Source organism: Microbacterium ulmi (assembly GCF_011759705.1).
GTDB classification, from domain to species: domain Bacteria; phylum Actinomycetota; class Actinomycetes; order Actinomycetales; family Microbacteriaceae; genus Microbacterium; species Microbacterium ulmi.
On the sequence record NZ_JAAOZF010000001.1, the window covers coordinates 838,342 to 1,294,147 of the forward strand.

Consider the following 455,806-nt stretch of genomic DNA (forward strand, 5'->3'; position numbering starts at 1 on the left):
GTCGAGCCCCTGAAGCGGGAGCCCGCCGTGGATGACGAGCACCGCGCGGCATCGTCCCTCCTGCACCGCTCTCGCGGCGCGCCCCGCGCCCGAGACGTACGTCGACCCGCCCGTGTCGGTGCTGTCGATGAAACGCAGCCCGTTGAGCCCGAGGGTCTCGGCCATGCTCGGCGCCCATCCGGGCACCGTCGACACGACGAGACCGTCGATGTCGTCGGTCGTCATGCCGGCATCGCGCAGCGCGCCCGCCATGATCTCCAGGTAGAGGCGGTCGAGCGTGTATCCCGGAAGCTTCCGCGCCGGGTGCTCGTATGCGCCGATGATGCGGGCAGGATGCCGTGCCTTCAGCACCGTCATGCGTCGGGCTCCGGCCACTCGAGAGGCGCTTCCGTGGCCTCTTCGAGCAGTGCGCGCGTCACGCCGGGAGCACGCTCGATCACACGGAAGGCGGCACCTGCGGGCTCGAAGACGCCGAGGTCGGTGTAGACGCGGGTCGTGACGCCGGCGCCGGTGAGCGGGAGCTCGCACCGGACGCGCATCTTCGACTCGCCGCCCTTCCCACGGTGCAGCAGCAGCACCCACACCTCTTTCGCGCCCTGCACGAGGTCCATCGCGCCGCCGACCCCCGGCGTGCGGCCCGGCGCGGCCCAGTTCGCGAGGTCGCCGTTGCACGCGACCTCCATGCCGCCCAGCAGCGAGTAGTCGAGATGCCCGCCGCGCATGATCGCGAACGAGAGTGCGGAGTCGAACGTCGAGGCCCCGAGTACGAGCGTGATATGGCGCTTGCCTGCGTCGACGATGTCGGCATCCTCCTCTCCTTCTGCGGCTCCCGGGCCTGCGCCGATGATCCCGTTCTCGGAGTGGATGTAGATCTCCGCCTCGGGCTCGACGAAGTCCGCGACGAGCTGCGGGATCCCGATGCCGAGGTTGACGAACGAACCTGAGCGCAGATCTCGGCGGGCGCGCTCTGCGACTCCCTCGCGACTCCAGCCCGCGCCGTCGGCGGCGAGGAGCCCGGCCGCCTCGCCCCCGATCGCGGGGCTCATCGCGCCGCTCCCTCGCTCAAGACGACGTGGTCCACGAAGAGCCCGGGCAGATGCACATCGTCGGGCTCGATGTCGCCCACCTCGACGAACTCCTCTGTCTCGACGATCGCAACCTTCGCCGCCATGGCGACGGCGGGATTGAAATTGCGCGCAGCGAGGCGGAACTGGAGATTGCCGAGGCGATCCGCGCGGTGCGCCTTCACGAACGCGAAGTCGACGTGCAGCGCGTACTCGAGCACCATGAGGCGCCCGTCGATCTCGCGCGTCTCCTTCGGCGCCATGAACGCAACGGGATGTCCGTCGGCGTCGTAGCGCGACGGGTAGGTTCCGTCTGCGAGGCTCGTCTTGACGGACGTCGCCGTGTAGAACGCGCCGATTCCTGCACCGGCCGCGCGGAGTCGCTCGACCATCGTGCCCTGTGGCAGCAGCTCGATCTCGGCGCGACCCGTCATGAGCTGCTCCGTGAACACGGGAGCTATCGGGAACGAGCCCACGAACTTGCGCACGCGACCCTCGCGGGCCAGCCGGCCGCCGCCGCGATCCTCGCCGCCGATGTTGTTGGAGACGATAGTGAGGTCGCGCCGATCCGCTTCGCACAGGGCGTCGCACAGGGTGAGGGGCAGTCCCGCGTACCCGAAGCCGCCGATCGCGAGCGTCGCGCCGTCCGGGATCTGCGCGACGACGGAGCCGATGTCGTCGGTGAACTTGTCGATGACGGGCACGGGCTATGCCTTCTTTCCGGCAGACGCGAGCCTGCGGTCTCTCGTGCGCAGCAGGATCGTCTTCCCGAGTCGCTTGACGGGTGGCCAGATGCCGGTCGGCGCGGCGCGCACGAGAACGATGAGAAGCGCACCCTGGATGATCAGGGAAAGCGCCGCGAAGTCCTCGAGCTGCTTCTGCAGAAGCCAGTAGACGACGAAGACGCCCATGACGGGACCTGTCACCGTGCCCACACCGCCGACCGTGGCCATGAGCAGGGCGCCGATCGTCCAACTCATCGCGAACGAGTTCGCAGGCGTCGCCGATCCGTCCTGAAGCGCGAGCACTCCGCCCGCGAGACCCGTGAGCACCGACGAGAGGACGAACACGATGAGATAGCTGCTCTTGACTGCGACCCCGAGCGTCTTGGCTGCCGCCTCGTTGTCGCGGATCGCCTGGAGGCGCAGTCCGAACCGCGACACCGACAGGTACACGACCGCCAGCACGGTCACGGCCGCGACCGCGATGGCGAGAGCCGCTGTCGTTCGCGGATCCGGGAGGGCGGCTGTCGGCATGGGGACCCCCATGCTGCGGCCGAACACGCCGAGATTCGACGCGATTGCATGCAGCGCGAGCAGCGCCGCGAACGAGCCGATGGCAAAGTAGTCGGCGCGCAGCCGCAGGAGCGGAATCGACAGAAGATAGCCGACCACGAGCATCGCGGGGACGACGAGGAGGAGTGCCGCCCACCATGGCCAGCCGAGGTTCGCGACGGCCATCGCGACCGTGTACGCGCCTGCTCCCACGAAGGCGGATGTTCCGAGCGAGATGAGCCCCGCGAAGCCGGCGAGGAGGTTCCACGCGTGCGCGACGGCGATCAGGAGCGCGATGCGCGCTGCCGTGTCGACGAGCGACAGCTTCGCGCCGCCGAGCACGACTCCCATGAGCACGGCGGCGATGACGACCACGACGACCGGCGGCGCGATGGTTCGCGTGCGCCGATAGAGAGGTGTCACGCGCTCCTCCCAGGTGCGCACGGTGCCCGTGGGCGTCAGAGGCCCGGATCGAGTCAGCATTGTCATGCCCTCACCCCCTTCGTCGGAAAGATGCCCTGGGGCCGGAGTGCGAGCACGACGAGGAAGAGCACGTAGACGACGATGTTCTGGAAGCCGCCACCGAGCCACACGTTGAGCAGCGACGTGAGCACGCCGACAAGGAGCGAGGCGACGAGGGTTCCGATGACGTTCCCCACGCCGCCGAGCACGACGACGACCATGCCCGCGAGCAGAATCGCCTGGCCGCTGGCCGGCCCGAAGCCGGACGAGACGCCGATGACGACGCCACCGATCGCGGCGACCCCTGCGCACACCGCCATGACCCACGCGAACAGACGGTTCACGTCGATGCCCTGCGTCTGTGCGGTCACGGGATCGGCCGCAGCGGCGCGCACGGCCGCTCCCACCCGCGTGCGGTGCAACACGAGCCAGATCGCGAGAGTGAGCGCCACCGCGACGAGGAAGGCGATGAGGTAGATCGCCCGCACGCGCACGCCGGGCAGCAGGTCGACCCCGGCCGAGCCGACATCGGAGGCGAGCGCACGCGAGTCATTCGTGAAGAACTGCACGAAGACGCCCTGCAGCACGAGCGAGAGGCCGAACGAGGCCACGAGCGGTCCGTCCGCGCCCCCGCGCTCGAGCAAGGGCGTGAACAGGCCGCGCTGCACGATGTAGCCGACGAGCATCGCGACTGCGATGGTCACGGGAATGGCGGCGAGGAGAGGCATCGACATCACCTGCGTGAGCAGGAACGCGACGTAAGCGGATCCCACGATGAACTCGCCGTGCGCCAGGTTGATGAGCCTGAGCACGCCGATCAGCAGTGACAGGCCGAGAGCGATGATCGCCGTCAGTCCGCCCGTGAGAGCGCCGTTGACGATGGTCTGCAGGAGCATCCGCCCACCACCTCCTTTCCGTGTGGTCGACCCGGACTCAGCCCGCGAGTCCCGGCGGCGGCGTGACGAGTGCGGTGCCGATGTTCGGGAACACCTGAACGGGCGTCATGTCCTCGGCGGTCGTGCCGGTCCACTGCCACGTGTAGACGGGGATCTCCGAGACGTTCTCGTCGGTGAAATGCACCGGACCCGAGACCGTGTCGACCGTCAGCGTCGGGATCACGTCGTTGACGGCGGCAGGATCCGTCGAGCCTGCCGCCTCGATCGCGGCGGCGTAGAACTGCACGAGGGCGTAGTAGTGCGCACCCTGGGCGATGAGCGGCACGGGGGCTCCGGCATCCGTCATGTACGCGTCGAGCTCCTCCGCACCCTCGCCACGATCCTCCACGCCCCACGTGCCCGTGCCGAGCGCGCCCACGCCGAGCGTGCCCGCGATGCCCGGCCACAGCGCGCCGTCGGCCGACTTGGGGAACTGCGCGATCTTCGGGGCGAACTGCTGCGCCTTGAACTCCTTGATGAGGTTTCCGCCGTCGACGGGGAACGTGATCGCGATCGCGATGTCGGCGCCGGATGCCTTGGCCTCGGTCACGGCGGCCGAGAAGTCCGTCGTGTTCAGGGGGAACGTGGCGTCCGCGACGATCTCGAATCCGTTCGTCTCCAGTTCGGCGACGTACGTGTCGTGCTGCGTCACGCCGTCGTTCGACGTGTCGGAGAACAGGGCGACCTTCTTGTTGCTGTCGGCGGCCACCATGCCCGCGACGGCGGTCTCGGCCTGCGTCTTCTCGCTCGAGAAGAGGTTCCAGGCATACGTCCAGCCCGAGGGGTTCGCGGCGCGGAATCCGTCGATGGGCGACGAGCTGATGAAGTAGGGGATGCTGTACTGCTCCGCGATGGCGGCACCCGCCACCGAGAACTCCGTGATGACCGGGCCGAACAGGGCATCCACCTCGTCCTCGAGGATGAGGGAGCGGGTCTGGTCCGTAACGGTCGGCACTTCGGAGCGGTTGTCGATGACCTTGAGCTCGAGGGGGCGGCTCGTGCCGTCGACGTGGACACCTCCAGCCTCGTTGATGTCGTCGACGGCCTTCTGCGCCGCCGTGACCATGTACTCGCTGCCCGGCCCGATCGGGCCGCTCAGCTGCAGGCTCCAGCCGATCGTGATCGGGTCATCGGAGGAACCGGTGGCCGCGTCTCCTGCACAGCCCGCGAGGGCGAACAGGGACGTCGTCGCGACCACAGCCATTGTGATCTTTGCGATGCGCATAGCACTCTTCTCTCGTTGCGAGTTCGTCGGTTTCGGGTGGGATGCGTGCCGACTCACGCGGTGTTGCGTTGCCTTGTGGCGGAGCCGAAGTACACGTCGTCGAGTACTCGGGGATCCTTGAGCGGGGCGGGGTCGCCGGCGTACGAGACGGCTCCGCGGTCGATGACGTAGGCGATGTCGGCAATGGCGAGACTCCGCTGCACGTGCTGCTCGATGACGGCGAGGGCGACGCCGCGAGCGACGACGCGCTGGAGCCCCTCGTACAGCGCGTCGATGACGACCGGCGCGAGGCCGAGCGACACCTCGTCGCACACGAGGCACTTCGGATCGCTCATCAGCGCGCGCCCGACCGCGAGCATCTGCTGCTGTCCGCCCGACAGTGCGCCGCCGCGACGGATCATGAGATCCGCGAGCTGCGGGAAGGTCTCGAGGACGGCGTCCAGCCGCCGCTCGATCTCGGGCCTGCGGACCCCGAGACCCGTCGACAGGAGGAGGTTCTCGCGCACCGTCAGCGCGGGAAGGATGCGGCGCCCCTCAGGCACGACAGCGATGCCCGCGGCTGCACGTCGATGGGCCCGCATCCGGTCGACCCGCACTCCGTCCAGCGTGATGGTTCCGCCGCGCAGCACAGACACACCGGAGATGGCGTTCGCGAGCGTCGTCTTCCCTGCGCCGTTCGCGCCGAGGATCGCGCTGATCTTGCCGGGGCGCAGTTCGAGCGAGACGCCGTGCACCGCCTCGATCATGCCGTAGCCGGCTCGCACGTCGGTCAACACGAGCCCGCGGCCCTTGTCCTCCGGCGCGACGTCGTCGAACGCCGGAACGTGGGCCGGACCCTCGCCGGTGTGACCGGCTCCCATGTACACCTCACGCACCTGGGGGTCTTCCGCGACCCCGCGTGGGGTCCCATCGGCGATGAGCTTGCCCCAGTCGAGCACCACGACCCGTGACGCGAGCTGGGCGACAACGGCCTCGATGTGCTCGACGAGCACGATGGTCGGCCCATCCGTGCGGATCCGGTCGACGAGCGAGATGACCGCGTCCAGCTCGGACCCCGTGAGTCCCGCGCACACCTCGTCGAGCAGGAGCAGCGACGGCTTGGTCGCGACCGCTCGGGCGAGCTCGAGCCGCTTGAGGTCGAGGATCTGAAGCGCCTTCGCTGGGCGGTGCGCCTTTCCGGCGAGCCCGCACAGCTGCAGTACTTCGTCCACCCACTCATCGGCGCGCGGAATGCGGTGCTCGACCGCCCCGACGCGCACGTTGTCACGCACCGAGAGTCCACGGAACGGCTGCGGCACCTGGTGCGCGTAGCCGACACCGGCGTGCGACGCCTTCGCCGCGCCCATGCCCGAGATCTGCCGGTCGTCGAGCGCGATGACACCTGTCGTCGGTCGTTCGACGCCCGCGATCATCTTGAGCAGGGTCGTCTTGCCGGCGCCGTTGGGGCCGATGATCGCAGTCGTCGTTCCGGCGGCCAGCTCGAGGTCGACGCCGTCCACGGCAGCGACCGCGCCGAAGGCCTTCGAGACCTTCTGCACACTCAGGGCTGCGGGTCCCGCGGCGCGACTGGCGATCATTCTGCTGCTCCGGACCGACAGGATCACTCGGTGACGGTGTTGGTGAGCACGCCGATGCCGCTCACTTCGACCTCGACCACGTCACCGACCCTGACGAAGCCCTTGGGGTCCATGGCCGCACCGACGCCGCTGGGCGTGCCCGCGGCGATGATGTCACCGGGCTCGAGCGGAGTGAAGGTGCTGACGTACTCGATCAGCTCCTCGACCGAGAAGAGCGCCTCACCGAGCAGGACGTGCTGGCGCACCTCTCCGTTGACGCGCGTCTCGAGCACACGCGAGTTGATGTCGCCGGTCTCATCCTTGCTCACGATCCACGGTCCGATCGCTCCCGAACGGAAGAAGTTCTTGCCCGGCACCCACTGCGGCGTGTGCATCTGCCAGTCGCGAACCGATCCATCGTTGTAGGCGGCATAGCCCCAGACGTAGTCGAGCGCCTCCGCTTTCGGGACGTTGTGGGCGCGCTTTCCGATGACCACCGCGAGTTCGCCTTCGTAGTCGAACAAGTCGCTCACGGTCGGCTTGACGATGGGCTCGCCGCTGGCGACGTGGCTGTCGGGGAACCGGCTGAAGATGACAGGCCATTGCGGCCGGTCGGGCGAGAGCCCGCCCTCGGCGCGGTGCAGCGGGAAGTTGACTCCCGCGCAGAGCACCTTGCCGAGCTCGACCGGCACTTCGAGTGTCACGTCCGAGAGGGGGATGGTCGGCAGCCCCTCCAGGGACGTCAGCGAGTCGGTGCCCTGTGCGAGCAGTTCTCGCACGGTCGTGGCGATGAGACCCGGCACCTCCGCGTGGTCCACGATTCCGTTCGCGGTCACGAATCCGAAGGACACGGCGTCCTGATAGCGATAGCGGGCGATGCGCATGGTGTCTCTCCGTCTGTCGGCACTGACTGGCTAGTGCCCCAGCGTTCCGTCACAGTTCACAAATGTCAAGTGATTTTTTAAAATCTCCGTCGTGAAGATCCGCCTTCCTGCTACGCTCCCCTCACGATCGGGCGCGAAACCCGGGAATGGAACGAAGATGGTCAAGACCGCTGACGCCCAGTCACTCGCGGCCAACGTGTACGCACGGCTGCGAACGGCGATCATGGGCGGTCGCTACGGATCGGGCGCGCGGCTCCTGCCCTCGGAGCTCGCCAAGGAGTACGACGTGTCACCGACCGTCGTCCGCGAAGCGCTCATGAGGCTCGCCGAGCAGCGCCTCGCGGTCGCGACGCCGAATCGCGGCTTCCACGTCGTCAACATGACGCTCGTCGATATGCACGATCTTGTCGAGACGCGTCTCATCAACGAAGTCGCGGCATTGCGTCTGTCCGTGGAATTGGGGGACGTCGCCTGGGAGGCGGCAGTCATCGCGGCCTACCACGAGATGGCGGCGTACGAACTCGACAGCGAGGTGTGGTTCGACCGGCACCGCGCATTTCACGTCGCACTTCTGACCGGGTGCGGCAACGCTCGCCTGCTGTCGCTGTGCCAAGATCTCATCGAGGTCGGCGACCTGTACCTCCGGTGGTCGCGCCAGCTGGCGACCGGGACTCCTGTCAACGTCGATTGGGCGGAGCGCGTGCTGCCGGGCGAGCACAACGCCATCATGGATGCCGCACTCGCTCGTGACGCCGATCTCGCAGCAGCCCAGTATCAGGCGCACGTCCGCCGCACGGAGACACTCGCCGCGCGCGCAATAGCCAATGCGCGAGGCGAGTGATTTTGAAAAATAGCTTGCAGAATCTTCACTGCGGACGCAGGATGGCATCGGCGCGGCTCGCGTCGCGCCGGCTACAAGGAGGTAGACGTCACATGGGCGCATTCGGCACGGTCACGAACGTCGGGTACCTGACGATTCGGACGAGGGATCTCAGTGCATCGATAAAGGAGGCGGAAGAGACGTTGGGGCTCCGGCTGGTCGAGAACTCCGGCACCAAGGCATTCCTCGCGGCGGCCGACACCCACCACGAAGTCGTCTATCTGCAGGACGAGACCGACTCGATCGATCACTTCGCCGTCAGCGTCGACAACCTCGAGGAGCTGGCGGCGATCCGAGCGAAGGTCGACGAGCGCCAGTACCCGATCGTCTCCGCAGGACCGATCGAGGACTACGTCGAGCACGGTTTCGCGTTCGTCGGTCCGGAGGGCTTCACCTGGCAGCCGTATGTCGCGCTGCCGTGGCGCGACACCTCTCTCACCGGAGGCTACGGGCCCCAGCGCTACGGCCACATCAACTACCGCGTGCTCGATACCGTCGCACAGGTCAAGTTCCTCGTGGAGGTCTTCGGCCTGCGCGTATCCGACATGGTGGGTGACGGCGAGCTGTACTTCCTGCGCTGCAGCCCCGAGCATCATGGCATCGCCGTCGGCCGGAGCCACCTCGTCGGCCTGCATCATCATGCGTGGGCGACGCAGTCCATCGCAGATCTCGGGCGTCTCGGCGACCGCCTCGCACGCCAGGGCCGACGCCTCGTCCACGGTCCTCTGCGGCACGGTGCGGGCAACAACATCGCCGCGTACTTCCAGGAGCCCAGCGGCGGCATCGTCGAGGTGTACTGCGACATGGAGCTCATCTTCGACAGGGATCGCCCGATGCGGACATGGGACATCGAGGACCTCTACTGGGTGAATCAGTGGGACGGCCTCATGAACGCAGCCATCCTCGACTTCAACACGCCGGTCTTCGAGCGTGAGATCGCGCGCGTCTGAGTCGTCGGCGCGCCCCCAACCGCCTGTCCACGCGGCCAGGCGCATCCCCCTCGTTCTTCGACGCTGAGGAGTAGAGCACATGGTCGACGAGACCGAGCGATTCGACGTGGCCGTCGTCGGCGCCGGCCCGACGGGAATGACAGCGGCGCTGCTGCTCGCCCAGCGCGGACACAGCGTCGTGATCCTGGAGCGCCACCCCAAGCCCTATCCGCTGCCACGCGCAGTCGGCTTCGACGGCGAGACGGCGCGGACGTTCCAGGATCTCGGAATCATCGACGACATGCTCGCGGTGAGCCAGTCCGACACCGGGGGGTACTACTGGCGCAACGCCGACGGGGAGCTGCTCCTCTATGTCGACATCACCCGCCGCGCCCCAACGGGGTGGTCGACGCTCAACATCTTCTCGCAGCCGCAGGCGGAGGAAGTCATGCGCGAGGCCGTCGCCAAGCAGCCTCTCATCAGCATGCGTCCCGGCGTGGAAGTCGTCGATGTCGTCGACGGACCTGACGGAGCGACGGTCCTCTCCCGCTCCCAGCGGGGGAACGGGGGCCGCATCGAGCTGGGCCCCGGTCTCGCGCCGATCTTCGCCCGTTACGTCGTGGGCGCAGACGGCGCACGCAGTCTTGTGCGCACGCGCATCCAGACCGACGAGACCGATCTCGGGTTCTTCTACGACTGGTTCGTCGTCGACATCATCCCCCACGAGGAGCGCGAGTGGCCGCCGGGCGGTCTGCAGGTGTGCGATCCCGCGGGACCCGCGTCGGTCATTCCCGGAGGTCCGGGGCGTCGTCGCTGGGAGTTCCTCCTGACGCCCGGCACGGATCATGCGGCCGTCAACACCGACGACGAGGCGTGGCGGCGCGTTGCGGAATGGGGCGTCACGCCGGAGAACGCGACCCTTGAGCGCCGCGCCATCTACCGTTTCCAGGCTCGCTGGGCACACAGCTGGAACCGCGGGCATCTGCTCATCGCGGGCGATGCGGCCCACCTCATGCCGCCGTTCGCCGGGCAGGGCATGAACTCGGGTCTGCGCGACGCCGTCAACGCGGCGTGGAAGCTCGATCTCGTCCTCTCCGGCCGATCGCCGCAGTCCCTGCTGGACACGTACACGGAAGAGCGCGCGCGCCACGTTCAGTACGCCATTCGCTACTCCATCGCGCTGGGCGCCATCATCTGCATCACCGACCCTGTCGAAGCCGCCGAGCGCGATCGCCGGATGCTGGCGGGTGCTGGCGAGGCGGAGAAGGTCCTGCCTCCTCTCCCCGACCCCACCTTCGAGTCGGGCATCGTGCGTCGCAATGCCGACGGCGGCACTTCGGCTCCGGCAGGGCATTGCGCTCCGCAGTTCGAAGTGTCGGTGAACGGAGAGCCCGCACGGAAGTTCGACGACGTGTTCGGTCGTCCCGCAGCCCTCATCTCGGCAGCGCCGCTCGCTCACCACCTGAGCGACGCAAACCGTGCCATGCTCCAGGGCCTCGGCTATCCGCTCGTCGATCTGGCCGACGCCGCCGCAGAGATCGTCGATGTGACCGGCGGCTACGCCGACGATCTGCGCGCACTGGGCGTCGCGGCGGTGCTCGTGCGCCCCGACGGCTACTACTTCGGCACCGCATCGACGCCAGACGACATCGACGCCCTCGTCGCCGACTTCACCGCACAGCTCGGGCTCGTGCCCGCCGTCGTCCGCTGAAAGGACACTCATGACGATCGAGTTCGCCGACATCGACGGCCGCGAGGTCGCCTATCGCCTCGTCGGGAGCAGGACCGGGATGCCCGTCGTGCTGACGTCCGGGGGGCGGACCTCGATGGACGCGCCCGGCCTGCCGCAGCTTGCCGACGCCCTGGCCGCCCGCGGCTACCGCGTGCTGCTGTGGGACAGACCCAACTGCGGTCGCTCTCACGTGCGCTTCGAGGGACGCAGCGAGTCCCACATGCGCGCCGACGTCCTGGCGGGGCTGATCCGCCACCTCGATCTCGGCCCGTCAGCCATCGCCGGCGGAGCGGGCGGCGGGCGCGACTCGGCCGTGTTCGCGACGCAGTACCCGGAGTTGACCGCGCATCTGCTCCTCTGGTACCTCGTCGGCGGCGTGTACGGGCCGCTCTACCTCGCGTCCGTCTACATGCTCCCGAGCCTGCACGCCGTCCGGAAGGGCGGCATCCCGGGCCTTCTCGAGATGCGCGAGTGGCAGGAGCGGATCGAGATGAACCCCGGCAACCGTGCGCTGCTTGAATCCCTCGACCCCGATAGGTTCGTCGCCCTCATGCTCCGCTGGCTCAACGCTTTCGTACCGAAGCCAGGCCAGACGATCCCCGGGGTCGACGACCATGAGCTCGAGGCGATCACCGCACCGACGCTCATCATCCGTGGGGGCGAGAACGACATCGACCACCCGAAGCGAACGTCGCTGGAGGTTCATAGCGTGATCCGCTCTTCGACGGTGGTAGACCCGCCCTGGCCCGAAGATGCGTGGGAGCGCGCTTTCGCCGGCGAATACCCCTTCTTCTCGACCTGGCCTCTCGCCGCCCCGCTCTTCGACGACTTCCTGAGCGGGCGACCTGTCGCGCCCTCGAGGCTCGAGCCGATCGCGACTGCGTGGGAGTCCGCCGGATCGCGCTTCACGCCGCCCGCGGGCTTCATCTCGTCGCCGGACGCGACGCCGGCGACCGTGTGGTAGCGGCGTATTGTGCACGTCGGCGATCAAGCCGGCGGGCATTGCGCGTTGGACCACGGCACCCGGGGCGCTATGCCCGCGACTCGCCGCCGATTCGGTCAAGCAGTTCGATGAGAGTGCGAATCTCGGTCGCCTGAAGCGGAGCGAAGACCTCCCGCTGAATCTGCAGCATGACAGCGTGGAGGCGCCGCCAAGCGTGGAGGCCTTCCGGGGACATCTGCACGGTCACGATGCGCGCGTTGGCACTGCTCGGAGTGCGGGTGAGCAGGCCACGCTGTTCGAGTCGTCGGACGGTATGGGTCACGTCGCGTGGGTCGAGCGAGGCCGCCCGCCCGATCTCTGCCTGGCTGAGATGGGCAGCAGCCACAACGGCAGCGAGCACACGGTACTCGTAGCCGGTGAACCCGGCTTCACCGAGCCGGCGGTGGAGGATGCGGTGCGAACTGGCAGCCGCTCGCGACAGGCTCCACGTCGGCAAAGATTTCAGCGGCTGAGGCTCGGTCATCTCGTGCTCCTTGTTGGTCTCACCAAGACTCTACTAATGTTGGTGCCACCAATATCCAAGGAGAGCGATGACTCAGCGACCTCTGCCACCCGTGATCGGTGCCACCGAGAACACCCTCGGTGCACTGCTCGCGCAGACCCTCCGAACCAGCACGATCCCGAGCCCCCGCGCATGGGTGTATCTGAACCTCGCCGTCGGCGGCGCACCCGCCTCCGTCATCGAGGCGACTCTCCAGCTCGACACCGATGAGATCGCAGAACTCGAGAAGGACCTCATCGCACAAGGCCTGCTGCATGCGCCCCGCGTACTGAGCGCGCAGGGCACCGCGGGCCTCGACACCGCGCGGGCCCTCGTCTCCGATGCAACCCGGTCCCTCACCGACGGCGTGAGCGAAGAGCATGAAGAGATCGCACGTCAAGTCCTCGACACGATTCGCACGAATGCCCTGAAGCTGCTCGCTCGCTAGATGTGATCTCCAGGGACGTTGTTCCGGCGACACCGCTCCCGCACCAGCGCGGCCGCGATTGTCATGTCCCGGCTGGATCCCCCAGGCTGAGGGGTCGAATGTCGCGCAGCATCCATAGTCTGGTGGGTACACGTCACCGGACGCCCGGCACCCGCGCCCGCGCTCCTCAGCGACGCAGCCGGCCCGCGCCGGTCGCCATCGACCGGACCACCGAAGAGGAAGAGAGAAGCACATGGAACTCATGGTCGACTACATCACCTCGCTCGACGGCTACGGCGCCGCCGAGGGCTGGCCCGGCTGGTGGGGGCTGGAAGGCCCCGAGTACCTCGGCTGGCTGGGCGAGGACTCCGCCGCGAACCGCACGCTGCTGATGGGGGCGAACACGTACCGTCTCATGCACGGCTTCGCCGCGTCGCGGACCGACGGCGTCGACGCGCTCGGCGCAGTGTCCAAGATCGTCTTCTCCCACACGCTGGACGAACCGCTCGAATGGGAGAACTCGCGTCTGATCCGCGGTGACGCCGTCGAAGCAGTACGAGAACTGAAGGAGACCAGCACGCATCCGCTGTCCACGATCGGCAGCCTCTCGCTGGCGCGTTCGCTCCTGGCAGCGGGCCTGGTCGACCGGTTCCGCGTCGTCGTGTTCCCGGTGATCACGGGCAAGACCGGGCAGGAGCGCGTCTACGACGGCTATCCGGACCTCGCTCTCGACCTCATCGAGTCGCGCACGTTCGACCGAGGCACCCAGCTGCTCGACTACCGTCCCCGCCTGCTCGACGCACCGCTCCCTCCCGGCCCCGGAAGCGCGTGACCCCACCCCGCAGCAGCATGGACACGACCGTCCGACAGCCTCCAGCGCGAGTCACAACGGCCCGAGAGGGACGGCCCCGCCTCTGCCCGCGGTCGGATGAGCATCTCTGCCGGCAGACGGACGCGCGCGCGGACGTGCGGATTGTTGCGTCGATGTCATGGCATCCTCAGGGCCTGCCGCGGGTGTCGCGATGGATGTCGCGACCCAGCCCGCGCGATTCCGCGATCGTCTGCAGATAGACGACCAGCCGGTCGAGGTCGCCGTCGTCGAGGCCCCCGGTGAAGGCTGCCTCGTGGGTTTCCGCGATGGGACGCAGCGCGGCCAGGATCCGCTCGCCTTCGGCGGTGAGATGGATCTCGTGGTTGCGGCGGTCGACGATGCTGCGGCGGCGTTCGACACTGCCTTGCCGTTCGAGACGGTCCAGGACGGCGACGATGCGGCTGGGGCCCACGCCGAGCTGCTCACTCGCCGCCTTCTGGCCGATGCCCGGCTCGCGGCCGATCAGTCGCAGCAGACCGGCCTCCGACGCCGTGATGCCCAGCGGCGCAAGGGCCTGCTCGAAAGCTGCGGAAGCATCGGAGCCCAGCTGGGCGAGCAGGAAGGCGATACGACGAGATCGGCGGGAGCTCACATCTGCCAGTATAACTCACTTGCAGAACGATTCATCGTATGTATGATTACCCGTATGAACGAAAGGGGCTCCGGATGAGCACTCACACCACGACCCCGGCCCGCGCGGCCGGCGGTCCCCACCCCGGCATCCTGGGCCTCGCGTCCCTCGGACTGCTGATCGGCAGCCTCATCTCCATGGCGGTCCTCTCCGGCGGCGGCACCATCACCTCCCCGTTCGGTGACACCGGCACCGTGGCCGGGTTCTTCGCCGATCACGGCTTCGCCGCCCGGTTCGCCTCGATGCTGCAACTGGGCTCGGCGATCCCGCTGGGGATCTACGCCGCCACCGTCTACGCCCGCCAGCAGCGACTCGGCATCCGCGTCCCCGGACCCGGCATCGGCCTGTTCGGCGGAACCGCCGCCGCAATCCTGCTCGCCGTCTCCGCGATCATCACCTGGACGCAGAGCCAGCCGGTCGTCAGCGCCGACCCCGAGCTCACCCACGCCCTCGCCTACGCGAGCTTCGCCGCCGGCGGGTTCGCCCACGTCCTCGGGCTCGGGCTCCTCGTCGCCGGCATCGCCGTCCCCGCCCTGCTGCTGCGGCTGGTGCCCACGTGGTTCGCGTGGGTCGGACTCGTGATCGCGGTGCTCGCCGAGCTGAGCTTCCTGACCATGGTCATCGAGCCGCTGCAGGTCCTCATCCCGATCGGCCGGTTCGGATCGCTGATCTGGCTCGTCGCCGCCGGATTCCTGCTCCCCGAGACCCGCCACACCGAGTCCCGCCAGACCCAAGGAGCGCGCGCATGACCGGCCCGCTCGAGGGTCGTGCCGCGCTCATCGTCAGGGCCACTCATCGCCCACGCTCCTCGGAGAGCTCTCCACCCGATGCCGATCGGCGGCGACGAGCATCAGGCCAGGCAGGCGCACACGCGTTTCAGGACATCGGCCGATAGCGCACCCGCACCGTGGAGGCCGTGTCGCCGGCCAGTGGGCTGAGCCGGATCGGCGCACCCCCGGGCTTGCTGTAGAGCCGGATGCCGTCGCCGAGGAGGACAGGCGCGATGTGCAGGTCGATCTCGTCGATCAGGCCGAGTTCGAGGAGCTGGGTGCCGATGTTCGGGGAGAACACCATGATGTCCTTGCCCCCGGCGGCGGCCAGCGCGAGGTGAACGACGTCGGCGGGGTCGCGATGCAGGAAGGTCACGTTCTCGGCAGGTTCTGCGTCTTCGGGGTGATGTGTGAGGACGAAGATCGGCCCCTGCCAGGCACCGCCCCAGGGGCTGTGCCCCACCGGCGAGTCCCAACCGTCTCGTCCAGCGATGATCGCGCCGGTGCCTTCGATATAGCCCTCGATGACGCCTGGCTCTGCGCGGTATCCGCTGGCCGACATCCAGTCCATGCTGTGGTGCGGTCCTGCGACGAATCCATCCAGCGACATCATGAAGCTCCACAGCACTCGGCCGCGCCCCTGGTGGGGCCGCTCCATGTCCTCCAGCATCGGATCACTCATGGAGTCCACCCTTCTCTCGCATCGGGCAGCCGCTACGCGGCCACCCTCCTAGTTGAGCTTCGCGACGACCAGGAGCGATCTGCAACCGTAGAGTCGCGGCCCGATGAGGAGTCGTGCGGGGTAGGTCTCGGGTGGCAACGATGCTCATGTCGTCTCCTTCCGCCGGGGGTCGCCGGGCCGAACCAGCTCGTGGTCGAAGGCGAAGACGACGGCTGCGGCCCGGTCGCGGAGGTCGAGTTTGGTGAAGATGTGGCTGATGTGGGTCTTGATCGTGCCTTCGCCGAGGAAGAGGTCGGCTGCGATCTCCGCGTTGGACATGCCCGCGCCGATCAGCGCCAGCACATCCTTCTCCCGCGGCGTGAGCAGAGCCACCTGCGCGTCCGGACGCATCGGCGGGCGACCTTGCCGGTAAGTGCTCAGCACCCGCCCGGTGATCACGGGGTCGAGCCAGGCGCTGCCTGCGGCGAGAGCTCGAACCGCGCGCTGCAGCTCTTCCGCCGGCGCACCCTTGAGGAGGAATCCCGCGGCCCCGGCGCGCAGCGCGCCCGCGAGGGATCTCCCTCCCTCCCCGGCGAGAGGGCGGCGCGACATCGTGGCGCTGTCACGCATCAGTGGTCTTCTTGGGCGGGGCCAGCGAGACGAGTCCCGCGACAGCGGCGACAGCAGCGGCGAACCAGTAGCCCGGGGCGAAGGCATCCACGGTCGGGATCAGCAGCGCCGCGGCGACGACGCTGGACACGGCCGACACACTGGTGGCCGCGCCGAACTCGTGGAAGGTGCTCAGTGCGCCGGAGGCGACGCCTGCCTCGTGCGGCTGCACGGCTGAGAACAGGCTTCCTGCGGCGGCGACGAATCCCGCGCCGATCCCGAAGCCCGCGACGCTGGTGGCCACGATCAGCACGGTCACCGAGGTGATCGTGGCGGCTGCCGCAAGCCCTGCGGCAGTGATCAGCATCCCGGCCACGGAGACGGTGCGCACGCCCCAACGGGGCAGGAGGCGTCCCGCCAGGTTGGAGCCGAGAATCGTCCCGACCGCGACCGGTAGGAAGGAGAGCCCCGTCTGGAGTGCCGTGAATCCATGGGACTGCTGCAGCGCGAACGACCCGAGGAAGAACACCGCGATCATCAGCGCCGTCGAGACGAACACCAGCGCCAGTCCCCGCAGGATCGGCCGACGGCGAAGCATGCCAGGGTCGACCAGGGGTGTGGCCGCCCTCCTGATGCGCCAGGCGAACAGCGCGTACCCCACAACGCCGACCGCGGCGGCGATCAGCGTGTGCGGGCTCAGCCACCCGTGGTCACCGGCAGAGACGAGGCCGAACACGACCGAGCTCGTCGCAAGCGTCGCAATCGCGGCGCCGAGCAGATCGAGCCTGCCCCCTGTTCCCGGCATCGGCCGCACCCAGCGCAAGAGGGTGAGCAGCAGGATCGTGCCGAGTGGCACGTTGACGTAGAACACCCACGGCCAGCCGGGACCCGCAGTGAGCACGCCGCCGAGCAGGACGCCCAACGCAGCACCGGCACCGCCGAGCGCCGACCACACACCCAGCGCGCGGCTCAACTCGGGTCCAGCGAACATGCGGACGATCACCGACAACGCCGCGGGTGACATCATCGCGCCACCGACGCCTTGCAGTGCCCGGGCGAGCAACAGCAGCTCGGCATTGCCCGCCAGACCCGCCGCCAGCGACGCCGCGGTGAACAGCACGAGGCCCGCAAGCACGAGGCGGCGGGGACCGAAGACATCCGCGGCTCTGCCGCCGAGAAGCATCAGCCCGCCGAACGCGAGTGCGTAGATGCTCGCGACCCACGCCAGTCCTGCGCGATCGAGTCCGAGATCGGCACCCATCTCCGGCAGCGCGACAGCCACGACAGTCACGTCGATGATCAGCATCAGCTGCGCGATGCCGAGCATCGCCAGCACGCGCCAGCGCAGGGGATCCGGCGAGGCAGGCGCCGCGGCGGCGGCGCGGTGTGAATCGGTCACGAGTCGGCCCCTCAATAAGTCGAACCATGGTGTACGAGTAACTGTATCTCGTACAACTCTGTTCAACAAGAGTGAGATGCGGATGGCGACGGCGCATCCGCCCCTGGTGAGGGACGGATCGACGGCTCAGGGACGGAGGCGAGATCCGACGACGTGGCCTCGATGGATGAGATACATCCAGAACGTCCCGTAGCGCCGCGCGCGTGGGACCAGGCTCAGACGCCTCTCCTGCCACCGCTCGTGCGCGCCCGGCTCGTCGTGAGCTCGTCGCCGGGGCGATCACCCCGGTGGAAAGTCACCCGGAGAGGGCAGCGATAGCCGTGTCTCGGACGAGCGTGGGTGCCGCATCAGCTGTGATCTCGCCGCGGTGAACCGCAGCGGATGCGCCGTGCAGGATCGCCTGGATCACGATGATCTGCCAGTCGATCGGTACGTCGTCGCGGAACTCGCCCGCCGCCCGGCCACGCTCGAGCAGGCGACGGGCGCGGGCGAAGGGCTCATCGTGAGCGCGGCGCATCTGCTCAGGTGAGAGCTCCTGGGACGCGGCGACCACGAGCGCACCGAAGCGGTGGGTGAGATGCCACGTCGTCTCCAGGAGGCGACCGAGTGCATCACGCGGGTCGCCATCGACGTCGACCTGCGCGAGCTCCTTCTCCGTCTGCGCGATCGCTCGCTGCGCGACCTCTTGCACGAGCGTGGCACGAGAGTCGAAGTGGCCATAGAGCGTGATTCGCCCGACACCTGCCGCCTTGGCGATCTCGTTCACACTGGCGTCCGGGTTGACGGCCAGCAATCGGGTCGCGGCCGCGATGATCGCTTCGATGCTGCGCAGCGCGTCGGCGCGCCTGGGCCGAGCGGCCGTGCCGTCGGACGTGCTGGTTCCGGTCGGCGTCGCAGTCATCGACTACCTCCTAGCATGGACAGGATTGTTCATGTTACCGGGTGCGACCAGCTCGGAGCGCTCCGGCTATCGGCGTGGGCTGACAAACCGATGGCAGTCGACGGCCACCGAGCCGGCGGGAACCGGCGCCTGATGCACGAAGGGGCCTTCGTCGATCCAGCCGTGTCGCTCGTAGAACCGCCGGGCGCCGGTATTCCCGGTCGCGACCGCCAGCCAGGCGACGCGGTGACCTGCAGCCAGCACGGCCTGTTCCGCCGCATCGAGCAGCGCCGACCCGAGGCCGCCACCGCGTGCGGAGCGGTCGAGGTACAGCTGGTCCACCTGATCGCCGTCGGTCATGACGAACCCGGCGACGACGCCGGCACGCGTCGCGACGATCGTGTCGGAGACGCGGTCGCGCGCACGCTCGTCGAACGAGGCCGGGGTTCGAGCCGTGACGAGCGCGGCAGGGACGTGACCGAGGTGTGCGTCGCCCCACCCTTCTCGCCAGATGCGGGCGACGTCGTCGACGTCTCGCAGGATGCCCAGCCGCACCTCCGCAGCCGCGTTCGACGTCGTCATGGGATACCTCTTCCACTAACTCGAACATCACCGTACACTTTATCACGTTGGACATTCTGTTCAAGAAGGAGGCGGAGATGGACGCCACGAAGTCCCAAGAGCGACGCGGTCGCCCGGTCACGGTCGGGCAACGCAACGGATGGTGGCAGAAGACGTGGCCGGCAGCCCTCGGAATGGTCGTCGCCGCCGCGACCGCGTACGGACTGACCGACGGGCGCGCCGTCGCGCCCGTCGTGGCCGCATCCGGCCTGGTCTATCTGGCAGCCGCGGCCACCGGTCGTCCCCGAGCAGCGTGGGTCGCGTTCGGAGTCACCATCCCGCTCATCACGGTGGGCAAGCTCACGGGGCTCGATGTCACACCGTGGTTGCTCGCTCTGGCTGCCGTGATGCTGGTCGTCGGGCTCGCTCGTCGTCGCACCCGGCCATGGTGGGCGCTGCCGCTGCAGACTGCCGCCATGCTCGTGCTGGGTGCAGCAGCACTGATCGCCGTTCAGCTGAACGCGACCCTCGGCGGCCTGCTGGTCGCCACCGCGCTCCTCGCCCACGCGGCCTGGGACATCCACCATCACCGGACCCGGCGCGTCGTGGTTCGCTCTCTTGCCGAGTTCTGCGCCGTGCTCGACATCCTCGTCGCAGTCATCGTCGCGGTCATCGCCCTCACCTCATGACCGCCACCAGCGCACAGCAACAGACCGATGGCGACCGTGTGGTCGCCGACTCGGAGGCATCGGCAGGGCGACGTGAAACTCGTCGACCAGACGGGCGTTCAGAGATGTTCGGTCCCCCTGGGCTTCAGATGCAGGCGATGTGAATCGGCGTGGCTTCCGTTCCGTTCGTGACGTGCACCGGGCTTCGCGAGCGTGTGCTCGCGCTCGCTCCGACGGCCGCGATGTCGGAGAGCTGGCAGCCGAGCGCGGTGCTCGCAGAGAGGCCTTCCTGCGGCACCATGCGGGTCGAGCTCCTCGACCGCACGAAGGGGCACACCCGGCTCGAACTGGCGAATGAAGGCCTGTTCGGCACACTCCCGATTCGTCCGTCCGAGACGGCGATACAAACCGCCCCTGATCAGGCATTTAAGGGCGGAGACGGAGGGATTTGAACCCTCGGTCCCCTTGCGAGGACTCCACCTTAGCAGGGTGGTGCACTAGGCCTGACTATGCGACGTCTCCAGGCATCCGGCTCCGAGAGGAGCGCAGACGCGCTCGGCAATCATACCTGGTTCAGCGCTGCGCCGACGAACCGGCGGCCTAGCGCTGGGGCACCGTGCAGGTGACCTGCGCGGCGGTCGTTCCCGCGATCGTGCTCGGCAGCTCGACGGCTGCCGGCGCCTCGGTCGGCGGGGGTGCGGAGGCCGCGGCATCCCCCGCCGGCGAGCCGCCCTCGGCGGGAGCGGAACCCGCCGGAGAGCCGCCTTCTGCGGGAGCAGACGGATCCGCAGACGCCGCAGGCGCCGGCTTCGCGGCCTCTCCCTCGACCTCGACGCCGTAGCCCTGGCTGGCCTCGCCCGTCAGCGACAGCGGCCTGTTGTCGCGCAGAGCCTGGAACAGCACGTCCGCCGCCGACGTCACGGGCATGACGTCGCTGCGCCCGTCCCCCGGGCGGTAGTAGGTCGGGTACTGCACGAACACGATGTCCTCGTATGCGACGTCCTTGAGCGCCATGGCGACCTGCACCATGAAGGCCGGGTTGGTCAGGGCGGAGCTCACCACGAGCTGTCCCTGCGACACCTGCGACAGGGTCGTCGTCGCGAGCGAGAACAGCACGCCGGGGTTGGCGAGCACGGAATCCGACTGGAGCTTGCGCACGAGCGACGACATGAACTGCTGCTGGTTCGAGATGCGGCCGAGGTCGGAGCCGTCGCCGATCCCGTGGCGGATGCGCAGGAACTGCAGCGCCTCGACGCCCTGCAGCGTGTGCGTGCCCTCGGTGAGATGCAGGCCCGTGTGCTTGTCGCTGATGTCGCCCGTGACGCACACGTCGACGCCGCCGATCGCGTCCGACAGGTGGATGACGCCGGTCCAGCGGATCGCCGCGGCCGCGTGGATCGTCTCGCCCGTGAGCGCCTCGACCGTGTCGACCGTGCAGCCCAGGCCGCCGTAGAAGTAGGAGGAGTTGATCATCTGCGAGCGCATCGCAGGCAGGGTCCCGCTGCCGTCGGGCTTCTCGCACGCGGGGATCGGCACGAGCATGTCGCGTGGGAACGACACGACCGTCACGCGCCGCGGCTCGTCGCTGATGTGCACGAGCATCGTGACGTCGTTGCGCTCCCCCGGCGAGTCGTCGTTCGCGCAGCGCGGGAAGAGCGCGACATCCTGGCCCTCGCACGAGTCGGTTCCCACCAGCAGGATGTTGACGCCGCCCTCGATCGCGCCCAGCGACGGCGGCAGCTGCACGTCCTCGTCGAGCACGATGGCGTTCTCCGTGACGGCGGATGCCGCATCCCACACCGCGAAGGCGGCCACGCCCGCGCTGCTCACGACCCCGACGCCGAGGGCGACGGCGAGCATCGCGACGAGCCTCGCCACGACCGACGGGGTGCGGAGCCGGCCGTGCCGCGCGATCGGCGCGCGGCTGTGCGCCGCTGTCGTCCTGGCCACCGTGTCAGCGGCTCTTCACGTTGCCGTTGGAGCAGGTCTCCTGTGCCGCCGTCTGGCCCGAGATCGACGACGGGAGCTCGATCGCCGTCTCGCTCGGTGCGGGCGTCGCGCCGTCGGCGGGAGGCGTCGACGGGTCGGTCGCCCCGGCATCCCCCTCCGCGGGCTCGACGACCACGACGCCGTTGCCCTGGCTGGGCTTGCCCGTGAGCTGGAGCGGCTGGTTCGCGGCGAGCGCGTCCCACAGCGCCTGCGCGGCGGCCTTGTTCGGCACGACCTTGTTCGGGTCGTCGGAGTCGCCTCCGACGGGGTACTGCAGGAAGACGATCTCGTCGAACGGCACGTTCTTGACGGCGAGCGCGATCTGCACGAGCGTCATCGGGTTCGTGAGGCTCTGCGACGGCGTGACGTTCGAAACCGCCGTGGTCGCGAGCTTGTACAACGTCGCGGGGTTCGAGAGCACCTCTTCGCTCACGAGCTTGTGCGCGAGGCGCGACATGTACTGCTGCTGGTTCGAGATGCGGCCGAGGTCGCCTCCGTCGCCCACGCCATGGCGGGTGCGCAGGAACTGCAGGGCATCGATGCCCGAGATGGTCCTGTTGCCCGCCGGCCAGTTGATGCCCGTGTACGGGTCTTTGATGCCGTTGGCGAGACACACTTCGACGCCGCCGACCGCGTTCGTGATCTCGATGACGCCGCCCCACGTGATCTTCGCGGCGTACTGGATGCTCTGCCCCGACAGCTGCGAGACCGCCTTGACGACACACGCGAGACCGCCGTACGAGTACGCCGAGTTGAGCGGCTGCTTGCTCATGGCGCTCGTCTGCGAGCCGTCCTCGCGCGTGCACGACGGGATCGGCACCATGAGGTCGCGCGGGAACGAGATGACGGTGACGCGACGCGGGTTGTCGGAGATGTGGACGAGCATGTTGACGTCGTTGAGCTCGCCGCCGGCGTCGGCGCCCGTGCAGCGCTTGCCGAAGTAGCCCGCGTAGGCTTCTTCGCAGGCATCCGTGCCCGCGAGGAAGAGGTTGACGCCTCCCTCGATCGCACCGATGTCGGGCGGCACCGCGTCCTGCCCCTCGAGCGGGACGGCGTCGTCGACGAAGTCGGACGTGATGTCGGTGACGGCATATGCCGCGACGCCGAACCCCGAGACGAGCACGACCGCGAGCGCGATGCCGAGGAGCTTGAGCAGCTGGGCGAGCGGGTGCGGCGACGCCAGCTGGCCGTGTCGCGCGACCGTCTGGCGGCCCCGCTTCGCGCGCTCGGTCGTCCTGCTCACTCGGGTCCTCTCGGGGGGTCGTGCGTCGGGTCTGCAACCTCGCGAAAGCGGAGGGTGTGGGATTCGAACCCACGGGACATCGCTGCCCACTGGTTTTCAAGACCAGGTCCATCGGCCGCTCGGACAACCCTCCCGACGTCCGCCGCATGCTTGCGGCATCCGCCGAACAGGCGTCGAGTCTAGTCGACGGCACTGCGAGCCATCGTCGCATGGCCTCCTGAGGGCATCCTGAACGGCTGACGGACGCCGCGGCCTCCCGCGCCGCGGGCTCCCGCGCCGCAGCGCCCGCACGACCGGCCAGGCAGGCAGGCCGCTACAGCTGCCGGAGCACCGCCGCGACCCCGCCGGCCTCGACCGAGCCGGTCGTCTCGCCCGCGGCATCCCTGACCTCCTGCGGCCCCTGCGCCATCGCGACGGCGCGCCCGCCGTTCTCGCGCGCCCAGCGCAGCATGCCGACGTCGTTGCGTCCGTCGCCGATCACGAGGACGTGCGCGGGATCGACCCCGAGCCATCCACGGACGCGGTCGAGCGCCGTCGACTTGTCCACGCCGTACGGCGCGATGTCGAGCCATGCGCTCCACCCGATCGCGTAGGAGACCTGGTTGAGGCCGATGCGCGACACGATGTCGGAGAACTCGCGCTCCGACTCCCCCGGCGAGACGACGACGACGCGGCACACGGGCTGGGCCGACAGCTCGGCGAACGGCACCTGCGCGGCCTGCGAGAGGTTCCAGTCGTGCATCGGCTCGGTGTACAGGCGCCGCCCGTCGGCGAGCTCGACCATGTAGTGCGCGTGCGGCAGCTCGTCGTGCAGGAGCGTCAGCACCTCGGTGGGGTCGAACGTCTCGATGTGGAAGCGCTCATACCTCGTCTCCTCGGCGAAGTCACCCTCCGCGCGCTTCATGACGACGGCCCCGTTCGAGCACACGACGTACTCGGGCGCGATCTCGAGCACACGCAGGATGCCGCGCGTGCCCTCCCACGAGCGCCCCGTCGCGAGCATGACCTCGTGGCCCGCACGGTGCGCGTGCTCGACGGCCTCCACGACCCCGGGGCTCAGCGACTCGTCCTCGAGGAGGATCGTGCCGTCGATGTCGAGGGCGATGAGCAGGCGCTCGGTGGCGACATCCGGGTTCTCGGTGTCTTCCGCGATCTCCTCGACGAGCTTCGCGGCCTTCTTCGGCTTGACGACCTTGATGGTCCCGGTGGGGGGCAGGTGCGCTTCACTCATCGGATCGCCCCTTCGGGCGATCGGCGCGCTGACGCGCGCGGGACGCGGGACGCGTGCTCACGCGACCGGCTCCAGGACCTCGAGTCCGCCCAGGTATGGGCGCAGCACCTCGGGGACGGCGACCGAGCCGTCGGCGCGCTGATGCGTCTCGAGGAGCGCCACGATCCAGCGGGTGGTCGCGAGCGTGCCGTTGAGGGTCGCGACGTGCTGCGTCCTGCCGCCGTCGGGGCGGTGGCGGATGTCGAGCCGCCGCGCCTGGTACGTCGTGCAGTTCGAGGTCGAGGTGAGCTCGCGATAGGCGTCCTGCGTGGGGACCCACGCCTCCACGTCGTACTTGCGCGCGGCGCTCGATCCGAGGTCTCCCGCCGCGACGTCGATGACGCGGTAGCTGAGGCCGAGGTCCTGCAGCATGCCCTCCTGCAGCGCGACGAGCCGCAGGTGCTCGGCCTCGGCATCCTCCGGTGTCGTGTACACGAACATCTCGAGCTTGTTGAACTGGTGCACGCGGATGATGCCGCGCGTGTCCTTGCCGTACGAGCCGGCCTCGCGCCGGTAGCACGTCGACCAGCCCGCGTAGCGCTTCGCGCCGCGCGAGAGGTCGAGGATCTCGCCCATGTGGTAGCCCGCGAGGGGGACCTCGCTCGTGCCGACGAGGTACAGGTCGTCCTCTTCGAGCCGGTACACCTCGTCGGAGTGCTGACCGAGGAAGCCCGTGCCGCGCATGACCTCGGGGCGGACGAGAGTCGGCGGGATCATCGGGATGAACCCGGCGTCGAGGGCGCGCTGCAGCGCGAGCGACATGATCGCGTACTCGAGGCGGGCCCCGACGCCCGTGAGGAAGTAGAAGCGGCTGCCCGAGACCTTCGTGCCGCGCTCCATGTCGATCGCGCCGAGCCTCTCGCCGAGCGCGAGGTGGTCGAGGGGCTCGAAGTCGAACTGCGCGGGCTGCCCGTGCGTGCGGAGCGTGACGAAGTCCTCCTCGCCGCCCGCGGGCACGCCGTCGATCACGATGTTCTCGAGCCGGGCGAAGGCCGCGTCCGCAGCCTCCTCGGCGGCCGTGACCGCCCGCTGCGCCTCCTTGACGCGCTCGCTCAGATCTTTCGCCTCGGCCACGAGCGCGGCCTTCTCGTCCTTCGGCGCCTGTGCGACCCGCCTGCCGTGCGCGTTCTGTGCCGCGCGCAGCTCTTCGAACGCCGTGATGGCGGCCCGGCGCACGCGATCGGCGTGGAGCGCGGCATCGACGGTCACGGGCGACTCCCCGCGCTTCTCCTGGGAACGCCTGACCAGCTCGGGATTGTCGCGAAGAAGCGCGGGATCGATCACCCGCCCAGTCTAGACGCGGGCTCCCGGCCGTCGCCCCGAGCGCACCCCGACGCCGGAGCGTCCGGCCGATCCGCGGGGCTCCGGCCCGCCCGCGCACGGGAACGCTATCGTGGCACCATGATCCAGGCCGCCCACCCGCGTGCGGCGCTCGTCTACAACCCGACCAAGGTCGACGCGAAGGCGCTTCGCGCGAGCGTCTCGGCGCAGTCGAAGACCGCGGGGTGGCGGCGTCCGCTCTTCTTCGAGACGACGGTCGACGACCTCGGCGGCGACGCGGCGGGAAGGGCCCTCGACGAAGGCGCGAACGCCGTGCTCGTCGCGGGCGGCGACGGCACGGTGCGGGCCGTGTCCCAGACCATGGCGGGCTCGGGCGTGCCCCTCGCGATCGTTCCGAGCGGAACGGGAAACCTCCTCGCCCGCAACATCAAGCTCCCGCTCAACGATCGCGAGACCATGATCGCGGCGGCGTTCGCGGGCGACCGGCTCGCGATCGACGTCGGGTGGGCGACCCTCACGCGACCGGGCGGCGAGACCGAGAGGCATGCGTTCGTCGTGATGGGCGGACTGGGCCTGGATGCCGCGATGATCGCCAACACGAACCCGCAGCTGAAGAAGACCGTCGGGTGGGTGGCCTACGTCGACGGCGCAGCCCGATCGCTGCCGATGGCGAAGCCGTTCCGGGTGATGTACCAGGTGGAGGGGCACCGGCTGCACACCGCGCGCGTGCAGAGCGTGCTGTTCGCGAACTGCGGCTCGCTCCCGGCCGGGCTCGAGCTCATCCCCGAGGCCTCCGTCGCCGACGGCGCGATGGACATCGTCGTCTTCCAGCCGAAGGGCCCGTTCGGCTGGATGTTCGTGTGGCGGCGGGTGGCATGGGACAACAGCGTGCTGCGCCGGTTCCGCACGGGGCGCCGGATCCTCGCGCTGCGCACGAGGGACAGCTCGGTCCGCTACAGCAAGGGGCCGCATCTCGAGCTCGCCGCGACGGACGCCAAGCCCGTGCAGCTGGACGGCGACGAGTTCGGCGAGGCCGTCAAGGTCGACGCGCGCATCGCGGCAGGCGACCTCCTGCTCGCGATCCCGAAGGGGCACGAGGTCCCGGGGCTCTGACGGCGCACCGACGCCGCACGGCGGCATCCACGCACCGGCCCCGGACGCACGGCGGCATCCACGCACCGGCCCCGACGCCGCGCGGCGGCCACGGCACTATCCCTTGACGGCGCCCCCCAGCCCCGCCGAGCGCAGGAACACACTCTGGAAGACCAGGAACATCGCGATCGGGATGAGGGTCGCGATCGCGAGCGCCGCGAGGAAGACGTCGAGCTCGGTCTGGCTCTGCACGGCGGGGAGCCGCACCGACAGCGGCTGCACGGCGGGGTCGCGCAGCACGAGGCTCGGCCACAGGTAGTCCTTCCAGGCCGCGATGATCGCGAACACCGAGACCACTCCGAGGATGGGCTTGGACATCGGCAGCACGACCGACCAGAACAGGCGGAACGGCCCTGCGCCATCCGTCTTCGCCGCCTCGAAGATCTCACGCGGCAGATTGTCGAAGAAGCGCTTCACCAGGAGGATGTTGAACGCGTTCGCCGCCATCGGCAGCCACACCGCGAGGTAGTTGTTGAGCAGCGACGGCACGCCGAACGGCGGTCGCACGATCGTGAGATACAGCGGCACGAGTAGGACGATGCCCGGGATGAACAGCGTCGCGAGCACGAGCCCGTTGAAGATCGGCGCGTACTTCGGCCGCAGCACCGAGAGCGCGTAGCCCGCCGTCGTCGCGACGAACAGCTGCGCGAACCATGCGCCGGCCGCGAGCACGATCGTGTTGAAGAAGAACTGGTCGATGTGGATGTCGTTCCACGCCGCCGACAGGTTGGCCCAGTCGATGCCGTTGGGCCAGAGGGCGAACGGCTGCTGGAGCGTGTCCTGCGTCGGCGTGACGGCCGCCTTCGCGAGCCAGAGGATGGGCCCGAGGCCCGCGATCACGAGCGTCGTGACGAGGAAGACGTGGGTCAGCGCCATCCCGAATCGCGTGCCCCGGCGCCGGCGCTCCGACTCCGAGACGATCGTCCGCTCGGCGAGGTCGTCGATCGAGTCGCGCTTGCGTCCCCCCGAGGGATTGCGGCGTGCGAGGAAGCCGCGCATGCCCTCTTTGCGCTGCGCGGCGTTGAGGGAGGCGGTCACGTCGTGCTCCAGTGGTTGGTCAGCTTGAAGTACAGCCACGACAGGACGGCGAGCACGATCGCCAGCAGCACCGAGACGGCCGTCGCCTCGCCGTAGTCGCCGCCCAGGCTGTTGCGGAACGCCTTGTCGTAGATGTACAGGAGGATGGTCCGGGTCGCGCCGACGGGGCCGCCGCCCGTCAGCAGGAACGGCTCGAGGAAGATCTGCGCCGTCGCGATGACCTGCAGGATCAGCATGATGAAGAGGATGCCGCGCAGCTGCGGGATCGTGACGTGCCACACCTTGCGCCAGATGCCCGCCCCGTCGACCTCCGCCGCGTCGTACAGCTCGGGCGGGACGCTGAGCAGCGCCGCGAGATAGATGATGATCGACCCGCCCGCCGCGGCCCACGTCGCCTGCAGCACGAGCGACGGCATCGCCTGCACGACCGACTGGATCCACGGCTGGGGCGGGATGCCGAACCACGACAGCACGGTGTTGAAGACGCCGTTGGGGTCGGCGGCGTAGAAGAACCTCCACAGCAGCACGGCGACCACCGGCGGGATCACGACGGGAAGGTAGGCGAGAGCCGAGTAGAGGCCCTTGCCGCGCTTGACCTCGCTCATGAGCACGGCCATGAACAGCGGCAGCGGGAACCCGAACACGAGCGCGAGCACGGCGAAGTACAGGGTGTTGATCACCGCGCGGCCGAGCTGCGGATCGGTCAGGACCGTGAGGTAGTTGTCGATGCCGACCCACTCCGACACGATCAGGTTCGTCTTCTGCAGGCTCATGACGATCGACTGCACGATCGGCGACCACGAGAAGAAGAAGAAGACGAAGATCATCGGCACGAGGAACAGCAGGTTCCACAGTCCCCCACCGCGATACCACGTGACGGGAGACCGCCGGCGCTTTCGTCTCTGCGGGGCGCCTGGGGGCGGAGCGGATGCCGGGGCCGGCCGCTCCTGGATCGTCATCGTCATCGTCGACCTTGCTGTGTTGGTGGGGCGGGGGCGGGAGTGCCGCGGGACCGGCGTCTCCCGGCCCCGCGGCATCCGCTCGGTCACTCGTCGAGCTTGGCCTGCGCGTCCGTCTGCGCCTGAGCGAGGAGCGCGTCGATGTCGGCATTCTCGTCCGTCAGGACGGCCTGCACGACCAGGTCGAGCAGCGCGTACACGTCCTGCGTCGCCTTCTTCGGCTCGCCGACGGGCGTCTGGTCCCAGATCGCGTCCGTGAAGGGCTTCATCTGGTCGCGCGGCACGTTGATGTACGGCTCGATCCAGGTGAGCGACTCCTCGTAGAGCTCGCGGCTGAGCACCGGCAGCAGCGGCGTGCCGACGGCCTGGCCCGACTCGTTGAGCGTCTTGGCGTCGAGCACGGCGGCATCCTTGTCGAGGAGCTTCTGCATGTAGTACCAGTCGATCCATGTGACGCCCGCGGCCTTGGTCACGTCGTCGATCGTCGGGCTCATGACGGCGATGTCGCCGCCGCCGAGGGTTCCCGCATCCGCTCCCTCCAGGGGGACGACGGTCATGCCGTAGACGCTGGAGTCGAGCCCGAAGTCGCGCACGAGGGCCGTGTAGATGTCGGAGCCCGACGTGTACATGCCGATGTTCCCCGCGGCGAACTCCTGGTTGATCGTGCCCCAGTCCAGATCGAACTTCGAGCCGAACGAGTCGTCCTCCCAGCGCAGCGCGTGCAGGAACTCCAACGTCGCCTTGGTGGCGGGGTTGTCGATCGTGGACTCGGAGGTGCCGTCCATGTCGTCGATCTGCGTGCGCCCGCCGCGCGCGACCGTCTGCGAGGTCAGCTGCCAGCCGCCCGTGTTGTTGATCGCCATCTGCGAGTAGCCGGCCTTGCCCGTCGCGTCGTGGATCTGCTTCGCCGCGGCGCGCACCTCGTCCCAGGTCGACGGCGGGTCGTCGGGGTCGAGGCCCGCCTGCTCGAAGAGGTCGCGGTTGTAGTGGAGCGCCGCCGCGTACGCCTGGCGGGGGAAGCCGAAGATGCGCCCGTCCGCGTCCTTGACGGCGTCGAGGATGATCGGGTTGAACGAGTCGGTGTACCCCAGCTCGTCCATCGCGTCGGTGACGTCCATGAGCTGGCCGTTCTCGAGCAGCGTCTTCGAGTCCGTGAACGGCACCGTGAACACGTCGGGGAGGCTTCCGCCTGCGAGCTGCACGGCGAAGGTCGGTCCTTCCCATTCGTACTCGACGCCGATGATGTCGATGTCGGGATTCTCCTCCTCGAACTGCGCCTCCTGCGCGGCGAACGCCGTGTACGCGGCTTCGTCCGCGCCAGGGGGGAACGTCGCGACGCGCAGCTCCGTCTTGCCGCTGCTGCCGCTGCCGTCGTCGCCGGCCGAGCAGCCGGCGAGAGCGCCGACGGTCGCCGCGACGGCGACACCGGCGAGCAGGACCCTTGCTGGTGACTTCATCGTCTTTCCTTTCTGACTGAAGGATGCCGCGTCAGCCCCTCGACGCGTCAGTCCTCGGGGTGGGGGTGTTGCTCGATGCATGGGGTGTTCCGCTGTCCGCGGTCGTGAGGGCGCCCGCGGTCGACTGCGCGCCGGCAAGCCGCACCCACGCCGCGGAGTCGGCCGGGAGGAGGTCGCCCTCGAGCGGCCTGCTGGACAGGAGGAGGCTCGCGCCGTGCGGCAGGCGGACAAGCCGCTCTCCCGCGTTCACGATGCAGGCGAAGAGGTCGCCGCGGCGGAACGCGAGCGCGTCCTCGCCGAGCCCGTCGATCCACTCGAGAGGGCCGTCGCCCAGCTCAGGCAGCTCCCGGCGCAGGCGCAGCGCGTCGCGATACAGGTGCAGGGTCGAGGCGGGGTCGGCCTCCTGCGCCTCGACCGTGAGCGTCCTCCAGTCCGCGGGCTGAGGCAGCCACGTCTGGACGCCGTCGGGGCCGAACCCGAAGGGCGCGCGGTCGCCCGACCACGGGAGCGGGACGCGGCATCCGTCCCTCCCGGGGTCCACACCGCCGGAGCGGTAGTGCATGGGGTCCTGGATGAGCTCGCGCGGGAGGTCCTCGACCTCGGGAAGGCCCAGCTCGTCGCCCTGGTAGATATAGAGGCTGCCGGGGAGGGCCGCGACCAGGAGCGCCGCCGCCCGCGCGCGGTCGCGCCCGAGCTCTGGGTCCGTCGGCACGCCGAAGCGCTTCTTGAGGAACGCGAACGTCGTGTCTTCGCGGCCGTAGCGCGTGACGGGCCGCGTGACGTCATGGTTGCTGAGCACCCACGTGCTCGGGGCGCCCACGGGCGCGTGCGCCGCGAGGGTCGCCGTTATCGAGGAGCGGAAGGACGCGGCGCTCCACGGCCGCGCGAGGAAGTCGAAGTTGAACGCCGTGTGCATCTCGTCGGGACGCAGGTAGTTCGTGAACCGGACGATGTCGGGCACCCACACCTCGCCGACGAGGATGCGCGTGCCGGGGTACGAGTCGGCGACCGCCCGCCACGAGCGGTACACGTCGTGCAGCTCGTCGCGGTCCTCCGTCGGGTGGTCGCGCTTGTCCCCCACCTCCGGGAGGTCCGGGTCCTTGATGAGCAGCGCTGCCGAGTCGATCCGCACGCCGGCGACACCGCGGTCGAACCAGAACCTCATGATCTCCTCGTGCTCGCGCCGGACATCCGGGTGGTTCCAGTTGAGGTCGGGCTGCTCGGGGGTGAACAGGTGCAGGTACCACTCGCCTGGCGTGCCGTCGGGGTTCGTCGTGCGCGTCCACGTCTCGCCCTGGAAGCTCGAGACCCAATGCGTCGGGATCTCGTCGCCGTTCTCGCCCTTGCCGGGGTGGAACCAGAACCGCTCGCGCTCGGGGCTGCCCGGGCCGGCCCGCAGGGCCGCCTGGAACCACGGATGCCGATCCGAGATGTGGTTCGGGACGACGTCGATGATGGTCCGGATGCCGAGGTCGAGGGCCTCGCTGATGAGCGCCTCGGCTTCGGCCAGCGTGCCGAACTGCGGATGGATGTCGCGGTAGTCCTCGACGTCGTAGCCGCCGTCCGCGAGGGGGCTCGGGTACCAGGGGTTGAACCAGAGTGCGTCGACGCCGAGATCCTTGAGGTAGCCGAGGTGCTGCCGGACCCCCGCGAGGTCGCCGGTTCCGTCGCCGTTGCCGTCGGCGAAGCTGCGCACGTACACCTGGTAGATCACCGCGGACCGCCACCACAGCGGATCGGTCGACGAAGGGGAGATGACGGCGTCCGGGCGGTCGGCCTGGTCGTCTCGCGTGAGGACGTCGCTGTCCACGGGGCTCCTCGTCGTCGGGGCAAAGTCTCGTTGGCACGAATGTAGCTTTGTCTCACTGTTCCTGCAAGTCTTGGACAGTTCTCTGCAAGATCACGATTGCGCATCGGTGCGGTGGTGGGGTGGCGCGGCGGCGCGGTGGCGCGCGGCGTCGCCGGGCGGCCCGGGCGCGGGGATCCGTCGCTCGTGCGAGGACGGCTAGGAGGAGACGGGGCCCGTCGAAGCCCGCAGCACGAGCTCGGGCTCGAAGAGCAGCTCGTCGCCGGGCTCGGTCGTGCCCGCGATCTGCGACAGGAGCAGGTCGATGACGGTCCGGCCCATCGACTCGATCGGCTGCCGCACGGTGGTCAGCGGAGGCTCGGTGCAGCTCATGAGCGCCGAGTCGTCGAAGCCCACGACGCTCACGTCGTGGGGTACCCGCAGCCCCGCGCGACGGGCGGCGCGCACGGCGCCGAGGGCGAGGGGATCGCTTGCGCAGACGATCGCGGTCGCGCCGCCCGCGAAGAGGCGGGATGCCCCGGCCTGGCCGGACTCGAGGGAGTAGAGCCCCCTCACGACAATGGCGTCGTCGAGCGGAGAGCCCAGCCGCCCGAGCAGCCGGCGTGCGGCATCCAGCTTGCGCTGCGAGGGGATGTGGTCGAGCGGCCCCATGAGCATGCCGATGCGGCGATGGCCCAGCTGGTGAAGATGCAGCACCGCCTGCTCGGCGGCCGCCGAGTCATCGGTCGACACGGTCGCGAAGTCGAGCGACGCGATGCGCGCGTTCACGAGCACGGTCGGGAGGTTCACCTGCCGGAGCCGCTCGTAGTGCTCGTGCGGAGCATCCGCCTGACTGTAGTTGCCGCCGAGGAAGATGACGCCGGACACCTGCTGCTGCAGCAGCAGGTCGACGTAGTCCGACTCCGAGATGCCGCCGGCGTTCTGCGTGCACAGGAGCGGCGTGTAGCCGTTCTGCGTGAGCCCGCCGCCGACGATCTCGGCGAGCGCGGGGAAGATCGGGTTCGTGAGCTCGGGCAGCACGAGGCCGACGAGTCGCGCGCGCTCGCCGCGGAGCTTCGTCGGGCGCTCGTAGCCGAGCACGTCGAGCGCTGTGAGCACCGCCTGCCGCGTCGCGTCCGAGACACCCGGCTTGTCGTTGAGGACGCGGCTGACGGTCGCCTCGCTCACACCGACTTTGCGTGCGACTTCGGCAAGACGCTTCGACATGGCGTTCAGTGTACGCAAAAACTTGCAGATTCACGCAAAACCACCGCAACTCTCCTCTCTCTACCGCCCGTGCTCGCCCCCCCAGCGCTCGCGAATCCACGCTCCCTCGCCGAATCCAGGCGAGACCTGCGCAGTGACGAGGTGGATTCGGCGGGATCCCATGGAGTCGGCACAGCGGCGGCGGCGGCGCGGGGCGGCGCGGGGTGCAGGGGGAATAGGGATGCCGCTGCGGCGGGTTGTGTCGTGGGATGAGTGATTCACACCCGGCCCTGTCCGTCCTCGACCTCGTGCCCGTGCGCTCCGGACAGACGAGCGCCGAGGCGGTCGCGGCATCCCTCTCCCTCGCGCAGCGCGCCGACGAGCTCGGACTGCGGCGCTACTGGTTCGCCGAGCACCACAACATGCCGGCCGTCGCCTCCACGACGCCGCCCGTGCTGATCGCGGCGGCAGCCGCGCGCACGAGCCGCATCCGAGTCGGATCGGGCGGCGTCATGCTCCCCAACCACTCGCCCCTCGTGGTCGCCGAGCAGTTCGCGGCGCTGGAGGCGCTCGCACCCGGCCGCATCGACCTCGGCATCGGCCGCGCGCCGGGCAGCGACCCCGTCATCACGCAGCTGCTGCGGATGTCGGGGACGACGAGCGATGTCGAGCGCTTTCCACAGCACATCCGCGACATCCGTGCGATCGTCTCCCCGGAGGGCGCGACGATCGAGTTCGCGTCGGGCGGCACCTACGATGTGCACGCGACCCCCGCCGCGACGACGGCACCCGAGGTCTGGCTCCTCGGATCGAGCGACTACTCGGCCCAGCTCGCGGCGGCGCTCGGGCTCCCCTACGTGTTCGCGAACCACTTCTCCGGCGAAGGCCTCGAGCGGGCGCTCGACCTGTACCGCTCGCAGTACCGCGCGACAGACGCGCACCCGGAGCCCCGCACGTTCCTCACGGCGAACGCGATCGCGGCCCCGACGGCCGAGGAGGCCGAGGAGCGGGCGATCCCGCAGCTGCGCATGATGGCGCGGCTGCGGCAGAACCGTCCGCTCGTCGCGCTCGAGACCGTCGAGCAGGCGCGGGCCGCGGCATCCGACTTCGACGCCCTCGGCGACCAGATCATGGCGGGCGCCCGCGCGAAGTGGTTCGTGGGCACAGGCACCTCGGTTGCCGCGGAGCTGCGCGCGTTCGCGGATCGGTGGGGAGTCGACGAGGTCATGATCTCGCCCGTCGCGGGCTCGTACGACGACGAGCCGAGGGATGCCGCTCCCGGCCGAGCGCAGACCCTCGAGCTCGTGTCGAGCGCGTTGTCCTGACCGCCCCCGGCCGGCCTTGCCGGGTTCTTCGTCTCCGCGGCCCGGACAGACCCGGCAGGGGCGGGGTCAGGGGGTGAGGCGTGCTCGGACGTCCCGGACGCCGGGCTCCACGCGGAAGGTCGCCGCACCGGCGGGGGTCGTCACGCGGTAGTCGCCCGCGAACCCGCGCACGCGCACCGATCCGTCGGCGCCGGGCCGGTACGAGCGCGGCTCGTGCCACCACTGGCCCTTCACCGCCGCGCGGAGCGCGTCGTACGAGGGCTTGGGCGTGCCGTCGGCCCTGACCAGGCCTGCGGGAGCGCCGAGCCACGCGCCCGCGTCGGTGAGGCCCCAGTACGTGGCCGACTCGACGGCCGGGTGCGACAGCAGCAGCCGGTAGTGGCGCAGCAGCTCGTCCGCCTGGCGGGCCTCGCCCTCGGGCGTCGACGGCCATGAGTCGACGACGTAGTCGTTGAGGTCGACGATGTGCGCGGGCATGATCTCGCCCGACACGAGGGTCGTCTCGGTCAGCTGCAGCGGCAGCCCGAACCGCGCGAAGCGCTCGAGGATGCCCCACACCTGCTCCTCGCCGCGGTAGCCCTGGTGCATGTGCGTCTGCAGGCCGATCGCGTCGAGGCGGATGCCGGCATCCAGAACGTCCTCGATGAGCCGCTCGTAGTCGGGCGAGAGGTCGAAGTCGTTGAGCACGAGCCGCGCGGCGGGGTTCGCCTCGCGCGCCGTCTCGAAGGCGAGGCGCACCATCTCGACGCGGCCCCTCTTCTGCGCGAGCCGCGTGACGGCGTTCTCCTCGGCGGTGAAGACGGGGAGGATGACGACCTCGTTGATGGCGTCCCACAGGTCGACGACGCCCGCGAACGCCGTGACATCCCGTGTGATGCGGTCGCGGAGCGCGGCCTCGACGTCGGCGTCGCTCAGCTGGAGGAGCCATTCCGGTGCGAGCGTGTGCCAGACGAGCGGGTGCCCCTTGACCGTCACGCCGCGATCGCGGAACCACCGCGCCGTCACGAGCAGCCGCTCGGTGTCGGGCTCGCCGCGCCTCGGCTCGAACCGCCGCCAGTAGAACGGCAGCGTCGCCGCGTTGAAGACGTCGGTCCACTGCTCGAGCAGCCGCGACGAGCCGCCGTCGGGCGCGGCGGCGGCATCCTCTCCTCCGAGAGACCCGCCCTCCCCGCTGAGCAGCCCGGCCTCTCCTCCGAGCAGCCCGACGAAGTCGAAGCCGATGTTGCCGAAGCCGAAGGCGTGGCCGGTCTGCTCGACGACGATCGGGCCGGTCGTGACGGGCGTGCCGTCCGCTGCGACGACGCGCAGCGCGACGTCCAGGAACCGGTGGGAGAGGTCGGGCCGAGACATGGATCTCCGTTCTGCTCCGGTCAGGCGATGATCCTCTGCGGATGGAAGAGGAGGACGAGCGAGTAGTCGCCCGTGATCCGCTCCGGCGTCCAGCCGAGGAAGGCGAGGCCGTCCCCGTACTTGGCGAGGTAGACGTCGGCGAACCGCTCGAGCCACGCGGACGCGGGCTCGGGCGAGAACTCGACGGTGCCCTGCAGCAGGACCCACTCCTCGCCGTGCGCGGCGGTCTCGAGCACGAGGCTCGCGCGCGGGTCGGCCCTCAGGTTGCGCGCCTTGGCCGCGTGCGGCTGGCTGAAGACGACGGCTGCGCCGTCGTGCCAGACGAACCACACGGGAACGGAGTGCGGATAGCCGTCGCGTCCCGTGCTGCCGAGCCAGGCGATCTCGCGGGTCTCGAGACGGTCGAGAGCCGCCGCGTGGGCGGGGACGGAGGGATCGAGCGAGAGATCGCCCACGCTCACTCCTCGGGCTCTCCCGAGATGAGTCCGCGCAGCCAGTCGCGCGCCTCCACGAACACGTCGTCCGAGTATCGCTCGGGGTAGTGCACGATCGCACGGTCGGCCCGGGGGTACGACCCGAGGAACACGACCTTCGGGCTGAAGCGCCGAAGGCCGAGCAGGGCGTCCGCCATGCGCTCGTCGAGCACATGCCCGTCGGCGTCGATGACGAACCGGTAGCGTCCGAGCTCGTCGCCGATGGGCCGCGACGCGAGCAGGGAGAGGTTGATGCCGCGCGTCGCGAACTGCTCCAGCATCTCCAGGAGCGCGCCCGGGTGGTCGTCGGGGAGCTCCGCGATGATCGAGGTCTTGTCGGCGCCCGTGGGAGACGGCGGGGCCACCGTGCGGCTCACGAGCACGAACCGCGTGACGGCGTTCGGGTTGTCGCCGATGCCGTCCGCGAGGAGCTCCACATCGTGATGCTCGAGGATGCCGGGCGGGGCGATCGCGGCATCCGCGTCGCTCGTCCCGTCCGTGAGCCCCACGGCGCTGGCGACATTGCTCGCGGCGGGGATGTGCGCGTGAGCGGGCAGATGCTCCGAGAGCCACTGGAGGCACTGCGCATACGCGACGGGGTGGGCCGCGATGAGGGACACGTCCTCGAGCCTCGTGCCGGGCTTGCCGACGAGGACGAACCGCACGGGGACGAGGTACTCCCCCACGATCCGCAGGCCGGGCATCGTCGCGAGCGCATCCTGCGCCGTCGAGACGCCGCCGTCGACCGAGTTCTCGATGGCGATCATGGCGGCGTGCGAGCGCCCCTCGACGACGTCGGCGAGCGCTTCTGCCACGTTGTGCACGGGTCGCCATTCGTGGCCGCGCGCTTCGGGAACCTGTGCGAGCGCCGCCTCCGTGAAGGTCCCGGCCGGTCCGAGGTAGCTGTAGGCGCGTCGGGCGGGAGCGTCGGACTCGAATGTCACGCGGATCAGCCTAGCCGCGACACGCCGAGGCAGAGGGTCGGATGCCGCGGCGCGACGTCGCGGCCACGGGACCTTCGCCTCTGCCTGCCGCGCACGGCGAGGAGCATGCTGCGGGCATGACACGAGTACTGGTGACGTATTCCACGAAGCACGGCTCGACGGCCGAGATCGCGCAGGCGATCGCGGACGAGCTCCGCGAGAAGGGGATGGATGCCGACTGCGTCGACGTGGCGGTGGCGAGCGTCGCCGGCTTCGACGCCGTCGTGCTGGGCAGCGCCGTGTACATGGGCCGATGGCTGCACGATGCGCGGCGCTTCCTGAAGAGGCACCTCGAGGCCCTCTCCGCGATCCCGTTCTGGATCTTCAGCTCGGGCCCCACGGGCGAGAAGGCGGAAGAGGACCTCGCCCACGACACGAGGTGGCTCGAACCGCGCAAGGTCCTCGATCTCGCCGCGTCGGCCGGTCTGCGCGGGCACATCGTGTTCGCAGGCCGCCTCCCCGTCGACCCGCACGGGTTCGTCGAGACCTCGATGGTCCGCAGCACTCCCCCGGACCTCCAGGACGCACGGGACTGGGAGGGGATCCGGCGCTGGGCCGACGACATCGCGAGCGAGCTGGAGCGCACGGGCGCACGGCGGGGCGGCGCCGCCTGACGCGCGATCGCGCGGGCGTCGGCATCCGTCGGCCACGGCGATGACGCACACACACGCAGACATGCACATGCGCGCAATCTCGCGCGACCAGGCAGACTGGGACGCATGAGCCGCGCAGGACAGCCCGCCGAAGCAACAGACCTCATCGACATCGATGAGCTCATCGCCGCGTACTACGACCGCAGGCCGGATGCGAGCATCCCGGACCAGCGCGTCGCGTTCGGCACGAGCGGCCATCGGGGCTCGTCGCTGTCGACGAGCTTCAACGAGGACCACATCCTCGCCACGACGCAGGCGATCGTGGACTACCGCAGCGGTCAGGGCATCACGGGGCCGCTCTTCCTGGGGCGCGACACGCACGGTCTGTCGCTTCCCGCCGAGCGCAGCGCGATCGAGGTCCTCGTCGCGAACGGCGTCGACGTGCGCATCGACTCCCGGGACTCGTGGGTGCCCACGCCCGCCCTCTCGCACGCGATCCTGACCTACAACAAGGGGCGGGATGCCGCCGACCTCGGCCGCGCCGACGGCATCGTCGTCACGCCCAGCCACAACCCGCCGCGCGACGGCGGGTTCAAGTACAACCCGCCCAACGGCGGCCCCGCCGACACCGACGCGACGAGCTGGATCGCGGACCGCGCCAACGCGCTCATCGCCTCGGGCCTCGACGGAGTGCGGCGCACGCCGTACAAGGACCTCGACGGAGACGCGATCGGGCAGTACGACTTCCGCGAGGGCTACGTCGCCGATCTCGCGAACATCGTCGACGTCGACGCGATCAGGCGCGCGGGGGTGCGCATCGGCGCCGACCCGCTCGGCGGCGCGTCGGTCGACTACTGGGCCCTCATCGGCGAGCGGTACGGCCTCGACCTCACGGTCGTGAACCCCGACGTCGACCCGACCTGGCGGTTCATGACCCTCGACTGGGACGAGAAGATCCGCATGGATCCGTCGTCCCCCTCCGCGATGGCCTCGCTCGTCGCCCGTCGCGACGAGTACGACATCCTCACGGGCAACGACGCCGACGCCGACCGCCACGGCATCGTCACACCCGACGCGGGGCTCATGAACCCCAACCACTATCTCGCCGTCGCGATCGACTACCTGTACTCGCATCGGCCGGACTGGCCCGCGGATGCCGCGATCGGCAAGACGCTCGTCTCCTCGATGATCATCGACCGCGTCGCCGAGGCGCTCGGCCGGAGGCTCGTCGAGGTCCCCGTCGGGTTCAAGTGGTTCGTCCCAGGGCTCCTCGACGGCTCGATCGCGTTCGGCGGCGAGGAGTCGGCGGGGGCATCGTTCCTCCGCAAGGACGGCTCGGTGTGGACGACCGACAAGGACGGCATCCTGCTGTGCCTGCTCGCCTCCGAGATCCTCGCCGTGACGGGCAAGACGCCGTCCGAGCGGTATGCCGAGCTCGAGGCCGAGTACGGGGCATCCGTCTACCAGCGCGTCGACGCGCCCGCGACACCCGCGCAGAAGGCGGCGCTCTCTCGCCTCGCGCCCGAGGCCGTGACCGCGACGGAGCTCGCGGGCGAGCCCATCACGGCGAAGCTCTCGCACGCACCGGGCAACGGGGCCGCGATCGGCGGGCTCAAGGTGCAGACCGAGCACGCCTGGTTCGCCGCCCGCCCCTCGGGCACGGAGGACGTGTACAAGCTCTACGCGGAGTCGCTGCTCGGCGCGGAGCATCTGCGCGAAGTGCAGGAGGAGGCCCGCGCCGTCGTGTCGGCGTCGCTCGCGGGCTGATCCGGGCCTCCCCAGCCCGTCCTCTGAGGCCGGCGTCCACTCCCGTCGTCCTGCGGAGCCGGGGCCTGTTCGCGGCGCCTACGGTCGGTGACAGACCGCCGACCGCGCGGCAGAATGGGGGCATGCTCGTGACACCGGACGTGATCGGCGTGCCCGTCGCCGTCTTCGTCGCGGCCGTGACGTTCGCGGGCGGAGTGCTCGGCGGTGTCAGCGGCATGCTCACGCGCCTCGAGAAGCGGATCGACCGACGTTTCGACCTCATCGATGCGCGGTTCGAGCACGTCGATGCGCGGTTCGAGCGCATCGAATCGGATCTCGCCGGTGTCAAGGCAGAGCTCGTCGAGGTGAAGATCGCGATAGCGCGCGTCGAGGGGCCGCAGCCACGGCTCCTGCGTCCCTGACGTCAGAGCGCTCGCGCGAGTCGCTCGCCCGCGGCGCGCAGCCACCGTTCAGGGTCGGCGAGCGCCGCGGACGACGACCCTGCGAGCTCCGTGAGCGAGACGGATGCCGCGAACCCCGAGGTATCGGCATCCGGGGAGATGCGCCCCGCGACGAGCGCGACGGCGACACCCGCCTCGGCGCCGACCGCCGCGACGTGCGCGGGCGCCTTGCCCGCCGCGGACTGCCCGTCGAACGAGCCCTCCCCCGTCACGACGAGGGACGCAGCGGCCACCGCCTCGCGCAGCCCGATGAGCTCGGCGACCGCTGCCGAGCCGGGCACGAGCCGCGCGCCCCACGCCAGCAGCCCGAGTCCCGTGCCGCCCGCTGCGCCGGCACCCGCCGCAGACGGGTCGGCCGGCACGAACCGCGCGAGGCGCGCGAGCCCCGCCTCGGCCGCCGCGACGCCGTCGACGTCGAGACCCTTCTGCGGCCCGAAGACGGCGGCCGCGCCCCGCGCGCCGAGCAGCGCGTTGGTCACATCGGTCAGGACGACCGCCCCACCGGGCGGGAGCGGCCGCAGCGCCGAGAGGTCCGCCGCGTCGATCGAGCCGAGGCCGCGTGCTCCGAGCGCGATCGGGCGGCCTGCGGCATCCGCGAAGCGTGCGCCGAGCGCCGTCAGCAGACCCGTGCCGCCGTCGGTCGAGGCGCTCGAGCCGATCCCGAGCACGAGTCGGGAGACGCCCCGGTCGAGCGCCGCGACGATCGCCTGTCCGAAGCCGAGAGTGTGGGCATCCAGGCCGATGCGCCGGTCGCCGAGCAGCTCGAGGCCGGACGTGGAGGCGAGCTCGACGACGGCCGTGCCGTGCGGAGCCTCGGGCGCGGGCGGAAGCAGGAGCCACGAGGCATCCACGCTCGCGCCGTCGGGCCCCGTGACCTCGACCGGCACCCGCGCCGATCCAGGGACCGCCGTCGCGAACGCGTCGAGCGTGCCCTCTCCGCCGTCGGCCATGGGGCGCAGCACGGCCGCGTCGCCGCGCACCGACAGCCAGCCGTCGGCGAGCGCGGTCGCGGCGTCCGCGGCCGAGATCGAGCCCTTGAAGCTGTCGGGCGCGAAGACGATGCTCGTCATGGCAGCGCCCTCAGAGACCCGGCGTGCTGTCGCGCAGGAGGATCTCGGGGCTCAGCTCATCGGGGTGCGGCTCCCACGCCTCGTCGACGGCGGCGCGCAGCGTCTGATATCCGACTTCCTCGAGCGGCACGCGGACCGTCGTCAGCGCCGGCGTGACGTCGCGGCCCGTCGGGATGTCATCGAAGCCCGCGACGGCGATGTCGGAGCCGACGGCGCGCCCCGCAGCGCGCAGCGTCGCGAGCGCACCGATCGCGACGACGTCGCTGATGCCGAAGACGACGGTGCCCGGGTCGATGCCGAGCGCGAGCAGGTCGCGCATCGCCTGCGCGCCCGACTCCCGCGTGAACGCGCCCCGATGGATCCGCTCGACAGCGCCGCCGCCCGCCGCGAAGCCCTCCGTGAACCCTGCGATGCGGTCGTCGGATGTGCGCACGCCTTCCGCGGCCGCGAGGATGACGGCGCGACGGTAGCCGCGGCCCGCGAGCGCCGCTCCGAGCGCGCGCGCTCCGCCCCGGTTGTCGATGAGCACCGTGCGCACGTCGCCTCCGCCGGGGCCGAGGGCGACGACGCGCCCGCCCGTCGCCGAGATCGCGTCCAGCTCCTGCTGCAGCTCCGGCGCGGAGGACTCCGTGCTCCGCGACGCGGCGAGGATCAGCGCACGCGGCCGCTGCCCGCGCAGCGCGCGCACGAGCCGCACCTCGCGCTGCAGGTCGCGCTCCGTGATCGCGATCGTCACGACCAGGCCGGCCTCGTCGGCACCCCGCGCGACGCCCGACGCGAGGAGCCCGAAGTAGGGGTCGGCGATGTCGGCCACGAGCAGGGCCACGATCGCCGCCGTGCCCTTCGCGGTCGCCTGCGCCGACAGATTGGCCGTGTAGCCGAGCTCGGCGGCGGCCGCCTCGACCTTCTCGCGATAGGACTCCGCCACCTTGCGGGTCGATCCGTTGAGCACGCGCGAGGCCGTCGCGAGCGAGACGCCCGCGCTGCGCGCGACGTCGTGCAGCGTCGGCATCGACGCTCGGGTGTGGTCACCCCCGGTCCCGACGGACGCAGCGCTCATCGTCGCGAGTCTAGAGCCGAGGCCAGATGCGGCGACACGGCCGCGCCGAAGGCGGCCGCCGTGCGACGCACCGCCTCGTCCGGCGCCGTCGCCCACACGTCGGCGTGGAAGATCTCGACCTCGATGTCGCGGTCGTATCCCGTCTCCATGACGGCGTGCGTGAGGGCGGCGAAGTCGATGACGCCCTCGCCCGGGTAGTGCCGCGACAGGAGGACGTCCGCCTCGAGCGGTGTTCTCCAGTCGCACACCTGATAGGTCGCGATGCGGCGCTCCCGGCCTGCTCGGGCGATCTGGGCCAGCACGTCCGGATCCCACCAGACGTGGAACGTGTCGACCGCGACCCCGACGACGGCAGGGTCGAAGCCGGCCGCGAGGTCGAGCGCCTGCCCGAGCGTCGAGACGACCGCCCGGTCGGACGCGTACATGGGATGCAGCGGCTCGATCGCGAGCGTCACGCCGACGGCCGCGGCATCCGGAGCCAGCTCTCCCAGCGCATCGCGCACGCGCTCCCGCGCTCCCGCCAGGTCGCGCGACCCCTCCGGCAGGCCACCCGCGACGAGCACGAGCACGGCTGCCGATCCGGGTGCGCCCGCCGCGGCGAGGACTGCCGTCTCGTGGATCGCGCGGCGGTTGTCGTCGAGCGCGGCCCGCCGCGCGGCCCCCTCGGGGATCGTGAAGAACCCTCCGCGGCAGTGCGTCGAGAAGCGCAGGCCGGAGTCGGCGAGCATGCGCGCCGCGACGTCGAGGCCGACCTCGTTGACGGGCTCGCGCCACAGGCCGATCGCCTGTACCCCGGCGTCGGCGGTCGCGCGGAGGGCCTCCGCGAGCGATGCGTGCTTGAGGGTTGCCTGATTGATCGACAGGCGCGGATCGGGGGCGGTCATGCGAGGGCTCCCGGGATGTCGAGGCCGTTGTGGCGCAGCATCCCGTGCCAGCGGATCGCCGCGAGCTCGGGGGCCTCGAGCGCTCCCGCCGCGTTCGCGAGCTCGACGATGCGCGACAGATGCGGGAGGCTGCGCGCCGAGTGGAGCCCGCCGACCAGCTGGAACGCGGGCTGGTGCCCGTTGAGCCACGAGAGGAACGCGACGCCCGTCTTGTAGTAGAACGTCGGCGCGGCGAAGACCTGCCTGCTGAGCGGCTCCGTCGGGCCGAGGATCTCGAGGTAGCGCGCCGGGTCGCCGTCGTCGAGCGCCTGGATCGCCGCGGACGCGACGGGGGCGAGCGCCGCGAAGGCGCCGAGGAGGGCGTCGGAGTGCCCGCGCGCCGACGCCGGGTCGCGGGCAGGCTGCCGAGCGTCCGGAACGGAGTCGCCGCCGATGAGCCCGACGTAGTTGAAGTCGTCGCCCGTGAACATCCGCACGCCTTCGGGCAGCCGCTCCCGCACCGACACCTCGGCGTCGGCATCGAGGAGGCTCATCTTGACGCCCGCGACCTTGCCCGGGTCCTCGCGGATGACGTCCAGGAGGACGTCGGATGCCGCGGCCCAGTCCTCCGACCCGAAGTAGCCCGCGAGCTCGGGGTCGAACGCGGTGCCGAGCCAGTGCAGCACGACGGGGGTCGTCGCCGCACGCAGCACGTCCCGGTACACGCGGCGGTAGTCGTCGGCGGATGCCGCGGCCCGCGCGAGGTGGCGGCTCGCCATGAGGACGGGTCCCGCACCCTGCTCCTCGGCGAAGTGCAGCTGCTCCTTGTACGCATCGGCGACGGCCTCGAGCGCGACGACGGGCTCGTCGAGGTGGTCGGTGTTGACGCCGACGACGACGCGCCCCCCTTCCTCCCCCGCGACCTCGGCCGACCGCGCGATGAGCTCGCGGGTCGCGGCGGCGTCCAGGCCCATGTTGCGCTGCGCCGTGTCCATCGCGTCGGCCACGCCGAGACCCCACGAGTACACGTGGCGGCGGAAGGCGAGCGTCGCGTCCCAGTCGACCTCGGCGGGCCGGCCCGGCGTGTTGTCGGCCCATGCGAGGGGGACGACGTGCGCGGCGGCGTAGGCGACGCGGCTGCGCAGCGGCCCGACGGGCGGGGTGAAGGCGGGGACCTGCGCGAGCTCGACGGTCGAGGTCGCGCCCGCGTCGGAGAGGAGCGTCAGCTGAGGCATCCCGCTCACTCCAGAGTCAGGGCGGGAAGCTCGATCCTGCGGCCCTCGCGGCTCGAGCGCAGGCCCGCCTCGGCCAGCCGCACGCCGCGGGCGCCCGCGAGCAGATCGAACTCGTAGGGGGTGCCGAGCACGTAGGAGACGAGGAAGTCCTCCCACTGCTGCTTGAAGCCGTTCTGGAAGACGTCGTTGGCGGGCACCTCGGCCCAGTCGGCGCCGTAGTCGTGCGTGTCGGCGAGGTCGGGGTTCCACACCGGCTTGGGGGTGGCGTTGCGGTGCTGGATCTTGGCGCCGAACAGTCCGACGACGGCGGAGCCGTGCGTCCCGTCCACCTGGAACTCGACGAGCTCGTCGCGGTTGACGCGCACGGTCCACGACGAGTTGATCTCGGCGATCGCGCCGCCCTCGAGCTCGAAGATGCCGTATGCGGCATCCTCCGCCGTCGCGGTGTAGTGGTCGCCGTTCTCGTCCCAGCGGTCCGCGACGTGCACGGCGGCCTGCGCGTAGACGCTCCTGACCGGGCCGAACAGGTTCTCGAGGACGTAGTTCCAGTGCGGGAACATGTCGGAGATGATGCCGCCGCCGTCCTCCGCGCGGTAGTTCCAGCTGGGCCGCTGCGCGGGCTGCCAATCGCCCTCGAAGACCCAGTAGCCGAACTCTCCGCGGATCGAGAGGACGCGGCCGAAGAAGCCCGAGTCGATGAGGCGGCGCAGCTTCTGCAGGCCGGGGAGGTACAGCTTGTCGTGGACGACGCCCGTCTTGATGCCGGCGGCGCCGGCGAGGCGGGCGAGCTCGAGCGCCTCGTCGACCGATTCGGCCGTGGGCTTCTCGGTGTAGATCGCCTTGCCGGCCGCGATGGCCTTGCGGATGGCCGCCGCCCGCGCCTTGGTGACGAGGAAGTCTGCGTAGATCTCCCAGCGCGGGTCGGCGAGGGCCGCGTCGAGGTCGGTCGTGCAGTCCTCGATGCCGTGCGCCGCCGCGAGCTCGGCGAGCTTGACGGCGTTCCGGCCCACGAGGAGGGGCTTGACGGTGACCCTCGTGCCGTCGGGGAGCTCGACCCCGCCCTGGTCGCGGATCGCGAGGATCGAGCGAACGAGGTGCTGCCGGTAGCCCATGCGGCCCGACACGCCGTTCATGATGATCCCGATCTCGCGGGCGTGGGGGCGGGCGGCGGATGTCTCGGCCGGCGCCGCCGCGAGGGTTGTCGTCTCTGACATCGTGTTTCCGTTTCTGGATGGTCCCGCGTCGTGCGGGACGTGTGTCTGTGCGATCGCTCGAAGATCGCTCGGTAAGCGCTTTCCCAGCCTATCGTGCCATGCATGCCGTCGCTCGTGCAACGGCTTCGCGCCGCTCAGCAGGGAGCGCCGCCGATCGGCTCATGCCCGGTCGCTGCTCATCGCTCCCCCTCCACGGGCTCGGCGCCGCGACGGCGGCGCTCGGGCACGGCGACGAGCGCGAGCGCGAGCAGCCCCAGCCCTGGGACGGCGAGCGGCGGAAGCTGCCATGTGAGCAGCGCGAGCGCGAGGACGGCGCCGGCGGTGTAGAGCGCCGCGACCGGGTCGGCGTCGAGCCGGTCCCTGAGCCCGCCGACGGCGGCGCGCCATCCCGTTCGGGGCTCCCACGCCCCTGCGGCGAGCGCGACGCACGTCGCGAGCGCGAGGAGGGCCAACGCGGCGACGGCCAGCATGACGCGTCCGACCGGAGAGGGGTCGCTGCCTGCCAGGCCCAGCGCGAACAGCGCGAGCGCTGCCACGACGACCGCGCCGGCGCCGACGCCGACCCCGCCCGCGAGCGCCGCGCGCACGTCGCGCCAGAACGCGGCGAGGCCCGACGACTCGGCGTGCACGTAGCGGCGCAGGTGCCGGGCTCCCGCGGCGAGGGCTGCGGGGGCCGTCACGACGGGGAGCGAGACGACGGCGACGAGGATGCCGACCAGCAGCGTCTCGCCCAGCAGCGCGAACCAACTCGTCGCGCCGGGGAACAGCGGCAGCGCCGACCGGTCGTCGCGCGGGCCCGAGCCCGATGCCGCCGCTCGCGCGGCGCTGCGCTGCGCGGCTGCGGCCCTGCGCGCCGCGCTCATCCCTTCAGTCCCTGCGTCGCGACCCCCTGGATGAGGAAGCGCTGGAAGAACAGGAAGAACAGCAGCACGGGGATGAGGGCGACGAAGGATGCCGCGACCGTCGCGCCGTAGTCGGACGTGCTCGTCGCGTCGTTGAAGAGCCGCAGCGCGACGGGGAGGGTGTAGTTCTCGGGAGAGGTGAGGTAGATCAGCGGCGCGAAGAAGTCGTTCCACGTCCAGATGAACGAGAAGATCGCGGCCGTGATGAGCGCAGGGCGGATGAGCGGGACGATGATGGCCCAGAAGATCCGGATGTGGCCCGCCCCGTCGATGCGCGCAGCCTCGTCGAGCTCGCGCGGGATGTTGCGGATGAACTGCACCATCAGGAAGACGAAGAACGCCTCGACCGCGAGGAACTTGCCCAGCAGCAGCGGCACATACGTGTCGATGAGGTCGAGCTGATTGAAGATGATGTACTGCGGGATGATGATGACGTGGAACGGCAGCAGGAGCGTTCCGATCATCGCGGCGAAGAGGATGCCGACGCCCTTGAACGGGATGCGCGCGAACGCGTAGGCCGCGAGCGCCGACGAGGCGAGCGTCCCCACGACCGCGAGGCTCGCGACGATCGCCGAGTTCGCGAAGAAGCGCCACAGCGGCACGCCCGCGATGCCACCCCACACCTTCACGTAGTTGTCGAACGTCGGGCTCAGCGCGAGCAGCCCCGAGTTCTGCCCGAACTCGCTCGACGGCTTGAACGAGGCGAACACGAGCCACACGATCGGGTAGAGCACGACCGCCGTGAGAGCGATGAGCACGACGAGCCAGATGACGGTCGCCACGGGGTTGCGGCGCGGTCCGCCGAAGCGGCGCCGCCTGCCGAGAGCGCGCGCGTCGGCCGTGGTGATGGTCTCGGTGACGGTGGTCATCGTGAGTCTCCCGAGTAGTGCACCCACGATTTCGAGGTGCGGAACATGATGACGGCGACGATGGCGACGAAGATCACGACGACCCAGGCGATCGCGGACGCATAGCCCATCTGGCCGTCGGAGAAGCCGCGCTTGTACATGTACAGCGTGATGAAGTTGAGCATCCCACCGGGGCTGCCCGAGCCGTTGGAGATGATGAACGCCGATCCGAAGACCTGGAACGCGTGGATCGTCTCGAGCAGCAGGTTGAAGAAGATGACGCTCGAGAGCATGGGAACCGTGACGTTCCAGAACTTGCGGATAGGCCCTGCGCCGTCCACCTCCGCGGCTTCGTAGAGCTCGGTCGGGATCTGCTTGAGCCCGGCGAGGAAGATGACCATGGGGGCGCCGAACTGCCACACCGCAAGGATGATCATCATGGGGATCGCGAGGTCGACGTTGCCGACCCACCCGCCGAGGTCGATGCCGAAGAAGCTCAGCGAGTTGTCGACAGGGCCGCCCGTCGTGAACATCGCGCGCCACACGATCGCGACCGAGACGCTGGCCCCGATGAGACTCGGAGCGTAGAACGCGGAGCGGAAGAAGCCCGATCCGCGTGTGAAGTAGTTCAGCAGCATCGCCACGGCGAGAGCCCCTGCGAGCTTGATCGGGGTGCCGATCAGGACGTACTGCAGCGTCACGCCGACGGACTTGAGGAAGACCTGGTCCTGCGTGAACATGCGGACGTAGTTGTCCAGGCCGATCCACTGCGGCGGCTGGAAGATGTTGTACTTCGTGAACGAGAGGTACAGCGAGATCAGCATCGGCCCGATCGTGAGGCCGAGGAACCCGATGAGCCACGGGGTGAGGAAGCCGTATCCCGCGCGGGTCTCTCTGCGCGAGAGGGCGGTGGCCCCTGGCCGCGCCCCCCGGGTCGTCCGGCTCACGGCCGGACGACCCGAGGTCGCCGTCGGCGCCCCTCCGGGTGTCTGAGTGTCGGTTGTCACGGTCGACTCCTTCGGGGACGCGACGGGGGTGGTGCGGATCAGCCGAGAACCGTGGAGATCTCGCTGAAGAACTGCGTGACGGCGTCGTCGACGGTCGTCGTGCCGAGGCCGATCTCCGTGCCGAGGACGCGGAACTTCTCCTCCAGCGTGCCGTAGCCCACGACCGGGACGGGCGGAGCGTCGCCCAGGCGATCGGCGATCGCGGACTCGTAGTCGTAGACCTTCTGCGACAGCGGGTCGAGGTCGACGCCGGCGAGCTGCGTCGAGGACGCCGGGATGCCGCGGTTCGTGCCGAAGGCGGCGCCGACCTCTTCGCTGTTGAGCAGGAAGTCGACGAGCGTCGCGGCCGCCTCGGGGTGCTCGGTGCTGGCCGAGATCGCGTGCAGCATGGACGGCTTCAGGTAGAGGTCCTTCGACCCCTCCTTCGCGGTGGGGGGCGCGACGACGCTCAGGGCGTCCGCCTCCACGCCCAGGTCGCCGAGGTACCCGGCGCCGAAGTTGTCCCACGTGAGCTCGCTCGCCGCGAGGCCGCCGCCGAAGCCGGACTTCGGGTAGATCTCCTCGAGCCGCTGCTGCGGAACGGAGGCGCCGGCGCGCAGCGCGTCGCCCTGCTCCCAGAACGCCGAGAGGTCGTCCTCGGTGAAGCCGGGAGTGCTGTCGTCGTTGAAGAGGTTCTTGCCCTCTGCGCGCAGCTGCAGCTCGAAGTTCTGGATGCGGCCCGTCCAGTCGCTGGCGCCCCAGACGGATCCGCCGCCCGCGTCGGTGACGTCGGCGATCCAGTCGCTGTAGTCCTCCCACGACCCGTCGCCTTCGTAGCCGTCGACCCCGACGGTGTCGAGCAGCTGGTCGTTGAGGAACATCGCCCACGCGTTCGTGCCGACCGGCAGCGCCGTGGTGGTGTCGTCGACGACGCCGATGCTCAGCGCCTGCTCGCTGAAGCCGTCCGTCGAGATGATGTTGCCGAGGTAGGGCCCGAGGTCGAGCAGCAGCCCGTTCTCCGAGTACTGACGCAGGTACGAGTAGTCGAACTGCATCACGTCGGGAAGGTCGCCGCCCGCGGCCTCGATCTGGCGCTTCTCCCAGAACTCGGGGAAGCCCAGGAACGAGGCGTTGACGGTGATGTTGGGGTACTCCTCGTTGAAGGCCGCGATCGCCTTCGTGTACATGTCGGCGCGCACGTCATTGCCCCAGAACGCGAGGTCGAGGGTGACCTTCTCGTTCGGGTCGAACGTGGGTGCGGTCTCGGCCGGCTCGCCGCCGGCGCAGCCGGCGAGGGCGAGAGCGGCCCCGGTCGCGATCGCGACTCCCGCGAATGCCCGCTTGGTGCTGAACATCGTTGTCCTCTCTTGAACGTCTGCGTTCCTGTCGCCCGCCGAACGTCCGTTGTCCATTGCAGTCGGCGCGATCCCGGGTGCTGAGGGGAGAATGGGAAAGCGCTTGCCGACCAAGCTAACACGCCCTCCGTCGTGAGGACAAGGACCGAATGACACGATTCAATCACGGGCGGCCGACGGAGCCGGCATGCACGTGCCGCGCTCGGACTCCCGTCAGGGACGACCGCCGCGCAGGTCTGTCACGGGGCTCGCGAAGCCGGCCCGATGAGTGGGATGCGCGGCGAGATCGGCGCGCGACACGGCAGCCCCGTCGGCCGCGGCCGATGCGTAGATCGCAGCGACGAGCTCGAACGAACGCGCCGGCTCGTCGGCCGTCGGGGGGAGCGGCCGGCCCGCGAGCAGCGCGTCGAACACGTCCCGCAGGAGCGGCGCATGGTCGCTGCGCTCCTCCGCGTCCGGCAGCGCCCAGGCCTCCGCCTCCTGCTCGAACCCGGGCGCGGCCGTGATCCGCCAGTCGTCGTGACCGTGGCCGTACAGGTGGTCGACCGTGACGGTCGCCTTCTGCGTGTCGATCCGGAGAGAGCTCGTCTGCCGCGGCGAGACCGCGCTCGTGACGACCTGCGCGACGACGCCGCTCGCGAACAGGATCGTCGCGGTCGAGGCATCCTCCGTCTGCGTCTCGCGGTCGAGACGCCACAGCCGCCCCTGCACGCTGGCCCAGTCGCCGAGGAGGAACGCGAGAAGGTCCAGCTGATGGATGCCGTGCCCCAGCGTCGTGCCGCCGCCCTCGGTCTCCCAGCTGCCCCGCCATGGCACGGCGAAGTACGCGGCGTCGCGGTACCAGAGCGTCTGGCAGACGGCGATGAGCGGACGCCCGAGGGCACCGTCCTGAAGGAGACCGCGGACGTGGGCGGCCGCCGTGCCCGTGCGCTGCTGGAACACGACCGCGAGCTGCCGGCCCGCCGAGGCGGCCGCCGCCCGCATGTCGTCGAGCTCGTCGAGCGACGCGGCGGGCGGCTTCTCGACGACGACGTGCGCGCCCGCGGCGAACGAGGCGAGGGCCTGCCCGCGGTGCGCGCCCGGCGGCGTGCAGACGAGGACGACGTCGGGATGCTCCGCCGCGAGCAGGTCGTCGAGCGTGTCGTAGACGGCCGGGCGGCCCCACTCGGCGGCGAAGGCGTCGGCCGCCGAGCGCGACAGATCCGCGACCGCGACGAGCTGTGCGCGCGGATGCGCCGCGACGGCGCGGGCGTGGAGGTGGGCGACGGCGCCGGTGCCGACGATGGCGCAGCGGAGGGACGTGGTCATGCGGATGCCTCGCGTCTCAGGATGGGGCACCCACCACCCTACGATCCCGCATGGGAAAGCGCTATCCCACGCGCAGCGGCGGGCAATAGAGTGTTCCGCATGCCCGACCCCCTCTCCCGCTTCCGGATCGGCGAGACCGACTTCCTGCTCGACGGGAAGCCGCACCGCATCCTCTCCGGCGCCATGCACTATCCGCGCGTCCACCCCGACCAGTGGCGCGACCGCATCCGCAAGGCCCGGCTCATGGGGCTCAACGCGATCGAGACGTACGTCGCATGGAACGCGCACGAGCCCGTCCGCGGGCAGTGGGACGCGTCGGGGCCCCTCGATCTCGGCCGCTACCTCGACCTCATCGCGGAGGAAGGGCTCCACGCGATCGTGCGGCCGGGGCCCTACGTGTGCGCCGAGTGGCACAACGGCGGGCTGCCCACGTGGCTCACGGCCGACGCGTCCATGACGCTGCGAAGCTCCGATCCGCGCTACCTCGATGCCGTCGCGGGATACCTCGACAGGGTGAACGAGATCGTCGCGCCCCGGCAGATCGACCGCGGCGGCTCCGTCATCCTCGTGCAGATCGAGAACGAGTACGGCGCTTACGGGAACGACAAGGCGTATCTCGGAGAGCTCATCCGGCTCACGCGCGCCGCCGGGATCACGGTGCCGCTCACGCAGGTCGACCAGCCGATTCCGCACATGCTCGAGAACGGCGGCCACGAGGGCCTGCACAAGACGGGATCGTTCGGGTCGCGCATCCACGAGCGCCTCGCGACCCTGCGCGAGCACCAGCCGGTCGGACCCCTCATGTGCATGGAGTTCTGGTGCGGCTGGTTCGACCACTGGGGCGAGAAGCACCACACGACAGCGATCCAGGATGCCGCGGCCGACCTCGACGCGCTCCTCGCGGCGGGGGCGTCCGTCAACATCTACATGTTCCACGGCGGCACGAACTTCGCTCTCACGAACGGCGCGAACGACTCCGGCCGGTACCTGCCGATGGTGACCTCGTACGACTACGACGCGCCGCTGAGCGAGGCAGGCGAGGTGACCGACAAGTTCCGCGCGTTCCGCGACGTCATCGCGAAGCACGCGCCCGTCCCCGATGCGGAGCTCCCTGCCGCCTCCGACGCTCCCGTCCTCTCGGTCGCGCTCGCGTCGGTCGGCGATCCGCTCCCCCTCGTCGCGACAGACCGCGGCGAGTTCGGCGTCCCGCCGACCCTCGACGAGCTGGGCTCCGACCTCGTGCTCGCCGAGTACACGGCATCCGTCGCCCACGCGGGCGTGCTCGACGCCGACGTGCGCGACTACGCGTGGGCCCGGCTGGACGGACGCCCCGTCGGCACGCTGCAGCGCACGGTCGGCGACCTCGCCCTCGCCCTGCCGTCGGCCGGGGAGCTGCGGCTGCTCGTGGAGGAGACCGGCCGCGTCAACTACGACGAGAGGATCGGCGAGCCCAAGGGTCTCGTGGGGGCCGCCCGGCTCGACGGAGCCGCGATTCCGGGCCGCTGGCGCGTGCGGACCTACGACGTCCCCGCCCTCTCTCGGGCAGTGACGGATGCCGCGACCCGCGCGCCCGCCATCGTCGCCAACGGCCGAGCGGCCGGCCCAGCCGGGCTGTACGCGACGTTCGAGCTCGATGCGTCCGCCGACCTGTTCCTCGACACGTCGGGGTGGGGCAAGGGCTTCGCGTGGGTCAACGGCTTCTTCCTCGGCCGGTACTGGCGGCGCGGTCCGCAGCGCACCCTCTACGTCCCCGCTCCCGTGACCCGTGCGGGAGCGAACGACGTGGTCGCCGTCGAGCTCGAGGCCATGACAGACGCGACGGCCCGCTTCGTCGCCAGGCCCGACCTCGGGCACGAGGTCGAGTAGGCGCGGGGCGAGCCGCTCCCGTTCGCCGCGCGTGAGCCGACGCGGCGCGCGGGGCGAGCCGCTCCCGTTCGCCGCGCGTGAGCCGACGCGGCGCGCGGGGAGAGCCGACCCGGTTCGCCCCGCGCCCCGTCGCGGGCTCGCCCCGCGCCTACTCGAGTCGGCCGCGTCTCCGGGTCGCACCCGCGCCCGAGGACGCCGCCCGCACGGGGCGACCGATCAGCGACCCGCGGCCGGCGGGGCGGCGGTGCTCGCTCGCACGACCAGCCGCGTGGGCAGCACCTCGAACGAGGGCTCCTCCCCCTCGATCCCCGCGACCACGGCCCCGACGGCTCGGCGGCCGAGCTCGGCGAAGTCCTGCCGCACGGTCGTGAGGGGAGGCCGGTAGTCGGCGGCATCCGCGATGTCGTCGAAGCCGACGACGCTGACGTCGCCGGGCACGAGACGGCCGGCGTCCGCCAGCCCGCGCAGCAGGCCCAGGGCGGACTGGTCGTTCGCTGCGAACACGGCCGTCGCATCGGGCGGGAGCGCGCTCGACGCGGAGTGGCCCGTCGCGGCGGTCCAGTCGCCGCGCAGCACGGGCGGCGGCTCGACGCCCGCCGTCGCGAGCGCCTCGCGCCATCCGCGCTCCCGCTCGGCCGACGCGAACGAGTCCGCGGGTCCGGCGAGGTGCCACACGGTCGCGTGCCCGAGGCCGAGCAGGTGCTCGACGGCGGCCCTCGCGCCGCCCGCGTGATCGCTCTGCACGACCCGCACGTCTCCGGCCGGCTCGGGCGCGTCGACGACGACGAGGGCGACCGACGGGACGCCCGATGCCGAGCGCACGATCGCCGTCGCCTCATTGAGGACGACGGCACCGTCGACACCCTGGTCTCGCAGCCGCTCGAAGGCCCCTGCGACGTCGCCGCCCGCGCCGAGCGTCACGACGACGAGGGCATAGCCGCGGGCTGCCGCGGCATCCGCCACCGCCTGCAGCATGTGCGAGTTGCCGACCGTCGCGAAGGTCGACGCGACGAGCCCGATCGTGTGCGTCCGCCCTGTCCGCAGCGCGCGCGCCGCGGCGTGAGGCCGGTAGCCGAGGCGTTCCATGGCCTGCTCGACGCGGGCGCGCGTGGCGGTGTCGACGCGCGGGCTGTCGTTGACGACGCGCGAGACCGTCTGTCCCGACACTCCCGCGAGGGCAGCGACGTCGGCCATCGAGACCCGCTTGGCGGGGTCGGCCGGCGCTCGCCTGCTCGCGCTCGCCCGCTTCTGCTCCCGCTCGAGCCGGAGCAGTGCGCGGATGTCGGCGTCCACTCGAGTCCTCCCGTCGGTACTCCGGCATGTTGACGATAACACAGCCATTCAGGTACCGTGTTGACGTGAACACACCTGCGAACGGCGCGGATGCCTCACCGCAGCAGCTCGGCGCAGGCGTCGTCAAGCGGGCGACACGCCTCGCCGACGGCCGTGAGCTCGTCTACTACGACGATCCGGACACGACCCTCGGCCCCGAGCGGGCTCTCGACGCGCGAACGCTCGACCTGCGCCCCGAGACCGCGGCCATGCGGCTCGACGCGCTGACGGGCGACTGGATCACGGTCGCCGCCGCGCGGCAGAACCGCGTCATGCTCCCGAGCGCCGATCTCGACCCTCTCGCTCCCCAGTCGCCGTCCAATCCGTCCGAGATCCCCGCCCGCTACGACGTCGCGGTCTTCGAGAACCGGTCGCCCGCGTTCGGCCCCGCTCTTGCGCAGGCCGCCGGAGGGGCCCCAGCGGCGCTCGACCCCCCGCGCGGGCTCGAGGATCTCGTCACCCTCGGCCTCGGCCGCACCCGCACCTCCGTCGGCAGATGCGAGGTCGTCTGCTTCAGCCCCGAGCACGAGGGGTCGTTCGGCACACAGACCGTGACGCGCGCACGGACGGTCATCGAAGCGTGGGCCGACCGCACGGCAGCGCTCTCGGCCCTCCCCGGCATCGAACAGGTCTTCCCGTTCGAGAACCGCGGCGAGGCGATCGGCGTCACGCTTGCCCATCCCCACGGGCAGATCTACGCATACCCGTACGTCACGCCCCGCACGACGCGTCTGCTCGCGAGCATCGACGCACTGGGCGCCGACCTGTTCGCGCGGATCCTCGCGTTCGAGCAGGCGTCGGAGCGCGTCGTCCTGCGCGGCGAGCACTGGAGCGCGTTCGTGCCGTTCGCGGCGCGCTGGCCCCTCGAGGTCCACCTCCTGCCGCACCGCCACGTGCCCGACTTCTCGGCCTTGCGCGACGAGGAGCGCGACGAGCTCGCCCCGCTCTACCTGCGGCTGCTCCGGGGCGTCGACGCCCTGTACGACACGCCCACGCCGTACATCGCGGCGTGGCATCAGGCTCCCGTCCGCGTCGGCAGGGACGCCGTGCGCCTGCGCCTCGAGCTCACGAGCCCGCGACGCGGCTCCGACAGGCTCAAGTTCCTCGCAGGCTCCGAGGCCGCCATGGGCGCGTGGACGGCCGAGATCCCGCCCGAGGCGGCCGCCGGCCGGCTGCGTGCCGCACTCGCCGACGTTCCCCCCGTCGAAGGGATCGCCCGGTGACGGCTGCAGGCAAGGCCCACGCGCTGTTCGCCTCGCTGACGGATGCCGAGCCCGAGGGCCTCTGGTCGGCGCCCGGGCGCGTCAACCTCATCGGCGAGCACACCGACTACAACGACGGGTACGTCCTGCCGTTCGCGATCGGGCACCGCACGCACGTGGCGCTCGGCCACCGCTCCGACGCGCGCATCCGGGTCGCGTCGACGTTCGCACGCGAGGCGGTCGAGGTCGCGATCGACGACCTGGACCGCCTCTTCCCGAGCGGGCGCGAGACGGTCGCGGAGTGGTCCAGGTATCCGCTGGGCGTCGCGTGGGCGCTGCTGCGCGCGACAGGCGCCCGCCCCGGCGCCGGCGTCGACCTCGCGATCGCCAGCGATGTCCCTGTCGGCGCCGGGCTGTCGTCCTCCGCCGCGATCGAGAGCGCGACCGCCGTCGCGCTGAGCGACGTGTGGGGCCTCGACCTCGACGCGTCCGCCCTCGCGCAGATCGGCCGCACGGCCGAGAACGACGCGGTCGGCGCTCCGACGGGGATCATGGACCAGACCGCGTCCATGCTCGGCGAGGTCGACTCCGCGATCTTCCTCGACTGCCGCTCGCTCGACACCGCGATCGTCGACCTGGGCTTCGCGGCGGCCGGACTCGACCTCCTCGTCGTCGACACGCGCGTCGCGCACTCGCACGCGACGGGCGGCTACCGCGCGCGCCGTGAGGCGTGCGAGCGCGGCGCCGCCATCATGGGCGTCCGCGCGCTGCGCGACCTCGCACCCGGCGACCTGGCGAGGGCGGCCGAGGCCTTGGACGAGATCACGTTCCGGCGCGTGCGACACGTCGTCAGCGAGAACCGGCGCGTCCTCGACGCCGTGCGCGCGCTCCGCACGAGCGGCCCCGTCGCGATCGGCGACCTCCTCGTCGCATCGCACGCGTCGATGCGCGACGACTTCGAGATCTCCGTCCCCGAGCTCGACACGGCAGTCGAGGCATCCCTCGCCGCCGGCGCCCTCGGGGCCCGCATGACGGGCGGCGGCTTCGGCGGCGCCGCCATCGCGCTCGTTCCGCACGCGAGGACGCGTGCCGTGACGGATGCCGTGACCGCTGCGTTCGCGGCATCCGGCTTCCGCCCGCCGCACGTGTTCACGGTGACGCCGTCGGCTGGAGCACGCCGCGACGCCTGAGCCGCAGCGCACGTCACCGGCCCCGCAGATCAGCCGCAGCGCACACCCGCCGAAGCGCACATCGGCCGCGCACGTCACCGCAGCCCACGTCCGGCCGCGCACGTCACCGCAGCGCACGTCCGGCCGCGCACGTCACCGCAGCGCACACCACCCGCAGCGCACACCCGCCGCCGCGCACATCAGCCGCCGCGCACATCCGCCGCCGCGCACATCGGCCGCAGCGCACGTCACCCGTCGCGTACGACGGGCGGTGCGCACCGCTACGGCAGCGGCGGGAGGCTCTCGGTCTGGTGGATCCAGAGTGTCAGGACGTCCGCGGGCCCGACCTCGAACTCGAGCGTCGTCGTGCCCGCGACGGTCGCCCACAGCCTGACGTGACTCAGCTCGTCCAGTCCGTCGAACTCCGGGCAGGCGTCCTCGCCGGACGCCGCGAGCAGGAGCACGGGCGTCGCGTACCCCTCCCACGACGACTGCTGCGAGTCGTCGGCGGACGCGATCGCCTGGCACGGGCCCGTGTACTCGTCGAACTGCTGGACTTCGCCGTAGAGGATGTAGTGCTCGCCGAAGTGGTCCGTCGCGGCGCCCGCGACCGCCGTGAACCCCGCGTCGTCGAGCCCGGGGAACGAGGCGAGGTCGAGCGGCGCATCCGCGGCGCCATCGCCGGTGCCGGCGCCATCGCCGGTGCCGGCGTCGTCGCCCGTCTCGGCGTCGCCGGCGACCGGCCCGGGTGCGTCGTCACCCGTCTGCCCGGCGGGAACCGCGCCGCGCGTCACGCTCTCGGCCCACTCCTGCACCGAGCCGTAGGAGCTCGTGATGTAGAGCCCCGCGAGAAGCACGAGGATCGACGTCACGAGGGCGAGACCGCCGAGGACCGTGCCGGTGATCGCAAGCCCCTTCGCGCGCTTGAGCGCGAGAGCCAGGATGCCGAGCACGACTGCCGCGAGACCCAGGACCGTGCCCACGACCGGGAACCACCCCAGAAGGAAGGCGACGATGCCGACGATGAGCGCCGCGATGGACAGACCCTTCCGCCGCGGCGCCACGGCGACCGGCGGCGCACCGAAGCCCGTCACCGCGTACGGCTCGTGGACCCCGGGCGACGGCGGATATGCGGGTGCGAAGTCGACCGCGTAGGGCGGCTGGAAGCCTGCCGCCGCCGCATCGGCGGGCGGGTGCTCGACGAGCGGGTCCTCCGTCGCGGTGGCGGCCGCGAGGGGCACCGAGGCGGTCGGGGGGATCGGCGATTCGGGCGCGGCGGCGTCAGGGCCGTCGGGTGCGGCGGGGGTCATGCGGTCAGTATCGTGGACCGCCGAGGGCCGAACCGCACTATCCACGGCCGTCGTGACGTCTGCTCCCGTTCACGGGCCGCGATCGCGCCCTGGCGTGTCGCGCCCGCGCGATCTAGCGTCGGAGTCGGAACCGGGGCGTCCCGGCCCCGCGAAGGGAGCGCAGCGTGGCCTACATCACCGTCGGAACCGAGAACTCGGTCGACATCGAGCTGTTCTACACCGATCAGGGCTCCGGCCAGCCCGTCGTTCTGATCCACGGGTTCCCGCTCGACGGCGAGTCGTGGCGTCGTCAGTCCGCCGCCCTGCTCGACGCGGGATACCGGGTCATCGCGTACGACCGGCGCGGGTTCGGCTCGTCGACGAAGGCCGGGTCGGGGTACGACTACGACACGTTCGCGGCGGACGTGAACGCCCTCATCGAGGACCTCGACCTCACGGATGTCGTCCTCGTCGGCTTCTCCATGGGCACGGGAGAGGTCGCGCGCTACCTCTCCCGCTACGGCACGGGCCGAGTCGCCAAGGCGGCGTTCCTCGCATCGCTCGAGCCGTTCCTCCTCCAGACCGACGGGAATCCCGGGGGAGCCGGCCCGCAGGACTTCTTCGACGGCATCGCGGCGGCGGTCCGCGCCGACCGCTGGGCCTTCCTCACGGGGTTCTTCGCGGACTTCTACGATCTCGACGCGAACCTGGGCAGCCGCGTCTCGCAGGAGGCCCTCGCCGCCAGCGTTCAGGTGGCCAACCACGCGGGCAACACGGCGATCGCGGCGGCACCCCTCACGTGGCCGACCGACTTCCGCGGCGACATCCCCGCCATCACGGTGCCCGCGCTCATCCTGCACGGCACGGCCGACAAGATCCTGCCGATCGACGCCACGGCCCGCCGTTTCCGCGAGCTCCTTCCGGAGGCGACCTACGTCGAGCTCGAGGGCGCGCCCCACGGGCTGCTGCTGACGCACGCCGACGAGGTCAACGACGCGCTGCTCTCGTTCCTGCGCGAGTGAGAGAGGCGATCGCGTGTCGCATGCCTGAACCACCCGTCGTCCGCATCCGGCACGGCCTCGTGCGAGGCCGCTGGCGCGGCGACCCGGGGGCACCCGGCGCATCCGCGGCCTTCCTCGGCATCCCGTTCGCCCAGGCGCCCGTCGGCGACCTCCGCTTCGCCGCGCCCGTGCCACCCGAGCCGTGGGAGGGCGTGCGCGACGCCCTCGAGCACGGAGCGACGGCGCAGCGCGGCGACATGGGGGTCACGCTCATCCCCGAGCCCTCGATCCCCGGCGACGCGACGCTCAACGTCGACGTCTTCACGCCTGCGCCGGGAGATGCGGATGCCGCGCTTCCCGTGATCGTGTGGATCCACGGCGGCGGCTACACGGCCGGCTCGCCCGCGAGCCCGTGGTACGACGGCCGTGCCTTCAACCGCGACGGCGTCGTCACGGCGACGATCTCGTACCGCCTCGGATTCGACGGCTTCGGGCACATCGCCGATGCGCCGGGCAACCGCGGCGTGCGGGACTGGCTCGCGGCCCTCGAGTGGGTCCAGGAGAACATCGCCGCGTTCGGCGCAGACCCCGCGCGCGTCACGATCGCGGGTCAGTCCGCGGGAGGCGGCGCCGTCCTGACACTGCTCGGGATGCCGGCGGCCCAGCATCTCTTCCACGGCGCGTGGGCGCTGTCGGGCGCGCTCGCCGACGTGTCGCGCGAGCGCGCGCGCACGGTCTCGGCCCGTCTCGCACACCTCGCCGGCGTCTCCCCGAACCGCGAGGGCTTCGCGTCGGTGCCCGAGTCGCGGCTGCGCGAGCTGCAGGAGCCCGCGACCTCGATCGAGTCGAGGAGTCCGCTCACGGCCGTGCACAGCGTGCTCGAGGACGGGCTGCCCTGGGGACCCGCGATCGACGGCGACCTCCTCACGCGCCCGACGATCGAGTCGCTGCGCGCGGGCGTCGGCGCCGACAAGCCGCTCGTCCTCGGCGCCGCCGACGACGAGTTCACTCCCCTGCTGGATGCCGCGCGCCGCCCGCTTCGCGTCGTGCCGCCGGGCTTCGCACTCGGCAGGCTCCGGCTCGAGCGCGCCGTGCTGACGGCCTATCTCGCGGACAACCGCGCCCAGCAGCGCAAGGGCACGGCGGCCGTGCTCGGCCGCTTCGTGACCGACCGCGTGTTCCGCACGGCGGTCGTGCGCGTCGCGGAGGCCCGCGGCGGCGCCCCGACGTGGACGTATCGGTTCGCGTGGGTCTCGCCCGTGAAGTCCTGGGCCCTACACTGCCTCGACGTGCCGTTCTGGTTCGACTGCCTCGACGCGCCCGGCGTCGCGCGCATCGCGGGAGACGCCCCGCCGCGACGCCTCGCCGCGGCGCTGCACGGCGCAGCCGCGGCGTTCGCGCGCGACGGCGATCCCGGCTGGCCCGCATGGTCGGCGTCGCCCGGTGCGACGCGCGTGTTCGGGGGCGCGGCATCCCTCCCCGACGTCGAGCGCGACGGATTCGCCGAGGTGCGCGCGCTCCTCTGACCGCCCTGCGCCCGGCCTCGCGGCGGAGGCTACCCGGCGCGCCCGCGGCGCGGCGCGGGGCCCGCGGCGCGGCGCGGGGCCCGCGGCGCGGCGCGGGGCTGCGACCCGGCGGGCGGGTGCGGCTCAGTGCAGCGCCGACGACTGAGCACACCCCCCGACTCCGTGCGGCGCCTTCCACTCAGCACACGGCCGGCGACTCCACTCTGCGCCCACGATTCCGCGCGGCGGCCGCGACTCAGCACAGCCGCCGCGACTCAGCGCAGCGCCCGCGACTCAGCGCAGCGCCGGGATGACCTCGTGCTCGAACAGCTCGATCCCGGAGCGGTCGTACGCGTGCTCGGGGAAGTAGTGGATCGCGTAGCCGAGCCCCGCACCGGCCCGCGCCCGCAGCCGCTCGACGATCTGCTCGGGAGTTCCGAAGGCGTCGGAGCTCAGGTAGTCGTGCTCGACGACCTTCGCGCGCTCCTCGCCGATGTAGGGCGTGAGCCGCGCGACCACGGCGTCGAGCCGATCGCGCGCCTCGGCCTCGGTCGCGCCGACGATCGTGTTGAAGTTCGACGACAGCGTGATCTCGCCGGGATCGCGGCCGAGCATCGTGCAGTGGTCGCGCAGGATGTCGCGCTTGCGTCCGAACTCCTCGAGCGAGCCCGCGAAGTTCGTGTAGGTCGCGTACTGCGCCGCGATCTTCAGCGTCACCTTCTCGCCTGCGCCGGCGACCCAGATCGGGATGCCGCCCTCCTGGAGCGGGAGGGGACGCACGATCGCGCCGTCGACCTGGTAGTGCGTGCCGTCGAGCGTCGCGGTCCCGGTCGTCCACGCCTGGTGGAAGATCTCGACGCCTTCGCGCAGCATCCTGAGCCTTTCGGGGATCGGCGGGAAGCCGTAGCCGTACGCGCGCCACTCGTGCTCGTACCAGCCGCCGCCGATTCCCATCTCGACGCGTCCGCCCGAGACGATGTCGACCGTCGCGGCGACCTTCGCGAGATACGCGGGGCTGCGGTAGCCCATGCACGTGCACATCTGGCCGAGACGGATGCGGTCGGTGACGGCGGCGAACGCCGACATGAGCGTCCAGGCCTCGTGCGTGGCCTGCTCGCTCGGGACCGGCACCGTGTGGAAGTGGTCGTAGACCCACAGCGACTCCCACGCGCCCTCGTCGGCGCGCTGCGCGAGCTCGCGCATGACACGCCACTGGTCGGTCGGTGCGATGCCGACGAGATCGTGACGCCAGCCCTGGGGGATGAATGTTCCGAAGCGCATGTCACTCACACTATTGCGGATGCCGCGCCTCGGCGATCGCGTCTCCGAATCGGTTCGACCCGCCGCGCGCCGTGTCCCCGTTCGACCGGCCCGGTCCCGCGCGATCCGGGACATGCCCGGAGTGGGGTCGATGTGCCGTCCCCGGGTGCGCGATGCGCGACGAGCTCAGGATGCCGCGGCTGCACGCACGACGACCGCGTGCGGCATCCTGACCCTCATGACCTCGATCGCGGCGGGGTTGTCGTCGACGAGGACGGCGTCGCGGCCCAGCGCCGACGCGACGGCGCCCGTCGTGCCGCTGCCCGCGAAGAAGTCGAGCACGCGGTCGCCTGGGCGGCTCGACGCCTGCACGATGCGGCGCAGGACGCCCTCGGGCTTCTGCGTCGGATAGCCCGTCTTCTCGCGTCCCGACGTCGGCACGATCGTGTGCCACCACACGTCCGTCGGGAGCTTGCCGCGCTCCGCCTTCTCGGGCGGGACGAGCCCGGGGGCCATGTACGGCTCCCGGTCGACACCCTCGGAGTCGAACCAGTACCGCCCGGGGTCCTTGACGTACACGAGGATCGTGTCGTGCTTCGTGGGCCAGCGCTTTCGCGTCTTCGCACCGTAGTCGTACGCCCAGATGAGCTCGTTGAGGAATCTGTCGCGGCCGAACAGCGCGTCCAGCAGCACCTTCGCGTAGTGCGCCTCGCGGTAGTCGAGGTGCAGGTACAGCGTGCCGTCGTCGGCGAGCAGCCGCCACGCCTCTTCGAGCCGGGGCTCGAGGAACCCCCAGTAGTCGTCGAACCGGTCGTCGTAGGCGCGGAGATCGCCCCGCAGCCGCTCGTAGTCGCGCCCGTGGAAGCCGCGGCGAACGAGCGGGCGAGCCACGTCTCCTGCAGAACTCCACGGATCCGCGTGCGGGCCGGGCGACTCGCCGTCCACAGGCCCGCGGTCGGCCCCGTTCTGTGGAGTTCTGCTGCGCGCCGTCTCGACGGCCTTCTCCTGCGGGCGACCTGTGTTGAACGGAGGGTCGAGGTAGATGACGGTGAACGAGCCGTCGGCGAAGCCGCGGATCACCCCGAGGTTGTCGCCCTCGTGGATCTCGACGGCGCCGCGGGGCGCGGCATCCGTCTCGGCGGCACCCGTCTCGGCGTCGTCCGAGCCCCGCGTCACGGAACCCTGTGCAGCCATGACTCGGTCGCGAACTTCGACGCGACGAGAGCCTCGGCCTCGGCGTATTCCTCTTCCGTGATATGTCCGGGGACCGCGCCGTAGAGGTTCGCGAACGTCTCGATGAAGCGCTCGATGATCGCCTCGCGGGGAAGGCCCGTCTGGCTGCGGAGCGGGTCGACCCGCTTCGCCGCAGACACCGTGCCCTTGTCGCTGAGCTTCTCCCGCCCGATGCGGAGCACCTCGGTCATGACCTGGCCGTCCATGTCGTAGCTCAGGGTCGCATGGTGGAGCACGCCGCCGTTGGCGAGGCGCTTCTGCGCCGCACCCCCGATCTTGCCCTGCGGGGAGGCGATGTCGTTGAGGGGCTGGTAGACCGCCTCGATGCCGAGCGAGCGCAGCGCCTGCAGCACCCAGTCGTCGAGGAAGGCATACGAGTCCGCGAACGTGAGCCCTGCGACAAGGGATGCCGGAACGTACAGTGAGTACGTCACGATCGAGTTCGCGCCCATGAGCATCGCGCCGCCGCCCGAGATGCGCCGCACGACGTCGAAGCCGTGCTTCGCGGCACCGTCGGGGTCGATCTCGTTGCGGTACGACTGGAACGACCCGATCACGACGGCGGACTCGTCCCATTCCCACAGCCGCAGCGTCGGGTTTCGGCGTCCGTCGCCGACGCGGGTCGTGAGGACTTCGTCGAGCGCGAGGTTCATGCGCGGCGAGACCGGCCCGTCGTGCACGATCTCCCACGAGAAGTCGCGCCAGCCGGGCGCCGTCACGAGAGCACGCCGGACGGCCGTGCCGACGGCCTCGGGGGTGAAGCCGAGCAGCTGCGCGCCGTCGGGGAGAGCCGAGCGGACCGCCGCCGCGATCGTCGTGACGTCGGCCTCGACGGGCAGGCCCTCGACGGCCGCGTCGATGTCGCCGAGCGCATCGTCGGGCTCGAGGAAGAAGTCTCCCGCGAGGTGGAATCCCGCGATGCGACCGTCCTGCACCTCGAGGTCGACGACGACGAGCTTTCCGCCCGGCACCTTGTATTCCCCGTGCATGTCCCCAGCCTATTCGCGCCCGCCCGTCGCGAGGCGGCCGTGTCCTGCCGCGGGGCGTCCAGGACCCGCCGTGCGGATGCCGCGGACGCGGCGTTGCCTGGACACCCGGCTGACAGCGGATGCCCTGGCGGGCCTGCTAGGGTAGGGGTGCGGCATCCCGAGCCGCTGCGTCGTCGTCACGCTTCCCGGCCTTCCGGCTGCGGCATCTTTCGAACGGCGAACCGATGCGCGAATCCGCGCCGTCGCCACCCCGCACCCGTCGCCGCCCTCACACGGCCGTGCCTCTGTGCGCCCCCACCTGAAAGCACCCATGACTTCTTCCTTCCTCTCTCTCGGCGTGCCCGAGAGCCTCGCATCCGTTCTCGCCGCCGACGGCAAGACGGCCCCCTTCGCGATCCAGCGCGACACCCTGCCCGACGCGCTCGCCGGGCGCGACGTCCTCGGCCGCGGCCGCACCGGATCGGGCAAGACCATCGCGTTCGCGCTCCCGCTCGTCGCGCGTCTGTCCGGCGCCTTCGCCGCGCGCCGCACCCCCGGCCGCCCGCGCGGTCTCGTGCTCGCCCCGACCCGCGAGCTCGCCTCGCAGATCGCCGCGACCATCGCTCCGCTGGCGGATGCCGTGGGCCTCACCGTCACGACGATCTTCGGCGGTGTGAGCCAGCGTCCGCAGGAGGACGCCATGCGTCGCGGCGTCGACATCGTCGTCGCGTGCCCGGGCCGGCTCGAGGACCTCATGAAGCAGAAGGTCGTCGACCTCGGCGCGATCGAGATCACGGTCCTCGACGAGGCCGACCACATGGCCGACCTCGGGTTCCTCCCCGGCGTGACCCGCATCCTCGCAGCCACTCCGCAGGGCGGGCAGCGGATGCTCTTCAGCGCGACCCTCGACCGAGGCGTCGACGCGCTCGTCACGCGGTTCCTCCGCGACGAGGTGCGACACGAGGTCGACGAGGCCAGCGTGCCGCAGGGCGCCATGACGCACCGCGTGTTCGTCGTCCCCGGCGCCGACGAGAAGACGGCGCTCGTGCGCCACCTCGCGTCCGGCCACGGCCGCCGCATCCTCTTCACCCGCACGAAGCACCAGGCCAAGAAGCTCGCGAGGCAGCTCACGGCCTCCGGCATCCCCGCGGTCGACCTGCACGGAAACCTTTCGCAGAACGCCCGGGAGCGCAACCTCGCGGCCTTCGGCGCGGCTCCGGATGCCGGAGGCGTGCGCGTGCTCGTCGCGACGGATGTCGCAGCCCGCGGCGTCCACGTCGACGACGTCGAGCTCGTCGTGCACGTCGACCCGCCGGTCGAGCACAAGGCGTACCTGCACCGCTCGGGCCGCACGGCCCGCGCGGGCGCCGAGGGGATCGTGGTGACGGTCGCGCTCGATGCGCAGCGTCGCGAGGTGAAGGACATCCTCGGCAAGGCCAAGATCTCGGCCGCGCTCGAGTCCGTCGACCCGCACGGCGACACTGTCGCGGCGCTCGTCGGCCAGCCCGCTCCGCACGTCACCCCCGCACCCGTCGTTGCCGAGACCCGTCAGGGCGCCCAGCGTCAGCAGCAGGGCGGCCGCTCGGCGACCGGACAGCGCTCGGGGTCGGGTCGGGGCTCGGGGTCGGGTCGGGGTTCGGGTTCGGGCTCTGGGTCGGCGCAGCGCTCCGGGTCCGGGTCGGGCTCGGGCTCGGGCTCGGGCTCTGGGTCGGCGCAGCGCTCCGGGTCCGGGTCGGGCTCGGCGCAGCGCTCCGGGTCCGGGTCGGGCTCGGCGCAGCGCTCCGGGTCCGGGTCAGCGCAGAGAGACGGCTCGGTCTCCGGCTCGTCCGCGCGCTCCGGGTCCGGGCAGCGCCAGGGCTCTGGTCGCCGCGGCGGTCAGAGTGCGGGCTCGGGCCGCGCAGCATCTGCCGGCGGCACGTCCTCGGCCGCTGCTCGTCCCGCGCGCCCGACCACGGGCATGACGGTCGGCGAGATCCAGGCGAACGCCCGCCGGGGCGCGCCGCGCCGCGCGCGCGGCTGACCCCGCTCCCAGACCAGGTGCGCATGTGGTCGGAATCCATCCACGATTCCGACCACACCGCACCCCTGCGCGCTCACGCCCGCAGCCTCAGGTCGCACATACGGTCGCGACCCCGCCCCGGAAGCGACCACACGGCACCCCAACGCGCCCCCGACATACGTCGCGCAAACGGCCGCAACCCCGCCCCGGAAGTGACCACACGGCACCCCAACGCCCCCGGACACACGTCGCGCAAACGGTCGCAACCCCGCCCCGGCAGCGACCACACGGCACCCCAACGCGCCCACACCCCCGACAGACGTCGTGCATATGGTCGCAACCCCGCCCCGGAAGCGACCACACGGGGCACCCAACGCCTCCCGGACACACGTCGCGCAACGGTCGCAACCCCGCCCCGGAAGCGACCACACGGCACCCCAACGCGCCCCCGACATACGTCGCGCAAACGGCCGCAACCCCGCCCCGGAAGTGACCACACGGCACCCCAACGCCCCCGACATACGTCGCGCATATGATCGCAACCCCGCCCCGGAAGTGACCACACGGCACCCCGACGCCCCCGGACACACGTCGCGCAAACGGTCGCAACCCCGCCCCGGAAGCGACCACACGGCACCCCAACGCCTCCCGGACACACGTCGCGCAACGGTCGCAACCCCGCCCCGGAAGCGACCACACGGCACCCCGACATCCCCCCTCGACCCAGAGGCAGACGCCGCAGGCCGGCGCGGCGTCAGTGCGACGTGCACGCCTGACCGTTGAGCCGGAACTGCCAGGGCGCTTCGGCGGCGCCCCTGCCCGTCACGACGAACGCGGTCTTCTTGCCGGGCGCGAGCTTGCCGAGGAGTCTCGGCCCCGTCACCGTGACGTCGGGGCCCGCCTGCGCGAACGAGCCGCCGACGACCGTCCTCACCCGCTGCGTGCCGCCGAACGTCCACGCGAGCGTCCACGGACTGAGGGTCGCCGTGCCCCTGTTCTCGACCGTGACGGCGGCCGCGAACCCGGAGCCGAGCTTCGTGCCGATCACCCGCACGTCGCATGCGAGAGGCGCGACCGCGGGGCTCGCGAGCGCCACCAGCTCGCGCGCCTGCACGGCGAACCACTGGCCGGCGGCGGGGTCCTCGATGCCGCGCACGGGATCGAGCGGTCCTGCCGTGCCGCGGTAGCACGTGCCGTCCGACTCGCCCGGCACCTTGATCCACAGGTAGGCGTCGACGAGCGGGACGCCCGTGTTCGTCGTGGGAACGGCGCCGAGGCCGCGGCCGGGCGGATTGCACCAGTCCTCCTGATCGGGAGCCGCCTGCCACGGCCCCTGCCCGTTGCGGCTCGTGTCGATCACGTATCGCGTCGAGGCCGCGACGGCTCCGAGCTGTGACGCGTACCGCGAGTCGACGCCGTCGGTGTTCAGCGCCGGGTCGGGATCGCCCGCGCTCCACTGTCCGTAGTTCGACATCGCGACACCGCTCCAGTTGTTGGCCGGTCCCCCGTTCCAGTACTGGTTGCCGCATTCCGCGAAGCTGCCGGACGGGACCTCGGTCACGAACGCGATGCACGATGAGATCCATCGGCCGTATGCCGTCAGGTTCGCCGTGAACTGGTAGTTGGACGCGTTGAGGAAGAATCCGTCCGCCTTCTGCACTCCTCCCTTGAGAAGCCGGTCCGAGATCTCGCCGACGTTGAGCCACCCCGAGTGGACTCCGTCGAGATAGACGGATGCCGCGGGCAGCGCGGCAAGCGCATCGACGGCGTGGTTGAGCTGCGCGAAGCGGTCCGCCGTCGCCGTCGCGGGGTCGAGCTCGACCGGCTGGCACCAGTCCTTGCTTCCGTCGAGGCTCGTGTAGTGCGGGATGATGCCGAGGCCGTCGGGCTCGAGGATGACGGTCGCCGGCCGGGCGCCGATCCCCGCGGCGAACGCGTCGATCCATGCAGCGTAGGCCGCGGTGTTCTCCGCGCCGCCCGCCGAGTACTGCGCGCAGTCTCGGAAGGGGAGGTTGTACGCGACGAGCACCGGCATCCTGCCCGCCTTCGCCGCGGCCGTGACGACCCCGTCGACGGCGGCCCTCACCTCGGCCGGCGTGCCTTTCGTGAACCAGTCGGCGGAGGGGATGCTGCCGAGCAGCTGCGCGTCGGAGCGGGACTGCCCGGAGAGGCCCTGTGCGGCCTCGAGCGTCGTGTTGAGCGGATTGACGTACAGTCCTGAGCCCGCGAGGCCGGAGCTGTCGGCTGCCGCGGCGCTCGCGGCGAGGGGAACGACGACGGCGGTCGCGATGAGCGCCGCCGCGGCGACCGCCGTGCATCGGAGCGCACGTGATCTGCGGGGTCGGGGGAACATTCGGTGCCTCCAGAGTCGTCATCGACGGCGCCGACGTCGTCGTCGACGCGAGGGGCAGGATGCCTCATCCGCTCATGGGAGCGCTCCCACATGTCCCTCAAGGGTCAGGATGCCCGCTCGGGACCTCCGCGTCAACGGCCTCTCAGTCGCGCGCGGGAAACCGCGCTGCGAGCCACGCCAGCAGGTCCGCCCGCACCTCGGTCTGCATGACCTCGTTGAAGATCTCGTGACGCGCGTCGGGGTACACGAGGGTCGTGACGTCGGTGAGCTTCGACCTTTCGCGGTACGCGGCGGCGAGCCGGTGCACGCTGCGCGGTCCGCCGACGGGGTCGTCGCGTCCCACCATCAGCAGGACGGGGATGTCGCGGCCGAGGTCGGCCCGCGGCTTGCCGATGAGCCGCAGCACGTCGAACGGCCCGAAGAGCCTCGGCAGCGGCACCGTCGTCGTGAGCGGGTCCTCGAGGAACGCCCGGCCGACGGCGGCGTCGGTCGAGAGCCACTCCACGCCCGTCGCGCCCGCCGTCCTCCACCGCTTGTTGAGATCGCCCGAGTTGAGCGACCCCGGCCAGCGCAGCGACGAGCCGCTCAGGATGACGGCGTCGTACGCCTCGGGATGGTCGTTCACGAGGATCTGCGCGAGGAACGAGCCCCACGAGTGACCCAGGATGACGAGGGGGAGCTCGGGGTTCTCGTCGCGGATCAGCTGCGTGAACTGCCAGACCGCCGCGACGGCGGCTCGGTGCCCCCCGGGGCCGAGGCGGCCGAGCTTGGCCGCGTCGTCGCCGTGCTGCCGCATGCCGGTGCGCCCGTGCCCGCGGTGATCGTCGACGTAGACGGTGTACCCGGCGGCGGTGAGAGCGTCGATGGCGGCCGCGTATCGCCCCGCGTGCTCCCCCACGCCGTGCAGAAGCTGGACGACGGCCCGGGGGGCGATCGTCGAGGGATGGACGTCGTAGACGATCGCAACGCCGTGCGCGTCGGTGAACTCCGGCATGCGGTCGAGTCTAGGCATCCCATTTACTTAGCAAGACTAATGAGCTATGCTAAGTATTCTCATGAGTCATGCCGACAGCCCTCCCGTCCCTGCAGAACCTCTCCACGCGACGGGAGAGTCCGCCGATCTCGCCTCCTCGTTCCGCATGGCGACATTCCGCCTCGCCCGGCGGCTGCGGGCGCAGCGCGCCGTCGACTCGCTCAGCGACGGCCAGTTCGCCGTCCTGGCCGCGCTCAAGATGTCGGGGCCGCGCACGCTCGGCGAGCTGGCAGACCGGGAGCGCGTGACGCCGCCCTCCATGAATCGCACCGTGAATTGCCTCGAGGAGTCCGGCTACGTGACCCGCACGCCCGACGCCGACGACCGCCGCAAGGTCAACGTCGCCGTCACGGACGAGGGCCGCGCCGTCGTCGACGAGACGATCCGCCGTCGCGACGCGTGGCTCGAGGAGGCGCTCGCCTCGCTCGAGCCCGACGAGCGTCGCACCCTGGCCGCCGCCGCAGAGATCATGCGGGAGGTCGCCGCACGATGAGCGCCATGTTCCGCTCCTTCTCCGTCTTCAACTACCGCGTCTGGTTCATCGGCGCTCTCGTCTCGAACGTCGGGGCGTGGATGCAGACGACCGCCCTCAGCTGGGTCGTGCTGACGGAGCTGACGAACAACGACGCGGCCGCGATGGGCGTGACGATGGCGCTGCAGTTCGCGCCGCCGCTGCTGCTCGTGGGCGTGACGGGCTGGGTCGCCGACAAGTTCGACCGCCGCCGCCTGCTCCTGCTGACGCAGAGCTCGCTCCTGCTGATCGGCGCCGTGATCGGCATCCTGCTCCTCGCGGGGGTCATGACGCTGCCGCTCATGTACGTCTTCGCGCTCGCGCTCGGACTGGTCACGGCATTCGACAACCCCACCCGGCAGGCGTTCGTCTCCGACCTCGTCTCTCGCGAGAACGCGTCGAACGCGGTCGCCCTGAACGCGGCGTCGTTCAACGGCGCGCGCATGATCGGTCCCGCTGTCGCGGGCATCGTCATCGTCGCGGTCGGCACGGGCTGGGTCTTCCTCGTCAACGCCGTCACATTCCTCGCGATGATCGCGGCGCTGTCGCTGATCCGCACGCGCGATCTCATCCCCCGCGTCAAGGCGCCCGGCGCCGCGCGCCTCGCCGACGGGTTCCGCTACGTCGGGAAGCGCCCCGATCTCATGGTGGCGTTCGCGATGGTGTTCCTGCTCGGCGCGTTCGGCCTGAACTTCCCCATCTTCGCCTCGACGATGGCGCTCGAGTTCGGCCAGGATGCCGACGGGTACGGACTGCTCAGCTCGATCCTCGCGATCGGCTCGCTCGCCGGCGCCCTCCTCGCGGCGCGGCGCGACCGCGCGCGCCTTCGCGTCGTCGTCACGGGCACCGGGATCTTCGCGGTCGCCGCGACCGTGTCGGCGTTCATGCCGAACTACTGGGCGTACGCCGCGACGCTCATGTTGACGGGCTTCGCGATCGTGACGACCCTCACGACCGCCAACGGCTACGTGCAGACGACGACCGACCCGGCGCTGCGCGGACGCGTCCTCGCGCTGTACATGGCGATCCTCTTGGGCGGGACCCCGATCGGCGCCCCGATCATCGGGTGGGTGGCCTCCGAGTTCGGACCGCGCGTCGCGATCCTCGTGGGCGCCGCGGCGGCGATCGTCGCGTTCTCGATCGGGGCGATCTGGATGCTGTCCTCCGGCCGCTTCCATCGCCACTCCGAGCGGCGTTTCCTCCTCACGATCGACGAGACGCTGCCGATCGGGGTCGTCGCGCCCGAGGAGTTCTCCGACGAGATCGCGGGCACGACGTCGATCCCGCTTCCCGCGCAGGAGTCCCCCGCGACGGTGGCCTCACGCCGCGCGGGCTGACGCGGCCTCGCGCGACGCGCGCCGTCCGCGTGGCGCGACCCGCGCGCCGCCCGCCCGGTCGCGCTCCATCATGACGTGTCCCCGACGGGCCGGGTCGAGTCGCGGACGACGAGCTCGGGGCGGAAGACGATGTGCCCGCGCGACGGCGCACCGCCGCTCTGAAGCTCCAGCAGCAGGTCGACGGCGGTCGATCCGATGAGCGTGGCGGGCTGTCGCACCGAGCTGAGCGGGATGACGGCCGCCGCGGAGAAGTCGATGTCGTCGTAGCCGATGAGCGCGATGTCGTCGGGCACGTGCACGCTGCCGGTCATGACGAGGCTCTGCAGCACGCCGAGGGCGATCAGGTCGTTGGCGGCGAAGATCGCGTCGGGGCGGACCGCGGCATCCCGCTCGAGGATGCGGCGCCCCGCGCGGCGACCTTCGTCGACCGTCAGCGCGTCCGTGCCGAGGAACTCGAGCGCGCCGCCCGCCGCCGCCACGGCGGACTGGGCACCGGCGAGGCGGTCGGACACCTGCCGGATCGAGACGGGCCCGCCCACGAACGCGATGCGCCGGCGACCCGTCTCGAGCAGGTGCGCCGCCGCGATCCGTCCGCCTTCGTGGTCATCGACGGCGACCGACGCGAACGTGGGGTCGTGCGACTCGCGATCGACCAGGACGGTCGGGATGCCGTGGTCGCGCATGCGCGCCAGGCGGGCCATGCTCTCCGCGACGGGGGTGACGAGCACGCCGAACATGCGCTGCTCCTCGAAGAGGTCGAGGAGCAGCGTCTCGCGCTCCTGCTTCTCGTCGCTGTTGGCGACCAGGACCGAGAGTCCGTGCTCTCCCGCGCGCTCTTCGGCCCCTCGTGCGACCTCGGTGAAGAACGGGTTGCGCAGGTCGAGCACGACGAGCCCGATCGTACGGCTGCGCCCTGCGCGCAGCTGGCGCGCCGCGTCGTTGCGCACGAAGCCGAGACGCTCGATCGATGCCTGCACCCGCGCGACGGTGTCGGGTGAGACCTTGCCGGGCCGGTTGAGGACGTTGGACACCGTGCCGACGGAGACGCCTGCGTCATCGGCGACATCGCGCACGCTCACTGCCATCGGTCCCCCTTCGGTGCACTCTATCTGACGCATGAAACGAATCAGTAACCATCGCTCAGACGAGCTTGACATCCCCTGAGCCGATCGCATAACCTCGCGTCGGTGGATGTGAAACGATTCACTCTCTCAACGACGAGGACGGGGTGAGGGACTGCATGAGCACAACGCCGGTGCTGGAGCTCAGGGACGTGAGCAAGGCGTTCGGAGCGGTGATCGCGTTGCGGTCCGGCACGATCGCAGTCGATTCGGGCTCGATCCACGCGCTCGTGGGCGAGAACGGCGCCGGCAAGTCCACCCTCGTGAAGATCGTCGCGGGTCTGTACCAGCGCGACGGCGGCACCCTCCGCCTTCGCGGCGAGGACGTCGACTTCTCCTCCACCGCCCAGTCGAAGGCTGCAGGGGTCGCCGTCATCTACCAGGAGCCGACGCTCTTCCCCGACCTCTCGGTGACCGAGAACATCTTCATGGGCCGTCAGCCCACGGGAAGGCTCGGGCGCATAGACCGGAAGGCCATGCGTCACGAGGTCGAACGCCTCTTCACGCGCCTCGGCGTCGTCATCGACCCCGACCGGCCCGCCGAAGGTCTGTCGATCGCCGACCAGCAGGTCATCGAGATCGCGAAGGCCGTGTCGCTGGACGCATCCCTGCTCATCATGGACGAGCCGACCGCCGCGCTCTCGGGCGTCGAGGTCGAGCGCCTCTTCACGATCGCGCGGAGCCTGCGCGACGAGGGCCGTGCCCTCATCTTCATCTCGCACCGCTTCGACGAGGTCTTCGCCCTGTGCGACACGATCACCGTCATGCGAGACGGCGCGTACATCGCGACGAGCTCCATCGCCGGCACGAGCGTCGACCGCATCGTTCGGCAGATGGTGGGACGCGAGGTCACCGAGCTGTTCCCGAAGCAGGACACGACCGCCGGCGCGCCTCTCCTCGAGGTGGAGGGCCTCACGAGCCCCGGCGTCTTCCACGACATCTCGTTCACGGTTCGCGCGGGTGAGATCGTCGCCCTCGCGGGGCTCGTGGGCGCCGGACGCAGCGAAGTCGCGCGCGCCGTGTTCGGCGTCGACCATTACCGAGATGGCACCGTGCGGGTCAACGGCAGGACAATCGCGCGCGGTCGGCCGGCCGAGGCGATGCGCGCGGGGCTCGCCCTGGTCCCCGAGGATCGGCGCAAGCAGGGGCTCGTCGTCGAGTCGAGCGTCGGGAACAACATCACGCTCGCGATCCGGCACCAGCTCTCGCGGTTGGGCCTCTTGACGGTCGGCATGCAGAACCGAGCCGCCAGGGAGTGGGCGAGTCGGCTCGAGGTGAAGTCGTACGCCCTCGACACCGTCGCGGCCACGCTGTCGGGCGGCAACCAGCAGAAGGTCGTCCTCGCGAAGTGGCTCGCGACGGAGCCGAAGGTCCTCATCATCGATGAGCCCACGCGAGGCATCGACGTCGGGACGAAGGCCGAGGTCCACCGTCTGCTCTCCCAGCTCGCCGCCGATGGGAAGGGCATCCTCATGATCTCCTCCGAGCTCCCGGAGGTGCTCGGCATGGCCGACCGCATCCTCGTCATGCGTGAGGGACGCCTCACGGCAGAGATTCCCCGGTCGGAGGCGTCCTCGGAGAACGTCATGCTCGCCGCGACCCATGCATCGGAGCAGCTCTCGTGACCGCCGCTCCCACGACCCGCATCCCCGTGTCCGGACTCGCGAAGTCGATCGGGACGCTGGGCCGGGCACGCGAGCTCGGCATCCTGCTGGCCCTGGTCCTCGTCGTGATCGCCGCCACGGCGAAGAACCCCGCCTTCCTGTTCAGCGCAGACGGCTGGCGCGACCTTCTCCTGACGCCGTCGATCCTCGTGCTCGTCGCCGTAGGACAGGCGATCGTCATCATCACTCGCAGCGTCGACCTGTCGGTCGGCTCTGTCATGGGACTTTCCGCCTACCTCACGGGGCGCCTCTTCATCGACCTGCCGTCGCTGCCGATCCCGCTCGTCGTGCTCCTCGCCGTCGCCTTCGGCGCGCTCCTCGGTCTCATCAACGGCGCCCTCGTCGCGTTCGGCAGGGTGCCCGCGATGGTCATCACGCTCGGAACGCTGTATGCATACCGCGGCATCAACGTGCTGTGGGCCGGGAGCAGCCGGGTCAACGCGTCCGACATGCCCGACGACTTCCTGGCCCTCGGCACGGGATCGATCCTGTGGATCCCGATCCTCTCGATCGTCGCCTTCGTCGTGCTGGCAGCGGCCGCCTGGCACATGCGAAACACGCGCGGCGGCCGAGAGTACTACGCGATCGGGTCCGACCCGGCTGCGGCGCAGCTCTACGGCCTGCGCGTCACACGGCGCGTGCTCACGGCCTTCATCCTGTCCGGAGCGCTCGCAGGCCTCGCAGGCGTCTTCTACGCGGCCCGATACGGATCTGTGAGCTCGCAGGCAGGCGCCGGATGGGAGCTGGATGCCGTCGGTGCCGCGGTCATCGGCGGCGTCGCGATCACCGGCGGCGTCGGATCGGTCTGGGGCGCCGCGATCGGAGCCGTGCTCCTCATGACGATCAACCGGGCACTTCCCATCCTCGGCATCCCCGACTTCTGGCAGCGCGCCGTCGTCGGCGTGCTCATCATCGGCGCGATCGTGCTCGACCGCCTCCTCGCGGTGCGGCAGAGACGGCGGCTCATCGAGGCGAGGGACGAATCATGACCGAGACCGAGACCGAGACCGCGACGACGGCGTCCGCCCGCGTCGTCCGCGATCACGACCGCCCACTGTGGCGCCGAGTCGTGCTCACGCGTGAGTCGGCGATCGTCGCACTGCTGATCCTCGTCGTGATCGTCGCGTCCGCGACGGTGCGCGGATTCGGCCAGCCCATCACCCTGACCTACCTGCTGCTCGACATCGCGCCGATCCTGCTGATCGGCCTGCCCATGACGCTCGTCCTGATCACGGGTGAGATCGACCTCTCGGTCGGCAGCATGGTCGGGCTCGCGAGCGTCGTGACGGGGGTCGGCGTCCAGGCGGGTCTGCCGTTCGAGCTGGCCGCCCTCCTCGCGCTCCTCGTCGGCGTGGTCGGCGGGGCGTTCAACGGCTTCCTCGTCACGGTCGTCGGTCTGCCATCGCTCGCCGTCACGATCGGAACGCTCGCGCTGTTCCGCGGCCTCGCGGTGGGGCTGTTGGGAACCACCGCCGTCACGGCGTTCCCGCAGGCGTGGACCTCCCTCGCGAAGGCGAGGATCGCCGGCACGACGATCCCGTACATCACGGTGCCGTTCCTGATCCTGCTCGTGATCTTCGCGGTGCTGCTGCACTTCACGCCGTTCGGGCGGGGCGTCTACGCGATCGGGCTGTCGAAGGATGCCGCACGCTTCTCCGGTGTCGACGTCGAGCGCACGAAGCTCATCCTGTTCGTCCTCTCGGGGCTCGTCTCGGCACTCGCGGGCGTGTACTACACGCTGAGGTTCGGCAGCGCGCGGGGCGACAACGCGACCGGACTCGAGCTCCAGGTGATCGCGGCCGTCGTGCTGGGCGGGGTCTCGGTCTTCGGCGGCCGGGGGCAGCTGTACGGCGTGGTCGCCGCGGCGCTCCTGATCGGCGTGCTCTCGAGCGCGCTGCGCCTCGCGAACGTCACCTCCGACGTCATCAACATCATCACGGGTGTGCTCCTCGTGCTCTCGGTCGTCACCGCGAGCGTGCTCACGTGGCTCCAGCGGGCACGGCGCCGCCCACCCCGAACGCCCCGCGCGGCGGCCTCCACGGCAACATGACGAGGTCGCTTCCCCAGCCGGCGGCATCCGTCGCCGTGCCGTCCACGAAAGGAACAGAACAATGAGGTCTGCACACAAGCGTGCCGCTGCCATCGCGGCCGTCGCCGTGACGGCGGCGCTCGCTCTCGCCGGCTGCGCCGACACCGGCCCCTCCGGAGCCCCCACCGACGGCGGCGGCGACGCCGCCAATCTGTCGATCACGTTCCTGCCCAAGAACCTGGGAAACCCGTACTTCGACACATCGAGCAAGGGCGGCAAGGCCGCCGTCGAGGAGTTCGGCGGCACATTCGCCGAGGTGGGTCCCGCCGAGGCGACACCCGACGCGCAGGTGAGCTACATCAACACGGCGACGCAGCAGGGTGTGGGCGCGCTCGTCGTCTCGGCCAACGATCCGCAGGCCATCTGCGACGCCCTCAACGAGGCGCGAGACAACGGCGTGAAGGTCGTCACGTTCGACTCCGACACCAACCCCGACTGCCGCGACCTGTTCATCAACCAGGCCACGGCCGACGGCATCGCGAAGATCCAGGTCGATCTCATCGCCGAGCAGATCGGCGATGCCGGCGAGATCGCGATCCTCTCGGCATCCGCCAACGCGACCAATCAGAACGCATGGATCGAGCAGATGAAGTCGCTGCTGGCGTCGGATCACCCCGGCATCACGCTCGTCGAGACGGTCTACGGGGACGACGACGACCAGACGTCGTTCGACAAGACGGCCGCGCTCCTGCAGTCCCACCCGAACCTCAAGGGCATCATCTCGCCCACGACGGTCGGCATCGCGGCGGCGGCCCGCTACCTGTCGACGTCGGACTTCAAGGGCAAGGTCGCTCTCACGGGCCTGGGCACGCCGAACCAGATGCGCGAGTTCGTCGAGGACGGCACCGTCACGTCGTTCGCGCTGTGGAACCCCGAAGATCTCGGCTACCTCGCGGCGTGGGCCGCGCAGGCGCTCATCACGGGCGAGGTCACGGGCGCGGAGGGCGACACCTTCACAGCCGGCAAGCTCGGCGAGTACACGGTGGGTGCGGATGCCACCGTGCTCCTCGGCGACCCGTACGTGTTCGACAAGGACAACATCGGGGACTTCGACTTCTAGCGAGTCGACGGCCCGGCCGGCATCTCCGATGTCGTCCGGGCCGCCCCGGAGGAGAGATCATGACGCGCGTCTGCTTCCAACTGCGGGTGAAGCCCGAGCTGCTCGACGAATATCTCGCACGGCACAGTCCCGTCTGGCCCGAGATGCTCGCCGAGATCGCGGCGGCGGGACGCCGCAACTACTCGCTCTTCCTCGGCGACGGAGGGCAGCTCATCGGCTACTACGAGACCGACGACGACGCGGCGGCGCAGGCGTACCTCGCGGCATCCCCCGTCGCCGCCCGCTGGGAGGCCCAGATGGCGCGCTTCTTCGTGGGGCTCGAGGGCCGCCCCGACCAGGCGGCGACGCCTCTCACCGAGATCTTCCACCTGCACGACCAGCTCGCCGCGGCCGCGGCATCCGACCACGAAGGAACGGACAGATGACGATCCTCTCCCCCGACATCCTCTCGACTCTCGAGGCCCAGGGCATCGAGCTGCCCTCGTGGGCGTTCGGCAACTCCGGCACGCGCTTCAAGGTCTTCGCGACGCCCGGGACGCCGCGCGATCCCTTCGAGAAGATCGCGGATGCCGCCGAGGTCAACCGAGTGACGGCGCTCGCGCCGTCCGTCGCGCTGCACATCCCGTGGGACAAGGTCGGCTCGTACGACGACCTGCGCAGGCACGCGGAAGACCTCGGCGTGAGGCTCGGCACGATCAACTCGAACACGTTCCAGGACGACGACTACAAGTTCGGCGCCCTGACGCACGTCGACCCCAAGATCCGCCAGAAGGCGATCGACCACCACTTCGAGTGCATCGACATCATGGATGCCACGGGGTCGCGCGACCTGAAGATCTGGCTCGCCGAGGGCTCGAACTACCCGGGGCAGGCCGACATGCGCGCACGGCAGGACCGCCTGCACGAGTCGCTCGCGACGATCTACGAGCGGCTCTCGGGCGAGCAGCGGCTCGTGCTCGAGTACAAGTTCTTCGAGCCCGCGTTCTACCACACCGACGTCCCGGACTGGGGGACGTCCTACGCGCAGGTGGCCGCGCTCGGCGAGCGCGCGATGGTGTGCCTCGACACGGGCCACCACGCGCCCGGCACCAACATCGAGTTCATCGTCATGCAGCTGCTGCGGCTCGGAAAGCTCGGCTCGTTCGACTTCAACTCGCGGTTCTACGCCGACGACGACCTCATCGTCGGGGCGGCCGATCCGTTCCAGCTGTTCCGCATCATCTTCGAGGTCATCCGCGGCGGGGGTCTCAACTCGCCCGACGTCGCGTTCATGCTCGACCAGTGCCACAACATCGAGAAGAAGATCCCGGGGCAGATCCGCTCGGTGCTCAACGTGCAGGAGATGACCGCGCGGGCGCTCCTCGTCGACCGCGCGGCTCTCGCGGCGGCGCAGGAGGCCGGAGACGTCCTCGCGGCGAACGCCGTGTTCATGGACGCGTTCTACACCGACGTGCGGCCCGCGCTCGCGTCGTGGCGCGAGTCGCGGGGGCTCCCCGCCGACCCCATGGCCGCGTACGCGGCATCGGGATATCAGGAGAGGATCGAGGCCGACCGCGTCGGCGGCGTCCAGGCGGGCTGGGGCGCGTGACCCGCCTTCGCGTCCCCCTGTCCGGCATCCCCGTGTCTTGCACACTCGACCCCGAAGAGGATACGAACCGATCATGAGCAATCCCACCGTCGAGCAGCTGATCGCGCGAAGCAACCGGCTGGGCGCAGATCCGAAGAACACGAACTACGCGGGCGGCAACACGTCGGCGAAGGGCACCGAGACCGACCCCGTGACGGGAGAGCCCGTCGAGCTGCTGTGGGTCAAGGGCTCGGGCGGCGACCTCGGCACGCTGAAGCCGCAGGGCCTCGCGGTGCTGCGGCTCGACCGGCTGCGGGCCCTCACGGGCGTCTACCCCGGCGTCGAGCGGGAGGACGAGATGGTCGCGGCGTTCGACTACTGCCTGCACGGCAAGGGGGGAGCGGCTCCCTCGATCGACACGGCGATGCACGGGCTCGTGGATGCCGCGCACGTCGACCACCTGCACCCCGACTCGGGCATCGCGATCGCGACCGCGGCAGACGGGCCGGAGCTGACGACGAGGATCTTCGGCGACAGGGTCGTGTGGGTGCCGTGGCGGCGACCAGGCTTCCAGCTCGGGCTCGACATCGCCGCGATCAAGGACGCCAACCCGCAGGCGATCGGCTGCATCCTCGGCGGCCACGGCATCACGGCGTGGGGTGACACGTCGGAGGATGCCGAGCAGAACTCCACATGGATCATCGCCACCGCCGCCGACTACATCGAGAAGCACGGTGCCGCGGAGCCGTTCGGTGGAGTTCTGCAGGGCTTCGAGGGGCTGCCCGGGCCGGAGCGGCGTGCGAAGGCCACGGCACTGGCTCCGACGATCCGAGGTCTCGCCTCGACCGACAAGCCCATGGTCGGGCACTTCACGGACTCCCCCGAGGTGCTCGAGTTCCTGAGCCGCGCCGAGCACCCGCGTCTGGCCGCGCTCGGCACGAGCTGCCCCGACCACTTCCTGCGGACGAAGGTCAAGCCGCTGCTGCTCGACCTGCCCGCGACCGCTCCGCTCGACGAGCAGCTCGCACGGCTCATCGAGCTGCACGCCGAGTACCGCGCCGACTACCAGGCCTACTACGACGCCCACGCCGACGCGTCGAGCCCCGCGATCCGCGGAGCCGACCCGCTCATCGTGCTCGTGCCGGGCGTCGGCATGTTCTCGTACGGCGCCAGCAAGCAGACCGCTCGCGTCGCGGGCGAGTTCTACGTCAACGCGATCAACGTCATGCGCGGCGCCGAGGCGCTGTCGACCTATTCGCCGATCTCCGACGCCGAGAAGTTCCGCATCGAGTACTGGGCGCTCGAGGAGGCGAAGCTGCAGCGGATGCCGAAGCCGAGGTCCCACCAGGGTCGCATCGCGCTCGTGACCGGCGCGGCATCCGGCATCGGGAAGGCGATCGCGACGCGCCTCGCCGCCGAGGGCGCGTGCGTCGTCGTCGCCGACCTCGACCTCGCCAAGGCCCAGGCCGCGGCGGCCGAGCTCGGCGACGCGGATGTCGCGATCGGCGTCGCCGCGAACGTCGCCGACGCCGCGGGCGTGCAGGCGGCGATCGACGCCGCCGTCCTCGCGTTCGGCGGCCTCGACCTCGTCGTCAACAACGCCGGGCTGTCGCTGTCCAAGCCCCTGCTCGAGACGACCGAGGCCGACTGGGACCTTCAGCACGACGTTATGGCGAAGGGCTCGTTCCTCGTGTCGAAGGCCGCGGCATCCGTCCTCATCGCCCAGCGGATGGGCGGCGACGTCATCTACATCTCGTCGAAGAACTCCGTGTTCGCCGGCCCCAACAACATCGCGTACTCCGCGACGAAAGCCGATCAGGCCCACCAGGTGCGCCTCCTCGCGGTCGAGCTCGGCGAGCACGGCGTGCGCGTCAACGGCATCAACCCCGACGGCGTCGTGCGCGGGTCGGGCATCTTCGCGTCGGGCTGGGGCGCCAATCGCGCAGCGACCTACGGCGTGAAGGAGGAGGACCTCGGTCAGTTCTACGCGAACCGCACGATCCTCAAGCGCGAGGTCGTGCCCGAGAACGTCGCCGACGCCGTCTACGTCCTGACCGGTCCCGAGCTCAGCCGCACGACGGGCCTGCACATCCCGGTCGACTCGGGCGTCGCGGCGGCGTTCCTGCGATGACTCGGGCGGGCTCATTCGCGCGCCTCTCGTCGGCCGACGCGGCGGGCGCACCGCGAGTGCTGCAGTTCGGTGCATCTGCTGCGTCCATGACCGGCGCTGATGCGCACAACAGCAGCCATCGCGTGACGGCGAGCGCGCGATGAGCGCCGACGTGCGTGCGAGCGGCGGCACCGTCGCCGCGGTCGACCTCGGCGCGACGAGCGGCCGCGTCATCGTCGGGCACGTCGGGCCCGACACGCTCGACGCCGGGGTCGTGGCGCGATTCCCGAACGACCCCGTGCACACGCCCGACGGCCTGCACTGGGACGTCCTAGCGCTCTACGGCGCGGCTGTGGGCGGGCTCCGCGACGCGTTCCGCGCCGAGCCCGGCATCCGCAGCGTCGGCGTCGACTCGTGGGCCGTCGACTACGGGCTCCTGCGGGGCGGGCGCCTCCTCGGCAACCCGTTCCACTATCGCGACGCCCGCACGGCCGCCGGCGTCGAGGCGGTGCACGCACGGATGCCGCACGCCGGCCTGTTCGCCCGCAACGGCCTCCAGCTCCTGCCGTTCAACACGCTGTACCAGCTCGCCGCCGAGCCGCCGGACCTCCTCGGCTTCGCCGACACGGCCCTGCTCATCCCCGACCTGCTCGGATACTGGCTCACGGGCGTCGCCCGTGCCGAGCGCACGAACGCGTCGACGACGGGGCTGCTGCGCGTCGCCGACCGGGAGTGGGACGACGACCTCGTCTCGGCGCTCGGGCTGCCGCGCGGCATCCTTCCTCCCCTCATCAGCCCTGGAGAGACGCTCGGGATGCTGCTGCCCGACGTCGCCGTCTCGCTCGGCGCCGATGGCCCGACGGCGGTCACGGCTGTCGGCTCGCACGACACGGCGTCCGCCGTCGTCGCCGTCCCGATGCGAGCGGATGCCGCGGCCTACATCTCGTGCGGCACGTGGGGGCTCGTCGGGGTCGAGGTGGCACAGCCGGTGCTGACCGCAGACGCCCTCGCGGCGACCTTCACGAACGAGGGCGGCGTCGACGGGCGCGTGCGGCTGCTTCGCAACGTCATGGGACTGTGGGTGCTGACGGAGACGGTACGCGGGTGGGAGCGCGCAGACGGCGCGCGCATCGACCTGCCCGCCCTGCTCGCGACGGCCGCCGACGTCGACGCGGCGCGCGTGCCCGTCTTCGACGTCGACGACGCGCGGTTCCTGCCGCCGGGCGACATGCCGGCGCGCATCGACGCGTGGTGCGCCGAGCACGGCGTCGCGCGCCCCGGCACGCGCGCCGAGTACGTGCGCAGCATCGTCGAGTCGCTCGCGCAGGCGTTCGCGACGACGGCGATCGCGGCGGGGCGTCTCGGCGGGGTCGACGTGCAGACGATCCACATCGTCGGCGGCGGCGCCCTGAACGCGCTGCTCTGTCAGCGCACGGCCGACCGCGCGGGACTCCCCGTCGTCGCGGGGCCCGTCGAGGCGACCGCGCTGGGCAACGTGCTCGTGCAGGCGCGCGCACTCGGCCTCGTCGCGGGATCGCTCGAAGCCCTGCGGGATCTCGTCGTGCGCACGCACGAGCCGCGGCGGTTCGAGCCGCGCGCCTGAGCGCACGCACCCGCGCAGCAGCTCTCCGCGCGTCTGCGACGCAGGATGCCGCCGCCGACGTCTTCGCCGAGCTCGCGGCGCGCGTGCCCGCCACCCTCTGACGTCGGGCGCCGGAGGCGCCTAGCGTGAGCTGCATGGACGATCGACGACGCACGGACGACGCGGACCTCGACGCAGACGCACCTCTCGGGGGCGACGAGACGACCGAGGAGCAGCTCGAGGCCGACAATCCCGCCGAGGAGGACACGCTCAAGACGCTCGATCCCGACGCGCCGCCCGCCTGACCGGGAATCGCGCCGCCTCGGCATCCGAATCTCGGAGGATCTGGGCTGGGTCACACCCGCAGGCCCGAGCTACGGCAGCGTGAGGACGCCGTCGACGCGGCGGGGGATGCCGAGCACGTTCTCGTCGAGCAGCGCGGCCGGCAGCACGCGGGCCGGGGCGTCCTGGTATGCGAGGGGACGCTGGAAGCGGCGCGCGGCCGTCGCCCCGACCGACGTGTGCTGCGTGTTCGTCGCGGGCCACGGCCCTCCGTGGTGCTGCGACCAGGTGACGGCGACGCCCGTCGGCCAGCCCGCGAACAGCACGCGCCCCGCGCGCTCCGCGAGCACGTCGAGGACGGGCGACACGTCGTCTGACTCCTCCGCGTGGATGGTCGCCGTGAGGCTCCCCTCGAGGCCCTCGAGCACGCGGGGCAGGGCCTCGGCATCCCGATACCGCACGAGCAGCGTCACGGGACCGAACACCTCGGCGCTGAGCGTCTCGGCGTGCTCGGCGAACGTCTCGAGATCGACGGCGTAGACGAGGGGCTGCGGGATGCCGTCATCCGTCGCGGGCGCGCTCGCGACGACCTCGGCGCCGGGGACCGCCGCGAGATGCGCGAGTCCGTCGCGGAAGCCGCGGTCGATCGCGTCCGTGAGCAGACGGTGCGGCGCCGCGCCGACGTGCGCGGGAAGCGCCGCCTCGACGGCAGACCCCGACGGCACGAAGACGAGCCCAGGCTTCGTGCAGAACTGGCCGGACCCGAGCTGGAACGAGCCCGCGAGGCCCTGTGCGAGCGCGGCGCCGCGCGCGGCATCCGCCGCCTCCGTCACGACGACGGGGTTGATGCTGCCGAGCTCGCCGAAGAACGGGATGGGCGCGGGGCGCGCGGCGGCGCGGTCGGCGAGCGCCCGACCGCCGGCGACCGAGCCCGTGAACGAGCCAGCAGCGATCGCGGGATGCTCGATGAGCGCGACACCGGCCTCACGACCCTCCACGAGCGCGAAGACGCCGTCGGGCGCGCCCGCGGCCGACAGTGCCGCAGACACGAGCTCGGCGACGCGGCGCGACAGCTCGCGGTGCCCCGAGTGCGCCTTCACGATGACGGGGCAGCCGACCGCGAGCGCCGACGCCGTGTCGCCGCCCGCGACCGAGAACGCGAAGGGGAAGTTGGACGCCGCGAAGACCGCCACGGGGCCGAGCGGCCGCAGGATCCGACGCAGATCGGGCCGCGGCGGAGTCGCGTCGGGCACCGCGTGGTCGATGACGGCCTCGAGGTACGAGCCCTCCTCCACGACCGTCGCGAACAGCCGCAGCTGGCCCGTCGTGCGTCCGACCTCGCCGCGCAGCCGAACGGCGCCGAGCGCCGTCTCGCGGTCGGCGATCTCGACGAGCTCGGAGGCGGACGCGTCGAGCTCGTCCGCGACGGCGCGCAGCCAGGACGCCCGTTCGGCGTCGGAGGATGCCGCCGTGATGCGGAACGCGCGTGCCGCCGCCGTCGCGACGCGGTCGATGTCAGAGGGGGTCGAGTCGGTCATGCCGTGCTCCTCGTGGGGTCGGGGTCTGTTCTTCGGGTCTCGTTCGGATCGGACCGCTCCCGGGCCGCTCACGACGACGGGTCAGCGGAAGCGGATGCCGAGGCCTTCCGCGGGCCCGCCGCCGATGCGTCCCGCGCCGAGCGTGAGCCCGCTGGGCGCGGCGAGCGCGCCGAGCTCGTCGAGGCGCGCGTCCTCGACGATCTCGATGCGGGTCGGGGTCGCGAGGGTGAACGCGAGCGGGGCGGACAGCTCGGGCAGGAGGTGGAACGCGAGCTCGGCTCCGGCATCCTGAACCGCCTTCGCGATGCGCAGAGCCGGAGTGATCCCGCCGACGCGCACGATGTTGGGCTGGAGGACATCGGCCGCGCCCGCGTCGAGGAACTCGCGGAACCGGTACTCCGTGTGCAGGTTCTCGCCGACGGCGACGCGCACGCCCGTGCGGCGCCTGAGCTCGACGTGGCCCGCGAGGTCGTCGGCCCGCAGGGGCTCTTCGAGCCATGCGATGCGGACCGGCTCGAACGCCCCGACGGCGGCCGTCGCGCGATCGAGGTCCCACCGCTGGTTCGCATCGACCATGAGGTCGCGATCGGGCCCGATGATCTCGCGCACGGCGGTGAGGCGCTCGACGTCCTCCGCGAGGTCGGGCCTGCCGACCTTCACCTTGACGCCGCGGAACCCCGCGTCGACCCAGCGCCGCGCCTGCGCCACGAGCTCCTCGAGGGGATAGTGCAGGTTGACGCCGCTGCCGTACGCCTCGAGCGTCTCGTGGCGTCGACCCAGCAGCGAAGGGATGCCGTGCCCCGCGCGGCGGCCGACGAGGTCCCACAGCGCGAGATCGAGGCCCGCGAGGGCGATCGTCGTGACGCCTCCGCCCCCGGCCTCGTGCACGTGGCGCCATGCGTCGTCCCACCACGTCGGCTGGGCCGGCCGGCCGATCGCGAACGGCGCGAGGTCGGTGTCGAGGAGCGCCTGCACGGCCGTGCCGCCGATCGACGGCGTCCACGAGAAGCCGTGCCCGACTCCGCCCTCGGCATCCGTCACGACCACCTCGACGACGCGGATGTCGGTGACGTCGGGCCCCCACGGGCGCGAGAGCGGGATGCGGACGAGCCGCGTCCCGATCGACACGATCGGCGGGGCGTCGGCGACGGATGCCGCGGCATGCGACGCCGCGCGGTCCGCAGCATCCGTCACGACACGAGCTCCCTCCCGCGCTCGAGGAGGACCCGCAGGCGCTCCTCCTGCTCGGGGGTCGGGTCGGCGAGCGGCGGCCGGACGGAGCCGACCGGCACGCCCCCGAGTCGCAGCCCCGCCTTGATGAGCGACACGGCGAAGCCGGGTGTCTCGTCGCGCAGCCGGACCAGCGGGACGAAGAAGCCGTCGAGCAGCTCCCGCTGCCGTTCGTCGTCGCCCGCGCGATACGCGTCGGAGAACGCCGTCGCGATCTCGGGAGCCATCGCGAAGACGGCGGACGAGTACAGCGGGACGCCGATCGCGCGATAGGCCGCCTGGCTGAGCTCGGCCGTCAGGAGTCCGTTGAAGAACTGCAGGTCGCGATCTGCGCGGGATGCCGCGAGCACGAACCGCTGCATGAGGGCGACGTCGCCGACGCCGTCCTTGATGCCGACGACCGACTCGATGGCGACGATCCGCTCGACGGTCTGCTCGGTCAGCGCCATGTTGGCGCGGTGGTACACGACGATCGGCAGCCCGGTCGCCGCCGCGATCGCCTCGATGTACGCGACGAGGCCGTGCTGCGGGCCCTGCACGAGGTAGGGCGGCATGACGAGCAGTCCGCCGGCTCCGGCATCCGCAGCGGCGCGCGCGGTCTCGCGCGCGTGCCCGAGCGGGCCTCCCGCGCCCGCGAAGACCGGGACGCGCCCGCCCACGGCGGCGACCGACGCCGTCACGACGTCGCCGAACTCGCCGACCGACAGCGCGTGGTACTCACCCGTGCCGCAGGCCGCGAAGACCCCCGCCGCGCCCTCGTCGACTCCGCGCGACACGTGCGCCGCGAGGACGTCGAGGTCGGGTCTGTCGGCGGCGTCGAACGGGGTGACGGGAAAGAACAGGACGCCGTCCCGGAACGTCTCACTCATCGATGCCCTTCCCTCCTGCGTGCGTCGAGACCGTCTCGGCGTCGGCGAGCTCCGTGCGCCACGACCTGCGTGCGCGCCATCCCAGCAGCCGCTCCGCCTTCGCGCTCGAGAAGACGGGCGCCGTCGGAGGGAGGGATGCCGCGAGCCGCGCCGTCGCGGGCACGTGCCGCGCGAGCGCATCGCCGACCGGCTCGCGCACGAGCGAGTCCGCCGCCGCGACGAAGAACACCGATCCGTTGGGCGCCGCGTCGGGCTGCGTCAGCCACGCGAGGACGAAGTCGCCCGCGTCGCGCGCGTCGATGTAGTTGAACAGCGAGACGGCCGCGAGCGCGGGATCGTCGAGCCGTTCTCGGATCGTGTGCCCCTGCTGGGTCGCCGCGCCGAGCCACTCCTCGGGCGACACGACGTAGCACGGGCGGAACACGCCGACCCGCAGGGGCGTGTCGGCCCGCACGACGGACTGCACGAGCTCCTCGATCGCGACCTTTGCGAGGGCGTACGCGTTCCACGGCGCGAGCGGATGCTCCTCGTCGATGGGAAGCGCCGTCGGCTCCCATCCGCTCGGAGCGCCGTAGCCGATGACGGTCGGACTGCTCGAGATGAGCACGGCGCCGACGCCCGTCTCGCGCGCCGCCGTGAGCACGGCGAGAGAGAGGGATGTGTTGGTCTGGAACGTCACGTCGTCCGGTGCGCTGAACGGGACCGCGATGCCCGCGAGGTGCACGACGGCGTCGGGCCGATGCTCGGCGAACAGCTCCGCCGTGGACTCGGCATCCCTCAGATCGTGCACGACCTGCCGCGCCGGGAGTCCTGCGGCCTGCACCCTGTCGACCGAGACGACGTCGTGGCCGGCCTCGGCGAGCGCCTGCACGACGCTGCGACCCAGGCGCCCCGCGCCGCCCGTCACGAGGAAGCGGCTCATCGCGACTCTCCTGCCAGCGCGGACGCGGCACCCTCCCGAGGCCCGGCCAGCGCGGACTCGGCACCCTCCGGGACCCCTGCGAGGGCTGCGGCCGCGGGCCCGAGGCCGAGGTCTGCCGTGCGGACGGCCTGGCCCGTCTCGAGCGAGCGGTTTCCCGCGAGTCCGACCGCCATCGAGCGCACGCCGTCGAGCCAGGATGCCGCACGCCCGAGCGGGTCGTCGGCTCGACCGACGAACACCTCGCGCAGCAGCACGGCGTCGCCGCCGCCGTGGCCGCCCTCCGCCGCGGGGATCGCGACCTCCTCGGCCGGCTGGAAGTGCCGCTGCACGACGAGCCGCTCCGAGACGGGGCGCGCGTCCTCGTGCGCGACGGCGTCTGGCCGGGCGCTCGGGTCGACGACGGGCTTGCCGTCCGCTGCGACGAGCACGGCACCGCGCTCGACGACCGTCAGCTCGGCCCGGCCCGCCGTGCCGTTGACGGCGACGGTGTAGCCCTCCCATGGCGCGTGCGCGTTGAGCGAGTACGACATGGACGCGCCCTGCGCGTAGTCGACGACGAGCGAGAGGTTGTCCTCGATCGTGATCCCCCGATCGAAGACGTCGCGGTCGCGGAGGTAGCCGTCGTGCCCCTCCTGGTCCAAGTAGAGCCCCTTGAGGGTCTCGTCGTCGCGGAGGTCGAGGCTGAACGCGTCGCGCAGCGGCGAGTCGACCGACCCGCGCTCGGGGCGCTGCCCGAGTCCGCGACGTGCGGCGTTCTCGGCGCCGTAGAACCGGAGCCCGCCGCTGGCGAACACGCGGGTCGGGGCATCCGCGATCCACCAGTTGACGAGGTCGAAGTGGTGGCTCGCCTTGTGGATCAGCAGGCCTCCCGAGTTCGCCTTGTCGCGGTGCCAGCGCCGGAAGTAGTCCGCGCCGTGCGCCGTGTCGAGCACCCACTCGAAATGCACCGACGTCACGTCGCCGATCGCCCCGGAGGCGATGACCTGCTTGAGGGCGCTGTTGCGCGGCGAGTAGCGGTAGTTGAACGTCACCGTGACGGAGCGACCCGTGCGCTCCGCGGCCTCCGCGATGCGGCGGACCCCCTCCTCGCTCGTCGTGAGCGGCTTCTCGACGATCGCGTCGGCGCCGGCCTCGAGCGCCGTCACGACGTGCCCTGCGTGCGTGAAGTCGGGCGAGGTGATGATGACGCGCTGGATGCCGTGCTCGGCGATCGCCGTCGCGAGCTGCTCCGGCGCGAACCGGAGGGGCGCCGGCGCGCCCGTCGCGAGAACGCGCGCTTCGTGCCAGTCGAGCCGGCCGTCGTTCGTGTCCGACCAGGCGACGAGCTCGGCGACGTCGGCGTGCGGTCCGGTGATCGCGTCGACGTACATCTGCGCGCGCGAGCCCGCGCCGACGAGTGCGTAGCGGATGCGGGAGGTCATTTCTCTCTTTCGTCGCCGTGCGGCGAGGTCACTTGATGCCGGTCGTGGCGAACCCGCGCAGCAGGAAGCGCTGGCCCACGAGGAACACGATGAACAGGGGCAGGAGCGAGACGACGGACATCGCGAACATCGCGCCGTAGTTCGAGGACTCCTGCGCGTCGAGGAAGCCCTTGAGCGCCACCTGCGCGGGGAACATCTCGGGGATGCGCAGGTAGATGAGGGGACCGAAGAAGTCGCCCCACGTCCAGATGAAGGTGAAGATCGCCGTCGTCGCGATCGCCGGGACCATGAGCGGAAGCGTGATCTGCGCATAGATCCGGAAGTGCCCAGCTCCGTCGATGCGGGCCGCCTCGAAGATCTCGGTCGGGAGTGCCCGGATGAACTGCACCATGAGGAACACGAAGAACGCGTCCGTCGCGAGGAACTTCGGCACGATGAGCGGCAGGAACGTGTTGAGCCAGCCGAGCTGCTGGAAGATCACGAACTGCGGGATCAGCACGACCTGGAAGGGAAGCATGATCCCCGTCAGCATGACGGCGAACCACAGGTTGCGGTATCGGAAGCGCAGCCGCGCGAACGCGAACGCCGCGAGCGAGCACGAGATCAGGTTCCCGATGATCGCCCCGACCGAGATGATCATCGAGTTGCCGAGGTACAGCGCGAAGGGCTGCTGCAGGCCGTTCCAGCCGCTGATGTAGTTGTCGAGCGTCAGGTCGGTCGTGAAGATGCTGAGGTCGCGGAAGATCTCGTCGTTCGGCTTGAGGCTCGACACGACCAGCCAGATCAGCGGGTACAGCATCACGATCGACACGACGACGAGCACGACGTGCTTGAGGATCGATCGGACGGTCGCACCGCCCGGGCGACGACGGCGGCGCCCCAGGGCCTTTCCCGTCGTGATGAGCTCGGTCGCCAGCGGGGGCGCGGTTTCAGTCGTCATAGAACACCCAGAACTTCGAGAGCCAGAAATTGAACGCCGTGAAGGCTGCGATCACGATGAGCAGGAACCACGCCATCGCGCTCGCGGTGCCCATGTCGTAGTTGATCCAGCCGGTGCGGTAGAGGAACAGCGTGTAGAACATCGTCGAGTCGGCGGGGCCGCCCGTGCCTCCCGAGACGACGTACGCCTGTGTGAAGGTCTGGAACGCGAAGATGATCTGCAGCACGAGGTTGAAGAAGATGATCGGCGTCAGCAGCGGAATGGTGATCGAGAAGAACCGGCGGAGCTTGCCCGCTCCGTCCATCTCGGCCGCCTCGTAGTACATGTCCGGGATCTGCCGGAGGCCCGCGAGGAAGATCACCATGGGCGACCCGAACGTCCAGATGTGCAGGACGATGATCGTCCACAGCGCCCAGTCCGGGTGCCCGATCCAGCCGGGCAGGTCGTGGAAGCCGAACCAGCCGAGGAACTCGTTGAAGATGCCGTCCTTCGCGAAGACCTGGCGCCACAGGATCGCGACGGCGACCGAGCCGCCGAGCAGGCTCGGCAGGTAGAACGCCGAGCGGTAGAACGCCAGGCCCCGCATGCCGCGGTCGAGCACGAGCGCGAGCGCCAGGGCGAAGGCGAGCTGCAGCGGCACCGACACGAGGACGTACTCCGTCGTGACGCGGAAGGCGTTCCAGAACTGCGCGCTCTGGAACATCTTGATGTAGTTCTCGAACCACACGAACTCGGGCGGATTCGCGAACGGGGGCTTCAGGACGTTGTAGTCCGTCAGCGACAGGTAGAGCGACGCCAGCATCGGTCCGACGCCCAGCAGCAGAAGGCCGGCGAACCAGGGCAGCAGGAAGAGGTACCCCGCCTTGTTGTCGGGGTAGGCCTTCTTGGGGTCGACCTTGGCGCCGCCCTTCCGGGAGCTCAGCGCGATGGTGCGCAGCTCGCCGAGACTGCTCATACGACCTCCTCGTCGTGTGGTCTGCCGTGTGCGGCAGGTTCGTGAAACCGCTATCACGGGATCATTGAAAGAAGATACCTTGAGAACGACCAGGAATGCACAATCGTGTGAAACTGGCTCCGGACGCACCGCGGCCGCACGCATCTTTCGCCGACGAAAGGCTGATCTTGGCACGTCGCACGGGTCTGACCACGATCGCGGACGTCGCCGCGCGTGCCGGCGTGTCGCCCGCGACGGTCTCCCGCATCATGAACGGCCGGTTCGCGGGCGAGCCCGAGATCGCAGAGCGGGTGGATGCCGCGGCCCGCGAGCTCGCGTACTCCCCGAGCCACCTCGGCCGCTCGCTCGCCCTCGGGCAGACCAATGCGATCGCGTTCGTCGTGCCCGACCTCGGCAACCCGACCTTCCAGACGGTGCTGTCGGGCCTCAGCAAGACGGCGGCACGCGACGGCTACCGCGTCCTCGTGGCCGACTCCGCCGAGTCGCCCGGCGACGAGCCGCTCCTCGCCGCCGACACCCGTCGCCGCTGCGACGCGCTCGTCCTGTGCGCGCCGCGCATGCCCGACGACCGGCTCGTCGCCCTCGCCGAGAGCCTGCGCCCGCTCGTGCTCATCAACCGCCCGCACCTGGCCGTCGACGCGCCCTCGCTCGCGATCGACTACGAGTCCGGCATCCAGCGGGTCGCGCAGCACGTCTACGACCTCGGCCACCGGCATCTCGTCTACGTCGCGGGCCCCGAGCGCAGCGTCTCGAACCGCCACCGTGTGACGGGGCTCGATGCCTTCGCCCGCGTGCACCCCGACGTGCGACTCGACACGGTCGCGGGGGGTGCGAGCTCTGAGGAGGGGATCGCCGCCGCGGCATCCGTCGTCGGCACCGGCGCGACGGCGGCGATCGCGTACAACGACCTCGTCGCGATCGGGCTCATGAACGCGCTCATCGACCGGGGGGTTCGCGTGCCCGAAGACCTCTCGGTGACTGGGATGGACGACATCCCGTTCGCAAGGTTCACGTCGCCGCCCCTGACGACGGCATCCGTCCCGCACTTCGAGCTCGGCGTCGAAGCGTGGCGGCGGATGCACGCCCTGATCAGGCATGAACAGCCGGCGCACGATCTGACGTTCCAGCCGCGCATCGAGGTGCGGGGCTCCACGGCCACGCCTCGAGGCGCCTGACATTGTTGGCTTCGATAACAAAACGGCCTCACCTGCGTTGACACGACGCCGTGGGCATGCATACTGTTCCGAGATAGCGATTTCACGAAGCCGTGGCATCGCCACAACAAGGGGGAGTCGGTCCTGGATTCCCGCACGAGTCGTCACCCCCGGCGCCTCGCAACCTGATACGAAAAGAGTCGCAATGACGCGTACAGCACGTTCCCTCGCGGGGAAGGCGTCCCTCGGCGTCGTCCTCGTCGGAGCGCTCGCCCTTGCGGGCTGCGCCGGTGGCACGACGCCCTCCGACACCGAGTCGCCGGAGGCGTGGGACCCGCACGCCCAGAAGGCCCAGATCGAGATCGCCTGGTGGGGCAACGAGGAGCGCGCAGCGCTCTTCCAGCAGGTGATCGACGCCTTCGAGGAGGAGTATCCCGAGATCACCGTCACGGGCAACTCCTACGGCGCACCCGACGACCTGTTCAACCGCCTCGCGACCGACTTCGGCGGCGGCGGCACGACGGCGCCCGACGTCTTCGCGCTCGGCGGCGCGAAGCCGCAGGAGTACGGCTCGAACGGCCTGCTCCTGCAGCTCGACGCGGGCGACCAGATCGAGACGATCTCCAACTCGAAGCTCTACCCCGACTTCTCTCTCACGAACGCGATCGTCGACGACAAGCTCTACGGCCTGCCGACGGGCGGAAACGCGACCGCCGCGTTCGTCAACACGAAGATCTTCGAAGAGGCCGGCGTGGCCGTCCCCGACGACGGCTGGACGTGGGACGACCTCGTCGAGGCCGCGAACGAGATCGGCTCGAAGCACCTGACGACCGACACGGGCGCTCCCATCATGGGCATCGACCTGCGCATCCAGGACATCCTCGGCACCTACACGGGCCAGGAGACCGAGTTCGGCATGTACGACTGGGACGGCAACCTCGCCGTCGGCGCCGACGTCATCGCCGACTGGTACACGATCGAGGAGGACCTGCTCGAGGGCGGCGGACTGCCCGACCCGACGGTCGTCACGACGAACTGGAACCTGCCGACCGACCAGCAGCCCTACACGCTCGGCCAGGCCGCCATCACGTTCGGCTACAGCAACCTGGTGAACGGACCCTACGGCCTCGACGGCGCGACGAAGATCCTCACGCCGCCGACCAACACCGACAAGTCGGGCGTCGCCCTGCTGCCGTCGGCGTTCTGGTCGGTAAACGCCGCCACGAAGTATCCCGAGGCCGCGGCGCTGCTCATGGACTGGTTCCTCAGCCCGGAGGCCGCCGACCTCATCAAGGACACGCGCGGCGTGCCGTTCCGGGACGACACCGCATCGGCCGTCATCCCGACGCTCACGGGCGGCGCCGCCACGGCGGCCGAGTACGTGCAGTCGGTGCTCGACTCGGGCGAGGTCGCTCCCCCGCAGCCCAACGGCGGCGCGAACATGAACAGCCACTCGCAGACGTACGAAGCCGAGGTGCTCTTCGGGCGCCAGACGCCCAAGGAAGCGGCCGACAACTGGGTCGCCGCCCTCAAGGCCGACCTCGAGGCTGCGAAGTAGCCACGACTCGCAGGGCGATTCGACTCGTGCGGGCGGTCTCGGAAGAGGCCGCCCGCACGGGCGTCTCCAGGGAAGGATGATGACCGTGGCAGCGATCGACGAGGCCCTCGCACGGCTGCGCAGCGCCGAGCCCGCGTACGGCGTGGCGTTCGTCGCGGTGGGCGGGCCCCTCGAGCGGCGGTGGCGGCAGGCCGCCGACGAGCTCGGCGCCTGCATCCGTCCCATCGGCGGTGGCGCGCCTCTGCTCAACGAGGGCGGCGTCTACGACGGCGCGTGGATCGAGAGCACGGGAACGATCAACGCGGAGGTGCTCGACCGGTTCGCCCCCGGCGTCACGCGCGCGACCCACCTCCGGTTCGCGGCGGAGCAGCGCGCCGACGGGCTCATGCCGTACAAGGTGACGCCCACGGGCCCCGGGTTCAGCCAGATCCAGCTCGTGACGCCGCTCGCCCGGTGCGTGTGGAACCACTACCTGCTCACGGATCGCGCCGATCGCGAGTACCTCGCGACGATGTACACGGCGATGTCCCGCATGGACGAGTGGCTCGCGACGCACCGCGACACCCGCGGCACGGGCGGGGTCGAGGCCTTCTGCACGTTCGACACGGGCCACGACGCGTCACCACGATTCTGGTTTGCGCCCGACAGGTGCTTCCGGGGCGAGGCATCCCTCGTCGACCCCTCGCACCCGAGCCTGCCCTACGTCGCTCCCGACCTCACGGCGAACGTCGCGTGCCAGCGCACATACCTCGCGCTCATCGCCGAGGAGCTGGGACAGGATGCCGCGCCCTGGCGCGCGAAGGCGCAAGCCTCCCTCGCGGCCCTGTGGGAGCAGTGCTGGGACGCGCAGAACGGCACGTTCTACGATCGGGACCGCACCGGCGAGCACGTGCGCGTCTCGTCCGACGTGCTGCTGCGGGTGCTCGCGTGCGAGGTCGGCGACGACGCCTTCTTCGCCGAGGCGCTCGAACGGCACCTCTTCCACACGCGCCGGTTCCTCTCGCCGCACGGGTTCACGTCCCTCTCGATGGACGACCCGCGCTTCGACCGCGACTTCCGCCGCAACTCGTGGGGCGGACCCGTCAACTTCCTGGCACAGCTGCGCGCCCCTGCCGCATTCGAGCACCACGGCCGCGGCGGCGAGCTCGCGGTCGCGTCGCAGGGGGTGCTGACGGCCCTCGCGCTCGCCGATCGCTTCCCGCAGACGCTCGACCCGTGGAGCGGCGAAGCCGGGTACACGTCGGCCTACTCGCCGTCGATCCTGTGGCTTCTCGATGCCGTCGAGCGGTGGTTCGGCATCCTGCCGCACCCGGACGGCTCGCTCTCGTTCACGGCGCTCCCTCCGACCCGACTCGGCCACGGCGCTGCGGCTCACGCCGTCGGGTACCGCCGCGTCGTCGACGGGGCGACGTGGGAGCTCGTCGGCGACGACGAGCGCAGCGTCGTGCTCCGCGATGGCGTCGAGGCGCTCGCGCTCGGCCGCGGCGAGCGCGTCATGCTCGACCGCGCGGGAGCCGTGCTGTCGAGGCAGACGCTCACGAGCATCGCACCGCGGTTCTGACTCCGGGCGCTCCCGCCGCGTCGCCGCGTCCGCGATCCCGCCGCGTCGCCGCGTCGGCATCCGCATCGAGCCGGTCCAGGAGCGTCGGCGCCGGTCCACGCGCGTCGCACCGACCCGGGCGCGTCGGCGGACGCGTCATGCCGATCCAGGCGCGTCGGCGCCGTCCGGGCGCATCGGCGGACGCATCGCGCCGGTCCAGGCGCGTCGCCGCCGGTCCGGGCGCGTCAGCTCGGCGGCTCGGCGGCTCGGCGGTCCAGGCGCGTCAGCGTCGCGGCGGCGGCTCGGCGTCGGTCCAGGCGCGTCGGCGTTGTCCAGGCGCGTCGCGCCGATCCGGGCGCTCCCGCCGCGTCGCCGCGTCCGCGATCCGGCCGCGTCGCCGCGTCGCCATCCGCGTCGCGCCGATCCATGTCCGTCGGCGTCGGTCCGGGCGCGTCGCGCCGACCCAGACGCGTCGGCGGACGCCGTCAGTCGAACGGCATCGGCTGCGGGCGCAGGATGCCGCGCACGGGAGCCGCGGGCCACGCGGGATCGACCGTCAGCACCTCGACGACGCCGTGCGACACGACGACGGTGTCCTCGGCCTTGTGCCGCGGGGCCGTGGGGTTCCATGCGAACGCCTGGCCGTCCACGACGACGTCGGACGCACTCGGCGTCGCCCGCGGGTCGCGGCCGACATAGCCCGTCGGGCCGCCCTGGTGGTGGCGGCGCCACTCGTCGGGGCCGAAGCCGTGGCGCTCGTACGACGTCGCGATGTCGGCGAGCACGGCCGAAAGCGCGCGTCCGGGACGTGTCGCGGCGAAGGCGTCGGCCTCGACCTTGTGCAGGCGCACGGCGGTCTCTGCGGCGCCCGGCTCGTCGCCGACCCAGCGCGTGAGGTTGGCCATGAGGCCGGCGCGGCGCGCCCCGACGACGATCATCGCGCGACGCCCGAGCGGCGCGTGGGTGGGCAGGGGATGCCGCAGCCCGAGCCGGTCCTGCCCCGCGACGAGCAGGACGGCCGGCTCGGCGCCGATCGCGACGATCTCGCGTGCGAGGAGGGCGGCGACCTCTCGCTCGGAGTGCTCGGATCGGAGTGTCGCGAGCAGGCGCGTGACGGCGGCCGCGGCATCCCGCCCCAACGTCCGATAGCGCGCGAGCTCCTGCGGCAGCAGATCGGCCCTGAGCGCGCGGAGGTCTGCCGCGACGTCGGCCTCTGCGAGGCACGCAGCGCGAGGCAGCGGCGCGAACCACGGCACGGCCCGCACCTCGAATCCACCGAGATCGCCGAGCTCCTCCGCGACGAGACGGTCGAGCTCGTTCTCGTAGACGTGCAGCGTCGCGCCCTCGCGATCGACGACGGCGGACAGGACGGGATCGCCGCCCATGGGCACCGACACGCGCGCGCCGTCGAGGAGCCAGCCGAGCGCCTCGCGAGACGTGAGGGCGACGGATGCCGCTCCCCGACGATCGAGCAGGTCGCGGACGCGCTCGAGCTTGACGGTGCGATCCGTGCGTGCGCGCGACGCGACCCTGTCGTCGTCGACTTCGATCGTCACCGTCTGGCCCCCTTGCGGAACGTGTGCTCCGAGCTTAGCTGTGAAAGCGCTTTCTCATGGTCAGCGACGGACGGATGCCGTGCGTCCGGCCGGCCCGGGATTCCCGGGCCCCGGCGGGACTCACGCTTCGCGGGTGATCGTGACCTTCACGTGCAGGTTCGACTTGAACGGGCCCGCATACACGCCGCGCAGCGGCGGGACGTCGTTGTAGTCGCGGCCACGACCCACGAGGACGTGCCGATCGCCGATCTCGATGTTGTTCGTGGGGTCGAAGCCCTGCCACTCGCCCGCGAACCACTCCACCCACGCGTGGGACTCGCCCGTGACGGCGACGCCGACCTCGGCATCCTTCTTCGGATGCAGGTATCCCGAGACGTACCGCGCGGGGATCGCGACGTGGCGCAGGGCGCCCAGCGTGATGTGGGCGATGTCCTGGCAGACGCCCTTTCGCGCCTCCCACGCCTCGGTCGCCGTGGAGTGCACCCCCGTGATGCCGTGCATGTACTCGACCGCGTCGCCGATCGCCATCGAGATCGCGTGCGCCGCCTCGCCCGGACGGTCGTGCTGCGCCGCGATCGACGTCGCGAGCGCCGCGACCTCGGGGTGCGGCGTGGTGCGCGTCGTCTGGCCCAGCTGCTCGACCGTCTCGATCGACCGGGAGATCTCGTGCGCGAGGGCGTCCCATGAGACGTCGTGGTGCTCGAGCGGCCGCGGACGCACCTCGACGAGCGAGCGGGCCGTGATCCTGAGCTCGGTGTGGGGCGAGAGGACGTCGAACGCGGCGACGCGCGTGCCGAAGTAGTCGACGTACTGGTTGACAGACGTCGACGGCTCGATGTCGAGCTGGGAGCTCAGCACGAACTGGCTGTCGGTCGAGCCGGGGAGCATGCGCGCCTCGTTGTACGACGCCGAGACATCGCCCTGGTACGAGAAGCCCGTCGCATGCTCGATGCGCAGTCGCTTCATGAGATCTCTCCGATCCAGCTGGGCTCGGCCTGTGTCGGGAAGAACCGCTGGCGGATCGCCTCGGATGCCTCGCGCGTGACCTTCTGCACGCGGTCCATGTGGGTCGGCAGCTCGTGCAGGATCTCGCTGATGGGCCGGTACTCGAGGTCGTTGCGGATCTGGCCGAGGGCGCGCAGCACCGTGTTCGAGTGGCCCACGCGGTCGGCGCGAGGGTCGATCGCGCTCATGCAGTCCTCCGCGCGCTGGATCGAGTAGATGATCGACCGCGGGAACAGGCGGTCCAGAAGCAGGAACTCCGCGGCGTTGCGGGCGCTCGGCATCCCGCGGTACGTGCGCAGGTACGCCTCGTACGCGCCGCACGACCGGAGGATCGTCGTCCACGACGGGCCGGACGCCTCCGTGAGCGATCGGGTCGCGAGCAGCCGCGCCGTCATGTCGGCCCGCTCGATGCTGCGGCCGAGCGTGAAGAACTGCCACGCCTCGTCGCGGCTCGTCGAGGAGTCGACGATGCCGACGGCGAGCGCCGCCCGCTCGCGGACCCACTGGAAGAACTCGTGCACTTTCTCGTTGTTCAGGCGCCGCGGCATCCGCGCGTTGGTCGTGTTCAGACACTCCCACAGCTCGCTCGAGACGATCTCGCGCGCCCGCCGGGCGTTCTCGCGGGCCGCGGTGAGGGCGTACGAGATGCTCGACGGGTTCATGCGGTCGACGGCCAGTCGTGCCAGCACGTCCTCGCGCCCGACGACCTCGAGCTCGTCGGGCGACGACGAGCCCATGACGGCGAGGAGCGACCGGCAGGCTGTGTCCTCGTCGATCCACGGGTCTTCGAGGAGGAGCTGGAGGTGCACGTCGAGGATGCGCGCCGTGCCGTCGGAGCGCTCGATGTACCGCCCGATCCAGAACAGGGACTCGGCGATGCGGCTCAGCATCCCGTCTCACCGCCCTCCGCTGTCCCGCGAGTCCATCTCGCCCCGCCGAGTCCAGCCTCGACGTCCGCAGCCCCGCCATGGACTCGGCGATGCGTGGTGGACTCGGTGACGGATGCCGCGGAGACAGGGGATGGCGCGGCGACAGAGGATGCCGCGGCATCCCGAGCCTGCTGCTGCTGCTCCTGCTGCTCGACCTGCGAGAGGGGGCGGTCCTGCGGCGAGTGCGCCGGCACCGGCTGCCCGTCGTAGATGATCGGGATCGCCGCGGTGACGGTCGCCGCCTGGTCGGCCACGAGGCCCGCGAGACCGTTCCCCTGGCCGTACTCGACGTGGCCCGGGGCGGCTCCGCCGACGATCCAGGTGTCCTTCGATCCGCCGCCCTGGCTCGAGTTGACCACGAGCTGGCCCTCGGGGAGCGCGACGCGCGTGAGCCCGCCGGGCAGCACCCAGATGTCGTCCCCGTCGTTGACGGCGAAGGGCCGCAGGTCGGCGTGCCGCGGCCGCATCCCGTCCTCGACGAGCGTCGGGATCGTCGAGAGCATGACGACGGGCTGCGCGATCCAGCCCCGAGGATCGGCCTTGAGGCGTTTGCGGAGCCTGTCGAGCTCGGCCTTCGAGGCATCCGGACCCACGACCAGGCCCTTGCCGCCCGAGCCGTCGACGGGCTTGACGACCAGTTCGTCGAGCCGGTCGAGCACCTCCTCGAGGGCGCCGGGATCTTCGAGCCGCCACGTGTCGACGTTCTTCAGGATCGGCTCCTCCGCGAGGTAGTACCGGATCAGGTCGGGCACGTACGTGTAGAGGAGCTTGTCGTCGGCGACGCCGTTGCCGACCGCGTTCGCGATCGTGACGTTGCCCAGGCGCGCGGCGAGCATGAGCCCGGGGGCCCCGAGCATCGAGTCGGCGCGGAACTGGAGCGGGTCGAGGAAGTCGTCGTCGACGCGGCGGTAGATGACGTCGACCCGGCGGGGACCCTTCGTCGTGCGCATGAAGACCTTGCCGCCGATGCACAGGAGGTCGCGGCCCTCGACGAGTTCGACCCCCATGAGGCGCGCGAGGAGCGTGTGCTCGAAGTACGCGGAGTTGTAGACGCCGGGGGTCAGCACGACGACGTTGGGATCGTCGATGCCCGCGGGCGCCGACGCGCGCAGCGCCGCCAGGAGCTTGTTGGGGTAGTCGCCGACCGGCCGCACGCGCATCGAGACGAAGAGCTCGGGCAGCGTCTGCGCCATGACACGGCGGTTCGAGATGACGTAGCTCACGCCCGACGGGACGCGCACGTTGTCTTCGAGCACCCGCATCTCGCCGTGCTCGTCGCGGATGAGGTCGATGCCCGAGACCTGGATGCGCACGCCGTTCGCGCTGCGGATGCCCGCGGCCTGCCGGTAGAAGTACTGCGACGACGCGATCAGGGCCGCGGGCAGCACGCCGTCGCGCACGCAGTGCTGGTGGCCGTATGCGTCGTCGAGGAAGGCCTCGAGCGCTCGCACCCGCTGCTTGACGCCCGCCTCGACGCGCGACCACTCGTCGTACGTGATGATGCGGGGAACGGCGTCGAGCGGGAACGGGCGCTCCTCGCCCGCGAAGTCGAACGTCACGCCCTGAGCGAGGTACGAGCTCGCGAGCGACTCGGTGCGCCCTCTGAGCTCTTCCTGCGTCATCTGGGCGAGCGCCTGGTACAGCTCGCGATAGGCCTCGCGCGACTCCGCAGGGGTCCCGGAGGTCACGGAGCCGCCGAACATCTCGTCGAACGCGGGGATGCCTGACGGTGTCTTGCGCGGCGCCAGAGTGGAGCCGTATCCGTCGAAGAGATCACCCATGCGGATGAGCCTAGTCCGGGCCATGTTGCCCGCGTGTTTCGGGAGAACGGATGCCGCGCCGGCGCTCCTGCGCAGTCGCCGAGGATCGCCCTCTCCGCGCTCGCGCGGACGTACGCTCTCCTCGTGACCCTCCCGCGCCGAGGCGCCGGCCGCGCCGCCCCCGCGGCGGCGGGCATCGCGTCGGTCGCGCTCGGCGCGGGGCTCGGCGAGCTCGTCGCGGCGCTCCTGGCACCTCCCGCGAGCCCGTTCGCCGTCATCGGCGGCGGACTCATCGACCTCGCGCCCGCGTGGGCGAAGGACGCCGCGATCGGCCTCTTCGGCACGGGCGACAAGATCGCGCTGCTCGTCGGCATCGCCGTCGTCGCGCTCGTCCTCGCCGCCGTCGCGGGCGTCCTCGAGTCACGGCGGCCGCCATGGGGCCGGATCGTGATCCTCGCGCTCGCGGGGGTCGGGGCCGTCGTGGCGACGTTCCGACCCGACGCCTCGCTCATCGCCTGGCTGCCCGCCGCCGTCGCGGGCGTCGTCGGCGCCGTCGCGCTCGCGTGTCTGCTGCGGCTGCTCGGGGCCGATCGCAGAACTCCACTGATTCCGCAGGACGACGACGATGCGGCAGCCCCAGAGCCGCGCGCCGCGGTAGATCCGTGGAGTTCTGCAGGCCCGATCGACCGCCGCCGCTTCTTCGCCTGGACGGGCGCGACGGCGGGCACGGGCATCCTGGCCGTGATCGGCGCGAACCTGCTGCAGACGGGCTCACGCACGGTCACGGCTGTGCGCGAAGCGCTGCGGCTTCCCCGCGCCGCGACGACGGCGCCGCCTGTGCCTGCGACGGCCGAGTTCGGCATCTCGGGGCTCACGAAGGTCATCACGCCGAACGACCGGTTCTACCGCATCGACACGGCGCTCATCGTGCCGCAGGTCTCGACGGCGGACTGGAGCCTGCGCATCCACGGACTGGTCGAGGACGAGGTGACGATCACGTGGGACGACCTTGTCGCGCTCCCCCTCGAGGAGAGCATCACGACGCTCGCGTGCGTGTCGAACCCCGTCGGCGGCGACCTCATCGGCAACGCCAAGTGGCTCGGATACCCCATCCGTCTTCTGCTCGAGCGCGCCCGCCCGACGGCGGACGCCGACATGGTGCTCTCGCGCTCGATCGACGGGTTCACGGCATCCACCCCGCTCGAAGCGCTCACGGACGACCGCAACGCGATCCTCGCGATCGGCATGAACGACGCCCCCCTGCCGCTCGAGCACGGCTTCCCCGTGCGGATGGTCGTGCCCGGGCTCTACGGCTACGTCTCCGCGACGAAGTGGGTCACCGAGCTCGAGGTGACCCGATTCGACCGCGCGCGCGGCTACTGGACCGAGCGCGGCTGGTCGGAGCGGGGCCCCATCAAGCTCGAGTCGCGCATCGACCTGCCCCGGCACGCGCAGGGCCTGTCGGCGGGCGACACCGTCATCGCGGGCGTCGCGTGGCAGCAGCAGGTCGGCGTCTCCCGCGTCGAGGTGCAGATCGACGACGGCCCATGGCAGGATGCCGAGCTGGCGACGGCGATCTCGGACGACACGTGGGTGCAGTGGCGGATGCCGTGGACGGCGACGGAGGGCGACCACACCGTCCGCTGCCGCGCGACGAGCAAGGACGGTGAGCGGCAGACGTCAGACCGCGTGCCGCCGGCTCCCGACGGCGCGACGGGCTGGCACGAGATCTACGTGCCGGTGTTCTGACGCAGTCCCGCGTCTCACCCCGCCGCGATGCGGCGGGATCAGCCCGCGAGCACGACCCTCAGCTGCTCGACGGCCCAGTCGAGCTCGGTCGCGCGGATGACCAGCGGCGGCGCGATGCGGATGGTCTGCCCGTGGGTGTCCTTCACGAGCACGCCCCGCGCGAGCAGGCGCTCGGCGACCTGGCGCCCCGTCCCCACGGCGGGGTCGATGTCGACGCCCGCCCACAGCCCCGCGACGCGCACCGCCGTGACGCCGTGCCCGACGAGCTCGCCCAGGCGCTCCTCGAGGTGCAGGCCGAGCGCGGCGGCGCGGCGCTGGAGCTCCCCCGTCTCGAGCAGCTCGACGACGCGCAGCCCGACGGCCGCCGCGAGCGGGTTGCCGCCGAACGTCGAGCCGTGCTCGCCCGGTCGGATGACCCCGAGCACGTCCGCGTCGGCCACGACCGCCGACACGGGCAGGATGCCGCCGCCCAGCGCCTTGCCGAGCAGGTACACGTCGGGCACGACGTCTTCGCGATCGCAGGCGAACGTCTCGCCGACGCGACCGAGGCCCGACTGGATCTCGTCCGCGATCAACAGCACGTTGTTGCGCGTGCAGATCTCACGCACGGCGGCCAGGTATCCGTGCGGGGGGACGATGACGCCCGCCTCGCCCTGGATCGGCTCGATCAGGACGGCGGCCGTGTCGGGGGTGATGGCCGCCTCGATCGCCGCGGCGTCCCCGAACGGCACCGAGACGAACCCGGGCGCGTACGGGCCGAAGTCGTCGCGGGCCTGCGGATCGTCGCTGAACCCGACGATCGTCGTCGTGCGGCCGTGGAAGTTGCCGTTCGCCACGACGACGGTCGCGGCATCCTGAGGCACTCCCTTGACGCGGTACGCCCACGCCCGCGCGACCTTGATCCCCGTCTCGACGGCCTCGGCGCCCGTGTTCATGGGCAGGACGAGATCCTTGCCGCACAGCCGGGCGAGCGCCGACGCGAAGCCCGCGAGCTTGTCGTTGTGGTACGCCCGGCTCGTGAGCGTGATGCGTTCGAGCTGCTCGTTCACGGCCTCCAGGAGCGCGGGATGCCGGTGCCCGAAGTTGAGGGCCGAGTACGCCGACAGCAGGTCGAGGTAGCGCTTGCCCTCGACATCCGTCACCCATACGCCCTCGCCCTTGGCGATGACGACCGCGAGCGGATGGTAGTTGTGCGCGACGTGGAGCTCTTCCGCGTCGATGACGCGGATCGTGCCGGTGTAGAGAGCGGGAGTCGCGCTCATCGCGGGCCTCGCAGCTCGAGCGTGCAGCACTTGATCCCGCCTCCGCCGAGGAGGAGCTCGGAGAGGTCGACGAGAACGGGGGTGTAGCCGCGCTCGCGCAGCTGCGCCTCGAAGCCCTTCGCGCGGGGCGAGATGATGACGTTGCGGCCGTCGCTGGCGGAGTTGAGTCCGAACACGGCGCCGTCGTCGTCGGAGACGCGGATCGCGTCGGGGTAGCGGTCGGCGAGGATGCCCTGGCTGCGCTCGTCGAACGCGTGCGGCAGGTAGGCGATGTCGGCGCGCTCGACGCCGCCGGGGCCCTCGACGGGGTCGAGGACGGCGATCGCCGTGTCGAGGTGGTAGAACCGCGGATCGACGAGCTGGAGCGAGACGACCTCCCGGCCGAAGACCTCTCCCACTTCGCGGTGGCTGTCGCCGGTCGAGCGGAACCCCGTGCCGGCGAGGATCGTGTCGCCGACGAGGAGGAAGTCGCCTTCGCCCTCGTTGACCTCGCGCGGCACCACGACGTCGTAGCCGTTGTCGCGGAACCAGTCCATGAAGGCCGGCCCCTCGGGCACGCGCTCCTGGAAGCGGAACCGCGCGCCGTACGCGATGCCGTCGACGACGAAGCCGCCGTTGGCCGTGTAGACCATGTCGGGCAGGCCCGGGATGGGGTCGATCAGCTCGACGTCGTGGCCGAGCCGGAGGTAGGTGTCGTACAGCGCCTGCCACTGCCGAAGCGCGCGGGACGTGTCGGTCGGATTGGCCGGCTCCATCCACGGGTTGATGGTGTAGCTGACGGTGAAGTGCTCGGGGCGGCACATGAGATATGTGCGGCGCTGCTGGATCCGGCCGGTCGTGGGCATCGCCGGAGACTCTTCCGGTCCGTGAGCCTGTCGAAGGGTCGTGGACATTTCGCTCCTCAATCGCTTGGGGATGGCGGACGCTGTCCAGAGGCCCGGCGGAGCTGTGTGAAGCCGGCGACCCGGGCACGCCGGTGACCATTCTCGCACGCTCCCCGGCGGGTCTTGGCCGCACGTGCCGTTATCCGATCCGTCACCGCCGCGTCTCCTGCGCGGTGCCCGCCGGACACCTTTCGCGCTCACCGTGGGAAGACACGCCGGGAGGTCCAGTGGAGCAGATCGCACCGATCGCATGGGTGGAATCGCCCCTGCAGCTGATCGGCGCCGCCGAGTGGGCGGCCGCTGCGGGACTCGCCGTGCCGGTCGCGGGCCGACTCACGCCCCAGATGTCGGAGACGGCCGACGAGCTCGTGGCCCGCGGCGCGTGGTTCGGCCGCCTCGAGCCGTATCTCGGCATCCCGTGGCGGCTGCTTGCGCAGCACGGGCACTGGCTCGTCGGCGACGGCTTCTCGGGGCAGTTCCGGCTCGCGGCGACCGTGCTGCGCCCCCGCACCGTGACGTTCCTCGACGACGGCGCGAACACGCTCGCGCTCGGGGACGCGCTCCTCGGCCGACGCGCGTTCGCCCGGCCCGACGTCGCTGAGAAGGGGCTCACGACGACCTTCGCGCCGTTCGCGATGGAGACCGTCCTGCGCCGCGCGCGCGGGGGGCGGGTCGAGTTCTTCACGGCGTTCGATCTGGGCACCGAGCGGCGCGTGGCGCTGCGCGACCGCGGGTTCTCGCTGCGGCAGCACGAGTTCGCGTGGACGCGCGCCTCCGCTCGGCCTGCCACGAACCTTGGCGACCGCGTCGTGCTGGGCAGCGCGCGCCCCGTCGACGGCCGCATGACCCTCGACGCCTACCTCGAGTGGCTCTCCGCCGTCGCCCGCGACCGGGTCGTCTCCTACCTCCCGCACCGGCGCGAGACCGACGCGCAGCTCGCAGCGGTCGCCGCCGTGCCGCGCGTCGAGGTCGTCCCGTCGCACCTGCCGGTCGAGCTCGTGCTCGCGGGGGCGCAGGGGCCGCTCGACGTCGTGACCCTCCCGTCGAGCACCACGACGACGCTCTCGCTCGTCCTCGGCGCCGGGGCGACGGTGAACGGCCGTGCCGTCCGCGCGACGGCCGCGAGGATCCGATCGGCCGAGGCCTCGGAGCGGCGGGCGCAGGCATGAGCGAGGTCGTCGCCGTCATCCCGGCCCGCGGAGGGTCGAAGGGCATCCCGCACAAGAACCTCGCACGCGTGGGGGGCGTGCCGCTCGTCGCGCGGGCGATCGCCGCGGCGCTGCGGGTCGACGAGATCGACCGGGTCGTCGTCTCCACGGACGACCCCGACATCGGCGGCGTCGCACGGGAGTGGGGCGCCGAGGTCGTCGAGCGGCCCGCAGAGCTCTCCGGCGACACGGCGACGTCCGAGAGCGCGCTCCTGCACGCGCTGGAGGTGCTCGAGGGGCGGGGCGTCGACGTCCACGTCCTCGTGTTCCTGCAAGCGACCTCGCCGTTCATCGACCCGGTCGCGCTCGCAGAGGCTGTGCGGATCGTCCGCGCCCGGCGCCGCGACAGCGTGTTCTCCGCCGTCGAAGACCACGGCTTCCTGTGGCGCAGGGGGCTCGGCGATGCGGCCGAGGCCGTCAACCACGTCGCGGAGTTCCGTCCGCGTCGGCAGGACCGCGAGCCGCAGTACCTCGAGACGGGCGCCTTCTACGTGCTCCGCGCCAAGGCGTTCCGCCTGTCGGGACACCGGTTCTTCGGCTCCGTCGGCATGGTCGAGGTGCCGGGGCACACGGCGATCGAGATCGACGACGAGTGGCAGCTCGACGTCGCGCGCGCTCTCGCGCCTCGGCTCGAGGCACGCACGCCGATCGACGTCGACGCCGTCGTGACCGACTTCGACGGCGTGCACACCGACGACACCGTCACGGTCGACGAGCGCGGCGAGGAGTCGGTGCGCGTGAGCCGCTCAGACGGCATGGGCGTCGCGCTGCTGCGGCGCGCCGGCATCCCGACCCTCATCCTCTCCACGGAGCAGAACCCCGTCGTGTCGGCACGGGCGCGCAAGCTCCGCGTCGACGTCCGTCAGGGCGTCGACGACAAGGCGGCGGCGCTGCGCGAGTGGGCGGATGCCGCGGGCGTGCCGCTGGCCCGCATCGCGTATCTCGGCAACGACGTGAACGATCTCGCGTGTCTCGAGCTCGTCGGCTGGCCCGTCGCGGTCGCCGACGCGCATCCCCTCGTCGCCGCGGCGGCGCGCACGGTGGTGACCGCGAAGGGCGGCGACGGGGCGGTCCGCGAGCTCGCGGAGCGCGTCCTGCGCGCACGAGCCGAGGACCGCGACAACGCCCGCGCCCCCAAGCACGCCCGCGCCCCCAAGAAGGAGAGGACGCCCTCATGACGGTCGCCATCGGATCCCGCACGATCGGAGGCGGACGGCCGACGTACGTCGTCGCCGAGATCGGCCTCAACCACAACGGCGACGTCGATCTCGCCAAGCGCCTCATCGACGTCGCGGCGGACGCGGGGGCGGATGCCGTCAAGTTCCAGAAGCGCACGCCCGAGCTGGCGACCCCTGCGCACATGCGCGACATGCCGCGCGAGACGCCGTGGGGCACCATGAGCTACCTCGACTACCGCCGCCGCGTCGAGTTCGGCCGCGACCAGTACATCGAGATCGCCGACCACGCCGTGCTGCGCGGGCTCGAGTGGTTCGCGTCGCCGTGGGACGAGCCGAGCGTCGCGTTCCTGGAGGATCTCGGGGTCGCGGCCCACAAGGTCGCCTCGGCATCCCTCACCGACCACGCGCTCCTGTCGGCCCTGCACGACACGGGCAAGCCCGTCATCCTGTCGACGGGCATGTCGACGATGGAGCAGATCGACGCCGCCGTCGAGGTGCTCGGCACCGAGCGGCTCGTGCTCCTGCACGCGACCTCGACGTATCCGATGGAGCCCGACGAGGCGAACCTGCGCATGATCCCGGCGCTGCGCGACCGTTTCCCCGGGGTCCCCGTCGGCTACTCGGGTCACGAGCGCGGCCTGCAGGTCTCGCTCGCCGCCGTCGCGCTGGGCGCTGTCGCGGTCGAGCGGCACATCACGCTCGACCGCACGATGTGGGGCTCCGACCACGCCGCCTCGCTCGAGCCCGCGGGCCTGCAGCACCTCGTGCGCGACATCCGCATCATCGAGCAGGCGCTCGGCGACGGCGTCAAGCGCGTCTACCCCGGGGAGCTCGCACCGATGGCGAAGCTCCGACGCGTCGCGGCGTGAGGCCCGTGCGCGTCGTCGGGATCGCCGACACCGACTCGTACGTCAAGTGGTCGGCGGCGCTCCTCGGCGGCGCGCCGCGCGGCTGGGCCGTGTCGCTGTTCATCCTCGAGACACCCCTCGTCGTGAGCGAGCGGCAGCGTGCGACGGCCCTCGCGGGGAGCGGGATGGATGCCGCGGCCGTCCGCCGCGGCTCGTTCGAGAGCTTCGTCGCCTCTCTCGCGGCCGATCCGCCGGACGCCGTCGTGATCGGCGCGCGCGGCCCGCTCGTGCGGGTCGTCGCCCGCGCCGTGGCCGAGAACGCGCCGCGGGCCGTCATGGTGACAGGCCTGCCGGGCGTCGCGATCCCGGCGACGCGGAAGGCGCTCGTCTACCGCTCCCAGTGCGACCTCTTCGTCGTGCACTCGCATCGCGAGCGGCGCGCCTTCACCGCCGTCGCGGAGGAGTCCGGCCTCGTGCAGGACTTCGCGCTCGCGACGCTGCCGTTCGCCGCCCACGCGCAGGACGGCTCGCGCGCGTCGCGCTCGGGCGGGACCGATCTCGTGTTCGCGGCTCAGGCGCTCGTCCCCCGCGAGCGCGCGGAGCGTCTCCGGGTCGCCCGGCTCCTCGTCCGCGCTGCGGAGGCCGACCCGTCGCGGCGGGTCGTCGTGAAGGTGCGGGGCACGAAGGGCGAGCAGCAGACGCACGCCGAGCGCGACGCGTATCCCGGGCTGCTGGCGGAGCTCGGCCCGCTTCCGCAGAACCTCGTCGTGTCGAGCGGTCCCATGCAGGCGGCTCTCGACGAGGCGGAGGGGCTCGTCACGATCAGCTCGACCGCCGCGATCGAGGCGCTCGCACGCGGCATCCCCGTCATCGCCCTCGACTCGTTCGGGGTCGCGCGCGAGCTCATCAACGAGGTCTTCGCCGAGAGCGGGCTGCTCGGCGGCGACGCCGACGTGTGCGCGCGGCGGTTCCGGCATCCCGCGCAGGGGTGGCCGTACGACAACTACCTGCACGATCGCGCAGACGACGACTGGGCGTCCCGTCTGTCCGGGCTCGTGCGGCTGCGACGCGAGGGATCGCTGCCGGCGCGTCCGGCGCGGGTGCGCCGCGGCGGGCGCCTCCGCGACGCGTGGGAGCGCAAGATCGTGCTCGGCTCGCACGACCGGTCGCCCGCAGGCGTCGCGGCGCTCGTCGTGGGCGTTCCGCTGCGCGTGGGCCTGCGGGCCCTGAACCGCGTCCGGCGTGCGCTGCGCGGCGAGGACTCCGCCGTGTCGACGCAGATCGCGCTCGGCATCCGCGATCTCGCGACCGATCCCGCCGAGTAGCGATCGGGATGCCGCACCCCGCGGCGACCTCCCGCCTGCGTCCCTGACAGGGCTCAGGACGCCGCGAGGGCACTCCTCAGATCACGTCCTGGAACGTGAGATCGGGGTTTCCGAAGCGGTGCGCCGTGATCGTGACGGACTGCTCGTGCAGGAACGGGAGCAGCTCGATCCTGCCGGCGGTCGTCACCTCGTTGTCGTAGACGGCGAGGTCGGGATCGCCGCCGACCGCCTCGGAGAGGGCGCGGTGCAGCGCGGCGACCGCGGGGCGTGACCCGACGAGACGGGCGCGCAGCGCGGTCGTGCCCGTCCACTCGGCTTCGTCGCCGCCCGTCATCCGTTCGAGCCACTCCGTCTCGGTCTCGACGAACACGGGCCGTTCGAGGTCGGAGAGGGCACGGCGCACGGCGGGAGGCAGTCCCGTCGGCGCACTCAGGGTGAAGCCCGATCCGGAGCGGATGCCGGCCACGACGACGCGCAGGATCGCCTGCAGCGGGGCATCCTCCGTCGCACGGATCGCGACGCCCGCGTTGTCGCGCGAGATGGGGCGGTAGCGGAAGAGGTTGCGCTCGACGCCGAGCCCCGACACGTCCTTGACCTGGCCGAACTCGCGATCCCATGCGATCGCGTCGGCGAGCGCGGCGCGGCGCAGCCACTCGAACGCGTCGTAGTCGAGCGAGGGCTGCGCCGCCTCGATGACGTTCGTGATGCGCGAGTCGAGGCCGCGCAGGTGCAGCGTCGACGATCCGGTGGCACCGGCAGAGGCTCGCCACGAGCCCAGGCCGACGAGGTAGTTCGGCCCGCCCGCCTTGGTGCCCGCGCCAACGGAGGACCGCTTCCAGCCGCCGAAGGGCTGGCGCTGCACGATGGCGCCCGTGATGCCGCGGTTGACGTAGAGGTTGCCGGCCTCGACGCGGTCGAGCCACACCGCGAGATCGTGCGGATCCTGCGTGTAGAGGCCCGCCGTGAGCCCGTACGCGACGTCGTTCTGCAGCTCGATCGCGTGCGAGAGGGAGGCCGCGTGCATGACGCCGAGGACGGGCCCGAAGAACTCCTCGCGGTGGAACCGCGACCCGGGCTCGACGCCCGTGCGGATCCCGGGGGTCCAGAACCGCCCCGCATACTCCGGGCCGACGTCGAGGCGCTGCGGCTCGACGAGCCACTGCTCCCCGTCGTCGAGTGTCGTGAGCGCCCACTCGAGCTTGCCGTGCGGCACCTCGATGACGGGGCCGACCTCGCTCAGCGGGTCCGTCGGCGGACCGATGCGCAGCGAGCGGGTCGCGTCGACGAGCTGCCGCGCGAAGCGATGGGAGCGTCCGACGGGCCCTACGAGGATCGCGAGCGACGCCGCAGAGCACTTCTGTCCCGCGTGCCCGAAGGCGCTCCTGATGAGGTCGGATGCCGCGAGGTCGAGGTCGGCCGACGGCGTGACGATCATGGCGTTCTTGCCGCTCGTCTCGGCGAGGAGCGGCAGCTCGGGTCGCCACGAGCGGAACAGCCGAGCCGTCTCCCACGATCCCGTGAGGATGACGCGATCGACGTCGGGGTGGGAGACGAGCCGCCGCCCGAGCGCGCCCTCGTCGAGGTCGACGAGGGCCAGGACATCCCGCGGCACCCCGGCCTCGTCGAGCGCCTGCCACAGCGCCTCGGCGACGACCGCCGCGCAGCGCCGCGCCTGCGGAGCGGGCTTGAAGACGACGCCGGACCCCGCCGCGAGCGCCGCGAGCACTCCCCCCGCCGGGATCGCGATGGGGAAGTTCCACGGCGGCGTCACGACAGTGAGCCTCGACGGCTCGAAGATCGCGCCGCTCACGCGGTCGAGCTCGCGCGCCGTCGCCGCGTAGTAGTTCGCGAAGTCGACGGCCTCGCTCACCTCGACGTCGGCCTCGGCGAAGACCTTGCCGGTCTCGGACGCTGCGACCTCGATGAGCTCGCCCCGGCGCTGCTCGAGGTTGAGGGCGGCGGCGTGCAGCGCCGCGGCGCGCTCGCCTGCGGGCCTGGCGCCCCACGCGGCGCCCGCGGCGCGCACGCGCGCGACGATCGCCTCGAGCTCCGCGGCGTCGTCGACGCGCGCCGCGTCGATCGTGGCATCCCCCGCCGTCGAGATCTCGATGCGGTCCAGGATGCCGCGGGCCCACGCGCGGTTCGCGGGCAGGGCGGGGTCCGTGTCGGGCGCGTTGACGAAGCCCAGCGCGCCCACGACCCGCGTGCCGGTCTCGCGCGGAGCGTAGACCGCCGTCTCGACGAAGCGCTCGCCGCCGAACAGGACCGCGTCGGCGCCGGGTTCGAGCGGCGCCGTGTCGGTGCCGGGCTCGCTCGCGGACGATCGCGCGATGCCGAGCACGGCCTCCGTGAGCCCGTCGGTCAGCGCCCCCGCGGACCGGACGAGCCGGCGGCGCCCGTTCTCGGCGCTGGGCGCCGCCGCTCTCTCCGCCGCTCGATCCTGACGGCGCCGCGCTCCGGTCGGCAGGGCGGGGTCGGCCGCGCGGGCGATCGACGCGGCGAACCGCTCGCGCTCGCGCTCGAACATCACGGGGTCGTCGGCCAGGTCGAACGCGGCCGACAGGAAGTTCTCGCTCGACGCGTTCTCCTCGAGGCGCCGGACGAGGTAGCTGATGGCGACGTCGAACTCGTCGGGGCGCACGACGGGGACGTACAGGAGCACGTGCCCGACCTCGCGCGCGACGGCCTCGACCTGACCCTGCGCCATGCCCAGGAGCATCTCGAACTCGACGTCCGGCCGGACGCCGCGCTCGCCGGCGAGCAGCCACGCATAGGCGATGTCGAAGAGGTTGTGGCCGGCGACCCCGAGCCGGACGGCGGTCGTGTTCTGCGGCCGCAGCGCGAACTCGAGGCAGCGCAGGTAGTTCGCATCCGAGTCGACCTTCGCGTCGTACGTCGCGAGCGACCAGCCGTGCATGACGGCATCCACTCGCTCCATCGCGAGGTTCGCGCCCTTGACGAGCCGCACCTTGATGCGCGCACCGCCCGCCGCGACGCGCTCGCCCGCCCAGTCGGTCAGCCCCCGCAGCGCGGGCAGCGCGTCGGGCAGGTACGCCTGGAGGACGATGCCCGCCTCGAGCGCGCGCAGCCGCGGGTCGCCGAGGATGCGCATGAAGACCGCGATCGTGAGATCGAGGTCGCGGTACTCCTCCATGTCGAGGTTGATGAACGTGCCGTCGGCGGCGGCGCTGAGATACAGCGGAAGGAGCCGCTCGACGACTCTGTCGACGACCTCGTCGAACGCCCACATCGAGATGTGGCTGGCGATCGCCGACACCTTGACCGAGACGTAGTCGACGTCGGGGCGACGAACGAGCTCGTGGATGCCGTCGAGCCGGCGCAGCGCCTCGGTCTCGCCCAGGACGGCTTCGCCGAGGAGGTTGAGGTTGAGCCGTGCGCCGCTCTCGCGCAGCCTCGCGATCGCAGGGCCGAGCCTGTCCGGCCGCGCGTCGACGACGAGGTGCCCCACCATCTCCCGCAGCACTCGGCGCGCGATGGGGACGACCGGCGACGGCAGCACGGGTGCGACGGCCCCCCCGACGCGAACGGCGCCTCGGAGGTACCACGGGAGGAACTCGGGAACGAGGGGCGCGACGCGATGGAGGCTCGCCGCCGCGGCCGACAGGCTCTCGGGGCGCATGACCCCGTCGACGAAGCCCATCGTGAACGGAAGCCCGTCGGGGTCTTTCAGCACACCGGCGAGGCGCTCGGCTGCGGGGTCCACGTCGACCTTCGCGCTCTCGGCGATCCACCGTCGCGCAAGCTCCACGGCACGCACGGCGAGGTCGTCGCCGGGTGCCGTGTGGTCGGTGTCCCCCCGGGAAGGGTCGGTCACCATGAGTCCCAGCCTACGGGCAGTCGCGGCATCCGCCTCCCGGCGACGGGGCTCAGCTCCAGTCGCTCGGGGCGCTCGCCTTCGTCGACGGGAGAGCGGATGCCGCGGCCCAGTCGTGCATCCACTGCGCGATCTCCGGGATGCCGTCGGGTCGGCCCACCGCCGCGAACAGCTCCTCGTGCGAGAGCGTCCCGCCCGAGCGCTTCATCATGCGGGCCCGGACGATCGCCCGTGCGTAGATCTCGCCGTCGACGACGCAGCGGTGCTCCATGTACACGGCCCTGTCGTCGTGGCCGATCATGCGGGACTCCACGTCGAAGCGCTGCCATGGCTGCAGCGACTTGCGGAACGTGATCGTCTCGCTCGAGACGACGGCGTACCAGCCGTGGCTCTTCATGGCACCCGCGACGCCCGTGCGCACGAGCAGATCCCACCGTCCGAGGTCCATGAGCGACAGGTAGCGGCCGTTGTTCATGTGCCGCAGGACGTCGAGATCGGTCGGCATCGTCGTGAGCGTGATGCGCCCCACCTCATGCGGGGCGAGCCGCTTGCCGGCGCGCAGGCGGAGGCGGGCTCGGAGCATCACGAGGAGAGTGCGCCAGATCACGTTCACGAAGAGCGATCGTAGCCAGCGGCGCCCTGCGCCGTGATGCGTTTGTGGGATGCCGACAGCAGCGTCCTCCCGTCCTGCGCAGGTCGCCTCCCGTGACGGCCGCGCGCGGTGTCGACGCGAGCGCCGATCCGGACGGTCCCTCGACGCGGCGTGTCACGGCATCCGGTGCTGGATCCAGACGCGCGTCGCGCGGGCGCCGCGGTCGATTTCGCTGTCGCGGCGGGCCCGCGTAGAGTCGCGACATGGAAGCCGAACTCCAGACCGACATCGTCGTCCGTCCGGTGCGCGACGTGGATGCCGAAGCCCTCGGGCGGGTGCACGCGACGTGCTGGCACGAGACCTACGACCACCTCATCAGCAAGGCCGCGCTCGAGAAGATCTCGCCGCGACGGCTCGCCGAGCTGTGGACGCACTGGGCCACCCAGGGTCCCGACTTCAAGATGTTCGCGGCGCTCGTCGACGGCGACATCGTCGGATTCGCCGGCTCGGGGCCTGCGCGCGACAGGGACTCTCCGCGCAACCGCGAACTGTACTTCATCTATCTGCTCGACGCGTGGCACGGCACCGGCATCGGCCAGCGCCTCTTCGCCGCCGTCGTGGAGACGGACGAGCCCCTCTACCTGTGGGTCGCAGACGACAACCCCCGCGCGCACCGGTTCTACGCGCGCAACGGATTCGCGCTCGACGGCGCGCGGCATACGGAACCCTTCCTTGGCGAGACGCTCACCGAGGTGCGGTTCGTCCGCTGACGACACGCGTGCTGCAGGTCTGGCCCCTCGAGGGCATCCCCGAAGTGAGGCCCGGCGATGACCTCACGGCGCTCATCGCGGATGCCGCTTGCCCGGCGCTCGCCGACGGCGACATCCTCGTCGTGACGTCGAAGATCGTCTCGAAGGCCGAGGGCCGCATCCTGCACGCGGACGACCGCGACGCGGCGATCGACGCCGAGACCGTGCGGGTCGTGGCGTCACGCACCTCCCCGTCGGGCCACGTGACGCGCATCGTCGAGAGCCGGCTCGGGATCATCGCGGCCGCGGCAGGCGTCGATGCGTCGAACACTCCGCATGGGACGGTGCTGCTCCTCCCGGAGGACCCGGATGCCTCGGCCCGCGCGCTCGCGGCGGGTCTGCGGGAGCGGCTCGGCGTACGCGTCGGCGTCATCGTCTCCGACACGATGGGCCGCGCGTGGCGGGAGGGCCAGACCGATGCCGCGATCGGCGCGGGCGGCGTGCGCGTCTTCGAGGATCTGCGCGGGCAGACGGATGCCGAGGGCCGTCCCCTCGTCGTCACGATGCCGTGCGTCGCCGACGAGCTGGCGTCGGCGGCGGATCTCGTCAAGCGCAAGGCCGCGCGGCTGCCGATCGCGGTCGTGCGGGGCCGCGCCGAGCTGGTCGGCGATCTCGACCTGCCCGGCGCTCGCTCCATCATCCGGCCCGCCGAGCGGGACTTATTCCACACGGGATCTGCGGAGTCCTACGCCGAGGGGTTCGCGGCGGGCGCGGCATCCGTCTCCGCGCGCCCCTGACCGGCGACGTCAGTCCCCGGGGCGGAGCGTCGCGTTGCCGGCCGACACCGTGACGTCGACCGTGCTCTCGGCGCCGGGCGTCGAGCCGACGCGGTTGTCGAACCGGCCGGCCGAGACGTCGGACGACACGTCGTACCGGCCGTCGGGGACGGTCAGCGTGAGCGACCCCGCGCTCACGTCGACGGTGATCGTGCGCGGCTGCGCCCCCGTGAACGAGGCCACGAGGTCGCCCGCGCTCACCCCGAGGTCGGCGGTGCTCACGTCGGCGAGGTCGACGTCGGCGCGGCCCGCGCTGAGATCGACGGACACCGCGCGCGCCGAGCCGGAGAGCTCGGCGCGGCCCGCGCCGACCTCGAGCTGCACGTCGCCGAAGGCGCCGTCCGCCGTGATCTCGCCTGCCGAGATGCCCAGCTCTGCGTCGAGCGCCTCGAGGGACTCGGGAAGGCGGAGCACGGCATCCCCGCTTCCGCCGAACAGCCAGCCCGACCCGAAGAAGCGGGGCGAGCCGACCGTGAGCTCGTCGCCGTCCCGGCGCAGCGTCCAGCGGTCCGCGCCGACGGACGACGTGACCTGCAGCTCGGCCTCGTCGACGTCCGCGAACTCGATGCGCAGCGAGCCCGCCGCGAGATCGACGTCGAGCGCCTCGACGCCGCCGACCGCGAGCGTGCGCGTCGAGGTGTGAACGGATGCCGCGAACAGCGTCGAGACGACGGCCGACCCGATCGTGCCGAGCAGGATGATCCCGCCGAACACGATGAGCAGGATCGCGATGACGCGCGACGACGAGCGGGGCTGCTCGGGACCGGGAACAGGCGGCTGCGGCCCGAGCGGACCCCGGGCTCCCTGGCCGGGCTGCTGCCCGTACGGGGCCTGTCCGTAGGGACCGGGCTGCCCGTAGGGCGCGCCGTACGGAGCCTGCTGTCCCGAGGGCGCGGGCTGTCCGTAGGGGACGGGAGCCCCGTACGGGGCGGGCGGCGGCGGGGTGACGGGGGTGCTCATGAGAGATCTCCTGACGGGGTGGCTGCGGCCGGCGGCTGACCGCCGTGGGCGATGTGGACGAGGGCGGCGAGCACGCGGCGGTTTCCCGACTCGTCCTGTTCGAGGTCGAGCTTCTGGAACACGGCCGTGATGTGCTTCTCGACGCTTCCCTCGCTGATGTGAAGGGTCTTCGCGATGGCCTGGTTCGACTTGCCCTCCGCGATGAGTGCGAGCACCGTTCCTTCGCGATCGGTCAGGCGCTGCATCCGCTCGTCGCGTCCCCGGCGCCCGAGCAGCTGTGCGACGACCTCGGGGTCGAAGACGGTCGCACCGCCCGCGATCGCCTCGACGGTCTCGACGAACTCGCCGACGTCTGCGACGCGGTCCTTGAGGAGATACCCGAGCGCGCCTCCGCGGCCCGCGATGAGCTCCGACGCGTATCGCTCCTCGACGTACTGCGACAGCACGAGGACGGGCAGCTCGGCGCGTGCGGACCGCAGCCGCAGCGCGGCGCGGATGCCCTCGTCGGTGTGGGTCGGCGGCAGCCGCACGTCGAGGATGCACAGGTCGGGCGCGGTCGCGGCGACCTCCGCGTCGAGCTCCGCGGCATCCGGAAGCGCGCTGACCACCTCGTGGCCGGCATCCTCCAGCAGTCGCACGAGACCTTCGCGCAGCAGGACGGAGTCCTCGCAGATCAGAATGCGCACGGCACGCTCACCTCCACCGAGGTCGGCCCGCCCACGGGGCTGTCGAGGCGGATCTGCCCGCCGACGCCCAGCACGCGGTTGGAGAGCCCGTCGAGACCGCCGCCGGGCACGACGACGGCTCCGCCGACGCCGTTGTCCTCGACGCGGGCCCACAGGATCCCGCCTTCCCGCTGCCGCACGAGCACACGGCAGTCGGTCGCACGGGCATGCTTGGCGGCGTTCGTGAGCGACTCGGCGATGACGAAGTACACCGCAGCCTCGGCCGCGGGACCGCACCTCGTCGCGAGCCGCACGTCGAGGGTCACCGGGACGGGCGAGCGCGATGCGAGCGCCGAGAGGGCGGCATCCAGCCCCCGATCGTCGAGGACCGACGTGTGGATGCCGCGAGCCAGCTGCCGCAGCTCCGTGATCGCCGCCTTGGTCGACGTGTGTGCCTCGGCGATGAGCGCCTTCGCGGCCTCGGGGTCGGCGTCGATCTTCTGCTGAGCCATGCCGAGCGTCATGCCGACCGAGACGAGCCGCGGCTGGACGCCGTCGTGCAGATCGCGCTCGATGCGCGTGCGCTCGACGTCGGCCGCCCGTACGGCGCCGGCGCGCTGCACCTGCGACGTGCGGGCCTGCTCCGCGAGGAGGGCTTCACGCGACGGGACCATGATGGCGCGGGAGATGACCCCGTGCAGGATCGCAAGGCCGATGATCGCGGCCGCCGCGATCAGCGCAGAGAGGATGCCGATCGGGATCGCCGCCGCGATGGGGACGTCGATGCCCGTGCGGAAGAGCCGCACCGAGGCGGCGTCCGCCGCGAACAGCGGCGCGAACGCGAGCACGACGCCCGATGCCAGGATGCCGACGAGGATCAGGACGATCCAGCCGAGGATCGTCGCGATCGCGGCATTGGCGACGCCGCGCCACACCGAGGGGTCGATCGCCTGCAGCCACAGCGTGCGCAGGAATCCGCCGAACCCGGGTCGTCCGCTCGTGCGCGGGCGGCGCGGCGGCAGTCCGAAGCCGTAGAGGCCGTCGACGCGCGCGGCCTCGAGCCAGCTGACGGCGAACAGCACATAGACGAGCGCGACGAGGAACAGGAGGCCGACGAGGAGGACGGGCAGCAGCCCGAACCCGAGCCCCACGAACGTGAAGATCACCGTGAAGGCGACCGGTCCGACGACGCCGAGCGCCGCGAGCTGGAGGATCGCGCCGCCGACGCGCAGGGGCGACGCGATGCGCGCGTCCGGGGCGTCCGGCGGGCTCGGCGCGGGCGCCGGCACGGCGGGAGGAGGGGCGGAGGCTGTGGTCATGCCTCCACGGTAGGACTCGGCATCCGCCCGCGCCCCAGGGGCGGCCGGACACTTGTCTTCGGGTTATCCCCCTGTCAGCGCCCGCTCACGTTGCCGAACAGGCGCGCGATCGGGGCGAGGACGAGCGGTCGCGCCGCGACCCACGCGCCCGCGATGATGAGCATCGAGAGCGAGAAGATCCAGAACCCGGCCCAGTTGTCGGCGTAGGCCGTCGGGTCGACGGAGCCCTGCGCCGCGTACATGTGGTTCAGATTGCGCAGCGCCCCCGTCGCGAACACGAGCACGACGTGCACGAAGATGAACAGCACGAAGTAGATCATCACGGGGAAGTGCACGGCGCGCGCCCACTCGACCGGATAGGCCCTGTTGAGCGCCTTCGCGTTCTGCGGCCACAGCTTCGTCATGCGCGCCCCCGTGACCGCGGCGAGCGGAGCCGCGAGGAACACGGTGCTGAAGTAGGCGAGCTGCTGCAGTGCGTTGTAGTTGACCCACCCGTTCTCGGTCGGCCAGTCGAGCGACACGTACTGCAGGGCCGCGCTGACGGCGTTGGGGAAGACCTCCCACGACGTCGGCACGATCCGCATCCACTGCCCCGTCGCGAACAGCAGCACGACGAAGACGATGCCGTTGACGAGCCACAGGATGTCCAGGCCCTGGTGGAACCACAGCGCGAGGCTGATCTTCCCCTTGGGGGTGCGCCTGGGCGTCCAGAACACCGCCGGCCGCTTCTCCGTGCGCACCTGCAGACCGGACCGGATGATCAGGACCATGAGGAAGACGTTGAAGAAGTGCTGCCAGCCGATCCACGCGGGGATGCCGACGGGCGCCGCCTCCGGCAGGTGATACTCGCCCGGGAAGGCCGCGAGGAAGTCCCGCATGACGTCGAGGCTCAGCAAGAACCTGACGAGCAGCACCGCCATGCCCGCGGCGAACAGGAGCCCGCCGCCGCCCACGATGACGGCGCCGGCCCACTGCAGCCTCGTGAACGGCCCGATGCGCGTGGGCTCGGGCGTGCGGGCCGGGCGCTCGAAGGCGGCCTTCCCAGGCCACACGGTCCGCGGGACGGTCAGCGGGGGACGGTCGGCGAGCGTCACGGCGGTGGATGCCGCGGCCTGCCCGCTCGGCCGAGGTGTCAGTCCTTGTCGCCTCGCGACCCCGGAAGCGGCAGAGTCCGCCACCTCCGCAGTGGGCACGGCAGGCGCCGGTGTCGCTTCTTGTCGCCTCGCGACCCCCGAAGCGGCAGAACGTGCCACTTCGGCCTCGGCGAAGGGAGGCGTGCGGGCGGGGGCGGATCCGGCGGGCGGCCACGGTTCCCCTCCGGCGACGCGGGGGAGCCCGCGGCGCAACGGTGCGCCCGACGCCGAGATCTGGGATGCTGCCGCCGCAGGGGCGGTCGCGGCATCCGTCACCGTCAGGCCCGCCGCCGTCGGCGACGCCTGTTCCGGTGCGCGCGCGGGCTCAGCGCCGCCGGGGGTCGATGTGACCAGGGCAGCGGCGGCGAACGCCGCGACCTCGCGGGCAGGCGGCCAGGGCTCGGCCCCGGGTGTGCGCGGCAGCCCGCGGCGGATCGGCCGCGAGGCGAGGGCGGGTGACGCCCCGGCGGGCGACACGACCGCGCGCGACGCCTCGGGCGGGGCAGCGTCCACAGGCGAGGCGACGGCGGGTGCGGGGATGGCGGCGTCGGCACGCCCGCGGGACGCGGCATCCGGAGCAGTCGCTGCTCCGGCGGGCGCCTCTCCCCCGGGCGGCCACGGTTCGCCGCCGGGTCGACGCGGGAGCCCGCGGCGCACCGAACGCCCGTACGTCGCCATGCCCGGTCTACGCCTTCTTCGCTTCGAGCGCCGCGATGAGCTGGGGCACGACCAGGAACAGGTCTCCGACGACGCCGAAGTCCGCGATGTCGAAGATCGGGGCGTCCGCGTCCTTGTTGATCGCGATGATCGTCTTGGCCGTCTGCATGCCCGCCTTGTGCTGGATCGCGCCCGAGATGCCGAGCGCGACGTACAGCTGCGGCGACACCGACACCCCCGTCTGGCCGACCTGGTACGAGTACGGCACGTACCCCGCGTCGACCGCGGCGCGCGACGCGCCGACGGCTGCGCCGAGCGCGTCCGCGAGCTGCTCGACGAGTGCGAACTGCTCTTGGGAGCCGAGCCCGCGTCCGCCCGAGACGACCTTCGCGGCACCGCGCAGTTCGGGGCGCGACGAGGTGACGGCCGCCGCATCGACCGAGTCGACGGATGCCGCAGGCTTGCCGGATGCCGTCACGGCGACGTCCTGGACGACGAGCGGCTGCGCCTGCGCACGAGCGTCGATCGAGCCCTGCCGCACCGTGATGACGGGAGCGCCGAAGGTGACCGCGGAGTCGACGTTGTACGCCCCGCCGTACACGGAGTGGTGCGCGACGACGCCCTCGGCATCCCGTGAGACGCCCACGGCGTCGACCGCGAGGCCCGAGCGCGTGCGCGCGGCGAACCTGCCGGCGACCTCGCGACCCTCGACGGAGTGCGACACGAGGATCGCGTCGGGCTGCACGAGCACGGCGGCGGACTGCAGCGCGTCGACGGCAGGCACCGTCAGCCCCGCGCCGGGCGCGGCCACGAGCACGGCGGCGGCTCCGAGGCGTGCCGCCTCGGCGGGGAGGTCTGCCGAGTCGGTCACGATGAGAGCGACCGGCGTGCCGACGCCCGCGGCAGCGCCGAGCAGACCCGCCGAGCTCTTCGCGAGCTCGCCGTCCGGTGCGACGTCCAGCAGGACCAGGATCGAGTCCGCAGCGAAGTCAGTCATTGGCGGTCCCCTACGCGAGACGGTTCTGGATGAGGAAGTCCGCGAGCTGCTCGCCCGCATCGCCCTCGTCGACGATCTTGACGCCGGCGGCGCGCGGCGGCTTCTCCGAGAGCCCGATGACGATCGAGCGCGCGGCATCCGGGTCGTCCGCCTCCACGCCGAGATCGGCGAGCGACAGCGTCTCGAACGGCTTCTTCTTGGCCGCCATGATGCCCTTGAAGTTGGGGAAGCGGGCATCGGGCAGCGCCTCCGTGATCGAGACGACCGCGGGAAGCGGCGCCGAGACCCGGATCGACGCGCCGTCAGACCCACGGATGCCGGAGACGCCCGTCTCGGTGATCTCGACGGCGGAGAGAGCCGTCGCGGCGGGCACGTCGAGCAGCTCCGCGAGCATCGCGGGCAGCACGCCGCCCGAGCCGTCGGTGGAGAGGTTGCCGCCGATCACGAGATCGAACCCGATGCGCTTCAGCGCGGCCGCGAGCACCTCCGCCGTGAGCCCCAGGTCGGCGCCGAGCAGCGCCTCGTCGACGATGTGGACAGCGGATGCCGCGCCCATCGCGAGTCCCTTGCGCACCGTCGCGGCGGCCGACTCGGGACTCATCGAGAGCACGACGACCTCGGTTCCCGCGTTCTTGTCGGCGTAGCTCAGCGCGACCTCGAGCGCGCGCTCGCCGATCTCGTCGAGCACCGTCTCCGACGCCCCGCGATCCGCGAGCCCCGTCTCGAGGCTCAGCTTGCGGTCGCCGTAGGTGTCCGGGACCTCCTTGACCAGGACGACGATCTTCATGCTTCTCCGCTCCTTCGTCGGCTTCGAGTCTATTGAGGGGTCCGCGCCGCCGCAGTCGGGAGTGGGAAACCGACTACCGTGGTCAGCGACGGCGGGAGGTGCGTTGTGGCTCGTGTGAGACGACTCGCCATCGACCCGATCGCCGAGGCGAAGCGGCAGTGGAGTGCGCACGGGTGGACGGATGCCGCATCCGGCATGACCGTCGTCACCTCGATCATGCGCGCGCACCAGCTCATGCTCGCGCGCGTCGACGAGACGCTCCGCCCCTTCGGCCTGAGCTTCGCGCGCTACGAGCTGCTGACGCTGCTGAGCTTCACGCGCGAGGGGCGGATGCCGATGGCCTCGGCATCCGCTCGCCTGCAGGTGCATCCGACGAGCGTCACGAACACGGTCGACCGGCTCGAGGCGGCGGGGCTCGTGCGGCGCGAGCCGCATCCCGACGACGGCCGGGCGACGCTCGTCGTGCTGACGGAGGCGGGGCGAGACCTCGCGCAGCGCGCGACGGCGGCGCTCAACGCCTCCGTGTTCGAGGCGCCCGGGCTCACGGCGGACGACGCGGACGAGCTCGTCGCGATCATCGCGCGCCTGCGCCGGGATGCCGGCGACTTCGCCGATCCGCGGCCCGCGCCCGACCCGCTGTGACGCTCACCGGTTCGTGAACTCGGGCGGGCGCTTCTCGCGGAACGCGGCCATGCCCTCCTTCTGGTCGACAGTGTCGAACAGCGACGCGAAGACGTGGCGCTCGAGGCGCAGGCCCTCGGCGAGGCTCGTCTCGAGCGCGGCGTCGAGCGAGGCCTTGGCCGCGTACACGGAAGGGAGCGACTTCGACGCGATCGTCTCGGCCACCGTCGCGGCCTCTGCGCGCAGGTCGGCCGCGGGGACGACGCGCGAGACGAGTCCCGCGCGCTCCGCCTCCTCCGCACCCATCAGCCGGCCCGTCAGCACGAGCTCCGCGGCCTTGTAGTAGCCGACGGCGCGCACGAGCCGCTGCGTTCCGCCCATGCCCGGGATGACGCCGAGGTTGATCTCGGGCTGACCGAACGTGGCGGTGTCGGCCGCGAGGATGATGTCGCACATCATCGCCAGCTCGCACCCGCCGCCGAGCGCGTAGCCTGCGACAGCGGCGATGACGGGCGTGCGGACCGCCGCGAACCGCGCCCATCCGCCGAAGTGGTCGCCCATGACCATGTCCAGGCTCGACTTGCCTTCCATCTCTTTGATGTCGGCACCGGCCGCGAAGGCGCGCTCCGAGCCCGTCACCACGATCGCGCCGACCCCCTCGTCGGCGTCGAAGGACTCGGCCGCAGCGACGACGTCGCGCATCACCTGCGAGTTGAGCGCATTGAGCGCTTCGGGGCGGTTGATCGTGATCCAGCCGACGCGTGCGCGCGTCTCGACGAGGATCGTCTCGTAGTCGGTCATGGCTCCCATCGTGTCATCGTCTCGATCCCGCGAGTGGCTCAGGCGAGAAGCTCGCGGCCGATGATCACGCGCATGATCTCGTTCGTGCCCTCGAGGATCTGGTGCACGCGCAGATCCCGCACGACCTTCTCGATGCCGTACTCGTGCAGGTACCCGTAGCCGCCGTGCAGTTGCAGCGCCTCGTTCGCGACGCGGAACCCCGCGTCGGTCGCGAAGCGCTTCGCCATCGCGCACTGCATCGCGGCATCCGGGGCCTTCTCGTCGACGGCGCGCGCGGCATCCCGCACGAGCGCCCGCGCGGCCTGCAGCTCGGTCGCCATGTCGGCGAGCGCGAACACGACGGCCTGCTTCTGGGCGAGCGCGTCGCCGAACGCGAACCGTTCGTGGACGTAGCGGACGGCGCGGTCGAGCGCCCACTGCGCGCCGCCGAGCGAGCACGCAGCGATGTTGATGCGCCCGCCGTCGAGGGCGGACATCGCGATCTTGAAGCCCTGCCCGGGCTCACCGAGCATCGCGGACGCGGGGACCCGCACGCCGTCGAGGACGACCTGGCGCGTCGGCTGCGCGTTCCAGCCCATCTTCTTCTCGTGGGGACCGAACGACAGGCCCGGGGCGCCGTCGGCGACGAGGAACGCCGAGATGCCGCGCGCGCCGGGCTCGCCCGTGCGGGCCATGACGATGTAGACGGATGCCTCGCCCCCGCCCGAGATGAACTGCTTGACGCCCGTCAGCACGAACTCGTCCCCGTCGCGGGCCGCGCTCGTCGTGATCGCGGCGGCGTCGGAGCCCGCTCCGGGCTCGGTGAGGCAGTAGCTGCCGAGATCGCGCATCGACGTGAGCCGGGGGACCCACTCGCGGCGCTGCGCGTCCGTGCCGTACGTGTCGATCATCCACGCGACCATCGTGTGGATCGTGATGTACGCCGCGATCGCGGGGTCGGCCTTCGCGAGCTCTTCGACGATCCGCACGGAGTCCTCGCGGCTCAGCCCCGAACCGCCGACGTCCTCGCGGAGGTAGAGCCCGCCCAGGCCCAGCTCTCCCGCCTTCTCGAGCACGTCTCGCGGGAAGTGCCTGCGCTCGTCCCAGTCCAGCGCGTGCGGGGCGATCTCGCTCTCGGCGAAGTCGCGCACGGCGTCGATCATGGCGGCGCGCTCTTCAGGACTCAGCGCGGGGATCGGGGTGGCGGTCATGCTCATGGGTTCACGTCCTCGTGGGGCATCCTGGGTCGTCGTGCCGGGTGAGACACGACGGCAGTTTACATGGACGTCCTAGTATCTGGACGGACGTTCACGCATTCAGCACGCGTCCTCAGCCGCGTGACGCCGTCGGGACGAGGATGGGAGATCTCGACCAGGACGTCATGATGCTCATCGACGCATGAGGCGAACCGACAGCGGAGCGATCGCTACAAGCGCTCGATGATCGTGGCGTTCGCCATGCCGCCGCCTTCGCACATCGTCTGCAGGCCGTAGCGACCGCCGGTCGCCTCGAGGTAGGCGAGCATCGTGCCGAGCAGGCGCGTGCCCGACGATCCCAGCGCATGGCCGAGCGCGATCGCGCCGCCCCACGGGTTGAGCTTGGCAGGGTCGGCTCCGACCTCTGCCGCCCACGCGAGCGGCACGGGCGCGAACGCCTCATTGACCTCGTACGCGTCGAGGTCGTCGATCGTGAGGCCGCTGCGCTCGAGGATGCGGCGGGTCGCGGGGATCGGTCCCGTCAGCATGAGGAGCGGGTCGTCACCGACGACGGCGAACGAGTGGAACCGCGCGCGGGGCGTGAGCCCCAGCTCGCGCGCCTTCTCCTCGCTCATGATGAGGACGGCGGATGCGGCATCCGTCAGCGGCGACGAATTGCCGGGGGTGATCTTCCACTCGATCTCGGGGAAGCGCGCGGCGTAGGCGTCGGTGCGGAAGGACGGGTTGAGGCCCGCGAGCCCCTCTGCCGTTGTGGTGGCGCGGATCGTCTCGTCGGTCGTCACTGTTCCTGCGTCGGTCTCGACGGGGAGCACCTGCGAGGCGAAGCGGCCGCGGGCCGAGGCATCCGCCGCCCGCCAGTGCGACTCGGCTGAGAACGCGTCGAGATCCTCGCGCGTGAAGCCCCACTTCTGCGCGATGAGCTCGGCCGACACGCCCTGGTTGACGAGTCCTTCGGGGTAGCGCGCCCGCAGGAGCGGCGAGTCCGGAGACCCAGCGACGGATGCCGAGACCCCCAGCGGCACGCGGCTCATCGACTCGACGCCGCCCGCGATGAGGACGTCGTACGCACCGGCGATGATGCCCTGCGCCGCGAAGTGCGCCGCCTGCTGGCTCGAGCCGCACTGCCGGTCGATCGTCGTGGCCGGGATGGACTCGTCGAAACCGGCCGCGAGCACGGCCTGGCGCGCGATGTTCGAGCTCTGCTCCCCCACCTGGCTCACGCATCCGAGCAGCACGTCGTCGAGCTGCGTCGACTCGAGCCCGTTGCGCTCGAGGACGCTGCGCAGCACGTAGGCTGCGAGATCGACGGGATGGATGCCGCTCAAGGCCCCTCCCGGCTTGCCCCTGCCGGACGGAGTACGGACGGCGTCGACGATGACGGCGGTGCGGGTCACGGCATCCCTTCTCGCTTCACGAACCTCGGACGATGCGACGAACTGCGGACGATTCGGGCGGGAGCCTGCGGACTTCGCGCGATCCTCCGAGCCGTGCGATCAGACCGCGGCCTCCTCGGGGCGCTCGAGGATCTCGAGCGTCGCCGTGTCGGCGGTGTAGCCCTCGATGTGCCGCTCGTCGTGCCCGTCGTACAGCGACAGCGGGCGGATGAGGGCGTTCGAGGCCATCTGCTCCATGATGTGCGCCGTCCAGCCGACGACCCGCGCCGCGACGAAGAGCGGCGTGAAGGTCAGCGTGTCGAACCCGATGAGGTTGTATGCGGGACCCGACGGGTAGTCGAGGTTCGGGTAGATGCCCTTGCGGGCCACGAACTCGGACTCGAGCGTGCCGTAGAGGTCGGCGATGTCGGGACGGTCGTAGAACTCGACGAGGCTGTCGAGAGCGGCCTTCATGGTCGGCACGCGCGAGTCGCCGCGCTTGTAGACGCGGTGGCCGAAGCCCATGATCTTGCGCTTCTCGGCGAGCGCCTGGTCGAGCCACGGGACGACGTTCGAGGCATCCCCGATCTCGCCGAAGATGTGCATGACGGCCTCGTTCGCGCCGCCGTGCAGGGGACCCTTGAGTGCGCCGATCGCACCGACGACGGCCGAGTACAGGTCGCTCAGCGTCGACGTGATGACGCGAGCCGTGAACGTCGAGGCGTTGAAGGAGTGCTCGGCATACAGGATGAGCGATCGGTTGAACGCGTCTACGACGACCGGATCGGGCTCCTCGCCGAACGTCATCCACAGGAAGTTGGCGGCGTAGTCGAGGTCTTCGCGCCACTCGATCGGCTCGAGGCCGTGCCGGCGGCGCTGACCGTACGCGACGATCGCGGGGAGCGCCGCATACAGGTGCAGGCTGCGGGCGCGGTTCTCGTCGACCGTGCCTGTCGCGTCGAGCACGTTGTCGATGCCGGCCAGGTCGAGCGCCCCGATGACGCTCACGGCCGTGCGCACTTCGTCCATGGGGTGCGAGTCGAGCGGCAGCGCGTCGATCGCAGCCTTGACCTCGGGCGCGAGCGCGCGCCACGGCCGGCCGTCCTCGCGCTGCGCCTCGAGCTGCGCGGCGGTCGGCAGCTCGCCGTTCCACAGCAGGTACGCGACGGCGTCGGCGGGCTGCGTCGCTGCGAGCTCCTGCACGGGGTAGCCGCGGTACAGCAGCGAGTTCGTCTCGGGGTTGACCTTGCTGATGGCGGTGACGTCGACGACGACGCCGGCGAGGCCCTTCTTGATGTCGGGGTCTGTCATGTTCCGGCTCCTGTTCGTTGGGGTACCGGGCTCCGGGATGTCCTCTCCAAGGCGAGAGCGGGGACCCCTGCCCCGATCGCCTTGGAGAGGGCATCCCTGCGCCCTCGCGTTGCTCGTGCACCGGCTCCGCTGCGTCGCGTCGCCGGCGTTGGTCTTGTGGAGTTGTGGGAGGAGGAGCGGATGCCTGCGGCATCCGCCTGTGCCTATCTGGCGATCTCGAAGTTGAAGACGCCCTGGTCGAAGTGGTTGTAGTCCTCGTAGTCCAGCAGGTCGTAAAGATCGGCGCGATGCTGCATCTCGCCGAGCTTCGAGGTCAAGTGCCCCTCTTCGTTCAGCGTATCGAGCGCACGGGATGCCGCGCCCATCGCCATCCGCAGGAGAGAGACGGGCCAGATCACGATATTGACGCCGACGCCGCGCAGCTGGTCGACCGAGAAGAGCTCGCTCTTGCCGAACTCCGTCATGTTGGCGAGGATCGGCACGTCGACGGCGGCCCGCACGGCGGCGAACTCCTCGAGCGTGCGCATCGCCTCGGGGAAGATCGCGTCGGCCCCGGCGTCCACGAGCGCCTTCGCGCGGTCGATCGCGGCATCCAGCCCTTCGACCGCCCGGATGTCGGTGCGCGCCATGATGAGGAAGTTCGGGTCGCGCCGCGCATCCGCGGCGGCGCGGATGCGCTTGACCGCCGTGTTCTGGTCGACGACCGCCTTGCCGTCGAGGTGACCGCAGCGCTTGGGATTGACCTGGTCCTCGATGTGCGTGCCGGCGAGGCCGGCGTCTTCGAGGGTCTGGATCGTGCGCGCGACGTTCATCGGCTCGCCGAATCCTGTGTCGGCGTCGATGATGGCCGGGAGGTCGGTCATGCGCGCGATCTGCTGTCCGCGACCCGCGACCTCCGTGAGGGTCGTCAGGCCGATGTCGGGAAGGCCCAGGTCGGCGGAGAGCACGGCTCCCGAGATGTAGACGCCCTCGAACCCCTTGCGCTCGATGAGGCGCGCGCTCAGGGGGTTGAACGCGCCGGGGAACCGGAGCAGCTCGCCCGAAGCGAGGCGCTCGCGGAGCAGGCGTCGCTTCTCGGCGGCCGGGATGTGGCTGTAGAGCATCAGTCGAGGTCCTCCCTTGTCGCAGAACTCCACGGAATCGGGCCGAGTCGGCTCGGTGCGAGCCCTGCAACAGGCTGCCCGGCGCGGATCCGTGGAGTTCTGCAGATGGTCATGTCAGAACAGGCCCTTCGGTGCGGGGGAGGTCGCCAGAACGCCCGGCTTCGCGACGATCGAGAGCTGCTGCACCTCTTCCGGCGTGAGCTCGGGCAGACGCTGCGCGAGGTCGAGGAACCGATCGATCTCCTCGGGGGCCAGCACGGGCTCGGCGAGGATGCGGAATTTGCGGATGTAGTCCTCGCGGGCGAACGGGCGCGCGCCGAGGGGATGGGCGTCGGCGACGGCGATCTCGTCCTCGATGACCGAGCCGTCGGTCAGCCGGATCTCGACGCGGCCTCCGAACGCCTTCTCGTTCGGATCCTCCGAGTGGTAGCGGCGCGTCCACTCGGCATCCTCCGCCGTCGTCACCTTGTGCCAGAGCGCGACCGTGTCGTCGCGCGACGCGCGCTCGGGCAGGTACGAGTCGACGTGGTGCCACGCGCCGTCCTGCAGGGCGACCGTGAAGATGTACGGGATCGAGTGGTCGAGCGTCTCGCGGGATGCCGTCGGGTCGTACTTCTGCGGGTCGTTCGCGCCCGAGCCGATGACGTAGTGCGTGTGGTGGCTCGTGTGCAGCACGATCGACTCGACGTCAGCGGGGTCGAAGGATGCCTCATTGTGGAGCTTGCGGGCGAGGTCGATCCAGGCCTGCGCCTGGTACTCGGCCGAATGCTCCTTCGTGTAGGAGTCGAGGATGCCGCGCTTGGGCTCGCCCGCCGCGGGAAGCGGCACGTCGTATGCGGCATCCGGTCCGTCGAGGAGCCAGGCGACGACGCCGTCCTCGCCCTCGTAGATCGGCGAGGGCGAGGTCTCGCCGCGCATCGCGCGGTCGACGGCCTCGACCGCCATCTTGCCCGCGAAGGCCGGAGCGTGCGCCTTCCACGTCGAGATCTCGCCCTTGCGCGACTGGCGGGTCGCGGTCGTCGTGTGCAGGGCCTGGCCGACGGCCTGGTGGATCGTCTCGACCGGGAGCCCCAGGAGGGTGCCGATGCCGGCGGCGGCCGAAGGGCCGAGGTGGGCGACGTGGTCGATCTTGTGCTTGTGCAGTGAGATCGCCCGCACGAGGTCGATCTGGATCTCGTACCCCGTCGCGATCCCCCGCACGAGCGCGGCGCCGTCGGCGCCGACGTGCTGCGCGACCGCGAGGATCGGCGGGATGTTGTCGCCGGGGTGCGAGTACTCGGCGGCGAGGAACGTGTCGTGGTAGTCCAGCTCGCGCACGGCGACGCCGTTGGCCCATGCCGCCCATTCCGGCGACGTGCGGCGCTCGAGGAGGCATCCGAAGATCGTCGACCCCGAGCCGCTGACCGACACGGCGTGGTCGAGGGCCTGCTGGCGCGCAGCGCTGACCGGCGCGCGGGTGAGGGATGCCGCCGCCACCGCCGCGTTGTCGATGACGCGGTTGACGATCATGTCGACGACGTCCGCGTCGACCTCGACGGGGTCGGCCGCGACTTCGGCGATGTGCCACGCGAGCTGGCCTTCGCGGGCGAGGTTCTCGTCGCTGCGATGCACGCGCAGGTGGTGGAGGACGGTCATGGGGTTCCCTTCAGGAGCGTGACCCGTCGACGAGCGCGGGCACGGCGACGGTGGTCGCCGGCGCCGGGCCCATCGAGGGGTCGACGGATTCGAGGATGCTGGACAAGGCGCTGTGCAGGTGCACATGGGTCGCGTGGGCGGCGAGCTCGGCATCCCGCTCGGCGATCGCGCCGGCGATGAGGCGGTGCTCCGAGACGGATGCCGCGAGCCGGCCCGGATTGTCGCGCGCGAGCCTGCGCACCCGCACGAGGTGCGTGCGCACGGCCCGCAGCGCCGACGTGAGGTAGTCGTTCGCGACGGCGGCGTCGAGCGCCGCGTCGAAGCGGGCGATGAGGGCGTAGTACGCGTCGCGGCCGGCGTCGCCGTCGACCTCGGCGCGGGCGAACTCCTCCGCGAGGACGGCGAAGGATGCCGCATCCCCCCGCTCGGCGGCGAGGCGCGCTGCGGTCTCTTCGAGGGCGCGGCGCACTTCGAACAGCTCGCGGATGTCTCCCGCGTCGATGTCGGTCACGACCGTGACACGCGGCGAGGCCTGTGCGACGAGCCCGTCGGCGGCGAGGCGCCCGAGGGCTTCGCGCAGCGGTGTGCGGCTCACGCCGAGGCGAGCGGCCTGCTCTACCTCGCCGAGCACGGCGCCGGGCGGGAGCGCGCCGGACTGGATCTCGTCGAGGAGGGTGCGGTACGCGCGGTCGCTTGCTCGCATGCCGTGCTCCTTCCTCGGTGCCGCACCCATTGTATACACAAATGCACGATTCGCAACCTTCGGTGGCCAATTCGACCAGCTCGGTATACATGGGCGGTCCTGGCGAGGAGTCACTCCACACCCGTCGATGACGGCCCGAGGCCCCGTCGATAGGATGCGCGAATGGCGACTCCACGGTCAGGGACCGCGACGGCACCGCGATCGGAGGCGCGCAGAAGCACCACCGCACAAGCCGTCGCGACGGGACTGGCCGGCGCTGTCGCGTTCGCCGCGGGGACGACGATCGCCTACGCGAGCACCTACGGCCTCTCCGGCAGCGTCCTGCTCGCGGCCGTCTCGAGCGCTGCACTGCTCGTCTGGCTCGCCGGGGTCTCGGTGCTCGGCGTGCTCGTCAGGCGCGGCCGCGACGTCGTGTTCGCCGCGGCGACCGTCCTGTTCGCGCCCGCGGCGACGGTCGTGGAGTCGCTGCTGCGCACGGGAGGGGCGGATCTGCTCGCGTATCCGTACCTGCTCGTCGTGCTCGCCTGGCAGTCGCTCGGGCTCGTCGGCGCGGCGCTCGTCGGAGCGATCGTTGGCGTGCTGGTCCGACGACACCGCGAGGCGTCCGGGGCCGCGCCTTCGGCACGGGCGCGCGAGGCAGACACAGGGTCCGGCAACGAGGCGGTCCCGGGCCCAGGCGACGAGGCTGCCGCGGGCTCAGGCGACGAGGCGGCCCCGGGTCCAGGCGACGAGGCGGTCCCGGGTCCAGGCGACGAGGCGGCCGCAGACTTCGCCCTCCGTGCGACGCGCGAGCCGCGCGATGTGCCGGCATCGCCGGGCGCCGCCGGACCTGAGCGACGTCGCGCGACGATCCTCTCCGGCGTCTGCATCGCGCTGCTCGTGATCGGCGGCGCGCTGGCCTTCGTGCTTCCGACGCAGTGGCTCGGCGTGTACTTCCGCATCTGGGGCGAGGCGGCCGTGGCGACTCCCGCGCAGGGCACGCGGTACCTATGGACCGCCGGGCTCTCGCTCGCCGTGCTCCTCGCCGCTCTCGTCGTCGCGATCGTCCGCCGCGGCCGAGGGCTCATCGTCCTGACCTCGCTCGCGCTCGGTTGTGCGCTGATCGGCGCCTTCGTCTTCGAGGTGCCACAGGGCCGCTTCTGGCCCGACCCCGACCCGGTCACGTACGACGACGACTTCCCCGTCTGCTACGGCACGACAGGGGACTGCCCGGGAGGCTGACGTGGCGCTCCTGACCCGTGCCACAGAGCGAGATGCCGGCGATCTGCGGGACCTCCTGAGCCCGACGCCCAGGCGTCCCAACCCGCCTCAGGACTCCTCGGCCTCTGTCACGCCTTCGTACAGGCCGATCTCGTTGCCATCGGGATCGACGATGACCGCCCACCAGCTCGTCGGGCTGATCGGCTGCTTCTCGAGCGCGACCCGTGCGCCGGCCTCGACGGCGGTCGCGATCGTGTCGTCGATCGAGTCGACCTCGACATACGACCGCGGCTGTGTGAAGCCCTCGCTGCGAGGAGCGAGCCCGCCGCCGCTGATCTTGTTGGGGGCCTGCCACATGGGGTATCCCTCGTAGCCGGGCACCTCCGCGATCTGCCAGCCGAAGAGCGTGGAGTAGAACTGCGCCCCCTTCACGAGGTCGCTCACCGGGATGTCGATGTGAGTGATGTCGCCGTGTGCCATGTCACGTCCTCTCGTCGGTTCTGCGCGGCCAGTCTCGTCGCCCCCTCCGACATCGACAAGGGGCTCGACGGCATCCCTCACGGCTCCGTCCCCGCACACGCGCCGGCGCGGCACACCGCCCACGGAGGAGTGTGCCGCGCCGGCGGTCGACGGGTTCAGCGCTTCGCGGGCGCATCCTCGGCGGAGGTCCCGGACTGCGCGGCGCGCACGGCCTCGAGCTCGGCATCCAGGTCGCCCTGGAGGTCGTCGTCGGCGCTGTCGTCGGCGAACGGAAGCCCCTGGCGCGGCGCGTTGTAGAGCTCCTCGTCGAGGATGCCCTCGCGCTTGGCGACGATCGTGGGGACGAGCGCCTGACCGGCGACGTTGACCGCCGTGCGGCCCATGTCGAGGATCGGATCGATCGCGAGCAGGAGCCCCACGCCCTCGAGCGGCAGGCCCAGCGTCGACAGCGTGAGCGTGAGCATGACGGTCGCGCCCGTCGTTCCGGCGGTCGCGGCCGAGCCGAGCACCGACACGACGGCGATGAGCACGTAGTGCAGCGGCGTGAGCGGCACGTTGAAGAACTGCGCGACGAAGATCGCGGCGATCGCCGGGTAGATCGCGGCGCAGCCGTCCATCTTGGTCGTCGAGCCGAACGGCACGGCGAACGACGCGTATGCGCGCGGCACGCCGAGGTTGCGTTCGGTGATCCGCTCGGTGACCGGGAGCGTGCCGATGGACGAGCGGCTCACGAACGCGAGCTGGATGGCGGGCCACGCGCCCGAGAAGAACTGCCTGATCGAGAGCCCGTGCGACTTCAGCAGGATCGGATACACGACGAACAGCACGAGGACGAGCCCGATGTAGATCGCGAGCGCGAACCACGCGAGGTTGGCGAGCTTGCCCCACCCGTAGTTGACGACGGCGCTGCCGATGAGGCCGAGCGTGCCGATCGGGGCGATGCGGATGATCCACCACAGCACACGCTGGATGACCTTGAGGAGCGACTCCGTGAAGGCGAGGAACGGCTCTGCGCGCTTGCCGACGCGCAGGGCCGCGAGTCCGACGGCGAACGCGACGACGATGACTTGCAGGACGTTGAACCCGACCGACGACGCGACGGCGCCGGTGTCGGCGTCGAGCGAGCTCGAGATCGAGAGGCCGAGGAAGTTCTGCGGGATGAGCCCGACGAGGAAGTTCCACGACGTGCCGACCGTGTGCGGCTCGCTCGCCTCGAGGCCGTCGCCCGCGCGGGCTCCGGGCTGGATGACCAGGCCCAGCACGATGCCGATCGTGACGGCGATGAGCGCCGTGATGGCGAACCACAGCAGCGTCTGGCCCGCCAGACGCGCGGCGTTGCGGACGCGGCGCAGGTTCGAGATGCTCGCGACGATCGCCGTGAAGATGAGGGGAACGACGGCGGCCTTCAGCAGCGTCACGTAGGACGTGCCGATGACGCCGAGCGTCGCGGCGAGCCCGTTGGGACCGCCTGCCGCGTCGGGACCGATGGTGACCGCGACGAGGCCGAGGACGACGCCCAGGACGAGGGCGGCGAGGATCTGGAAGCCGAAGCCGCCGAACAGGCGCGCGACGGGACCGCGGGATGCCGCGACCGCGGTGCGATGCGCGGCCGGCGCAGGGGTGGTGCTCATGGTTCTCCGTTTCATGGCCGCGACGTGCGAGTGCGGCAGACCTCCCGATGTTAGGGATTCGACAGCTCGTCGCCGCGATCGGGCCGCGTTGCATGTCGGAATGTGACGAGCGGAGTCCGTCCGGCCCGGCCACGATTCGCCGACTTCACGAGTTTGTGAAGTGTGTGTACCGTTGCGGTCATGACCACCGTCATCCGCACGAGCGGCCTCGTGAAGCACTACGGCCGCACCCACGCCCTCGACGGCCTCGATCTCGAGGTCTCGCAGGGGCAGGTCCACGGCTTCCTCGGGCCCAACGGCGCGGGCAAGTCGACGACGATCCGCATCCTCCTGGGCCTCGCCCGCGCGACGGGCGGCACCGCCGAGGTCTTCGGCCTCCGTCCCTGGCGCGACGCCGTCGCGATCCATCGCCGCGTCTCGTACATCCCGGGCGACGTGAGCGTGTGGCCCAACCTCTCGGGCGGCGAGTCGATCGACCTGCTCGCGCGCCTGCGCGGCGCCGCGCGCCGCGACCGCGTGTACACCGCCGAGCGGGAGCGCCTCCTGGAGGCGTTCCAGTTCGACCCGCGCAAGAAGGGCCGGGCGTACTCGAAGGGCAACCGCCAGAAGGTCGCACTCATCGCCGCCTTCGCCGTTCCCGCCGACCTCTACATCTTCGACGAGCCCACGAGCGGGCTCGATCCCCTCATGGAGGTCATGTTCCGCCGCGAGGTCGCCCGCGTGAAGGCCGCCGGCGCGACGGTGCTGCTGTCGAGCCACATCCTCTCCGAGGTCGAGCGACTGTGCGATCGCATCTCGATCATCCGCGCCGGCAGGATCGTCGAGGCAGGCACGCTCGCCGACCTCCGTCACCTCACCCGCACGGAGGTCTCGTTCGAGGGGACGGATGCCGCTGCCGCCGCCGCGATCGCAGGCGCCCACGACGTGCTGGTCGACGACGGACGCGTGAGCTTCACCGTCGACAGCGACCAGGTCTCCGGCGCCCTCCCCGAGCTCGCGCGTCTCCGGGTCGCAGGCCTGCGCGTCAACCCGCCCTCGCTCGAGGAGCTCTTCCTGCGCCACTACGGCGACGACCTCGCCGCGTTCGAGGGCAACGGGCGATGAGTCGGCTGGGCGCCCTCCTCGTGCAGCGGCTGCGCCGCGACTGGCTGCAGCTGACGCTGTGGATCGCCGGGACCGTCGCGCTCGCCCTCTCGGGCTTCGCCGGTGTCGCCGAGGCGTACGGCACGGAGCAGGACCGCCTCGGCATCCTCGCGGCCGTCATGGCCAATCCCGTCATCCTCCTGTTCCGCGGTCTCCCATCGGGGCCGGACCGCTCGGCGTTCGTCGTCTTCCTCCTGTTCCCGTTCCTCGCGATGATGGCGGCGTTCATGAGCGCGTTCCTCGCCGTTCGCCACACGCGCGGCGACGAGGAGGCCGGTCGCCTCGAGCTCATCGACGCGACCCCCGCGGGGCGCTGGATGCCGACCGTCGCGACTCTCGTGCACGGGGTGCTCGCGAACGCCGTGCTCGGCATCCTGGTCGCCCTGTCGTTGCTCGCAGGCGGCGCGGAGACGGAGGGCTCGCTGCTCGTGGGATTCGCCGCCGCTGCCACGGGGCTCGTCTTCCTGGGGCTCGGGATGCTGTCGGCGCAGCTCATGCGCACGTCCCGGGCCGCGAACTCGCTCACGGTATGGATCCTGCTCTCGACCTTCGTCCTGGCCGGGGTCGGCAACGCGCTCGGCACTCCGAGCGACGATCTCACGCACATGGAGAGCTCGTGGCTGGCATGGACCTCGCCGTTCGGCTGGGCGGAGAACACGCGAGCGTACGACGAGAACCTGTGGTGGCCGGCCCTCCTGTGCATCGGCGCCTTCCTCGTGCTGACCGCCGGGGCGTTCGCGCTGCAGGCCGGACGCGACCAGGGTGCAGGCATCGTCGCGGAGCGCCGCGGCCGCGCGAACGCGCGCGCAGGACTCGCCTCGACGACCGCGCTCGTGTCACGCCTCTCGGCGCCCTCGACGATCGGCTGGATCGTCGGGGCTCTCGTCGCGGGCGCCCTGTCGACGGCGCTCGGCTCGGTCGTCGACCAGATCGGCGGCGAGAACCCCGCGATCGCCGACGTGCTGACGTCGCTCGCAGCCGGGAGTGATCTGCAGCAGTCGGTCATCGTCGTGTTCTTCATGATGATCGGCCTGCTCGCGGCATGCGCCGCCGTGCAGACGGTCGCCCGGGCGCGACAGGAGGAGACGCACGGCACCGCGGAGCCCGTGCTCGCGACGCCGACCGCGCGCGTCCGCTGGCTCGCGGACTTCCTCATCGCCGGCGTCGTCGCCGTCGCCCTGACCTGCGCGGGCGGGGTCGCGGGCGCCGCGCTCGGGGCCATCGGCTCCGATGCCGCATCCGAGCTCATCCGCTCCGCCGCGGTCGCGGCCGCCGGGCAGGTCGTCGCCGCGAGCGTGTTCCTCGTGCTGACGGCGCTTGTGTTCACCGTCGCACCGCGCCTCACGATCCCCCTGGGCTGGACGCTCCTCGTCGTCGCGATCGTGATCGGGCTCTTCGGCCCGCTCCTCGGGCTGTCCGACGAGGTGACGCAGACCCTCTCGCCCTTCGCCGTGACGCCTCAGCTCGACGGCGACACGATCGACCTGCGCGGGCTGCCGTGGCTCCTCCTCGCGGTCGTCGCCGGGGGCGCGGCATCCCTCGGTCTCATGCGGCGGCGCGAGCTCGCCGCCGCCGGATAGCGTGGAGCCCGGAGGAGCCATGGCCGACAGCGACACGCCCGACCACCCCGGCATCGTGCCGGCCGAGCAGGCCGCGGCGATGATGACGGCCGCCGGGATGCCGCGAATGCCGGCGCGCGTCATGATGGCGCTCGTCGGCTCTCCCGACGGCGGATACAGCGCGGCCGAGCTCGGTGATCGGCTCGGCGTCTCGCCGGCGGCCGTGTCGGGGGCGGTGCGCTACCTGCAGTCGCTGCGCATCATCCACCGGCTCTCGCGGCCCAGCGACCGCATCGCCCGGTACGACCTCATGGAGGACGGCTGGCGCTCCATGGTCACGGCGAACGCGCCCATGTACGCGCGCCTCGGGGACTACCTCGACGCGATCGCGGACGAGAACACGGATGCCGCGGCCTCCGTCGCGCGCGCGAGGGACATGGCCGGATTCCTGCGGTTCCTCGCCGAGCGGATGCCGGAGCTCGTCGACGAGTGGGAGTCCCGGCGCGGCTCCTGACCAGCCGAGGGGTCACGTCGCAGCGAGATGCTCCGCAAGAGCGTCGAGCGCGGGGCGCTGGCCCTTCACGAGCTTCTCGCGGGCGGCGTCGAGGCCCATCCACTCGACGCGGTCGACCTCGGGGAACGCCACCCGCTTCCCCGAGCGCGGCGGCCACTCGAGCTCGAACGTGCCGAATCCGGCGATCGGCGGAACGAACCCGGCGCCGTCGGCCGCGAAGACCGTGACGCGCTTGCCCGACGAGTACGCCCACGTCCCGAGTTCGGCGAGCGGGCCACGCGGCGGATCGACGCCGAGCTCCTCGCGGAACTCGCGGGTCGCCGCATCCGCCGCCGCCTCCGTGCCGGGGTCGTACTCGCCCTTCGGGATCGACCACGCGGCGGCATCCTTCGCTGCCCAGAACGGCCCGCCCATGTGGGCGATCAGGACCTCGGGCTCGCCCGATGCGAGCCGGTAGAGCAGGATGCCGGCGCTGTGGATCATTCGTCGATCCGCGCGAGTCCGGGGAGCTGCCTGGCCGTCACACGCACGCAGGCTCCATTGCTCGGGCATGGATCGGAGCGGCGACGACGTCGCGCTCGGCCCGGCGAAGGATTGGTGAGAAGCACGTTCATCTCGGGAGCGGATCGACGGATCCGTGGGCAGGGTCGGCGTGCAGCTTGAAGAGGCGGCGATCCTCGGCTCTCGCGGCAAGGATATGGTGACGCATCGTGGCTTCGGCCAGCGCGGGGTCGCGGTCGAGCAATGCCTGGACGATCATGCCGTGTTCAGCATGCCCCTGGAGCAGCCGGGAGCTCGAGTAGCTGGCCTGGGCCCGGTACAGGACGGGAAAGGCGACGATGCTCGCAACGGTCGACACGAGCCGGGTACTGCCGGAGAGCGCGAGGACGAGCTTGTGGAAGACAAGAGTCAGTCGAGCGGACTCCATCGTGGTCTCCGGTCCTTGCGACCGCACGGCATGCTCCATGCTCTTGTAGAGCTGCACGAGCTCCTCGAGCTCCTGGTCGCTCGCCTGGCTCGCCGCCAGACGCGCCCCGTACGGCTCGAGCAGCGCGCGGATCCCATAGATCTCATCGAGGTCGCGCTCAGTCCAGGACGAGACCTGCGCCCCTCGATTGGTGTCGATGACGACGAGCCCCTCTGCACCGAGTCGACGCAGCGCCTCGCGCACGGGCGTGCGACTGACCCCGAGGTCGGCCGCGATCCGCTCCTCGCGCAGGGGGCTTCCCCCGCTCAGGTCACCCGCGAGGATCGCGCCTCGAAGGTGTTCATACGTGCGATCCGCGACGGAGTGTCCCATCGGCAGCGGCTCCTCACCCGGCGTCAGCCGGCCCGTCTTGCTGGAAGGTGGATGTTCGTCTCGCCCGGCTCATGGCGACGTCACACCGGGGTCGTCACTCGCGGCTCCACCTGGAGCGGGAAGTGGCATGCTACGCGGTGCTCGTCGTCGGCTGCCGCTCCCACGAGCGGGGGACGAGCGGTCCGGCACTCCTCTCTGCCGTTGCCGATGGCGCAACGAGGTTCAAAAGGACACCCGGGGAGCACGTCGCCTGCACCCGGCGGGGTGCCCGGGATGAAGGAGATCCGTGGAGTGGCGATCGTGGGAACGCTGTCGATGAGAGCAGCGGTATAAGGATGCCGGGGCTCGCTCAGGACCTCGGAGGCCGGGCCGTACTCCACGATCCTGCCGTGGTACATCACGGCGACGTCGTCGCTGACGTCACGAATGACCTCGAGATCGTGCGAGACGTGGATGACTGACATTCCGAGCTCCTCGCGCATGCGCTCGAGCACGGCGAGCGTCTGCGTGCGCACCGTCACATCGAGTGCCGTGGTCGGCTCATCGGCGATGAGCAGACGCGGCCGCCCTACGAGCGCCATCGCGATCGCGACACGCTGACGCATCCCGCCGGAGAACTCCTGAGGGTACTGCCTCATCCGCGCGGCCGCATCGGAGATGCCCACGCGACGCATGGCCTCTATCGCGTGCGTGCGCGCCTCGGGTCGCGTGAGATCCGAGCGGTGACGTCGAACGACCTCCAGGATCTGGGCGCCGACCGTACGCACGGGGTTGAGTGAGGCAAGCGCATCCTGATAGACGAGGGCCATCGTCGTCCCGCGGAGCCGATCGACGTCCTGGCGGCTCGACGCGACGATGTCGGTGTCGACGACACGGATGCTTCCCGTCGTCATGGCGTTCGAGGGAAGAAGACCGAGGATCGCCAGGGCGAGAGTCGACTTGCCCGAGCCGGACTCGCCGACGACTCCGAGCGATCGCCCCTGCGGAAGGCTGATGCTCACCCCGTTCAGAGCCGGCAGCGGTCCCGAGCGTCCCGGATAGACGACCGTCAGATCGCGCACCTCGACGACTGTCTCAGCGTCCACCTTCCACCTCCAGCGGAACATTGCACCACGCGTCGTGACCGTCGCCCACCTCGACGTGCCGGACCGCGTCGGCGCACTCCGGCACGGCGTACGCGCACCTGTTGCGGAAGACGCAGCCGTGCTGGCGCTCCGCGTGCGGCAGTGCCTCTCTGCCCAGCCCCTCGCGGACGTCGTCGGGCATCGTGCGCCTTCCCTCCGATGTCGCAGACGCCAGCAGAGACGCGGTGTAGGGGTGAAGCGGCCGGTCGAACAGATCGGACGTGGGCGCGCGCTCCACCGTCTGCCCGAGGTACATGACGATGGTCCTGTCGGAAACTGCGCGGACGACGCCGAGATCGTGAGCGATGATCAGGATGCCGACCTGCGTCTCGCGCCGGATCGTCTGGAGCAGCTGCAGGATCTGACCCTGGATCGACACGTCGAGAGACGCGACAGGCTCGTCGAGCACGAGCAGAGACGGGCTCACCGAGAGCGCACGCGCAATGCCCACTCGCTGACGCTGGCCACCCGACAGCTCGCGCGGTCGACGGCTCGCGAACCGCGTCCCGAGATCGACGAGGTCGAGCACCTCTTTCACCCGCTGGGAGGACTTGCGGCGCGTCCAGCCCTGGATCGTGAGGGGCTCCCGCACGATCTCCTCGATCGTCATGGTGGGATCGATCGAGCTGTAGGGGTTCTGGAAGACCATCTGCACTCTGCTCGAGAGGTGCCGCCGGCCCCGCGCGCTCGCCGACAGCTCACGCACGTCCTGACCCTGCACCTCGACGCGGCCCGAGGTCGGGGCCGTCAGCCCGACGATGAGCTTCGCGAGCGTGGACTTTCCGGATCCGGACTCCCCGACCAGAGCCACGCACTCCCCCTGCTCGATTCGCAGATCCGCGCCCACGACGGCCACGACGTCGTGACTGCGACTCGAGTACACCTTGCGTACATTGTCGACGACGAGCATCAGTTCACTCCAGTGCCGCACGTGCGGCGGTTCCCAGGCGCGAGCCGACAGAAGCGAGGCTTGCGCACGTCACGACGAGCACGAGGCCTGCCAGCAGCACGGGCCAGCTGTTCGTCAGCAGATAGTCCTTCTCGCTGGCGATGACCACTCCCAGCGAGATGTCGGGCGGCTGAAGCCCGAACCCCAGGAAGCTGAGCGTCGCCTCCCCGAGCATCACATTGGGCAACTGCACCATGGCCACCGCGATCCAGAGGTCGGAGGTGTTGGGCCACACGTGGCGTCGGATGGTCGCAGGCACGCTCGCTCCGTACAGGCGCGCCGCCTGCATGAACTCCTCGTCCCGCAGTGTCAGCACGCGAGCCCGGATGACCCGGGCATAGTTCACCCAGCTCGCAAGCGCGAGGACGAACACGAAGTTGCCGAAGTTCGTGCCCAACGCGGTGAGCAGGGCGATCGCGAGGATCGTCGCGGGAAAGGCGAAGAACACATCCATGATGCGGCTCAGGACGTTGTCGACCCACCCTCCCACGTAGGCGCTGAAGGCGCCCGCGAGCCAGCCGAAGAGACCACCCGTGAGCACGACGAGGACCGAGACCAGAATCGAGGTGCGAAGCCCGATCGCCGTGACGTAGAGCAGATCACGCCCCAGATGATCCGTGCCGAGCGGCCATTCGATCGAGGGCGGCTCGAATCGGTGCTGCGGTGCGACCGCCATCGCGTCGGGCGGCGCGAAGAGCGGCACGATGAAGGCGAACGCCAGCATGACGATCATGACGGCGTGCGCCGCACCCCAGCGCCGTGGGCGCTTACAGCGGCGCTTCGACCCCGCGCCCGTGGGCTGCAGCTCGTCGGCGGCGTCCAGCGGTGCTGTCTCGTCTTGGCTGCTCGACTCCACGATCGTTCCTTCTGCCGTTCCCGAGGACATCGCTACTCCCCCGCGATCCGCGCGAGATGCACGCGAGGATCGACAGCCGCGTAGACGACGTCGAGGACGATGTTGATGATCAGCACGGTGAGCGTCGCCGTGAAGAGAGTCGCGCTGACGAGCGCGAGATCGTACTTGCGCATCGCGTCGAGATACAGTCGCCCGAGACCGGGCCACGCGAAGACCGACTCGATGACGACGACACCGCCGATCGCCATGCGAGACAGCTCGAGACCTCCAACCGAGATGATCGGCACGAGCCCGGCTCGGATGATGTGGCTGAACACGAGAGTGCGTCGGGAGAGCCCCTTGCTCGTGGCGACGAGCACGTATGGTTCCGACGCGACCGATCGGATGCTCTCCCGCACGATGGCCGTGACTCGTCCTATGGGAGGTATCGCGAGGGCGAGAGCCGGCAGCACCACGTACGGCAGCCCGCCGTAACCGCTCGTCGGGAACCAGCCCAGGGTGACCGCGAAGACGAGCACCAGGATCAGGCCGGTCCAGAAGTCGGGCGTCGAAGCGAGCACAGACGACAGCGAGTGGATCGCCCGATCGAGCGGCCGCCCCACTCGCAGTCCGGCGATGACTCCGAGCGTCACGGCGACGGTCGCCGTGATGATGAACGCCACGAGAGCGAGCCACAGCGACCGTGGGAGCGCATCGAGCACGACGTTCATCGCTGGCTCTCCGCGCGTCGTCGATACGCCGAAGTCGAGGCGGAGAGCCCCCTGGAGGTAGCGGACAAGCCGCTCCAGCAGGGGGTCCGCCAGCCCCGTGGCAACTCGGTACTCCTCGACCTCTGCTTCCGTGGCGTTGACGGGCAGGGTCCGACGCGCCGGGTCGCCGATCACCTGGAAGATGAAGAACACAGCGAACATCACCACGACCAGGGTGACCAAGGCCGACCCGATGCGCCTGACGATGAACAACGTCACGAAGCTACCCTCTCGCTGACTGGCGACGCGGTCCTAGGACGATCTGGAGTACTCGGCCCAGTTGATCTTGCCAGGGTTGCCGTACACGACCCCCTGGATGCCTTCGGCCACGGCGATCACGATCCTCGGATTCGTGAGGAACACGAGCGGAGCCTCGTCACGCGCGTACTGCATGAGGTCGCGATAGGCCGCGGCCTGCTCGTCGGCATCCGTCATGGCGAGCGCCTTGTCGGCTTCCTCCATGAACACGGGATCGCACCACTGCCCGCGTTCCGGGCCGCAGTTGAGGTAGTTCTGGATGTACGGCGTGGCAGTGAGCGTGTCGCTGCCGGCCAGCAGGTGAAGCAGGTTCGGCGCCGGCAGACCGTTCTTCCTCGCGAGCAGGAAGTCGTTGATCATGCTCTCGTACGGCGCGATGGTGAAGTTGACGTCGATGCCGACGTCGTTCCACATCGTGACGAGGGTCTGGCACGTGTCGGTGCCCGTGACGCCGTACTGGTCGCCGCACACGAGATCGAGCGTCAGATCGGCCGCTCCCGCTTCTTCGAGCAGACGCTTGGCTTCCTCGGGGTCGTAGGGATAGTCCTCGACATCTGGATTGAACCCATGCGACTCCTTGAAGGTGCCCTGGCCGTGCGCCGGCTCGGCGAAGCCCTGGCGAACGTCGTTGATGAGCACGTCCTTGTCGACCGCGTAGTTGAGCGCCTGACGGACCCGCACATCATCGAGCGGAGGCGTCAATGTGTCGATTCGAACGAACTCCACCTCGGTCGCGGGCGCCGAGAGCGTCGCGGGTGCCTGGGTCAGCAGATCGGGCGACAGGTCGAGAGCGACCTGAATCTCTCCGGCCTGCAGCGCGGCGAACCTCGCTCCAGTGTCGGGGATGACGCGCATCTGCACCGTGCTGAAGTACGGCGTGATGTCCCGCCAATATCCGTCGCGGACCTCGAGGGTCGCCTGATCCTTGGCGGCCGACAGATCCTTCAGCACGTACGGCCCCGTGCCGATCGCCGTCGTCGCAGCACCGGCCGCGGTGTCGCCGGTTCCCCAGCCATCCGGCTGCACCGCGATCTCGGCGGCAGCACGGAATGCGAAGAAGTCCGGCGTCTTCGTGATGATGTCGACGGTGTCGTCGTCGACGACCTCGGCGCTCGCGAGATTGTTCAGGATGCTCGCGCGGGAACTGGCGGGGTCCGCGATCTTGTTGACGCTGAACGCGACGTCGCGTGCCGTCAGCTTCTGACCGTCCGAGAACGTGACGTCGGTGCGGAGCTCGAACCGCCACTTCGTCGGCTCGATCTGCTCCCAGCTCGTGGCCAGAAGCGGCTCCCAGTCGTAGTTGCCGTCGGAATCCGCCTTCAGCTCGGTGAGCCCCTCCAGCACGCTTCCGAACAGAAGCTGGCGGGATGTCACCTCGAGACTCGCCGCGATATCGAGGGTTCCCAGAGCCGACGATGCGGCCCAGATCAGTGTCTCCTGGTCGTCCGGTTCATCGGCTGGTGCGCTGCAGGCCACGGCGACGAGGCCGGTCGCGACCACTCCCGCCAACGCGGCGAGCAGTCGTGCTCTCTTGAGTACCATTCCTTCTTCTCCACTTCATTGTCAGGAGGATCCTTGGCTGTTTCTGGAGGCCCGCCAAGTGGCCGCGATCATGGCCGCTCGCCTCACCGTGAGAGGGATCGGCCCCGGATCATGAGAACCCGAGCTCATCGAGCGCGACGCGGAGTTCATCGGCCTGACGCTGCAGCTCAGCCTCGGGAGTCTCCTGAGGCGAGTGGACGAGATCCCACGGAAGCGGGCCTCCCGGCGCCGGATCGCTCCAGTAGCGCGTGACGATCCGTGTGTTCAGATGAGGGACCAGATTGCCGAGCGTCATGACGTTCAGCTTCAGCGGTCGATAGACGCGCTGGACGGCTCGCGACGTGATGACCACCTCTCGCCAATACCCATCCACACCTTCGGGCGTCGCTTCGAAGGGCTCGGCGATGTGACCCCGGCGCCACACCAGCTGTACGTGCCCGGGCGCTTGCGGCCGGCGGTCCAGGTATACCTCGGCGAAGCCTCCCGTCAGGACATGGACCGCCTCGGCGTGGCTTCCGCCACCGATGCGGGCGCAGTAGGCGCACCCTTCACCCGAGCGCCGTGCGGGCCAATCCGCTGGCCAGCGGACCGATGCGGTCGTCACCACGGCGCCCTCCGCTCCATCGACGGCGCTCATCCCGCGACCTCCGAGAGCAGCGGGTCCTGCTCGATGGCCCCGCGCAGCTTCACGGCCTGGCTCTGCAACTCCTCCTCGGTGAATCTCGGTTCGAGATACAGCGAGCGCCACGGGATGTTCCTTCCCGGCGCGGGGTCTGCGTCGTGCCGCGGAAAGACGTAGGTGTGCAGGTGGGGCGTGATCGAGCCCATCGATGAGATGTTGAGCTTCACGGGCTGGAACACCGTATGCACGGCCCTCGCCAGCGCCGTCACTTCTCGCCAGTACCGCCTCGCGCTCTCGTCGCTCGCTTCGCCGGGCTCGGCGATGTGGGCGCCCTTCCACAACGCCACGCTGTAGCCGGCGAGCCCGCGTGTCGCCCGCTTCTCGAGGTAGACCTCGCTCTCGGTCCCCTCCCACACGAGCAGCCAGTTGAGGCGGATCCAGTCGTTCGGTCCCTTGTTCTCCCTGTCGCAGAGCTTGCAGTCCTTGCCTGCCACCCGCTCGGCGTAGTCGGCCGGCCACTCCGCCGGGCCCATCTTGTCGATCGTGCTGTCGTCCGACACGTCGCTCTCCGATTCCGCAGTGGTGCCGCTAGAAGACGGCGATGGGATTGATGAAGCTCCCCGTGGCCTTGGGCAACGCGATGGGTGCCATGGTGAACAGGAACTCCCAGCGCGCCAGTTCGGCGCAACGAGCGGCGAGCGACTCGACATCGGGGTAGTCCACGAGGATCAGGCCCATCGAGGGGATCGCGATGCGATGCAGCGGGAGGTGGTTGAACCGCTCGCTGGGGTGGTTCTGCTCGATGCAGTCTCCGCCGTAGACCGCGACCTCGCGCTCGTGAAGCCACTCGATCGTGTCAGGTGTGAGTCCTGCGAACTGGCCGGTGAAGATGTTGCCGTATCTGCCGGTCGCGCGCTCGAACTCCAGGTAGCCGATGTGCAGGAGAAGCACGTCACCGCTCTCGACGCGAACGCCCTGGGCCTGCTCTGCGGCTTCGAGATCGCTCACCGTGACCCCTTGATCGGGCTCAAGGTAGGGCACGCCGCGGGTGCGCGCGATGTCCAGGAGCACGCCGCGTGTGAAGATGCCGTGCCGCTGCGCGAAAGACGACCCGAAGGTGAGCCCCTTGGGCTGATAGACGTCTTCCGCACGCCGCCCGTTGTAGACACGACCCTCGAAGTTGTTGTGGGCGACGGCATCCAGGTGGGTGAACGCGCGACCGTGCGGTGCACCGCCGAAGTAGTCGAGAGCCGACGCGGATGGATTGGCACGCGACGCGGCGACCATGAAATGCACGGGCGGCGAAGGATTCGCAGGTGTCTGCTCCGTGGACAGGGGTCTCGCGAGTGAGAGCGTCTCACCGAGCGCGACGAGCTTCGCTGCCGCCACGCGCTTCTCGGGTGTGATGTAGTTCAGGGTGCCGAGCTCGTCGTCATCCCCCCATCTCCCCGTGTTCGAGACCCGGTCGAACAACTCGAGCAGATCGTCTTCGGTGTACTCTTTCGGCCCCGACTCAGGCATCGCGCACTTCTCCTTCTCTCATGTGATCAACGGATCTCTCGAGGGCGGCACCGGCGGCTCGTCTGTCCGCGCGCACTCGGCGGGCCTGCCCGGTCATGTTCGTGTCCCTCCTCGGTCGGCCTCGGAGAGATGCTCGACCGTCACGCCGGTCTCGGTGATCGTTCGCGTGACGTCGCGGCCCCCGTACGCCCAGTAGATCGACATGCGGCCCTCTCCTCGGTTGCGGAAGAAGTGCGGGACTCCCGCGGGGACCCACGTGACGTCTCCCGCGGCGAGCTCGAAGGTCTCGCCGGCGATCACGACCTGCGCTTCGCCCTCCGTGATCACGACGGTCTCCTCCACGTTGTGGCTGTGCAGCGGGATGCCCGTCCGGGGCTCGAACCGCGTGATGCCCGTCGTGAGGAGGGCGCTCGTGCGGTTCCACTTGCCGACCAGGGGCACCGTGACGATTCCCGCTCCTCTGTCGAAGAGCGCGATCGTGCCCTGCCTCAGAACCATCGGCTCCTCACGTCGGCCGGCCTCGACCGGCAGCTGCGGATCTCCGGCGCTCGACACGCGCATGCTCCTTTTCGACGCTCCTCCGCTCATCTCGACGCCCTCTCCCGAGCGGCCCGCTCGGATCCATCGGGGGGGAACTGGAGGAGTATCGCGCGCTCGTCCAGATAGTCGTGGATGGCGAACGCGGGACCTTCCCGCGTGTTTCCCGAGTCGCGCACGCCGCCGTACGGCTGCTGGTCGAGGCGAAACGTCGGTGACTCGTTGATGTTCACGCCTCCGAACGAGAGCTCCCGTGCCGCGCGCAGCGCGCGGGACAGGCTGGTCGTGAACACGCCCGCGTGCAGTCCGTACCGACTCGCGTTCGAGAGCGCGATCGCCTCGCCGAAGTCGTCGTAGGTCTGCACCGCCAGAACGGGGCCGAACACCTCCAGCTCGCAGACCTTCATGGCGGGTGTCGCACGATCGATGATGGTGGGCAGAAGCGTGCCGTCGTCGTTCACTGCTCCGCCTGTGCGCACGCGCGCCCCCTCGTCGACCGCCTGGCGGATCCAGGAGAGCACCCGGTCCCGCTCCTCCGGTCGGATGAGCGGGCCGACGTCGGTCGCCTCGTCGAGCGGATCCCCCGTGACGAGCGCTTCCGTGCGCGCGACGAGGTCACCGAGGAACGACTCGGCCACCGACTCGTGCACGTACAGACGCTGGGCCGAGATGCAGGACTGACCCGCGTTGGCGAACGCGGTCGCCGCGACCCTGCCGGCGGCGAACTCGAGGTCGGCCGTGTCATCGACGATGACGGGAGAGTTCGAGCCGAGCTCGAGCAGCACCGTCTTCTTCGGACTGGCGGCGGCGAGCCCGTAGCCGACCTCTGTCGAGCCTGTGAAGGTGAGCACGCGAACGTCGTCGCTCTCGACGAAGACGTCGCCGATCTCACGTGCAGGACCCGTGAGCACGCTCAAGAACTCTCGCGGCCAGCCGGCCTCCAGCAGGATGGCCGCCAGCTCGAGGGCGACGAACGGCGTCTGCCCCGCAGGCTTCAGCACGACCGGGCAGCCCGCCGCGAAGGCGGGCGCCAGCTTGTGGCACACGAGATTGAAGGGGAAGTTGAACGGCGAGACGGCGGCGACGACGCCTTTCGGGTGAAGCGTCGTGAAGCCGAGCTTGTCGGTGCCCGACGGCGCGGCCGCGGTCGGGATGACGTGTCCCGCGAGCCGGCGCGCTTCGACCGACGCGAACATGAGCGTCTCGGCGCCCCTCTCGACCTCGGCCCTCGCTGCGCGCAGCGGCTTTCCGGCCTCCTCGGCGATGCACGTGGCAAGCGACTCCTCGCGCTCGCGCACGAGTGCGCTGGCGGCGGCGAGGATGTCGGCGCGGTGGTGGTCCGGCGGGGCGCCGCCCGCGCGATGAGCAGCCGCTGCGATCGCGATGGCTCTCCGGGTGTCGTCGGCCGAAGCGCGACCGACCTCGCCCACGACGTGCCGATCGTACGGACTCAGAACCACGTCATGCTCGCGGGTCTGCACCCACTCGCCGCCGATGAGAAGCTCACCTCTGCGCATCAGCGCTCTCTCCCGTCCATGTCGATTCCAGCCGTCGCCGTCTGCGCGTTCAGCGGCGTCCTGTCGGCTCCGAGTCGTGCGGCGAGCGAGACGAGCTCGTCGACGACGTCCGCTGCGATCTCCACGCCGTGGGCTACGGCATCCGCCCGCCGTTTCGGGAGCCGTGAACCCGGGATCCGAACCCCCTCCCCGCCGGGCGCGGGAACGGAGCGAGTGAGCTCCCTGATGCGTTCGTCCATCTCACGCCGGAACTCGTCGAGAGGCCGAATCGTGTCGGGGCGGATGACGAGCACCGCCTGACCCGTGTTCGTCGGGCTCTTGTCGTCCTTGTTGAAGTCGACGATGTCGCTTCCTGATGCCGCTCCCCCGAGCACGCCCGCAAGCGAGGCGATGACGAGGTTGAGCCCGAACCCCTTGTATCCGCCCATGGGCTGAAGCAGTGCCCCCGCGGACCGACGGGGGTCGGTCACGGGCGCGCCGCTGCGGTCGATCATCCACCCCTCGGGAATGCTCTCGCCGCGCCGGGCGGCCAGCTTGACGCGGCCGTAGGAGGCCACCGTCGTCGCCATGTCGAAGACGATGGGAGGCTCCTGGCCCGCGGGGATCGCGACCGCGAGCGGGTTCGTGCTCATGAGCGCGTCGAGCCCGCCCCACGGCGCCATGTGCGGTGCATTGCCGACAGCCATGTAGACGCCGATCATGTCGTGCTGGAGCGCCATCGAGGCGTAGATGCCGCCCGCGCCGGCGTGGTTGGAGCGTCGTACGCTGACCCATCCGACTCCTGTGCTGCGCGCCTTCTCCACGGCGATCCCCATCGCCCGAGTCACTATGACGTGACCGAGCCCGTTGTCACCGTCCAGGAGCGCCGTCGCCGGCGTCTCGCGTTCCACCCGGATCGCGGGTCGCAGGTTGTAGCCCCCGGCCTCGATACGCCGGATGTAGGCGGGGACTCGCACGACGCCATGGCTGGGGATGCCGCGCACGTCTGCTTCGACGATCCGCTCGGCGGCGACCGCGGCGTGTCCGCGATCGGCGCCGGCCGCGACGAGCACGTCCTCGACCAGTGCGGTCACGTCGTCGATCGGGAATCGGTGCACGGGCCAGACCTCACCTTCGAACTTCGGCGTTCAGGGATCGAGACTCTTGAGCCGCCGTTCGGGTGGGCGGCCCAAGAGCTCTCTGCAAGACCAGAGTTGTATACAGTTCGAGTTCTGTCAAGGGGCCGCCACGATCGAACCCCGGCGAGCCAAGGAGCTTCCGGTGTCGGGATCCTCTCTCGGTCGCCCGTGCAAGATGCGAGTCATTGCCGCCATTTCACGGAGAACAAGGGACCGCGCGGCGATCATCGGACACCGTGCCGCCGGATCGCGTTCGAAAGGGGGAGGCTTCACCGATCAAAAGATGTGCTACAAATTGTATGCATCCTGATGCTAGGTTCGGAATGCAATCGGAACGCGCAGAGTGGCCTTCTGAGGAGTCCCTGCCTGCGCTTTGGTGCCCTTGCGGCTGTCAGACCAGCGATCGGAGACCTCTTGGCCATGAGCAGACGACTGCTGATCACCGGCGGGCATCTCCTCACGATGGATCCCGCGATCGGTGAGATCCCTGTCGGGGACGTTCTCATCGAGGACGACACGATCGTGGAGGTCGGGGCAGGCCTCGAGGTCGACGCCGCCGAGCGCGTCGACGCGACAGGTCAGATCGTCCTTCCGGGACTCATCGACACCCACCGTCACACATGGCAGACAGCATTGCGGGGCTTCGGTGCCGACTTCACGGCTCAGGAGTACCGCAGCTGCATCCGGGGAAGCTTCGGAATGCACATGCGCCCCGAGGATGTGTACGCGTCGACCCTCCTGGGCGCGCTCGAGGCGCTCGACTCGGGAATCACGACGATGGTGGACTGGGCGCACATCATGAACACGCCCGAGCATGCCGACGCGTCGATCGACGCACTCGTCGACTCCGGCATCCGCGCCGTGTTCGGCTACGGCACGCCCAACGACGACGAGACCATGGAGTGGTACCAGCAGAGCACGCGGCACCACCCGCCCGACGCACGTCGGATCCGCGAGGGGCGTCTCTCCTCCGACGACGCGCTCGTCACGATGGCGCTTGCCACGCGCCCACCGCACATCGTCACTCGAGAGACGATGATCAACGACTGGCGTCTCGCGGACGAGCTCGGCCTGCGCGTCACGACGGACGGCGGACTCGGCGGCGGTTCGTGGAACGGCGTTCTGTGGGGCCCCGGCGGCCACGAGCCCATTCGCGCCCTCGCGCGCGAGGGTCTGCTGAACGAGCGGACGACCTTCGTCCACTGCAACAACATCCCCGACGACGAACTCCGCCTGATCGCTGATGCAGGCGCGAGCATCTCCATCTCACCCGACTCCGAGCTGCATGTCGGGCACTGCTTCCCCGTTACGGGACGAGCCGTGTCGCTCGGCATCCGCCCGTCCTTGTCGATCGACATCGTCATCCAGGTGGCGGGCGATCTGTTCGGAGCGATGCGATCGATCCTGGTCAGCGATCGCGGGGAAGTCGGCGCGCGTCACTATGCCGAGGGCTCCGGCCCGGCGTCGTGGGAGATCACGACGAAGGACGTGCTCGAGTTCGCAACCGTCGCGGGCGCGTCGGCCGTCGGCATGGCGAGCCGGACAGGCTCGATCTCCCCGGGCAAGAAGGCCGACCTCGTCCTGCTCGCCCCGGGCGCCCTCAACCTCGAGCCCATGAACAACGCGATCGGCCTCGTCGTGCTTCAAGCGCACCCAGGAAACGTCGAGAGCGTGTACGTCGGCGGAAGAGCCGTGAAGCAGAACGGATCGCTCGCAGCGCCGCTTCGCGAGCGCGCGATCGCACTCGCGCGCTCGAGCCGGGACCATCTGTTCGCGAGCGCCCGGCTCGAGCCGGGATGGGGTTACAAGCCGCTGCTCCAGCCCCAGTGGCGTTGGTAGGCGCACCACGGCCGCGATGATCAGGCGCTCGGCGCTCCTCGCCGCGATCGCGGCGGTGGTCACCGTACTCCTCGTCCTCCTGCACATCCCCTCACCGTTCCTCTTCGGAGGGCTGGCAGGTGGTCTGGTCTGCGCATTGCTCGGCTGCGCTCCCCGGATTCCACAGATCACCATCTCCGTGGCTCAAGTCACGGTGGGCATCTCGGTGGGTGCCCTGATGTCCGGCGGACTGCTCGTCACGTTGCGCGATCGGGGCCTGACGATCCTCGTCGCCACCGTCACGACGGTCGCCGCGAGTCTCGTCGCGGGCCAGCTGCTGCGCCTCCACCACGGGGTGTCCTCGACCACCGCCAGCTTCTCCTCGATCGCCGGCGGTGCCGTGGGCGTCGTTGCGACCGCACGAGATGCCGGTGCGGACGAACGCATCGTCGTCACAGTCCAGTACCTGAGGGTCCTCGCCGTGATCCTGACGATCCCTGTCGTCGTGACCCTGCTCGGAGCCCCGTCCTCCGGTCAGCGCGCCTCCCCGCCGGCACTCGATCTGCTGGCGGGCCTCGAATGGAGCGATCTGCTGTTCACCGGAGCCGGGCTCGCCGTCGGCCTGTTCCTCGTCCGCCTCCTACGCTTCCCTGGGAACATGGTGCTGCTCCCGATGGCCGCGACCACGCTCCTGTCGCTCGCCTGGCCCTTCGGCGCGGTCTCGATCCCCGAGCTCCTTCTCAGCGCGAGCTATCTCGTGATCGGGGCGCAGGTCGGTGTGAAGTTCACCCGCGCATCGCTCGCGTACATCGCTCGCCTCCTCCCACTCGCGGTCGCGCAGATCATCGCCACCGTGGGCGCCTGCTTCGGGGTCGCGCTCCTTGTCACCCGGATGACGGGCATCCCGCTCGTGGACACCTACCTCGCCACGACCCCGGGCGGCCTGTATGCGGTGATCGCCGTCGCGCTCGCCAGCGACGCCGACGTCGGCTTCATCTTCGCGACGCAGGTCGTGAGGCTCTTCCTGGCTCTCGCCCTCGTCCCGCTTCTCGCCTGGATGGGGCGGCGGAGACGCCCCGACGGTCCGTCGCAGTCAGGTGCCGGGTGATCCGAGTCACGCGTCGACGACGAGCGTCCGGCGCCGGGTGAACGCGCGCGCAGCTCGATGCAGGAGATCCAACCGACTAGGGACGCTTCTTGGGCGAGACCCGGTAGGTCTCCTCCGGGTCGGTGACGGCGACCGGGGCGAGCGCCGCATCGATCGCCGCGAGCGTGTCGGCGTCGAGCTTCACGCCGGAGGCCTTGACGTTGTCCTCGAGCTGCTCGGGGCGCGACGCCCCGACGAGAGCCGCCGCGACGTTCGGGTTCTGCAGCACCCACGCGATCGCGAGCTGCGGCATCGTCAGCCCCGCCTGCGCGGCGACGGGCGTGAGCCTCTGCACGGCCTCGAGCACGTCGTCGCGCAGGAAACGCTCGATGAAGCGCGCGCCGCTCTTCTCGTCGGTCGCGCGCGATCCCTCGGGCACCGACCGGCCGGGGAGGTACTTTCCCGACAGGACGCCCTGCGCCATGGGCGACCAGACGATCTGCGAGATGCCGAGCTCTTCCGAGGTCGGCACGACCTTGCCCTCGATGACGCGCCACAGCGCGGAGTACTGGGGCTGGTTCGACACGAGCTGGAATCCGAGCTGCGTCGAGAGGGCGTGTCCGTCTCGCAGCTGCTCCGCGGTCCACTCCGAGACGCCGATGTAGAGCGCCTTGCCCTGGCGGACGACGTCGGCGAACGCCTGCATCGTCTCCTCGAGGGGAGTCTCATAGTCGTAGCGGTGCGCCTGGTACAGGTCGACATAGTCGACGCCGAGGCGCTGGAGGGAACCGTGGATGCCGTCGAAGATGTGCTTGCGGCTCAGTCCCTGGTCGTTGGGCCCCTTGCGGCCGACCGGCCAGTAGACCTTCGTGAAGATCTCGAACTCTGCGCGATCCAGGCCTCCCAGCGCCTCACCGAGGACGACCTCGGCGGCGGTGTTGGCGTAGACGTCGGCGGTGTCGAACGATGTGATGCCGAGGTCGAGGGCCTTGTGCACCGTCGCGATCGCCGCGTCGTGCCCGACCTGCGAGGCATGCGTCACCCAGTTGCCGTACGTGATCTCCGAGACCTTGAACCCACTGTTGCCGAGGTAGCGATAGTCAACCATTCCTCAACGCTAGCGGCGGGACGGATGCCGCGGCCCGGGATCTCACACCTCAAGCGGGGTCGCCGCGGCGATCGCGGCATCCTCCTCCGTCGCGACGAGCTGGCCGCACGCGCCGTCGATCTCCTTGCCGCGCGTGTCGCGGAGGGTCGTGGGGATGCCGGCCTCGTTGAGACGTCGGACGAACTCGTTCTGCACCTGCACCTCGGACGCCGTCCAGATCGAGCCGGGCGTCGGGTTGAGCGGGATGGGGTTGACGTGCACCCAGCCGCGACCGCGGGCGTTGAGCTTCTCCGCGAGCAGGTCGGCCCGCCAGCCGTGGTCGTTCATGTCCTTGATGAGGGCGTACTCGATCGAGACCCGCCGGCCGGTCTTGTCGAAGTAGGCGCGGGCCGCGTCGAGGGCCTCGTCGACCTTCCACCGCGAGTTCACCGGGATGAGCTCGTCGCGGAGCTTGTCGTCGGGCGCGTGCAGCGACAGCGCGAACGTGACCGGGATGTCCTCGGCGGCGAGCTTCGTGATCGCCGGGACGAGCCCGACCGTCGAGACCGTGATGCCGCGCGCGCTCATGCCGAGTCCGTGCTTCTTGTCGGTCATGACGCGGACGGCCTGCATGACGCGGGCGTAGTTGGCCAGCGGCTCGCCCATGCCCATGAACACGATGTTCGAGACGCGCTCGGCGGAGTGGTCGTCCTTCTTCTTGCCGCCCAGCCCGCCGTCTGCGATGAGACGGTTGGCGCGCACGACCTGCTCGATGATCTCGGCCGCCGACATGTTGCGGGTGAGGCCCGCCTGTCCCGTCGCGCAGAAGGGGCAGTTCATTCCGCAGCCGGCCTGCGACGAGACACACAGCGTGATGCGCCCGGGGTAGCGCATGAGCACCGACTCGACGAGCGCGCCGTCGTGCAGCTTCCACAGGAACTTGATCGTGTCGCCGCGGTCGGTCTCGAGGCGCCGCACCTCCGTCAGCAGGGGCGGCAGCATCCCGTGCACGAGCTCTTCGCGGCCCTCGGCCGGCAGGTCGGTCATGTCGGCGGGGTCGTGCGTGTAGTGCGCGAAGTAGTGCTTCTCGAGCTGCTTCGCGCGGAAGCCGGGGAGCCCGAGCTCCGTGACTCTCGCGACGCGCTGATCGGGCGTGAGGTCGGCGAGGTGTGCCGGCGGCTTGCCGCGCTTCGGCGACGCGAACTGCAGGAGCGGGCGGCCCTCGGCATCCTTCTTCTGCGTCCAGCCCTCCGTCGCGGGGCGCACCTGTCGTGCGGGAGGGGGCATGGCGGTCATGCACTCAGGGTAGGGGACGAGCCTGCGTGAGCGCTGGTGAGAGCGGATGCCGCGCCCCGCCGCAGCCCGGACGGATGACGCCGCACGGCGACGCGCGACGATCGGGTCCGTTGCCCATAGCGCAGAGCCGCCGTTGTCTGAGATATTTCTCATCTAGACGCCGAGTACAGCGACCAGCCCCACCCCTCCCGGTCGCGACCCGTCGCCGCAAAAGGAGGCGACTCCGCTGAGCGGGCACATCACGGCTTCAGCGCTGAGCCCTCGACTGCTCCACGGGCTCGCAGACGACGCGCCGCCCCGACTGCGCGTCGAGGGGACGGCCGTCGTCATCGACATCTCGGGGTTCACGGCGCTGTCGGAGCAGCTGGCGGCATCCGGACGCGAAGGCACCGAGCAGCTCATCGCGACGCTGTCGCGCATCTTCACGGTGCTCCTTCCCTCGACGGACGACGGGGGCGACATCGTCAAGTTCGCCGGGGATGCGCTGTTCCTCCTGTTCTCCGGGCCGGAGCACGCGAAGCACGCCGCGCATGCCGCGTGGAACATGAACCGCGTCCTGACCGCGATCGGCGACATCCACCTCCCGATGGCCCGCGCGAGGCTCCGGATGTCGGTCGGCGTCCACAGCGGGACCTTCGAGTTCTTCCTGACCGGAGCCGACAACGTCAGCGTCGTGCTGACGGGGCGCGACACGACGCGCGTGCTGGCGCTGCAGGCGGCAGCGGACGCGGGCCGCATCCTCGTGAGCGACGAGACCGCCGCGCTCCTGCCGGCGACGCAGATCGCGAAGGAGGAGTCCGCGCCCGGCGCGCGGAGGCTCCTCAAGGCGGGCTCCGTCGCGTCGGCCTCGCTCATGGCGCTGAGTGTCGGGCGGACGGCGGCGGCGGAGCGGTTCCTGCCGCGCGCCTTCGCGCAGCGCCCCGATCTGCTCGACTCCGAGCCCGACCACCGCTGGGCCGCCATCGCGTTCGTGCAGGTGGACGCGATCGCGGGCGAGCCGACGGCCGACGACGTCGAGCGGATGCGGCATCTCACCCGCGTCGTCGAGGAGGCCGCCGTCGACACGGGCGTGACGCTCCTCGACGTCGACCCTGCGCCGGGAGGCTACCGCTACTTCCTCACGGCAGGCGCCCCGACGACGGCCCAGGACCCGGAAGGCCGGCTCATCACGGCGGTCCTGCGGATCGTGCGCGCGGCGGGCGACGACCGCGTGCGCGCGGGCGTGACGTCGGGGCGCGTCTTCGCCGGCTTCGTCGGGGCGCAGTACCGCCAGACGTACACCGTGATGGGCGACCCGACGAACCTCGCGGCCCGGCTCGCCGCGCGGGCGGCCCCCGGCACCGTGCTCGTGGCCCGCTCCGCCCTCGAGCGCACGAGCCGACCGTTCGAGACGGAGGACGCAGGCACCCTGACGGTCAAGGGGAAGACGCAGGAGATCCCGGTCGCGATCGCGACGGGGATCGGCGGCGCGACCGAGCTCGCCGTGCAGCGGGCGCCGTTCTCGGGGCGCGAGCGCGAGCTCGCCCGGCTGCGCGATGCGCTCGCGGATGCCGCGGCAGGCCGCGGCATCCTCATGACGGTGTCCGGCCCGGCCGGCATCGGCAAGACGCGTCTGGTCGAGCACGCCCTCGCCGAGACGCCGTTGCCCGTCCTGCGCGCACGCGGCGACCGGTACGGCGCGAACACGCCGTACCGGACGCTGCAGACGCTGCTGCGGCCGCTGCTCGGCATCCCCGCGTCGGCGACCGCCGCGGAGGCCGGCGCGGAGCTCGCCGCTGCGGTCGGCGCCCGCGCCCCCGACCTCGCGCCCTGGCTCCCCCTGCTCGCCCCCGCCTTCGACGCGGAGGCGCGGGAGACCCCCGAGTCCGATGCCCTCGACGACGCGTTCCGCGCCGAACGCACGTCCGACGTGCTCGCGCGGTTCATCGCGGTCGCCGCGGTCGAGCTCGGGGTCCTCGTGATCGACGACGCGCAGTGGGTCGATCCCGTCTCGGCGGGCGTGCTCGACGCCGTCGCGGCCGCGGACTCGACGCACGCGATCATCCTCGTGCGGCGCGACGAGACGGGCGGCCTCGGACCGCTCGGCGACGTCGTCGCGCTCGGCGGCCTCGGCGAGACCGAGGTCCGGGACATCGTCGAAGCCGTCGCCGGCCGCAAGCTCCTCCCGGCCGACGCGAAGCCCCTCATCCGCAGGGCCGACGGCAATCCGCTGTACGCGATCGAGCTCGCGACGGGCCTCGCGACGGGAGACGACTCCCTCGGCATCGAGCAGCTCGTCGGGGAGCGCATCGACCTCCTTCCCGAGCACGAGCGCAGCGTCCTGCGCCGAGCCGCCGTGCTCGGCACCCGCATCCCGCTCGGGCTCTACGTCCGATGCGTCGGCGCGCCCTTCATCGTCGGCGGCCTCGGCGCGTTCCTCGAGCTGGGTCCGGAGGCCGTGTCGTTCCGCAGCGAGCTCTTCCGCGACGTCGCGTACGACCAGCTCACGTTCCAGACGCGCCGCGAGCTGCATCGTGCCGCCGCGGCGGCGCTCGAGGCGGATCCCTCGGTCGGAGGGGCATCCCGCGCCGTCATGCTCGCCGCGCACTACGAGGCGGCCGGGGACTGGGAGGCGGCGCAGGATGCCGCACGCCAGGCCGCCGAGGCGGCGACGCAGGCGTTCGCGCTCGAGGAGGCGGTGCGGGCCTACCGCGTCGCGGTGGAGGCTGCGAAGCGCTCGGGGGACGGCGACGAGCTCGCCGACCTGCTCGAAGCGCTCGGTCGCGTGAGCGTCGCGGGCGGATGGGCGAAGGAGGGGCTCGAGGCGTTCTCGGCCGCGCGCAAGCTCCTCGTCGACGCCATCGCCCGCGCACGCGTCGACCGTGAGCGCGCGTACGCGCTCACTGTCCTCGGCCGGCAGACGGAGGCGGTGCGCGCGCTGCGGGCGGCCCGGCGGGCGCTGACCGGCGCGGGCGAGGAAGGACGGGCGATCCTCGCAGCCGTCGACGTCACGGAGGCGGGCCTGCGTCTGCGGCAGGCGCGCTGGAACGACGCCCGCCGCCTCGCGGAGGGCGCGATCACAGCGCTCGACGGCCGCGCGTCGAACGACACCGAGACGCGCGTCCTCGCCGACGCCCTGCGATACTCCGACATCGCGGCGGGCGAGGTCGAGGGCGACGCCGGCATGGTCAACCTTCCGCGCGCGCTCGAGCTGTACGACCGCGCGGGCGACGAGCTCTCCAAGTCGAAGGTGCTCAACGTGCTGGGCGCGCGCGCGTACTATCGCGGCGACTGGACGACGGCGGCGGTGCTGTACGGTCAGGCGGGAGCCGCGGCGGAGGCGGCGGGCGACGTCGTCGGAGCCGCGATCGAGTCGGCGAACGCCGCCGAGATCCTGGTGGACCAGGGTCGCATCGACGAGGCCCGGCCCCTCATCGCCGAGTCGCTGCACGTGTTCGAGGCATCGGACAACCCCTACCTCGTCTCCTTCGCGACAGGGTTCCTCGGTCGCGCCGCGCTGCGCGCGTCGGACCCGGATGCCGCGCGCGCGGCGTTCGCGAAGGCGGCCGCGGGCTTCGCCGAGCTCGGCGAGCAGGACTCCGCGATCGACGCCCGGATACGGCTCGCGGAGGCCGCGCTCGACGCACGCGACGCGCCCGCCGCCGCCGAGGTGCTCGAGACGGTCCAGGACGCCGACGCGGCGGGGCCTTCGCTCAGCCGCCTGCTCCGGCAGCGGGCGCGGGTCGCGGCGGCGCTCGGAGACGCGGCGGAGGCGCAGCGGCTCGCCCTGGAGGCGCTCGACGTTCCCGCGTCGCCCCCGTTCGAGCGCGCCCACTCGCTCGCCCTCCTGACGCGCCTGTCCGCAGGCGGCTCTGCCGACGCGCTCCTGCGCGACGCGCGCGCGATCCTGCTCGGCCTCGGTGTCGTCGACCCCGAGGCGCTTCTCGCCCCTGCCGTTCCCGGCGTCCGCGGCGACGTGACCGACGCCTCCGAGATCCTTTCCCCGACGGAGTCGACGCGATGATCCAGGCAGTCCTCCCCCGGCGCGCCGTCGCCACGACGGGCATCGCCGCGCTTCTCCTGGCGGGGCTCGTGACGGTCGCGGCACCGGACGCGCCCGCCGCCGACGCGGCGCCGCTGCCGGCCGGCGCGGAGACCTTCGAGGTCGCGGGGGGTCAGGGCGGAGCATCCGACAGCGTCTTCCTGACCGCGGACGCGCAGCGGGTCGTGTTCACCTCGACGGCCGACGACCTCGTCGCCGGCGACGCGAACGGCCTGCCCGACGTCTTCCTGTCGACGGCGGCGCAGGGCTCGGACGACCCGTTCTCGGGCACGCCGACGCTCGTGAGCACCCCAGACGGCCCGGTCGGCGCGGCACGCGCGAACGGCGCGAGCGACGAGGCCGTCGCGAGCATGGACGGGCGGATCGTGGCCTTCACGAGCAGCGCGACGAACCTCGTCGACCTGCCGAGCACGGGCGACGGACGCACGTACGTGTACGTGCGCGACACGCTCAAGAACACGACGTTCCGCATCCAGGGCTCCGCCGAGCCGAACGGGTCGTCCTCGCGGCCCGATCTGAGCGACGACGGCCGCCGGCTCGTGTTCACCTCCGACGCCGACAACCTCGGCGCACCGGGAGACGACGTCAACGGCGCGCAGGACTCGTTCGTCGTCGACCTCGACGCCGACGGCGACGGGACGTACGGCGACCTGGAGCTGGTGCGGCTGTTCCCCGGCGCGACGGTCCCGACGGGCACGCGCGACGCCGTGATCAGCGGCAACGGCCGCGTCGTCGGCATCCTCACGCGCTGGTCGCCAGAGGGCGGGTCCGTCTCGGACCTCGACACCCTGTACGCGCTGACGCTCGATCCCGGGGAGCTCGGCTTCCTGCCCGGGTCGACCTGGATCGCGACGCGGGTGCTCGGCCGCGCCTCGATCGACGCGACCGGCCGCGCCTTCGCGTACGTGCAGGATGCCGCGTGCGGCGAACAGCCGACCGTCATCGCCTCGGCTCTCGGATACTCCTCCGGCGCGTTCTCGATCGCGGTGGGCACGATCGGCGCGGACCAGCGATCGGGCTCCGTCGCCGATCCGGTCATCTCGGCGGACGCGAGCACTGTCGCGTGGACGACGACGGTCCCCGCATTCGACTTCGGCAACGGCGGAGTCCCCTCGCCGCCGCTGCCCGAGCCCGTCGTGCGGATGCAGCGGCCTTCGTGGTGGGACTCGATGGCCACCGAGCAGGTGCCGTGCAGCGGCATCCTGTTCGGCGAGTGGTACGACGTCGCGGAGGGGTCGCACGCGAGCCTCTCGGCGTCGGGTCGCACGGTGGCGTTCCAGACCCCCGGGCCGGGGCGGATCCACGTCGTCGACAGCCACTCGAACGACGGGCTGTCGATCGCGAACACTCAGGGCCAGATCATCGCGCCGTCGTTCGTCACGGAGGTGCCGATCTCGAGCATCCCCCTCGCGTCGCTGCGCGGCTATGCGGCGACGCTCGCCGACTCGCCGATCTACCGGCTGCCCATCTACCGGCTGCCCATCTACCGCCTGCCGATCTACCGGCTGCCCATCTACCGGCTCCTCGTGGACGACTCCCCCATCTACCGCCTGCCGATCTACCGGCTCCCCATCTACCGGCTCCCGATCTACCGGCTGGACCTGCCGGGCGGCTGGCCGCAGGTGCTCGAGGGCACGCCGTTCCAGGGCGAGCTGATCCAGACCGTGACCCTCGACGACGTGCTCGCGTGGGCGAACGAGAACCCCGGGACGGATGCCGGCATCCGCATCCGCTCGCTGACGCTCGTCGACGTCGGACTCGAGGGGAGCGGCCTCGACTCGCTCAGCCTCGCCTCCTACGCGCTCGGCGGAGCACGTGTGGCCGACCTTCCGATTCCCGGCACGGGGTCGACCGCGGCGCGCTGGCAGGCGCGCATCGACGCTCAGGGACTGCAGATCCGCGTCGACGACGACACCGTGCTCGCCGAGCTGGACGCCGCAGGACTCGACATCGCCGCATCGGGCATCGACCTGCTCTCGCTGAGCGGCCTCGACGACGACGTCATCGACGACACGCTCCTCGGGTCGATGCAGATCGACCCCGCGCTTCTGCCCGGCACGCCGCTGGGCGACCTCGACGTGACGACGCTGGACGCGTCGGCGCTCACGGCCCTGTTCGGCGACGCCGGCATCACGGGAACGCTCGCCGCGCCGTCGGCGCCCCTCCTCGGCACGGCGACCTTCGGCGACCTCGCGAAGGGCGCCTCGTCGCTCACGTTCGGCACCGTGCTCTTCTCGCTGCTCGACGCGGAGAGCTATCCGTGGGAGCAGGTCGCGGCGACCTCGATCGACCCCCGCGCCGCCTCCCGCGCGACGGGAATGTCGTGCGTCGGCGGCGCACGCTGCGGCACGACGGCGCCGTTCCGGTTCACCTTCGACGCGGGGCCGGGCGACCCGACAGGCTTCGAGGCGCCGACGGCGAGCATCACGCTGCCGGCGGGCACCGTGCCGATCCTGCTGGTCGCGCGGGGATCGGGTCCGTACACGGCATGGAACGACGCCGCCCAGTACGACGGCCCCCTGACGACCGACGGGCAGCTCGTCACGGTGCCCATGGCCGACACGCAGGCGGGCACCGTCTTCGAGCTGGACGCGACGTACTCGTTCTCGACCGTCGTCGGCCACCCGCTGGCGACGGCCTCGCTCACCTCGGGAAGCCAGCGCGTCGAGAGCGCCCTCGGCGGCGAGCAGCCTCTCGCCCTGTGGGACGACCCCGAGCACAACTGGTCTCCGGAGACGGGATGGCAGCCCGGCCACGAGGGGGTCGTCCTGAAGGAGGGCACGCTCTACTACGAATGGATCTCGCCCGCCTGGCTCGACAACGACGACAACACGGGCCAGCCGATCCAGGGCCCTGCAGGCGACGAGGACTTCTATCTCGTCGACGCGCCGCCCCCGGGCAAGCGGCTCGTGATCTCGACGAACGCGAGCGACGGTCAGGTGTCGCTGTCGCTCTACGGCAGCCGGGGCGCCGACCCCGACGCCGCGAGGCTCGGGCTCGCCGACGCGGGCCCCGTCCCCGGCACTCTCGTGACCGAGCAGACCGGCGCAGCCGACGCCCCTGCCGAGGCGGGGGCGGACGCGGGCACCGGCATCCCAGGGCAGGTGCTTCTCGATCAGTCCGTTCAGAGGGGCACGGGCCGGGCAGAGGTGGAGGCCGCCTCCACGGATGCTGCGGCCGGCGAGCGGCTGCTCGTCCGGGTCGCGAGCGGCGATGGCCGCGCGAGCTCGTCGATGTACTCCCTGCGCGTCCAGTACATCGCGGAGCCCGTCGAGTCGGTGTGCAGCCCGTGGGTGCCCGTCCCCGCGGAACAGGCTGGGCGGATCGGCGTGAGCGATCCCGTCACCGACGACACGAACACGGTCTACCTCATGGACACGCAGCGCTACGGCGACACGTACGGCGCCGACGGCGCCGACGCCGTGCGCGAGGCCCTGGAGGAGCTCACGGGAACGGGCCGGGTCGACGAGTCGACCGTGCAGGGCGCGGTTCTCTCGGTCGACGCCGACGACCGCGTGCGCGCCGCCCGCTCGATCCTCGACCAGAACCCCTGCTCCATGCAGGCGCGCCGCGGGCTCACGGCGGCGATCAACACATACGTCGCAGAGCAGCTGGGCGACCGGAGCGACCGGATCCGCTCCGTCGTGATCGTCGGCGGCGACGACATCGTCCCGATGGCGCCGGTGCCGCAGCACACGAGCCAGTTCACGGAGCAGAGCCACGCGGCCGACCTCCGGCTCGCAGAGCCGATCGGCGGCGGCGCCTGCCCGGCCGAGGTCGCGCCCGGCGCTCTCGACGCGTGCGCGACGCCGCTGTCGGCGGCGGCCGCGGCATCCGACATCCTCACCGACGATCCCTACGGCCTCGCGAACGCCTACCAGTCGCTCGGCGGGTTCCTCTACGTCCCGACGACGGCCCTCGGCCGGCTCGTCGAGACGCCGGACCAGATCCGGGCGACCGTCGAGCGCTTCATCGACGCGGAGGGCGTGCTCGAGGCGGACTCGACCGTCACGGCCGGATACGGCGCGTGGAGCGAGCTGCCCGACGACGTGACGACGGCGCTGTCGTGGCGGTCGACGTCGAACGCCACGCTGGGATCGACGGCCGAGGACGGCACGTGGGACCTCGACGACGTGACGGGCGCGCTCTTCCCCGGCGAGGACGAGAGCCCCGCCGTCGTCTCGATCAACACGCACGCCGACGAACGGCGGATGCTGCCCGGTGTCCCCGGGGCGGAGAAGGGCGTCTTCCAGGATGCGGACCTGTTCACCTCCGGCTCCGTCTCCGATGCGGATGCCGAAGACCTCGCGGGCTCGCTCATCTTCCTCATCGGCTGCCACGCGGGCAACGACCTGCCCACCGCGTACTACGGCGAGGACTCCCTCGACTGGGTGGACGTCTTCTCGCGGGCGGGCGGCTACGTCGGCAACACGGGATACGGCCTCGCCAACAACGTCACGACGGCGCTCGGCGAGCGCCTGCTCGCCCTCTACGCGGACTGGATCGGCGTGGAGGCCGACGGGCGGAAGGTCTCGGCATCCGAGGCCCTCACCTACGCGAAGCAGTCCTACCTCGGCGGGCTCGGCCTGTACTCGGGCTACGACGAGAAGGTCCTCATGGGCGCCGTCTACTACGGCCTGCCGATGTACACGTTCGCCGACGCCGCGACGACGAAGACCGCTCCCGTCCCCCGGATCCCGGCCGAGCTCGCACCGCTGCGGACGTCCGACGACGGGCTCTCGTCCGCGTCGCTGTCGCTGACTCCCGCGTTCCAGAAGCGGACGGTGCAGGATGCCGCGGGCAAGGACGTGTCGTACCTCGTCGCCGACGGGCAGAGCCCCGCCGTCGTGGCGGGCCAGCCCGTGCTGCCCAAGCTCGTGTCGCAGCTGCGCGCGGAGGAGGGCCTCACGCCGCGAGGCGTGCTGATCTCGGGCCTCACGTCCGAGATCGAGAGCGGCGTGACCCCCGCCATCGCCCAGCCCGGAGTGGGGGTCGACCAGACGAGCGCGGACCGCACGGGCGCCGCGTTCCCGTCGAGCTTCGCGACGATCACCCGGCAGGACACCCCCGACGGACCCGCCGACTTCGTCGTCGTGACACCGGGTCGCGTCCAGGCCCCGCGCGGTGGGGCCGTCGGCACGGGGGCGCTCGAGCGGTTCACGCGGCTCGATCTCGAGATCGTGTACGCAGACGAGACGTCGGACGACACGACGCCGCCCGCGATCTCGGGCATCGACACGTCGCGCGGCTTCGAGTTCCGCGTGGACGGGACGGGCTCTGCCGTCGCTCGCGGCATCCTGCTCGTGCAGTACGAGGGCGACACGCAGTGGCTGCCGCTCAGCGCCACGATCTCGGCCTCGGGGGCGGGGCGCGTCCAGCTGCCGGACGACGATCGCGCCTACCGCTGGATCCTGCAGGCGGCGGATGCCGCGGGCAATGTCGCCGTCGACACCAACCGGGGACAGCTCCCCGTCGAGGACGCGCCGGCGCCCGTGCTCGAGGTGGCGGGCGCCGCCGCGACGGTCCCGCTCGGCGAGGCGCTGCGCCGCGCGGTCGAGGTGACCGATGCGACGGCGGGCGACGCGCTCACCGCCCGGCTCGCGCTCGAGGCGACGGACGGATCGGCGGTCGGAGGCGGCTCGATCGTCCCCGTCGTGACGGGCGACGACGGCAGGACACGTGCCGTGATCGATCAGCGCTTCACGACGCCGGGCGCGTACATCGCCACGCTGACGGTGTGCCGCGGGCGGGCGTGCTCCGACCTGCGGATCGAGGTGAGCGTCCCGCTGCCCAACTCCGCGCCGACGGCATCCGTGACGCTCACGTCCGACACGGATCCCGTCGAGGCGGGATCGCGGCTCACGGCCCACGCGGTCGGCGCCGACCCCGACGGGGATGCCGTCACGCTCGCGTACGCGTGGACCCGCAACGGCGCGCCCCTTGCCGATCAGAGCGGCTCGACGCTCTGGCTCGCCGAGGTCGGCGCGACGCCCGGCGACGTCATCCGCGTCACCGTGACGCCGTCCGACGGGCTCACGGAGGGCCATGCGGCGGCGGCCGAGGCGACGGTGGCGACGCCGCCCCCCGTCCCGCAGATCTCGGCGAGCGCGACGAACGCCTCCGGCGCGTACGTGGAGGGCTCGTGGAGCACGACGCCCGTCACGGTCACCTTCACGTGCTCGGGCATCGCGGCACTCGACTGCAGCGCGCCGCAGACGGTCTCGGCCGACACGGGCACGGCGGGAGTCGTCGTCACAGGCACGGTGCACGACATCCTCGGCCGCACGGCGACGACCTCGATCCGCGTGCACGTCGACGCGACGGCGCCGGCGCTCGCGCCGTCGGTGACTCCGCCGACGGTCGCGCAGGGCGGGACGGCGACCGCGACGGCGAACGCGACGGATGCCGGCTCCGGCGTCGCGACGCAGTCCTGCGACACCCCGCTGACCTCGACCCCCGGCCCCGCCTCCGTCGCGTGCCGCGCGACGGACAACGCGGGCAACACGGCGACCTCCGCGGCCGTCTACACCGTGCAGGCGCCGAGCGCGAAGACGTGCAAGGGTGTGCTCGACCGCACGGCCCAGATCCCGCTCGAGGCCGACGGGTCGAGCGTGTTCCTGCGCACGTCGGGCGTGCCGATCACCTTCCGCGCGTGCGACGCCGACGGCAAGCCCATCGGCACGAAGGGGTTCGTCAGGTCCGTGACCCTCGTCTCGACCACGACGCTGCCGAAGAACGCGAAGATCAACGAGCTCTGGTACATCCCGATCACGGGCTTCGTCTATGTGAAGGCCGCGGACGCCTGGCTCGGCCAGATCTCGACCGTCAAGCTCGCGGGCGGCAAGAAGTACACGTACAAGGTCCTCCTCGCGGACGGCACGTCGTTCACCTTCACCTTCGGAGTCAAGTGATGGCTGAATCCGACCGCGACCCGGGGGCACTGGCGGCCGACATGCTCGCCGAGGTGCGCGAGGAGATCGACCGCGCGGACCAGAAGGCGTCGCTGCTCATCGGCAGCCTCGGCATCGCGTTCAGCATCGTGCTGAGCGGAGTGCTGAGCGGCTCGTGGAGCCCCGCCTCCCTCGGGCCCGCCGCGACGGTGCTCTGGTCGGTGTGCGCCGTCGCGGCCGCCGGCTCCGTGCTCGCCGCCGCGCTCGCGGTCTGGCCTCGCCTGAGCCGCGCTCCGGGGTCGGGCGCGATCACCTACTGGGGGCAGATCCGGCAGTTCGCCTCTCCGGAGGAGGTGGGCGAGGCGCTCCTGGAGCGCGGGCTGCAGCCGCCCGAGCGGACGTATCAGCAGCTGCTGGTGCTCTCGGCGCTCGTGCAGCGCAAGTATCGCGCGATCCGCTCGTCGATGGTCCTCGCCGGCATCGCGTCGCTGCTCGTGGTCGCGTCCTTCCTCTTCGCGATCTGACCGCCCCGGGGGGCATAGGCTGGCGCCGTGGGCGCGGGGGCCGAAGTCACGATCCGCGACATCCGCGTCGAGGATGCCGGCGAGGTCCTGACCCTGCAGCGTGCGGCCTTCGTGCAGGAGGCGCTCATCTACGCGACGCCCCGCATGGCGCCGCTGACGCAGACGCTCGACGAGCTCACGGCCGAGCTGCACGACAACCTCGGGCTCGTGGCGCACCTGGGCCCCCGCATGGTCGGGGCGGTCCGCGCGCGGCGCGACGGAGCCCTGCTGCTCGTCGGCCGCCTCGCGATCGCACCGGACGTGCAGGGCCTCGGGATCGGCTCGAGGCTCCTGAGCGCTGTCGAAGAGCGCGGGCGCGGGGCCGGCGCCGCCGAGGCCGAGCTGTTCACGGGCTCGCTCAGCGCCGCGAACCTGCGCCTCTACGAGCGCTCCGGCTACGCCGAGGCGCAGCGCGTGCCGGGGGACGACGGCATCGAGCAGGTCTTCCTTCGCAAGCGCCTCTAGGAGACGACGATGGATGCCGCGACCCGCGCCGAGCTGGATGCCCTGCGCGCACGCGCGTACGGTCCGGCAGCCGACATCCAGGCCGATCCGGGTGCGATCGCGCGCCTCGAGCTGCTGGAGCGGATCGTCCACGGCGCAGCCTCGGCATCGGCCGGGCGCTCTCCTCCGGGCACGCGCGCCGGCGACGGGAACGATCCGTGGGCCGGAGAGCCGGCGACCCGGCCGCTCGACGGCGGGATCGGGGACGCGTCCGGCGATGGCGTCGGCGTTGCCCGTGACCCCGGATACCCGCGCGACCCCGGCGACCCGCGCGACCCCGGATACCCGCGCGACCCCGGCGACCCGCGTGACCCCGGATACCAGCGCGACGCCGGCGACGAGGGCGTCGAGCCGGCGCGGCGGCGGCGCACCGGCCGCACCGCCGTCGTGGGCGCTGCGGCCGTCGCCGCGCTGCTGATGGGAGGGTGGGCCGTGTCCGCGCTGCGGGCGGCACCGGATGCCGAGCCCGCTGCCACCGCAGAGCAGGCGTCGTACGGGCTTCCGGAGGGTGCCGTCGTGCTCCTCACGCTCCCGATGGACGGGCAGTTCGGCAGCTACGGCACGCCCCCCGAGGGCGAGGTCCCCGACTTCCCCGTGCAGGGGCGCCTGCGCTGGACCGACTACCTCGGCGACTACTACGGGAGCGAGCTCTGGATCGGAGGGATCGACCGCGGCACGTCCGACATGCTGTGCATCGTCCTGGTGCACGCAGATGCGACGCGGGGCCGATGCGAGCCGCATGGCCGGTGGGAGCGCGGAGCGCTGTTCGTGCCGGTGCCCTACGCCTCGATCGATCCGGCCGAGCGCCCCGACGGGCTCGGCCTGGGTCAGAGCCTCGGTTTCTGGTGGGCCGCCGACCGCTCCGTCTACATCGTCCGAGGAGCGGCCTCGCTCATCGAGGGGACGCAGGCTGCGGCATCCCCTCACCCGGCTCGTTTCCGCGCGCCCGCCGACTCGATCCTGCTCCTGCGCGTGCCGGTCGGCGGGTCGATCGACGGAGACGAGAGCATGCCCGCGGCCGGCATGCCGCGGGTTCCTGCACTGTGGGAGGTGCGGTGGGCGCGAGCGCTCGGCGAGTTCTACGGGTTCGGCCTGTGGCTCGGCGCCGCCGAGGTCGACGGCGGAGACCGGCTGTGCATCGTGGTCGCCGGCACCGGCACCGCCTACGTCAAGAGCGCGTGCGGGCCTCGCGAGGGCTGGGAGCGCGGCGGGCTGTTCGTGTCCGTCCCGTACTCCCAGATCGATCCGGACGAGCTGCCCGCCGGCCTCGCGTCGGGTGAGCGCCTGGGCTTCTGGTGGACGCCCGACGACAGCGTGCGGGTGCTCGGCGGCGGCTCCCGCCCCGCCGACGCCTTCGGCTGACCGGCAACCGCACTATCGTTGCTGCGTGGTCCCGCCCGACAGACTCCTCGCCTTCTCGCTCGCCGCCCTCGTGCTGATCGTCATCCCCGGACCCGCGGTCCTGTTCTCGGTCGGCCGGACCCTGGCGCTCGGCCGTACGGGGGGCCTGCTGAGCGTGATCGGCGTCGCGCTCGGGCTCATCCCGATCGTGGGAGCCGTCGCGCTCGGCGTCGGGGGCCTCGTCGCGCAGTCCGTCCCGCTCTTCGTCGCCCTCAAGGTCGTGGGCGCCCTGTACCTCGTGTACCTCGGCATTCAGGCGATCCGCCATCGCAAGGATGCCGCGGCCCCCGTCGGCCCGTCGACGCTGCCGCGCTCGCACGGGCGTCAGCTGCTGCAGGGCTTCGTCGTCGGCATCACGAACCCCAAGACGATCGCGTTCTTCGTCGCGGTGCTTCCGCAGTTCGTCGACCTGCGCGCCGGATCGGTGCCGCTGCAGATGCTCGAGCTCGGACTCGTGTTCGCCGTGATCGCCGTCGTCTCCGACGCCGTGTGGGTGTTCGTCGCGGCCGGGGCCCGCGCGTGGTTCGCGCGCTCGCCGAAGCGCGTCGAGCGGCTCACGGCGACGGGCGGCGGCATGATGATCGGGCTCGGCGGCATCCTCGCGGTCAGCGGCGACCCGCACTGACGGGCATCGGCCGCGCTGATCCTCGTCAGCCCAGGAAGATGTCGGGGAACAGCTCGTCGTCGGGCGTGCCCGGGACGGCGGCGTACCCGGAGAGGTCGGTAATGCCGGCATCCCGCAGCACGTCCTCGACGATGAGCGTCTGCCCCGTGTACTCGCGCGACGGCTCGAGCAGCACGTGGTAGGCCGCGTCGGCGTAGATCTCGGGAGTGCGGCTGACTCTCATCATGGCGTCCCCGCCGAGCGCGAACCGCACGGCGGCCGTCGCGATCGTCGTCTGCGGCCACAGCGTGTTGGCCGCGATGCCGAGCTTCGCGAACTCGGCGGCCATGCCGAGCGTCGCCATCGTCATCCCGTACTTCGCAAGCGTGTAGCCCGTGTGCGCGCCGAGCCATTTCGGATCGAGGTTGAGCGGCGGCGACAGCGACAGGATGTGCGGGTTCGGCGCGTCCTTGAGGATCGGCGCCGCCGCGCGGCTCAGCATGAACGTGCCGCGCACATTGACGTCCTGCATGAGGTCGTACTTCTTCGCCGGCAGGTCGAGCGAGCGAGACAGGTCGATGACGGACGCGTTGTTGACGACGATGTCGATGCCGCCGAACTCGCCCTGGGTCTTGAGCACCGCCTCCGTGATGTCGTCGTCGTTGCGCACGTCGCCGACGATCGGGAGCGCGCGGCCTCCGGCATCCTGGATCTGCTCTGCGGCCGAGTGGACGGTGCCCTCGAGCTTGGGGTGCGGCGTGCCGGTCTTGGCGAGGAGGGCGACGTTGGCGCCGTCGCGCGCGGCGCGCAGCGCGATCACGAGGCCGATGCCGCGGCTGCCGCCCGACATCAGGATGGTCTTGCCGGCCAGTGTCTTGTCGGTCATGTCGGTCACGTCGGTCATGTCGGTCACTTTCACAGTTCGTCACCTCCGCCGAGTCCATCCCGCCTCGCCGAGTCCATGCCGTTCATGTGGCGATGAGGGGTGGATTCGGCGGAGGAGGGTGGACTCGGCATCGAGGGGTGGGCAGGGAGGGCTGGAGAGAGGGGTGGGCAGGGAGGGGGCGGGTCAGGATGTCGCGCGCTTGCGGGATGCCGCGGCGAAGGCCGCCACCCGGAGCCTCGACTCGTCGGTCTCGAAGCGTGTGCCGATCGTCGACGCCTCGTCTGCGAGGTTGTCGGCGAATGCGCGCGCCGCGCCGGTGCGGATGAGCCGCTTGGCCTGCCCGAACGCGGCCGTCGCGTTGTCGAGCCAGAACCGCGCGACCTCCGCGGCGCGGGATGCCACGGCATCCGGGGCAGCGACCTCCGTCACGAGGCCCCAGTCGAGCGCCGTCTCGGCGTCGATCGTGATGTCCTGCAGCAGGAGCTGCAGCGCGCGCCTCTGGCCGATCGCCGCCGGCAGCAGCGTCGAGACGCCGAGGTCGGGCGTCAGTCCGATATTGGCGTACTTCGAGACGAACGTGGACTTCTCGGAGGCCACGATGTAGTCGGCGGTCAGCATGAGTCCGAGGCCGCCGCCCGCGACGGCGCCCTGCACGGCGGCGACGATGGGCTTGTCCGACTCGACGAACGTGCGGATGCCGTCATGGATGATGTGCGCGGCGCCCGTGATCTGCGCGCCCGCCGCGCCCGACGTCGCCATCGCGACGACGTCGCCGCCCGCGCAGAACGCGGGGCCTGCGGCATCCAGGAGCACGGCTCCGACCGACGCGTCGGACGTGACCTCGTGCGCGACGTCGCGCCAGCGCTGCCCCATCTCGAAGTCCATCGCGTTGAGGTATGCGGGACGGTTGAACGTGACGCGGGCGAGCCCGCCCTCGACGCTCAGGAGGATCGAATCGCTCATGCTGCTCCTTACTTCGGTGCCATGCGGATGGCCCCGTCGAGGCGGATCGTCTCGCCGTTGAGGTAGCCGTTGTCGATGATGGCGAGGACGAGGCGCGCGTACTCGTCGGGCTGTCCGAGGCGCTGCGGGTACGGCACCTGCTGACCGAGCGACTCCCGCGCGGGCTCGGGAAGCCCCATGAGCATGGGGGTCTCCATGATGCCGGGCGCGATCGTGACGACGCGGATGCCGTGGCGTGCGAGCTCGCGCGCGATCGGCAGCGTCATGGCGTGCACGCCGCCCTTGCTCGCGGAGTACGCGGGCTGGCCGATCTGCCCGTCGAACGCGGCGACGCTCGCGGTGTTCACGATCACGCCCCGCTCGCCCGTCGTCGCGTCGGGCGCGGTCCTGGCGATCGCTGCCGCGGCCTGCGCGATGACGTTGTAGGTGCCGACGAGATTGACGCGGACGATCCTCTCGAAGGCGTCGAGCGGCGACGGGTCGCCGTCGCGGTCGAGCACCTTCGCGGGCGGGGCGATGCCGGCGCAGTTGACCACGACGCGCAGGGGTCCTGCTGCGGATGCCGTCTCCACCGCCGCGGCGATGGAGACGGGGTCGGTGACATCGGCGGGCGCGAAGGAGCCGCCGAGCTCTCCCGCGAGTGCCGCGCCGGACGACGACGGCAGGTCGACGATCGTGACCGCGGCGCCTGCGGCGGACAGGCGTCTGGCGGTCGCGAGTCCCAGCCCGCTCGCGCCTCCCGTGACGAGGGCAGAGGCCCCGATGAGGTCCATGGATTCTCCTTCGAAGTCCGGATGCCGCGGCATCGCGTCCCAGCATACGCGGGACTGAGTTCCACCGTCTCCCGCCACGGGTCGTGTGCGTCCGAACTCACGCTAGCCCGTGGGCGCGGCCGCCGCGCGCCTCACGGGCGAGTGCCGCGCGACGCGGGCGATCCACCGCGCGGCGGCGCGCCCACGTGCGCATACGCGTCGGCGTGGCCGGGACGGGCATCCCGAGCCACGCCGACCGCGCTCAGCCTCAGCCGACGCGCCGCCCGGCGAACCCCGCGGCGATCGCAGCGACCACCGTCACGGCCGCGGCCCCGAGGAAGAGCCACGAGAACCCGCCCGTGATCGCATCCGGCGTCGTCGCCCCCGCTTCGAGCAGCGCGCTCGTGCGCACCGCGGCGACCGTGGAGAGCACCGCGAGCCCGAGCGCTCCGCCGATCTGCTGGCTCGTGTTGACGAGGCCGCCGGCCAGGCCCGCCTCGCCGCCCTCGACGCCGTCGACCGACAGGTGGGTCGTGGTGACGAACGCGCCGCCCATGCCGACGCCGATGAGCAGGCTCGGTCCCAGGATGTGCAGGGCGAACACAGCCGTGCTCGGCGCGAACGACAGCCACACGAGACCGGCCGCGAGGACCAGCAGCGACGCGATGAGAGTCGGCTTCGTGCCCAGACGATGGATGATCGACGGGGCCAGGCCCGCGACCACCACGAGCGCACCCGCGAGCGGCAGCTGGGTCAGTCCCGTCGTCAGCGCGTCGAATCCGAGCACGGCCTGCATGTAGACGGACAGGGCGAAGAACAGCGCGACCATGCCCGCTCCGACGAGCAGCATCACGATGTTGCCGACGGTCAGGTTGCGATTGCGGAATGTCGCGAGCGGCACGAGCGGCGACGCGGAGCGCCGCTCGATGGAGACGAACGCGACGGCCAGCACGACGGCCGCGATGGCGAGCCCGATCGCGAGCGGGTGGGCGAAGCCGACCTGCTCGACCGCGCTCAGAGCACCGACGGCGGCGACGAGCGCGCCGGTGATGGTCGCAGCGCCCGGGACGTCGAGGGCGCTGCGGGCTCCGGGCACGTCCCGCGTGATGAGCAGCGGGATGGCGATGAGCACGATCGCGCCGACCGGCACGTTCACGAAGAACACCGACTGCCAGCCGAGGGATGCGGTCAGCACTCCCCCGAGCAGCACGCCGGCCGCCGAGCCGATGCCTGCGACGCCGCCCCAGACGCCCAGCGCCTTGGCGCGGTCGCGGCTCTCCGGGAAGAGGTGGGTCAGCAGCGCGAGCGCGGCGGGGGCCAGGAGTGCGGCGGACAGCCCCTGCAGCGCGCGGGCGCCCAGAAGCATCTCGCTGCTGACGGAGAGTCCCGCGAGGGCGGAGGCGGCCACGAATCCAGCCGTCCCGATGAGGAAGACGCGGCGGTGGCCGTAGCGGTCGGCGAGCCGTCCGCCGAGCAGCAGCAGGCCGCCGAAGGCGAGCACGTAGGCCGTGATGACCCACGCGAGGGCGGCCGTGTCCATGTGCAGCTGGTCGCCGAGGACGGGGAGGGCGATGTTGACGATCGACGCGTCGAGCACGACGAGGAACTGCGCGAGGGCGAGGATGCCGAGGGCGACCCAGCGGCGTGTGCTGCGCTGCGCGTGGGGAGCGGGCGCGGGCAGGGTGAGTGTGGAGGTCATGGTGCTGCTCCTTCGGGGAGGGATGCGGGCACGCCCGCCGTCCGGTGAGGGTGGAGAGGGGCTCCGGATGCCGGACTCGGCCGGATCGGAGGGGGGAGGCGGCCGGACCGGCCGGCCGCCTCCGGCTCGGTCAGTTCCAGAGGCCGAGCATCAGGACGAGTGCGAGGGTGAGGACGGAGAAGGTGATCCACCAGGCGGTCTTCTCCCCCGTCCGTGCGGTCCGGGCGGTGGCGACGGGGCTCTGCGCCTCCGAGGCGATCTGTGTGCTCATGTGCTGTTCCTTTCGGTTCGGGTCGTGCGTGGGTGGTGGCGGGTGTGTCAGCTCCACTGGCTGAACAGGGCGACGACGATGAGTGCGAGGGGTGCCAGGGCGACCCATCGCATCGTGATCTCGTTCTTCATGTCTTCTCTCCTCTCTGTGGCGATGATCAGCGAGTGAGCAATCACTCACTCTGTGAGACGTGCGAAGGATGCCGCGCATCCTGCGCAGGTCAGTCGGGGTGGCGGATGCCGTGGGACAGGATGACCGCCCACGCGTCGTCGAGCTCGTCGATGTGGGCCGTGACGAGCAGGTGGCACAGCTGGCCGTAGGCGACGAAGCGCTGCACGGCGTCGTCGTCGGCGCCCGAGCGGTCCTTCGCGAATCTCGTGATGCGGGCGATGCCCGCCCTCAGCGCCGCGCCGATCTCAGGGATGTCGGCCACCGACTGCGCGTGCACCTGAAGCATCAGGAGCGTGCGGTCGCGGATGAGGTCGGCGTAAGCGCCGCCCATCGCGTAGAGCACGGCATCCGGGCTCTGGTCCTCCGCGGCGTCGGCACCCGCCGCGAGCGCGTCGAGGATCTCGTCGAAGCACGCCTCCAGCCCCGCGACGAAGAGGGCCTCCTTGCGGGGGAAGAGCTTGAAGACGTAGGCGGGAGAGATCCGCGACTCCCGTGCGACGTCGGCGACCGTCGTGCCGTGGTAGCCGCCGCGCGCGAACTCGGCGAGAGCGGCAGCGGCGACCATGGGACGCCGCACTTCGGCGGTGGAGAGGATCGAGCTTCGTGTTGCCATGGGAGTGACTGTACACTCACTACCATCGGGACGCAACACCCCGTCACCGTGCAGGCGATCCGGGCAGGCGCGACAGACAGAGTGAGTGTTGGCTCACTCTCTACGAAAGGCGAGACGATGACAGAGACAGCGACGACAGAGCATGAGACGACAGGACCGCGCGCGACCGAGTTCGACGCGATCGTGGTGGGCAGCGGCTTCGGCGGCGGCGTGGCCGCGGCGCGGCTTGCGCAGGCGGGACTGCGCGTGGCCGTGCTCGAGCGCGGGCGACGGTGGTTGCCGGGCGACTTCCCGCGCGACGAGACGAGGCTCGACAGCGGCTGGCTGTGGGACAAGGGGCGCGGCCTCTACGACATCCGCTGGCTCGACGGAATGGTGGGCGTGCAGGCCGCGGGATGGGGCGGCGGCTCGCTCGTGTACGCCAACGTGTTCGCCCGGCCGCCGCACGAGGTCTTCGACGCGTGGCCGGACGGACTGGATCGGGAGACGCTCGACCCGTACTACGACCTCGCGGCGCACATGCTCGACGTGGCGCCGGTGGGCGTCGACCCCCTCACGGGCGACGTCCCTGCTCGCACGACGGCGATGGAGGATGCCGCGGCCCGCCTGCACCGCCCCACTGGAACGGTGCGGCCGCTCCTGGCTGTGAGGTTCGCCGACCAGGTGCCGTCTGCGGGCGCCTCCTCCCCCGGCACCTGCACGTTCGCCGGGGACTGCATGTTCGGATGCAACGAGGGGGCCAAGAACAGCGTCGACCACACCTACCTCGCCGTGGCCGAGCGGCACGGCGCGCTCGCCCGCACGCTGTGCGAGGTCGAGCGCATCGCGCCCGAGCGCGGCGGCTATCGCGTGCACTACCTCGATCACCGCACGGGTGAGCGAGCGGCGCTGCACGCTCGACGTGTGTTCCTCGCAGCCGGCGCCGTCGCGACGACGGAGCTGCTGCTTCGCAGCCGCGATCTGCACCAGACGCTCCCCGATCTGCCCGACGCCCTCGGTCACGGCTTCTCGGGGAACGGCGACTTCCTCGCGTTCGTCTCCCGCCCGCGCACTCAGCTGCAGCCGGGGCGCGGTCCGACCATCACCACCACGACGATCGTCGACTGCCACATCGGAACGGGCAGGAGTGCCGAGAAGGTGTGGTTCCAGGTGCAGGACGGCGCGTACCCCGCGCAGATCGCCGGGCTCGTGCGCGCCGCGATGGGTCGGCCGACGGCATCCCTCGGCACGAACCCCGTCGGCACGCACACCTCGAAGCGGCGCGACCAGACGATGGCGCTGCTGCTGATGGGGAGGGACAGCTCCGACGGCGTGCTCACGCTCGATCGCAAGGCGGAGGCGCGCCTCGCCTGGCGGAACAGGCCGAACAGCCCGCTGTACCACGCCGAGATCCGTGCGGCGCGGCAGACGGCTCGGCAGCTCGGCGGGCGCGTGCGGCTGCTCCCCTCGTGGATCTTCCTGCGCACGGGGGTGACCGTGCACAACCTCGGCGGCGTGCCGATGGACCGCGACGGCGAGCGAGGCGTCATCGACTCTCTCGGCCGGGTGCACGGTCACCCGGGGCTGTACGTCGTCGACGGCTCGGCGATCCCTGCCTCCACCGGAGTCAACCCGTCGGCGACGATCGCCGCGATCGCCGAGCGCAACGTCGAGGCCGCTGTTCGCGACATCCTGCGCGACCCGAGGTGGACCGCACCCGAGCGACCCCAGGTGCTGCCCGCGCCCGTGCCCGAAGACGACGCGATGGATGCCGTGCGCGCGTGGCGGGCGGTGCACGGAGCAGGGTACGACCCCACACCCCTGCCCGTTCACTTCCGGGAGTCGCTCCGAGGCGAGGCGGCGATGACCGGCCCCGACGGCCGCACGTCCATCGAGCAGCTGCGCCTCGATCTCGCCGTCGAGGTTCCCGACGGGGCTGCGCCGGCGGGTCCGGCGTCCGTCTCGGGACTCGCGGTGTTCGGCCAGACCCGCGTACAGGTCACAGGCACACTCGAGCTGTTCCCGACCGGCGCCTACATGCGCTACCGCCTGCGCTACACCGACGGCCGTCGCTGCCGTGGCGAGCTCACGGGCAGCAAGGTGCGCACGGGCGGACGGATGCCGCGCCTGCGCGATCTGACGACGCTCCCCGTGTCGATCGATCACCGCGAGGGCGGTGCGCGGCACAGCGGCGAGGGCGTCGTGCGCATCCCGGCTTCCGGGCTGTTCGCGCTGGGACTGTCGCTGAGGGCCGCAGGGCGCGGGGCGCCGGCCGCCGCCGCGACCCTGCTGGGGTTCGCCGGCCGCTTCGCACGCTCGGCGCTGCGCGGGCCGGCACTCCGCGGGCCCGAGGACACGCTCGAGGACGCGGTCGCGACGGAGGCGCGCACGATCGCCGCGTTCTCGAACGACTGACGCCCGCCGGCAGCCGCCTCCGTCGCATGGTCGCCACATGGTCGCCATCGCGATAGGCGACACCTCATCGACCCGGTGGCGGGGAGCGCGCGCCCCGAGTTGACTGGCGGCGTGGAGCTGAAGGTCAAGCGAGTCCACGACGACGCCTCCCCCGGCGACGGCTTCCGCGTGCTCGTCGACCGGCTGTGGCCGCGCGGCCTCACGAAGGAGCGCGCGGCGGTAGGGCTGTGGGCGAAGGATGCCGCGCCCTCCACCGAGCTGCGCAGGGCGTTCCACGGCGGAGGCATGTCGTGGGACGAGTTCGAGGCGGCGTACCGCGCCGAGCTCGCCGCGAATCCCGCCGTTGCCGAGCTGCGCGAGGCCGTGGCGCGGCATCCCGTCGCAACGCTCCTCTACGGCGTCCACGATCCCGCACGCAACCACGCCGTGATCCTCCGGGAGGCTCTGCTGGCCCCGTGATGACGGCGACGCACGGGGCGGCGACCGGGCGCGGGATGATGGGAGCGTGACGATCCCCGTCGAGCCCGTCGTCGTGCCCGAGATCGTGCGCCGGCTCGCGCGAGACGCGGCGCTGACGCCCGTGTGGGCCAACGAGCGGGGCGGCCTCACGTTCCGCACCGACGACGGCCGCTACATCAAGCACGGTCCGCGCAACGCAGAGACGTCGATGGATGCCGAAGCCGCCCGCCTCGCGTGGGCCGCACGCTTCACAGCCGTGCCGCGTGTGCTCGAGGTCGGGGGCGACGACGCGCACGAGTGGCTCGTGACGCAGGCGCTCCCCGGCCGCTCCGCCGTCGACCCCCGATGGCTCGCCGACGCGGAGACGGCGGTCCACGCCGTCGGCGAGGGCCTTCGAGCGCTCCACGACGCTCTTCCCGTCACCGAGTGCCCCTTCGAGTGGAGCGCCCCCACCCGGATCGCCGATGCGGCGACCCGGGGCATCCAGATCCCCGCCGCCCTGCGCGAGCCGCCGCCGATCGACGTGCTCGTCGTGTGCCACGGGGATGCCTGCTGTCCCAACACCCTCGTCGGCGACGACGGCCGCTGGACCGGCCACGTCGACTTCGGATCGCTCGGCATCGCCGACCGCTGGGCCGACATCGCGGTCGCGTCGATGAGCACGGAGTGGAACTACGGGCCAGGATGGGAGGACGCCCTCATCGCGGCATACGGCGTCGACCCCGACCGCGAGCGCCTCGCCTACTATCGCGAGCTGTGGAACGCGACCTGACCGGTCACCCGCTGATGTCCGACGACCACCGGATGCTGGCGCCCGTTCGCGCGTTGGCGCTCGCGAGCGCCAACGCCGGCCCCAGGAGCGACGTCAATGCCGTGCGACCTGGAGGTAGGTCAGCACGGCTCTGACCCGGCGGTTGTCCTCGATCGGGGTGAGCCCGAGCTTGGCGAAGATGTTGCCGATGTGCTTGCTGACCGCGGCATCCGTGAGTGTGAGAGCGCCCGCGATATCGGCGTTCGACCTGCCGTCCGCCATGAGCGCCAGCACTTCTCGCTCGCGCGCCGTGAGGCTGTCGAGCGGGCCCGGCCGGGAGCCGCTGAGGAGATGCTGCACCACGTCGGGGTCGATGACGGTCCCGCCGGCGGCGACCGTCTCCAGCGCTGCGGCGAAGTCGCGGACGCGGCTCACGCGGTCTTTGAGCAGGTACCCGATCGCGCCTTCAGGGAGGGTGAGCAGTTCGCGGGCGTAGGTGTCTGCGATGTACTGCGAGAGCACCAGCACCGGTTGGCTCGGGCGCATGGCGCGGATGTCGAGGGCGGCGCGGAGCCCGTCGTCGCTGTTGCCGGGCGGCATCCGGACGTCGGTGAGTATGAGGTCAGGGGGCTCACCGGCATCGGCGAGCTTCCCGAATGCGGCGAGCAGTCCGGGGGCGGTCCAGGCGCTCGCGGCGATGCTGTGGCCGAGCCGTTCCAGCAGGGCGGTCAGCGCCTCGCGCAGCAGCGCGGAGTCCTCAGCGAGCAGCAGACGCATCGCGCTCGGCCCTGTCTCGAAGGATCGGCAAGGTCATGTGCAGCGTCGTCGGTCCGCCGGCGGGGCTGACGAGGGTGAACCGTCCGCCGAGCGTTTCGGCGCGCTCGCGCAGTCCGCGCAGTCCTGTTCCAGCATCTTCGTCGGCTCTGCCGTGCCCGTCGTCAGTGACGCTCACGCTGAGCGCGTCGCCTTCGAGTGCCGCACGCACAGTCAGCCGGGTCGCGGCGGAGTGCTTCGCTGTGTTGCTCATCGCCTCGGTGACGAGGTAATAGGCGGCAGTCTCCACCGAGGCGGGCAGTCGGCCGAACTCGGCCACATCGAGACTGAGCGGGACCGGCGTCCGGTCGGCCAGCTCGTCCAGCGCGGCGCGAAGCCCCTGATCTGTGAGCACGGCGGGGTGAATGCCGCGGACCGTGTTGCGCAGCGTCGCCATCGCGTGCTCGGCCTGACCCTGTGCGGCATCGAGGGCGACTCGGGCTGCCGCCGTGTCGGCGCCGTGCGTGGTGAGATCGTCGAGTTCGAGGCTGACCATTCCGAGCCTGGCGGCGAGGGTCACGAGTTCCTGCTGCACACCATCGTGCAGGTCGCGCTCGATTCGTCGTCGCTCCGCCTCGAATGCCGCGACGAGCGCGGCTCGCGACTGGACGAGCCGTTCCACGTTGCGGGCGAGCTCGCGCCGCCGGGGACCGCACAGCACCCTGAGCAGCGACGCCTGGCCCGCGGCGAGCACGGCGTTGACGTACGCGAAGCTGCACACGGCGAGCAGAGCGATCGGGATGACCGGCCACCAGTCGTCTGGGCCGACGATGATCCACACGTCGCTGAAGAGGTTGATCCGGGTGGGGCCGCGCGATCCTGAGACCCCGACGAAGACGAACACGACCAGGCAGAGTCCCTGGACGAACACCACGGCGAGAGCGATCCAGCCGAGCACGAGGTCGAGCAGCAGTGCCGCCGTCTCGCGCCAGGTCGCCCGCTCGTTCATGCGGACCGCCAACCAGATGTGCCGCTGCTCCCGAGCGAGGGGAACGTGCCCGGACGGCTGGTGGGGGAAGCCAAGGAGGCGGGTGCGGCGACGCTCGAGCGCACCGATCACGATGCCCCACAGCGGCAGAAGCAACAGCGTCACGATCGTGACCGGCAGCAGCACCAACCCGACAACGGCGCTTGCCAGCAGGTAGACGAGCGTCAGCCACGGCCATCGCCCGAGAAGGAACCGCCACGGCGGGCGCATCAGCGCGTGCCAGACGGTTGCCGGTCTCATGTGTCCCACCCTACGGACGAGCCCGTGGCCGGAGTCGGGGACCGACGAAGAGTAGAGCCAGCTCTACCTGGACTCTCCAGCCCGCTCCATCGCGCCCGGCGATGACCTCCCCTCGAATGGAGAACGTGACTCAACCGCTCATCCATGCCGAGAGCCTGCACAAGACCTTCCCCTCGGCCGGGGCGAAGGAGCCCCGCGTGCCGGTGCTCGGCGGGATCACCCTGGAGATCCTGCCTGGCGAGATGGTGAGCATCGTGGGGCCGTCCGGCTCCGGCAAATCCACGCTGCTCTACTGCCTGTCCGGGCTCGAACCCTACGACTCCGGCTCCGTGAAGCTCGCCGGTCGCGAACTCGGCGCTCTCAGCCGTGGTGCACTGGCCACCCTGCGACGCACGCACGTCGGCTTCGTGTTCCAGTCCTACAACCTCATCCCTTCGCTCACCGCACGTGAGAACGTCGCCCTGCCCGCCCGCCTCGCCCGACGCCGAGCGGATCGCGCCAGGATCGACCGCGCGCTGGCCGACGTGGGATTGGTCGATCGCGGCGGGCACCGCCCCGGGCAGCTCTCGGGCGGTCAACAGCAGCGCGTCGCGATCGCGCGCGTGCTTGCCATGCAGCCTGACATCGTGTTCGCAGACGAGCCGACGGGCTCCCTCGACACCGCCACCGGCGCGGACGTGCTCCGGCTCCTGCGGGCGGCAGCACGCAGCGATCGATCGGTTGTGATCGTCACCCACGACCTCGAGGCCGCCGCCATCGCCGATCGGGTGCTCGTCCTCCGAGATGGAACCATCCACGACGAGCTGCGGCGCCCCACGCCGGAACGGGTGCTCGAAGCGATCACGCTCGCCGGAGGGGCTGCGTGATCCGTCTCGTCATGTCCGACCTGACCGCGCAGGCGCGAGTGTGGCTCGGCATCCTCGCCCTGACCATCGCCACCGGGTTCGTCGGTGCGATCGCTGCCGGACTCATCGAGACCGGCAGCGTCCACGGCGGGCGCGTGCAGGAGGGTCTGTCCAGCACCAGTGCGGCCGTCATCATGTTCACCTCCGTGACCGCGCTCATCGTCCTCAGCTCGACCGCGAACGTGACGGTCGCCCTGCAACAGCGCAGCTACGCCCTCTGGCAGCTCGTCGGCATCCGCCCCGCCCTCGTCGGAATGGTGGTCCTCACCCAACTCGGCATCGTGGGTGCTCTCGGCGCGCTGATCGGCTGCTTGGTCGCCATCCCGGTCTTTCCCTCGCTCTTCACGTGGGCGTTCCGGGAGTGGTCGGACATGCAGGGCATCAGCCTGCACCTCGGCATCGTCAGCATGCTCATCGTTGTCGCGACGATCACCGTCGTCGTGATGATCGGCGGGCTCCGCGGCGTACGACGCGCGAGCCGCACACCGCCGATCGAAGCGCTGCGCGACCCCGAACCGCCGCGGGTCAGGATGGGATGGTTCCGCATCCTGCTCACGGTCACCACCCTCGGCGGCGCCGTGGCACTGGCATGGAATCTCGACGGCAGTGCGACGCTGTCCGGCTTCTCAGGTCAGGCGATCCTGCTCACACCGCTTCTGACAGCCGCTCTCGCCGCTGCGGGTCCACTGGTGCTTCCCTTCGTGCTCCACGCGTGGACATCCCTCCTGCCGGCGAAGATGTCGGCATCCTGGTTCCTGGCACGCCACTCCGCTCGCTACAGGCTCAGTCAGTCACACGCCGCGATCAGCCCGCTCATGGTCGCCATCGCACTCTCTGGCGGCCTCTACACCACGGCCGCAACTCTCGATGCTGCCCTCGTCGAGCGCAACGGGAGCACGGCGAGCACGGGACTCGCGCCCGAAGGAGTGGTGATCCTGCTCGGCGGCCCGCTGCTGCTCTCCGCCGTCGCTGCCGCAGCGACAGTGTTCATGTCTGGTCGCGCACGCGAACGCGAGTTCGCCCTCATCCAAGCCGCCGGGTCGACGCAGCCGGCGATCACGCTCACCGCGATATGGGAAGCGGCGATCTACGCCGTGACCGCCGCGATCCTCGGAGCACTCGCAACCGTCGCCGGCGGACTCGTCATCGCGGCAAAGCTCTCGCTGCCCGTACCCGTCGTATCGTTCTCGACCATCGGGCTCATCGCCTTCGGCGGCTTCGTACTCATCCTGGCAGCCACAGTCGCACCCACCATCGCCGCGCTCCGACACGAGATCCCTCGCACGCTCGCCGTCGAGTAGCGCTCTCGCGACAGGTGCACGATCCTCCCGGCTCGCCCGACTTCGCGGTCGCGCCGACGGGACACCGAGTGCAACGATGGACCCGAGTGGCACGGGCACGGGCTGGCACCTGTGGTTCTGTGCCGTCGCCTCGCACACGGGCCGGGATGCCGCCGCCATCGCGTGGGACGACTACTTCCCGGCGCTCCAGGCCCGAGTACGCCGCGCTCGCGCCCTGACGCCGAGGCTGCGGCATCCGTCGGCGGCCCTCGGTCTCGGGCGTCGCGGATTCACGACGGCCCGAGGATGAAGTTCCACGTGCCCGCGAGCACGGCGGCCGTCACGGCGACGCCGGAGATCGCGGCGCCGATCGCCAGGAGGACCCATTCGCGGCCCCCGAAGTGCGATGCGCGCGCCCACGTGCGCGGCACGGGCGAGCCGAAGCCGCGCGCCTCCATGGCGGTCGCGAGCTTCGACCCGCGCCGGATCGAGAGGACGAGCAGGGCGAACGCCATCCCGAGGAAGCGCCGGATGCGCCCACGGTCGGCGACGCCCCGCGCGCGGCGCGCGAGCTCGAGCGCTCGCCAATCGTCGAGGAAGAGCCCGACCATCCGCAGGCCTGCGAGGGCGCCCAGCACGAACCGCGCGGGGAGCTTCAGCACCTGCGCGAGCCCGTCGGCGAGGTCGGTCGGGTCGACCGTGACGAACAGCACGACCGACGGCAGGGCGATCGCGAGCACGCGGAAGAACGTCGCGACGGCGAGGGTCAGAGATCCCTCGCTGATCCGCACCACGAACCACTCCGCGTACACGTGCCCCGAGGTCTCGCCGTAGAGCGCGATCGTGAGGCCCGTCAGGGGAGCGGCGAGCCACACGGGCCAGGTCCGCAGCCAGAACTCGCGCCAGCCGATGCTCGCGAACGGGAACAGCGCGCACTCGAGCCCGAGGGCGACGGCGGCCGAGACCCAGTCGAGCGTCAGGATGAGGGGCAGCGCGATGAGGGCGCTCGCCCCGAGCTTCGCGACGGGGTTGATCCGCGCGAACGAGCCCGTGCGGGCGTGAGACTCCAGGAGGGTCACGCGGCGACCTCCCGACGATGCGGTGCCGGACGGTCGGCGGTCATGACGGCACCGCCAGCACGTGCCGCTCGGCGCGCAGCGCCTCCACGACCGCCAGATCGTGCGTGATCGCGACGATCGCGCTGCCGTCGTCGCGCAGACGCGCGAGCAGTGCGACGAGCTCGGCCCACGTGCGGGCGTCCTGCCCGAAGGTCGGCTCGTCGAGCACGAGCACGCGGGGTCTCGTCGCGAGCGCGGCCGCGACCGTCAGCCGGCGCTTCTCGCCGCCCGAGAGCGTGTAGGGGTTGGCGCGCGCGAGCGCCGAGAGTCGCAGCCGTTCGAGCAGCTCGTCGACGCGTTCGGCCGTCTCGCGCTCTTCGAGCCCGAGCGCGCGCGGGCCGACTTCGAGCTCCTCGCGCACCGTGCGGGCGAGCAGCTGATGCTCGGGGTCCTGGAACACCGTCCCGATCCGGGTGAGCAGCTGCCGCGAGGACCAGCGGATCGGGGATGGCCCCGCGCCGGCCGCGAGGTCGTCCGCCGCGACGAGCGACCCGCCCCCCGGCGGCAGCAGCCCCGCGATCGTGAGGCCGAGCGTCGACTTGCCCGCGCCGTTCGGTCCCGTGATCGCGAGCGCCGAACGTTCGTGGACGTCGACGTCGACCCCGGTGACCACGGGCGTGCCGCGCACGCGCTCGACCGCGAGGCCGCGCGCCGACAGCAGGGCCGGCCCTGCGGCGTGCGCCGGCGCCGGCGGGAGAGCCGGAGGGATGCCGGGCACCCACACGCCCGCGGCGGCGAGCCGCTCGCCCTCGCGGCCGAGCACGGCATCCGGGGTGCCGTCGGCGACGACCCCTCCGCCGTCGACGGTGCCGCCGAGCACGATGACGCGGTCGACGATCGGGAGCCACACCTCGACGCGGTGCTCGACGACGACGAGCGTGGCAGGATGCCGCTCCAGCAGCGCCGCGACCGCCGCACGCACCTCGATCACGCCGTCGGGGTCTAGGTTCGCCGTCGGCTCGTCGAGGAGGAGGAGCCCCGGGCGCATCGCGAGCGCGGCCGCCAGCGCGAGGCGCTGCTTCTGCCCGCCCGAGAGCGCCTTCGTCTGGCGGTCGAGCGGCACGTCCAGCCCCACGGCGTCGAGGGCCGCGTCGACGCGCCGCCACGTCTCGTCGCGCGGCACGCCCAGGTTCTCGCACCCGAACGCCACGTCGTCGCCGACGCGCGTCAGGATGACCTGCGAGTCGGGATCCTGGAGGACGAGCCCCGCCCGGCCACGGGCGGCCTCGGCACGCGCGCCGTCGACGAGCAGAGCGCCTTCGGACTCGCCCTCCTCGTCTCCGCCGAGCACGCCCGCGAGCCCCTGCAGGAGCGTCGACTTGCCCGCACCGGACGCGCCGAGCAGCAGGACCCGCTCGCCGGGCTCGATGCGGAACGAGACCTCCCGCAGGGCCCACGCGATGCGGGAGGCATGGCGCCAGCCCCAGCCCCGCGCGTCGACGGCGACGGGGCGCGACGCGCCCTCGAACGGCATCCGCGCGTCTAGACGCGAGCGCGCTGCGCGCGCCCTGAGGCGAAGCGGTCGAGCGCACCCGTCGCGGCGAGGCCCCTGGCCAGCAGCCACGACAGCGCGCCCGCGATGACGGCCCCCGAGACGACGGTCGAGATGAGGTAGACGACCGTGAACGTCGTGTCGGACCCGACGTACCACAGCAGCATGTTGTTGATGCCGCCCGCGAGCGCGGCGCCCGCCCCCGCGAGGATCGCGACGGGCAGGCTCCAGTTGCGGTAGAAGAAGACCAGGAAGATCAGCTCGGCACCGAGGCCCTGCACGAGCCCTGCCTCGAGCGTCAGGAAGCCGCCCCACTGGCTTCCCACGAGCGCCGAGACCACGGCGGCGAGCGTCTCGGTGTAGAGCGCGGCGCCGGGCTTGCGGATGATGAGCGCCCCGAGCACGCCCGCGAAGAGCCACGGACCGTCGAGCAGACCCTGAAGGCCGGGCAGCAGCGGCTCCAGGATGCCCTTCGGCCCGAGGTAGCCGATGTTCCACAGCAGGAAGATGAGCCCCGACGCGACTCCCAGGACGCTGGCGACGACGATGTCGACGACGCGCCAGCGCAGGCGACCGCGGCTCTTCGCGGTGGTGGACGAAGACGTGGATACGGACATGTTCTCTCCTCCCTGCGCCGGCATGATCCGGATCAGGTTCGACGGTCGAAGCGTGGATTCGCTTCCTCTCAGCCCGGCTCACCGGACTCCCGTGGTTGTCGCGATGAGTATACCCGCGTCGTGACGGGGTATTTTGGGCGGGTGACCTCCGACGACGTCCCCCCGCTGACGCGCCGCTCCCTGCGCGCGACCGCGTCCAGCGACGCCGTGGGCGTGCCGGATGCCGGTGACGGCATCGACGCCGTCACGACACTGCTCGCAGAACCCGCGGCAGCAGCCCTCGACACTCGTATCCTCGACACGATGACGGATGCCGACGTCGCGCCCGCTCCGACCCCCGAGCCCGCACCGACCCGGCCGGGCGGCAGGATCGCTCTCGCCTGGCTCGACGACGCCGCGTTCGCGGCAGCCGTGCGGCCCCTCACGGGGCTCGACGCGGTGGAGTCCCCCGTCGCGCCCGCCTCCGCCGACCTCCTGGCGACGGCCCCGCGGCGGTCGCCGTTCCGGCCGGGCGTCATCATCCCGATCCTCCTCATCGCCGCCCTCTTCGGCGGCTACGCCGCGACGACCCTGCTGTGGCCGCTGCACGCCGTCGCCCCCACCATCACGGCGGTCCAGGTCGAGCCCGTCGCCGCGCCCGTCGCGGCGCCGGCGTGGCCCGCGCAGGGAAGCGCCGCGATCGCCGTGCGCGGCATCCCGGGCACCCTCTCGTCGACCGCCGATCCCGCACCCATCGCGAGCATCACGAAGGTGCTCACGGCTCTGCTCGTGCTCGAGGAGATGCCGCTCGCGGTCGGCGAGCAGGGGCCCGAGTTCCGCTTCACGGGCAACGACCGCACGCAGTACTGGGCCTACCGTGGTCGCGGCGAGTCCGCGCTCAACGTCCCGGTCGGCGGGTCGCTCACGGAGTACCAGATGCTGCAGGGGATGCTCATCGGCTCCGCCAACAACTACGCGGACCGTCTCGCGGGCAACCTGTGGCCGAGCAACGCGGTCTTCGCGAAGGCCGCGAACGAGTGGCTCACGAGCCACGGCGTCCCCGGGATCACCGTCTACTCGCCGACGGGCTTCGACTCACGCAACGTCGCGACGAACGAGGCGCTCGTGAACCTCGCCGTCAAGGCGCTCGCGAACCCCGTCATCGCCGAGATCGTCGCGACGAAGGCCGTGGACCTGCCCGGTGCGGGCCACGTCGAGAACACGAACGACCTCCTCGCCGACCCGGGCGTCGTCGGCATCAAGACGGGGTCGCTCGACGAGTTCAACCTCCTCTCGGCCAAGGACGTCACGGTCGCCGGCGTCACGGTGCGCCTGTACGCGTCCGTGCTGGGGCAGCCCGATCCAGAGACGCGGTCGGCGGCCTCGCGCGCGCTGTACGCGCAGCTCGAGGCCGAGCTGCAGCCGAAGCCGTCCGTCGTGAAGGGGACGACCGCGGGCGTCGTCGAGACGAGGTGGGGAGACACGGCGAACGTCGTGACGACGGAGGACGCCTCGATCATCCTGTGGAACGGCGGTGTCGGGACCGTCGCCGTCCAGTACGCGCTCGACGACAGCCGCGACGCGGGCGATGCCGTCGGCTCGCTCACCGTGACGGGCCCGCTCGACGCGAAGACCGTGACGCTCGCGCTCGACGGCGACATCGAGCCGCCGTCCGCGTGGTGGCGGCTCACGCACCCGCTCGACCTCTTCGGCCTCACGAGCTGAGCCCGCGGGCTCACTCGCTCCGTCAGGCGAAGCGCACCGTGTGCTGCAGGCGCGTGCGGACGTCGAAGACCTCGTTGCCGCCGATCGCCCGCGCTCCCGCGACGCCGCGCCGCAGCACGGCCGAGAGGGCCGAGCGCGACACGATCGCGACGGGCACGCCGCGGATCCGACCCAGCTCCTCGATGGGCTGCAGGACGTCGTCGTCCGGCAGCACGACGATCGCGCCGCCGAACCGAACGCCCGCCGCGCGCGCGACGACCCGCATGCGCGCGAGGAGGCCGGCGACGGGAGCGCCGTCGACCGCGTCGCCGATGAGCTCTCCTCGGCGCACGCGCACGGGCCCGCCGAAGTCCTCCGACAGGATGCCGTACAACCCGCTCGGGCCCAGCACGACGTGGTCGAGCTTCTCGTCCGGGTCGCCGCCGCGAGCGGAGGCCGCCACGTCGTGCCACACGGTGTATCCCATGCCGAGGTCGGAGACGATCCGCGCCGTCGCCTCCTCGGCGAGCGCGTCGGCGAGGAGGCGCCGCACCGCGACCGGGGCCGAGCGCACGAGCGCGGGGTCGTACGGGTTCTCGACGGTCACGCCGCGACCCGCCCACTCGCGGATGAGCGAGAGGTAGCGCTCGCGGCGCCATCCGCCCGGGTGCCCGTACGACCGTGCGCGGGGTCGCGTGTCTGCGGGCCCGCCCTGCGGGCGCCAGGACGGGGCATCCGGTCCGTACTCCGGCGCAGGCGCGTCGCCGAAGCCGTGGCCCCGGTCGTACGCCGCGCGCGCGTCGGTCGTGCCGACGAGCTCCCACGCGCGCTGCACCTGGATGAACCGGGCCGCGTCGCCGCCCGTGTCGGGATGGGTCTGCCGAAGGCGCAGCCGGTAGGCCCTGCGCAGGGCCTCCTCGTCGGCCGTGGGGTCGACGCCGAGCACTTCGTATGCGGACGACGAGAGAGGACTGTCGAACATGGGGCTCCTTCAGCGACGCTCGTTGCGCCGGGCGTAGGCGGCGGCGCTGCGGCTGGACAGCGCGAGGAGGACCAGGATGTCGAGCGCGAGCGACACGAGCGAAGTGTTCAGCGTGATCTCCTGGCCCTGCGCCCACCAGCTGCCGAAGGACGAGGATATCGACACGACGGCGAACGACATCACGACGATGCGCGCCCAGTCGGCCCCGCGGAGGATGAGGATCGCGAGCGCCGACTCGACGAGCAGCACGAGGCCGGACAGCGCCGCGAACACGACGAACGAGCTGCGCACGGCATCGGGCGAGAGCGAGAGGTCGCCGACCCTGACCGCGACGTCGCCCGCGTACCCGCTCCAGTGCGCCCCGACGTCCGCGATCCACGCGACCCCCGCAGCGACCCGCAGCAGCACGAGGGCCGCCCCGACGACGATCGTGACGGGCCGCCTCATCGCGGGGTCGTACCCCGTCGGCTTCAGGAGCCGCTCGACGGGCTCGAACGCGGCACGCTTGCCGGGGGCGTGTTCCGTCACGAGGTCACCCCCCGCACGTCGACGATGGGCAGATCGCCGTCGGTGCGGATGCTGTCGCCTCCGCCGTTTCGCGCGTGGTAGCCGGAGGAGAAGTCGCGGATGACGTCGACCGCGACGCGGGGATCGGCATCCGTCACGGTCTTCACGATGTGGTCGCGCTCGACGTCGGTGTCGGCGTCGATGCGATGCGTGATCTGGAGCGTGAACAGCGACAGGCCCACCGCCGTGTCGAACGTGCCCGCCGCGACCCAGTCGACACGGCGCCCGCCCGGGAGCAGCCAGCCGTCGGGGCACCTCCAGAACCGCACATGGTGGCGCTGGGCGGGGTTGCCGGCGACCTCCTGCTGGTACGCGAAGTCCTGCTGGCGTCCGAAGAGGAACAGCGGGCTCACGGGGGCCTCGTCGTAGCTGCGGCGGGTGAGCGTCGCCGTGACGATGCGCCAGGACGAGCGCGGGGTCACGGGATCGGCGCGCGTCCATCGCGCTTCCCGCATGACGGCGTGGAGCTGCTCCTCCACTCCCATGAACGCGAGGTTGACGGGGTCGCCGAGCAGTCCGTCGCTCGTGCGAGCGCGGCCGATGAAGTACTCAGGCACGTAGATCGTCGTGAGGATGCGGTGCAGCCGCGGCAGCACGAGATACGCGAGCAGCGCCCAGAACAGGATCCCGCCGGCGATGCCCCACCATCCGAGCGACAGCGTCTCCGTGAAGCTCAGATAGGCGAGCCAGATCGCCGCGAGCCCCGCGAAGATGAAGAAGAACCAGTCGATCGCGATTCTTGCCGACCAACGTCGCCTGTGCGTCTCGGGGGCGGACACGCGTCATTCCCAGAGGGGAATGGGCGGGACGTACGAGAGGGCGGATGCCGCGGCATCAGGAGCGACGTCCGCGATCGTCGCGGGCCGCCACCTCGGGGCACGGTCCTTGTCGACGACCTGCGCGCGGATGCCCTCGACGAGATCGGGCTGGCTCGTCGCGAACCACAGGACGAGCCCGTACTCCTGCGCGAGCGCGGCGCGCAGGCCGGGCAGCGCGCGCGCACGGCGGACGGCGGCGAGCGTCACGGCGAGGCTCGTCGGCGAGAGCTCGCCGAGCACGTGGGCGGTGGCGGATGCCTCGGCCTCCGGCCGCGCGCGCAGCCGGTCGACGATCCCGGCGACGGTGTCGGCGGAGAAGGCGTCGTCGATCCACGCTCGGGCCGCCGCGAGCCCCGACGGGGCGGGGGTCTCGTCGAACAGCAGGACGAGCTCGGTCGGGCTCGAGGGATCGGCACGCGTCGCGAACGCGTCGCGCAGGGCGTCGAGGCTCTCGGACGGCACGAGATGGTCGGCGAGGCCGGCATACACCGCGTCCGCGGCATCCATCGTGGCCCCCGTCAGCGCGAGGTACTCGCCGAGCCGACCGGGCGCATGCGCGAGCAGCCACGTGCCGCCCACGTCGGGGGTGAACCCGATGCGGGTCTCGGGCATCGCGAGCTTCGAGCGCTCCGTCACGATGCGGATCGCGGCATGCCCCGCAAGGCCGATGCCTCCGCCCATCGTGATGCCGTCGGCGAGTGCGACGACGGGCTTGGGATACTCCGCGATGCGTGCGTCGAGGGCGTACTCGGCGCGGAAGAACCCGCCCGTCGCCTCGGAGTCGCCCGCGACGATCTGGTCGTAGAGGTCTCGGACGTCTCCGCCGGCGCACATTCCGCGCTCGCCCGCGCCGTCGAGCACGACGATCTCGACGTCCGAGTCGTGCTCCCACGCGTCCAGCGCCCCCGACAGATCGCGGATCATGTCGAGGTCGAGCGCGTTGATCGCGCGCGGCCGGTTGAGCGTCAGCCGGCCGAGGCCGCCGTCGGTGCGAACGAGGATGCGGGGCTCGGACGGATCGACCTGTTCGCTCACACGGGCAACGTTACTCGGGCCGGTCCCCGGCCGGATCGGCCGCCGCTCTCGAGGCGACTGCGACGGCGAGCGCGCGGCATCCCGGCGCGAGCCGCGACTTTCCGCAAAGATAGGGACGATAGCTCACGACGATGAGAGGGTTCGGCATGCCCCAAGGACAGGTGCTGGAGTTCTCCGGTGTCACGAAGCGCTTCGGCGCCGTCACCGCCGTCGACGAATTCACGGCGAGAGTCGAACCGGGTCTCGTGACGGGCTTCCTCGGCCCCAACGGCGCGGGGAAGACGACGACGCTGCGGATCCTCCTCGGGCTCGTGAAGGCCACGAGCGGCACCGCGACGATCGGCGGACTGTCGTATGCGCATCTGCGCAACCCGCTGCAGACGGTCGGCTCGGTGCTCGAGGCCTCGAGCTTCCACCCTGGCCGATCGGGTGCCGCCCATCTTCGCGTGTACGCGCAGGCCGCAGGGCTTCCCGACTCGCGCGTCGACGAGACGCTCGGCATGGTGGGCCTCGCCGACGTGGGGGGACGCAAGGTCGGCGGCTACTCGCTCGGCATGCGGCAGCGACTCGGGCTCGCATACGCGCTGCTGGGCGATCCGGGCGTGCTGGTCCTCGACGAGCCGGCGAACGGCCTCGATCCCGAGGGCATCAAGTGGATGCGCGGGCTCCTGCGCGAGCTCGCACGGCAGGGCCGCACGGTCCTCGTCTCGTCGCACCTCCTCGCGGAGGTCCAGCAGACCGTCGACTCGCTGCTCATCATCTCGCAGGGCAGGCTCGTCTTCCAGGGCCGCCTCGACGAGCTGACCGACCCCACGGAGTACGCGACGGTCGTGGACGCGTCCGATCGCGCCGCGCTCTCCGACGCGCTGCACGACGCCGGCGTCGAGTTCGAGCTGCTCCGCTCGGGCCTGGTCGTCCGCGGCGTCGACACGGGTCTCATCGGCCAGGCCGCGGCCGCGGGAGGCGTCGCCCTCACGCTGCTGCAGCGCCGAGGACCGGCGCTCGAGGAGGTCTTCCTCGACCTCGTCAGCGGCGTGCGCACACACGCGAGCGCGTCCGTCGACGGCGCGGAGGATGCCGTCGCGGGCGCGGAGGACGCCGCAGACGCGGAGGATGCCGTCGCCGGCGCGGAGGATGCCGCCGCGGGCGCGGAGGATGCCGCAGACGCGGAGGATGCCGTCGACGGCGCGGAGGATGCCGCCGCCGCCGCGGACGCGACCGTCGCCGAGGCGGAGCATGCGCCCCTCGCCGAGGCGGAGCTCGCGGTGCAGGCCGTTGCCGAGCCTGCCGAGGCGGACGCCGCCGACTCGGCGGCGGGCTTCGTCGTCGCGAGCACGGGCATCATCGACATCATCCCCTCCGGCGCGGAGGAGGCCGAACCCGCTGCGGCGGTCGAGGCGGACCTCGAGCCCGACGTCGAGCCCGGCGTCGAGCCCGGCGTCGAGCCCTCCAGCGTCGCCTCGGCGGCGGTCGAGACGCCGATCGGCGAGGACGGCTCGGACGTGTCGGAAGGCGACGAGATCGAGGCCATCGATGCCGCACTCGAACAGCCGATCGACGACGCTCCACCCGCCGACGCCCCCGCGCTCGGCGACGACGGCGCGACCGACGGGCCCCCCGAGAGCGACAGGCCCTGGGAGAACTACGTCAGGACGGATGCCGATCTCGAGGCCGACCGCTTCTTCGCGGCATTCGACGCCGACGGGGTCGCCATCACCGCGCCGCCCTCCGGCGACGCGGGCTCCGCCCCCGGCGCCGTCGCGCCCGCGACCGCCGAGGACGCGGCATCCGCCCCTGCATCCCCGGAAGCCGAAGAGGGCGACTCGGTCGAGACGGCCTTCGACCTTCCGCCCGACGAGCCGGAGGACACGGCCTCCGACCTTCCGCCCGACGAGCCCGGGGACACGGCCTCCGACCTTCCGCCCTACGAGCCGGAGCAGCCGGACCGAGAAGCCGACGACCATGAGGAAGGCGGCCTGCGATGAGCCTCGTCACCGCGACCCGCTCGGAGACCACGAAGCAGTTCACGACGGCGATCTGGTGGATCCTCGTGATCGTCCTGTTCGCGTACGTGGCCTTCACGTCGGCGGCCATCGGCTGGGTGTTCTCGGCCTCCGCGACGGGCGCTCTGCCGGGCGACGGGCCGCGCCTGCCCTCGGACGGCATCGCCCCCACGCTGTACAGCACGGCGACGGCGATCGGATACGTCTTCCCCCTCCTCATCGGCACTCTCATGGTGACGACGGAGTTCCGGCACAAGACCCTGACGCCGACGTTCCTCGCGACGCCCCGCCGCGCGACGGTGCTGTGGGCGAAGCTCCTCGTAGGCGTGCTGCTCGGCATCCTGTACGGGATCATCGGTGTCGTCGCGGCCGTCGCGCCGGCCGCGGGATTCCTCGCGGGCTTCGGGCTCGACACCGACTTCACCTCCTCCGACACCTGGGCGATGTTCGGACGCATGCTCATCGCGTACGTCCTGTGGGTGATCGTCGGCATCGGCGTCGGGGTCCTCGTGCGCAACCAGGTCGGCGCGATCGTCGGCGTCCTGGTGTTCACGCAGTTCCTCGAGCCCGTCGCGCGGCTCGCGGGCTCCCTCGTGAAGGAGATCGGGGACATCACCCGCCTCCTTCCGGGCGCCGCGAGCGACGCGCTGGTCGGGGCGAGCATCTTCTCGGGCATGGGGTCGGCACAGGGCGGCGTGCCCGCCGAGACTCCGCTCGAGTGGTGGGCCGGCGGACTCGTCCTGCTCGGCTACGCCCTCGTCGTGCTCGTGATCGGCTACTTCACGAGCTGGCGACGCGACGTCAGCTGACGGCCGCGACGTCGGCTGACGGCATCCGCTCCCGAACGGAACCCCGACGGCCGATCAGGTCGCCGGCGCGACCTTCGGCTTGCGTCGCTTCGGGGGCACGGGCGGCGTCGGGATCGCCCCGGTCGCCAGCTCGGCGACATCGGCGGGCTTCTCGTCGACGTCGAGCTGAAGCGCCTGCACGAGCGCGAGCCCGTGGCGCGTCGTCAGGATGACCCGCTGGAACTGCCCGTGGTCTTCGAGGTCGATCACGACGCCGGGCCTGCGGCGGCGGATCACGGCGAAGTCGTCGGCGCCCGCCGACTTCCACGTGCCCATCGCGATGAGCCCCCGCACGTGCGTGCCGGGGTTCGCGACTCCGCGCAGCCACGTCCACGGGTCGTCGGTCAGCTGCACCTTCGCGATGGACGTGCGATCGATCTCGACATTCCCCTTGTGGAATGAGAGGACCCGCTCGGTGCCCGACAGCACGACCTCGAGTCGCGTCGAGTCCAGCAGCAGCGTCACCATGCGACCAGTCTGCCAGTGCGCGCGTCGCGTCACGGGGTCGATTTCATTGCAGACGGACAACGATCGCCGCGCCGCCCGTCCGGCGGCAGTGCAAGACTGGAACGGTGACCCTGCTCGACCCTGCGCCGCGCCTCGGCGTCGCAGACGCGCTCGACCGGGCGGCGACGGGCGAGGCGCTCGACGCGGCCCAGGCCGAAGCGCTGCTCTCGGCGACGGGCGAGGATCTCGAGCGCCTGCTGCGTCTCGCGGGCGCGACGAGGGATGCCGGGCTCGCGGCATCCGGTCGCCCCGGGGTCATGACGTATTCGCGCAAGGTCTTCATCCCCCTCACGACGCTGTGCCGCGACCGCTGCCACTACTGCATCTTCGTCGACACGCCTTCGCAGCTGCGCAAGCTCCACAAGCCCGCATACATGACCCCTGAGCAGGTGCTCGCGGTCGCGCGACAGGGCCAGGCGCTCGGCTGCAAGGAGGCCCTGCTGACGCTCGGCGACCGGCCCGAGGAGCGATGGCCCGAGGCCCGCGCGTGGCTCGACGAGCACGGCTACGCCTCGACGCTCGACTACGTCAGTGCGATGGCACGGCTCATCACCGCCGAGACGGGCCTGCTCGCGCACCTCAACCCCGGAGTCATGTCGTCCGACGAGCTCGTGGCGCTGCGCCCGACGGCCCCATCGATGGGGATGATGCTCGAGACGACGTCGCGGCGGCTGTACGAAGAGCCCGGGCAGGTGCACTTCGGCTCGCCCGACAAGGATCCCGATGTGCGGCTCCGGGTGATCGAGGACGCCGGTGCCGCGCGCATCCCGTTCACGACGGGGATCCTCGTCGGCATCGGCGAGACGCTGCGCGACCGCGCCGAGTCGCTCGTCGCGCTGCGCGACGTGCACGCCCGCCACGGGCACGTGCAGGAGGTCATCGTGCAGAACTTCCGCGCGAAGCCGCGGACTGCGATGCGCGGCGCCGCGGACGCCTCGATCATCGAATACGTCGCCTCGGTCGCGGTCGCACGACTCGTCCTGGGGCCGCACATGCGGGTGCAGGTGCCGCCCAACCTGTCGGACGCCGCCGAGTTCGGCCTGCTCGTCCGCGCGGGCGCCGACGACTGGGGCGGCGTCTCCCCCCTCACGGCCGACCACGTCAACCCCGAGCGGCCGTGGCCGCAGATCGACGAGCTCGCCGCGCGGACGGCCGCGCTCGGCTTCGCGCTGCGGGAGCGGCTGACCGCGCATCCCGAGTTCGTGCGGGATGCCGCGACCTGGATCGATCCCGTGCTGCACTCCGCCGTCGAAGCGCTCGCGGATGCCGGGACGGGCCTGGCCGCAGCGTCCCCCGCCGCAGCATCCTCCGCTCCCACAGCATCCTCCGCTCCCGCATCCCCCGCCGCCCCAGCGCCGAACCCACCCTCCCCCGCCGCCCCGGCGCCGAACCCACCCTCCCCCGCCGCATCCATGCTCGGGCGACGCGAATCCGAGGTGGACTCGACGAATGGGCATGGACTCGGCGGGCACGCAGCGGGGGCCGGCGGCCACCCAGCCGGTGCCGGCGGCCACCCAGCGGATGCCGGGACGGGCCTGGCCGCAGCATCCTCCGCTCCCGCATCCCCCGCCGCCCCAGCGCCGAACCCACCCTCCCCCGCCGAATCCATGCTCGGGCGACGCGAATCCGAGGTGGACTCGACGAATGGGCATGGACTCGGCGGCCACGCAGCGGGGCTCGGCGCCCACCCAGCCGGTGCCGGCGGGCACGCAGCGGGGGCCGGGAGGCACGCAGCGGGGGCCGGCGGGCACGCAACGGATGCCGGGACGGGCCTGGCCGCAGCATCCTCCGCTCCCGCATCCCCCGCCGCCCCAGCGCCGAACCCACCCTCCCCCGCCGCCCCGGCGCCGAACCCACCCTCCCCCGCCGAATCCATGCTCGGGCGACGCGAATCCGAGGTGGACTCGACGAATGGGCATGGACTCGGCGGGCACGCAGCGGGGGCCGGCGGGCACGCAGCGGGGGCCGGCGGGCGCGGGACGGGCGCGGGCCGCGGCGCAGGCCGCGGCACGGGACGCGGCGCAGGCGGCGGCACGGGACGCGGCGCGGGCGGCGGCGCAGGCCGAGGAGACGGCCGCGTGCGCGGACTCGCGCAGGCCGCGGCATCCGATCCCCTCTCGCTCGACGACGCCGAGTGGCTGGAGCTCCTCGAGGCGACGGGAGACGACCTCGACGCGGTCGCCGCGACGGCCGACGACGTGCGCCGCTACACCGTCGGCGAGGCCGTGACGCTCGTCGTCAACCGCAACCTCACGTCGTCCGGCTTCCGCGCGCGGCCGGGCGCTCCCGACGAGTTCGATCTCGACGACGCGGCCGCGATCGCGACGGATGCCGCGGCGCTGGGTGCGACGGAGATCTGCGTGCAGGGGCTCGTCCCCCGAGGCGAGGACCCCTCCGCCTACCTCGCGATCGCGCGCGCCATCAAGGCCGCGACCCCGCACCTGCACCTGCACGCCTACCGCCCGCAGGACGTCTGGGACCTCGCCGACCGCACGGGCCTCGGCCTCGCCGGCGCCCTCGCGGCGCTGCGCGAGGCGGGCGTCGACACCGTGCCGGGCACCGGGGTCAAGGTGCTGACCGAACGCGTGCGCGGCATCGTCGCGCCGGGCGACCTCGAGATCGACCGCTGGACCGAGGGGATCACGGCGGCGCATCTCGCGGGCCTGCGCTCCACCTCCGTGCTGTTCTACGGACACGTCGAGACGCCGGCGGAGCGCATCGCGCATCTGCGCCGGCTGCGGGCGATCCAGGATCAGACCCACGGCTTCACGGAGTTCGTGCCGATCCCGCTGCCCGGAGCCTCCGGTGGCGTCCCGGTCGTCGCGGGCCGAGCGCCCCTCGACGAGCACCGCGCGATGGTCGCCGTGTCGCGCCTGCTGCTGAGCGGCAGCATCCCGCACATCCAGATCCCGTGGACCCGCGTCGGACGTGACGGGGCCTCCGTGCTCCTCCAGGCGGGCGGCGACGATCTCGGCGGCGCACTCCTCGACGGGCACGTCAAGCCCGAGGCGGGCGTCGAGCACCGCCTCGAGCTTCCCGTGGCGGATGCCGCCGCCATGGCAGCGCGTCTGTTCCGGCCGTTCCGCCTGCGCACGACGGACTACCGCACGGCTTCGACGGCGGCGACTCGATGACGCGCGTCGAGGTCGCGATCGTCGGCGCGGGGTTCGCCGGCATCGGCATGGCGCTCGCGCTGCGGCGGGCGGGACGCGAGTCGTTCGTCGTGATCGAGCGCGGATCATCCGTCGGCGGCACGTGGCGCGACAACACGTACCCCGGGGTCGCGTGCGACGTTCCCAGCCACCTCTACGGCTTCGCGTCGCACCCGAACCCCGACTGGTCGGGTCTCTACGCCCGCGGCGACGAGATCCGCGCGTACCTCGAACGGGTCGCGGCCGACGAAGGCATCGCCCCTCGGCTGCACACGGCCATGACGAGCGCCCACTGGACGGGCGAGGCCTGGCACATCGACACGACGACCGGCGCGATCGAGGCCGAGGCGCTCGTCCTCGCGTGCGGACGCCTGACCGAGCCGGCCGTGCCCGACATCCCTGGGCTCGAAGGATTCGCGGGCCCCCTCTTCCACTCCGCCCGCTGGGACCACTCCGTCGAGCTCGCAGGCGCCCGGATCGCCGTCGTCGGCACGGGAGCATCGGCCGTGCAGCTCGTCCCCGAGCTCGTGCGGCGCGGCGCGCACGTCACGCTCTTCCAGCGCACGCCCGCGTGGATCGTCCCCCGCGACGCGCACGCGTACACGGCCGAGCAGCGGACGGCCTTCGCCGACGACCCCGCTGCGCTGCGCGCCCTGCGTGCCGACCTCTACCGCGAGGGCGAGGCGCGCTTCGCGTCGCGCTCGGGAGATCCGGATGCCGCGGCCGCGGCTCGGGTCGTCGCGGAGGAGCACCTCGCAGCCCAGGTCGGCGATCCCGCGCTGCGCGCTGCGCTGACCCCCGACTACGCGTTCGGCTGCAAGCGCGTCCTGCTGTCCGACGACTTCTACCCCGCCGTCGCCTCCGACGACGTGACCCTGGAGCCGAGCGCTCTCGCAGGCGTCGAAGGGTCGACGCTCGTCGCCGCGGGCGGAGCACGCCATGACGCCGACGTCCTCGTGCTCGCGACGGGCTTCGCCTCGACCCGGCAGCCCTATGCCGAGCTCGTGCGCGGCGAGCACGGCACGACGCTCGCCGCGCACTGGGCGGATGGCATGACCTCGTTCGGATCGACCGTCGTGGCGGGCTTCCCCAACCTGTTCGTGCTCGACGGGCCGAACGCGGCCCTGGGCCACAACTCGTCCGTGCTCATGATCGAGGAGCAGGCCGCGTATGTCGTGCGCACCCTCGACGGCAGAGCCCCCGGCGAGGCGCTGCGCGTCCGGCCGGAGGCCGAGGAAGGGTACACGCGCGAGATCGCGGCGGCGGCGGCATCCACCCCCTGGATGACGGGCGGATGCCGCAACTGGTACGTCGACGAGCGCTCGGGCCGGCTCACGCTGCTGTGGCCGGGTACGGTCGCCGCGTTCCGCGAGCGGCTCGCGCGCGCAGACGGCACCGAGTTCGCCGGGAGGACGACCGGCGGACGACCGGCGGCCGCCCCGCAGCGACCCGCACCCCGACCGCCCGTCGAACCGCGGCCTGCACGGGTTCCCGCGCAGGCATAGGAGGAGGAACCCGATGACAGACGTGCATCCGCTGCGGCCGAAGCTGCGGCTCGGCTACAAGGCGTCCGCCGAGCAGTTCGGACCTCGAGAGCTGCTCGACTACGCCATCCTGGCGGAGGAGGTCGGCTTCGACTCGGTGTTCGTGTCCGACCACCTGCAGCCATGGCTGCACGAAGGCGGGCATGCCCCGGCATCCGTTCCCTGGCTCGGAGCGCTCGGCGCGCGCACGTCGCGGGTGCTCATCGGCACCTCGGTGCTGACGCCGACGTTCCGCTACAACCCCACGGTCGTCGCGCAGGACTTCGCGACCCTCGGCGTGCTCTACCCGGGGCGTGTGGTCCTGGGCGTGGGGACGGGCGAGGCGCTCAACGAAGCCAACCTCGGCGTCGCGTGGCCCGACCCGCCCGAGCGGTTCGCGCGGCTCAAGGAGGCGATCGGTCTCATCCGGCTCCTGTGGTCAGACGACCGCGTGACGTTCGAGGGGGACTACTACACGGCCCGCAACATCACGATCTACGACAAGCTGCCCGATCCCGTGCCGATCTACATCGGCGCCGCCGGCCCCGCCGCGACGCGGCTCGCGGGGCGCATCGCCGACGGGTTCATCACGACGAGCGGCAAGAAGCGCGAGCTGTACACCGACACGCTCATGCCCGCCCTGCACGAGGGACTCGAGAAGGCGCATCGCTCTGCCGACGAGATCGACACGCTCATCGAGATCAAGGTGTCGCTCGCGGAGTCGGTCGAGCAGGCTCGTGAGAACACCCGGTTCTGGGCGCCGCTCGCGCTGAGCCCCGACGAGAAGATGGGCGTCGACGACCCCATCGAGATGCAGCGACTCGGCGAGCGGCTGCCGATCGAGCGGGCCGCGTCGCGCTTCATCGTGTCGGACGACCCCGACGAGCACGTCGAGCGCATCGCATGGTACGTGGGCCTCGGCTTCCGCCACCTCGTCTTCCACGACCCGCGGCCCGACCAGGAGACGTTCCTGCGGATGTACGGCTCCGAAGTGCTGCCGCGGCTGCGGGAGCGGTTCGGGGCGTGATGGGCGGCAGCGCCAGGCTGTCGCGCGCTCGGACGCGACGCGGTCTGCGGGGTTCCGCTCGTGCCACCGGCTCGACGTCTCGAGGACTCGCGTGACGGCACCGACCGAGTCCCCGACCCCCGAAAGACGCGAGACTCGCGTGACGGCACAGACCGAGTCCCCCACCCCCGAAAGACGCGAGACTCGCGTGACGGCACAGACCGAGTCCACGACCCCCGAAAGACGCGAGAATCGCGTGACGGCACAGACCGACTCCCCGTTCCCCGAGAGCGGCGGCGGCTGGGTGGTCGTCGTCCCGGTGAAGCCCGCGGCGCACGGCAAGAGCCGGCTCGACGTGCCCGGCGCCGACCGCATCGCGCTCGCCCGGGCGATCGCGCTCGACACGATCGCGGCCGCTGCGGCGTGCGAGCTCGTCGAGCGGGTCGTCGTCGTGACCGACGACGGGTCGATCCCCCTCAACGCGACCGACACCCCGCGTCTCCGGTTCGTGCCCGAGGGCGATGCGGGAGGTCTCGACGCGGCGATCGCCGTCGGCATGGCCGCCTCGACCGAGCGGATGCCGCGCGCGGCGCTGCTGGGCGATCTGCCGGCTCTCCGGCCCTCCCATCTGGCGGAGGCGCTGCGGGCAGCGGCATCCCTCCCGCGTGCCGTGGTGGCGGACGCGGAAGGCACGGGGTCGACGCTCGTGACGGCCTCGCGCGGGGTCTCGTGGGAGTCGGCGTTCGGCGACGGCTCGTTCGCGCGACACGTCGCCCTCGGGTGCGTCGCGCTCGCGATTCCGGATGCCTCGACCCTCCGCCGCGATGTCGACACGGTGGAGCAGCTGCGGGCCGCGGTCGCGCTCGGCGCGGGTCCTCGGACGACTGCCGTCCTCGGAGGCGCCGCCCGGACACGGTGAGCTCACGCGACGCGGAGGAGTCCCTCGACGATGTCCACGAGCTTCTCGGGCGCGAGGCGTCCGTCCAGCTCGAGCGTGGCACCCCGCCGCAGCAGCGGTTCCACGGCTTCCACGTAGCCCGCGATCTCCGCACGCTCCTCCGGCCGCTTGCCGTATGGGTTCGCCTGACGAGCGGTCACACGTTCGATCAGGACGTCGAGCGGTGCCGTGAGAACCACGATGTGGTCGAAGCGACCGTAGAAGCGGGCCTGATTCTCGACGGTCCCTGACACGACGATGTCAGGCGCCGCGTCGAGGAGGGCGGCGACGCGTGACTCGTCCCATAGCCCGTCGGGGAGCGTCCAGGCGCCGTAGTCGGTGTCGACGGTGAGATGGCCGCGCGCCGCGAGCCCGCGGAGCAGGGTCGTCTTTCCGGTGCCGGACATTCCGGTCACGAGCACGCGAGTCACGACCCGATGCTAGCCAACGAGCACCGAGGTCGTCGCCGGGTGCCACTTCTACGGTCGCCGACGGTTCACGGCAGCACCGCGGTGCCTGTCTCGGCGTCGGGCAGGAACCGCAGGGTCGGCGCCGCGGTGTCGGTGTACACGCGCCCGAGTGGGCTCGTCCAGGCGAGCAGACCGCCGCCGCGCTGCTCGACCTGCCACGCCGTCCGGTGCTTCAGGACGTGATGCCGGCGGCACAGATGCGCGAGGTTGCCGTGCGCGGTCGGCCCGCCATGCTGGTGATCGATCGTATGGTCGATGTCGCACCGCCACACCGGCATGCGGCATCCGGGGAAGCGGCAGTGCTCGTCGCGGGCGCGAAGGTGTCTTCGCTGCGCCTCGGTCGGAAAGCGGCGGTCGACCGCGAGCACGTCGCCCGAGACCGGATCGGTGAGCACGCGATCCCACAGCGGCGCCGCGCCGGCGAGGCGCCGAGCGGACTCGGGGTCGATCGGGCAGCGACCCGCGAGGGTCGCACCCGTCTTGTCGGCGCCGACGAGAGTCTGCACGGGCACCGTGATCTGCACGATCGCGTGGATCGCGTCGATGCCCTCGCCCCCGTCGCGTTCGATGCCCGCTGTCGTCGCGTGACCCGTCAGCAGGATGTCGCACAGGATGTCTGCGCGGACCTGGTCGAGCGTGCGGTCGTCGTGGGGCGCCGAGCCCGCCTCCCCGCACGAGGAGGCAGCGGCGCCGAAGTCGTTCGCGGCATGCCTCACGCCTCGCGCCGTCTGCGTCAGCCGGTCGTGGATGCCGTGAGCCAGCACCGCCGGAAGCACGGCATGAAGCTCGGCCATGCCGTCGACGAGATCGCATACCGTGACACGTCGATCGGCGCGGGCGTCGGCGTGGCGCTCCACGATGGTGGTCGGCATGAGCTCTTCCGCGATGGACTTCGCCATGGCCCGCAGCCGCCCCGTCGTGAGGCCCGCGACCCGATCCAGCACGAGTCGCTCGTACGAAGCCCCGGCGTCGTCGGCGAGACGGCTCCCCTCTTCGAGGATCACCTGTGCGTGCGTGCGGGAGAACCGGCCTGCGCCCAGCGCGGCGAGCGTCGCGGGGAAGCGATCGCGCAGCGCGGCGGAGTCATCCATCTGCCGCTGGACGGTGCGATCGGAGAGCCCGACGGCGCACGCCAGCTCCGCCGCGAGATCGCGGATCTCGAGGTCGGCATCCGAGCCCGACGACGCGTGCGACAGCGCGAGGTCGAGGGCCTGGGCGAGGATGCCGGTCTGCGCCGCCTGCCACGCCGCGATCTGCGCGGCCGTGCGCTCCCATTCGTACACGAGCTCGTGGCGGCGCCGGCGGCCGGCCGTCCAGTGCTCGAGCGCGGGAGACTCGTCGAAGGCGACGAGGCCGGGATCGGCATCCGCCGCGCATCCCTCGTCGGCGAGCCATGACTCGGCGAGGGCCATCCGCTCGGCCCACAGCAGCTCTTCGATCTCTTCGTCGAGGCACAGCGACTCGTCTCGGGCGAGGAGTCGGGCCGTCGATGTCATGTCTCGAGCATGCCATCGACCTCCGACATTCTAGCGATTCCCACCACGCAGCGGGAGACCCGCACCAGTACATCTCTTCGAGCCGGAAGTGTGCGGATCGCCGTGACCCGGTGGCCGTGGACGGACGCGCCGAACGGCTCGTCGCGGCTCCCCGCGATCACCTCAGCCGAGAGGTCCGCCGAGAAGCCGCCTCGTCGGTCGGCGAGAAGCCGCCTCGTCGGTCGGCGAGAAGCCGCGGGTGTCGATCGCGGCCGAGCCGGAGCGGCACCCGCGAGGACCTGCAGTCGCCTCACGCAACGAGCAGATACACCGCCCCCACGATCGTGAAGCCGATCACGAGCCGCTCGAACAGATGCTGCGGCAGCCGCCCCGCGAGCCATCGCCCGGCGAGTGCGCCGGCGACGACGAGCGGCACCAGCACGGCGTCGATCAGCAGGCCGGGAACCGTGATCAGGCCGAGCCCGAGAGAGAACGGCACCTTCGACACGTTGACGAGCGCGAAGAACCAGGCCACCGTGCCGAGGAACTCCTTCACGGGGAACCGCGCCGCCAGGAAGTACATCGACATGACGGGTCCTGCGGCGTTCGCGACCATCGTCGTGAACCCGCCGAGCGTGCCGTACGTCGCCGCCGCGAGGCGGTGCGGCTCGGCATCCGTCACGAGCCCCTGCAGCCGGCGGCGCAGCAGTGTGACGGCGATGACCCCGAGCAGGATGATCCCGATCACCCGCTTGACCCACTCGTCCTGCGCGAACGCCAGGAACCACACACCCAGGAGCACGCCTGCGACCACGGCGGGGGCGAGCCTCACGAGGGCGCGCCAGTTCGCGCTGCGCCGGTACATCGTGACGGCGAAGAGGTCGGCGACGATGAGCAGCAGCAGGATCGTGCCCGTCGACCGCCTCGCGGGGAGCACGGCGGCGAAGATCGCGACCGCGATCGTCCCCGCGCCCGGGACGGCGGTCTTCGAGAGCCCGACGACGATCGAGGCGATGCCGAGCAGCACCCACGCGAACCACGCGAGATCGGGCACGTCACAGGCCCGCTGCGCCCAGCGCCGCGTCGACGATGGATGCCGAGGCCTCGGCATCCGTCATCCACAGCGGCGCCACGACGGCGTCGATCCCGAGCGCCGAGACGGCCGGAGCCAGGGCCGCGTCCTCCTCCGCGACGAGCCACGCGTCGAGCAGGCCACGAGAGCCGCGAGACCCGTAGTGCGCCGCGACGGCCGCGGCGGAGGTCTCCACCCCGATCGCGGCGAGGCACACGTCGGCCATGCCGCGCACGACGCGTCCGCCGATGATGGGCGACACCCCGACGACGCGCGCCGACGTCGCCTGCAGAGCCGGACCGATCCCCGGGACGGCGAGGATCGGCCCGATCGACACGACGGGGTTGGAGGGGGCGACGAGCACGACGTCCGCGTCGGCGATGGCCTCGACGACGCCCGGCGCCGGTGCCGCGGACGAGATGCCGGGATTCTCGAACCGCGCAGGAGCGAGGGCGGCCCTGTGCCGCGTCCACCACTCCTGGAAGTGCAGGTCGGACCCGTCCTCGAGGACGACGCGCGTGTCGACCTCGGCGTCGGTCATGGGCAGCAGCCGCGCTCCGAGCGGCCAGCGCTGCGACATCCGCTCGATCACCTGCGTCGGCGTCAGCCCCTCGCGCAGCCACCCCGTGCGGGCCAGGTGCGTGCCGAGGTCGAGGTCGCCGAGGGTGAACCACGGCCAGCCCGCGCCCCATGCCTGCAGCTCCTGGTTGACGCGCTCCGTGTCGCCCGCGCGACCCCAGCCGCGCACCGTGTCGCTCGCGCCGGCCAGCGCGTACACGATCGAGTCGACGTCGGGCTGCAGCCGCACGCCCGACAGCCACAGGTCGTCGCCCGTGTTGACGACGACGGTCGCCTCGGGCGCGCCGCGCCGGGCGAGCGCCGAGCGCACTCCGAGGGTGAACTTCGATCCGCCGACGCCGCCCGCCAGCACGACGGCGCGGGGCGAGGAGCCCGCGCCCACCTACGGCTGGATGCGCCGGAGCGCGTCGGTCGACGGGGCGAACTCGTCGATCGCGTGCGGCAGCGCGAACCGTCCGACCGCGTCGATCAGGGCATCCACCGTCTGCGTCTCGGCGACGACGTCGACCGGCAGGCCCGCGCGCTTCGCGTCCTTCGCCGTGCGCGGCCCGATCGCCGCGACGACGGTCGTGCGGGGGATCTCGGGGAACTGCTCGCGCACCTGCTCGGCGACCGATCCGCTCGTGACGAGGATCGCGTTGATGCGGCCCGAGCGCACGTCGGTCGCGATGCGGTCGGTCACGGGGACGCCGACCGTGCGGTACGCGACGACGCTGCGGACGCGGTGCCCCGCCTCCATCAGCATGCGCGTCAGCACGGGCTTCGCGATCTCGCTGCGGAGGGTCAGGACGTCCCGGGGCTCGGGCTCGAGCGCGATGAGCTGCTCGGCCATGCCCGCCGCAGAGTTGTCGCGATCGGGGACGAGGTCGACGCGATACCCCACCGCGAGCAGCGCCGCGGCGGTCGTCTCGCCCACCGCCGCGATCTTGGTCTTGGCCGGGATGACGGCGCGATACGCGTACAGCACGTCGACGGTCGTCGCACTCGTGACCGTGAGCCAGTCGAACACGCCGGCGGCGAGGTCTGCGAGCGCCTCATCGAGCGTCGCCTGATCGTTCGTGGGGGCGAAGTTGATGAGGGGTGCGATGACCGGCGTCGCGCCCTGGCGGCGCAGAGTCGCCGCGACGCCGTCTCCCCATGGGCCGCCGCGCGGCACGAGGACGCGCCAGCCGGTGAGGGGTTTGGCGGACGCCTGCGGGGACGATGCATTCATGCAGGTGGGCTCCCGTGGTACTCCGTCGGCCACCCTCGGGGAGAGCAGCCGACGTACGGTTCGAGCCCGAAGGATGCCGGGCTCACGCGTGTCGGCAGCATCCGCTCCATTGCACTGCCGGTTCCGAGCATACCCCCGCAGGACGTCGATGCATCCGGGCTGTGGTAGGGCGTCAGCGCGTGTAGGCCCGCACGAGCGCCCAGACGAGGGCGCCGACGCCCGCGGCGACGGCCACGACTGCCGCTGTCGCGGCGGCCGGGTTCGCGCGCGTGAACGAGCGAGCCTGTGCGACCCGCTGCTCCGTCGCCTTCGCGACGCGCCGGGGGACGTTCGCCTTCTCCTCGATCGCGGCGAGCGCCGCCTTCAGCTCGGCGCGCGCCTGCTCGACGGGATCGGCGATGCCGAGCGGGACGGCCGTGCGCGGCACGGGGAGGCTAGAGCTCATCGCGGATCTCCTTCACGTCGGTCGCGATCGACTGAGCCGGATTCTCGGACTTCGTGATGCTGCGGAACCTGAGGACGCCGAGAAGTGCCAGGAGGGCCGTCGCGAGCAGCATCAGCACGAGCACGACGAGCGACGCGACCCACGCGGGCCACCAGGACGAGAGCCCGATGATCGCGAAGGCGAGGAGGGCCGCGACCGTCCAGAACAGGAAGAAAAGCGCTGCGACGATCCAGCCGGCGCCGATCCCTGCGTCCTTCGACGTGCGGCGCAGCCACGCCTTGCCCGCGTCGACCTCGGCGACGACGAGGTTGCGCACGAGCTCCGGCACCTCGCCGACGAGCGTGAAGAGGCTGTCGTCTGCGCGGTCCTTGAAGCCACGGGGCGTCGTCACGTCACGCTCCGTCGGCGTCGCGGGCAGCCTTCGCGATGTCGTCGAGGGCGTCTTCTGCGGCATCCTTCGCGGCTTTCGCGGACGTCTCGGCGGCCTTGGCGACCTCGTCCGCGGAGTCCTTAGCGGTCTGGAGCGCCGCATCGAGCTTCTGCCCCGCGCTCCCCTTCGACGACGCAGATTTGACGACCTTGACGGCGCTGTCCCACAGGGTGCTGGGCAGAGCCATCGCGGTCGACTTCGCGAGCTCCTTCGCCTTGCCGACCTGCTTCTGGACGGGCGGCGTGTTCCAGACCTTGAGCCACTGGGACTTGATCTGCTCGTAGCGCTCTCGCCCCGCACGACTACCCAGGACATAGCCGGCGGCCAGTCCTACGACGAGTCCTACCTTGCCCCTCATGGGGTCTCCTCACGCTCGATGAGCCGGTGGTCTGCTCCCCAGGGTAGCCCCGTATTCCGATTCCGGCATCCGCTTGACAAACGGCGCTGGAGCGGGTTCCGGATGCCGCGGCCCGCGTCATCCGCGCGGACCCCGCCCCTCCCACAGCAGTGTGCGCCGCACTTCGTCGGCCTCGACGAAGGCGTCCTGCACGACGCGGGCGAGCCCCGAGCCGGCCAGCCACGCGCCGGTCGCGGCGAGCCCGCCGACGGCGCGCAGCGCACCGCGCACGCCGAGGGTCATGTCGGCACGGCCGAGCGCGGAGGCGGGCGGGGAGGTCTCGAACGCCTCCCTCGCGGCAGCCGTGACGGTCAGCTGCAGGCCCAGGAGCGCCTCGGCCTCCGATCGCGCGAGGCGCACGGCGTCGGCGTCGTCGAGGCCCGCGGTCGCGGGCGGCTGCATGCGCGAGCCGAACGCGACCCGCAGCACATGCGTGCCGTCGGGAAAGCGCGCCGCGAGCGCGGGCCAGCGCGCCGTGGACTGCACGACCGAGACGGCGCGGTGCGAGCCGGGAACCGTGTACACGGCGTCTCCGCGCGGATGCCCGTCGAGCGCGGGGGCGTCGACGACGAGCGTCACGACCTCGACGGGCCAGGATGCCGCGTCCCGCGCGCCGAGCGCGGGAACGTGCGGCGCGAGCAGTCGGCGCGCCTCGCGCTCCGGCGTCGCGACGACGACGGCGTCGGCGGGAGCGAGCCGCGCAGGCTCGGTCTCGGCATCCCATCTCCCGTCGTCGCGTCGCACCAGCGCCGCGACCCGCGTGTGCATGTGCAGCTGCGCGTCGAGCTCGACGAGGCGATCGCGGAGCGCGTCGACGAGGCGCGTCATCCCGCCGCCGATCGTCTCGGCCTCCGGCGACGACGGCTCGTCCCCGCGCAGCTGCGCGACGGCGCCGCCGAGCGACCCGGTCCGGGTCAGTGCGGTCGACAGGCCGGGCGCCGCCAGGTCGACGTCGATGTCGTCGGGGTGGACGCCGTGCGTGGCGACGATGCCCGGCGCGACGAGGCGGTCGAGCACCTTGTCGCCCATGCGCGTGCGCACGAGCCTGCCGAGGCTGCGCTCCGTGCCGATCGTGAGGGGCGGCCGCAGACGGTCCAGGTACGCGCGCCACGTGCCGCTCCAGCCGATGACGCGTCGCACGCTCTCGTCCCACGCGTTCTCGGGGACTCCGAGCACGCTCTGGCGCGGAAGGGGCGCGGCGGAGCGCGGCCCTCCCACGACCCACGGCCGCGACGGGGCGGCGGGCACGACGTCCAGCCCGAGTTCTTCGACGAACGCCCGGACGGTGCCCTCGTGCGTCCAGAATCCCTCGACGGCGGCGTCGAGCACGACGCCGCCCACCTCCGCCGATCGCACGGCGCCGCCGAGTGCGGCCGCCTCTTCGACGAGCGTCACGCGCAGACCCACCTTGGCGCACTCCAGCGCCGCGACGAGCCCTGCGACACCGCCCCCGACGACGATCACGTGGTGCGAGCGCGCCGCTTCGGCGAGGTCGGCGGTGGCGGCATCCGTCATGCGACCCAGTCTCCCACCGGGCGCCTGAGCGGCCGCCGATGCACCCGGCTGCGAGCGCCCGCGCCGGGCGACCATCCGCGGATGACCGAAGCGACTTCGGCCGTGAGGTGGTGCGGCGCGAGGCGCGCGGCTATGGCGCTCACCACCAGGCATACGAAGAGACCAAGAGCCGGAAGCAACACGACTCGCAAAGCGTGCTGTCGAGGATTCATGACGGGACGGTCGAATGAGGCTGCGTATTCCCGTGCGCAGCCAAAGGCCTCCTCAGCACTTCGCCCAGAAGCAGCCAGTAGCTCCCGGACGCTGGGCTTCCGGTGCGAAACTGGATGCATGGCTCTGCACATCACGGGCGATCCCGCCGCAGACGCGCTCCTGACCGACGACCCGCTGGCTCTCCTGATCGGGATGCTGCTCGACCAGCAGGTGCCGATGGAGACGGCGTTCGCGGGTCCGCTCAAGCTGCGGGAGCGGCTCGGCGCGTTCGACGCCGCCGCGCTCGCGGCCTACGACCCGCAGGCGCTCGCCGAGGTGTTCGCGCAGACGCCCGCCGTGCACCGCTTCCCCGGCTCGATGGCCGCGCGCGTGCAGGCGCTGTGCGCAGCCCTCGTGCAGGACTGGGACGGGGATGCCGCAGCCGTGTGGACGCGAGACGACCCCGACGGCGCGACCGTCCTGAGACGGCTCAAGGCGCTGCCCGGGTTCGGCGAGCAGAAGGCGAGGATCTTCCTCGCACTGCTCGGCAAGCAGCGCGGCTTCGCGGGAGCCGGCTGGCGCGAGGCGTCCGCCCCCTACGGCGAGGAGGGCTCGTTCCGGTCGGTCGCCGACATCGTCTCGCCCGAGAGCCTCGCGAAGGTGCGCGAGCACAAGAAGGCGATGAAGGCGATGGCGAAGGGCTGAGCACGAGGAGCGCGATGGAGCCCACGCAGCGTGTCCCGGCGGTCGACCGATCCGTGCTCGAGGCGATCCTCGAGGCGTCGTTCGACCGCGTCGCCTCGAACGCGATCGGCGAGGGGATGCAGATCACGGTGACCGACTGACACCGTCCGCGGAGGGTGTCGGTCCTACTGTTGTGTGCGTGCGACTGAGGTTCTTCGGGGGGCTCGCGATCGACGGCCCCGACGGCGGCTCGTTCGTCGTGCGCGGGCGCGGACAGGAGGCGCTCCTGCTGCGGCTCGCGATCGACACGGGCACGACGGTCGCGTATCGCGCCCTCACGGAGGACGTCTGGCCCGACGATCCGCCCGCGAACCCGCGCGCGTCGCTCCAGTCGCTCGCCTCGCGGCTGCGCCGCGCACTGCCGGACGCGGCCCTCGAAGCGATGCCGGGCGGCTACCGGCTCGCGATCTCGCGAGACGACGTCGACGTCGCGCGGTTCCAGGACCTCGTCGCGTCGGCGCGTCGCTCCACCGACCCCGATGACGCTGCAGCCGCGGCGCGCGCCGCCCTCGACCTGTGGACGGGAGCGCCCTGGACCCCCGGCGACGGGTTCGACTGGCTCGTCCGCGACCTCCTGGAAGACCGCGCGCACGCGGAGCGGATCCTGAAGGATGCCGCCGCCCGCGGCGTCGCGGTCGGCGCCGCCGCAGGACCCGGCGCGCCGGCATCCGAGATCCCCGGCCGTGCGCCGACGGATGCCGATGCACCCGTCTCCGTCGTTCCCGCCGCGCTGACGGCGCTCGTGGGCCGCGGACGCGAGCTCGACCTCATCGCTGCGCAGGTCGAGGCGGAGCGGCTCGTGACCCTCATCGGACCGGGTGGCGCGGGCAAGACGACCCTCGCCCTCGAGACGGCTCGCCGCCGCCCGGGCGCCGTCGTCGTCGAGCTGGCGCCTGCGTCGTCGGGGGAGGTGTGGACCGCCATCGCGGGAGCGGTGGCACGGAGCGTCCGCATCACCGACACGACGATCACGGCGCCGGGTGCGCGCGAGCGCGCGATCGAGGTGCTGGCCGGCCGACGGCTCCTGCTCGTGCTCGACAACTGCGAGCACGTCTCCCGCGAAGCGGCCGATGTGGCGCTGCAGCTCCTGGGCGCCGTGCCCGACGCCCGCATCCTCGCGACCAGTCGCGAGCCCCTCGGGATCCCCGGCGAAGCCTTCGTCGACCTCGGGCCGCTGCCCGACGCCGACGCGGTCGAGCTGTTCACGCGCCGCGTGCGAGCCGCGCGCGGCGCGGCGCCCCGGGAGGAGGAGTCCGACGCGGTCGCCCGCATCGTGCGACGTCTCGACGGGCTGCCGCTGGCGCTCGAGCTGGCGGCGGCCAAGACGCGCACGCTCTCGATCGAGGAGATCGACGCGGGACTGGACGACCGGTTCGCACTGCTCGCGGCGGGCCCGAGGGCGGCCGACCCCAGGCACCAGACGCTGCGCGCGCTCATCGACTGGAGCTGGGAGACGCTGACTGACACCGAGCGCACGGCCCTCCTTGCCGCCGCGGTCTTCCCCGACGGGGTGGACGCCGCGGACGTCCCGACGATCGGACGCACATTCGGGGTCGATGCCGCTGCCTTCGACCAGCTCGTCGACCGCTCGCTGCTGCGCCGCGCCGAGGGCCGCTTCCGCATGCTCGAGACGGTCCGCGAGTACGGCGTCGACCGCCTGCGTGCGACCGGCGACGAGGGCGAGTTCCGCTCACGGGAGGCCCAGGCCATGGCGGCGCTCTCCGGGCCGCGCGACGAGGCCCTCCACGGCGAGGGCGTCCGCACGGCGCTCGCATGGTTCGACGCCAACGACGAGAACGTCTCGGCCGCACTGCGCACGGCGGCCGAGCTGCCCGCCCTTCGCGAGACGGGAGTCCGGCTGGTGCGCGCCTCGCTGTGGCGCTGGATGATGCGAGAGCGCTTCGACGACCTCAGCCGCGCGCTCGAGTCGTTCGCCCACTCGGGACTGGACACCGAGCCCGCCGTCGTGGTCGACGCCGTCGCGCTCATCGCGACCCTGTTCACGGCGGTGGACCCGTACTCCGTCGTGGATCCCACCGGCGCAGGGGCGGGCTCCGAACCGCTCCCCCACAGCGGCGCATCCCGCGACGACGGGATGCCGGACCCCGTCGCGGCCGCACGGGCGCTCGCCGACCGTGCACGTCCGATCGTCGCGACGGCGCACGCGCACGGTACGCCGCTGTCGGTCGCCCTCAGCGGACTCCTCGACGGGGCCGTCCGCGCAGCCGATGCGTACGACACGGGAGCGGCCTGGCCGGCCCTGCTCGAGATCGTCGTGCCGACTGGCGACGTGCCGCCGTGGAGCACGGCATTCCTGTCGATGATGCGCGCGGCCCTCGCGCAGAACAGCGGCGACGTCGAGACGCTGGGCCGCGAGAGCGAGCGGTCGCTCGCGCTGTTCCGCGAGCTGGGCGACATGTGGGGCATCGCCTTCGCGAGCCAGATGCGCTCGGAGTGGCTCCTGCTGCAGGGCCGCCTCGAGGAGGCGCTCGATGTCGCCGACGCGTCGACGGAAGGCCTCGACGGACTCACGGCGCCCTCCGACATCATCCAGCAGCGGATGACGTCGATCTCGGCCCTGACCCGCCTCGGGCGCTTCGACGAGGCTCGCGCACGCCTCGCCGAGATCGAGGAGACGGCACTCGCCGACGGCTCGGACCGCGTGCGTATGATCACGGTGCTGGCCGCGTCGACGCTCGCGCTCGCGGAGGGCGACGGCGATGCCGCACTCGCGGCGCTCGAGGGACTCTCGCTCATTCCCGAGGGGGGCCCGCCGCAGATGCGCGCCTGGGCCGCGACGCATCACGCGCAGGCGAACCTGCTGGCCGGTCGCGTGGACGAGGCGCGCGACGCGCTGCGGATCGCGCTTCCGGACGCCGTGCGCAGCGGCGATCAGCCGATCATCTCCGACACGGTGCTGACGGTCGCCGCGTGGCTCGCCGACACGGGACAGGATGCCGCCGCCCGCCGCGCGCTCGCCGCGTCCCTGCGCCTGCGGGGCACCGCCGACGAGACCAATCCCGCGCTCGTGCGCCTGCGGAGGCGTCTGGGCGGCGCGGCCGCCGAGCCCGCCGAGCCTGCCGAGGTCTCCGAGCTGATCGAGCTCCTCGGCTGAGCCGCGCGAACGGGTGCCGTGCGACGGCGGGCACCTGACGGGACGTGAACTGCGACGACGGTCGGCGGGCGGGACCGATCCTCGCGCGACGACGACGACGGTAAGCAGGCGGGACGGATCCTCACACGACGACGACGGTAAGCGGGCGGGACGGATCCTCGCGCGACGACGGGACGGATCTCGCGCCCTGCGCGCTCCCGCACGCGCGGAACGGCCCGGCCACCCGTAGGCGGCCGGGCCGAGGCATCCGTCGTCGCTATGCCTTGCGCATGTACGCGCGCACCGTGAGCGGGGCGAAGATCGCGACGATCACCGCGGCCCCCAGGAGCGACATCCAGAAGTCGCCGCCGATCGTCGCGTTGTTGGCGAGCTCGCGCACCGCGGTCACGAGGTGCGAGATCGGGTTGATGTTCGCGAACCACGCGAGCCACGACGGCAGCGTGTCGACGGGGACGTAGGCGTTCGAGAGGAACGTCAGGGGGAACAGCACGAGCATCGAGATGCCCTGCACGCTCGACGCCGTGCGGGCGATGACTCCGAAGAACGCGAAGATCCAGCTGATCGCCCACGAGCACGCGATGACGAGCAGGCCCGCCAGCACGACGCTGCCGATGCCGCCCGCCGGGTGGTACCCCATGATGAAGCCCATGACGAAGGTCAGGGTCGTCGCGATGAGGTAGCGGAGCGTGTCGGCGAGGAGCGCCCCCGACAGTGGCGCGATGCGTGCGATGGGGAGCGAGCGAAAACGGTCGAACACGCCCTTGTCCATGTCCTCGCGCAACTGCGTTCCCGTGACGACCGACGTCGTGATAACCGTCTGGACCAGGATGCCGGGGATCAGCGCCGGCAGATAGCTCTGCACGTCTCCCGCGATCGCGCCGCCGAACAGGTACGCGAACATGAGCGTGAAGATGATCGGCTGGACGGTCACGTCGATCAGCTGCTCGGGGGTGCGGCGGATGCGCACGAGACCTCGGTAGGCCATCGTGAACGTGTTCTGCAGCGTCTGGACGATGCCGGCGTGGTTGGAGAGGTCCCGGTCGGCAACCGGGGTGATGGTGGCGGCGAGCGCGGTCATGCGCGTGCTCCTTCCAGTTCGCGGGCGTCGTCGGGAGCCGTGTCGGCCTCGACGCCCTTGCCGGTGAGGGTGAGGAAGACCTCGTCGAGCGTGGGCTGCTGCACGCTGAACTCGCTCAGATGCACGCCGGCGTCGCGGAACGCGACGAGGAGGTCGGTGACGCGGTCGGGATCGCTCATCGGCACCGTGAGGCGCGCCGCCTCGGGCGAGACGATGGCGGGGACGTCGAGCACACGGCCGATGACGCGCTGCGCGTCGTCGAGGTCGGAGCCCGGCTGCAGGCGCAGGATGAGCGACGCCTGTCCGACCGACGCCTTGAGCTCGAGGGCCGTGCCCTCTGCGACGACCTGCCCGCGGTCGATCACGGCGATGCGGTCGGCGAGCTGGTCGGCCTCGTCGAGATACTGCGTCGTGAGCAGGACGGTCGAGCCCGTCGAGACGAGGCGGCGGATCGTGTCCCACATCTGGCCGCGCGTGCGCGGGTCCAGGCCCGTCGTCGGCTCGTCGAGGAAGATGAGCGGCGGCTGCGCGATGAGGGATGCCGCGAGGTCGAGGCGGCGGCGCATGCCGCCGGAGAACTTCGCGAGGGGACGCGATGCCGCCTCCGTCAGGCCGAACTCCTCGAGGAGCTCGGTGGACTTGCGCCGTGCGTCGGCCCGCGACAGGCCCAGCAGCCGCGCGAAGATGACGAGGTTCTCGGTGGCCGAGAGCCGCTCGTCGACGGATGCGAACTGGCCCGTGAGCCCGATGAGCTGCCGGACGATCTGCGACTGCCTGACGACGTCGTAGCCGAAGATCTCGGCGCGGCCCGCGTCGGGCTTGAGGAGCGTCGCGAGCATCGAGATCGTCGTCGTCTTGCCCGCCCCGTTGGGGCCCAGCACGCCGTAGACGGTGCCGGCCTCGACGGTCAGGTCGACGCCGTCGACCGCGCGGTTGTCTCCGAAGGACTTGACGAGCCCTTCGGCACGCACCGCGGGCACCCGCGATGCACGAGTGGATGAAGTCATGTGTCTGCCTTTCCTGTGGCTGACATCAGAGTGCTCCGCGCGCTCTGTCACTTCCCTGTCATGAGGCACGGGATGCCGCCGCCCCGCTGTCGCGCCGCTGTCATGCGCTGTCGATCCGGCTGTGGAGACGCCTCGGCGGCCCGCGCTCGCCCCGTAGTGTGGGAGCACAGGGTGCGCCGTCGCGCCCGACACCCCATCGAGGAGGACGACCCCGTGCTGCTGCCGTTTCTGATCGTGGGAGGAGTGGGTCTCGCGATCCTTCTCATCTCGCTCGTCCTCGGCGACATCTTCGACCACTTCGAGATCGGCGAGGGCGCCATCTCCGGTACGGCGCTCGGCATCGCCGCCGTCGTGTTCGGCGCCGCCGGAGTCCTCACGACACAGGCGGGCCTCGAGCCCGTGTGGGCGTATGTCCTCGCGGCCGCGTTCGCGATCGTCGCCTACCTGCTCGCACTCCTGGTCGTGAAGCGCCTCACGAAGAGCTCCGACGGCGTGCCCGTCAATGCCGTCGGGCTCACCGGCGTCTCGACGTCGCCCATCTCCCCCGCGGGCGGCGAGGTGAGCCTCGACGGCCCCGGGGAGATCGAGCGCCGGCTCGCCTACTCCGACGAGCCGATCCCGGAGGGCCGCCGCATCCGGGTCGTCGAACACTCAGGCACACGCGTCAAAGTCGTCGCGGAATAGCCCTCCGCATCCCGAAAGCGCCCCGAAAGATAGGACACCATGCTCGATCCGCTCCTCGTCCAGGTGATCGCCGTCATCGCCCTGGTCATCGCCTTCCTGGCTCTGCTCGTCTTCATCGCGCGCCGCATCCGCCGCGTTCCCCCGAACGAAGCGCTCGTGATCGTCGGCCGCGGCGCGGGCAGGCCGCAGCCCGGCGAGACCGGGACGGGCCAGCGGGTCGTCATCGGCGGCCGCACGTTCGTGTGGCCGATCCTCCAGCAGGGCTTCCCGATCTCGCTCGAGCAGCGCCAGATCGGCATCACGGTCGAGGGCGTCGACAAGAACCGCATCAAGATCGCGATCAAGGCGTCCATCAACTTCAAGGTGTCGGGCACGGAGGAGGGCGTGCGCCGGGCCGCGCAGCGATTCCTCTCGCAGCAGGGCACGCTGACCGACATCATCCGCGAGTCGCTCGAGGGATCGCTCCGCTCGATCATCGGCGACATGACGATCGAGCAGATCATCTCCGACCGCAAGGGCCTTTCCGACCGCGTCGTCGCCGAGACGAAGGCCGACCTCGTCGAGCAGGGCCTGCAGGTCGATCTCCTCAACATCAGCGACATCTCGACGCCCGGCAGCGACTACCTCGCCAACCTCGGCCGCGCCGAGGCCGCCCGCGCCCGCCAGGTCGCCGAGATCAGCGAGGCCGAAGCGGCGCGCGCCTCCGAGTTCGCCCGCATCGACGCGTCCGAGCAGATCGCCGAGCGCCAGAAGGCCCTGAGCCTCAAGCAGGCCTCGATCAAGGCCGAGACCGACCGGGCGAACGCGGAGGCCGAGGCATCGGGTCAGCTCGCGAAGGCCGAGCAGGATCGCGCAGTCGCTCTGCTCGAGCGCGACGCGCTGTCCGAGCAGGCGAACGTGACGCAGGAGCGCCTCGACATCGAGATCCGCAAGCCCGCAGAGGCCGAGGCGTACGCCGAGGTGCAGCGCGCGACCGCGCAGCGCGACGCCGCGAACGCCGCGACCGAGGCCGACGCGTTCAAGCGCACGAAGATCGCAGAGGCCAACAAGGTGGCAGCCGTGCAGGATGCCGAGGCCGCCGCGACCGCCGTGCGGCTCGCCGGCGAGGCCGACCGCGACAAGCAGGTCGCGCTCGCCGCAGGTATCCGCGCACAGGGCGAGGCGCGTGCCGCCGCCGTGCAGGCCGAGGGTCTCGCGGATGCGGCCGCGACGGATGCCAAGGCCGAGGCGCTCAAGAAGTACGGCGAGGCCGCGCTCGCGCAGGAGATCATCTCGCGCCTGCCCGAGATCGTTCGGGCCGCCGCCGAGCCCATCGGCAAGATCGACCAGCTCACGGTCATCTCGACCGACGGCGCCTCCGAGGTCACCAAGACGGTCGGCAGAGTGCTCGGCGAGGGCACCGAGGTCGTGAAGTCCCTCACGGGTCTCGACCTCGCGCAGCTGCTCGCGGGCTTCGCGGGGAAGGGCGCCGCGGCATCCGAGCCCGCCCCTGCCGCGCCCCGCGCGCCGCGCGGCAAGACGCAGACGCCGACGGTCTGACCCCTTCTCGGCACGGAAGCCGCTCGATCCCCCGTGGGGGCCGAGCGGCTTCCGCGTCTCGGGCACCCGGGAGACGCGCTTCTCGCGGATCCGGGAGACGTTCCGGGCATCCGATGAAGGTAGGGCAAAACGATTTGCGATACGATCGTCGGCATGGCAACGATGCAGCACGCCCGCCGTCATGATCGCTGGTCCCTCGACCTCGCGCGACCCGATGCGCTCGAGCCCGTCATCGCCCGGATCGATCCCTCGACAGACCTCGGCGCCCGGTACGACGGAACCCTGCAGCGCCTGCTGGACGTCGACCTCGAGCCGCTCCTCGACGGGTTCCGCGTCAAGCCCGGCGCGCAGCCGTGGATCGGCGAGCACATCGGCAAATGGCTCGACGCCGCCGCCCTCGTCGTCGAGGCGACGGGCGACGCCCGGCTGCAGGCCAAGCTCGACCTCGCCGTGCGCGAGCTCGTCGCGACGCAGGAGCCCGACGGCTACCTCGGCACCTATGTCCCCGCCCAGCGGTTCGGCTGGTACCCGGATGCCGAGTGGGATGCGTGGGTGCACAAGTACTGCCTCATCGGTCTGCTCTCGTACCACCGCGTCACGGGCGATCCGGACGCACTCGCGGCCGCGCGCCGTGTCGGCGACCTCCTCGTCGCGACCTTCGGCGGGCCGGACGGGCGGGACATCATCCCGACCGGCTGGCACCAGGGCATGGCGTCGACCTCCGTCATCGGCCCCCTCGTGTGGCTGTACCGGGCGACGGGCGACGGGCGATATGCGGGGCTCGTGCGCGAGATCGTCGACGCGTGGGATCGTCCTGGCGGGCCGCGCGTGCTCTCGACGCTCCTCGACACGGGCCGCGTGTCGGAGGTCGGCAACGGCAAGGCATACGAGATGCTCTCGAACATCCTGGGCCTCGCGGAGCTCGCCCTCGTCGACTCCGATCCTCGCTATCTGGAGGCCGCGACCCGCGCGTGGCAGGACGTCGTCGACCATCACCTGTATCTGACCGGGACGGCGAGCTTCGGCGAGCACTTCCACCAGCCCGGCGAGCTTCCCGACTCCGCTTCCGTCCACATGGGCGAGACGTGCGTCACCGTGACCTGGCTCCAGCTCACGCGGCGCCTCTTCCTCGCGACGGGCGACGCCCGCTACGCCGACGAGGTCGAGCGCACCCTGCTGAATCATCTGAGCGGCGCGCAGACCCCCGACGGCTCGGCCTGGTGCTACTACTCCCCGCTCGCGGGCCGGCGCGACTACGGCTCGGGCATCAGCTGCTGCATCTCGAGCGGCCCCCGCGGCATGGCCCTCGCCTCCGACAGCGTCTTCGCGCGCACGCCCGACGGGAGCGAGCTCGTCGTGAGCCTCTACCAGAGCGCGGATGCCGAGATCGAGCTCGGCGGACGGCCCGTCCACGTCGCGCTGCGGACGACGCTTCCCGATGCGCACGGCGCGACCCTCGCGTTCGACCTCGACGGCGAGGCGGAGTTCGCCGTGCGCCTGCGCCGGCCCTCGTGGGCGACGGGAGACATCGCGGCGGGCGGTGCCGACGACGACGGCTGGATCGTCGTCGCTCCGCGCCGTTACTCGCGCGGCGACGAGCTGCGCATCGACATCGGAGCCGGCATCCGGGTCGTCTCCGGCGACGGATGGAACGCGGGCCGGGTCGCGCTCGCGTGGGGACCGCTCGTTCTCTCCTACGTCGCCGAGGGCGAGGAGCCCGCCGTCTTCGATGTGCTCGAGCAGCCCCCCGCCGCGGTGTCGCGCCACGAGGCCCTTCCCTGGTCGGTCGCGAACGCGCTCGCCCCCCGGGGCCGGCGACGCGCCGCCGTGCTGCCGTTCGCGCGCTCGGGCGTGTCATCCGCGACATCGCGCGTCTGGATCGCGGCCGCTGCGCCCGAGATCGAGCTCTCGGTGTTCCACGGCGCCGAGGAGCTGCGCGGCTCGGGTGACCTCGCGAAGGGCTCGATCGCGGACTACGACCCCTGGTCGTTCGCGTCGTCCGAAGACGACTCCCCCCGCCGCGACGCATGGTTCGGCCTGCGCTCGGCCCGCCCCGTGACGTTCCGCCGCGTGTCGTTCGCGCACGGCCGATCGATGGTGCACGGCGGCTGGTTCGACGCCTCCGAGGGCGCGCCCCGGATCGAGGCGCTCCTGACGCCCGACGCCGAGTGGACCGAGATCGCCCGCATCGCGGCCTACCCCGCGACGGATGCCGCGCACGACGCCGGCATCGCCGCGGGCGAGCGCTTCGACGTGCTCCTCGACGAGCCCGTGACGGCGTGGGGAGTCCGCGTCGCGGGCACGGCCTCGTTCGGCGACTACCCCGGCCCGCGGCGCTTCGCGACGTGCGCCCTGCTCTGCGCGTACGCCGACTGACGCAGGCCGTCTCGCGGCCGCCGACGCCGGTATCCGGCATCCGTCGACGTTACGCGACGGCATCCCCCTTCGCGCGAGGGGATGCCGTCGCGGGAGGTCGTCAGCCCTTGAGGCCGGCGGCGGCGATGCCGCCCACGAGCTTGTCCTGCGCGAAGAAGTACAGCACGATCGGCGGGATCATCATGACCAGGTTCGCCGCCATGAGGATGTTGAGCTGCGGATTGGCGCGCGTCACCATGTTCGCGACGCCGATCGCGACCGTGAAGTCCTCGTTGCGGAGCAGGTAGATGAGCGGTCCCATGAGGTCGTTCCACGTCGTGAGCGACACGAACACCACGCACACCGCAAGCACCGGCCGGATGAGCGGCAGCACGATGTACCACCACACCTGGAACTGGTTGCAGCCGTCGATCTTCGCGGCGAGCTCGAGCTCGCGCGGGAGCGAGCGGATGTACTGGCGGATCAGGAAGATGAAGAACGCGTTCCCGAAGAACGAGGGGACGACCAGCGGAAGGATCGAGCCGTACCAGCCGAGCTGATGGAACAGCAGGAACTGCGGGATGAGCAGCGCCTGCCACGGGATGAGCATCGTCACGATGAGGACGCCGAACAGGACGTCGCGTCCGGGGAACCGCAGCCGCGCGAACGCGTAGCCGACGAGGGCGCATGAGATCACCGTGCCGACGATGTTGAGCGCGACGATCACGAGCGTGTTGATCGTGTAGCGCAGGAACGGGCGGGACGGGTCGAGCAGGGCGCGGGCGAAGTTGCCCCACTCGAAGTGCTGCGTCGGCACCCACTCCGTCGGCTGCGTGAAGACGGGAGCGGCATCCGGCTTGAGCGCGACCGTGATCATCCACCCGAGGGGAAGGAGGATCGTGAAGCTCAGCGCGAGCAGCAGAATGTACGCAGAAGAGGCGGATGCCGTGCGCTTGAGGAGCACGCGGGCGTCGGTCACGATTCCTCCGACTCGTCGAACACCCAGCTGTTCGAGGTCTTGAAGATGAAGACGATGATGACGGCGGCGAAGATCACGAAGACCCACGCGAGCGCAGAGGCATAGCCGAAGCGGGCGTTCCGGAAGCCCTCGTTCCACATGTAGAGCAGGTAGAACGACAGCGATCCCCCGGCGCCGCCGCGGCTGCCGCCCAGGACGTAGGCGATGTCGAAGACCTGGAACGCGGAGATCACGCCGTCGAGCAGCGTGAACAGCAGCACAGGCGTGATGAGTGGAAGTGTGATCGTGAAGAACGAGCGGATGGGACCTGCCCCGTCCATCTTCGCGACCTCGTACAGCTGATCGGGGACGTTCTGGAGTCCTGCGAGGTAGATGATCGAGCTCGTGCCGATGCTCCACAGGCCGATGAGGACCATGGCCGGGATCGCCCAGCCGGGGCTGGAGAGCCAGCCAGGGGGGTCGGCGACGCCGACGGCACGCAGACCCTCGTTGACAGGGCCCTCCGGGCGCAGGAGCTGCAGCCAGAGCACCGAGATCGCGACGCCGCTCAGCACGGCGGGCAGGAACAGGATCGTGCGGAAGATGCCGATCCCGGGGAGCCTGCGGTTGAGGAGGAGCGCGACCGCGAGCCCCGCGATCTGGAAGAGCGGCACGCCGAGGACCACGTACGTCAAGGTCACGCGCACCGAGTTGTGGAAGTCGCGGCTGGCGAAGAGCTCGGTGTAGTTGTCGATGCCGATCCACACCGGCGGACTGCTCAGGTTCCATCGCGTGAAGCTCAGCAGGACCGAGACCGCGACGGGACCCACGGTGAGGAAGACGGCTCCGATGAGCCACGGGCTCGCAAAGAGCCATCCCGCCCGTGCCTCGCGGCGACGCGACACCGACCTCGCCGGAGCCTTGTCCTTCGCGACTCCTGCTCGCCGCGCCGAGGCGAGCGCCGTCACTCGATCTCCTCCCACGTCTGCCACTCCCGATCGAGCTTCTCCTGCATGATGGGCGCCTGCTCCTCGATCGCATCGCGAGGCTTCACGTCGCCGTTGGCCATCTGAGCGTAGTAATCGAACAGGGGCGCGGTCACCTCCCAGAAGCCCGGCACGAACAGGCCCGGGTTGCTGCGCAGCGAGACGACCTCGACGGTCTCCTGCCGGCCCTCGTCGTCACCTGCCCACTCCGGAAGCAGCCTCGAGTCGAGCGGAGGCTTGTCCGAGACGTCCACGCGCAGCCGGTTCCCTTCGGTCGCGATGTACGCGACCAGCGCCCGCGCCGTGTCGGGGTTGGAGCTGTCGGAGAAGGCGCCGTACTTGTCGGTGCCGACGAAGACGAACGGCGCGTCGCCGGCCTTCTCGACGGGCGGAGGAGCGACGCCCCAGCGGGCGCCCGCCTGCACGAGGCTCGCCGCCGCGTACTCCGTGTCGGTGACCGCCATCGCGACGCGGCCGGCGGCGAGCATGTCGGCCGCCGTCGCGAGCTCCGTCTCGGCGGGCGGGGGCGCGGCGCCGTCCTTCGCGAGGCCCGTGAGCACGTCGTACACGTGGATCGTGGCGGGGTCGTCGACAAAGCCCTCGATCATCGTGCCGTCGTCGCTGAAATGCGTGCGGCGATCCATCCATGTGAACGGAGCCTCGGCCGTCGCGCCCCAGACTCCGCCGAGCGACGCGGAGACCCTGCGCGCGGCATCCGCATACTCGTCGACCGTCCACGGCTCGTCAGTGGACGGGTAGTCCACGCCGGCCTCGTCGAAGAGGTCCTTGTTGTAGACGAGCGTCACGGAGCCGGTCAGCGAGCCGAGGCAGTACAGCTCGCCGTCGAGCTCGCACTCGCTCAGCGCGACGGCGTTCATCGCGTCGGTGTCGATGTCGTACTCGGCGATCGTGTCGCCGAGGGGCAGGATGTCGCCCGCCTTCATCCAGCGCGGCTCGTAGACGAAGGCGACGTCGGGGGGCTGGTTCGCCAGCAGCGCCGTGTCGACCTTCGTGACGAACCCGTCTTCCGGCAGCTCGGTGAGCTCCACCGTCGTGCCGGGGTACGTCGCCTCGAAGCCCTCCTTGATCGCCGGCATGAAGGCGCTGTCGGGATCCTCGAGATACCACAGCGTCACGGTGCCGCCGATGCCCCCTTCCGCGGGCGGCGCCGTTCCCGTGCACCCCGCAAGGAGCAGTCCCATCCCGGCTATGAGGGCGACTCTGCCCGTCGTTCGCATGGCATCCTCCCGATGCAAAACCATTTGCATGACATCATCCCCCGTGCTTCTCGTCCTGTCAATGAGCGGCCCGGCCCAGAAGATCACGGCTGGGCCACGATAGACGATCTCCGCCCGCGGCGGCGCCGGGCGGAGATCGATGCCCGCCCGGTGCCGCGTGTCGCGCTACCGACGGTTCCCGCCGTCGCGACGGTCGTCGTGCTGATGATCGTCGTGCCGATGGCCGTCTCGGCGATCGGCGTCTCGGCGGTCGCCCCTGTCGCGGTCGACCGTGACCTGCAGGGTCCGCGCCGCCTCCTCGTTGCCCGCGACATCCGTCGACCGGAACGAGACCGCGTGGGTTCCCGGGCGGTCGACCTCGACGGGACCCGTGTACTCCGACCACCGGCCGCCATCGAGACGGTACTGGATCGCAGCGACGCCCGACGAGTCGTCCACGGCTCTCAGCACGATCGACGTGTCCTTTCCGGCACGCACGGCCGTGGCGGTCGTCGTCGGCGCCGCCGTGTCGGAGGCGCAGCGGTCGCCTCCCGTGACGACCGGGGATGCCGCGACCCGGTCGGAGACACGCAGGTAGTCGATCCCCGCCCCCGCACCTTCCGGCCCGGCTGCGCCGACCTGCTCGACGCGCAGGACGTGCCTGCCCTTGCCGAGGCCCGTGAACGAGGCCAGCAGCTGGCCGTAGAAGGCGTCGCCGCCGGCATCCGGAATCGGGCTCGTCCGCCGCTGACTGTGCACGCCCCTGTCGACACCGTCGATCGTGACGCGCACCTGGTCGCTCCCGGCCGTCGTCTTGAGACCCCACAGCTGCGCGGAGGCCCCCGTGAACGCGTATTGGGCGAACCCGCCCACGGCGTTGCCGCCGATGCGGCTCCCACCCTGCGCAGACGGATCTGCGACGACCTGCCAGCCGCCACCCGCGCGCCAGCCCGCGTCGGTGTCGACGAGCCTCCACGGGAAGCCCGCGTCGGCCTCGACGTCGAGGAACCGATACCCGTACCCGGGCAGGGAGAACGTCGTCTCCTCACCGCGGATCCAGGGGCCGGGGGCGTTCGCGCCGAGGTCGGTCGTCCGCTGGGACAGCGATACGCCCGTTCCCGCGAGGTCGACCGTGATGCACATCGGCTGCGAGCTGAAGTTGTACAGCGCGAGCGCCGCCGTCCTCCCGTCCATGCTGCGCTTGAGCAGCGCGTACGCCTTCGGGTCGGTCTGCGTCACGAGCCGCTCGCGGGATGCGCCCGGCGCGAGGGCCGGCGAGCGGTCGATCGCGCGGAAGACGTCGTAGAACGCCTTCTCGTCGGCGGCGGGCAGGTACTGGTTGAGCGTCTGCTGATGGTTGAAGTAGGTCATCCCGGCGCCGCCCGCCTGCACGGCCGCGTCCAGCGCCCGCAAGGCCGGAGGCATGCTCGTCTGATCGAAGTCGAACACCGTCGTGCCCCACGCGCCGCGGCCGTTCATCCGGCGCGGATCGAGCCAGGTCGCATAGTGGTCGTCGAGCTGATCGATCGTGAGCCCCTGCGGGTCGCGGGCGACCTGCGTCGCCGCCGAGTTCCAGTCGTCTCCGGCGTCGCCGTAGATGACGCTGTAGCCGACCCGGTCCGCGAGCCGCATGTTCTCGCGCGTGCCCTGGCCCTCGGCGTCGAACCACTGCGGGCGGGTCTTGCCATCGCGGTAGCGGAAGGTCGTCGGGAGCGTGATCTGCAGCTCGGTCTGGCCTGCCTCGCTCAGGTCGAGGTAGGTCTGCGGAGCGTCGTACGTGAAGCCCTGCACGCCGAGTCCGAGCCAGAACCTCAGGACCTTCTTCGCGTAGTCGAGCGCCTCGGGCCGCGAGTAGTCGAAGGCCGGGAGGCCCTTCTCGACGCCGGCCCAGTGCCCCCACGACTGCACATAGCAGCGGCCGTTCGCGACATCCGGGTGGCTGACCCACGTCGCCGCCCAGCTCGACAAGGGATCGGCGGGGCACTCGGCCTGCGGCTGGGGACGCTCGTCCCAGCGGAACAGGCGGCTCTCGTACGAGTCGATGCCCGCGGCCCTGTCGGTGGCCGCCTTCACGAAGACGGGATTGTCGGGGTGGATGTAGAGCAGCTCCATGTACATGATGACCGTCATGCCCTTGGCGTTCGCGGCCTTCGTCATGTCGCGGAAGTCCGTGACGCTGCCCGTGCCGACCTGCGTGTCGAAATAGTCGAGGGGCGGCAGGCCCAGGAACTCGGGCGTCGACTTCCACGCGCCGTAGATCGCGAGATGGTGGATGCCGCGGCTGGAGTACCACCCGCTCGTGATCTTCTGCGTGATCGACGCGTAGGTCGTCGCGGGATACCCGAACCCGTCGAAGCCCTCGGGATCGCGCACGTACTCCCACATGATCCCGTTGTGCTCGGCGAACGGATCGCCGATGCCGGTCGGGTCTGCGCCGAGCGGCGTGTCAGCCCTCCCCTGCGATCCGTGTGCCGGTCTCGCGTCGCTCGCGGATGCCGGCAGCACGGCCTGGGCTGCGATCACGGGTGCCAGCAGCGCCGCCGCGGCCACTGCCGCCAGGCGTCTCCTTCTCGTCATAGCTCCTCCTCGTCGAGGCTCCGAGTCGATGCAAAAGGTTTTGTATCGAGTGTGGGACGAGTGTCCCGCGCGGACGCCGACGTGTCAAGAGAGCGTCCACCCCTCGGAGGAGCGCTCGGTCGCCCGGCCGCGCGGGGTCGCTACCGGCTCGCGAGGGCGCGCAGCTCGACGCCGCCCAGCGCGACGGGCCGACCGCCGGCAGCCACCGAGATCGCGCCGGCCGCCGACAGCTCCACGTCGAGGCGGAACGTCAGGGCGTGGCCGTCCAGGAACACCTCGACGATCGAGGCGTCGACGCAGACGTCCAGCACGTGGTCCCGTCCGGGGCCGGGCACGACCTCGCCGAGGCCCACGGCGCCGAGCGTCGCCGCCGACGCGCCGCCCGTCGCATCGAGCACGAGCTCCCTTCCGTCGGCATCACGCCCGAGCACGACGCGGGGGCCGGCATCCCGCCACGCCAGCCGCAGGCGGTACACGGACACGCCCTCGGCGAGCTCGACGCCCGACCCCGGAGCGAGCTCGACGTCAGCACGCCGCACCAGCGACTCGTCCCAGAGCGCGTCGGTCTCGCGAGCGGGCCGCGAGACGAGCACGCCGTCGCGCACCGCGAGCTCGCGCGGCAGCGCCATCGCCCCCGACCACCCGAGGTCGCCGCGACCCCGCAGAGCGGGAGACTCCTGGATCCACGACCAGACGAGCGGCCGCCCGTCCGCCGCCTCCGACACGGCCGACGCGTAGACGACCTCCCCGGCGTCGAAGAGCCCCGAGGCCCGCGGGGCGAACCGCGTGCCGTCGAAGTCGCCGACGAACCACACGACGTAGGGGCAGAGCGGATCGGGAGATCCAGGCAGCTGCACCGAGACGAGCAGGACCCACTCCCCGTCGACCTGCACGAGCTGCGGACACTCCCACACGGGGCCCGTGTCGAGGTCGCCGCCGGCGGGAAGCGAGAACAGGATGCCGCGATACGCCCACTCCCGGGTGTCGCGCGAGTGCCACACGGCGATCGCTCCGCCCGGCCCGTCGGCGAGACCCGTGCCCAGGAGCATGAGCCAGCCGCCGTCCCACGGGATCAGGAAGGGATCGCGCTGGTGAAGCGTCCCGGTCGCCGTCGCGAGCGGCTGGAGGACGGGCTCGACCGGATCGGGCCGGAACCCGGTCAGCCCGGCATCGCCGACGGCGCGCAGGACGCTCTGCCGGTGCCCGGCGCCCGTGCCCGCCGCGCCCGTGTAGAACACGACGGGCTCGCCGTCGACGATCCGGATGCAGCCCGACCACGACCCGTCGGCATCCGCGCCGCCCGGCGTCGGCCGGAGCGCGATCCCTTCGTCGTGCCACGTCACGAGGTCGTCCGAGACGAGGTGTCCCCAGTGCATGAGGCCCCACCGCGACGAGTCGGGATTGTGCTGGTAGAAGACGTGCTGACGACCCCGCCAGAGCACGGGGCCGTTCGGGTCGCTCATCCAGTTCGCGGGCGCCGTCGCGTGGAACCGGGGGCGCGGCCTCATGAGCGCTCTCCGGCCAGCAGCGCGTCGACCTCGCGGCGCGTCGGGAGGCTCCCGCGCGCACCCGGTCCGCGCGTCGCGAGAGCGCCGCACGCCGCGGCGACGTCGACCGCCTCGTACAGGTCGAGCCCCTCCGCGAGCGCCGTCGCGAGCCCTGCGCAGAAGGCGTCGCCCGCCCCCGTCGTGTCGCGCGCGGCGACGGGGAACGCGGTCCTCTCGGCGCTGCGGTGCGATGTGCGCACGAGTGCTCCGCGCGCGCCGCGCGTCACGACGACGGCGCCGACCCCCGCTGCGAACAGGCCTTCCGCGCCGGACAGCTGCGCGAACTCGTGCTCATTGGGCACGAGGACGTCGACGAGGCCGAGCAGCTCGGCGGAGAGAGGTTCGACCGGCGCGGGGGCGGGGTTCAGCACGAGCGTCCAGCCCGCCGCGCGCGCGGCGCGCGCCCAGGAGAGGACGGCGGCCAGCGGGATCTCGAGGCACGCAAGCACGATCCCCCTGCCACGCGCGAGCACGCGTCCGGCATCGGCCCCGTCGACCTCGGCGTTGGCACCCGGAGCGATGACGATGAGGTTCTCGCCGTGCGCGTCGACCGCGACGACGGCGGTGCCCGTCGGGCTCGTCGCACTGCGACGCACGAAGCCCGTGTCGACGCCGAGCCCGCGCAGGTCGTCGAGGGCCGCGTCGCCTGCGGCATCCGCCCCCACCGCCGCGATCAGCGTCACGTCCGCGCCGATCGACGCCGCGACGGCGGCCTGGTTCGCCCCCTTCCCCCCGAACTGGTGCGCGAGGGTCGTCGCCGCGACCGTCTCACCGGCGGAGGGCAGACGAGCGATCCCAGATAGGAGGATGTCGGCGTTGACCGAGCCGACGACGACGAGCGGCATCCCAGCACTTGACACTGGCCCATGATGACGTAACAGTGGAGCGATCCGCAAATGGTTTTGCACGATAGAGAGGCCCTCGATGCACGATCCGCTGAGCTCCTACGACCTCGTCCACGACGAGCTCGACCAGCGACGCGAGACGGGGTACGCCGTCGAACAGCACGCGGCGGCCTTCTCCGCACTCGAACCCGACGACGTCGAGGGCCTCGAGGCCCTGTACCTCGAGCTCGTCTCGGCGCCGCGCGCCGCGGGCTGGGCGTACGAGGAGCCCGAGGGGCTCGACGCGATCGTCGAGAGCCTCCCCCTCGACACCCCCGTCGCGTCGCCCTCGGGCTCGGAGCTCGACGATCGCGTCCTCGGCGGCTGGCTCGGCCGCATCGCGGGGTGCAACCTCGGCAAGCCCGTCGAGTGGGGCGAGCACTGGACGACGTCGCATCTGCGCGACTACCTCGAGCGGGCCGACGCGTGGCCCCTGCGCGACTACATCCCCGTCCTCGAGCCCATGCCTGCCGAGTTCGAGCTGCGCGAGAACTGGCCCGAGACGACGCGGGGCCGCGTCGACGGCTCGGCGCGCGATGACGACATCGACTATGCGATCCTCGGCCTCCACCTGCTCGAGCAGCACGGAGCGGGCTTGCTCCCCGACCATGTCGCGGACGCGTGGCTGACGCTCCTGCCCTACCTGCAGGTCTACACGGCCGAGCGCGCGTCGTACCTCAACCTGCTGCACAACGTGCCCGTCGCCGAGGTCGCGACGACGCGGAACCCCTACCGCGAGTGGATCGGCGCGCTCATCCGCGGCGACGCGTTCGGGTGGACGAACCCCGCCGATCCGTCTCGCGCGATCTCGCTCGCGTATCAGGATGCCGCCCTCTCGCACGTCGCGAACGGCGTCTACGGCGAGCTGTGGTCGGCCGCGCTCGTGTCGAGCGCCTTCGGCGCCGCGACCGTGCGCGAGGCGTTCGAGCGGTCGCTCCTCTACGTGCCGCCGCGGTCGCGTCTCGCCGAGGCCCTGCACGCCGTGCTGGCGCTGCGCGATCGCGAAGTCTCGTGGGACGACGCGATCGCCGAGATCCAGCGCAGCTGGGGCCACTACAGCTGGGTCCACACGATCAACAACGCCGCGATCATCGCGGCGGGGCTCCTCTGGGGCGAGGACGACTACTCGGCCATCGTGGGGCTCACGGTGCAGGGCGGCTGGGACACCGACTCGAACGGGGCGACGGCCGGCTCTGTCGCGGGCGTCGTGCTCGGGGCGCGCGCACTCCCGCGCCACTTCGTCGAGCCGCTGCACGATCGCACGCGGTCGGCACTGTTCGGCTTCGACAACTCCGTCATCTCCGACCTCGCGCGGCGCACCGTCGCGCTCACGGGCGTCGCCGCCCGCTGAGGCAGACTCGGCCGATCGCGACCGCGTGTCGCGGTCGGCCGGTCTATCTCACGCCGTCGCGGCGGCATCCTTCCGTCACGCCGACTCCCGCACGATGAGCTCGTGCGGGATCGTGACGTGCCTGCCGGGGCCCGTGTACGCGCCCGTCATGCGCGACACGAGCAGCGCGCCGGCCTCGGCGCCGAGCCGCCGGGCATCCGTTCGGACGGTCGTGAGCCTGGGCGTCACGACCGTCGCGACGTCGACGTCGTCGTGCCCGACGATCGCGATGTCCTCGGGGATGCGCATGCCGGCGTCTCGCGCGACCTCCACGGCCCCGAGAGCGATCATGTCGTTCGCGCACACGACGGCGCGGGGGCGTTCGGGCCGCGCGAGGAGCCGCGCCATGCCGCGGCGGCCGCCGGCGCGATTGAACTCCTCCAGCACGACGACGAGGTCCTCTCGCGGGATGCCGGCTGCTCGGCACGCCTGCTCGAAGCCCAGCCGGCGCTCGCGACCCACGGGGGCCTCCTCGTCGCCGTAGATCAGGGCGACGCGATGTCCGTACCTCTCGAGGATGAACCCGGTCGCCTCGGCGGCCGCGGCCCGGTCGTCGAAGCGCACGGAGTCGAGCGGGCTCGCCGTCGGCACCGATCCGATGCACACGACGGCGATGCCGGCGTCGACGAGCGGCTCGAGGCCCGACGGCGGAACCCGGAACCCCGTGAAGACGACGCCGTCGAGGCGCCGGCTCATCGCCTCGTCGAGGAAGGCGAGCTCCTCCGCCTCCCGCGCATCGGTGTTGCACAGGAGCGAGTGGAACCCGGCCTCGGCCGCGACATCCTGGAGGCTGCGCGCGTAATCGGGATAGAAGCTGTTGGTGATGTCGGGCACGACGATCATGATCGTGTTCGTGCGCTGCGACCGCAGGCTCTGCGCGATGGCGTTCGGGTGATAGCCGAGCCGCGTCGCGACCTCGCGCACGATGATCTGCGTCTCGGTGCTCACGGGCCGGTTGCCGCTGAACACGTGCGAGACCGTCGTGACGCTGACGCCCGCTTCGCTGGCGACGTCCTCGATCGTGATGCGAGCCATAGGCGGCATTATCTCGCGATCACGGGATGCCGACGTCGCGGCATCCCGTCACACAGGGTTCGCAGAGTCGCGCGAAGGTCGCACGTGATCGCCCGGATCCTGCGCGCTGCGCGTCGTTCTGCGACGTCTGTGAGCCGCGGCGCGACACCCGCAGCGTCAGGCCCCCTTGAGCCGGCCGGCGAGGTACGTGCGCAGGCCCTCGAGCGGGACGCGCTCCTGGCCCATCGTGTCGCGGTCGCGCACCGTCACGGCGTGGTCGTCGAGCGAGTCGAAGTCGACCGTGACGCAGAACGGCGTGCCGATCTCGTCCTGGCGGCGGTAGCGGCGCCCGATCGCGCCGGCGTCGTCGAAGTCGGTGTTCCAGCCGCTCGCACGAAGCTCCTCGGCGACCTGTCGCGCGACGGGCGACAGCCGCTCGTTGCGTGAGAGGGGGAGCACCGCGACCTTGACCGGCGCGAGGCGCGGGTCGAGCTTGAGCACCGTGCGGGTGTCGGTGCCGCCCTTCGCGTTCGGCGCCTCCTCCTCGTGGTACGCGTCGACGAGGAACGCCATCATCGACCGCGTCAGGCCGAAAGACGGCTCGATGACGTAGGGGGTGTACTTCTCGCCCGACGCCTGGTCGAAGTACGTGAGGCTCTGGCCTGAGGCCTCCGCGTGAGACGAGAGGTCGAAGTCGGTGCGGTTGGCGACGCCCATGAGCTCGCCCCACTCCTTGCCGGGGAACCCGAACCGGTACTCGAAGTCGATCGTGCCGGCGGAGTAGTGCGCGCGCTCGTGCTCGGGCACATCGAAGCGGCGCATGTTGCCGGGGTCTACCCCCAGGTCGACGAACCAGTCCCAGCATGCCTCGACCCAGTGCTCGAACCAACCCTGCGCCTCGGCCGGCGGCACGAAGTACTCGATCTCCATCTGCTCGAACTCGCGCGTGCGGAAGATGAAGTTGCCCGGGGTGATCTCGTTGCGGAACGCCTTGCCGACCTGGCCGATGCCGAACGGCGGCTTCTTGCGCGAGGCGGTGAGCACGTTCGTGAAGTTGACGAAGATGCCCTGCGCCGTCTCGGGACGAAGGAAGTACAGGCCCGACTCGTCGTCGACGACGCCCAGGTAGGTCTTCACGAGACCCGAGAACGCCTTCGGCTCGGTCCACTGGCCCTTCGTGCCGCAGTTCGGACACGGGACGCCGGCCAGGCCTCCCTCTGACGCGCGCCCCTTCCGCGCCTCGAAGTCCTCGAGGAGGTTGTCCGCGCGGAACCGCTTGTGGCAGTGGAGGCACTCCACGAGCGGGTCGGTGAAGGTCGCGACGTGACCGGACGCCTCCCACACGCGTTTGGGCAGGATGATCGACGAGTCCAGGCCCACCATGTCGCCGCGGCTGCGGACGAACGTCTGCCACCACTGACGCCGGATGTTCTCCTTGAGCTCCGTCCCGAGCGGGCCGTAGTCCCATGCCGAGCGGGAGCCGCCGTAGATCTCACCGGCCTGGAAGACGAACCCGCGATGGCGGGCGAGGGCGATGACTTTGTCGAGGCGGGACTGCTCGGCCACGGTGGCTCCAATGGTCGGGAGAGAGGATCGAGGGATGCCGACACGGCGAGGCCGCGGCATCCCTCGATCCTAGTCGGCCGGGATGCCGCGACCCTGAGTGCCCGGCCCTCGCGGGAGCCGCGCGGGGCTCAGCTCACGAACGGGATCGTCAGCGGATAGCGGTACCACTGCCCCTGGTTGGCCTTGACGGCCGCGATGATCGGGAAGACGATCGCGAGCACTCCGGCGGCGATGAGGATCGGGATGCCGATCAGCGCGACGCTGAGGATCGTGCCCGCGAACCAGGCGATGAGCAGCGTCAGCTGGAAGTTCAGTGCCGTCGCGGTGTGCGCGCGCACGAAAGGACCGCGGTCCTTCAGGACGAGGTAGCCGATGAGCGGCGCGAGGAAGCTCAGGAAGATGCCGCCGACGTGGATGAGCGTCGCCCACATCTTCTCGTCCGCCGGGCTCAGCGGCTGCGGCGGGGCGACGTACGGGTGCTGGGGAGAGTAGGGGGGAGGCGTGGTCATACAACAAGCCTAGAGCGCGGAGCCGAGCGGTGCCCGGGGGCTTTCCCCCTTTTCCGCTCGGGGGTGGCCGCGCCGCCGCGTACGGCGATATCCTCACGCCATGCGGATGATGCGCGCCACGGCGGCAACCGTCATCCTGCTGTCGCTGGGGGCGCTCGCGGCGTGCATGCAGTTCGGCGAGTACGCCATGTCGTCCGACTGCGAGTCTCTCTCGGACGACGTCGTCCGCGTCGTCCGCGACGAGCTCGGCGGAGGCGGGGCGGTCAGCAACATGTGGGCCGGCGAAGCGGGGAGCACTCAGCCGTGGTGCTCGTTCACGGTCGCCGTCGGCGGCGGATTCGTCGACGACTCGTCGCGGTCGGCCGTCGCAGAGCTCGTGCAGCAGGTGGTCGACCAGCGGTCGGCGATCGTCGAGGTGACGCTCGCGTACGAGCCCGACATCCTCGACGTGCTGGCGTCGTCGGCGAAGTGACGACGGCGGGACCTCAGACCCGCTCCCGCCGCAGGACGACGCGCTCGACCGTGAAGTCTTCGAGCGCGACGGGGTCGATCTCCACGCCGAGGCCTGGGCCGGTCGGCACGCGCACGTGCCCGTCCTCGAGGACGGCGGGCTCGGTCACGATGTCGCGCGCGTAGAACCGGCTCGACGCCGACACGTCCCCCGGCAGCGTGAATCCGGGAAGGGCCGCGAGCGCCGCGTTGGCGGCCCGGCCGATGCCCGTCTCGAGCATGCCTCCGCACCACACCGGGACCGCGGCATCCCGGCACAGATCGTGGATCCGCACGGCCTCGAGATATCCCCCGACGCGTCCCGCCTTGATGTTGACGACGGATGCCGAGCCCAGCGCGAGCGCGTCGGCTGCGGCCTTGACCGACACGATCGACTCGTCGAGGCACACGGGCGTAGACAGGCGCCGCGCGAGCGTCGCGTGGTCGACGAGGTCGTCCTCCTGCAGCGGCTGCTCGATCAGGAGCAGGTCGAAGCGGTCGAGCTCGGCGAGCGTGCCGGCGTCGGCGAGCGTGTACGCCGAGTTGGCGTCGACCTGCAGCGGGATCGCACCGAACGCGTCGCGCACGGCCGCCGTGTCGGCGACGTCGCGCCCCGGCTTGATCTTGATCTTGATCCGCACGTACCCCTCATCGAGGTAGCCGCGCACCGTCTTCACGAGCGCAGCGGGATCGCGCTGGATGCCGACGCTGACGCCGCTCGGAACCCGGTCGTGCACGGCCCCGAGGTAGCCGCCGAGCGAACGGCCCTCGGCGCGCAGCGCCGCGTCGATGACCGCGAGCTCGAGGCCGGCCTTGGCCATGCGATGGCCGACGAACGGCTCGAGGATGCCGGCGACGTCCTCCGCGCGGATCGTCGCGCGATCCAGCAGAGCGGGCACGAGGAACCGCTGGGCGACATCCCACGCGCCCTGCGTGTACTCGCTCGAATACAGGGGCTCGGCCTGCGTCACGATCTCGCCCCACCCGTCGCCGTCGCTCGTCATCGCACGGACGACGATGACCTCGCGGATCGTCTCGGTGCCGAACGAGGTCGTGAAGGGCGACACGAGCGGGATCCGCAGCACGCGCAGCTCGAACCCGTCGAGCGAGACGGGACTGGTCGGAGTCGCGATCGGCATGCGCTCAGGCTAGCCCCGGGCGTGATCCGCCACGGTCTGAGGCCCCTCGCCGCGCGCCTGCTTCGGCCCCCCGGCGCGCGCGGCGAGGAGCGGTCAGAAGGAGAGCCCGCGCAGGCTCTCGTCGCGGACGGGCACGAAGGTCGCGCGGCGCCCGCGCAGGCGCGGCGGGCGCGCGGGTCGCGTGCGACGCGACGACCCGACGTGGAGCGCCCGCGTGACGCTGTCGAGATAGCGCATGCCCGCTCCTTCCGCTCCGCCGGCGCCCGATGTGCCGTCCTGCTGATGAGACGCCGCGGCTCGCGTTCTATGACGCGAGTTCTCCGACGAATTCGTCGCCCGCTCAGAAGGAGCCGTGAGCGGATGCCGTGATACGCCCGTCGAGCGGGGATCACGCGGACGCCCTAGCCGTCGGCGTCGCGCACCGCATCCATGTGCTGCTCGAGCCACCAGGTCGCGCCGCCATCCGGCGACGACCAGCCGTTCCAGGTGAAGGAGTCCGGGGTGATGTCGCTGAAGTTCCAGCGGATGGGGATGTCGCCGCCGCGTGTGAACTCCACGCCGTCCTGACGGATGCCGTCGGCGCCGTGCGGGCGTGCGATGAGGGCGCAGAAGAAGCCGTGCTGCGTGCCGAACCAGTTGACGCGCCACGCGTCGATCGCGGGGTCGTAGGCGCGGACGGTCGTGCCGGCGACGGCTTCGTCGCCCGAGCGGTCGCCGCCCACGATGACGTCCTGGATGCCTCGCCCCGCGGCGATCCACGAGAAGATCCACCGACGCTCGGTCTCGGCCCACGGCTCGGCGGGGCCGGATCGGTAGCGGTTGCGAACGCGCCATGTTCCGGTGAGCCGGCCGAACAGGTCGAGCTCACCCGCGAGCGACGGCTCCGGACCGTCGGCGATCAGGTGCGAGGCGAAGTCGCTCATGGCGCGACAGTACGGAGGGGCACCGACATCCCGAGCACCCACCGAAGGAGCCGGGACTCCCCCGTCCGTTCCCCCACGGACGATCTTCGTCGCTGTCCGGCCCGTCAGCCAAGACTGGTCCCGCCTCCGACACGCCGACCCCGGATGCCCCGACCCGGCGTGTCACCCCGACGACAGTCATCCGGAACCCCCGGGCGTGCGGAACTCCCGGGACGCGCTCGAGGACGGGACGATCCCCTCCGATCCCCCTACGGCACTTCGGCGAGCGCACGCACGGGGAACGTCCCGAACCCTTCGACGGCCGGCGGCGCCGCCGTGAACCGCGCGCCCGAAGGCGGGAGCGCGCCGAGGTTCGTCAGGTGCTCCACGACGTGCACGCCCGCCGCGAGCAGGAGCGTGTGCGCGGGCCGCTCGCCCCCCGACTCCGTGTCGTCGATGTTGAGCGAGTCGATGCCCACCAGGGCAGCGCCTGCCTCGATGAGCCGCTGCGCGCCTTCGCCCGTGAGGAACGGCGCGCCCTTCCCGTACTCGGGCCGGCCGAACCACCGATCCCACCCCGTGTGCAGCAGCACGGCGGCACCGCGCACGTCGCGATCGAGAAGGGTCTCCGCCCGGATGCCTCGCCGCTCGGGGGTCCAGGCATCCTGAACGTGGAAGACCTCGGCACGCAGGCCCACGAGCGTCGAGAGCTCGAGTCCCGCGAGATCGCGTCCCTCCGCGTAGCGGTGGAAGGGCGAGTCGAGGTACGTGCCGGTGTTGCCGATCATCGTGATGACGTCCATCGCGAACTCCGTGCCGGGCGCGTAGCGCGCACGGGAGTCCTCGCGCGTGAGGTGCGGCGCGATCGTCGGCGCCGGCAGGCCCGGGTAGGTCACGAGACCGGCGCGGATGCGGTGCGAGAGGTCGACGACGCGGGGCGCGGCATCCGTCGACGCCCGCGGGATGCCGCGGCTGCCCCGATGCGGCTCCTCGACGATCCGCAGATCCCGCAGCGCGACCTCGTCGACGAGCGCGAGGCCCAGGTGCTGGACGAGGAGACGCGCGATCGCCGCCTCGTCGAGATCGGCCGAAGGCAGATCGAGGCGAAACCCCGTGCCGCTCAGCCCACCGCCGTTCGCGAACGAGAGGTCGAAGTCGAAGTGCGCGCGGTGCTCGGACATGCGCGTCAGCCTAGAGCCGGCCGGATGCCTCGGCCTCCGCGGATTCGGAGAATGGCACGAATCTCGGACCATCCGGCAGGAATCATCCGAATCCGGGGCGATCACCCGCGCTCGAGAACGAGCGAGCTCAACGACCGGCCACGAAGAGGTAGCCGCGCGCGTCGTCGAAGCCGCCGACGACGAGGCCGTCGGCGAAGTGCCACTCGAACGCGTCCCGCACGCGCCGGCGCCAGGACGCGGCGTCCGCAGGCGCCTGCGCGCGCATCGACTCGATGTCGTGCGGCACCTCGACGCTCGCGACGACGAGATCGTCGGGCGGCGTCGGAGCGGGCGGAGCGGCGAGCGCCCACGTCACCATGAGCCGGTCGGTCTCGTCGCCGCGGTTGACACCGTCGTCCATGGGGCCGTAGTGGTTCACGAGGTACTCGGTCACGCGCGTGCCGAGCACGCGCAGGTTGAAGTGGGCGTTGCGCGCGACGAGCGGGTCGAACGTCCACGTGATGCGCCCGACCTGCCGCGCGAGCGCCCACTCGCGCTGGTGCTGCTTGAGCACGCGGCCGAGTCCCTGGCTGCGGTACCCGGCGAGCACGCCCGTGATGTGCGAGTGCATCGACCGCGCGCCAGGCTCGGCGAAGAACGCGACCGACGCCCCGACCATGCGGTCGCCGTCGTACAGGCCCACGGCGTAGTTGCCCGAGTGCGCGAGGGCTCGCAGCAGGTTCGGCGGCATCCCTCCACGGTCTCCTCCCCACACCTGCGCGAGCACGTCCGTCGCGGCGAAGACCTCGTCGACGGTCGCGAGCGGGCGGATGTCGATGCCGGGCGGGACGGAGGGGTCGACCATGGATGTCACGATACGCCCGCCGCGGCATCCGCCCCCGGCCGCGACGACCCCCGCCGTCGCTCGCGCCGCTAGCCTGAGGGGATGGCGCCGGGGGACGAGGACAGCAGACGCAGACTCTCCCGCCCGACGCCGCAGGGCGCCATCGTCGCCGTGCTCGCGATCGCGGGGCTCGCGTCGTCGTTCATGTTCACGCTCGTCGTGCCAATCCAGTCCAAGCTCCCCGAGCTGCTGAACGCGAGCCGCGAGGACACGGCGTGGGTCGTCACCTCGACACTCGTCGCGGCGGCCGTCATCACGCCCATCTCCGGGCGGCTCGGCGACATGTACGGCAAGCGCCGCATCGTCCTGATCCTGCTGGGGGCCCTCGTCGCCGGATCGGTCATCGCGGCCGTCTCGCCCGGCATCGTCGGCATCATCGTCGGCCGGACGCTGCAGGGAGCCGTCGTCGGAGTCATCCCGCTCGGCATCTCGATCCTGCGGGACGTCCTGCACGAGGACCGCATCGACTCCGCCATCGCGCTCATCAGCGCGACCCTGGGCGTCGGCGGCGCGCTCGGCCTTCCCCTCAGCGCGCTCATCACCGAGCGCAGCGACTGGCACGTGCTGTTCTGGGTCTCCGCGGCCCTCGGCGTCGTCGTCTTCGCCCTCGTCCTGTGGATCGTGCCCGCGAGCGTCCTGCGCACCGCGGGCCGGTTCGACTACGTCGGCGCGGCGGGCCTCGCGGTCGGGCTCGTCGGCGTGCTGCTGGCCGTGTCGCGCGGCAACGAGTGGGGGTGGACGTCGGCGCCCGTGCTCGCGCTCGGTCTCGGCGGCGTGGCCGTGCTGCTCGTGTGGGGCTGGTGGGAGCTGCGGCTCGACGAGCCGCTCCTCGACCTGCGCGTCGCGGCGCGGCGCCCCGTGCTCCTGACGAACCTCGCATCGATCGGCATGGGCTTCGCGCTGTTCGGATCGAACGTCGTGTACCCGCAGATGCTCGAGCTGCCCGTCGCGACGGGCGGCTTCGGGCTGACACTGCTGGGCGCGAGCCTGGTCGTGATGCCCGCCGGCGTCGTCATGATGGTGCTCTCGCCCTTCTCGGGGCGCCTCGCGCGCACGGTCGGCCCGAAGCTCCTGCTCGTGCTCGGCGCGATCGCGCTCGTCGTCGCGTACGCGTACACGCTGGCCTTCTCCGACGCCATCTGGCAGCTCGTCGTCGCGAACCTCCTCATCGGCGTGGGCATCGGATTCGGGTTCGCCGCCATGCCGATGCTCATCATGCGGTCGGTGCCGCAGTCCGAGACGGGGGCCTCGAACGGGCTCAACGCCCTGTTCCGCTCCCTCGGCACGAGCACGGCGGCGGCCGTCATCGGGGCGGTGCTCGCGACCTACACGGTGCAGATGGACGGGATGCCGGTTCCCACGCCGACGGCCTTCACGCTGTCGTTCGTGCTCGGCGGCGCCGCCGCCGTCATCGCGCTCGTCGTGGCGCTGTTCATCCCGCGGCGGGCCGCGGGCGAGCGGCATCCCTCCCTCCCCGGATGACGGCCGCCGCGTCCGCCATCTGACGCGGATGCCGCATCCGTCTGCCCGCTGACGGGATGCGGCGCCTGCGCCGTCTGACGCGGATGCCGCAGCAGGTCTGCTCACGCGCGACGCCGCGGACCGGCCCCCGATCACGGCGCAGGGCGCACGCGCCGGGCGAGCACGACGGCGAGCGTCCCCACCGCCGCGGCGGTCATTGTCAGCACGGACGAGGCGACGGTGACCGCGATCACGGACGCGCCCGAGCCGAGCAGACCGCCGAGCCACGGCCCGACCGCGATCCCGACGTTGAAGAGCACGACCATCCCGGCGCTCGCGAGCGTGCGGGTGCGGTCGGTCGCCGTGCGCATGAGCATCGTCTGCAGGAGCGGGAAGACCGCGCCGATCGCGAAGCCCCACGCGACGAGCCCCGCGACGACCACGACGACGTCGCCGACGCCGATCGTCAGTGCCGCGAACGCGACCGCGAACACGAGCAGCACCGCCGTGAGCGCGCCCCGCGGGAAGCGATCGGCCAGGAACCCGGCGACGACGACGCCGATCAGCCCGGCGACGCCGTAGAGGGCGAGGAGCGCGGGGGCCCAGTCCGTCGCGGTCGGCACGGCCGCGTCGAGGTACGGCCTGATGTACGTGAACGACGCGAACTGCGCCGTCGCGATCAGCACGCAGGAGACGCCGAAGGCCGCGAGCGCGGGCAGCGACGGGTCACGCCAGAACCCCTCGCCGCGCGCGGCGGCGATGCGCGGCGCGGGCCGACGGCGCGGCATCCGGGTCAGCACGATCGCGGCGATCGCGAGCGCCGCGACGCCGAGCACCGCGAACGCGGCACGCCAGCTCGTCGCGTGCGCGAGCACCGTCGCCGCTGGGAGCCCCGCCACTGCGGCCGCCGTGCCTCCCGCCGTGACGACAGCGAGGCCCCTGCCCAAGTGCGAAGGTGCCAGCAGCGACGTCGCGTAGACGATCACGACGGCCCAGAAGACGCCGTGCGCGAGGGCCGCGGCGATGCGGGTCGCGAGCGCGACGCGGTAGTCTGGGGCGAACGCGGTCGCGACGTTGGCGAGGGCGAACATCGCGAGAGCGCCGCCGAGGACGATGCGGCGGTCGATGCGTGCGACGAGCCGCGCGAGCGGGATGCTCGTCACGATGACCGTCGCGGCCCACACCGAGATGAGCAGGCCGACCTCGCCCGCGCCGACGCCGAGATCCGCCGACATCTCGGGCAGGAGCCCGGCCGGCAGCGACTCCGCCGTGACGGTGAGCAGGACGGCGAGGCTCAGCACGCCGAGCGTGCCGAGCGGGAGTCGCGCGGCGCCCGCGGAGGTCGTGGGGGCGGCAGTGGAGACGGTCTTGGAGAGAGGCTAAACTTTGACACCAATGTCAATGTCAAGCCCCGGGAGGCGCCTGTGAAGATCGGCGAGCTGTCGGCGCAGACCGGCATCCCTCCGCGGATGCTGCGCTACTACGAGCAGCAGGGTCTCATCGCCGCGGACCGGGCCTCGAACGGCTACCGGTCGTATGCGCCCGACGACGTCGAGCGGGCCGTCCGCGTGCGCTCGCTCATCCAGGCGGGGCTGTCGACCCGCATGGCGCGCGTCGTCCTCGACATCGAGCGACAGTGCGAGCTCGCCGCCCCGCCGTCGTGCTCGCTCGCCCTCGCGGAAGAGCTGGCCGACGAGCTCGTCGCACTCGAAGAGCGCCTCGCGTGCCTCACGAAGAGCCGAGACGCCGTCGCGCGATACCTCGAGCTCACGCGCCACGGCGACCTCGTCCGCCGGGTCGACGCCGCATAGCGGGAGCCGCGCGCGCCGACTCGGCATCCCTCTTGTCATTACCTATCACCATAGGTAATGTGGCGTCCGTGACCGCGACGCTGCGCTCACGGAAGGGAGCGGAGGTGGCCGCCGTTTCTCCGACGCGCGATGCCGCGAGCGCGCTCGACCTCGTGTCGGGGTACTCGCTCGAGATGACCGGCAAGGACGTCGCGAGCCTCTACGACGCCCGCCACGCGATTCCGGCCGGGACGAAGGTCAACGTCACGTTCCTCGGCAACGAAGACCTCGAGATGCGCGTCGCGGCCGCCAAGGCCGTGAAGGACCTGGGATTCGTGCCCGTGCCGCACATCTCCGCCCGTCGTCTGGGCTCGCGGGACGCGCTCGAGGAGTTCCTCGGACGCCTGCAGGAGATCGGCGCGACCGAGCACGTCTTCGCCGTCGGCGGCGACCCCGCGACGCCCGAAGGCCCCTACCCGGACGCGCTGTCCCTCATCCGCTCGGGGCTTCTCGAGCGGTACGGTGCGCGCGAGGTGAGCATCGCGGGGTACCCCGAAGGCCATCCCGACATCCCCACGGACGTGCTGTGGCGCCATCTCGACGACAAGGCGGCAGCGCTGCGCGAGCGGGGGCTGGATGCCGTCATCCTCACGCAGTTCGGCTTCGACGTCGACCCCGTCGCCTCGTGGATCCGATCCGTGCGCGAGCGCGGCATCCACTCGCAGATCCGCGTCGGCACACCCGGGCCTGCGGGCATCAAGCGCCTCCTCGGGTTCGCGCGGCGCTTCGGCATCGGGGCCAACGCGATGATCGTGCGGAAGTACGGCTTCTCCCTCACCAATCTCATGGGCACGGCCGGTCCCGACCGGTTCGTCTCCGATCTGTCGGCCCTGCTCGCCGCGGATCCGTCGGCGGGAAGTGTAAAACTGCACTTCTACACGTTCGGCGGCCTGCTCGCGACGTCCGAGTGGGCGCGCGATCACACCGCCGCGCACCTGTGACGCCCGAGGAGACCCGATCCCGATGACCCTGCACACCGACGCCCTGCGCGACCACGCCTGCCTGATCGTGCACGGCCCCGATCAGCCGGGTCTCGTCGCCTCCGTCACGGCGCTCGTGACGCGCAACGCAGGAAACATCGTGACCCTCGACCAGTACTCCGACAATCCCGCCGGCGGCGCGTTCTTCCAGCGCGTCGTGTTCCACCGCCCCGACCTGCAGGCCGCCATGCCCGACATCGAGGCCGACCTCGCCGTGACGCTCGAGCCGTACCGCATGCAGTGGCGGCTCACCGACCTGTCCATCCCGAAGCGGATGGCGATCCTCGCCTCCACCTCCGACCACTGCCTCCTCGAGCTGCTGTGGCGCCACCGACGCGGCGAGCTGCCCGTCACGATCCCCATGGTGATCTCGAACCACACCAACACGGCGGAGGATGTGCGGGCCTTCGGCATCCCGTTCTTCCACGTGCCCTCGCACGGGACCGACAAGACGGCCGCGGAGGCCAAGATCGCGCAGCTGCTCGCGGGCAACGTCGACTTCGTCGTGCTCGCCCGGTACATGCAGATCCTGTCGGACGACTTCCTCGAGCAGGTCGGCGTGCCCATGATCAACATCCACCACAGCTTCCTGCCGGCCTTCATCGGCGCGGCGCCGTACCGCAAGGCAAAGGAGCGGGGGGTCAAGCTCATCGGGGCGACGTCGCACTACGTGACGAAGGACCTGGACGAGGGGCCCATCATCGAGCAGGACGTCGCCCGCGTCGACCACACCATGACGGCCGCCGATCTGCAGGCGCGAGGCGCGTACGTCGAGCGCGCCGTCCTGGCGCGTGCCGTGCAGTGGCACGCGGAGGACCGGATCATCCGGCACGGCAACCACACGATCGTCTTCCAATGACCGGCTGAGAACACGCCGACCGAGAACAGAGAGGTTCCCCCGTGGCTGACAATCTTCAACAGCTCGTCGACCGGCAGAATCCCGCCGAGATGCTGCGCAACTCGCAGATCGGGTCGTACATCTACCCCGTGGTCCCCGCGGACTTCACGAGCTGGATCAAGGAGCAGCGCGCGTGGCGCGAGACGTCCGTGCTCTACGACCAGTCGCACCATATGGACAACCTCTTCCTCAAGGGCTCGGACGCCATCAGGCTCATCTCCGACACGGCGGTCAACTCGGTCGCGACCTTTCCTGTCGACAAGGCGAAGCAGTACGTGCCGACGACCTCGAGCGGCCACGTCGTCGGCGACGGCATCCTGTTCCACGAGGCGGAGGACGAGTACGTGTACGTGGGGCGGGCGCCCGCCTCGAACTGGCTCCTGTTCCACGGCGAGACGGGCGGCTACGCGAACCTCGACGTCTCGGTCGACCGCCGCTCGCCGTCGCGCCCGTACGGCCATGCCGTCAGCCGGCAGTACTACCGCTTCCAGATCCAGGGCCCGACCGCGTGGCAGGTCATCGAGAGGCTCAACGGCGGGCCGCTCGAGCAGCTGCGGTTCTTCACGATGTCGACCATGACGATCGACGGCACGACGGTGCGCACGCTCCGCCACGGCATGGCGGGAGCGCCGGGCCTGGAGGTGTGGGGCCCGTACGCCGACCACGACCGCATCCGCGACGCGATCCTCGCGGCGGGTGCGGAGTTCGGCCTCGCGATGGTGGGGTCGCGCGCCTACCCCTCCAACACGCTCGAGTCGGGCTGGATCCCGTCGCCGCTTCCCGCCGTCTACACGGGCGAGGCGGAGCGTGCCTACCGCGAATGGCTCGGCGTCGACAGCTACGAGGCGACCGGCACGCTCGCGGGATCGTTCGTGTCGGACGACATCGAGGACTACTACCTCACGCCGTGGGAGCTCGGCTACGGGACGTTCGTGAAGTTCGACCACGACTTCATCGGGCGCGACGCGCTCGAGGCGATCGACCCCGCGACGCAGCGCAAGAAGGTCACGCTCGCATGGAACGCCGAGGATCTCGGGCGGATCCTCGCCTCGCCCCTCGACGTCCACGGGCCGGCCTACAAGTTCTTCGACCTGCCCCTCGCCAACTACGGGTCGGCCAACTACGACTCGGTCGTCGACGCGGACGGCACGGTCGTCGGGTTCTCGATGTTCACGGGATACAGCGCCAACGAGCGGCGCGGGCTGTCGCTCGCGACGGTCGACCCCGACGTGCCGGAGGGCACCGAGCTTCGGGTCGTGTGGGGCGAGCCCGGCGGCGGCACGGCGAAGGCGTCCGTCGAGCCGCACGAGCAGACCGAGGTGCGCGTCGTCGTGAGCCCCGTCCCGTACTCGACCGTCGCGCGCCAGACCTACCACGGCGGCTGGCGCACGGGCTACACGGCCTGACTCCGCCGCTCGGCGGGTGCCGGTAGCCTCGACTCGCGAGAGAGGAGACGCATGAGCCTGAGATACGCGCTGCTGGCCATCCTGCGCGTCGGCCCGCTCTCGGGCTACGACCTGCAGAAGCAGTTCTCGCAGTCGGTCGGACACGTGTGGCATGCCCCCGACTCGCAGATCTACCCCGAGCTGCGCAAGATGGAGGCGGCGGGGCTCGTCGAGGGCGAAGAGCAGGCGCGCGGCGAGCGCGGCACGCGACGCGTGTACCACGTGACGGATGCCGGCGACCGCGCCTATCTGGAGTGGATGCAGTCGCCCCTCGACTACCAGCGCGTGCGCGACCCTGCGCACCTGCGCGCCGCGTACCTCGAGAACACGACTCCGGATGCCGCGCGCGCGTTCCTCAGAGCCCACATCGCGGAGTGGGAGGGCGAGCTCGAGCAGTGGGAGGGCGAGCTGGTCCGCATCGACGCGCTCGGGAACCCCATGCTCGTGCGGCGCCTCGCCGTCACCCCGGAGGAGGACCGCGAGCGCACGATCGCCTACAAGCGCTTCGCGTACGAGGGACTCGTCGAGCGTGCGCGGGGCGAGATCGCATGGGCGCGGCGCGGGCTCGCGCTCGTCGACCGCCTGAACCCCTGATTCCGGTCGTCGCCCGCGGCGAAGGTGGCGCATCCGGTCGCATCCGGTCGCGCTGAGCGACCGGATGCACCACCTTGGCGCGTGTCAGTGCGCCATCTGCGCGAGCGCCTCCGGGTCGATCGTCGCGATCGAGCGCGTGTCCTGGAACGCGCGGACGCCCTCGATGCCCTGCTCCCGGCCGAGGCCCGACTGCTTCATGCCGCCGAACGGCGCGCGCAGGTCGAGACGCGTCGCGCCATGGTCGTTGACCCACACGTAGCCGCACACGAGCTGCGAGCCGACCCGCTGCGCGGCCTCCGGCGACCCGGTCCACACCGAGCCGCACAGGCCGCCCCACGTGTCGTTCGCGAGCCTGACGGCCTCCTCCTCCGTGTCGAACGGGATGACCGGGATGACGGGCCCGAACTGCTCCTGCGTCACGACGCGCAGCGACAGCTCGGGGTCGACGACGATCGCCGGGCGCAGGAAGTTGCCGCCCGCGAGGTCGCCCCCCGGCAGCTCGCCGTACTCGCGCACGTCGGCGCCGGCATCCTTGGCCTCTTGGATGATGTCGGACACGAAGGCCTTCTGCGCCGCCTGGTGCAGGGGGCCCATCGTCGTGCCCTCGTCCAGGCCGTGCCCGATGACGGCCTTGCCGAGCCGCGCCGCGAGGCCGTCGACGACCTCGTCGAGCCGCGACCGGTGCACGAAGACGCGCTTGGCGTTCATGCAGATCTGCCCCGTCGTGTCGAAGATCGCGGCGTACAGCCGGTCGAGATGCGTGTCGTCGAGGATCGCGTCCTCGAGGAACACGGCCGCATCGTTGCCGCCCAGCTCGAGCGTGACGCGTGTGAGGGTCTTCGACGCGAGCTCCATGATCCGCTTGCCGCCGTTGACGCTCCCCGTGAAGCAGACCTTCGCGACGTCGGGGTTCTGGATGAGGCCCGCCATGCTCTCGTCCTTGCCCGTCACGACGTTGAGCACGCCCGGCGGGAGCTTCTCGGCGACGCGCTGGATGACGCGGCTCGTCGCGAGGGGGGTCGTGGGCGGCGGCTTGACGATCGCCGTGTTCCCCGCGAGCAGCGCGTGCGGCAGCGACGCGCCGAGGATCGCGATGGGCCAGTTGAACGGCACGATGACCGTCACGACGCCGAGGGGCTGGTACGACACCTCCGTCGAGACCGGGATCGCCCCGGGGACGACCGGCAGCGTCTTGGACGCGTCGACCTCGTCGGCGAGCATGAGCGCGAGGTTCCAGCGGATCTCGAAGACGAGCGCGTCGACCCACGACTCGAAGCGGATCTTGCCGTTCTCCTGTGAGAGGATCGCGGCGTCCTCGTCCCGGTCGTCGGCGATGCCGGCGATCGCGTCCGTCATGTGCTTCGCGCGCTCCTGCGCAGTCAGGGCGCTCCACGCGGGGAACGCGGCCTTCGCGGCGGCGACGGCATCGGCCACGTCCTCTTTCGATGCGGATGCCGCGTACCCCACGACGACGCCCGGCCTGCCGGGATCGACGACCTCGAGCACGTCCGTCGTCTCGCGGGTCTCACCCCCGATGTACAGGCCCGTCCTGACGGGCTGTGTCGTGATGGGGACATCCGTCACTGTGTCCGACACGTGAACGACCACCTCTCTGTGCAGCGCTGTCGCGTGCGCCGTGCGCTCACGAACGCCCGAGGCGGGCGCGTGTCCCTCCAGGGTGCATCCTGATCGGCCCGGAGGCAAGATTGCCGACAATATCCTCACGCATTTCGTAGCCAATGCTCGCGCAGCCGGTAGCCTCGTACGCACAGGCGCCGCGCCAGGGCGCCCTCGCGGCACGCATGCCGCGCGGAAGGGGAGTGATCGAAGTGACGGATGCCGCGATCGCCGCCGCTCCGGCGGCCCCGAGCCGGCCGGACCTGACGCAGCAGATCAGGGACGCGATCCTCGACGCGGGCTTCGCCCCGCACCAGCGCCTCATCGAGGCCGACCTGAGCGAGCGCTACGATGCGTCCCGGGCGGCCGTGCGGACGGCCCTGCTCAACCTCGCGAACGAGGGACTCGTCGAGCGGCTGCCGAACCGGGGCGCGCGCGTGCGCGCCATCAGCGTCGACGAGGCCGTCGAGATCGTCGAGGTGCGCATCGGACTCGAGTCGCTGTGCGCCCGCAAGGCCGCACAGAACCTCGCCGACGCCGACGCCCGTGCGCTCACGGCGCTGCGCACGCAGATCGTCGACGCCGTCGCGGCGGGCAACCTCGTCGAGTACTCGCGGCTGAACCAGGAGCTCGACCGGCGCATCCGCGAGCTCAGCAGGCACGAGACGGCGACGCAGCTGCTCGAGCGCCTCCGCGCCCAGTCGGCGCGTCACCAGTTCCGCCTCGCCTTCCACCCTGGCCGGGTCGCGACCTCGGCCCCCGAGCACATCGCGATCATCGACGCGATCCTCGCGCGGGATCCGGATGCCGCGGAGGCGACCACGCAGGCCCACCTCGAAGGCATCGTCGAGGTCCTGCGCAGCATGGACTGACGCGGTCCTCCTGCGGTCGCGCCCTGAGATCCCTCCTCGCATCGCCGAGTGCACGCCCGAGTCGCCAGGCCCGAGGCTCCCCTCCGCCGAGTCCACCCCAGACTCGCCGAATCCAGGTCAGACCGACCGTGGGCTCGCAGGGAAGGCATGGACTCGCGAGCGCTGAAGGACGCCGCGGGCGAGGACGCCGCGGGCGAGGATGCCGCGGGCAAACCCGATGCGGCGCCGACGGGCGGCGGCCCGGCCGCCCTCCGACAGGCTCAGGACCTGCTGGGGGCCGCCGGGCCGCGGCATCCTCACCCCTGGCCGAAGGCGTCGACGGTCGCGTAGCCGCGCCCGTTGAACGCCTGCAGCACGACGTCCTGCACGGCGGGCAGTCCGTCGACGGTCGTGTCGATCGCGCCCCCAGGCAGCAGGAACTGCGCCTCGAAGCCCTGGATGGACAGCAGCGCGTCCAGGAACGACTCGCGTGTGGGCTCCTCCATCTTCATGAAGGCCTGCTCGAGCACCTGCGCCGCGATCCAGCTCCACACGCAGTGCGGGAAGGACACGCCGTCGTTGTCGGTGTACTTCTCGATCGCGGCGAAGTAGGCCTTGCCGGCGTCGCTCTCCTGGAACGGCGGCGCGGCCGCCGCCTCGGAGAACGCGACGGCGTAGATGCCGGGGTAGACGAGCGTGCCGTCCGCCTTGACGGCCCCGCCGGGGGTCAGCACGCCACCGGGCGACGCCGTGTTCGAAGGCAGGAACCAGCTCGGGAACCATCCGAGCGACTGCGCCTTCTGCAGGTTCTCGATCGCGAGCGGCACGATCGAGACGGCGTGGAAGAGTACATCGGCGCCCGTCGCCGAGAGCTCCGTGATCTGGCCCTCGAGCGACTGCGCGCTCGGCTCGTAGCTCAGCTCCTTGACGACCTCGATGTTCGCAGCGCCGTCGATCGCCTGCCTGAAGCCCTCGACGTACCCCTTGCCGTAGTCGTCGTTCTGGTACAGGATCGCGACCTTGTGCGGGTTCGAGTCGGCCGCGAGCACCTCGCCGAACGCGGCGCCCTCCTGCTGGTAGATCGGCACGAAGCCCAGCTGCATGGGGCTCGCGGCGCGATCGTTGAACAGCGGGTCGCCGGTCATGACGAGCACCTGGGGGACGCCCTCCTCGATCGCGGCCTCGCGCCAGGCGCGGTTGGTCGGCGTGCCCAGGCCGATTCCCGCCGCGAACACCCCGTCCGCGACCATCTGCTGGAAGTTCGCGGCCGACTTCTCCGGGTTGTACTCGTCGTCGTACTTCTTGATCTCGATCGTGCGCGTCTTGCCGTCGCCGAAGGCGATGCCGCCCTCGTCGTTCTTCGTGCCGAAGTACGCGATGGCGCCGTCTGCCGTGCAGTTGCCCGGACCAGCCGTCGTGCCGGTCAGCGGTGTGCTGATGCCGAACAGCAGGCTGTCGTCGGTGATGCCCGGCGAGGCGACGACCTCGTCGGACTCCTCGGGTGTGGCTGTCCCGCCGTCGCGGCCGCAGGCCGTGAGGGCGAGGGCCGCCACGCTCACCACAGCGGCGAGCGTCAGCGCTCGCCTCGTCAGAGTGCTCATGCTTGGTGCCTCTCTCTGTTCTCTCGGGTGGAGGATGCCGCGTCGTCTGGCGGCGGTTCGGCATCCGGATTGCGCGGTGCGGTCGCCGCGGATGCGGAGACGTCGGAGCCGCGGCCCCGCCGCACGAGGCGGCGGATGGCGCGCGGGAGACTGGCGAGCCCTCCCTGCAGGAAGAACAGCACGACGAGCACGACGACGCCCTGCACGACAGCGGTGCTGTTCGGGTTGACGGCGTTCGTGAGCTGCGGGACGAGCACGTAGTAGACGCCGCCGAGGATCGACCCGACGATGCTGCCCGCGCCGCCCACGATCGTCGCGATGACGAGCTCGATCGAGTGGCCGAAGCTCAGGGTGTCGGGCGACGTGAACTGGATCGCGACGAGGTAGAGGAATCCCGCGACGCCGCCGAGCATCGAGGCGGTCGTGAACGCGAGCACCTTGTAGCGATAGGGCGAGATGCCCATGGATGCCGCGACCGCCTCGTTCTCCTTCACGATCGCGAACGCGCGGCCGTACTTGCCGCGGACGAGGAAGAACGTGAGCGCGAAGACGGCGGCCCCGATCGTCATCACGACGTAGTACTGCCACTGGTCGTTGTCGAGACCCGTCCACTCCGGCGCCCCGAACACGCGCGCCGAGATGCCTTGCGACCCGCCCGTCAGGTCGGACATGCGCTTCGCGACCGGGACGCCGACGATCGGCAGCGCCACGGTCACCATCGCGATCGCGAGCCCGCGCAGTCGCGCGGCGGCGAGCGACACGATCAGACCGAGCACGCCGGACAGGACCACCGCGAGGACGAACCCGACGACGACGCCCCAGAAGCCCAGAGCCATCCCCCAGTCGGAGCGGATCGTGATGGCGGCCGCATAGGCCCCCACGCCGACGAAGAAGATCTGCCCGAGCGAGACCTGTCCGGCGTAGCCCATCACGACGTTCAGGCCCAGCACGGCCACCGCGAACACGGCGATGCGCGTGATCGTCTGGTTCGTGAACGGCGCCGAGGTGAGGGGCAGGATGACGAGCACGGCCGCGATCGCGACGCCGACGGCGGCGCGCACCCAGGCGTTGTCGGACAGGCGGGACAGTGCGGTCATCAGACGCGGACCACGACCTTTCTGCCGAAGAGGCCCTCCGGCTTGAAGATCAGCACGGCGAACAGCAGCACGAACGGGACGGCGATCTTGAGGTCGTGTCCGACGAACGGCACGTAGGCCGCGGCGAGGTTCTCCACGACCGCGATCCCCCACGCCGCGACGACGGCCCCGATCGGGGAGTCGAGGCCGCCGATGATGACGGCGGCGAGCGCATAGAGGAGCGCGGCGTCGAACATGCTCGGCACGAGCTGCACCTTGGCCGCGACCAGCACGCCCGCGATCGCGCCGAGCGCCGCGGCGAGGCCCCACCCGATCATGAGGATGCCGCCGACCCGGATGCCGGACAGCGCGGCCGACGACGGGTTGATCGAGACGGCCCGCAGGCCGAGCCCGAGCTTGCTCACGCGGAACAGCAGCTGGAGCAGGATCATCATCGCGAGGATCGTGATGAAGGTCGTGAGCGACCAGACGCTGATCGCGATCCCGGCCACCGTGAAGCTCGCTCCGGCCGAGAAGAAGAAGGGGTAGGGGATGTAGTTGTACGTCCAGATGAGGCCGCACAGCCCCGTGATGAGGGTCAGCAGGCCGATCGTCGCGACGACGGCGGCGTCGGGGTCGCCGCCCATGAAGCGGCGCATGACGAAGCGCTCGAGCACGGCGCCGAGCACGAACGAGGCGACGACCGCGAAGAGGACCCCTGCGACGATCGCCGCCGTCGGGCCGATGGCGGGGATGAGCGCGTTCGTGACCGTCATCCCGACGTATGCGGCGAGGACCGCCATCCCGCCCTGCGCGAAGTTGACGAGGTTTGTCGTCTGGTTGACGATCACGATGGCGAGGGCCAGCGCCGCGTAGATCGACCCCGTCGCGAGGCCGTCGACGACGAGCTGCACGAAGGTGTTGATGGTGAACATCAGGCCCCCAGATACGCTTTGCGGATGCCGTCGTCGCCCTTGAGCTCGGCGGTCGTGCCGGAGAGCACCGAGCGCCCGGTCTCCAGCACCACGGCGCTGTCGACGATGCGGAAGGCCAGGTTGGCGTTCTGCTCGACGACGAGCATCGAGATGCCCGACTCGGCGCGCAGGCGTGCGATCGCGTCGTAGACGCTCCGCGCGGTGCTGGGCGCGAGGCCGAGCGAGGGCTCGTCGAGGATCAGGAGACGGGGCCTGGCCATCAGCGCGCGCGAGACGGCGAGCATCTGCTGCTCGCCGCCCGAGAGAGCCGATGCGGCCGACCCGATGCGCTCCCTGAGGTTGGGGAACAGGTCGAGGCAGTAGTCGATGTCGGCCGCGACGGCCTTCGCGTCCTTGCGCAGGTACGCCCCCACCCGGAGGTTCTCGCGCACCGTGAGGCGGGTCAGCGTTCCTCGCCCCTCAGGCACGTGCGCGATTCCGAGCGCCGCGACCTGCTCGGGACGGCGACCCCGGATGTCGCGTCCGTCGAACACGATCCGCCCTCCCACGCGCACGGTGCCGCTGATCGCGCGGAGGGTCGTCGTCTTGCCCGCGCCGTTGGCGCCCAGGATGCCGACGGCTCCGCCCTCCGGCACGGCGAGCGAGACCCCGACCAGCACCTGCACGGGGCCGTACGCCGCGGTGACGTCGACGAGCTCAAGCAGCGTCATCCGCGGCATCCCTCCCCAGGTACGCCTCGACGACCCGCGGGTCGGCCTTCGCCTCGGCAGCGGTCCCCTCCATGAGGGTGCGCCCGTGGTCGAGCACGACGATGCGATCCGTGACCGCCGAGATGACGCCCATGTGGTGCTCGACGATGACGATCGTGATGTCGTCCTCGTCGCGGACGCGGCGCACCGTCGCGATGAACCGCTCGACCTCGCTGTGCGACAGGCCTGCGGCCGGCTCGTCCAGGAGGAGCAGCGTCGGGTGCATCAGGAGGGCGCGGGCGAGCTCGATGCTCTTGTGCAGCCCGTGCGAGAGCTCGTCCGCCGTCCGATGCGCGGCCCAGCCGAGCTCGACCCGCTCGAGAAGGCCCAGAGCCTCGTCGCGCAGGGCCTTCTCGGCGCGCACGGTGCGGGGCAGACGCATGGCCCACTCGATCGGCGTGCCGGGCAGACGCGTGTGGCTGCCGAGCATGACGTTGTCGAGGACCGTCGCGTGCAGCCGCAGGGCGGGATGCTGGAACGTGCGGGCGAGGCCCTGCGTCGCGAGCCTCGCCGGCGGCAGACCCACGACCTCGGTGTCGTCGATGAGGATGGAGCCGGAGCTGGGGCGATAGTGGCCGCTGATGCAGTTGAACAGCGACGTCTTCCCTGCGCCGTTGGGCCCGACGAGGCCGAAGATGCGACCGGGCTCGACGACGAACCCGACGTCGTCGAGGACCTTGACGCCGCCGAACCGGAGGCTGACGTCGCGAACGGTCAGACGAGCGGCCATCGCCCACCTTTCGTGTCGCAGCGCTGCAACGCGGAGACGCATGCTCCGTCATTGGGGACGGTACGGATACCCCCGCAGATTGTCAACGATTTTGGTGTGATTTCGGGCGCGGTTGTGGCCGAATCGTTGCACGGCCGGATGCCGGGGCTATCGTGTGAAGCGCAATGACGACGATCGCGGTGCTGGGCCTGGGCGAGGCGGGGCGGCTGTACGCGCGAGGACTGCGCGACGCGGGCGTCGACGTGCGCGGATACGACCCCTCGCGTCCGCTGCACGATCCGCTCGTCCTCCAGGTCGACGGCCTCGCGGAGGCGGTCGCAGGGTCCGACGTCGTGCTGAGCCTCGTCGGCGCGGGCCCGGCCGAGTCCGTCGCGGCCGATGCGCTCGCTCAAGTGCCCGCGGCATCCGTGTACGCCGACCTCAACACGGGGTCCCCAGAGCTCAAGCACCGCATCGCGGGGATCGCGGAGAGCCGCGGCGTGCGCATGGCGGACGTCGCGGTGCTCGCGCCCGTGCCCCGAGCGGGTCTTCGCACGCCGCTGCTCGCGAGCGGTCCCGGCGCCGAGGCGCTCGCGGCGACGCTCGCCCCCCTGGGCGTGCCGATCGACACGCTGCAGGGCGAGCCCGGCGAGGCCGCGCGGCTCAAGCTGCTGCGCAGCGCCTTCATGAAGGGGCTCGCCGCGCTCGTGCTCGAAGGCGTCGGGGCCGCACGCGCCCTCGGCGCGGAGAGCTGGCTGCGCGACCAGATCGCCGGTGAGCTCGCCCACGGCGGCGACGCGCTCGTGGACCGTCTCCTCGAGGGGACGGTCCGCCACGCCGCGCGGCGCGAGCAGGAGGTCCGCGACGCGCTGGCGGCGCTCGACGCGACGGGCGAACCGGCCGACATGGCCCGCGCGACGCTCGTGTGGTTCGAGCGGCTCGTCGCGAAGGCGGGCTCCGCGCGGTAGGCGCGCAGCGCGGGCGGCCCTCAGGCGACGCCCGCCGTGCGCCATCCGCCGTGGTACTCGAGCCGTGCCGTCTCGGCGTACGGCACGGGGCTGACGATCGCGCGGACCGCGATCTGCTCGTGGGGCTCGACCGTCGTCTTGCGCGATCCCCCGCCGGGCTCGCCCCACACGACCCGCACCTCCGCGCCGATCGGCACGTCGCGGTCGATCGTCGCGAGCGAGAGGCCGCGCCTCTCGTTGGCCGTCACCCCCGTGAACAGCGACAGGCCCACGACCTCGTCGTCGGCATCCAGCACGGCGTCGTAGTTCGACGAGCCGTAGTTCGCGTTCGGGATGTCGAAGAACTGGTAGCCGGGCCCCGTGCGATCGAGCACGGAGGCGAGGATCTTCGCGAGGTCGTCGTCGTTCCACGCGAGCGTCACCTTGCGTCGCTGCCGCTCGGGCTCGATCCTCTCGAGCGCGTCGCGACCGATGAAGTCGTGGTCGAACTTCACGAACGAGCCGTAGCCGAGCTCCCACGGGTTGAGGTAGTAGTCCTCGATGTCCGAGGAGACGAACGAGCCCGCGAGCGCGTTGACGGCCTCGTAGCTCGTCGCCGGCAGCCACTCGCGGTAGGCGCGCTCCGCCTCGCTCGAGTAGATCGCCGGCAGAGGCGACGGGATCCATCCGGACTCGAGCGTGTTCGACGAGTACGCGCGGGAGCCGCACGGCTCGATCCCGAACTCCCGGCCCGCCTCGAGGATCGCGTCGCGGATCCGGCCGTGCTGCTCGTACGGCCCCCACAGCTCGAGGCCGGGCGCGCCGGCCATGCCGTGCCGGAGCGTGCGCACCCGCTGTCCCGCGACCTCGAGGTGGCCCAGGTGGAAGAAGCGGACCTGCTCGACCGGGCCGCCTGCGAGTCTCTCGATGATGGGCCACGCGTTCGGGCCCTGGATCTGGAAGCGGTAGAACTCGCGATGGACCGCCTCGCCGTACGGACGGGACGGCGAGCGGTCGTCGTAGCGGACCTCGACGTCGTAGCCGCCCGTCGCGGCGTGGAACTGCAGCCAGTTCGCGACGGGAGCCCGCCCGACGTAGACGAAGTCGCGCTCCGCTTCGTGGAACAGGATGCCGTCGCCGATGACGCCGCCGTTCGACGCCGTCGGCACGAACTGCTTCGCCGTGTCGACGGGGAAGTTCGCGAAGCTGTTGACGCCCGTGTCGGACAGGAGCCGCAGGGCGTCGGGGCCGGACAGGAAGAGGTTGACCATGTGGTGCGACTGGTCGTAGAGCACCGCCGTGTCGCGCCAGGCCTTCTGCTCCCTGCGCCAGTTGGTGAACTCGGTGGGGACGATCGGGTAGATGTACGTGCCGAGCTGCGAGTCCCGCAGCATCCCGACGACGTCTCCTGTCTCGTCCAGCAGGTCCTGCAGGCTGCGTGCCATGGTGCTCCCTCGACTTCCTTGTCCGGTTGCGATGCTACGGACGTCTTTTCCCTATCGCCAGAGGGAATGTGCAGAGTGATTCCGTAACCAAGATTGTAGACAAAATCTTGACCATTGCGCCAGAAGTGTGATTCGCTGGGGCAAACGTCGAGAGGTGAGGTCACGTGGCAGCGATCCCCCGCTCCCTCCTGGTCGTGAGCGCCCACGCCGGCGACTTCGTGTGGCGCGCGGGCGGCGCGATCGCCGCCGCCGCGAACCGAGGCGAGCGCGCCGTCGTGGTCTGCCTCTCCTTCGGCGAGCGCGGCGAGTCCGCGAGCCAGTGGCTGCAGGGCAGATCGCTCGACGAGATCAAGGGCATCCGCCGCACCGAGGCGGAGGCCGCGGCATCCGCCCTCGGCGCCGAGATCGAGTTCCTCGACCTCGGCGACTATCCGCTGCGGGAGTCGCCGCAGGCGCTCGCGGCGCTCGTCGACGTGTACCGGCGCGTGCAGCCCGACGTCGTGCTGACGCACCCCCTCGCCGACCCGTACAACGGCGACCACCCCGCCGCGGCGCGCATGGCGCTCGAGGCGCGCGTGCTCGCACAGGCGATCGGCGTCGCCAACTCCGACGGCACCCTCCCCGCGAAGGACGAGATCATCGGGGCCCCGCCCGTCTTCTTCTTCGAGCCGCACCAGAGCGAGCAGAGCGACTTCAAGCCCGACGTGCTGCTCGACATCACGGACGCGTTCCCGCGCAAGCGCGCGGCGATGGAGTGCCTCCCCGCGCAGAAGCACATGTGGTCGTACTACACCGACCTCGCCATCCGCCGCGGCGTGCAGGTCAAGCGCAACGCCGGGCCCAACCTGGGGCTCGCGCACGAGACCATGGGCGAGGCGTACGTGCGCTACTACCCGCAGGTGACGGACGTCCTGGCATGACCGGCGGGCGCACGGGCGGAGCGAAGCCGTGAGCGCGGTCGTCGTGACGGACATCGCACGCCCCGACCCGGACGTCGTCGCGGCGCTCGGCGAGCACGGCGTCGCGACGGTGCACGAGGCGATGGGCCGTTGCGGACTGGCCGGCCCCGGCATCCGTCCCGTCCAGGAGGGTGCCCGTGTGGCCGGATCGGCCGTCACGGTGCTGTCGTGGCCCGGTGACAACCTCATGATCCATGCCGCCGTCGAGCAGTGCCGGGACGGCGACCTCCTCGTCGTCACGACGACGTCGCCCTCGAGCGACGGAGCGTTCGGCGAGCTCTTCGCGACGGCGCTGCACGCAAGGGGCGTCCGCGGGCTCGTCACGACGACGGGCGTGCGGGATGTCGCAGACCTGCGCGCGATGGGCTTCCCCGTGTGGTCGGGCGCGATCAGCGCGCAGGGGACGGTCAAGGCGACGCCCGGATCCGTCAACGTCGCGGTCGTCGTCGGCGGAGTCGTCGTGCGCCCCGGCGACGTCGTGGTCGCGGACGACGACGGCGTGCTGTGCGTCCCGCGTGAGGACGCCGAGGCCGTCCTCGCGGCCTCTCGCGCTCGTGCGACCAAGGAGGCCGCCGACCGCGCCGCGTACCGCGCCGGCGCGCTGAGCCTGGACCGCAAAGGTCTGCGCCGGTCGCTCGCCGACCTCGGCGTGCGCTACGTGACGCAGGCGGAGCACCGCGATGACGGTCGCTGACCCGATCGACGCCGGCATCCCGTGCATGCTCATGCGCGGCGGCACCTCGAAGGGCGCGTACTTCCTCGCGTCGGACGTGCCCATCGACCCTGCGGAGCGCGACGACCTGCTGCTGCGGATCATGGGCAGCCCCGACCCGACCCAGATCGACGGGCTCGGCGGAGCGCATCCGCTCACGAGCAAGGTCGCGATCGTGTCCACGTCGACGGCCGACGGGGTCGACGTCGACTACCTGTTCCTGCAGATCGCCGTCGACCGGCCCGTCGTCGCCGACGCGCAGACGTGCGGCAACCTGCTCGCGGGCGTCGGGCCGTTCGCGGTGGAACGGGCGCTCGTCGCGGCGGGCGAGGGCAGCACGACGGTGCGGATCCGGCTCCTCAACACGGGCGACATCGCGACGGCGGTCTTCCCGAGCGCGGCCGGACGCGTCGAGTACGACGGGGGCACCCGCATCGACGGCGTCCCCGGCACGGCGGCCGGCGTCGAGATCGAGCTGGCTGCCGCGCCGGGCAAGCGCCTCCTGCCGACGGGCAGCCCCGCGGACGCCCTCGGCGGGCACCGCGCGACGCTCATCGACGCCGGGATGCCCGTCGTGCTCCTCGACGCCGCGGAGCTCGGCGTCGCGGGAGACGAGTCCCCCGCAGAGCTCGAAGCCCGCTCCGACCTCGCCGCCGAGGTCGAGGAGCTGCGGCTCCGGGCCGGGCCCCTCATGGGCCTCGGGGACGTCGCCGCGCAGACGGTGCCGAAGATGATCCTCCTGTCGCCGCCGCGCTCGGGCGGCGCGATCGGCACGCGCGCGTTCATCCCCGCGCGCGTCCACACCTCGATCGGCGCCCTCATGGCGGCATCCGTCGCCGCGGCCGTGCGCATCCCGCACACCGTCGCGCACGGGCTCGCGGCCGCGCCCTCCGATGCAGACGTGACCGACGTCGAGCATCCCGGCGGGACGCTCCCCGCGCGGGTGCGCGTCACGCGCGACGCCGACGGGGCGTGGCACGCGGCATCCCTGTCGCTGCGGACGGCGCGCAAGATCTTCGACGGGCGCGTCTTCCCGCGCCCCCGGCTCTAGGCGCATCGGCGCCGCCGTCAGAGAGGACACGACATGGCCGTCCCGGAGAACTTCGATGTGGCGCATCTCGGGCCCGTCGAGCTGCTCACCCCCTCGTTCGACGAGAGCCTGTGGTTCTTCCGCGACCTGCTCGCGATGCGAGAGGTCGCCCGCATCGGCGACTCCGCGTACCTGCGGACGTGGGACGAGTACCAGCTGTACACGGTCAAACTGACGGCGACGGATGCCGCGGGCGTCGGCCGCACGTCGTTCCGGGCTTCGAGCCGCGACGCGCTCGAGCGGCGGGTCGCCGCGATCGAGGCGACGGGCCTTGGCGACGGATGGACCGACGGCGAGGTCGGCACGGGGCCCACGTTCCTGTTCCGCGACCCCGACGGGCACGCCATGGCGGTCTACTACGAGACCGACCGCTATGTCGCGACCGACGACAGGCCGGCGCTGAAGAACCAGGCCTCCGCGTTCCCCGGGCGCGGCGTCAACGCCCGCCGACTCGACCACATCAACTACCTCGCGAAGGATGTCGAGGCGTGCGGCGCGTTCGTCGCGGACGCGCTCGGGATGCGGGAGTCCGAGCGCATCCGGCTCGACAACGGCCGCTTCGCGGCCTGGTGGTTCCACTTCGGGCTCAAGTCCTACGACGTCGTCTACTCGGACGACTGGACCAGGCACGGCAACCGCCTGCACCACATCGCCTTCGCGCCGGACACGCGCGAGGACATCCTCAAGGCCGCCGACATCTTCCTGGAGAACGGCATCCACATCGAGTCAGGACCCCACAAGCACGCCATCAACCAGACGTTCTTCCTGTACGTGTGGGAGCCCGGCGGCAACCGCATCGAGTTCGCGAACGCCGGGGCCCGTCTGCTGCTCGACCCGGATCAGCCGGTCGTCGAGTGGTCGGAGCAGGAGCGCCGCAAGGGCCAGGCGTGGGGCATGAAGACGATCGAGAGCTTCCACACGCACGGCACGCCCGTCGTGTGACCGCCCGGCCCGGCCCCGGCCGGGCCTCAGCGCCAGACGTCGGCGGCGACGTCGACGACCTCGCGCACCTTCGCCCACTGCTCGTCCTCGGTGAGCACGTTGCCCTCCTCGGTCGACGCGAAGCCGCACTGCGGGCTCAGCGCCAGCTGACCGAGCGGCGCGAAGGCCGAGGCCTCGTCGATGCGACTGTGCACGGCCCCGGGCTCCTCGAGCTCGCCGCTCTTGGTCGTGATGAGACCCAGCACGACGGTCTTCTCGCCCTCGGGAAGGAACCGCAGCGGCTCGAAGCCGCCCGCGCGCTCGGAGTCGTACTCGAGGAAGTAGCCGTCGTACGCCGTGTTGCCCAGCAGCTGCTCGGCCACCGGCTCGTAGCCGCCCGACGAGATCCACGTCGAGCGGAAGTTCCCCCGGCACACGTGGGTCGTGACGACGAGGTCGTCGGGCTTGCCCTCGAGCACGCGGTTGAGCAGCGACGCGTACCGCTCGGCGATGCCGTCGGTCTCGATGCCGCGCTCCTTCGCCTTCGCGAGCTCGACGTCGGAGCACAGGTACGCCCACGCCGTGTCGTCGAACTGCAGGTACCGGGCGCCTGCGTCGTAGAACGCCGCGACGGCATCGCGGTACGCCTGCACGAGGTCGTCGACGATCGCGTCGCGGCCGTCGTAGGCGGCGGAGTCGATGTGCCCCGGCTCGAGCCGGAAGTCGAGGACCGTCGGCGCGGGGATCGTGAACTTGGGCGTCGCGCCCGTCGCCTTCGCGGCCTCCTGCACGGCGCGGAAGTGGCCGAGGAAGGGGTGGTCGCTCGAGAAGCCGATGGGGCCCGACACGTGCACGCCGCGGGGCTTGGTCTGGACACCCTGGAACTGGATGCCGTGATCCAGCTCGACGATGTCGACGCCGTCGAGGAAGCCGAAGAAGTCGAAGTGCCACCACGACCGGCGGAACTCTCCATCGGTCGCGACCTTCAGGCCCGCATCGGCCTCCTTCGCGACGAGGTCCGCGATCGCGGCGTCCTCCACCGCCCGCAGCTGCTCATCCGTCACCTCGCCCAGAGCGCGTCGTCGGCGTGCGTCGGCGACGGCTGCGGGGCGGAGGAAGCTGCCGACGATGTCGGCGCGGAACGGCGGGCTGACAGTCACCGTTCGATCCTACTGACGCCCCTCGCGCACGGCACCCGAGCCGTAACGCGCGGATATCAGAACACGTACTCCATGAGCTCGGTCCCGAGCGTGCGGAACACTTCGTGCGCGCGCACCCTGTGCATGATCGAGAGGTCGTCGAAGCACACGATGAGCGCGTACGAGACGCCGGCCCGCGGCCCCGCGAGAACGCCCGCCTCGACGCGGACGCCGGCATCCCGGCCCGTCTTGTTGATGAACAGCAGCCCGTGCTCGTCGTTCTCGTGCGAGAACGGGTCGAGCCCGGTCGCGGAGGCGACGAGGGAGAGGTCGTGGTTGAGGCTCAGCCACTCCGCGACCTGAGCGCTCACCCCGGGCGAGACCGCCTGCGAGTTGACGAGCGCGGCGAACAGCTCCGCCAGCTCGCCCGCCGAGCCCAGTGCCACGTGCGGGGCGTCGTCCGGACCCCGCTCGTCGCGGAACCCGTCGAGCAGCGCCGTGCGCGACAGGCCCAGCTGCTCGATGCGCGCCCGCACGGCGGGAAGACCGACCCGGCGCAGCAGGGCGTTCGCGGCCAGCGTGTCGCCCGCCGACGCCGTGAGCACCGCGAGGTCGATGACGGGCAGGGCGGGCGCCTTGAGGTGCTGCCACACGCCCCCGACGTCGACGCGCGGCAGGATCGCGCGGTCGATGATCTCGAACCCGTCGAGCGTGCCGGCCTCCATCGCCGCCGCGACCTCGACGAGCAGCGGCACGACCCCGAGCCCCGCGATCGGCAGCGTCACGAAGTCGTCGCCGGCGAGCACCGACGTGCCGCGGTCGAGGTCGTTGATGCGCACCGACACGCGCGCGCCTGACGTCGCCAGCGCGTCGAGCGCCTTGAGCGTCGACGTGAACGACCTGCGTCCGATCGCGGCGCGCTTGGGCAGTCGCCTGCCGCTGCGTCGCGACCCCCGCAGAGAGAGGCCGTCGCGCTTGGGCGGGTCCTGAGCAGGGCGCAGAGCGCCCGTGTCGAAGGGCTCAGGGGGCATGCCCACGGGCGGGGTTCCTTCCGATGCGGTGAAGCGTGGGGAGAGGGTGCGCCGTTCGGCGCGAGTGAGGTGCATCCGTGCTGTTCTGTTGTGTCGTGTCTGTCGTGTCGTGCTCTCAGGAGGATGCCGCGGCCCCCGCGCGCTCGGGACCTGCGGCGGGTGTCACCAGATCGTGACGCGCTGATCCGCGGGGAGCCAGAGCGCGTCGCGCTCGGTGACGCCGAACGCGTCGTAGAACGCGTCGACGTTGCGGACGATCTGGTTGCAGCGGAACTCGTTGGGCGAGTGCGGGTCGATCGTCAGGAGCCGGATCGTCTCGGCGTCGCGGCCCTTCTGCTGCCAGATCTGGCCCCAGCTCAGCAGGAGGCGCTGGATGCCGGTGAAGCCGTCGATCTCGGGTCCCGTCGCGGAGCCCGTCGGCGCGTCGTCTCCGAGCGAGAGCGCATAGGCCTTGATCGCGATGCCGAGGCCGCCGAGGTCGCCGATGTTCTCGCCGATCGTGAGGGCTCCGTTGACCTTGTACTGCTCGTCCAGGCCCACGGGGGTCAGGGCGTCGTACTGCGCGATGAGGTTCTTCGTGCGCTCCTCGAAGGCCGCGCGGTCGTCGTCGGTCCACCAGTCGCGGAGGGACCCGTCGCCGTCGAACCGGCTGCCCTGGTCGTCGAAGCCGTGGCCGATCTCGTGGCCGATCACGGCGCCGATCCCGCCGTAGTTGGCCGCGGCATCCCGATCGGCCTCGAAGAACGGGTACTGCAGGATCGCCGCGGGGAACACGATCTCGTTCATGAGCGGGTTGTAGTACGCGTTGACCGTCTGCGGCGTCATGAACCACTCGTCGCGGTCGATGGGCTTTCCGACCTTGTCGAGCTGGCGGTCGTGCTCGACGACGTGAGAGCGAGCGACATTGCCGACGAGGTCGGTCGCGTCGACCTCGAGCGCCGAGTAGTCCTTCCAGGTCACGGGGTAGCCGATCTTCGGCGTGAAGGCGTCGAGCTTCGCGAGGGCGCGCTCTCGCGTCTCGGCGCTCATCCACTCGAGGCCCGTGATGCTCTGCCGGTATGCCTCGACGAGGTTCGCGACGAGCTCGTCCATCGCCACCTTGGCGGCCGGCGGGAAGTGCCTGTCGACATAGACCTTGCCGATCGCCTCGCCCATCGCGGCCTCGGCGAGGCCGACGCCGCGCTTCCAGCGATCGCGGATGACGGGGACGCCCGTGAGCTGCGTGCCGTAGAACGCGAAGTTCTCCTGCACGAAGTCGTCCGTGAGGAAGGGCGCGGCGGCGTGCACGATCTGGAAGCGCAGCCAGTCCTTCCAGTCTCCGAGCCGCTCCTCCGTCAGAAGGGCCCCGAGGCCCTCGAGGAAACTGGGCTGGTACACGACCACCTCGGCGAAGGCGTCCTCGTGGTGGGGCGCGATGCCCTCGAGCCACGGGCGCAGGTCGGCGCCTGCGAGGCCCTGCAGCTCGTCCCACGTCTTGAGGTTGTAGGTCGCGACGGCGTCGCGGCTCTTGACGTTGTCCCAGTGGTGCGTCGCGAGCTCGGTCTCGAGCGCCACGATGCGTTCGGCCGCGGACGCGGCATCCGCGATCCCGGCGAGCTCCAGCATGCGCTCGACGTGCGCGCGGAACTCCGTGCGCGTCTCGTCGAAGTTCTCGAGGCGGTAGTACGACTCGTCCGGGAGCGACAGCCCGCCCTGCACGAGGAAGGGCACGTACCGGGTCGGGTCGCCCGGATCGGGCTCGACGTAGAGCACGACGAGGCCTGCGACGCCGTCGCGCTCGAGCGAGCCGACGGTGCGCAGGAGCTCGGGGATCGACGAGATCGCGTCGACGGCCGCGAGGCGGGGCTCGAGCGGGGATGCCCCGAGCTCGGCGATGCGCCCCTCGTCCATGAAGCTCGTGTAGAGGTCGCCGATCTTGCGCGCCTCGGTGCCGGGCTCGGCATCCTGCGACTCCTCGACGATCGCGCGCACGTCCTTCTCGGCCTGCTCGGCGATGAGATGGAACGAACCCCAGCGCGCCTTGTCGGACGGGATCTCGGTGCGCTCGAGCCATGCGCCGTTGACGTGTCGGAAGAGGTCGTCCTGGGGGCGGATCTCGGGGCTCAGCTCGTCGAGCTCGAGACCGGAACGGAGGGCGTCGGTCATGCGTTCCAGAATAGGCGTCCGCGGGTGCCGTCGAGACCGGTCTCGCCGCCGAGCCCTGGCCCGCCCGCCGATTCGGGGAGGATCCCCCGCGGCGCCCACCGCCGAGGCCCGTCTCGGCGGCGGGTGAGCCTCAGTACTCCGCGCGGTTGCACGCGGCGAGCCCCGGCTCGCCCGACAGCCGCGCCTTGGTCCATTCGACGAGCTGGGGCACGAGCGGCGAGTCCGGCTCGACGAGCTGCACGTGGCTGCGGCCCGCGTAGAGGCGGTAGTCGACGGGCCTGCCCGCGTCGCACAGGCCCCGCACGAAGGCGTCCTGGGCCGCGGGGGTCACGAGCGGGTCGTCCTTGCCCTGCGCGAGGAGCACGGGCGCCGTGATGGTCGCCGGCGGGATGTTCTCGACGAGTCGCCGGCCGAACGGGCCCTCGTTCGGGCTCTTCGCCATGATCTCCGGGTCGCGCGAGAGTCCCAGCGCCGTGAGCAGGGATGCGAAAACGCCCGGCTCGGCGAGGCACCGCCCCGCCGCCTCGCGCACCGTCACCTCGGCGCCGGGGCGCACGTATTCGCGGAACGTCACGTCGGGGTAGATCGAGGTGAAGCCGGCGATCGCGAACGATCCGAAGATCGATCCGCCCGGCACGTCGGGCAGGGCGTCGATGAGACCGGGGAGATTGGATGCCGGCGCGAGCGCCGCGACGCCCGCGAGCCCGACATCGGGCGCGTACGAGTCGGCGATCGCTCCGGCCCACAGCGCCGCGGCGCCGCCCTGCGAATGCCCCCACGCGACCGTCTGGCCGCCGAGGTCGGCCGCCTCGAGCTGACGCGCGGCGCGGACGGAGTCGAGCGCTGCACGCCCCGTGGGCTGTCCGATCAGGTAGGGATGCGGCGTCCCGGTGCCGAGTCCGATGTAGTCGGTCGCGACGAGGGCCCACCCGTTCGCGAGGATCTCGGGCAGCACGAAGAGGGCGCCCGACTCGAACGGCTCGGCCAGCAGTGAAGGGGCGCACTGCTGCGCGAAGCCCGTCGTGCCGTGCGTCCACTCGATGACGGGCCACTTCCCGAACCCTTCCGCGGGGACCACGACGAGACCGCTCGCGACGGCGGGCGTTCCGTCGCCGTTCGTCGTCGTGTAGAGGATGCGCCACGCGCGCGCCCCCTCGGGCACCTCTCGCGTGAACGGCTCGGAGCGGATCAGCTGCCCGGGCTCGGAGGGAACGGTGCGCGGAGCCGCGTAGAAGTCGTCGGTCACAGGCGCGCCCGAGCGCAGGGCCACGCTCGCGGCGCCCGCGGCCACGGCGAGGACGACCGCTGCGACGGCCGCGATCGTGCGGGTCCAGCGCGAGAGCGCGGAGGGTGCGGCATCCGTCCCCTCGCGCACGGCGCGCGCGCCGCGGACCGCGCGCCACAGCTCGAGCAGGCCCACGATGACCAGGCGCGCGCCGAACACGACGGCGACGATCAGGAGCGTGATGTCGGGCCAGAGCAGGGCGAGCAGGCCGAACGCGACGCCGGCGAGGCCGAGGAGGAGCGCCGCGATCCGCGCGTCGAGGGTCTGCCCGCGGCGGAAGACCGACAGCACCGACAGGACGCCGTTCACGATCAGCGCGACGCCCACCACGAGTGCCACCACGCGAACGGTGAGACCCGGGAACACCAGGACGAACACGCCCGCGACGATCCACAGGACCGCCGCGAGGACGTGCCAGCGCGGGGTGCGCTCGCCCTCCTCGGACTGGCCCCCGCCGACGAGCTCGAGGAGGCCGGCGAGGACGAGTCCCGCGCCGATGAGCAGCGCGAGGACGCCGAGCGAGGTCGTGGGGCGCGTGATGACGACGGCGCCCAGAGCGACGGACGCGAGGCCGACGACTGCGCGCACCCAGCGCGGGAGCCTCGCGAACCAGGGCCGGATGCGACCGCGCGGGATGACGGACTGAGTCATGAGCCCTCCCTCTCGTCGCCAATCTAGGGCCGGCCGCGCCGCCGCTCGTCGCGAAACGCTGCGTCCAGGCGTGCCCGCGACCCATCGTGCGGACGCGGCGGCGCGCGTCCGGCCCTACGGCGCATGGGAGCCGCGCGACGCGCAGCACGCAGGCCGAGCGACGCGCAGCACGCAGGCCGCGCGGGCCGCGCGAGTGCCGCCGTAGGCTCGACGGGTGGCCGCCCGAGAGACGCTGAATCGCGACATCCTGCGGCTCGCCGTGCCGGCCCTGGGCTCGCTCGTCGCAGAGCCGCTCTTCCTCATCGTCGACTCGGCGCTCGTGGGCCATCTCGGCGTCACGCCCCTCGCGGGCCTCGGGATCGCCTCCGCCGTCCTGCAGACGATCGTCGGGCTCATGGTGTTCCTCGCGTACTCGACGACGCCCGCCGTCGCGCGACGGTTCGGAGCGGGCGACACGCAGAGGGCCGTGTCGGTCGGCATCGACGGGATGTGGCTCGCGCTGGGTCTCGGCGCCGTGCTCGCAGTCGCCGGCTACCTCGCGACGCCGACGCTCGTCGCGCTCTTCGGCGCCTCGCCCGCCGTCGCCGAGCAGGCGGAGACCTATCTCGGCCTCTCGATGTGGGGACTTCCCGCGATGCTCGTCGTGTTCGCCGCGACGGGTCTCCTGCGCGGTCTCCAGGACACCGTCACGCCGCTGTGGATCGCGGGCGTCGGCTTCGCGGCGAACGCGCTGCTGAACTGGCTCTTCATCTACGGCTTCGGCTGGGGCATCGCGGGCTCGGCGGCCGGCACGGTCGTCGCTCAGTGGGGCATGGTCGCCGCCTACGCCCTCGTGGTCGGGAGGCTCGCGCGGCGGCATGCGGCATCCATCCGCCCGGAGGGATCTGGCGTGCGGGGCTCGGCGCGCGCGGGGAGCTGGCTGTTCCTGCGCACCGTGTCGCTGCGGATCGCCCTGCTCGCGACCGTGGGAGTCGCGACGGGCCTCGGCACGCACGAGCTCGCGGGGTGGCAGGTCGTGTTCACGCTCTTCTCGACGGCCGCGTTCGCGCTCGACGCGCTCGCGATCGCGGCACAGGCCCTCGTCGGCAAAGGGCTCGGCGCGGGCTCGCTCGACGACGTGCAGCACGTGCTGCGGCGAACGGTCGCGTGGGGCGCATGGTTCGGCGTCGTCGTGGGCGCGGTCATCGGCGCGCTGTCCGGAGTCATCGGGCTGCTGTTCACCGGGGATGCCGGGATCGCGGCGCTCATCCAGCCTGCGCTCATCGTGCTCGCCGTCGCACAGCCCGTGTGCGGCATCGTCTTCGTGCTCGACGGCGTGCTCATCGGCGCGGGCGACGCGAAGTACCTCGCGATCGTGGGGGTGCTCAACCTCGTGCCGTTCCTGCCGGCGCTGCTCGTCGTCGCGCTGACGCACCCGACGGATGCCGCGGGCCTCGCGTGGCTGTCCGTCGTCTTCTTCGGCGTGTACATGCTCGCGCGGCTCGCGACGCTCGGCCTGCGCGTGCGCGGGACGACGTGGACGACCGCCGGAGGCTGACGCTGCCTCCCCCGGAGCACGTCACGCGCGCGCTCCACAGGACGCGACCCGCGTCATCGAACGCTCTGGCGGTCTGGCATCGTGGCGCTCCCCGCCCCACAATGGAAAGGTGCTCACGATGACCGAACCGCAGGTGTGGACACTGATCGGCGTCTTCGCGGCCGCGATGTTCGGGATGATCGCGATCGTCTCGACCCTGTTCGTGAACGTCGTTCGCAGCGAGGTCGGACGACTGAGCACCAAGCTCGACAACCTCGACCGCGACGTCCGGGCGCTCATGCGCCACACCTTCGGCACCGACCGCGGCTGACCGCCGCTGCGGCGCTCACGCCCAGCGGCGGCACCACTCGTACATCACGACGGCCGCCGCGGCGCTCGCGTTGATCGACCGCGTCGAGCCGTACTGCGTGATCTCGACGACTCCGGATGCCGCCGCCAGCGCCTCGTCCGACAGTCCAGGGCCCTCCTGTCCGAACAGCAGGACGCAGCGCTCGGGCAGGTCGGCCTCGTCGACGGCGACGGAGCCTGGCACGTTGTCGACGGCGACGATCGGCAGCTCCGCCTCCCGCGCCCACGCGGCGAAGGCCGCGACATCCTCGTGATGCCGAACGTGCTGATAGCGATCGGTCACCATCGCGCCGCGCCGGTTCCAGCGACGCCTGCCGATGATGTGCACTTCGGCGGCGAGGAACGCGTTGGCGCTGCGCACGATCGAGCCGATGTTCATGTCGTGCTGCCAGTTCTCGATCGCGACGTGGAACGGATGCCGCCGCCCGTCGAGCTCCGCCACGATGGCCGCCAGGGTCCAGTACCGGAACTCGTCGACGACGTTGCGGGCGTCGCCGTTCGCGAGCAGCTCCGGGTCGTAGCGGGGGTCGTCCGGCCAGGCCTGCGGACCCCCCGGCCACGGGCCGACGCCGACGGGAAGCGTCGGCTCGTCGGCGGTCGCGTCGGTCACCATCCGAGGCTATCCCGCGAGCGCCGCGGCCCGCCGCGCGATCGCCCACGTCCCGAGGCCCGACACGAGGAACACGGCCGCGAGCGCTGCCCACCCGCCGAAGCCGTGCGTCAGGACAGTCGCGTTGACGACGAGCGGCGCCGCGAGCGCGCCGAGCGAGTAGCCCATGCTGAACACGCCCTGGTACGTGCCGGCCCGCACGGGATCGGCGAGCTCGAAGCTCAGGCCCCATCCGCCGGCCTGCGAGAGCACTTCGGCGAAGGCGTGAGCGAGAGCCGCCGCGACGACGACAGCGACGGCGAGCCACGGCGAGAGCCCCGCCGCGGCCGCGTACACGAAGCAGGCGGCCGCCATGAGCCAGGCCGCGATCGCCGATACACGCGCCGCCCGGCGCAGATCGTGCGTGCCCCTCGAGAGCGGCACCTGGAAGCAGATCACGACGACGGTGTTCATGATCAGCACAGCCGACACGAGCGTCTCGGGCGCCGTCGTCTCGCGGGCGATCCACAGCGGAACGGCGAGCTCGCCGACTCCGAACTGCATGCCGAACACGGCGCTCGCGAGCGTCAGGAGGAGGTATCGCACGTCGAGCCACGGCGAGTGCGCCCATCGCGCCCGCCGAGCGGCGCGCCTCGTCGCGAGCGCGTCGATCGAGCCTGTCGCCGTCGTGACGGCCACCGCCGCCGCGGGCGCGTCGACGGCCGACGGGAGCTTCACGAGGCGCAGGATCGCGCCGAGGGACGCGAGACCCGCGAGGACGAGGAAGGCGCGATACGCCTGCGCCGTGCCGATCGCGAGCGCGATCGCGCCGATGCCGCTGCCGACCGCGATCGACACGTTGGTGACGGTGCGCAGCACGGCACGGGCGTGCACGCGGGCCTCGCCGTCGAAGGCGCGGGCGATGATCGCCATGCGCGTCGAGTTGGCCATCTGGCCGAACGCGCCGACGACGACCGCGATGACGAGGGCGGAGGCGAAGTCGCTCGTGAACGCGTATCCCACCAGGCCCAGGCCCTCGAGCGTCGTCGCGCCGACGATGAGGCGCTTGGCGCTCATGCGGTCGGCGAGCCACCCGCCCGCGAGCGAGGCGACGATGCCGACGCCGCTGGACGCCGCGAGCACGATCGCGACCTCGTGCGCGGGCAGCTTCACGATGAGCGTGAAATAGAGCACCGTCACCGTCAGGAAGATCCCGCGCCCCACGCGACCGATGAGAGTGGCGGTCACGAGGATGCGGAGGACCGGATCGCTGACGGATGCCGCGAGCCGCGCGAGGGGCGAGGGCCTCTGCGCGGCGGGCACGGGAACGGGCGCTGTCTGGGTGGAGCTCACCCGACAGTTCTCGCAGAGGCGTCCGCGGGAGAGAATCGATGTAGCGTTGTGCTTCATGCTGCGATACGTCCTCAACGAGGCGGATGTCGCGGCCGTCCGGTTCGGCATCTCTCCCCTGTGCGAGCTGGGCCTGTCGCTGCGCGCCATCCGCGACCCTTCCCGCTATCCGCTGCAGCTGCCGTGGCTCGCCCGCACGGAGCGGGCGCGGTCGGGGCTCGACCTCGCGGCGCTGACGGCCCTCGTCGACGAGCGGCTGTGGACGCCCGACTTCCTCAATCCGCGCCCCGAGTCGCCGCTGACCCGCATCGAGGACGAGCTCGACGCGCTGTCGGGCCTGTCGGCGGCGGAGTTCCGGCGCGACCTCGTCGCCGTCCACGGGCACGTCCCCGCCGCGTTCGCGGGGCCTGCGCGAGCAGCGGTGCGGCGCCTCGTCCGAGCGCTCCGAGAGCTGTGGGACGCGACGTTCGAGCCGCACTGGCCGCGCATGCGCGCCGTGCTGGAGGCCGATGTCGTGCACCGCGGCCGCCAGATCGCGCAGAGCGGCCTGTCGGCGATGCTCAACGGCATCTCGTCGACCGTCGACTACGCCGACGGGGTCGTGTCGGTGCGCCTGAGGGATCCGACCGATCGCACCCAGCGCATCGGAGGGTCGGGGCTCACTCTCGTGCCGACGATGTTCACGCGCCGCGGCTCGGCACCCGTGGGCGACGGACCGCCCATGATCATGTACCCGGCGCGCGGGCAGGGCGCGCTGTGGGAGACCGAGCGCGTCGCGAACCCGGACGCGGTCGCCGCCGTTCTCGGCCAGCCCCGGGCGCGGCTGCTCGCGGCGCTCGGTGAGCCCGCGTCGTCCACAGAGCTGGGCGTCCGGTTCGACGTGACGACGTCGGCGGTCAACCAGCACCTGCGAGTGCTGCGGGATGCCGGGCTCGTGACCTCGACCCGCTACGGCCGCAGCGTCCTCTACCTGCGCAGCGAGCTGGGCTCCCGGCTGCTCTCGCCGTTCGGATGACCCCTTTTCGGGAGACCGAAGAGAGAGTAAGGTTTCGGCATGCCGAAATCCGAGCTGCTTCGGGATGCCGCCCCCCGGCGCTCGGGGCGCGCTCCGAGCACGCCGAGGCTCGCGTGGCTCATCGGACCCGCCCTCGTCGCGGGCGTCGCCTATCTCGACCCCGGCAACGTCGCGAGCAACATGACGGCGGGAGCCCGCTACGGGTACCTGCTCGTCTGGGTCGTCGTCATCGGCAACGTCATGGCGTGGCTCATCCAGTACCTGTCGGCCAAGCTCGGGATCGTCACGGGCAGGAGCCTTCCCGAGACGCTCGGCGACCGCATCCGCAGTCCGTGGGCACGGCGCGCCTACTGGCTGCAGGCGGAACTCGTCGCGATGGCGACCGACATCGCCGAGGTCATCGGCGGCGCGGTCGCGCTCGATCTGCTGTTCGGCATCCCGCTCCTGTGGGGCGGCGCGATCACGGGGGCCGTGTCGATCGTGCTCCTCATGCTGCAGTCGCGCCGCGGCCCGAAGACGTTCGAGTTCGTCGTGATCGGGCTCGTCGCGATCATCGCGCTGGGCTTCACGTTCGGGGTCTTCGTCGCGCCCCCCGATCCGGCCGGGATCGTCGGCGGGCTCGTGCCGCGGTTCGAGGGCACCGACTCGGTGCTGCTCGCGGCATCCATCCTCGGCGCGACGATCATGCCGCACGCGATCTACGCGCACTCGGCGCTCGCGCGCGACCGGTTCTCGCCCTTCCCGTCGCACACGAGAGGCGGGATGCCGCGGCCAGGAGCGGATGCCGCCTCCGACCTCGCGGCCCTGCGCGGCATCCCGACGGCGCGCCTGCTGCGCGCGACGCGATGGGACGTGAGCATCGCGATGCTCATCGCCGGCACCGTGAACCTGTGCATCCTGCTGCTCGCCGCGGCGAACCTCGCGGGCGTCCCCGGCACGGACTCGCTCGAGGGCGCGTACGCGGCGCTGCGCGACGGGCTCGGCCCGCTCGTGGCGACGCTGTTCGCCGTCGGCCTGCTCGCAAGCGGCCTGGCCAGCACGTCGGTCGGCGCATACGCGGGCGCCGAGATCATGCACGGCCTCCTGCACGTGCGCGTGCCGCTGCTGGCACGCCGGCTCGTGACGCTCATCCCGGCGCTCGTGATCCTCGGCGCGGGGTTCGACCCGACGGTCGCGCTCGTGCTGAGCCAGGTCGTGCTGTCGTTCGGCATCCCGTTCGCGCTCATCCCGCTCGTCGCGCTGACGGCAAGGGCCGACGTGCTCGGCGCGTTCCGCAACCGCGCCGCGACGACGGCAGCGGGGGTCGCGGCATCCGTCTTCCTCGTCGCGCTCAACGGCGTGCTGCTGTGGCTCGTCTTCACGGGCGGGTGACGGGACGACCCGGCCGGTAGCCTGACTCCGTGGCCTCCCCCGCCGTCGACGACTACCTCAAGACGATCTACCACCACACCGAGTGGCAGGACGCCCGCATCACGCCGTCGCAGATCGCGGTCGTGCTGGGGCTCGCCCCGTCGAGCGTCACCGAGATGGTGCAGAAGCTCGCCGCGCAGGGGCTCGTGACCCACCGGCCGTACGGTCCGATCGGCCTGACGCCCGAGGGCGAGAAGCGCGCCGCCGCGATCGTGCGGCGCCATCGGCTCGTCGAGACGTGGCTCGTGCGCGAGTTCGGCTACGGGTGGGACGAGGTGCACGAGGAGGCCGAGGTCCTCGAGCACGCCCTGAGCGACCGGCTCCTCGAGGGCATCGACGAGCGGCTGGGGCGGCCGAGGTTCGATCCGCACGGCGACGCGATCCCGGATGCCGAGGGCCGTGTGCACCGTGAGCCCTTCGTGCTTCTCGCCGACGCGGCGCCCGGCCACTCCGGACGCGTGCTGAGGGTGAGCGACCGCGACTCCGCGCTCCTGCGGGCGCTGCTCGACGTGGGCATCGACGTCGGCCGCGCCGTGCGGGTGCGCGATGCCGCGACCGCCGCCGTCGACGGCGGCCCCGAGCTCGCCCTTCCGGAGGGCGCGGCGGAGGCCGTGTGGCTCACCGCCTGATGCCGGGATTGCTGCCGTAGCCTTCTCCGCGCCGGCACGCTCACGAACAGGTCTGCTCGCCGCGCTGCCGCCCTGCTCGCGCGTCAGAGCGCGGCGACCTGCGCCGCCTTCGCGAACGGCCACTGCACGCGCGCCGCCCGCTCGCACACCGCCCACAGCCGCGTCGCGATCTCGGGCGAGCGCGTGATCGCCGACGGGCGCACCCGCTGCGGCTCGCCCCGAGCGCCGAACCGCGGGCCGTAGCATCCGCCGCTCTCGGCATCCGGATCCACGAGCGCGCGCACGAGCGGCCACGCGCCGTGCTCCTTCGACTGCGAGATCGGCCCCTGCAGGTTGTCGACGAAGCGCTTCCATCGGGACGGCTGGTTGACCCCCAGGATCCCGGGCGTGCGGCCGCCGATCGAGTATCCCGGATGCGCGACGAGGCTTCCGACGGGGACGTTCGCCGCACGCAGGCGCCGGTCGGCTTCGTATCCGAGCGCCGCCGTCGCGACCTTGGACTGCACGTACGCCCGCCACGCCGTGTATCCCGTCGCCAGCTGCGGGTCGACGGGGTCGTACCGCCAGATCGACGTCGACATGCTCCCGAGCCACACGATGCGACCGGATGCCGCCGCCAGCGCCGGGAGCAGCTCTCCCGCGAGCGCGAAGTGGCCCAGGGCATTCGTCGCGAAGACGAGCTCGTTGCCGTCGCCGGTCGTCGTGCGGATCGACGGCGGGTGCACGATCCCGGCATTGAGGAGCACGCCGTCGATCGGACCGCTCGTCGCGGCGGACGCGGCGGCCGCGCGCACCGAGCCGAGGTTGCTCGTGTCGAGCACGAGGGTCTCGACGCGGCCGTCGCCCTCGGGATTGCGCCGCAGGACGGCCGCCTTCGCGGCCGTGAGGCGGTTGGGACTGCGCCCTGTCATGACGACGCGCGCTCCGGCGCCCAGCAGCTGTTCGGACGAGAAGAACCCGAGCCCCGCGTTCGAGCCCGTCACGAGATAGCGGCGGCCGGAGAGGTCGGGAAGGTGAGAGGGATCCCATGCCTGTCGCACCACACGTCGACCCTACGCCTTCGGCAGCGGCGCTCTCCGCCGCCGCTGCCGTGGGCACGACGCCGAAGCCCTAGGCTTGGCCCCATGCGGACGCGCGCCGACATCGAGTGCTGGCTCACCGACATGGACGGCGTGCTCGTCCACGAGAACCGCCCGATACCGGGGGCCGCCGCGCTGCTCGCGCAGTGGCGGGACGCCGGAACCCCGTTCCTCGTTCTCACGAACAATCCGATCTTCACGCCGCGCGATCTGAGCGCCCGGCTGCGCGTCTCGGGCCTGGACGTGCCGGAGGACCGCATCTGGACGTCGGCGCTCGCGACGGCCCAGTTCCTGAAGTCACAGCTGCCCGGCGGCACGGCCTTCGTCATCGGCGAGGCCGGCCTCACGACGGCGCTGCACGAGGCCGGCTACATCATGACCGAGTCCCAGCCCGACTACGTCGTCGTCGGCGAGACCCGCATGTACTCGTTCGAGGCGATCACGAAGGCGATCCGCTTCATCAACGCGGGCGCGCGCTTCATCGTCACCAACCCCGATGCGACCGGCCCGACGCCCAGCGGCGTCGTCCCGGCGACGGGGTCGTTCGCGGCCCTCATCACGAAGGCGACCGGCAAGGACCCGTACGTCGTCGGCAAGCCCAACCCCATGATGTTCCGCTCCGCCATGAACCGCATCGGCGCCCACTCCGAGAACACCGGGATGATCGGGGACCGCATGGACACCGACGTCATCGCGGGGATCGAGGCCGGCCTGCACACGGTGCTCGTCCTGACGGGCATCAGCGACGACGCCGAGATCGAGCGGTACCCCTTCCGTCCGGACGAGATCGTCGCATCCGTCGCCGACCTCGTCCGGAAAGAGCCCGTCGAGTCCGACCTGCCCGAGGTGCTCTGATGCCCGAGATCGACGAGTCGCTCGTCGTGCGGGCGCGCAACGGGGCCGAGTGGCGGGCCTGGCTCGCCGAGCACCACGCGGGCGCGAAGGGCGTGTGGGTGCTCCGTCCGCGTGTCGGCGGCGAGCGCGAGCACGTGAGCTACTACGACGCGGTGCGCCAGGCCCTGTGCTTCGGCTGGGTCGACGGCACCGTCAAGCCGTACGACGAGCACGCCGTCGCGATCTGGTTCGCGCCCCGGCGGCCGGGGAGCGCGTGGGCGGCGACGAACAAGCAGCGCGTCGCGGAGCTCGAGGCATCGGGGGAGATGACCGATGCCGGACGCAGCGTGATCGAGGCGGCGAGGCGGCGAGGCGCAGCGGCATGTGGGAGGTGCTCGACGGCCCCGAGGCGGGGATCGAGCCGCCCGAGCTCGCGGCGGCGCTCGACGCGGATCCCCTCGCGCGGGCGAACTGGGACGCCTTCCCGCCCTCCGCGAAGAAGGTCGGGCTCACGGCTGTCGCGATGGCACGCCGGCCCGAGACGAAGGCGTCCCGCATCGCGAGGATCGTCGCGGATGCCGCGCAAGGAAGAAGGCCCTGATGAGCGAGTTCGAGCAGACCCTCCTGTTCGGAGCGACAGGAGTCGTGCTCGTCGGCACGCTCATCGTCTTCGTCATCCAGTACATCCGCAATCGCCGCGACGACGACTGACGCCGTCGCCTAGGCTCGCGATATGTCGCTCGCTCTCGTCCTCGTCGCCATCGCGTGCCTCGTGGCCGCCGCCGTGCTGTGGCAGCGCAACAAGAAGGCGGGCGTCGACGGCGTCGGCAGGGGCGGCACGCGCATCGCGATCATCGTCCTCGTGCTCGGGGGCGTCCTGATCGCCCTCGCGTCCCAGCTGTCGATCTTCCGCTGACCGCCGGGTCCGACAGCCGTCCGGGGCTACTGCGGGGCTACTGCGGGTCGAGCCCGAGGTCGTCGAGGTCGATCGCGGCGAGCCACGTGAGGCCCGCGGCCTCGACGGCGGCCTGCGCGCCCGTCTTTCGATCGACGATGACGGCGACGGCGACGGGCTCCGCGCCCTCGCGGCGCAGGGCCTCGACGGCCTTGAGCGCCGACTGCCCCGTCGTCGAGGTGTCCTCCAGCACGACGACGCGCCTGCCCGCGACCTCCGCCCCCTCGATCTGGCGACCGCGACCGTGGTCCTTGGGCTCCTTGCGCACGACGAAGGCGTCGAGAGGCCGGTGCGTGCGCGCAGACTCGTGCATGACGGCGTTCGCGATGGGATCGGCGCCGAGCGTCAAGCCTCCGACCGCCACGATGCCGTCGACGTCGCGGATGAGATCGAGCATGATGCGTCCGATCGCGGGTGCCGCGCGGTGGTCGAGCGTGAGCTTGCGCATGTCGACGTAGTACGACGCCCTCTTGCCGGAAGACAGCGTGAAGTCCCCGTGGAACACGGCCTCGTCCTCGATGAGGGCGATGAGGTACTGGCGGTCGGCTTCGAGCTCGGGGGTGGAGGCGACGGTCATGCGTACGAGTCTAGGGATGCCGTCATCCGTCGGCGCCGTCCGCGTCGCCTGGCAGGTCGCGCGCGAGGAACGGCACGGGCCACGCGCCGAGCGCGAGCACGGCGAGCACCGTCTGGACGAGGCCCGTCGCGAAATACACGCCCTGCAGCGGCGACCACACGAGCATGAGCGCGATCTCGACGAAGATCCAGATCATCATGACGAGCCCCGCCGCCGCGTGCAGGCCCCACGCGACCCGGAGCCGGCGATGCTGCGCGACGACCGCGAGCGCCTGCGAGCCGCCCACGATCACCCCGAGGACGAGGCCCGGCCACACGAACGAGTCGAACGGCGTGCCGTCGAGCCACTGCAGGGGCACACCCGCGCCGCCCAGGAAGACGCCGAGCACGAACCCGACGAGCGCCGAGACGAGGGAGAACCAGCCCACGACTGCGAGCCCGACGCGAAGGGACGCGGGCGGGCGGACGCTGCGGGCTGCGACGCGGGGCGACGTGTCCATGCCGTCGACGCTACGCGCCCGCTGCCGCGAGCGCACCGCGCGGGAGCCGAGGACCTCTGCGACCCGCCGCGCTCCACCGCCCTCGCTCCCCTCTAGAGTCGGGAGGGACTGCCCGCGATGCCGCCCGCCGGGCGCCTCGCCAGCCTGAGCACAGGAGCACCGTCATGACGCGCATCGGAATCGTCGCCGAACGGCCCGGCGAGACCCGGGTCGCCGCCACTCCGACCACGGTCGCGAAGATCGTCGCGCTCGGCTATGACGTCGCCGTCCAGTCCGGGGCGGGCGCGGCATCCTCGTTCCCCGACGGAGAGTACGCGGCGGCCGGAGCCGTCGTCGTGGGCGCGGCCGAGGCGTGGGCGTCACCCGTCGTGCTGAAGGTCGACCCGCCCGCCCCCGAGGAGATCGCGCGCCTCGCGGACGGGGCGACGCTCATCGGGATGCTGAGCCCCGGCCTGCGCCCCGACCTCGTCGAGGCGCTCGCGACGCGCGGCATCACGGCGCTCGCACTGGACGCCGTGCCGCGCATCTCTCGCGCGCAGTCCATGGATGTCCTCAGCTCCATGGCGAACATCGCCGGCTACCGCGCCGTCGTCGAGGCCGCGCACGAGTTCGGCCGCTTCTTCACGGGCCAGGTGACGGCGGCGGGAAAGGTGCCGCCCGCGAAGGTCCTCGTCGCGGGGGCGGGCGTCGCGGGTCTCGCGGCGATCGGCGCGGCATCCAGTCTCGGCGCGATCGTGCGTGCGACCGACCCCCGCCCCGAGGTCGCCGACCAGGTGCGCTCGATCGGCGGCGAGTACCTTCCCGTCGAGACGGGCGAGCAGATGGTCTCGGCCGACGGCTACGCGAGGGCCACGAGCGAGGCGTACGACCGGCGCGCCGCCGAGATCTACTCCGAGCAGGCGCGCGACGTCGACATCGTCATCACGACGGCGCTCATCCCCGGGCGGGCCGCGCCGCGCCTGCTCACCGCCGCGGACGTCGCCTCGATGAAGCCGGGCTCGGTCGTCGTCGACATGGCGGCGGCGCAGGGCGGCAACGTCGAGGGATCGGTCGCGGGCGAGCGCGTCGTGACGGAGAACGGCGTCGTGATCCTGGGCTACACCGATCTCGCGGGTCGTCTTCCGCAGCAGGCGTCGCAGCTGTACGGCACGAACCTCCTCAACCTCCTGAAGCTGCTCACGCCGGGCAAGGACGGCGTCCCCGTGCTCGACTTCGACGACGTCGTGCAGCGCTCCGCCACTGTGGTGCGCGAGGGGGAGGTCACGTGGCCGCCCCCGCCCGTGCAGGTGTCGGCGACGCCCGCCGCCGCAGCGGCTGCGGCATCCGTCGTCCCTCCCCCGAAGAAGGCGCTCTCCCCCGCCGCGAAGACGGGGCTCGTCGTCGTGGGCATCGCGGCCCTGTTCGCCGTGTGCGCCTTCGCGCCGCCCCCGCTGCCGCAGCACTTCCTCGTGCTGACGCTGTCGGTCGTCGTCGGCTTCTACGTCATCGGCCACGTCGCGCACGCGCTGCACACCCCCCTCATGAGCGTCACGAACGCCATCTCGGGCATCATCGTGATCGGCGCCATGGTGCAGATCACGGCTCCGGATCCGCTCGTCCAGGCGCTCGCGGCGATCGCGGTGCTCGTCGCGAGCATCAACGTCTTCGGCGGCTTCGCCGTGACCCGGCGGATGCTCGCGATGTTCTCGAAGGGAGACCGCCGGTGACGCTCGCCGCCTCCGTCGCGGGGGCCGCCTATGTCGTCGCGGCGCTCCTTTTCATCCTGAGCCTCGCGGGGCTCAGCAGGCACGAGACGAGCCGCCGCGGCGTCGTGTACGGCATCGTCGGCATGGCGATCGCGCTCGTGGCGACCGTGTGGCTCGTCGCGGCGAGCGCGTTCGCCCCCATGTCGGGGTCGGGGATCGGACTCGACCCTGCCGTCGACGCGACGGCGTGGCTGGGGCTGACGCTTCTCGTCGCCGCCGTGCTCGTGGGCGGGGCGATCGGCCTCTGGCGCGCTCGGGTCGTGGAGATGACCGGGATGCCGGAGCTCATCGCCCTCCTGCACTCGTTCGTGGGTCTGGCCGCCGTGCTGGTGGGCTGGAACGGCGCGCTCTACGACACGGGGCTCACGGGAACCCTCGGCGACATCCATCACGCCGAGGTCTTCATCGGGGTCTTCATCGGCGGCGTGACCTTCACGGGCTCTATCGTCGCGTTCCTCAAGCTGTCGGCACGGATCTCGTCGAAGCCGCTCATGCTCCCCGGCAAGAACGCCCTCAACGTCGGCGCCCTCGTCGCGTTCGTCGCCCTGACGGTCTGGTACGTCGCGACGCCCTCGCTGTGGCTGCTCGTCGTCGTGACGGCGCTCGCGCTCGCCCTCGGCTGGCATCTGGTCGCGTCGATCGGCGGCGGAGACATGCCCGTGGTCGTCTCGATGCTCAACAGCTACTCGGGCTGGGCGGCCGCGGCGGCGGGCTTCCTCCTGGACAACGACCTGCTCATCGTGACGGGCGCCCTCGTCGGCTCATCGGGCGCCTACCTGTCGTACATCATGTGCAAGGCCATGAACCGCTCCTTCCTGTCGGTCATCGCGGGCGGCTTCGGCATCGAGGCGGCTTCGGGCCAGGATGCCGACTACGGCGAACATCGCGAGGTCGACGCGGAGTCCGTCGCCGAGCTGCTCACGGCCGCGTCGAGCGTCATCATCACGCCCGGATACGGGATGGCTGTGGCGCAGGCGCAGCACGGCGTCGCCGACCTCGCCCACAAGCTCCGCGAGCGGGGGATCGACGTGCGGTTCGGCATCCATCCCGTCGCGGGACGCCTCCCCGGGCACATGAACGTGCTCCTCGCGGAGGCCAAGGTGCCGTACGACATCGTGCTGGAGCTCGACGAGATAGGCGACGACTTCGCGCGCACCGACGTCGTGCTCGTGATCGGCGCGAACGACACCGTCAACCCCGCGGCCGCGGAGGATCCGGCGAGCCCCATCGCAGGGATGCCGGTGCTGCGCGTGTGGGAGGCGCGCGACGTCGTCGTGTTCAAGCGCTCGATGGCGTCGGGCTACGCGGGCGTGCAGAATCCGCTGTTCTTCCGCGAGAACACGCAGATGCTCTTCGGCGACGCGAAGGACCGCGTCGAGGACATCCTGCGCGCCCTCTGAGGTCTGCAGCGCAAGGCGGGGTCGCAGCGCGTCGTCGGAGGGCGACTCTAGGCTGGATGCATGCGCCTGGCCACCTGGAACGTCAACTCGATCCGCGCCCGCGTCGCCCGCACGGTCGACTTCGCGGTGCGCGAGCACATCGACGTGCTCGCGATGCAGGAGATCAAGTGCACGCCGGAGCAGTTCCCGTACGCCGAGTTCGAGGCGGCGGGCTACGAGGTCGTCGCGCACGGCCTGAACCAGTGGAACGGCGTCGCGATCGCGAGCCGCGTGCCGATCGAGGACGTCGAGCACGCGTTCCCGGGAATGCCCGGGTTCGCGAAGGGGGTCGAGGGCCCCGAGCAGCCGCAGGAGGCCCGCGCGCTCGGCGCGACCGTGGGCGGCATCCGCCTGTGGAGCCTCTACGTCCCCAACGGGCGCTCGCTCGGCGACCCGCACTACTACTACAAGCTCGACTGGCTGTCGGCGCTCGCCGAGCACACGTCGGCGTCGCTCGCCGAGAACCCCGACCTCGCGCTCGCGCTCGTCGGCGACTTCAACATCGCGCCGACGGATGCCGACAACGGCGACCCCGCCGTCGTCCCGGGCTTCTCGACCCACGTCTCGCCCCCTGAGCGCGAGGCGTTCGCGGCTCTGGAGGCCGCGGGGCTGCAGGACGTGGTCCGCCCGCTCGTGCCGACGGGGTACACGTACTGGGACTACAAGCGCCTGCGCTTCCCGCGCAACGAGGGCATGCGCATCGACTTCATCCTCGGGTCGCACGCCTTCGCCGACGCCGTGGCCGGCGCGTCGATCCATCGCGACGAGCGCAAGGGCGAGGCGCCGAGCGACCACGTCCCGGTCGTCGTCGATCTCGACCTCGCGGGCCCCGACGACGACGATCGTCCCATGATCTTCTGACGTGCGGTCGCCCCGCGCCTACGCGGAGAAGCGCTGCGGCTACTCGTCGGGCGTCATGTCGCCCGTCGTCGGCACGCCCGCGGGGGCGTAGCGCAGCTGGACGACGCCCGCGTCGCCCGTGAGCGGCGGCTCGATGAGCGCGAGCCGCGCGGGGGTCGCGCCGTCGGGGAACACTCTCCTGCCCTCCCCCAGCACGATCGGGTGGACCCACAGCCTGAGCTCGTCGAACGTTCCGCCCGCGAGGAGGGTCTGGACGAAGTCGATGCTCCCGACGACGTGGATCTCGGCATGCCGATCGCGCAGCGCGTCGACCTCTGCGAGCACATCGGCGCCGAGCTGCGTCGTCCCCTCCCACTCCAGCGCCGGCGTGCCGCGCGAGGCGACGTACTTCGGCACGCGGGTGAACGTGCGGCCGATGATCCCGACGGCGCCCTCCGTGTGGTGCGGCCAGTACGCCGCGAAGATGTCGTAGGTGCGGCGACCGAGCAGAAGCGCGTCCATCGTCTCGATGTACGCCATCACCTGCTCTCCCACCATCGTGTCGGGGATCGGCGCCTGCCATCCTCCGAACCGGAAGCCCCCCGACGTGTCCTCCTCGGGGCCGCCCGGCGCCTGCGCGACGCCGTCGAGAGTCGTGAACAGGTCGATGACGACACGTCCGCGAGCCGGTGCCTGTGCCATGGTCTTCTCCTTGCTGTCGGAGCCGGAGGTCCGCATCGGGTCCGCAGCCCGTCGGCCGAACCCGTGAGACGATCCTCCGGCGTTCAGGCGGCTGCGGCAGGCGCCGCGGCTCCCGCCTCGATGTGGAACGTCGCGGCGAACCGCTCGAGCAGCGTCTCGTCGCCGCGCAGGACCTGCAGCACGCCGTCGTCGATCGCCGCGAAGGGCGTCAGCTCGCCCGAGATGAGACGGCGGATGCCGGGCCCCGCCGCGAAGACGAGCTCCGGCACGCCGTCCGGCATGCGTCCGCCGACGGGGGGCGCGGGCGGCGCGAGCTGCGCGATCCGCAGCTCGCCGCCGTCGACCTGCACGCGCAGCGCGACGTCGCCGACGTGCACCTCGTAGTCCGCGGGGGGGAGGGCGGCCGCGGCATCCCGCTGGAAGGCCGTTCGCAGGGCGATCGTCAGCGAGTCCGCCGTCACGACGTCGTCGATCCCCGGCTCGCCCATCGCCTGGAACCCCCATCGCCCGAGCGCGACGACGATCGGCTCGAGCTCGCGCCCGTACTCGGTGAGGTCGTACACGAGCCCGCAGCTCTTGAGCGGGATCCGGCGCACGACACCGCCCTCCTGCAGCTCCTTGAGCCGAGCGGAGAGGATGTTGGTCGGGATCTTCGGCAGTCCCTGCTTGAGGTCCGTGTAGCGCCGGGGGCCGACGAGGAGGTCGCGGACGATGAGCAGCGCCCACCGCTCGCCCACGAGCTCGACGGCCGTCGTGACCCCGCAGTACTGGCCGTAGCTGCGGGAGCCCACTCAGTTCACGCCGGGACGCGGGACATCGGCGAACTCGGGGTGATCTGCGACGAACGCCTCAGGACCCTGCTCCGCGGCCTGCGGCTCCATGAACAGGAACCCGAGGCTGTTGCCGTCGGGGTCGTCGAGGTCGCGGCTGTACATGAAGCCGAGGTCCTGGGCGGGACGCGGTTCGGAGCCGCCCGCCGCGAGGCCCGCCTCGATGACGTGGTCGACGTCCTCGCGCGACTCGCGGCTGAACGCGAGCGACACCTGTGCCGTGGTCTGGGGGTCGGCGATGGGCTTGTCGGTGAACGTCGCGAAGAACTCGCGCTTGAGGACCATGAAGAAGACGTTCTCGTCCCACACGATGCATGCGGCGTTCTCGTCGGTGAACTGCGGATTGATGCCGGCGCCGAGGGCCGTGTAGAACGCCTTGCTGCGCTCGAGGTCTGACGTCGGGATGTTGACGAAGATCTGCGTCATGATGTGCTCCCTGTCGGGGCCGGGCATCCGTGCTCCGGCGCTGAACCGATACTTGCAAAAAACAAGCACGCTTGTCAATAGCAAGTAGCGACCCGTTCACCAAGACGACGGTCGTGGGCTTGCCGTCGAACGAGGCCCCGATCCCACGGGTGGGCCCCACGGCGGCATCCGTCTTGCGGGGGATGCCCCGAACCCCGCACGGTCCTACCGTGGAGGGATGGCCGAGGCATCCCCCATCCCGCCGCAGCGACAGGCCGTGCGCCGCACTCCTCCCCGCCCGGACGAGCTCCGGGCCGACGTGTGGATCGCCGGCGGACTGATCGTGGCGGCGATCATCAGCGCGTGGCTCGGGCTCGTCGCGGGGGTCTACGGCACGGACGCCTCGTCGATGACGTGGGGGCTCGTCTATGCCGTCGCCGTCTCTGCGCCCCTCGCCCTGCGTCGCCGGGTTCCGACGCTCGCGCTCGCGCTCGTCGCGATCGCGTTCTTCGCCGGTGTCACGTTCCGCATCCCCGACCTCTATGTCGGCAACATCGCCCTGTTCATCGCGATGTTCACGGTCGGCGCGTGGGTCGACGACCGACGACGGGCGACCCTCGTGCGGGTGCTCGTGATCACGGGCATGCTCGTGTGGCTGCTCGTGATGCTGTTCCAGTCGGCGACGGCCGAGACCGACGAGGGCTTCTCCCGAGCGGGGCTGTTCTCCCCCTTCGCCGCCTTCGCCCTCTTGCAGCTCCTGGTCAACGTGGCGTTCTTCGGCGGCGCCTACTACCTCGGCGACCGCGCGCACGCGAGCGCGCTGTCACGCCGCACGCTCGAGGAGCGCACCGCCGAGCTCGAGAGGGAGCGAGAGCTCACGGCGGCTCAGGCGGTCGCGCTCGACCGCGTGAGCATCGCGCGAGAGCTGCACGACGTCGTCGCGCACCACGTCTCGGCGATGGGAGTGCAGGCCGGAGCCGCCCGCTCCGTGCTCGACCGCGACCCGTCCGCCGCGCGCGACGTGCTCGTCGGCATCGAAGGATCGGCCCGCGATGCGCTCGGCGAGCTGCGCAATCTTCTCGACACGCTGCGCAGGCCCGGCGGCGAAGCCGGTCCCGGCCCCGAGACCGAGGGCGCATCCACTCTGCGACTGGATGCGATCGCCGGCCTCGTGGCGCACGCGAGCGACAACGGGCTGCCCACGACCTTCGCGGTGCTCGGCAGGCCGGTCTCCGCGCCCGATGTCGTGCAGGTGAACCTCTACCGCATCGCGCAAGAGGCGCTCACCAACGCTCGGCGCCACGGCGGGGCGGAGGCGACGGCCGACGTGCGGCTGCGCTACGACCCCGACGCCATCGAGCTCGAGATCACCAACACGGGCTCCGTGCGCGCGACGGGGCGCGCAGGACTGGGCCTGGTCGGCATGCGCGAGCGCGCAGCGGCCTCGGGCGGCGTCATCGAGACGGGACCCCGCCCACGAGGCGGCTACCTCGTCCGCGTCCGCGTCCCCCTCACGAGCCGGTCCGCGGTGCTCGCGTGAGAACGACGCCGATCCGCGTGCTCCTCGTCGACGACCACGCCGTGATGCGCGCCGGCTTCCGCCTCATCCTCGAAGGCGCGGCTGACGTCGAGGTCGTCGGCGAGGCCTCGGACGGCGCGGAGGCGGTCGCGGCGGCGTCCCGCCTCGCTCCGGACGTCGTGTGCATGGATGTGCAGATGCCGGTCATGGACGGTCTGGAGGCCACGCGTCGAATCGTCACGGACCCCGCCTCGACGGCCGCCGTCGTCATCGTCACGACCTTCGACCGCGACGACTACCTGTTCCAGGCGCTCTCGGCGGGCGCGAGCGGGTTCCTGCTCAAGAACGCGGGCCCGGAGGACCTCGTGTCCGCCGTCCGCATCGCGGCGGCGGGCGACGCACTGCTCGCGCCCGAGGTGACGCGTCGGGTGATCGCGCGCTTCGCTGGGGCGGATGGCGCCGCCGGCGCGCCCGCGCACGCCGAGGGCGACCGTGGCGCAGCGGGGGTCGCGGCTCGGTCGTCCGTCGCGGCGGCCGCGCTCGGAGCCGCTCCCGGCCCCGAGCTGACCGATCGCGAGGCAGAGGTGCTCGCGCTCATGGCGGACGCGCTGAGCAATGCCGAGATCGCCGTCCGGCTGCACATAGGCGAGTCGACCGTCAAGACCCACGTGTCGAACGTGCTTCTCAAGCTCGGAGTGCGCGACCGCGTGCAGGCGGTCGTGTACGCCCATCGGCACGGCCTCGCCTGACCTCCCCCGTCCGGCGGAGCCCGAGCCCCGTCGTGGGACGGATGCGCTCGACCGGCGGCATCCGTACCGTTGACCACATCGACCACGACCAGGAGGAGCCGATGCTCGAGCTTCGAGGGATCACGAAGAGCTACGGCGCGCATCGCGTGCTCGACGACGTCTCGTTCGACGTCAGGCCCGGCCGTCTGACGGGCTTCGTCGGCGGCAACGGCGCGGGCAAGACCACGACGATGCGGATCGTCCTCGGCGTGCTCGGAAAGGACGCCGGAACCGTGATGCTGGATGGAGCGGATGTCTCGGCATCCGATCGGCGACGGTTCGGGTACATGCCGGAGGAGCGCGGGCTGTACCCCAAGATGAAGGTGCTCGAGCACATCGTGTACCTCGCGCGCCTGCACGGCTACTCGAAGGCTGATGCGACGACCCGCGCGACGGATCTCCTCGAGAGGCTCGGACTCGGCGAGCGGCTCGGGGACAACGTCGAGACGCTTTCGCTCGGCAACCAGCAGCGAGCGCAGATCGCGGCGGCGCTCGTGCACGAACCCGAGGTGCTGATCCTCGACGAGCCCTTCTCGGGCCTGGACCCGCTCGCCGTCGATGTCGTCGCGGGCGTCCTCCAGCAGTTCTCCGACGCCGGCGCCGCGATCGTGTTCTCGTCCCACCAGCTCGACGTCGTCGAGCGCCTGTGCGACGACCTCGTCATCATCGCGAACGGCGCGATCCGCGCCGCGGGGTCGCGCGACGCCCTCCGCGCGCAGCACGCGCTCCGGCGCTACGAGCTCGTGTCGGCGGGCGACGTGGGCTGGCTCCGCGACGAGCCCGGCGTCACCGTCGTCGACTTCGACGGCGGCTATGCGCTCTTCGACGTCGACGCCGACGCGACGGCGCAGCGCGTGCTGCAGCGCGCCGTCGCCGCCGGCGACGTCGCGAGCTTCGCCCCGCAGCATCCTTCCCTCGCGCAGATCTACAAGGAGGTCATCCAGTGAGCGCCCCCACCTCGCCCGTCCCGTCGTTCGGGCAGAGCGTCTGGCTCGTCGCCGAGCGCGAGATCGGCTCGAAGCTGCGCAGCAAGGCGTTCCTCATCTCGTTCGCGATCCTGTTCGCGGGCGCTCTCGCCCTCGTCGTGTGGGGGGGCTTCTCGGCCCGCGACGACTCCGGGACGCCCGTCGCGGTCACCCCCGACGCGCAGCAGCAGGTCGACGCGATCCCGGGGCTCGAGGTCACCCCCGTCGGCGATCGGGCCGAGGGCGAGCGGCTCGTCGCGTCCGGCGACGTCGACGCGGCGATCGTCGGCGACTCCGCCTCGCCGCTCGGGATCACGGTGATCGGCGACACGGAGGTTCCGACGTCGCTGCTCATGTCGCTCGCGCAGCTGCCCGCCGTCGAGCTGCTCGAGCCGGATGGGGCGCCCAACGTCCTCGGCTACATCGTCGCGGTCGGCTTCGGCGTGATCTTCCTGTTCTCGGCGCAGACGTTCGGCGCCACCATCGCGCAGTCCGTCGTGGAGGAGAAGCAGACGCGCGTCGTCGAGCTGCTCATCTCCGCGATCCCGACTCGGGCGCTGCTGGCGGGCAAGGTCATCGGCAACACGATCCTCGCGATGGCCCAGCTGCTGATCCTCGCGGCGATCGCCGTCGTCGGCCTCACGATCACGGGCCAGACGACCCTCCTGCAGGGGATCGGCGCACCCATCGCGTGGTTCGCGATCTTCTTCCTCTTCGGCTTCATCCTGCTCGCGGCCCTGTTCGCGGCGGCCGCGGCGATGGTGTCCCGTCAGGAGGACATCGGCTCGACCACGACGCCTCTCCTGTTGCTGATCATGGTCCCGTACTTCCTCGTGATCTTCTTCTGGAACAACCCCGTCGTGCTCACGGTCATGTCGTATGTGCCGTTCTCAGCGCCGATCGGGATGCCGATGCGCATGTTCCTCGGCAGCGCCGAGTGGTGGGAGCCGCTCCTGTCGCTCGCGATCCTCATCGCGACGTGCGTGGCCGCGATCCTCGTCGGCGCGCGCATCTACGAGAACTCGCTCCTGCGCATGGGCGCACGCGTCAAGCTCGCAGAGGCCCTCGCCGGCTGACCCGCTCCCGCGCCCGTCGCGGGCGGGGGTCAGCGGGTTACGAGGATGCCATCGGGGTCGGCCCAGACGTGCCGCCCGGGCGCGAAGGTCACGCCCGCGATCACGACGGGGACGTCGACCTCGCCGATGCCGTCCTTGGCGCTCTTGCGAGGGTTCGAGCCGAGCGCCTTGACGCCGAGCGGAAGCGCGCCGATCGCGACGCGGTCGCGGATCGCGCCGTGAACGATGAGCCCGGCCCAGCGGTTCTCGACGGCGGATGCCGCGATCAGGTCGCCGACCAGAGCCGACTCGAGCGAGCCGCCGCCGTCGATCACGAGCACGGCCCCGTCGCCGGGCGTCGCGAGCAGAGCCTTGACGAGCGCGTTGTCGCGGTGACACCGGATCGTCCTGACGGGCCCGTCGAAGGCGGCGCGCCCGCCGAAGTCGTGGAGCTGCAGGGCGAGCGAGTCCAGCTCGTCGCCGCGCTCGTCGTACAGGTCGGCCGTCGCGATCGTCATGCAGCCAGGTTAGGGGCGCCGCGTCGCACGGGCGATCGGCGTAACCTGGGAACACGTCACAGACTTATGCGGTTGCATGGAATCGGGCCAAGGGTGTCCCGCCAGACGAATGAACGACGGGAGCACCCATGTCCATGATCATCGATCGCCGAGCCGAGACCGACGCACCGATCCTCGACGTCCTCGCAGAGCGCTGGAGCACGCGGATCTTCGACGCCGAGAGCGTCATCGACGAGGCCGCGCTCGCGAGTGCTCTCGAGGCGGCGCGCTGGGCGCCGACCGGTGCCAACACGCAGCCCTGGCGCCTCATCGTCGCCCGTCGCGGCAGCGAGGCGCACGCCAAGATCATGGCGACCCTCGCGGGCTTCAACTCCGCATGGGCAGGCGACGCCGCCGCGCTCGTCGTGTTCGTCGCCGAGACCGTCCGCGACGGCCAGCCCATGACGTGGGCCCTCTACGACACGGGCCAGGTCGCCGCGCACTTCACCGTCCAGGCGCACGCCGACGGCCTGTCGACGCACCAGATGGGCGGATTCGACCGCGCCGCCGTCGCCGAGGCGTTCGGCCTCACGGAGGAGTTCACCCCGATCACGATCATGGCGGTCGGCGAGCTCGGCGAGATCCGCGCCGCCTCGGAGGAGCTGCGGTCGCGCGAGAACGCCCCCCGCACGCGCCGCACGATCGCCGAGTCGGTCATCGTCGACGCGTAGGCGGCTCTCTGCACGGATGCCCCGTCCCTGGAACCCGCCGGGCCCAGGGACGGGGCATCCGTCGTCGTGGCCTCGTGCGGCGAGGGCGCTCGTCAGGTCGCGGGGGCGATCAGCCGCCCCCGCGCGATCCCGGCGACGGCCAGAGCGAGCACCGCGATGTACGCCGCGAGGGAGAGATACGACGCGCCCGTGAGGATGGCGATCGAGGTCTCGAGGGACATGCCCGTCCACGTCATGAGCGCGGAGCCGCCCCCTGGCGCGTCTGCGGCGTCGGGGAGCGCTGCCCCGAGGACGAGGATCCCGACCCACAGAAGAGCGCTCGCCACGCTGTATCCGAGCCGAGCGACGCGCCCCGGCTTCACGCCGCGGTCGAACAGGGTGAGGATCGGCGGGACCAGCAGCGCGGCCACGAACAGCGGCAGATAGAGGACGCCGAGGACTGCGATCCATCCCGCGTATCCGCCGACCAGGACGCGGCCGATCCAGACGAAGACCGGCAAGACCACGGCGGCCCACCACTGCGCGATGTAGACGAACCTGCCGAAGCTCGCCGCCCACATGCTCGGACTATAGCGATCCTCCACCACGACCGGGATGCCGGGACACGGGACGGCGGGATCGGCTCAGTCCTCGAGGAGCTCGGCCTCGATCACGTCGTCGTCCTCCCCCGGCGCCGGGGCGGGGGCCGCCGCGGGTCCCGCGCTCGTCAGCACGAGCGTGGAGCCGTCGGCCGCGACATCCACTCGCACGACGTCGCCGTCGCGCACGCCGCCCGACAGGAGCGCCATCGCGAGGCGGTCCTGGATCTCGGACTGGATGAGCCGGCGCAGCGGACGGGCGCCGAACACGGGGTCGTACCCCCGCTCCGCGAGCCACGCGCGGGCGTCGGGCGTGACGGCGAGGGTGAGACGGCGGTCCTTCAGCCGCCGCTGCAGCTGATCGACCGCGAGCTCGACGATCTGCGCGAGGTCGTCCTCCGTGAGCGCCTGGAAGATCACGATGTCGTCGAGGCGGTTGACGAACTCGGGCTTGAACGCCTGCCGGACCAGCGCCTGCACGGTCTCGCGCTTCTGCTCGAACGACAGCGTCGGGTCGATCAGCACGGGCGAGCCGAGGTTCGAGGTCAGGATCAGGATGACGTTCTTGAAGTCGACAGTGCGTCCCTGGCCGTCGGTCAGGCGTCCGTCGTCCATGACCTGCAGCAGCACGTCGAAGACCTCGGGGTGCGCCTTCTCGACCTCGTCGAGCAGCACGACCGAGTACGGACGCCGGCGCACGGCCTCGGTCAGCTGCCCGCCCTGCTCGTAGCCGATGTAGCCGGGAGGGGCTCCGACGAGCCGCGAGACGGTGTGCTTCTCGCCGTACTCCGACATGTCGATGCGGACCATGGCGTGCTCGTCGTCGAAGAGGAACTCCGCGAGCGCCTTCGCGAGCTCGGTCTTGCCGACGCCCGTCGGCCCGAGGAACAGGAACGAGCCGGTCGGCCGGTTCGGGTCGCTGATGCCTGCGCGCGAGCGGCGCACGGCATCCGAGACGGCCTTGACGGCCTCCCGCTGCCCGATGATGCGCCTGCCGAGCTCGGTCTCGAGGTGCAGGAGCTTCTCGGTCTCGCCCTGGAGGAGCCGACCGACGGGGATGCCGGTCCACGCGGCGATGACGGCGGCGATGTCCTCCTCCGTGACCTGGTCGTTCACCATGCGGTCGCCCGCGGGCTCTTCGCGCTCGGCCGCGACGAGCTCGCGCTCGAGCCCCGGGATCTCGGCATACAGCAGTCGCGACGCCTTCTCGAGGTTGCCCTCGCGCTGGGCGCGCTCGGCCTCCATGCGGGCGGCGTCGAGCTTGGTCTTGAGGTCGCCGACACGGTTGAGCGACGCGCGCTCGTGCTCCCACCGCGCCTGGAGGTCGCCGAGCTGCGCCTCCTCCTTCGCGAGGTCGGAGCGCAGCGCCGCCAGGCGCTCCTTCGAGGCGTCGTCCTTCTCCTTCTTCAGCGCGAGCTCTTCGAGCTTCAGGCGGTCGACGTGCCGGCGCAGCTCGTCGATCTCGAGCGGCGCCGAGTCGATCTCCATGCGCAGGCGCGATGCGGCCTCGTCGATGAGGTCGATCGCCTTGTCGGGCAGCTGCCGGCTCGGGATGTAGCGGCTGGAGAGGGATGCCGCGGCGACGAGCGCGCCGTCGGCGATCGCCACCTTGTGGTGGGCCTCGTACCGCTCCTTGAGTCCGCGCAGGATCGCGATCGTGTCCTCGACGGAAGGCTCGCCGACGTAGACCTGCTGGAAGCGGCGCTCGAGCGCGGCATCCTTCTCGATGAACTCGCGGTACTCGTTGAGGGTCGTCGCGCCGATCATGCGCAGCTCGCCGCGGGCGAGCATGGGCTTGAGCATGTTGGATGCCGCGACCGACCCCTCGCCGCCGCCCGCGCCCATGAGCACGTGCAGCTCGTCGATGAAGGTGATGATGCGGCCGTCGGACTCGGTGATCTCCTTGAGCACGCTCTTGAGGCGCTCCTCGAACTGCCCGCGGTACATCGCGCCCGCGACGAGCGCCGAGATGTCGAGGGTCACGAGCTCCTTGTCCTTGAGCGACTCGGCGACGTCTCCCGCGACGATGCGCTGCGCGAGGCCTTCGACGACGGCGGTCTTGCCGACGCCGGGCTCGCCGATGAGGACCGGGTTGTTCTTCGTGCGGCGGGTCAGCACCTGGCTGACGCGGCGGATCTCGCTGTCTCGCCCGATGACGGGGTCGAGCTTGCCCTGGCGGGCACGGTCGGTGAGGTTGATCCCGAACTGTTCGAGGGCGCTCTTCGAGTCCTCCTGCCCGGGCTGCTGTGTTGCGTTCATGTGGCTCTCCCTGGAAGTACTCGCGACAAACTTGAGTCGCTACGGCTCAAGTTTAGCAAGAGACGGATGCCGCGGCAATGCCCCTCACGGGCCCGCCGCGCCCCGCACGATCGAGGGCGTCAGGCGACGGGCTCGAGAACGGCGGATGCGGCGACGCCGGGCTCGGCGTCGGCCGGCCCGGCGTCCATCAGCGCGGCATCCGTCATCTCGTCCTCGTGGCACGCGAACCGCGCCCGGTACGCCGTCGGGGTCGTGCCGAGCACGCGCGCGAAGTTCTGCCGCAGGACGGCGGCCGACCCGAACCCGCACTCGTACGCGATGCGGTCCAGGCCCAGGTCGGTCTTCTCGAGCAGGCGCTGCGCGTGGATGATCCGCTGCCGCGCGAGCCATGCGGCGGGGGTCGCACCGTGATCGGCCTTGAAGCGGCGCGCGAACGTGCGCGGCGACATATGCGCCTTCGCGGCGAGCTGGTCGACCGTGAGCTCGAGACGGAGGTTCTCGAGCATCCAGTCGGTGACGGGCGCGAGGGAGAGCGACGAGACCTGGGGGAGCGGCTTCTCGATGAACTGGGCCTGACCCCCGTCGCGCTGCGGCGGCACGACCATGCGCCGCGCGATGCGGTTGGCGACCTCGGCGCCGAGCTCCTGCCGCAGCAGGTGCAGGCACGCGTCGAGCCCGGCGGCCGTGCCCGCGCTCGTGATGATGCGGCCGTCCTGCACGTAGAGGACGTCGGGGTCGACGTCGATCGCGGGATACATGCGCGCCATCGTGTCGGCGTACATCCAGTGCGTCGTCGCGCGCCGGCCGTCGAGGACGCCGGAGGCTGCGAGCACGAAGGAGCCGCTGCACACGCTCAGCACCCACGCGTCGCGGTCGACCGCGCGACGCACGACCTCGGCGACCCGGGCGTCGATGCGGTGCCACGAGCCTCGCGGGACGGGCGTCACGACGACGAGATCCGCCTCCTCGGCGAAGGCGAGGTCGTCGTCGATGTTGATCGAGAACCCCATGTTGCTCTTGACGGTCCCAGGGTCGGGCGTCACGATGCGGAAGTCGAAGGGCGGGATGCCGTCGTCCGACCGGTCGAGGCCGAACGCCTCGCACGCGAGACCGAACTCGAACGGCGCGAAGCCGTGCTGGACGACGACGGCGACGGTGTGCATGCGATCCTCCGACTGGCAGTTTTCGTGCGATACGTGTCCATCCTGCCACTCGTGGCAGTCAGAGCGCAAGCGTAGCGTTTCTGCCATGATCATCGTCATCGTCATCTCAGCGCTCTCGGTCGTCGCGATCGCGTCGACGATCTCCGCCCTCCGCAACGACGGCTACCGTCGCACGCCCACCGACTGGACGCGGCTCCCCTGATCCGCTCCCCCGTCCGTCGCCACGCGGACGGGGCGGGGACGGCGCCCGCCCGGACGCGCTCAGCGCGCGAGGACGCGGTCGTAGACCTCGAGCATCGCCGCGGTGCGCGAGGACTGCCGGAAGCGGTCTCGCACGGCGGGGTTCGCCGCCGGCGCGCGGCCGGCCTCGATGTCGGCAGCGGCCGTGCGGAGCGTCGCGGCGAGCGCCCCGACCGACGCGTCCGCGGCGGCGGGCGCGGCATCCGCTCCCCCGCCGACGGCCCAGAAGCCCGACTCGAGCTCGCGGGCGATGTCGGGATCGCTCACGATCGCGGGGGTTCCGAGCGTCGCCGCCTCGAACGGCGTCATGCCCTGCGTCTCGAAGCCGATCGAGGTCTGGACGAGCGCGTCCGCCGCACGCAGCCGCCGCAGCACCTCGTCGTAGGGGGCGCGGCCGACGAAGTCGACGTCGGCGACGGGACCGAGACGCTCGACGAGACGGCGCGCGGCGCGCAGCTGGCCGCCCCCGCCGAGGACCTGCACGCCGGCGCGGATGCCGGATGCCGCCACCGCCTCGAGGAACGGCAGCAGGCGCTTCTCCGGGCTCATGCGCCCGAGCCACACGAGCCTCGGCGGTCCGTCGGCCCGGACACGGGGCCCCTCCGCGAGAACGGCGTCGAGGACGTCGTCGTCGATGCCGTTCCAGACGACGTCGACATGCCGGGACGACTCGGAGAGATGCCGCGACCCCGGGACGACCCCGTGCTGTTCGAGCCGGTGCGCGAAGTGGCCCGACGGGGCGGTCACGGCATCCGCTCGCCCCGCGAAGCGGCGCAGGTACGCCCATCCGTCGTTCCCCGGTCCGCTCATGCCGAGCGCCCGTCGCTCCCACGCGTTGAGCGTCCGCAGCACGAGCGATGGGAACGGCACGGTCGCGGCGATGCCGACGTCGACGCGGTTGTGCATCGTGTGCACGACGGGCAGTCCGTGCCGCCGCGCGAACCTGTGCCCGATGAACGCGCCCCAGAAGTCGGCCTGCACGTGCACGAGGTCGACGGGCGGGCGAGACGCGAGCGCGGCATCCACCCACGTGTCGGTGCGCCGTCCCGGCCACGTGAACGAGTACTCGCGGTCGGGCGTGATCGGGATCGAGGGCATGTCGAGGTACCCGGCATCCGGGGCGATCGCGCGGCCGCGCGGGCCGTGCATCCGCGGGGCGACGACCGTGACGGTGTGCCCCGCCTTCTCGAGGAAGCGGCGCTGCAGCCGCATCGAGACCTGCGCCCCGCCGAACGACTCGACGTGCTGGTCGCCGAAGAACACGACGTGCACGGCGGCCGCTACTCCGGCAGCGGTTCGTCGCGGTACAGGGCCTCGAACGTGTCGAGCGTGCGCTTCATGTCGTGGATCTTGACCCCGTCGAGCGAGGCCCGCTGCATCCGCAGGCGCTCCTCGGGCTCCGCCGTCAGCACGTCGGTCAGGCGTGCAGCGAGCTCGTCGACGTCGCCCGGCGTGAAGAGGTAGCCGTTCTCGCCGTCGTGCACGAGGTGCGGCAGCGCGACCGCGTTCGCCGCGACGATCGGCAGGCCGGAGGCCATCGCCTCCATCGTCGCGATCGACTGCAGCTCGGCGACCGACGCGATCGCGAACAGGCTCGCGCGCGTGAGGAGGTCGCGCAGCTCCTGGTCCGACGTGTGTCCGTGGAACGTCACCCGCTCGTCGAGCCCCAGCTGGTGCGTCAGCTGCTCGAGGTTGCGGCGCTGGTCGCCGTTGCCCACGATGTCGAACGTCACATCGAGCGCGGGGTCGAGCTTCGCGATGGCCCGGAGCACGACGTCGATCTGCTTCTCGGTCGTCAGCCGCCCCACGAAGACGATGCGGTTCGCGTCGCGCGGCGTGAGATCGGCCGTGTACTCGGCCGCATCGATGCCGCAGCTGACCGGGATGACGCCCTCGATGTCGATCGTCGCCTCCAGGAAGTCCGCCGCCTTGCGCGTCGGCGTCGTGACGGCGCGCGTGCGGTCGAACGTGCGCTTGGCGTCGTCCCACGCGAACTTCAGGAGGACCTTGTTCAGGGCGGGCGGCAGCGTCGTGAAGTCCAGGACGTTCTCGGCCATGACGTGGTTCGTCGCGATGATCGGGATGCCGCGCTTGTGCGCTTCGCGCGCCAGTCCGCGGCCGATCACGATGTGCGACTGGATGTGCACGACGTCGGGCTTGACGGAGTCGAGCGCCTTGCGGGCGTGGTGCTTCGACATCCACGGCAGCACGAAGGTGAGCCAGTCGTGCGGGTACCAGCGCCACGAGGCGAGCCGGTGCATCGTGAGGGGCTGGCCCTCGATCGTCTCGATGAAGGTCCCGTGGTTGCGGTGCCCGTCGCTCGGGGCCATGACGTGGACGTCGTGGCCGCGCTTGACCAGGCCGGCCGCCAGCCGCTCGGCGAATCGGGCCGCCCCGTTGACATGCGGAAGGAAGGTGTCGGCGCCGATGAGGACGGTGAGGGCCGGACGGGATTCGGGTTCGGGGTGCTCGGGGGGAGTCACAGGTCGGGTGGCTGCCTCTCTCTGCGGCGTCGCGCGGAGACCGCGCACGCCGGTTCCACTGTACCGGAGGGCCCCGTCACCACCCCGGATGCCGGACGGCGGCGGGGAGAGGCGAGCACGGCGTCTCGTACCCTGGACGCATGCCCCGACTGCAGGCCGACGCCTCCCCCGACCGCTGGGTCGCGGTGACCGACTCGCTCGGCTTCGCGGGCCGGCGGCACCGCAAGGCCGCGATCCGGATGCTGCTCTCGCAGGCGGGCACGACACTGGGGGCACAGCAGCGCCCTGGCAGCCGCGTCCTCGCGTGGTCGCTGAGCCAGGCCGCTCCATTCCTCATGCGCCGCGCCGCCGGTCGCATCCTCGCGTGGGTGTGGAGGGCCGACCCCGGGCTGCTCGCCGTCATGGCGCAGCTGCAGGAGGCGACGCCGCAGCTGCGCACGGCCCGCGCCATGATGCCGATGGAGTACGACGACACGGAGTCGTTCGCCAATCCGCACCTGGGGGTGGGCGAGAGGCTCGCGATGCCGTTCCCGCGAGACGAGCGAACGCCCCCGTTCGCGACGTACACGTGGGACACGGGCACGCACTTCGTGACGGTGACGGCCGTGTGTCCAGACCGCGAGCGCTTCGGCATCGTGATCGGAGCGGTCGACGAGCTCGCCCGCACGATCCGCGTCGTGGAGGACCTGACGATCGGCGAGCGCGGCGACGTCCTCCGGATCGACCCGGCGCCGTGACGCGGCATCCTGCGTCCCGCCGTCCCGTGCGGATCGGCGTCCAGCTCGCGCCGCAGCACGGATCGTTCGCCGCCTATCGTGACGCCGTCCTGCGCGCCGAGGACCTGGGTGTCGACGTCGTCTTCAATTGGGACCACTTCGTCCCGCTGACGGAGCCGTTCGACGGCGAGCACTTCGAGGCCTGGACGGTGCTGGCGTCGATCGCCGAGCGCACGGAGCGCGTCGAGTTCGGGCCGCTCGTCAACTGCAGCTCGTACCGCAATCCCGATCTGCAGGCCGACATGGCCCGCACCGTCGACCACATCAGCGCGCACGGCACGGGCACGGGCCGCCTGATCTTCGGCACGGGCTCGGGCTGGGCGCAGCGCGACTACGACGAGTACGGCTACGAGTTCGGCACGGTGGGCAGCAGGCTCGACGATCTCGCCCGGGATCTCCCGCGGATCAGGCGCCGGTGGGGCGCGCTCACCCCCGCGCCGACGCGACGGATCCCGATCCTCATCGGCGGGCAGGGGGAGCGCAAGACGCTCCGGCTCGTCGCGCAGCACGCCGACATCTGGCACACCTTCACGCCGACCGCCGAACTCGGCCGCAAGATCGGCATCCTGCACGAGTGGTGTGCGCGCGAAGGGCGCGACCCGGCGGAGATCGAGCTGTCGACGGGTCATTCGATCCGCGGGTTCGGGCCGCTGCTCGACGGCGCCGGCGCGCCGGACCGTCTGCACGCGCTCGGCTTCCGGCTGCTGATCCCCGCGATCGGCGGGCCCGACTTCCCCCTCTCCTCGCTCGCGCCGCTGCTCGCCTGGCGCGATCGCATCAACGCAGAGGGCTGACACGGGGGTCGCGGCACGTCACCCGGGAGGGGCGATCCCGGCACGTGCCGCGAGTGCAAAGGTAGACGGAGAATGCCGGATCCGGCATCCGGCCGCCGACGCGAGGAGGCGTGATGCAACCCCCTCTGGCCGGCCTCACGCGCCGCAATCTCGTCACGGAGCTGACAGCCGGCGTGACGCTGCTGGCGATCGCGATCCCGCTCAACATCGGATATGCACAGATCGCGGGCGGGTCCGCACCCATGTCGCCGCGCGCACCCGAGTGCCAGGATGACGACATGACGAGTCCCCTAGACACGTGGGTCCGGCCGCCGACGCTCGAGACGCGGACCGCGCTGGGCCGGGACGCGCGCCGACGGGTCGCCCGCACGCTGTCGCGACTGTCGACGGAGGGGCGCGACCCGATGGGAATCCTCGAGCGGCAGAACGCGACACGCCTCCAGGACCTCCTCCCGCTGCGCGTCGAGCGGATGTCGGCGAGCCCCTTCGCGTTCTACCGCGGCACGGCGGCCCTCATGGCGGCCGACCTCGCGAACGACCCGGACAGCGGCATCCTGGTCCCCTCGTGCGGCGACGCGCACGTGGCCAACTTCGGCTTCTACGCCTCTCCGCAGCGCACGCTCGTCTTCGACCTCAACGATTTCGACGAGGCCGCGTGGGCGCCGTGGGAGTGGGACGTCAAACGGCTCGTCACGAGCATCGTGATCGCGGGACAGGCGACCTCTCGTGACGAGAAGGTCGTGCAGGATGCCGCGCTCGCGGCCGTGCGCGCGTATGCCCGCGCGATCGCTGCCGCGGCACAGCTGAGCCCGCTCGAACGCTACTTCGCTCACTTCGACGTGACCAGGGCCGTCGACGGGATGGACAGGGAGTCTCGCGCGGCCATGCGAGACGCCATCGCGGACGCGCAGAAGCGGACCGGCGCACGCGCGGCGCGCAGACTCACGGAACGGCGCGCGGACGGGCGGCTGCAGTTCGTCGAGCGCCCACCGACGATGACGCGCGTCGAGCCGGACGTCGTGGAGCAGATCGAGGGCCATCTCTTCGACTACATCGAGACGGCGATGCCCGACATCCGGGTCCTGATGTCGAACTACGTGACGGCGGATGTCGCGCTCAGGGTCGTCGGAGTGGGAAGCGTCGGCACGCGGTGCTTCGTCCTCGCGTTCCAGGACGGCGAGGGCAAGGCGCTCATCCTGCAGTCGAAGGAGGCGGGGCGCAGCGTCCTGGTCGAGTACGGCGGGGTCGTCCAGCCGCCGGCGCTGACGTCGCAGATCGACGCGTACGGCGAGGGGGGTCGCGTCGTCGCGATGCAGCGGATCCTGCAGGCCTTCTCCGACCCCTTCCTGGGGTCTCTGCGCGGTGCGGAGGTCGATCAGTACGTCCGTCAGTTCCACGACATGAAGGGCGGGGTCGACGTCGAGACGCTCGAGGACCGCGCCTTCACGACCTACGGAGAGGCCTGCGCCGTGACGCTCGCCCGTGCGCACGCGCAGTCTCCGTCGGCGCCGCAGGTCGCGGGCTACATCGGCAACGGCCGCGTCGTCGGAGAGGCCCTTCTCGAGTGGGCCCACGCGTATGCCGAGCTCTCCCGCGGCGACTACATCTCGTTCACGGCGGCGAACTCGGCAGCGGCGGCGCCTGCCGGCTGACTCTCGGGCCGCGGGCGGCTACTCCGTTCTCGCGCCGGCCGGCGCACGCGCGGGCGCCGTGCCCTGCGTGGCCGGCATGGCGGCATCCGTTCCCTGCGCGCCCTGCGCCGCCCCCGCGGCCTCCGCGGCCTCCGTTCCCTGCCCGCGCTGTCCGCGGACGATGCCCCAGCCGACGAGCGCCGCGACCAGGCCCGTCAGCACGAGACCGCCGATCGTGACCGCCAGCCGGAACTCCCCCGTCTGCTGTGCGTCCCACCCGGGGGTCGTGAGAGCACCCGTGAACAGCACGGCGAGGATCGTGCCGACGACGGCGATGCCGACCCCCGAGGCGACCTCGGTCACGGTGTCGGTGAGGGCGGCCCCGATCGTGGTGCGGTTCCCGGGGAGGCCGCGGAGCACGTTGGTCGCCGCGACGACGCCCACGACCCGGAGCCCGGCCGCGACGAGCGCGAGAGCGACCGCGACCCACACATATCCGGTGTGTCCGAGCAGGCTGTAGACCGCGAGTCCCACGACGACCGTCGCGGCGCTGGTCCACGCGGCCCGCTCGAGGCCTACGCGCTTCACGAACGGCTCGACGACCGCTCCGCCCGCGAGCAGCACGACGACCTGCGGCAGCATCCCGACGGCTGCGAGGGCCGGCGGCCATCCCCAGTCGAGCTGCAGCTGCAGCGTCACGAGGTATCCGATACCGGCCGTCGCGAGCCCGGCCGCGGCCTTGAACGCGAGACCGCTCGAGACGAGCGGGCGCGCGACGAGCGCGAGATCCAGAAGCGGATGCTGCGCCGAGCGCTCGCGCACGACGAAGAGGATCGCGGCGGCGACCGCTCCCGCCGTCGCCGTCCACGGCCCCCACGAGGCCGGACCCTCGTTCGCGAACAGGGTCGGGGCGACGAGCGCGAGCACGATCGCCGCCGTGCCGAGCGCCGCGCCCGCGATGTCCAGCGGCGCACGGTGGAGGTCGGCGGGGTCGTCCGCTGCGACTCCGATCCGCACGCCGACGATCGCGAGCGCCGCGACCGGCACGTTGACGAGCAGCAGCACCTGCCAGGGCGCGACCGCAAGCACGAGACCCCCGAGAGCGGGGCCGATCGCGAGGCCGACGAGTCCGACGGTCGAGATGACGGTGATGGCGCGCACGCGCAACGTGTCGTCGTCGAACAGCCGGAACGCGAGCGCCATCGACCCGGGCGTCGTCATCGCCGCCGCGACGCCCATCGCGATGCGCACCGCGATCAGCTGCTCCGCGCTCGTGACGAACGCCGTCGCGAGGCTCGCGATGCCCAGCAGCACGAGGCCGACGAGCATGACGCGCCGGCGCCCGAACCGGTCGGCGACGACGCCGAACATGAGCATGAGACCGCCGAACACGACGGCGTACGCGCCGGTCACCCACTGCACGCCCGTCGTCGACGCGTGCAGCTCACGGCCGATCGTGGGGAGGGCGACGTTGAGGATCGAGTTGTCCAGCATCTCGAACAGGAAGACCATGGACAGTCCTGCCAACGCGGGCCACGCCTCGCGCAATGATCGAGGGGAGCGCCGAGATCGTTGGGCGGCGGGTCGCGTGGACATGGCACTATGTTATGTGACTAAATGTAGTTACACAAGTCAGCGTGATGGGAGATCACATGCCCCGAACGGGACGGCGAGGCGGGCCGCAGACGCGCGCTCGGATCTCGCAGGTCGCGACGCAGCTGTTCCTCGAGCGCGGGTTCGACGCCGTCACCGTCGCCGAAGTCGCCCGTGAGGCAGGCGTCTCGAGCGTCACGGTCTTCAACCACTTCCCACGCAAGGAGGACCTGCTCCTGGATCGCACCGACGACGCCGTCGACCTGCTGCGCTCCGCCGTGCGCGACCGCGGGCCGGGCGTCGACGTCCTCGCGTCCCTGCGGAGGGCCACCGTGCGTCTCGTCGACGACCGCCACGCGCTGTCCGGCCTCGCCGAGGGGGTCGTCCCCTTCTTCCGCACCGTCGCCGCGTCACCCGCGCTCGTGGCGCGCGCGCGAGAGATCGCGGCCGACCTCGAGCGGATCCTCGCCGACGAGCTGGATCGCGACTCCCGGTTCGACGGCGACCCTGCGCTGCTCGCGGCGTTCTTCATCGCGGGATACACCGCCGTGCTCGTAGAGACCGCACGCCGGCAGCTCGCCGACGAGCCGGCCGACGCGATCGCCGAGGGCCACCGCGCGCGCCTCGAGCAGCTCTTCGCCGCCCTCCGCCACGGCGTCCTCCCCGGCGCGCAGCCCAGCGCCTGAGCGCGGTCGCGGTGCCTGAGCGCGATCCGGCGGCTGCGCAGGGCAGCGGCGCCCGAGCGCGGTCGCGGCGGCCGTGGCGGCCCTAGCCTTCGACGGCGGGATGCGCGTCGAGCCAGTCCTTCGCGAGCCTGCGCGGCGCCTTGACGAGCCAGGCGTCGGTGACGACCTCGCGGAGCTGGTCGACGTCGATCGCGTCGAGGCGCACGAGCACGGCGGGGTAGCCGTCGAAGTGCGGGATCGTGAAGAAGACGCCCGGGAACGCACCGAGGAGCGCTTCCTTGCCTTCGAGCCCGTCCGTGCGCACGCCCACGACCGGGCCCGCCGGCCATTCGCGTCCGAGCGACGCGAGCGACGCGAGGTCGGCCTTGGAGGGTCCGCGCTCCCACACGAACAGGCCGTTGCTCGTGCGCCAGCCGACGCCTGCGCGCTGCCCGTTCGCCTTCTCGAACGCCTCGGGCAGGCTCAGCGCGATCTCACGGACGTCGTCGAGAGCAGCCATGCGGCCAGTGTGCCGCGCAGCGGCCGCGGCATCCATCCCCTCGCGTGAGACGCGACGGCTGCGCGGTGAGGGCGGGCAGCGGCATCCGTGCGTGTCTCACTGCCCGACGTCTCCCGTCGCGACGCTCTGCGGGATCTCGCCCGGCAGGTAGCTGGGCAGCCGGCTCGCGGGCACGATCGCGAGCGCGCTGATCCCGGCGAGGACCAGCAGGCCCAGCTGCAGCGCGCCCAGGCGTGCATCCTCGTTGAGCGCGACCGCGGCATCGACCTGCGCATCGGTGGCGTCCGTCTGCGACAGGATCTCCCTCAGCCTGTCGTTGCTCACGAAGTTCGTGCTGTCGAGGTCCACCTGCGAGGTCAGCTCGTCGGGCAGCTCCGTGCCGGCCGAGAGAGCCGTCGCGACGTTCGCGCTGAGCAGGCCCACCAGGAGCGCGCCCGCGACCGCCGTGCCGACGGCGGAGGCGAGGTTCTGCGTCGTGCCGCGCACGGAGCCGACATCGCCCGCCAGCTCCTTCGGCGATGCCGTCACGAGGACGTTGAAGACGAGGGTGACGAGCGCGCCCTGCCCGAGGCCGAAGACGAACAGGCCGAGGATCGTCGGCAGCGTCTCCCAGTTGTTGGTCACGACGAACGACAGCCAGACGAGCGCCACCGTCGTGAGGCTGAACGAGAACACGCCGATGGCGCGCGGGGTGAAGCGACGGTAGAGGCGCACGACGAGGATCGCGGTGAAGAACACCGTCAGGTTGAACGGGAGCATCGCGAGCGACGTGTCGAACGGGGTCCGCCCCTGCACGATCTGGACGTACAGCGGCACCGTGAAGTTCAGCGCCGCCTCGAGCGCGACGACGATGAACATGGCGTAGACCGCGGCCCGCTCCCGTGACGACCCCAGCACGGAAAGGCTCACGAGCGGCACCCTGCCCGCCGCGGTGCGGCGACGGGTCCACACGAAGAACACCTGCACGAGCACGACGCCGATCACGATCAGCACGGGCGCGGGCGAGAGGCCCAGGATGTCGAACGGCGACCCCGGGCGGGCCGCGACGAGTCCCCACGCGTTGAGGTTGTTCACGCCGAGCGTCAGCGAGACGATGCCGAGACCGATGAGCACGGCGCCGACGACGTCGATCCTGATCGTCCCGTTGCCCCGTAGGGCGCGCAGCCGGAAGCTCAGGATGAAGACCGCGACGGCGATGACGAGCAGGACCATGAAGACGGGGCGCCAGCCGACGAGCGTCGCCAGCGCGCCGCCGATGAGGAACGCGCTGACGCCCGCGAGCGCCCGCGCCGACCCGAGCGAGCCGATCGCCGTCGCCTGCTGCCCGCCGTGGTAGTTCTCGGCGATGAGCGCGACGAGCGAAGGCACGATGACGGCGGCGGATGCCCCGGCCAGCGCCTGAGCGGCGATCACCCAGCCGATCGAGGGGGCCAGGATCATCGTGAGAGCCGCGACCGAGAACAGGGCGATGACGACCCGGAACATCAGGACCCACCCGATGCGCTGCCCGATCTTCGCGCCCGTCATGACGAGCGCCGCCACGAAGAGCCCGTACGTCACGAGGGCCGTGCTGACGTCCGTGGGGGGAACGCCGAAGTCGTCGACCATGCCGCCGAGGGTCACGGGCAGCGCCGAGACGTTGAACGACATGAGGACCTGGGCGAGGAAGAGCCCGGCCATCGGCGCCCACGACGCACGGGCCTCGGGTCTCACGACTGCCGCGGCATCCGTCATCTGGGCGCTCCTTCCACGAAGCGGGACTCGGAGGCGAAGATGTTGAGCCCGAGCGCGCGCGAGACGTTGGCCGTGGCGATCTGGCCGCGCACGCTGTTCCCCGCTGAGTCGAGAGGCGGCGCGTAGGCTCCGACGCCGACCTTTCCCGGAGCGACCGTGACGAGTCCCCCCGAGACGCCGGACTTGCCCGGCAGGCCGATCTCGAACAGCCACTCCCCTGACCGCTCGTAGAGCCCGCTCGCGGCGAGGGCCGCGAGCGTGTCGCGTGAGACCTCCGCCGACACGACGCGCTCGCCCGTCAGCGGGTTGACGCCTCCGTCGGCGAGGGTCGCGCCCATCACCGCGAGGTCGCGGGCGTCCACCCGCACGGAGCACTGCCGCGTGTACACGTCGACGGCGCGCAGCGGGTCGCCTGTGATGCGGCCGTAGCTCGCGAGCAGCTGCGCGATCGCGCGATTGCGCTGATTCGTGTCGGCTTCGCAGCGATAGACGTCCTCGTCGACGGTGAGCTCCCTGCCCGCGAAGCGCGAGAGGCCCGTGAGGATCGCGGCGAACTGCGCGTCCGCCGTCTCACCCGGCATGAGGGCCGTCGCCGCGATCGCTCCCGCGTTCACCATCGGGTTCATGGGATGCCCGTCGTTGAGCTCGATCGCGACGACCGAGTTGAAGGGAAGTCCCGTGTTGTTCACTCCGACGACGTCGAGCGCGCGCCCGTGACCGATCCGGTCGCACAGCAGCGCGTAGACGAAGGCCTTCGAGATCGACTGGATCGAGAACGGCGCCCGGGTGTCACCGAGCTCGTGGAGTCCGCCGTCGACGTCGGCGATGCACAGCCCGAACGCCTCGGGGTCGGCGTTCTGCAGGATCGGGATGTAGTCCGCGACCTTTCCCTCGCGGTGCGCCGACGCACGCTCGAACGCGCGCGCCAGGACCTCGTCGATCCGGTCGCCGGGCGGGACGGCACCCGTGCTGACAGACTGGCCCACGCCCGCGACATCCAGATCCATCGCCCGCCCCTCGAGACGCACGCGGCGCCGTGCTGCTCATCTTGGCACGGCGGATTCCCGTCACTCGGCTGCGCCGCGGTCCTCGTCGGGCTCGCCCGCCTCGAGCTGCTGCGGCCTCGGGCTCCACAGCACGACCTCCGTCGCGCGGCGCAGGCGCGTGCCGTGACGCAGCGTCACGACGGCTCCCGTCGCGCCGGCCGCGAACACGCGCGCCCCGGGTCGACGCTCGAGCTCGGTGCGCACACGCTCCTCGAGGTCGCGCACGCGCAGGTGGAGCTCTCGCACCCGGTCCTCGAGCTCGAGGATCCGCGCGATCGCGGGAAGGCCCATGCCGTCGGCCGACATGCGCGCGACCTCGCGCAGCTGCTGCACGTGCCGGAGGGAGTAGCGGCGCGATCCGCCCTGCGTGCGCGCGGGCACGACGAGCCCGAGCCGGTCGTACTGGCGGAGGGTCTGCGGATGCATGCCGGACAGCTCTGCGGCCACCGCGATCGCGAAGATCGGGGCGTCCTCGTCGATCTCCCTGTCAGGCATCCTCGTCACCTCCTCGATGACATGATTCAGCTCTGGGCCTTCGCCATGAGGTCGGCGCGCGGATTCTCCTTCGGCTCGAGCTCGTGGAAGCGTTCGAGCGCCTCGCGCGCGCGGTCGTCCAGGTGCGCCGGCACCGCGACCTGCACCTCGGCGAGGAGGTCGCCCGTGCCCCTGTCGGTCGCGACGCCTCGTCCCTTGACCCGCAGCACGCGCCCTGACGGAGTGCCCGGCGCGACCCGCAGCTTGACGGGATCCCCGCCGAGGGTCGGCACCTCGATCGTCGCGCCGAGCGCGGCCTCCGTGAACGTCACGGGCACCGTGACGCGCAGGTTGAGCCCTTCGCGCGTGAAGACGGGATGCGGGCGCACCGTCACCGACACGACGACGTCGCCCGGCTCGCCGCCGTCGGGCGACTGCCGCCCGCGGCCGCGAAGGCGGATCTTCTGGCCGTCGGAGACCCCCGCGGGGATCTTGACCTTGAAGGGCTTGCCGTCCTCGCCCTGCAGCGTGATCGTCTCGCCCTTCGTCGCCGTCACGAAGTCGATCGTCGTGCGCGCCGTGAGGTCCGCGCCGCGGGTGGGTCCGCCGTAGCCGCGGAAGCCGCCGGTGGGCTGCCCGAAGCGACCCGAGCCGAAGCCCCCGCCGGACTGCTCGAACATCGAGAAGATGTCGTCGTACGCGCCGCCCGACGTCTGGAACCGCACGTTGCCGCCGCGGCCCTGGTTGAACATGCTGAACACGTCCTCGAAGCCGCCGGAGCCGTCGCCCGCCGTGAAGCGCGCGCCCGAGCCCATCGCCCGGATCTGGTCGTACTCCTTGCGCTGCTCGGGGTCGGAGAGCACCGAGTAGGCCTCGCTGATCTCCTTGAACTTGGCCTCGGCCGCGGCATCCCCCTGGTTGGAGTCCGGGTGATACGTGCGCGCGAGCTTGCGGTACGTCTTCTTCAGCTCGGCGTCGGAGACGTCCTTCGAGACGCCGAGAACCTTGTAGAAGTCCTTGTCGAACCAGTCCTGACTGGCCATGCGCTCTCCTCCGGGCTACTCGGCAGGCACGGCGACGACGACCTTCGCGGGCCGCAGCTCGACGGAGCCGAGACGGTAGCCCGTCTCGACGACCTCGAGCACCGTCGCCGTCTCGATCCCGGGAGTGGGCACCTGGAAGATCGCCTCGTGCTGCTGCGGGTCGAACGTCTCGCCCGCCTCTCCGTAGGAGACCACGCCGAGACGCTCGGCGACGCCGCGCACCTTGTCGGCGATCGCGGCGAACGGGCTTCCCGCTTCGAGGTCGCCGTGCTTGTCGGCACGGTCGAGGTCGTCGAGCACGGGCAGCAGGCCCTTGACGGCCTCGCCCTTCGCCCGCTCGATCTCGAGCTCGCGCTGCTCCTCCGTGCGGCGGCGGTAGTTCGCGTACTCGGCCTGCAGCCGCTTGAGGTCGGTCAGCAGCGTCGTCTCGAGGTCGGCGATCACGGCGTCCTCTGCCGCGGCGGCGGCCGCGGCATCCGCCGACTGCTGAGTGCCCAGGATGTCGTCGATCGTCAGCTCGTCGTCGGACGGGCCGTCCTGCGGCTCGGGGCCGGAGGCCTGAGCCTCCGACCCCTCGTCGCCAGGACCGACCTCGTTCTCGTCGAAGTCCTTGTCGGCCATGCTTACTTCTTCTCGTCCTCGTCGTCGACGACCTCGGCGTCGATGACGTCCTCCTCGGGGTTGGGCACGGAGCCGTTGCCCGGGTCGGCGACATCGGGGTCGGGCGTCTCGCCCGCCGCCTGCGACGACTGGTAGATCGCCTCGCCGAGCTTCTGCTGGCTCTGGCTCAGCGTGTCGAACGCCTTCCTGACCGCGTCGTCGTCGTCGCCCGCGAGCGCCGCCTTGAGCGCGTCCACGTCGGCTTGCACGGACTCCTTGACGTCGGCGGGGAGCTTGTCGTCGTTGTCCTTGATGAGCTTGTCGATCGAGTACGAGAGCGTCTCGGCCTGGTTGCGGGTCTCGGCGGATTCGCGGCGCTTCTTGTCCTCCGCCGCGTGCTCCTCGGCCTCGCGCACCATGCGCTCGATGTCCTCCTTGGGCAGCGACGAGCCGCCCGTGATCGTCATCGACTGCTCCTTGCCCGTGCCCTTGTCCTTCGCGGACACGTGCACGATGCCGTTCGCGTCGATGTCGAACGTGACCTCGACCTGCGGGATGCCGCGCGGCGCCGGCGCGATGCCCGTGAGCTCGAACGTGCCCAGCGGCTTGTTGTCGCGCGTGAACTCGCGCTCGCCCTGGAAGACCTGGATCGCGACAGACGGCTGGTTGTCGTCGGCTGTCGTGAAGGTCTCGCTGCGCTTCGTGGGGATCGCGGTGTTGCGCTCGATGAGCTTCGTCATGATGCCGCCCTTGGTCTCGATGCCGAGGCTGAGGGGGGTGACGTCGATCAGGAGCACGTCCTTGCGCTCGCCCTTCAGGACGCCGGCCTGGAGGGCCGCGCCCACGGCGACGACCTCGTCGGGGTTGACGCCCTTGTTGGGCTCCTTGCCGCCGGTCTCCTTCTTGACGAGCTCGCTCACGGCGGGCATGCGGGTCGAGCCGCCGACGAGCACGACGTGGTCGATGTCGCCGACCTTGATGCCGGCCTCGCGGATGACGTCCTCGAACGGCTTCTTGGTGCGGTCGAGCAGGTCCTTCGTGAGGTCCTCGAACTTGGCGCGCGTGATCGTCTCGGACAGCGACACGGGGCCGTTCTCGGTCAGAGACAGGTAGGGCAGGTTGACGCTCGTCGACATGGAGCTGGAGAGCTCCTTCTTCGCCTGCTCCGCGGCCTCCTTGAGACGCTGCAGCGCGATCTTGTCGCCCGAGACGTCGACGCCCGTCGTGTCCTTGAACTGCTTGATGAAGTAGTCGACGAGGCGCTGGTCCCAGTCGTCGCCGCCGAGGCGGTTGTCACCCGCGGTCGAGCGCACCTGGATCGTCGAGAAGTCGTCGTCCTTGCCCACCTCGAGGAGGGACACGTCGAACGTGCCGCCGCCGAGGTCGAAGACGAGGATGAGCTCGTCCTCCTTGCCCTTGTCGAGGCCGTAGGCGAGCGCGGCCGCCGTGGGCTCGTTGATGATGCGCAGGACGTTCAGGCCCGCGATCTCGCCGGCCTCCTTCGTCGCCTGGCGCTCGGCGTCGTTGAAGTACGCGGGCACCGTGATGACGGCATCCGCGACCGAGTCGCCGAGGTACTGCTCGGCGTCGTGCTTGAGCTTGGCGAGGATGCGCGCAGAGATCTCCTGCGGCGTGTACTTCTTGCCATCGACGTCGAACTTCCAGTCCGTGCCCATGTGACGCTTGACCGACGAGACGGTGCGGTCGACGTTGGTGACGGCCTGGCGCTTGGCCGTCTCGCCGACGAGCACCTCGCCGTCCTTCGTGTACGCGACGACCGACGGGGTCGTGCGGAAGCCTTCGGCGTTGGCGATGACCTTCGGCTCGCCTCCTTCGAGGACGCTGACGACGGAGTTCGTCGTCCCGAGGTCGATTCCGACAGCACGTGCCATGTGTGGTTCTCCTTCGTGTGGATCGCGCGGGAAAGGTTGAGTCATTGGGGCTCAAGATGAGCCGTCTCCAGGGTACGCGCGGCATCCATCACTGTCAAATGAACTTGAGTCCTGTCATGTCAACTTTGCAGGATCGGCCGCGAGGCCCGAGCGATCGAGCAGGATGGAGGCATGGCTCTGCCGTGGGACTTCCACCCGATCGAAGGCGAGCGCGTCCGGCTCGACCTCCTGCGCGACGACGACCTCGACGACCTGTACGCGCTGCAGTCGGATCCGGAGGTGTGCCGGTACCTCCTCTACGAGCCGCGCTCGCGCGAGCGGGTCGCGCACGTGCTGGCGCGGGATGCCGCGGCCGCGCGCCTCGAGAGCCCGCACGACTACCTGCAGCCCGCGATCCGCGATCGCGACGGCCGCTTCCTCGGGACGATGTACTTCGAGCTGCACAGCGTCGACCCCGACCGCACGGCCGAGATCGGCTGGATCCTCGCGCCGCACGCGCAGGGCGAGGGCTACGCGAGCGAGGCCGCGCGGCTTCTGCTCGGCCTCGCCTTCGAGGAGCTGGGCCTGCACCGCGTGTATGCGGAGCTCGACCCGCGCAACGGCGCGTCCGTCGCGCTGTGCGAGCGGCTCGGGATGCGGCACGAGGGCCATTTCGTCGAGCACATGTGGCTCAAGGGCGAGTGGACCGACACGGGTCACTACGCGATCCTCGAGCACGAGTGGGCCGCGCGCCGCGCGTGAGCCGCCGAGCGGGCCGACACGGACGCCTCCCCGCCTGGCCTGCTCGCCCGACGGGGAGTCCTCCGCGATCGCTCAGCGAGCGGATGCCGCCGCCGACTCGATGAGCCTCGACGTCGCACGACTGTGCGAGATGAAGGCGACGTGCGAGGCGTCGATCTCGACGGTGTGCGATCCCGCCCGCTCGGCGAAGAAGCGCTCGGCGACGGGGGAGATCGCCTTGTCCTCGCCGGAGACCTGATACCAGCTCGGGATGGTCTTCCACGCCGGCGTCTTCGAGGGCTCGCCGAACACGGCAGCCGCGACGGGGCGCTGTCGCGCGGCCATCCTCGTCGCCACGGACTTCGACAGGTCGGCCGCGAAGATCTCCCGGAACCGCCCGGGATCGATGGACACCTCGTACTCGCCGTCGGCGAACTCCCGGCTCACCAGCGCGTCGGGCGTGAGGGCCGCGCCCGGGTAGGCGACGGGATCGGCGAACTGGCCGAGGACCTCGCCCTCGTCGGGCACGAACGCGGCGACGTAGACGAGCGCCGTCACGTTGGCGGCTCCCGTCGCCGCGTTCGTGATGACGGCACCGCCGTAGGAATGGCCGACCAGGACGACCGGCCCCTCCGTCGCGTCGATGATCCTGCGCACGTAGGCCGAGTCGGACGCGAGCCCGCGCAGCGGGTTCGCGAGGGCGAGCACGGGGTAGCCCTCGTGCTGCAGGATGCCGATCACGTCGTCCCATCCGCCCGCATCGGCGAAGGCTCCGTGCACGAGCAGGATGGTCGGTCGTGCCTGCGGACTCCCCCGCGACGCCGAAGGATCGGCCGCCGCCGCGGTGGCTGCAGTCATGGCCAGCATCGCGGTCGCCCCGAGGGCGACGGCGGAGCCGGCTGCGAAGCGTGCTGAGGGTGTCATGACGATCTCCTCTCGCTGCATCGTGCTGAACCGCACTGCCGGACAGCACGTCGGACACATTGTCCGACTTGAGTGTACATGCTGTACGGACACCATGTAGTGTCCTCAGCGCGCCGAGGCCGGCCATCGTGCTCCCCGCGGCTAGGATCCGGCTGTGGCCTCCATCACCCGTCGACCCGCGACAGCGAAGCGCCGAGCCTCGGCGGAGGCTGAGATCCTCGCCGCGACGCACCGCCTGCTCACCGCCGGATCGAGCTTCACGGAGCTCGGGGTGCAGCGGATCGCCGACGAGGCAGGCGTCGCGCGGTCCACCTTCTACATGCACTTCCCCGACAAGAGCGCGCTTCTCGTGCGGCTCGCCTCGACGACGCTGACGACGTCGTTCGGCATCACCTCCGCGTGGCGACCCGCCGACGGGCTCGAAGCGCTCGAGGCCGTCTTCACCCAGGTCGTCGCCTATTACCGGGAGCAGTCGGCCGTGCTCCTCGCGATCCACGAGGTCGCCACGTACGACACGACGGTGCGCGAGTTCTGGCGCGGGCAGCTCGCCCTGTTCACCGACTCCACGATCGCGGTGCTCCGCGAGGAGCAGGCCGTCGGCGACGCGGACGCAGCGGTCGACGCCGACCTCGCGGGCAGGCTCGTCGTCGTCGGCGGCGAGCGCGCCATCCTCGACCACATCGGCCTGCAGGACGAGCGCCGGGATGCGGCGTTCGTGCGCGAGCTCGCCTCGACGTGGTGGTACGGCGTCTACCGGCGCCCGAGCGACGCGCGCGCCGCAGCGCCCGAGTGAGCGGGCTCAGGCCTGCGGCGCGGCGCGCTGCCGCGCTCGGCGCGCCCGCTGGCGCCTCCCGGCCCAGCGCGCGAACGCGACCGAGTCGGGGATGCGGGTCAGCAGCGGCCCGACGACGATCGTGATGAGCACGTACGCCGTCGCCAGCGCCGCCAGAGAGGGCTCGACCCCGGCGCCGACGGCGAGCCCCGCGATGACGATCGAGAACTCCCCGCGGGGAGTGAGGGCGAAGCCCGCGCGCCAGCGGCCTGCCTCGGCGATCCCCGCCTTCCGCGCCGCGAACCAGCCGGTCGCGATCTTCGTCGCCATCGTCACGACCGCGAGCACGGCAGCCGGCACGAGCACCGGCACGAGGTCGGCCGGGTCGGTCGAGAGGCCGAAGAAGAGGAAGAACACGGCCGCGAACAGGTCGCGCAGAGGCGCGAGGAGGCGCTCCGCGTGCTCGGCCGCAGGGCCCGAGATCGCGATGCCGACGAGGAACGCGCCGACGGCGGCCGACACATTCGCCTGCGACGCGAGCCCCGCCACGAGGAGCGTGACCCCGAGCACCGTGAGCAGGAGCACCTCGGGATCCTTCGACCAGATGAGCCGCGAGACGAACGTCCCGTGCCGGAGCGCGACGTAGAGGATCGCGACGACGCACGCGACGGCGACGCCCACAGAGAGCGTGGCCCTGCCGATGTCGAGGCCCACGAGGAGCGCCGTGAGGATGGGGAGGTAGAACGCCATCGCGAGGTCCTCGATCACGAGGATCGACAGGACGGTGGGGGTCTCGCGGTTGGCGAGGCGGCCGAGGTCCTGCAGGAGCTTCGCGATGACGCCGGACGACGACGCCCACGTGATGCCGGCGAGCGCGACGGCGGCGACGGGCCCCCATCCCAGCACGAGCGCGATGAGCGCGCCCGGCACGGCGTTGAGCACCATGTCGATCAGCCCGGCGAACTTCGAGCGGCGCAGATTCGAGACGAGCTCGCGCGCGTTGAACTCGAGGCCCAGCATGACCAGCAGGAGGATGACGCCGATGTCGGCGCCGATCGAGATGAACTCCTCTCCCTGACGGAAGGGGAAGAAGCCCCCCTTCCCGAAGGCCAGGCCGCCGAGGAGGATCAGGGGGATCGCGGAGATGCCGAGCCACGACGCGAACCGGCCGAGGAGGCCGATCCCGAGCAAGAGCGCGCCGATCTCGATCAGGACGAGCGCGCCGTGTTCCATCCGCCTGCGTCAGCTTCCGCCGACGATCTGCACGAGCTTGTCGAGTCCTTCGCGGGTTCCCACCGCGACGAGCAGATCTCCCGCGTTGAGCACGTCCGCCGGCTCGGGGGCGGGGAGCACACCAGTCTCGCGGATGATCGCGACGATGTAGCACCGCGTGCGCGTGCGCGCCTTCGTGTCGCCGAGCGGCCGACCGACGAAGGGCGAGTCGGCGCGCACGGGGATCTGCTCCGTGAACAGCCCGGCGAGGCGGTCGCGCATCTCCGCGAGCTGCGTCAGCATGAGCGATCCGCCCAGCACCTCGGCGAGCGCGCTCGCCTCGTCGTCCGTCAGCTCGATCGTCTCGAGCGCGCGATCGGGGTCGTCCTCGTCGGCGATCGCGAGCTCGCGGTCGCCGTCTCGGAAGCTCACGACCGACAGCCGACGTCCCGACTCGGTCAGGATGTCGTGCCGCACCCCTATCCCGGGGAGCTCGGCGCGCTCCACATGCACTGGCATGCGTACATCATGGCACCCGGCAGGTCTGCCGGTCCGGGCTCGCGCACCGCGGCATCGTGCTTCCCGCCCCCGGACGCGGTGAGCGGTTAGCCTGGGCACGCACCGCGACGACGCGATGCGCGCGGCGGCGACACCCGCCGTTCACCGAAGGATTCCAGAGTGAGCGACATGAACTCCCCCGAACAGGACGGACGCTCCGACCGCGACGTGCCCGAACCGATCCTCTCGACCGCCGCGCTGGACACCCGGGGGCTCGACGACACGCGCGTGCCGCGCAGGCAGGTCGTGTCGTGGGCCCTGTGGGACTGGGCGACGCAGCCGTTCAACTCCGTCATCCTGACGTTCGTCTTCGTCTCGCTGTATCTCGTCTCGGACAGCTTCCTGCCCGCCGAGGTCGCCGCGCAGAACGCCGACGGCAGCCTCGTGTGCTCGCGTACGGCGGATGCCGCGACGCAGTACTGCCAGGGACTGTCGAACCTCGCCGAATGGTACGGGTGGGTGACGTTCGCCGCGGGCATCCTGATCCTGCTGCTCGCGCCCGTGCTCGGCCAGCGGGCGGATGCGCGCGGCAACAAGAAGCGCTGGGTCGTCGGCGCAACGGCCGTGCTGGCGCTTCTGCAGTTCGGCCTCTTCTTCGTGTACGCGGAGCCCGCGTACTTCTGGCTGGGCGCGATCCTCGTCGCGCTCGGCTCGGTCACGTCGGAGATCGCGGGCGTCAACTACAACGCCATGCTCGTGCAGGTCTCGACGCCGCGCACGATCGGCCGGGTGAGCGGTCTCGGCTGGGGGCTCGGGTACATCGGCGGCATCCTCGCGCTCGTCCTCGTCGTGGTTCTCAACGCCGTGGGCTGGTTCGGCCTCGACGTGTCGGGCGGGTTCGCGTACCGGCTCATCGCGGTCGGCGCCGCCGTCTGGACGGTCGTGTTCGCGCTGCCGTTCGTGTTCAACGTGCCCGAGGCGCCCGCGCGCGACGACCGCCCCGCCGTCGGCTTCTTCCGCAGCTACGTCGTGCTCGTCAAGGACATCGTCGCCCTCTTCAAGGTCCACCGGTCGACGTTCTGGTTCCTCATCGCGAGCGCCGTCTATCGTGACGGCCTCGCGGGGGTGTTCGCCTTCGGCGGGGTCCTCGCCGCCGTCTCGTTCGGATTCACCTCGAACGAGGTCATCCTCTTCGGGATCGCGCTCAATCTCGTCGCAGGCGTCTCGACGATCCTCGCCGGCATGCTCGACGACCGCTTCGGCGCGAGGGCGGTCATCGTCACGGCGCTGTCGATCCTCATCGCGAGCGCGCTGTTCGTCTTCCTGTTCCGCGAGGAGGGCAAGGCCGTGTTCTGGGTCGGCGGCATCATCCTGTCGGCGGCCGTGGGGCCCGCGCAGGCCTCGAGCCGCGCGCTGCTCGCTCGCGTGACCCCGGAGAACATGCAGGGCGAGATCTTCGGCCTCTATGCGACGACGGGTCGCGTCATGAGCTTCCTGTCTCCGCTGCTGTGGTCGGCGTTCATCGCGGCCTTCGGCGCGACGCATTTCGGCATCCTGGGCATCACGATCGTCCTCGCGGTCGGGCTCGTGCTGCTGCTGCTCGTGAAGCTCCCGAAGCACGAGCGCGTCTAGCGCGTCAGTCGCGCCGCCACGCGTCGGCGAGCTTCGCGAGCAGGCGGGCGAGCTCGGCGCGCTCGTCGTCCGTGAACCCCTCGAGGGCGCTCGCGAGCGTCGCCCGCCGATCGCCGTGGAACCTCCGCACGTGGGCCGCCCCGTCGTCGGTGAGGACGATGCGCGTGCGCCGCGCGTCGTCGGGATCGGCCTCCCGCCGCGCGAGCCCGAGGTCGACGGCCTGCTGCACGAGACGCGAGGCGCGCGGCTGATCGACGCCGACCGCCTCGGCGACCTCTCCGACCGACAGGGGCCCGGATGCCGAGGCCAGCGCCTCGAGCATGCGGCCGAGCGCGGGTCCGCCCATGCGGCGGCCTCGCGGACCGCCCATCCCCCAGTCGCCCCGCCCTCCGTGCGCGCCGCCCGTCCACGGGAACCCTTCGGGCGGGCCCTGGTGCGGACCGCCGTGGTGGTGTCCCGCGTGGGGCCCGCCGCGCGCCCAGGGCGGGCCGTCGCCCGGCGCGGCATCCCACGGCGCGCGCGGTCGGCGTGCGCGCAGGCGAGCGAGCGCCGCGGCGATCGCGTCGACGGGATCGGCTGCGCCGGAGTCTGCGGGGCCACGCGGAGTCATGCCTCGAATTTACATGCGACTTGACATGTAACCACAATCCATGTCACACTGCATATACATGCAATAAGACATGTACTCGACGGGCTCCCGTCCCGTCCACACGAACCGGCGGCCCCCCGGCCGCCCGCGAAAGGACTTCACATGAACACCGACAACACTCAGCACCCCCGCCCGTTCGGCTACTGGCTCCGCGCCGTAGACGCCCTCATCACGCGCGAGTTCGCGCAGGCCTTCGAGGCCGAGGAGGCCACCCGCCGCGACTGGCGGCTCCTCAACGCACTCTCCGGCGACGTCGAGATCCCCGGCTTCGTCGAGCGTCTCGCCCGCAAGGGCCGCCGTCTCGACGGACTCGTCGAGCGCGGCTGGATCGGCGAGACCGACGGCGCCTGGACGCTCACCGACGAAGGCCGCGCGGCCAAGGAGCGCCTCGGCGCGATCGTCGACGGCATCCGCACGCGCGTCGCCGGCGCCGTGCCGCCCGAGGACTTCGCCACGACGATGGCCTCGCTCGAGGCGATCGCGCGCGAGCTCGGCTGGGACGAGGAGATGCGCCTCCCTCGCCGCGGACGCTCCGGCTCCGGCCCGCGCGGACGCGGCTTCCGCCCGGGGTTCGGGTTCCGGCCCGGCTTCGGTCGCGGGTTCGCAGACGACCAGGACGCCGACGAGGCGATCCACCACGGATTCGGCCCCGGCTTCCGCCACGGCTTCGCCCACGCGCAGCACCGTGGCTTCGGCCGCGGTGAGCACGGCTGCCACGGCGAGCGCAGCGACCACCGCGGACACGGCACGCACCACGCGGAGCACGCGTACGAGCGCGGCTTCGAGGCCGGTTTCGCACGCGGTCGCGACGCCCACAGCGCCTGACCCGCGCCCGCACCGATCCGAAGGGCACCGGCTCGCTCCGGTGCCCTTCGGCGTTCCCGACGCACGAGCCGGCGCCTCCGGCGGACCGGTCGCCGTCACGCGACGACACCGTCGTGCCCCCTGCTGCGGCCGCGAGGGACAATGAGCGGATGCCGCATCCCGCCCTCCTCGCCGTCTCGCACGGCACGGGCTCCGCGGCCGGTCAGCGCGCTGTCCGCGCGCTCGTCGACGCCGTCGCGGCGCATCTGCCCGACGTCGCCGTCCGGCTCGGCCACGTCGACGTGCAGCAGCCGGACGTCGCGGCATCCCTCGCGTCGCTGCCCGACGGAGAGCCCGTCGTGCTCGTGCCGCTCCTGCTCTCGGCGGGCTACCACGTCCGCGTCGACCTGCGGCGCGCGACCAGGGACCGCGCAGGCGTGACGGTGACGGGCGCGCTCGGTCCCGATCCGCGCCTGGCCGACGTGCTCGCGGAGCGCCTCGAGCGGGCCGGACTCACGGACGGCGACGCCGTCGTGCTCGCGGTCGCCGGGTCCAGCGACGCCCGCGCGAACGACGACTGCCGCGCCGTCGCCGCGCTGCTCGGCGAACGTCTCGCCCGCACCGTCGCCGTCGGCTTCCTCGCCGCCGCAGAGCCGAGGCTCGCGCGGGCGGTCGCCGAGGCGCGCGGAGATCGGGTCGTCGTCGGGTCGTACCTGCTCGCCCCCGGGTACTTCCACGACCTCGCCGTCCGCGAGGCCGGCGGGGCCGCCGTCGCGCGCCCCCTGCTCGACGACGACGAGCCCGCGGCATCCCTCGTGGAGCTCGTGCTCGATCGCTACCGCTCCGCCGTGGAGCCGGCCCTGGAGCGCGACTCCTCCGTGTGACGAAGGGTTACGCCGCGTTCCCGCGCGTTTCATGAAGGATGCCGCGACCTGCGGCCCCTGCCTACAGTCGCCCAGTGGGCTCACGGGAGCCCGCGTCCGTGGATCGCGGACGGCAGGAGGCAGGGTGAGCATCAGCGACGCCGACACGCGCGCATCGCATCCGGAGCGCGGCCGCGACCAGGCGACCGCCCAGGCACCGCGCCCCGACGCGGCGCGAGCGCGCCCGCCGCGTGCGTCCGCCAAGCCGAACGGGCAGTGGAGGATCGACGGCAAGGCTCCCCTCAACGGCAACGAGGAGTGGAAGCAGCAGGACGGCGGGCTGAGCGTCCGCGCACGCATCGAGAGCGTCTACGCGGCTGGGGGCTTCGCGAGCATCGACCCCACCGACCTGCACGGCCGCTTCCGCTGGTGGGGCCTGTACACGCAGCGCAAGCCCGGGATCGACGGCGGCAAGACGGCGACCCTCGAGCCGCACGAGCTCGAGGACGAGTACTTCATGCTGCGCATCCGCATCGACGGCGGACAGCTCACGACCGAGCAGCTGCGGGTCGTCGCGGGCGTCTCGACGGAGTTCGGCCGCGGCACCGCCGACCTCACGGATCGCCAGAACATCCAGGTGCACTGGATCCGCGTGGAGGACGTCCCCGAGATCTGGCGCCGCCTCGAGGGCGTCGGGCTCGGCACGACGGAGGCGTGCGGCGACGTGCCGCGCGTCATCCTCGGCTCGCCCGTCGCGGGGATCGCGGCCGACGAGCTCATCGACCCGACGCCGCAGATCGACGAGATCACGTCGCGGTTCATCGGCGACGAGTCGCTCGCCAACCTCCCCCGCAAGTTCAAGTCTGCCATCACGGGCCACCCGAGCCAGGACGTCGTGCACGAGATCAACGACGTCGCGTTCGTCGCGCTCGAGCACCCCGAGCTGGGCATCGGATACGACCTCTGGGTCGGCGGGGGCCTGTCCACGAACCCGCGGCTCGGCGAGCGGCTCGGGGCCTTCGTGACGGCCGGGCAGGTGGCGGATGTCTGGCACGGCGTCGCGCAGATCTTCCGCGACTACGGCTACCGGCGTCTGCGCAACAAGGCGAGACTCAAGTTCCTGCTCGCGGAGTGGGGTCCTGAGAGGTTCCGTCAGGTGCTGCAGGACGAGTACCTCGGCTACGCGCTGCCCGACGGCCCCCCTGCGCCGAAGCCTCTCACGCCCGGCGACCACGTCGGCGTGCACCGGCAGAAGGACGGCCGGTTCTACGTCGGGGCGACCCCCATCGTCGGTCGCGTCTCGGGGCCGATCCTCGCGCAGCTCGCCGACCTCGTCGAAGCGCACGGCTCGGCGCGGGTGCGCACGACGCCGCAGCAGAAGCTCGTGATCCTCGACATCCCCGAGGATCGTGTCGAGTCGCTCGTGGCGGGACTCGATGGGCTCGGCCTCTCGGCCCGCCCGAGCCTCATCCGCCGCGGCACGATCGCGTGCACGGGCCTCGAGTTCTGCAAGCTCGCGATCGTCGAGACCAAGGTCAACGCCACCAAGGCCGTCCTCGACCTCGAAGAGCGTCTCGCCGACGTCGAGCTGCCGCATCCCCTCAGCCTGCACGTCAACGGATGCCCCAACTCGTGCGCGCGCATCCAGACGGCCGACATCGGGCTCAAGGGTCAGCTGCTCCCCGACGGCAACGGCGGGCAGACCCCCGGCTACCAGGTGCATCTCGGCGGCGGGCTCGTGTCGCAGGATCGCGACGAGCCGGGGCTCGGCCGCACCGTGCGCGGACTCAAGGTGACGGCCGAGGGCATCGCCGACTACGTCGAGCGGGTCGTCGGGCGCTTCCTGCAGGATCGGGATGCCGCATCCGGTGAGACGTTCGCGCAGTGGGCGCACCGTGCAGACGAGGAGGCCCTGCAGTGAGCCGAGGAGGCCCTGCAGTGAGCGTGTCGCTCGCCGAGGTCGCCGCGTCGACGTCCGACGACCTCCTCGACCACGCGAGGGCACGCCGCGCGCCGGTGAACCTGCTCGTCTCGACCGGGCGCGCCTCGATCGGGTGCGCGCCGCGCACGAAGCCGGTCGACCCGGGCGAAGACCCCCCGTCGGGCCCGCTGGGCGGGCTCGTCGAAGACGGAGTGCGGGCTGCACTCATGACCATCTCGCACGCCGCGCATCACGTCGCCGGGCCCGTCGCGGTCGCCGAGACCCGGGGATCGGCGGAGAATCGGGGATCGGCCCAGATTCGGGGATCGGCCCTGACCCGGAGATCAGCACAGACTCCGCGATCGGCACAGGGCCGGGGATCAGCCCAGCCTCGGAGATCGGCCGAGACTCGGAGATCAGCCCAGATTCGGGGACATTCCGCGGATCCCTCCGAGTCCCGGCAGATCTCCGACGCAGCGCGCGAGCGCGCGCGGCTGTCGACGCTCGGCGTGCTCGAGCGACGGATGCCGCGCACCCGCGGCCGTCTGCGGGGAGACGCCGCATGACCGGCCACGTCGCCCTCGTGGGGGCGGGCCCGGGGGATCCGGGACTGCTGACCCTGCGGGGACTGCGCGCCCTGGAGGGGGCAGACGTCATCGTCGCCGACCGGCTCGGCGCGCGCGCCGTGCTCGACGGCCTCGCAGCCTCGGGCGTGGAGCTGCGGGCCGAGGTCGTCGACGTGGGAAAGCTCCCCGGCCACCACGCCGTGCCACAGGATGCCATCAACGCGCTGCTCGTGCAGCTCGCGCGCGACGGCAAGCGCGTCGTGCGGCTCAAGGGCGGCGACCCGTACGTCTTCGGGCGCGGCGGCGAAGAGCTCGCGTACTGCCGTGCGCGCGGCGTCGACGCCGAGGTCGTGTCGGGGGTCACGAGCGCGATCTCGGTTCCCGCGGTCGCCGGCATCCCGCTGACGCACCGCGGCCTCGCGACGGCGTTCACCGTCGTCACGGGGCACGACCAGATCCGCGAGATCGGCGGCGGGCGCGATCACACCGTCGTGCTCCTGATGGGCGTCGGCACGCTCGCGCACGCGGCGCTGACCCTCGCCCGCGGCGAGCGCGGCACGGGCTGCCCCGTCGCGATCGTCGAAGACGGGTTCGGCGACGGCCAGCGCGTCACGCTCGGAACGCTCGGAACGATCGCGCAGCAGGCCGCGGCGCGCGGCATCCGCTCGCCCGCCGTCGTCGTCGTCGGGGACGTCGTCGCCCTCAGCCCCTATGCGCCGCCCGAGCTCGCAGCATCCATCGTCGTGCGCGAAGCGGCACTCGAGCCCGACGCGAAGGTTGCGCACATTGCCGCATCGCGCGGCGTGTAGCGACAGCATCCGCCACCTTCTCCCCCGACGTCGAGTTCTTCGACGACATCGGCTTGCCCGGCGGTGCTCGGTCGACGGAGGTGGACGGCGTCGTGGGGGTCGAGACGGCGCAGTGATGCGTCGTCGCGCGCCGGGGGTCAGGCCCCGCGCGACCCCGCGTCGGTCGCGCCGACGTCGGTGCGGTGGAAGTTCAGGAACGAGCGGGATGCCGTGGGCCCCCGCTGGCCCTGATACCGGTTGCCGTACGGACCGGAGCCGTAGGGCGACTCGGTCGGCGAGGACAGCCGGAAGAAGCAGAGCTGGCCGATCTTCATCCCGGGCCACAGCTTGATCGGCAGCGTCGCGACGTTCGAGAGCTCGAGCGTCACGTGCCCGGAGAAGCCCGGGTCGATGAACCCGGCCGTCGAGTGGGTGAGCAGCCCGAGCCGGCCCAGCGACGACTTGCCCTCCAGCCGGGCCGCGACGTCGTCGGGGAGCGTGACCTGCTCGAACGTCGAGCCGAGGGCGAACTCGCCGGGGTGGAGGATGAACGGCCCGTCGGGCGCGACCTCGATGAGACGCGTCAGATCGGGCTGGTCCTCGGCCGGGTCGATGAACGGGTACTTGTGGTTGTCGAACAGCCGGAAGTAGCGGTCGAGGCGCACGTCGACGCTCGAGGGCTGCACCATGGTCGGATCCCACGGTTCGAGGCCGATGCGCCCGGCCGTGATCTCGAGACGGAGGTCGCGGTCCGAGAGCAGCATCCGGCCAGCCTACCGGCGCGGGCGCGGGCGACGCGCGTCACTCGGCTCGCGTCGCGGTCTCGGCTGAAGCGTTCATCGGCGCAGGCATCAGCGCAGGCGCAGGCATCGCCCCAGGCGCAGGCGTCGCCGCAGGCACCACCCCAGGCGCAGGCGCAGGCGCAGGCTTCGCCCCAGGCGCAGGCGCGGCGGCGAGGGCGCGCGCCACGGGCGGGAGGGGTGCGTCGTCGAGGAACGCGTCTCGGATGATGCGGCGCGGGTCGTACTTGCGAGGATCGAGCTGCTGCCAGTCGACGTCGTCGAACTCGGGGCCGAGCTCTTCCTTGACCCGCGTCGTCGTCGCCTTCGCGATGTCGCGCGCCCGCCGGATGAGCTTCGTCATCGCCTGCGCGGCCGCAGGCAGGCGCTCGGGACCGAGGACGAGTCCCACGATGACGGCGATGACGACGACCTTCTCGAACGTGAGCCCGAGGAACATGTCAGACCTCCTCGGCGGGGAGCCGGATGCCGTCGGCGGCGAGCTCGCGCCGCCGCGCCTTCGCGCGCCGGCGGTCGATGACGAGCGCGGTCGCGGCCGCGGCGAGGTAGAGGGCGACGAGCACCCCGGCCAGCAGCAGCATCGAGACGATGTCTGCGGCCGGCGTCGCGAGGGCCGCGAACGTCGCGGCGACGACGACAGCCACACGCCAGCCGTGGAGGATGGCCTTCGCGCTGACGACTCCGAGGACGTTCAGCAGCACGAGCAGCACAGGCAGCACGAAGGCGACGCCGACGGCGATGATGAGCTTGAGCACGAAGTCGTAGTACCGCGAGGACTGGAAGAACTGCGCGGCGCCCTCCGGGACGAACGACGACATGAGCGCGATCGCGTGCGGCGCGATGAGCCAGCCCGTCACGCAGCCCGCGAAGAACAGCGGGACCGCGACGAGGACGAACACGAGGGTGCGGCGCGTCTCGCGGCGGGTGAGCGCCGGGAGGACGAACAGGAGCGCCTGCGAGATCCAGACGGGCGCAGCGGCGATGAGTCCGACCGTGAGCGCGATCCGCATCCGCAGGTCGAACGCCGCCGTCACCGAGTCGAAGTTCAGCGCCGCGAGATCGGCTCCGCGCTCGTCCGCGATGAGCCGGATGGGCTCCGTCAGCAGCCGGATGACCGGATCGGTGAGGATGAACGCGACGACGGCGGCGATCGCGACGGCCGCGAGCGACACGTACAGGCGACGACGCAGCTCCGCGAGGTGATTGCGCACGGGCATCGCCCTCCGGCCGCGACGGCCCCGATCGCGGGGCACGCCGTCGAGCGGGCGCACCCCGTCGGTCATCGTCGCCATGGCCTACCTCGCGGCGAGGTCGGACGCGCCGAGGCCCCGGACCGCGGCCGCGTCGCTGTCCGCCGAGGGGGAGCCGGCCTCCGCGTCGGCGCCCGCGGGTGAGGTCTCCGCGGTCTTCATCGCCTTCATCTCGCCCTTGAAGATCCGCGCCGACTGCCCGACGCTGCGCGCCAGGCCGGGGAGCTTCGCGGCGCCGAAGAGCAGCAGGACGAGGGCGAGCAGGATGATCAGATGCCATCCGGTCATGTTTCCCAGCACAGCGACATCTCCTTCGTTGTCGGTGAACCCGCCGTGTGCATCGGTGCGCTCGGCGGTTGTCGAGCACGTTACAAGCTCGCGGGGGGCGAATCAAGTGAATCCGATCGAATCTGCGCAATGAATCGCGACGCCCTCGGAAGCCGTTCCGCGAAAACATGCGAGAAGTTGGGGATTGACGAGACTTGGATTCGTTGTACATACTCCTAATACGATCCGATCGGAATCAAATCTGACCGAGCAAAGGAGCTCCGATGACACAGCAGATCGACCGCCGCCTCTTCCTGAAGGCGTCGGGTGCCACCGTGCTTGGGGCGAGCCTGTTCGCACTCGCCGCGTGCGCGCCCGGCGGCAGCGCCGCGGCCCCGACGACGGGACCCCGACGCGTCCGCGCGGCTTGGTGGGGTGGAGACGTGCGCCACGCGAAGTTCAACGGTATCTACGACCTGTACCAGAAGGGTCACGACGACGTCACGATCGAGCGAGAGTTCGCCGACTGGGCCGCGTACTGGGAGCGCCTCCCCACTCAGTTCGCGGGCGGCAACGCGCCCGACATCTTCCACGTGACCGAGCGCCAGATCGCCGACTACGCCAGCCGCGGCCAGGTCGCCGACCTCGAGGCGCTCGCGTCGAGCGGCGCGCTCGACCTCAGCAAGTTCTCCCAGGCATCCCTCGATGCAGGTCGCTACAAGGACCAGCTCATCATGCTGCTCGTGGGCGCCACGATTCCCGCGACGATGTTCAACCAGACCGTCTTCGATCAGGTCGGCGTCGACACGCCCGCGAACGACTGGACCTGGGACGAGTTCGTGTCGGCGAGCGAGAAGTTCAAGGCCGCGGGGCTCGTGGGCTCGACCTACCAGGCGATCGCGTCGCCCGTGTTCGACACGTTCCTCGCGCAGAACGGCAAGAGCCTGTTCGCACCCGACGCGTCGCCCGAGCTCAACTTCGACGCGAAGGATGCCGAGGAGTGGTTCCAGCTGTGGAAGGACCTGCAGGATGCCGGCCTCTGCCAGTCCGCCGAGTCCGCCTCCGAGGAGCAGGGCGCGCCGTTCGAGGACACGATCTTCGCGAAGGGGCAGGCCGCCATCCACGTGCAGAACTCGAACCAGCTCGTGACGTTCCAGTCCGCCATCGGCGACCAGTACACGCTGGGCCTGTCCGCGTTCCCGCAGATCGGCAAGAAGCCGGCATCCCTCGTCATCGGCAGCTACGTGTGCGTCAACGAGAAGTCGAGCCAGAAGGAGGAGTCGGCCCGCATCATCGACTTCTTCGTCAACGACCCGGAGGCCAACAAGATCTTCGGTCTCGAGCTGGGCACCCCGGGCAACTCGAACTGGGTGGACGCGGTCTCCAGCGAGGTCACGGGCGCAGACAAGCTGGTCCTCGACTTCGCAGGAGCCGTCGAGAACCAGTCCGTCTTCGCCGCGATCCGCCCGACGGGTGCGTCGCGCGCCGAGACGCTCATGGTCGAGCTCGGCCTCGCCGTCGCCTTCGGCCAGCAGAGCCCCAAGGATGCCGGAACGCGCCTCGTGGACGAGCTGAGCTCCGTCATCTCGTAGCGTCATGCTCGACACCCCGACGACGGGTGCGCCGGACGCCGCCGTGCGCGGCATCCCCGTTCCGGTGCACTCGTCCTCCACCCCGGAAGGCTCCACCACCATGGCAACCATCGCGACGAGCGATAGCGTGCGCCCCCGCAAGCGGAAGGCGACGTACGCCGCCCGCGAGGCCCGAGCCGCGTGGATCATGCTCACGCCGTGGCTGATCGGACTGGCCCTCATCACGGCCATCCCGATGATCGCGTCGCTGGTGATCTCGTTCACCGACTACTCCCTGCTCGCGGCTCCCGACTGGGTCGGGCTCGACAACTACACGCGGCTGCTCGACGACCCGCGGTTCATGGCGGCGCTGTGGGTGACGTTCCGGTACGTCTTCATCTCCGTGCCGCTGCAGCTCGCGTTCGCGCTCGGGCTCGCGCTGCTGCTCAATCGCGGCCTGCGCGGCCTGCGGTTCTACCGCAGCGCGTTCTACCTGCCGTCGCTCCTGGGCGCGAGCGTCACGATCGCGATCCTCTGGCGCCAGGTGTTCGGGTCGGACGGCATCTTCAACCAGTTCCTGGCGCTGTTCGGCATCCAGGGCGTGAGCTGGATCGGCAATCCCGACTGGGCGCTGTCGACGCTCATCGTGCTGAACGTCTGGACGTTCGGCTCGCCCATGGTGATCTTCCTCGCTGGGCTGCGGCAGATCCCCAAGGAGTACTACGAGGCGGCGTCGGTCGACGGAGCGGGCAAGGTGCGCCAGTTCTTCCACATCACGCTTCCGCTGCTCACGCCCGTCGTGTTCTTCAACGTGATCCTGCAGTTCATCCATGCCTTCCAGGCGTTCACGCCCTCGTACATCGTCAGCGGCGGCACGGGCGGGCCGGTGGACTCGACGCTCTTCTACACGCTGTACCTCTACCAGCGCGGCTTCACGCAGTTCGAGATGGGGTACGCGTCGGCCATGGCATGGGTGCTGCTGCTGATCATCGGCGTCTTCACGGCCGCGAACTTCATCGGCGCACGGTTCTGGGTGTTCTACGGAGATGAGAAGTGATGACCGAGACCCGGACCCTCGTCCAGCCCAAGCTCAAGCGCCGCCGCTGGGAGGACCCCGACGCCGCCGCGGGCAACAGCTTCGCGGGCGCGAAGGCGGGCCGCTTCCGCCGCCTCACGAAGCACCTGCTGCTCATCGCGGTGTCGCTCATCATGCTCTACCCCGTGCTGTGGATGCTGTCGAGCTCGTTCAAGGAGCCCGGCGAGATCTTCACGAACCAGAGCCTCATCCCGCAGACGTGGACCGTCGACAACTACGTGAAGGGCTGGAACGCGCTGCAGTACCCGTTCGGCCAGTTCTTCCTCAACTCGACGATCGTCGCGGTCGCGGCCGTCGTCGGCAACCTCTTCTCGTGCTCGCTCGCGGCGTTCGCGATCGCGCGGCTGCGGTTCAAGGGCAGCAGGGTCGTGCTCGGCATCGTGCTCGTGTCGATCATGCTCCCGTACCACGTCGTCGTCGTGCCGCAGTACATCATGTTCTCGTCGCTGGGCTGGGTGAACACGTTCTGGCCGCTCATCCTCCCGAAGTTCCTCGCGACCGACGCGTTCTTCATCTTCCTCATGGTGCAGTTCATCCGGGCGCTGCCGCGCGACCTCGACGAGGCGGCGCGCCTGGACGGCTGCGGGCCGTTCGGCATCTACTTCCGCATCATCCTGCCGCTGACGACCCCCGCGCTTGCGACCACCGCGATCTTCACGTTCATCTGGTCGTGGAACGACTTCTTCACGCCCCTGATCTACCTGACCGATCCGGTGATGCAGACGCTGCCGGTCGCGCTGCGCAGCTTCCTCGACTCGACGGGCCTCTCGTCGTACGGACCGCTGTTCGCGATGTCGATCCTCGCGCTCGGGCCCATCGTCGGGTTCTTCATCGTCGCGCAGCGCTACCTCATCGACGGCATCGCGACGACGGGGGCGAAGGGATGACGGCGAGCGTCGCGGCCGTGCGCGTCGACGCGCCGGCCGACCTCAGCTATGCGATCGACCCGTCGCACTTCCGCTGGCGCGGAGACCGCGTCATCACGGAGTCGCTCGAGGACGGCGCGCCCTTCACGACGACGCGGTTCGCGCAGTCGGCGCACGCCTTCACCCACGCCGATGCCCCCGACCACGTCGTCGCGGGCGGGGGCGACCTCGCCGGCATCCCCGTGCGCACGTGGACGGGGATCGCGACGGTCCTCGACCTGACGTCGGCGCCCGACGCGTCTCCCATCACGGCGGAGCATCTTCAGGATGCCGCGTCCCGCGCGGGCCTCGGCGGCGACGCAGAGGGCGGCATCCTCCTCGTCCGCACGGACTGGGACACCCGCCGCGACATCCGCGAGCCGGCGTACTGGGCCGATGCGCCCTGGATCGATGCCGGCGCGGCGGCGTGGCTGCGCGCGCAGGCGCCGAGCGCCGTCGGCTTCGACTTCCCGCAGGACGAGCCGATCCGCCGCGCCGTCGCGGGCGAGCACGTCGACCCGCGCGAGTTCGTGACGCATCACGAGCTGCTCGCCAACGGCATCGGCCTCGTCGAGTACCTGCGCGGCCTGTCCGGCATCCCGACCCGCGTGCTGCTGTGCGCCGCGCCCATCCGGCTGCAGGACTCCGACGGCGGGCCCGCCCGCGTCGTCGCCTTCCCCCTCTTGACCGATCACCCCATCGCAACCCCGGAAAGCTGAGGAACCCCATCGTGATCTCTCTCCACGAAGGACGCACGAGCGAGAGCCTGAACGGCGAATGGCAGTACGCGCTCGACGCCGCCGACGACGGACTCGCGAAGGGATGGTCGGCCGCGACGTTCGACGCGGCCGACTGGAGGACGCTTGCCCTCCCGACGAACTGGTACAAGACCGAGATCGGCGACTTCTTCGGGACCGTCTGGTTCCGTCGCACCTTCACGGTGCCTGCGTCCTTCGACGGCCAGCGCGTGTTCGTCCGCTTCGGCGCCGTCGACTACTACGCGGACGTATGGGTCAACGGGCACTTCCTCGGCTCTCACGAGGGCATGTTCAACCCGTTCGAGTTCGACGTGACCGACCTCGTCGACCGCGAGGGCGAGAACGTCGTCGTGCTGCGCGACGGCGCGCCGCGCGACGAGACCGAGTACATCCAGGCCGTGTTCTCCGACAACCCGCTGTCGGACGACTACCAGCGCCACCAGGCCAAGGCGATCTCGCAGATCAAGGGCCACATGATCGATGCGATGCACCGCCCCGGCTCCATGACGAAGTTCCGCCAGGACGGCACGTCGGGCGGCCCGTGGGGCAGGGTCGACCTCATCGCGCGGCCGCATGTGTACGTCGACTACGTCAAGCTCTTCACGCGGATCGGGATCAAGAAGGACTGGCTCGGCGACCAGCTCGACAAGCCCGACGGGACGGCGCTCGTCTCGGCCGACGTCACGATCGTCAACACGACGGGACGCACCGTCACGACGGACGCGACGCTCACGGCGACCCCGAAGACGTTCGAGGGCTCCTCCGCCGTCTCCGCGCCGCGTCGGCTCACACTGCAGCCCGGATCGAACACCGTCAAGCTCGTCGTCACGATCTCCGACGCGCACCTGTGGTGGACGTGGGACCACGGCAGCCCCGATCTCTACACCGCGACCGTCGCCGTCGGCGACGACGCGCTCGATGTGACGTTCGGCGTCAAGGAGGTCAGGCAGGACGAGCCCACGGGGCACTGGTACCTCAACGGCAAGCGCGTCTTCCTGCGCGGCATGCGCTACATCACGTCGCAGTGGCTCAGCGAGGGCACCGAGCAGCTGTGGGACGACGACCTGCACAAGATGCTCGACATGCAGATCAACTCGATCCGCATCGGCAGCCACGTCGAGCCCGACCGCTTCTACGCGAAGTGTGACGAGCTGGGGTTCCTCGTGTGGCAGGTCTTCCCGCTGCACTACTGCGTGAGCGACTCGGACGACTTCGTCGAGCGCGCCGCCGACATGATCCGCGACATGGGCCAGATGCTCGTCAACCACGCGTCGCTGGGCATGTGGAGCGTGTTCAAGGAGCCGGAGATCTACCTCCTGCCCGACAAGCCGAACAACTACTTCCGGCTCTGCCAGATCCTCAAGGAGACGCTCGCGACGGTCGACCCGACGCAGTGGATCCACCTCGGCGACTACCGCGAGGGCGCGCAGAACCTCATGATCGGCGGCGTGCAGCCCGGCGACATACACCTCGACGAGAAGGTCATCGAGCCGCAGATCGTCGAGTTCGGCGCGGCATCCATCCCGGTCCTCGAGACGCTCAAGACGTTCATCCCCGAAGACAAGCTGTGGCCGCCGCACTGGGACACGTGGGAGTACCACGGGCTGTTCTACGACCTCGCGTTCGACTTCGCCAAGATCGAGCTCGGCGACTCGCTCGAGGAGTTCATCGACAACTACCAGTCGTACGAGGCCCTCGTCGTCAAGGAGCAGATCGAGTTCTTCCGGCAGCGCAAGTACGAGCCGGTCGCGTCGATGTACCTGTACTACTGGAGCGACTCGTGCCCCATCATCGGGTCGGGGCTGCTGGACTACTACCGCCGGCCGTACAAGGTCTACGACTGGATGAAGGCGGTCTACACGCGCGTGCTCGTGAGCCTCGAGCGCGACGTCACGCCGTACGTCATCGGCCGCGAGAAGGTGTACCGGCCGGGCACGAGCTTCGTCGCGAAGCTGTGGGTCACGAACGATCTCGAGCACGACCTCCAGGACGCCGCCGTGTCGTGGGCGATCAGGAGCTCGGGCGGCGAGGTCGTCGCCTCGAACGCGCTGACCGGCACGATCGCGGCCGACTCCGTCAAGCGCGCCGACCACGTCGTGTGGGCGATCCCCGCGGACGCGCCGCTGGGCGAGTACCGCGTCGAGCTGTCGGCGAGGGATGCCGAGGGCACGCTGCTCTCGGACAACTTCCTCGACTTCGTGGTGCGCTGACATGAGCGGGGTCTCGACCGTCGTCATCACCGGCTCCGGCAGCGGGATCGGACAGGCGACAGCGGCCAGGTACCTCGAGGAGGGCGCCGCCGTGTACGGCTTCGACCGCGCCGAGGCGCAGCCGCATCCGCTCCCGGGCGGACCGGGAGCGTGGGTGCCCGTGCGGGTGGACGTGTCGGACCCCGCGGGGATCGCGGAGGCGTTCGAGACGGTCGAGGCCGATCGCGGCGGTGTGGACGTGCTCGTCACGAGCGCCGCGGTCGGCTTCCCCGAGCCCTTCGCCGACATGACGGTCGCGTCGTGGGACCGCGTCTTCGGCATCAACGTCACGGGCACGATGCTGAGCATCAAGGCCGTGCTTCCGGGGATGGTCGCGCGCGGGTCTGGGTCCGTCGTGGTCGTGTCGTCGATCGCGGGCCGCACCAGGAGCGTCGCGAACGGGGCGCACTACACCGTGACGAAGTACGGTCTCATCGGGCTCACGCGGCATCTCGCCGCGGAACTGGCCGGCTCCGGCGTCCGCATCAACTGCGTGGCGCCGGGGCCCACCAACTCGCCGATCCTCACAGCGGCGACGCCGCAGGACGAGATCGACGCGATCATCGCGAGGACGCCGCTGCGGCGCATAGCGGAGCCGGAGGATGTCGCGAACGTCATCGCGTTCGTCGCCGACGACCGGCGCGCACGCCAGCTGCACGGCGCCGTGCTCGACGTGAACGGGGGGCTGTACTGATGGCCGACGCACGAGGCGTCTACGTCACGGGAGCCGCCGGCGGGCTCGGGCTCGGCATCGCCCGGCGCTTCCTCGCCGAGGGCGACGTCGTCACGGGGTCCGACCTGCGCGCCCCCGAGGCGCTCGCGGGGCGATTCCTGCCGCTCGAGCTCGACTTCGCATCGGATGCCGCGCACCGCGCCGCCGTCGAGCGGGCGCGCGAGCATGCCGGCGGCAGGCTCGACGTCGTCGTGACGCACGCCTTCGTCGGCTCGCCGACGCCGTTCTCGCAGCTCACGCTCGAGGAGTGGGACCGGCTGATCGGCATCAACCTGCGCGGAGCGATGCTGACGATCCACAGCGCGCTGCCCCACCTCCGCCCCGGGTCGAGCATCGTCATCACGTCCTCGATCGCGGGCCGCCGGTACAGCAGCGTCATGGGACCGCACTACACGGTCGCGCGGTACGGGCTCATCGGGCTCGGACGCCACCTCGCGACGGAGCTCGCGGGAACCGGCATCCGCGTCAACGTCGTGTGCCCGGGGCCTCCCGACTCGCCGCAGATGCGGGAGGTCGTCTCGGAGGAGCGGCTCGCGCAGATCGCGGCGAGCATCCCGACGCGGCGCCTCACCGAGCCGGCGGACCTCGCCGAGACCGTGTTCTTCCTCGCGAGCGACGAGGCGCGACACGTGCACGGCGCGGTGTTCGACGTCAACGGCGGGCTCGCCTGATGTCGGGACTCGCGTCGGGCGCCGCGGCCGACGGAGCGGCGACGGTCCGCCCGCCCATCGGCGAGGAGATCTACGGCGAGCTGCTCTCCCGCATCCTCAGCTCGCAGATCGAGCCGGGGGGCCGGATCACGATCGACGTGCTCTCCCGCGAGCTCGGCATCTCGCAGACGCCCATCCGTGAGGCGCTGCACCGCCTGCATGCCGACGGCGTCGTCGTGCGCACGCACCTCGCAGGCTACCGCGTCGCCCCGCGCATCACGGAGGACCAGTTCGAGTCCCTCGTGGAGATCCGCCTGCTCCTGGAGCCGGCGGCCGCCCGGCATGCTGCGGAGCGGATGCCGACCGGCGAGCTCGCCGAGCTGCGCGACGCAGCGGCGGCCATGCGCCCCGAGATGCTCGCGCGCGTGGACCGCGGCTACGCCGTCTTCTCCCAGCGCGACGCCGATTTCCACGACGCCGTCGCGCGCGGGGGCGGCAACGGATACATCCGCGACTCGCTCTCGCGCCTGCACTCGCACATCCACCTGTTCCGGCTGTCGGAGACGCTCGAGCTGACCTCGCGCGCCATCGGCGAGCACACCGACATCGTCGACGCGATCGCGCGTCGCGACCCGGACGGCGCCGCCTACGCGATGCGCCATCACATCGAGCAGTCGGCGACGCGCTTCCGCGCGGCGTTCCGCTGAGGAGACCCGTATGACGAAGCAGGAGCCGTTGCGGATCGGGTTCGTCGGCGGGGGCGGGATCGCCCATCGCCACGCCGATGCGCTCGCGCGCACGGGGTCGGCCGTCGTGACCGACGTCGTCGACCTCGACGAGTCCCGGGTGCGGTGGCTCACGTCGGAGGGGGCGAGCTTCCGGCGCCGGCCCGAGGAGCTCGTGGGCGCCGTCGACGCCGTGTACGTCCTGACGCCCCCGCGCGTGCGGCGCGACACGATCGCCGTGCTGGCCGGGGCCGGCATCCCGATCTTCAGCGAGAAGCCGCTCGCGGCGACCCTCGAGGACGCTGCCGCGATCGCCGAGGTCGTGCGGGAGAGCCCCGTGCCGTTCATGACGGGGTTCATGCGGCGGTGGCACACGCCCAACCGCGTGTTCCGCGACCTCGTGCGCTCGGGCGCGATCGGCGAGCCCGTGCAGTTCTTCCGCCAGCGGATAGGGCGCCTCGACGTGCCCGCGGGCGACTGGCGCACGACCCCGGCGCAGCTGTGCGGCGTGACCGTCGAATCGGCGTCGCACGACATCGACCTGCTGCGCTGGATCGGAGGCGACATCGTCGCCGCGACGGGGCACGTCGACGAGACGCGACCCGATCTTCCCGGCTTCGACGAGACGATGGGCGCGACGCTGCGGTTCGCGAGCGGCGCATCGGCGGTGCTGCAGGTGTCGTGGCAGAGCCGCGTCGAGCGCAACGTCCTCGGCGTCATCGGCACGCTCGGCACGGCCGTGCTGGAAGGCTCGGGCCTGTGGACGAGCTCGACGCTCACCGTCGCGACGGCCGACGGCACGACGACGCGCGCCTTCTCCCCCGACGAGGCCGACGAGGACGGATACGGCGGTCAGGCCGAGGGATTCGTGCGTCTCGTGCGTGGCGAGCAGGTCGACCACGCGGATGCCGAGGACGGCCTGGCCACCGTCGAGATCTCGACGCGCATCCTGCGGTCCAGTGCGGTCTGAGCCGGCCGCAGCCTGAGCCGGCCGCAGCCTGAGCCGGCCGCAGTCTGAGCCGGCCGCGGTCGGCCTACTCGCCCCTGAAGACGGGCGCGCGCTTCGCGAGGAACGCCTCGACGCCTTCGGCGAAGTCGCGGCTCGCGTACACGCCGGCGAAGACGTCGTCGCGCTCGATGTCGCCGAGGGCGGCATCCACTCTCCGCCACAGCCGGCGGAACGAGGCGAGCGTGAGGGGGGCGCACGCGCGGATCGCGTCGAGGATGCCGGCGAGGCGCTCCTCGAGCGCGGCAGGCCCGGCGACGTCGGTGACGAACCCCGCACGCAGCGCCTCTTCGGCCGAGAACAGACGAGCAGTGAAGAGCATCTCGGCGGCTGCTCGGCGGCCGAACGTCTCCGACAGGCGCGCGATCGACGTCGGAGACAGCGTGTTGCCGATCGTGCGCGCGATGGGCGAGCCGAACCGCGAGGACGGTGTGCACAGCACAATGTCGCTGAGCGCCGCGAAGACGATCCCCCCACCGACGCATGCGCCGTCGACGACCGACACGACAGGCACGTCGAGCCCGACGAGAGCGCTCTGCACGCGCCGCATGTGCGCCTCGTAGGCGACGCCCTCCTCGCCCGTCGTGATCGTGCGCAGGTGGCCGATGTCTGTGCCCCCCGCGAACGCGCCGTCTGCGCCGCGCAGGACGAGGGCCCGGATGCCGGGATCCTGCGCGACCGAGCCGAACAGCTCTTCGAGCCGCCCGTACATCTCGATCGTGATGGCGTTGCGGCGCACCGGGTTCGAGAGCGTGATCGTCGCGACGCCGTCGTCGACGGCGAAGCCGACGGATCCGCTCACGGGGTCTTCACCCCGAGGACCTCCTCCTGGTGCTCGCCGAGGAGCGGAGGATGCCGCCGCACGGCGGCGGGGGTCCCTGCGAGCTTGACGGGGAACCCGAGCGTGCGCACCTCTCCCTCGACGGGGTGCGGGATCGACAGGACCATCTCCCGGTGGCGCGTGTGGGGGTCGGCGAGCACCTCGTCGTACGCGAGGATCGGCCCGCACGGCACTCCGCCGGCGAGGAGCCGCTCGACCCAGTAGTCCGTGCCGTGCGCCGCGAGGAGCCCCTCGATCGTGTCGGCGAGGAGCTTCTTGTTCGCCATGCGCAGCGGGTTCGTCGCGAAGCGCTCGTCGTGCTCGAGCTCGGGGGCGCCGATCGCGGCGCAGAGGAATCCCCACAGGCGCTGGTTGTTGGCGCCGATCGTCATCCAGCCGTCCTTCGTGCGGAACGCCTGGTAGGGCGCCGACATGCGGTGCGACGAGCCCGTGCGCGCAGGCACGTGGCCGCTTGACCAGTACTCCGTCGCCTCCCATGCCGTGAGGCTCAGCGCCGCCTCGAAGAGCGACGTCTCGAGCCGCTGCCCCTCGCCCGTGCGGAGCTTGTGCACGTACGCGGCGAGGATGCCGTACGCGCAGTACAGGCCCGAGCCCATGTCGCCCACAGGCACACCCGCCTTGGCGGGAGGCGCGTCGGGGTGGCCCGTCACGCCCATGACTCCCGACATGCCCTGGGCGATGAGGTCGTAGCCGGGGCGGTCGGAGTACGGACCGGAGTGCCCGAAGCCGGAGATGCTCGCGTAGATGATCGCGGGATTGAGCTTCTTGACCGACTCGTAGTCGATGCCGAGCCGCTCCGTGACGCCCGGCCGGAAGTTCTCTACGACGACGTCGGCCTCGACGACGAGCCGCCGGAAGTCGGCGAGGCCCTCGTCCGAGCGCAGATCGAGCACGATCGAGCGCTTGTTGCGGTTGAGCGCGAAGAACGCGGGTCCGTCGTCGCCCTTGCCCGAGCGTCCCCACGAGTGACGCGTCTGGTCGCCGCCGCCGGGGGGCTCGACCTTGATGACGTCGGCGCCGAAGTCGGCCAGGAGCATCGTGCAGAAGGGGCCGGCCATGACCTGTGTCAGGTCGACGACCTTCATGCCGTGCAGTGCGGTGGGATCGTTCGCGGGGACGTTCATCGGTGATCGCTCTCTCGGTCGTTTCGGCGGCTCAGGGGTTCACCAGGTCGTCGCGACGTACTTGGTCTCGAGGTACTCGTGCAGCCCTTCCGTCGAGCCCTCGCGGCCGAGCCCGCTCTCCTTCACGCCGCCGAACGGGGCGGCGGGGTCGGAGACGAGGCCCCGGTTGAGCGCGACCATGCCGGCCTGCAGGCGTCCGGCGAGGGCGAGCCCACGCGCGAGGTCTCCCGTGTAGAGGTACGAGACGAGCCCGTGGATCGTGTCGTTCGCGACCTCGATCGCGTCGTCGGCCGATGAGAACCGCACGATCGGCGCGACCGGGCCGAAGACCTCCTCGCGCAGGATGCGCGCGTCCGCGGGCACGTCGACGAGCACCGTCGGCGCATAGAAGAAGCCGGGGCCGTCGACGGGCGCCCCGCCCGTCAGGACGCGCGCGCCGCGGGCGACGGCATCCTCGACGAGCTCGTGCACCTTGTCGCGCGCCTCCGCGTTGATGAGGGGCCCGACCTCGATCTCGGGGCGGATGCCGTCGCCCACCCGCTGCGCCGACATGCGCTCGGCGAGGGCTGCCGCGAAGGCGTCGTGGAGGTCGTCGTGCACGTAGAAGCGGTTCGCGGCGGTGCACGCCTGCCCGGCGTTGCGCATCTTCGCGACGAGCGCCCCGTCGAGGGCCGCGTCGAGGTCGGCGTCGTCGAGCACGACGAAGGGCGCGTTGCCGCCGAGCTCCATCGCGGTGCGCAGCACGCGGCGCGATGCGCGCTCGAGCAGGTGACGGCCCACCTCGGTCGAGCCCGTGAACGACAGCATCCTCACATCCTCGTCCTCGAGGAGCCGATCGACGAGGCGTCCGGCGCGCGTCGTCGGCAGCACCGTGAGGACTCCGTCGGGCAGCCCCGCCTCCGCGAGGATCCCGGCGATCGCGATCGCCGTGAGGGGCGTCTCCGCCGCGGGCTTGAGGATCGCCGTGCAGCCGACCGCGAGCGCGGGTGCGATCTTGCGGGTCGCCATGGCTGCGGGGAAGTTCCACGGCGTCACGAGGACGCACACGCCGACCGGCTCGTGCGTCACGAGCACCTTGTTGCTCCCCGACGGGCTGTCGAACAGCTCGCCCCGCACCCGCACGGCCTGCTCCGCGTACCAGCGGAAGTACTCCGCCGCGTACGCCACCTCCGCGAGGGCGTCGGGACGAGCCTTGCCGTTCTCGCGCGTGATGAGCGTCGCGAGCTCGTCGCGGCGCTCGATCATGAGCGAGAAGGCGCGCAGAAGGATGCCGCTGCGCTCGCGCTGCGGCAGTGCCGCCCAGGATGCCGAGGCTGCGCGGGCCGCGTCGAGGGCCCGCTCCGCGTCTTCGGGCGTGCTGTCGGGCACGGTCGCGACGACGCTGCCGTCTGCGGGGTTGACGACGGGGAAGGTCGCCGTCGTGATCGTGGTGTCGGGCACGAGGGTCGTGCTCATCGGGCGTCTCCCGTCGTCGTGGGGGTCAGGTGCCGGAGCGATCCCGCGTAGGCGGACTCGAGGATCGCGAGGGCCGCGTCCTCCGAGAGCGGCACGGGGTTGTTCTCGACGAGTCGTCGTGCGCGCAGCCCCTCCGCCGCCGCCCACGCGAGCCGCTCGCGGGGGAATCCGATCTCGGCGAGCGACCCGGGGATGCCGATGCCGCGGAGGAGCTCCTGCACGAGGTGCGGAGCGCGGGCGGCGAGCTCGTCCTGATCGGCGGCGTCGGCGCCGAGCGCCGTCGCGATCCGCGCGAACTCCGGCATCCGCGCCGGGAGGTTGTGGGCCATCACGTGCGGCAGGAGCAGGCCGACGCCGATGCCGTGCGACGTGTGGGTCGCGGCCCCGATGGGGTACTGCAGCGCGTGCGCGGCCGCCGTCCCGGCCGTGCCGAACGCGAGTCCCGCGAGGGTCGCGCCGTACATCGTGCGCGAGCGGGCGTCGAGGTCGCCGGGGTCGCGCCACGCGCGGGGAAGGCCCGCGGCGAGGCTGCGGATGGCCTCGAGCGCGAGCGAGTCGGTGAACGGTCCCGCGCCCATGAAGACGCGGTCCGCGTCGGCGCCGTCGGCGGCGGTGTGCTTGCGCGCCGTGAGCGCCTCGATCGCGTGGCAGAGGGCGTCCGCCCCGGATGCCGCCGTCACGCCGGGCGGGCATGTCAGCGTCAGCTCGGGGTCGCAGATCGCGATGCGGGGGATGAGATACGGGCTGGAGATTCCGACCTTCACCTGCCGGGTCTCGTCGGTGACGACCGCGACGGGAGTCACCTCCGACCCGGTCCCGGCGGTCGTCGGGACCGCGATGATGGGCGCGACGGGACCCGGGACGCGGCGCTCGCCGTAGTAGTCCGAGACTCGGCCGCCATGCGCCGTGAGCACGGCGCAGGTCTTGGCCATGTCGATGCTGCTGCCGCCTCCGACGGCGATGAGCACGTCGGCGCCGAACGCACGCGCGGCGTCGGCGCACGCGGCGATTCCGCGCGTGGGCAGCTCGGGGACGACGTCGGAGTAGACGGCGGACTCGACCCCCGCGGCGGCGAGCGCGTCGACGAGCTGCGCGAGCTCGGGGCTCGTCGCGAGGAAGGGGTCGACCACGATGAGGGCACGCCGGCCCAGCTCTGCCGTCATGGGCGCGATGGCGGCGCGACGTCCTGCCCCGAACACGATCTCGAGGGGAGAGCGCAACACTGCGTACATCTCGACCATCCTGACAAATCCGATACGATTTCTTGTGGAGTCGACGGTACCCAGCGTTGCGGGCGGATGTCAACTCACAGCGCCGCATCCCATCCCTCCTGGATCGGTCCGCGTCTGTCTGGCTAGGGATTGCCGCGCGTGTGGCAGGTATCCACAACGTGCGGCGATCGGTTGTGCTGGCGTGCGGACGTCGTGCACACTGGGAGTGAGAGATCATCCGATCCGATCTGATAGCTGAGCGTGACCGCGGAAGGAACGGCGGCGATGTCGATGCCTGTGCACGTGGCCGACGCTCGCACGCCCATGGGTGCGGAGATCTACGAGGCCCTCCTCTCGCGCATCCTCGTATCGGACCTCGGGCCGGGCGACCGGCTCACGATCGACGCCCTCGCGCGCGAGTTCGGCGTCTCGCAGACGCCCGTTCGCGAAGCGCTGCACCGTCTCGACGCGGAGGGCATCGTCGTGCGCAACCACCTCGCGGGCTACCGCGTCGGCCCCACCCTCACGCGCGACGAGTTCGAAGACCTCGTCGAGGTGCGGCTGCTCCTCGAGCCGGCGGCCGCGCGGCGCGGCGCGGAGCGCATGTCGCCCGAGGGCGTCCGCGAGCTCGTCACCCTCGCCGACGAGATGAGCCGGCTCGATCGCGAGCGCGAGGAGTCCCCCGACCGGTACGCGCGGTACTCCGTCGCCGACGGCCGCTTCCACGACACGGTCGCCGCGGGAAGCGGCAACGACTACCTGCGCAGTTCGCTCGCGCGACTGCATCCGCACGTCCACCTCTTCCGCCTCTCGCGCAGCGCGCTCGTCACGGCGGACGCCATCGCCGAGCATCAGGCGATCATCGACGCGATCGCGTCCCGTGATCCGGATGCCGCCGCCTACGCGATGCGCGTGCACATCGAGACGTCGGCCCGGCGTTTCCGTTCGAGCTTCCCGAAGGAGAGCACGTGACCGTCACGAGTCCCGCCGTCCAGTCGAACTGGGCGGGCAACGTCGTCTACCAGGCGCAGCGCGTCGCCGCGCCGGCATCCGTCGAGGAGCTCGCCGACCTCGTGCGCGGAGCCGACGCGATCAAGGCGCTCGGCGCACGCCACTGCTTCAACACGATCGCCGACACCGACGGCATCCACGTGTCGACCCGCGCCCTGCCGTCGGAGATCGAGATCGACGCGGAGCGCGCGGTCGTGCGGACCGGCAGCGGCATCCGCTACGGCGACCTCGCCTCCGAGCTGCACGGGCGGGGATGGGCGCTTGCGAACCTCGCGTCGCTGCCCCACATCTCGATCGCGGGCGCGATCGCGACGGGCACGCACGGGTCGGGCGATCGGGTCGGATCCCTCGCGTCGGCCGTGACGGGTCTCGAGCTCGTGACCGCCGACGGAGACCTCGTGACCGTCCGGCGCGGCGAGGCCGGGTTCGAGGGCCATGTCGTCTCGCTCGGGGCGCTCGGCATCGTGACGGCGGTCGAGCTCGACATCCTCCCGACGTTCGAGGTCGCCCAGACGGTCTACGAGGACCTGCCGCTCGATGCCGTGCTCGCCGACCTCGACGCCGTGACCTCGCTCGCCTACAGCACGTCGATGTTCACGACGTGGCAGGACCCGGACGTCGTCGACCAGCTGTGGCTCAAGCGGCGTGCCGACGCCCCGGGCGCGGCCCCTGCCGACGTCCTCGGCGCACGCCCCGCCACCGAGAAGCGGCATCCGCTCCGCGGCGTCTCGGCCGAGTTCTGCACCGACCAGCTCGGCGAGCCCGGGCCGTGGCTCGCGCGTCTTCCGCACTTCAAGCTCGAGTTCACGCCGTCCAACGGCGAAGAGCTGCAGTCGGAGTACCTCGTGCCGCGCCGCCACGCCGTCGAGGCGATCACGGCGATCCGATCGATCGCTGCAGAGATCGCGCCCCTCGTGCAGGTGTGCGAGCTGCGCACGATCGCGGGCGACGGGCTCTGGCTCTCGGCCGCGTTCGAGACGGACGCCCTCGGCATCCACTTCACGTGGGTCAAGGACCAGCCCGCCGTCGAGGCCCTGCTGCCGACGATCGAGGCGGCGCTCGAGCCGTTCGCCGCGCGGCCGCACTGGGGCAAGCTCTTCGACGCGCGGGGCGCGCGCGAGCGGATGCCGCGGCTGTACCCCCTCTGGGGCGAGTTCGCGACGCTGCGCGAACGGCTCGATCCGCGCGGCGTCTTCCGTAACGGCTTCCTGGCATCGCTCGGCCTCTGACCGTCCGCGCGCCGGCTCGGCGTGGGACCCGCCGTCTCGGCGTGGGCCCGCCGGCTCGGAGTGGGCCCGCCGGCTCGGGGTGGGCCCGCCGCCGGCCGAGCGAGTCCGACTTGGGCTCGGAGTCCGAGGCACCGAGCACTCGTCGCATATGATGGCTGTGGCACGCGAGCTCCTCATGTGCCACCCGGCCGCGGCGGGATCGCAGATCCCAGCAGTTCCAAGGCCTCGGGGCTGTAGTTCAATGGCAGAACTTCTGCTTCCCAAGCAGACAGCGCGGGTTCGATTCCCGTCAGCCCCTCCAAAGCTCCGACGTGCGGCCGAAGGCCGTACGGCGGAGCTTTCGTGCGGTTGCCGTCGGAACCGACTCGCCCCGGGCGGGCCCCACCGCCCAGAGGCTCCGCGCAGCGCGCAGCGATGCGGGGAGAGGGCGGAGGGACGATTCCCGTCAGCCCCTCCAAAGCTCCGACGTGCGGCCGAAGGCCGTGCGGCGGAGCTTTCGTGCGGTTGCCGTCGGAACCGACCCGCTCCGGGCGGGCCCCACCGCCCGGAGGCTCCGCGCAGCGCGCAGCGATGCGGGGAGAGGGCGGAGGGACGATTCCCGTCAGCCCCTCCAAATGGTGAAGGCTCCCGCTCGCGGGGGCCTTCACCATTTCGCGTGGCTGCCGTCGGAACCGACTCGCTTCGGGCGGGCCCCACCGCCCAGAGGCTCCGCGCAGAAGATCGAGCACCGCGCGCGGGGGCCGCGGCATCCGTCACCCGATCGGCTCGGCGGCCTCCCGGGCGCCGCGCGACGATGCGAGCACCGCGCCGACGCTCGCCGCGATCACGAGCGCGATGCCGACGACCTCGAGCCATGCGAGGTGCTGCTGGAGGAGCACGAGACCGGCGAGCGCGGCCGTCGCGGGCGCGAGGCTCATGAGGATCGCGAAGACCGCCGCAGGAAGCCGGCGGAGGGCGATGAGCTCGAGCGCGTACGGGATCGTCGACGACAGGACGGCGACCGCAGCCCCCTGGGCGACGAGGTCGAGCCGCAGGAGGGCGGCGCCGGCATCCGCTATCCCGAAGGGGAGGGAGAGGAGCGCCCCGACCGTCATGGCGAGCGCGAGCCCGTCGAGCTTGGGGAACTCGCGACCGACGCGTGCCGAGGCGAGGATGTAGAACGCCCAGCTCGCCGCCGCCCCGAGCGCGAAGACCACGCCGAGCGCGTCGAGGCGGTCCCACCCCCCTCCGCCGAGAGCGGCGACGCCCGCCAGCGCGAGCAGCGCCCACAGCCAGGCCGTCGCCTTCTTCGCGACGACGATCGAGAGCACGAGCGGGCCCAGCACCTCGATCGTGACGGTGACGCCGAGCGGCAGCCGGACCAGCGCGAGATAGAAGAGCCCGTTCATGAGTGCGAGCACGGCCCCGAACGCGAGGACGGCGCGCCATCCCGCGCGCGAGTGCCCCCGCAGCGACGGACGCGCGATCAGCATCAGGACGACCGCCGAGAAGACGAGCCTCAGCATGACCATGCCGAGCGGTCCCACGCGGGGGAAGAGCGTGACGGCGAGCGAGGCGCCGATCTCCTGACAGGCCAGACCCGCGACGACGAGCAGGATGGCGGGCGCGCTCGCCCGGCGGGTGGTCATCCGGCTACGGTAGCGGGCAGATGGCCCCGCCCGTGATGGCGTCGTGGTTCTGCGCCGCCGTCCACGGCAGCCCCGCCTCCGGCGCCTTCTGCCCCGACGCCGGGGCGGCCTTCGACGCGATCGAGGCGAGCTCCCATGCAAGAGACGTCACGATTCCCGGGCCTGACGCGGAGTTGTTCAGCACGACCGCGACGGTGAGACCCGACTTCGGATCGGCGAACGCCGCCGTCGCATAGCCCGGCGTGGTGCCCGCCTGCCCCACGAGGGATCCGGCCTGGATCACGCCGCCCGCCGTCGTGTACCACGTGGGTGCTCCCGCGTAGACGGGGAGCGGGACCGCGTACCGGTCGTCGGCTGGCGTGAGCGATTGCGCGGCGAGCGCCTGGACGTAGCGTCCGAGGTCGTCGATGTCGGTGACGACGCCGGCATCCGTGAATCCGAAGCCCGCCGACATCGCGGTCACATCGAGCGGGTCAGTGCAGTTCATCGCGCCCTCGGCACCGGGCATGCCCAGGTGTCCTGCGAGAATGTGCGGGACGCGGGCCGCAGGATTCGTCGGAAGTCTCGTGTGCTCGAGGGACAGGGGCGTGAACACGTTCTCGTCGAGCAGCTCGGACGCCGTCTGCCCCGTCGCCTTCTCGAGCGCGAGCCCGAGCAGGACGTAGCCCGCGTCCGAGTCGCGCAGCGCGGCGCCGGGTTCCGCCGTCCGGGCCTGCCCGAGCCCGTAGCTCGCGAGCTCGCGGGGGTTCCATACCCGGTCGGGCACGGACAGCCACGAGCTCATGAGCTGACCGGAATACGATCCGATGCCCGACGTGCTGTCGCACAGTTCGCGAAGCGTGACGTCCTTGACGTCGGACACCCCCGAGACGTGGTCGGCGACGCTGTCGTCGAGGTCGACGACGCCCTTGTCCGCCAGGACGTAGAGAGCGTCGCACGTCATGGCGCGGCTCACAGGGCCCGCCCGGAACGGCATGTCCGCCGTGACGACAGAACCTCCGCCGATCCTCTGCGTGCCCAGTCCTGTGACCCACTGTCCGCTCCACGGCGCCCACACGCCGACGATGGCTCCGGATGCCCCGGCCGCCGCCATCGCGTGGGTCACGGCATCCTGCAGCGCTGCGACCATGTCTGCGGGCAGCTTCGCATCGACCTGCGCGGGCAGGTCGACGTCGATCTGGGGTGCGGCTGAACAGGACGCGAGTCCGAGGACGAGGGCGAGCACCCCGGCGATCGCCGCGACGACGCGACTTCTCTGGGTCTTCGCCCGCATTCCCACCCCCCGATGATTGTGCATTGCATTCAAACACACGCGGCTGAGAGCCGGCGCGTCGATCCTTAGGCTGGGGATATGACGCATCGATTCGACGACGCCGCCCTCGCAGGAGTGCTCCGACACATGAACGGCGATCACTCAGACGACAATCTGCTGATCGTGCGCGCGTTCGCACCCGAGTCCGGGGCGGTCGCCGCGACCATGACGGGATTCGACGGCGACGGCGGCGACTGGGTCGCGCAGCGAGCCGACGGCTCATCGCAGCCGCTGCGCGTGTCGTGGCCGGGCGGACCCATCGCGGAGCGCCCGGAGGTGCGCCGCGAGATCGTCGCGCTCTACGACGAAGCCTGCCGCCGGCTCGGCGTCACGCCGCGCGCGCACGCCTGACACGGCGGACGACCGCGGAGTTTTCCTTCTGGTTACCTGAAGCTATTTAGGTTCGGCTTACCTGAAGGTATGCTGTCCGCATGTCCGAGGTGATCTCCTTCTCCGCCGCTCTGCGCGAGCGCTCCAGCACCGCACACTCGTCGAGCGAGCACGCCGGCTTCATGGCCGACCTCATGAAGGGCGAAGGCTCGCGCGCCGACTACATCGCCCTCGTGGCACAGCACTGGTTCATCTACGAAGCGCTCGAGTCGGCGGCCGAGCGCATGCGCCGCGATCCGATCGCGTCGGTCTTCATCAGCGACAAGCTGACGCGGCTGCCGGCGCTCGAGGCCGACCTCGAGTTCCTCATCGGACCCGACTGGCGCGAGCGCATCGCGCCCCTGCCGACGACCCGGCGCTACGTCGACCGGATCGACCAGGTCGCCGCCACCTGGGCGGGCGGCTTCGTCGCGCACCACTACACGCGCTACCTCGGCGACCTCTCCGGCGGCCAGTTCATCGGACGGCTCATGGCCAGGCGCTTCGGGTTCGAGACCAACGGCATCGGGTTCTACCTGTTCGCAGACATCGCCGACCCGAAGGCGTTCAAGGACGTCTACCGCGAGCAGCTCGACGCAGCGCCGTGGGACGCCGCCGAGCAGGAGCGGGTCATCGACGAGGTGCTCGTGGCGTACCGCTTCAACACCGAGCTGTTCGACGACCTCGCCCACGCGAAGGCGACGCAGGTCGCCTGACCCCGGCGGGCTCGGCCCGCACGACGGCCGTGCAGAACTCCACGGTTTTGTCAGGCGACCGGGCCTGAGGCGACTCCACGGCCGGTTCGGGCTCGGATCCGTGGAGTTCTGCAGGAGGTCAGGATGCCGCGGCCCGCGCCGCCGTCATCCACCGGGCGACGTCGGGATCCACGCGGATGTCGGCCGGGCGCAGCGGACGGCTCAGATACAGGCCGTCGAGCGAGGTCAGCCGCGACAGCGCGACGTACGTCTGCCCCGGCGCGAAGGCGCCGGAGCCGAGGTCGATGATCGCGCGGTCGTAGGTCTTGCCCTGCGATTTGTGGATCGTGACGGCCCATGCGAGCCGCAGCGGGAACTGCGTGAACTCGGCGACGATGTCGCGGGAGAGCGACTTGGACCGGGGGTCGTACGCATACCGGAACCTCTCCCAGACCGCCGGCTCGACGTCGAACTCGTGGCCTTCGACGTCGACGCGCACGGTGCCGCCCGCGATGCGGGTCACCGTGCCGATCGTGCCGTTGACCCAGCGCGGCGGCTCGCCCTGCGAGTCCCGGTCGTTGCGCAGGAACATGACCTGCGCGCCGACCTTGAGCTGCAGCTCGACGTCGGCGGGGTAGGCGTCGCCGCGGCCGAAGTCCCCGCTGATCTCGGCGACGGCCGTCTGCGACTGTCCGGGCAGCGCGTCGAGGTGCCGCCGGTTGATCGCGTTGACGATGTCGTTGCGGGTGGCGAGGGTGATGATCGGCACCTCGCCGTCGGCGGGCTCCGGCGGCCGCCGCGCGCCTGTGTCGTTGAGCACCCGCGCGATGTCGGCGGTGACGTGTCCGTGCCGGACCGCGTTGAGCATCGCCTTGAACGCAGGATCGGCCTGACGGTGGATCTCGACGAGCTCGCGGATGTGCAGGTGCGCGCCGAAAGGGCCGAGGTCGGCGAACCCCTCGAGGGACGCGGCATCCCCGATCGCGGACTGCGAGCCCGTCCACACCTTCGCGTCGAAGAACCAGAACGAGCGGTAGTGATCTCGGATGTACCGCAGCTCGTCGCCGCGCGGCGGCACCGGCGCGAGCTGGTACGGGTCGCCGAACATCACGATCTGCACGCCGCCGAACGGCTCGGCACGGCGCCCGCGGGCCTGCCGCAGCGAGCGGTCGATCGCGTCCATGAGGTCGGCGTTGACCATCGAGATCTCGTCGATGACGAGCGTGTCGATCGCGTTCATGATCTTGCGCGCGGGATCGGACTGCTCGAGCTCGCTGTCGGCGATGAGACCGATCGGCAGGCGGAAGAGCGAATGGATCGTCTGGCCCTCGACGTTGAGCGCCGCGACCCCCGTCGGTGCGCACACCGCGATCGACTTCGAGGTGTTCCAGGCGAGATGCTGCAGCAGCGTCGACTTGCCCGTGCCCGCGCGCCCCGTCACGAACACGTGCTCGCGCGTGTCCTCGATGAGCCGGAAGAGCGCCTCCTGCTCGGCGGAAAGGGGCGGCGTGCTCACTGCATCATGGTAGTCACGGATGCCGCGCCCCGCCGTCTCACATCGTTACGCGTGGACCGCGGCCCGACGGGTCGCGGTTCCTAGACTGGACCTGTGGACCCAGGGCCCGTCGAGACGACGCAGGATGCCGTGTCCGAGGTCGCGGAGCCTGTCGCGGCCCCGGCCGCGGCATCCCGATCCCGCGCGCGCCTGGGCGTCGACCTCGGACTGCTCGCCCTCGTCGGGGTGCTGCTGGTCGCGGCGCTCGGGGCGGGGGCCGCCGTCGTCTACCACGACTTCTACAGTCCGCGCGCGTTCGTGCTGCGCTACCTCGACCTGCTCTCCGAGCGGCACGCCGCCGATGCGCTCGGCGTCGCGGGCGTCACGGTCGACTCGGCGGAGCTCGAGGCCGCGGGGCTGCCGGGAACGTCGTCGGCGGCGCTGCTGCGCCGAGACGCCCTCGCCCCGCTGACCGACGTCGAGGTCGTCTCGGAAGAGCCGCTCGGCGACACGACCCGCATCACCGTCAGCTACCGGGCGGGATCCGTGCCGGGGACCACGACGTTCTCGGTCGAGCGGGCGGGCACGATCGGCGTCGCCCCGACGTGGCGCTTCGCGACGAGCCCGCTCGCCGTGATCGACCTGACGGTGCGCGGATCCATGTCGTTCGACGTGAACGGCTTCACCGTCGACAAGCGGCAGGTCTCGCCCGACGGCGCCGACGCCGACCCGCTCGCATCGGTGCCGCTGCTCGTGTTCTCTCCCGGCATCTACTCCGTGTCGGTCGACACGCAGATCGCCGCCACCCCCGGTGTCGCCGTCCTCTCCGACAGCCCCCTCACGCAGACCCCCGTCATCGTGCAGGCGACGGCGACCGACGAGTTCGTCTCGCTCGTGCAGAACAGCGTCGACGAGTTCCTCACGTCGTGCGCGACGCAGGATGTGCTCCAGCCGACGGGATGCCCGTTCGGCTACCTCGTGCAGGACCGCATCGTCTCGCCGCCGACGTGGTCGATCGTGCAGCAGCCGGCCGTCAGGCTCGAGCCCGACGGCGCGGGCTGGAGCATGCCGCCCACCGACGCGACGGCGCACATCGAGGTCGACATCCGATCGCTGTTCGACGGATCCGTCCGTCACGTCCGCGAGGACGTCCCGTTCATCGTGACCGCCCAGATCTCGGTGCTCCCCGACGGCAAGGTGAACATCGCCGTGTCAGGACCCGACACGCGGTAGCCGCGGGTCAGCGGCCGAGCCTGGCAGCGCGCTCGTCCTTCGCCGCGAGCGCAGCCAGATGCTCGTTGTAGGCGTCGAGCTCGGCATCCCCCGTGCGATCCGCGTGGCGGTCGCGGCGACGCTGCTGGCGGTCGTCGCTGCGGCTCCACTGGATCGCGACGACGATCGCGAGCACGAGCGTGGGAAGCTCGCCGATCGACCACGCGACGCCGCCGCCGGTGTACTGGTCCTGGAGGGGCGTCGCGCCCCACGTACGGCCCATCGCGCCGAACCACTCCGACACCATGAGTCCGGACTGCATCATGATCGCGATGCCGAAGAACGCGTGCATCGCCATGACCGCGATGAGCAAGACGAGCCGGAACGGATAGGCGAGGCGATACGGCACGGGGTCGATGCCGATGAGCGAGAGCACGAACAGGTAGCCCGTGAGGAGGAAGTGGACGACCATCCACTCGTGCCCGAGGTGGTCGTAGAGCGACCAGCGGAAGAGATCGGTGTAGTAGAAGATCCAGAGCGAGCCGATGAACAGGCCCGCCGCGACGAACGGGTGCGTGACGACGCGTGCGACCGGCGAGTGGACGGCCCACAGGATCCATTCCCTGCCGCCGCGCGTGCCGTCCTCGCGCTTGCGGATCGCGCGCGCCGCGAGCGTCACGGGCGCGCCGCTGACCAGCAGGAGCGGGATCGCCATGGTCAGCAGCATGTGCCCCGTCATGTGCACGCTGAACAGGTAGTCCTGGTAGACGTTGACGGGCCCGCCGGTCACCCACAGCAGCAGGGCGAGGCCGAGGATCCACAGGATCGGGCGGTAGACCGGCCACGAGTCGCCGCGGCGGCGCAGCCGCCAGACGCCTGCGAGGTAGAAGAACGCCCCGAAGCCCGCGACGAAGGCCCACAGGAGGTCGATGTCCCACGCCGTGAGCCAGCGCGACACCGTCAGCTCGGGAGGAAGCACCGCGCCCGTCAGGATCTCGGCCGGCGTCCGCACCTCGGGAAGCGCGGAGTTCGTCGGAGGCGGCGTGCGCGCGAGCGCCGCGGCGACGCCGCTCGCGACGCCCATGAAGGCCAGCTCGAGCGCGATGAGCCCCCAGAAGCGGCGGGATGCCGCATCCCGATGCATCCGCCCGATGAGGCGTCGCCGGTACCAGGCGCCGAGGAGGCCGATCGCGAGGAGGGCCGCGACCTTGACGAGAACGAGGATGCCGTACGGCGATGCGACGGCATCCCACGTGCCGATGCCGATCGCGGCGCGGACCGTCCCCGACACGGCGACCACGATGAACGCGACGAGGGCGATGCTCGAGTAGCGCGACAGCGCCGTCACGACGCCGTCGCGCGTCATGAGAGGGCGCACGACGACCAGGAGCAGGAGCCCGCCCAGCCAGATCGCCGCGGCGACGACGTGCAGCACGAGGGCGATGACGGCCGCGTTGTGGTTCGCCTCCTCGCCGGAGTGGCCCTGCGTCGCCATCGGGACGAGCGCCGCGATCGCGAGGACGGCGACGAGAAGGGTCGTCGCCCAGGATCGGACGGCGAAGGTCAGGATCGTGAGGGCCGCCCCCGCGATCGTCGTGATGAGCCATGTGCGTCCGCCCTCGACTTCCACGAGCCAGCGGCCGAGCTGCGCGCCGAACTCGGGGCCTGCGCTGAGCGACGGGTTGAAGACGTCGAGGAACGTGAAGAATCCCGTCGCGGCGGCCGCGACGGTGAAGACGGCGGCCGAGACGGATGCCGTGTCCAGCGCCGCATCGAACTCGCGCTCCCCCGCCCTGAGCGTGAACAGCGCCGTGACGAGCGCGCCGACCATGCCGGCGGCGGACAGGTTGACCACGAGGGTCAAGAGCGGAAGCCCCCACCGCACGACGGCTCCGGGATCGGCGATCACGAGCGCCGCAGCGCCGCCGCCGAAGGCGAGCCCCCACAGGAGCGCCACGACGGCCGTCACGGCGAGGATCGCGGGCCCTGCGACCCGCAGAGCGCGGGCCGGGCCCGCACGCCCCGCAGCGGCGCGTGGCGCGTCGAGGCTGCGCGCAGAGGGCGTGGGGGTCACCCCTCCAGCCTACGTGCGCGGCGCCCGGGGCCCCGCTGCGGCGGGATGACGAAGGGGGATGCCTGCGCGGCATCCCCCTTCGTGAGGTGTACTACTTGACGGCGCCCTTGAGCTTCGAGCCGGCGGTCACCTTGACACGCTTGCCGGCGGGGATCTTGATCTCTTCGCCGGTCTGCGGGTTGCGTCCCGTGCGAGCGGAGGTCGCCACCTGCTCGAACGAGATCCAGCCCGGGATCGAGACCTTGTCGCCCTTTGCGACGGCCTCGGAGACGGTGGCGAAGAGGGAGTCGAGCACGCTCGAGACGGCGGACTGGCTCTGACCCGTCGCGCTCGCGATGCTCGCGACGAGTTCGGTCTTCGTGATGGCCATGTGGTTGTCCTCCACAGCGGCGGCGATGCCGCCTTACATTGCACGGACCGAGCGGCAGATGCCCCCCGGCTGGTCGGATCGACCGCCTCGAATGTACCCGACCGCCGGGTGTTTTCCGCGTATTTCCGCGGAACTGGGCCGAAGACACCGGCGTGTCGGGTGTCTGGAGTGATTCGTGGGGCTGATGAGGCGTTCTCGTCAGGGGCGGTGCGCCGCGATGACTCCGCGGGCCGTGCGGGCGAACGCAGGGGCGACGCGGTCCTGTCCGTCGAGGTATCCGCCCACGAGAGCGGCGTCCCGCAGGAGCACGAGGGATGCCGCGACATCGCCGGGCTCGTCGAGTCCCGCGCCCTCGGCGAGGTGCTCGAGCGTTGCGCGGAACCACCCGCGATGGTCGGCGATGAGCTCGCGCACGGGGCCTTCGTCGGGATACTCGGCCGCCGCGTTGATGAACGGGCATCCACGCGTGTGCCGATCGCGGACGTCGGCCGCGATCCCCTCGACGACGAGGTCGAGCAGCGCATCGGGGTCGTCGGAGGTCGTCGCGGCTCCCGCGAACAGCCCGCGCAGCTGCGCGTCCTCGCTCCGCAGGTAGGCGAGGACGAGCCCCTCCTTGCCCTCGAACTGCTTGTACATCGTGGCGCGTGTGACTCCCGCGGCCTCGATGATGCGATCGACGCCGACCGAGTGGATGCCCTCGTTGTAGAACAGCTCGGTCGCGGCATCGAGCAGGCGCTGCCGCGCAGGATATGGGCGGGATGCCGCGGCATCCGCAGTCGTGCTCACGAGACGGCTCCTCCTCCGCCCTATCGTGCCATCGACCGAGCATGGTGGCGCTGACCAGGGCTTTCTGAGAGTTCGGGAATAGGCTTGTATAGATAGAACGTTCGGTCTACTATCAGACTACACCCGCCGGCCCCCATCGGCACACGACCCGCGTGACACGACCACCACACCTCGAAGGACAACGGACATGAGCACACCGACCAAGACCCCGATCGTCCTCATCCACGGCCTCTGGATGACCCCGAAGAGCTGGGACACGTGGGCCGAGCGCTTCCGCGCCGCCGGCCACGACGTGATCGTTCCCGGATGGCCCGGCATCGACGACCGCAGCGTCGAAGACATCCGGAGCAACCCCGAGCCGCTCAAGGGGATCGGCCTCACCGAGATCGCCGACCACTACGAGCGCATCATCCGGGCGCTGCCCGAGAAGCCGATCATCATGGGCCACTCGTTCGGCGGGGTCCTCACGCAGATGCTCGCCGATCGGGGCCTCGGCGTCGCATACGTCGGGGTGGCACCGGGACAGACCGCGGGCGTCACGGCGCTGCCGCTGTCGACGCTGTGGACCGGCACCCCGATCCTGTCCAACCCGTTCGGCAGGAACGGCGCCAAGCCCCTCTCGAAGCGCCACTTCCACTTCACGTTCGGCAACGACCTGTCGCACGCGGAGTCCGACGAGCTGTGGCAGGAGTACGCCGTCAACTCGTACAACCGGGTCTTCTTCGAGGGCGTGACGTCGGTGCTCAACGAGAAGGGCGGCGTGACGCACGTCGACTACGCCCGCCCCGACCGCGCGCCGCTGCTCGTCATCACGGGCGAGATCGACCACGTCGTGCCGCCGGCCATCGGCAAGGCGATCGTGAAGAAGTACCACGCGAGCGGCAGCCCCGCGATCGTCGACTACAAGGAGTTCCCCGGCCGCACGCACCGCCTCGTCAGCCAGGACGGCTGGGAGGAGATCGCCGACTACGCGCTCGCGTGGGCGACGGAGCACGCGGTGACCGAGGCCGTGCAGTAGCACGCGCCCCCATCAGGACGGCGAGACCTGGTGCCGGCGGTGGGATGCGGAAAGGGCCCGGAGTTCTGGAGAACTCCGGGCCCTTCGACGTGGTGGGTCTACCAGGACGACTTGGTCACGCCGGGCAGCTCGCCGCGGTGGGCCATGTCGCGGAAGCGGACACGCGAGATGCCGAACTTCGTCAGGACGCCGCGGGGGCGGCCGTCGATGACGTCGCGGCTGCGCAGGCGCACGGGCGACGCGTTGCGGGGCAGCTTCTGCAGGCCCACGCGAGCGGCCTCGCGCTGCTCGTCGGTCGACTCCGGCGAGACGAGCGCCTTCTTCAGCTCGGCGCGCTTCGCGGCGTAGCGGTCGACGACCACCTGGCGCTGCTCGTTGCGCGCGATCTTGCTCTTCTTGGCCATGTGATCAGCGCTCCTCTCGGAAGTCGACGTGCTTGCGCACGATGGGGTCGTACTTCTTGAGCACGATGCGGTCGGGGTTGTTGCGACGGTTCTTGCGCGTCACGTACGTGTAGCCCGTGCCGGCGGTCGAGCGGAGCTTGATGATGGGACGGACGTCCTGTGCCTTCTTGGCCATCAGAGCTTCACCCCCTTCGCGATGAGGTCCTTGACGACGGACTCGATGCCGCGGGCGTCAATGACCTTGATGCCCTTCGCCGAGACGTTCAGCTTGATGTTGCGGCCGAGCGACGGGACGAAGTAGGTCTTCTTCTGCACGTTCGGGTCGAAGCGGCGCTTCGTCCGGCGGTGCGAGTGCGAGATGTTGTGACCGAAGCCGGGAACTGCTCCAGTCACCTGGCACACTGCTGCCATGGTGATGTCTCCTTAGTACCGTGGAGCCGGACGGCCCCACCCAAGATCCCTTGTCTGCACCCCGCGCTCGACCCGGCCGGCGAAGGCCCGCGATCAGGAGTGGGATGCGAACTGCGTGCTGGAGTGCGCGCAGACGAAGAGTCAGTCTAGCATGCGCGGGTCCGGCCTGAGGATCGCCGTCGCCCGGCTCCGGGACCGCCGCTCACCCCTGCCCGCCGGCAGGTCCCGCTCCGCGGCCCCAGCGGAACGCCGACACCGTCGGATCGCCCGCGATGGAGAACCGCCAGGGATACGCATCCGTCCCTGCGACGCCCGCGACCCCGACACGAGGACCGGCCGTCACCTCGGCGAGCGGCTCCGCACTCAGGGCGAGCCGCGCGATCGCGCCGCCGCGCGGCTCGCCCGTGATCGCGTCGATGCCGTCGTGCACGGGATGCCGCAGCCCGATCGCATCGCCGAGCCGGCCCGGACCGCGCGCGAGCTCGCGATCCGTGCGGGCCGCGGGGCGGCGGCGGCGCGCGGCATCCCGCCCCTCGACGATCTCGCCCGCCCGCAGGAGGATTCCGCCGGCCGCGCCCTCCGGCCCGCACACGACGTTGACGCAGGAGTGGATGCCGTGGCTCAGGTAGATGTAGAGATGACCCGGCTCGCCCCACATCGTCGCGTTGCGGGCGGTCGGCCCCATGCGGGCGTGCGAGCCGGGATCGGGCCGATCGCCCGTGCCGAGGCCGTGGTACGCCTCGACCTCCGTGAGCCGGACGGCGACGGGCTCGCCCCCGACGATCGTCGTGAGCAGCCCGCCGAGCAGGCGCGGAGCGACCTCGACGGGCAGGCCCAGGAGGTCGGCTCGCGCGGCGGGACGGAAGCGGTCGGCGTCGTGCGCCGCGACCCGTTCGCCGCTCATTGCGGCGGAACGCGGCACCACGAGGGCGCCGAGCCGGCGAGCGCGACGACCTCGGTCGCGGAGGAGATCTCCACGACGTGCGTCTCGAGCGTGCCGGGCAGGGGGAGCTGGTACATGTCGTAGGGATTGCGCACGACGTCGGGCGCGATCGTCACGGCGGCGTAGCGGCCGCTGGGCGCGACGCACGTCTGCACGACGGCGTCGGCCGGGTCGACGTCGTAGAGCGTCGACTCCGTGCCGTCGTCCGTCACGAACACGATCCGCGACGCCGTCGGCAGACCCTGCTCGTCCAGCGGCGTCACGGTGCGCAGCGTGCCCCCGCCCGCGACGGGCAGGATGGCCCCGACGATGCCTTCCTCCTCAGTGCCGATGAGGGGCCTGGTGGACCCGTCGCTGAGATCGACGACCTCGACGCCGTCGATCCGCTCGACGATCGCATGCGTGCCGGCGATCCCGTCGAGCGAGACCGCGCTGCCGAGCGCGGTCGCGCTCGTGGCGGCGGCGTCCGTCAGCAGGACGGAGCCGTCGAAGCTCAGGAGCAGGATGCTGTCGGTGTCGGGCACGAACCGCCACTGTGCGACGCGCGGATCGGCTCCCGCGATCTCGACGCGCGTCGGCTGGCCCGCGGGGTCGCGCAGCGACGTCGTGAACAGCGCGCTCTCGAGCCCGCCGTCGCCGCCGAGATCGGCATCCGAGAAGGTGTATCCGATGCGGTCGCCGCGATCCGCGCTCTGCAGGTTCGAGACGTAGCCCTCGCCGGGGAGCGGCAGCGTCCGCGCGTCGCCCCCGTCGAGGTCGGTCGTGATCAGCTGCGCCCCGTCGTCGTCGCGCACCGACACGACCAGGCGGCTGGACGTCGCCCGGAAGTCCTCGATGTGCTCGTGCTCGAACACCTTCACGGCGTTCGCGCCGGTGAGGTCGGTGCGGAAGATCGCGTCGCCGTCGTCGCCTCGCTGCAGGAGGAAGACCTCGGCGCGGGGCGTGCGGAACGACTCGGCGAACGTCGCCGTCGGCCCCCCGCCGAGCCCTTGGACGTCGCGGAACGTCACGGTGTACTCCGTGTCGTCGAACAGCGGCAGCGCGAAGCGCACGCCGACGGCGCGGCCCGACGTGTCGACGGCGAACGGGACGGCCGGCTCGACGGTCACCTGGCTCGGGTCGACGTCCTGCAGCGACTGCGACGTCGTGACGACGAGCCGGGACCCGGATGCCGCGGCCGCCGCGGCGGGGTCGACCTCCACTCCCGTCACGTGCGGCCCTTGGGCGGTGCCCAGCGCCGCGCCCGTCGCGCCGACGACCGCGAGCACCGCGACGACGACGGCGAAGGCTCCCGCGAAGGCGCGGCGCGCTCTGCGCGGGCGTGCCCCGGCGGCGGGGGGCGCGGCGTCCCGCGCTGCGGACGCGGGCTCGGGCGCGGGTTCTCGCGCGAGTTCCTCCGCGGGGTCGTGCGCGGGGTCGTGCGCGGGCCCTCGCGTGGGTTCTTGCGCGGGCTGCGGCCCCGGCCCGACAGCGGGCGCGGCCGGCACGTACGGCTCGCCGTCGGGCTCGACGACCGGTGATGCGGCGGCCGCGGGTGCGGCATCCGTCGCCGCGCGGGCCGCGGCAGCGAGCCTCGCCTCCCGCCGGGTCGCCGGTCGCTGCGCGTCAGAACTCATAGGGATCCTGAGGCTCGTCGATGGGCTCGACCGACGCCGCGTCGACCACGAGGCGCCCGTCCGAGCTCGACCGGACGGTTCCGCTCACCGTGACCCACTGACCCGTGTCGGGCGCCGATCCGGATGCCGAGACGACAGGGATGCTCGCGGGCTGCGCGTCGATGACGCAGTGCGTGATGACGAGCCTCGTCAGCTGGAAGTCGCCTCCGCCCGGTGTCACGAACCCGGTGAGCTCGACGGCGTCTCCGTCGAACGCATCCGGATTCGTCGCCGTCGCGAACACCGTCGCCCACTCTCCGATGCCGAACTCGGACGTGTCGCCGGTCGTCGCGAGGGCCACGACATCCGCCCCCGCGAACAGGGGCGGCGCGCCCGTGTCGCGCGACATCGCCAGCTGCGCGGAGAGCGACGCGGGCGGCAGCACGAGGGCCAGGAGGACGACGCCGGATGCCGCGACCCCGCCGACGACCGTCGCCACGCCCGCACGCCGTGCGTGCCCGTGGTCGTGCCCTCGGCCGTCCTCGGAGGGCGCCGGGGCATGGAGCGCGTCGCCGTGGTCGTGCCCGTCGCCGTGGTCGTGCCCGTGCTCGGCCTCGGCTCCGAGGGGGAGCGTGAAGGACGCGACGGCGCCCACCAGCACGACGACCGACATCCCGACCGTGAACCAGGTCGAGTCCGGGTTGATGTACAGCCCGAGCCGGCCCGTCGCCGCGAGCCCGAGCGTCACGACGGCGAGGACGGCGGCGAGCCCGACTCCGAGCCAGCGCGTTCCGACGAGGCGCGCCTTACGCAAGGAGGTTCACCACCGTCCCGATCGCGAACGCCGAGAGCAGCACGACGACGACGATCCCCGCGAGCACCTTCGTCGTGAAGGTCGTGCGCAGCAGCGCGAGCATCTTGACGTCGACGAGGGGTCCGACGAGCAGGAACGCGACGATCGACCCCGATGTGAAGGTCGACGCGAACGACAGCGCGAAGAACGCGTCGACGTTCGAGCAGATCGACACGATCATCGCGAGCGCGATCATCGCGACGATCGACAGCGCGGGATTCGAGCCGATCGCGAGCAGCGCCTCGCGCGGGATGAGCACCTGCACGGCCCCCGCGACGGCCGAGCCGATCACGAGCGCCGGCATGACGGCCCGCAGCTCGACGACGAGCTGAGCGAGCGAGCGCCGGCCCTTGCCGCCCTCCTCGTGCACGACGAGGTCGCACGTCTCGCGGAATCGATCGGTGAGCAGGGCATCCGGATCGGGATGCCGGCTGTAGAGCCAGCCGATGAGGTTGGCGATCGCGTATCCGCCGAGCAGCCGCGCGATCAGGATGCCGTCGCCGAAGCCGAATGCCGCGTTGGTCGTGATGATGACGATGGGGTTGACGATGGGCGCCGCGATGAGGAAGGTCAGCGTCTCGGGCACCGAGAAGCCGCGCATGAGCAGGCCGCGCGCGAACGGGACGTTGCCGCATTCGCAGACCGGAATGATCATGCCGAGCAGCGACAGCACGGCGCGGCGGGCCCATGCCGCGCGCGGCATCCATCGTTCGATGACCCCGGGAGGCACCCACACCTGCACGACGATCGACAGCACGACCCCGAGCGCCACGAACGGCACGGACTCGATGAGCACGCTGATGGCGAGCGTGAGGCCGTCCTGCGCGCGAGTCGGCAGGGATGCCGGGAAGAGCTGGGGGACGAACACGTCGATCGCGATGAGGGCGCCGACGACGAGCAGGCCCACCGCGACGCCCGCGAACGCCTTCGCCGCGGGCGTCGGCTCCAGCCGTGCCGTGCGTGGCGCCAGCGGATCAGCGCGAGTCACGCCCGCCCTCTCGCGCGGCGGCCGTGCACGACGCGCACAGCCCGAAGATGTCGACCACGTGCTCGGCCTGCGTGAAGCCGTGCGCCGACGCCGTCGCCCGCGCCCACTGCTCGACATCCGTCGCCGCGATCTCGATCGTGAGTCCGCACGAGCGGCAGATCAGGTGGTGGTGGTGCCCGCGCGTCGCGCACGCGCGGTAGAGGCTCTCGCCCTCAGGGCTCTGCAGCGAGTCGGCGTCGCCCTGCGCTGCGAGGCCCGCGAGGGCGCGGTACACGGTGGCAAGGCCGATGCCCGTGTTCTCGTCGCGCAGCATCGCGTGCAGCGATTGCGCGCTGACGAAGCCGCGCGCGTCGGCGAGCGCCTCCCGCACCCGCTCCCGCTGCCACGTGTTGCGCTGGACCATGGTCAGAGTCTAGATCGCGCGTCCGATGAGCGACCTGGGAGCCCTGCCGCACCGAGACCGGCTGCTACGCCGTCGCCGCCCGCTGCACGCGCCCCCGCCGGGAGTCGACGATGCGGCACACGACGTAGATCGCGAACGAGATCGTCGTGATGTACGGGCTCACCGGCAGCGTCCCCATGACGGCGAGCAGGATGCCGCCCACGGCCGAGACGAACCCGAACAGCGCCGCGAGCAGCGGCACCGACAACGGGCCCGACGCGACGCGCATCGCGGCGGCGGCGGGCGTCACGAGCAGCGCCATGACCAGCAGCGCCCCGATGATGTGCAGGCTCACCGCGACGATGAGGCCGAGCAGCAGCATGAAGGCGAGCGAGACGGCCGTCGTGGGAACGCCGCGCGCGGCCGCCGACTGCGGGTCGAGCGAGTCGAACCGCAGGGGGCGCCAGATGAACAGGAGCGCGACGAGCACGATCGCGCCGATGACGACGAGCCATCCCAGCTGCGCGTTCTGCACCGACACGATCTGTCCGGTCAGCAGGCTGAACCGGTTCGCGCTGCGGCCGCTGTAGAGCGAGAGGAACAGGATGCCCAGGCCCAGACCGAAGGGCATGAGCACGCCGATGATCGAGTTGCGCTCGCGCGCCTTCGCGCCGAGCACGCCGATGATCGCTGCGGCGATGAGCGACCCGACGATCGACCCCGTCACGACGTCGGCGCCGATGAGGAGCGCTGCGGCGGCGCCGGCGAACGACAGCTCGCTGATGCCGTGCACGGCGAACGCCATGTCGCGCTGCATGACGAAGACCCCGACGAGCCCGCCCACGAGCCCGAGCACGGCGCCCGCGACGATCGAGTTCGACACGAGAGCGAGGATCGCGCCGTAATCGGAGACGCCCCCGAACATCGCGTCCCACAGGTCGGGCCAGTTCACGCGTGCGCCCCCGAGCCCTCGTCGTGGTCGTGGTGGTCGTGCTCGTGGTGGTGGTGCGAGTCCTCGGCATCCGGAGCGCCCACGACGACGAGCCGATCGCCCGCGCGCAGCACGAAGACGGGGGCGCCGTACAGGGCCGACAGCGTCTCGGAGGTGAGCACCTCGTCGGGGGTCCCGAGCGTGAAGCGCCCGTTCGCGAGGTACAGGATGCGATCGACGAGCTCGAGCACCGGGTTGATGTCGTGCGTCACGAGGAGCACCGCGGCATCCCTCTCGCGACGATGACGGTCGATGAGGCCGATGACGTCCTGCTGGTTGGCGAGGTCCAGGCTCGTGAGCGGCTCGTCGCACAGCAGCAGCCCCGGGTCGTCGGCGAGCGCCTGGCCCGCACGCAGCCGCTGCTGCTCGCCGCCCGACAGCAGCCCCACGGGCCGATCGGCGAACTCGCGCGCGCCGACGGCGTCGAGCAGCGCGCCGACGCGCAAGCTGTCGGACCTCCGCGGCAGCGGGAACCCGAAGCGGTGCCCGTCGACGCCGAGCCGCACGAGGTCGCGGCCGCGCAGCGACGTGTCGCGCGCGAGCGGCCGCTGCTGCGGGATGTACCCGATGTGCCGGTTGCCCCGGCTGCGCACAGGCGCGCCGAGCGCCGTGATGGTGCCCTCGCTCAGCTGCTCGAGCCCGAGGATCGCCCGCAGCAGCGTCGTCTTGCCCGACCCGCTCGGCCCGAGCACGGCGACGAGCTCGCCCGGCCGCACGTCGAGGTCGAGGCCGCTCCACAGCTCACGGCCGTCGCGGCGGAGAGCCGCTCCCCGGATCTCGAGGGCACTGCCCGTCACGCCGCGAGCGCTGCCGCGAGCGCGTCGATGTTCGCCTGCATCCACGAGATGTAAGTCTGGCCCTCCGGAAGCGTCTCCGTGACCTCGAGCACCGGGATGTCGTGCGCCTTCGCCGTGTCGATGACCTGCGTCGTCTCGGCGCCGCCGGTCTGCGCGTTCACGATGACGACGCGCACGTCACCCGACTCGACCAGGCCCAGGGCCGCGAGCAGCGTCGCAGGAGGGACGTCCTGGCCCTCTTCGACGGCTTCGCTGAACTCCGCCGGCGTCGCGTTGACGAGCCCCGCGGCCTCCGTGAGGTAGAGCGGCACGGGCTCGGTGACGAAGATCCTCGTGCCGGCGTGGTCGGCGGCGATCGCATCGAGGCCCTCGCCGAGCTCGGCGATCTCGGCGAGGAACGCGTCGGCGTTCGCGGCGAAGGCGTTGGCGTGCTCCGGCGCGAGATCCGACAGCTCGTCGGCGATGGCGTTCGCGAGCTTGCCGACCGTCTGCGGGTCGTACCAGACGTGCTCGTTGAAGCCCTCGATGTGATCGTGGTCCTCGTGATCGCCCTCGTCGGAATGGTCGTCGCCCTCGTCGGCGTGCTCCCCCGGCCACGCGGGCGAGAACTCGACGGCCGTGAGCATGGGCGCCTGGGTCCCGGTCGCGTCGATGAGCGACTCCATGAACGAGTCGTATCCGGCGCCGTTCTGGATGAGCAGGTCGGCCCGCGACACCGTGAGCTGGTCCCGCGCGCTCGCCTCGAACTCGTGCGGGTCCTGCGCGCCCGAGTCGATGATCGCCGTCACGTCGGCGAGGTCGCCGCCGATCTCCTCCGCGATCTGCGCGTAGACGTCGGTCGAGGCGACGATGGCGACACGTCCGTCGCCCCCTCCGGCTCCTGGCGCGCTCGATGCGCATCCGGCGAGTGCGAGGACGGATGCCGCGACGAGCACGGCGACGGCGGAGAGGCGACGAGGCATTCGCCCAGCGTAACGCTATTGATAATCGTTCTCAAGCTGGCTGCGCAGCCCGACCGTGTACCTGCTCAGGGAGCAACGAGCGCCGCCTCGAGCGCCTCCGCATCCCGCACCGGCAGCAGGCACGCGAAGTGCGCGCACAGGTGGGCGGCGGCATCCTCCCCGCGATCGGCGAGCACCGTGAGCCCCGCGGCCGCGAGCTCTCGCATCGCCTCCGCGGGAAGCACGGCCACGATCCCGCCCGCCCGATAGTGCCGGCGGGACCGCTCGTCGAGCGCGGGACGCCCCGCGACCGTGACGAGCTGCTGGCCGGGCGTCTCGGCGGCGAGGAGCACCCAGAGCAGCGCGGCGGCCTCGAGCGGATGGGCCGAGGCATCCCGACCCTCCTTCGCCGCCAGGGCACGCACGGGCGTCGCATAGCGTTCCTCGCCGGTGAGGAGGTGCAGCGTCCACGCCGCCTGCGCGATCGCCGACACGCCGGACGGCGACGCGGTCTCGGCCGCGCGGGCCCGATCCGCCTCGCCCAGGACGGGATCGGCCCGCGGCGGGCGGAAGCCGCCGTCGGGGGCGAGAGCCGCGTCGACGAGCTCGATCGCCCATTCCGCCCGTGCGCGCTCGCCCGTCACGAGCGCGAGCTCGGACAGGCCCCAGGCCAGGAGGCCGTAGTCCTCGAGCGTCGACGGCGCCGGCGACACGACGAGCCGGGAGCCGACCCGGCGCGTGACCCGGACGAGCCCGCCGCCCGGGAGGCGGTGGCGACGGGCCACGGCATCCGCCGCCTCGACCGCGAGAGCGACCCAGTCGGCCCGGCCGAGCAGGCGCCCCGCGACCGACAGCGCGGCGATCGCGAGCCCGTTGTGGCCCGCGACGAGCTTGTCGTCGACGGAAGGGGCGGGATGCGCGCTGCGGCCGTCGGCATCGAGGAGGTAGTAGCCGCCCTCGCTCCGCTCGCCGTCGACGATGCTCTCGGAGTCCTGCGCCGACGCGAACCCGCCCTCCGGGAGCCGCAGGACCCTCGCCAGAAACGACGCGATCCCCTCGGCGGCGGTCCGCAGCTCGGCGCGGGCGGCCGCATCCTCCGCCGCCGACGCGCGGATGGCGAGGACGCGCAGCAGCTGCGCGTTGTCGACGAGCATCCGCTCGTAGTGCGGAGTCTTCCAGTCGCGACGTGTCGCGTAGCGGAAGATCCCGCCGTCGACGCGATCGCGCAGCGGCGAGCGGATCAGCGCGAGAAGGGTGCGGTCGACGAGTCCCGCCGCGATCTCGTCGCCGAGGGACGCCCGGTCCGCCAGGAAGCCCAGGGCAGGCGGGATCGGGAACTTCGACGCCGTCCCGAACCCGCCGAACACGGCATCCTCCCGTGCGAGCATGCGGCGCACGGCCTCATCGAGGTCGGGCCCGCCCCGCTCCTCGAGGTGAGGGGCCGGGCGCGGCGGCGGAGCCGCGAACCTCCCGGCGCGCCAGCGCGCGTCGACCTCTTCGAGAACGCGCGTGAACGAGTCCAGACCCGGCCGCGGCTCGGGCGGGAAGTAGGTCCCCGCGAACCCGACGACGCCCTCGGCCGACACCGCCACGTTGAGCGGCCAGCCGAGGCGCCCCGTGAAGCGCTCGGCCTCGCCGAGGAAGTGGGCGTCGACCTCGGGGTGCTCCTCGCGGTCGACCTTGACGGGGACGAACCTCTCGTTGAGGAGCTCCGCGACGGCGGGGTCGCGGAAGCTCTCCCGCGCCATGACATGACACCAGTGGCACGTGGCGTACCCGATCGACACGAACAGCGGAACACCGCGCTGTCGCGCCTGGGCGACGGCATCCGCCCCCCACGGCTGCCAGCGCACGGGATCGTTCGCGTGCGCGAGGAGGTAGGGGCTCGCCGACCCGGCGAGAGCGTTCGCCGGGATCATGCCGCCAGGAGCGCGCGCGTGTAGTCGTGCTGCGGAGAGAGGATGACGCGTCCCGCCGGGCCGTACTCGACGAGACGGCCGCGCTGCATGACCCCCACGCTCTGGGCGAGGTCGACGACGACCGAGAGGTCGTGCGTCACGAGGAAGTACGTGAGCGATAGCTCGCCCTGCACCTCGCGCAGCAGGTCGAGCACCTGCGTCTGGATCGTCGCGTCGAGGGCCGACACGGGCTCGTCGAGGACGAGGAGCTTCGGGCGCAGCGCGAGCGCCCGGGCGATCGCGACACGCTGGCGCTGGCCTCCCGACAGCTCGGCGGGGCGGCGCTTGGCGTACGAGCTCGGCAGGCGCACGAGGTCGAGCAGCTCTTCGACCCGCGCGGCGCGCTCCCGTCGCGTTCCGATGCGGTACGCGTGCAGCGGCTCGGCGATGATCGACGCGAGGCTCATCGACGGGTCGAGCGACTCGAACGGGCTCTGGTAGACGGGCTGCATCTCACGCCGCAGATCGCGCAGAGCCCCGCGGGACAGTCCGTGCACGTCGTGGCCGAACACGCTCACGCGGCCCTTGTCCGGGCGCTCGAGCCCCAGGATGATGCGGCTCGTCGTGGTCTTCCCCGACCCCGACTCGCCGACGAGCGCGAACGTCGACCCCACGGCGACGTCGATCGAGACGTCGTCCACGGCGGCGACGGACCGCCCGTCGCCGCGCGCGAAGCGCTTCGCGAGCCCGCGGATCTCGAGGGCGTTCTCGGCGGCCGGCGGCGCCTCGACCGGCGCGCGGTGCGCCGCGTACAGCTGCGGGATCGACCTCGTGCGCCCTCCGTCGACCCGTGCCGAGCTGGCGAGCAGCTCGCGCGTGTACCGATGCCCGGGCGCGGCGAACACCGACGCGATCTCGCCGGCCTCCACGATGACCCCCTTCTCCATCACGAGCACGTCGTCGGCGTTGCCGGCCGCCAGCGCGAGATCGTGCGTGATGATGACGACCGTCGTGTCGTGGCGCTCGCGGATTCGATGGATGCTCGCGAGCACCTCCTTGCCCACGAGAACGTCGAGCGCCGACGTGGACTCGTCGGCGATGACGAGCGAGGGGCGCTGGGAGAAGGCGATCGAGACGAGCAGTCGCTGACGCTGCCCGCCCGACAGCTCGTGCGGGTACCGGCGCAGCACGTCGGCGGGGTCGGGGAAGCCGACGGCCTCGAGGTCGGATGCGATCTCCTCGTCGATCTCGGCGGGCGTCTTGAGCGAGCGGGCGAGCGTGTACGACTCGCGCAGCTGCGCGCCCACGGTCGCCGTGGGGTTGAGCGAGGCGATCGGATCCTGCGGCACGAAGCCGATGCGTCGGCCGCGGACGCTGCGCAGCTCGCGGTCCGAGAGCGCGGCGAGATCCTCACCCTCGAACTCGACGCTTCCTGCGGACACCTGGGCGGTCTCGGGCAGCAGCCGCACGATCGTGTGGGCGAGGGTGCTCTTGCCCGATCCCGACTCTCCGATGATGGCCGTGACGCGACCGCGGCGGATGTGTGCGCTCACGCCGCGCAGCGCGTGGTCGACCCCGCGCTCCGTGCGATACGCCACCTCGAGGCCGTCGATCCTCAGCAGCGTGTCGTCGCGTGTCATGACTTCTCTCCCTGCAGCAGATAGGCCGCCCGGTTCAACAGGATGACGACCGCGGAGAGCACGACGCCCGGGATCAGGGCGACCCACCACGCGTGCACGATGTACTTCTGGCCGGACGCGATCAGCACGCCCCACTCGGGAGACGGCGGCGCCTCGCCGAAGCCGAGGTAGCTGATCGCTCCGATCGCGAGCATCGCGACGCCGAACTGCAGCGCGGTGAAGCTGACGAGCGGCGGCAGGATCGCCGGGATCACGTGCCGGACGATGATGCGCGGGGTGCGCGCTCCGCCTGCCCTTGCCGCCTCGACGAACGTGAGGGCGCTGACCTTGATGACGCAGCCGCGCACGAGCCGCGCGAACCCCGGCGCTTCGCCGATGCCGATCGCGACCGCGGCGATGAGGGTCCCCCGACCGAACGTCGTGATGATCGCGAGGGTCAGCAGCACGCTGGGGATCGCGATCGCGGTCTCCGTGAGCCCGCCCAGCGTCCGGTCGAGCCAGCTGTCGCGCGTGAGGCCCGCAGGAATCCCCACGAGCAGGCCGAGCGCGAAGGCGACGACGACGGCGAGGGCGGCCGACGCGAGCGAGATCGGCAGTCCGTGGACGACGCGGGAGAACAGATCGCGTCCGATCTCGTCCGTGCCGAACCAGTGCACGGGTCCGGGGGCCTCGAACGGGATGCCGACGAGCTCGAACGGGTCGTGGCTCGCGACGACGGCGGGGAAGAAGGCGACGACGACGAGGAGCGCGAAGATCGCGCCGTGGACGACGAGCTCGGTCCGCCGCGCCGACGCGGGGCGCAGGCGAGGCGCGACGCGGGGCAGTGTCAGGACGGCCATGCGTCAGCCCTCCACGAGCGCAGGGCGCCGGCGCAGGCGGGGATCGAGGAGCAGGTAGCCGATGTCCACGAGGATGTTGACGACGACGTAGACGACCGCGATCAGCGCCACGATGCCCAGCACGACCGTGAGATCGACCGACTTCACCGACTCGACCATCAGTCGTCCGATGCCGCTGCGCGAGAACACGAGCTCCACGACGACCGTCCCGCCCAGCAGCGTCCCGACCCGCAGGCCGAAGACGGTGAGGAACGGGAAGGCCGCATTCCTCAAGCAGTGGCGGACGATCGTGTAGAGCCGGCCCGCGCCCTTCGCGGGAGCCGTGACCGCGGCGTAGCTCGCGTCGAGCTCGGCACGCAGGCTGCTGATCAGCACCTGCGCGAACTGCGCGGCCCCTCCCAGGGCGAGCACCGTCACCGGCAGGATGAGCGATTCCGGTCCGCTGCTTCCGAAGGCGGGCAGCCAGCCGAGCGTGATCGAGAACACGAAGATGAGCAGGATGCCGACCCAGAACACCGGGAGGCTCGTGTAGGCCGCAGGGACCAGAGCCGCGACGGACCGGACCGCGCGGGAGCGGGGGTAGACCGCGAGCAGGGCGAGGAGGAACCCGAGCGGCACCGACACGAGGAGCGACACCCCCGCGAGGATCAGCGTGTTCGGCAGCGCCTCGAAGATGAGGTCCGCGACCGGCAGGCCGCTCACGAGCGACCGTCCGAGCGACCCCGTCGCAAGGCCGCCGAGACCGCGCAGGTACTGCAGCCAGAGCGGGTCGGAGAGCCCCAGCTCCTGACGCAGCGTGTCGAGCTCGAGGTTCTGGAGATCGCTCGTGCCCAGCGCCTCCTGTGTTCCGATGCGCGCGAGGATCGCGTCGCCGGGGAGCACGAAGAGCAGGAAGAACGTCGCCGAGTAGGCCGCGACCACCACGAGCACGGCGTGGACGACCTTGCGCAGCACGTAGGGGACGTGCCCCCGCGACAGCGCTGTGCTGAGCGGCTTGGCCGTGATGGCCGCCCTGCTCGCGATGACCGACATGACTGACACCCTTCCTGCCCTCCCTGACCCGCTAGCGCGGGGTCATCCCTCGTCGTCGATCCAGGCGTCGGCGAGCCACGGGATGTGCGTTGCCTCGTAGGTCGGCAGGTTCACTTCGTTGCGGTACGACAGCGGCTGGATGAAGTCGTACAGCGGGATGAAGTACGCCTTGTCGAGGATGATGTCGACGGCCTCGTTCGCCAGCTCCTTGCGGCCCTCGACATCGGGCTGCGCGAGGATCTGGGTGAACAGGTCGTCGAGCTCGGCATCCTTTCCGGCGTACTGGCCGCGCAGGACGTCGACGTCGGGGCGGGTTCCGCTGCCCCACGAGAACGCGTAGTCGCCGTTCTGCAGCCGCTGGTTGAGCTCCGGCGTCGTGAGGCTTCCGAACTTCAGCTCGATGCCGAGCTTGGCCCACTGCGCCTGCACGACCGCGAGATTGGGCTCGTGCGAGATCGTCGACGCGCTGTAGATGAGGTCGAAGCTGAGCCGTTCGCCGTCCTTCACGCGGATGCCGTCCCCGCCCTTCTCGCTCCACCCCGCGTCGTCGAGCAGCTGGGCGGCGCGCTTCTGGTCGGTCACGATCTCGGAGGACTTGTCCTCCCAGTAGGGATTGCTGCGGGCGAAGACGCTCGTCGCAGGGATGTCGATCGCGGATGCCCGCTCCAGCACGGCATCCCGGTCGACCGCGAGGCTCAGCGCCGTGCGAACCCGCTCGTCCTGGAGCGGCCCGTACTCGACGTTGGCGTTGAAGCCGAGCGCTGCGCCCGGGAGCGGATCGCGGCGGATCGTCACGACGGGGCTCGATGCGAACGCCGTCTTGTCGGCCGGCTCGACGTTGTGGATGAGGTCGAGGTTGCCGGCGACGAGCTCGCTGGCGGCGATGCTGTTGTCGCTGATGTTGTGCACGTCGATCGCGTCGAGGTACGCGGCATCCTGACCGTCGCTTCCCTCAGGCGACCACGCGTAGTCATCGCGGCGCTCGAGGCGGTACCCCTCGTCTCCCCGCACCTCCGCAGCGACGAACGGTCCGGAGCCGATGATCGCGAGCCCGTCCTGACGCTCGTCGAAGCTGAGCGCCGCGGTCGCCGGCGCCACGATCCCGAGGACCGTCGTCGACACCGCCTGCAGGAAGGACGAGTTGGGGCTCGCGAACCGGAAGGTCACCGTGGTCGCGTCGACGACGTCGATGCCCGCGAGATCGCCGATCCAGAGGTTGGCCGTCGCGTACTTCGCGCCACCGCGCTCGAGCGCCTCGAAGCTGCCCTTGACCGCGTCCGCGTCGAGCTTCTCGCCGTCGCTGAACGTGACGTCGTCGCGCAGATGGAAGGTGTACTCGGTGGCGTCGGCGTTGATCTCCCACTTCTCGGCCAGCCACGGACGGAACGACCCGTCGATGTCGTTGAAGACGAGCGAGTCGACGAGCGTGCGCAGCGGGACGGCCAGTCCGTAGCCGACCGCGGCGGCGGGGTCGATCGAGCGTCCGCCGCCGGCGGCGCGATAGTCGAGCACGCCTCCCGACACCGGGTCGCCCGCGGGGGTCGTGGCGGAGCTCTCGGGGGAGGCGGGCGTCGTGGAGCATCCGGCGAGGACGATCGCGGAAGCGAGCGCCACGGCGGCGAGCGGTCTGAAGCGAGGGGCGTGGGACATGGGACGTCGGACTCCTGGATGCGGGGCGGCTATCGGTGTCCACAGCTAACCCGAGTCCCGCAGGCCGTTGTCCTTTGTTGACGTTTGTTACCGTAACGCGGCGCAACATGGGAACTTCTTCACAACCGCGTATATAGGCGGCTCCCCGTTGCGTGTTTCACTTTGCTACGCACTATGAAGTCTTCAATAGCAGGTGTCATCACGCCGCCCATAGAGTCCCGTCCAGAGCGGAGACTCCGCTGACGACGCCCGGACCGGCGCCGCATATGAGCCGTGAGGAAAGCACATGTCAGAAAAGATCCGGATCGAGGCCGCAGGCGCGGTCTTCTACCTCCCGTACTACGTGGCGGAGGAGGAGGGCTACTTCGCCGACGAGGGCCTCGACGTCGAACTGCTGCGCGACCGCGCCTTCGAGTGGGGTCCTGCCCGCTTCATCGAGGACGCCAAGTTCGTCTCGTCGTTCAGCAGCTTCAACCTGTTCGAGGCGGGCAAGTCCGACCTCTACAACGCGTGCGAGTGGGGCCAGCTGCGCCGCTCGCAGGACAGCCAGCGCAACGGCAAGGTCGTCGCGCGTCGCGCGGCCGTCGCGAGCCAGGCGATCATCGTCCGTCCCGACTCGCCCATCAACGTGCCCGGCGACCTCGCCAACATCCCCGTGGGCGTCAACTTCCACCACGGCTCGCACTACCTCGCGCTCCAGACGCTCGAGGGCTTCCTCGCGCGCGGCGAGATCAAGCTCGTCGGCATCAAGGAGAAGAACCGCTTCCTCGCGCTGCGCGACGGCGACATCGACGCCGTCGCCGTGATGGAGCCGTGGATCACGGTCGCCGAGAAGCAGGGGTACAAGATCGTCGCCGAGGCGCACTACTTCGGCGCCGAGATCGCGAACGAGAGCCTTGACGCCGACACCCTGTCGCGGATCAATCGCGCCGTCGCACGGGGCGTCGACAAGCTCCACGAGGACCCGCGGCCGTACCTGAAGTACTTCATCGACTCCGTCCCCGAAGACATCGAGAAGCTCGTCCCCGAGGACTTCGCGCTCGGCCGGCTGCGCTACGTGCACCCCGGACCCTACCCGGAGGACCACTTCAACCGCACGCTGGACTGGATCGCCAGCTGGGGGCTGATCGACGCGCAGAACGAGTTCGAGAACCTCGTCGACAACAGCCGCGCCCTGACGACCGCCTGATCCCGGCCGGCTGACATCGTGAGCGAGCGCGCCGCAACGGCAGCGGACCGTCGCGGCGCGCTCCTCATGGCGGGCGTACTCGCGGGGATGCTGCTGCTCGACCTGCACAAGGTGAGCATCGCCATTCCCGCCCTCGAACGGTCGCTCCACCCCGGGCCGACCGGCATCCAGCTCGTGCACTCGTCGTATGTGCTCGCGTTCGCCCTCACGCTGCTGCCCGCGGGGAGGCTCGGCGACCGCGGCGGGAGGAGCAGGCTCATCGGCATCGGGCTCGCCCTGTACCTCGCGGCGAGCGCGCTGTGCACCTTCGCGCCCGGGATCGAGCTCGTGATCGCCGGGCGCGCCGCACTGGGCGTCGCGGCGGGGATCCTCATGCCGCAGGCGATGGGGCTCGTGCAGTCGCTGTTCTCGGGCGAGGAGCGAGGCCGCGCGTTCGGCGTCTACGGCGTGTGCGTGAGCCTCGCGACGGCGCTCGGGCCGAGCGTGGGCGGGCTCCTCGTCTGGCTCGGCGGCGATGTGCACGGCTGGCGGGGCGTGTTCGCACTCAACCTCCCCGTCGGCGTCGCGCTCGCGGTGAGCGCCGCGATCCTCCTTCCCCGCCTTCGCGACGAGCTCGCGCCCTCCCCGTCCGCTGTTCCGCACAAGGGCGGGGATGCCGTCGGCCTCGCCGTCTTCGGCGCCGCGATCGTGCTGGTGCTGGCACCCTTCATCCTGACGACGGGACGACCGGGCGACCCCGTGTGGCGCTGGCTGCTGGTCCTCCCCGCGGCCGCGCTCGCCGTCGTCTTCGTCGCGCGGTCGCGCGAGCGCGGCCGTGCGGGGCGGGGGACGGTGATCGATGTGACGCTCCTTCAGCTGCCGTCGCTGCGCAACGGCGTGCTCATCTCCCTGACGTGGTTCGCGACGGGCCCTGCCTTCGTGCTGGGGCTGACGGTGTACCTGCAGACCGCTGTGGGGCTCAACGCGCTCGCGGCGGGGATGCTGCAGCTCCCGTCTGCGGCGGCGTCCGCACTCGGCGCGGCCCTGGGCGGCCGCCACGTCGCGCGGCAGGGCCGCCGGCTCACCATCATCGGGATGCTGCTCTCCGCCGGGGGGATGCTCGCGAGCACCGCGTGCCTCGGCCTCCCGCTCGTCGGGATCTTCGTCGCGATCCCGCTCCTGCAGCTGGTCATCGGGTTCGGCGGCGGGCTGGTCGTGTCGCCGAACCACGCGCAGACCCTCGCGGACGTGCCGCGCGACCGCGGCGGGGCGGCCGGCTCGCTCGGGCAGCTGGCGCAGCGGGTCAGCAACAGCGTCGGCGTCTCGCTCGCCGCCGTCGCCTTCTTCACACCGATCTACGGCTCGGGCGCGACCCTCGACTCCGCCGCCCCGGCCGTGACGCTCGCGGCGGCGCACGCCGCGACCGCCGTGTCGCTGTGCTTCCTCGCCCTGGCCCTCACCGTCGCGCTCGTCGACCGGCACCGACAGCGGTCGGTGGCCGCCCTCGCGGTCGCCGCCTGACCCCGGCCGCCCTCGCGGTCGCCGCCTGACCCGGCCGCACGGCCACGCACATCGCAGGACCTCGTCCGCCGCACATCGCGGCAGGACGGCCGAACACGAAGGAATCGCATGGACCTCGGACTCTCCGGAAAGACCTTCATCGTCGGCGGCGGCAGTGCGGGCCTCGGGTTCGCGAGCGCACGCGCGCTCGTCGGCGAAGGCGCCCGCGTCGTCATCGCCGCGCGCCGCCCCGACCGCCTCGCGGATGCGCTCGCCGCACTCGGCGCCGATGCAGCGGGGCTCGCCGTCGACGTCGCCGACCCGTCGGTGCCCGACGCGCTCGTCGCGCTGGCGCAGGAGCGCTTCGGCCGGCTCGACGGGGCGGTCGTCAACACGGGCGGACCCCGCTCGGCGACGGTCCGCGACCTCACGGAGCAGGACTGGCAGGACGGCGCGCAGGCGCTGCTCATCGGGCCCGCACGGCTCGCGGACACCGTCGTCCGTCACCTCGCCGCGCACGACGGCGGCGCCGTCGTCGGCATCCTCTCGACGTCCGTCAAGAACCCGATCCCGCAGCTCGCGCTCAGCAACATCTACCGGCCGGCTCTCGCGGCGCATCTCAAGGACCTCGCCGACGCGTACGGCGCAGGCGCGTCGCCCGTTCGGGTGAACGGCGTGCTGCCGTACCGCGTCGAGACCGAGCGCAGCCGAGGCGGCGCCGCGCCCGAGTCCGCGCTCGGACGCTTCGGTCGCCCCGAGGAGTTCGGCGCGGCGATCGCGTTCCTGCTCTCGCCGGCGGCGGGCTACATCACGGGCGCGGCGATCCCGCTCGACGGCGGACGGCTGCGGTCGCTGTGAGCCTCCACAGACGACAGCTCCACCGCAGAACTTATACAACGAGACGATAGAGTCGCATCGCATTGCTATAACGCCGACGCGTTCTCTGCACGGGAGGAACAAGATGGCTTTCGAGCGCAAGTACAGCGACGAGGTCCGCACGCAGTCGGTCGAGACCGTGCTGCGCCGTCGGCGCGAGGAGCCTCGCAACCGGGCCATCATCCGCGAGGTGGCGCAGGAGTACGACGTGGGCCAGCAGTCGCTGCGGCAGTGGCTGGCGCGCTTCGACGACGGCAGCTACGACTACGGCGACGATCCGAGCGCTGCGCCGGCGCACTCGTCCGGGCACGCGACCGCCGGCAGGCAGGAGCTGCTCGAGCTCGTCTCGCAGCTCGAGGGACGCATCGCCGTGCTCGAGGAGGACAACCGCAGCCTCACCCGCGTCGTGGCGCTGCTGTCCGGGCAGCTCCGCGAGATCGCGTAGCCCGGCACCGCGCGGCGGGCGTAAGACTTCTCAACACAGCACGCCTTCGACCGATCCGTTGCTAGCGTCGCACCAGCGCCTCGCACCCACCGGGCGGCGTCCTCATCGCCGGCAATCGCAGAAGGCTCCCCATGAATGACCGGATCGTCGTCGCGAGCAACATCCACGGACGCATGACGGATGTGCGCGGCCGCTACGAGCTCGGCGACGGGGTCTTCGAGATCCTCTCCGACGGCTCGGTCCGCAGCGGTGGACCGGGCTCCGAGGCGAGCTCCCTCGACCTGCTCGTCGCCTCGCTCGTCTCCTGCGCGCTCAACGCCTTCCGTCAGGACTTCGTCGAGGCCGGCGAGCCCGATCGGCACGTGGAGATCTTCGCGCGCGTCGAGCGGCGACTCGAGGGCGACTACCTGGGCACGCTCATCATGGAGTGCTTCATCGACGCGATCGATCCCCGCGGCGCGGACGAGCTCGTGCTCGAGTACAAGAAGCGGTGCCGCATCTACAACGCGCTCAAGGACAGCCTCCCCGTCGTCTTCGTCCTCCACACGCCCGACAGCGTCATCCGATAGGCGCGCCGTGGCCCTCGATCCTCGCGCCCTCCTCATGAGCGCGCACGATGCCGTCCAGAGCCGCGACCGTCTCGTCTTCGTCGAGGTGACGCCGTCGCGCGACAGGCGGGGCGCCGCCGAGGCGGCGGGCGGCGGCATCCCCGGCGCATACCGCGCCGCCCTGGACGCCGAGCTCGCAGCCGTGCAGGGCGGCCTGCCCGACCTGGAGGCGGTGGGCGCGCTGGCCGCCCTGTGGCGCGGCCCCGCGGATCGCCGCATCGTGGTGTACGCGCGTCGCGCCGAGGAGTTCCCCGCGGCCACGCGCGCGTGGCTCGTCCTGACCCTCGCCGGCGTCGAGGCGACGTCGATCCTCGACGGGGGGCTCCCCGCGTGGGTGCGGGCCGGAGGATCCATGACGGATGCCGCGACCCCGCCCCACGACCGCAACGCGGGGGCCGCGGCCACCCCCCGACCGGCGCGTCGAGAGCGCGAGGCGTCCATCCCTGCACCGCGCGTGCTCGACGCCGACGATCTCACGGACATCGCGCGCCTGGGCACGCTCCTGGACGCCCGGTCGGCCGTCGCGTACCACGGGGTCATGGGCGACCCGGCGACGGGCCACATCCCGGGCGCGGTGCACGCACCCGCGCACGAGCTGCTCGACGACGACGGTCTGCTGCTGCGTCCGACCGCCCTGCGCCGGTGGCTGCTCGCACGCCGGGCGATCGGGAGCCACACGGTCGGCGCATACTGCGGCGGCGGGATCGCGAGCTCCGCGCTCGTCTTCGCGGCGGCGCTCGTGGGGCAGGAGGTCGGCATCTCCCTCGCGGCGGCATCGTCGTGGCGGCGGGATCCGGACCGCGCGCTCGTCCAGGGCGACGGCGTCGCGCGGGGGAGCGGGGCCGACCTCGACTGCCTCGACGAGTCCGTGCCGGCGGGCACGTCGCCGACCCCCTGATCGGGGCGGGGCTCAGTCCAGCAGGAGCGCCGGCTCTTCGAGGACGGATGCCACGTCCGCGACGAACCGCGACATCCCGTCGCCGTCGATCACACGGTGGTCGAACGAGCCTGCGACGGTCGTGACCCAGCGGGGACGCACTTCCCCGTCGACGACCCACGGCTTCTGGCGGATCGCGCCCATCGCGATGATGCCGGACTCGCCGGGGTTGATGATGGGGGTGCCCGCGTCCATCCCGAACACGCCGATGTTGGTGATCGTGATCGTGCCGTTCTGCTGGTCCGCGGGCGTCGTCTTTCCTTCGCGGGCCGTCAGCGTGAGCTTCTCGAGGGCGCGGGCGAGCTCGCGTGTGCTGAGGTTCTGCGCGTCCTTGATGTTGGGGACGAGCAGCCCCCTCGGCGTGGCGGCGGCGATGCCGAGGTTGACGAAGTGCCGGACGCGGATCTCGGCGCCCTGATCCGTGTCGATCCAGGCGGCGTTGACCATGGGCGTGCGGCGGACCGCCCAGATGACGGCACGCGCCATGATGAGCAGCGGCGACACCTTGATGTCGGCGAAGTCGGGAGACGCCTTGAGCCTTCGGACGAACTCCATCGTGCGGGTCGCGTCGACGTCGGTCCACACCGACACGTGCGGCGCCGTGTAGGCGCTGAGGACCATCCCGCTCGCGACGGCCTTGCGCACGCCCTTGACGGGGATCGTCTCCTCGCGCAGGGCGGCATCCGGACCCGCGAGCGCGGGACCCTGAACGGGCGGGGCCACGGCGACCGCGGCGACCTCGGGGGCGACGGGGATCGTCTCCTCCCTCACGGCGGGCCACTCCGGAGTCTGGATGTTGCGGAAGACCGAGGCCTGCGAGGCGTGGCGAACGACGTCGTCGCGCGTGACCTCGCCTGCCGCACCGCTCGGGGTGACCTCCGCGAGGTCGACCCCGAGATCGCGTGCGAGCTTGCGGATCGGCGGTTTCGCGATGACGCCGACGGATGCCGTGACCGGCCGCTCGGCGGGCTTGCGGCGGCGGGACTGCACGTGCCCGCCCGTCCCGTAGCCGACCAGGACCGCGCCGCCGTCCTCGGCCTCGGGCGGAGCGCCGTGCTCGGACTGGCCCACGACGACGTCGGCGGCAGGGGCGGCGCCGGCCGCCGCGATCGTGATGATCGGCGCGCCCACGTCGACGGTCTCGCCCTCGTTCGCGAGCAGCTCGCCGACCTTCCCCGCGAACGGCGACGGCAGCTCGACGAGGGACTTCGCCGTCTCGATCTCGACGAGGACGTCGTTGACCGCGACCTCGTCGCCCGGCGCGACGCGCCACTGCACGATCTCGGCCTCCGTGAGTCCTTCTCCGACGTCCGGGAGGACAAAGGTCTGCGTGGTCATGCGGCGTCCTTTCGACGCATCCCGCCTCCGCGAGACTGCAGCGGCGTCAGGGCGGGCGCGTTCATCGGTCGGGGGCGGGTCAGTAGGCGAGGGCGCGGTCGACGGCCTCGAGGATGCGGTCGGCGTCGGGGAGGTAGGCGCCTTCGAGCTTGGCCGGGGGGAAGGGCGTGTCGAAGCCCGACACGCGCAGGACGGGCGCCTCGAGCGCGAAGAACGCCTTCTCCATGACGGTCGCCGAGATCTCCGATCCGAGCGATGTGAAGCCGGGCGCCTCCTGCGCGTAGACCATGCGGCCCGTGCGGTGCACGGAGTCGAGGATCGGACCGTAGTCGACGGGGGAGAGCGACCGCAGGTCGATGACCTCGCACGACGTCCCCTCCGACTCGGCGAGCGCCGCCGCCTGCAGGAGCGTCGTCACCATGGCGCCGTGCCCGACGAGGGTGACGTCGGTGCCGCGGCGGACGAGCCGGCTCGCGTGCAGCGGGAGCGCGCGGGACGCGGCATCCACGTCGCCCTTCATCCAGTACTTGGCCTTGGGCTCGAGGAAGATCACGGGGTCGTTCGAGGCGATCGCGTCCTGGATCATCCAGTAGCCGTCGTTCGGGGTCGACGGGCTCACGACGCGCAGGCCGGCCGTGTGCGTGAAGTACGCCTCGGGACTCTCCTGATGGTGCTCGACGGCGCCGATGTGGCCCCCATACGGGATGCGGATGACGATCGGCATCGACAGGGCGCCCTCGTGCCGGTTGGTGAACTTCGCGAGCTGGGTCGTGATCTGGTCGAAGGCGGGGAACACGAACCCGTCGAACTGGATCTCGATGACGGGACGGAACCCGACCATCGCGAGGCCGATCGCCGTGCCGACGATGCCGGACTCCGCAAGCGGCGTGTCGAGCACGCGGCGGTCGCCGAACTCGGCCTGGAGACCCTCCGTCACGCGGAACACGCCGCCGAGGCGGCCGATGTCCTCCCCCATCAGCAGGACGCGGTCGCTCTCCGACATCGCGCGGCGCAGGCCCGCGTTGATGGCGCGGCTGAAGGGCATCGTCGTGATCGAGGGGGCGGATGCCGCGGCGCCGCTCGCCGGCGCATCGGCCGCGAGAGCCTCCTGCGCGGTGTCCGGTTCCTGGGAGTTCCGAACCACGGTCACGGTGTCCCCTCCTCGAAGGATGCCTCGTACGCGGCGAGCCACTCCCGCTGCTCGTCGACGAGCGGGTGCGGCTCGGAGTAGACGTGCGCGAACATGGCATCGCGATCGAGTCCGCCGAGCTCGCCCGTGCGGATGCGCGCGTCGTCGGCGACGGCCTGGCCCTCCGCCTCGACGTCGGCGAAGAACGCGTCGGAGGCGCCGCGGCCGCGCAGGTAGGCGTGCATGCGCGCGATGGGGTCGCGGCGGATCCACGACTCCTCCTCGGCCGAAGTCCGGTACTTCGTCGGGTCGTCGCTCGTCGTGTGCGCGCCCATGCGGTACGTCTGCGCCTCGATCGCCCGCGGGCCCGCGCCGGCGCGCGCCTGGTCGAGCGCGACCTTCGTGACGGCGTAGCTCGCGAGGACGTCGTTGCCGTCGACCGGGATCGACGGCATCCCGTAGCCCTCGCCGCGCTTGTGCAGAGGCGAGCGCGACTGCGTCGAGACGGGCACCGAGATCGCCCACTGGTTGTTCTGCAGGAAGAACACCTCGGGCGTGCGGTAGCTCGCGGCGAACACCATCGCCTCGTGCACGTCGCCCTGGCTGGACGCTCCGTCGCCGTAGTAGACGATGACGGCCTCGTCGCGATCCGGGTCGCCCGTGCCGCAGCGGCCGTCGAAGACGAGCCCCATGCCCACCCCCGTCGCGTGAAGCGTCTGCGAACCGAGCACGAGCGTGTAGATGTGGGTGTTGCCGTTCCCGGGGTCGAACGGATCCCATCCGCCGTGCGTCAGGCCGCGCATGACGCGGATGATGTCGATGGGGTCGACGCCGCGCACGCGCGCGACGGCGTGCTCGCGATAGGAGGGGAAGACGTGGTCCTGCGGGCGCGTCGCGCGCACGGAGCCGACCTGCGCGGCCTCCTGCCCGTGACTCGGCGGCCACAGGGCGAGCTGGCCCTGGCGCTGCAGGTTCGTCGCCTGGCGGTCGAATGCACGGATGACGACCATGTCGCGGTAGAACTGCTCGAGGTCGGCATCCGTCAGCGCGTCGATGAGCGCGAGGTACGGCTCGGCGGCGGGAGTCGGTGCGAGGCTGCCGTCCGCCGCGAGCACGCGCACGAGCCCGGGAACGTCGGCCGTGTCTTCGGACGGGGTCACGGTCTCTACGCTAACCCTCGTCCCGCATGCCCCTCTGGGAGAGTCCGGACAACGGATGCCGCAACCCGTAGGACCTTGTCCACAGATTCATGCTCCCCCACGGATATACGGATGCCGTCGCCCGCGAAGGGCCGGACGATGAGTCCTGCCTCCTCGAAGGCCGCCGCGGCGTCGAGCGTCTCGGCTCTCGTCGCGAGCCATACGAAGTTGCCCTGCGCGTCCGGGACGTCCCATCCCGCTTCGCGCAGGCCGGCCACGAGCCGGTCGCGCCGCGCGGAGATCGCACGCACGCGGTCGAGCAGCTCGGGCTCGGCGTCGAGGCTCGCGAGCGCGGCCTGTTCGGCCTGTGCCGTCACGGCGAGCGGGATCGCGGTCGCGCGCGCCGCGTCGAGGATGCGGCGATGGCCGATCGCGTATCCGACGCGCAGCCCCGCGAGGCCGTACGCCTTCGAGAACGTGCGCAGGACCACGACGTTGCCGAGGCCCCGCTGCGCGAGGACGCGACGGCCGTCGACGGCCGCGGCGTCGGTCACGAACTCGGCGTAGGCCTCGTCGAGCACGACGAGGACGTCGGCGGGGACGCGTGCGAGGAGGTCGTCGAACTCCTCCTGCGTCACGATCGGGCCCGTGGGGTTGTTGGGGCTGCAGACGATGATCATCCGCGTCCGGTCGGTCACGGCGGCCGCGATCGCGGCGAGGTCGTGGCGAGCGCCTTCGCCCAGCGGGATCTCGACGGCCGTCGTGCCCGACACCGCGGCGAGGCCGGGATAGGCCTCGAACGAGCGCCACGCGTAGATCATCTCCGTCCCGGGGCCGCCCACGGCGAGCGCGAGCTGATGCAGGATCGACACGCTTCCCGCGCCGATGTGGACGTCGTCCGGCGTCACGTCGTACCGTGCGGCGAGGCGCTCGCGCAGGCGCGCGGCCGAGGCATCCGGATACCGGTTGAGCGCCGCCGCGCCCTGCACGGCCTCCACGACCCCCGGCAGCGAGTCGAACGGGTTCTCGTTGCTCGACAGCTTGAAGGCGTCGCCGCCGGCCTGCTTGCCTTGCTTGTAGGAGGGCAGCGCGGCGATCTCGGGGCGGACGCGGACGGGAAGGTCGGCGGAGTCGGTCACCCGTCGAGTCTACGGAGGGGCATGCGGCGACGTGACGGCGCCGAGCCCGCCGTCAGACCTGGCGGCGGCTGGTGGATCGGCGATCTCCCGCGCCCCTCGCAGGCACGCGAGCACCGCGAGGACGCGGCGATGCGATGTCGGAAGCGCGGCGACGATCTCACGGCTTCGTCATGCCGACGCCGCGCGAAGGCGCCCATGGACCGAATGTCGCAGCGGCGGCTCGATCAGCGAGGGACGAGATGGGAGGCCAGCGTCGCGGCGGCCGGCCCCAGGTCGATGCGCCCCTCGGCGACGCCGATCACGAGGTCGAAGCCTTCGTCCGCCGTCGACGAACGGGTGGTTGCGCAGGACGCTCTCCAGGAGCGCCGCGGCTTTGAGCGGGAGCGCGGGGTACGCGTCGTCGCCGGACAGGGTCGTCGCGAAAGTGGTATCGAGATGTTCTCTGCGCCCGAGCACTGCTGCATGGGAGACTGGCGCATTATGCGTTTTCTCATCCGCGTCGTCGTCAATGCCTTCGCGATCTGGGTCGTCACCCTCATCCCGGCCCTGCAGGTCACCGTCATCGCCTTCCCTCCGGGCGAGACGCTGCAGCTCGTCCTGACGCTGCTGGCCGTCGCCGCGATCTTCGCCCTCGTCAACACGATCATCGGCACCGTCATCCGCATCGTCGCGTTCCCGCTGTACATCCTGACCCTGGGGCTCATCTCGCTCCTCGTGAACGGGCTGCTGCTGTGGATCACGGCGTGGCTCACGCACTGGTGGAGCTGGGGTCTTCGCGTCGAGGACTTCTGGTGGGGCGTGCTCGCCGCACTCGTCATCACGCTCATCAACTGGGTGTTCGGCATCATCCTTCGTCCGCAGAAGAAGCGCTGACCCGCACGGCGGAGTACAGCGTCGAGCTGACCGACTCGGCCTGTGCGAGCTCGGCCAAGACGTCGCGGATGCCCTCCACTCGCGGGTCGGAGGACGCGTCGACCCGCTCGGCCGTCGTGACGTACTCGCCCAGCCCGTGCGCGGGCAGCTCGAGGTCGTGCGGCCCGGGGGCCGGATCGGCGATGCGCTCGGCGATGAAGCTGCCGGGCGCGCCGACCGCGTCGTCGTGCCCCCCGCCGGCGAGCGCCGAGATCAGGTCGTCGCCGTGGCGCAGCTGAACGCTGAGAGTCGACGGGCCGACGTCGGCCTCGACGGGCGAGCCGGCGGTCACGATCGTCGACACCTCGAACTCGCCGTCGATCGCGAGGTAGGACGCGATCATCCCGCCCTGCGAGTGCCCGAATGCGTGCACCGTGTCGCCCGGCTCCGCGCCGGAGGCGCGCAGGGCTTCGAGGACCGCCTCGTACGAGGCGGAGGGCTCCCCGTGGTACAGCTGGAGGTTGGACTCGTTGTCGAACGGATCGACGCCGCCCGAGATCGACTGCGAGACGGTGCCCGACACGTACACGGCGAACTGGCGCGACCCGTCGGACATCGTGTAGGTCTCGACGCGCACGCGCCCCGCGCCGCCGTGCGGCACCCGGGCGGTCGCTGCGGCGAGGGATGCCGGGGCCACCGCCTTCGCGTCCGTCGCCACGACGCCCAGCCGGACGGGCTTGACCTGGCCGGTCAGCCGGTCGCCGCGACCGATCCGACCGGCGCCGCTCAGATCGAGCGCGCCCCAGAACCCCGCCGTGATCGCGGCGGAGCCGACGCCGGCGAACAGCCCCATGCCGAACGGATCGGCACCCCACGCCGCTCCCGCCTGCCACACGAGGTCGGCCGCCCAGAACCCGCCGCCGCGCCAGGCGTCCAGCTCCCCAGCCCCGCGGGGATCGAGCGCGGCGTACGCCGCGACATCGTCTTCGAGCGAACGCCGCGCCGCCTCCAGCGCCCTCAGCGCCGCGGGATCGTTCCCCGCCGCCGCCCGCTGGGCGTCCAGCTCGCTCAGCTCGTAGATCGCCGCCACGGCCCGCAGGCGCAGCGCGAACGACCGCGCACTGCCGAACGCGCCGAGCGTGCGCCGGAACACGTCGCCCGCGGAGGCCGCGGCATCCTCGGTGCCCGCGACGCCGTACAGGATGTCGCGCGCCGACCCCGCGAGACGCTGCACGTCGGACAGCTCTGCGGCGATGCGATCGAAGTCGCCGGCGGCGGTGCGGAGCGTGACGGTGTCGACCGCGACGCGGCCGCCCGAGCGCAGGTCGACGCCGTCGGTCATCCGCCTACCGTCCACACGCCGAGCTCAAGGCGGTCGTGAGCGCGCCTCGTGTCTTCACGGGCTGTGGCGGCGAGATGCGCGAGCCGGCCGATCTCGTCGGCCCACTCGTCGACGAGCGCATGGAAGCGGCGGGCGGCGTCGGCCTGCCAGTCGGTCTCCGCCGCCGCGCGGACGACCGAGGCGCGCACGCCGAAGAGGCGCAGCGCAGCCTCGTCGAGACTGCGGCGCGCGGCATCTGTCAGGGAGAGGTCTGCGTGCGTCGCAGCGGGAAGCATCGTCTTCATCCCTCGAGCGTCGGGCGCGGCCGCAGCATCCCGACCATCGCACTGCGCGTCTGTGAGCAGCCCGCCCGCGAACTCGCCCTGTGCAGGAGGCACGAGTCGTCCCAGAATGGGGGGATGACGGCATCCGACGGCGCCCCGCCCGAGCCGTTCCGCGTCGTCTTCGTCTGCACGGGCAACATCTGCCGCTCGCCCATGGCCGAGGTCGTGTTCCGCTGGTTCGCCGCGAACGCCGGCCTTCGCGATCGCGTCCTCTCGACGAGCGCGGGCACGGGGGACTGGCACGTCGGCGAGCGCGCCGACCAGCGCACGCTCGATGCGCTGGAGCGGCGAGGCTACGACGGCACACGGCATCGCGCGAGGCAGTTCACGGCATCCGACTTCGCGTCGCACGATCTCGTCGTCGCACTCGACCGCAGCCACGAGCGCATCCTTCGCAGCTGGGCCAGGCACGAAGGGGATGCCGACAAGATCGCGCTGCTGATGTCGTTCGACCCCGCCGCCCACACGCTCGACGTCCCCGACCCGTACTATGCCGGCCCAGGAATGTTCGACGAGGTGCTCGGTATGATCGAGAGTGCGAGCCGGGCGCTCTTCCGGCAGCTCGAACCCGCGATCCGCTCGGCGTCCTGACACCGGGCGTCGCGCCGCGTCCCGACGGGATCATCGTGACCACTCTTCCCCCGCAGCCCCTCAGCCCCCTCGACGGCCGCTACCGCGCCGCGGTCGCGCCGCTCGCCGACTTCCTGTCGGAGGCGGGCCTGAACCGCGCGCGCGTCGAGGTCGAGGTCGAGTGGCTCATCGCCCTCACCGACCGGAGCCTGTTCGGCACGCAGCCGCTCGGCGAGAGCGACAAGGACAAGCTGCGCCTGCTGTATCTCGACTTCGGGCAGAGCGAGATCGACTGGCTCGCCGAGAAGGAGGCCGTGACGCGCCACGACGTCAAGGCCGTCGAGTACCTCGTGCGCGACCGGCTCTCCACGCTCGGGCTCGACGCGATCGCCGAGCTCACGCACTTCGCCTGCACGAGCGAGGACGTCAACTCCGCGTCGTACGCCCTCACGGTAAAGCGCGCCGTCACGGAGGTCTGGCTGCCGCAGCTCGAGTCGGTGATCGCCGCGCTCAAGGCGCTCGCGATCGAGCATCGGGATGCCGCGATGCTCGCGCGCACGCACGGCCAGCCCGCGACGCCCACGACGATGGGCAAGGAGCTCGCCGTCTTCGTGTGGCGCCTCGAGCGCGTCGCGAGGCAGATCCGCTCGACCGAGTTCCTCGCGAAGTTCTCCGGCGCCACGGGCACCTGGTCGGCGCACCTGTCGGCCGATCCGCAGGTGGACTGGCCGCTCGTCGCGCGCGAGTTCATCGAGGGCCTGGGCATCGGGTTCACCCCCGTCACGACCCAGATCGAGTCGCACGACTGGCAGGTCGAGCTGTACGACCGGGTGCGTCACGCGGGCGGCATCCTGCACAATCTCGCGACGGATGTCTGGACCTACATCTCGCTCGGCTACTTCTCGCAGATCCCGGTCGCGGGTGCCACGGGATCGTCGACGATGCCGCACAAGATCAACCCGATCCGGTTCGAGAACGCCGAGGCCAATCTCGAGATCTCCGGCGGTCTGCTCTCGACCCTCGCGTCGACCCTCGTCACCTCGCGCCTGCAGCGCGACCTGACCGACTCGACGACGCAGCGCAACATCGGCGTCGCGTTCGGGCACTCGCTGCTCGCGCTCGACAATCTGCGACGCGGGCTCGGAGAGATCTCGCTCGCGCAGGGCGTGCTCGACGCCGACCTCGAGGGCAACTGGGAGGTGCTCGCGGAGGCCATCCAGACCGTCGTGCGCGCCGAGGTCACGGCGGGCCGTTCGCACATCAGCGATCCCTACGCCCTGCTCAAGGACCTCACGCGCGGCCGTCGCATCGGCGCCGAGGACCTCGCCGAGTTCGTGCGCGGCCTCGACATCGGGGATGCCGCGAAGGAGCGCCTGCTGGCCCTCACGCCCGCGACCTACACGGGCCTCGCGTCCGAGCTCGTCGACCTGATCTGAGTCGGGCGCCCGCGGGCCGGCCGCGAGGATCCGCGTCGGCGGCCTCGTGCGCCGGCACGCTCAGGGCGTGGGTGCGCCGCCGTCGCCGTCGGCTGCGGCATCCGGCTTCGCCTCGTCCTCGCCCTCGGGGCGCAGCACGGGATGGTCGACGGTCTTCGTGATCTGGGCCGGATCCACCGCGAGGATCATGAGCGCGAGGCCGACCAGCACGACGATGAACGTGATGCCGGCGACGACGGCGGCGACGGTGAGCGCGCGCCCGGCCTGACCCTCGAAGCGGTTCTGGAAGACGCCCATCGAGACGGCCGTCACGATTCCCGCGAACAGCGCGGCGCCGAAGGCGAGCCCGAGAAGCTGGACCGGCTTCATGAGATCGCGCCGCGTGGGCTTCTCGTCGGTCATGCCGTCTCTCCCGCTGAGGCGTCGCCGTCGCGCGTGTCCTGTGCGGCAACGGTCCGCTGGGGGGAGAAGGCTGCGATCGCGAGGTACACGGCGACGATCGCCGCGTAGGCGCCGAAGACCCCGACCGCGATCGTGATGCCGGTCAGCGTGAAGCTCTCGTGCGCGTCTTCGATGTAGTAGCTGAGCGCGTAGCCCGAGGGCACGAGCGCGATCCCGATCGCGAGCGCGAGGGTCAGGATGCCGACCGTCACGGCATCGCGGGCCTCGGAACGGGGCATGGGAGGCGCGGCGAACCGCTCGGCCTCCGGCGCGATGTGCCGCGGACGCAGGCCGCGCCATCCCGACACGAGCTCGACGACGCCTGTCGCAACCGCCCACGCGATGACCAGGATGAAGAACATCTCGTTCGTGCGCAGCGCGGTGATGCCGCCCACCATTCCCGCGCCGAGCGTGAGGATGCCCAGCAGCACGGACGGCCAGCGGCGGCCTGCCGGATAGACGATCCACACCGCGACGAAGTACACGAGTCCCGTCGCGATCGCGAAGCCGCTGAACACCGCGAGGCCCACACCCGCCGAATGGTCGGTCGAGAACGTGATCATGGCGGCGGCGATCGCCGCGAACGCGGCGCGCGCGAGCTGAAGGTGCCGCACCTCGAAGGTGCGGACGGCGGAGGCTTGCGTCACGGCGGTTCCTGAAGCGGTGGAAGGGATGCCTCCAGTGTAGGTCGTGCCGTGCGGACGGCCCGCCGAGCCGCGCGCCCGCATGGCGCCCGCCGTCCGCCGTCCTCCGTCCGCGGCATCCGGCATCCGGCATCCGGGCGATCGAGATCTCCTGCTCGCGGGCGGACGCGGCATCCCCTCGCGAGGACGGATGCCGTCACCAGGGCGAGGGGCGACCCTCGTCGCGCGTGCTGTCGTCGGGGAAGTGCGGCAGCTCGTACCCGCCCGCGCGGATGCAGAGCCAGCGCAGCTGCTCGGAACTGCCGGGCAGGGCGCGCCACGTGCGCCACACGCCCTGCCCGACGCGCACGACCGTGCCAGGGCCGACGTCGACGACCTCGTCGTCGAGGCCCATCTGACCGCGGCCGGCGAGGAACACGTAGAGCTCCTCGATGCGCGCGTGCGCGTGCCAGTACCCGGCCTCTTCGCCCGGTTCGAGGGCGTTCGCTGTCATGCCGATGAACTGCATCTCGAGGTCGTGGTCGACGACCCGGCGACCGTCGCGCGAGCTCTCCGGCCGGAACCCGCCGTAGTGGGCGCGCCACTCGTCGAGACCGCCCATCTCCAGCACCTCGTAGTCGCTCATGCGCTCAATCTAGGGGCTCGCGGCGACATCGGCCCCCGGGGCGGTCAGGTGCCGGCCGACATCGCGGTGAGCGACTCCGCGACGATCGCGCGCATGGCCTCTTCGGCCGCGCTGCCGTCACCCGACTGCACCGCTGCCGCAACGAGGCCGTGCAGGCGCAGCGCCTCGGCGTCGGCGACGGCGGGCATGAGCGCGTGGTGGGTGCGGCCCTCGAGCACGGCGACGACGATCGTGCCCAGGCTCGCGAGCATGACGTTGCCGGACGCCTCGAGCAGCACCGTGTGGAACGCGATGTCGTGCGCGAGGTACTCGTCGGCGTCCGCGGCGCGCGAGGTCGACGCCATGCCGATGACGGCCGCCGCGAGCGCGCCGCACTGCGCGGGGGTCGCGCGCTCCGCCGCGAGCCGTGCGGCGGCAGGCTCGACGGCGGCGCGCAGCTCGCTGAGGCTGCGCAGCAGCTCGGCGCGATCGGGTCCGTCCAGGCGCCACCGCAGGATGCGCGGGTCGTACGGGCTCCACGACTCGACGGGCAGCACCGTGATGCCGACGCGCTGGCGCGACTCGACCATGCCGAGCGACTCGAGCACGCGGACGGCCTCGCGGATGGCGCTGCGGGATGCCGAGAACTCGACGACCGCCTGATCCGTGATGATACGGCTCCCGGCCGGACGGCGTCCCGATGCGATGTCGGCGCCCCAGCGCTCGACGATCGCGTCGTGGAGCGGCCCCTGAGTCATGCCGTCAGGGTACGCCGTTCGACCGGACATTTCAGGGGTATGCGACAAGAACATCCTGCATTTCGGCATCCGGTCTTGTAATAGTCATATTATTCAGCTACTGTCTTCTCAAATATCAGATGGAAGCGCAGTGGCTTCGGCGGCGCTTCATTCCAACGGAGGAACAAAGATGGTTCCCTTGACGACGATGATCCCTTCGGCAGTGCGTCCGATGGCGGACGCGATCGTGCCCGTCGGCTCCGACGCACGGCTCATCACGGCGGCCCTGCTCGGCTTCGCGGTCATCATCCTGCTCATCACGTGGCTGAAGGTGCATCCCTTCCTCGCCCTCACGATCGGCGCCCTCGGCGTCGGGCTGGGCGCGGGGATGGCGCCCGCGCAGGCGCTCACGAGCTTCACGACGGGATTCGGCTCGACCATGGGCGGCGTCGGCGTGCTCATCGCCCTCGGCGCCATGTTCGGCAAGCTCCTCGCCGACTCCGGCGGAGCCGACCGGGTCGTCGACACGCTCGTCGCACGGTCGAGCCCGCGGATGCTCCCGTGGACGATGGCGCTCGTCGGCGCGGTCATCGGTCTGCCGATGTTCTTCGAGATCGGGCTCGTGCTGCTGATCCCCGTGATCATCCTGGTCGCGCGGCGCTCGGGGCTCCCGCTCATGAAGATCGCGATCCCGACCCTTGCCGGCCTGTCGGCGATGCACGGCCTCGTGCCGCCGCACCCCGGCCCGCTCATCGCGATCGACGCGCTCGGCGCGAACCTCGGCCTCACGCTCGCGTTCGGCGTCATCGTCGCGATCCCGACGATCATCGTCGCGGGGCCGCTGTTCAGCACCTTCGCCGCGCGCTGGGCGCCCGTTCCGGTTCCGGCGATGTTCGTCACGCCGGAGGACGACGGGGTGGATGCCGCACAGCGCCCGCGTCCCTCCTTCGTCGCGGCGCTCTCGGCGATCCTGCTCCCCGTCGTCCTCATGATGGTCAAGGCGCTCGCAGACATCATCGCCCCCGACGCGGAGGGCACGTGGAAGGTCGTCCTCGACTTCATCGGCACCCCCGCCATCGCCCTGCTCATCACCGTGATCTACGGCATCTTCGTCCTGGGCGCAGGCGGCAGGATGAACCGCACGACCGTCGCGAAGTCGCTCGAGAGCAGCCTTCCGCCGATCGCCGGCATCCTGCTCATCGTCGGCGCCGGCGGCGCGTTCAAGCAGGTGCTCATCGACACGGGGATCGGCGAGGTCATCACGCGGGCCGTGCTCGACAGCGGCATCTCGGTGCTGCTGCTCGGCTGGGTCGTCGCCGTCCTCGTCCGCGTCGCGACGGGCTCGGCGACCGTCGCGACCGTGACCGCGGCAGGCCTCATGACGCCTGTCGCTGCGACGCTGGCGGGCCCCGAGGTCGCGCTCCTCGTGCTCGCGATCGGCGCAGGCTCCGTCTTCCTGTCGCACGTCAACGACGCGGGATTCTGGCTCGTCAAGCAGTACCTCGGAACGAGCCTGCCGCAGAACTTCAAGACGTGGACGGTGCTCGAGTGCCTCATCTCGGTCGTCGGCCTCGCCGGGGTCCTCCTCCTGGATCTGGTGGTATGACGTGACGGCCGAAGCGCCCGCCGCGGCATCCGGCGAAGTGCCCATCGTCCTGGTCGTCATGGGCGTGTCCGGCTCGGGGAAGTCGACCGTCGCTGGCCTGCTCGCCGGGCGCCTGGGCTGGGACCTCGAGGAGGGCGACGACCTCCACCCCGAGGCCAACGTCGCGAAGATGGCGGCGGGCCACCCCCTCACGGACGAGGACCGCTGGCCGTGGCTCGACCGGATCTCGGACTGGATCCGGCTGCACACCTCGACGGGCACACCGGGCATCATCACGTGCTCCGCGCTGCGGCGTGCCTACCGCGACCGGCTCCGCGGCCCCGGTGTCGTGTTCGTGCACCTCGCCGGGGCGCGCGGCGCCATCGCAGACCGGCTCAGCAGACGACTCGACCACTTCATGCCCGAGAGCCTGCTCGGATCGCAGTTCGCGACCCTCGAGCCGCTCGACTCCGACGAGTCCGGCATCGTCGTCGACCTGACGCGAAGCCCTCGCGACGAGGCCGACGAGATCATCCGGCGCCTCGCCCTCACCGTGCCGCCCGCCGCGGCCCGCGACTGACCCGCACCCCCAGGAGGAACCAGCCATGCAGCTCGGAATGATCGGCCTCGGCCGAATGGGCGCCAACATCTCGCGGCGCATCCTGCGCGCGGGGCACGAATGCGTCGCGTACGACGTGAGCCCCGACTCCGTGGCGGCCCTCGTCGCCGAGGGAGCGACGGGAGTCGACGACCTCGAAGCGCTCGTCGCGGCGCTGCCCGCGCCCCGCGCGATCTGGCTCATGATCCCCGCGGGGCTGACCGGCGGGGTCGTCGACGGGCTCGCGCCGCTCCTGGAGCCGGGCGACATCCTCATCGACGGCGGCAACTCGAACTATCGCGACGACGTCCGCCGCGCCGCGCGCCTGGCCGAGAAGGGCATCCACTACGTCGACGTCGGGACGAGCGGCGGGGTGTTCGGGCTCGAGCGCGGCTATTGCCTCATGGTCGGCGGACCGGCCAAGGCGGTCGAACGGCTCGATCCGCTGCTGCGCACGATCGCGCCGGGCGCGGGCGAGATCCCGCGGACACCGGGCCGCGACGGCGCGTTCGCCCCCGAAGAGCTCGGCTACCTGCACTGCGGCGCCTCGGGCGCCGGCCACTTCGTCAAGATGGTGCACAACGGCATCGAGTACGGCATCATGGCCGCGTTCGCCGAAGGTCTGAACATCCTCGAGAACGCGGATGCCGGCATCCGCGAAGCAGAGCACTCCGCCGAGGTCGCGCCCCTCGAAGAGCCGGAGTTCTATCGCTTCGACATCGACACGGCGAAGGTCTCGGAGCTGTGGCGGCGCGGATCGGTCATCTCGTCGTGGCTGCTCGACCTCACGGCCGCCGCCCTCCACGCGAACCCCGCCCTCGACGGGCTCGCCGGCCGCGTCTCCGACTCGGGCGAGGGACGCTGGACCGTCAAGGCCGCCGTCGACATCGGCGTGCCCGTCCCGGTTCTCGCGGCATCCCTCTTCGAGCGCTTCGCCTCGCGCGACGAGGACCGCTTCGCCAACCAGGTGCTCTCGGCGATGCGGCAGCAGTTCGGCGGACACCAGGAGCTCCCCGCGGGCGACGTGCTCGAGGCGGGCGGTCGCCGGGCGGAGTGAGCGCCCATGCGACGAACGCCTCGGTCGAGAACGTCTCGATCTGCGCCGTCTCCGGGCCGACCCTCACGAACTCGACGGCCGCGGGAATCGCGGCCTCGCCCTCACCGCTGCGAGTCGGCTCCGAGCACGAGCGCCGCCGCGCCCAGGAGGGGGCCGTCCCCGTGCAGGCCCGATCCCGTGACCCGGACGGCGCGTGCGAATGGCAGGGGCGCCGCCTCCTCGACGGATGCGCGGACCTGATCGATGTAGTCGCTCGCGACGTCCGCGAACCCGCCTCCGACGACCGCGACCTCGAGGTCGAGGAGCGTCGCGGCGGCGGCGATCGCCTCGCCGACCGCCGTGGCCGAGCGACCGACGGCGGCCCGCGCGACCGCGTCTCCCGCCGCGTAGGAGACGGCGAGCTCTTCCCCCGTCGTCCCCGTCCAGCCGTGCCGCCGTGCCCACGCGACGGTGTTCGGCCCCGAAGCGAGGGATTCGACCGTCCCCGCGAGCGGATCGTCGGCGTCACGCGCGCGCACGCGCAGCTGCCCGATGTGCCCCGCGTTGCCGGTGCGGCCGGAGACCGGCATCCCGTTCACGATGAAGCCTCCGCCGACGCCCGTCGACACGACGAGCGCGAGCGCCGTGGTCGCGCCTCTCGCACCTCCCCATCGATGTTCGGCCAGTGCGATGCACGCGCCGTCGAGCGCCACTCGCACGAGCGGGCCGGGGACGAGATCGCGCACGGCCGCGGCGGGATCGAAGCCCGCCGCGGCCGTCATGTTGAGGGGCGACACGGTCCCGCTCGCGCGGTCGACGGGGCCGGCCGAGCCGATCCCGATGCCGACCAGCTCGTCCTCGGGCCGGCGGGCGGCGAGCGCTTCGGCGGCGACGGATCGCACCGCCGTCGCGAGCGACGCCGCGGTGCTCTCGGGGCCCGTGCGGCGGCGGGATGCCGAGCCCGCCACGATCGTGCCATCGGCCGTGACGAGGGCGGCGTCCGCCTTCGTGCCGCCGATGTCGACGGCGAGCGCGACCTGACGCGCGGGGCCGGGGTCAGTCACGCGCATCCGCCCCGGAGATCGGGGAGCGGTCGCGTCTGAAGGTCACACGATCGTTCCTAGCGGGGGCGACGTCGGGCCGCAAGGCGGGGCGTCGATCGCGCGATGCCTGTCCGCGATCCCGAGGGTCGGCGTGCCCGAGCGGATCACGCGACGGCGGGTACGACGTGCGGGCGCGACGTCCGCCACCGCGCAGGACCGCATGCACGAAAGGCTGCGTCAGTCGTGGTCGTGGTCGTCGATCTCGCCCGTCAGCACGCCGACCGGGGTCGTGCATGCGTCGCCGCGCCATGCCTCGAGCCCCTCCCTGACCGCGAAGCCGGCGATCACGAAGGCCGCGATCGAGTCCGCCCACACCCAGCCGAGGAGGGAGTTGGCGAGGAGGCCGAGCAGGACGGCGGCGGAGAGGTACGCGCAGAGGAGCGTCTGCGTCGAGTCCGCGACGGCGGAGGCCGAGCCGAGCTCGCGCCCCGCGCGCCGCTCCAGCCAGCTCACGAAGGGCATCACGGCAAGACTGACGGCGGCGAGCACGATCCCGACGGGGCTGTGCTCGGGTTCGCGCACGCCGAGGAGTGACAGCGCGGCGTCGACGCTCACGTAGACGGCGAGCGCGAAGAACGCGACGGCGATGACACGGAGGGCCGCGCGCTCGCGGGACTCGGGGTCGGGCGACGCGAACTGCCACGCCACGGCGGCGGCCGAGAGCACCTCGACGAGCGAGTCGAGGCCGAACCCGACGAGCGCCGCAGACGACGCGGAGCCGCCCGCGATGAGGGCGATGATCCCTTCGACCACGTTGTATGCGATCGTGAAGGCGACGATCCAGCGGATGCGTCGGCGAAGCACCCCGATGCGGACGGGATCGGTCGCGACCGTCGTCATGCTGCGGCCTCCACGGATGCGGGGACGGCGAGCTCGTCCACCGCTGCCGGCGCGCAGGCGAGCGGGAGCGGCATCCGGTCCTCCACGGCGATCATGCGCAGCACTCGCATGAGGAGTCGACGCACTCCGCGCCCTCGTCGACGGCGACGACGGCGTCCATCAGGGTGCGGATGCCGAGCGTCAGGTGCGGGTCGGCGATCTCGTATCTGGTCCGCCGCCCCTCGGGAACGGCGACGATGAGGCCGCAGCCGCGCAGGCACGCGAGGTGGTTCGACACGTTCGTGCGGGTGAGGTCGAGCCCGTGCGCGAGCTCTGCGGGATATCCGGGGCCGTCCAGCAGCTCCAGCAGGATCCGCGACCGCGACGGGTCGGCCATGGCGCGACCGAGCCTGTTCATGACGTCGATGCGGGAAGCAATGGTCAGCACACACTGACCATACAGCGACGGCGGGACCTTCGCCTCTGCCGCCTGGCCCGCCGCGGGCGTGGACTGCCGCCAGGCGACGAAGGGACATGTCATGGACAGCACGGAGCGCCGGTTCGAGCGGCGCACGATCATCGTCACGGGCGCCGGATCGGGAATCGGGCGAGCCACGGTCGAACGGGTCGCCTCCGAGGGGGGCACGGTCGTCGCGGTCGACATCTCCGCAGACCGGTTGGATGCCGTCAAGGCAGAGTTCGGCGACGCCGTGACGTGCGTCGCAGGCGATCTGGCGCTCTCGGCCACGAGCGACGCCGCGATCGCGGCCGCGGGCGAGCGAGTCGACGGGCTCGCGAACGTGGCGGGGATCATGGACGGATTCCTGCCGACGGCGGAGCTGACCGACGACGTCTGGGATCGCGTGCTCGCGGTCAACCTCACCGCGACGATGCGGCTCACGCGGGCCGTGCTGCCCGGCATGATCGCCCGCGGCGCCGGGTCGATCGTCAACGTGAGCTCCGAGGCCGGGCAGCGTGCGTCGGCTGCAGGCACGGCCTATACGACCTCCAAGCACGCCGTCAACGGGTTCACGCTCAGCACGGCATTCTTCTACACGCCGAAGGGCGTCCGCTGCAACGCCGTCTCGCCCGGGCCCGTCGCGACGAACATCGAAGCGCCGTTCCGCTCGGAGTGGGCGCAGCAGAGGCTGGGCCCGTTCCTGCAGACCAACGTCCCGGCTGTCGCGCGACCCGAGCAGGTGGCCGCGGCGATCGCCTGGCTGCTGAGCGACGACGCCTCCGACGTCTCGGGAGCGATCCTGCCGGTCGACGGCGGATGGGCCGCGGTGTGACATGAACGCCGCACCGCGCAATCCGTACGAGATCGCCACCGCCCACCGCGTGCGGCCCGATCCGCGCGAGGACACGCTGATCGAGAAGCTCAACACCGCCGAGTGCTGGCGTCTGCTGGAGCGTGCCCGACTCGGACGACTCGCACTCAAGGGGCTCGACGGTGCACCGGATGTCTTCCCCATGAACTTCCTCGTCCACAGCGGATGCATCTACCTCCGCTCAGCCCCCGGCTCGAAGCTTCTGGACATCGTCGAGCACCCGGAGGCCGCGTTCGAGGTGGATGGCGAGAGCGCCGCTCAGCGGTGGAGCGTCGTCGTGAGGGGCTCCGTGCAGCGGCTGGACGCCGACGACGAGATCCACGAGTCCGGGGTGCTCGACCTCGTCTCCTGGAGCCCGACCGGCAAGCACGACTTCATCCGCCTGGCTCCGACCGCGGTCACGGGTCGCCGCTTCCACAAGCCGGCGAGCGTCCGCGCATCCCGTGGTGCCGATTCACAGGACGATCCGCAGGACGGCGGGCGAGTCGAGGGCGGGCCGGTGGAGGGCAGTGCGGATGCCGCGGCTGCGCCTCGCACGCGCGATGGCGGGCACAAGCCCGTCGCGATCCCCCACTTCGCTCCGCCGCCGCCGGAGTGACGAGGGCGCCGAGCGGGGCGGAGCCGGCGCGGAGCCGGCGCGGAGCCGGCGCGGAGCCGGCGGCTCAGCCCAGCACGACGAGGAACCCGAGCACCGCGCTCACGATCGCGAGTGCGACGATCACGATGTTGACGATCCACGGCTCGTTGCGGCGCGCGTGCGTCGCGATCGCGCCGCTCTGGAGAACCGCGATGCCGATCGCCGCGATCGGCGTGAGGATCGGCGCGATGCCCGTGGCGAGCGGCAGCACGAGGCCGAGCGCCCCCAGGACCTCGGCCGTGCCGATGAGCTTGACGGCCGGAGCCGCGAAGTCGTCGACCCAGCCCTGCCCGAGCCGGGCGAGCGCCGCCTTCGGGCGGGCGAGCTTCATGCCGCCCGCCGCGAGGTTCACGAGGGCGAGCAGAGCGTTGACGATCCAGAGGGCGATCAGCATCGGGTTCTCCTGTCTATTGCTGTTGCGAGGTCTTGGCTGCGAGCGCGGCGGCCCGGCGCCGGCCTCGCTGCGAGTCGGGGAAGCGCTCGACCATCGCGCGCAGCTCGGCCACGTCGACATCGGCGCCGAACGGCTCCGTGCCCGGCTCGAGCCGCATGCCGTCTGCGAGCGCGCCGACCACGACGGGATCGAACCCGAGGTCGTCGACGACGGCGGCGACGGCCTCGAGGTCGTCCTCGCGGTCGCCTGCGATGCCGATCGCCTTGCGCCCGGGGGCGCCGGGCGGACGCGCTTCGTCCTCGAGGTCGTGATAGCCCATGTGGTTGAACGCCTTGACGACATGAGACGCCGGCAGGAAGTCCCGGACGAGCTCGCTGCTCGAGACGAGCGGGTCGGCGAACTCCCCGCGCAGCCCGTCGACCTCCCACCAGTAGTTCATGGCGTCGATCACGAGCTTGCCCGCGAGGGCGTCGGAGGGGACCGAGCGGTACTTGCCGAGCGGAAGCGCGAGGATCACGACGTCGGCGCGAGTCGCGGCATCCTGAGCCGTCGTCGCCTGTGCCCCCGGTGCGAGCACGTCGATCGTCAGCGCGATGCGCTTCGGATCGCCCGACCCCGCGATGAGCACCGGGTATCCCGCGGTCACGGCGAGCCGCGCCAGGACGATGCCGAGCTTGCCGGCGCCGAGCATTCCGAGGACGGGCTTCATGCGTGGACGGCCTTCCCGTCCGCCGTGATGCGCGCTGGCGGCAGTCCCGACTGCCCTCGCGCGTCGCCGTCCGCCGCGAGCAGCTCCCGCACGCGCGGTGCGACCTCATCGCCGAGGAGCCGGATGCTGCGCTCGCGCACCGCGCGCGGCATGTGCATGAGGTCGTACTTGAGGTCGAAGCGGCTCACGTGGTTGGCCCGCGCCACGAAGGCGATCTTCCGCGCGATCGTCTCGGGCGAGCCGACGAAGAGCGATCCCGTCTCGACCTCCTGCCGGTAGCGCTCCGGCGTGGGCGCGGGGAATCCGCGCTCGAGGCTCGCCTGATGGAAGACGGGCGCCCAGTAGCCCCAGTACAGCTCCCGCGCCTCGTCGTCGGTGTCGGCGACCATCCCGATCGAGTGCTGGCCGATGGGCAGCTCGGCATGCCCGAACTGCTGCAGCGCACGCAGGTAGAGCTCGGCGTGGCCGGCGAACCGCTCGGGACGCCCGCCGATGATCGCCATCATGAGCGGCAGGCCGTAGCGGGCGGCACGGACGACGGAGTCCGGGCTTCCGCCGATCCCGATCCACGTCGGGATGCCGCCCTCGGGCATCCGCGGGTGCAGACGGGTCTCGGTCAGGGCGCTGCGGTGCCTGCCCGACCACGTGACGGCATCCTCGCGCTGCAGACGCATGAACAGGTCGAGCTTCTCCTCGAAGAGCTCTTCGTACTCGGCGATGTCGTAGCCGAACAGCGGGAACGACTCGATCGCGGAGGCCCGTCCGAGCACGAGCTGCGTGCGCCCGTTCGAGAGCGCGTCGACCGTCGCGAACTCCTGATAGAGCCGGACGGGATCCTGCGTCGAGAGCACCGTGACCGACGTGCCGAGGCCGATCGTGCTCGTCGCCTGCGCGGCCGCGGCGAGGATGACGGGAGCGGCGGAGTCGTTGTGCCCGTCGCGGTAGTGCTCGCCGACGCTGAAGACGTCGAGGCCGACGGACTCGGCGAGCTGAGCCTCCTCGACGAGCAGACGCACGGTCTCGGCATCCGTCATGACGCGATCGCCGTCGAGGGCGTTCTCGCCGAACGAGTCGAGCCCGATCTCGAAGCGGGCGGGGTCGAGGCTCATGGTCTCTTCCGTCATCGTGTCGCCGTCGCGTCGCGGGCTGCCTGCACGCGGGCGATCAGGTCGCTGAACGCCTTGACGTAGCCGGCGAGGAACTCGCTCGTCGACTCGTTCGTCACTTCGCCGTCGTCGGTGATCAGGCCCGGCGTCGACTGGATGTATCCCTCTGGCTGGCCCAGCACGATCGCGTCGAGGTGCAGCAGGATCGCCTTGAGATGCTGCTGCGCGGCCGCCGTCGCGATCCCGCCGCCGGATGTGCCGATCACGGCGGTCGGCTTGCGGGCGAACGAGTTCTGCCCCCAGGGCCGTGCCGCCCAGTCGAGCGCGTTCTTGAGCGCGCCCGGGATCGAGCGGCTGTACTCCGGCGTCACGATCACGACGCCGTCGACGTCGGCAAGCGCCGTCTTGAAGTCCCTCGCGACCTGCGGATAGTCGGCGTCGAAGTCGCGGTTGTAGAGCGGGAGGTCGCCGATGGGGATCTCGACGAACTCTACGTCTGCCGGAGCGAGCCGGACGAGCGCTCTCGCGAGCCTGCGGTTGATGGAGGCCTTCGAGAGCGAGCCGACGATGTAGCCGATCCTCTGAGTCATTCGAGCTGTCCTTTCGTGGGGTCAGTCGTCTGCGACGACGGATGCCGGGGCGGTCATGAGCATGCGCCGGCAGACGTCGCGCAGCTCGGTCAGCTGTTCGCGATCGAGCCTCGACGTCATCTCGGCCGCGACGTGACGGGCGTGGGCCGCGCCCACGCGGTGCTGCACCGCCGCGCCCTCCTCGGTGAGCCGGATGCGGCTCGCCCGTCCGTCGTCGGGGTCTTCCTCACGGCACACGAGTCCGCGCTCCTCCATGCGCCGGATGAGCCGCGACAGGCCGGGCTGCGTGATGAGCACGTCGCCGGCGAGGTCGGTCATGCGCAGGCCGTCAGGCGCCGTCGACAGCGGGTAGAGCACGCTGTACTCGTTCTCGAGCAGGTCCTCCCACACGTCGCCGGCCTTCAGCTCGCGCACGATCGTCGTCGATGCGCGAAAGAGCGCCTCCCATGCCTCGTTCGCGAGACGCACGTCGATCGTCCGTGGACGGGCCTCGACACCTCTGCTCTGCATGGCCGGTGCAACATACATGACTGCGCATCTATTCCGCCTTCGAGCGAACCACCCTCGTCGATCAGCGTCGAGCGGTCTAGCGGTCGAGCGGTCGTGCGCTCGAGCGGTGCGGGGCTACTCGGTGCGGCGGCGCAGCCGGCGCGGCGTGCGGGGCTACTCCGTGCGGCGGCGCAGCCGCAGCCGGCGCGGCGTGCGGGGCTCGCGGCGACGCGTGGACCGCAGTCCGCGTCTCTTCTCGCGGCGGTCGACCTGCTCCGGCACGATCGGGATCGGCTGGGTCACGATGGCGTCGACGACCATCGAGCCGTCGGTCGGGCCGATGACGGCGATGGGGGTGGTCGGCGTCGCGAACTCGGGGGCGACCCGCATCCTCGCGAGCTCCCTGTGCGCGCGGATGTACGCGGGCACGAGGATGACGACGGCCCCGATCCACGCGAGCGGATTGCCCCAGATGACACCGGCGTAGCCGATGACGCCGCCGAGGACGATCGCGGCGCCCACGCGCATGACGAGCTCGACGATTCCCGTGACCGTCGGGATGAGCGCGTGCCCGAGTCCCTGCAGGGCACCGCGGACCACGAACAGGATGCCGAGCATCCAGTACAGCGACCCGTTGACGATGAGCATCTGGTGGGCCATGCCGACGACGCCGTCCGACCCCGTGCCGACGAAGAGCCGTACGAGCGAGCTGCCGAAGGCGATGAGCAGCGCGCCCAGCAGCAGGGACGCGGCGATCGCGATCCACGTGCCCTGCACGACGCCGCGGCGGATGCGATCGGGGCGTCGACCGCCGAGGTTCTGCGCCACGAACATCGAGACGGCGAGGCCGAGCGACTGCAGGAGGGCGACGGCGAGACCGTCGACGCGCGCCGCCGTCGTGTACGCCGCGACGGCGTCGGGACCGAGCGAGTTGAGCCGCACCTGCACCGACAGCGTGCCGATCGCGATGATCGACGCCTGGAAGCCCATCGGCAGGCCGAGACGCAGGTGCTCCGCGAGGTCGGCGCGCGTCACCCGCCAGTCGGCGCGGCGAAGGTGCAGCACGGGCACGCGTCGGCGCACGTACTCCAGGCACAGCAGCACCGAGGCCGCCTGCGAGACGACGGTCGCGAGCGCTGCGCCGCCCACGCCCCAGTCCAGGACGCCGACGATCAGGATGACGAGCCCGATGTTGAGCAGGCACGACAGCGTCAGGAAGACGAGCGGCGTGCGGGAGTCGCCGATCGCGCGGATGATCGCGGCGAGATAGTTGAAGAACATGACGGCGGACGCCCCGAGGAAGCTCACCTGCGCGAACGTCGTCGCCTGGCCGATCAGCCGTTCGGGTGTCTGCAGGAGGGCCAGGGCGGGTCCGGCCAGCAGCGGCGCGACGATCGTGAGCAGGACGCTCATGGCCCCCGTCAGCAGCGAGCCGGCCCCCACGGAGCGGCGCACGGCCGCGTGATCGCGAGCCCCGAACGCCTGCGCCGTCGGGATCGCGAATCCCGAGGTCATGCCCCACGCGAACCCGAGCAGGAGGAAGAGGAGGCTGCCCGTCGCGCCGACGGCGGCAAGCGCGTCGACGCCCAGGTGGCGACCCACCACGATCGCATCCGCGAACTGGTACAGCTGCTGCACGACGTTTCCGATGAGCAGCGGAACTGCGAAGACGAGGATGACGCGCCAGGGCGCGCCCGTGGTGAGGGACGTGGTCATGAGTGCTCTCGGACGAGATCGAGCGTTGTCAGACGGGTGTCTCCGTTGGCACCACCCTGCAATCGTATCGATTCGGCATTCTCGTCACGGGGATGCCCCGGGGGCAGTTCTTGCGCAATCCGGCCCCTCCGCCCCCAGGGTCTTTTCAGGCCTGACGCGCGCGCAGGACGGCGGCGGTCCCCGCGAGGACCACGACGACAGCACCGTAGCCGTACACCACCGGGCCGAGCCCCACGATCTGCACGAGCACCCCCGCGATCACGGCAGGCAGCCCGAACGCGACGTAGGACACGAGGAAGAGGACGGCGAAGACGTCGGCGCGCTGGTCGGCGGGGATGTGCGGCGCGAGCGAGCGGACCACCCCGAAGAACGCCGTGCCGAACCCCGAGCCGGCGACGACGACCGCAGCGAGGTAGCCGGGGAGAGAGCCCGCCGCCAGGGCGATGAGCATGAGCACCGTGCCGACGGCGAGTGCGGTCGTGCCGTAGATCGTGATGGTCCGGGCCGACCGACGGCGGATGAGGAAGGCGGCGAGCGACCCGGAACCCGCGAGGAGCCCGACCGACAGCCCCTGCCACACGTGCGCGACACCGCCGAGCTCGGTGTGCACGATGGTCGCCCCGAGCGAGAGGAACAGGCCGCCGGTCGCCCAGCCCGCGAAGATCGCGGGGACGCTGCGGAGGAACTGCGGGCGCATCACGCGCGGGACGCCGACCCGGAAGCGGAGCGACGCGAGAGCGCCCGGTCGACGCGGAGCCGTCTCGGGCGCGAGCCAGACGAGAGCGGCCAGGAGGAGGTAGAGCGCGGTGAGCGGGGCGAAGACGTCGGCGAACGCGTCGCTCGCGGCATCCAGGAGCACGCCCGCGACGAGTGCGCCCAGCGCGAGCCCCGCCATGGGCGCGACAGCGTTCCACACCGCGGCCGACCCGGGCCTCGACGCCGGCTCGAGATCGGCGATCGCCGCAGAGACCGACGAGAGCAGCAGTCCGCTCGCGACGCCCTGGAGAAGCCGCGCGACGACGAGCAGAGTCGTCGAGTCCGCGTTCCAGAAGACGAAGACACTCGCTGCGAGGAGCACGAGCCCGACGCTTGCGACGGGGCGGCGTCCGACGTGGTCGGACAGCGAGCCCGCCGTGAGCAGCGTCGCCAGCAGTGCGAGCGCGTAGACGGCGAACACCGTCGTCGTGACGGCGGCGTCGAAGCCGATCCTGGCGGCGAGCACGGGGTAGAACGGCGAGGGGGCGCTCGCTCCCGCCATCATCGCGGTCAGGCTGACGATCGCGAGAGCGAACCCGTAGCTCGCGCCGCGAGTCGTCGACGCGGTGGCGGATGTGAGTGCCGTCATGGTTGCCTCCTCAAATGGTTCGAACTTCTTCGAACGGTCAGAGGTTACGCGACATCCCGAGAATGTTCAACTATTATCGAACCATGAGCAGTCCGACAGACCTCCCGCACCCGGAGCGGTCGGAGATCGCGCTCACGGACGTCCTCTTCGCGCTGAGCGATCCCGAGCGGCTCGCGATCGCCCAGCAGCTCGTCGACGGACCGCTCGACATGGCCGCGTGCCACCTCAGCGACCCGACGATCCCCAAGTCGACGAAGTCGCACCTCATGAAGGTGCTGCGCGAGGCCGGCGTCATCCGCAGCGAGGCCAGCGGTCGCGGCCGGCGACTGTCGCTGCGGCGCGACGACCTCGACGCCCGCTTCCCCGGCGTGCTCGACGCCGTGCTCGGAGCCGCCGGGCCCGTGCCGGTGACGCGCGAGGGCTGACCCCGCTCGCTGCTCAGCTCGGTGCCGCGAGGAACTCGAGCGCCGCCGCGCGGAAGTGCCGCGAGCCCGGCGCGTTGAAGTGGTGCCGGCCCGGGATCTCGACGAACGCGCCCTGCGGGCACGCGGCCGCCAGCGCACGGGAGCCTTCGATGATGGCGTCCTCCGTCCCGGTCGCGAACAGGACCGGCTGCGTCGGCGCGTCCGCGGGGTCGGGATCCTCGTCGGCGAGCCGCATGCCGTCTGCGAGCGCGAGGAGCGACAGGATGTCGTTGCCCGGCACGCGCTCGACGAGCTTCACATAGCTGCGGGTGTCGGCATCCTCCACGGGCGTCCCGTGTTCCGCGTACGCGCGCGCCTGGGCGATCTTCAGTCTCGTGAGCGGCTTGCCGTCGGGGATGCCGCCGAGCACCGCGCGCTCGACGCGGTCGCCGAGGTCGAGCGCGACCTGCCACCCGACGCGGGCGCCGAGCGAGTAGCCGACGTAGAAGACCCGACCGACGAGGTAGGTGTCGAGCACGGTCTCGACGTCGCGCACGAACGCCCGAAGGCGGTAGTCACGCGGATCGTGGGGCTTGTCGCTCGCGCCGTGGCCGCGCTGGTCGAGCGCGAGCACGCGGTAGCCCGCACGGGTCAGGTCGCGCACCCAGCCGGTGCTGACCCAGTTGTCGCGCGTGCTCGACGCGAAGCCGTGCACGCACAGGACGGTGGGCGCGGCGTCGTCGCCCCAGCTGTACGTGGCGATGCGCAGGCCCTCGGGCGACATCACGTATTGGGCCGGGGGCAGCTGCGTCAGCTCGGCGATCGGCGCCGTCATACGTTCCATTGTCGTCCCGGGCGCCGACGGCCGGCGCTCAGCACGGACCGACCGTCGTGCGACCCGTGCGGTGCGCGCCGACGGCGCGCCCGCCCACCGGGTGGCGGGATGCCACGGTCGGCCGACCCTCAGGATTCGTCCCGCTGCGCTCGACGGCGGCATCCCGCCACGAAGGCGGTGAGCAGACGTCTGCCTTCCGACCAGTCCTGGATGCCGCTTGCCTCGTTGAGATGTCCCTGCGGTCCGACGTCGACGAGTCGCGCGCCCCAGCCCGCCGCGAGCTCTGCGGCGACTGCGGGGGTGCAATACGGATCGTTGACCGAGCCGATCACGACCGCTGGCACAGGCAGGGGTGCGACCACCGCGGTGAAGGTGGCGGCGGCCGCCGGGAACGTGGGGGCTGCACGATCAGGCGCGGCGACGAGGAACGCGCCGAGCGGGAGACGCTCCTTCGCCCGCTCGCTCTGCAGCCAGCGGGCGACCGCGAGGCAACCGAGACTGTGTGCCACGATGACGGTATCGGTCGTCATCGATCGATCGATGGCGTCCAGCCAATCGTCGAGACGTGGCTCATCCCACGACAGGGGCGCGATGCGGTCCGCGCGGGAGAGATGATCGGCCTGCCACCGACTCTGCCAGTGCCCCGCACCCGATCCGCCGATGCCCGGCACCATGAGATACCGGACCTCTGAATCATTCTTCTCCGCATGCTCCACGTATGGTTCCATGGACACATGGAACTCCAATCTGGCAGCACCGCAACCGCTTGCTGATGATCCATAAGCAAGAAGAGCGACCTGCGATGAGTTCGCTCGACGCGACGGACCGCGCGATCCTCCAGATCCTGCGACGAGAAGGACGCCTCGGAGGCGCGGAGGTGGGCCGCCGCGTGAACCTGTCGCAGCCGGCGGCGTCCGCGCGCATCCGTCGCCTCGAGCAGGACGGTGTCATCACCGGCTACTCCGCCCACGTAGACCCGGGCGCGCTCGGTTTGACGATCCATGCCGTCGCGAGACTGCGGACGACGCAGGCCAACATCGCGCCTGCTCTCGAGCTCTTCTCCACCGTTGCGGAGATCACCCGGATCTATCGGCTCACCGGTGAGGACTGCTTCCTGCTCGACCTGCACGTCGCCGACGCCCGGCGCCTCGAGACGATCGTGGATGCCGTCGCCCGATTCGGCCCGGTCACGACGTCGCTCGTCCTGCGCGAGTACGACTCTCCCTCGGCGCCGTCGTTCACGGCCCTCTGAGGACGGGCGACACGGCTCACCGAGTGGTCATGGCGCGGTCCCGCTCCGTGGCGGGGCGACGTCTCCCGCGATGATCCGGACTGCGACGTCCGTCGTTCGCCCCTTGCCGAGTCCGCGACCCGGTCAGTATCCGATGACCTGACGGATCAGGACCAGGTGGATGCGGCCGGGCATCTCTCCATAGATCTCGAGCGTCTTGCCCAGGCGACTGTTCTGCCCGTAGGCCTCCTGCGCCCGCACGTTCTCCAACGGAAGGCTGTGCTCGCGCACCCGTCGGCGTGCGGTTTCGAGGTCCGGCACGACCTTGTGCAGCCCCGCGACCAGGACGACCCGGTCGGCTCCCCAGGCCACGGTCGCGAACTGGCTGCCGGATGCCGACCCGATCAAGAGCTCGCCGTCCTGCGTGATGGCGTGCACGCTGCCGAGCGCGTAGTCCGGGGCTGCGGCGATCTCCTTCATCTGACGACTGGCGAAGTTCTGAGCCGTCATCTGCAGGCGCACCGACTCGTACGGCCCGCCTGGTGCGTCGACCTCGGCCGAGATGCCGGCTTCGTCGAGCGTGATCGACGTGTTCTTCCACACCCTGGCGCCGTGCGGGATGCGGGCGAGCACCGCCTCACGCGCGGCTGCGAGATCGTCCACGACCTCCACCGTGAACCCGCGGGCCTCGAGGGCGGTCACGGTCGTGGCGATGGTTCGCTCATCGGGCAGGACATCGAACTGGGACATGCGTCTTCTCGTTTCTCGGAGTCTAAGCGGACTCTACCCCGCTTCTAAAGCGTACGTTACCCCGGTTATGCTGAGATGCAAAGCCGAGCGAGTCATGACCGCGGAGAGGGGAACGCCATGAACACGGAGCGCGCCGATGCTGCCCGGAACCGGATCGCGCTCATCGCGACCGCGAGAGAGATGCTCACCGACGTCGGCATCGACAAGATCACGATGGACGCCCTTGCCGAGCGTTCCGGTCTCGGCAAGGGGACGGTCTTCCGCCGGTTCGGGACGCGGTCGGGCATCTTCATGGCCCTGCTCGGCGAAGGCGAGCGAGACTTCCAGGAGCGTGTGCAGTCGGGCCCGCCACCGCTCGGCCCGGGCGCCGAGCCCTTGGACCGGCTCATCGCCTTCGGGCGCGCGCGCCTCCGATTCCTCCAGGAGAACCGCGACATCGCCCGTGCCGCGTTCGACGGGCGCGCGACCGTCCCTTTCGGTCCTCCGACCACGATGACTCAGCGGCACGTGCGGATGCTGCTGCACCATATGGGGATCGGCGGCGGCGACCTCGACATCCTCGCGATGCAGCTCACGGCGGCACTGGACGTCCCCCCGCTTCTCTACACCCCGCCCGACGACGGGGCGCGCAACGAGCAGGCGTTCGAGGACCGACTTGCCCGCGGCTGGGAGGACCTCGTCCGCCGGCTCATCGGCTGACGCCGGCAGGAGGTGCGGCGGGCCAGGCACGTCGCCGATGCCGCCCACGCACCGCTGACCCAGCTGCGGGTTCGACCGTCGGACCCTCAGCTGCCCGGGTGCCCGATGACCACCCTCAGGGAGCCGTCGAACTCCGGGCTCGTACGCAGGTGCCCCCAACGCGCGTCCCACATCCCGTTCGCCAGGTCGTCGGCGAGCTCACGCGTGAAACGGTCCTCCACCTCTTCGCCCACGAAGCTCCACGCCGAGTTCGCGAGGCGAGCACCGGGGTCCAGGAGCGCTTCCGGGCGGCCGTAGTATGCCTCGCCGAACCCATCCGTGCAGTCCAGCGGAATGGGGATGCGCACGGTCTCCACCCTTCCGCCGAGACCGTCCGCGATCCGGGCGATCGTCGGATAGCGGGCGGCTTCCGTGGCGACGACCTCGGGGGCGTATTGGGCGAGCCAGAACCGATCCAGCGAGTCCGGGTCGCACGTGAGGATGACGACTCGTCCTCTGGTGACCCGGCGCATCTCACGCAGACCCGCTTCGAGGTCCGCCCACTGGTGGACGGTGAAGGATGCGAGTGCGGCGTCGAATGTCCCGTCCGGGAACGGCAGGGCCTCGGCAGTCGCGTCCACTGCCGGCGCGAGCATGGGCGGGCGCTGGGCACGCATCGACGCACTCGGCTCGACGGCGGTCACGTCGCGATCGACCGGCTCGTACGACCCCGCGCCCGCACCGACGTTCACGATCGTCTGCGCGTCGCCGAAGGCGCTCAGCACGGCAGCGAGGATCCGCGGGTCGGGTTGGCGGTAGGTCGTGTACCCGCGGCCGATAGCGCCGTAGTCGGCGTCGCCGGCACTTCCATCCGCTGTCCGCGTCACGTCAGGCCGTTGCCCGCGTGGGCCGGTAACGCAGGGCGACCGCACCCGATCGGAACTCGTGGCGATCCACGAGCTCGAGCTGGATGCGCTCGCGGAGCCCTGCGAGCAACGTCGGCCCGTGTCCGGCGAGCACCGGCTGCACGAGGAACTCGTACTCGTCGATCAGTCCCAGGTCCGCCAGCCCCAGGGGGAGCGTGACTCCGCCCACCCACAGGCCCTCGCCCGACTCCTGTTTGAGCATCCGAACCGCTTGCCCCACGTCGCCCCGCACGAGCTCGGCATTCCAATCGGCCCCGCGCAGCGTGGTCGACACGACGTACTTCTTCGCCCGATCGATGGTCTCGGCGAACGGGATCTCCCACTCGTCCATCCAGTCGGGCCACGATCCCGTTGCGGGCCGCCGCCACGCCGACTCCATCATCTCGTAGGTCACCCGGCCGAACAGCAGGGCATCGGCTCGCGCCATCTCGGCCGTCCAGTAGCGCATCGACTCCTCGTCCGGCGGGAGCCCGGCCTCGTGATGGCAGCAGCCGTCGAGCGTGACGTTGATCGAGTATCGCAGTGGTCTCATCTCGTTGCCCTCCCTCGAGGACCTGTGGTGTGGTGATGTCGAGTCATGCCCTCTGCACCGAGGCGTCGGCGGCGTCGAGCGCGGACGGGATCGACTCGAAGCTTACGAGCTGGCCGTCCGCGACGGTGCGGTCTCCGTCGCCTGGTGCATGATCCCCCGGCAGCCGGGTGCTAGTGCGTCGAGGTCGTGCGCTCCACGACGACGTCTCGTTGCGGACCGTAGTTCAGGGGAGACGCGACGAACGCGACCGCGGCGACGAGAGCGAGTGCCGCGACGATCACGCACACGCGGGCCATGATGCGCGGGGTGCGCTCACCCGCCGCTCGACGTACGGCGACGAACACCACCCACCCGATGAGTGCGCCCGCGGTGTTGACGATGAGGTCGGTGGTGTCGAAGCTGCCCGTCGAGATGAGGTGCTGCACCGTCTCGAGCACGAGGCTCGCGCCGAGCGCGGCCATGCCCGCCCTCCACCACGACCAGGCCGGCGCGAGCGTTCCGACGAACAGGCCGAACGGCACGAAGAGCACGAGGTTGATCACCATCTCGGCCGGCGCGTTCGCGTCCGCGTCCCCGCTCGGCACGAACGGCACGAGTTTGAGAGGTCGGGCCAGGCCCGCGGCGTCGCCGATCCATGGCACCTCGAGCTTCCACAGCACCACCCAGGCCAGCAGTGCGAGGTAGATCGCGAACGCGAGGATCACGATCGCGCGACGGCGGCGTGCCGGGTGTCTGGTCGAAGAAGTCACAGGGCATCTTCTCGCGAGTGCCTCTGGAACACCCGAACCGGCGCCCCGGATCCACGGTGCTCGCGGGTCAGATCCAGCCCTTGTCCTGAGCGATCCTGACCGCGTGCGCACGGTTCGAGGCACCCACCTTGCCGATCGCCGACGACAGATTGTTCCGCACGGTCCCGGCCGACAGGTACACCTCGGCGGCTATAGCCGCGGCACTGCGCCCGTCGGCGGCAAGCCGCAGGATCTGCCGCTCACGATCGGTGAGCGGGTTGGCGCCCTCGAACAGGCTCGCCTGTGCGAGCGCGGAATCGACCACGCGCAGCCCCGCGTGCACGCGCCGCACGGCTTCGGCGAGCTGTTCGGCCGGCGCATCCTTGACGACGAAGCCGCTGGCTCCCGCCTCGAGCGCCGCCCGCACGTAGCCGGGCCGCGCAAACGTGGTCACGATCAGCACGCGGGTGCCGGGGCTCGTCGCGCGCATGGCCTTGGTCGCCTCGATGCCGTCGGTGCCGGGCATCTGGATGTCCATCAGGCACACGTCCGGAGCGGACTCGGCCACCACCCGCACCGCCTCGTCGCCGTCGCCCGCGCTGCCGACGACCTGCATGTCGGGCTCGAGGTCGAGCAGCGCGGACAGGGCGCCGCGCAGCATCGCCTGATCGTCGACGATCACGAGGCGGATCGGCTGGGCCGCCCCGGTCACCAGGTCACCTCCACCCGCGTGCCGCCCTCGGTGCCTGCTGCGACGGTCAGCGTCGCTCCGGCGGTCGTCGCCCGCTCCCGCATGCCGCGCACTCCGTTGCCCTCGGCGCCGGCTGTTCCGACGCCGTCGTCGATGACCACGAGGCTGCCGGGGGCGATGCGAACCGTCACCGTGCGAGCGGCGGCGTGGCGCAAGACGTTCGTCGTCGCCTCGCGAAGGATCCAGCTCGCCGTCAGCGACTGCGCCGGCGACAGCGCCTGGACCTCGCCCTCGACGCTCACGACGATGCCGGCCGCCTGCAGCGCCGCTCGGCAGCTTCCGAGCTGCTCGGCCAGACTCGCGCTGCGCACCCCGGCGACGGTCTCGCGCACACCGGCGATCGCGTCGGCCGTGAGCGCCTCGATGTCAGCCAGTTCCGCCTTCGCCCTCTCGGGATCGCTGTCCATGAGGCGCCGCGCGAGCTGGGCCTTCATGCGCACCACCGTCAGCGTGTGCCCGACGAGGTCGTGCACGTCGCGCGCCACCGCTTCGCGCCCCTCGCTCGTGGCCAGCTCGAGCCCCAGTCGCTCCGCCTCGGCCGACCGGATGATGAGCCAGGTGGACACTGTGTTGACCACGCCCAGAAGGGCGACGATGGCGAGGATCGAGAGGTACGTGAGGCCGCCGGGTGTGAGGAACACCACCGCAGCGGTGACGATGATCGCGCCCGCCAGCGTGAGCCAGTGCGCCGTCCGGGTGAGCCCGTAGGACGCGAACGACATGATGAAGGGCACGAAGCTCAACGCGCTCCCGCCCACGGCGGGGATCGTCACGACGGCGCACACGATCATCAGCGCGAACGCGACCCACTGGATCGGCTTGGGCGCGGTCGTCAGTCCCCCTCCCGAGTAGGACATGCCGTTGATGAAGCCGGCGACGTAGATCACGACGAAGGCTGCCAGTCCGACCCAGCCGGCGATGATCCATCCGATCGCGGCATCCGAGCGCAGCAGCGCCACGAGGGGATAGCCCAGGAAGACCATCCAGATGGCGGCCATGACCCAGCCGTACCGTTGCCACGCCGATCCCGCGCCACGGCGGTGACCGCTGCCGCTCCCGCGTGGCGCCCACGCCGCGGGCGGGGCGCCGACGGGCGAAGCGATCGCCGCTTCGCCCGCATCCGATGCCGCGTCATCGGTCATGGCCTCGACCCTATCGGCGCGCACGCGACCGCTTGACACCGACGATGACGAGCATCGCGAACACGACCAGCCAGACTGCCACGTTCAGCAGCAGCGCCCACATCTGATCGGTCTGCCCGGTCGTGAGCGTCCCCTCGGTGAGCGGCCAGCGGCTCAGCGCGACGAACCCGTACAGCGGGGTGAACCGGGCGATGTCGAGCATCACCCCGTCCAGCGGCATGAAGACGTTGCCGAAGAACGCGAAGAAGGTCATCGAGATGGATGCCAAGGCCGCCGCCGTATCGGAGTTGAAGAACAGTCCCACGCCCAGCCCATAGAGCCCGAACATGAGCCCGAGTCCGAGCATGATCCCCCCAGAGGCGAACCACCGCCACGCATCGGTGGCCTCTGCTCCGGTCGCCAGGCCCGCGGCGAACACCGCGGCCACGGCCAGCGCCGCGAACGAGACGGCGGTCACCAGCTTGGTGGCTGCGTAGCCCGCGGTGGTGAGGGGTGTCATCGCGAGCTGCCGGCCCCAGCCCTGCTTCGCCTCGACCGCGGCCAGCGACGCGATCGAGCTCATCGCCACCGCCGTGCCGTAGGCGGCCATCGACACCATGACGTAGAACGAGACGTTGCCGTTGCCGGCCGGCAGCGAGCCGTAGCCCATGCTCGCCCCGAACAGCAGGTACATCGCGACGGGCATGCCGAGGGTGAACGCGAGCGTGTACGGGTTGCGGATCTGCCGCAGGGCCTCCACGCGCAGCATGGTGGGCGAGATCATCGACGGGTTCGACATGGGTCAGTCCTCCGTGAGGGTGGTGAAGGCGGTTTCGAGGGTGGGTGCCATGACTTCCAGATCGTGTGCTCCCGCGTGGAGCAGGGCCGACGCCACGGCATCCGAGTCGGTCGTGTGCAGGCTGATGCGTCCGGCGTCCACGCGCAGGTCGGCGACGCCGCCGGTCGCCGTCAGTCGGCGGACGAGATCGGCCGCGCCGGATGCAGGCAGGGTGGCGGCGACCGCCCGCGCACCGAGGCTGGCACGCAGCTCGGCGGTCGGGGCATCGGCCACGATCCGCCCGCGGTGCATCACGACCGTGCGACGGGCGAACTGCTCGGCCTCTTCGAGGTAGTGGGTGGCGAACAGGATCGTGCGGCCGGCATCGGCATCCGCGCGCATCACGTCCCAGAAGCGGCGCCGGGCGGTGACGTCCATGCCGGCGGTCGGTTCGTCGAGCACGAGGATGTCGGGGTCGGCGACGAGGGCCAGCGCGAACTTGACGCGCTGCTGCTCGCCGCCGGAGCACTTCGAGATGCGCCGGCCGGCGAGGTGGTCGAGCTGGGTTCTTCTGAGCACCGCCGGAACCCGGGACAGTGCGTCACGCCCGTGCAGCGACGCGATGACCTCGACGGTCTCGCGGACCGTGAGGTCGGAGAGCAGCCCGCCGGTCTGCAGCACCGCCCCGATCGCTCCGGCGGCAGCTGCCTTCGCCGGCGGCGCGCCGAGCACAGCCACCGTTCCCGAGCTCGGCTCCGCGAGCCCGAGCAGCATGTCGAGGGTGGTGGTCTTGCCGGCGCCGTTCGGGCCGAGGAGGGCGACGACCTCGCCGCGGCCGATGCGCAGGTCGACGCCGTCGACGGCCTTGACGGTGTGCTCCCCTGCGCCGAAGTGGCGGCGCAGGTCGACGAGCGCGATGACGTCGTCGGCGGCGACGACGGTGCGGGGGGCGAGGGTGTCCGTTTCGGTGTGCATGGGTCCAGCCTCGCCGTCTGCGGCGAGCGCCTCCGGAGGCCTTCGTCACGGAGATGACATGACATCAGTCATGTCGGGTCCCGCCGGGTGTGCGCCGCTTGCCCGCGAGAACCGCCGTCTTCGCGTGGACCCTGCGACTGCCGCAGGTTCCCGCTCGAGATGAATGTGTGGTGACGCAACTCTGCGGTTGCATCAATCTTCGGACTGTGCAACCCTGTGGTTGCAGCAACTTATCGGAAGGACGAGAATCATGAGCATGACCACGAACGATCCTGCGGTCGTCGACGGCGACGCGTTCACGGTGCGCCGCACCATCACGATCGCCGCGCGGCCCGAGAAGGTCTGGGCCGCGATCACGGAGGCCGAGCACATCGCCCGATGGTTTCCGCAGGCGGCCGTCCTCGACGAGGTCGCCGTCGGCGCGAGCGGAACCTTCATCTTCGACGGCTACGGCGCGTTCCCGGTGCGGATCGAGGAGCTCGACCCGCCGCACGTCATCGCCTACCGCTGGGGCAGCGACAATTCGCACGCGGTCCCGATCGACCCCGAGCGCTCGACCGTGTTCCGGTTCACGCTCGAGCCCGTCGACGGCGGAACCCGGCTGACGGTCGTCGAGTCCGGCTTCGAGACCCTCGCCGACCCGCGCTCCAGCATGGAGGGCAACCGTGGCGGATGGGATGCCGAGCTCGACGAGCTCGTCGCGTACCTCGAGGGCGGCTCATGACGAGCAGTCTCGTCGCGGTGTTCGCCGCCCTCGGCGACGAGACGCGGTGGAGCATCCTGGCGGCACTCGGCGAGGGCGACGCATCGGCGTCCGCCCTCGCCGGGCGCCTGCCCGTCACGAGGCAGGCGATCGCAAAGCATCTCGCCGTGCTCGAGGAGGTGGGACTCGTCGAGTCCACTCGCACGGGCCGTGAAGTGCCCTACCGCGTGCTCGGTGCGCAGCTCAGTGCGACGGCCGATCGTCTCGACCGCGTCGGCGCCGAGTGGGATCGCCGTCTGGCAGCGATCAAGCAGATCGCCGAGGACCTCGAGAGCTGAAGTCGCGCGCGCAGGACTGCCGACGAAGGTCCGCCGCGCGAGGACGCGCGGCAGCGGACAAGTACGGTGGGGCCCGTGCCCTTCGCGCTCGCGCTCACTGTCATCCTCGTCGGTCTGGCCGTGTTCCAGCTCGCCCTCGTCTTCGGCGCCCCTCTCGGGCGCTTCGCGTGGGGTGGCCGGACCCGCGTGCTTCCCGTGGGCCTGCGCATCGGCAGCGCCGCGTCGATCGTGATCTATGCGCTGATCGCCGTCATCGCATGGGATCGCGCCGGGGCGATCGACGTGTTCCCTGAGCCGTTCTCCGAAGTCGTGATGTGGGTGGTCTTCTCCTACTTCGTGCTCGGCATCCCGCTGAACGCGATCTCGCGCAGCAAGCCGGAGCGATACACGATGGTGCCCGTGTCGATCGCCCTGGCCGTGCTGTCGTTCCTGATCGCGATGGGCTACGGGGCGCTCGCGCTCGCGATCTGAGGCGAAGTGCCCTCAGCGCACGAGCGGCCCCATGCCGCCGCGATCAGGATGACTCCTCCCGCATCCATCGGACGGTCAGACAAGCCCGCCAGGTCCACCCCCTGCCGCTCGATGCCCGGTACGAACGCGAGGGCGACCAACGTGATCGCCGTGGCGACGGTCGCCCGTGCGGCGCATCCGGAGCTGGGTGGCAGGGTCTGGACCAGCACGCTCACGCCGGTGGTGGCGTCTCGACTGCGTGCGCGAGGAGCGCGTCGACCATCCAGCGCTGGATGGCACCGACATCGTCGGGCCCGAGGCCAGCCACATCCGTGAGCCATACGCGCGTCTCGATTCCGCATGCGGCGCGGAGCGCCAAGGCGAGCCGGCGCGTGCTTTCGCTCCCGAGTTCTTCGGCGAGCGGTGTGAGCGCCTCCACGAACCACGGGATGACGCGACCTTGTCTCAGTGGCAGCTCATGCGCAACCGTGCCGAGCGACAGGCGCAGCATCGCGCGCTGCTGCAATTCCGTCTCCCGGACTCGGTCGATGACGAAGTCCGCGACGAGCGCCACGCGCTCCTCCACGCCGGATGGCGGCGGGTCGGGAAGCGCGGATGACAGGGTCGTCTCCGGATAGGCGGCCGCGAGGAGTTCGGTCTGCGAAGTGAAGTAGCGGTAGGCCGTCGTCCGTGAGATCCCGGCGGCCTCCGCGACATCCTCGATCCGCGGAGTCTCGCCGGTCATGATGAGTTCCCGCGCGGCCGCGATCAGCTGATCGCGGGTGCGCTTCTTCTGCCGTGCCCGGCCCGACTCGAGGTAACCCGTTGACATGGGATTCATGGTATGCCATTCTCATTACGGGATTGGAATCCCACGAAGTTGGAGGTCAAGATGTCTCAGCAGGCGATGAACGTTGCCGTGATCCGGCGTGCCGGCGAGGGCGAGCAGCAGTGGTTCTTCGGCGGGGGAGTCTTCACGTGGAAGCTGAGCGACGCCGACGGCGACATCCACCTCATCCAGGTCGACATGGTCCAAGGCAAGTGGACGCCCGTCCACACGCACCCTGTGTCGGAATCGATGTGGGTGCTCGAGGGGCAGATCCGCTACCGAGTCCTCGATGACGACCACGAGCTCGGACCTGGCGACTTCGTCATGGTCCCGGCGGGGGTGCCGCACGCCTTCCTCGTGGAGAGTGCAACGGCGAAAGTGCTCAGCATCCAGCCGACGTGCGAATGCGAACCGTTCTACCGCGGAGCGTGCGAGCCCTTGGAGGGGTCGGCATGTGTCGTCGACTTCGACCGGATCGCCAGGAGCGCACAAGAGAACGGCGGGATCAGGATCGTCGCGCCACCACCGTTCTAGTCGCGAGACTCGCCGCTGAGTCGCGCGATCGAGGAGAGGTACGTGACGCCGGTGAGTGCTTCGGCGACGCTCCAGAGCTGTCGTGCCGCCACCGGGTCGGATGCGGTGCGCGAGGCGCGCACCGCCGTGACGTCGCCGCGTCGCTCGCCGCGGCCGTCCGGTCCGAAGAACTGCCCGCTCTGCACGCCTCGCGCGGTGGCCGCGTACAGCTGTGGGAGGGCCCCCCGTTCCGTGGGCTGCGTCGCGACGAGCGAGAACAGCCGTCCCATCGTCCGGCCGACGACGCCGCGGTCCTCCCACGCGTGCTCGATGAAGCTCGAGCGGGCAAGGCCGGGATGCGCCAGCACGCTGCCGACGGGAGAGCCCGCGGCCCGCAGCCGGCGGTCTAGCTCGATGCCGAACGTCGTCGTGGCGAGCTTGGACGCGCCGTAGGCGTGCATGGGGCTGAAGCTGCGCTCGAGCTGGAGGTCGTCGAAGTCGAGCCGTTCCCTCTTGTGCGTGATCGAGCTGAGCGAGACGACGCGCGGATCCGCGCCGCGCGAGAGCGTCGGCAGAAGGAGTCCGGTGAGTGCGAAGTGGCCGAGCAGGTTCGTGCCCAGGTGGAACTCGTACCCGTCCACGGTCGTCCGGCGCGGTCCGAGGTTCTGGGCGCCGGCGTTGTTGACGAGCAGATCGATGCTCTCGCGCTCGTCGGCGATCTGCGCCGCGAAGTCGCGCACCGAGGCAAGCGAAGCGAGGTCGATCGCGCGCACGACGAGCTCGGATCGCGGAGCCAGCTCGCGGACCGCGCGTGCGGCGTCTTCGCCGGCGGCGGTGTTGCGGACGGCGAGGACGACGCTCGCCCCGTGTCGGGCGAGCTCGGTCGCCGTCACCAGGCCGAGACCCGAGTTCGCACCGGTCACGATGGCCGTGCGGCCGGTCTGGTCGGGGATGTCTGCGGCGCTCCATGCGGTCATGGCTACGACGCTAGGCAGTGCGGACCGGATGCTGAGCGTCCTGCCATTCCTCGGTCTCACAGGGCCACCCTGACCGAACCACGGCGGAGGAGAATCGACCCATGAGCTCCGACCTCTCCGCCGCGCGTCAACTGGGCATCTTCCTGCGCTCGCGGCGGGAGAAGACCAGGCCGGAGGACCTCGGGCTGGAGCCCGGCCCCCGGCGCAAAGTCGACGGACTGCGTCGCGAAGAGGTCGCAGCGCTCGCCGGACTCAGCACCGACTACTACCAGCGCCTCGAGCAGGGCAGGAACGTGCGTCCGTCGGAGGCGGTCCTCGACTCGATCGCCGACGCGCTCGACCTGGACGACGTCGAGCGCCGTCATGTCATGCAGCTTGCACGGGTGGCGCGGCGTCCCGCTCCGAAGACCCGCCGCACCCCGGACCGCGTGCCCAAGAACGCCAGGCTGCTGCTGGATGCGACGGCGCTGCCGGCCGTGATCGTCAGCCGGCACCTCGACCTGCTCGCGTGGAACGCGGCCGCCGTCGCCCTCCTCGGCGACCCGATGGAGGTCCCGCCGAGCGAGCGCAACGTCTTGTTCGCGGTGCTTCGCGACGAGGAGTCGCACGTGCGGTTCGCAGATTGCGAAGCGGTCGCTCGCGATTACATCGGGATGCTGCGCGCCGCCGTCGCCCACGATCCAGACCATCCCCGGGCCATCGCGGTCGTCGGCGCGCTGAGCGTGCGCAGCGCCGTGTTCCGCCGGCTCTGGGCCCGCAACGAGGTGCGCGAGAGCGTCCACGGCGCCAAGACCATCCGGCATCCGCGCGTGGGCGAGATCGCCGTGGAGTGGGACGCCTACCCGCTCTTGGGGATGACGGGACCGATCTTGATCGTCTTCGCACCGCAGCCGGGGCACGAGGATCGTCTGCGGCTTCTCGGCAGCCTCGCGGCAAGCGACGCGACCGCTGCCAGCCCCGTCCAGGCGGCGCTGCCGCTTGCGCTCAGGATTCCACGGTGAATGGCCGATTCCTCATCTGAGGTATCGGACTGCTGCGCCCCGGTTCGCTGACACCTCTTCACCTTCGGCATGCTCCTCATCGATTCGAGATGTCAGCAGCCTCCACCCGACCCGGAGCGCAAACAGAGTGTCGTGATGAACAGGTCCAACGGCTCCTCGCCCACGCGGACCAGAACCCGAGAGTCGAGCCCGATCGTGACCGCAGTCCCAGGAGTGAGGGCACGACGAGTGTCGCCGGTCTCGACCTCACCCGCCCCGGTGATGACGAACAGTGCGTACTCCTCGACGTCCGCGCTGAACTCGACGCTCGAGCCCGCTTGGATGGTGCGGCGCTCGAGACGCCGCCACTGACCGTCGAAATAGGGGGTCGGGTCGAGGCTTTCCCCGGCGTCGATCCGACCGACGTGACCTGCCATGTCTGTTGCCTCCCGGCCTTTTAGTTCTGAGCCTGCAGCGGCTCGTCCGTGGTGCGCCGCGCGGGAAGCACGTCCGTGATCGCGGGCGGAAGCACTTCGATCACGATGTATTCGAGTCGCTCACTGCCGGTGTTGTGCGCGGCGTGACTGCTGTTGAGCGGGGTGATCACGATCGACCCCGCCGAGACGTCATGGCTTTCGCCGTCGAGGACGATGGTGCCCGTGCCGCGGAGGAAGTACCAGATCTCCTCGGTGTGCGTGTGCGTGTGCAGGCCGGCGCGCCCGTCCGGCTCAAGAGCGACCCACTCGAAACCGTCCCAGTTCCCTTCCAGGTGCGACCCGGTTGCCAGCCGCACCCACTGCAGCACTCCGGATCCTCCATGCACGCCCAGCACTTCACTCGCGTTGTCGACGTGCCCGATGACGACTGACACCTGCGGTCTCCTCTCTGGATGCCGTCTCCCAGGGGCTGCGCAGGACAGCTGTGCTCCTCCGCAGCCCCCGGACGGGTTCCCTACTCGGTCGCCTCTGCGACGGCCTTGCTCAGGGACGGGTTGTCCTTGAACGCTTCGGCCGCGTTCTTCGCGGTGACCAGCGTGGAGGTCACGAGGACCGCCGGGACGACCTTTACGCCGTTGTCGCTGTTGTCAGGGTCGTCGGTGACCGCGACCGGATCCTCGCCGGCCGCGAGTGCGCTGATGACCTTGACCGCCTCGATCGCCTCCTGACGATTGTCCTTGTACACCGTGGAGTACTGCGTCCCGTCCAGGATCAGCGGCACGGACGCCACGTCGCCGTCCTGCCCGGTCACGATCTGCCCGCTCAGACCCCCTTGCTGGAGCGCGGTGATGATCGCGCGAGCGAGTGTGTCGTTGGGCGAGAGGACCCCGTCCAGCTCGGTCCCGCTCTCATACGTGCTGGTGATCAGGTTGGCCATCCGCTGCTGCGCCTTCTGCGCCAGCCAGCCTTCGGTGTTGACCTGCTGGAACGAGGTCTGCCCGGACAGCACGACCAGCTCACCGGAGTCGATCAGCGGCTGCAGGACACTCATCGCACCGTTGAAGAACACCGTGGCGTTGTTGTCGGTCGCACCGCCCGCGAACAGCTCGATGTTCCACGGGCCTTCCTGCTTCTTCGACTTCAGCCCCTCCAGCAGCGACTGCGCCTGCTGCTCGCCCACCACGAAGTTGTTGAAGCTGACGTAGTAGTCCACGTCCTGCGTGTTCAGCAGCAGTCGATCCCAGGCGATGATGGTCACCCCGGCGTCCTTGGCCTGCTTCAGCTGGGCACCCATCTGTGCGCTGTCCTGTGCGGCGATCGCGATCACCTTGATGCCCTTGGTGATCATGCCCTGCAGGGCGCTCTGCTGATCCGGGACGGGGTTCGAGTTGGCGGCGTAGTGAATGTCGGCCTTGAAGCCTGCCTCGGCGAGAGCCTCGTTCCAGTAGGTCTCGAAGTTGGCGACGTTCTCAGACGTCTTGGTGGGCAGAATGACCCCGACCGTGTCGCCCTTCTGGATGACCGTGTCTTCTGCGCCCGACCCGGAGTCGCTGTTCCGCGACGAGCAGCCGGCCAGCGCGCCCGCGAGAAGCACTGCGGCCAGACCGGCGGCAAGGAGTTTCTTGCGCATTGTGTGGTTTCCTTACTGTTGTGTGAGTGCAGGCGCGATCTTCGGCGATCGCGCCTCGGCCCCGCTGAGCTGAGGTCCAGTCAGCTCAGCGGGAGCTTCTCTCGCTCGGGCCGAGCATCCAGCTGCTCAGTCATGGCGATCTGTTCTTCGGTGGGACTGCTGGACTTGCGTCGCAGCCCGTCCAGGATCAGACCTGTCAGCGACGGACGGCCCTGGGTCTTGTTGTAGACGTCGAAGGCGACCGCGAGCAGCAGCACCAGGCCGCGGATGATGGACACGATGTTCGTGTCGATGCCCAGCAGCGAGAGACCATTGGCAAGGAACGCCATCACGAACGCACCGATGATCGAGGCGGGGACGGTCCCCACGCCGCCGAAGATCGCTGCACCGCCGACGAACACGGCCGCGATCGCGTCCAACTCCCATCCGGTCCCATCGGACGGCCCGGACGCGTTGGAGTATCCGACGAACACCATCCCCGCCACCGCCGCCAGGACGGACATGTTCATCATCACGAGGAAGTTGACCCGTCGGGCGTTGACGCCCGACAGCACGGCTGCGTTCGAGTTGCCGCCGACCGCGTAGATCTGGCGGCCGAACACGGTGCGGCGGGTGACGAAGGTGTAGAGGACGATCAGGATGCCGGCGATGATCCCGACGACGGGGAAGCTCGTGCCCGGTCGGCCGCCGGCGAACAGCAGCGTCGCGTAGATGGTCAGCGCCGCCAGGGCAGCGACCTTCGTCACCGAGATCCACACCGGCTGCGGGTCGGCGCCCATCCTCTTGCGACGACGCCGCCCACCCAGCTCCTGGAGGACGATCGCGAGCACGACGAGCCCGCCCAGCACCAGGGTGGGGTTGTTGTAGCCGGTGTCCGGACCCACCTCCGGCAGGAACCCGTCTCCGATCCAATTGAAGGATGCGGGCGTGGGGGTGGCGGTGGAGTTGCCCACGATCTGATTCGCGCCGCGGAAGATGAGCATCCCGGCCAGGGTGACGATGAACGCCGGCACCCCGACATACGCGACCCAGAAGCCCTGCCACGCGCCCGCGAGTGCGCCGATGCCCAGGCCGAGGAGCATCGCCGCCCACGCCGGCCACTGCCACGACGCCATCGACTGGGCGACGACGATGCCGACGAACGCGGCGATCGATCCAACCGACAGGTCGATATGGCCGGCGATGATGACCATCACCATCCCGACGGCGAGGATCAGGATGTACGAGTACTGCTGGACCACGTTGATCACATTGGTCGGGGCCAGCGTCAGCCCATCCGTCCAGATCTGGAAGACGACGATGATCACGGCCAACGCGATGATCATGCTGAACTGGCTGACGCCGCGGCCGCCGGTGAATTCACGGAGCGCGGTGGAGAACTTGCTCATGCTGCGGTGCCCACCTTTCGGGTAGAGGTCATGCTCACCATCAGCGCCTCGGGTGTGGCACTGTCGACGTCGAACTCGTTCGTGATCTGGCCCTCGAAGATCGTGTAGATGCGGTCGGACAACCCCAGCAGTTCGGGCAGCTCCGAGGAGATCAGGACGATGCCGGTTCCGGCCGCGGCAAGCTCATGGATGATCCGGTAGATCTCGTACTTCGCGCCGACGTCGATACCGCGCGTGGGCTCGTCCAGGATGAGGATCTCCGGGTCGGTGAACATCCACTTCGACAGCACGACCTTCTGCTGATTGCCGCCGGAGAGCTTGCTGACCCCTTCATCGACCGACGCGGTCCTGGTGCCCAGGGCGACCCGGTACTCCTCGGCGATCTGCCGCTCCCTGTCCTCGTCGACAACACCGAACGAGGACACCTTGTCCAAGCGAGCGGAGACCGTCGCCCGCCGGACGGTGTCCAGCAGGTTCAGTCCGAGACCCTTGCGATCCTCACTCACGTAGGCCAGCCCGTGCTTGACCGCCTGCCGAACGTTGCGGGCCCTGATCGGCGTGCCGTTCTTGAACAGCTCACCGTGCAGGTAGGTGCCGTAGGAGCGGCCGAAGACGCTCATCGCCAGCTCGGTGCGGCCGGCGCCCATCAGACCGGCAAGGCCCACGATCTCGCCGCGCCGCACATGGAGGGACTCGTTCTTGCAGACGAGCCGGGTCGGATCGAGGGGATGCTGCACGGTCCAGCTCCGGATTTCGAAGAGGGTCTCTCCGATGGTGGCGGTCTTGGGCGGGAATCGGTTCTCCAGGGAACGGCCGACCATGCCCCGGATGATGCGGTCCTCGTCGATCACCCCGTCGGTGACGTTCAGCGTCTCGATCGATCGGCCATCACGGAGCACTGTGATGGCGTCGGCGACCTGTTCGATCTCGTTGAGCTTGTGGGAGATCATGATCGACGTGACGCCGCGGCCTTTCAGCCCGACGATGAGATCGAGCAGGTGCTGCGACTCGCTCTCGTTCAACGCAGCGGTCGGCTCGTCGAGGATGAGCAGCTTCACGGACTTGTGCAGCGCCTTGGCGATCTCCACGAGCTGCTGCTTGCCGACGCCGATCGACGTGATGAGCGTGTCCGGGTCGTCGTCGAGACCGACTCGGGCCAGCAGCTCTCGCACCTGGCGCTGCGCGGCGACCCAGTCGATCACCCCGAAGCGGGCGGTCTCATTGCCGAGCAGGATGTTCTCGGTGATCGACAGCTCCGGGATCAGCGCGAGCTCCTGATGGATGATCGCGATCCCCGCCGCCTCGCTCTGCCGGACGTTCGCGAACCGCATCTGCTCGGACTGGTAGACGATGTCGCCGCTGTAGGTGCCGTGCGGGTACACCCCGGAGAGCACCTTCATCAGAGTCGACTTGCCTGCACCGTTCTCGCCGCAGATCGCATGGATCTCCCCGGCGCGTACCTTCAGCTCCACGTCGGAGAGCGCCTTCACCCCGGGGAAGGTCTTGGTGATCGACCGCATCTCCAGGATGTACGGGCGTGAGGTCATCTCAACGAACTCCTTCGACATCGTTGTCCGTCTCGGTGAGGGTCAAGCGACCCGGGTGGGGCTCCCGGCGACGATCGTCTCGTTGACGACTTCGCTGATGATCTCCCCGACCCCGTCGATCTGGACCCGGACGACGTCGCCGTCGGTGAGGAACACCTTCGGGTCGCGTCGGTAGCCGACTCCACCCGGCGTGCCGGTCAGGATCACATCGCCGGGTTCGAGGACGGTGAACTGGGAGACCTCCGAGACCAGGCGAGGAATGTCGAAGATGAGCCTGGACAGCTGCGACTCCTGCACGACCTCGTCGTTCAGGATGGTGCGGATACCGGCGGTGTCCAGGTCGACCTCGTCAGGGGTGACGATCCATGGCCCGAGGGGGGTGGAACCGTCCCACGCCTTGCCCTGCAGCCATTGGTGGGTCTTGTACTGGTAGTCGCGCACCGTGACGTCGTTGGCGACGGCGAACCCGAGGATGTGCTCGAATGCGTCCTTCTGGGCGATCCGCCGTCCGGTCCTGCCGATGATGACGGCGAGCTCGCCCTCCCAGTCGACCTGCTCCGATTCCGGAGGCAGCTGGATCGGGGAATCGGCGGAGATCAGGTTGGATGCGAACTTCGGGAACAGCACGGGGTAGGACGGCAGATCCCGTTTGGTCTCCTCGACGTGCTCACGGTAGTTCAGCCCGACGCAGAAGATCTTGCTCGGGTGCGGGCTGGCAGGCAACAGGGTGGCCTCGTCCAGCGGAACCCTGCGGGCGTCCTCGCGAGCGGCGGCCATCAGCGCGTCGGCCCCCGACTGGACAGTCAGCCTCGCGTCACCGAGCGGGATGATGTCGGCGCCGTCGAGCACGCCGACCCGCGCGGTTCCCTCGAATGTGTAGGAGACGAGCTTCACGGCCGCGCCTCCTCGACACCACGGTTGCCCTCGCTGGTCTTGCGCCACTTGGGCAGCTGGCCGCCCCACAGGTTCACGCTCTCCGGGATCGGGTGCCACTTGCGTGCGACGTACTCGACGTGCCCGTCGTAGAACTTCTCCATCTCGGCCGATAGCTCGATGTGGTTGCCGGCGGGGTCGTCGAAGAACACGAACAGGTTGTTCCCCGGCCCGTGCCGTCCCGGTCCCCACTGCACCGTGACACCCAGGTCGGTGAGCCGGTCGCACCACGTCTTGAAGTCCTCCCATTCGGCAAGGTCATACGAGTAGTGGTCGAGCACGCCGGGCTGACCGACGTTGACGATCGCGAGGGTGTGGTGGTCGGTGTTGCTGCGCAGCCAGCAGAACCGACCATCGGCAAGCTGATCGGTGACTCTGAACCCGGCGGCGTTGGCGAAGAAGTCGACCATCCGCTGCACGTCGGCGGTACCGACCGTGGTGTGCTGGAACTTGATCGGCCGGCGTCCCGTGTCGGCGGAGTTCTCACCCTGCCGCCACACTGCGGTATGGAAGTGCACCGGTACTCCCTCGGGGTTGATCGCGGAGATCGCGTCGACCGGTGTGGCGGCGAAATCGACGTAGCTCTCGTCGAGGTCGGTGACCTCATACCCGGCTTCCACCAGACGACCCCGAATCCCCGGGATCCCGTCGACGTCGCGCACCTCGAAGCCGAAGTGGTCGAGGCCAGGCTCGCCGGGGATCAAGTCGACGACATGGTGGCCGGTGCCCCACCCGAGCCGCACGCCGCCGTCAGGCAGCTCGGCCTGGCGGACAAGGCCCAGCACGTTCGCGTAGAAGGCTTCGTTGGTCGGAACATCGACGACCCGGAAACCGATGTGCGAGACGGCCGTGTCTCTCAGGATGCCGGCGTTGTCGTTCTCGATGATCGCGACGCGGTTCTGTTCACTCATGTCTGTGTCACTGCTTTCGGTTGCTCTTGACGTCTCAGTTGCTGGCACGGTAGACGTGCTTGACTTCCTGGAACTCGGCCAGACCGCCTGGGCCGTTCAGCCGTCCCAGACCGCTCCTCTTGTAGCCGCCCTCTTCGAACTGGTCGAAGATCTGCGCCCACGAGTTGGTCCACACAGTTCCCGCTTCAATCGCCCGGGACAGGCGCAGCGACCGGCCGCCGTCGGCGGTCCACACCGACGCGGACAGACCGTAGTCGGTGGCGTTGGCGCGGGCGATGGCCTCTTCCTCGTCGGTGAACGTCTCGAACGTGGCGACCGGTCCGAACAGCTCATCCTGAATCAGCGGGGACTCCAGGTCGGCCACCCCGACCAGGCTCGGCTTGTAGAACGCGCCCGGGCCGTCCACCGGACCGCCGCGGAGGATGATCTCGGAGTCGTGGGTCTGCACCAGGCGGTCCACCCGTGCGACGGAGGCGTGGTCGATGAGGGGACCCATGTCTGTGTCGGGGTCGATGCCGTTGCCGACACGCACCGCCCCGAGGGACTCCGCGAGCCGCTCACGCAGCTCGCCGGCAATGCCCCGGTGGGCGATGACCCGGCTGCCGGTCATGCAGAACTGGCCCGAGAAGGTCGTCACCGCGGCGGTGAGCGTGGGAACCACCACATCAAGGTCGGCGTCGTCGAACACGATCATCGGGGTCTTCCCGCCCAGCTCGAGCGAGACCCGCTTCAGCTGCGGCGCGGCGGCGGCAGCGATGCGCGCACCCACCGCGGAACTCCCCGTGTAACTGATCACCCCGACCTGAGCGTTGGCGACCAGTTCCTTCGCGCCCTCGTCCCCGGACTCCGTGAAGAAGTTCACGACACCCTTGGGGAGGGAGTCCACCTGGGCGAACAGGTCGGCGATGAGCGCATTGGTCAGCGCGGTCTGCGCGGGCATCTTGACCACGGCGGTGTTCCCGGCCGCGAGCGCCGGAGCGAGCGAGCGGATGGTGAGCACCCCCGGGGAGTTCCACGGCACGATCACCCCGGCCACGCCGATCGGCTCCCGCAGCAGCATCGACACGCCACCGGCGGTCTCGGACGCGGTCCCCAGGTCGGTCAGTGCGAGGCCGGCGAAGTAGCGCAGTTTGGGGGCGGCGATGCTCAGCTCGAACTGTGCCTGACCGAGCGGCTTGCCGTTCTCCAGCGTGATGGCCGTGGCGATCTTGTCCAGGTTCCGCTCGAGCGCGAGCGACAGATCCCACAGGGCGCGCGCGCGGGCCTCACGGTCGGACCGCCACGATCCGGTGCGGAACGCGCTCGTGGCAGCGCCGATGGCATCCAGCGCGGCATCCCGGCCGCCGTCGTGGTAGCTGCCGAGGACCTCGTCGGTGGCGGGGTTGAGGGATTCGCGGATGGGCCCGATCGGCCGCCACGAGCCGCCGATGTACTGACGCGCGGGGGATGCGGGGAACGGGGTGGAGGTCATGATCAACTCCTGAATGTTGTTGCGGGGATGGTCAGTAGACGAGGACCGGCTTGACGGTCCGGCCCTGCTCCGAGTCCGCGAAGGCGTCCTCGATCTGCGCGAAGGGATAGTGGCGGATGATCTTCTCGAATGGGAACCGGCCTTGCCGCCACAGTCCGATGAGTTGCGGGATGAACACCTGCGGGACGGAGCTGCCCTGGATGATCGTGCGGAACGACCAGCCCTTGTTCAGCGACTCGCCGATCTCGAACGCCACCTCCGTGCCGGGAAGTGAGGCTCCCACCAGCGCGACAGCGCCCCGGGTGCCCAGGGCGTCCGCGGCGACGCGCAGCACCTCGGGGCGACCGGTGGTGTCCAGCGCGTAGCCCAGACCCTTTCCGTCGGTGATGTCCTGCAACCGCGCCGCGACATCCTCAGCCCTGCTGTTGATGGTGTCGGTCGCCCCGAGCTCACGCGCGAGAGCCAGCCGGTCGTCGTTGATGTCGATCGCCACGATGCGGGAGCACCCGGCGATGACCGCCGCCATGAGCGCGCCCGCACCGACCGCGCCGGCGCCGAACACGGCGAAGGTCGATCCCAGTGGCGGCCGCAGCTCGTTGAGCACCGAACCCGCGCCGGTCTGGATGCCGCAGCCCAGCGGGGCGACGAGCGTCAGGTCGATGTCCTCGTCCAGCTTGACGAGGCTGCGCTCGGCGACGTTGGAGTAGCTCGAGAACGAGGACTGTCCGAAGAAGTGCGACGAGATCGGCTGCCCGTCGTCGCTTGTGAACGCGGTCGACCCGTCGGCGCGGCGGGCGCCGAAGTTGCGGGCGAACAGGTCCTCGCAGTACGCCGGGCTCCCGGCCAGGCACTGCACGCATGCACCGCACGAGTTCGCCGACAGCAGCACGTGGTCGCCGACCTGCACCCGCGTGACCTCCGCGCCGATCTGTTCGACGACTCCCGCTCCCTCGTGTCCCAGCACCGCGGGCAGCGGAGTGGGATAGACCTGGTCGCGGATGATCGCATCGGTGTGGCATACCCCGGATGCAACCATCCGGACCCGCACCTCGTTCGAGCGAAGATCGTCCAACTCCACATGAGTCACCGTCGGCGCGGCACCCTTCGAGGCGATGACAGCGGCTTCGACCAACATCGGTGTTGCTCCTTCGGGTAGCGGGTTCGCTGGCGCGGCCGCGGGCGGCGACCTTGCCAGGACCCCATGCAAACAGACCAAAGGCGAAATCGCAAGCGGATTTCGAAAATCCCCTGGAATCGTCAACGATACGGTAGGCTCGCCCTGGCTTACAGAGAGGCAGACATGAGTGACACGACGAAGTCGAACCCGGCTGCCACCACACGCAGTGCCGAGATCTTCGATGCGATCCGCGCCGACGTGCTGGGCGGCGTCTTCAGCCCCGGAGAACGGCTCCCCTTCGCGCGCCTGGTGGACAAGTACCAGTGCTCCATCGGCTCGCTCCGGGAAGCCCTGCAGCGGCTGGGTGAGGTCGGTCTCGTGGAGTCGTTCGCGCAACAGGGATTCCGGGTGGTCGAGATCTCCGAAGCAGATCTCGCCGACCTGACCCAGGCGCGGATCGAGATCGAGGTCACCGTCCTGAGGCACGCGGTCCGCGAAGGCGATATCGCATGGGAGGGATCGGCGGTGGCCGCACTGCACATGCTCGAGCGAACCCCGCGACACGCGGAAGGGTCGAGCCAGTACATCACCGAGGAGTGGGCCACCGCTCACGCGGCGTTCCACCGCACGCTCCTGTCCGGTTGCACGAACCGGCGACTGCTGGGGGTTGCCGCGCAGCTGCGGGATGCCGCCGAACTGTACCGGCGCTGGTCCCTGCCCCCGGTGGCCGATCCGAGTCACGACCCCGACCGGGAGCACCGCGAGCTGCTGCAGGCGGCGGTCCAGCGGGACTCGGACCGTGCCGGGCAGCTGCTGCAGGAGCACATCCAAAAGGCCGCGTCCCGGCAGCGGCTGCGGATCCCGGCGATCGCCGTCGCGTGAGCCTGCGGCCTGTCTAGCCGGGCGACACAGAGACGCGGCCCGCGGCTCCGTCGACGACAGCATCGGTGAAATCGATCAGTCGGGGCAGCGCGTCGGCACGGGCCGAGGAGTATCCGCCCACCACGACCGTGCGAGTGCCGGCGGCCAGCGCGGCGGCCAGTCCCGCCTCGGCATCCTCGAACGCGAGACAGTCCTCCGGCTCGACGCCGAGGCGGCGTGCGGCCAACTGGTATCCATCCGGCGCCGGCTTGCCCACCTGCACATCCTCACCGCTGACCAGCACGTCAGGAATCGGAACGCCGGCTGCTCTCAGCCGCAGCTCGGCGAGCGCCCGCGGCGCCGAGGTGACGATCGCGACAGGGACGAACGAGCCCACCCGGGTGATGAACTCCGCCGCTCCCGGGATCGCGATCACGCCGTCCAGCCTCGTCAGCTCCTGCTCGAGCAGCTCCGCGGTCGCCGCGTCGACCGCGTCCGCGGGGAGGAAATGAGAGATCGTGTCCCGGCTCTGCCGGCCGTGCGCGTAGCCGAGGATCAGGGCCGCGTCCAGCGAGTGCCGCTCAGCGAACTCCGTCCAGAGCGTCTCCACGATCGCCGTGGAGTCCACCAGCGTGCCGTCCATGTCGAACAGCGCCGCAGCAGCCTGCAACGGAAGAAGCGTCACGCCGCTGCTCCGATCCTCGGAGAGACGCTCACCGTGGCAGCCATCAGATCGCGACCTCGATCCCATCGGCCGCGGAAGAGCGGTACACGGTCTCGATCAGATGCGCGGCGTTGTACGCGTCCCGCGGGGTCACCACGACGGAGCCCTCGCCGCGGACCGCGCGCAGGAACGAGTCGCACTCGATATCGAAGAACTCCGTGTTCGCGATCTCCGCGAGCTCCGGCGAGTACTCCGTGGTGTTCGCCGCCCACGGCTCCGGGAACGAGCTCTCCGCCCACCGCGTCCACCCCTTCGCGTGCGGACCAGTCGCCTCGGCGAGGAACAGATCGTATCCGACCGGGAGCGGCTTCGTGTACAGGCTGCCCCCGGTGCCGTGCGCCTCGATCACCCAGCTCTCCACCCATGGCATCGAATCCCACGAGAAGAAGTCGATCGACACCGCGCGGTCCGGGTAGTTCAGGATCGCGATCGCTGCATCCTCCCGGTATTGTGCGCGCGCGTCGCCGGGAAGCTTGGAGACCCGGGCGTTCACGGAGGTGGGCACGCCGAACTGGGCGAGCACCAGGTCGACGATGTGCGAGCCGATCACCCAGAATGCCCCACCCATGTCGTCCGACAGGTTGATGTGGGAGCTGGCAGCCTCGTCGAGCGAGCATCCGGCGTGCGCACGCACCTGCAGCACGTCGCCGAGCACACCTGAGGAGAGGATGCTGCTCGCGGCGGTCACCGCCGGGGAGAACCGGTACGTGAACCCGACCTGGCACACAGCCCCGAGCTCTTCCGCGACATCGGTGAGCTCCTCGAGGTCGTCGACGGTCGCTCCGCCGGGCTTTTCCACGAGGACCGCCTTGCCGGCGCGCATCGCCCGGATCGCGAGCGGGGTCATGTCCTTGCTCTTGGAGTGGATCAGCACGGCACTCACGGCCGGGTCGCCGAGCAGCTCGTCGACGGACTTGCGGGGGATGCCGAGCAGGCGTGTGAACGGCTCGATCACGTCCGCCTCGTCGGCGGCGCCGATCACTTCGACCCCCGGGGTGCGGAGCATCTTGCGGACGCGACCGGACGCATGCGGGTGCGTGACCCCGAGGCACGCTATGCCGATCGTGCCGTTCACAGGAAGCTCCTCGCCGTGCGGAACGACTCCCGAGCCTGCTCGGCGAGGCCACGCCGGCGGTGCTCATCGGAGATCATCTCCACGCCCCACGGCCCGTTGAAGCCGGTCGCCCGCACCGCCGCGACGAAACCCGCCACGTCCATCTCCCCCTCGCCGGGCAGCTTCCGGTCGTGCAGGGTCTCATACAACAGATCATCCCCCCGGACGGGCTCCAGCGGTCCGTCGTCGAGCTCGACACCGGTGATGTAATGCCCTGGCAGCGCCGCGATATCACCGATCGTGCTCGGCGACCGTGTCAGATGCCACAGGTCCAGCATCAACCCCGCGTTCGGACGGTTCGCCACATCGATCATCGCCACACCCTTCTCGATCGTGTCCACGACGCCGTGCGGCATCAGCTCGAACGCGACCGCACAGCCGACCTCGGCGAAGTCGTCGCACACCCAGCTCAGAGCCCGCCCATACAGCTCGGGACTGAACCGCTCACTGAGGTCGATGCTGCCGCCGACCTTCACGTGCCGCGGACGGAAGAACCGCGCCGCACGCAGCAGATAGCGACGATCCTGATCGGACTTGACCCGCTCCGGGCCGCTGCGGAACCAGTCGTTGAGCATCTCGATCTCGATGTGTTCGATACCTGAGCTGCGCAGGTGGTCGCGGACCTGCGTCCACCCCACCGTCTTCTCCGCCACCTGGAGATCTTCCAGCAGCAGACCGAACCCGGTGTAGCCGGCCTCCGCCGCGGCACTGATCCGCTCCAGCAGACTGAACTCACTGAAGTCGTTGTCGATGAGCGGACCCGCGGAACCCGCTGTCGTCCAACACGTTGCCAATAGGGCGACACTCTGCGCCATTGCACGAAGCCTTCCGTAGGTGAGTCAGCTGAACGAATATCCAAAGCTATTTCGAAAATACCGTATTCGTCGCTAAGGTCAAGTCAGGATCACGCCGACCTTGAGGAACCCATGACCACGATCGCCACACGCGGCCTCGACCGGACCGACGCATCGCACTCCGCGGCGTCGAACGCACGGTCGTGACCCGCCCTGCCAGCGGCCCCGTCAACGCGACCCCCGACTCCGCAGCCACCGCCGCGCTGCGCAAGGCGCTGCCAGGACTTCTCACCCTCACGCTCTCCACGTTCGTGGGGGTGACCACCGAGATGCTCCCCGTGGGGCTGCTGCCGCTCATCGGCGATGCATTCGCCATCTCCGACTCTCAAGCCGGCCTCCTCGTCAGCCTCTACGCGCTGATGGTCGCGGTCCTCGCCGTGCCTCTGACCCTGGCCACCTCACGGCTGCCCCGCAAGCCGCTGCTGGTCAGCACCCTCGGCTGCTACGTGCTCAGCAACCTCCTGGTCTCGCTCGCCCCCACCCTGGCCGTGATGGCTGCCGGGCGCGTGCTCGGAGGCCTTACCCACGCACTGTTCTTCTCGGTGTGCATCGGCTACGCCACACGCCTCGTGCCCAACCAGCTCACCGGGCGCGCACTCGCCATCGCGTCCGCCGGAGTCTCGGCAGGCTTCGTCCTGGGTGTTCCGCTCGGGGTCTCGCTGGGAACCGCGGTGGGCTGGCGCGGAGCATTCGCCGCGCTGACCGTGTGCGCACTGATCGCCCTGGTCCTCGCCCTCGTCGTTCTCCCCGCAGTGCCCTCAACGGTGTCCCGCACTCCGGCGCGACGCGAACAGCTGTGGCCGATGGTGACCGTGATCTCCTCCAACACGCTCGCCTACCTGGGGCACTACATGCTGTTCACCTACGTCACTGTGGTGCTGCTCGGCGCCGGCGCCGTCCCCCAAGCCGTGGGCCCGCTGCTGCTGCTGTTCGGAGGGCTCGGCCTGGCCGCCCTGCTGATCGTCAGCCGCTACTTCGACTCGCACCTGCGCGCAAGCGGGATCGGGATCGTCGCGACCATCGTGATCGGCATCATCGGCGTCGCGAGCACCTACCCGATGCTTGCAGCGGTCGTGGTCGCGGCGCTCGTCTGGAACACCGGATTCGGGCCCGTGTCATCGCTCTACCAGGCAGCCGCCGTCCGAACCGGCGCGACCTCCCCCGAGATCGCCGGTGCCTGGACCAACGCCACCTGCAACGCCGGAATCGCCATCGGCGCCGCCATCGGCGGTCTCGTCCTGGACCAGATCGGGATCTCCGCAGTCGCCTGGACCTCCGCCGTGCTCGTCGCCGCGGCGCTGACCATCATGCTCATCGCCACGCGCGCCTTCCCCCGCCACCAGGGGACCCGGCGATAGTCACCGGATCCCCCGCGAGGAACAGCCGCGGCGCACTCGCACGCCGCCAGCGCGTCAGCCTGCTGCGAGGCGAGGAGCCACCACGCCCTCGGCAGTGATGCCGCCGTTGACCAGGATCTCCTGCCCGTGAATGAACGCGGAAGCGTCGGAGAGCAGCCACAGAATCGTCGAGGCGATGTCGATGGCCTCCGCCATCCGCCCTGCCGGGATGCCATCGATCACAGCCTGATACTTCGCCGTTCCCGGTCCGCCCACGTTCGCGTGGAACAGCTCCGTGGCGACAGGACCCGGCGAGACCGTGTTCACGCGGATGTTGTGACGGGCATACTCCACTGCCGTGGACTGCGTGAGACCATGCACGCCCGCCTTCGATGCGCCATACGCGCTCCGGAACACCTCCCCGGAGTGACCTGCCAGCGACCCGACGTTGACGATCGACCCGCCTCCGCTCTGCAGCAGAGCGGGCAGCTCGTGCTTCACCGCCAGGAACGTGCCGATCAGATTGACATCGAGCACCTTGCGGAACGCGTCCAGCGAGAAGTCCGCCGTCAACACACTCGGACCCACGATGCCGGCCACGTTCGCGGCACCGTCCAGCCGACCGTGACGTTCGAGCACCCAGCTGACCACCGCTGCGACGTCATCCTCGTTGCTGACGTCACCCGCGATGTAGTCGACGCTCGGATCGCTCGTCAGCTCAGCCACCCGAGCATCGTCCGACGCCGGAAGATCCGTGCCGACCACCTTCGCACCCAAAGCCGAAGCCTCCCTCGCGACGGTGCTCCCGATCGCGCCGAGCGCTCCACTGACCAAGATCACCCGACCTGCGAGAGACACACTCGGAACACTTACGGTCATGACAGATCCATCCTCATCATTGGGGTCGATCTCGGTGATCGATCTCTGAACTCGCTCCGCCGGTTCGCGAAGACGGCCCTCCCCGAAACGCGGACGGGAAGCGGCTCCGCCACTCTATCGCCAAATCCTCTCGATGTTCGAAATAGTTCGCGATATTCGTACCGTGGCAATCGGGGTCCGGCGCGGGGTCTGCGGCGGGCCGCCCCGTGAGCTGTGCGAGCTAAAGGTGGCCTCGTCGAGCTCGTCAGAGGGCGACCCGCCCGACGAGGTTGACCCGGATGCCCACGCGGTCGAGCATCGCGGCCTTCGCGACGAGGGCCTTGTCGGCGGTCTCGGCGTCGGGGGCGTAGACGAGCTGCGCGTGATTCGCCTTGTGCCGGGCCATGAACTGGTCGCGCGACACGTCGTGCAGCACGACGTGCGCGATGGGCCATTCGGGGTTCGTCGCGTCCTTGCGGCGCTGCGTCTCTTCAGCAGGAAGCTCCACGACGCTCGCGCGGAAGATGTCTGCCTGCAGGATGCCGTCGGCGATGAACACGCGCGAGAGCACGACCTCGCCGGGCTTCGAGACGCCGTTGATCGTCGCGCCTCCCGCGGGAAAGAAGACATGGCCCTGGCGCCAGCCCTCGGCCTTGTCCCAGCCGCCGAGGTGCGAGCCGGGCACGGACCCGGAGATCTCGTATACCCACACGAACTGTCCGTCGTACTCTTCGCCCCAGCGCACGTCGTGGAGGGTATTGTCGGGCACAAGGCCCATCGCCGTCCACACCCTGTCGGTGATGAGCGCGTCGACCGCGACGCCCTCGTCCGCCTCGTTGAAGTGCGGGAATGCGCGGCCCGCGAACAGTTCGTGCGAACCGTCGCGCGAGAGGACCGGCGGGCGCTCCGTCGAGTTGAGGATGCCCTCGGCCAGATCCGACGCCGGCACGAGATCCTTGAGACCCTGCTGATACTGGATGCCGACGGCATCCAGTCCGAAGTCGTCCGCGATCCTCAGCGCCGCGATGTACATCTTCAGCTGCCACTGGACCTGCTCGCGCGTGAGCTCTGTTGTCGCGTCCTCGCCATACTTGAACGTCATGCCGCGATCGACGAGCCACTCGTAGGCCGTATCGGCCTCGGCATCCGTCACGGTGAGCATCTCCGCGTACAGCGCGGACTGCGAGAGGCGCTCCTTGTAGATGCCCGTCCTGTTGAGCAGCTCGTCGTCGAAGATCGCGTTGTACATGCCCATGCAGCCCTCGTCGAAGACGCCGATGATCGCCTTCTCGGCGAGCAGCTGGTCGCCGAGTGCGCGACCAAGGGATACCTCGGGTGTGTCGGGGAGTTCGGGGAGCGCACGCACGTGCGATGCGTCGTGCGCGATGGATCCCGTCTCGGTCCATTCCTTGAGTCCGTCGCGGAACCAGTCGTCGGCGAAGTCGACCGACCAGATCGTCGCATAGTCCTTGCCCATCTTCGTGAGACCGGCATTGAGGCCGAGCAGACCAACGAGGCCCGGCCAATCGCCCGCGAAATTCGCGATGGTGAGGATCGGTCCCTCGTGCGTGCGCAGACCCGCGAGCACGTGGTGGGAGTATTGCCACACCGCCTCGGCCACGATGAGGGGCGCATCGGCGGGGATGCCCTTGAACACCTCCAGACCCATACGCTGACTCGAGATGAACCCGTGGCCGGTGCGCGGATCGACGCCGTTCGCGCGCACGACCTGCCAGCCGAGACCGTTCAGCACGCGCGTCACGGCGGCTTCGAGCTCGACCTGTGTCGGCCAGCCGGCGCTGTTGGCCGACTCGCGCAGATCGCCCGACGCGATGAGATAGGCGGTCATCGGCGCGACAGTGCGGCGGGTTCGCTGGGCGGGATGCGTGTAGGTGCTCATCGGATCTCCTGTGGTGAGGGGTCGAGGGTCGGGGCGGCGGCGCGCGCCGTCTGCGCGGCGGCGAGCTCGTGCGCGAGCTCGCGTGTGCAGTCGTAGAGCCGTCGGTAGCGCGAGAAGAGCTCGTCGTAGAGCGGGGCCAGCTCGGGGCGGGGGCGCACGACGGACACGATCGGATTCCACGCAGTGATGTCGGGACTCTCGCCGGGCGCGGCGACCGCCGCGGCCGCCAGGAACGCGGAGCCATAGCTCGCGCCGATCGTGGTCCGCGGCACTTCCTGCGCCAGTCCAGTGACGTCCGACACCACTTGCAGCCAGAGCGCACCCTGGGTGCCGCCGCCGACGGCGACGATGCGGCGGATGTCTGCGCCCGCCCCCCGCATCGCCTCGAGGTTGTGGCGCACCCCCAACGCCGTCGCCTCGAGGGCGGCGCGGTACAGATCTCCGCGGGTGTGGCCGAGCGTGAGTCCCGCGATCACGCCGCGGGCGTCCGGGTCGAGGATCGGCGTGCGCTCTCCCGCGAAGTACGGCAGCATCACGAGGCCCTGTGCGCCCGGACCGGATGCCTCGGCCTCAGCCAGCAGCACCGGGTAGTCGGCGTCACTTATCTGTCTGAGCCACGCCGTGAGCGAGCCCGAGGCGGCCAACCCTCCTGCGAGGTTGCGGGTGCCGGGGAACGCCCCGGCCGTGGTCCACATCGACGGCGCGCGCAGCGTCTCGGCGCCGGTGGCGATGAGGAACATCGTCGTGCCGTACATCAGCATGAGGTCGCCACGTGTGTGCGCTCCGACGCTGACCGCCTCCGCCCAGGCATCGATGGTTCCGACGATCACGGGAACACCCACGGGAAGTCCGGTCGCGGCCGACGCATCCGCAGTGACATGGCCTGCGACATCGCCCGGCCACGCGAGCGCGGGACGTTCGAGCCCCGGAGAGAATCGCTCCCACCACGGGACGAACCACTCTTCGCGCTCGATGTCGTACAGCGGCGACATCTGGCTGGCCGATTGATGATCGAGCACGTACTCGCCCGTGAGCATCCGGACGAGGTACGACGCCGGCATGAACAGGCGTCGGGCGCGCACGTAGTTGTCCGGCTCCTCATCCGCGATCCAGCGGATCTTCGGCCCTCCCGCCTGCGACGTCAGGAGCGACCCGCCCACCTCGACGATGCGCGGATCTCCCAGCACCGCCCTCATCTCGTCGATCTGCCGAGTCGCACGCGTATCCACGCCGTACAGGATCGCCGGTCGTACGGGCCGGTCTTCGTCATCGGCCAGGAGCACGCTTGGCCCCATTCCACTCACGCCCACGCCCTTCACGACGACATCCCCGGCGCTGCGGTCCGCACGAGCGAGGAGCGCGTGAGCGACCTCGACGAACTCGGACCACCACACTGGTCCGTCCATCTCCGCCCAGCCCGGGCGTGGGCGCACGATGTCGTGCGGGACGATCACGGTGGCGACGATCTCGCCCGTCGCACAGTCAGCGAGGACACCCTTGCTGCTCGAGGTTCCGACGTCGAACCCGAAGACGCACTCTCGCGACATGGCATGCTCCTTCGTCCACAACCAACGTCAACTGTAATCGATTGCAACCGATGAAGCACATCCAGGCTCGACAGACTGCACGCTCTAGCGTGCCGTCGGTCCGGTGGCGGCGAGCCGCACGCTGCGCGGTCCGTCCGCGAGCCCGTCGATGCGCTCGAGAAGCATGCGGGCGGCAACGCCGCCCATCTCGCGCGGATTCAACTGGAGGACGTGGACTTGACTCGTCTTCGTCGTCGAGTAGGGGAGATCGCCGATGACGCACACTCCGACGATCCCTGTCCTCTCGGTCTCCGCCAGGGACTGGAGGACCCCGACGCCTACGAGGTTGTTCGTGGCGACCACGGCATCGATCTGCGAGCCCTCGTTCAAGGACTCCATCGCGGCACGACCGCCCCCGACGTAGAAGGGCACGCGCTTGAGGATCTCATCGGGCGCGTCGATGCCCGCATCTCCCATCGCGGCCTTCCATCCACGCGCCCTCTCGACGGCGGTGGGGGTCGTCTCGGGACCGGTGACGCAGGCGATGCGGCGGTAACCCTGCTCGAGCAGGATGGACGTCGCGCGATACCCGAGGTCGTAGTTGTCGAAGATGACCTCGTCGACAGGCAGGTCCACGGCGCGGTCGATCACGACGACGACCCGTCCTCGACGAAGAAGCCCCGTCAAGGCCGGCTCAGCGCTTGCGGGCGCGATGATCACTCCCGCGACGTTCTCGTCCTCGGCGATCTGAAGATATCTCGACTCCTTCGCCGGAAGCTCGTCGGTGTTGCAGATGACGACGGAGTATCCCGCGTCGCTTGCGACGTCCTCGACGCCCCTGGCGACCCCGGTGAAGAACGGGTTGGAGATGTCCGGGACCACGAGAGCCAGGAGTTCGCTGTGACGTCGTCGCAGCGACCGCGCCGTCCGGTCGCGCGAATAGCCCAGTTCCGCGACCGCCGCGCGCACCCTGGACTCGGAGTCGCCGCGGACGGGGATCCCGTTCAGGACACGAGACACCGTCGCTGTGGACACGCCTGCCAGGTTCGCGACGTCGGCGATTCTCGTCACTCGCTCTCCTTCTCCATCGTGTGAGCGCGCATCTACGCGGACGTTCGTCGCACGAGCCGGAAGAGCGGTTCGGGCCCGGGCTCCGGAACGACTCGATCGTCGACGAGGCATAGCACCGCCTCCGAGACTCGGCGGCTGAGCTCGTCGACTTCGATCGATATCGTCGTCAGCCGGTGCTCGGACACCTGCGAGTTGTCGACGCCGATGACGGCCAGATCGCGCTCGTCCATCCCGTTCGTGTCGAGCGTCGACACGATGACGGCGGCCAGCGCGTCATTGTGCGCGCAGACGGCCGTGATCCCTTCCTTTCGCCAGCGCGCGATCGCACGCTCCGCGTCGCCGATGTCGAAACCCATGTCGATGACCAGCGGTTCGGGCAGGCCGTGCGCCCGCGCCTCGTCGCGGACGCCGGCAAGACGCTCGGTGGCGATCGGGATCAATGCCGGGTCCGCGGGGAACGCGTATCCCAGCCGGGTGTGCCCGATCGACTGGAGGTACTCCACCTGCATCCGGCCGATCGTGTGATGGGAGACGATGCTCCGCAGGTCCAACAGCTTCACCGTCGAGTTCGACAACGAGTTCTTGTCGGGGCTCGACATACCGCCGAGCGAGACGACGACGCTCGGCAGGACGAGCGACAGCAGCCGCGCGAGCGGCCGCTCGTCGCCGGCATGCCGGTGGACGAGCAGCGCCATCTGCTTCTTCGTCAGGGCACGGTCCAACTGCTCGAGGATGGTGTCCGTCACGGCGCCGAGTGTGAACCCGGGGACGAGGGCGACGACGATGTCGCTCTTGCCGGAGCGCAGTGCCCGAGCCGGCGCGTGCGGCACATGCCCGAGCCGGTCCGCCGTCGACAACACGAGCCTCCGGGTGGCATCCGAGATGGACTTGTTCGGGGTGTCGTTGAGGACGTAGCTGACGGTGGCTCGAGACACCCCGGATGCTCGAGCCACATCAGAGCTGGTCACGCGGCGCCGAGGAGTCTCGGACGGGAGTGACGTGTCGTCGATTGTCACCTCGCGCTCTCCCCGAAACGAATCGGCTCAATCCTGCCGGACGGGTGGTAGCGTCCGGCGGAGCGGCGGCGCAGCCGCACACACAGTCAGTAGGCGAGCCCTCTTGACAGGATACGACGTGGATTGTGCACCGTCATCGCGTGCAAGTCCGCCTCGGACACACCGCGCGCGCGAAGCCCGGGCACGACGGTGGAGGGGATGTAGGAGTATCGCCAGTTGCGCAACGCGGGGATGCGTGCTCGCATCCGTGTGGACGTGTGGTCCGATTCGACGTTCGTGTCATGGCCGAGCACGATCTGCGAGGCGTACCCACGCCGGCACAGCTCGGCCACGACATCCATCCGGGCCGCCGCAGGCGTCACCTGGTCGTCCCCGAAACGATCCATCCCGACCGTCGACCCGGCCGCGAGCAGTTCCTCGATGTAGTCGAGGTCGGTCGAGTCGCCCACGTGGCCGATGACGACGCGCGTGAGATCGACCCCCTCCTCGTCGAAGACCCGTTGCTGCACGAGGCCTTGGCGTGTGCCGGAGTCGCTGTGCGTGGAGACGGGCACGCCGGTGCGCCGATGCGCCCGGGCTGTGGCCCGCAGGATCGCCTCCACGTCCTCGGTGAGCCCGAACCGGTCGGTCACGCACTTGAGGATCGCCGGCCGGATCTGCGTGTCCGCGATGCCGTCCTCGATCTCGCGCACGAAGAAGTCGGCGAGGAATCCGGGATCGGCCAGGTGACGGTTGCGGAAGTAGGTCGGCATATCGCGCATCGTGTAGATCCCTGTCGCCACGACGATCTGCAGACCCGACTCCCGGCTGATGCGCCGGATCCTCGGCACGTCCCGGCCAAGTCCGAAGACAGTCAGGTCGACGATGGTGCTCACTCCGAGATCGCGAAGATCCGTCAGAGTCTCGACCGCCCGCGCGACCATCGCCTCCTCATCCCACGGATACTGGAGCCGCATCTCCGCGTTGAGCGAGAAGACGTGCTCGTGCATGAGCGTGAACCCCAGGGCGCTCGCGGGCACGGATCCCGTCGACGTCTCGACCGTGTCCACCATGATCAGATCACTCCTTCGTCCGCCAGGTCGGCGATCTCGCGGGTGGACATGCCGAGCAGCTCGCCGAGCACGTACTCGTTGTCCTCACCGTAGACGGGTGCGGCGCGATCGATCGGGCCCCCGACGAACGCCGGCGACTCCGACAGATGGACGGGAACCTCGGCGACGGGCCATCGGCCGATCTTCGTGCCGTCGAGCTCCGTGAGCCAGTTCATGTGGGCCAGTTGAGGGTCGTGCTCGTAGCGGTCTTCGGCGGTCTGGCACACTCCCGCGGGCACCCCCGCGACCTGGAGCCGGTGCATGAGAGCGTAGCCGTCCTGCGCACGCGTCCAGCGTGCGAGCGCGGCGTCCAGCGCGTCCTGATGCTTTAGCCGAGACTCGAGTGTCCGGAAGCGCGGGTCCTCGGCCAAGGCGGGATCGTCGCACGCTGCGATGAGCCCTCGCCACTCGTCCTCGTCGCGACATGCGATCGCGATCCAGCGGTCGCGCCCGGCGGAAGGATAGATGCCGTGTGGCGCGGCCGGCCGACCGGGCGAGCGATTTCCCGACCGCGTCTCTGCCCTCCCGTTGGTCGCCCAGTCGAGCACCGCGGGGGCGGTGAGGAAGATCCCGGTCTCGGTCTGGGAGGCGTCGATGTACTGTCCCTCGCCCGTACGCTCCCGGTGATAGAGGGCGGTCAGCATGGCGAGGCTGAAGCTGTACGCGCCGATCCAATCCAGATACGAGTAGCCCCAGCCGGCGGGCATGGCGGGCTCGGGCAGCCCCGACATCTCCGACAGCCCGCTGAATGCGGCCGCCACCGGGCCCACGGTACGGAATCTGCCGTATGTGCCGACGGTCCCCATGCCCGACTGCTTCGCGACGATGATCCGCTGATCGATCTGCCGCAGCGACTCGTAGTCGAGCCCCCACCGTTCGAGCACGCCTGGCGAGAAGCCCTCGGCGACGATGTCCGAGATGCGCACCAGCCGACGGGCGATCTCGAGCCCCTTCGGGTGGGTCACGTTGAGCGACAACCCGAGCTTTCCCGGGTTCTTGTTGTTGAACTGGCCGCCCATGTCGGGATCGGCGATTCCGGGAAGCGGCGCCGTGGCACGCTCGCGCGCGGCCCGTCCGCCCACGGGGGCCATCGCGGCGAACCGCGTGTCGGGGTGCGTGTGGAATTCGACTTTGATGCTCTCGGCGCCGAATGCGGCGAGGAATCGCGTCCCCCCGGCGGAGGCGAGGTACCAGCCGAAGTCGAGGATCCGGACGCCGTCGAGCGCGAACGGCTTGTTCCAGCGCGACACCCGTGACGCCTGCACGCGTGGAGAGGTCACGGCGGGCGCCGCCGTGGCTGCGCGAGGGGCCACGGTCGCGTCGTCCTCGCCGACCAGTGGTGCTCGCCGACCGGGCACCCACGTCGTGGCGCTGCTCAGCCACTTGCTCGTCGGGTAGGGGATGGCGAGGTCGTGCTCCGGATGCTCGATCACGCTGAACGTGCCGCGAGCCGACCAATGCTCGACGCCGAGGTTTTCGTGCGGCTTCATCAGCGGCGCCCACAGCAGACCGGCCTGCTGCGCTTCTCGCCAGGGGAAGTCCTCGAAGGTGTACTTGCGGGCGAGGCGCTGGATGAGATCCATCAGCTTGGTGTTCCGCTGGAAGTCCGCGGGGTCCTCCCCGCTTCCCGGTACCCGCCGTGCAGACTCCGACGACGTATCGTCCACGCTCGCAGACACCGCCTCGAGCTCGTCGCGCATCGCAGCGTCGTGGGCGATCTCGAGGACGAACTGTGCGGTGCGTCTCGCGGCGCGCGCGTCCCCGATCTGAATCGTGAACCAGCGGCCGTCCTTCGTGCTCACGACGGTCGGCGAAGACTCTCGCTCCCCCGCGTGCCGCGCGGTCTGCCGGTGGATCGGAGCGCGACGCATGATCCAGCTCATCAGGTCGATCTCGGTGGACTTCGCGACCGCCTCGTGCACAGCGCAGGTCACGATCTGCCCGGATCCGGTCCGTTCGCGGTACAGGAGCGCGGCGACGATCGCCATCGCAAGCTGTTCTCCGGCGACGTGGTACGAGTGCCACGCCTGCGGTGCGATCGGCGGAAGATCGTACGCTCCGTCCGGGGTGGGGTCGTAGCCGCAGTTCATCACGACGCCGCCGAGCGAGAGGTGCACGAGATCGTTGCTCTTGAAATGCGCCCACGGCCCGTCGTCGCCGAATGGAGACAACCTCGCGACGACGAGGTGCGGATAACGGGATCGCAGCTCTGGCGCCGACAGTCCGAGATTCCGCAGCTCGGCCAGGGGACTCGAGTCGAGGAACACGTCGGCCGTCCCGATGAGGTCTTCGACACGGGCGCGGTCGTCCGAGGCCGTCAGATCGGCGACGACCGACCTCTTGCCGCGGTTGTACCCCCAGAAATACAGGGATGAGTTCCGATCGGGCGACTCGCCGCAGAACGGGCCGATGTCTCGAGTGCGGGCGCCCCCGGGCGGCCCGACTCGGATCACCTCGGCGCCTAGTCCTGCCAGCAGCAGCCCACAGTACTCGCCCTGCTCGTCGCCGTATTCGATAACGCGTACTCCTTCGAGCGGTGCGCGCAGCCCTGCGTCCGCAGACGAGTTCGAGACGGGGAGCGACATCACTCGGCCGTGCCCTCCTGATCGTCGGGCACGAAGCCGAGCAGCGGCGTACCGTCGGCGGTCCGCGGGAACGTCGCCCGGAGCGGCGCATCGAAGCAAGCGCCTTCGGCGTCGATCTCTGAGATCCTCGCCGTCACAAGCGGGCCTTCCTCGAGCTTTGCGAGCACGACCGAATAGGGGGTGTCGTATTGAGGCAGATAGGCCTTCCAGAAGCGGACCTTCGACCAGAGCCGGGCTCGTCCGGATGCCGTGATCCACTCGACGTCTCTGCTGAGACAGGCCTCGCACACCGGCGACGGCGGAAACTGCACGTGCTCGCAGCCGCGACACGATTGCACGCGCAGCACTCCGTTGCCGAGCCCCTCCCAGAATGGCTTGCTGATCTCGTCCACCGGCGGGAGCAGTGCCGCGACGTTCGGACGTTCGAAATCGTTCATGATGTGGCCTTCAGTGGTTCGGTGCGGAGATCACGCCCGTGCGAACAGGAACGACGTGAGCAGGGGGGAGACGCAGATGTACTGGGCGACGTCGCAGTCGGCGACCTGTCGTTCGCCGCACTCGCCCCTGACCTGTCGCACTGCCTCGACGAGCTGGTTGAACCCCTGCAGGTAGCCTTCCGCCGTGTGTCCGCCGCTGGTGTTGAGGGGGCGGATGCTGCGCCCCAGCGTGATTCCGACGTCGTCGATGTAGGCGCCCGCCTCGCCCCGACCGCAGAACCCGAAGCCTTCGAGACTGAACAGGATGGTCGGCGAGAAGTTGTCGTACACCTGGAGCGTCTTCACGTCGGCCGGGCTGATGTCAGTCCGCCGCGACAGCCGCTCCGCAACCGCTCGGGCCGCCCCGTAGTAGAAGTCCGTCTTGGCGTAGGTCGCGCTCATGTCGGCGCCGCTGGAGGCGGCGGCGATGCGCACCGGCGGCTTGCGCATCGCGCGTGCGCGCTCCTCCGTGGTGACGAGGATGGCGACCGCACCGTCGTTGATGAGCGCATAGTCGTTCAGCCGCAATGGCTCCGTGATGAAGCGCGTTTCGTGGTAGTCCTCCAGCGTGAGCGGCGTCGAAAGCACTGCACGCGGGTTGAGCGATGAGTGGCGCCTCGCCGAGACGGCCAGCTTGCCGAGCCTGTCGGGATCCTCGCCGAACTCGTAGCTGTAGCGGGCGTACATGGATGCCACCTGGGCGCCGGGCGATGTCATGCCGTGTGGCAGCCCATACGCATCCGCTCCGTCTCCGTTGGAGCCGTAGTTGGCACCGGCTGAGCGGCCCACATTGGCGTAGGCGATGAGGACGCACTCTGCAAGACCGCTGTGGATCGCCATCGCCGCATAGTGCAGTGCCATGCCCGATTGACGCCCGTCTCCCTCGAGATGGTTGGCGAAGTCGGGGCGCTCGATCCCCAGCTCGGCGCAGAGCCGCTCATAGCCGACGTCCCGAACGCAGATCACCCCGTCGATATCGTCGCGGGTGGCGCCGGCATCGTCCAGTGCGTCCAGCACGGCCTCGATGGCGAGGTCATAGCGATCGCGCACGGCGCCCGTCTTGTACTCACGATAGAGGCGCCCATAGTCGACGTCGCCGACTCCGACGACCGCAATGCCTTCGGGATAGTCCCGCTCCATATACCGTTCTTCACTCTCTTCTCGATCGAATCGTCGGGCATCTCGACGACGGCCGGACGCCGCCCGGGAGCCGTCCGCCATCTGACACGTGTCAGACGGCGCCTACTCGCGCGAGCGAGCGGCCGCTCGTCTCGATGCGCAGCACGAACCTCGTGATGAGGATGATCAGCACGGCGCAGATCGCGATCGTGAAGAACACCCACTGCGTGATCTCGGCATCCATGAGAAGCCCGAACACGATCGGTCCGATTCCGCCGCCCACCCGGCCTGCGGCCGAGGCGAAGGAAGAGCCTATTCCGCGCACCTCCGTCGGGAACAGCTCGGCGATCCAGATCTGCAGCGGAGACGACTCGTTCGCGGCGTTGTAGACGAATAGGATCGCGACGAAGACCACGGTCCAGTTGCCGAGCCCGAGCAGCGCCGGCACCGAGAGGCAGCAGACCGCCATGACCGCGTACGTCGTCATCATCGCCGGCCGCCGACCGATCCGATCAGCCGTGAAGAGCAGGACGAGGCGGCCGATGATGGACCCCACGTACAGGAGGATCGTCGTGCTGAGAGCGCCCTTCAGGTCGTAGCCGAGCGCGACGAAGAGGATCGTCGGCACCCAGACCGCCCAGCCGTAAGACTGGAACTGGTGCAAGAAGAACAGCGCCGAGGTCGCGAACGTCCGGACGGCGTACTTCGGAGAGAACAGGATCAGCCAGGCGCGCCAGGATCGGCGCCCCCCTTCTTCCTCGGACGGAGCGACGTCGTCGACCGACACATTCGCACCGAGCCTTCTGGCGACGGCGACCGCCTCGTCGAGGCGGCCCTTCTTCGCGAGCCACCGCGGTGACTCCGGAACACGGGCTCGGATCCAGAGCGCGAAGAGCGCGGGCACGATCCCGATCACGAAGAGCACGCGCCATCCGAGGGTGGGCACGACGAAGCTCGCTGTGATCGCCGCTGCGACCTGGCCGACCGGCCACATCAGACCGAGTGCTGCGAGGAAGAGGCCACGGCGCTTCAGCGGCGCGATCTCTGCCACGTAGGCGAGGTCGATCGGAATCATCGCTCCGATGAAGAGGCCCGTGATGAAGCGGAAGGCGATCAGCGACTCCGGGCTGAACGACAGCGCGCTGAGCCCGGTGAACAGGCCAACTCCGAGCACCGTGATGACCATCACGATCCGTCGCCCGTACACATCGCTCAAGAACCCGAGAGTGAGCGCCCCGATGCCCATCCCCCACAGGGATGCGCTGCCGATGAGCCCGCCTTGGAACGACGTGAGAGTCCAGTCCGCCGTGACGGACGGCAACGCGAGCGACATGATCGCGGTGTCGAACGCGTCGAAGAAGAAGCCGAGCATCGCAGCAGCCATCACCCAGTAGTGCGGGCGGCCCAGCGGCAGCTTCTCGATGATCTGGTCGATCGTGGGTCTTAGCGTCTGTCCGTTGTCCAGGTTCGGCGAGACGCGAGATCGGTCTGTCACAAAGCACCTTCAATCGTTGGAGGGCGAGACGTGAGAGACGACAACCGGATTGTCCCGTCGACATTGACAACAGAGACGCGTGGTTCGGTTGAGCTGTATCCCAGTCTGGTTACACGTGTCATCTTGACATGCAGATCTGAGACACACAAGCAAAATCTGTAATCGATTGCAGTTTTGCGATCCTCACTTCGCAGTTTCCTGGCGTTACCGTGCATCCATCCCGAATGTGGTTCCGCGCGCTTCTGCACTACTGCAATCTCAATGCAGAAGCGCTCCGGAAACTACAGGACCTAGCCGGAAACTACGACTACCCGAACTCCCCCACGGCCATATCCGTGAACCTCGAGAAGTGGCCCTGGAACGCGACCGTGATCGTGTCCGTCGGCCCGTTGCGGTGCTTCGCGACGATGAGGTCGGCCTCGCCCTGGCGGGGGCTGTCCTTCTCGTAGGCGGCCTCGCGGTGCAGGAGCACGACCATGTCGGCGTCCTGCTCGATCGAGCCCGACTCGCGCAGATCGCTCAGCGCGGGCTTCTTGTCGGCTCGCTGCTCGGGACCGCGGTTCAGCTGCGACAGGGCGATGACGGGCACCTGCAGCTCCTTCGCGAGGAGCTTGAGCGCGCGGGAGAACTCCGAGACCTCCTGCTGGCGCGACTCGACCCGCTTGCCCGAGGTCATGAGCTGCAGGTAGTCGATCACGACCATCTTCAGGCCCGCACGCTGCTTGAGCCGCCGGCACTTCGCGCGGATCTCGACGAGCGTCATGTTGGGGCTGTCGTCGATGTAGAGCGGGGCGTCGTTGATGCGGCCGCGGGTCGACGCGATCGTCGTCCAGTCGCGGTTGTCGAGCGTGCCCTTGCGCATCGACTGCAGCGGGATCGCGCCCTCGGCGCTGAGCAGGCGCATCGCGATCTCGCTGCGGCCCATCTCGAGCGAGAACACGATCGTCGGCATGTCGTGCTTGATGGCGGACGCGCGCGCGAAGTCGAGAGCGAGGGTCGACTTTCCCATCGCGGGGCGCGCGGCGATGATGATCAGCTGGCCGGCGTGCAGGCCGTTGGTGAGCTGGTCGAGCCCCTGGAAGCCTGTCGGGATGCCGGTCATCTGGCCGTCACGGCCGCGGGCCGCCTCGATCTCGTCGACCGCGGCATCGACGGCTACCGTGAGCGGCACGTAGTCCTCGGCCGCCTCGGTGCCCGTCACGGAGTAGATCTCGGCCTGCGCGTTGTTGACGAGGTCGAGCGCCTCGCCCTGACCCGAGTAGCCCATCTGGACGATGCGCGTGCCGGCCTCGACGAGGCGGCGCAGGAGAGCCCGCTCGGAGACGATGCCGGCGTAGTACCCGGCGTTCGCGGCGGTCGGCACGATCGAGGTGAGCGTGTGCAGATAGTCGGCGCCGCCCGCGCGCTGCAGCTCGCCCGTCTTGATGAGCTCGTCGGTGACGGCCACGACGTCTGTGGGCTCGCCGTGCGAGTAGAGCGAGAGGATCGCCTCGAAGATCAGCTCGTGCTTGGGGATGTAGAAGTCCGCGCCTCGCAGCGTCTCGATGACGTCGGCGACGGCATCCTTCGACAGCAGCATGCCCCCGAGCGCGCTCTGCTCGGCCAGGACGTCGTGCGGAGGCGTGCGCTCGTGCTCGCGGGGTCCGCCCAGACGTTCTTCCGAGATGTCGGCGATCGACATAGGGCGTGTCCTCCAGGGATTGGGGTGGGGCGCGTCGGCACGCACGGGGAGAAGCAGGGCGCACTGGACGCTGGCTCAGGATGCCGCGGCACCCCGCTCCGTCCTGCTCTCAGCAGAGCACGGACCCCTGACATCCGCTCCGCGTCGAACCGATTTCCGTCGCCCCCGATGGGCCGCACCCCACGCTAAGGACGCCTCATCGAGGGCGCAACCTACCCTGTGGATAACTATGTGGACAATCTGCGCGAAACGCCGTGCAGCCTGTGTACAGCACCTGTGGAGAACGTGTCGACAACGCGCGAAATCTCCGCGAAACATGCCCGCTGACCAGGGATTATTCCGCTCACATGCTGTGGAACGAGATGTGATTGAAGTCGCGGTTGAAGGTTGACCACTCGCGACGCATCTGTGCACAATTCCGCCGCTCTTCCCGCGATCGGGTTCTCGACGAGCGGCCACACGCCGTCGGAGATGCCGCCCCCTCGAGGATCGCTGTGCGTGCCACAGGCACTGGACGCCGCCGCCGCGCCGCGCTAGCGTGAGAGATCCAGGCACCCCTTACGCACGACCCGATCGGATCGTGCGGCGCTATCCGTCGTAGGAGGTGACCGTGGAGACCGCAGCGAAGCCGATGCCGAGGCTCGGGCGACTGGCCCTTCTGGGCGTGAGCCTCGCGATCGCCTGGCTCGCCGTGTCGGTCGTGCTGGGGTGGGGTTTCGCACAGGCCAGCGCCGACGACCGCGATCAGCAGACCGGCGCTGTCGCCTCGCTTCTGGACTCCGTCGGTGCGGCAGCGACCGGACTCCTCGGGGATGTCGTCTCCGATGTCCCCGAGATCATCGAGCTTCCAGCCACTCCCGCTCCCGCCGCCGCACCGGCTCCGCCGGCCCCTGCGCCAGCTCCAGCACCAGCACGGCCATCAGGCCCGGCCCCTGCGCCCGCCCCGGTCCCATCCGCGCACGACATCGTCACGACCGTCGCACCGGTCACGGCCCCGGCGCTCGATCTCGTTCCGAGCGACGCCGTCACAGCGGTCGCCGGTGACCTCGTCGATCTCGCAGAGAGCGTGCCGGTGGTCGGACAGATCGTCGCCGAGACGGGCCTGGACGACCTCGTCGAGGACGCCGGTGACCTCATCGACACGGCGCTGTCGGCGATCACGCCTGCCGACGGCGCGTCGCCCGTGCCAGACAGTCCGGCGGGCACGGTGCCCGGCTCGACCCTTCCTGCGGCGCCGCAGCCCGGCGTGCTGGCCGACCCGGCCGCGGCCGCTGCCGTACCGCTCGTCCACCGGGTCGTCCTCCCGGTGCACACCCCGTCCGTCGGCCACGGCATCCCGCCCGCCGTCGGTGAGGCGCATCTCGCCGGCGGAGGCGATCCGCGCAGTCCGGACTCTCCGCTCACAGGTGGACTCTGTCCATCGACCGTCGCCTCAGGACCCGGCGGTGCGGGTCCCGGCGCCTGGACGCTCGCCGCCCTCGATCCGCATGACGCACACCGTGCCTGGGTGCGCCATGCCGGACCCGAGGACGAGCACGCGCCTCCGGCGCCCACGTCATCCACCGACGTCTCCCCTGACTGATTCCGCCCTCGCCGCCCCCTGAGGGCGGCAGAGCATCCAGGCGCCCTTCAGCGCTATCGATCGGTCAACCCACAAAAGGGAGCACGACTATGCGCACTTTCATCAAGCGCGCCCTCTGGGGCACGCTTCTCGCCGGCGGCATCGCGCTGCTCGGCGCGACGGCCGCGAACGCCGCCGAGACGGACGGCGAGGGCGGCCTGCTCTCGGGCACGCAGAGCCTCGTCGACGTCGCCATCCCCGTCACGGTCAGCGGAGCATCCGTCTCGGCGGTCGGCGATGCCGGCAGCCAGGACGCCGCGGCCCCCGCGGCGGCGCCCGCATCCACGTCGCCGGCGACGACGAGCGGGACGGATGCCACGGCATCCGGATCGCAGGCGATCGCAGGCATCAGCGTTCCCGTCACGGTGACGGGCTCGGCGGTCTCGCTCGTCGGAGACAGCTCGACCGAGGGGGCCTCGCCCGCTCCCGCCGCGGCTCCAGCCGCGTCCGAGACGTCGTCGTCGACCTCGGGGGAGGACGGCCTCCTCTCGGGAACTCAGGGAGCCGTCGCCGTCACCGCCCCCGTGCAGGTCTCGGGCAACGCCGTCTCGGTGCTCGGCGACAGCACGACGGATGCCGCGGCACCCGCTGCCGCTCCATCTGAGCCGACCACGCCCGCCTCGGGCGGCACGACCAGCGGCACGGATTCCACCGCAGGCGGAACCCAGATCACAGCACCTGTCGCCGCCCCTATCACGGCCACGGGAACCGCCGTCTCCGTCCTCGGCGACAGCGCCGGCGCCGCCGCCACGGCACCGACGCCGGCACCGGCGCCGCCAGCGCCGGGCGGCACGACGACCGGCACGGACTCGACCCTCGGCGGAACCCAGGTGGCCGCACCGATCACGGCGCCCGTCACCGCGACCGGCAACGCGATCTCGGTGCTCGGCGACAGCACGACGGATGCCGCGGCACCCGCTGCCGCTCCGGCTGAACCGACCACGCCGTCCTCGGGCGGCACGACCAGCGGCACGGACTCGACCGCAGGAGGAACCCAGATCACGGCACCCGTCGCCGCCCCCATCACGGCCACCGGAACCGCCGTCTCCGTCCTCGGGGACAGCACGAGCACGAGCGCCGCGGCACCCGCTGCCGCACCGGCCGCTGTGGAACCCGGAGCCACGACCGACGGCGGCGGATCGACCCTCGGCGGAACCCAGGTCACCGCGCCGCTCGCGGTGCCGCTCACCCTCGACGGGACGGCGGTCTCCGTGGTCGGCGACAGCACGACCGTCACGCCCGCGACGCCGAGCGCGCCGGGGGACCCGAGCAGCCCCGGCGATCCCGGCACGCCCGGCGATCCCGGCACGCCCGCCGACCCCGGCCCCGGCCCCGACTCCGACCCCGGCACCCCCGTCACCGGGACCCCCGCAGGCGTCGGCGGCGCCGTCGGGTGGGCGGCGGCATCCGGTGCTCTACGACTCGCCTCGACGGGAGGGATGGACGCGCTCCCCGCGCTGCTGACGGGCCTCGGGCTCCTCGCAGCGGGAACGGGCGCGTTCGTGTCGCGGCGGCGCTCCGCGTGATGTGCGCGGGACGAACGGCGGTCCCCAGCGCCGCGTCCCGCAACGCGTGAGCGCGCGGGAGGGTCCGTCCCCAGCGGGCCCTCCCGCATTCACTCCGCGCCGGGTGCGAGGGAGGCGGCATGCCTGGATCGCCGACCCCGCACCCGGCGCGGTCCTGCGCCGGGACGGCAGAATGCCGCGACCCCCGGAGGGGCCGCGGCATCCGTCGATCGTGCCTACTTGGCGGCGACGACCTGCAGCGTGATCACGGCGGTCACGTCGTCGCGCAGACGAACCGTGGCCTCGTGCTCGCCGACCGACTTGATCGGCGAGGGGATCGAGATCTTGCGCTTGTCGAGCTCGCCGAGGCCCGCGGCCTTGACGGCGTCGGCGACGTGGTCGGTCTTGACCGAGCCGAACAGACGCCCCTCGGCGCCGGCCTTGACGGCCAGCTTGACCTTGTTGGACTCGAGGGTCTCCTTGAGCGCAACGGCGTCCTCGTGCGCGTGGATCGCACGCGCCTCGCGCGCGGCGCGGATCGACGAGACCTGCTTCTCGCCACCGCGGGTCCATGCGACCGCGAAGCCCTGGGGGATGAGGTAGTTGCGGGCGTACCCGTTCTTGACCTCGACAACGTCACCGGCGCTTCCGAGCCCGGCGACCTCGTTCGTGAGAATCAGCTTTGCCATCGGGTGCTCCTTAGCGGCCAGCGCCGGCGTAGGGCAGGAGCGCCATCTCGCGCGCGTTCTTGATCGCCTTGGCGATCAGACGCTGCTCCTGCACCGAGACACCGGTGATACGACGGGCGCGGATCTTCCCGCGCTCCGAGATGAACTTGCGAAGAGTGGCGACGTCCTTGTAGTCGATGACGCCGACACGGATCGCCTTCGCGGGGGCCGCGTTCTTCGCGCCCTTCCGCGGCTTCCGGCGGTCGCCGGTTGCCTTTCCAGCCATGGTGTTTCCTTAGTTGTGAGAGTTGATTCGACGGATGCCGCGGCATCCGGATGCCTTAGAAGGGCGTGTCGTCGCCATAGGCGCCGGGAGCGCTCCACGCGTCTGCGCCGCCCGTCGCCGACCCGGGGGTCGACCACGGCTCGTCGGCGACCTGTGCGCGCTGCTGACCGCCGCCGAACTGGCCGCCGCCACCGCCGCCACCGCCGCCCGCTGCGCGGGTGACCTGAGCGGTCGCGTACCGCAGCGACGGGCCGATCTCATCGACCTCGAGCTCGATCGCGGTGCGGTTCTGACCCTCGCGATCCTGGTAGCTGCGCTGCTTGAGGCGGCCGGTCGCGACGACCCGCATGCCCTTCGTCAGCGAGCCGGCGACGTGCTCGGCGAACTCGCGCCATACGCTCGCGCGGAGGAACAGCGCCTCGCCGTCCTTCCACTCGTTCGCGGCGCGGTCGAAGTTGCGCGGCGTGGACGCGATCGTGAAGTTCGCGACAGGGAGTCCGTTCTGCGTGTAGCGCAGCTCGGGATCAGCCGTGAGGTTGCCCACCACGGTGATGATCGTCTCGCCGGCCATCGACGTTACGCGTCCTGCTTGACGGGCTTGGCGGGACGGGCGGCCTTGCGGGCGGCCTTCTCCTCCGAGCGCTTCGCCTCGGCGGCGACGAGCGCGATGGCCTCTTCGGCGCGGAGGACCTTGGTGCGCATGATCTGCTCGCTCAGGTTCAGCTGGCGGTCGAGCTCCTGCGTCGCGTCGCTCGTGGCGGTGAAGTTGACGACGGCGTAGATGCCCTCGGTCTTCTTCTGGATCTCGTAGGCGAGACGGCGCTTGCCCCAGATGTCGACCTTGTCGATCGAGCCACCATCGTTCGTGATGACCTTCAGGAACTTGTCGAGGTTCGGGGCGACCTGGCGCTCATCGATCTCAGGGCTCAGGATGACCATGAGTTCGTACTGGTGCGTCACTAACCCACCTCCTTCGGACTAGAACGGCTGCCAGGCATTTCCCGGCAGCAGGAGGGTGTGTGCACGTGTCGCGGGCTCATGCGCCCTGTATCCCATCGGTGAGATCAGTTGCGCTGCCGGACAACCTGTACAGTCTAGCGGATGACCTGCCGGAGGCGGAATCGGCCGCAACAGTGATGCCGTGATGGCGGGAGCCCGCCATGGCGGGATGCCGGGATGCACGGGCACCGGGCAGGGTGCGCCCCCGCACCCCCTGCGACGGCGTGCGCCAGGACGGCGCGGGCGTGCGCGAGCGCCGCGCGGGTAGCGTGGCGTCATGAAGTGGACGGCGGACGTCACCGACGGCGACTGGATCCGGGAGCGCCTCGACGTGCCGTGGCGCGCGACGATGCACGACGTCGTGCCGCACGGGTTCGCCGCGTACGCGCGCATCTTCCACCCCGCCCGCCGAGACCGCCCCGTCGGCGACGAGTGGCCGGGCCTGCCGTACGCGAAGCACAGGCGCGAGTGGGACGCCTTCCAGGCGCGCGACCCGGAGATCGTCGACGAGCGCGTGAGCTGGGCGACGACGGCGGTCGCGATGGGGACCACGATGCACACGGGCGCGCAGTGGCATCGCCTCGTCGCGCCCGGGCGCATCGTCGAGAACGAGGACGGACCGCGGGATGCCGCGGGCTGGCGCTACGGCGACCCCGAGCAGGGCGACCTGGCGCCCGATCTCGTCGCCGTCGTCGCCGGGCATCTCGCCGCGCACACGACGACGCCCGACGACGGTCGCGTCGCCCTGTGGGAAGGCTTCGGCGCGCTCGTCGGATTCTTCGGCGAGTCGCCGTCGCGCGTCTTCTTCCAGATCGGCGCGCCCGAGTCCGGCGAGCTCGCACACCACAACACGATGCTCGGCCGCTCCTTCAGGGACCGGCTCAACAACGTGTTCCGCAAGCCGCAGTGGCAGGACGGCATCCTCTCGCGCGAGATCTCCGAGGGGCCGCGCCTGCAGCTGCCGGGTCGCGACTACCTGCTCTTCCGCGGCGGCGTGTCCGAGCTCGCCGATCCCGGCTGGGTGCTCAGGATGCCGTGGCGCGACCGGATCGCGGAGGAGCACGGCTTCCCGCCGGCCGCGCATTCGCCGAGCCTCGTGTGGCCGGCCGACCGTTCGTGGGTGCTCGTGACGGAGGTCGACTACGACTCGACGATCGTCGGCGGGAGGCCCGAGCTCATCCGAGCGCTGTGCTCCGACCCGCGACTGGAGGCGCTCCCCGTGCGCGAGGGGACGGCGCTCACGTGGGATGCGGACGACGTCAACCGCTGACGACGCCTCGGCCGGCCCTCCCGGTCGCGCCGGTCTACTGCTCGGAGTCCTCCTCGGCGATGCGCCCGGCATCGCCGGGGACGCAGACGGCGGAGCCCTCGAGGTAGTAGCCGTTCGGACCGGTCGAGAACGACAGCGAGCGCACGGGGCCGCCGATGCCGTAGACGACGGCGATGGCGTCGTCCACGACGCGGACCTGCATCCCGCGCTCCTCCCAGTCGGCGGCGACCTTCGCGGCATCCGCAGCCGGGTCGTCGCCGACGACCGCCGTGAACTCGCCGTAGGCGTACGAGACGCCGTCGGTGCCCTCGTCGGTCGTGCACGTCTCGGGGTCGGGCTCGTGGTTGCGGGACCATCCATCGACGCCGAGGAGCGCCGTCGTCGCGTCGATGACCTCGACCAGCCTGTCTCGGGATTCGTGCGGTGTCATGGCTTCCTCTCGTGGGGCGCATCCGCTCAGCGCGACGGTCGCGACGGTCAACGTCGCGATCGCCATCGCCGCGAGGACGCTGCGCCGGATGCCGCGCGCGCTGCCGTGTTCAGCCACCGGCCATTCCTCCCTGCTTCGCCGACTCGATGAGCGCCTGCTGCAGGACCGTCGGTCCCTTGGCCCGGTACGGCGACACGGCGTCCCCCTGTCCCGTCGTCGCGAGCGCGACATTGCGCAGCGACTCGGTGCCGGCGTCGAGATAGCCCGTGCCGCCGTCGACGTGGGTCGAGTGGTCCGTGACGGGTCGCATGCCGTTGTCGCCGTCGACGCCGAACGTGCGAGCCCCGAACCCCGCGTCGACGGGGTTCACGGGGTGCTCGTCGCTGAAGTCCCGCCCCGTCCACGCCCACTGGTCGCCCTGTCCGCCCTCGAGGAAGGGGAGCACATCGCGCGCCTGGCCCGCGTAGACCTCGTCGGCGTGGATCGCCCCTGCGTCCGATATGTGCCCTGGCAGGCCGGCCGAACCGACGCTCACGAACGTGTCGACGTGGACGCCCGGCGCGCTGAGGGCGATCGACGACGTCGTCGTGCCGTACGAGTGGGCGACGACGCTCACGCGAGGCCCGTCGTCGGCGCGGACGGCCCCGAACCCCGCGAGCGTCGCACGGAGCTTGTCGGCGCCCGCGTCGGCTCGGGCGTTCGAGAGCACGTCGAATCCGCCGTCCGCTCCGGGGACGGGCGGCGTCTCGTAGCCGATCCACGCCACCACGGCACGATCCGTGTCGTTGCCCGTGACACCGGCCTGGGCGTCGAAGATGCGCTGCGCGCCGTCTGTCCAGCCCTTCATGCCCGCCGCCGTCGTGCCCATGCCCGGCACGGCATACGTGACGCTCGCGGCGGTGTCGAGGTCTCCGACCGACACGGCGGCGAGCGGCGGCACGTCGGCGCTGAGCAGCACGAGCATGCGCGGCGCACCGCCCGCGGGTCCGCGCAGAGCCTGCCGGATGCCGACGAGCTCGTCGAGGCGTTCCTGCGCCTCGGCGATCGCGAGAGCCTGCCGGGTCATGACCGCTTCGCCGTTGACGATCATCTCCCACAGCGGCGGCATCTCCTCCGCATGCTCCAGAGCGGCCTCGGCGTCCGCGATCCGCTGCGCGAGCACCGTGCGGTTGGCACGGTCGCGAGCCCAGTAGGCGATGCCCTCGAGGCTTCCGAGCGTCGCCGGGATCGCGGCAAGGAGAAGCTCCTGCGCCTCCGACGGCACCCCGGGTCGGTCGCCGTCGAGGCTGCGCCACCATTCGGCGACGGTGTCGGCATCCGCGTGGGCGAGGTCGTCGAGGATGTCGGGGTGAGAGGCGAGGAGCGCCTTCAGGTCGGTCGCGGACAGTCCTTCGAGCAGCGCGATCCGCCCGCTCGCCGTGGACGGCGCAGCCCCGGAGAGCCGTGCGAGAGCCCCGCGGACGGCCGGACCCTCGAAGACGGCGGCGCACGCGGCATCCGCCCGCGCCCTGCGCGACACGAGCTCGTCCCACTCGCTCGCGACGGTGCGCAGCTCGCGCTGGGCGTCGCCGATGCGCCGTTCGAGCCGATCGATGCGGCTCTGCGTGTCGAGCGAGCCCCCGAACGGGCCGTCTGCCTGACGCCGCGCCGCCCAGAGGCTGCCCTCCGCCTGGCCGATCTCCTCGTCCGCTGCGGTGCGGCGCGACTCGAGTCCACGCTGGAGGTCGCGGATACCGCGGACCTCAGCTGCGTATACCGCGAGCGCCGCCGCCTGCGCGTCGAGGCCGTCCGCGAGCAGCGACAGGTCGGGCACCGTCGCAGCGAGCGACGCGACGAATCCCTGCTGCGCGTGCCCCTTCCACCCCGCGCCGGATGCATCGGCCGACGCCGCTGTCACGGCCGTGAGCGCGCGACGGACGTCGGCCGCCTTGCGCGCGCGCACAGCGCCTTGCGCACCGATCGCTTCGGGGTCGCCCGCGCCGGGGTTCGCCGCGTCGACCATCAGCACACGTCCTGCGACAGGCGTCGGTCGGCGGCTTCGAACGAGGATGCCGCGTCCGAGGGCGCCGCGGCCACGTCGCGCAGCGACAAGGCGACCGCCTCTGCGCGCACGCGCTGCTCGCTCGTCGCCGTGACGACGGCGGCGGCGACGAGCGGCGAGCCGAGTGACGCGGAGAGATCGCCGATCTGCGACCCGTCGAACGAGACCTGATCGGGAGCGGTCGCGAGGTTCGCGGAGATGCGGCGCAGCTGAACGACGTCGACGACGAGATCGGTCATGTGCCTCCCCGGCTCGATCAGGCGGACGTCCCGCCAGCCTATGCCGTGGCAGGCCGCGCGTCAGGCCCATGTGGAGCTGTCGCGGATCGTTCGCCGGGCGTGTCGGAATCGCATCTTGCGCGCTACTGCGCATGGCGTGGTACCGTGCCGTCAATATGAGCGGATTCTCGACCGGAGGGTGATCGTGTGGATACGACGCAGCTGCTGAAAGGGGTGCTGGATGCCGCGGTGCTCGCGGTCGTGCAGCACGACGACGGATACGGGTACGACATCGTGAGGCGGCTGCGCGACGCGGGTCTGGGAGATGTCGGGGACGCCTCGGTCTACGGGACGCTCCGCCGTCTCTACAGCGCCGGCGCGCTCTCGAGCTATGTCGTCCCGTCGGACGGCGGCCCGCACCGCAAGTACTACGCCATCAACGCGCAGGGACGCGACATGCTCGCGACACAGCGCACCGACTGGGCCCATTTCGCCAGCGCCATGTCAGGACTGCTCGCGGAGTCGACATCTGCCAACAAGACGCTGCGCACGATCGGAGAGAACCGGTGAACTCGACACTGCCCACCATCGACGCCCGGATCTCGGCCTTCGCCGCAGCGGTCCGCGCGGAGCTCGCCGACCTCCCCGGCGACGACGTCGACGAGCTCGTCGACGGGCTCGAGGCCGACCTCGCCGAGCAGGCCTCCGAGAGTGCCGACTTCGCGATCCCGGATGCCGCGGCCTACGCCGCAGAGCTGCGCTCCGCAGCGGGATTCCCGGACCGCAGCGCGGATGCCGCGGTTGCGCGTGTGCCGCTGCGCACGAGAGTCGCGACGGGGCTGGTCGCGGCATCCGGTCGCATTCGATCGTCGCGCGTCGGCGCCTGGCTGCTCGACCTGCTCGTCGCCCTTCGACCGGTGTGGTGGATCGCGCGGGGCTGGGCGCTGTTCGCGATGCTCTCACCGCTTCTCGGAAGCACGAACCGCGTCGTCGGCTTCCCCGCGCAGAACGGGGCCGCGTGGCTGCTCCTGCTCGGCTTCATCCTGCTGAGCGTGCAGTGGGGCCGCGGGCGCTGGGCGCCCGTGGCGTGGCTGCGCGTCATCCGGATCATCGTCAGCATCGTGACCGCGATCGCGCTGCCGTTCCTCGTCGGAGGCGCGATCGCGTCCACCCGCAGTCTGCTCGACTACACGGCGATCGAGTACATCGACAGCAGCCAGCCGGGCCTCACGATCGACGGGGAGCGCGTGCGCAACCTGTTCGCGTACGACTCGGACGGCAACCCGCTCACAGACGTGCAGCTCTTCGACCAGAGCGGACGCCCGCTCACGACGATCGGGCGTTCGATCTCGCGCGACAGCCAGTGGGACGAGTACTTCTACGGCGGCGGCGGGCCCGTGCCCGTGCCTCTCACCGCCCCGGGGCGCACGCCCGTGTGGAACGTCTTCCCGCTGCGCGAGATGCCGGCCTTCTCCGTCGACCCCGACCCCTCGTCGGCGCTGCTGCCGGACTTCCCCTTCCCGAAGATCCCCGCGGTGCAGAGCTCGGTCGACCCCTCGCCGACGCCCAGTCCGACCGCCGATGGCACGAATCCGACGCCGACGCCGACGGACGGCGTCCTCGAGCCGACGCCCACGCCGACCGAGGCGGTGCAGCCGTGAGCCTCATCGCAGGCCTGCCCGGCCAGCGGACCGTGAGCGTCGACGTCACATTCCTCGTGCGGCAGGCGCTCGCGGCCCAGGCCGGGGACGGCGGCGAGGTCGCGGCATCCGTCCCCGAGGCGGCGGGGCAGGCGCGCGAGACGAGGCCGGCTCGCGCGACAGGCTGAGCGCCTCCCCGCGTCGTGGCGCGGTGGGCGGCCCTGCTGCACGTCAGGTGCGGGCGGCCCACCACGCGCGCAGACGCCGTTCCGCCTCGTCCTCGCCGACGATGCCCTCGTCGAGCCGGATGTCCATGAGGAACCTGTACGCCTCGCCGACCTCGCGGCCGGGCGTGAGGCCCAGGATCTCCTGGATGCGGTTGCCGTCGAGCTCGGGGCGCATGGAGTCGAGCTCCTCCTGCGCCGCGAGCTCGGCGATGCGCCGCTCGATGTCGTCGTAGGCGGCGCGCAGCCTCGTCGCCTTGCGCTTGTTGCGCGTCGTCACATCGGCACGCGTCAGGATGTGCAGACGTTCGAGCTCGGGGCCGGCATCCCGCACATAGCGGCGCACCGCCGAGTCGGTCCAGGCGCCCTCCGCGTAGCCGAAGAAGCGCAGGTGCTGCTCGATGAGCTGGGCGACCGAGCCGATCGTGCCGGAGTCGAACCGCAGGGCCTGCAGCCGCTTGCGGGCGAGCCGCGATCCCTTGACGTCGTGATGATGGAAGGTCACCCCGCCCCCCGGCTCGAGCTTGCGGGTCGCGGGCTTGCCGATGTCGTGCAGGAGCGCCGCGATGCGCAGAGCGACGTCGGGCCCGGCATCCGGATGCCGTTCGTGCTCGAGATCGATCGCCTGGCGCAGCACCGTGAGGGAGTGCTCGTAGACGTCCTTGTGATGGTGGTGCTCGTCGACCTCCAGGCGCAGCGCGGGGATCTCGGGAAGGAACTCGTCGACGAGCCCCGTCTCGACGAGGATCCGGATGCCGCGCACGGGGTCGTCCGTCTGCAGGAGCCGCACGAGCTCCGCCTGGATGCGCTCGGGGCTCACGATCTCGATCGTCGCGCGCAGCTGCTCGATCGCGGCGAGCGTGTCTGCCTCCACGGCGAATCCGAGCTGCGACGAGAAGCGGGCGGCGCGCAGCATCCGCAGCGGATCGTCGCCGAAGCTCACGCGCGGGTCGACCGGAGTGCGAAGGATGCCGCGCACGAGGTCTTCGACGCCGCCCGTCGGGTCGACGAGCGTGCGGCCCGGCACGCGCAGGGCCATCGCGTTGACGGTGAAGTCGCGGCGGGCGAGGTCGCCGTCGAGCGTGTCGCCGAACTCGACCGTGGGCTTGCGGGTCGTGCCGTCGTAGCTGTCGGCGCGGAACGTCGTGATCTCCACCTGCTCGCCCGCGACGCGCGCCCCGATCGTCCCGAAGGCGCGGCCGATGTCCCAGTGGGCGGTCGAGATGGGTGTGACGATGCGGAGGATGTCGTCGGGCCGCGCATCCGTCGTGAAGTCGAGGTCGTGCGTCGGCCTGCCCAGCAGCGCATCGCGCACGGGGCCGCCCACGATCGCGAGCTCGAACCCGGCGTCGGCGAACACTGCCGCGACGGTCGCGACGACGGGGGACTCGGCGAGCGCGGCGAGGCGCGCGATGCCCTCGGCCATGTTGAGCATGCTCCGAGCCTATCGAGGGCTCTCCCTCGATCCCGCCCGCCGGCGACCGTGCGCCGCCGGCGCTCTTCCCCCGGCGACCGTCAGGACCCGCGGAGCGCGACGGCTGCGTCGGGCTGCACGCGGTCGATGATGCCGGCGAGGCAGTCGACGGCGAGCGCGACGATGTCGTCGGTGGGCAGATCGCTGCCCAGCGCCGCGTCGACGAGCGTCTGCTCGACGAATGCGATCCAGGAGCGCACCGCGATCCGCAGGGCGGGAGAGACCGCGACGCCGGTCTCGTCGAAGACGTCGAGCACGCGTGCGGTCTGCGCGAGCCGCGCCGCCTCGACGAGCTCGCGCGTCTGCCGATCGCCGCTCGCCGTGCCGCGCACCATCGACGAGAACGTGCCGCCGTGGCCGCGCACGAACTCCACCGTGCGGCGCAGGGTGTCGTCCAGTCGCGCCGCGGGAGGCAGGTGCGGCTGCGGCTGCGTCGCGGCGAGCATGGCCTCGGTCGCGGCCTCCAGCACGGCACGGTGGAAGCCCTGCCGTGATCCGAAGTAGTGCGAGAACAGCGCGCGCGACACTCCGGCACGAGCGGAGAACTCCTCGAACGAGATGTCGTCGAGCTCGCGATCGGCCAGCGCCGCGACCCCGAGCGAGATGAGCTGCGCGCGGCGGTCGTCGGGCCGCAGCCGGGTACGGGCGCCCGCTCCTGCGGAGCTGCCGGTCGCAGGCGAGGCGGACATGGTCCGAGCGTACTCGCCGGCCGTGGATGAGATTGTTGTCATCTCGTCAACAACGTATTGACCGACGGTCAGCAATCCCCGTAGCGTCTCGTCGGGCGGCGAAGGCGCCGACCCGGCCCGGGCGTGCCTCGGGCGCTTCGCATCGAGGAGGATCCATGAAGCTCAGCCGACTGACCGCTACCCGCACCGGGCGCGCCGCGCTCGCGGCCGTGCCCGTGGGGATCGTCGCCGCCGTGCTCACGGGCGGTGTGGCCAACGGCGCCGTGCCGGTGTCGTTCGCCGTCTCGGGCGGCCAGTTCAAGATCACGGCATCCCACCTCGAGGGCACGGGGTTCTCGCAGTACGGCGGTGTCGTGGCCGACACGGCGGGAGCCTCGCACTCCGTCGCGATCTCGAACATCGCACAGGCGTCGCTGACCGACCTGTGCCAGTCGGTCGTCACCGAGACCCCCCTCGGCAGGATCGGCCTCATGATCACGGCGGGCGGCGGCGGCGCCCCCGCGACCGCGACCGACCTGCAGATCGGCCTCACCGACCTGCAGGGCGACGCGACGTTCGGCAACATCCGCATCGGCGTCGACGCGTCGACCGTCGCGACCGAGTCGAAGGGGACGGCGGGCGACTTCGCACAGGACTCCGACTCCATCACGATCGAAGGCCTCAAGCAGACCGCCTGGACGACGCAGGCCGGCGTCTTCACGCTGACAGGGCTGCACCTGCGGCTCACCGACGGCGAGGAGTGCTTCTGATGCGCGCGGCGCTCGCCTGGGCGCGGCGGCGCCCGTCGATCGGCGGCCTGCTCACGGTGCTGTCCGCCCTCGTGCTGTTCTTCTCGGGCCGCCTCGAGGTCGGCGGCATGGAGGTGCAGGTCGGGATGCCCGGCATGCAGACCACGATCCTGCCCGTCGTGCTCGCGGTCGCCGGCGCTCTCGCCGTCGTGATGCCCGCGCACCACGTCTTCTACGGCGTCGTCGTGCTCGCGGCATCCCTCTACTCGCTCGTCGCCGTGAACCTCGGCGGGTATGTCGTGGGCATGGTGCTCGGCTGCGTCGGCGGCATCGTGATCGTGTCGTGGATGCCGCGCCGCGCCATCGCGGCCGGCTCGGGCAGGCCTGCGCCCGGCGACGAGGCCCCCGGCGGCGACACGTCGGGCCCCGCCACGATGCGATCTGCCGACGACGAGGGGCAGGCGGACGCGACCCGTTCGGCCCGGCGCGCGCGTCTGCGCAGCGCGACACGGGCGGGGGTGGCGTGAGGGGCCGCTCCGGCGTCGCCGCGGCCGCGGCCGGTCTCGTCCTCGCGGGGGTGTTCGCGGTGCCCGCGCCCGCCCTGGCCGCGGACTGCGCACTGGGCGACCTCGGCGTGTGGCTCGGCGTGTGCTCCCGCGACCCCGCGCCCTCGCCGACCCCGCAGCCGAGCGAGCCCGGAGGATCGCTGCTGCCGGGCGACCTGCTTCCCGGCATCCTGACCCCCGACGCACCCTCGAGCCCCGACGCACCCTCGAGCCCCGACGCACCCACCGACCCTGCCGCGTCGCCCGCCCCGACGGCCGAGCCCGATCCCGGAGCCCCCGTTCTCACGGCCGACCCGCCCGTGCTCTCGGGCACCGGCCTGCGGCTCGAGGGGCTCAGCGGCATCGCGATCGTCGAGGTCGCGCACGCCGACGGCTCCACGGGACGCGCACTGCGCATCTCGGCCGACACGGTGGTCGTCGACGGCTTCGCCCTCGACGTGCCCGGCGACGGAGGTGGTCTCGACAACCACTCGACGCGGATGACCGCGAGCGGACACGTCGTCGTCTACGCGGACTCGATCACCGGCATCCTGCGATCGAACGCCGAGATCGTGATCGACACGCTGAGCGCCCCGCCGTCGCCCGAGACGCTCTCCGAGCTGACGAGCATCCACATCCCGCTCGTCGGCATGATCGCCGATCGCGTCGTGCACACGCAGTCGCACCAGCAGACATACGACGGCGCGGGCTGACGGGGCCCCACCCGGGCCCGGTCAGCGCTGACGGATCCGTTCCGGCCGCCCGGGGCCCCGGTCAGGCGAAGCGCAGGAAGCCTGTGAACACGAGCTCGCGCACGCGCGGCAGGAGATCGGCGCGGAGGGCCGCGGCATCCACCTCGAGCAGATCGGCGATCGCGGCGACGAGCGCGCCCACCGGCAGGTCGCCGTCGCACGCGCCGACGAGGGCCGCGAGTCCGGGGTCGACCTCGAACGAGCGCGCGAACCCGCCGCCCTGTCTCAGCTCGATGATCGTCGGATCCTCGACCCCAGGGAGGTGGTGGCGCGCCTCCGTGACGTCGCCCGCGACGACGAGCGCCGCGGCGGCGAGGTCGTCGTCCGAGAGCGGCGCGAGACGGTCGTGCGCGGCGAGCGCGGCGGCCAGATGAGGTCCCAGCGCATCGCGCACGTGCTGGCCGACGCGCTCGTACCGCTCGAGCGTCGGCGCGCCCGCCGCTCGGCGCAGGAGCACGTATCCGAACCCGATGCGCTCCACCGCGCGAGAGGCGAAGTCGTCGAGCCACGCGTCCACGAGGCGCGCGAAGGCCGGCGTCCCGGGGAGTGTCCCGCCGTCGCGGATCCAGAGCTCCGCGTACTCGAGCGGGTCGAGGGACTCCCGCTCGACGACCCACGCGTCGAGCGGGACGGGGGATGCCGCGACCCACGACCGCACGCGCTCGAGCCCGTCGACCCCGCCGCGCGTCTCCCAGTTCCCGAGCAGCTGCGCGACCCCGCCGGAAGCCAGGACGCCGCCCACCCGCGAGACGAACCCCGCGACCAGATCGTCGCCGACCATGCCGCCGTCGCGGTACTCGTAGGCGGGCACGCCGTCGACGCGCGGTGTGATCACGAACGGCGGGTTCGACACGACGCGGTCGAACTCCTCGCCCTCGACAGGCTCGAACAGGCTGCCGGCGCGCACGTCGATCGCGTCCACCCCGTTCAGCCGCGCGTTCAGGCGCGTGAACCGCAGCGCGCGCTCCGACACGTCCGTCGCTACGACGCGCTCGGCGAAGCGGCGGGCACGGAGGGACTGGATGCCGCACCCCGTGCCGATGTCCAGCACCGACCGCGCAGGCGTCGGCAGCTGGAGCGCCGCGAGCGTGAGCGAGGCGCCGCCCACGCCGAGGACGTGGTCCTCTGGCAGGGGCGCTGCCAGAGCGGCCTCGTCGAGGTCGCTCGCGACCCACCACTCGACGGCGCCCGCGTCGTCGGCGAACTCCTGCGGGCGGATGAGAGCGACGGGCGCGACGTCGGGTCCGGATGCCTCGGCCAGCCCCAGAGCGGCGAGGCCGGAGACGCCCGTTGCGGCGAACGCCGCCGAGACCGATGCGGCCGGCTGCGGCATCCCGAGCACGAAGAGGCGGGCGACGACGGCGAGCGGGTCGTCGCGCAGGGCGAGGGCGCGCAGTGCCGGACCGCGCAGCCCGCGGGCGATCGCGGCGTCCGCGGACGGACCCCACGCCGCCCTCAGCGACGCGGAGTCGAAGCCCGCCGCGGCGAGGTCCGCCGCGAGCGCACGGCACAGCGCGGGATCGGGGTCAGGGAGCACGGATCCATTCAACCGCGGACGGCCCGCCGGGCGCTCGAAGCGTCGGACCGTAGAATCGCAGTCGATCGTGCGGTCCGGACATCGCACAGGAGCGAACCCCACCCATGACCGTGTCCCCCACGCACCACGCAGCGCGCCGCGGCCTCCGTGCGCGCCTCGGCGCGGCGATCGTCGCGGCCGTCGCCCTCGTGCCGCTGCTCGCGACGCCCGCGCTCGGCTCGGCATCCCCGGACCCTTCGCCCACGCCGACCCCGACGGGCGTCGTCGGGTTCACGCTCGCTCCCGTCGGCAACGGGCTCGTGCATGCGGGCGAGCCGCTCGTGGCGTCGGTCACGCTCCAGAACGGGACGGATGCCGCGACTCCCGCCGGTCCCGTGACGCTCGCGCTGGGCTCGGCGCCGCTGCGCGACCGCTCGGCTCTGGACGCATGGCTCGGGGGCGACACGTCGGACGTCGCGCTTCAGGAGGTCGGGGCGACGACGCTGACCGACGTGGCCCCCGGCGCGGAGGACACGGCTGCGATCATCGTGGCCGCCGACCCCGTGCTCGGCGGGCGCGGGCCCGGCGTCTATCCCCTCGCCGCGAGCTTCGACGGCCCCGAGGGCACGCTCGTCTCGACGAGCGCCATGATCGTCCCGGACGACGCCGTCGCCGAGACGGGCGTCGGCATCGTCGTCCCCATCACGGCGGGTCCCCTCGCCGAGGGACTGCTCACCTCCGACCAGCTCGCAGCTCTCACGGCACCCGACGGCGCCCTCTCCAGCGCGCTCGACGCCGTGGAGGGCACGAGCGCGATCCTCGCCGTCGATCCGGCGGTCCTCGCCGCGATCCGCGTGCTCGGCACGTCCGCCCCCGCGTCGGCCAGTGCGTGGCTCGAACGCCTCGACGCGCTGACCAACTCGCGCTTCACGCTGCAGTTCGGCGACTCCGACATCGCGCCGCAGCTCGACAGCGGACAGCCGCGACCGCTCGGCCCGACCTCGCTGCAGTATGCGATGAGCCCCGCGGACTTCATCCCCCCTGCGCCGACGCCCGAGCCGACGCCCACCGCGACGCCGACCCAGACGCCGACGCCCACCCCCACCCCGACGCCCACCGCCGACCCGAGCGCGCCCGTCTACCCGACGCTTCCCGAGCTGCTCGACGTCGCCGGCGAGCGCCCGGCCGTGTTCTGGCCTGCCGACGGCACCGCCTCTGCGGACGTCGTCTCGACGCTGGGCGCCATCACGTCCGGCGAGACGACCTCGCTGACGCTCGTGCCGTCCACCTCGACGACAGAGGGCGCGTCCGGCGCGACCGTCACCGCCCGCGGCATGGCGGGCGACGCCGCGGTGCTCGTCTACGACGCCGCGATCTCGCAGGCGCTGCAGGACGCATCGAGCCTCGACGAGCCCGCACTGCGCGGCGCACCGCTCACGGCGGCGACGGCGCATCTCACGCTCGCGGTCGCCGACGCCGGCGGTGCTCCGCTCCTCGTGACGCTCGGACGCGACGCCGATCGCAGCCGCATAGGGCTCACGGCGGCGCTCAGTGCGGTGACGCACACGGCGGCGACCCACCCCCTCACGCTCGAGGCGTTCGAGACCGAGCCCGCCTCGGCCGTCGACCTCGTCGACGTGGAGCAGGATGCCGCGCGCACGGCCGCGGCATCCGCGTTCTCGGATGACGAGGCGCGCCTCGCGCGTTTCGCGACGATCCTCGACGAGCCCTCGCTGCTGCTCGGTCCGGAGCGGTCCTCGACGCTGCAGCTGCTGGGCGTCTCCTGGCTCGCGGACGCAGACCGGTGGGCGACGGCGGTCGACGAGCATCGCGCCGCCACGGCGAGGACGATCGACGGCGTCGGGCTCCTGCCCGTGCCCGACGTGCAGCAGATCAGCCCGAGCGCCGACATCCCCGTGTGGATTCACAACGACCTCCCCTACGCCGTCAACGTCGTCCTGTACGCGACGCCCGACGATCTGCGCCTCGATCTGCAGCCCTCGATCCCCGTCACGGCGCCCGCGAGCACGAACACGCGCGTGCTGATCCCCGTGAAGGCCCAGATCGGGTCGGGCGACGTCGGCATCACGCTGCAGCTGCGCAGTCCCACCTACGAGCCGATCGGCCGGTCGCAGGTCGCGAACGTCACGGTGCGCGCCGACTGGGAGCGCTACGGGCTCATCGCGCTCGGCGTCATCGTCGGCGGACTGCTCGTCGTGGGAGTCATCCGCACGATCCGCCGCCGCGGTCGTGCGAGGCGCGCGGATGCCGCGACCGGCGATCACGACACGGCGACGGATGCCGCGGCCCCCGCCGCTGCGGCCGGCACCGCGCCCGCCGCCGAGGAGACGCGTTCGTGAGCGGGATCGGGCGCGCGAGCGTCCTCATCGGGGCGGGCACGCTCGTCTCGCGCGTCACCGGCCTGCTCCGTTCGATCGTCCTGGTCGCGGCGATCGGCGCGGCGGCGTCGGCGGACGCGTTCAACGTCGCCAACCAGCTGCCCAACAGCATCTACATGATCGTGTCGACGGGCATTCTGACGGCCGTCATCGTGCCGCAGATCGTCATGGCGAGCCGGGCCCAAGACGGCGGTCAGGCCTTCATCTCGAAGCTCTTCACGCTCGGCACCGTGATCCTGCTCGCCGTGACGGCGCTCGCGGTCGTCGCGGCACCGCTGCTGGTCAATCTCTACGCCTCGGGCCTTCCCGGATCGCAGGGGTTCAGCCCCGAACAGCTCGAGCTGGCGACGACGTTCGCGTACTGGTGCCTGCCTCAGATCTTCTTCTACGGCCTGTATGCCATCGTCGGAGAGACGCTCAACGCACGACGCATCTTCGGCCCCTTCACATGGGCGCCGATCGTCAACAACATCGTGTCGATCGCCGGCTTCACGCTCTTCATCGTGCTGTTCGGCGGCGGCCAGAAGCCCGTCGCCTCCATGACCCCCGCGATGACGACCCTCATCGGCGCGAGCGCGACGCTCGGCATCGTGCTGCAGGCGGTCGTCCTCCTGCTGTTCTGGCGGCGCACGCGCCTCGCGCTGCACGCGGACTTCCGCTGGCGCGGCATGGGGCTCGGCCTCATCGGCAGGCTTGCGGGCTGGACGTTCCTCATGGTGCTCGTGGGCCAGCTCGCCGCGATCGTGCAGACCAACGTCTTCGCCACGGCGTCCGCCGTCCATGAGCCCGGGCAGACGATCGCGGGGAACGCGGGGCTCATCTTCATCCTCCCCTACTCGATCATCGCGCTGTCGATCGGGACCCCGTACTTCACGCAGCTCAGCGAGCACGTGTCGGCGGGGCGCCATGCGGAGGTGCCCAGAGACATCAGCACGAGCGTTCGCGTCACGGCTCTGCTCATCGTCCTGTCGACGGCGGCGCTCGCGGCGGCCGCCGTTCCCGTGTCGCGCGTGTTCACGACGTCGTCGGATCAGGCCGTGGATGCCGCGCTCGTCCTCGGGGCCTACCTCGTCGGACTCGTCCCGATCGGCATCCTGTTCACGGTGCAGCGCACGTTCTACGCGTACAACGACACCCGCACGCCCTTCTTCTTCACGCTCGTGCAGGCGGCGATCGCCGCGGGCCTGGCCGCGGCCGCGCTCGCCCTGCCTCCCGAGATCCGCGCCGCAGGCGTCGCCCTCGGCCAGTCGGTGTCGATCCTCGTGCAGGTGATCCTCGCCACGATCCTGCTGCGGCGGAAGGTCGGCGCGCTTCGCGTGCGGGTGTGGATGCTGTCCCTCGCCCGGTTCGTCGCCGCCGCCATCCCGGCGGGGGCCGCGGGCTGGCTCACGTTCGAGCTGCTGGGCGGCGTCGACGGATGGACCGCGTCGAGCGTCGTCCTGGGCGCGCTCGGCACCGTCGTGATCGGCGGTGTCACCGCTGTCGTCTACTTCGCCCTGCTCGCCCTCCTGCGAACGCCCGAGCTCGCGCCCGTGGGGACGCTGCTGCGCCGGTTCCTGCCCACGCGCTGAGCCGGGGCTCCAGGCGGGCGGCGGCATCCGTCTTCGTCATCCGGGTGGTTCCCAGCGGGTCCGGAATGCGGCGCGGCTACCATTGGTTGAGTTACCCGGAACCACACGAAGGGGGCGCACGTGCGTCAGGTGATCATCATCGGATCGGGCCCGGCGGGCTTCACGGCGGCCGTCTATGCGGCGCGCGCGAACCTGTCCCCTCTCGTCGTCGCGAGCTCGGTCGAGGTGGGCGGAGAGCTCATGAACACGACGGAGGTCGAGAACTTCCCCGGGTTCCCCGAGGGCATCATGGGCCCTGAGCTCATGGCGAAGATGCAGGAGCAGGCCGAGCGCTTCGGCGCCGAGGTGCTCTACGACGACGCCGTCGAGCTCGACATCGATGGCGCGGTCAAGCGAGTGAGACTCGGCAGCGGAGCCGTCCACGAGGCCGACTCGCTCGTGTTCGCGACCGGCTCCGCTCCTCGCAAGATCGGCATCGCCGGCGAGCAGCGGCTCTCCGGTCACGGCGTGTCGTACTGCGCGACGTGCGACGGGTTCTTCTTCCGCGAGCGCGTCATCGCCGTCGTGGGCGGCGGCGACTCCGCGATGGAGGAGGCGACGTTCCTCACGAAGTTCGCGTCGAAGGTCTACATCATCCACCGCCGCGGTGAGCTGCGCGCCTCCAAGATCATGCAGGAGCGCGCGTTCAAGAACGACAAGATCGAGTTCGTGTGGAACAGCGAGGTCGTCGACATCCTGGGAGAGGATGCCGTGACCGGCGTCGTGCTGGAAGACACCGTCGACGGCTCGCGTCGCGAGCTC

General features: G+C 71.1%; 429 protein-coding genes, 3 tRNA genes and 1 riboswitch (2 of these 433 running past the window's edge). Of the genes, 166 read left to right on the forward strand and 266 right to left on the reverse strand.

All coding sequences use genetic code 11. From position 1 onward, the window contains the following. From FHS08_RS04075 to FHS08_RS04110, 8 genes are all read right to left on the reverse strand, one after another. On the reverse strand, positions 1–357 hold the beginning of the coding sequence (locus FHS08_RS04075) for a thiolase C-terminal domain-containing protein (protein WP_167035692.1). It extends 804 nt beyond the left edge of the window; only the first 357 of its 1,161 coding nucleotides appear in the window; the start codon lies at positions 355–357; its stop codon lies off the left edge, out of view. Continuing rightward, entirely contained in the window at positions 354–1,046 is a 693-nt protein-coding gene (locus tag FHS08_RS04080) for a 3-oxoacid CoA-transferase subunit B (protein WP_167035694.1), read from the reverse strand. Before FHS08_RS04080 ends, FHS08_RS04075 begins: the two co-directional genes overlap by 4 nt. After that, positions 1,043–1,768 (reverse strand): 3-oxoacid CoA-transferase subunit A, encoded by a 726-nt coding sequence (locus tag FHS08_RS04085; RefSeq protein ID WP_208382200.1) that lies wholly within the window; start codon positions 1,766–1,768, stop codon positions 1,043–1,045. The genes FHS08_RS04080 and FHS08_RS04085 overlap by 4 nt, the downstream gene beginning before the upstream one ends. 3 nt (positions 1,769–1,771) lie before the next feature. After that, positions 1,772–2,761, reverse strand: a complete 990-nt coding sequence (locus tag FHS08_RS04090; RefSeq protein ID WP_167035696.1) for an ABC transporter permease subunit — start codon at positions 2,759–2,761, stop codon at positions 1,772–1,774. Between the two features lie 62 nt (positions 2,762–2,823). Beyond that, the gene (locus tag FHS08_RS04095; RefSeq protein ID WP_167035698.1) at positions 2,824–3,696 is read right to left on the reverse strand and encodes a branched-chain amino acid ABC transporter permease; all 873 of its coding nucleotides are present in this window, start codon (positions 3,694–3,696) and stop codon (positions 2,824–2,826) included. A 37-nt stretch (positions 3,697–3,733) separates the two neighbouring features. Beyond that, the gene (locus tag FHS08_RS04100) at positions 3,734–4,939 is read right to left on the reverse strand and encodes an ABC transporter substrate-binding protein (RefSeq protein WP_167035700.1); all 1,206 of its coding nucleotides are present in this window, start codon (positions 4,937–4,939) and stop codon (positions 3,734–3,736) included. 74 nt (positions 4,940–5,013) lie between these two features. Then, on the reverse strand, positions 5,014–6,537 hold the full coding sequence (locus FHS08_RS04105; RefSeq protein WP_167035702.1) for an ATP-binding cassette domain-containing protein: 1,524 nt from the start codon (positions 6,535–6,537) through the stop codon (positions 5,014–5,016). Between the two features lie 23 nt (positions 6,538–6,560). After that, on the reverse strand, positions 6,561–7,400 hold the full coding sequence (locus FHS08_RS04110) for a fumarylacetoacetate hydrolase family protein (protein WP_167035704.1): 840 nt from the start codon (positions 7,398–7,400) through the stop codon (positions 6,561–6,563). A 157-nt stretch (positions 7,401–7,557) separates the two neighbouring features. On the opposite strand from FHS08_RS04110, the gene FHS08_RS04115 reads away from it, so the two are divergent. The 4 genes from FHS08_RS04115 to FHS08_RS04130 all read left to right on the forward strand — a co-directional run bounded on the left by FHS08_RS04115 (position 7,558) and on the right by FHS08_RS04130 (position 11,905). Then, a complete protein-coding gene (locus FHS08_RS04115) occupies positions 7,558–8,241 on the forward strand; it encodes a GntR family transcriptional regulator (protein WP_167035706.1) in 684 nt (227 codons plus the stop codon). A gap of 92 nt (positions 8,242–8,333) precedes the next feature. After that, a complete protein-coding gene (locus FHS08_RS04120; protein ID WP_167035708.1) occupies positions 8,334–9,230 on the forward strand; it encodes a VOC family protein in 897 nt (298 codons plus the stop codon). Positions 9,231–9,309: 79 nt separating this feature from the next. Next, the gene (mhpA, locus tag FHS08_RS04125; RefSeq protein ID WP_167035710.1) at positions 9,310–10,920 is read left to right on the forward strand and encodes a bifunctional 3-(3-hydroxy-phenyl)propionate/3-hydroxycinnamic acid hydroxylase MhpA; all 1,611 of its coding nucleotides are present in this window, start codon (positions 9,310–9,312) and stop codon (positions 10,918–10,920) included. A 10-nt stretch (positions 10,921–10,930) separates the two neighbouring features. Further along, on the forward strand, positions 10,931–11,905 hold the full coding sequence (locus FHS08_RS04130; protein WP_208382201.1) for an alpha/beta fold hydrolase: 975 nt from the start codon (positions 10,931–10,933) through the stop codon (positions 11,903–11,905). 67 nt (positions 11,906–11,972) lie between these two features. Here FHS08_RS04130 and FHS08_RS04135 read toward each other — a convergent pair whose 3' ends face one another. Then, the gene (locus FHS08_RS04135) at positions 11,973–12,407 is read right to left on the reverse strand and encodes a MarR family winged helix-turn-helix transcriptional regulator (RefSeq protein ID WP_167035712.1); all 435 of its coding nucleotides are present in this window, start codon (positions 12,405–12,407) and stop codon (positions 11,973–11,975) included. A 67-nt stretch (positions 12,408–12,474) separates the two neighbouring features. Between FHS08_RS04135 and FHS08_RS04140 the strand changes: the two genes are divergently transcribed. After that, on the forward strand, positions 12,475–12,873 hold the full coding sequence (locus FHS08_RS04140; RefSeq protein ID WP_167035714.1) for a hypothetical protein: 399 nt from the start codon (positions 12,475–12,477) through the stop codon (positions 12,871–12,873). A 232-nt stretch (positions 12,874–13,105) separates the two neighbouring features. Next, positions 13,106–13,684, forward strand: a complete 579-nt coding sequence (locus FHS08_RS04145) for a dihydrofolate reductase family protein (RefSeq protein WP_167035716.1) — start codon at positions 13,106–13,108, stop codon at positions 13,682–13,684. Positions 13,685–13,850: 166 nt separating this feature from the next. Here the strand turns inward: FHS08_RS04145 and FHS08_RS04150 are convergent, their stop codons facing one another. Next, positions 13,851–14,315, reverse strand: coding sequence for a MarR family transcriptional regulator (locus tag FHS08_RS04150; protein ID WP_167035718.1), 465 nt, complete (start codon positions 14,313–14,315; stop codon positions 13,851–13,853). 74 nt (positions 14,316–14,389) lie between these two features. Between FHS08_RS04150 and FHS08_RS04155 the strand changes: the two genes are divergently transcribed. After that, on the forward strand, positions 14,390–15,103 hold the full coding sequence (locus FHS08_RS04155; protein WP_208382202.1) for a hypothetical protein: 714 nt from the start codon (positions 14,390–14,392) through the stop codon (positions 15,101–15,103). Between the two features lie 127 nt (positions 15,104–15,230). Here the strand turns inward: FHS08_RS04155 and FHS08_RS04160 are convergent, their stop codons facing one another. From FHS08_RS04160 to FHS08_RS04180, 5 genes are all read right to left on the reverse strand, one after another. Then, entirely contained in the window at positions 15,231–15,806 is a 576-nt protein-coding gene (locus FHS08_RS04160) for a dihydrofolate reductase family protein (RefSeq protein WP_208382203.1), read from the reverse strand. Positions 15,807–15,950: 144 nt separating this feature from the next. Continuing rightward, positions 15,951–16,415 carry a helix-turn-helix transcriptional regulator gene (locus tag FHS08_RS04165; protein ID WP_243847216.1) on the reverse strand — a complete coding sequence of 155 codons (465 nt, stop codon included), beginning with the start codon at positions 16,413–16,415 and terminating at the stop codon, positions 15,951–15,953. After that, on the reverse strand, positions 16,408–17,721 hold the full coding sequence (locus FHS08_RS04170) for an MFS transporter (protein ID WP_167035724.1): 1,314 nt from the start codon (positions 17,719–17,721) through the stop codon (positions 16,408–16,410). The genes FHS08_RS04165 and FHS08_RS04170 overlap by 8 nt, the downstream gene beginning before the upstream one ends. Positions 17,722–18,088: 367 nt before the next feature. Continuing rightward, complete coding sequence (locus FHS08_RS04175) at positions 18,089–18,694, reverse strand: TetR/AcrR family transcriptional regulator (protein WP_167035726.1); 606 nt, start codon at positions 18,692–18,694, stop codon at positions 18,089–18,091. 66 nt (positions 18,695–18,760) lie between these two features. Next, a complete protein-coding gene (locus FHS08_RS04180) occupies positions 18,761–19,255 on the reverse strand; it encodes a GNAT family N-acetyltransferase (protein WP_167035728.1) in 495 nt (164 codons plus the stop codon). A gap of 47 nt (positions 19,256–19,302) precedes the next feature. On the opposite strand from FHS08_RS04180, the gene FHS08_RS04185 reads away from it, so the two are divergent. Then, positions 19,303–19,923, forward strand: coding sequence for a hypothetical protein (locus FHS08_RS04185; protein ID WP_208382205.1), 621 nt, complete (start codon positions 19,303–19,305; stop codon positions 19,921–19,923). 412 nt (positions 19,924–20,335) lie between these two features. Here the strand turns inward: FHS08_RS04185 and FHS08_RS04190 are convergent. The 6 genes from FHS08_RS04190 to serS form a co-directional block, all read right to left on the reverse strand. Beyond that, positions 20,336–20,424 (reverse strand) — tRNA-Ser (locus tag FHS08_RS04190). A 78-nt stretch (positions 20,425–20,502) separates the two neighbouring features. Further along, positions 20,503–21,852 carry an LCP family protein gene (locus FHS08_RS04195; protein ID WP_341800298.1) on the reverse strand — a complete coding sequence of 450 codons (1,350 nt, stop codon included), beginning with the start codon at positions 21,850–21,852 and terminating at the stop codon, positions 20,503–20,505. A gap of 4 nt (positions 21,853–21,856) precedes the next feature. After that, complete coding sequence (locus FHS08_RS04200; protein ID WP_167035730.1) at positions 21,857–23,134, reverse strand: LCP family glycopolymer transferase; 1,278 nt, start codon at positions 23,132–23,134, stop codon at positions 21,857–21,859. Between the two features lie 48 nt (positions 23,135–23,182). Further along, positions 23,183–23,267: transfer RNA gene (locus FHS08_RS04205), tRNA-Ser, on the reverse strand. 180 nt (positions 23,268–23,447) lie between these two features. Continuing rightward, the gene (locus tag FHS08_RS04210; protein ID WP_167035732.1) at positions 23,448–24,365 is read right to left on the reverse strand and encodes an HAD family hydrolase; all 918 of its coding nucleotides are present in this window, start codon (positions 24,363–24,365) and stop codon (positions 23,448–23,450) included. A 57-nt stretch (positions 24,366–24,422) separates the two neighbouring features. Beyond that, complete coding sequence (serS, locus tag FHS08_RS04215) at positions 24,423–25,688, reverse strand: serine--tRNA ligase (protein ID WP_167035734.1); 1,266 nt, start codon at positions 25,686–25,688, stop codon at positions 24,423–24,425. Between the two features lie 117 nt (positions 25,689–25,805). On the opposite strand from serS, the gene FHS08_RS04220 reads away from it, so the two are divergent. Further along, entirely contained in the window at positions 25,806–26,798 is a 993-nt protein-coding gene (locus FHS08_RS04220) for a diacylglycerol/lipid kinase family protein (protein ID WP_167035736.1), read from the forward strand. A gap of 96 nt (positions 26,799–26,894) precedes the next feature. Here FHS08_RS04220 and FHS08_RS04225 read toward each other — a convergent pair whose 3' ends face one another. The 5 genes from FHS08_RS04225 to FHS08_RS04245 all read right to left on the reverse strand — a co-directional run bounded on the left by FHS08_RS04225 (position 26,895) and on the right by FHS08_RS04245 (position 33,304). Further along, positions 26,895–27,875, reverse strand: coding sequence for a carbohydrate ABC transporter permease (locus FHS08_RS04225; protein WP_341800299.1), 981 nt, complete (start codon positions 27,873–27,875; stop codon positions 26,895–26,897). Then, positions 27,872–28,840 carry a carbohydrate ABC transporter permease gene (locus FHS08_RS04230; protein WP_167035738.1) on the reverse strand — a complete coding sequence of 323 codons (969 nt, stop codon included), beginning with the start codon at positions 28,838–28,840 and terminating at the stop codon, positions 27,872–27,874. Before FHS08_RS04230 ends, FHS08_RS04225 begins: the two co-directional genes overlap by 4 nt. A gap of 80 nt (positions 28,841–28,920) precedes the next feature. Next, positions 28,921–30,291, reverse strand: coding sequence for an ABC transporter substrate-binding protein (locus tag FHS08_RS04235; RefSeq protein WP_167035740.1), 1,371 nt, complete (start codon positions 30,289–30,291; stop codon positions 28,921–28,923). A gap of 31 nt (positions 30,292–30,322) precedes the next feature. Then, positions 30,323–32,101, reverse strand: a complete 1,779-nt coding sequence (locus FHS08_RS04240; protein ID WP_167035742.1) for a glycoside hydrolase family 13 protein — start codon at positions 32,099–32,101, stop codon at positions 30,323–30,325. A gap of 195 nt (positions 32,102–32,296) precedes the next feature. After that, positions 32,297–33,304, reverse strand: coding sequence for a LacI family DNA-binding transcriptional regulator (locus FHS08_RS04245; protein ID WP_167035744.1), 1,008 nt, complete (start codon positions 33,302–33,304; stop codon positions 32,297–32,299). A gap of 248 nt (positions 33,305–33,552) precedes the next feature. Here FHS08_RS04245 and FHS08_RS04250 point away from each other — a divergent pair, with 248 nt between their 5' ends. Further along, positions 33,553–34,608 (forward strand): LLM class flavin-dependent oxidoreductase, encoded by a 1,056-nt coding sequence (locus tag FHS08_RS04250; protein ID WP_167035746.1) that lies wholly within the window; start codon positions 33,553–33,555, stop codon positions 34,606–34,608. A gap of 66 nt (positions 34,609–34,674) precedes the next feature. Here the strand turns inward: FHS08_RS04250 and FHS08_RS04255 are convergent, their stop codons facing one another. From FHS08_RS04255 to pheA, 3 genes are read right to left on the reverse strand one after another with little or no spacing between them, the layout of a single operon-like run. Further along, the gene (locus tag FHS08_RS04255; RefSeq protein WP_167035748.1) at positions 34,675–35,958 is read right to left on the reverse strand and encodes an endo-1,4-beta-xylanase; all 1,284 of its coding nucleotides are present in this window, start codon (positions 35,956–35,958) and stop codon (positions 34,675–34,677) included. 20 nt (positions 35,959–35,978) lie between these two features. Continuing rightward, entirely contained in the window at positions 35,979–36,413 is a 435-nt protein-coding gene (locus tag FHS08_RS04260; RefSeq protein ID WP_167035750.1) for a pyridoxamine 5'-phosphate oxidase family protein, read from the reverse strand. A gap of 2 nt (positions 36,414–36,415) precedes the next feature. Then, the gene (pheA, locus tag FHS08_RS04265) at positions 36,416–37,375 is read right to left on the reverse strand and encodes a prephenate dehydratase (RefSeq protein ID WP_167035752.1); all 960 of its coding nucleotides are present in this window, start codon (positions 37,373–37,375) and stop codon (positions 36,416–36,418) included. A gap of 116 nt (positions 37,376–37,491) precedes the next feature. Here pheA and FHS08_RS04270 point away from each other — a divergent pair, with 116 nt between their 5' ends. From FHS08_RS04270 to FHS08_RS04280, 3 genes are all read left to right on the forward strand, one after another. Further along, positions 37,492–38,028 (forward strand): flavodoxin domain-containing protein, encoded by a 537-nt coding sequence (locus FHS08_RS04270; protein WP_167035754.1) that lies wholly within the window; start codon positions 37,492–37,494, stop codon positions 38,026–38,028. 105 nt (positions 38,029–38,133) lie between these two features. Next, positions 38,134–39,774 carry a phosphoglucomutase (alpha-D-glucose-1,6-bisphosphate-dependent) gene (pgm, locus tag FHS08_RS04275; RefSeq protein WP_167035756.1) on the forward strand — a complete coding sequence of 547 codons (1,641 nt, stop codon included), beginning with the start codon at positions 38,134–38,136 and terminating at the stop codon, positions 39,772–39,774. Positions 39,775–39,896: 122 nt separating this feature from the next. Then, complete coding sequence (locus FHS08_RS04280; RefSeq protein WP_167035758.1) at positions 39,897–40,175, forward strand: hypothetical protein; 279 nt, start codon at positions 39,897–39,899, stop codon at positions 40,173–40,175. A gap of 2 nt (positions 40,176–40,177) precedes the next feature. Here the strand turns inward: FHS08_RS04280 and FHS08_RS04285 are convergent, their stop codons facing one another. The 10 genes from FHS08_RS04285 to FHS08_RS04330 form a co-directional block, all read right to left on the reverse strand. Continuing rightward, positions 40,178–41,284 (reverse strand): glycerate kinase, encoded by a 1,107-nt coding sequence (locus FHS08_RS04285; RefSeq protein WP_167035760.1) that lies wholly within the window; start codon positions 41,282–41,284, stop codon positions 40,178–40,180. Positions 41,285–41,294: 10 nt separating this feature from the next. Continuing rightward, a complete protein-coding gene (locus tag FHS08_RS04290) occupies positions 41,295–42,344 on the reverse strand; it encodes a LacI family DNA-binding transcriptional regulator (protein WP_243847218.1) in 1,050 nt (349 codons plus the stop codon). Beyond that, positions 42,341–43,228 carry a sugar phosphate isomerase/epimerase family protein gene (locus tag FHS08_RS04295; protein WP_167035762.1) on the reverse strand — a complete coding sequence of 296 codons (888 nt, stop codon included), beginning with the start codon at positions 43,226–43,228 and terminating at the stop codon, positions 42,341–42,343. The genes FHS08_RS04290 and FHS08_RS04295 overlap by 4 nt, the downstream gene beginning before the upstream one ends. Continuing rightward, positions 43,225–44,442: a DUF993 family protein gene (locus FHS08_RS04300; RefSeq protein WP_167035764.1), complete on the reverse strand. Its 1,218-nt coding sequence runs from the start codon at positions 44,440–44,442 to the stop codon at positions 43,225–43,227. Before FHS08_RS04300 ends, FHS08_RS04295 begins: the two co-directional genes overlap by 4 nt. 5 nt (positions 44,443–44,447) lie before the next feature. Then, complete coding sequence (locus FHS08_RS04305; protein ID WP_167035766.1) at positions 44,448–45,656, reverse strand: Gfo/Idh/MocA family protein; 1,209 nt, start codon at positions 45,654–45,656, stop codon at positions 44,448–44,450. Between the two features lie 176 nt (positions 45,657–45,832). Further along, positions 45,833–46,519, reverse strand: coding sequence for a hypothetical protein (locus tag FHS08_RS04310; protein ID WP_167035768.1), 687 nt, complete (start codon positions 46,517–46,519; stop codon positions 45,833–45,835). Then, the gene (locus FHS08_RS04315) at positions 46,516–47,427 is read right to left on the reverse strand and encodes a carbohydrate ABC transporter permease (RefSeq protein WP_167035770.1); all 912 of its coding nucleotides are present in this window, start codon (positions 47,425–47,427) and stop codon (positions 46,516–46,518) included. The genes FHS08_RS04310 and FHS08_RS04315 overlap by 4 nt, the downstream gene beginning before the upstream one ends. Beyond that, complete coding sequence (locus FHS08_RS04320; RefSeq protein ID WP_341800404.1) at positions 47,424–48,353, reverse strand: carbohydrate ABC transporter permease; 930 nt, start codon at positions 48,351–48,353, stop codon at positions 47,424–47,426. Before FHS08_RS04320 ends, FHS08_RS04315 begins: the two co-directional genes overlap by 4 nt. Positions 48,354–48,451: 98 nt before the next feature. Then, a complete protein-coding gene (locus tag FHS08_RS04325) occupies positions 48,452–49,747 on the reverse strand; it encodes an ABC transporter substrate-binding protein (protein ID WP_167035774.1) in 1,296 nt (431 codons plus the stop codon). 213 nt (positions 49,748–49,960) lie between these two features. Then, positions 49,961–51,055 (reverse strand): Gfo/Idh/MocA family protein, encoded by a 1,095-nt coding sequence (locus FHS08_RS04330; protein WP_167035776.1) that lies wholly within the window; start codon positions 51,053–51,055, stop codon positions 49,961–49,963. A gap of 99 nt (positions 51,056–51,154) precedes the next feature. Here FHS08_RS04330 and FHS08_RS04335 point away from each other — a divergent pair, with 99 nt between their 5' ends. Continuing rightward, positions 51,155–52,921, forward strand: a complete 1,767-nt coding sequence (locus FHS08_RS04335) for a glycoside hydrolase family 35 protein (protein WP_167035778.1) — start codon at positions 51,155–51,157, stop codon at positions 52,919–52,921. A gap of 216 nt (positions 52,922–53,137) precedes the next feature. Here FHS08_RS04335 and FHS08_RS04340 read toward each other — a convergent pair whose 3' ends face one another. Next, complete coding sequence (locus FHS08_RS04340) at positions 53,138–54,115, reverse strand: LacI family DNA-binding transcriptional regulator (protein WP_167039600.1); 978 nt, start codon at positions 54,113–54,115, stop codon at positions 53,138–53,140. A 164-nt stretch (positions 54,116–54,279) separates the two neighbouring features. On the opposite strand from FHS08_RS04340, the gene galT reads away from it, so the two are divergent. Together galT and galK are read left to right on the forward strand one after the other, a co-directional pair. Then, a complete protein-coding gene (gene galT / locus FHS08_RS04345) occupies positions 54,280–55,476 on the forward strand; it encodes a galactose-1-phosphate uridylyltransferase (protein WP_341800300.1) in 1,197 nt (398 codons plus the stop codon). Further along, positions 55,473–56,645, forward strand: a complete 1,173-nt coding sequence (gene galK / locus FHS08_RS04350) for a galactokinase (RefSeq protein ID WP_167035784.1) — start codon at positions 55,473–55,475, stop codon at positions 56,643–56,645. The genes galT and galK overlap by 4 nt, the downstream gene beginning before the upstream one ends. Before the next feature lie 260 nt (positions 56,646–56,905). Here the strand turns inward: galK and FHS08_RS04355 are convergent, their stop codons facing one another. Next, the gene (locus FHS08_RS04355) at positions 56,906–57,934 is read right to left on the reverse strand and encodes a DUF4190 domain-containing protein (protein WP_167035786.1); all 1,029 of its coding nucleotides are present in this window, start codon (positions 57,932–57,934) and stop codon (positions 56,906–56,908) included. Positions 57,935–58,098: 164 nt separating this feature from the next. On the opposite strand from FHS08_RS04355, the gene FHS08_RS04360 reads away from it, so the two are divergent. Further along, complete coding sequence (locus tag FHS08_RS04360) at positions 58,099–58,935, forward strand: alpha/beta fold hydrolase (RefSeq protein ID WP_167035789.1); 837 nt, start codon at positions 58,099–58,101, stop codon at positions 58,933–58,935. A gap of 20 nt (positions 58,936–58,955) precedes the next feature. Continuing rightward, positions 58,956–60,440 carry a carboxylesterase/lipase family protein gene (locus FHS08_RS04365; RefSeq protein ID WP_167035792.1) on the forward strand — a complete coding sequence of 495 codons (1,485 nt, stop codon included), beginning with the start codon at positions 58,956–58,958 and terminating at the stop codon, positions 60,438–60,440. 273 nt (positions 60,441–60,713) lie between these two features. Here the strand turns inward: FHS08_RS04365 and FHS08_RS04370 are convergent, their stop codons facing one another. From FHS08_RS04370 to lplAB, 3 genes are all read right to left on the reverse strand, one after another. Further along, a complete protein-coding gene (locus tag FHS08_RS04370) occupies positions 60,714–61,700 on the reverse strand; it encodes an LLM class F420-dependent oxidoreductase (RefSeq protein WP_167035795.1) in 987 nt (328 codons plus the stop codon). A gap of 165 nt (positions 61,701–61,865) precedes the next feature. Then, positions 61,866–62,873, reverse strand: a complete 1,008-nt coding sequence (locus FHS08_RS04375; RefSeq protein ID WP_167035798.1) for a DNA-methyltransferase — start codon at positions 62,871–62,873, stop codon at positions 61,866–61,868. Continuing rightward, complete coding sequence (gene lplAB, locus FHS08_RS04380) at positions 62,852–63,901, reverse strand: lipoate-protein ligase LplAB (protein WP_167035801.1); 1,050 nt, start codon at positions 63,899–63,901, stop codon at positions 62,852–62,854. Before lplAB ends, FHS08_RS04375 begins: the two co-directional genes overlap by 22 nt. Positions 63,902–64,211: 310 nt before the next feature. Here lplAB and FHS08_RS04385 point away from each other — a divergent pair, with 310 nt between their 5' ends. Beyond that, entirely contained in the window at positions 64,212–65,900 is a 1,689-nt protein-coding gene (locus FHS08_RS04385) for a DEAD/DEAH box helicase (protein ID WP_167035804.1), read from the forward strand. Positions 65,901–66,633: 733 nt separating this feature from the next. Here the strand turns inward: FHS08_RS04385 and FHS08_RS04390 are convergent. Together FHS08_RS04390 and FHS08_RS04395 are read right to left on the reverse strand one after the other, a co-directional pair. Further along, complete coding sequence (locus tag FHS08_RS04390) at positions 66,634–68,232, reverse strand: glycoside hydrolase family 6 protein (RefSeq protein WP_167035808.1); 1,599 nt, start codon at positions 68,230–68,232, stop codon at positions 66,634–66,636. A 142-nt stretch (positions 68,233–68,374) separates the two neighbouring features. Further along, on the reverse strand, positions 68,375–69,226 hold the full coding sequence (locus tag FHS08_RS04395) for an alpha/beta fold hydrolase (RefSeq protein WP_167035811.1): 852 nt from the start codon (positions 69,224–69,226) through the stop codon (positions 68,375–68,377). Between the two features lie 61 nt (positions 69,227–69,287). On the opposite strand from FHS08_RS04395, the gene FHS08_RS04400 reads away from it, so the two are divergent. Together FHS08_RS04400 and FHS08_RS04405 are read left to right on the forward strand one after the other, a co-directional pair. Next, positions 69,288–69,758, forward strand: coding sequence for a MarR family winged helix-turn-helix transcriptional regulator (locus FHS08_RS04400; RefSeq protein WP_424960787.1), 471 nt, complete (start codon positions 69,288–69,290; stop codon positions 69,756–69,758). Positions 69,759–69,763: 5 nt separating this feature from the next. Beyond that, entirely contained in the window at positions 69,764–71,113 is a 1,350-nt protein-coding gene (locus tag FHS08_RS04405) for an MFS transporter (protein ID WP_170283253.1), read from the forward strand. A gap of 68 nt (positions 71,114–71,181) precedes the next feature. Here FHS08_RS04405 and FHS08_RS04410 read toward each other — a convergent pair whose 3' ends face one another. Beyond that, positions 71,182–72,198, reverse strand: a complete 1,017-nt coding sequence (locus tag FHS08_RS04410) for a LacI family DNA-binding transcriptional regulator (RefSeq protein WP_170283254.1) — start codon at positions 72,196–72,198, stop codon at positions 71,182–71,184. 155 nt (positions 72,199–72,353) lie between these two features. Here FHS08_RS04410 and FHS08_RS04415 point away from each other — a divergent pair, with 155 nt between their 5' ends. The 9 genes from FHS08_RS04415 to FHS08_RS04455 all read left to right on the forward strand — a co-directional run bounded on the left by FHS08_RS04415 (position 72,354) and on the right by FHS08_RS04455 (position 82,611). Then, positions 72,354–73,859, forward strand: a complete 1,506-nt coding sequence (locus FHS08_RS04415) for a sugar ABC transporter ATP-binding protein (RefSeq protein WP_167035819.1) — start codon at positions 72,354–72,356, stop codon at positions 73,857–73,859. Next, positions 73,856–74,887 carry an ABC transporter permease gene (locus FHS08_RS04420; RefSeq protein WP_341800301.1) on the forward strand — a complete coding sequence of 344 codons (1,032 nt, stop codon included), beginning with the start codon at positions 73,856–73,858 and terminating at the stop codon, positions 74,885–74,887. Before FHS08_RS04415 ends, FHS08_RS04420 begins: the two co-directional genes overlap by 4 nt. After that, the gene (locus FHS08_RS04425; RefSeq protein WP_167035822.1) at positions 74,884–75,948 is read left to right on the forward strand and encodes an ABC transporter permease; all 1,065 of its coding nucleotides are present in this window, start codon (positions 74,884–74,886) and stop codon (positions 75,946–75,948) included. The genes FHS08_RS04420 and FHS08_RS04425 overlap by 4 nt, the downstream gene beginning before the upstream one ends. A gap of 61 nt (positions 75,949–76,009) precedes the next feature. Next, positions 76,010–77,047: a rhamnose ABC transporter substrate-binding protein gene (rhaS, locus tag FHS08_RS04430; RefSeq protein ID WP_167035825.1), complete on the forward strand. Its 1,038-nt coding sequence runs from the start codon at positions 76,010–76,012 to the stop codon at positions 77,045–77,047. Between the two features lie 59 nt (positions 77,048–77,106). Further along, positions 77,107–77,472: an L-rhamnose mutarotase gene (locus FHS08_RS04435; RefSeq protein WP_167035828.1), complete on the forward strand. Its 366-nt coding sequence runs from the start codon at positions 77,107–77,109 to the stop codon at positions 77,470–77,472. Beyond that, positions 77,469–78,635 carry an L-rhamnose isomerase gene (rhaI, locus tag FHS08_RS04440; RefSeq protein WP_167035831.1) on the forward strand — a complete coding sequence of 389 codons (1,167 nt, stop codon included), beginning with the start codon at positions 77,469–77,471 and terminating at the stop codon, positions 78,633–78,635. Before FHS08_RS04435 ends, rhaI begins: the two co-directional genes overlap by 4 nt. Positions 78,636–78,708: 73 nt before the next feature. Beyond that, positions 78,709–80,745, forward strand: coding sequence for a bifunctional aldolase/short-chain dehydrogenase (locus FHS08_RS04445; RefSeq protein ID WP_167035834.1), 2,037 nt, complete (start codon positions 78,709–78,711; stop codon positions 80,743–80,745). Between the two features lie 139 nt (positions 80,746–80,884). Further along, positions 80,885–82,327 (forward strand): rhamnulokinase, encoded by a 1,443-nt coding sequence (locus tag FHS08_RS04450; protein ID WP_167035837.1) that lies wholly within the window; start codon positions 80,885–80,887, stop codon positions 82,325–82,327. A gap of 134 nt (positions 82,328–82,461) precedes the next feature. Continuing rightward, complete coding sequence (locus FHS08_RS04455) at positions 82,462–82,611, forward strand: hypothetical protein (RefSeq protein ID WP_167035840.1); 150 nt, start codon at positions 82,462–82,464, stop codon at positions 82,609–82,611. Between the two features lie 69 nt (positions 82,612–82,680). Here the strand turns inward: FHS08_RS04455 and FHS08_RS04460 are convergent, their stop codons facing one another. The 7 genes from FHS08_RS04460 to FHS08_RS04490 all read right to left on the reverse strand — a co-directional run bounded on the left by FHS08_RS04460 (position 82,681) and on the right by FHS08_RS04490 (position 90,463). Beyond that, entirely contained in the window at positions 82,681–84,126 is a 1,446-nt protein-coding gene (locus FHS08_RS04460) for an aldehyde dehydrogenase (NADP(+)) (RefSeq protein ID WP_167035843.1), read from the reverse strand. 81 nt (positions 84,127–84,207) lie between these two features. Beyond that, entirely contained in the window at positions 84,208–85,320 is a 1,113-nt protein-coding gene (locus FHS08_RS17225; protein ID WP_341800302.1) for a mandelate racemase/muconate lactonizing enzyme family protein, read from the reverse strand. Next, positions 85,317–86,225 (reverse strand): 5-dehydro-4-deoxyglucarate dehydratase, encoded by a 909-nt coding sequence (locus tag FHS08_RS04470; RefSeq protein ID WP_167035846.1) that lies wholly within the window; start codon positions 86,223–86,225, stop codon positions 85,317–85,319. Before FHS08_RS04470 ends, FHS08_RS17225 begins: the two co-directional genes overlap by 4 nt. Then, positions 86,218–87,147 carry an NAD-dependent epimerase/dehydratase family protein gene (locus FHS08_RS04475; RefSeq protein ID WP_167035849.1) on the reverse strand — a complete coding sequence of 310 codons (930 nt, stop codon included), beginning with the start codon at positions 87,145–87,147 and terminating at the stop codon, positions 86,218–86,220. The genes FHS08_RS04470 and FHS08_RS04475 overlap by 8 nt, the downstream gene beginning before the upstream one ends. Further along, on the reverse strand, positions 87,144–88,568 hold the full coding sequence (locus FHS08_RS04480; RefSeq protein WP_167035852.1) for a Gfo/Idh/MocA family protein: 1,425 nt from the start codon (positions 88,566–88,568) through the stop codon (positions 87,144–87,146). Before FHS08_RS04480 ends, FHS08_RS04475 begins: the two co-directional genes overlap by 4 nt. Before the next feature lie 28 nt (positions 88,569–88,596). Further along, positions 88,597–89,508: a carbohydrate ABC transporter permease gene (locus FHS08_RS04485; protein ID WP_167035855.1), complete on the reverse strand. Its 912-nt coding sequence runs from the start codon at positions 89,506–89,508 to the stop codon at positions 88,597–88,599. Further along, complete coding sequence (locus FHS08_RS04490) at positions 89,498–90,463, reverse strand: carbohydrate ABC transporter permease (RefSeq protein ID WP_167035858.1); 966 nt, start codon at positions 90,461–90,463, stop codon at positions 89,498–89,500. The genes FHS08_RS04485 and FHS08_RS04490 overlap by 11 nt, the downstream gene beginning before the upstream one ends. Positions 90,464–90,630: 167 nt before the next feature. On the opposite strand from FHS08_RS04490, the gene FHS08_RS04495 reads away from it, so the two are divergent. The 3 genes from FHS08_RS04495 (at position 90,631) to FHS08_RS04505 (ending at position 94,736) form a co-directional block, all read left to right on the forward strand. Continuing rightward, positions 90,631–91,638 carry a LacI family DNA-binding transcriptional regulator gene (locus FHS08_RS04495; RefSeq protein WP_243847220.1) on the forward strand — a complete coding sequence of 336 codons (1,008 nt, stop codon included), beginning with the start codon at positions 90,631–90,633 and terminating at the stop codon, positions 91,636–91,638. A 184-nt stretch (positions 91,639–91,822) separates the two neighbouring features. Further along, positions 91,823–93,175, forward strand: a complete 1,353-nt coding sequence (locus tag FHS08_RS04500; RefSeq protein WP_167035864.1) for an ABC transporter substrate-binding protein — start codon at positions 91,823–91,825, stop codon at positions 93,173–93,175. Between the two features lie 85 nt (positions 93,176–93,260). Further along, positions 93,261–94,736 (forward strand): MGH1-like glycoside hydrolase domain-containing protein, encoded by a 1,476-nt coding sequence (locus tag FHS08_RS04505; protein WP_167035867.1) that lies wholly within the window; start codon positions 93,261–93,263, stop codon positions 94,734–94,736. 464 nt (positions 94,737–95,200) lie between these two features. Here FHS08_RS04505 and FHS08_RS04510 read toward each other — a convergent pair whose 3' ends face one another. The 4 genes from FHS08_RS04510 to FHS08_RS04525 form a co-directional block, all read right to left on the reverse strand. Beyond that, entirely contained in the window at positions 95,201–96,271 is a 1,071-nt protein-coding gene (locus tag FHS08_RS04510) for a M24 family metallopeptidase (RefSeq protein ID WP_341800303.1), read from the reverse strand. Between the two features lie 120 nt (positions 96,272–96,391). Next, positions 96,392–97,237, reverse strand: a complete 846-nt coding sequence (locus tag FHS08_RS04515) for a transglutaminase family protein (RefSeq protein ID WP_167035870.1) — start codon at positions 97,235–97,237, stop codon at positions 96,392–96,394. Beyond that, positions 97,234–98,166 (reverse strand): alpha-E domain-containing protein, encoded by a 933-nt coding sequence (locus FHS08_RS04520; RefSeq protein ID WP_167035873.1) that lies wholly within the window; start codon positions 98,164–98,166, stop codon positions 97,234–97,236. Before FHS08_RS04520 ends, FHS08_RS04515 begins: the two co-directional genes overlap by 4 nt. Then, entirely contained in the window at positions 98,160–99,986 is a 1,827-nt protein-coding gene (locus tag FHS08_RS04525; protein WP_243847222.1) for a circularly permuted type 2 ATP-grasp protein, read from the reverse strand. The genes FHS08_RS04520 and FHS08_RS04525 overlap by 7 nt, the downstream gene beginning before the upstream one ends. 123 nt (positions 99,987–100,109) lie before the next feature. Here FHS08_RS04525 and FHS08_RS04530 point away from each other — a divergent pair, with 123 nt between their 5' ends. Continuing rightward, positions 100,110–101,714 (forward strand): molybdopterin-dependent oxidoreductase, encoded by a 1,605-nt coding sequence (locus tag FHS08_RS04530; RefSeq protein WP_167035877.1) that lies wholly within the window; start codon positions 100,110–100,112, stop codon positions 101,712–101,714. 38 nt (positions 101,715–101,752) lie between these two features. On the opposite strand, the gene rocD is transcribed toward FHS08_RS04530, so the two are convergent. Beyond that, complete coding sequence (gene rocD / locus FHS08_RS04535; RefSeq protein WP_167035880.1) at positions 101,753–102,976, reverse strand: ornithine--oxo-acid transaminase; 1,224 nt, start codon at positions 102,974–102,976, stop codon at positions 101,753–101,755. After that, positions 102,973–103,821 carry a dimethylargininase gene (ddaH, locus tag FHS08_RS04540; RefSeq protein WP_167035883.1) on the reverse strand — a complete coding sequence of 283 codons (849 nt, stop codon included), beginning with the start codon at positions 103,819–103,821 and terminating at the stop codon, positions 102,973–102,975. Before ddaH ends, rocD begins: the two co-directional genes overlap by 4 nt. Positions 103,822–104,087: 266 nt before the next feature. Here ddaH and FHS08_RS04545 point away from each other — a divergent pair, with 266 nt between their 5' ends. The 4 genes from FHS08_RS04545 to FHS08_RS04560 are packed head-to-tail and all read left to right on the forward strand — an operon-like array spanning position 104,088 to position 108,419. After that, positions 104,088–105,029 carry a hypothetical protein gene (locus tag FHS08_RS04545; RefSeq protein ID WP_167035886.1) on the forward strand — a complete coding sequence of 314 codons (942 nt, stop codon included), beginning with the start codon at positions 104,088–104,090 and terminating at the stop codon, positions 105,027–105,029. Then, positions 105,026–106,246 carry an acylneuraminate cytidylyltransferase gene (locus tag FHS08_RS04550; protein WP_167035889.1) on the forward strand — a complete coding sequence of 407 codons (1,221 nt, stop codon included), beginning with the start codon at positions 105,026–105,028 and terminating at the stop codon, positions 106,244–106,246. Before FHS08_RS04545 ends, FHS08_RS04550 begins: the two co-directional genes overlap by 4 nt. Further along, complete coding sequence (locus FHS08_RS04555) at positions 106,243–107,115, forward strand: N-acetylneuraminate synthase family protein (protein ID WP_167035892.1); 873 nt, start codon at positions 106,243–106,245, stop codon at positions 107,113–107,115. Before FHS08_RS04550 ends, FHS08_RS04555 begins: the two co-directional genes overlap by 4 nt. Continuing rightward, entirely contained in the window at positions 107,112–108,419 is a 1,308-nt protein-coding gene (locus tag FHS08_RS04560; protein WP_167035895.1) for a DUF6716 putative glycosyltransferase, read from the forward strand. Before FHS08_RS04555 ends, FHS08_RS04560 begins: the two co-directional genes overlap by 4 nt. 76 nt (positions 108,420–108,495) lie before the next feature. Here the strand turns inward: FHS08_RS04560 and FHS08_RS04565 are convergent, their stop codons facing one another. Both FHS08_RS04565 and FHS08_RS04570 read right to left on the reverse strand, forming a co-directional pair. Further along, positions 108,496–112,257, reverse strand: coding sequence for a bifunctional proline dehydrogenase/L-glutamate gamma-semialdehyde dehydrogenase (locus tag FHS08_RS04565; protein WP_167035898.1), 3,762 nt, complete (start codon positions 112,255–112,257; stop codon positions 108,496–108,498). 49 nt (positions 112,258–112,306) lie between these two features. Continuing rightward, complete coding sequence (locus FHS08_RS04570) at positions 112,307–112,867, reverse strand: thioesterase family protein (protein ID WP_167035901.1); 561 nt, start codon at positions 112,865–112,867, stop codon at positions 112,307–112,309. 242 nt (positions 112,868–113,109) lie between these two features. Between FHS08_RS04570 and FHS08_RS04575 the strand changes: the two genes are divergently transcribed. Continuing rightward, entirely contained in the window at positions 113,110–113,616 is a 507-nt protein-coding gene (locus FHS08_RS04575; RefSeq protein WP_167035906.1) for a GNAT family N-acetyltransferase, read from the forward strand. A gap of 8 nt (positions 113,617–113,624) precedes the next feature. Continuing rightward, positions 113,625–114,392, forward strand: coding sequence for a coenzyme F420-0:L-glutamate ligase (locus tag FHS08_RS04580; RefSeq protein ID WP_167035909.1), 768 nt, complete (start codon positions 113,625–113,627; stop codon positions 114,390–114,392). A gap of 9 nt (positions 114,393–114,401) precedes the next feature. Here FHS08_RS04580 and FHS08_RS04585 read toward each other — a convergent pair whose 3' ends face one another. The 6 genes from FHS08_RS04585 to FHS08_RS04610 form a co-directional block, all read right to left on the reverse strand. Then, positions 114,402–115,391 carry a hypothetical protein gene (locus FHS08_RS04585; RefSeq protein WP_243847515.1) on the reverse strand — a complete coding sequence of 330 codons (990 nt, stop codon included), beginning with the start codon at positions 115,389–115,391 and terminating at the stop codon, positions 114,402–114,404. Next, positions 115,388–116,077 carry a response regulator gene (locus FHS08_RS04590; RefSeq protein ID WP_167035912.1) on the reverse strand — a complete coding sequence of 230 codons (690 nt, stop codon included), beginning with the start codon at positions 116,075–116,077 and terminating at the stop codon, positions 115,388–115,390. The genes FHS08_RS04585 and FHS08_RS04590 overlap by 4 nt, the downstream gene beginning before the upstream one ends. Further along, positions 116,065–117,375 (reverse strand): sensor histidine kinase, encoded by a 1,311-nt coding sequence (locus FHS08_RS04595; RefSeq protein ID WP_167035915.1) that lies wholly within the window; start codon positions 117,373–117,375, stop codon positions 116,065–116,067. The genes FHS08_RS04590 and FHS08_RS04595 overlap by 13 nt, the downstream gene beginning before the upstream one ends. Before the next feature lie 74 nt (positions 117,376–117,449). Beyond that, positions 117,450–118,553 carry a cytochrome b/b6 domain-containing protein gene (locus tag FHS08_RS16780; RefSeq protein ID WP_170283256.1) on the reverse strand — a complete coding sequence of 368 codons (1,104 nt, stop codon included), beginning with the start codon at positions 118,551–118,553 and terminating at the stop codon, positions 117,450–117,452. A gap of 640 nt (positions 118,554–119,193) precedes the next feature. Next, complete coding sequence (locus tag FHS08_RS04605; RefSeq protein ID WP_167035922.1) at positions 119,194–120,162, reverse strand: electron transfer flavoprotein subunit alpha/FixB family protein; 969 nt, start codon at positions 120,160–120,162, stop codon at positions 119,194–119,196. 10 nt (positions 120,163–120,172) lie between these two features. After that, complete coding sequence (locus FHS08_RS04610; protein ID WP_167035924.1) at positions 120,173–120,949, reverse strand: electron transfer flavoprotein subunit beta/FixA family protein; 777 nt, start codon at positions 120,947–120,949, stop codon at positions 120,173–120,175. A 105-nt stretch (positions 120,950–121,054) separates the two neighbouring features. Between FHS08_RS04610 and FHS08_RS04615 the strand changes: the two genes are divergently transcribed. Then, the gene (locus FHS08_RS04615) at positions 121,055–121,591 is read left to right on the forward strand and encodes a MarR family winged helix-turn-helix transcriptional regulator (protein WP_341800304.1); all 537 of its coding nucleotides are present in this window, start codon (positions 121,055–121,057) and stop codon (positions 121,589–121,591) included. A 3-nt stretch (positions 121,592–121,594) separates the two neighbouring features. Here the strand turns inward: FHS08_RS04615 and FHS08_RS04620 are convergent, their stop codons facing one another. From FHS08_RS04620 to FHS08_RS04650, 7 genes are all read right to left on the reverse strand, one after another. Next, positions 121,595–122,371 (reverse strand): enoyl-CoA hydratase, encoded by a 777-nt coding sequence (locus FHS08_RS04620; RefSeq protein WP_167035927.1) that lies wholly within the window; start codon positions 122,369–122,371, stop codon positions 121,595–121,597. 38 nt (positions 122,372–122,409) lie between these two features. Continuing rightward, a complete protein-coding gene (locus FHS08_RS04625; protein WP_167039614.1) occupies positions 122,410–123,561 on the reverse strand; it encodes an acyl-CoA dehydrogenase family protein in 1,152 nt (383 codons plus the stop codon). A gap of 215 nt (positions 123,562–123,776) precedes the next feature. Continuing rightward, positions 123,777–124,961 carry an acetyl-CoA C-acyltransferase gene (locus tag FHS08_RS04630; protein ID WP_167035930.1) on the reverse strand — a complete coding sequence of 395 codons (1,185 nt, stop codon included), beginning with the start codon at positions 124,959–124,961 and terminating at the stop codon, positions 123,777–123,779. A gap of 99 nt (positions 124,962–125,060) precedes the next feature. Continuing rightward, entirely contained in the window at positions 125,061–126,251 is a 1,191-nt protein-coding gene (locus tag FHS08_RS04635; protein WP_167035933.1) for a bifunctional 2-methylcitrate synthase/citrate synthase, read from the reverse strand. A 203-nt stretch (positions 126,252–126,454) separates the two neighbouring features. Continuing rightward, positions 126,455–127,354, reverse strand: a complete 900-nt coding sequence (gene prpB / locus FHS08_RS04640; protein WP_167035937.1) for a methylisocitrate lyase — start codon at positions 127,352–127,354, stop codon at positions 126,455–126,457. A gap of 114 nt (positions 127,355–127,468) precedes the next feature. Beyond that, positions 127,469–128,989: an MmgE/PrpD family protein gene (locus FHS08_RS04645; RefSeq protein WP_167035940.1), complete on the reverse strand. Its 1,521-nt coding sequence runs from the start codon at positions 128,987–128,989 to the stop codon at positions 127,469–127,471. A 10-nt stretch (positions 128,990–128,999) separates the two neighbouring features. Then, the gene (locus FHS08_RS04650; RefSeq protein WP_170283261.1) at positions 129,000–129,692 is read right to left on the reverse strand and encodes a GntR family transcriptional regulator; all 693 of its coding nucleotides are present in this window, start codon (positions 129,690–129,692) and stop codon (positions 129,000–129,002) included. Between the two features lie 162 nt (positions 129,693–129,854). On the opposite strand from FHS08_RS04650, the gene FHS08_RS04655 reads away from it, so the two are divergent. Further along, positions 129,855–130,913, forward strand: coding sequence for a serine/threonine-protein kinase (locus FHS08_RS04655; protein WP_167035946.1), 1,059 nt, complete (start codon positions 129,855–129,857; stop codon positions 130,911–130,913). A gap of 87 nt (positions 130,914–131,000) precedes the next feature. Here the strand turns inward: FHS08_RS04655 and FHS08_RS04660 are convergent, their stop codons facing one another. Next, positions 131,001–131,372 carry a VOC family protein gene (locus tag FHS08_RS04660; RefSeq protein WP_167035949.1) on the reverse strand — a complete coding sequence of 124 codons (372 nt, stop codon included), beginning with the start codon at positions 131,370–131,372 and terminating at the stop codon, positions 131,001–131,003. Between the two features lie 155 nt (positions 131,373–131,527). Continuing rightward, on the reverse strand, positions 131,528–133,003 hold the full coding sequence (locus tag FHS08_RS04665; RefSeq protein WP_167035952.1) for a dicarboxylate/amino acid:cation symporter: 1,476 nt from the start codon (positions 133,001–133,003) through the stop codon (positions 131,528–131,530). A 180-nt stretch (positions 133,004–133,183) separates the two neighbouring features. Between FHS08_RS04665 and FHS08_RS04670 the strand changes: the two genes are divergently transcribed. Genes FHS08_RS04670 through FHS08_RS04680 form a run of 3 tightly spaced genes read left to right on the forward strand, consistent with a single transcriptional unit; the run spans position 133,184 to position 136,219 of the window. Next, positions 133,184–134,107, forward strand: a complete 924-nt coding sequence (locus FHS08_RS04670; RefSeq protein WP_167035955.1) for an ABC transporter ATP-binding protein — start codon at positions 133,184–133,186, stop codon at positions 134,105–134,107. After that, positions 134,104–135,726: an ABC transporter permease gene (locus FHS08_RS04675; RefSeq protein ID WP_167035958.1), complete on the forward strand. Its 1,623-nt coding sequence runs from the start codon at positions 134,104–134,106 to the stop codon at positions 135,724–135,726. The genes FHS08_RS04670 and FHS08_RS04675 overlap by 4 nt, the downstream gene beginning before the upstream one ends. A 19-nt stretch (positions 135,727–135,745) precedes the next feature. Beyond that, a complete protein-coding gene (locus tag FHS08_RS04680; protein WP_167035961.1) occupies positions 135,746–136,219 on the forward strand; it encodes a GbsR/MarR family transcriptional regulator in 474 nt (157 codons plus the stop codon). Positions 136,220–136,231: 12 nt separating this feature from the next. Here FHS08_RS04680 and FHS08_RS04685 read toward each other — a convergent pair whose 3' ends face one another. The 13 genes from FHS08_RS04685 to FHS08_RS04745 form a co-directional block, all read right to left on the reverse strand. After that, positions 136,232–136,702, reverse strand: coding sequence for an NUDIX hydrolase (locus tag FHS08_RS04685; RefSeq protein ID WP_167035964.1), 471 nt, complete (start codon positions 136,700–136,702; stop codon positions 136,232–136,234). Positions 136,703–136,829: 127 nt separating this feature from the next. Then, positions 136,830–137,519: a GntR family transcriptional regulator gene (locus FHS08_RS04690; RefSeq protein WP_167035967.1), complete on the reverse strand. Its 690-nt coding sequence runs from the start codon at positions 137,517–137,519 to the stop codon at positions 136,830–136,832. An 80-nt stretch (positions 137,520–137,599) separates the two neighbouring features. Next, positions 137,600–138,604: an oligopeptide/dipeptide ABC transporter ATP-binding protein gene (locus FHS08_RS04695; RefSeq protein WP_167035970.1), complete on the reverse strand. Its 1,005-nt coding sequence runs from the start codon at positions 138,602–138,604 to the stop codon at positions 137,600–137,602. Further along, positions 138,594–139,553, reverse strand: a complete 960-nt coding sequence (locus tag FHS08_RS04700) for an ABC transporter ATP-binding protein (RefSeq protein ID WP_167035973.1) — start codon at positions 139,551–139,553, stop codon at positions 138,594–138,596. Before FHS08_RS04700 ends, FHS08_RS04695 begins: the two co-directional genes overlap by 11 nt. 4 nt (positions 139,554–139,557) lie before the next feature. Then, positions 139,558–140,448 carry an ABC transporter permease subunit gene (locus FHS08_RS16785; protein ID WP_167035976.1) on the reverse strand — a complete coding sequence of 297 codons (891 nt, stop codon included), beginning with the start codon at positions 140,446–140,448 and terminating at the stop codon, positions 139,558–139,560. A gap of 32 nt (positions 140,449–140,480) precedes the next feature. Beyond that, entirely contained in the window at positions 140,481–141,416 is a 936-nt protein-coding gene (locus FHS08_RS04710; protein WP_167035979.1) for an ABC transporter permease subunit, read from the reverse strand. 33 nt (positions 141,417–141,449) lie between these two features. Beyond that, positions 141,450–142,997, reverse strand: a complete 1,548-nt coding sequence (locus FHS08_RS04715; RefSeq protein ID WP_167035982.1) for an ABC transporter substrate-binding protein — start codon at positions 142,995–142,997, stop codon at positions 141,450–141,452. A 109-nt stretch (positions 142,998–143,106) separates the two neighbouring features. Further along, the gene (locus FHS08_RS04720) at positions 143,107–143,634 is read right to left on the reverse strand and encodes an HIT family protein (RefSeq protein ID WP_167035985.1); all 528 of its coding nucleotides are present in this window, start codon (positions 143,632–143,634) and stop codon (positions 143,107–143,109) included. Further along, positions 143,631–144,179, reverse strand: a complete 549-nt coding sequence (locus FHS08_RS04725; protein WP_167035988.1) for an HIT family protein — start codon at positions 144,177–144,179, stop codon at positions 143,631–143,633. The genes FHS08_RS04720 and FHS08_RS04725 overlap by 4 nt, the downstream gene beginning before the upstream one ends. A 28-nt stretch (positions 144,180–144,207) precedes the next feature. Beyond that, the gene (locus tag FHS08_RS04730) at positions 144,208–145,140 is read right to left on the reverse strand and encodes a cyclase family protein (protein ID WP_167035991.1); all 933 of its coding nucleotides are present in this window, start codon (positions 145,138–145,140) and stop codon (positions 144,208–144,210) included. 93 nt (positions 145,141–145,233) lie between these two features. After that, positions 145,234–145,695 carry a cupin domain-containing protein gene (locus tag FHS08_RS04735; protein WP_341800305.1) on the reverse strand — a complete coding sequence of 154 codons (462 nt, stop codon included), beginning with the start codon at positions 145,693–145,695 and terminating at the stop codon, positions 145,234–145,236. Positions 145,696–145,724: 29 nt separating this feature from the next. After that, positions 145,725–147,194: an aldehyde dehydrogenase family protein gene (locus FHS08_RS04740; RefSeq protein ID WP_167035994.1), complete on the reverse strand. Its 1,470-nt coding sequence runs from the start codon at positions 147,192–147,194 to the stop codon at positions 145,725–145,727. After that, complete coding sequence (locus FHS08_RS04745) at positions 147,194–148,267, reverse strand: Ldh family oxidoreductase (RefSeq protein ID WP_167035997.1); 1,074 nt, start codon at positions 148,265–148,267, stop codon at positions 147,194–147,196. The genes FHS08_RS04740 and FHS08_RS04745 overlap by 1 nt, the downstream gene beginning before the upstream one ends. 465 nt (positions 148,268–148,732) lie before the next feature. Here FHS08_RS04745 and FHS08_RS04750 point away from each other — a divergent pair, with 465 nt between their 5' ends. Together FHS08_RS04750 and FHS08_RS04755 are read left to right on the forward strand one after the other, a co-directional pair. Further along, positions 148,733–150,151, forward strand: coding sequence for an amidohydrolase family protein (locus tag FHS08_RS04750; RefSeq protein WP_167036001.1), 1,419 nt, complete (start codon positions 148,733–148,735; stop codon positions 150,149–150,151). A gap of 16 nt (positions 150,152–150,167) precedes the next feature. Next, positions 150,168–151,238, forward strand: coding sequence for an AbrB family transcriptional regulator (locus FHS08_RS04755; RefSeq protein WP_167036004.1), 1,071 nt, complete (start codon positions 150,168–150,170; stop codon positions 151,236–151,238). Between the two features lie 76 nt (positions 151,239–151,314). Here FHS08_RS04755 and FHS08_RS04760 read toward each other — a convergent pair whose 3' ends face one another. Both FHS08_RS04760 and rlmN read right to left on the reverse strand, forming a co-directional pair. Next, the gene (locus FHS08_RS04760; protein WP_167036007.1) at positions 151,315–152,325 is read right to left on the reverse strand and encodes an aldo/keto reductase family protein; all 1,011 of its coding nucleotides are present in this window, start codon (positions 152,323–152,325) and stop codon (positions 151,315–151,317) included. Positions 152,326–152,367: 42 nt separating this feature from the next. Beyond that, positions 152,368–153,600: a dual-specificity RNA methyltransferase RlmN gene (rlmN, locus tag FHS08_RS04765; RefSeq protein ID WP_167036010.1), complete on the reverse strand. Its 1,233-nt coding sequence runs from the start codon at positions 153,598–153,600 to the stop codon at positions 152,368–152,370. Positions 153,601–153,934: 334 nt separating this feature from the next. Here rlmN and FHS08_RS04770 point away from each other — a divergent pair, with 334 nt between their 5' ends. The 6 genes from FHS08_RS04770 to FHS08_RS16795 are packed head-to-tail and all read left to right on the forward strand — an operon-like array spanning position 153,935 to position 167,625. Further along, complete coding sequence (locus FHS08_RS04770) at positions 153,935–157,603, forward strand: AAA family ATPase (protein WP_341800405.1); 3,669 nt, start codon at positions 153,935–153,937, stop codon at positions 157,601–157,603. Then, complete coding sequence (locus FHS08_RS04775; RefSeq protein ID WP_167036016.1) at positions 157,600–164,553, forward strand: hypothetical protein; 6,954 nt, start codon at positions 157,600–157,602, stop codon at positions 164,551–164,553. The genes FHS08_RS04770 and FHS08_RS04775 overlap by 4 nt, the downstream gene beginning before the upstream one ends. Continuing rightward, positions 164,553–165,056 (forward strand): Pycsar system effector family protein, encoded by a 504-nt coding sequence (locus FHS08_RS04780; protein WP_167036019.1) that lies wholly within the window; start codon positions 164,553–164,555, stop codon positions 165,054–165,056. The genes FHS08_RS04775 and FHS08_RS04780 overlap by 1 nt, the downstream gene beginning before the upstream one ends. 27 nt (positions 165,057–165,083) lie before the next feature. Next, positions 165,084–165,560 (forward strand): GNAT family N-acetyltransferase, encoded by a 477-nt coding sequence (locus FHS08_RS04785; RefSeq protein WP_167036022.1) that lies wholly within the window; start codon positions 165,084–165,086, stop codon positions 165,558–165,560. 9 nt (positions 165,561–165,569) lie between these two features. Then, entirely contained in the window at positions 165,570–166,961 is a 1,392-nt protein-coding gene (locus tag FHS08_RS16790) for an ICP22 family protein (RefSeq protein ID WP_167034298.1), read from the forward strand. Between the two features lie 25 nt (positions 166,962–166,986). Continuing rightward, complete coding sequence (locus FHS08_RS16795) at positions 166,987–167,625, forward strand: LysE family transporter (RefSeq protein WP_167036025.1); 639 nt, start codon at positions 166,987–166,989, stop codon at positions 167,623–167,625. A gap of 25 nt (positions 167,626–167,650) precedes the next feature. Here the strand turns inward: FHS08_RS16795 and FHS08_RS04800 are convergent, their stop codons facing one another. The 6 genes from FHS08_RS04800 to FHS08_RS04825 form a co-directional block, all read right to left on the reverse strand. After that, positions 167,651–168,508: an SDR family oxidoreductase gene (locus FHS08_RS04800; protein WP_424960788.1), complete on the reverse strand. Its 858-nt coding sequence runs from the start codon at positions 168,506–168,508 to the stop codon at positions 167,651–167,653. A 165-nt stretch (positions 168,509–168,673) separates the two neighbouring features. Next, the gene (locus FHS08_RS04805) at positions 168,674–169,453 is read right to left on the reverse strand and encodes an enoyl-CoA hydratase/isomerase family protein (RefSeq protein ID WP_167036028.1); all 780 of its coding nucleotides are present in this window, start codon (positions 169,451–169,453) and stop codon (positions 168,674–168,676) included. Positions 169,454–169,461: 8 nt separating this feature from the next. Beyond that, positions 169,462–170,226 (reverse strand): SDR family NAD(P)-dependent oxidoreductase, encoded by a 765-nt coding sequence (locus FHS08_RS04810; RefSeq protein ID WP_167036031.1) that lies wholly within the window; start codon positions 170,224–170,226, stop codon positions 169,462–169,464. 247 nt (positions 170,227–170,473) lie between these two features. Then, on the reverse strand, positions 170,474–171,904 hold the full coding sequence (locus FHS08_RS04815) for a DHA2 family efflux MFS transporter permease subunit (RefSeq protein ID WP_167036034.1): 1,431 nt from the start codon (positions 171,902–171,904) through the stop codon (positions 170,474–170,476). Between the two features lie 130 nt (positions 171,905–172,034). Next, positions 172,035–172,175 carry a hypothetical protein gene (locus FHS08_RS04820; protein WP_167036037.1) on the reverse strand — a complete coding sequence of 47 codons (141 nt, stop codon included), beginning with the start codon at positions 172,173–172,175 and terminating at the stop codon, positions 172,035–172,037. Between the two features lie 220 nt (positions 172,176–172,395). Then, positions 172,396–172,959 carry a TetR/AcrR family transcriptional regulator gene (locus tag FHS08_RS04825; protein ID WP_167036040.1) on the reverse strand — a complete coding sequence of 188 codons (564 nt, stop codon included), beginning with the start codon at positions 172,957–172,959 and terminating at the stop codon, positions 172,396–172,398. 117 nt (positions 172,960–173,076) lie between these two features. On the opposite strand from FHS08_RS04825, the gene FHS08_RS04830 reads away from it, so the two are divergent. From FHS08_RS04830 to FHS08_RS04840, 3 genes are all read left to right on the forward strand, one after another. Then, entirely contained in the window at positions 173,077–175,353 is a 2,277-nt protein-coding gene (locus tag FHS08_RS04830) for a GMC oxidoreductase (protein WP_167036043.1), read from the forward strand. Positions 175,354–175,464: 111 nt separating this feature from the next. Beyond that, positions 175,465–175,812 carry a DUF488 family protein, N3 subclade gene (locus FHS08_RS04835; protein WP_167036046.1) on the forward strand — a complete coding sequence of 116 codons (348 nt, stop codon included), beginning with the start codon at positions 175,465–175,467 and terminating at the stop codon, positions 175,810–175,812. Positions 175,813–175,858: 46 nt separating this feature from the next. After that, positions 175,859–176,584: a phosphotransferase gene (locus FHS08_RS04840; RefSeq protein WP_167036049.1), complete on the forward strand. Its 726-nt coding sequence runs from the start codon at positions 175,859–175,861 to the stop codon at positions 176,582–176,584. 93 nt (positions 176,585–176,677) lie between these two features. Here the strand turns inward: FHS08_RS04840 and FHS08_RS04845 are convergent, their stop codons facing one another. Together FHS08_RS04845 and FHS08_RS04850 are read right to left on the reverse strand one after the other, a co-directional pair. Beyond that, positions 176,678–177,340: a response regulator transcription factor gene (locus FHS08_RS04845; RefSeq protein ID WP_167036052.1), complete on the reverse strand. Its 663-nt coding sequence runs from the start codon at positions 177,338–177,340 to the stop codon at positions 176,678–176,680. Continuing rightward, complete coding sequence (locus tag FHS08_RS04850) at positions 177,321–178,604, reverse strand: sensor histidine kinase (protein ID WP_167036054.1); 1,284 nt, start codon at positions 178,602–178,604, stop codon at positions 177,321–177,323. The genes FHS08_RS04845 and FHS08_RS04850 overlap by 20 nt, the downstream gene beginning before the upstream one ends. Positions 178,605–178,720: 116 nt before the next feature. Here FHS08_RS04850 and FHS08_RS04855 point away from each other — a divergent pair, with 116 nt between their 5' ends. The 3 genes from FHS08_RS04855 (at position 178,721) to FHS08_RS04865 (ending at position 181,099) form a co-directional block, all read left to right on the forward strand. Next, complete coding sequence (locus tag FHS08_RS04855) at positions 178,721–179,470, forward strand: ABC transporter ATP-binding protein (protein ID WP_167036057.1); 750 nt, start codon at positions 178,721–178,723, stop codon at positions 179,468–179,470. 11 nt (positions 179,471–179,481) lie between these two features. Continuing rightward, positions 179,482–180,810, forward strand: coding sequence for an FtsX-like permease family protein (locus FHS08_RS04860; protein WP_167036060.1), 1,329 nt, complete (start codon positions 179,482–179,484; stop codon positions 180,808–180,810). Positions 180,811–180,886: 76 nt separating this feature from the next. Beyond that, positions 180,887–181,099: a hypothetical protein gene (locus tag FHS08_RS04865; RefSeq protein ID WP_167036063.1), complete on the forward strand. Its 213-nt coding sequence runs from the start codon at positions 180,887–180,889 to the stop codon at positions 181,097–181,099. On the opposite strand, the gene FHS08_RS04870 is transcribed toward FHS08_RS04865, so the two are convergent. The 3 genes from FHS08_RS04870 to FHS08_RS04880 form a co-directional block, all read right to left on the reverse strand. Further along, positions 181,080–181,868 carry a CbiQ family ECF transporter T component gene (locus FHS08_RS04870; RefSeq protein WP_167036065.1) on the reverse strand — a complete coding sequence of 263 codons (789 nt, stop codon included), beginning with the start codon at positions 181,866–181,868 and terminating at the stop codon, positions 181,080–181,082. The genes FHS08_RS04865 and FHS08_RS04870 overlap by 20 nt on opposite strands. A 40-nt stretch (positions 181,869–181,908) precedes the next feature. After that, entirely contained in the window at positions 181,909–183,381 is a 1,473-nt protein-coding gene (locus FHS08_RS04875; protein ID WP_170283283.1) for an ABC transporter ATP-binding protein, read from the reverse strand. 8 nt (positions 183,382–183,389) lie between these two features. Then, positions 183,390–184,016 carry an ECF transporter S component gene (locus FHS08_RS04880; RefSeq protein WP_167036068.1) on the reverse strand — a complete coding sequence of 209 codons (627 nt, stop codon included), beginning with the start codon at positions 184,014–184,016 and terminating at the stop codon, positions 183,390–183,392. Further along, a riboswitch (TPP riboswitch) is annotated at positions 184,009–184,119 on the reverse strand. Its footprint overlaps the gene before it by 8 nt. Positions 184,120–184,157: 38 nt before the next feature. Here FHS08_RS04880 and FHS08_RS04885 point away from each other — a divergent pair. Beyond that, entirely contained in the window at positions 184,158–185,720 is a 1,563-nt protein-coding gene (locus FHS08_RS04885) for a D-alanyl-D-alanine carboxypeptidase family protein (RefSeq protein ID WP_167036071.1), read from the forward strand. A 22-nt stretch (positions 185,721–185,742) separates the two neighbouring features. On the opposite strand, the gene FHS08_RS04890 is transcribed toward FHS08_RS04885, so the two are convergent. Genes FHS08_RS04890 through FHS08_RS04905 form a run of 4 tightly spaced genes read right to left on the reverse strand, consistent with a single transcriptional unit; the run spans position 185,743 to position 189,101 of the window. Then, positions 185,743–186,681: a J domain-containing protein gene (locus FHS08_RS04890; protein WP_167036074.1), complete on the reverse strand. Its 939-nt coding sequence runs from the start codon at positions 186,679–186,681 to the stop codon at positions 185,743–185,745. A gap of 9 nt (positions 186,682–186,690) precedes the next feature. Continuing rightward, positions 186,691–187,209 (reverse strand): hypothetical protein, encoded by a 519-nt coding sequence (locus FHS08_RS04895; RefSeq protein ID WP_167036077.1) that lies wholly within the window; start codon positions 187,207–187,209, stop codon positions 186,691–186,693. After that, the gene (locus tag FHS08_RS04900; protein ID WP_167036087.1) at positions 187,206–188,027 is read right to left on the reverse strand and encodes an LssY C-terminal domain-containing protein; all 822 of its coding nucleotides are present in this window, start codon (positions 188,025–188,027) and stop codon (positions 187,206–187,208) included. The genes FHS08_RS04895 and FHS08_RS04900 overlap by 4 nt, the downstream gene beginning before the upstream one ends. Positions 188,028–188,030: 3 nt before the next feature. Further along, positions 188,031–189,101 carry a 3-hydroxyisobutyryl-CoA hydrolase gene (locus tag FHS08_RS04905; RefSeq protein ID WP_167036090.1) on the reverse strand — a complete coding sequence of 357 codons (1,071 nt, stop codon included), beginning with the start codon at positions 189,099–189,101 and terminating at the stop codon, positions 188,031–188,033. 146 nt (positions 189,102–189,247) lie between these two features. On the opposite strand from FHS08_RS04905, the gene FHS08_RS04910 reads away from it, so the two are divergent. Together FHS08_RS04910 and FHS08_RS04915 are read left to right on the forward strand one after the other, a co-directional pair. Next, positions 189,248–191,086, forward strand: coding sequence for an ABC transporter ATP-binding protein (locus tag FHS08_RS04910; protein WP_167036093.1), 1,839 nt, complete (start codon positions 189,248–189,250; stop codon positions 191,084–191,086). After that, positions 191,083–191,913: an ABC transporter permease subunit gene (locus tag FHS08_RS04915; RefSeq protein ID WP_167036096.1), complete on the forward strand. Its 831-nt coding sequence runs from the start codon at positions 191,083–191,085 to the stop codon at positions 191,911–191,913. Before FHS08_RS04910 ends, FHS08_RS04915 begins: the two co-directional genes overlap by 4 nt. A gap of 54 nt (positions 191,914–191,967) precedes the next feature. Here FHS08_RS04915 and FHS08_RS04920 read toward each other — a convergent pair whose 3' ends face one another. Next, positions 191,968–192,420, reverse strand: coding sequence for a hypothetical protein (locus tag FHS08_RS04920; protein ID WP_167036099.1), 453 nt, complete (start codon positions 192,418–192,420; stop codon positions 191,968–191,970). Positions 192,421–192,524: 104 nt separating this feature from the next. Between FHS08_RS04920 and cofG the strand changes: the two genes are divergently transcribed. The 4 genes from cofG (at position 192,525) to cofC (ending at position 199,059) form a co-directional block, all read left to right on the forward strand. Further along, a complete protein-coding gene (cofG, locus tag FHS08_RS16800; RefSeq protein WP_341800306.1) occupies positions 192,525–195,593 on the forward strand; it encodes a 7,8-didemethyl-8-hydroxy-5-deazariboflavin synthase CofG in 3,069 nt (1,022 codons plus the stop codon). Further along, positions 195,590–197,116 (forward strand): flavin-containing monooxygenase, encoded by a 1,527-nt coding sequence (locus FHS08_RS04935; protein WP_167036102.1) that lies wholly within the window; start codon positions 195,590–195,592, stop codon positions 197,114–197,116. The genes cofG and FHS08_RS04935 overlap by 4 nt, the downstream gene beginning before the upstream one ends. A gap of 13 nt (positions 197,117–197,129) precedes the next feature. Further along, positions 197,130–198,161 (forward strand): glucose-6-phosphate dehydrogenase (coenzyme-F420), encoded by a 1,032-nt coding sequence (fgd, locus tag FHS08_RS04940; protein ID WP_167036105.1) that lies wholly within the window; start codon positions 197,130–197,132, stop codon positions 198,159–198,161. Between the two features lie 235 nt (positions 198,162–198,396). Continuing rightward, complete coding sequence (cofC, locus tag FHS08_RS04945; RefSeq protein ID WP_341800307.1) at positions 198,397–199,059, forward strand: 2-phospho-L-lactate guanylyltransferase; 663 nt, start codon at positions 198,397–198,399, stop codon at positions 199,057–199,059. A gap of 2 nt (positions 199,060–199,061) precedes the next feature. Here the strand turns inward: cofC and FHS08_RS04950 are convergent, their stop codons facing one another. The 9 genes from FHS08_RS04950 to FHS08_RS04990 all read right to left on the reverse strand — a co-directional run bounded on the left by FHS08_RS04950 (position 199,062) and on the right by FHS08_RS04990 (position 206,673). Then, the gene (locus FHS08_RS04950) at positions 199,062–199,508 is read right to left on the reverse strand and encodes an AAA family ATPase (RefSeq protein ID WP_167036111.1); all 447 of its coding nucleotides are present in this window, start codon (positions 199,506–199,508) and stop codon (positions 199,062–199,064) included. 65 nt (positions 199,509–199,573) lie between these two features. Continuing rightward, positions 199,574–201,043 carry an HNH endonuclease signature motif containing protein gene (locus FHS08_RS04955; protein ID WP_167036114.1) on the reverse strand — a complete coding sequence of 490 codons (1,470 nt, stop codon included), beginning with the start codon at positions 201,041–201,043 and terminating at the stop codon, positions 199,574–199,576. Positions 201,044–201,332: 289 nt separating this feature from the next. Beyond that, positions 201,333–202,076, reverse strand: a complete 744-nt coding sequence (locus FHS08_RS04960; protein WP_341800308.1) for a sulfite exporter TauE/SafE family protein — start codon at positions 202,074–202,076, stop codon at positions 201,333–201,335. A 1-nt stretch (position 202,077) separates the two neighbouring features. Further along, positions 202,078–203,055, reverse strand: coding sequence for a 2-phospho-L-lactate transferase (gene cofD, locus FHS08_RS04965; protein ID WP_341800309.1), 978 nt, complete (start codon positions 203,053–203,055; stop codon positions 202,078–202,080). Next, the gene (locus tag FHS08_RS04970; protein WP_167036120.1) at positions 203,056–203,886 is read right to left on the reverse strand and encodes a uroporphyrinogen-III synthase; all 831 of its coding nucleotides are present in this window, start codon (positions 203,884–203,886) and stop codon (positions 203,056–203,058) included. A 172-nt stretch (positions 203,887–204,058) separates the two neighbouring features. Further along, on the reverse strand, positions 204,059–204,331 hold the full coding sequence (locus FHS08_RS04975) for a hypothetical protein (RefSeq protein WP_167036123.1): 273 nt from the start codon (positions 204,329–204,331) through the stop codon (positions 204,059–204,061). Further along, a complete protein-coding gene (locus FHS08_RS04980) occupies positions 204,321–204,722 on the reverse strand; it encodes a phage holin family protein (RefSeq protein ID WP_167036126.1) in 402 nt (133 codons plus the stop codon). The genes FHS08_RS04975 and FHS08_RS04980 overlap by 11 nt, the downstream gene beginning before the upstream one ends. 1 nt (position 204,723) lies before the next feature. Next, entirely contained in the window at positions 204,724–205,119 is a 396-nt protein-coding gene (locus FHS08_RS04985; protein ID WP_167036129.1) for a hypothetical protein, read from the reverse strand. Positions 205,120–205,236: 117 nt separating this feature from the next. Next, positions 205,237–206,673 (reverse strand): protoporphyrinogen/coproporphyrinogen oxidase, encoded by a 1,437-nt coding sequence (locus FHS08_RS04990; RefSeq protein ID WP_167036132.1) that lies wholly within the window; start codon positions 206,671–206,673, stop codon positions 205,237–205,239. A 330-nt stretch (positions 206,674–207,003) separates the two neighbouring features. Between FHS08_RS04990 and FHS08_RS04995 the strand changes: the two genes are divergently transcribed. Genes FHS08_RS04995 through FHS08_RS05000 form a run of 3 tightly spaced genes read left to right on the forward strand, consistent with a single transcriptional unit; the run spans position 207,004 to position 210,724 of the window. Beyond that, positions 207,004–207,570 (forward strand): HhH-GPD-type base excision DNA repair protein, encoded by a 567-nt coding sequence (locus FHS08_RS04995; RefSeq protein WP_167036135.1) that lies wholly within the window; start codon positions 207,004–207,006, stop codon positions 207,568–207,570. Positions 207,571–207,584: 14 nt separating this feature from the next. After that, positions 207,585–207,710 (forward strand): hypothetical protein, encoded by a 126-nt coding sequence (locus tag FHS08_RS17080; protein ID WP_279587797.1) that lies wholly within the window; start codon positions 207,585–207,587, stop codon positions 207,708–207,710. A 38-nt stretch (positions 207,711–207,748) separates the two neighbouring features. Next, positions 207,749–210,724, forward strand: coding sequence for an NB-ARC domain-containing protein (locus FHS08_RS05000; protein WP_167036138.1), 2,976 nt, complete (start codon positions 207,749–207,751; stop codon positions 210,722–210,724). Between the two features lie 256 nt (positions 210,725–210,980). On the opposite strand, the gene FHS08_RS05005 is transcribed toward FHS08_RS05000, so the two are convergent. Continuing rightward, positions 210,981–211,802, reverse strand: a complete 822-nt coding sequence (locus FHS08_RS05005; protein WP_167036141.1) for an ABC transporter permease — start codon at positions 211,800–211,802, stop codon at positions 210,981–210,983. Continuing rightward, a complete protein-coding gene (locus tag FHS08_RS05010) occupies positions 211,799–212,809 on the reverse strand; it encodes an ATP-binding cassette domain-containing protein (RefSeq protein WP_167036144.1) in 1,011 nt (336 codons plus the stop codon). Before FHS08_RS05010 ends, FHS08_RS05005 begins: the two co-directional genes overlap by 4 nt. Before the next feature lie 171 nt (positions 212,810–212,980). On the opposite strand from FHS08_RS05010, the gene FHS08_RS05015 reads away from it, so the two are divergent. The 3 genes from FHS08_RS05015 (at position 212,981) to FHS08_RS05025 (ending at position 217,408) form a co-directional block, all read left to right on the forward strand. Continuing rightward, positions 212,981–213,493, forward strand: a complete 513-nt coding sequence (locus tag FHS08_RS05015; RefSeq protein ID WP_341800310.1) for an NfeD family protein — start codon at positions 212,981–212,983, stop codon at positions 213,491–213,493. A gap of 39 nt (positions 213,494–213,532) precedes the next feature. Beyond that, positions 213,533–215,032: a flotillin family protein gene (locus FHS08_RS05020; RefSeq protein ID WP_167036147.1), complete on the forward strand. Its 1,500-nt coding sequence runs from the start codon at positions 213,533–213,535 to the stop codon at positions 215,030–215,032. A gap of 153 nt (positions 215,033–215,185) precedes the next feature. After that, the gene (locus FHS08_RS05025; protein WP_167036150.1) at positions 215,186–217,408 is read left to right on the forward strand and encodes a glycoside hydrolase family 127 protein; all 2,223 of its coding nucleotides are present in this window, start codon (positions 215,186–215,188) and stop codon (positions 217,406–217,408) included. 100 nt (positions 217,409–217,508) lie between these two features. On the opposite strand, the gene FHS08_RS05030 is transcribed toward FHS08_RS05025, so the two are convergent. From FHS08_RS05030 to FHS08_RS05055, 6 genes are all read right to left on the reverse strand, one after another. Further along, positions 217,509–218,366, reverse strand: coding sequence for an ABC transporter permease subunit (locus FHS08_RS05030; RefSeq protein WP_208382210.1), 858 nt, complete (start codon positions 218,364–218,366; stop codon positions 217,509–217,511). Further along, on the reverse strand, positions 218,363–219,313 hold the full coding sequence (locus FHS08_RS05035; protein WP_167036153.1) for an ABC transporter permease subunit: 951 nt from the start codon (positions 219,311–219,313) through the stop codon (positions 218,363–218,365). Before FHS08_RS05035 ends, FHS08_RS05030 begins: the two co-directional genes overlap by 4 nt. After that, a complete protein-coding gene (locus FHS08_RS05040) occupies positions 219,310–220,569 on the reverse strand; it encodes an ABC transporter substrate-binding protein (RefSeq protein ID WP_167036156.1) in 1,260 nt (419 codons plus the stop codon). Before FHS08_RS05040 ends, FHS08_RS05035 begins: the two co-directional genes overlap by 4 nt. A gap of 165 nt (positions 220,570–220,734) precedes the next feature. Next, positions 220,735–223,125, reverse strand: coding sequence for an OmpL47-type beta-barrel domain-containing protein (locus FHS08_RS05045; protein ID WP_167036159.1), 2,391 nt, complete (start codon positions 223,123–223,125; stop codon positions 220,735–220,737). Between the two features lie 140 nt (positions 223,126–223,265). After that, on the reverse strand, positions 223,266–224,633 hold the full coding sequence (locus tag FHS08_RS05050; RefSeq protein ID WP_167036162.1) for a glycoside hydrolase family 32 protein: 1,368 nt from the start codon (positions 224,631–224,633) through the stop codon (positions 223,266–223,268). Beyond that, complete coding sequence (locus FHS08_RS05055) at positions 224,630–225,517, reverse strand: ribokinase (protein ID WP_167036164.1); 888 nt, start codon at positions 225,515–225,517, stop codon at positions 224,630–224,632. Before FHS08_RS05055 ends, FHS08_RS05050 begins: the two co-directional genes overlap by 4 nt. 79 nt (positions 225,518–225,596) lie before the next feature. On the opposite strand from FHS08_RS05055, the gene FHS08_RS05060 reads away from it, so the two are divergent. After that, the gene (locus tag FHS08_RS05060; RefSeq protein ID WP_167036167.1) at positions 225,597–226,907 is read left to right on the forward strand and encodes an ADP-ribosylglycohydrolase family protein; all 1,311 of its coding nucleotides are present in this window, start codon (positions 225,597–225,599) and stop codon (positions 226,905–226,907) included. A gap of 75 nt (positions 226,908–226,982) precedes the next feature. Here FHS08_RS05060 and FHS08_RS05065 read toward each other — a convergent pair whose 3' ends face one another. From FHS08_RS05065 to FHS08_RS05075, 3 genes are all read right to left on the reverse strand, one after another. Then, entirely contained in the window at positions 226,983–227,981 is a 999-nt protein-coding gene (locus FHS08_RS05065) for a LacI family DNA-binding transcriptional regulator (protein WP_167036170.1), read from the reverse strand. Between the two features lie 156 nt (positions 227,982–228,137). After that, positions 228,138–229,526 carry a glycine--tRNA ligase gene (locus tag FHS08_RS05070; protein ID WP_167036173.1) on the reverse strand — a complete coding sequence of 463 codons (1,389 nt, stop codon included), beginning with the start codon at positions 229,524–229,526 and terminating at the stop codon, positions 228,138–228,140. 128 nt (positions 229,527–229,654) lie between these two features. Continuing rightward, positions 229,655–230,035, reverse strand: coding sequence for a DUF4870 domain-containing protein (locus FHS08_RS05075; RefSeq protein ID WP_167036176.1), 381 nt, complete (start codon positions 230,033–230,035; stop codon positions 229,655–229,657). A 100-nt stretch (positions 230,036–230,135) separates the two neighbouring features. Between FHS08_RS05075 and FHS08_RS05080 the strand changes: the two genes are divergently transcribed. Next, positions 230,136–230,507, forward strand: a complete 372-nt coding sequence (locus tag FHS08_RS05080; RefSeq protein WP_167036179.1) for a hypothetical protein — start codon at positions 230,136–230,138, stop codon at positions 230,505–230,507. Positions 230,508–230,520: 13 nt separating this feature from the next. Here the strand turns inward: FHS08_RS05080 and menC are convergent, their stop codons facing one another. The 5 genes from menC to FHS08_RS05105 form a co-directional block, all read right to left on the reverse strand. Continuing rightward, positions 230,521–231,663: an o-succinylbenzoate synthase gene (menC, locus tag FHS08_RS05085; RefSeq protein WP_167036182.1), complete on the reverse strand. Its 1,143-nt coding sequence runs from the start codon at positions 231,661–231,663 to the stop codon at positions 230,521–230,523. A gap of 93 nt (positions 231,664–231,756) precedes the next feature. Continuing rightward, the gene (locus FHS08_RS05090) at positions 231,757–231,900 is read right to left on the reverse strand and encodes a hypothetical protein (RefSeq protein ID WP_167036185.1); all 144 of its coding nucleotides are present in this window, start codon (positions 231,898–231,900) and stop codon (positions 231,757–231,759) included. 164 nt (positions 231,901–232,064) lie between these two features. Then, entirely contained in the window at positions 232,065–232,586 is a 522-nt protein-coding gene (locus FHS08_RS05095; protein WP_167036188.1) for a hypothetical protein, read from the reverse strand. Between the two features lie 248 nt (positions 232,587–232,834). After that, a complete protein-coding gene (locus FHS08_RS05100) occupies positions 232,835–233,746 on the reverse strand; it encodes a cyclase family protein (protein WP_167036191.1) in 912 nt (303 codons plus the stop codon). A 127-nt stretch (positions 233,747–233,873) separates the two neighbouring features. Continuing rightward, on the reverse strand, positions 233,874–234,590 hold the full coding sequence (locus FHS08_RS05105; RefSeq protein WP_167036194.1) for a GNAT family N-acetyltransferase: 717 nt from the start codon (positions 234,588–234,590) through the stop codon (positions 233,874–233,876). Between the two features lie 81 nt (positions 234,591–234,671). Here FHS08_RS05105 and FHS08_RS05110 point away from each other — a divergent pair, with 81 nt between their 5' ends. Next, positions 234,672–236,111: an MFS transporter gene (locus FHS08_RS05110; protein WP_167036198.1), complete on the forward strand. Its 1,440-nt coding sequence runs from the start codon at positions 234,672–234,674 to the stop codon at positions 236,109–236,111. Positions 236,112–236,242: 131 nt separating this feature from the next. Here FHS08_RS05110 and FHS08_RS05115 read toward each other — a convergent pair whose 3' ends face one another. Further along, a complete protein-coding gene (locus FHS08_RS05115) occupies positions 236,243–237,391 on the reverse strand; it encodes an MFS transporter (protein ID WP_167036201.1) in 1,149 nt (382 codons plus the stop codon). 123 nt (positions 237,392–237,514) lie between these two features. On the opposite strand from FHS08_RS05115, the gene FHS08_RS05120 reads away from it, so the two are divergent. From FHS08_RS05120 to FHS08_RS05140, 5 genes are all read left to right on the forward strand, one after another. After that, a complete protein-coding gene (locus FHS08_RS05120; protein WP_167036204.1) occupies positions 237,515–237,901 on the forward strand; it encodes a MerR family transcriptional regulator in 387 nt (128 codons plus the stop codon). 173 nt (positions 237,902–238,074) lie between these two features. Beyond that, positions 238,075–238,881, forward strand: a complete 807-nt coding sequence (locus FHS08_RS05125; RefSeq protein WP_167039628.1) for a methylenetetrahydrofolate reductase — start codon at positions 238,075–238,077, stop codon at positions 238,879–238,881. A gap of 22 nt (positions 238,882–238,903) precedes the next feature. Continuing rightward, on the forward strand, positions 238,904–239,779 hold the full coding sequence (gene purU / locus FHS08_RS05130; protein WP_167036207.1) for a formyltetrahydrofolate deformylase: 876 nt from the start codon (positions 238,904–238,906) through the stop codon (positions 239,777–239,779). Between the two features lie 41 nt (positions 239,780–239,820). Continuing rightward, the gene (gene ligM / locus FHS08_RS05135; RefSeq protein WP_341800311.1) at positions 239,821–241,224 is read left to right on the forward strand and encodes a vanillate/3-O-methylgallate O-demethylase; all 1,404 of its coding nucleotides are present in this window, start codon (positions 239,821–239,823) and stop codon (positions 241,222–241,224) included. Positions 241,225–241,275: 51 nt separating this feature from the next. Beyond that, positions 241,276–241,857 carry a PadR family transcriptional regulator gene (locus tag FHS08_RS05140; protein WP_167036210.1) on the forward strand — a complete coding sequence of 194 codons (582 nt, stop codon included), beginning with the start codon at positions 241,276–241,278 and terminating at the stop codon, positions 241,855–241,857. 84 nt (positions 241,858–241,941) lie between these two features. Here the strand turns inward: FHS08_RS05140 and FHS08_RS05145 are convergent, their stop codons facing one another. Further along, complete coding sequence (locus tag FHS08_RS05145; protein ID WP_341800312.1) at positions 241,942–243,453, reverse strand: aldehyde dehydrogenase family protein; 1,512 nt, start codon at positions 243,451–243,453, stop codon at positions 241,942–241,944. Between the two features lie 224 nt (positions 243,454–243,677). Between FHS08_RS05145 and FHS08_RS05150 the strand changes: the two genes are divergently transcribed. Further along, positions 243,678–244,346 carry a GntR family transcriptional regulator gene (locus FHS08_RS05150; RefSeq protein WP_341800313.1) on the forward strand — a complete coding sequence of 223 codons (669 nt, stop codon included), beginning with the start codon at positions 243,678–243,680 and terminating at the stop codon, positions 244,344–244,346. 147 nt (positions 244,347–244,493) lie between these two features. Beyond that, complete coding sequence (locus FHS08_RS05155; protein WP_167036213.1) at positions 244,494–244,676, forward strand: hypothetical protein; 183 nt, start codon at positions 244,494–244,496, stop codon at positions 244,674–244,676. Here the strand turns inward: FHS08_RS05155 and FHS08_RS05160 are convergent. The 5 genes from FHS08_RS05160 to FHS08_RS05180 are packed head-to-tail and all read right to left on the reverse strand — an operon-like array spanning position 244,643 to position 249,416. After that, entirely contained in the window at positions 244,643–245,926 is a 1,284-nt protein-coding gene (locus tag FHS08_RS05160) for an ABC transporter substrate-binding protein (protein ID WP_167036216.1), read from the reverse strand. The genes FHS08_RS05155 and FHS08_RS05160 overlap by 34 nt on opposite strands. Next, complete coding sequence (locus FHS08_RS05165; RefSeq protein ID WP_167036219.1) at positions 245,923–247,023, reverse strand: branched-chain amino acid ABC transporter permease; 1,101 nt, start codon at positions 247,021–247,023, stop codon at positions 245,923–245,925. Before FHS08_RS05165 ends, FHS08_RS05160 begins: the two co-directional genes overlap by 4 nt. After that, positions 247,023–247,937, reverse strand: a complete 915-nt coding sequence (locus tag FHS08_RS05170) for a branched-chain amino acid ABC transporter permease (RefSeq protein ID WP_208382212.1) — start codon at positions 247,935–247,937, stop codon at positions 247,023–247,025. Before FHS08_RS05170 ends, FHS08_RS05165 begins: the two co-directional genes overlap by 1 nt. Continuing rightward, positions 247,937–248,647 (reverse strand): ABC transporter ATP-binding protein, encoded by a 711-nt coding sequence (locus FHS08_RS05175; protein ID WP_167036222.1) that lies wholly within the window; start codon positions 248,645–248,647, stop codon positions 247,937–247,939. Before FHS08_RS05175 ends, FHS08_RS05170 begins: the two co-directional genes overlap by 1 nt. After that, positions 248,634–249,416 carry an ABC transporter ATP-binding protein gene (locus FHS08_RS05180; protein ID WP_167036225.1) on the reverse strand — a complete coding sequence of 261 codons (783 nt, stop codon included), beginning with the start codon at positions 249,414–249,416 and terminating at the stop codon, positions 248,634–248,636. Before FHS08_RS05180 ends, FHS08_RS05175 begins: the two co-directional genes overlap by 14 nt. Before the next feature lie 164 nt (positions 249,417–249,580). Here FHS08_RS05180 and FHS08_RS05185 point away from each other — a divergent pair, with 164 nt between their 5' ends. After that, positions 249,581–250,363: a DUF1932 domain-containing protein gene (locus FHS08_RS05185; RefSeq protein WP_167036228.1), complete on the forward strand. Its 783-nt coding sequence runs from the start codon at positions 249,581–249,583 to the stop codon at positions 250,361–250,363. A 20-nt stretch (positions 250,364–250,383) separates the two neighbouring features. On the opposite strand, the gene ligM (FHS08_RS05190) is transcribed toward FHS08_RS05185, so the two are convergent. After that, positions 250,384–251,787, reverse strand: coding sequence for a vanillate/3-O-methylgallate O-demethylase (ligM, locus tag FHS08_RS05190; protein ID WP_167036231.1), 1,404 nt, complete (start codon positions 251,785–251,787; stop codon positions 250,384–250,386). A gap of 164 nt (positions 251,788–251,951) precedes the next feature. Between ligM (FHS08_RS05190) and FHS08_RS05195 the strand changes: the two genes are divergently transcribed. The 4 genes from FHS08_RS05195 to FHS08_RS05210 are packed head-to-tail and all read left to right on the forward strand — an operon-like array spanning position 251,952 to position 255,490. Then, on the forward strand, positions 251,952–252,707 hold the full coding sequence (locus FHS08_RS05195) for a PIG-L deacetylase family protein (RefSeq protein WP_341800314.1): 756 nt from the start codon (positions 251,952–251,954) through the stop codon (positions 252,705–252,707). Between the two features lie 28 nt (positions 252,708–252,735). Further along, a complete protein-coding gene (locus tag FHS08_RS05200; RefSeq protein ID WP_167036234.1) occupies positions 252,736–253,440 on the forward strand; it encodes a 4-carboxy-4-hydroxy-2-oxoadipate aldolase/oxaloacetate decarboxylase in 705 nt (234 codons plus the stop codon). After that, positions 253,427–254,509, forward strand: coding sequence for a 4-oxalomesaconate tautomerase (locus tag FHS08_RS05205; RefSeq protein WP_167036237.1), 1,083 nt, complete (start codon positions 253,427–253,429; stop codon positions 254,507–254,509). The genes FHS08_RS05200 and FHS08_RS05205 overlap by 14 nt, the downstream gene beginning before the upstream one ends. 33 nt (positions 254,510–254,542) lie before the next feature. After that, complete coding sequence (locus FHS08_RS05210; protein WP_167036240.1) at positions 254,543–255,490, forward strand: VOC family protein; 948 nt, start codon at positions 254,543–254,545, stop codon at positions 255,488–255,490. A 26-nt stretch (positions 255,491–255,516) separates the two neighbouring features. Here FHS08_RS05210 and FHS08_RS05215 read toward each other — a convergent pair whose 3' ends face one another. The 4 genes from FHS08_RS05215 to FHS08_RS05230 all read right to left on the reverse strand — a co-directional run bounded on the left by FHS08_RS05215 (position 255,517) and on the right by FHS08_RS05230 (position 261,720). Then, the gene (locus FHS08_RS05215; protein WP_167036243.1) at positions 255,517–256,629 is read right to left on the reverse strand and encodes a 5-methyltetrahydropteroyltriglutamate--homocysteine S-methyltransferase; all 1,113 of its coding nucleotides are present in this window, start codon (positions 256,627–256,629) and stop codon (positions 255,517–255,519) included. A gap of 56 nt (positions 256,630–256,685) precedes the next feature. Next, positions 256,686–257,639 (reverse strand): serine hydrolase, encoded by a 954-nt coding sequence (locus FHS08_RS05220; RefSeq protein ID WP_167039640.1) that lies wholly within the window; start codon positions 257,637–257,639, stop codon positions 256,686–256,688. Positions 257,640–257,801: 162 nt separating this feature from the next. Beyond that, entirely contained in the window at positions 257,802–259,784 is a 1,983-nt protein-coding gene (locus tag FHS08_RS05225) for a M13 family metallopeptidase (protein ID WP_167036246.1), read from the reverse strand. A 130-nt stretch (positions 259,785–259,914) separates the two neighbouring features. After that, positions 259,915–261,720, reverse strand: coding sequence for a lipase family protein (locus FHS08_RS05230; protein WP_167036249.1), 1,806 nt, complete (start codon positions 261,718–261,720; stop codon positions 259,915–259,917). Positions 261,721–261,934: 214 nt separating this feature from the next. Here FHS08_RS05230 and FHS08_RS05235 point away from each other — a divergent pair, with 214 nt between their 5' ends. Continuing rightward, positions 261,935–263,257, forward strand: a complete 1,323-nt coding sequence (locus tag FHS08_RS05235; protein WP_167036251.1) for an MATE family efflux transporter — start codon at positions 261,935–261,937, stop codon at positions 263,255–263,257. A gap of 118 nt (positions 263,258–263,375) precedes the next feature. Continuing rightward, positions 263,376–263,567, forward strand: a complete 192-nt coding sequence (locus FHS08_RS05240; protein WP_167036254.1) for a hypothetical protein — start codon at positions 263,376–263,378, stop codon at positions 263,565–263,567. A 15-nt stretch (positions 263,568–263,582) separates the two neighbouring features. Here FHS08_RS05240 and FHS08_RS05245 read toward each other — a convergent pair whose 3' ends face one another. Both FHS08_RS05245 and FHS08_RS05250 read right to left on the reverse strand, forming a co-directional pair. Next, positions 263,583–264,215 carry a TrmH family RNA methyltransferase gene (locus FHS08_RS05245; RefSeq protein WP_341800315.1) on the reverse strand — a complete coding sequence of 211 codons (633 nt, stop codon included), beginning with the start codon at positions 264,213–264,215 and terminating at the stop codon, positions 263,583–263,585. A 9-nt stretch (positions 264,216–264,224) separates the two neighbouring features. Further along, positions 264,225–265,547: an MFS transporter gene (locus FHS08_RS05250; RefSeq protein ID WP_341800316.1), complete on the reverse strand. Its 1,323-nt coding sequence runs from the start codon at positions 265,545–265,547 to the stop codon at positions 264,225–264,227. Between the two features lie 55 nt (positions 265,548–265,602). On the opposite strand from FHS08_RS05250, the gene FHS08_RS05255 reads away from it, so the two are divergent. The 3 genes from FHS08_RS05255 to FHS08_RS05265 are packed head-to-tail and all read left to right on the forward strand — an operon-like array spanning position 265,603 to position 268,598. Continuing rightward, positions 265,603–266,559 (forward strand): ArsR/SmtB family transcription factor, encoded by a 957-nt coding sequence (locus FHS08_RS05255; RefSeq protein WP_167036263.1) that lies wholly within the window; start codon positions 265,603–265,605, stop codon positions 266,557–266,559. Positions 266,560–266,598: 39 nt separating this feature from the next. Beyond that, on the forward strand, positions 266,599–267,930 hold the full coding sequence (locus FHS08_RS05260) for an Nramp family divalent metal transporter (RefSeq protein WP_167036266.1): 1,332 nt from the start codon (positions 266,599–266,601) through the stop codon (positions 267,928–267,930). A gap of 29 nt (positions 267,931–267,959) precedes the next feature. Further along, positions 267,960–268,598: an iron dependent repressor, metal binding and dimerization domain protein gene (locus tag FHS08_RS05265; RefSeq protein ID WP_167036269.1), complete on the forward strand. Its 639-nt coding sequence runs from the start codon at positions 267,960–267,962 to the stop codon at positions 268,596–268,598. An 83-nt stretch (positions 268,599–268,681) separates the two neighbouring features. Here the strand turns inward: FHS08_RS05265 and FHS08_RS05270 are convergent, their stop codons facing one another. Next, positions 268,682–269,641, reverse strand: coding sequence for an SDR family NAD(P)-dependent oxidoreductase (locus FHS08_RS05270; RefSeq protein WP_167036272.1), 960 nt, complete (start codon positions 269,639–269,641; stop codon positions 268,682–268,684). Between the two features lie 81 nt (positions 269,642–269,722). Here FHS08_RS05270 and FHS08_RS05275 point away from each other — a divergent pair, with 81 nt between their 5' ends. From FHS08_RS05275 to FHS08_RS05285, 3 genes are all read left to right on the forward strand, one after another. Continuing rightward, positions 269,723–270,532 (forward strand): HAD-IIA family hydrolase, encoded by an 810-nt coding sequence (locus tag FHS08_RS05275; protein WP_167036276.1) that lies wholly within the window; start codon positions 269,723–269,725, stop codon positions 270,530–270,532. A gap of 361 nt (positions 270,533–270,893) precedes the next feature. Continuing rightward, entirely contained in the window at positions 270,894–271,112 is a 219-nt protein-coding gene (locus FHS08_RS16805) for a YdeI/OmpD-associated family protein (protein WP_243847225.1), read from the forward strand. 132 nt (positions 271,113–271,244) lie between these two features. After that, positions 271,245–271,427 (forward strand): hypothetical protein, encoded by a 183-nt coding sequence (locus tag FHS08_RS05285; RefSeq protein WP_167036279.1) that lies wholly within the window; start codon positions 271,245–271,247, stop codon positions 271,425–271,427. Positions 271,428–271,464: 37 nt separating this feature from the next. On the opposite strand, the gene pyrE is transcribed toward FHS08_RS05285, so the two are convergent. Continuing rightward, positions 271,465–272,043 (reverse strand): orotate phosphoribosyltransferase, encoded by a 579-nt coding sequence (gene pyrE, locus FHS08_RS05290; RefSeq protein WP_167036281.1) that lies wholly within the window; start codon positions 272,041–272,043, stop codon positions 271,465–271,467. A 22-nt stretch (positions 272,044–272,065) separates the two neighbouring features. Then, positions 272,066–272,542, reverse strand: coding sequence for a hypothetical protein (locus FHS08_RS05295; protein ID WP_208382213.1), 477 nt, complete (start codon positions 272,540–272,542; stop codon positions 272,066–272,068). A gap of 164 nt (positions 272,543–272,706) precedes the next feature. Between FHS08_RS05295 and FHS08_RS05300 the strand changes: the two genes are divergently transcribed. The 3 genes from FHS08_RS05300 to FHS08_RS05310 are packed head-to-tail and all read left to right on the forward strand — an operon-like array spanning position 272,707 to position 276,587. Beyond that, positions 272,707–274,248: a Re/Si-specific NAD(P)(+) transhydrogenase subunit alpha gene (locus FHS08_RS05300; protein WP_167036284.1), complete on the forward strand. Its 1,542-nt coding sequence runs from the start codon at positions 272,707–272,709 to the stop codon at positions 274,246–274,248. Further along, complete coding sequence (pntB, locus tag FHS08_RS05305) at positions 274,245–275,687, forward strand: Re/Si-specific NAD(P)(+) transhydrogenase subunit beta (protein WP_167036288.1); 1,443 nt, start codon at positions 274,245–274,247, stop codon at positions 275,685–275,687. Before FHS08_RS05300 ends, pntB begins: the two co-directional genes overlap by 4 nt. Before the next feature lie 60 nt (positions 275,688–275,747). Further along, positions 275,748–276,587, forward strand: a complete 840-nt coding sequence (locus FHS08_RS05310) for an exodeoxyribonuclease III (protein ID WP_167036291.1) — start codon at positions 275,748–275,750, stop codon at positions 276,585–276,587. 39 nt (positions 276,588–276,626) lie between these two features. Here the strand turns inward: FHS08_RS05310 and FHS08_RS05315 are convergent, their stop codons facing one another. From FHS08_RS05315 to FHS08_RS05325, 3 genes are all read right to left on the reverse strand, one after another. Next, positions 276,627–277,268: a dihydrofolate reductase family protein gene (locus FHS08_RS05315; RefSeq protein ID WP_167036294.1), complete on the reverse strand. Its 642-nt coding sequence runs from the start codon at positions 277,266–277,268 to the stop codon at positions 276,627–276,629. Positions 277,269–277,351: 83 nt separating this feature from the next. Continuing rightward, positions 277,352–278,059 (reverse strand): winged helix-turn-helix transcriptional regulator, encoded by a 708-nt coding sequence (locus FHS08_RS05320; protein ID WP_167036297.1) that lies wholly within the window; start codon positions 278,057–278,059, stop codon positions 277,352–277,354. Next, positions 278,060–278,524 carry a VOC family protein gene (locus FHS08_RS05325; RefSeq protein WP_170283214.1) on the reverse strand — a complete coding sequence of 155 codons (465 nt, stop codon included), beginning with the start codon at positions 278,522–278,524 and terminating at the stop codon, positions 278,060–278,062. A 217-nt stretch (positions 278,525–278,741) separates the two neighbouring features. Between FHS08_RS05325 and FHS08_RS05330 the strand changes: the two genes are divergently transcribed. The 4 genes from FHS08_RS05330 (at position 278,742) to FHS08_RS05345 (ending at position 282,851) form a co-directional block, all read left to right on the forward strand. Beyond that, the gene (locus tag FHS08_RS05330; protein WP_167036300.1) at positions 278,742–280,043 is read left to right on the forward strand and encodes a sensor histidine kinase; all 1,302 of its coding nucleotides are present in this window, start codon (positions 278,742–278,744) and stop codon (positions 280,041–280,043) included. A 44-nt stretch (positions 280,044–280,087) separates the two neighbouring features. Further along, complete coding sequence (locus FHS08_RS05335; protein ID WP_208382384.1) at positions 280,088–280,771, forward strand: response regulator; 684 nt, start codon at positions 280,088–280,090, stop codon at positions 280,769–280,771. A gap of 101 nt (positions 280,772–280,872) precedes the next feature. Continuing rightward, entirely contained in the window at positions 280,873–281,757 is an 885-nt protein-coding gene (locus FHS08_RS16810; RefSeq protein WP_167036306.1) for an ABC transporter ATP-binding protein, read from the forward strand. Then, positions 281,754–282,851: an ABC transporter permease gene (locus tag FHS08_RS05345; RefSeq protein ID WP_167036309.1), complete on the forward strand. Its 1,098-nt coding sequence runs from the start codon at positions 281,754–281,756 to the stop codon at positions 282,849–282,851. Before FHS08_RS16810 ends, FHS08_RS05345 begins: the two co-directional genes overlap by 4 nt. Before the next feature lie 29 nt (positions 282,852–282,880). Here the strand turns inward: FHS08_RS05345 and rraA are convergent, their stop codons facing one another. Then, a complete protein-coding gene (gene rraA, locus FHS08_RS05350; protein ID WP_167036312.1) occupies positions 282,881–283,348 on the reverse strand; it encodes a ribonuclease E activity regulator RraA in 468 nt (155 codons plus the stop codon). Positions 283,349–283,476: 128 nt separating this feature from the next. Here rraA and FHS08_RS05355 point away from each other — a divergent pair, with 128 nt between their 5' ends. Beyond that, positions 283,477–284,058 carry a nitroreductase family protein gene (locus FHS08_RS05355; RefSeq protein ID WP_167036315.1) on the forward strand — a complete coding sequence of 194 codons (582 nt, stop codon included), beginning with the start codon at positions 283,477–283,479 and terminating at the stop codon, positions 284,056–284,058. A gap of 92 nt (positions 284,059–284,150) precedes the next feature. Here FHS08_RS05355 and FHS08_RS05360 read toward each other — a convergent pair whose 3' ends face one another. The 5 genes from FHS08_RS05360 to FHS08_RS05380 all read right to left on the reverse strand — a co-directional run bounded on the left by FHS08_RS05360 (position 284,151) and on the right by FHS08_RS05380 (position 290,781). Next, the gene (locus FHS08_RS05360; RefSeq protein WP_167036318.1) at positions 284,151–284,618 is read right to left on the reverse strand and encodes a hypothetical protein; all 468 of its coding nucleotides are present in this window, start codon (positions 284,616–284,618) and stop codon (positions 284,151–284,153) included. A gap of 63 nt (positions 284,619–284,681) precedes the next feature. Continuing rightward, positions 284,682–286,895 (reverse strand): ATP-dependent Clp protease ATP-binding subunit, encoded by a 2,214-nt coding sequence (locus tag FHS08_RS05365; RefSeq protein WP_167036321.1) that lies wholly within the window; start codon positions 286,893–286,895, stop codon positions 284,682–284,684. A 119-nt stretch (positions 286,896–287,014) separates the two neighbouring features. Continuing rightward, positions 287,015–288,058, reverse strand: a complete 1,044-nt coding sequence (locus FHS08_RS05370; RefSeq protein ID WP_167036324.1) for a GlxA family transcriptional regulator — start codon at positions 288,056–288,058, stop codon at positions 287,015–287,017. A 261-nt stretch (positions 288,059–288,319) separates the two neighbouring features. Then, on the reverse strand, positions 288,320–289,570 hold the full coding sequence (locus FHS08_RS05375) for a glycosyltransferase (RefSeq protein ID WP_167036327.1): 1,251 nt from the start codon (positions 289,568–289,570) through the stop codon (positions 288,320–288,322). Between the two features lie 8 nt (positions 289,571–289,578). Beyond that, on the reverse strand, positions 289,579–290,781 hold the full coding sequence (locus FHS08_RS05380; protein ID WP_167036330.1) for a glycosyltransferase: 1,203 nt from the start codon (positions 290,779–290,781) through the stop codon (positions 289,579–289,581). 140 nt (positions 290,782–290,921) lie between these two features. Between FHS08_RS05380 and FHS08_RS05385 the strand changes: the two genes are divergently transcribed. The 3 genes from FHS08_RS05385 (at position 290,922) to FHS08_RS05395 (ending at position 294,003) form a co-directional block, all read left to right on the forward strand. Further along, positions 290,922–291,518: a hypothetical protein gene (locus tag FHS08_RS05385; RefSeq protein ID WP_167036334.1), complete on the forward strand. Its 597-nt coding sequence runs from the start codon at positions 290,922–290,924 to the stop codon at positions 291,516–291,518. Then, positions 291,515–292,351 (forward strand): LLM class F420-dependent oxidoreductase, encoded by an 837-nt coding sequence (locus tag FHS08_RS05390; RefSeq protein WP_167036337.1) that lies wholly within the window; start codon positions 291,515–291,517, stop codon positions 292,349–292,351. The genes FHS08_RS05385 and FHS08_RS05390 overlap by 4 nt, the downstream gene beginning before the upstream one ends. Positions 292,352–292,464: 113 nt before the next feature. After that, a complete protein-coding gene (locus tag FHS08_RS05395; RefSeq protein ID WP_243847227.1) occupies positions 292,465–294,003 on the forward strand; it encodes a DUF2252 domain-containing protein in 1,539 nt (512 codons plus the stop codon). 18 nt (positions 294,004–294,021) lie between these two features. On the opposite strand, the gene FHS08_RS05400 is transcribed toward FHS08_RS05395, so the two are convergent. Next, positions 294,022–295,509, reverse strand: a complete 1,488-nt coding sequence (locus FHS08_RS05400) for an MFS transporter (protein ID WP_341800317.1) — start codon at positions 295,507–295,509, stop codon at positions 294,022–294,024. A 125-nt stretch (positions 295,510–295,634) separates the two neighbouring features. Here FHS08_RS05400 and FHS08_RS05405 point away from each other — a divergent pair, with 125 nt between their 5' ends. Then, positions 295,635–296,261 carry a TetR/AcrR family transcriptional regulator gene (locus FHS08_RS05405; RefSeq protein WP_167036343.1) on the forward strand — a complete coding sequence of 209 codons (627 nt, stop codon included), beginning with the start codon at positions 295,635–295,637 and terminating at the stop codon, positions 296,259–296,261. Positions 296,262–296,343: 82 nt separating this feature from the next. On the opposite strand, the gene FHS08_RS05410 is transcribed toward FHS08_RS05405, so the two are convergent. The 7 genes from FHS08_RS05410 to dnaK form a co-directional block, all read right to left on the reverse strand. Continuing rightward, positions 296,344–296,760: an MmcQ/YjbR family DNA-binding protein gene (locus FHS08_RS05410; protein ID WP_167036346.1), complete on the reverse strand. Its 417-nt coding sequence runs from the start codon at positions 296,758–296,760 to the stop codon at positions 296,344–296,346. Positions 296,761–296,856: 96 nt separating this feature from the next. Continuing rightward, entirely contained in the window at positions 296,857–298,494 is a 1,638-nt protein-coding gene (locus FHS08_RS05415) for an MFS transporter (protein WP_243847228.1), read from the reverse strand. Next, positions 298,491–299,501: a glutaminase A gene (gene glsA / locus FHS08_RS05420; protein ID WP_167036349.1), complete on the reverse strand. Its 1,011-nt coding sequence runs from the start codon at positions 299,499–299,501 to the stop codon at positions 298,491–298,493. The genes FHS08_RS05415 and glsA overlap by 4 nt, the downstream gene beginning before the upstream one ends. Positions 299,502–299,561: 60 nt before the next feature. Beyond that, positions 299,562–300,035 carry a heat shock protein transcriptional repressor HspR gene (locus tag FHS08_RS05425; protein WP_167036352.1) on the reverse strand — a complete coding sequence of 158 codons (474 nt, stop codon included), beginning with the start codon at positions 300,033–300,035 and terminating at the stop codon, positions 299,562–299,564. Between the two features lie 26 nt (positions 300,036–300,061). After that, positions 300,062–301,057: a DnaJ C-terminal domain-containing protein gene (locus FHS08_RS05430; RefSeq protein WP_167036355.1), complete on the reverse strand. Its 996-nt coding sequence runs from the start codon at positions 301,055–301,057 to the stop codon at positions 300,062–300,064. A 15-nt stretch (positions 301,058–301,072) separates the two neighbouring features. Next, on the reverse strand, positions 301,073–301,678 hold the full coding sequence (locus tag FHS08_RS05435; RefSeq protein ID WP_167036358.1) for a nucleotide exchange factor GrpE: 606 nt from the start codon (positions 301,676–301,678) through the stop codon (positions 301,073–301,075). A gap of 2 nt (positions 301,679–301,680) precedes the next feature. Further along, positions 301,681–303,549, reverse strand: a complete 1,869-nt coding sequence (dnaK, locus tag FHS08_RS05440) for a molecular chaperone DnaK (RefSeq protein ID WP_167036361.1) — start codon at positions 303,547–303,549, stop codon at positions 301,681–301,683. 171 nt (positions 303,550–303,720) lie between these two features. On the opposite strand from dnaK, the gene FHS08_RS05445 reads away from it, so the two are divergent. Further along, positions 303,721–304,290, forward strand: a complete 570-nt coding sequence (locus FHS08_RS05445) for a GNAT family N-acetyltransferase (RefSeq protein ID WP_167036364.1) — start codon at positions 303,721–303,723, stop codon at positions 304,288–304,290. Between the two features lie 72 nt (positions 304,291–304,362). On the opposite strand, the gene FHS08_RS05450 is transcribed toward FHS08_RS05445, so the two are convergent. Further along, a complete protein-coding gene (locus FHS08_RS05450) occupies positions 304,363–305,193 on the reverse strand; it encodes an alpha/beta fold hydrolase (RefSeq protein ID WP_243847229.1) in 831 nt (276 codons plus the stop codon). 154 nt (positions 305,194–305,347) lie between these two features. On the opposite strand from FHS08_RS05450, the gene FHS08_RS05455 reads away from it, so the two are divergent. Continuing rightward, positions 305,348–305,986: a TetR family transcriptional regulator gene (locus FHS08_RS05455; RefSeq protein WP_167036370.1), complete on the forward strand. Its 639-nt coding sequence runs from the start codon at positions 305,348–305,350 to the stop codon at positions 305,984–305,986. Positions 305,987–305,992: 6 nt separating this feature from the next. Here FHS08_RS05455 and FHS08_RS05460 read toward each other — a convergent pair whose 3' ends face one another. Together FHS08_RS05460 and FHS08_RS05465 are read right to left on the reverse strand one after the other, a co-directional pair. After that, positions 305,993–307,198 (reverse strand): cation:proton antiporter, encoded by a 1,206-nt coding sequence (locus FHS08_RS05460; RefSeq protein WP_167036373.1) that lies wholly within the window; start codon positions 307,196–307,198, stop codon positions 305,993–305,995. Between the two features lie 9 nt (positions 307,199–307,207). Next, positions 307,208–307,696 carry a cation:proton antiporter regulatory subunit gene (locus FHS08_RS05465; RefSeq protein ID WP_167036377.1) on the reverse strand — a complete coding sequence of 163 codons (489 nt, stop codon included), beginning with the start codon at positions 307,694–307,696 and terminating at the stop codon, positions 307,208–307,210. 168 nt (positions 307,697–307,864) lie between these two features. Between FHS08_RS05465 and FHS08_RS05470 the strand changes: the two genes are divergently transcribed. Continuing rightward, positions 307,865–309,307, forward strand: coding sequence for an MFS transporter (locus FHS08_RS05470; RefSeq protein ID WP_167039649.1), 1,443 nt, complete (start codon positions 307,865–307,867; stop codon positions 309,305–309,307). Positions 309,308–309,311: 4 nt separating this feature from the next. Here FHS08_RS05470 and FHS08_RS05475 read toward each other — a convergent pair whose 3' ends face one another. Further along, positions 309,312–309,917, reverse strand: a complete 606-nt coding sequence (locus FHS08_RS05475; RefSeq protein WP_167036380.1) for a MarR family winged helix-turn-helix transcriptional regulator — start codon at positions 309,915–309,917, stop codon at positions 309,312–309,314. 141 nt (positions 309,918–310,058) lie between these two features. On the opposite strand from FHS08_RS05475, the gene FHS08_RS05480 reads away from it, so the two are divergent. The 4 genes from FHS08_RS05480 (at position 310,059) to cobA (ending at position 314,919) form a co-directional block, all read left to right on the forward strand. After that, positions 310,059–310,781, forward strand: coding sequence for a MarR family winged helix-turn-helix transcriptional regulator (locus FHS08_RS05480; protein WP_167036383.1), 723 nt, complete (start codon positions 310,059–310,061; stop codon positions 310,779–310,781). Between the two features lie 149 nt (positions 310,782–310,930). Beyond that, positions 310,931–311,644 carry a sirohydrochlorin chelatase gene (locus tag FHS08_RS05485; RefSeq protein WP_167036386.1) on the forward strand — a complete coding sequence of 238 codons (714 nt, stop codon included), beginning with the start codon at positions 310,931–310,933 and terminating at the stop codon, positions 311,642–311,644. 124 nt (positions 311,645–311,768) lie between these two features. After that, positions 311,769–313,544: a nitrite/sulfite reductase gene (locus tag FHS08_RS05490; RefSeq protein ID WP_341800318.1), complete on the forward strand. Its 1,776-nt coding sequence runs from the start codon at positions 311,769–311,771 to the stop codon at positions 313,542–313,544. Between the two features lie 562 nt (positions 313,545–314,106). Continuing rightward, positions 314,107–314,919 (forward strand): uroporphyrinogen-III C-methyltransferase, encoded by an 813-nt coding sequence (gene cobA / locus FHS08_RS05500; RefSeq protein ID WP_167036389.1) that lies wholly within the window; start codon positions 314,107–314,109, stop codon positions 314,917–314,919. A gap of 137 nt (positions 314,920–315,056) precedes the next feature. On the opposite strand, the gene dcd is transcribed toward cobA, so the two are convergent. Genes dcd through FHS08_RS05520 form a run of 4 tightly spaced genes read right to left on the reverse strand, consistent with a single transcriptional unit; the run spans position 315,057 to position 317,248 of the window. Next, positions 315,057–315,662 (reverse strand): dCTP deaminase, encoded by a 606-nt coding sequence (dcd, locus tag FHS08_RS05505; protein WP_167036392.1) that lies wholly within the window; start codon positions 315,660–315,662, stop codon positions 315,057–315,059. Positions 315,663–315,699: 37 nt separating this feature from the next. Further along, on the reverse strand, positions 315,700–316,137 hold the full coding sequence (locus FHS08_RS05510) for a twin-arginine translocase TatA/TatE family subunit (protein WP_208382214.1): 438 nt from the start codon (positions 316,135–316,137) through the stop codon (positions 315,700–315,702). 1 nt (position 316,138) lies between these two features. Next, positions 316,139–316,990 (reverse strand): twin-arginine translocase subunit TatC, encoded by an 852-nt coding sequence (gene tatC / locus FHS08_RS05515; RefSeq protein WP_341800319.1) that lies wholly within the window; start codon positions 316,988–316,990, stop codon positions 316,139–316,141. 3 nt (positions 316,991–316,993) lie between these two features. Next, complete coding sequence (locus tag FHS08_RS05520; protein ID WP_167036396.1) at positions 316,994–317,248, reverse strand: twin-arginine translocase TatA/TatE family subunit; 255 nt, start codon at positions 317,246–317,248, stop codon at positions 316,994–316,996. Positions 317,249–317,499: 251 nt separating this feature from the next. Here FHS08_RS05520 and FHS08_RS05525 point away from each other — a divergent pair, with 251 nt between their 5' ends. The 9 genes from FHS08_RS05525 to FHS08_RS05565 all read left to right on the forward strand — a co-directional run bounded on the left by FHS08_RS05525 (position 317,500) and on the right by FHS08_RS05565 (position 326,872). Beyond that, a complete protein-coding gene (locus FHS08_RS05525; protein WP_167036399.1) occupies positions 317,500–318,807 on the forward strand; it encodes an ABC transporter substrate-binding protein in 1,308 nt (435 codons plus the stop codon). 100 nt (positions 318,808–318,907) lie between these two features. After that, on the forward strand, positions 318,908–319,843 hold the full coding sequence (locus FHS08_RS05530) for a carbohydrate ABC transporter permease (protein ID WP_167039655.1): 936 nt from the start codon (positions 318,908–318,910) through the stop codon (positions 319,841–319,843). Next, entirely contained in the window at positions 319,843–320,769 is a 927-nt protein-coding gene (locus FHS08_RS05535) for a carbohydrate ABC transporter permease (protein WP_167036402.1), read from the forward strand. Before FHS08_RS05530 ends, FHS08_RS05535 begins: the two co-directional genes overlap by 1 nt. After that, positions 320,766–321,506, forward strand: coding sequence for a cyclase family protein (locus FHS08_RS05540; RefSeq protein ID WP_167036405.1), 741 nt, complete (start codon positions 320,766–320,768; stop codon positions 321,504–321,506). The genes FHS08_RS05535 and FHS08_RS05540 overlap by 4 nt, the downstream gene beginning before the upstream one ends. Before the next feature lie 11 nt (positions 321,507–321,517). Next, entirely contained in the window at positions 321,518–323,755 is a 2,238-nt protein-coding gene (locus tag FHS08_RS05545) for a glycoside hydrolase family 2 protein (RefSeq protein ID WP_341800320.1), read from the forward strand. A gap of 1 nt (position 323,756) precedes the next feature. Continuing rightward, a complete protein-coding gene (locus FHS08_RS05550; RefSeq protein ID WP_167036412.1) occupies positions 323,757–324,488 on the forward strand; it encodes an SDR family NAD(P)-dependent oxidoreductase in 732 nt (243 codons plus the stop codon). Then, on the forward strand, positions 324,488–325,198 hold the full coding sequence (locus FHS08_RS05555; protein ID WP_167036415.1) for an SDR family NAD(P)-dependent oxidoreductase: 711 nt from the start codon (positions 324,488–324,490) through the stop codon (positions 325,196–325,198). Before FHS08_RS05550 ends, FHS08_RS05555 begins: the two co-directional genes overlap by 1 nt. Then, a complete protein-coding gene (locus tag FHS08_RS05560) occupies positions 325,198–325,884 on the forward strand; it encodes a GntR family transcriptional regulator (RefSeq protein WP_167036418.1) in 687 nt (228 codons plus the stop codon). The genes FHS08_RS05555 and FHS08_RS05560 overlap by 1 nt, the downstream gene beginning before the upstream one ends. Before the next feature lie 10 nt (positions 325,885–325,894). Then, positions 325,895–326,872: a Gfo/Idh/MocA family protein gene (locus FHS08_RS05565; RefSeq protein WP_167036421.1), complete on the forward strand. Its 978-nt coding sequence runs from the start codon at positions 325,895–325,897 to the stop codon at positions 326,870–326,872. A gap of 64 nt (positions 326,873–326,936) precedes the next feature. On the opposite strand, the gene FHS08_RS05570 is transcribed toward FHS08_RS05565, so the two are convergent. The 4 genes from FHS08_RS05570 to FHS08_RS05585 are packed head-to-tail and all read right to left on the reverse strand — an operon-like array spanning position 326,937 to position 331,560. Continuing rightward, positions 326,937–327,710: an enoyl-CoA hydratase-related protein gene (locus FHS08_RS05570; RefSeq protein WP_167036424.1), complete on the reverse strand. Its 774-nt coding sequence runs from the start codon at positions 327,708–327,710 to the stop codon at positions 326,937–326,939. Next, positions 327,707–328,873 (reverse strand): CaiB/BaiF CoA transferase family protein, encoded by a 1,167-nt coding sequence (locus tag FHS08_RS05575; protein WP_243847230.1) that lies wholly within the window; start codon positions 328,871–328,873, stop codon positions 327,707–327,709. Before FHS08_RS05575 ends, FHS08_RS05570 begins: the two co-directional genes overlap by 4 nt. 39 nt (positions 328,874–328,912) lie before the next feature. Further along, entirely contained in the window at positions 328,913–330,328 is a 1,416-nt protein-coding gene (locus FHS08_RS05580; RefSeq protein ID WP_167036427.1) for an NAD-dependent succinate-semialdehyde dehydrogenase, read from the reverse strand. Further along, a complete protein-coding gene (locus tag FHS08_RS05585) occupies positions 330,325–331,560 on the reverse strand; it encodes an iron-containing alcohol dehydrogenase (protein ID WP_208382215.1) in 1,236 nt (411 codons plus the stop codon). The genes FHS08_RS05580 and FHS08_RS05585 overlap by 4 nt, the downstream gene beginning before the upstream one ends. Before the next feature lie 264 nt (positions 331,561–331,824). Here FHS08_RS05585 and FHS08_RS05590 point away from each other — a divergent pair, with 264 nt between their 5' ends. The 3 genes from FHS08_RS05590 (at position 331,825) to FHS08_RS05600 (ending at position 334,080) form a co-directional block, all read left to right on the forward strand. Then, the gene (locus tag FHS08_RS05590) at positions 331,825–332,511 is read left to right on the forward strand and encodes a GntR family transcriptional regulator (protein WP_167036433.1); all 687 of its coding nucleotides are present in this window, start codon (positions 331,825–331,827) and stop codon (positions 332,509–332,511) included. Further along, positions 332,508–333,779, forward strand: coding sequence for an FAD-binding protein (locus FHS08_RS05595; RefSeq protein WP_167036436.1), 1,272 nt, complete (start codon positions 332,508–332,510; stop codon positions 333,777–333,779). The genes FHS08_RS05590 and FHS08_RS05595 overlap by 4 nt, the downstream gene beginning before the upstream one ends. 227 nt (positions 333,780–334,006) lie before the next feature. Next, a tRNA-Gly gene (locus tag FHS08_RS05600) sits at positions 334,007–334,080 on the forward strand. Positions 334,081–334,531: 451 nt separating this feature from the next. Here the strand turns inward: FHS08_RS05600 and FHS08_RS05605 are convergent. Both FHS08_RS05605 and FHS08_RS05610 read right to left on the reverse strand, forming a co-directional pair. Next, complete coding sequence (locus FHS08_RS05605; protein WP_167036440.1) at positions 334,532–335,407, reverse strand: EamA family transporter; 876 nt, start codon at positions 335,405–335,407, stop codon at positions 334,532–334,534. Positions 335,408–335,411: 4 nt separating this feature from the next. Continuing rightward, positions 335,412–336,680: a serine hydrolase domain-containing protein gene (locus FHS08_RS05610; RefSeq protein ID WP_167036443.1), complete on the reverse strand. Its 1,269-nt coding sequence runs from the start codon at positions 336,678–336,680 to the stop codon at positions 335,412–335,414. 78 nt (positions 336,681–336,758) lie between these two features. Here FHS08_RS05610 and FHS08_RS05615 point away from each other — a divergent pair, with 78 nt between their 5' ends. Both FHS08_RS05615 and FHS08_RS05620 read left to right on the forward strand, forming a co-directional pair. Continuing rightward, a complete protein-coding gene (locus FHS08_RS05615) occupies positions 336,759–337,070 on the forward strand; it encodes a DUF2470 domain-containing protein (RefSeq protein ID WP_167036446.1) in 312 nt (103 codons plus the stop codon). An 80-nt stretch (positions 337,071–337,150) separates the two neighbouring features. After that, positions 337,151–337,804 carry a biliverdin-producing heme oxygenase gene (locus tag FHS08_RS05620; protein ID WP_167036449.1) on the forward strand — a complete coding sequence of 218 codons (654 nt, stop codon included), beginning with the start codon at positions 337,151–337,153 and terminating at the stop codon, positions 337,802–337,804. A gap of 118 nt (positions 337,805–337,922) precedes the next feature. Here the strand turns inward: FHS08_RS05620 and FHS08_RS05625 are convergent, their stop codons facing one another. Next, positions 337,923–339,299 carry an AAA family ATPase gene (locus tag FHS08_RS05625; RefSeq protein ID WP_167036453.1) on the reverse strand — a complete coding sequence of 459 codons (1,377 nt, stop codon included), beginning with the start codon at positions 339,297–339,299 and terminating at the stop codon, positions 337,923–337,925. A 93-nt stretch (positions 339,300–339,392) separates the two neighbouring features. On the opposite strand from FHS08_RS05625, the gene FHS08_RS05630 reads away from it, so the two are divergent. Then, positions 339,393–340,511 carry a hypothetical protein gene (locus FHS08_RS05630; protein WP_341800322.1) on the forward strand — a complete coding sequence of 373 codons (1,119 nt, stop codon included), beginning with the start codon at positions 339,393–339,395 and terminating at the stop codon, positions 340,509–340,511. A 7-nt stretch (positions 340,512–340,518) separates the two neighbouring features. Here the strand turns inward: FHS08_RS05630 and FHS08_RS05635 are convergent, their stop codons facing one another. The 3 genes from FHS08_RS05635 to FHS08_RS05645 form a co-directional block, all read right to left on the reverse strand. Beyond that, entirely contained in the window at positions 340,519–342,459 is a 1,941-nt protein-coding gene (locus FHS08_RS05635) for a bifunctional copper resistance protein CopD/cytochrome c oxidase assembly protein (RefSeq protein ID WP_424960803.1), read from the reverse strand. A 196-nt stretch (positions 342,460–342,655) separates the two neighbouring features. Then, the gene (locus FHS08_RS05640) at positions 342,656–342,934 is read right to left on the reverse strand and encodes an HU family DNA-binding protein (protein ID WP_167036456.1); all 279 of its coding nucleotides are present in this window, start codon (positions 342,932–342,934) and stop codon (positions 342,656–342,658) included. Between the two features lie 198 nt (positions 342,935–343,132). After that, positions 343,133–343,720: a TetR family transcriptional regulator gene (locus FHS08_RS05645; protein WP_167036459.1), complete on the reverse strand. Its 588-nt coding sequence runs from the start codon at positions 343,718–343,720 to the stop codon at positions 343,133–343,135. 187 nt (positions 343,721–343,907) lie between these two features. Here FHS08_RS05645 and FHS08_RS05650 point away from each other — a divergent pair, with 187 nt between their 5' ends. Beyond that, entirely contained in the window at positions 343,908–344,738 is an 831-nt protein-coding gene (locus FHS08_RS05650) for an alpha/beta hydrolase (RefSeq protein WP_167036462.1), read from the forward strand. 98 nt (positions 344,739–344,836) lie between these two features. Here the strand turns inward: FHS08_RS05650 and rpsN are convergent, their stop codons facing one another. From rpsN to FHS08_RS05730, 16 genes are all read right to left on the reverse strand, one after another. Further along, positions 344,837–345,142 carry a 30S ribosomal protein S14 gene (rpsN, locus tag FHS08_RS05655; protein WP_167036465.1) on the reverse strand — a complete coding sequence of 102 codons (306 nt, stop codon included), beginning with the start codon at positions 345,140–345,142 and terminating at the stop codon, positions 344,837–344,839. Between the two features lie 4 nt (positions 345,143–345,146). Beyond that, positions 345,147–345,317, reverse strand: a complete 171-nt coding sequence (gene rpmG, locus FHS08_RS05660; RefSeq protein WP_167036468.1) for a 50S ribosomal protein L33 — start codon at positions 345,315–345,317, stop codon at positions 345,147–345,149. Beyond that, on the reverse strand, positions 345,317–345,553 hold the full coding sequence (gene rpmB, locus FHS08_RS05665; RefSeq protein WP_165140428.1) for a 50S ribosomal protein L28: 237 nt from the start codon (positions 345,551–345,553) through the stop codon (positions 345,317–345,319). The genes rpmG and rpmB overlap by 1 nt, the downstream gene beginning before the upstream one ends. Positions 345,554–345,755: 202 nt before the next feature. After that, positions 345,756–346,457 carry a DNA-3-methyladenine glycosylase gene (locus tag FHS08_RS05670; protein ID WP_167036471.1) on the reverse strand — a complete coding sequence of 234 codons (702 nt, stop codon included), beginning with the start codon at positions 346,455–346,457 and terminating at the stop codon, positions 345,756–345,758. Continuing rightward, positions 346,454–348,112: a hypothetical protein gene (locus tag FHS08_RS05675; RefSeq protein WP_208382216.1), complete on the reverse strand. Its 1,659-nt coding sequence runs from the start codon at positions 348,110–348,112 to the stop codon at positions 346,454–346,456. The genes FHS08_RS05670 and FHS08_RS05675 overlap by 4 nt, the downstream gene beginning before the upstream one ends. Continuing rightward, complete coding sequence (locus FHS08_RS05680) at positions 348,102–348,905, reverse strand: TIGR03943 family putative permease subunit (protein ID WP_167036474.1); 804 nt, start codon at positions 348,903–348,905, stop codon at positions 348,102–348,104. The genes FHS08_RS05675 and FHS08_RS05680 overlap by 11 nt, the downstream gene beginning before the upstream one ends. Then, positions 348,898–349,851, reverse strand: a complete 954-nt coding sequence (locus FHS08_RS05685) for a permease (protein WP_424960804.1) — start codon at positions 349,849–349,851, stop codon at positions 348,898–348,900. Before FHS08_RS05685 ends, FHS08_RS05680 begins: the two co-directional genes overlap by 8 nt. Before the next feature lie 67 nt (positions 349,852–349,918). After that, entirely contained in the window at positions 349,919–350,335 is a 417-nt protein-coding gene (locus FHS08_RS05690) for a Fur family transcriptional regulator (RefSeq protein WP_167036480.1), read from the reverse strand. Positions 350,336–350,399: 64 nt separating this feature from the next. Then, positions 350,400–351,266: a metal ABC transporter permease gene (locus tag FHS08_RS05695; protein ID WP_167036483.1), complete on the reverse strand. Its 867-nt coding sequence runs from the start codon at positions 351,264–351,266 to the stop codon at positions 350,400–350,402. Beyond that, positions 351,263–352,102 carry an ATP-binding cassette domain-containing protein gene (locus FHS08_RS05700; RefSeq protein WP_167036486.1) on the reverse strand — a complete coding sequence of 280 codons (840 nt, stop codon included), beginning with the start codon at positions 352,100–352,102 and terminating at the stop codon, positions 351,263–351,265. Before FHS08_RS05700 ends, FHS08_RS05695 begins: the two co-directional genes overlap by 4 nt. Beyond that, positions 352,099–353,064: a metal ABC transporter solute-binding protein, Zn/Mn family gene (locus FHS08_RS05705; protein ID WP_167036489.1), complete on the reverse strand. Its 966-nt coding sequence runs from the start codon at positions 353,062–353,064 to the stop codon at positions 352,099–352,101. The genes FHS08_RS05700 and FHS08_RS05705 overlap by 4 nt, the downstream gene beginning before the upstream one ends. A gap of 65 nt (positions 353,065–353,129) precedes the next feature. Then, positions 353,130–354,962, reverse strand: a complete 1,833-nt coding sequence (locus tag FHS08_RS05710; protein ID WP_167036492.1) for a thioredoxin domain-containing protein — start codon at positions 354,960–354,962, stop codon at positions 353,130–353,132. Then, complete coding sequence (locus FHS08_RS05715) at positions 354,959–356,581, reverse strand: dipeptide ABC transporter ATP-binding protein (protein ID WP_167036495.1); 1,623 nt, start codon at positions 356,579–356,581, stop codon at positions 354,959–354,961. The genes FHS08_RS05710 and FHS08_RS05715 overlap by 4 nt, the downstream gene beginning before the upstream one ends. Then, the gene (locus tag FHS08_RS05720) at positions 356,578–357,420 is read right to left on the reverse strand and encodes an ABC transporter permease (RefSeq protein ID WP_167036498.1); all 843 of its coding nucleotides are present in this window, start codon (positions 357,418–357,420) and stop codon (positions 356,578–356,580) included. The genes FHS08_RS05715 and FHS08_RS05720 overlap by 4 nt, the downstream gene beginning before the upstream one ends. 3 nt (positions 357,421–357,423) lie before the next feature. Beyond that, the gene (locus tag FHS08_RS05725) at positions 357,424–358,452 is read right to left on the reverse strand and encodes an ABC transporter permease (protein WP_167036501.1); all 1,029 of its coding nucleotides are present in this window, start codon (positions 358,450–358,452) and stop codon (positions 357,424–357,426) included. A 42-nt stretch (positions 358,453–358,494) separates the two neighbouring features. Further along, complete coding sequence (locus tag FHS08_RS05730) at positions 358,495–360,102, reverse strand: ABC transporter substrate-binding protein (protein WP_167036504.1); 1,608 nt, start codon at positions 360,100–360,102, stop codon at positions 358,495–358,497. A 286-nt stretch (positions 360,103–360,388) separates the two neighbouring features. On the opposite strand from FHS08_RS05730, the gene FHS08_RS05735 reads away from it, so the two are divergent. The 6 genes from FHS08_RS05735 to FHS08_RS05760 all read left to right on the forward strand — a co-directional run bounded on the left by FHS08_RS05735 (position 360,389) and on the right by FHS08_RS05760 (position 365,597). Beyond that, positions 360,389–361,291, forward strand: a complete 903-nt coding sequence (locus FHS08_RS05735; RefSeq protein WP_167036507.1) for an ABC transporter substrate-binding protein — start codon at positions 360,389–360,391, stop codon at positions 361,289–361,291. 18 nt (positions 361,292–361,309) lie between these two features. After that, positions 361,310–362,791 (forward strand): MFS transporter, encoded by a 1,482-nt coding sequence (locus FHS08_RS05740; protein WP_167036510.1) that lies wholly within the window; start codon positions 361,310–361,312, stop codon positions 362,789–362,791. A gap of 108 nt (positions 362,792–362,899) precedes the next feature. After that, on the forward strand, positions 362,900–363,628 hold the full coding sequence (locus tag FHS08_RS05745; protein ID WP_167036512.1) for an SDR family oxidoreductase: 729 nt from the start codon (positions 362,900–362,902) through the stop codon (positions 363,626–363,628). A 103-nt stretch (positions 363,629–363,731) separates the two neighbouring features. Continuing rightward, a complete protein-coding gene (locus FHS08_RS05750) occupies positions 363,732–364,091 on the forward strand; it encodes a hypothetical protein (protein ID WP_167036515.1) in 360 nt (119 codons plus the stop codon). A gap of 131 nt (positions 364,092–364,222) precedes the next feature. Further along, on the forward strand, positions 364,223–364,660 hold the full coding sequence (locus FHS08_RS05755; protein ID WP_167036518.1) for an OsmC family protein: 438 nt from the start codon (positions 364,223–364,225) through the stop codon (positions 364,658–364,660). A 7-nt stretch (positions 364,661–364,667) separates the two neighbouring features. Continuing rightward, positions 364,668–365,597, forward strand: a complete 930-nt coding sequence (locus FHS08_RS05760) for a sulfurtransferase (RefSeq protein ID WP_167036521.1) — start codon at positions 364,668–364,670, stop codon at positions 365,595–365,597. Positions 365,598–365,609: 12 nt separating this feature from the next. Here the strand turns inward: FHS08_RS05760 and FHS08_RS05765 are convergent, their stop codons facing one another. The 4 genes from FHS08_RS05765 to FHS08_RS05780 form a co-directional block, all read right to left on the reverse strand. Next, positions 365,610–366,974 carry a dihydrolipoamide acetyltransferase family protein gene (locus FHS08_RS05765; RefSeq protein WP_167036524.1) on the reverse strand — a complete coding sequence of 455 codons (1,365 nt, stop codon included), beginning with the start codon at positions 366,972–366,974 and terminating at the stop codon, positions 365,610–365,612. Between the two features lie 79 nt (positions 366,975–367,053). After that, on the reverse strand, positions 367,054–368,019 hold the full coding sequence (locus FHS08_RS05770; protein WP_167039663.1) for an alpha-ketoacid dehydrogenase subunit beta: 966 nt from the start codon (positions 368,017–368,019) through the stop codon (positions 367,054–367,056). 101 nt (positions 368,020–368,120) lie between these two features. Next, positions 368,121–369,263: a thiamine pyrophosphate-dependent enzyme gene (locus FHS08_RS05775; protein WP_167036527.1), complete on the reverse strand. Its 1,143-nt coding sequence runs from the start codon at positions 369,261–369,263 to the stop codon at positions 368,121–368,123. A 5-nt stretch (positions 369,264–369,268) separates the two neighbouring features. Further along, positions 369,269–370,381 (reverse strand): histidinol-phosphate transaminase, encoded by a 1,113-nt coding sequence (locus tag FHS08_RS05780; protein WP_167036530.1) that lies wholly within the window; start codon positions 370,379–370,381, stop codon positions 369,269–369,271. Between the two features lie 480 nt (positions 370,382–370,861). On the opposite strand from FHS08_RS05780, the gene FHS08_RS05785 reads away from it, so the two are divergent. Continuing rightward, positions 370,862–371,254 (forward strand): phage holin family protein, encoded by a 393-nt coding sequence (locus FHS08_RS05785; protein ID WP_167036533.1) that lies wholly within the window; start codon positions 370,862–370,864, stop codon positions 371,252–371,254. Here FHS08_RS05785 and FHS08_RS05790 read toward each other — a convergent pair. Then, positions 371,226–372,575: an alpha/beta hydrolase gene (locus FHS08_RS05790; RefSeq protein ID WP_167036535.1), complete on the reverse strand. Its 1,350-nt coding sequence runs from the start codon at positions 372,573–372,575 to the stop codon at positions 371,226–371,228. The two genes, FHS08_RS05785 and FHS08_RS05790, sit on opposite strands and share 29 nt — an antisense overlap. After that, positions 372,572–372,859 (reverse strand): hypothetical protein, encoded by a 288-nt coding sequence (locus FHS08_RS05795; RefSeq protein ID WP_167036540.1) that lies wholly within the window; start codon positions 372,857–372,859, stop codon positions 372,572–372,574. Before FHS08_RS05795 ends, FHS08_RS05790 begins: the two co-directional genes overlap by 4 nt. Before the next feature lie 114 nt (positions 372,860–372,973). On the opposite strand from FHS08_RS05795, the gene FHS08_RS05800 reads away from it, so the two are divergent. Beyond that, the gene (locus FHS08_RS05800; protein ID WP_167036543.1) at positions 372,974–373,489 is read left to right on the forward strand and encodes a low molecular weight protein-tyrosine-phosphatase; all 516 of its coding nucleotides are present in this window, start codon (positions 372,974–372,976) and stop codon (positions 373,487–373,489) included. Between the two features lie 35 nt (positions 373,490–373,524). After that, positions 373,525–374,904 (forward strand): adenylosuccinate lyase, encoded by a 1,380-nt coding sequence (gene purB / locus FHS08_RS05805; RefSeq protein ID WP_167036546.1) that lies wholly within the window; start codon positions 373,525–373,527, stop codon positions 374,902–374,904. Between the two features lie 60 nt (positions 374,905–374,964). Here the strand turns inward: purB and FHS08_RS05810 are convergent, their stop codons facing one another. From FHS08_RS05810 to FHS08_RS05825, 4 genes are all read right to left on the reverse strand, one after another. Continuing rightward, positions 374,965–375,306, reverse strand: a complete 342-nt coding sequence (locus tag FHS08_RS05810) for an amino acid transporter (protein ID WP_167036549.1) — start codon at positions 375,304–375,306, stop codon at positions 374,965–374,967. Then, the gene (locus FHS08_RS05815) at positions 375,303–375,992 is read right to left on the reverse strand and encodes an acyl-CoA synthetase (RefSeq protein WP_167036552.1); all 690 of its coding nucleotides are present in this window, start codon (positions 375,990–375,992) and stop codon (positions 375,303–375,305) included. The genes FHS08_RS05810 and FHS08_RS05815 overlap by 4 nt, the downstream gene beginning before the upstream one ends. A 193-nt stretch (positions 375,993–376,185) precedes the next feature. Continuing rightward, positions 376,186–376,614 (reverse strand): cupin domain-containing protein, encoded by a 429-nt coding sequence (locus FHS08_RS05820; RefSeq protein WP_167036555.1) that lies wholly within the window; start codon positions 376,612–376,614, stop codon positions 376,186–376,188. A 44-nt stretch (positions 376,615–376,658) separates the two neighbouring features. Beyond that, positions 376,659–377,351 carry a FadR/GntR family transcriptional regulator gene (locus tag FHS08_RS05825; RefSeq protein WP_167036558.1) on the reverse strand — a complete coding sequence of 231 codons (693 nt, stop codon included), beginning with the start codon at positions 377,349–377,351 and terminating at the stop codon, positions 376,659–376,661. Positions 377,352–377,520: 169 nt separating this feature from the next. Between FHS08_RS05825 and FHS08_RS05830 the strand changes: the two genes are divergently transcribed. The 3 genes from FHS08_RS05830 to gnd are packed head-to-tail and all read left to right on the forward strand — an operon-like array spanning position 377,521 to position 380,570. After that, a complete protein-coding gene (locus tag FHS08_RS05830; RefSeq protein ID WP_167036561.1) occupies positions 377,521–378,936 on the forward strand; it encodes a GntP family permease in 1,416 nt (471 codons plus the stop codon). A gap of 58 nt (positions 378,937–378,994) precedes the next feature. Continuing rightward, entirely contained in the window at positions 378,995–379,495 is a 501-nt protein-coding gene (locus FHS08_RS05835) for a gluconokinase (RefSeq protein WP_167039665.1), read from the forward strand. A gap of 25 nt (positions 379,496–379,520) precedes the next feature. Continuing rightward, the gene (gene gnd, locus FHS08_RS05840; protein WP_167036564.1) at positions 379,521–380,570 is read left to right on the forward strand and encodes a phosphogluconate dehydrogenase (NAD(+)-dependent, decarboxylating); all 1,050 of its coding nucleotides are present in this window, start codon (positions 379,521–379,523) and stop codon (positions 380,568–380,570) included. Positions 380,571–380,671: 101 nt separating this feature from the next. On the opposite strand, the gene FHS08_RS05845 is transcribed toward gnd, so the two are convergent. From FHS08_RS05845 to cmtR, 3 genes are all read right to left on the reverse strand, one after another. Next, entirely contained in the window at positions 380,672–381,619 is a 948-nt protein-coding gene (locus FHS08_RS05845; RefSeq protein ID WP_167036567.1) for an ROK family protein, read from the reverse strand. Positions 381,620–381,829: 210 nt separating this feature from the next. Further along, positions 381,830–382,492, reverse strand: coding sequence for a cation efflux transmembrane domain-containing protein (locus FHS08_RS05850; protein ID WP_167036570.1), 663 nt, complete (start codon positions 382,490–382,492; stop codon positions 381,830–381,832). 91 nt (positions 382,493–382,583) lie between these two features. Next, entirely contained in the window at positions 382,584–382,919 is a 336-nt protein-coding gene (gene cmtR / locus FHS08_RS05855) for a Cd(II)/Pb(II)-sensing metalloregulatory transcriptional regulator CmtR (RefSeq protein ID WP_167036573.1), read from the reverse strand. Between the two features lie 91 nt (positions 382,920–383,010). Here cmtR and FHS08_RS05860 point away from each other — a divergent pair, with 91 nt between their 5' ends. Together FHS08_RS05860 and FHS08_RS05865 are read left to right on the forward strand one after the other, a co-directional pair. Then, positions 383,011–383,763, forward strand: a complete 753-nt coding sequence (locus FHS08_RS05860; RefSeq protein WP_167036576.1) for an SDR family NAD(P)-dependent oxidoreductase — start codon at positions 383,011–383,013, stop codon at positions 383,761–383,763. 1 nt (position 383,764) lies between these two features. After that, the gene (locus FHS08_RS05865; RefSeq protein ID WP_167036579.1) at positions 383,765–384,400 is read left to right on the forward strand and encodes a pyridoxamine 5'-phosphate oxidase family protein; all 636 of its coding nucleotides are present in this window, start codon (positions 383,765–383,767) and stop codon (positions 384,398–384,400) included. A 64-nt stretch (positions 384,401–384,464) separates the two neighbouring features. Here FHS08_RS05865 and FHS08_RS05870 read toward each other — a convergent pair whose 3' ends face one another. The 7 genes from FHS08_RS05870 to FHS08_RS05900 all read right to left on the reverse strand — a co-directional run bounded on the left by FHS08_RS05870 (position 384,465) and on the right by FHS08_RS05900 (position 390,788). After that, positions 384,465–384,833, reverse strand: a complete 369-nt coding sequence (locus tag FHS08_RS05870; protein ID WP_167036582.1) for a DoxX family protein — start codon at positions 384,831–384,833, stop codon at positions 384,465–384,467. Positions 384,834–384,846: 13 nt separating this feature from the next. Then, entirely contained in the window at positions 384,847–385,542 is a 696-nt protein-coding gene (locus tag FHS08_RS05875) for an NADPH-dependent F420 reductase (RefSeq protein ID WP_167036585.1), read from the reverse strand. After that, entirely contained in the window at positions 385,539–386,666 is a 1,128-nt protein-coding gene (locus FHS08_RS05880) for an LLM class flavin-dependent oxidoreductase (RefSeq protein WP_243847231.1), read from the reverse strand. Before FHS08_RS05880 ends, FHS08_RS05875 begins: the two co-directional genes overlap by 4 nt. Next, on the reverse strand, positions 386,663–387,238 hold the full coding sequence (locus FHS08_RS05885) for an NADPH-dependent FMN reductase (protein WP_167036588.1): 576 nt from the start codon (positions 387,236–387,238) through the stop codon (positions 386,663–386,665). The genes FHS08_RS05880 and FHS08_RS05885 overlap by 4 nt, the downstream gene beginning before the upstream one ends. A 21-nt stretch (positions 387,239–387,259) precedes the next feature. Continuing rightward, entirely contained in the window at positions 387,260–387,748 is a 489-nt protein-coding gene (locus FHS08_RS05890) for a MarR family winged helix-turn-helix transcriptional regulator (RefSeq protein ID WP_167036591.1), read from the reverse strand. Positions 387,749–387,901: 153 nt separating this feature from the next. Further along, the gene (locus tag FHS08_RS05895) at positions 387,902–389,443 is read right to left on the reverse strand and encodes an MATE family efflux transporter (RefSeq protein WP_167036595.1); all 1,542 of its coding nucleotides are present in this window, start codon (positions 389,441–389,443) and stop codon (positions 387,902–387,904) included. Positions 389,444–389,588: 145 nt separating this feature from the next. Further along, positions 389,589–390,788 (reverse strand): MFS transporter, encoded by a 1,200-nt coding sequence (locus FHS08_RS05900; RefSeq protein WP_167036599.1) that lies wholly within the window; start codon positions 390,786–390,788, stop codon positions 389,589–389,591. Positions 390,789–390,871: 83 nt separating this feature from the next. Between FHS08_RS05900 and FHS08_RS05905 the strand changes: the two genes are divergently transcribed. Beyond that, a complete protein-coding gene (locus FHS08_RS05905; RefSeq protein WP_167036602.1) occupies positions 390,872–391,213 on the forward strand; it encodes an ArsR/SmtB family transcription factor in 342 nt (113 codons plus the stop codon). 13 nt (positions 391,214–391,226) lie between these two features. Here FHS08_RS05905 and FHS08_RS05910 read toward each other — a convergent pair whose 3' ends face one another. Both FHS08_RS05910 and FHS08_RS05915 read right to left on the reverse strand, forming a co-directional pair. After that, complete coding sequence (locus FHS08_RS05910; RefSeq protein ID WP_167036605.1) at positions 391,227–392,027, reverse strand: alpha/beta fold hydrolase; 801 nt, start codon at positions 392,025–392,027, stop codon at positions 391,227–391,229. Positions 392,028–392,155: 128 nt separating this feature from the next. Further along, positions 392,156–392,773 carry an RBBP9/YdeN family alpha/beta hydrolase gene (locus FHS08_RS05915; RefSeq protein WP_243847232.1) on the reverse strand — a complete coding sequence of 206 codons (618 nt, stop codon included), beginning with the start codon at positions 392,771–392,773 and terminating at the stop codon, positions 392,156–392,158. A gap of 56 nt (positions 392,774–392,829) precedes the next feature. On the opposite strand from FHS08_RS05915, the gene FHS08_RS05920 reads away from it, so the two are divergent. Next, entirely contained in the window at positions 392,830–393,279 is a 450-nt protein-coding gene (locus FHS08_RS05920; protein WP_167036608.1) for an Lrp/AsnC family transcriptional regulator, read from the forward strand. A gap of 123 nt (positions 393,280–393,402) precedes the next feature. Here the strand turns inward: FHS08_RS05920 and FHS08_RS05925 are convergent, their stop codons facing one another. Beyond that, complete coding sequence (locus tag FHS08_RS05925; RefSeq protein ID WP_167036611.1) at positions 393,403–394,008, reverse strand: LUD domain-containing protein; 606 nt, start codon at positions 394,006–394,008, stop codon at positions 393,403–393,405. Between the two features lie 117 nt (positions 394,009–394,125). Between FHS08_RS05925 and FHS08_RS05930 the strand changes: the two genes are divergently transcribed. Beyond that, positions 394,126–394,707 (forward strand): TetR/AcrR family transcriptional regulator, encoded by a 582-nt coding sequence (locus tag FHS08_RS05930; protein ID WP_167036614.1) that lies wholly within the window; start codon positions 394,126–394,128, stop codon positions 394,705–394,707. A gap of 86 nt (positions 394,708–394,793) precedes the next feature. Here FHS08_RS05930 and FHS08_RS05935 read toward each other — a convergent pair whose 3' ends face one another. From FHS08_RS05935 to FHS08_RS05965, 7 genes are all read right to left on the reverse strand, one after another. Next, on the reverse strand, positions 394,794–395,573 hold the full coding sequence (locus FHS08_RS05935; protein ID WP_167036617.1) for a methyltransferase domain-containing protein: 780 nt from the start codon (positions 395,571–395,573) through the stop codon (positions 394,794–394,796). Position 395,574: 1 nt separating this feature from the next. Next, entirely contained in the window at positions 395,575–396,144 is a 570-nt protein-coding gene (locus FHS08_RS05940) for a dihydrofolate reductase family protein (protein ID WP_167036620.1), read from the reverse strand. 170 nt (positions 396,145–396,314) lie between these two features. Further along, positions 396,315–396,893 (reverse strand): VanZ family protein, encoded by a 579-nt coding sequence (locus FHS08_RS05945; protein ID WP_167036623.1) that lies wholly within the window; start codon positions 396,891–396,893, stop codon positions 396,315–396,317. 67 nt (positions 396,894–396,960) lie between these two features. Then, a complete protein-coding gene (locus FHS08_RS05950; protein ID WP_167036626.1) occupies positions 396,961–397,584 on the reverse strand; it encodes a response regulator in 624 nt (207 codons plus the stop codon). Further along, positions 397,581–398,765, reverse strand: a complete 1,185-nt coding sequence (locus tag FHS08_RS05955; protein WP_167036629.1) for a sensor histidine kinase — start codon at positions 398,763–398,765, stop codon at positions 397,581–397,583. Before FHS08_RS05955 ends, FHS08_RS05950 begins: the two co-directional genes overlap by 4 nt. Positions 398,766–398,775: 10 nt before the next feature. Then, positions 398,776–399,543, reverse strand: coding sequence for an ABC transporter permease (locus FHS08_RS05960; protein ID WP_170283228.1), 768 nt, complete (start codon positions 399,541–399,543; stop codon positions 398,776–398,778). 3 nt (positions 399,544–399,546) lie between these two features. Further along, positions 399,547–400,497, reverse strand: coding sequence for an ABC transporter ATP-binding protein (locus FHS08_RS05965; protein WP_167036632.1), 951 nt, complete (start codon positions 400,495–400,497; stop codon positions 399,547–399,549). 256 nt (positions 400,498–400,753) lie between these two features. Between FHS08_RS05965 and FHS08_RS05970 the strand changes: the two genes are divergently transcribed. From FHS08_RS05970 to FHS08_RS05980, 3 genes are all read left to right on the forward strand, one after another. Beyond that, on the forward strand, positions 400,754–401,221 hold the full coding sequence (locus FHS08_RS05970; protein ID WP_243847233.1) for an SRPBCC family protein: 468 nt from the start codon (positions 400,754–400,756) through the stop codon (positions 401,219–401,221). Then, complete coding sequence (locus tag FHS08_RS05975; RefSeq protein WP_167036637.1) at positions 401,218–401,538, forward strand: ArsR/SmtB family transcription factor; 321 nt, start codon at positions 401,218–401,220, stop codon at positions 401,536–401,538. The genes FHS08_RS05970 and FHS08_RS05975 overlap by 4 nt, the downstream gene beginning before the upstream one ends. A 75-nt stretch (positions 401,539–401,613) precedes the next feature. Further along, entirely contained in the window at positions 401,614–402,009 is a 396-nt protein-coding gene (locus tag FHS08_RS05980; protein WP_167036640.1) for a hypothetical protein, read from the forward strand. A gap of 211 nt (positions 402,010–402,220) precedes the next feature. Here the strand turns inward: FHS08_RS05980 and FHS08_RS05985 are convergent, their stop codons facing one another. Next, positions 402,221–402,820 (reverse strand): TetR/AcrR family transcriptional regulator, encoded by a 600-nt coding sequence (locus FHS08_RS05985; protein WP_243847234.1) that lies wholly within the window; start codon positions 402,818–402,820, stop codon positions 402,221–402,223. A gap of 60 nt (positions 402,821–402,880) precedes the next feature. Between FHS08_RS05985 and FHS08_RS05990 the strand changes: the two genes are divergently transcribed. Further along, a complete protein-coding gene (locus FHS08_RS05990) occupies positions 402,881–403,351 on the forward strand; it encodes a cupin domain-containing protein (protein WP_167036647.1) in 471 nt (156 codons plus the stop codon). Here the strand turns inward: FHS08_RS05990 and FHS08_RS05995 are convergent. Further along, positions 403,348–404,307: an oxidoreductase gene (locus FHS08_RS05995; protein WP_167036650.1), complete on the reverse strand. Its 960-nt coding sequence runs from the start codon at positions 404,305–404,307 to the stop codon at positions 403,348–403,350. The two genes, FHS08_RS05990 and FHS08_RS05995, sit on opposite strands and share 4 nt — an antisense overlap. A 101-nt stretch (positions 404,308–404,408) precedes the next feature. On the opposite strand from FHS08_RS05995, the gene FHS08_RS06000 reads away from it, so the two are divergent. Next, a complete protein-coding gene (locus FHS08_RS06000) occupies positions 404,409–405,308 on the forward strand; it encodes a helix-turn-helix transcriptional regulator (protein ID WP_167036653.1) in 900 nt (299 codons plus the stop codon). Between the two features lie 92 nt (positions 405,309–405,400). On the opposite strand, the gene FHS08_RS06005 is transcribed toward FHS08_RS06000, so the two are convergent. The 9 genes from FHS08_RS06005 to FHS08_RS06045 form a co-directional block, all read right to left on the reverse strand. Then, positions 405,401–405,724: a hypothetical protein gene (locus FHS08_RS06005; RefSeq protein ID WP_167036656.1), complete on the reverse strand. Its 324-nt coding sequence runs from the start codon at positions 405,722–405,724 to the stop codon at positions 405,401–405,403. A 20-nt stretch (positions 405,725–405,744) separates the two neighbouring features. After that, positions 405,745–406,158, reverse strand: coding sequence for a cupin domain-containing protein (locus tag FHS08_RS16820; protein ID WP_167036659.1), 414 nt, complete (start codon positions 406,156–406,158; stop codon positions 405,745–405,747). A gap of 80 nt (positions 406,159–406,238) precedes the next feature. Then, positions 406,239–407,354: a substrate-binding domain-containing protein gene (locus FHS08_RS06015; protein ID WP_167036662.1), complete on the reverse strand. Its 1,116-nt coding sequence runs from the start codon at positions 407,352–407,354 to the stop codon at positions 406,239–406,241. Positions 407,355–407,434: 80 nt separating this feature from the next. Next, a complete protein-coding gene (gene mmsB / locus FHS08_RS06020; RefSeq protein ID WP_167036665.1) occupies positions 407,435–408,742 on the reverse strand; it encodes a multiple monosaccharide ABC transporter permease in 1,308 nt (435 codons plus the stop codon). Then, positions 408,739–410,289 carry a multiple monosaccharide ABC transporter ATP-binding protein gene (gene mmsA, locus FHS08_RS06025; protein ID WP_167036668.1) on the reverse strand — a complete coding sequence of 517 codons (1,551 nt, stop codon included), beginning with the start codon at positions 410,287–410,289 and terminating at the stop codon, positions 408,739–408,741. Before mmsA ends, mmsB begins: the two co-directional genes overlap by 4 nt. Before the next feature lie 42 nt (positions 410,290–410,331). Next, positions 410,332–411,183, reverse strand: coding sequence for a fumarylacetoacetate hydrolase family protein (locus FHS08_RS06030; protein ID WP_208382217.1), 852 nt, complete (start codon positions 411,181–411,183; stop codon positions 410,332–410,334). Beyond that, on the reverse strand, positions 411,180–412,181 hold the full coding sequence (locus FHS08_RS17085) for a VOC family protein (RefSeq protein ID WP_208382218.1): 1,002 nt from the start codon (positions 412,179–412,181) through the stop codon (positions 411,180–411,182). Before FHS08_RS17085 ends, FHS08_RS06030 begins: the two co-directional genes overlap by 4 nt. Continuing rightward, positions 412,168–413,604 carry an aldehyde dehydrogenase family protein gene (locus FHS08_RS06040; protein WP_167036672.1) on the reverse strand — a complete coding sequence of 479 codons (1,437 nt, stop codon included), beginning with the start codon at positions 413,602–413,604 and terminating at the stop codon, positions 412,168–412,170. Before FHS08_RS06040 ends, FHS08_RS17085 begins: the two co-directional genes overlap by 14 nt. A gap of 31 nt (positions 413,605–413,635) precedes the next feature. After that, on the reverse strand, positions 413,636–414,865 hold the full coding sequence (locus FHS08_RS06045) for an NAD(P)-dependent alcohol dehydrogenase (RefSeq protein ID WP_243847235.1): 1,230 nt from the start codon (positions 414,863–414,865) through the stop codon (positions 413,636–413,638). 39 nt (positions 414,866–414,904) lie between these two features. Between FHS08_RS06045 and FHS08_RS06050 the strand changes: the two genes are divergently transcribed. Beyond that, positions 414,905–415,603 carry a GntR family transcriptional regulator gene (locus tag FHS08_RS06050; RefSeq protein ID WP_167036675.1) on the forward strand — a complete coding sequence of 233 codons (699 nt, stop codon included), beginning with the start codon at positions 414,905–414,907 and terminating at the stop codon, positions 415,601–415,603. A gap of 13 nt (positions 415,604–415,616) precedes the next feature. On the opposite strand, the gene FHS08_RS06055 is transcribed toward FHS08_RS06050, so the two are convergent. The 3 genes from FHS08_RS06055 to FHS08_RS06065 are packed head-to-tail and all read right to left on the reverse strand — an operon-like array spanning position 415,617 to position 418,235. Beyond that, positions 415,617–416,267, reverse strand: coding sequence for an HAD-IA family hydrolase (locus FHS08_RS06055; RefSeq protein WP_341800326.1), 651 nt, complete (start codon positions 416,265–416,267; stop codon positions 415,617–415,619). Positions 416,268–416,310: 43 nt separating this feature from the next. Then, the gene (locus FHS08_RS06060; protein WP_167036678.1) at positions 416,311–417,381 is read right to left on the reverse strand and encodes a Gfo/Idh/MocA family protein; all 1,071 of its coding nucleotides are present in this window, start codon (positions 417,379–417,381) and stop codon (positions 416,311–416,313) included. Further along, positions 417,378–418,235 (reverse strand): sugar phosphate isomerase/epimerase family protein, encoded by an 858-nt coding sequence (locus tag FHS08_RS06065; protein WP_167036681.1) that lies wholly within the window; start codon positions 418,233–418,235, stop codon positions 417,378–417,380. Before FHS08_RS06065 ends, FHS08_RS06060 begins: the two co-directional genes overlap by 4 nt. Positions 418,236–418,417: 182 nt before the next feature. Here FHS08_RS06065 and FHS08_RS06070 point away from each other — a divergent pair, with 182 nt between their 5' ends. After that, positions 418,418–419,632 (forward strand): MFS transporter, encoded by a 1,215-nt coding sequence (locus tag FHS08_RS06070; RefSeq protein WP_341800327.1) that lies wholly within the window; start codon positions 418,418–418,420, stop codon positions 419,630–419,632. Between the two features lie 54 nt (positions 419,633–419,686). On the opposite strand, the gene FHS08_RS06075 is transcribed toward FHS08_RS06070, so the two are convergent. The 11 genes from FHS08_RS06075 to dnaB all read right to left on the reverse strand — a co-directional run bounded on the left by FHS08_RS06075 (position 419,687) and on the right by dnaB (position 434,429). Further along, the gene (locus FHS08_RS06075) at positions 419,687–420,490 is read right to left on the reverse strand and encodes an SDR family NAD(P)-dependent oxidoreductase (protein WP_167036684.1); all 804 of its coding nucleotides are present in this window, start codon (positions 420,488–420,490) and stop codon (positions 419,687–419,689) included. Between the two features lie 244 nt (positions 420,491–420,734). Further along, a complete protein-coding gene (locus FHS08_RS06080) occupies positions 420,735–422,369 on the reverse strand; it encodes a fucose isomerase (RefSeq protein ID WP_167036687.1) in 1,635 nt (544 codons plus the stop codon). Further along, positions 422,366–423,916 carry an FGGY-family carbohydrate kinase gene (locus FHS08_RS06085; RefSeq protein WP_167036690.1) on the reverse strand — a complete coding sequence of 517 codons (1,551 nt, stop codon included), beginning with the start codon at positions 423,914–423,916 and terminating at the stop codon, positions 422,366–422,368. The genes FHS08_RS06080 and FHS08_RS06085 overlap by 4 nt, the downstream gene beginning before the upstream one ends. Positions 423,917–424,000: 84 nt before the next feature. Then, a complete protein-coding gene (locus tag FHS08_RS06090) occupies positions 424,001–424,966 on the reverse strand; it encodes a substrate-binding domain-containing protein (RefSeq protein ID WP_167036693.1) in 966 nt (321 codons plus the stop codon). Positions 424,967–424,998: 32 nt separating this feature from the next. Beyond that, positions 424,999–425,901 (reverse strand): LacI family DNA-binding transcriptional regulator, encoded by a 903-nt coding sequence (locus tag FHS08_RS17230; RefSeq protein ID WP_167036696.1) that lies wholly within the window; start codon positions 425,899–425,901, stop codon positions 424,999–425,001. A gap of 167 nt (positions 425,902–426,068) precedes the next feature. Continuing rightward, the gene (locus FHS08_RS06100) at positions 426,069–427,034 is read right to left on the reverse strand and encodes a phosphotriesterase family protein (protein WP_208382220.1); all 966 of its coding nucleotides are present in this window, start codon (positions 427,032–427,034) and stop codon (positions 426,069–426,071) included. A 2-nt stretch (positions 427,035–427,036) separates the two neighbouring features. Further along, positions 427,037–429,658: a CaiB/BaiF CoA-transferase family protein gene (locus tag FHS08_RS06105; RefSeq protein ID WP_167036698.1), complete on the reverse strand. Its 2,622-nt coding sequence runs from the start codon at positions 429,656–429,658 to the stop codon at positions 427,037–427,039. Then, a complete protein-coding gene (locus FHS08_RS06110; RefSeq protein WP_167036700.1) occupies positions 429,658–430,095 on the reverse strand; it encodes a Zn-ribbon domain-containing OB-fold protein in 438 nt (145 codons plus the stop codon). Before FHS08_RS06110 ends, FHS08_RS06105 begins: the two co-directional genes overlap by 1 nt. A 30-nt stretch (positions 430,096–430,125) precedes the next feature. Further along, positions 430,126–431,274, reverse strand: a complete 1,149-nt coding sequence (locus FHS08_RS06115; protein WP_167036702.1) for a thiolase C-terminal domain-containing protein — start codon at positions 431,272–431,274, stop codon at positions 430,126–430,128. Positions 431,275–431,365: 91 nt separating this feature from the next. Then, complete coding sequence (locus tag FHS08_RS06120; RefSeq protein ID WP_167036704.1) at positions 431,366–432,748, reverse strand: MFS transporter; 1,383 nt, start codon at positions 432,746–432,748, stop codon at positions 431,366–431,368. 307 nt (positions 432,749–433,055) lie between these two features. After that, a complete protein-coding gene (gene dnaB, locus FHS08_RS06125) occupies positions 433,056–434,429 on the reverse strand; it encodes a replicative DNA helicase (RefSeq protein ID WP_167036706.1) in 1,374 nt (457 codons plus the stop codon). A gap of 610 nt (positions 434,430–435,039) precedes the next feature. Here dnaB and FHS08_RS06130 point away from each other — a divergent pair. Both FHS08_RS06130 and FHS08_RS06135 read left to right on the forward strand, forming a co-directional pair. Further along, complete coding sequence (locus FHS08_RS06130; protein ID WP_167034300.1) at positions 435,040–436,011, forward strand: hypothetical protein; 972 nt, start codon at positions 435,040–435,042, stop codon at positions 436,009–436,011. 89 nt (positions 436,012–436,100) lie between these two features. Beyond that, positions 436,101–437,576, forward strand: a complete 1,476-nt coding sequence (locus FHS08_RS06135; protein WP_167036708.1) for a chaplin family protein — start codon at positions 436,101–436,103, stop codon at positions 437,574–437,576. 215 nt (positions 437,577–437,791) lie between these two features. Here FHS08_RS06135 and rplI read toward each other — a convergent pair whose 3' ends face one another. The 4 genes from rplI to rpsF are packed head-to-tail and all read right to left on the reverse strand — an operon-like array spanning position 437,792 to position 439,469. Then, complete coding sequence (gene rplI, locus FHS08_RS06140; RefSeq protein WP_167036710.1) at positions 437,792–438,244, reverse strand: 50S ribosomal protein L9; 453 nt, start codon at positions 438,242–438,244, stop codon at positions 437,792–437,794. A gap of 10 nt (positions 438,245–438,254) precedes the next feature. Then, the gene (gene rpsR / locus FHS08_RS06145; protein ID WP_005054609.1) at positions 438,255–438,509 is read right to left on the reverse strand and encodes a 30S ribosomal protein S18; all 255 of its coding nucleotides are present in this window, start codon (positions 438,507–438,509) and stop codon (positions 438,255–438,257) included. Between the two features lie 55 nt (positions 438,510–438,564). Further along, entirely contained in the window at positions 438,565–439,080 is a 516-nt protein-coding gene (locus FHS08_RS06150; RefSeq protein ID WP_167036712.1) for a single-stranded DNA-binding protein, read from the reverse strand. Between the two features lie 5 nt (positions 439,081–439,085). Next, the gene (gene rpsF / locus FHS08_RS06155; RefSeq protein ID WP_167036714.1) at positions 439,086–439,469 is read right to left on the reverse strand and encodes a 30S ribosomal protein S6; all 384 of its coding nucleotides are present in this window, start codon (positions 439,467–439,469) and stop codon (positions 439,086–439,088) included. Between the two features lie 316 nt (positions 439,470–439,785). Between rpsF and FHS08_RS06160 the strand changes: the two genes are divergently transcribed. After that, on the forward strand, positions 439,786–440,778 hold the full coding sequence (locus tag FHS08_RS06160; RefSeq protein ID WP_167036716.1) for a hypothetical protein: 993 nt from the start codon (positions 439,786–439,788) through the stop codon (positions 440,776–440,778). A gap of 34 nt (positions 440,779–440,812) precedes the next feature. On the opposite strand, the gene FHS08_RS06165 is transcribed toward FHS08_RS06160, so the two are convergent. The 3 genes from FHS08_RS06165 to FHS08_RS06175 are packed head-to-tail and all read right to left on the reverse strand — an operon-like array spanning position 440,813 to position 443,488. Next, positions 440,813–441,325 (reverse strand): hypothetical protein, encoded by a 513-nt coding sequence (locus tag FHS08_RS06165; protein WP_167036718.1) that lies wholly within the window; start codon positions 441,323–441,325, stop codon positions 440,813–440,815. After that, positions 441,318–443,210: an alpha/beta hydrolase gene (locus FHS08_RS06170; RefSeq protein WP_167036720.1), complete on the reverse strand. Its 1,893-nt coding sequence runs from the start codon at positions 443,208–443,210 to the stop codon at positions 441,318–441,320. The genes FHS08_RS06165 and FHS08_RS06170 overlap by 8 nt, the downstream gene beginning before the upstream one ends. Further along, a complete protein-coding gene (locus tag FHS08_RS06175) occupies positions 443,210–443,488 on the reverse strand; it encodes a hypothetical protein (protein WP_167036722.1) in 279 nt (92 codons plus the stop codon). Before FHS08_RS06175 ends, FHS08_RS06170 begins: the two co-directional genes overlap by 1 nt. 186 nt (positions 443,489–443,674) lie before the next feature. On the opposite strand from FHS08_RS06175, the gene FHS08_RS06180 reads away from it, so the two are divergent. Genes FHS08_RS06180 through FHS08_RS06190 form a run of 3 tightly spaced genes read left to right on the forward strand, consistent with a single transcriptional unit; the run spans position 443,675 to position 445,295 of the window. Then, a complete protein-coding gene (locus FHS08_RS06180; protein ID WP_167036724.1) occupies positions 443,675–444,037 on the forward strand; it encodes a helix-turn-helix transcriptional regulator in 363 nt (120 codons plus the stop codon). Then, positions 444,034–445,128, forward strand: a complete 1,095-nt coding sequence (locus FHS08_RS06185; RefSeq protein ID WP_167036726.1) for a hypothetical protein — start codon at positions 444,034–444,036, stop codon at positions 445,126–445,128. The genes FHS08_RS06180 and FHS08_RS06185 overlap by 4 nt, the downstream gene beginning before the upstream one ends. Next, complete coding sequence (locus tag FHS08_RS06190) at positions 445,125–445,295, forward strand: hypothetical protein (protein ID WP_167036728.1); 171 nt, start codon at positions 445,125–445,127, stop codon at positions 445,293–445,295. The genes FHS08_RS06185 and FHS08_RS06190 overlap by 4 nt, the downstream gene beginning before the upstream one ends. Positions 445,296–445,338: 43 nt before the next feature. Here the strand turns inward: FHS08_RS06190 and FHS08_RS06195 are convergent, their stop codons facing one another. After that, the gene (locus tag FHS08_RS06195; protein WP_167036731.1) at positions 445,339–446,766 is read right to left on the reverse strand and encodes a CCA tRNA nucleotidyltransferase; all 1,428 of its coding nucleotides are present in this window, start codon (positions 446,764–446,766) and stop codon (positions 445,339–445,341) included. A gap of 80 nt (positions 446,767–446,846) precedes the next feature. Further along, positions 446,847–447,494, reverse strand: a complete 648-nt coding sequence (locus tag FHS08_RS06200; RefSeq protein ID WP_167036734.1) for a TetR/AcrR family transcriptional regulator — start codon at positions 447,492–447,494, stop codon at positions 446,847–446,849. A 155-nt stretch (positions 447,495–447,649) separates the two neighbouring features. Between FHS08_RS06200 and FHS08_RS06205 the strand changes: the two genes are divergently transcribed. From FHS08_RS06205 to FHS08_RS06215, 3 genes are read left to right on the forward strand one after another with little or no spacing between them, the layout of a single operon-like run. Beyond that, positions 447,650–448,243: a DUF6230 family protein gene (locus FHS08_RS06205; RefSeq protein WP_167036738.1), complete on the forward strand. Its 594-nt coding sequence runs from the start codon at positions 447,650–447,652 to the stop codon at positions 448,241–448,243. Continuing rightward, on the forward strand, positions 448,243–448,749 hold the full coding sequence (locus FHS08_RS06210; RefSeq protein WP_167036740.1) for a DUF6114 domain-containing protein: 507 nt from the start codon (positions 448,243–448,245) through the stop codon (positions 448,747–448,749). Before FHS08_RS06205 ends, FHS08_RS06210 begins: the two co-directional genes overlap by 1 nt. Further along, complete coding sequence (locus FHS08_RS06215) at positions 448,746–449,480, forward strand: hypothetical protein (RefSeq protein ID WP_167036743.1); 735 nt, start codon at positions 448,746–448,748, stop codon at positions 449,478–449,480. Before FHS08_RS06210 ends, FHS08_RS06215 begins: the two co-directional genes overlap by 4 nt. A gap of 61 nt (positions 449,481–449,541) precedes the next feature. Here the strand turns inward: FHS08_RS06215 and FHS08_RS06220 are convergent, their stop codons facing one another. Then, positions 449,542–451,056 (reverse strand): DUF7059 domain-containing protein, encoded by a 1,515-nt coding sequence (locus FHS08_RS06220; RefSeq protein ID WP_341800329.1) that lies wholly within the window; start codon positions 451,054–451,056, stop codon positions 449,542–449,544. Between the two features lie 104 nt (positions 451,057–451,160). Here FHS08_RS06220 and FHS08_RS06225 point away from each other — a divergent pair, with 104 nt between their 5' ends. The 3 genes from FHS08_RS06225 to trxB form a co-directional block, all read left to right on the forward strand. Continuing rightward, positions 451,161–453,395 (forward strand): DUF6049 family protein, encoded by a 2,235-nt coding sequence (locus FHS08_RS06225; RefSeq protein WP_243847238.1) that lies wholly within the window; start codon positions 451,161–451,163, stop codon positions 453,393–453,395. Next, a complete protein-coding gene (gene murJ / locus FHS08_RS06230) occupies positions 453,392–455,005 on the forward strand; it encodes a murein biosynthesis integral membrane protein MurJ (protein WP_167036750.1) in 1,614 nt (537 codons plus the stop codon). The genes FHS08_RS06225 and murJ overlap by 4 nt, the downstream gene beginning before the upstream one ends. Before the next feature lie 120 nt (positions 455,006–455,125). Continuing rightward, positions 455,126–455,806, forward strand: the 5' portion of a protein-coding gene (gene trxB, locus FHS08_RS06235; RefSeq protein ID WP_167036753.1) for a thioredoxin-disulfide reductase. 306 nt of this gene lie beyond the right edge of the window; 681 of the gene's 987 nt are visible here — the first part of the coding sequence; it begins with the start codon at positions 455,126–455,128; its stop codon lies beyond the right edge, outside the window.

Bases quoted from the DNA above. Each gene is read 5' to 3' on its own strand.
- FHS08_RS04080 (WP_167035694.1), bottom strand. From the start codon at position 1,046: ATGAGCCCCGCGATCGGGGGCGAGGCGGCCGGGCTCCTCGCCGCCGAC.
- FHS08_RS04095 (WP_167035698.1), bottom strand. From the start codon at position 3,696: ATGCTCCTGCAGACCATCGTCAACGGCGCTCTCACGGGCGGACTGACG.
- FHS08_RS04100 (WP_167035700.1), bottom strand. From the start codon at position 4,939: ATGGCTGTGGTCGCGACGACGTCCCTGTTCGCCCTCGCGGGCTGTGCA.
- FHS08_RS04105 (WP_167035702.1), bottom strand. From the start codon at position 6,537: ATGATCGCCAGTCGCGCCGCGGGACCCGCAGCCCTGAGTGTGCAGAAG.
- FHS08_RS04110 (WP_167035704.1), bottom strand. From the start codon at position 7,400: ATGCGCATCGCCCGCTATCGCTATCAGGACGCCGTGTCCTTCGGATTC.
- FHS08_RS04115 (WP_167035706.1), top strand. From the start codon at position 7,558: ATGGTCAAGACCGCTGACGCCCAGTCACTCGCGGCCAACGTGTACGCA.
- FHS08_RS04120 (WP_167035708.1), top strand. From the start codon at position 8,334: ATGGGCGCATTCGGCACGGTCACGAACGTCGGGTACCTGACGATTCGG.
- mhpA (WP_167035710.1), top strand. From the start codon at position 9,310: ATGGTCGACGAGACCGAGCGATTCGACGTGGCCGTCGTCGGCGCCGGC.
- FHS08_RS04130 (WP_208382201.1), top strand. From the start codon at position 10,931: ATGACGATCGAGTTCGCCGACATCGACGGCCGCGAGGTCGCCTATCGC.
- FHS08_RS04135 (WP_167035712.1), bottom strand. From the start codon at position 12,407: ATGACCGAGCCTCAGCCGCTGAAATCTTTGCCGACGTGGAGCCTGTCG.
- FHS08_RS04140 (WP_167035714.1), top strand. From the start codon at position 12,475: ATGACTCAGCGACCTCTGCCACCCGTGATCGGTGCCACCGAGAACACC.
- FHS08_RS04145 (WP_167035716.1), top strand. From the start codon at position 13,106: ATGGAACTCATGGTCGACTACATCACCTCGCTCGACGGCTACGGCGCC.
- FHS08_RS04155 (WP_208382202.1), top strand. From the start codon at position 14,390: ATGAGCACTCACACCACGACCCCGGCCCGCGCGGCCGGCGGTCCCCAC.
- FHS08_RS04160 (WP_208382203.1), bottom strand. From the start codon at position 15,806: ATGAGTGATCCGATGCTGGAGGACATGGAGCGGCCCCACCAGGGGCGC.
- FHS08_RS04165 (WP_243847216.1), bottom strand. From the start codon at position 16,415: ATGCGTGACAGCGCCACGATGTCGCGCCGCCCTCTCGCCGGGGAGGGA.
- FHS08_RS04170 (WP_167035724.1), bottom strand. From the start codon at position 17,721: ATGCTCGGCATCGCGCAGCTGATGCTGATCATCGACGTGACTGTCGTG.
- FHS08_RS04175 (WP_167035726.1), bottom strand. From the start codon at position 18,694: ATGACTGCGACGCCGACCGGAACCAGCACGTCCGACGGCACGGCCGCT.
- FHS08_RS04180 (WP_167035728.1), bottom strand. From the start codon at position 19,255: ATGACGACGTCGAACGCGGCTGCGGAGGTGCGGCTGGGCATCCTGCGA.
- FHS08_RS04210 (WP_167035732.1), bottom strand. From the start codon at position 24,365: ATGAGTGAAGCGCACCTGCCCCCCACCGGGACCATCAAGGTCGTCAAG.
- FHS08_RS04220 (WP_167035736.1), top strand. From the start codon at position 25,806: ATGATCCAGGCCGCCCACCCGCGTGCGGCGCTCGTCTACAACCCGACC.
- FHS08_RS04230 (WP_167035738.1), bottom strand. From the start codon at position 28,840: ATGACGATGACGATCCAGGAGCGGCCGGCCCCGGCATCCGCTCCGCCC.
- FHS08_RS04235 (WP_167035740.1), bottom strand. From the start codon at position 30,291: ATGAAGTCACCAGCAAGGGTCCTGCTCGCCGGTGTCGCCGTCGCGGCG.
- FHS08_RS04245 (WP_167035744.1), bottom strand. From the start codon at position 33,304: ATGTCGAAGCGTCTTGCCGAAGTCGCACGCAAAGTCGGTGTGAGCGAG.
- FHS08_RS04250 (WP_167035746.1), top strand. From the start codon at position 33,553: ATGAGTGATTCACACCCGGCCCTGTCCGTCCTCGACCTCGTGCCCGTG.
- FHS08_RS04255 (WP_167035748.1), bottom strand. From the start codon at position 35,958: ATGTCTCGGCCCGACCTCTCCCACCGGTTCCTGGACGTCGCGCTGCGC.
- FHS08_RS04270 (WP_167035754.1), top strand. From the start codon at position 37,492: ATGACACGAGTACTGGTGACGTATTCCACGAAGCACGGCTCGACGGCC.
- pgm (WP_167035756.1), top strand. From the start codon at position 38,134: ATGAGCCGCGCAGGACAGCCCGCCGAAGCAACAGACCTCATCGACATC.
- FHS08_RS04280 (WP_167035758.1), top strand. From the start codon at position 39,897: ATGCTCGTGACACCGGACGTGATCGGCGTGCCCGTCGCCGTCTTCGTC.
- FHS08_RS04285 (WP_167035760.1), bottom strand. From the start codon at position 41,284: ATGACGAGCATCGTCTTCGCGCCCGACAGCTTCAAGGGCTCGATCTCG.
- FHS08_RS04290 (WP_243847218.1), bottom strand. From the start codon at position 42,344: ATGAGCGCTGCGTCCGTCGGGACCGGGGGTGACCACACCCGAGCGTCG.
- FHS08_RS04295 (WP_167035762.1), bottom strand. From the start codon at position 43,228: ATGACCGCCCCCGATCCGCGCCTGTCGATCAATCAGGCAACCCTCAAG.
- FHS08_RS04300 (WP_167035764.1), bottom strand. From the start codon at position 44,442: ATGCCTCAGCTGACGCTCCTCTCCGACGCGGGCGCGACCTCGACCGTC.
- FHS08_RS04305 (WP_167035766.1), bottom strand. From the start codon at position 45,656: ATGTCAGAGACGACAACCCTCGCGGCGGCGCCGGCCGAGACATCCGCC.
- FHS08_RS04310 (WP_167035768.1), bottom strand. From the start codon at position 46,519: ATGAGCGCGGCGCGCAGGGCCGCAGCCGCGCAGCGCAGCGCCGCGCGA.
- FHS08_RS04315 (WP_167035770.1), bottom strand. From the start codon at position 47,427: ATGACCACCGTCACCGAGACCATCACCACGGCCGACGCGCGCGCTCTC.
- FHS08_RS04325 (WP_167035774.1), bottom strand. From the start codon at position 49,747: ATGTTCAGCACCAAGCGGGCATTCGCGGGAGTCGCGATCGCGACCGGG.
- FHS08_RS04330 (WP_167035776.1), bottom strand. From the start codon at position 51,055: ATGACCACGTCCCTCCGCTGCGCCATCGTCGGCACCGGCGCCGTCGCC.
- FHS08_RS04335 (WP_167035778.1), top strand. From the start codon at position 51,155: ATGCCCGACCCCCTCTCCCGCTTCCGGATCGGCGAGACCGACTTCCTG.
- FHS08_RS04340 (WP_167039600.1), bottom strand. From the start codon at position 54,115: ATGGCCGACGTCGCTGCCCTCGCGGGAGTGTCGGGACAGACGGTCTCG.
- FHS08_RS04355 (WP_167035786.1), bottom strand. From the start codon at position 57,934: ATGACCCCCGCCGCACCCGACGGCCCTGACGCCGCCGCGCCCGAATCG.
- FHS08_RS04365 (WP_167035792.1), top strand. From the start codon at position 58,956: ATGCCTGAACCACCCGTCGTCCGCATCCGGCACGGCCTCGTGCGAGGC.
- FHS08_RS04370 (WP_167035795.1), bottom strand. From the start codon at position 61,700: ATGCGCTTCGGAACATTCATCCCCCAGGGCTGGCGTCACGATCTCGTC.
- FHS08_RS04375 (WP_167035798.1), bottom strand. From the start codon at position 62,873: ATGGCTGCACAGGGTTCCGTGACGCGGGGCTCGGACGACGCCGAGACG.
- lplAB (WP_167035801.1), bottom strand. From the start codon at position 63,901: ATGCACGGGGAATACAAGGTGCCGGGCGGAAAGCTCGTCGTCGTCGAC.
- FHS08_RS04385 (WP_167035804.1), top strand. From the start codon at position 64,212: ATGACTTCTTCCTTCCTCTCTCTCGGCGTGCCCGAGAGCCTCGCATCC.
- FHS08_RS04390 (WP_167035808.1), bottom strand. From the start codon at position 68,232: ATGTTCCCCCGACCCCGCAGATCACGTGCGCTCCGATGCACGGCGGTC.
- FHS08_RS04395 (WP_167035811.1), bottom strand. From the start codon at position 69,226: ATGCCGGAGTTCACCGACGCGCACGGCGTTGCGATCGTCTACGACGTC.
- FHS08_RS04400 (WP_424960787.1), top strand. From the start codon at position 69,288: ATGAGTCATGCCGACAGCCCTCCCGTCCCTGCAGAACCTCTCCACGCG.
- FHS08_RS04405 (WP_170283253.1), top strand. From the start codon at position 69,764: ATGTTCCGCTCCTTCTCCGTCTTCAACTACCGCGTCTGGTTCATCGGC.
- FHS08_RS04410 (WP_170283254.1), bottom strand. From the start codon at position 72,198: ATGGCAGTGAGCGTGCGCGATGTCGCCGATGACGCAGGCGTCTCCGTC.
- FHS08_RS04415 (WP_167035819.1), top strand. From the start codon at position 72,354: ATGAGCACAACGCCGGTGCTGGAGCTCAGGGACGTGAGCAAGGCGTTC.
- FHS08_RS04425 (WP_167035822.1), top strand. From the start codon at position 74,884: ATGACCGAGACCGAGACCGAGACCGCGACGACGGCGTCCGCCCGCGTC.
- rhaS (WP_167035825.1), top strand. From the start codon at position 76,010: ATGAGGTCTGCACACAAGCGTGCCGCTGCCATCGCGGCCGTCGCCGTG.
- FHS08_RS04435 (WP_167035828.1), top strand. From the start codon at position 77,107: ATGACGCGCGTCTGCTTCCAACTGCGGGTGAAGCCCGAGCTGCTCGAC.
- rhaI (WP_167035831.1), top strand. From the start codon at position 77,469: ATGACGATCCTCTCCCCCGACATCCTCTCGACTCTCGAGGCCCAGGGC.
- FHS08_RS04445 (WP_167035834.1), top strand. From the start codon at position 78,709: ATGAGCAATCCCACCGTCGAGCAGCTGATCGCGCGAAGCAACCGGCTG.
- FHS08_RS04450 (WP_167035837.1), top strand. From the start codon at position 80,885: ATGAGCGCCGACGTGCGTGCGAGCGGCGGCACCGTCGCCGCGGTCGAC.
- FHS08_RS04455 (WP_167035840.1), top strand. From the start codon at position 82,462: ATGGACGATCGACGACGCACGGACGACGCGGACCTCGACGCAGACGCA.
- FHS08_RS04460 (WP_167035843.1), bottom strand. From the start codon at position 84,126: ATGACCGACTCGACCCCCTCTGACATCGACCGCGTCGCGACGGCGGCG.
- FHS08_RS04470 (WP_167035846.1), bottom strand. From the start codon at position 86,225: ATGAGTGAGACGTTCCGGGACGGCGTCCTGTTCTTTCCCGTCACCCCG.
- FHS08_RS04475 (WP_167035849.1), bottom strand. From the start codon at position 87,147: ATGAGCCGCTTCCTCGTGACGGGCGGCGCGGGGCGCCTGGGTCGCAGC.
- FHS08_RS04480 (WP_167035852.1), bottom strand. From the start codon at position 88,568: ATGACCTCCCGCATCCGCTACGCACTCGTCGGCGCGGGCTCGCGCGCG.
- FHS08_RS04485 (WP_167035855.1), bottom strand. From the start codon at position 89,508: ATGACGACTGAAACCGCGCCCCCGCTGGCGACCGAGCTCATCACGACG.
- FHS08_RS04490 (WP_167035858.1), bottom strand. From the start codon at position 90,463: ATGAGCAGTCTCGGCGAGCTGCGCACCATCGCGCTGAGCTCCCGGAAG.
- FHS08_RS04500 (WP_167035864.1), top strand. From the start codon at position 91,823: ATGACGCGTACAGCACGTTCCCTCGCGGGGAAGGCGTCCCTCGGCGTC.
- FHS08_RS04515 (WP_167035870.1), bottom strand. From the start codon at position 97,237: ATGAAGCGACTGCGCATCGAGCATGCGACGGGCTTCTCGTACCAGGGC.
- FHS08_RS04520 (WP_167035873.1), bottom strand. From the start codon at position 98,166: ATGCTGAGCCGCATCGCCGAGTCCCTGTTCTGGATCGGGCGGTACATC.
- FHS08_RS04525 (WP_243847222.1), bottom strand. From the start codon at position 99,986: ATGGGTGATCTCTTCGACGGATACGGCTCCACTCTGGCGCCGCGCAAG.
- rocD (WP_167035880.1), bottom strand. From the start codon at position 102,976: ATGAGCGCGACTCCCGCTCTCTACACCGGCACGATCCGCGTCATCGAC.
- ddaH (WP_167035883.1), bottom strand. From the start codon at position 103,821: ATGCCCACGACCGGCCGGATCCAGCAGCGCCGCACATATCTCATGTGC.
- FHS08_RS04550 (WP_167035889.1), top strand. From the start codon at position 105,026: ATGAGCGAGGTCGTCGCCGTCATCCCGGCCCGCGGAGGGTCGAAGGGC.
- FHS08_RS04555 (WP_167035892.1), top strand. From the start codon at position 106,243: ATGACGGTCGCCATCGGATCCCGCACGATCGGAGGCGGACGGCCGACG.
- FHS08_RS04565 (WP_167035898.1), bottom strand. From the start codon at position 112,257: ATGGTGACCGACCCTTCCCGGGGGGACACCGACCACACGGCACCCGGC.
- FHS08_RS04575 (WP_167035906.1), top strand. From the start codon at position 113,110: ATGGAAGCCGAACTCCAGACCGACATCGTCGTCCGTCCGGTGCGCGAC.
- FHS08_RS04585 (WP_243847515.1), bottom strand. From the start codon at position 115,391: ATGAGCACCCCCGTCACCCCGCCGCCGCCCGCCCCGTACGGGGCTCCC.
- FHS08_RS04595 (WP_167035915.1), bottom strand. From the start codon at position 117,375: ATGACCACAGCCTCCGCCCCTCCTCCCGCCGTGCCGGCGCCCGCGCCG.
- FHS08_RS04605 (WP_167035922.1), bottom strand. From the start codon at position 120,162: ATGACTGACTTCGCTGCGGACTCGATCCTGGTCCTGCTGGACGTCGCA.
- FHS08_RS04610 (WP_167035924.1), bottom strand. From the start codon at position 120,949: ATGAAGATCGTCGTCCTGGTCAAGGAGGTCCCGGACACCTACGGCGAC.
- FHS08_RS04620 (WP_167035927.1), bottom strand. From the start codon at position 122,371: ATGACCGACTACGAGACGATCCTCGTCGAGACGCGCGCACGCGTCGGC.
- FHS08_RS04625 (WP_167039614.1), bottom strand. From the start codon at position 123,561: ATGACCGCCACCCCGATCCCCGCGCTGAGTCCTGAAGAGCGCGCCGCC.
- FHS08_RS04635 (WP_167035933.1), bottom strand. From the start codon at position 126,251: ATGACAGACCCCGACATCAAGAAGGGCCTCGCCGGCGTCGTCGTCGAC.
- prpB (WP_167035937.1), bottom strand. From the start codon at position 127,354: ATGCTCTACAGCCACATCCCGGCCGCCGAGAAGCGACGCCTGCTCCGC.
- FHS08_RS04645 (WP_167035940.1), bottom strand. From the start codon at position 128,989: ATGACCGTCCTCCACCACCTGCGCGTGCATCGCAGCGACGAGAACCTC.
- FHS08_RS04650 (WP_170283261.1), bottom strand. From the start codon at position 129,692: ATGCGAGCAAGCGACCGCGCGTACCGCACCCTCCTCGACGAGATCCAG.
- FHS08_RS04655 (WP_167035946.1), top strand. From the start codon at position 129,855: ATGGCGACTCCACGGTCAGGGACCGCGACGGCACCGCGATCGGAGGCG.
- FHS08_RS04660 (WP_167035949.1), bottom strand. From the start codon at position 131,372: ATGGCACACGGCGACATCACTCACATCGACATCCCGGTGAGCGACCTC.
- FHS08_RS04665 (WP_167035952.1), bottom strand. From the start codon at position 133,003: ATGAGCACCACCCCTGCGCCGGCCGCGCATCGCACCGCGGTCGCGGCA.
- FHS08_RS04670 (WP_167035955.1), top strand. From the start codon at position 133,184: ATGACCACCGTCATCCGCACGAGCGGCCTCGTGAAGCACTACGGCCGC.
- FHS08_RS04675 (WP_167035958.1), top strand. From the start codon at position 134,104: ATGAGTCGGCTGGGCGCCCTCCTCGTGCAGCGGCTGCGCCGCGACTGG.
- FHS08_RS04680 (WP_167035961.1), top strand. From the start codon at position 135,746: ATGGCCGACAGCGACACGCCCGACCACCCCGGCATCGTGCCGGCCGAG.
- FHS08_RS04685 (WP_167035964.1), bottom strand. From the start codon at position 136,702: ATGATCCACAGCGCCGGCATCCTGCTCTACCGGCTCGCATCGGGCGAG.
- FHS08_RS04690 (WP_167035967.1), bottom strand. From the start codon at position 137,519: ATGGGACACTCCGTCGCGGATCGCACGTATGAACACCTTCGAGGCGCG.
- FHS08_RS04700 (WP_167035973.1), bottom strand. From the start codon at position 139,553: ATGCTCGTCGTCGACAATGTACGCAAGGTGTACTCGAGTCGCAGTCAC.
- FHS08_RS04715 (WP_167035982.1), bottom strand. From the start codon at position 142,997: ATGGTACTCAAGAGAGCACGACTGCTCGCCGCGTTGGCGGGAGTGGTC.
- FHS08_RS04720 (WP_167035985.1), bottom strand. From the start codon at position 143,634: ATGAGCGCCGTCGATGGAGCGGAGGGCGCCGTGGTGACGACCGCATCG.
- FHS08_RS04730 (WP_167035991.1), bottom strand. From the start codon at position 145,140: ATGCCTGAGTCGGGGCCGAAAGAGTACACCGAAGACGATCTGCTCGAG.
- FHS08_RS04740 (WP_167035994.1), bottom strand. From the start codon at position 147,194: ATGCGCAGAGGTGAGCTTCTCATCGGCGGCGAGTGGGTGCAGACCCGC.
- FHS08_RS04750 (WP_167036001.1), top strand. From the start codon at position 148,733: ATGAGCAGACGACTGCTGATCACCGGCGGGCATCTCCTCACGATGGAT.
- FHS08_RS04755 (WP_167036004.1), top strand. From the start codon at position 150,168: ATGATCAGGCGCTCGGCGCTCCTCGCCGCGATCGCGGCGGTGGTCACC.
- FHS08_RS04760 (WP_167036007.1), bottom strand. From the start codon at position 152,325: ATGGTTGACTATCGCTACCTCGGCAACAGTGGGTTCAAGGTCTCGGAG.
- rlmN (WP_167036010.1), bottom strand. From the start codon at position 153,600: ATGACCGCCATGCCCCCTCCCGCACGACAGGTGCGCCCCGCGACGGAG.
- FHS08_RS04775 (WP_167036016.1), top strand. From the start codon at position 157,600: ATGATCCAGGCAGTCCTCCCCCGGCGCGCCGTCGCCACGACGGGCATC.
- FHS08_RS04780 (WP_167036019.1), top strand. From the start codon at position 164,553: ATGGCTGAATCCGACCGCGACCCGGGGGCACTGGCGGCCGACATGCTC.
- FHS08_RS16790 (WP_167034298.1), top strand. From the start codon at position 165,570: ATGGATGCCGCGACCCGCGCCGAGCTGGATGCCCTGCGCGCACGCGCG.
- FHS08_RS04800 (WP_424960788.1), bottom strand. From the start codon at position 168,508: ATGACCGACGTGACCGACATGACCGACAAGACACTGGCCGGCAAGACC.
- FHS08_RS04805 (WP_167036028.1), bottom strand. From the start codon at position 169,453: ATGAGCGATTCGATCCTCCTGAGCGTCGAGGGCGGGCTCGCCCGCGTC.
- FHS08_RS04810 (WP_167036031.1), bottom strand. From the start codon at position 170,226: ATGGACCTCATCGGGGCCTCTGCCCTCGTCACGGGAGGCGCGAGCGGG.
- FHS08_RS04815 (WP_167036034.1), bottom strand. From the start codon at position 171,904: ATGACCTCCACACTCACCCTGCCCGCGCCCGCTCCCCACGCGCAGCGC.
- FHS08_RS04820 (WP_167036037.1), bottom strand. From the start codon at position 172,175: ATGAGCACACAGATCGCCTCGGAGGCGCAGAGCCCCGTCGCCACCGCC.
- FHS08_RS04825 (WP_167036040.1), bottom strand. From the start codon at position 172,959: ATGGCAACACGAAGCTCGATCCTCTCCACCGCCGAAGTGCGGCGTCCC.
- FHS08_RS04830 (WP_167036043.1), top strand. From the start codon at position 173,077: ATGACAGAGACAGCGACGACAGAGCATGAGACGACAGGACCGCGCGCG.
- FHS08_RS04845 (WP_167036052.1), bottom strand. From the start codon at position 177,340: ATGCGTCTGCTGCTCGCTGAGGACTCCGCGCTGCTGCGCGAGGCGCTG.
- FHS08_RS04850 (WP_167036054.1), bottom strand. From the start codon at position 178,604: ATGAGACCGGCAACCGTCTGGCACGCGCTGATGCGCCCGCCGTGGCGG.
- FHS08_RS04855 (WP_167036057.1), top strand. From the start codon at position 178,721: ATGGAGAACGTGACTCAACCGCTCATCCATGCCGAGAGCCTGCACAAG.
- FHS08_RS04860 (WP_167036060.1), top strand. From the start codon at position 179,482: ATGTCCGACCTGACCGCGCAGGCGCGAGTGTGGCTCGGCATCCTCGCC.
- FHS08_RS04865 (WP_167036063.1), top strand. From the start codon at position 180,887: ATGGACCCGAGTGGCACGGGCACGGGCTGGCACCTGTGGTTCTGTGCC.
- FHS08_RS04875 (WP_170283283.1), bottom strand. From the start codon at position 183,381: ATGCCGTTCGAGGGCGCGTCGCGCCCCGTCGCCGTCGACGCGCGGGGC.
- FHS08_RS04880 (WP_167036068.1), bottom strand. From the start codon at position 184,016: ATGTCCGTATCCACGTCTTCGTCCACCACCGCGAAGAGCCGCGGTCGC.
- FHS08_RS04890 (WP_167036074.1), bottom strand. From the start codon at position 186,681: ATGTTCGACAGTCCTCTCTCGTCGTCCGCATACGAAGTGCTCGGCGTC.
- FHS08_RS04910 (WP_167036093.1), top strand. From the start codon at position 189,248: ATGCCCCAAGGACAGGTGCTGGAGTTCTCCGGTGTCACGAAGCGCTTC.
- FHS08_RS04915 (WP_167036096.1), top strand. From the start codon at position 191,083: ATGAGCCTCGTCACCGCGACCCGCTCGGAGACCACGAAGCAGTTCACG.
- FHS08_RS04920 (WP_167036099.1), bottom strand. From the start codon at position 192,420: ATGGTGACGCTGCTGCTGGACTCGACGCGACTCGAGGTCGTGCTGTCG.
- FHS08_RS04935 (WP_167036102.1), top strand. From the start codon at position 195,590: ATGACGCGCGTCGAGGTCGCGATCGTCGGCGCGGGGTTCGCCGGCATC.
- fgd (WP_167036105.1), top strand. From the start codon at position 197,130: ATGACAGACGTGCATCCGCTGCGGCCGAAGCTGCGGCTCGGCTACAAG.
- FHS08_RS04955 (WP_167036114.1), bottom strand. From the start codon at position 201,043: ATGACATCGACGGCCCGACTCCTCGCCCGAGACGAGTCGCTGTGCCTC.
- FHS08_RS04970 (WP_167036120.1), bottom strand. From the start codon at position 203,886: ATGAATGCATCGTCCCCGCAGGCGTCCGCCAAACCCCTCACCGGCTGG.
- FHS08_RS04975 (WP_167036123.1), bottom strand. From the start codon at position 204,331: ATGAGCTCTAGCCTCCCCGTGCCGCGCACGGCCGTCCCGCTCGGCATC.
- FHS08_RS04985 (WP_167036129.1), bottom strand. From the start codon at position 205,119: ATGAGGGGCAAGGTAGGACTCGTCGTAGGACTGGCCGCCGGCTATGTC.
- FHS08_RS04990 (WP_167036132.1), bottom strand. From the start codon at position 206,673: ATGACGGATGCCGCCACCGCCGACCTCGCCGAAGCGGCGCGCTCGCAC.
- FHS08_RS04995 (WP_167036135.1), top strand. From the start codon at position 207,004: ATGGCTCTGCACATCACGGGCGATCCCGCCGCAGACGCGCTCCTGACC.
- FHS08_RS17080 (WP_279587797.1), top strand. From the start codon at position 207,585: ATGGAGCCCACGCAGCGTGTCCCGGCGGTCGACCGATCCGTGCTCGAG.
- FHS08_RS05005 (WP_167036141.1), bottom strand. From the start codon at position 211,802: ATGACCGCGCTCGCCGCCACCATCACCCCGGTTGCCGACCGGGACCTC.
- FHS08_RS05010 (WP_167036144.1), bottom strand. From the start codon at position 212,809: ATGACTTCATCCACTCGTGCATCGCGGGTGCCCGCGGTGCGTGCCGAA.
- FHS08_RS05020 (WP_167036147.1), top strand. From the start codon at position 213,533: ATGCTCGATCCGCTCCTCGTCCAGGTGATCGCCGTCATCGCCCTGGTC.
- FHS08_RS05025 (WP_167036150.1), top strand. From the start codon at position 215,186: ATGGCAACGATGCAGCACGCCCGCCGTCATGATCGCTGGTCCCTCGAC.
- FHS08_RS05040 (WP_167036156.1), bottom strand. From the start codon at position 220,569: ATGCGAACGACGGGCAGAGTCGCCCTCATAGCCGGGATGGGACTGCTC.
- FHS08_RS05045 (WP_167036159.1), bottom strand. From the start codon at position 223,125: ATGACGAGAAGGAGACGCCTGGCGGCAGTGGCCGCGGCGGCGCTGCTG.
- FHS08_RS05050 (WP_167036162.1), bottom strand. From the start codon at position 224,633: ATGAGGCCGCGCCCCCGGTTCCACGCGACGGCGCCCGCGAACTGGATG.
- FHS08_RS05055 (WP_167036164.1), bottom strand. From the start codon at position 225,517: ATGCCGCTCGTCGTCGTCGGCTCGGTCAACGCCGACATCCTCCTATCT.
- FHS08_RS05060 (WP_167036167.1), top strand. From the start codon at position 225,597: ATGCACGATCCGCTGAGCTCCTACGACCTCGTCCACGACGAGCTCGAC.
- FHS08_RS05065 (WP_167036170.1), bottom strand. From the start codon at position 227,981: ATGGCTCGCATCACGATCGAGGACGTCGCCAGCGAAGCGGGCGTCAGC.
- FHS08_RS05075 (WP_167036176.1), bottom strand. From the start codon at position 230,035: ATGACCACGCCTCCCCCCTACTCTCCCCAGCACCCGTACGTCGCCCCG.
- FHS08_RS05080 (WP_167036179.1), top strand. From the start codon at position 230,136: ATGCGGATGATGCGCGCCACGGCGGCAACCGTCATCCTGCTGTCGCTG.
- menC (WP_167036182.1), bottom strand. From the start codon at position 231,663: ATGCCGATCGCGACTCCGACCAGTCCCGTCTCGCTCGACGGGTTCGAG.
- FHS08_RS05090 (WP_167036185.1), bottom strand. From the start codon at position 231,900: ATGCGCTATCTCGACAGCGTCACGCGGGCGCTCCACGTCGGGTCGTCG.
- FHS08_RS05095 (WP_167036188.1), bottom strand. From the start codon at position 232,586: ATGAGCGACTTCGCCTCGCACCTGATCGCCGACGGTCCGGAGCCGTCG.
- FHS08_RS05100 (WP_167036191.1), bottom strand. From the start codon at position 233,746: ATGTCCGAGCACCGCGCGCACTTCGACTTCGACCTCTCGTTCGCGAAC.
- FHS08_RS05105 (WP_167036194.1), bottom strand. From the start codon at position 234,590: ATGGTCGACCCCTCCGTCCCGCCCGGCATCGACATCCGCCCGCTCGCG.
- FHS08_RS05110 (WP_167036198.1), top strand. From the start codon at position 234,672: ATGGCGCCGGGGGACGAGGACAGCAGACGCAGACTCTCCCGCCCGACG.
- FHS08_RS05125 (WP_167039628.1), top strand. From the start codon at position 238,075: ATGACCGGCAAGGACGTCGCGAGCCTCTACGACGCCCGCCACGCGATT.
- purU (WP_167036207.1), top strand. From the start codon at position 238,904: ATGACCCTGCACACCGACGCCCTGCGCGACCACGCCTGCCTGATCGTG.
- FHS08_RS05140 (WP_167036210.1), top strand. From the start codon at position 241,276: ATGAGCCTGAGATACGCGCTGCTGGCCATCCTGCGCGTCGGCCCGCTC.
- FHS08_RS05155 (WP_167036213.1), top strand. From the start codon at position 244,494: ATGGACTCGCGAGCGCTGAAGGACGCCGCGGGCGAGGACGCCGCGGGC.
- FHS08_RS05160 (WP_167036216.1), bottom strand. From the start codon at position 245,926: ATGAGCACTCTGACGAGGCGAGCGCTGACGCTCGCCGCTGTGGTGAGC.
- FHS08_RS05165 (WP_167036219.1), bottom strand. From the start codon at position 247,023: ATGACCGCACTGTCCCGCCTGTCCGACAACGCCTGGGTGCGCGCCGCC.
- FHS08_RS05170 (WP_208382212.1), bottom strand. From the start codon at position 247,937: ATGTTCACCATCAACACCTTCGTGCAGCTCGTCGTCGACGGCCTCGCG.
- FHS08_RS05175 (WP_167036222.1), bottom strand. From the start codon at position 248,647: ATGACGCTGCTTGAGCTCGTCGACGTCACCGCGGCGTACGGCCCCGTG.
- FHS08_RS05180 (WP_167036225.1), bottom strand. From the start codon at position 249,416: ATGGCCGCTCGTCTGACCGTTCGCGACGTCAGCCTCCGGTTCGGCGGC.
- FHS08_RS05185 (WP_167036228.1), top strand. From the start codon at position 249,581: ATGACGACGATCGCGGTGCTGGGCCTGGGCGAGGCGGGGCGGCTGTAC.
- ligM (WP_167036231.1), bottom strand. From the start codon at position 251,787: ATGGCACGCAGCCTGCAGGACCTGCTGGACGAGACAGGAGACGTCGTC.
- FHS08_RS05205 (WP_167036237.1), top strand. From the start codon at position 253,427: ATGACGGTCGCTGACCCGATCGACGCCGGCATCCCGTGCATGCTCATG.
- FHS08_RS05210 (WP_167036240.1), top strand. From the start codon at position 254,543: ATGGCCGTCCCGGAGAACTTCGATGTGGCGCATCTCGGGCCCGTCGAG.
- FHS08_RS05220 (WP_167039640.1), bottom strand. From the start codon at position 257,639: ATGCCCCCTGAGCCCTTCGACACGGGCGCTCTGCGCCCTGCTCAGGAC.
- FHS08_RS05225 (WP_167036246.1), bottom strand. From the start codon at position 259,784: ATGACCGACGCCCTCCGTTCCGGTCTCGAGCTCGACGAGCTGAGCCCC.
- FHS08_RS05230 (WP_167036249.1), bottom strand. From the start codon at position 261,720: ATGACTCAGTCCGTCATCCCGCGCGGTCGCATCCGGCCCTGGTTCGCG.
- FHS08_RS05240 (WP_167036254.1), top strand. From the start codon at position 263,376: ATGACCGAACCGCAGGTGTGGACACTGATCGGCGTCTTCGCGGCCGCG.
- FHS08_RS05255 (WP_167036263.1), top strand. From the start codon at position 265,603: ATGCTGCGATACGTCCTCAACGAGGCGGATGTCGCGGCCGTCCGGTTC.
- FHS08_RS05260 (WP_167036266.1), top strand. From the start codon at position 266,599: ATGCCGAAATCCGAGCTGCTTCGGGATGCCGCCCCCCGGCGCTCGGGG.
- FHS08_RS05275 (WP_167036276.1), top strand. From the start codon at position 269,723: ATGCGGACGCGCGCCGACATCGAGTGCTGGCTCACCGACATGGACGGC.
- FHS08_RS16805 (WP_243847225.1), top strand. From the start codon at position 270,894: ATGTGGGAGGTGCTCGACGGCCCCGAGGCGGGGATCGAGCCGCCCGAG.
- FHS08_RS05285 (WP_167036279.1), top strand. From the start codon at position 271,245: ATGTCGCTCGCTCTCGTCCTCGTCGCCATCGCGTGCCTCGTGGCCGCC.
- pyrE (WP_167036281.1), bottom strand. From the start codon at position 272,043: ATGACCGTCGCCTCCACCCCCGAGCTCGAAGCCGACCGCCAGTACCTC.
- FHS08_RS05295 (WP_208382213.1), bottom strand. From the start codon at position 272,542: ATGGACACGTCGCCCCGCGTCGCAGCCCGCAGCGTCCGCCCGCCCGCG.
- FHS08_RS05300 (WP_167036284.1), top strand. From the start codon at position 272,707: ATGACGCGCATCGGAATCGTCGCCGAACGGCCCGGCGAGACCCGGGTC.
- FHS08_RS05310 (WP_167036291.1), top strand. From the start codon at position 275,748: ATGCGCCTGGCCACCTGGAACGTCAACTCGATCCGCGCCCGCGTCGCC.
- FHS08_RS05315 (WP_167036294.1), bottom strand. From the start codon at position 277,268: ATGGCACAGGCACCGGCTCGCGGACGTGTCGTCATCGACCTGTTCACG.
- FHS08_RS05325 (WP_170283214.1), bottom strand. From the start codon at position 278,524: ATGACGCAGATCTTCGTCAACATCCCGACGTCAGACCTCGAGCGCAGC.
- FHS08_RS05330 (WP_167036300.1), top strand. From the start codon at position 278,742: ATGGCCGAGGCATCCCCCATCCCGCCGCAGCGACAGGCCGTGCGCCGC.
- FHS08_RS05335 (WP_208382384.1), top strand. From the start codon at position 280,088: ATGCGCGCCGGCTTCCGCCTCATCCTCGAAGGCGCGGCTGACGTCGAG.
- FHS08_RS16810 (WP_167036306.1), top strand. From the start codon at position 280,873: ATGCTCGAGCTTCGAGGGATCACGAAGAGCTACGGCGCGCATCGCGTG.
- rraA (WP_167036312.1), bottom strand. From the start codon at position 283,348: ATGACGATCGCGACGGCCGACCTGTACGACGAGCGCGGCGACGAGCTG.
- FHS08_RS05355 (WP_167036315.1), top strand. From the start codon at position 283,477: ATGTCCATGATCATCGATCGCCGAGCCGAGACCGACGCACCGATCCTC.
- FHS08_RS05360 (WP_167036318.1), bottom strand. From the start codon at position 284,618: ATGTGGGCGGCGAGCTTCGGCAGGTTCGTCTACATCGCGCAGTGGTGG.
- FHS08_RS05365 (WP_167036321.1), bottom strand. From the start codon at position 286,895: ATGAACGCAACACAGCAGCCCGGGCAGGAGGACTCGAAGAGCGCCCTC.
- FHS08_RS05370 (WP_167036324.1), bottom strand. From the start codon at position 288,058: ATGCACACCGTCGCCGTCGTCGTCCAGCACGGCTTCGCGCCGTTCGAG.
- FHS08_RS05385 (WP_167036334.1), top strand. From the start codon at position 290,922: ATGCCCCGACTGCAGGCCGACGCCTCCCCCGACCGCTGGGTCGCGGTG.
- FHS08_RS05395 (WP_243847227.1), top strand. From the start codon at position 292,465: ATGCAACCCCCTCTGGCCGGCCTCACGCGCCGCAATCTCGTCACGGAG.
- FHS08_RS05405 (WP_167036343.1), top strand. From the start codon at position 295,635: ATGCCCCGAACGGGACGGCGAGGCGGGCCGCAGACGCGCGCTCGGATC.
- FHS08_RS05410 (WP_167036346.1), bottom strand. From the start codon at position 296,760: ATGGCTGCTCTCGACGACGTCCGTGAGATCGCGCTGAGCCTGCCCGAG.
- FHS08_RS05415 (WP_243847228.1), bottom strand. From the start codon at position 298,494: ATGACGGATGCCGCGGCAGTCGTGAGACCCGAGGCCCGTGCGTCGTGG.
- glsA (WP_167036349.1), bottom strand. From the start codon at position 299,501: ATGGATCTGGATGTCGCGGGCGTGGGCCAGTCTGTCAGCACGGGTGCC.
- FHS08_RS05425 (WP_167036352.1), bottom strand. From the start codon at position 300,035: ATGCCTGACAGGGAGATCGACGAGGACGCCCCGATCTTCGCGATCGCG.
- FHS08_RS05430 (WP_167036355.1), bottom strand. From the start codon at position 301,057: ATGGCCAGTCAGGACTGGTTCGACAAGGACTTCTACAAGGTTCTCGGC.
- FHS08_RS05435 (WP_167036358.1), bottom strand. From the start codon at position 301,678: ATGGCCGACAAGGACTTCGACGAGAACGAGGTCGGTCCTGGCGACGAG.
- dnaK (WP_167036361.1), bottom strand. From the start codon at position 303,549: ATGGCACGTGCTGTCGGAATCGACCTCGGGACGACGAACTCCGTCGTC.
- FHS08_RS05445 (WP_167036364.1), top strand. From the start codon at position 303,721: ATGGCTCTGCCGTGGGACTTCCACCCGATCGAAGGCGAGCGCGTCCGG.
- FHS08_RS05450 (WP_243847229.1), bottom strand. From the start codon at position 305,193: ATGACACCCTCAGCACGCTTCGCAGCCGGCTCCGCCGTCGCCCTCGGG.
- FHS08_RS05460 (WP_167036373.1), bottom strand. From the start codon at position 307,198: ATGGAACACGGCGCGCTCGTCCTGATCGAGATCGGCGCGCTCTTGCTC.
- FHS08_RS05465 (WP_167036377.1), bottom strand. From the start codon at position 307,696: ATGCCAGTGCATGTGGAGCGCGCCGAGCTCCCCGGGATAGGGGTGCGG.
- FHS08_RS05470 (WP_167039649.1), top strand. From the start codon at position 307,865: ATGAACTCCCCCGAACAGGACGGACGCTCCGACCGCGACGTGCCCGAA.
- FHS08_RS05475 (WP_167036380.1), bottom strand. From the start codon at position 309,917: ATGACTCCGCGTGGCCCCGCAGACTCCGGCGCAGCCGATCCCGTCGAC.
- FHS08_RS05480 (WP_167036383.1), top strand. From the start codon at position 310,059: ATGAACACCGACAACACTCAGCACCCCCGCCCGTTCGGCTACTGGCTC.
- FHS08_RS05485 (WP_167036386.1), top strand. From the start codon at position 310,931: ATGCCGCATCCCGCCCTCCTCGCCGTCTCGCACGGCACGGGCTCCGCG.
- cobA (WP_167036389.1), top strand. From the start codon at position 314,107: ATGACCGGCCACGTCGCCCTCGTGGGGGCGGGCCCGGGGGATCCGGGA.
- dcd (WP_167036392.1), bottom strand. From the start codon at position 315,662: ATGCTGCTCTCGGACCGCGACCTCCGTCTCGAGATCACGGCCGGGCGC.
- FHS08_RS05510 (WP_208382214.1), bottom strand. From the start codon at position 316,137: ATGTTCCTCGGGCTCACGTTCGAGAAGGTCGTCGTCATCGCCGTCATC.
- tatC (WP_341800319.1), bottom strand. From the start codon at position 316,990: ATGGCGACGATGACCGACGGGGTGCGCCCGCTCGACGGCGTGCCCCGC.
- FHS08_RS05525 (WP_167036399.1), top strand. From the start codon at position 317,500: ATGACACAGCAGATCGACCGCCGCCTCTTCCTGAAGGCGTCGGGTGCC.
- FHS08_RS05530 (WP_167039655.1), top strand. From the start codon at position 318,908: ATGGCAACCATCGCGACGAGCGATAGCGTGCGCCCCCGCAAGCGGAAG.
- FHS08_RS05535 (WP_167036402.1), top strand. From the start codon at position 319,843: ATGACCGAGACCCGGACCCTCGTCCAGCCCAAGCTCAAGCGCCGCCGC.
- FHS08_RS05540 (WP_167036405.1), top strand. From the start codon at position 320,766: ATGACGGCGAGCGTCGCGGCCGTGCGCGTCGACGCGCCGGCCGACCTC.
- FHS08_RS05550 (WP_167036412.1), top strand. From the start codon at position 323,757: ATGAGCGGGGTCTCGACCGTCGTCATCACCGGCTCCGGCAGCGGGATC.
- FHS08_RS05555 (WP_167036415.1), top strand. From the start codon at position 324,488: ATGGCCGACGCACGAGGCGTCTACGTCACGGGAGCCGCCGGCGGGCTC.
- FHS08_RS05560 (WP_167036418.1), top strand. From the start codon at position 325,198: ATGTCGGGACTCGCGTCGGGCGCCGCGGCCGACGGAGCGGCGACGGTC.
- FHS08_RS05565 (WP_167036421.1), top strand. From the start codon at position 325,895: ATGACGAAGCAGGAGCCGTTGCGGATCGGGTTCGTCGGCGGGGGCGGG.
- FHS08_RS05575 (WP_243847230.1), bottom strand. From the start codon at position 328,873: ATGAACGTCCCCGCGAACGATCCCACCGCACTGCACGGCATGAAGGTC.
- FHS08_RS05580 (WP_167036427.1), bottom strand. From the start codon at position 330,328: ATGAGCACGACCCTCGTGCCCGACACCACGATCACGACGGCGACCTTC.
- FHS08_RS05585 (WP_208382215.1), bottom strand. From the start codon at position 331,560: ATGTACGCAGTGTTGCGCTCTCCCCTCGAGATCGTGTTCGGGGCAGGA.
- FHS08_RS05590 (WP_167036433.1), top strand. From the start codon at position 331,825: ATGTCGATGCCTGTGCACGTGGCCGACGCTCGCACGCCCATGGGTGCG.
- FHS08_RS05605 (WP_167036440.1), bottom strand. From the start codon at position 335,407: ATGACCACCCGCCGGGCGAGCGCGCCCGCCATCCTGCTCGTCGTCGCG.
- FHS08_RS05610 (WP_167036443.1), bottom strand. From the start codon at position 336,680: ATGCGGGCGAAGACCCAGAGAAGTCGCGTCGTCGCGGCGATCGCCGGG.
- FHS08_RS05615 (WP_167036446.1), top strand. From the start codon at position 336,759: ATGACGCATCGATTCGACGACGCCGCCCTCGCAGGAGTGCTCCGACAC.
- FHS08_RS05620 (WP_167036449.1), top strand. From the start codon at position 337,151: ATGTCCGAGGTGATCTCCTTCTCCGCCGCTCTGCGCGAGCGCTCCAGC.
- FHS08_RS05640 (WP_167036456.1), bottom strand. From the start codon at position 342,934: ATGGCCATCACGAAGACCGAACTCGTCGCGAGCATCGCGAGCGCGACG.
- FHS08_RS05650 (WP_167036462.1), top strand. From the start codon at position 343,908: ATGAGCACACCGACCAAGACCCCGATCGTCCTCATCCACGGCCTCTGG.
- rpsN (WP_167036465.1), bottom strand. From the start codon at position 345,142: ATGGCCAAGAAGAGCAAGATCGCGCGCAACGAGCAGCGCCAGGTGGTC.
- rpmG (WP_167036468.1), bottom strand. From the start codon at position 345,317: ATGGCCAAGAAGGCACAGGACGTCCGTCCCATCATCAAGCTCCGCTCG.
- rpmB (WP_165140428.1), bottom strand. From the start codon at position 345,553: ATGGCAGCAGTGTGCCAGGTGACTGGAGCAGTTCCCGGCTTCGGTCAC.
- FHS08_RS05670 (WP_167036471.1), bottom strand. From the start codon at position 346,457: ATGAGCGGCGAACGGGTCGCGGCGCACGACGCCGACCGCTTCCGTCCC.
- FHS08_RS05675 (WP_208382216.1), bottom strand. From the start codon at position 348,112: ATGAGTTCTGACGCGCAGCGACCGGCGACCCGGCGGGAGGCGAGGCTC.
- FHS08_RS05690 (WP_167036480.1), bottom strand. From the start codon at position 350,335: ATGGTCCAGCGCAACACGTGGCAGCGGGAGCGGGTGCGGGAGGCGCTC.
- FHS08_RS05705 (WP_167036489.1), bottom strand. From the start codon at position 353,064: ATGCCTCGTCGCCTCTCCGCCGTCGCCGTGCTCGTCGCGGCATCCGTC.
- FHS08_RS05710 (WP_167036492.1), bottom strand. From the start codon at position 354,962: ATGATCCCGGCGAACGCTCTCGCCGGGTCGGCGAGCCCCTACCTCCTC.
- FHS08_RS05715 (WP_167036495.1), bottom strand. From the start codon at position 356,581: ATGACACGCGACGACACGCTGCTGAGGATCGACGGCCTCGAGGTGGCG.
- FHS08_RS05720 (WP_167036498.1), bottom strand. From the start codon at position 357,420: ATGGCCGTCCTGACACTGCCCCGCGTCGCGCCTCGCCTGCGCCCCGCG.
- FHS08_RS05725 (WP_167036501.1), bottom strand. From the start codon at position 358,452: ATGTCGGTCATCGCGAGCAGGGCGGCCATCACGGCCAAGCCGCTCAGC.
- FHS08_RS05730 (WP_167036504.1), bottom strand. From the start codon at position 360,102: ATGTCCCACGCCCCTCGCTTCAGACCGCTCGCCGCCGTGGCGCTCGCT.
- FHS08_RS05735 (WP_167036507.1), top strand. From the start codon at position 360,389: ATGTCAGAAAAGATCCGGATCGAGGCCGCAGGCGCGGTCTTCTACCTC.
- FHS08_RS05745 (WP_167036512.1), top strand. From the start codon at position 362,900: ATGGACCTCGGACTCTCCGGAAAGACCTTCATCGTCGGCGGCGGCAGT.
- FHS08_RS05750 (WP_167036515.1), top strand. From the start codon at position 363,732: ATGGCTTTCGAGCGCAAGTACAGCGACGAGGTCCGCACGCAGTCGGTC.
- FHS08_RS05755 (WP_167036518.1), top strand. From the start codon at position 364,223: ATGAATGACCGGATCGTCGTCGCGAGCAACATCCACGGACGCATGACG.
- FHS08_RS05765 (WP_167036524.1), bottom strand. From the start codon at position 366,974: ATGACCACGCAGACCTTTGTCCTCCCGGACGTCGGAGAAGGACTCACG.
- FHS08_RS05770 (WP_167039663.1), bottom strand. From the start codon at position 368,019: ATGCCCTTCAGCCGCGCCATCAACGCGGGCCTGCGCCGCGCGATGTCG.
- FHS08_RS05785 (WP_167036533.1), top strand. From the start codon at position 370,862: ATGCGTTTTCTCATCCGCGTCGTCGTCAATGCCTTCGCGATCTGGGTC.
- FHS08_RS05790 (WP_167036535.1), bottom strand. From the start codon at position 372,575: ATGACCGACGGCGTCGACCTGCGCTCGGGCGGCCGCGTCGCGGTCGAC.
- FHS08_RS05795 (WP_167036540.1), bottom strand. From the start codon at position 372,859: ATGAAGACGATGCTTCCCGCTGCGACGCACGCAGACCTCTCCCTGACA.
- FHS08_RS05800 (WP_167036543.1), top strand. From the start codon at position 372,974: ATGACGGCATCCGACGGCGCCCCGCCCGAGCCGTTCCGCGTCGTCTTC.
- FHS08_RS05810 (WP_167036549.1), bottom strand. From the start codon at position 375,306: ATGACCGACGAGAAGCCCACGCGGCGCGATCTCATGAAGCCGGTCCAG.
- FHS08_RS05820 (WP_167036555.1), bottom strand. From the start codon at position 376,614: ATGAGCGACTACGAGGTGCTGGAGATGGGCGGTCTCGACGAGTGGCGC.
- FHS08_RS05825 (WP_167036558.1), bottom strand. From the start codon at position 377,351: ATGACTCAGGGGCCGCTCCACGACGCGATCGTCGAGCGCTGGGGCGCC.
- FHS08_RS05830 (WP_167036561.1), top strand. From the start codon at position 377,521: ATGGTTCCCTTGACGACGATGATCCCTTCGGCAGTGCGTCCGATGGCG.
- FHS08_RS05835 (WP_167039665.1), top strand. From the start codon at position 378,995: ATGGGCGTGTCCGGCTCGGGGAAGTCGACCGTCGCTGGCCTGCTCGCC.
- gnd (WP_167036564.1), top strand. From the start codon at position 379,521: ATGCAGCTCGGAATGATCGGCCTCGGCCGAATGGGCGCCAACATCTCG.
- FHS08_RS05845 (WP_167036567.1), bottom strand. From the start codon at position 381,619: ATGCGCGTGACTGACCCCGGCCCCGCGCGTCAGGTCGCGCTCGCCGTC.
- FHS08_RS05850 (WP_167036570.1), bottom strand. From the start codon at position 382,492: ATGACGACGGTCGCGACCGATCCCGTCCGCATCGGGGTGCTTCGCCGA.
- FHS08_RS05860 (WP_167036576.1), top strand. From the start codon at position 383,011: ATGGACAGCACGGAGCGCCGGTTCGAGCGGCGCACGATCATCGTCACG.
- FHS08_RS05865 (WP_167036579.1), top strand. From the start codon at position 383,765: ATGAACGCCGCACCGCGCAATCCGTACGAGATCGCCACCGCCCACCGC.
- FHS08_RS05870 (WP_167036582.1), bottom strand. From the start codon at position 384,833: ATGCTGATCGCCCTCTGGATCGTCAACGCTCTGCTCGCCCTCGTGAAC.
- FHS08_RS05875 (WP_167036585.1), bottom strand. From the start codon at position 385,542: ATGAAGCCCGTCCTCGGAATGCTCGGCGCCGGCAAGCTCGGCATCGTC.
- FHS08_RS05880 (WP_243847231.1), bottom strand. From the start codon at position 386,666: ATGACGGAAGAGACCATGAGCCTCGACCCCGCCCGCTTCGAGATCGGG.
- FHS08_RS05885 (WP_167036588.1), bottom strand. From the start codon at position 387,238: ATGACTCAGAGGATCGGCTACATCGTCGGCTCGCTCTCGAAGGCCTCC.
- FHS08_RS05890 (WP_167036591.1), bottom strand. From the start codon at position 387,748: ATGCAGAGCAGAGGTGTCGAGGCCCGTCCACGGACGATCGACGTGCGT.
- FHS08_RS05895 (WP_167036595.1), bottom strand. From the start codon at position 389,443: ATGACCACGTCCCTCACCACGGGCGCGCCCTGGCGCGTCATCCTCGTC.
- FHS08_RS05900 (WP_167036599.1), bottom strand. From the start codon at position 390,788: ATGACGGCACTCACATCCGCCACCGCGTCGACGACTCGCGGCGCGAGC.
- FHS08_RS05905 (WP_167036602.1), top strand. From the start codon at position 390,872: ATGAGCAGTCCGACAGACCTCCCGCACCCGGAGCGGTCGGAGATCGCG.
- FHS08_RS05910 (WP_167036605.1), bottom strand. From the start codon at position 392,027: ATGACGGCGCCGATCGCCGAGCTGACGCAGCTGCCCCCGGCCCAATAC.
- FHS08_RS05920 (WP_167036608.1), top strand. From the start codon at position 392,830: ATGAGTTCGCTCGACGCGACGGACCGCGCGATCCTCCAGATCCTGCGA.
- FHS08_RS05925 (WP_167036611.1), bottom strand. From the start codon at position 394,008: ATGTCCCAGTTCGATGTCCTGCCCGATGAGCGAACCATCGCCACGACC.
- FHS08_RS05930 (WP_167036614.1), top strand. From the start codon at position 394,126: ATGAACACGGAGCGCGCCGATGCTGCCCGGAACCGGATCGCGCTCATC.
- FHS08_RS05940 (WP_167036620.1), bottom strand. From the start codon at position 396,144: ATGAGACCACTGCGATACTCGATCAACGTCACGCTCGACGGCTGCTGC.
- FHS08_RS05955 (WP_167036629.1), bottom strand. From the start codon at position 398,765: ATGACCGATGACGCGGCATCGGATGCGGGCGAAGCGGCGATCGCTTCG.
- FHS08_RS05960 (WP_170283228.1), bottom strand. From the start codon at position 399,543: ATGTCGAACCCGTCGATGATCTCGCCCACCATGCTGCGCGTGGAGGCC.
- FHS08_RS05965 (WP_167036632.1), bottom strand. From the start codon at position 400,497: ATGCACACCGAAACGGACACCCTCGCCCCCCGCACCGTCGTCGCCGCC.
- FHS08_RS05970 (WP_243847233.1), top strand. From the start codon at position 400,754: ATGACCACGAACGATCCTGCGGTCGTCGACGGCGACGCGTTCACGGTG.
- FHS08_RS05975 (WP_167036637.1), top strand. From the start codon at position 401,218: ATGACGAGCAGTCTCGTCGCGGTGTTCGCCGCCCTCGGCGACGAGACG.
- FHS08_RS05985 (WP_243847234.1), bottom strand. From the start codon at position 402,820: ATGTCAACGGGTTACCTCGAGTCGGGCCGGGCACGGCAGAAGAAGCGC.
- FHS08_RS05990 (WP_167036647.1), top strand. From the start codon at position 402,881: ATGTCTCAGCAGGCGATGAACGTTGCCGTGATCCGGCGTGCCGGCGAG.
- FHS08_RS05995 (WP_167036650.1), bottom strand. From the start codon at position 404,307: ATGACCGCATGGAGCGCCGCAGACATCCCCGACCAGACCGGCCGCACG.
- FHS08_RS06000 (WP_167036653.1), top strand. From the start codon at position 404,409: ATGAGCTCCGACCTCTCCGCCGCGCGTCAACTGGGCATCTTCCTGCGC.
- FHS08_RS06005 (WP_167036656.1), bottom strand. From the start codon at position 405,724: ATGGCAGGTCACGTCGGTCGGATCGACGCCGGGGAAAGCCTCGACCCG.
- FHS08_RS06015 (WP_167036662.1), bottom strand. From the start codon at position 407,354: ATGCGCAAGAAACTCCTTGCCGCCGGTCTGGCCGCAGTGCTTCTCGCG.
- mmsB (WP_167036665.1), bottom strand. From the start codon at position 408,742: ATGAGCAAGTTCTCCACCGCGCTCCGTGAATTCACCGGCGGCCGCGGC.
- mmsA (WP_167036668.1), bottom strand. From the start codon at position 410,289: ATGACCTCACGCCCGTACATCCTGGAGATGCGGTCGATCACCAAGACC.
- FHS08_RS06040 (WP_167036672.1), bottom strand. From the start codon at position 413,604: ATGACCTCCACCCCGTTCCCCGCATCCCCCGCGCGTCAGTACATCGGC.
- FHS08_RS06050 (WP_167036675.1), top strand. From the start codon at position 414,905: ATGAGTGACACGACGAAGTCGAACCCGGCTGCCACCACACGCAGTGCC.
- FHS08_RS06065 (WP_167036681.1), bottom strand. From the start codon at position 418,235: ATGGCGCAGAGTGTCGCCCTATTGGCAACGTGTTGGACGACAGCGGGT.
- FHS08_RS06075 (WP_167036684.1), bottom strand. From the start codon at position 420,490: ATGACCGTAAGTGTTCCGAGTGTGTCTCTCGCAGGTCGGGTGATCTTG.
- FHS08_RS06080 (WP_167036687.1), bottom strand. From the start codon at position 422,369: ATGAGCACCTACACGCATCCCGCCCAGCGAACCCGCCGCACTGTCGCG.
- FHS08_RS06085 (WP_167036690.1), bottom strand. From the start codon at position 423,916: ATGTCGCGAGAGTGCGTCTTCGGGTTCGACGTCGGAACCTCGAGCAGC.
- FHS08_RS06100 (WP_208382220.1), bottom strand. From the start codon at position 427,034: ATGGTGGACACGGTCGAGACGTCGACGGGATCCGTGCCCGCGAGCGCC.
- FHS08_RS06105 (WP_167036698.1), bottom strand. From the start codon at position 429,658: ATGTCGCTCCCCGTCTCGAACTCGTCTGCGGACGCAGGGCTGCGCGCA.
- FHS08_RS06110 (WP_167036700.1), bottom strand. From the start codon at position 430,095: ATGAACGATTTCGAACGTCCGAACGTCGCGGCACTGCTCCCGCCGGTG.
- FHS08_RS06115 (WP_167036702.1), bottom strand. From the start codon at position 431,274: ATGGAGCGGGACTATCCCGAAGGCATTGCGGTCGTCGGAGTCGGCGAC.
- dnaB (WP_167036706.1), bottom strand. From the start codon at position 434,429: ATGTCGATCGCCGACATCTCGGAAGAACGTCTGGGCGGACCCCGCGAG.
- FHS08_RS06135 (WP_167036708.1), top strand. From the start codon at position 436,101: ATGCGCACTTTCATCAAGCGCGCCCTCTGGGGCACGCTTCTCGCCGGC.
- rplI (WP_167036710.1), bottom strand. From the start codon at position 438,244: ATGGCAAAGCTGATTCTCACGAACGAGGTCGCCGGGCTCGGAAGCGCC.
- rpsR (WP_005054609.1), bottom strand. From the start codon at position 438,509: ATGGCTGGAAAGGCAACCGGCGACCGCCGGAAGCCGCGGAAGGGCGCG.
- FHS08_RS06150 (WP_167036712.1), bottom strand. From the start codon at position 439,080: ATGGCCGGCGAGACGATCATCACCGTGGTGGGCAACCTCACGGCTGAT.
- FHS08_RS06160 (WP_167036716.1), top strand. From the start codon at position 439,786: ATGAAGTGGACGGCGGACGTCACCGACGGCGACTGGATCCGGGAGCGC.
- FHS08_RS06170 (WP_167036720.1), bottom strand. From the start codon at position 443,210: ATGGTCGACGCGGCGAACCCCGGCGCGGGCGACCCCGAAGCGATCGGT.
- FHS08_RS06175 (WP_167036722.1), bottom strand. From the start codon at position 443,488: ATGACCGATCTCGTCGTCGACGTCGTTCAGCTGCGCCGCATCTCCGCG.
- FHS08_RS06195 (WP_167036731.1), bottom strand. From the start codon at position 446,766: ATGCTCAACATGGCCGAGGGCATCGCGCGCCTCGCCGCGCTCGCCGAG.
- FHS08_RS06200 (WP_167036734.1), bottom strand. From the start codon at position 447,494: ATGTCCGCCTCGCCTGCGACCGGCAGCTCCGCAGGAGCGGGCGCCCGT.
- FHS08_RS06205 (WP_167036738.1), top strand. From the start codon at position 447,650: ATGAAGCTCAGCCGACTGACCGCTACCCGCACCGGGCGCGCCGCGCTC.
- FHS08_RS06210 (WP_167036740.1), top strand. From the start codon at position 448,243: ATGCGCGCGGCGCTCGCCTGGGCGCGGCGGCGCCCGTCGATCGGCGGC.
- FHS08_RS06225 (WP_243847238.1), top strand. From the start codon at position 451,161: ATGACCGTGTCCCCCACGCACCACGCAGCGCGCCGCGGCCTCCGTGCG.